Below are 456,963 nucleotides of genomic sequence, written 5' to 3'. Positions count from 1 at the left end.
GATTTCTTCCTGCTCGTAGGCTTTCTCCAGGGTCATGCCCACTTCGAACGGAATCATCTTCGACAGGCGGTCGGCGAGGCCGTAGGACTTGCCCTGCACCCGCGCCACGTCGCGCACCACGGCCTTGGCGGCCATGGTACCGAAGGTGATGATCTGGCTCACGGCGTTGCGGCCGTAAGCTTCGGCCACGTAGTCGATCACCCGGTCACGGCCGTCCATGCAGAAGTCGACGTCGAAGTCGGGCATGGAAATACGTTCAGGGTTGAGGAAGCGCTCGAACAGCAGGTCGTAGGCCAGCGGGTCGAGGTCGGTGATCTTCAACACGTAGGCTACCAGCGAGCCGGCACCCGACCCCCGCCCCGGGCCAACCGGCACGTCGTTGTTCTTGGCCCACTTGATGAAGTCCATAACGATCAGGAAGTAACCGGGGAAGCCCATCTGGATGATGATGTCCAGTTCGAACTTCAGGCGGTCCAGGTAGACCTGGCGCTTCTCTTCGTAATTCGGTGTGGTCTCTTTCGGCCACAGCACCGCCAGGCGCTCTTCCAGGCCTTCGTAGGAGACGTGCCGCAGGTAATCGTCGATACCCATGCCGTTCGGCGTCGGGAAATCGGGCAGGAAATATTTGCCGAGCTGCACCTGGATGTTGCAGCGTTTGGCGATTTCGACAGTGTTGGCAAGGGCGTCGGGCAAGTCGCTGAACAGCTCGGCCATTTCCTCGGCCGATTTCAGGTACTGCTGGTCGCTGTAGATACGCGGCCGGCGCGGATCGTCGAGGGTCCAGCCCTCGCCGATGCAGACGCGGGTTTCGTGGGCGTCGAAGTCGGACTGCTTGATGAAGCGCACGTCGTTGGTGGCGACCAGTGGAGCGCCGAGTTGATCGGCCAGGGCCACGGCAGCGTGCACGTATTCTTCGTCGCCGGCACGATTGGTGCGTTGCACTTCGACATAGAAGCGCTCCGGGAACATGCCCATCCAGTCGCGCAGCAAGGCTTCGGCTTCATCCTGGCGACCACTCATCAGGGCCATGCCGATATCGCCTTCCTTGCCGGCTGACAGGGCAATCAGCCCCTCGCTCGCGGGCGCGATCCATTCACGCTGGAGGATGACCAAGCCGTTGCGCTGGCCCTCGGTCCAGCCACGGGAGATCAATTCGGTGAGGTTGCGATAGCCCTTGGGGTCCATGGCCAGGAAGCAGATACGCGACAGCGGTGCTTCCGGGTCGGTGCCGGCCAGCCACAGGTCGGCACCGCAAATCGGCTTGATCCCGGCGCCCATGGCGGTCTTGTAGAACTTGACCAGCGAGCACATGTTGCTCTGGTCGGTGATCGCCACCGCGGGCATGTTCATGCCCGCCAGCGCCTTGGCCAGCGGCTTGATCCGCACCAGGCCGTCGACCAGCGAGAATTCGGAGTGGACGCGCAGGTGAACGAAGGGAACCGACATGGATAGTCCTGTAGCAGTGCTGAACGACAAGGGCGGGATTGTAGCGTAATTGAGTGGGGAATTTGGGGCCGCGTTGCGGCCCCCTTTCATCAGATAAGAGAATCGATAATGCCTTCGCGGGCTTCCCAGGCGGCCCGCACCGGGGCGAACGAGCGCCGATGAATGGGCGTCGGGCCAAGGCGCTCGAGGGCTTCGAGGTGCACAGGCGTTGGATAGCCTTTATGCCCGCCAATGCCGTAACCCGGGTAGATCAGTTCGAATGCGCTCATCTCCCGGTCCCGGGTCACCTTGGCCAGGATCGATGCGGCAGCGATTGCCGGCACCTGGCTATCGCCTTTGACCACTGGCGACGCCGGCACCGCCAGCTTGGGGCAACGGTTACCGTCGATGAGTGCCAGCTTCGGCGTCACATGCAACCCTTCCACCGCGCGCTGCATGGCCAGCATGGTGGCATGGAGGATGTTCAAGCGGTCGATTTCCTCGACTTCGGCGCGGGCGATGCAGAAGCTCAAGGCTTTTTCGCAGATCTCGTCGAACAGCGCCTCGCGCTTGGCTTCGGTGAGTTTCTTCGAATCGTTCAGGCCAAGAATCGGCCGAGCCGGGTCGAGGATCACCGCCGCCGTGACCACCGCACCGCACAGCGGGCCGCGGCCAACTTCGTCGACGCCGGCGACCAGGTCTTCGACCAGGTTGAAGTCCAGTCCAATCTGCATGTCAGCGGTCCTTGAGCAGGGCCAGCACTGCGTCGGCAGCCTGGTTGGAGGCGTCGCGGCGCAGGGTGCGGTGAATCTCGTCGAAGCGTTCGGTCTGCTGGGCACCGTCGGTGACCAGCGGCGCCAGGGCCTGGGCCAGGGCTTCGCTGGTCGCGGCATCCTGCAGCAGCTCAGGCACCAGTTCACGCTGGGCCAGCAGGTTGGGCAGCGACACGTAGGGACTTTTCACCAGACGCTTGAGAATCCAGTAGGTCAACGGTGCCAGGCGGTAGGCTACAACCATCGGCCGCTTGTACAACAGCGCCTCCAGCGTGGCGGTACCCGAAGCGATCAACACCGCGTCGCAGGCAGCAAGGGCCCGGTGCGACTGGCCATCGAGCAAGGTCAACGGCAAATCGCGCCCTTCGAGCATCTGCTCGATCTGAGCACGACGCGCTGCGTTGGCGCAAGGCAGCACGAAGCGCACGCCAGGCACCCGTTCGCGCAGGCGCTGGGCGGCGTCGAGGAACAGCGCGCCCAGACGCCCGACCTCTCCACCACGGCTGCCCGGCATCAACGCCACCACCGGCCCTTCGGCGAGGCCCAGTTCGTTACGCGCAGCCTGACGGTCTGCCGCCAACGGAATGGTGTCGGCCAACGGATGGCCGACAAACCGCACCGGCACGCCCTGCTCTTCGTAGAAGCGTGCTTCGAAGGGCAACAGCGTGAGCATCAGGTCGCAACCTTCGCGAATCTTCAGCACGCGCTTCTGCCGCCACGCCCACACCGACGGGCTGACGTAATGTACGGTCTTGATCCCGGCCTGACGCAGTTTCAGTTCGATATTGAGAGTGAAATCGGGGGCATCGATGCCGATGAACACATCGGGCTTTTCGCCGATCAAGGTCTGGATCAGCAGCTTGCGTCGCTTGAGCAACTCACGCAGGCGCCCCAGCACTTCGACCAGGCCCATGACCGCCAGGCGTTCCATGGGGAAGTAAGACTGAAGGCCTTCGGCCTCCATCAACGGGCCGCCCACACCGATGAAACGCACATCGGGATGGCGCGCCTTGAGGGCGCGCATCAGACCAGAACCGAGGATATCGCCGCTGGCCTCACCTGCGACCAGGGCTACGCAAAGCTGCGCCATGTCAGCGGGTGATGCCGCGGGCAGAATTCACGATCGACTGGCGGAACAGCTCGACCTGTTCGTGCTTGGCGGCCAGTTCGTCCAGCTCTTTGATCGCCTCTTCCACGGTCAGACCCTGGCGGTAGACGATCTTGTATGAACGGCGCAAGGCATGGATGACCTCGTCGCTGAAACCACGGCGGCGCATGCCCTCGAAGTTCATGCTGCGGGCTTCGGCAGGGCTGCCGAACACCGTGACGAAGGCCGGCACATCCTTGCCGATCGCCGTGCCCATGCCAGAGAACGCATGGGCGCCGATGTGGCAGTATTGATGCACCAGGGTGAATCCGGACAGGATCGCCCAATCACCCACGTGTACATGCCCGGCCAGCGCGGTATTGTTGACCAGGATGCAGTGATTGCCGATGACGCTGTCATGGCCGATATGGGCATAGGCCATGATCAGGTTGTGATCGCCCAGGGTAGTTTCCGAACGGTCCTGGACCGTACCGCGATGAATGGTCACCCCCTCGCGGATCACATTGTGATCACCGATCACCAAGCGTGTCGGCTCACCCTTGTACTTGAGGTCAGGGGTGTCTTCACCAATCGAGGAAAACTGGTAGATCCGGTTGTGCTTGCCAATCCTGGTCGGCCCTTTAAGCACGACATGGGGGCCAATGACGGTGCCCTCGCCGATTTCGACGCCGGGGCCGACGATCGACCACGGGCCAACCTCGACGCCCTCGGCCAGCTTGGCCGAGGGATCGATGATCGCCCGCGGATCAATCGAACTCATAGGGAGCGTTCCGCACAGGTGATCTCAGCCGAGCACACCGGCTTGCCGTCGACCAGGGCGCGGCATTCGAACTTCCAGATCATGCTCTTGCGGCTGAGGAACTTGGCTTCCAGCACCAGCTGGTCGCCCGGCAGCACCGGCTGACGGAAACGCAGCTTGTCGGAACCGACGAAGTAGTACAGGGTGCCATCGGCCGGCTTGGCATCGAGCATCTTGAAACCAAGGATGCCGGCCGCCTGGGCCATGGCTTCGATGATCAGGACGCCCGGCATGATCGGATGTGCCGGAAAATGGCCATTGAAGAACGGCTCGTTGATGCTGACATTCTTGTAGGCACGAATGCTCTGGGCCTCGAAGTCCAGATCCGTCACGCGATCTACCAGCAGGAACGGGTAGCGGTGAGGCAGGTATTCGCGAATCTCGTTGATGTCCATCATTTCGGGGGGAAGCCTGTAATAAGAATAGGGAGCGCAGGTGCTGACCACACGCTCCTTTTGCAGTCCAAAGAGGAGCCAGCTAGCGACTGTTCACTCTTGCTCAGGAAATGGTATCAGCCTTCTGATGTCGGCTGGCCACCTGAGGTCACGGTATCGACACGTTTTTCCAGCTGCTGGAGCCGTTTGGCCATGTCATCGAGCTGGCGAATGCGCGCCGCGCTCTTACGCCAGTCAGCCAGGGGCTGCATGGCCGTGCCGGATGAATAGGAACCAGGTTCGGTGATCGAGCGGGTCACCATGGTCATTCCGGAAACAAATACGTTATCGCAGATATCGATATGCCCCACCAGGCCCACACCACCCGCCAGCATGCAATGCTTGCCGATGCGCGCACTGCCGGAGATGCCGACACAGGCAGCCATGGCCGTGTGATCACCGATCTGCACGTTGTGGGCGATCTGGATCTGGTTGTCGAGTTTTACCCCATCACCGATCCGGGTATCGGACAGCGCGCCTCGGTCTACGGCGGTGTTGACGCCGATCTCGACGTCATCGCCGATGGTGACCCCGCCAATCTGGGCGATCTTGCGCCAGATGCCCTTCTCGTTGGCGAAGCCGAAGCCCTCACCGCCGATCACTGCGCCCGACTGGATGACCACACGCTTGCCAATGGTCACGTCGTGGTAGAGCGTGACGCGCGGTGCTAGCCAGCCACCTTCGCCGACCACGCAACGCGCACCGATGAAGCAATGCGCCCCGATGCTGACGTTGGCGCCGATGCGCGCACCGCTTTCGATGACCGCGAACGGCCCGATACTGGCGCTCGCATCCACCTGGGCATCCTCCGCCACCACGGCGCTGGGATGAATACCCGCCACAGCCTTGGGTTTGGGGTCGAACAGGTGGGAGATACGCGCATAAGCCAGGTACGGGTCAGCCACGACCAGGGCATTGCCGGCGAAGCCTTCGGCGTCCGCAGCCTTGAGCAGCACCGCGGCGGCCTGGCAGTTGTCCAGGTATTTGCGGTATTGCGGGTTGGCGAGGAAGCTCAATTGACCGGGGCCAGCCTCCTGCAAGGTAGCCAGCCCGGTAATCTGCAGCGCTTCAGGGCCTTTCAGTGTGGCCCCGAGGGCCTCGGCCAGCTGGCCGAGCGTCATGGTCACGGTCATATCAACGCGCTTGGTTCATACGCTCGATGACTTGGCGGGTGATGTCGTACTGAGGTTTGACATCGATGACCGCGCCGCGCTCGAGAACCAGGTCGTAGCCGCCTTTCTTGATCACTTCCTCGACAGCGCCATCCAGCTTCGGCTTGAGCTGCTTGAGCATGTCGCGGTCAGCAACGGCCTTGGCCTCGTTCAGTTCCTTGGACTGGAACTGGAAGTCACGGGCTTTCTGCTTGAATTCGAGCTCCAGACGCTCACGCTCCTGCTGCTGCATCTTGTCGCCACCCTTGATCAGGCGGTCCTGGATGCCCTTGGCGCTGCTTTCCAGGCTCTTCAGCTTGGTCAGTTGCGGGCCGAACTTCTTCTCGGCGTCGACCGCGTACTTCTTGGCGGCATCGGATTCGAGCAGGGCCATCTGATAGTTCAGCACGGCGATCTTCATTTCGGCGAAAGCCGGGGTGGCGACCAGCGCCGCGGCCACTACGGCCAGTTGAGCCAATTTACGCACGATGCACTCCTGGAAAAACCGTTGTCGTTAAGCAAGGGCCGACCTTAGAAGGTCTGGCCCAGAGAGAATTGGAACACCTGGGTATCGGCATCGGTCGGCTTCTTCACCGGCATCGCCAGACTGAAGCTCAACGGGCCCAGGGCCGTGATCCAGGTGACACCCAGGCCGACCGAACTGGCCATGCCCGAGAAGCCCACCTTCTCGCAATCCGGCTTGCTGCCGCAGTTGGTGTCGAACACGTTACCCACGTCCCAGAATACCGAGGTACGCAGGGAACGCTGGTCCTTGACGAACGGCAGCGGGAACAGCAACTCGACACCACCTTGCACGAGCACGTTACCACCGAACGGCAATGGATCCTGATCCGGGTCGGCGATGGTACCAGGGTTGGTCCCCTTGCTCGGCGTACTGCGCGGGCCCAGCGTACTGTCTTTGAAACCACGCACGGAGTTGAAGCCACCCGCGTAGTAGTTTTCATAGAACGGCAGGCCCGAGGTGCTACCGTAGCCATCACCATAGCCCAGTTCGGTATGCAGGCGCAGGGTGTAATCGTTGGTAATCGGCTTGAACAGCTGGCCGCGGTAGTCGAGCTTGTAGAACGACAGGTCGCTGCCTGGAATGGTGCTCTCGAGCGTCAGGCTCTGGGAGTGACCACGGGTCGCCAGCACACCTTTGTTCAGGGTCGACTCGGACCAGCCGATCGAGGCCTTGAAGTTGGTGAAGTTGTCACCTTCCTGCTTGAGGAAGTCGAAGATCTCGTCAACGGTGTACTTACCGGTCTTGATCTTGTCCTGCTGAACGCTCAGGCCGTAGGTCAGACGCGAGGTTTCGCTGATCGGGTAACCGAGGCTGACACCGGCACCCAGGCTGTCCACCGCATAGCTGGCCACGTCGACGTCAAGGTCGCTGTAGTCGGTGCTGCGGTAGAAGGCGTTGTAGCCCAGGCTCACGCCGTCGGCAGTGAAGTAGGGATCAACGAAGCCGAAGTTGTAGCGGGTCTGGTACTCCGAACGGGTCAGGCCGATGGATACCTTGTTACCGGTACCGAGGAAGTTGCTCTGGCTGATCGAACCACCGAGGATCAGGCCGGCGCTCTGGGCGAAACCGACGCTGGCGGTGATCGAACCGGAGGCTTGCTCTTCGACGCTGTAGTTGACGTCGACCTGGTCGTCGGTGCCTGGCACCGCCGGGGTCTCGACGTTGACTTCCTTGAAGAAGCCCAGGCGCTCAAGACGGGTCTTGGACTGGTCGATCAGGTAAGTCGAAGCCCAGCCACCTTCCATCTGGCGCATTTCACGGCGCAGCACTTCGTCTTCGGTCTTGGTGTTGCCGCGGTAGTTGATGCGGTTGACGTAGGCACGCTTGCCCGGGTCGACCACGAACATGATGTCGACGGTGTGGTCCTGGTCGTTCGGCTGCGGCACGCCGTTGACGTTGGCGAAGGTGTAGCCTTCGTTGCCCAGGCGGCGGGTGATCAGCTCGGAGGTGGTGGTCATGACCTTGCGCGAGAACACCTGGCCCGGCTGCACCAGCAGCAGCGACTTGACCTGGTCTTCCGGCACCTTCAGGTCACCCGACAGCTTCACGTCGCGAACCGTGTACTTCTCGCCTTCGTTGACGTTTACGGTGATGTAGACGTGCTTCTTGTCCGGGGTGATCGACACCTGGGTGGAGGCGATGTCCATATTGATGTAGCCGCGGTCCAGGTAGTAGGAACGCAGGCGCTCCAGGTCACCGGAGAGCTTTTCGCGGGCGTACTTGTCGTCGTTCTTGAAGAACGATAGCCAGTTGGTGGTCTTCAGTTCGAACAGCTGCTGCAGCTCTTCATCGCTGAACACGGTGTTGCCAACGATGTTGATGTGCTGGATGGCGGCAACGGTACCTTCGTTGATCTTGATCTTCAGCGCCACACGGTTGCGCGGCTGCGGCACGACTTCGGCGTCGACCTCGGCCGAGTAGCGGCCCTGGGCCACGTACTGGCGCTGCAGCTCGTTGCGCACGCCTTCGAGGGTGGCGCGCTGGAAGATCTCGCCTTCGGCCAGGCCCGACTGCTTCAGGCCCTTCATCAGGTCTTCGGTGCTGATCGCCTTGTTGCCTTCGATCTCGATGCTGGACACCGACGGGCGCTCGACCACGTTGATGATCAGGACGTTGCCATCGCGGTTCAGCTGGATGTCCTGGAAGAAGCCGGTCTTGAACAGCGAACGGGTGGAATCCACCAGGCGGCGGTCGTCAGCCTGGTCGCCAACGTTGAGTGGCAAGGCGCCGAACACGCTGCCGGCGGACACCCGCTGCAGGCCGTTGACACGAATATCGGAGATAGTGAAGGACTCGGCGTGAACTTCAGCGATCATCAGTGCGGACATGACCGCAGTTAGCAGCAGACGTTTCATGAAGTCCTTTTATTCCAACTGGCAATAAACAACCCGCCGCATGGTGACGGCAGGTTCGCAATTGAGCGAAGCTTTTAAAGTCGACCCAGATCGTTGATCAGGGCGAGCAACATCACCCCTACGACCAAACTGATACCGATCTGGACCCCCCAACCTTGCACCCGTTCTGACAATGGACGACCGCGCGCCCACTCGACCAGGTAAAACAGCAAATGCCCCCCATCCAGTACTGGAATGGGCAGCAGGTTAAGAACCCCCAGGCTTATGCTCAGGTAGGCCAGGAAATTCAGGAAATCCCCCACGCCGGACTGGGCTGAAGCGCCCGCCACTTTAGCAATGGTTATCGGTCCGCTCAAGTTTTTTACCGAGAGCTCACCGAACAGCATTTTCTTCAGCGACTCGAGGGTCAGGACGCTCATGTTCCAAGTCCGCGAGAGCCCCTCGCCCACGGCATCCAGCGGGCCATAGCTGACTTCGCGAAGCATGCTGGCAGGCCATTCGGCGCCCTTCACACCCGCGCCGAGGTAGCCACCGGCCGCTTTACCTTCGCCTTTGTGAGCCAGCATGACCGGCACATCGAGGGCCGCGCCGTCGCGCTCGACTCGCAGCACCACCTGGGAATCAGGGCGCGCACGAACGCTGTCTACCACCTGCTGCCAATCACTGAGCGCCGCGCCGTCGAGGGCGAGCAATTTGTCGCCGGCCTTCAGGCCAGCGGCAGCAGCCGGGCCTTTCGGATCGATCTCGGCCAGTACGGGCGATACCGCCGGCCGCCATGGGCGCAGGCCCAGGGACTGAATAGGGTCCGGCTCGTCGACACCCTTGAGCCAATGCTCCAGCTTCACCTGCAGCTGGCGCTCGGCGGTGGCGCCATCGTCGCGCACCCCAACCTGCAGCGTGCCACTCTCACCCAGGCGGCGAACCAGCTGCAAATTGACTGCCGACCAACCGCTGGTCGCCTTGCCATCAATAGATACAATTTCCTGACCAGCAGCCAGGCCTGCCGATGCTGCCAGGCTCCCCGGCTCGACCGCACCGATCACCGGGCGGACCTGCTGGGTACCGAGCATGGCCAGCAGCCAGAAGAAGACGATGGCCAGGAGGAAATTGGCGACCGGGCCTGCGGCTACGATGGCGATGCGCTGACGCACCGACTTGCGATTGAACGCTTGATCGGCAAGCGCCGGAGGCACTTCGCCCTCACGCTCGTCGAGCATCTTGACGTAGCCACCCAGCGGAATCGCCGCCACCACGAACTCGGTGCCCTGGCGGTCATGCCAGCGCAGCAATGGCATGCCGAAGCCGACGGAGAAGCGCAGCACCTTGACCCCGCAACGCCGTGCGACCCAGAAGTGGCCAAACTCGTGGAATGTGACCAGTACACCCAGGGCCACCAGGGTGCCGACAATCATGTAGAGCGCAGTCATATCTATCTCCGAATGACGTTCAGCAGAACCCTGGTAGCGCGCCAGGCCTCAACGACCGTGACGCCTCAGCCACTCACGAGCCAGTTCTCGGGCACGCTGGTCGGCAGCGAAAACGGCCTCCAGCGATGGCAGCGGCACCACAGGTTCCTGATCAAGCACTTGCTCGATCATACCCGCGATCTCAGGGAAGCGGATACGCCGCTGGAGAAATGCCTCGACCGCGACCTCGTTGGCCGCGTTGAGCACCGCAGGCGCACTGTTACCGGCTTCGGCCGCCTCGCGCGCCAGGCGCAGGCAAGGGAAGCGTTGTTCGTCCGGCGCCTGGAAGTCCAGACGGGCGATGGCGAACAGGTCCAGCGGGGCAACCCCGGAATCGATACGCTCTGGCCAGGCCAAGGCATTCGCGATGGGGGTGCGCATGTCCGGATTGCCCAACTGGGCCAGCACCGAACCGTCGATGTAGTCGACCAGCGAATGGATCACGCTTTGCGGATGCACGACCACCTCGACCTTGGCCGGCGCCGCATCGAATAACCAGCAGGCCTCGATCAGCTCCAGGCCCTTGTTCATCATGCTGGCCGAGTCCACGGAAATCTTCCGCCCCATCGACCAGTTGGGATGAGCACAGGCCTGTTCCGGAGTGACATCGACCAAGGCCGCCTGCGGCGTCTCGCGGAACGGCCCACCCGAGGCGGTCAGCAGGATACGACGCACGCCGACCTGGCTCAGGCCGCGAGCATAATCGCCCGGCAGGCACTGGAAGATCGCATTGTGCTCGCTGTCGATCGGCAGCAGCACGGCGCCACTGCGCCGCACCGCGTCCATGAACAGCGCGCCGGACATCACCAGCGCCTCCTTGTTGGCCAGCAACACCTTCTTGCCCGCTTCAACGGCGGCCAGGGTCGGACGCAGGCCAGCGGCGCCAACGATGGCAGCCATCACCGCATCCACGTCAGGGGCTGCCGCGACCTCGCACAGACCCGCCTCCCCTACCAGCACCTGGGTAGCGCAGCCGGCACCCACCAGACCATCACGCAGGCGCGCAGCGCCTTCGTCATCGGGCACCACGGCATAGACCGGGTGGTGCCGAACGCACAGGGCCAGCAGCTCGTCGATGCGCGAATAGCCGCTGAGCGCGAACACCTGGTAGCGTTCGGGGTGCCGCGCAATCACATCAAGGGTATTGAGACCGATCGAGCCGGTCGCACCCAGCACAGTAATACGCTGCGTGCGACTCACATCACACCCCATTCGGCAGCCCACAGCAGCACGGCGAAGATCGGGATCGCTGCGGTCAGGCTGTCGATGCGATCCAGCACCCCACCATGGCCAGGCAGCAGGTTACTGCTGTCCTTGATGCCGGCCCGACGCTTGAACATGCTCTCGGTCAGGTCACCGATCACCGACGACATGACCACCAGCGCAGCACCCAGCAGGCCTAGCAGAAGCTGGCCGAAGCCCCAGTCACGGCTGATGCCCACCACCAGGGTGATCACCAGGCTGACCGCCATGCCACCATAGACACCTTCCCAGCTCTTGCCCGGGCTCACTTGCGGCGCCAGCTTGCGCTTGCCAAATGCACGACCGGAGAAATAGGCACCGACATCAGCTGCCCAGACCAGCACCATGACCGACAGGATCAGCCAGTTGCCGAGCTGCCAATGCTTGAGCAGGATCAGCCCTTGCCATGCCGGCAACAGGATCAGCAAGCCGATCAGCAGCTTGCAGGCTGCACTGGCCCACAGTTCGCTGCTGCGTGGATAGGTGAGCACCAACCAGGTGGCCAGCGCCCACCAGATGACCGAAGCGCCAAGCACCCATGGTGCCAGGTCCGGCATGAGATGGAGCAGCATCAGCGCTCCGGCGACCACAGCGGCGTAGGCGATGCGCAATGGCTGAGCCACTAGCCCGGCCAGACGCGCCCACTCCCAGGCACCGAGGGTCACCACGAAGCCGATGAACAGGGCGAAGTCCCCGCCGTTGAGCAGGAAGAAACCACCCAGCGCGACCGGCAACAGGATCAGCGCGGTAATGATGCGTTGTTTAAGCATTAAGCACGAGCTCCAGCCTCGACCTGCTCGCTGGTCTTACCGAAGCGGCGCTGGCGCGAAGCGAAATCGGCCAGGGCTTTGCGCATGGCCTCGTGTTTGAAATCCGGCCAGTAGAGGTCGGAGAAGTACAGTTCGGCATAGGCCAGTTGCCACAGCAGGAAGTTGCTGATGCGATGCTCGCCACCGGTACGGATGCACAGGTCGGGCAATGGCAGCTCGCCTGTGGCCAGGCAGGTCTGCAGCAGGCCAGGGGTGATGTCGTCCGGGCGCAGATGGCCGGCCTGAACCTCACGCGCCAGGCGTTGGGCGGCCTGGGCGATATCCCACTGGCCGCCGTAGTTGGCGGCGATCTGCAGAATGAAGCGGTTACTGCCCGCTGTCAGCGCCTCGGCTTCGCGCATGGCGGCCTGCAGCTCGGGGTGGAATCGCGAACGGTCACCGATGATGCGCAGGCTGATGTTGTTCTCGTTGAGGCGCCGGGCTTCACGGCGCAAGGCCGAGAAAAACAGCTCCATCAACGCACCGACCTCTTCGGCCGGGCGCTGCCAGTTTTCACTGGAGAAGGCGAACAGGGTCAGCACTTCGACCCCGGATTCGGCGCACACCTCGATGACTGCGCGCACCGCGTCGACGCCAGCCTTGTGCCCGGCGACGCCGGGCAGCAGGCGCTTCTTCGCCCAGCGGTTGTTGCCATCCATGATGATCGCGACATGACGCGGCACCGATGACGGTGCCGCCAACTTGGACTTTTCCATTAAAAAACCTCGGCCTTAAACGGCCATCAGGTCCTTTTCCTTGGCTTTGTAAGCGGCATCGACTTCAGCAATGAACTTGTCGGTCAGCTTCTGGATCTCGTCAGCGGCGCGACGCTCTTCGTCTTCGCTGATTTCCTTGTCCTTGGTCAGCTTCTTCAGATCACCCAGGGCATCGCGGCGCACGTTACGCACAGCCACCTTGGCATCTTCGGCAACGCTGCTGGCCTGCTTGGTGTAGCCCTTGCGGGTCTCTTCGGTCAGGGCCGGCATCGGTACACGGATGGTGGTACCGGCGCTGGAGGGGTTCAGGCCCAGGTCGGAGGTCAGGATGGCTTTCTCGATGGCAGCGCTGAGGTTCTTGTCGTGAGCGACGATCTTCAGGGTGCGGGCATCTTCGACGGTGATCGCAGCCACCTGGTTCAGCGGCATCTCGCTACCCCAGGCCGTGACCTTGACGCTGTCCAGGATGCTTGGGTGGGCGCGACCGGTACGGATCGCCGCCAGGTTGCGAGCCAGGGCTTCGATGGATTTGCCCATGCGCTCCTGCGCGTCTTTCTTGATGTCGTTGATCATGCTTGGCCTTCCTCGATCAGAGTACCTTCAGCGCCACCCACCACGATGTTCAGCAGGGCGCCAGGCTTGTTCATGTTGAATACCCGCAATGGCATCTTGTGGTCACGGCACAGGCAGATTGCGGTCAGGTCCATCACACCCAGCTTGCGATCCAGGACCTCGTCATAGGTCAGGTGATCGAACTTCTCGGCATGCGGATCCTTGAATGGGTCGGCAGTGTACACGCCATCGACCTTGGTCGCCTTCAGCACCACGTCGGCATCGATTTCGATGGCGCGCAGGCAGGCTGCTGAGTCGGTGGTGAAGAACGGGTTGCCGGTACCGGCAGAGAAAATTACCACATCCCCGGAGTTGAGGTGGCGAATAGCTTTGCGACGATCGTAATGATCGGTGACGCCAACCATGGAAATGGCCGACATGACCAGCGCCGGGATGTTCGAACGCTCCAGCGCATCGCGCATGGCCAGGCCGTTCATGACAGTGGCCAGCATCCCCATGTGGTCGCCGGTGACACGGTCCATGCCGGCTGCGCTGAGCGCTGCGCCGCGGAACAGGTTGCCACCACCGATCACCAGGCCGACCTGGACACCGATCCCCACCAGCTGGCCGACTTCAAGGGCCATGCGATCCAGCACCTTCGGATCGATGCCGAAGTCTTCCGAGCCCATCAGGGCCTCGCCGCTAAGTTTGAGCAAAATGCGTTTATAGCGAGGTTGGCGACCACTCACCTGCTGAGCCATTGCGAGTCTCTCCTGCGGCGTACTTTTAGAAAATTCGTGCGAGCCGTTTTCGGCTTGCTAACTGTAGCGTGGCACCGTTTTGGTGCCAGCGGCGTCGGGTCCTGTAAACCCTTCGCCGTTTTGACAAAGAGGCTGCGCGCGTGAGCGGGCAGCCTCTTTGGGGCGACAGACGGGGCTGTCTTACTGCTTGGCAGCAGCTACCTGAGCAGCAACTTCAGCAGCGAAATCGTCAACTGGCTTCTCGATGCCTTCGCCAACCTTGAAGTAGGTGAAGGAAACGATTTCAGCACCGGCTTTCTTGGCCAGCTCGCCAACCTTGACTTCTGGGTTCATGACGAAAGCTTGCTCTTTCAGCGAGGCTTCGGCCTTGAACTTGGTGATACGACCGTTGATCATGTTTTCAACGATGTTTTCCGGCTTGCCAGCGATCTTGTCGGCGTTCAGCTGCAGGAAGACGTTCTTCTCGCGCTCGATGGCTTCAGCGGAGATTTCCGACGAATCCAGGAACTCCGGGTTCGAAGCTGCAACGTGCATGGCGATGTTCTTGGCCAGCTCGACGTCGCCGCCTTTCAGAACAACGGCAGCGCCGATCTTGTTGCCGTGCAGGTAGGCACCGACAACATCACCTTCAACGCGCACCAGGCGACGGATGTTGACGTTCTCGCCGCACTTGGCGACCAGGGCTTCACGAGCTGCTTCACGCGAGGCAACCAGGGGAGCGGCGTCGGTCAGCTTCTGAGCGAAAGCTTCTTCCAGGCTTTCGGCCACGAAGTTCTTGAAGTCGTCTTGCAGGGCCAGGAAGTCGGTCTGCGAGTTCACTTCCAGCAGGACGGCGGCTTTGCCGTCGGTCTTGACGGCGATAGCGCCTTCAGCAGCGACGTTGCCAGCCTTCTTGGCGGCCTTGATGGCGCCCGAGGCACGCATGTCGTCAATGGCTTTTTCGATGTCGCCGCCGGCCTTTTCCAGGGCCTTCTTGCAATCCATCATGCCTTCGCCGGTACGCTCGCGCAGTTCTTTGACCAGCGCTGCAGTAATTGCTGCCATTTCAAAATCCTCTTGGAAAGTTTTTCAACCATTCCACCCGCTCGTCACGGGCGTTAAATTCTGCAAATCGCTGCCTTTATATCAGCTCGCCCATCATGCGGGGCCGTTGCTGACAGCAGGATTTCAAGGTGGCAAAAAGGGGGCAGAGCCCCCTTTTCGCGTGCCAAGTAGACGCTAGCGCCTATTACTCAGCAGCAGGTGCAGCCGCTTCTTCAGCGTAGACTTCAGTACCGCCGGCAACGTTGTTGCGGCCGCGGATGACGGCGTCAGCCATCGAAGTCATGTACAGCTCGATAGCGCGGATGGCGTCATCGTTACCTGGGATAACGAAGTCAACGCCTTCTGGGCTGCTGTTGGTATCGACAACGCCGATAACCGGGATGCCCAGCTTGTTGGCTTCGGTGATAGCAATGCGCTCGTGGTCAACGTCGATCACGAACAGGGCATCAGGCAGACCGCCCATGTCCTTGATACCACCCAGGCTGCGGTCCAGCTTTTCCAGATCGCGCGAACGCATCAGGGCTTCTTTCTTGGTCAGCTTGGCGAAGGTGCCATCTTCGGCCTGGGTTTCCAGGTCGCGCAGACGCTTGATCGAAGCACGGATGGTCTTGTAGTTGGTCAGCATGCCGCCCAACCAACGGTGATCAACGTATGGCGAACCTGCGCGAGCAGCTTGCTCGGCAACGATCTTGCCGGCGGAACGCTTGGTGCCGACGAACAGGATCTTGTTCTTGCCCTGGGCCAGGCGCTCTACGAACGACAGAGCGTCGTTGAACATCGGCAGGGTTTTTTCCAGGTTGATGATGTGAATCTTGTTACGCGCGCCGAAAATGTACTTGCCCATTTTCGGGTTCCAGTAACGGGTCTGGTGGCCGAAGTGCACACCGGCCTTCAGCATATCGCGCATGTTGACTTGGGACATGATAGTTCCTTGATAAGTCGGGTTGGGCCTCCACGTATCCCAATGACCAACCCACGCTTCCGGAGAATCGGGGCACCCAGGCCATCGTGTCGACACGTGTGTGGGTTTGGAGCTGACGGGGTCGTCCCCGAAAGCGGCGCATTTTATACCACAGACCGCGAGCGAACGGAACCCGGATCAGGTTGCGTCCGTCAGCAGTTTTTGCAGCACCCTGCCAAACAGGCCAGAATGCCTCCTTATAGACAGCAGCATGACCGCCTTTATCCCGACAGAATGCCGCCCTGCTCTGCTAGAATCCGGCCTTTCCCGTTTGTTCGCGCCGTCTGCGGCGCCGTAGAGAGCCTGTAATGACCGTCACCATCAAGACTGCAGAAGACATCGAGAAGATGCGCATCGCCGGCCGCCTGGCCGCCGAAGTGCTGGAAATGATCGAAGAACACGTCAAGCCCGGTGTCACCACCGAAGCGCTCGACCGCCTGTGCCACGACTACATCGTCAACGTCCAGCAGGCCATCCCGGCGCCCCTCAACTACAAGGGCTACCCGAAGTCGATCTGCACCTCGATCAACCATGTGGTCTGCCACGGCATCCCCAACGACAAGCCGCTCAAGGACGGGGACACGCTCAACATCGACGTTACCGTGATCAAGGACGGCTACCACGGCGACACCAGCCGCATGTTCCACGTCGGCACCGTGCCAGTCTGGGCCGAGCGCCTGTCCAAGGTCACCCAGGAATGCATGTACAAGGCCATCGAACTGGTCAAGCCGGGCTGCCGCCTGGGCGATATCGGTGAGGTGATCCAGAAGCACGCCGAGAAGAATGGTTTCTCGGTGGTGCGCGAGTTCTGCGGCCACGGCATCGGCAAGGTGTTCCATGAAGAGCCGCAGATCCTCCACTACGGCCGCGCTGGCACCGGCATGGAGCTCAAGGAAGGCATGACCTTCACCATCGAGCCGATGATCAACCAGGGCAAGGCCGACACCAAGGTGCTGGGCGACGGCTGGACGGCCATCACCAAGGACCGCAAGCTCTCGGCCCAGTGGGAACATACCCTGGTGGTGACGGCTACCGGTTACGAGATATTCACCCTGCGCAAGGACGACACCATCCCGCGCACCTCGGCCTGATACCCAAGGCAACCTAAAGACAGGAACGCGACGCGATGCCCCAGGTGGATCCCGAGCTGTTCGACCGTGGCCAGTTCCAGGCGGAACTGGCCCTCAAGGCGAGCCCCATCGCCGCCTTCAAGAAAGCCATCCGCCAGGCCGGCGAGGTGCTCGACAAGCGCTTTCGTTCGGGCTGCGAAATCCGCCCGCTGATCGAAGCCCGCGCCTGGCTCGTGGACAACATCCTGCAACAGGCCTGGAACCAGTTCGACTGGGGCGACCCGAGCGGTATCGCGCTGGTGGCGGTCGGCGGCTATGGCCGCGGCGAGCTGCACCCGCACTCGGACATCGACCTGCTGATCCTGCTCGGGGCCGCCGAGCATGAACAGTACCGCGAGGCCATCGAGCGCTTCCTCACCCTGCTCTGGGACATCGGTCTGGAGGTCGGACAGAGCGTGCGTACCGTCGACGAATGCGCCGAGCAGGCCCGCGCCGACCTGACGGTAATCACCAACCTGATGGAAAGCCGGACCATCGCCGGCCCCGAAGACTTGCGCCAGCGCATGCTCGAGGTGACCAGCACCGGCTACATGTGGCCGAGCAAGGATTTCTTCCTGGCCAAGCGTGCCGAACTCAAGGCCCGCCACCACAAGTACAACGACACCGAGTACAACCTCGAGCCCAACGTCAAGGGCTCGCCCGGTGGCTTGCGCGACATCCAGACGGTGCTCTGGGTCGCCCGCCGCCAGTACGGCACGCTGAACCTGCATGCCCTGGCCGGCGAAGGCTTCCTGCTGGAAAGCGAGAACGAACTGCTGGCCTCGTCCCAGGACTTCCTGTGGAAAGTGCGCTATGCCCTGCACATGCTCGCCGGTCGCGCCGAGGACCGCCTGCTGTTCGACCACCAGCGCAGCATCGCTGCACTGCTCGGCTACAGCGACGACAACCCCAAGCGCGCCATCGAACAGTTCATGCAGCAGTACTACCGGGTGGTGATGAGCATCAGCCAGCTGTGCGACCTGATCATCCAGCACTTCGAAGAAGTCATCCTCGCCGATGATGGCAGCGGCACCACCCACCCGCTGAACGCGCGCTTCCGCCTGCATGACGGTTACATCGAAGCGGTCAGGCCGAACGTGTTCAGGCGCACCCCGTTCGCCATGATGGAGATCTTCGTGCTGATGGCTCAGCATCCGGAGATCAAGGGCGTGCGTGCCGATACCGTGCGCCTGCTGCGCGAACATCGGCACCTGATCGATGACACCTTCCGCAACGATATCCGCAATACCAGCCTGTTCATCGAGCTGTTCAAGTGCGAAATCGGTATCCACCGCAACCTGCGGCGGATGAACCGCTACGGCATCCTTGGCCGCTACCTGCCGGAATTCGGCCTGATCGTCGGGCAAATGCAGCACGACCTGTTCCACATCTACACGGTCGATGCGCACACCCTCAACCTCATCAAGCACCTGCGCAAGCTGCAGTACACGCCGGTATCGGAGAAATTCCCCCTGGCCAGCAAGCTCATGGGCCGCCTGCCCAAGCCCGAGCTGATCTACCTGGCGGGCCTGTACCACGACATCGGCAAAGGTCGCCAGGGCGATCACTCCGAGATCGGTGCGGTGGATGCGCAGAAGTTCTGCGAACGCCACCAGTTGCCGGCCTGGGACAGCCGGTTGATCGTCTGGCTGGTGCAGAACCACCTGGTGATGTCGACCACCGCCCAGCGCAAGGACCTGTCCGACCCGCAGGTGATCAACGATTTCGCCTTGCATGTGGGCGACGAGACGCGTCTGGACTACCTGTATGTGCTGACCGTGGCCGACATCAACGCCACCAACCCCAGCCTGTGGAACTCCTGGCGCGCCAGCCTGCTGCGCCAGCTCTACACCGAGACCAAGCGCGCCCTGCGCCGTGGCCTGGAAAACCCGTTGGACCGTGAGGAACAGATCCGCCAGACCCAGTCGGCCGCGCTGGACATCCTGGTGCGCGAGGGTACCGACCCGGACGATGTCGAGCAGTTATGGTCGCAGCTGGGCGATGACTACTTCCTCAAGCACAACGCCGCCGATGTGGCCTGGCACAGCGACGCCATCCTGCAGCAACCGGCCGATGGCGGGCCGCTGGTGCTGATCAAGGAAACCACCCAGCGCGAGTTCGAAGGCGGTACGCAGATCTTCATCTACGCGCCCGACCAGCACGACTTCTTTGCCGTGACCGTGGCCGCCATGTCGCAGCTGAACCTGAACATCCATGACGCGCGGATCATCACTTCGAGCAGCCAGTTCACCCTCGACACCTACATCGTGCTCGACAACGACGGCGGCTCGATCGGCGACAACCCGCAGCGGGTCAAGCAGATCCGCGACGGCCTGACCGAAGCGCTGCGCAACCCCGAGGACTACCCGACCATCATCCAGCGCCGGGTGCCGCGTCAGCTCAAGCACTTCAACTTCCCGCCGCAGGTGACCATCCTCAACGACGCACAGCGCCCGGTGACCATCCTCGAGATCACCGCGCCAGACCGCCCCGGCCTGCTGGCACGGCTCGGGCGGATCTTCCTGGAATTCGACCTGTCGCTGCAGAACGCCAAGATCGCCACCCTCGGCGAGCGGGTGGAAGACGTATTCTTCATCACCGATGCCGACAACCAGCCGCTGTCCGACCCGCAGCTGTGCAGCCGCCTGCAGGAAGCCATCGTGCAGCAGCTGCAGGCCGGCCAGGCCAGTGATGCCAACCCGACCCGCGTGACTTTTTAACGATTAGACGATTGACGAGACCTCCTGCCGATGAACCATGCCTTGACCCAGCTTCAGCCCTACCCGTTCGAGAAACTGCGCGCCCTGCTGGGCACTGTGAAGCCGGCGGCGGACAAACGCGCCATTGCCCTGTCGATCGGTGAACCGAAGCATGAATCGCCGGCGTTCGTCGCCCAGGCCATGGCCGACAACCTCGACAAGCTGGCGGTGTACCCGAGCACCCTCGGCCTGCCGGTGTTGCGCCAGGCCATCGGCCACTGGTGCGAGCGCCGCTTCGGCGTGCCGGCCGGCTGGCTCGACGCCGACCGCCACATCCTGCCGGTCAATGGCACCCGTGAGGCGCTGTTCGCTTTCACCCAGGCCGTGGTCAACCGTGCCGATGACGGCCTGGTGGTCAGCCCCAACCCGTTCTACCAGATCTACGAAGGCGCCGCCCTGCTGGCCGGCGCCACCCCGCATTACCTGCCCTGCCTGGAAGACAACGGCTTCAACCCGGACTTCGACGCCGTGCCGGCCGAGGTGTGGAAGCGCTGCCAGATCCTGTTCCTGTGCTCGCCGGGCAACCCGACCGGTGCGCTGGTGCCGATGGACACCCTGAAGAAGCTGATCGCCCTGGCCGACGAGCACGACTTCGTGATTGCCGCCGACGAGTGCTACAGCGAGCTGTACTTCGACGAAGACGCGCCGCCGCCAGGCCTGCTGAGCGCTTGTGCCGAGCTGGGCCGCAGCGACTTCAAGCGCTGCGTGGTGTTCCACAGCCTGTCCAAGCGCTCCAACCTGCCAGGCCTGCGTTCGGGCTTTGTTGCCGGTGATGCGTCGATCATCAAACCGTTCCTGCTGTACCGCACCTACCACGGCTGCGCCATGCCCGTGCAGACCCAACTGGCCAGCGTCGCCGCCTGGCAGGACGAGGCCCATGTGCGCGAGAACCGTGACCAGTACCGTGCCAAATACGATGCCGTGCTGGATATCCTGCAGCCGGTGATGGACGTGCAGCGTCCGGATGGCAGTTTCTATCTCTGGGCCAAGGTGCCGGGCGGCGATGCCGAGTTCACCCGCGACCTGTTCGAGGCCGAGCATGTGACCGTGGTGCCGGGGTCGTACCTGTCGCGTGAAGTCGACGGTGTGAACCCGGGGGCCGGCCGCGTACGCATGGCACTGGTTGCACCGCTGGCCGAGTGCATCGAGGCGGCGGAGCGGATTCGCGCATTCCTGCAAAACCGCTGATTGGCCCGGGGGCGCTTTGCGCCCCATTCGCGGGTAAACCCGCTCCCACAGGTACAGCGCAAGCCGCGAATGCGGTGCATGATCTGTGGGAGCGGGTTCACACGCGAATGGCCCACAACAGGCCTACCTGACCTGCCCCAGGTTGGCCTCACTCAGATCCAGCTCCCCCAGCACCTGCCTGACCACCTCATCGCCCACCAGATGCTGGCGATGCAGGTTGTACAGTTCCAGCCGCTGTGCCCGCAGCGCGCGCAAGCGCAAACGCCGCTCCAGCAAGTCCATCTGTTCGGCCAGCGCCCGTGCCTCGGCCGTGTCGTTGTAGCTATCCAGCTCATCCCGATATTCGGCCATCAACCGCGCCTTGAGCTCCGTGGCCAGGGTTGCCTGTGCCGCATCCTGCGGCGCGCTGGCATCAATCACCTCTTCCGCCTCCAACGCATGGATCGCCGCCTCGGCCGTACGCCGCCAGGCCTCCTGCACTTCCTGATGCAGCCGTTCGTCCGGGCTCTTGGTGATACCCCGCAGGAGCAGCGGCAAGGCTATGCAGGCACTGATAAGCGACAGCAGGATCACCCCGGCGGCGATGAAGATCAGCAGGTCACGTTCAGGGAAGGCCTGGCCCGCGCCCATCAACAGCGGCACCGACATGACACCGGCCAGGGTCACTGCCCCGCGCACACCGCCCAGGGTCAGCAACCAGCAAGAGCGCATGGTTGGCATCAGCACCAGCGCCGGCCTGCCGCGCCAGCGACGAACCACACCGATCGCCCGCCAGATGCTCTGCACCCAGACGAAACGCAGCAGGATCAATGCGGCGAAGATCGCCAGCACGTCGAGGCAGCGCCAGGCCAGGGTCGGCCAGACGGTGGTCTCGTGGCTGACAACGGCCTTGATGATGTCCGGCAGTTGCAGGCCCAGCAACAGGAAGATCAGGCCGTTAAAGGCGAACTCCAGCAGCGACCAGACGCTGCGGTTGAGCAGACGGGTACTGGTCTGGCGCGGCAACAGGTCGAGCCAGCTCTGCATCATGCCGGCGGCCACCGCCGAAAGGATGCCCGATACGCCCAGGCGCTCGGCAAGCACATAGGCGGCAAAGGGCAGCAGCAGCATGAATACCACATGGGTGGCCGGGTCATCCCAGCCACGGGCGATCATCCAGGCGCGCAGGCGGCCGATCAGCCAACTCAGGGCGACACCCACCGCCAGGCCACCGAGGGCCACCAGCACGAAACTGAAGCTGGCGTCGGCCAGCGAAAACGCCCCGGTAATGGCGGCGGCCAGGGCGAACTTAAACGTCACCAGACCCGAGGCGTCGTTCATCAACGCCTCACCCTGCAGCATGTGCATCAGCGGGGTTGGCAGGCGATCCTGGGTAATCGCCGACACCGCCACAGCGTCGGTAGGCGACAGCACGGCGGCCAGGGCAAAGGCCACCGGCAACGGAATGCTCGGCAACAGCCAATGGATGAAGTAACCGGCACCGACCACGGTGAACAGCACCAACCCCACGGCCAGCGCCACTACCGGGCCGCGGATGCGCCACAACTCACGCTTGGGGATGCGCCAGCCATCGGCAAACAGCAGCGGCGGCAGGAACAGGAACAGGAACAATTCGGGGTCCAGGGCCACATGCAGGCCCAAGGTCGGCCAGGCCAGCAATGCGCCAGCGGCGATCTGCACCAAGGGCAACGGCAACGGGATCATGCGCCCGACCAGTTTCGACACGCTTACCAGCGTCAGCAGGATGAGGACGGTGTAGGCGGACTGCATCCGTGAAGGCTTCCTTTGTGAACCAAAAACGACAGCGGGGGCGAGAGATCGCCATTGAAACAATATGTTAGCGGGGTATCGCGAAACGAGGCCGCTGCACGATAGTCGCAGGTGACGGATGAATATGTAACACGATGATACCCAGTGCTTGTGGGTTGTGCAGGTTAGGGCCTGTATTGGCTTGGAGGTGCATGCCTTGAGAGTTTCTGCGCCTGTAAGATCGAGCGCCGCCCGCGCGGCGCATCGCGGGCAAGCCCGCTCCCACATCTGTTTCGGGCCAGTCCCTCCTATGCCGCCAACAGGATCCGCCTTGTTGGCATGGCGATACATCGCGGTGGGCGCTGATGTCGCTCCACCTGTCTTCAGACATGCACCAGGGCGGTCCCTGTTGGCTTCACAGGATGGACTGGCCCGAAACAGATGTGGGAGCGGGCTTGCCCGCGATGCGCCGCGCGGGCGGCGCTCGATCTCATAGGCGCCACAACTCCCAAGGCAAACACCTCTCACAAGCACTGAAAACCTCAAGACATGCACACCCCGTGGCGCTCATACAATCGTTCCCGCATAATCCCGCGACTGACATTCGGAAAGGGAGAGATTGGGGCAGCCTGTGGCCTCAATGTACACAATGACCTACACGCTCTACGGCATCAAAGCCTGTGACACCATGAAAAAAGCGCGCACCTGGCTTGAAGACAAAGCCATCGCCTACGAATTCCACGACTACAAGACTCAAGGCATCGACCGCGACAGCCTCAACCGCTGGTGCGACGAACACGGCTGGGAAGTCATCCTCAACCGTGCCGGCACCACCTTCCGCAAGCTCGACGACGCCAGCAAGGCCGACCTCGACCAGGCCAAGGCCGTCGAACTGATGCACGCCCAGCCGTCGATGATCAAGCGCCCGGTACTCGACCTTGGCGGTCGCACCCTGGTCGGCTTCAAGCCCGACCTGTACGCCGCCGCGCTGGCCTGAGCCCCTACCCTATTTCGCACGAGGTAATCACATGTCCAATACCCTGTTCAGCCTGGCCTTCGGTGTCGGCTCCCAGAACCGCCAGGGCACCTGGCTGGAAGTGTTCTACGCACAACCCCTGCTCAACCCGAGCGCCGAACTGGTTGCCGCAGTGGCGCCAATCCTCGGCTATGAAGGCGGCAACCAGGCTATCACCTTCAGCAACGCCCAGGCCGCTCAGCTGGCCGAAGCCGTCAAAGGCGTGGACGCCACCCAGGCCGCCCTGCTGACCCGCCTGGCCGAAAGCCACAAGCCGCTGGTCGCCACCCTGCTGGCCGAAGATGCCGCGCTGGCTTCGACCCCGGAGGCCTATCTCAAGCTGCACCTGCTGTCGCACCGCCTGGTCAAGCCGCACGGCCTGAGCCTGGCCGGCATCTTCCCGCTGCTGCCGAACGTGGCCTGGACCAACCAGGGCGCCGTAGACCTGAGCGAGCTGGCCGAGCTGCAACTGGAAGCGCGCCTGAAGGGCGAGCTGCTGGAAGTGTTCTCGGTGGACAAGTTCCCGAAAATGACCGACTACGTGGTCCCGGCCGGCGTGCGCATCGCCGACACCGCCCGCGTGCGCCTGGGCGCCTACATCGGCGAAGGCACCACCATCATGCACGAAGGCTTCGTCAACTTTAACGCGGGCACCGAAGGCCCGGGCATGATCGAAGGCCGTGTTTCCGCTGGCGTATTCGTCGGCAAGGGTTCGGACCTGGGCGGCGGCTGCTCGACCATGGGTACCTTGTCCGGTGGCGGCAACATCGTCATCAAGGTCGGCGAAGGCTGCCTGATCGGCGCCAACGCCGGTATCGGCATTCCGCTGGGCGACCGCAACACCGTCGAAGCCGGCCTGTACATCACCGCTGGCACCAAGGTGAACCTGCTGGATGAAAACAACGAGCTGGTGAAAGTGGTCAAGGCCCGCGACCTGGCCGGCCAGACCGACCTGCTGTTCCGCCGCAACTCGCTGAACGGCGCTGTGGAGTGCAAGACCCACAAGTCGGCCATCGAGCTGAACGAGGCGCTGCACGCCCACAACTGAGAACATTGAGAGTCGTGCAGGAGCGGCGGTGCGGCGATCCGACTTGCCCGCGATCAGCGGACTCTCAGCAGTTGTAATGTTAAGATCGGGTCTGGCACCTCGCCAGACCCGATTTTCATTCCAGGCCCCGCGAACATGTTCCAGCCCTCCCCCTGGCGCGCCGATTTCCCCGCCATCGCCGCCCTGCAACCGCAGCACCAGACCTACCTGGACAGCGCCGCTACCACCCAGAAGCCCCAGGCGTTGCTCGATGCCCTGAGCCATTACTACGGCCATGGCGCTGCCAACGTGCACCGTGCCCAGCACCTGCCAGGCGCGCTGGCAACCCAGGCTTTCGAGACCAGCCGCGACAAGGTGGCGACCTGGCTTAATGCTGCGGACTCACGGCAGATCGTGTTCACCCACGGCGCCACCTCGGCGCTGAACCTGCTGGCCTATGGCCTGGAACACCGCTTCGAAGCGGGCGACGAGATTGCCATCAGCGCCCTGGAGCACCACGCCAACCTGCTGCCCTGGCAACAACTGGCCCGGCGGCGCGACCTGCGCCTGGTGGTGTTGCCGCTGGACGGGCATGGCCGCATCGACCTGGAGCAGGCGCTGCAGCTGATCGGCCCGCGCACCCGTGTGCTCGCCGTCAGCCAGCTGTCCAACGTGCTCGGCACCTGGCAACCATTGCCTGCGCTGCTGGCCCATGCCCGCGCCAAGGGTGCGCTGACCGTTGTCGATGGCGCCCAGGGCGTCGTGCATGGCCGCCATGATGTGCAGCAGCTGGGCTGCGACTTCTACGTATTTTCCAGCCACAAGCTTTATGGGCCGGAGGGTGTCGGCGTCCTGTACGGCCGTACCCAGGCACTTGAACTGCTGCGCCACTGGCAGTTTGGCGGCGAAATGGTGCAAATGGCCGACTACCAGAGCGCAAGCTTTCGCCCCGCGCCACTGGGTTTCGAGGCCGGCACCCCGCCGATCGCCGGGGTCATCGGGCTGGGCGCGACGCTGGATTACCTGGCCAGCCTCGACACCCCTGCCGTCGAGGCTCACGAAGCCAGCCTGCACCAGCATCTGCTGCGAGGCCTGGCCGACCGCGACGGTGTGCGCGTCCTTGGCACACCTCAGACGGCCTTGGCCAGCTTCGTCATCGAAGGCGTACACAACGCCGACATCGCCCACCTGCTGACCGAGCAAGGCATTGCCGTGCGCGCCGGGCATCACTGCGCGATGCCGCTGCTCAAGGGGTTGGGGCTGGAGGGGGCCATTCGGGTGTCGCTGGGGCTGTACAACGACAGTGACGACCTGCAACGGTTCTTCGCAGCGCTGGACCAGAGCCTGGAGTTACTGCGATGAGTTTGCCCTTGCCAGCCCAGCAAGCGTTGGAAAGCTTCGAGCAGGCCCACGGCTGGGAACAGCGGGCGCGGCTGCTGATGCAATGGGGCGATCGGCTGGCGCCACTGAGCGAGGCGCAAAAGACCGACAGCAACCGGGTACATGGCTGTGAAAGCCTGGTATGGCTGGTTGCGGAACAGGTCGAGGGGCAGTGGCACTTCAAGGCGAGCAGTGATGCACGGTTGTTACGAGGGCTGCTGGCGCTGCTGCTGGTGCGGGTTCAGGGGTTGAACAGCGCGGAACTGGCCGAGCTGGACCTGCGTGAGTGGTTCACTCTGCTGGGGCTGGAGCGCCAGCTTTCGCCTTCGCGCAGCAACGGGCTGCATGCTGTGTTGCTGCGGATGGCGGAGTTGGCGTCCACCTGCTGAATCGGCGGCGCCTGCTTCGCGGGCACGCCCGCTCCCACAGGGACAGCGCCAGGCCCGAAGGCAACGCTCTACCTGTGGGAGCGGGCGTGCCCGCGAAGAAGCACATGCAGATTATTCAGGCTTGACCCGCTCCGAGGGCCGCCGCGCCCCCGCCACCAGTTTCTCGATGGCCTTGCTCGCCGCGACCATGCCGAACGTCGCGGTGACCATCATCACCGCACCAAAGCCCCCCGCGCAGTCCAGGCGCACGCCTTCGCCGACGAAGGTCTTCTGCAAGCAAACACTGCCATCACCCTTCGGATAACGCAGCTGCTCGCTGGAAAACACGCAAGGCACGCCATAGTTGCGGCTGGTATTGCGCGAGAAGTTGTAGTCCCGGCGCAGGGTCGAACGCACCCGCGAAGCCAGCGGGTCGTTGAAGGTCTTGTTGAGGTCGCCGACCTGGATCTGGGTCGGGTCGATCTGCCCGCCGGCCCCCCCGGTGGTGACAATGGCGATCTTGCGGCGTCGGCACCAGGCAATCAGCGCGGCCTTGGCCATCACGCTGTCGATGCAGTCGATCACTGCATCCATCTCCTCGGTAACGTACTCGGCCATGGTCTCGCGAGTGACAAAGTCCGCCACCGCGTGCACGGTAATCTTCGGGTTGATCGCCCGCAGGCGCTCGGCCATCACTTCGACCTTGGGCCGCCCGACCTGGCCTTCCAGCGCATGGGCCTGGCGGTTGGTATTGCTGACGCAGACATCGTCCAGGTCGAACAGGGTGATTTCGCCAACGCCACTGCGCGCCAGGGCCTCGGCCGCCCACGAGCCGACCCCGCCGATGCCGACCACTGCCACATGGGCATTGCCCAGGCGCTGCAGGCCCTGGTCGCCATACAACCGGGCAACGCCGGCAAAGCGTGGATCCTCAGTGCTCATGTTCCTACCTCAACGCTCGTACCCGAAAATGCGGCGCGCATTATAGGCCAGCGGCCGCTTGGACCTCCATCGTTAGGAAACACCCTGCCATTACTGCTTTAATGTCCTATCACTTGGACAGAATCGGATCACAATGTCATCTCGCAAATTCGGCCTCAACCTGGTGGTGGTCCTGGCCATCGCCGCGCTGTTCACCGGGTTCTGGGCACTCATCAACCGTCCGGTCTCCGCGCCTGCCTGGCCGGAACAGATCTCCGGCTTCTCGTACTCGCCCTTCCGCCTTGGGGAGAGCCCGCAAAAAGGTCAGTACCCCAGCGATGACGAGATGCGCCAGGACCTGGAGCAGCTGAACAAGCTCACCGACAACATCCGCATCTATACCGTCGAGGGCACTCAGGCCGAGATCCCCCGGCTGGCCGAGGAGTTCGGCCTGCGGGTGACCTTGGGCATCTGGATCAGCAAGGACCTGGAGCGCAACGAACGCGAGATCGAAAAAGGCATCGAGCTGGCCAACCACTCACGCAGTGTGGTGCGGGTGGTGGTCGGCAACGAAGCGCTGTTCCGCGAAGAAGTCACGCCCGAGGCGCTGATCCAGTACCTCGATCGCGTGCGCGCCGCCGTCAAGGTACCGGTCACCACCAGCGAGCAGTGGCACATCTGGAAGGAACACCCGGAACTGGCCAGCCACGTCGACCTGATCGCCGCGCACATCCTCCCGTACTGGGAGTTCGTGCCGATGAAAGACTCGGTGCAGTTCGTCCTCGACCGCGCCCGCGAGCTACGCCACCAGTTCTCGCACAAGCCGCTGCTGCTGTCGGAAGTCGGCTGGCCGAGCAACGGCCGCATGCGCGGCGGCGCCGACGCCACCCAGGCCGACCAGGCCATCTACCTGCGCACCCTGGTCAACACCCTGAACCGACGGGGCTACAACTACTTCGTCATCGAGGCCTACGACCAGCCGTGGAAGGCCAACGACGAAGGTTCGGTAGGCGCCTACTGGGGCGTGTACAACGCCGAGCGCCAGCAGAAGTTCAACTTCGAGGGGCCGGTGGTGGCGATCCCGCAGTGGCGGGCCCTGGCGGTCGCTTCGGTGGTCCTGGCGATGATCGCCCTGGCCGTGCTGCTGATCGACGGCTCGGCCTTGCGCCAGCGCGGCCGCACCTTCCTCACCTTCATCACCTTCCTGTGCGGGTCGGTGCTGGTGTGGATCGCCTATGACTACAGCCAGCAATACAGCACCTGGTTCAGCCTGACCGTCGGCGTGTTGCTGGCGCTCGGCGCGCTGGGCGTGTTCATCGTGTTGATGACCGAGGCCCACGAACTGGCCGAGGCCGTCTGGATCCACAAGCGCCGCCGCGAATTCCTGCCGGTGCAGGGCGACAGCGCCTACCGGCCCAAGGTGTCAGTGCATGTGCCGTGCTACAACGAGCCACCGGAGATGGTCAAGCAGACCCTCGACGCCCTCGCCGCGCTGGATTACCCGGACTATGAAGTGCTGGTGATCGACAACAACACCAAGGACCCGGCCGTATGGGAGCCACTCAAGGCCCACTGCGAGAAGCTTGGCGAGCGTTTCAAGTTCTTCCATGTCGCGCCCCTGGCCGGCTTCAAGGGCGGCGCGCTGAACTACCTGATCCCGCATACTGCCAAGGACGCTGAAGTGATCGCGGTAATCGACTCGGACTACTGCGTCGACCGTAACTGGCTCAAGCACATGGTGCCGCACTTCGCCGACCCGAAGATCGCTGTGGTGCAGTCGCCGCAGGACTACCGCGACCAGCACGAAAGCGCCTTCAAGAAGCTCTGCTACAGCGAATACAAAGGCTTCTTCCACATTGGCATGGTTACCCGCAACGACCGTGATGCGATCATTCAGCACGGCACCATGACCATGACCCGGCGCAGTGTGCTGGAAGCGCTGGGCTGGGCCGAGTGGTGCATCTGCGAAGACGCCGAGCTGGGCCTGCGGGTATTCGAGAAAGGCCTGTCGGCCGCCTACGCCCACAACAGCTACGGCAAAGGCCTGATGCCCGATACCTTCATCGACTTCAAGAAGCAGCGTTTCCGCTGGGCCTATGGCGCCATCCAGATCATCAAGCACCACGCCAGCGCCCTGCTGCGCGGCAAGGGCAGCGAGCTGACACGTGGCCAGCGCTATCACTTCCTGGCCGGCTGGCTGCCGTGGGTCGCCGACGGCATGAACATCTTCTTCACAGTCGGCGCGCTGTTGTGGTCGGCAGCGATGATCATCGTCCCGCACCGGGTCGACCCGCCGCTGATGATCTTTGCCATTCCGCCGCTGGCGCTGTTCTTCTTCAAGGTCGGCAAGATCATCTTCCTCTACCGCCGTGCGGTGGGGGTGAACCTCAAGGATGCCTTTGCTGCGGCACTGGCGGGGCTGGCGCTGTCGCATACCATTGCCAAGGCGGTGCTTTACGGCTTCTTCACCAGCAGCATGCCGTTCTTCCGCACACCGAAGAACGCCGACAGCCATGGCTTGCTGGTGGCGATTTCCGAAGCACGGGAAGAGCTGTTCATCATGTTGCTGCTGTGGGGCGCGGCACTGGGCATATTCCTGGTGCAGGGGCTGCCGAGTTCGGACATGCGCTTCTGGGTGGCGATGCTGCTGGTGCAGTCGTTGCCCTATGTGGCTGCACTGGTGATGGCGTTTCTGTCGTCGCTGCCCAAGCCTGCGCAGAAGGCCGCCGAGCCGCAGCAGGCTTGAGATCTTGGGGGCGCTTTGCGCCCCTTTCGCGACACAAGGCCGCTCCTACATGAGACCGCGTGCTTCTGTAGGAGCGGCCTTGTGTCGCGAAAGGGCCGCAAAGCGGCTCCATTGGCCTGACGGTTTGATATAAGATAACGCCCCTCAGATTTCCCCGCCTCGCCTTGCCCCGGAGTCCCCCATGACGGCCCCTGCCGAGCTCTCGCCCACCCTTCAACTGGCCTGCGACCTGATCCGTCGCCCCTCGGTCACCCCCGTCGACGCCGACTGCCAGGCGCAGATGATGAACCGCCTGGGCGCCGTGGGCTTCCAGCTGGAGCCGATGCGTTTCGAAGACGTCGATAACTTCTGGGCTACCCACGGTACCCAGGATGGCCCGGTGCTGTGCTTCGCCGGCCATACCGACGTGGTCCCCACCGGCCCGGTGCAGCAGTGGCAACATGAGCCATTCGAGGCGCTGATCGACGCCGACGGCATGCTCTGCGGCCGCGGCGCCGCCGACATGAAAGGCAGCCTGGCCTCGATGGTGATTGCCAGCGAGCGCTTCGTGCAGGACTACCCGAACCACCGCGGCAAGGTCGCCTTCCTGATCACCAGCGACGAGGAGGGCCCGGCGCACCACGGCACCAAGGCCGTGGTCGAGCGCCTGAAGGCACGCAACGAGCGCCTGGACTGGTGCATCGTCGGTGAGCCATCGAGCACCACCCTGCTCGGTGACGTGGTCAAGAACGGCCGTCGCGGCTCGCTCGGTGCCAAGCTGACCGTGCGCGGCAAGCAAGGCCATGTGGCCTACCCGCACCTGGCTCGCAACCCGATCCACCTGGCCGCCCCGGCCTTGGCGGAACTGGCAGCCGAGCACTGGGATGAAGGCAACGCGTTCTTCCCGCCGACCAGCTTCCAGATCTCCAACCTCAACGCCGGCACCGGCGCCACCAATGTGGTCCCGGGTGAGCTGACCGCACTGTTCAACTTCCGCTTCTCTACCGAGTCGACCGTCGAAGGGCTGCAGGCGCGGGTTTCGGCGATCCTCGACAAGCACGAGCTGGACTGGTCGGTCGACTGGGCGCTGTCGGGCCTGCCGTTCCTCACCGAGCCGGGCGAACTGCTCGACGCGGTGTCGGCCAGCATCAAGGGCGTCACTGGCCGCGACACCCAACCGTCGACCAGCGGCGGCACCTCCGATGGCCGCTTCATTGCCACCATGGGCACCCAAGTAGTCGAACTCGGCCCGGTCAACGCCACCATCCACCAGGTCGACGAGCGGATCCTGGCCAGCGACCTCGACCTGCTGACCGAAATCTACTACCAGACCCTGGTCCGGTTGCTCGCCTGATGCTCGCCTGCCCCCTCTGCCAGGCAGCCTTGTCGCGGCTCGACAATGGCGTGGTGTGCCCGGCCGGCCACCGCTTCGACCGCGCCCGCCAGGGTTACCTGAACCTGCTGCCGGTGCAGCACAAGAACAGCCGTGACCCAGGTGACAACCAGGCCATGGTCGAAGCCCGCCGCGACTTCCTCGACGGCGGCCACTATGCCCCGGTGGCCCAGCGCCTGGCCGAGCTTGCCGCCGAGCGCCAACCCGGCGCCTGGCTGGACATCGGTTGCGGGGAGGGTTACTACACCGCGCAGATCGCCCAGGCCCTGCCGAGCGCCGATGGCTATGCCCTGGACATCTCCCGCGAGGCGGTCAAGCGTGCCTGCCGCCGTGCGCCCGAGGTGACCTGGATGGTCGCCAGCATGGCTCGCGTGCCGCTGGCCGATGCCAGCTGCCAGTTCATCGCCAGCGTGTTCAGCCCGCTGGACTGGGACGAGGCCAAGCGCCTGCTCAGCCCCGGTGGCGGCCTGATGCGCGTGGGCCCGACCAGCGGCCACCTCATGGAGCTGCGCGAAGTGCTCTACGATGAAGTGCGCCCCTACGCCGACGACAAGCACCTGGCCCTGGTGCCCGAAGGCATGGCCCACGCCCACAGCGAAACCCTCGAGTTCCGCCTGAGCCTGGTCCAACCCAAGGCCCGTGCCGACCTGCTGGCGATGACCCCGCACGGCTGGCGCGCCAGCGCCGAAAAGCGCGCCCGGGTGATCGACCAGCCCGAGCCGTTCGAGGTGACGGTTTCCATGCGTTATGACTTTTTCGTGCGCCAACACTGAGCACACCCGGAGCCCTTATGCGCCAACCCGATATCGAGATCTACCTGAAGGACGCCGACGTCGACCACAAGCAGATTGCCGAATGGCTCAGCCAGGCAATCGGCCCATGCAGCGAATGGAAGCAGAAAGGTCAGACCTTCAAGTGCCAGGCAGGTAACATTCCGGTCACCTGGTTACCCAAGGCTGTAGGGAAATGGAACAGCCTCTACCTGGAAAGCGACCAGACCCCATGGGCCGATGACGTTGCCTGCGCCCGCGCCGCGTTCGCCGCGCTGAACGTCGAGGTGCGTTGCGCGCCGGGTGGCTGGGTCGAGGAAGATGGTGAGGACGATGCCGATCGCTGGGTCCGCATCAGCGCCGACGGTGAAGAGGAAATCACCTGGCGTACTTCTTGAGCTGCAAGAAAGGTTGCATCAGGCTGCAAGCACACGGTCGCTTGCAGCTTGAAGCCTACAGCTAGAGGCTCAGAGCCCGACTACGTCTTCGGCTTGCAGGCCTTTCTGGCCCTGCACGCAGGCGTATTCCACCCGCTGCCCTTCGACCAGGGTACGATGCCCCTCACCGCGGATCGCCCGATAGTGGACGAATACATCCGCACCACCTTCGCGCTGAATGAAGCCATAACCTTTGGCATCGTTGAACCACTTAACATTCCCAGTCTCACGAGACGACATCTGAACTACTCCGGATTTTTATTGTGAAGATCGCCTTGTAGACACAGGGTGTCCTCCCTATGTCGACGCCGCTTGCCGAAATATCCTGCAAGTGGCAGGCCGAGTATATGACAGAGAACAAAAAATTTTCATGACCGTCGCGCTATTTACCGAATTTTGCTGAACTTGCGCCGATACGGCAGACTAAACGACTGTCCATTCTCTGAAATTCATTCCCAGGGCACTCACCCCATGACCCGTTCCCCCCTGCGCCGCCTGATCTTCGGCGCCCTGCGTCGCCTGATGTACCTGTGGGTGCGCTCCGAGACCATCAACCAGTCGTCCCTGACCCTCAAGCTCGACCGCAGCCGCCCGGTGTTCTACGCCCTGCCGTCACCATCGCTCACCGACCTGGTGGTGCTCGACCGTGAATGCACCAAAGCGGGGCTGCCGCGCCCGGTGCTACCGGTGGCCGTCGGCTCGCTGCAGGAACCTGCCGCGTTCTTCTACCTGACGCCGGACCCGGACTGGCTCGGCCGCCACGACAAGCGCGGCGCACCGCCGACCCTGGAGCGCCTGGTCGCCGCCATCAGCCAGCACGCCGAGGAAGACGCACAGATCATTCCGGTCAGCGTGTTCTGGGGGCAGACGCCGGCCAGCGAGAACAGCCCGTGGAAATTGCTGTTCGCCGACAGCTGGGCCGTGACCGGGCGCCTGCGCCGGCTGTTGACCGTGCTGATCCTGGGGCGCAAGACCCGCGTGCAGTTCTCCGCGCCGATCCACCTGCGCGAACTGGTGCAGCACAACAAGGGGCACGAGCGTACCGTGCGCATGGCCCAGCGCCTGATGCGCGTGCACTTTCGCAACCTCAAGACCGCCGTAATCGGCCCCGACCTCTCGCACCGTCGCAACCTGGTCAAGGGCCTGGTGCATGCGCCCCTGGTCCGCCAGGCCATCGCCGACGAAGCCCAGCGCGAGAACATGCCCATGGCCAAGGCCGAAGCCCAGGCGCTGCGCTACGGCAACGAGATCGCCTCGGACTACACCTATACTGCGATCCGCTTCCTGGAAGTGGTGCTGAGCTGGTTCTGGAACAAGATCTACGACGGCATAAAGGTCAACCACATCGAGCAGGTGCAGGGTATCGCTCCGGGCCACGAAGTGATCTACGTGCCCTGCCACCGCAGCCACATCGACTACCTGCTGCTGTCCTACCTGCTGTTCCGCAATGGCCTGACGCCGCCGCACATCGCCGCAGGCATCAACCTCAACATGCCGGTGATCGGTGGCCTGCTGCGCCGCGGCGGGGCCTTCTTCATGCGCCGCACGTTCAAGGGCAACCCGCTGTACACCGCGGTGTTCAATGAATACCTGCACACCTTGTTCACCAAGGGTTTCCCGGTCGAATACTTCGTCGAAGGTGGCCGCTCACGCACCGGGCGCATGCTGCAGCCGCGTACCGGGATGCTGGCAATCACCCTGCGCAGCTTCCTGCGCTCTTCGCGCACACCGATCGTCTTCGTGCCGGTGTATATCGGCTACGAGCGGGTGCTCGAAGGCCGTACCTACCTCGGCGAACTGCGTGGCGCGAGCAAGAAGAAGGAGTCGATCTTCGACATTTTCAAGGTCTTCGGCGCATTGAAGCAGCGCTTCGGCCAGGTCTACGTCAACTTTGGCGAACCCATCCGCCTGGCCGGCTTCCTCGATGAGCAGCAGCCCGGCTGGCGCGAGCAGGAACTGGGACCGCAGTTCCGCCCGGCCTGGCTGAACGAAACCACCACCCGCCTGGGCGAAACCGTAGCCCGTCACCTCAACGAGGCGGCAGCGGTCAACCCGGTCAACCTGGTAGCCCTGGCCTTGCTCTCTACCAGCCGCCTGGCGCTGGACGAGCGTGCCCTGGCCCGTGTGCTCGACCTGTACCTGGCCTTGCTGCGCCGGGTGCCCTACTCCGCGCATACTACCCTGCCCGAAGGCGACGGCCAGGCGCTGATCGAGCACGTACGCGGCATGAACCTGCTGGCGGAGCAGAAGGACGCCCTGGGCCGCATCCTGTACCTGGATGAAGCCAACGCGGTGTTGATGACCTATTACCGCAACAATGTCCTGCACATCTTCGCCCTGCCCGCGCTGCTGGCGAGCTTCTTCCTCAGCAGCTCGCGCATGAGCCGCGAATTGCTCGGCCAGTACGTGCATGCGCTGTACCCGTACCTGCAGGCCGAGCTGTTCCTGCGCTGGAGCCCGGAGCAACTGGACGAGGTGATCGACCAGTGGCTGGCAGCGCTGGTCGAGCAAGGCCTGCTGCGCCAGGAGAACGACCTGTACCTGCGCCCGGCGCCGAGCTCACGCCAGTTCGTGCTGCTGACCCTGCTCGCCCGCACCATTACCCAGACGTTGCAGCGCTTCTACATGGCCACTTCGCTGCTGCTCAACAGCGGTCAGAACACCCTGAACGCCGAAGAGCTGGAAGACCTGTGCGTGATGATGGCCCAGCGCCTGTCGATCCTGCATGGCCTGAATGCGCCGGAGTTCTTCGACAAAACCTTGTTCCGCCACTTCATCCAGACCCTGCTCGAACAAGGTGTGCTACGCCCCGATGGCAACGGCAAGCTGGGTTATCACGACAGGCTCGGCGAACTGGCAGAAGGTGTGGCCAAGCGGGTGCTGTCGGCAGAGTTGCGCCTGTCGATTCGCCAGGTGGCGCTGCACCGTGACGAGCCGGCAGATATCGTCCAAGGGTAGATTTTCGCTCTGAATGGCTTCTTGAGGGAGGTTCAGTATCCGCGTGCTGGCCCTGTACTAATCTCAAGGAGTCTCTAGATGGCACAACTGAAATGGTTTGACGTTGAAATAGTGTCTAGCGGTAGCAACCAGCTTCCCCCTTCCGGCCTGGTAGAACTGAGCCTGGAAGACGTTTCGCTGGCAGATGCCCCTTCTGTCAGTATTGCCAAATTGCAGTTGCGGTGTGGCGGCGTGATGCCAATCAACATGCAACTGCCTTTCGACATGAGTCAGATCAGCCCCGCGCACAGCTATGCATTAGCCGCACGCATCCAGGCGGGTGACACATTGCTGTACATCAATACCCAGGCGCATTTCGTCGAACCGAATACCGCCCTCACCGCGCAACGCGTTACGGTCGACAAAGTCCAGGACATTGAGATCTGCGTCCAGCCCCCACGTGAGGGCAATGACCGCATGGATTGACCATGCAGGCAGGAAATCCGCTAAAGTCCCTGAGGTTGGCCACAAGCCAACTTCAAGGACACCGGAGATTCCATGAAAAAGCTCTTTATGCTGTGTTGCGCATCCCTGCTCGCAGCCTGTTCCAGCCATACCCCTTCCACCCAGGCTAGCCTGGATGGCGAAGTCTTCTACCTGCAGCGCATCGCCCTGCCGCCTGCCGCCACCTTGAGCGTCGAGTTGCAGGACGTTTCGCTGATGGACGCCCCCGCCGTGACCCTGGCCCGCCAGGCCGGCCCGGTCAAAGGCAACGTGCCGCTGCCGTTCCACCTCACCTACGACCCGGCCCAGGTCAAGCCCGGCCACCGCTATGCGGTCAGCGCGCGGATCGAGCTGGACGGCAAGCTGCTGTTCATCAACACCGAACACCACGGCGTCGCACTCGACGGCAGCGACCAGCAGCCGGTACGGGTCAAAGTCGACCCGGTGCGCTGAGCCCGCCCCACTTCATCGATAAGGAAATAACCATGATTCGCGCCTCCCTGCGCTTCTCTACCCTGTGCGCCGGCCTGCTGCTGTCGGCCAGCGCCCTGGCTCTGTCGCTTGGCGACCTGAGCCAGTCCGACGCCACCGGCGGCCTGAAGGACGCCCTCACCCAGGGTGCGCAGATTGCCGTCAAGCAGTTGAGCACGCCAGGTGGTTTCAGCAACAACCCCGATGTGCGCATCGAGCTGCCGGGCAACCTCGGCAAAGCTGCCAAGGCCATGAAGATGTTCGGCAAGGGTGACCAGGTCGATGCCCTGGAAACCAGCATGAACAAGGCTGCCGAAGCTGCCGTGCCGCAGGCTCAGGCGATTCTGGTGGATGCCGTGAAGAAGATGACCGTGACCGATGCCAAGGGCATCCTCAGCGGTGGTCAGGATTCGGCCACCCAATACCTGAACAAGAGCAGCCGCGAGCAGATCCGAGCCAAGTTCCTGCCGATCGTCAAGCAGGCTACCGACAAGGTCGGTGTCGCCCAGCAGTACAACGCTTTTGCCGGTCAGGCCAAGGGCCTGGGGTTGATCAAGGATGACGCCAACATCGAGAACTACGTGACCGAGAAGGCGCTGGATGGCCTGTTCGAGATGATTGCCAAGCAGGAAGAAAGCATTCGCCAGAACCCGGCACAGGCAGCCACCAGCCTGGCCAAGAAGGTCTTCGGCGCGCTCTGAGGCCTCTGGGGCTGCTTTGCAGCCCTTTCCGACCGGTCCGGCGTCCCGGCAAGGCCGCTCCTACAGGGAAACGCGATCACCTGTAGGAGCGGCCTTGTGTCGCGAATGGAGGGCGAAGCCCTCCCCTGCAATGTTCAGCCTTTCTTCACCCTGAACCACGCCGCATACAACGCCGGCAAGAACAGCAAAGTCAATGCCGTGGCCACGATCAACCCGCCCATGATCGCCACCGCCATCGGCCCGTAGAACACACTCCGCGACAACGGAATCATCGCCAGCACCGCCGCCAGCGCGGTCAACACGATCGGCCGGAAGCGCCGCACCGTGGCCTCGATGATCGCCTGCCAGCGGTCCAGCCCGGAAGCGATATCCTGCTCGATCTGGTCCACCAGGATCACCGAGTTGCGCATGATCATCCCCGCCAAGGCAATGGTGCCGAGCATGGCGACAAAGCCGAACGGCTGGCGGAACACCAGCAGGAACAAGGTCACGCCGATCAGCCCCAACGGCGCGGTGAGGAACACCATCACCGTGCGCGAGAAGCTGCGCAACTGGATCATCAGCAAGCTCAGCACCACCACGATGAACAGCGGCATGCCGGCATTCACCGACTTCTGCCCGCGCTCCGAGTCTTCTACCGTGCCGCCCACCTCCAGCAGATAGCCATCCGGCAGCTTGGCCCTGATCTCCTGCAAGGTCGGCAGGATCTGCTTCACCAGGGTCGCCGGCTGCTCCTTGTCATAGATGTCGGCACGCACGGTCACCGTCGGCAGGCGGTTGCGGTGCCAGATGATGCCCTCCTCGAAGCCATACTCCAAGGTCGCCACCTGCGACAGCGCCACGCTCTGGCCATTGCTGGTGGGCAGCGCCAGGCTGCCGAGGCTGCCCAGTTCGCCACGCTCCTGCTGGGTGCCGCGCAAGAGGATCTCGATCAGTTCGTTGTCCTCGCGGTACTGGCTGACCGTGGTGCCGGTCAGCGAGCTCTGCAAGAAGCTCGACAGCTGCGCAGTGCTTACGCCGAGGGCGCGGGCGCGGTCCTGGTCTATCTCCAGGAACACCGCCTTGCTCGGCTCCTCCCAGTCCAGGTGCACGTTGACCACATGCGGGTTCTCGCGCACCTTGTCGGCCACCTCGCGGGCCAGGGCACGGGCCTTCTCGATATGCTCGCCGGTGACCCGGAACTGCACCGGGTAGCCCACGGGCGGGCCGTTCTCCAGGCGCGTGACGCGAGCACGAAGGTCGGGGAACTGCTGGTCGACGGTGCCGATCAACCAGCTGCGCAGGCGCTCGCGGTCTTCCATCGACCTGGCCAGCACTACGAACTGGGCGAAGCTGGCGGCCGGCAGCTGCTGGTCCAGCGGCAGGTAGAAGCGTGGCGAACCGGTGCCCACGTAGGCGACGTAATTGTCGATGCCGTCCTGCTGCTTGAGCAGCGCTTCCAGTTGCTTGACCCGCTCGGCGGTATTGGCCAGCGAGGCGCCTTCGGCGAGCTTCAGGTCGACCATCAGCTCCGGTCGCCCTGAAGCCGGGAAGAACTGCTGCGGCACGAAACGGAACAGCACAATGCTGCCGACAAAGGCGGCGACGGTCAGCAGGATCACCGTCTTGCGCCGCCGTACGCACCACTCCACCACACGCCGTACGCGCTGGTAGAACGGCGTGCCGTAAGGGTCCTGCGCGTGCGCGCCGTTGCCATGGCGGGCAGCATGCAGCTTGGCCAAGTCCGGCAGCAGCCGTTCGCCCAGGTAAGGCACGAAGACCACCGCCGCGACCCACGAGGTCAACAGCGCGATGGTCACCACCTGGAAAATCGAGCGGGTATATTCGCCAGTGCTCGAAGCCGCCGTGGCGATCGGCAGGAAGCCCGCAGCCGTGATCAGCGTACCGGTGAGCATTGGGAACGCCGTGCTGGTCCAGGCGTAGCTGGCGGCCTTGAGGCGGTCGTAGCCCTGCTCCATCTTGATCGCCATCATCTCCACGGCGATGATCGCGTCGTCCACCAGCAGGCCCAGCGCCAGCACCAGCGCGCCGAGCGAGATCTTGTGCAGGCCGATGCCGAAGTAGTGCATGCTGGCGAACGTCATGGCCAGCACCAGCGGAATGGCCAAAGCCACCACCAGGCCGGTGCGCAGGCCGAGGGAGAAGAAACTCACCAGCAGCACGATCACCAACGCCTCGACCAGCACCTGGACGAACTCGCCTACCCCGGCCTTGACTGCCGCCGGCTGGTCGGAGACCTTGCGCAGCTCCATGCCCGCCGGAAGGTTGCGCGCCAGGCGTTCGAACTCGTCTTCAAGTGCCTTGCCGAGTACCAGAATGTCGCCGCCATCCTTCATCGACACCGCCAGGCCAATGGCGTCCTCGCCCATGAAGCGCATGCGCGGTGCGGGTGGGTCGTTGAAGCCACGGTGCACGTCGGCCACGTCGCCAATGCGGAAGGTGCGGTCGCCGACCCGGATGGGGAACTGGCGGATGTGGTCAACGCTGTCGAAGTGACCGCTCACCCGCAGTTGCAAGCGCTCACTGGAGGTCTCGAAAAAGCCCGCGGTACTGACCGCGTTCTGCTCGCGCAAGGCTTGCTGCACGGCCTCCAGTGGTACGCCCAGGGTAGCCAGCTTGAGGTTGGACAGCTCGATCCAGACTTTTTCGTCCTGCAGGCCGATCAGCTCGACCTTGCCCACGTCCCTGACCCGCTGCAGCTGGATCTGGATGCGGTCGGCGTAGTCCTTGAGCACCGCATAGTCGAAGCCGGCGCCAGTCAGCGCGTAGATATTGCCGAAGGTGGTACCGAACTCGTCGTTGAAGAACGGGCCCTGGATTTCCGGCGGCAAGGTGTGGCGGATGTCAGCCACCTTCTTGCGAATCTGGTACCACAGCTCGGGAATGTCCTTGGAGTGCAGCGAGTCGCGGGCCATGAAGGTCACCTGCGACTCACCCGGGCGCGAGAACGAGACGATCCTCTCGTACTCACCAGTCTCCATCAGCTTCTTCTCGATGCGCTCGGTGACCTGGCGCGAGACTTCCTCGGCTGTGGCGCCCGGCCACAGGGTACGAATGACCATGGCCTTGAAGGTGAACGGCGGGTCTTCACTCTGCCCCAGCTTGGTGTAGGACATGGCGCCAATGGCAGCCAGCAGAATCATCAGGAACAGCACAATCTGGCGGTTACGCAACGCCCATGCGGAAAGGTTGAAACCCATCGGGACTTACTCCTTGGCCGTCAGGTTCACCACACGGTTGGTGCGGTCCACCGGCCGCACCTCCTGCCCTTCGCGCAACACATGGCCACCGGCAGCGACCACCCAGTCGCCCGGCGCCAGGCCTTCGAGCACCGGCACGGTTTCACTGCCATAAGGCCCCAGGCGCACCACGGCGCGTTCCAGGCGGCTTTCCTTGTTGACGCGCCAGACATACGCCTGGCCGTTCTCGGCGGTGACGGCCGACAGCGGCACGGCAAGCGGAATCACTCCGTCATGGGCAATGAATACCCGCGCACTCTGGCCGAGTTCGGCCGGCACCTTGGCCGAGGTGAAGGCAATCCGTGCGGCGAAGGTCCTTGAACGCGGGTCGGCGGCAGGTGACAGCTCGCGAATGCGCCCCTGGAAGCGTTCGTTGGGGTGCGACCACAACTCGACGCTGACAGCCTGGCCCACGGCAAAACGGGAGAACTGCTGTTCCGGCAGGCCGATGGCAACTTCACGCTCACCGTCGGCGGCGAGCGTGAACACGGTCTGCCCAGCCGCGACCACCTGGCCGACCTCAACCTGACGTTTGGCGATGACACCGGCCTTCGGCGCACGCAGCACGGCGTAATCCGCCTGGTTGCCGGCCACGTCGAATTCGGCCTTGGCCTGCTTCAGGCGGGCAAGGCCTGCGCGGTATAGGTTTTCCGCGTTGTCGTACTGGGAATGGCTGACCATTTGCCGGTCGAGCAGCTTCTGGTAGCGGTCGCGCTCGGTGCGCACCAGCGCCAGGTTGGCCTCGGCCGCCGCCAGCTGGGCACGGTTGGCTTCCAGCTGCAGGCGCACGTCCTGTGGATCGAGTTCGGCCAACGGTTGCTCGGCCCTGACCCGCTGCCCTTCCTCCACCAGGCGCTTGCTGACCTTGCCGCCGATGCGGAAGGCCAGCTCCGGCTCGAAGCGCGCGCGCACTTCGCCGGGGTAACTGTCGGCAGCGGCTTCGGCCGGCTGCGGCTGCACCACCAGGGCCGGGCGCGGCACGGCGGGTGGAGCGGCTTCCTGACCGCAGGCGGCCAGCATCAGCGCGGCAGCGGCGGGCAGAACGAGGGAAAAGGCATGACGCAGCATGATGAATCCTTTCGCGAAGTGCACATCGAATATTTATACTGGCGAGTATATTAAATCAGGGAACCGAGGCCGGGAAGCTGCCGTCGGAAAGAAAAATCAACATTAACCAGGGTCGCCACCTGCAGCCGGGAGCCGTCCGAGCCGGTAAGATGGGCGCCCCCTCAAACGAATGCGGATTCCAATGTCCAACGACGCACCCAACGGCCCGGGCCGGCCCAAGGACCTGGCCAAGCGCGAGGCCATCCTCGAAGCGGCCAAGGCCCTGTTCCTCAGCCTTGGCTATGCCAACACCAGCATGGATGCGGTCGCTGCGGCGGCAGGTGTTTCAAAACTCACGGTCTACAGCCATTTCACCGACAAGCAGACGCTGTTCGGCTCCGCAGTCATGGCGACCTGCCAGAACCAGCTGCCTGACTTGCTTTTCGAGTACCCCGAAGGGGCGGCGGTGGAGGAAGTGTTGCTGACTATCGGTCGCAGCTTTCAGGCGCTGATCAGCAGCGACGAGGCGGTCAAGCTCTGCCGCCTGATCATGGCCCAGGGCAGCCAGGATCCGGGGTTTGGCGCGTACTTCTATGAAGCCGGGCCGAAGCGGCTGCTGATGGGGATGGAGGCACTCCTGCGCAAGATCGATGGGTCCGGGCTGCTGCGGATTGCCAATCCGTTGCAGGCGGCCGAGCACTTCTTCAGCCTGGTCAAGGGCGCGCCGGATTTCCGCTTGCTGCTGGGCTGTGCCGGGCCGCTGGAGGGCGATGAGGCCGAGGCCCATGTGCGCGAGGTGGTGGCATTGTTTATCCGGGCGTTCAAGGCCTGAGTCAGCCTGTGCTGGCCTCTTCGCGGCTAAAGCCGCTCCCACAGGGATATCACAGGTTCTGAAAACTGTGCGATACCTGTGGGAGCGGCTTTAGCCGGGAAGAGGCCGGCGCAGGTAATCAAGCTTTCAGGGCCTTCTTCGGGTAGATGTCATACCGGCTCGATTTGCCTTCCAGGCTATGGCTCGGCTTCGGCCCATCAATGATCGGCGCCTTGCGCGGCCGTTTCACCACCACCCGGTGGCTGGCCAGCGCCAGGGCGGCTTCGAGCAGGGCCGGGGCATCCAGGTCATCACCGACCAAGGGCCGGAACACACGCATTTCCTTCTTCACCAGCGCGCTCTTGTCACGGTGCGGGAACATCGGGTCAAGGTAGATCACCTGCGGCGCCTCGCCTTCCCAACTGCGCATGCGCTCGATGGCGTTGCCGGTCAGCAGGCGCATGCGCCCGACTATCGGCCCCACTTCTTCATCCACGCGGGCTCGCGCCAAGCCGTCTTCCAGCAATGCGGCAATCAGCGGCTGGCGTTCGATCAAGGTCATCTGGCAACCCAGGCTGGCCAGCACGAACGCATCCTTGCCCAGCCCCGCCGTGGCATCCAGCACCTGCGGCCGCACACCTTGGGCGATGCCCACTGCCTTGGCAATCATCTGCCCGTTGCCCCCGCCAAACTGGCGCCGGTGCGCGGCCTGGCCTTCGACGAAGTCCACCCGCACCGGCCCCGGAGCCTGCGGCCCCAACTGCTGGATCTGCAAGCCATCCATGCCTACCTGCACAGCAAACGCGGCCGTATCATCCTGCAGTGGCAGCGCCAGGCGCTCGGCCCATAGTGCGGCTTGCGCCTCGAACTCCGCCGTCAGCGCCTCGACCCGGATACCTGTGCCCTGCTCTTCCATCATTCACACCTAGAAATTGAACCCTGCCCCTCATGTATCGGCCGCCACGGCCGATACAGGCAATATTCCGCTATTCTGCCAGAGCACAGCGCGCACGACTGCCATGACAGATACTCTTCCCATCGGCTTGACCTACTTGTCGCCTGTCGGCAACTACGGTCGGCAGAATACCCAGGCACTCGGGGGCGTAAGCCACCTGTGGCAGGATTTCTTTGCCCGCGCCATGGCCGAGCAGCAAGCGGAAGAACCCGACAGCGTCAGCCAGGTCATGGTCCAGTACGACCAGGCCAGCGGCGAGCCGATCGGCGGGGCCAAGGCCCTGGCCCTGATCGAAACCCAGCGCACCTGCCCGGTACAGGACACCATCGTCGCACCGCCCGAGCCACTGTTCCTGCCCAAGGCGGAATTGCAGGCCAACCTGCTGGCGCCGGCGCCCGAGCCGTTCAGCGCCGCCGAGATGATCCAGCAACAGCGCCAGCTCGACCTCAACAACAGCTGGCTGCGCCCGGTGGTGATGAGCCAGGGCCACCCGCTCCCTGAACCAGGCCCGGGCCCTTCCCCGCGCCCGCTGCACCTGCCGATCGCCGAATTCGAAGTGAACCTGCTCGACCCTGCGCCAGAACCGTACGACGAAGCGACCATGGCCAAGCAGCAGCACGACCTTGAGTTCGACATGCACTGGGCGCGCCCGGTAGTGCTGAACAACGTTCGCGTCCAAGCCTGAGATCAGCGACAGACCTGCCAACGCCCCATGTCCAGATGAAAGTGATTGTGGTGGGCCGCGTTGTAGTCCGGTCCCAGCACGGTGTTGAAACTGTCGCAGGCCGCTTGCCGCACCTGCCTCAGAAATTCACCCTTCTGCCCGCCCGCCTGCCAGTCCCGCGCCAGCAAGACGCGCTGACCGTCTTGCAGACGAAAGCCGCTGATATCCAGCGCGTTGGCCGTAGCGTGCTGGCTCAGACGCCCTTGCTTGCGGTTGTAGACATTGCGGCAGGCAAAGCTGCCCAAGTGATCCACTTGCACCACAGGCTGGCCAAATACCCGCTGCGCAGCAGGCTGCAGCCCATGCCGCTCGAACAACGCATAGGCGACCGCCAACGGGCAACTGGCCAGAAAGCTGCTGCTCAAGCGAACGTCCCCTCGCTCGATACGCCACACATTCTGCAGCGGGCAGCTGGCCGATGGCGGGCTGTCGACCTGCGCCCGGTAACGCAGCCCGGACGTCTCCAGGGCCTGGCGGCACAAGCCTGGGTCGTTGCGCAGCCGCGACAGCTTGTAACTCGTCAGCCAGTTCGGCGGCTGGCGCACATCCAGCGCCGCCCACGGGTTCCAGGTGTCCGCAAGGCGCCAGCCGAATTGCCAGGCCAGGCCCGCCATCACCAACAGCAGGCCGCATAGCACCATCACGGCGCGCATGGCGCCTCAGCGACGGAACAGGTCGTTGAGCTGGGCGAACGGCAAGGCCTGCTCACCGTAACTGAATGTGCCCTGATCACGAATCTCCAGGGCGGCACGCTGCAACGCGCCGAGTGCTGCCCGGGCCAACGATGAACCGACACTGATACGGCGCACGCCCAAGTCCTGCAGCTGGTTGACGCTCAACGGCACGCCCGCCAGCCCCATCAGCACGTTGACTGGCTTCGGCGCCACGGCCTGCACCACCGCTCGCACCTCATCGACACTGCGCAATCCCGGCGCGTAGAGCACATCGGCACCCGCCTCGGCAAAGGCCTGCAGGCGCAGGATGGTATCGTCAAGGTCCATGCGCCCATGCAGCAGGTTTTCCGCACGGGCACACAGGGTGAAGGGGAATGGCAGGCTGCGCGCGGCCTGCACCGCAGCTCGGACCCTCGCTACAGCCAGCTCGAAGTCATAGATTGGCGCCTCTGGCCGGCCGCTGGCATCTTCGATCGAACCGCCGACCAGTCCGGTCCCAGCAGCACGCAGGAGGGTCTGGGCGCAGTCCTCCGGCAGGTCGCCAAAGCCATTCTCCAAGTCAGCAGCCACCGGCAAGGGCGTGGCATCGACGATCAGCCCGGCGTTAGCCAATGTCTCATCCAGGCTCAAGGCACCCTCGGCATCCGGTCGTCCGAGGCTGAAAGCCAGACCGGCACTGGTGGTGGCCAGCGCTTCGAAACCGAGGCTTGCCAACAGCTTGGCGGAGCCGGCGTCCCAGGGGTTGGGCATGACGAAGGCGCCATCACGCTCGTGCAGTGCCTTGAAGGCTTCGGCTCGCAGGGTCTGTACATCCATGATCACAACCTCCGGGGTCAGGGAAGGGTCAGAGTAGCCCCAGTTGTTCGACCTCAGGGGCGCGCGGCAATTCAGGTAATGCGGGCAAGCCTGGCAGACGCGCCATCAGTCGTTGGTGAAAACGCTGGGCCAGCGCGGCAGCCAGACGGTTGTCGGACGTATGCAGGAACACATAAGGACTGCGCCCCTCCTCGATCCAGGCGGCGACCTTGTCTACCCAGGGCGCGAGGAACGTGTCGTTGGCTTCAAGCTGCGGATGGCCGATGAAGCGCACCTGCGGGTACTGGCTGAAGGCTGCGGGACGCGGTGGCACCTTGGGCTTTTTCGACTGTGCATGCAGCACTGCCGGGTCACGCGAGGTGCAACTGAACAGGGCGCGGGGGTCAAGGCAGATGCGCTCGACGCCGCGTTCGTGGAGCAGGCGGTTGAGCAGCCGTTCTTCCTCGCCCTTGGCGAAAAACGCCGGGTGACGCACTTCCACCGCCACCGGCACAGCGATCTCGTCGAGGAAGTGGCACAGCTCGCCCAGTCGTGCGGGGCTGAACAGGGGCGGCAACTGCAGCCAGTACGGCGAGACCCGCTGGCCCAATGGCGCCATCAGGCGGGTGAAGTCAAAGGCAGACTCCAGCTGATCACGCAGGTCACCTGCGTGGCTGATATCACCAGGGAACTTGGCGGTGAAACGAAAGTGCGCGGGCATGACCTGCGCCCAGCGGGCGACAGTGCCGGGTGCCGGCCGGGCATAGAATGTGGTGTTGCCCTCGACGGCGTTGAATACCCGGCTGTAGTAGCCAAGCATTTCATGGGTGGTGGCGTCGGCGGGATACAGGTACTCGCGCCAGGCGTTCTCGCTCCAGGACGGGCAACCTACGAAATAAGGCAAAGGTGACGGACTCATCCGTCAAATGTACAGGTCGAGCCCCAGTACTTCCATGTCCCAGTCGGTAAAACCGGCCGTGCTGAGGTAACTGGCCAACGCGGTAGCAGTGCGCCGGTCACGGGCGCGGGGGAACACCATGTCCTGCTGACGAGCCGGCAAGCCCGCCGGACGACGACGCGCAGCAGCCTCCTGAGTGACTTCGCTCTCCTCGATCAGCTCGGCATCATCGACGCTCTCGTCGCGCACCGCTGCTTTGCGCGGCGCACGCTTGATCGGGTAGGACTGCGAGGAAAAACCGTCGATACGCATGGAGTGAGCACTCAGGACCAATGATGGCAATCTAGCAGCATCAGGATTGCGTCGCTAATGCTCGAGTGATAACTGGACCACAGATTGCGCCTAAAGGTTTTATCGCCAACCGCGATAACCGACGAACAGCACTCAGCGCGCCTTTGGCGTAGCCACATTATCGCGCAAGTAAACCGGTTGCGCCTGTTCGGCGGCGATTGCCTCGCCACGGCCCCAGGCGAAGCTGGCCAGGCTGAGAATATCCAAGGCACCTGGCAAAGCTGAAGCGTTCGTGGCGCTGGCCTGCACCGCCAGGCGTTCGGCATAGCTCCAGCCAGTACCGGCACCGAACCAGTCACCGCTGCTGCCTGCCGGCACGGCTACGCGCTCGGGCGGGAGCACGGCTTCCAGCCCTTGCAGGCGCATCTCGCCGGCTTCGGCCTTGTAGCAACCCCAATACACTTCATCCATGCGCGCGTCGATGGCCGCAGCCACCTGCTGCACGCCATGCTTGCGCAACGCGCCCTGAGCCAGCGCGGCCAGGTTGGACACCGGCAGCACCGGGCGCTCCAGCGCAAACGCCAGGCCCTGCACCACACCGATGGCGATGCGCACCCCGGTGAACGCGCCCGGGCCACGGCCGAAGGCGATGGCATCCAGAGCATTCAGCGCCACACCGGAGTCTGCCAGCAGCTGCTTGATCATCGGCAGCAGCTTCTGCGCATGCATGCGCGGGATCACCTCGTAATGGCTGGTTACCTTGCCGTCATGCAGCAGCGCAACGGAACAGGCTTCGGTGGCGGTATCCAGGGCCAGCAGGGTGGTCATCGAACAGGTATCCAGGTGCTAGGGGAAAAGAGCGGCAGTATAGAGCAGCTGCGGTCCCTGTGGGAGCGGCCTTGTGTCGCGAAAGGGCTGCGGAGCGGCCCCAGGATGTCAGCGACACGGCAAAAATCGAGGGGCTGCTCTGCAGCCCTTTCGCGACACAAGGCCGCTCCCACAAAAAAGCGGCCGCTGCGTCAGAAGGGATCAGCTCAGAGCTGCCAGCACCTTGGCGGTGATCGACTCGACCGAGCCGACGCCTTCGATGTGGCTGTACTTCGGCTTGCCAGCATTGGCTGCCGACAGCTTCTGGTAGAAGTCCACCAGCGGCTTGGTCTGGCTGTGGTAGACCGACAGGCGGTGACGCACGGTTTCTTCCTTGTCGTCGTCGCGCTGGATCAGGTCTTCGCCGGTGACATCGTCCTTGCCTTCCACTTTCGGCGGGTTGTACTGAATGTGGTAGGTGCGGCCCGAGGCCAGATGCACACGGCGGCCAGCCATGCGGCCGACGATTTCTTCGTCGTCGACAGCGATCTCGACCACGGCGTCGATATCCACGCCCGCGGCAACCATCGCTTCAGCCTGTGGAATGGTGCGGGGGAAGCCGTCGAACAGGCAGCCATTGGCGCAATCCGGCTGGGCGATGCGCTCCTTGACCAGGCTGATGATCAGCTCGTCGGACACCAGTTGACCGGCATCCATGACTTTCTTCAGTTCCAGGCCCAATGGGGTGCCGGCCTTGACGGCGGCACGCAGCATGTCACCGGTGGAGATCTGTGGAATACCGAACTTTTCGGTGATGAACTTTGCCTGAGTACCTTTACCGGCCCCGGGAGCTCCCAGCAGAATTACGCGCATCTCGTGCTCCTCAAATTTTTTTATGAAATTCAATGGATTCGGCAATCGAGGCCAAGTCCGGAAAATCGGGTATGACCATAAATCGGTCAAAAGGCTGCTCAAGATACACAGCGCCCGGCAGCCAGACAAGCGTCCCAAAGTTGCAGCATTGCGTCGTCCGTAACCAGAACGGAGGGTGGTTGCGCCCGGCGCAACCACCCTCCTCGCCCTGTTGTGGCTGCCCGCCGGTCAACCGGCAAGGGCCGCGACGGCAGGCCTTACCCGGTGTTGCGCAGCCCCGCGGCGATACCTGCCACGGTCACCAGCAGGGCCTGCTCCAACGGGCTGTCCAGAGCGGCTTCGCGGCTGCGTGAACGGGCCAGCAATTCGGCCTGCAGGCGGTGCAGCGGGTCCAGGTAGGTATTGCGCAAGCTGATGAATTCCAGGGTCTCGGGGCTGTGCGCCAGTAGCACCGGCTGGCCGGTCAGGCCCAGCACCACCTGGCACGACTGCGACAATAGGTCGCGCAAGTGTGCACCTAATGGAAGCAGGCCTGGTTGCACTAGACGTTGGTCGTAGGCCTCGGCGATTTGCGCGTCGGCCTTGGCCAGGACCATTTCCAGCATGTCGATGCGGGTGCGGAAGAATGGCCACTGCTCGCGCATCTGCGCCAGCAGCTCGCCCTGGCCTCGCGCCAGGGCATTGCTCAGGGCGGTTTCCCACCCCAGCCAGGCCGGCAGCATCAGGCGTGTCTGGGTCCAGCCGAAGATCCACGGGATCGCCCGCAGGCTTTCGATGCCACCGGCACGGCGCTTGGCCGGGCGGCTGCCCAGCGGCAGGCGACCCAGCTCCTGCTCGGGGGTGGACTGGCGGAAGTATTCAACGAAGTCCGGGTTTTCCCGCACCACGCCGCGGTAGGCCTTGAGGCCATCGGCTGCCAGCTGATCCATCAATGACCGCCAGGCGGGTTCTGGAGGCGGGGGTGGCAGCAAGGTGGCTTCGAGCACAGCAGCCAGGTACAGGTTGAGATTTTGCTCGGCGATGGCCGGCAAGCCGAACTTGAAGCGAATCATCTCGCCCTGTTCGGTGGTGCGGAACCGACCTGCCACCGAACCCGGAGGCTGCGACAGTATCGCCGCATGGGCCGGGCCACCACCACGGCCCACCGTACCACCACGGCCGTGGAACAGCAGCAGTTCGACCTGATGCTCGCGGCAGATGCGCACCAGGTTTTCCTGGGCACGGTACTGAGCCCAGGCCGCTGCCGTGGTGCCCGCGTCCTTGGCCGAGTCGGAATAGCCGATCATCACCTCCTGCGGCCCGCGCAGGCTGGCGCGGTAGCCCGGCAGGCCAAGCAGGCGCTGCATCACCGGCCCGGCGTTGTCCAGGTCCGCCAGGGTTTCGAACAGCGGCACCACGCGCATCGGCCGGGTAAGGCCGGCTTCCTTGAGCAGCAGTTGTACGGCCAGCACATCAGAGGCCGCACCCGCCATCGAGATCACGTAGGAGCCCAGCGAAGCGCCCGGCGCAGCGGCGATCTCACGGCAGGTTGCCAACACTTCAGCGGTCTCTGCCTGAGGCTTGAAGTGCGCGGGCAGCAACGGCCGGCGATTCTTAAGTTCCGCCTGGAGGAATGCGATGCGCTGCTCTTCGTCCCAGTCGGCATAGCTGCCCAGGCCAAGGTAATCGGTAATCTCCGCCAGCGCATCACGGTGCCGGGCGGCATCCTGGCGCACATCCAGGCGGCCGAGGAACAGGCCGAAGGTCACCGCCCGGCGCAGGCTGTCGAGCAGCGCGCCATCGGCGATCACCCCCATGCCGCATTCATGCAGCGACTGATAGCACAGCTCCAGCGGTGCGATCAGGTCGCGGTTATCCACCAGCACCTCGGCGCTGGCCGGCTGGTTGCTGGTCAATGCAAGCTGGGCCCAGGCGCGCGTCGCCCGCAGCCGTTCGCGCAACTGTTTGAGCAACGCCCGGTACGGCTCGGCACTGTCGCCCACACGTTCACGCAAGGCCTCACTGGCTTGTTGCATGGACAACTCGGCCGCCAGCGCATCGATATCACGCAGGAACAGGTCGGCGGCCATCCAGCGGGCCAGCAGCAATACCTCACGGGTCACGGCCGCCGTGACATTGGGGTTGCCGTCGCGGTCACCGCCCATCCACGAGGCGAAGCGAATCGGCGCAGCTTCCAGCGGCAGGTGCAGGCCGGTGGCGTCGAACAATGCCTTGTCGACCTTGCGCAAGTGGTTGGGGATGGCCTGCCACAGCGAATGCTCGATCACCGCGAAGCCCCATTTGGCCTCGTCTACCGGGGTGGGCCGGGCGCGGCGGATCTCTTCGGTGTGCCAGGCCTCGGCGATCAGCCTGCGCAGGCGCTCGCGCACCTGCCCACGCTCGGCGGGGGTCAGGTCGCGGTGGTCCTGGACGGCCAGCTGGCCGGCGATGGCATCGTATTTCTGGATCAACGTGCGCCGCGCCACTTCGGTCGGGTGTGCGGTCAGCACCAGCTGGATATCGAGCTTGGCGAGCTGCCGGGCCAGGGCGTCATCCTTGTGCCCGGCCTGCTTCAGGCGAGCCAGCAGCTCGGGCAAGACCCGCGCCTCGAACGGCTCTGGCTGACCGGCATCGCGACGGCGGATCAGCTGATATTGCTCGGCCATGTTGGCCAGGTTGAGGAACTGGTTGAAGGCTCGCGCCACGGGCAGCAGGTCTTCTTCGGCCAGGTCGGCCAAGGTCGAGCTCAGTTGCTCGCCAGCACCGCGGCGGTCGGCCTTGGCACTGTGGCGGATGTCCTCGATCTTCTGCAGGAACGCATCACCGTGCTGCTGGCGGATGGTCTCGCCGAGCAACTCCCCCAACACATGGACATCTTCACGCAGGCGCACATCGATATCAGTCATTGGCCCTCTCTTCGGCGCGGCTCGCCACGCTCTGCTCAGGAAACAGCACTGGCCCAAGAGTGCCCATTGCCGGGGCGCGATGGCAAGCCGCGATCGCGCAAAGCAAACTAAAGTTAAACCAGCGCAGTCCGATGCAATGCAGCCTTTTCTGGCGTTCACAGAGGTCATCATGAAAATCCGCGAACTCGCCCAGCACTGGGAACAGAATGCCGCCGGCACCCTGAGCCCCACCGGCCACGCCTTGCACTTGGACCTGGAGTCCGAGGCACGCCTGGCTGCCCTGATCGACATGTACCCCAAGCGCACCGCCGAGGAACTGCTCGGCGAACTGGTCGCCGCCGCGCTGGAAGAGCTGGAAGCCAGCTTCCCCTACGTGCAGGGCCAGAAGGTCATCGCCACTGACGAAGAGGGTGACCCGCTGTTCGAAGATATCGGCCCGACCCCGCGGTTTCTGGCCCTGTCACGGCGCCATTTGCACGACCTCAGCAATACCGGCGACGACACCGGCAACTGAGCGTGCAGCACCACGATCCGGGCCTGCAACAGGCCCGGAAACCACTCCAGCGATGAAAAGTTCCGGGTAAATCTCACTGACCGATCAGTCAGAAAAAAATGGCAAAACGGCGCATTTTTTTCGGAACCATTCAAAAAACGGTCAAGTCCCAGCCAATAGCCATCACGCTAAAACCCTGCACTCCTGCCATGTGCATCGTTGAGCGCAAGCGCAGGCACTGTCAGGGATTGAGCGATGGACTGCTACGGACATCGTCGTAATCAGGAGTGATCCAATGGAACTGACCACCATCAAGACCCGCACCCCGAACCTCTCATCTACTCACGTGCGCGGATTGAAGCTGGCCGCGCTGGCCCTGGGCAGTAGCCTGGTCCTGGCCGGCTGTGCAGGCAACCCGCCTACCGAGCAGTACGCTGTCACCCAGTCCGCGGTCAATTCGGCCGTCAGTGCCGGTGGCACCGAGTTCGCCGCCGTGGAAATGAAATCGGCCCAGGACAAGTTCAAGCAGGCCGAAATCGCCATGCACGACAAAAAGTACGATGAGGCCAAGCGCCTGGCCGAGCAGGCCGAATGGGATGCCCGCGTCGCTGAGCGCAAGGCCCAGGCAGCCAAGGCCCAGAAGGCCGTGCAGGATGCCCGCCAGGGCGTTCAGGACGTACGTCAGGAAGGCCTGCGCAGCGCCGAATGAGCGCCGCCACGCCAACCCCAGCCTTCGCAACTGATCAAAGGATGAACACTATGCGCAACTACGTCATGATTCCCGCCCTGCTGGCACTGAGCGTCGGCCTTGCCGCCTGTTCCCACGACCCGAACCCTAACCTGGAGTCGGCTCGCACCAACTTCTCTGCACTGCAGAGTGACCCGCAGGCAAGCAAGGTGGCCGCGCTCGAGACCAAGGATGCCCAGGACTGGCTGAACAAGTCCGACAAGGCCTTCATGGACCGTGAAGACAGCCAGAAGGTCGACCAGCTCGCCTACCTGACCAACCAGCGGATCGAGGTGGCCAAGCAGACCATCGCCCTGCGCACCGCCGAGAACGAGCTGAAGAACGCCTCGGCCCAGCGCGCCCAGGCCAAGCTCGATGCCCGCGACGCACAGATCGCCAAGCTGCAGCAAAGCCTGAATGCCAAGCAGACCGACCGCGGCACCCTGGTGACCTTTGGTGATGTGCTGTTCGACTTCAACAAGGCCACCCTGAAGAGCAACGCCTACCCGAACATCACCAAGCTGGCCCAGTTCCTTCAGGAAAACCCGGAGCGCAAGGTGATCGTCGAGGGCTACACCGACAGCGTCGGCTCGGCCAGCTACAACCAGGGCCTGTCCGAACGCCGCGCAGCCAGCGTTCGCGCGGCGCTGGTACGTGCAGGCGTGGACCCGGCGCGTGTCGTCGCCCAGGGGTATGGCAAGGAATACCCGGTGGCGGACAACGGCAGCAACTCGGGCCGTGCGCAGAACCGTCGGGTGGAGGTGACCATCTCCAACGACAACCAGCCGGTGGCACCCCGTTCGGTGAGCCAGATTCAGCAATAAGGCTGGCTAAAAAGAAACCCCGCCTTCATGGCGGGGTTTTTTCATGCTTGAACACCGAAAAAAGCACCTTTAAAAGCACTCTTTGAAATACTACACTTTCCGTGTCGATAACCAAATTTACGGGTTGATACAACGATGACCTATCCTGTTCTCGCTGATCTGGCAGCATCGATCACCGACCTTAAGAAAGACCCCATGGGTACTATCCGCGAAGCTGCCGGTGAAACCGTGGTCATCCTCAATCGCAACGAACCGGCGTTCTATGCCGTGCCGCCCGAGCGCTACGAAGCGATGATGGATCTGATCGACGACATGCAACTGGCCGAGCTTGTCCGGCAACGGCGTGGAGGGCCCACAGTAAGAGTGGATATTGATGAGCTCATCGCCGAAGCCGGAGGCAGCAAAAAGCTATGACCTTGAATTCGATGTAAGAGCAAGGAAGGAGTTCGCAAAGCTCGACGGCTCGTTGCAGCTACAGTTCGCAAGAAAACTCAAGGTGCGGCTGACACAGCCGAGGGTGGAGAAAGACAAACTCTCCGGCATGGCTGACTGTTACAAGATCGAACTGAGGTCCGCTGGCTATCGACTGGTCTACCGGGTAGTCGATCACCGCCTGGTTGTGATTGTCATTGCGATCGGCAAGCGAGAGCGAAGCGCAGCCTATGATGCAGCCCGCTCCCGCCTGACCTGAGGATCACTGCACCTGCTGCGGCGTCTCCTTGCCCATGCAGCGCACTGCACGCTTGCGGCTGTCTACCAGCACGCCAGTCAGGCCTTTCTGCTCGGTATCGAACAGCACCAGCACGCCATCCACGCATTGGGCCACCTGCGATGCCGGGTCCAGCGAGACCTTGTAGTCCTCGCCAGGAATCGTCTTGAGCATGGTGAAGTCCTGCAGCAGCAGCGCATCCTCTGGTTTGGCGAAATGCAGGTAGCCGTAGTACCAGAGGGTCCCCACCGTCACGACGATGCTGCCGACACCGGTCAGGATCAGCGGGATGGCGTTGCGTTCTTCACTCATTGGGCGTTCTTCTCGTCAGGGTAGTTGGGCACTTCGGCAAGCCGCCGCAGGCCGTTGAAATGGCTGGGGTCATCGAGGAAGCGCAGCATCACCTGGCGCCATACCGGGTCGGCGAAGGTCTGCACGTGGCCGCCACGGGTCAGTTGCAGCACGCGTGGCGCCGGTGCGTGCTGGTACAGGCGGATGCCGTTGTCCATCGGCACCAAGGTGTCGTCGATGCTGTGGAAGAACAGCTTTGGCGGGCTGCTCAGTTGCCCGATCGAATGGATTGCGCTGTCGCCATCCGGTACCAGCCAGGACAGCGGCACCTGCAGCGGCCACGTCAGCCACGAAGTGCCCAGGGCATAACGCCCTACCCCACGGTAGCTGGCCGGCACGCCGTCGAACACCAGGGCACCGAAGCGCTGGCGCTGCTCGGGGTGCTGCGCCAGGTAGTGGATCGCCATCGCTCCGCCGAGGCTCTGGCCGAGCAGTACCAGCGGCTTGCCCTTGACCTCGGGGGCCTGGGCCAGCCATGCCATTGCCGCGTCGATGTCCAGATAGACCTCAGGCAAGCTTGGCGAGCCCTCGGACAGGCCATAGCCACGGTAATCGATCATCAGTACCTGGTAGCCCTGCTCCGGTAGCCAGTAGCTGCCGCCAAGGTGGCCCGGCAGATTGCCACCGTTGCCGTGCAGATGCAGCACCGTCCCCTTGAGCTCTACCCCCGCCTTGGCCGGCAGCCACCAACCATGCAGGCGCAGGCCATCGGCGGTAGTGAGGCTGATATCGCGGTACTCCAGCTTGGCGCGTTGCGGAGTGAACGCTTCGCCGGGTTCGGGATAGAACAACAGGCTGCTGCAGCCGCACAGCCCCAGCAGGAGCATGCCCAGTACCAGCGGGCGGCAGCGTTCAGAGAATGTTCGCGTAGTCGGCTTCAATACGATCCAGGCTCAAGTGGTTGAGGAAGTTGGAGAAGCACATCCAGGCCGACAGCGCGTTGAGGTCGCGGAACTGCTCCGGCAAGTACTTGGGCGGCTCGACCAGCCCCTCCTCGACCAGTTGGCGCAAGGTGCGCATGTCTTCCAGGGTGGTCTTGCCGCAGAACAGCAGCGGTATCTGCTCGAGCTTGCCCTTCTTCACGGCCAACTGAATGTAGTTGTAAACCATGATGAAGCCCTTGAGGTAGGACAAGTCCTTGGTGAATGGCAGGCCATTGGGCACCGAACCCCGGAACACCCGGCTGGCGTTGCTGTAGCTCTGTCCCATCTCGAAGCCCTGCTCGCGGAAGAACTCGAACACTTGCAGGAAGTCGGCGCCCTCTTCGACCATGTGGATGGCGCGGGTGCGGTTGGTCAGCTTGCGCAGGCGGCTGGGGTAGGAAGCGAAGGCAATCACCTCCATGAGGATGGCCAGGCCTTCCTGGGTCACCGTCGACGAGGGCGGGCCCTTGGCCAGGAATGTGCAGATCGGCTGGTTCAAACCGTTGAGGGTGGTCCCCACATGCACCAGGCCCTCATGCACCTCCAGCGCACGCACGTCACGGTTGTTGAACATGGCATCGGCGCGCACCTTGATGTAGTCGGCACCGGCTGCGGCATCGGCGACGATACCGTCCGACTCGAAAACGCGGATGGTCTCCTCGGCCTCGCCGAACACCTTGTTCAGGCGGCGCTGGAGGATGTCCACGGCCTCCTTGGCAGTCAGGTTCTTCGGCTCGTCCTTGAGGTCGCCACGCCCGTCGATATTGTTCAGGTAGTCCGAAAGCATCAGCCCCAGGTCGGCCAGGGTCGGGTCACCGGCGTGGAAGGCGTCGGAGGCAGCGCCATACAGCTCCTGCGAGATCAGCCCGAAGTCTTCGGTACCCCGGGCTTCGAGCATGCGCACGACCATGCGGTATTCGCGGCACATGCGCTTCATGATCTGCCCGACCGGGTTGAACTGGCCCAGCTGGCGGATGATGTCGCGCTCGATGGCCTGGAACTCGGCCTTCACCGCGCTGGAGTCGAATGCCAGCGGGCGCGCCAGGTAGTACTCACGGTCAACGGCGGGCGGCTCCTTGCCCTTGGCCTTGAGGAAGCCCTGGCGGATGTTGTCGTCCCATTTCACGGCGTCCAGAACCCGGATCGGGGTCTGCGCCGCGACAATGCGGTCGGACAGCGCGCGGATGGTCTGCTGGTATTCGTCCACCGGGGACTCCTTTCTAGATCAAGATACAAGTCTTGCTTTGCCTGTGCCGGCCTCTTCGCGGGCAAGCCCGCCCCCACAGGGACCGCACTGGTTTCAGCCCCGGTGCAATACCTGTGGGAGCGGGCGCGCCCGCGAAGAGGCCAGCACAGGTGACTACTTGCTACTGCGCTGGAACCGCGCCACTTCGACGAACAGGTCGGAGTTGGCCGGGTCGTCGAGGTACGCCAGCACGCGTTGCGACGGGCTGTCGATCAGCACGCCCTGCTCGCTGTCTTGCGCAATCTGGGTACTGCGCCCGCTCAGTTCCTTTTTCTCGACCGCCTGCTGCACTTGCTCGACGTCGAGGTTATAGACCACCAGTTCCTTGCCATCGACGATGTCGAAACCGCCAATCAGGAAGTTGCCGCCCAGGCGCTTGGGCACGCCAGCCGACAAGTACCAGCGGTTGCCGTGGCGCGAGACGGTGAAGGTGTATTCCTCCGGCGCCTTGCCTTTGGCCGTGGCCACCGCCTTGTACGCATCACCGCCGCTGCGGCTGATGGTCAGCTTCAGCGGCTCGCCCCAGGCATCCTTGCTGCTCCACTTGCCGAGCAATGCCTTGGGCGCAGCCTGGTTGCTCGGCAGCGGCTCATGAAAGCTCACAAGGCAACCGCCCAGCAGGAGGAATGACAACGTCAACAACACCACACGCCAGGCTTTCATCAGGTTCTCCTTGAAAGTTCGGTCACTGCTCAGGCCGAGGCCAACACCAGGTGCAGGTAACGGGTAAGCATAGCGAGCATCTGCCCATCGGCTTGCGCATCGGCATCCTTGAGCAGGCCCTGATATTCCATCTGCTCGATAATCGCCGTCAACATTTGGGCGTCCTGTTCCGGTTGCTGCGAGCCGACCACCTGCAGCAGCTGGCGGGCGCCGTGCAGCAGGATCTGCTCGTGGGCACACACAAGTTCGGCCAGGCGCGGGCACAGCAAGGCCTCCTGGCGAAAGGCCTGCTCGGCCATCATGAAGTCGCGGCGGCTGAGCAGTTGACGCTGTACATAGTCGACGGTCATGCGGGCGATTTCATCAGCCAGCCGCGCCCGCGAATGCACACTGCCATCCCCCTGGGCGAGCAACTGGCGCAGCACCACCTCGGTGTTGGCCCAGAGCTTGGCCATGTAGGCGGCGCTGCGCTCGACATACTGGGCAAAGGTGTCGGTGAGCAGGTCTTCGATGTCCTTGAAGTAGTACGTGGTGGCCGATAGCGGCACTCCCGCCTCGGCGGCCACCGCACGGTGGCGCACGCCTCGCACGCCATCGCGCACGACGATGCGCATGGCGGCGTCGAGGATCAGCTGGCGGCGCTGTTCGCTGCCTTGACGGGCGGTCTTGCGACCCTGGTACTGCACGCTTTCGGCGACGGCGGTGGCGATGCCGGCGGCGCCTTGTTGGGCCATTGCGGGTGTCACAGTGGTTACCTCATGGACAGTGGTCGACCTGTACCGGCCTCTTCGCGGCTAAGCCGCTCCCATAGGGATTGCGCAGCTCTGAGGGCCTGTGCAGTACCTGTGGGAGCGGCTTTAGCCGCGAAGAGGCCGGTACAGGCAATACAAGTGTACAGGCAAGAAAAAGCCGCCCCGAAAGGCGGCTTGTTCAGATCACTCAGGCTTGTGGGCGCATGTGCGGGAACAGGATGACGTCGCGAATCGATGGCGAGTTGGTCAGCAGCATCACCAGGCGGTCGATACCGATGCCTTCACCGGCAGTCGGTGGCATGCCGTACTCCAGGGCGCGAACGAAGTCGGCGTCGTAGTGCATGGCTTCATCGTCACCTGCGTCCTTCTCTGCCACCTGGGCCAGGAAGCGCTCGGCCTGGTCTTCGGCATCGTTGAGCTCGGAGTAGGCGTTGGCGATTTCGCGGCCACCGATGAACAGCTCGAAGCGGTCGGTCACGGCCGGGTTGTCGTCGTTGCGGCGAGCCAGTGGCGACACTTCGAACGGGTACTCGGTGATGAAGTGCGGCTGCTCCAGCTTGTGCTCGACCAGCTCTTCGAAAATCATCACCTGCAGCTTGCCCAGGCCTTCGTGGCCCAGCACCTTGGCGCCGGCCTTCTTGGCGATGTCGCGAGCACGGTCGACATCCTGCAGGTCGGCAGCGGTCAGCTCGGGGTTGTACTTGAGGATCGAGTCGAATACCGACAGGCGAGCAAACGGCTCGCCGAAGTGGAACACCTTGTCGCCGTATGGCACGTCGGTGGTGCCCAGCACCAGTTGCGCCAGCTCGCGGAACAGTTCCTCGGTGAGGTCCATGTTGTCGCGGTAGTCGGCGTAGGCCTGGTAGAACTCGAGCATGGTGAATTCAGGGTTGTGACGAGTCGAAACGCCTTCGTTACGGAAGTTGCGGTTGATCTCGAACACTTTCTCGAAGCCGCCAACCACCAGGCGCTTGAGGTACAGCTCCGGCGCGATACGCAGGAACATGGCCATGTCCAGGGCGTTGTGGTGGGTTTCGAACGGCTTGGCCGCTGCACCACCCGGGATGGTCTGCAGCATCGGCGTCTCGACTTCGAGGAAGTCGCGCTCGATGAGGAACTTGCGGATATGCGAGATCACCTGCGAACGCACCCGGAAGGTGTGGCGGGTTTCTTCGTTGACCATCAGGTCAACGTAACGCTGGCGATAGCGCTGCTCGGTGTCGGTCAGGCCGTGGTGCTTGTCCGGCAGCGGGCGCAGCGACTTGGTCAGCAGGCGCACGTTGGTCATCTCGACGTACAGGTCGCCCTTGCCGGAACGGGCCAGGGTGCCTTCGGCGCTGATGATGTCGCCCAGGTCCCAGGTCTTGACGGCGGCCAGGGTTTCTTCGGGCAGTGTCTTGCGGTTGACGTAGACCTGGATACGGCCGGTCATGTCCTGGATGACCATGAACGAGCCACGGTTGAGCATGATGCGACCGGCAACCTTGACCGGGATCGCGGCTGCTTCCAGCTCTTCCTTGGTCTTGTCCGCGTACTGCTTCTGCAGATCGTTGCAGTAGCTGTCGCGGCGGAAGTCGTTGGGGAAGGCATTGCCCTTGGCACGCTCGGCGGCAAGTTTTTCCTTGCGCAGGGCGATCAGGGCGTTTTCTTCCTGTTGCAGGTCTTGCGATTCGGTCTTCAGGTCGCTCATGTCGTCATTCTTTCCATCAGGTATTCGTTGCCCTTTCCGGGCAGGGCACGCGCTACCGGCAAGTGGCCAGGTAGCGCGGCGGTGGTGTACGGCTTACAGCCCCTGCTTGAGGCTCGCTTCCAGATACTGGTCGAGGTCGCCATCCAGGACCTTCTGGCAGTCGCTGCGCTCGACGCCGGTACGCAGGTCCTTGATGCGCGAGTCATCCAGCACGTAGGAGCGGATCTGGTGGCCCCAGCCGATGTCCGACTTGCTGTCTTCCAACGCCTGCGAAGCGGCGTTGCGCTTTTGCATTTCCAGCTCGTACAACTTGGCCCGCAGCATTTTCATGGCGGTGTCCTTGTTGGCATGCTGGGAACGTTCGTTCTGGCAAGCCACCACGGTGTTGGTCGGTACGTGGGTGATACGCACCGCCGAGTCAGTGGTGTTGACGTGCTGACCACCAGCACCGGAGGAGCGGTAGGTGTCGATGCGCAGGTCGGACGGGTTGATCTCGATCTCGACCTTGTCGTCGATCTCGGGGGACACGAACACCGCCGAGAACGAGGTGTGGCGACGCGCGCCGGAGTCGAACGGGCTCTTGCGCACCAGGCGGTGCACGCCGATCTCGGTGCGCAGCCAGCCGAAGGCGTACTCACCCTTGATGTGCACGGTGGCGCCCTTGATGCCGGCGACTTCACCTTCGGACAGCTCGATGATGGTGGCGTCGAAGCCACGCTTGTCGGCCCAGCGCAGGTACATGCGCAGCAGGATGTTGGCCCAGTCCTGCGCCTCGGTGCCGCCGGAGCCGGCCTGGATGTCCAGGTAGGCGTTGTTCATGTCCATCTCGCCGCTGAACATGCGACGGAACTCAAGCTGGGCGAGGGACTCTTCCAGGGCCTGCAGCTCGGTCTCGACGTCGCTGACGGCGCCTTCATCACCTTCCTCGACAGCCATGTCGAGCAGGTCCTTGCAGTCGGCCAGGCCATTGGCCAGCTTGTCCAGGGTCTCGACGACCTGCGCCAGCATGGCGCGCTCGCGGCCCAGGGCCTGGGCGTACTCGGGCTTGTTCCAGACGGCTGCGTCTTCCAGCTCGCGGTTGACTTCGATCAGGCGGTCATGCTTGTGATCGTAGTCAAAGATACCCCCGAATGGACAGGGAACGCTCGGTGAGGTCCTTGATGGTGTTCAGGATTGGTTGGATTTCCATGGGCGGCTGGCTCTCGTGCGAATTCGGTGAAAAGCCCGCGAGTATAACCCATCCAAAGAGCGGCGGCAGCCCGTTGGGCAGCCGCATCGGCGTCAGGCAATGCCGACCTGGTTGCGCCCGTTGTTCTTGGCCTGGTACAGCCCCTTGTCCGCCGCCGAAATCAGCTGCCGGCAATGGCTGCCAATGGCCGGCGTCTGGGTCGCCAGGCCGATGCTCACGGTCAGCAGCGAGTCTGCCGTGGGCACACTGTGCGCAATGTTCAGGCCAAGCACGGTCTGGCGCAGCTTTTCGGCGATCAGGCGTGCACCGCCAGGCGAGGTGTTGGGCAACACCAGGGCGAACTCCTCGCCGCCGTAGCGCGCCGGCAGGTCGGTTGGCCGCGAGCAGGAGCCGCGAATGGCCTCGGCGACCTGGCGCAGCGCTTCGTCGCCGGCCAGGTGACCGAAGCTGTCGTTGAACACCTTGAAGTAATCGACATCGATCATCAGCAACGACAATTGCTGCTGCTCGCGCATGGCCCGGCGCCATTCCAGCTCCAGGTATTCGTCGAAGTGGCGGCGGTTGGACAGCCCGGTCAGGCCGTCGGAATTCATCAGCCGCTGCAGCATCAGGTTGGTGTCGAGCAGCTGCTGCTGGCTGACCCGCAGGGCGCGGTAGGCCTCGTCGCGTTGCAGCAGGGTCAGGTAGGAGCGCGAGTGGTAGCGGATACGCGCCACCAGCTCGATGTTGTCTGGCAACTTGACCAGATAATCGTTGGCGCCGGCGGCGAAGGCGGCGCTCTTGACCAGCGGATCTTCCTTGGTCGACAGGACGATGATCGGGATGTCCCGGGTGGCCGGGTTGTTGCGGTACTCGCGAACCAGGGTCAGGCCGTCCAGGCCGGGCATGATCAGGTCCTGAAGGATCACCGTGGGCTTGATGCGCACGGCCTGGGCTACCGCCTGATGCGGGTCGGCGCAGAAATGAAAATCGATGTTCTCTTCCACTGCCAGGCCACGACGCACCGCTTCACCGATCATCGCCTGGTCATCGACCAGCAGGACCATCGCCATGTTTTCATTGGGGGTCGTGAACCCTTCGATCGGTAGATCAGTCATTAGAATTCACCTGACCACGTCCGCTCACGCGGCGCGATTCTATACAAGTCGTCATTTTGCGAAGAGCTCCATCAAGCGCCCGGCGATGCGTTCCAACGGGCGGATTTCCACTGCGGCATCGATCGCCGCAGCGGCCTTGGGCATGCCGTACACCGCACTGCTGGCCTGGTCCTGGGCAATCGTCAGAAAGCCCTGCTGGCGCATCAATTTCAGGCCCTGGGCGCCGTCACGCCCCATGCCGGTAAGCAGCACCCCCACCGCATCGCCGATCCAGTAGCGCGCCACGCTCTCGAAGAACACGTCGATCGAAGGCCGGTAGATTTCGTTGACGGGCTCGGCAGTGTAGGCCAGCTGGCCGCCCTGGAGCAGACGGATATGGTGGTTGGTGCCGGCCAGCAGCACTTGCCCGGGCTGGGGCGGTTCGCCTTCGCGGGCCAGGCGCACGGGCAAGCCGCAGGCGCTGGCGAGCCATTCGGCCATGCCGGCAGCGAACACCTGGTCGACATGCTGAACCAGTACGATCGACGCCCCAAAACCGCGCGGCAGGCCTTTAAGCAGCACTTCGAGGGCGGCCGGGCCACCTGCGGAAGAGCCAATCGCAACCAGCCCACTGCGCTGGGAAGCCTCGCGCAGGGGGGCGGCGACCGACTTGCTCGCGCCGGGCCGCTGCTGGCCAATCAACCAGCCGATATTGAGGATCTTGCGCAGCAGCGGCGCCGCAGCCTCACGTGCGTCACCGGCTCCCAGTGCGGGGGTGTCGACCACATCCAGGGCGCCATGGCCCATGGCCTCGAACACCCGGTGCACGTTCTGCTTGCGGTCGACCGTGACAATGACGATGGCGCAGGGCGATTCGGCCATGATCCGCCGGGTCGCCTCGACGCCATCCATCACCGGCATGATCAGGTCCATGAGAATCAGGTCGGGAGTGTCCTCGGCGCATTTGCGCACGGCTTCAGCGCCATCGCTGGCCACCCAGATCACTTGGTGCGCCGGCTCGAAGGCCAGGGCCCGGCGCAACGCCTCTACCGCCATGGGCATATCGTTGACGATGGCGATCTTCATCCCTGAGCACCTCCGATCAGTTCCCCCACGGCATCCAGCAACGCATCGTCATGGAAGCTGGCTTTTGCCAGATAGTAGTCGGCCCCGGCATCAAGGCCACGCCGGCGATCTTCTTCACGGTCCTTGTACGACACCACCATCACCGGCAGTGACTGCAACCGTTGGTCGCGGCGCACCAAGGTGACCAGTTCGATGCCATCCATGCGCGGCATGTCGATATCGGTGATCAGCAGGTCGAAGTCTTCGCTGCGCAGCGCATTCCAGCCGTCCATGCCGTCCACCGCCACTGCGACGTCATAGCCACGGTTGCCCAGCAGCTTGCGCTGCAGCTCGCGCACGGTGAGCGAATCATCGACCACCAGGACGCGCTTGCGGCTGGCGCCTCGCGCCCCTTGTGCGCCGCGCTCGATACGCTCCAGCCGGCCGGTGCTGAGCAGCTTCTCGACCGAGCGCAGCAAGTCCTCGACATCGATGATCAGCACCACCGAGCCATCGTCCAGCAAGGCCCCTGCCGAGATGTCCTGGACCTTGCCCAGGCGCGGATCGAGCGGCATCACCACCAGCACCCGCTCACCGACCAGGCGCTCCACGGCGACCCCGTAAAGCTGCTCGCGCTCACGGATCACCACCACCCGCAGGCTGCTGGCCTCGCCCTGCCCCGCCGGCCGGTTGAGCAGCTGGCTGGCAGCCACCAGGCCGATATGCCGACCTTCGTGCCAGAAGTGCTGACGGCCCTCGATCTGTACGATGTCTTCGGTCGCCACTTCAAGGGTGCGCTCGATATGCGCCAGCGGGAACGCATAAGCCTCGCCACCGACTTCCACCACCAGGCTGCGCACCACCGACAGGGTCAACGGCACCTCCAGGTGGAAACGACAGCCCTGGCCGGGCAGCTGCGTCAGCTCGATCGAACCACGCAGGTCGCGGACCATGTGCTGCACCGCATCCAGGCCGACACCACGGCCAGACACTTCGGTGACCTTGTCGCGCAGACTGAAGCCCGGCAGGAACAGGAAGGTCAGCAACTCGGCTTCGCTCATCTGCGCTACGGTGTCGGCCGGCGACAGGCCGCGCTCGACGATGTTGCGCTTGAGGCGCTCAAGGTCAATGCCCGAGCCATCATCGCTCAGTTCAAGGATCAACAGCCCGGCTTGGTGCGAGGCGCGCAGGCGGATCGTACCTCCCTCCGGTTTGCCCGCCAGCAGGCGCCGCTCGGGCAGTTCAATGCCATGGTCGACGGCATTGCGCAGCAAATGGGTCAAAGGCGCTTCGAGTTTTTCCAGCACATCGCGATCGACCTGGGTTTTCTCGCCTTCGATGTGCAGATGCACCTGCTTGCCAAGCGAACGCCCGAGGTCACGAACCATGCGGGTCTGGCCGGTGAGTACGTCGGCGAACGGGCGCATGCGACAGGCCAATGCCGTGTCGTACAGCAACTGGGCTCGCTGGCTGGCCTGCCAGCCAAACTCGTCGAGGTCGGCGGCTTGCTGCTGCAGGATCTGCTGGGTTTCCAGCAACAGGCGCTGGGTCTGCGCCAGGGCATCCAGCACCTCGGGGCTCTGGCCACTGTCTTCAAGCTGCGTCTTCAAACCGTCGAGGGCACGCATGCCCTGGCCGTGCATGCGTTTGAGGCGCTGCAAGGTGGCCAGGTAGGGCTTCAGGCGCTGGGTCTCGACCAATGACTTGCTGGACAGGTCGAGCAGGCTGTTCAGACGGTCGGCGGTGACCCGCAAGACCCGCTCACCGCCCTCGCCTGCGCGCTTGCCGGCCTTGCGCGGCACGGCGGGTTCGACTTCGGCCGCGACGGCCGGCGCCATCGGCTCAAGCTCAGGCTCAGGCGGGGACGGCGGAGCCACGGCAAGCGCCGGTTCAAGCGCTCCCGCTGCCGGTACCGAGCCAGCGGGGTCGAGCAGGCCGGCCATCTGCACCAGGAACGCCGGCACCAATGCCTCGCCATTCGGATCGCCGGGGGTGGCGATGTGCATCAGCAAGTCGGTGCCGCGCAGCAGTGCATCGATGTGTTCGGCGCGCAACAGCAGCCGGCCTTCCTGCGCCGCCACCAGGCAGTCTTCCATGACATGGGCGACGCTCACCCCGGCATCGATGCCGACGATACGCGCGGCGCCCTTCAACGAATGCGCCGCCCGCATGCAGGCTTCCAGCTGGTCGGCCTGGGTCGGGTTGTGTTCCAGTGCCATCAGCCCGGTACTGAGCACCTGAGTCTGTGCCTCGGCCTCCAGGCTGAACAGTTCGAGCAGCGATGCGTCGCGCATTTGCTCTGGGGTCATGACAGGCTCCGCTGCACGGCAGACAGTAAATGGTGATCGTCCAGCACCCGCACACTGCGCCCCCGCCACTGCAACACCGCAGCGGTAAACGGTGCGGCATCCTCGGTGGCCCCCTGCAAAGCGGCATCGAGGCGATGAATGCCGTCGATTTCGTCCACCGCCATCACCACCGGCCCGCCCGACGCTGCCAGGATCAGCATGCGCGGCATCGCCCGACCGCTGCGCGGCTGCTCGGACAAGCGCTCCACACCCAGCAGGTCGGCCAGTGACAGGCAGGGCACCAACGCGCCGCGCACATTGGCGACCCCTTGCAGTACCCGCGAGCGTTGATGGGGCAACGAATGCACCGGTTGCAGGGGAGCGATCTCGGCCAGGCAGGCTGTGGCCAGGGCCAGCCACTCCTCGCCCAGGCGGAACAGCAGCAGCGAGCGCCCGGCCGAGGTCTCGACCGGGGCCGTCTCGTGCGCCAGGTCGGTTTCGATCAGCGCATAGCGATCGAGCAGGCGCGTGGCCGCCGCCGCATAGACTTCACAGTTACGACAATGGATGTGCCGTTCCAGCAACGGGCAATCCTTGCTGCCGTGGACACCGATACGGTTCCAGCAGTCGTCGATGCGCTCATCGTCTTTGGCCAGCAGCTCGACCGCGTGTTCGGCTTTCATCGTTCAGACTCCCGGCCAGCACGTGCGGCACGTTCCTGCAAGCGGCGGGCACCGGCTTCGTCCCCTTGGGCAGCCAGCAGCGTGGCCAGGTGCAACAATGCCTCGGGATGCTGCGGCTCCAGGTAAAGGGCCTTGCGGTAAAGGCTCAACGCCTGCTGCGCATCACCTTCGGTATCGCTCAGCAGCCCCAACCAGTAGTAGACCTGGGCTTTGGGGGCGAACAGGTGCAGGTAGCGCTGGCAACTGGCGCGGGCCTGGGCGCTGTCGCCGGCATTGGCCTGGCGCGCGATGTTGGCCAGCAACTCGCTTTCGCTCTCGCGCGGTTCAGCTGCGTGGGCGGCCGGTGGCACCACGCGCAAGGGCCGAGCCGATGGCACCGTCATGGGCCGCGGGCGGCTCGGTGCTGCCGCAGCTGGTAGCGGCCGTGGTGGCTGGGCAGGTGCAGCCGGCACATCGGCAGGCTGACGAACGTAGGCAAACGACTGGGCTATGCCCAGCGGGCGCATGCCCAACCGCGCCAGCAAGCTGCCTTCGGCAGGGCCGATGAACAGCACACCCTGCGGCTGCGCCAGGCGCTTGAGCACTTCGAACACTCGTTGCTGGGTCGGGACATCGAAATAGATCAGCAGGTTGCGGCAGAACACGAAATCATACTGACCATAGCGGCGGGCCAGCGCTGGGTCGAGCACGTTACCAACCTCCAGATTCACCTGCTGCAGTACCCGCTCGTTCAGCTTGTGGCCGTCATCATCCTCACGGAAATGCCGCTCGCGAAACCCAAGTTCAGCGCCGCGGAACGAGTTGCGCCCGTAGACGCCCTGTATGCCTTTGGCCACCGAGATAGGGCTGATATCGATACCGTCGATACGGAAATCGGCCGGGCTCATACCCGCATCGAGCAAGGCCATGGCCAGCGAATATGGCTCCTCACCGGTGGAGCAAGGCAGGCTGAGCAGGCGCAAGGGCCGCTCGCCGGCCAACTCGGCCAGGCGCTTCTGGGCCAGCCCGACCAGCGCGGTGAACGAGTCCGGATAACGGAAGAACCAGGTTTCCGGGACGATCACCGCCTCGATCAGCGCCAGTTGCTCATCCGGCGATTGCTGCAGGCGAACCCAGTAGTCACCCAGATCGGCGGCATTCAGGGCGACGCAACGCTGGCGCAGGGCCCGCTCCACCATCGGCACACCAACCGACTCGACATCCAGGCCGATACGTTCCTGCAGGAAGCGGAAGAAACGTTGCTCGCTCATGGCGTCACCTGTTCTGGCGCTTGCGGGAACAACAGTTCGCGCACGCGCTCTGTCAGCAGGTCATCGACTTCTATCCGTTGCAGCAAACCTTGGGCGTCCTCGCGGACCGGGCCCAAGTAGCGCGCTTCGCCGTTGTCCAGGCCATAGGGCTGGAACTCGTCCGGCATGCAACGCAGGGTTTCGGTCGCTTGTTCAAGGATCAGGCCCAGCACCTGGTCGCCACGATAGCGCACCAGCACCAGGCGCGTGCTGGTGCGCTCGGCTGCCGGCTGGCCAAAGCTCAGCGCGCCGAGGTCGACCACCGGCACCAGCACACCGCGATGCGCCAGGATGCCAGCAACCCAGGCCGGCGCCTGGGCAATCGGCTTGAGCGGCCGTCGTGGCAGCACCTCGATCACTTCGCGCACATCCAGGGCAAAGCGCTGCTGGTTGAGGCAAAACTGCAGATACAGGATGCCCTTGGCGCTGGCCGCAGCTGCCGGGGAGGAATGCAAACCGGTCATGGTGGTCAGACTTTGAAGCGCGATACACCACCGCGCAGGCCGGCGGCCACCTGGCTCAACTCATCGATGGCAAAGCTCGCCTGGCGCAGCGATTCCACCGTCTGAGTGCTGGCATCACTGAGCTGGGCCAGGGCCTGGTTGATCTGCTCGGCGCCAGTGGCCTGGGCCTGCATGCCCTCGTTGACCATCAGCACCCGCGGCGCCAAGGCCTGGACCTGGTGGATGATCTGGCTCAGTTGCTCGCCCACCTGCTGCACTTCGAACATGCCACGGCGCACTTCTTCGGAGAACTTGTCCATGCCCATCACCCCTGCCGATACCGCCGACTGGATCTCGCGGACCATCTGTTCGATGTCGTAGGTGGCCACGGCAGTCTGGTCGGCCAGGCGTCGCACCTCGGTGGCGACCACGGCAAAACCGCGGCCATATTCGCCGGCCTTTTCCGCCTCGATGGCGGCATTGAGCGAGAGCAGGTTGGTCTGGTCGGCCACCTTCACGATGGTCACTACCATCTGCGTGATGTTGCTGGCCTTTTCATTGAGGATGCCCAGCTTGGCGTTGACCAGGTCGGCGGCGCCCATCACCTGGTGCATGGTTTCTTCCATGCGCGCCAGGCCCTGCTGGCCGGAACCGGCCAGGCTCGAGGCCTGGTCGGCGGCAGAGGTGACCTCGGTCATGGTGCGCACCAGGTCGCGCGAAGTGGCAGCGATTTCACGCGAGGTGGCGCCGATTTCGGTGGTGGTGGCGGCCGTTTCGGTGGCGGTAGCCTGCTGTTGCTTGGAGGTGGCGGCGATCTCGGTGACCGACGTGGTCACCTGCACCGACGAGCGCTGCGCCTGGGCCACCAGGTTGGCCAGGGCTTCGGCCATTTCGTTGAAGCCGCTTTCGATGGCACCGAACTCATCCTTGCGGTCCAGGCTCAGGCGCATGCTGAGGTCGCCCGAACGCAGCTTGTCGAGGGCATGGACGATGCGTTGTACCGGTGCGGTGATGGCACGCATCAACAGCAGGCCGCAGATACCGGCGGCCACGATCGCCAACAGCAGCGAGACCATCATGCTGCCCTTGGCGGTGCTAACGGCCGTGACGATTTCACGGGTCGCTGCATCTGCAGACTCGCGGTTGTGTTCGATTACCGTGTTGAGGTGCTTGCGCCCTTCCACCCAGGCCGGGGTGAGCACATCCCTGATCAGCCGCTCGGCTTCGACGTAGTTCTGCTGGCGGTAAGCCTCAAGCACTTGGCCGATGATCTTGAGGTAGTTTTCTTCAAGTTTGATGAAGGTATCGAAGCGTTCCTGGTCATCGGTGTCCTGAATGGTGCCTTGGTAGTTCGCCATGAATTGCTTGAGGCGATCTTCGAAACTCTTGAACAGCTCCATGTCGGCCGTGGTGATTTCGCGGTGGCCGGACAGCCCCACCAACTGCTGGCTGGTGACGTAGCTGTCGACCCAGGCGCTGCGGATCATCGAGCTGTAGTAGAGCCCCGGAATGCTGTCTGTTCCCACCGCCTCCTCGGCACTTTCGATCGTCACCAGCCGCGAGTAGGCGGCTACGATCATCAGCAGCATGATGGCGATGATCACGGCGAAACTTGCCAGGATCCGTTGGCGCAAGGTCCAGTTCTTCACATTCAGCCCTCAGGAATTCACAACGAGCGGGAAAAATCGCCGAATTATAGCCCAGGGTTGCGACCCTATTGCGGCTGAAATGCGAGGTATTCAGGCCTCTATCCTGGTCGGCCTGGCTATTTTCCGCTTCATTGGCCTGCGGCAAGCCGTACCTGGCTCTCCAGTTCCTGGCGCAGGGCAGGGTCGAGACGCAACTGACGGGCCAGTTCGTCCAGGTAGGCGCGCTCCATGAAGTTTTCCTGATCGACCATCATCACACTGGCAAGGTACATCTCGGCCGCCATCTCCGGTGTTTGCGCCGCGCGGGCAACTTCGGCCGGGTCCAGCGGCTTGTTCAGCTCATCGTGCAGCCAGTGCTGCAGGTCGCGATCGCTGTCCAGGCGGGTGAACTCGCCTTCGATCAAAGCCCGCTCGCGGTCGTCGATATGGCCATCGGACTTGGCCGCCGCCACCAGGGCGCGCAGCACCGCCTGGCTGTGCTGCTCGGCCTGGGCCGGCGGCAGGCGGTCGAGGGTCTGCGGCTCGGCGCCCTGGCCTGCGCCCTGGCGTGCCTGCCAGTTGCCATAGGCCTTGTAGGCCAGCACGCCAAGTGCGGCCAGGCCGCCATAGGTGAGCACCTTGCCGCCATACTTGCGGGCCTTCTTGCTGCCCAGCAGCAGGCCCAGCGCCCCTGCCCCCAGGGCACCGCCTCCAGCACCGGAGAGCAGGCTGCCCAGCCCACCCCTGCCAGCCGAGGGCTTACCCGCAGCAGAAGGCTTGTTGAGCAGTTCCTGACCGGATTTGAGCAGTTGGTCGAGCAGGCCCCGGGTGTTCATGCGCACGTCTCCACGGTATGAGAAGGAGCGCCCAGAGTACGGCTTGCCACCCGGCACGCCACCCAGGGATTTGCTTCCGGATGTTGCATTAGCTGGCAAAAAGCCAACTAGACTCGTCATCGCCAACCACTTGCACAGGCGACTACGCTTATAACCGTTGCTTCACTGCTTTGACGACTGCCCCGACCAAAATCTCCAAAAAGAGGGAACACCATGTCAGTGCACAAGACCGCATTGCTCGGCGCCGCGACCGGCGCGCTGCTGGCCGGCGCCAGCCTGCAGGCCGCCGAGATGCCCAAGGCCCTGGGCGCCGGTGAGGGCCGGCTGGATATCGTCGCCTGGCCCGGCTACATCGAGCGCGGCGAAAGCGACAAGGCCTATGACTGGGTCACCGGTTTCGAAAAGGAAACCGGCTGCAAGGTCAGCGTCAAGACGGCGGCCACGTCCGATGAAATGGTCAGCCTGATGACCAAGGGTGGCTACGACCTGGTCACGGCTTCCGGTGACGCCTCGCTGCGCCTGATCGTCGGCAAGCGCGTGCAGCCGATCAACACGGCACTGATCCCCAACTGGAAGAACATCGACCCGCGCCTGCAGAACGGCGGCTGGTACGTGGTCGACAAACAGGTGTACGGCACGCCGTATCAGTGGGGCCCGAACGTGCTGCTGTACAACACCAACGTCTTCAAGCAGCCACCCACCAGCTGGAACGTGGTGTTCGAGTCGCAAGACCTGCCCGATGGCAAGCCGAACAAAGGCCGCGTGCAGGCGTATGACGGGCCGATCTACATCGCCGATGCGGCGCTTTACCTTAAATCGGCCAGACCCGAGCTGGGCATCAACGACCCGTACGAGCTCAATGAGGCGCAGTACAAGGCCGTGCTGGAACTGCTGCGCCAACAACAACCGCTGATCCACCGTTACTGGCACGACGCCACAGTGCAGATGAGCGACGTGAAGAACGAAGGCGTGGTCGCCTCCAGTTCGTGGGGCTACATGGTCAACGGCCTGAAGGCCGAGAACCAGCCTGTGGCCTCGACCATTCCGCAGGAAGGCGCCACCGGCTGGGCCGACACCACCATGCTGCACAGCGAGGCCAAGCACCCCAACTGCGCGTACAAGTGGATGGACTGGTCGCTGCAACCCAAGGTGCAGGGCGATGTAGCGGCCTGGTTCGGCTCCTTGCCGGCAGTCCCGGCAGCCTGCACCGGCAGTGAACTGCTGGGGGCTGAAGGGTGCAAGACCAACGGCTTCGACAACTTCGACAAGATCGCCTTCTGGAAAACTCCTCAGGCCCAAGGCGGCAAGTTCGTGCCGTACAGCCGCTGGACCCAGGATTACATCGCGATCATGGGCGGGCGCTAAAGCCGGTTGAGCCTGTACCGGCCTCTTCGCGGACACGCCCGCTCCCACAGGAACCGCGCCGTACCTGTGGGAGCGGACGCGCCGGCGAAGAGGCCAGTAGACGAGACAGAAATCGAACGGAGCCAAGGTAATGCCCCTAGCCGTCCAGTTCACCCAGGTTTCCCGCACCTTCGGCGAGGTCAAGGCCGTCGACCAGGTCAGCATCGACATCGATGACGGCGAATTTTTCTCGATGCTCGGCCCCTCCGGCTCGGGCAAGACCACCTGCCTGCGGCTGATCGCCGGCTTCGAACAACCCGACAGCGGGTCGATCCGCATCCATGGTGTCGAGGCCGCTGGCGTGCCACCCTACCAGCGCGACGTCAACACCGTGTTCCAGGACTACGCCCTGTTCCCGCACATGAACGTGCGCGACAACATCGCCTACGGCCTCAAGGTCAAGGGCGTGGCCAAGGGCGAGCGTCATGCCCGTGCCGAACAAGCGCTGGCCATGGTTGCCCTGGCCGGCTACGGCGAACGCAAACCGGCGCAACTCTCCGGCGGCCAGCGCCAGCGCGTTGCCCTGGCCCGCGCCCTGGTCAACCGGCCACGGGTACTGCTGCTCGATGAACCGCTGGGCGCGCTCGACCTGAAGCTGCGCGAACAGATGCAGGGCGAATTGAAGAAACTGCAGCGTCAGCTGGGCATCACCTTCATCTTCGTCACCCACGACCAGACCGAAGCACTGTCGATGTCGGACCGGGTGGCGGTGTTCAACCGCGGGCGCATCGAGCAGGTCGACACGCCGCGTAACCTGTACATGAAACCGGCGACCACCTTCGTCGCCGAATTCGTCGGCACCTCCAATGTCATACGGGGCGACCTCGCCGAACAGCTCAGTGGCAGTCGCTCACCGTTTTCCATTCGCCCGGAGCATATCCGCCTGGTGGAGCAGGCCGGCCAGGCGCATGACGTCCAGCTCAGTGGCCTGCTGCGCGATATCCAGTACCAGGGCAGCGCCACGCGCTATGAGGTGCAGCTGGACAACGGTCAGCTGCTGGCTGTGAGCCACGCCAACGACCGCTGGCAGGCGCTACCGCAGCCCTGGCAGGCCGGCCAGCAGGTGCAGGTGCGCTGGCCGCGCGAGGCGATGACCGCGCTGCAGGAAACTGTCCTGGCTGAGGCGCGCTGACATGCGCCATCTGTCCGACCTGCTGTACCGGCGCCCCAATCTCTACCTGGCACTGTTGCTGATCCCGCCGCTGACCTGGTTCGGCGCCATCTACCTGGGCTCGCTGCTAGGCCTGCTGTGGCAAGGGTTCTACACCTTCGACGACTTCACCATGGCGGTTACCCCTGAACTGACCCTGGGCAACTTCGCCGCGCTGTTCAACCCGTCGAACTTCGACATCATCCTGCGCACGCTGGCCATGGCCGTGGCGGTCTCGCTGGCCAGTGCGGTGCTGGCCTTCCCCATCGCCTACTACATGGCGCGCTACACCAGCGGCAAGACCAAGGCGTTCTTCTACATTGCGGTCATGATGCCGATGTGGGCCAGCTACATCGTCAAGACCTACGCCTGGACCCTGCTGCTGGCCAAGGGAGGAGTGGCCCAGTGGTTCATCCAGCAACTGCACCTGGGTGCGCTGCTGGAGGCCGTGCTGGCCGTACCCGGGGTTGGCGGCAGCACGTTGTCGACCTCGCACCTGGGGCGCTTCATGGTCTTCGTGTACATCTGGTTGCCGTTCATGATCCTGCCCATCCAGGCCTCGCTGGAGCGCCTGCCGCCCTCGTTGCTGCAGGCTTCGGCAGACCTTGGGGCCAGGCCCGGGCAAACGTTCCGGCAAGTGATCCTGCCGCTGTCGATCCCCGGCATCGCCGCCGGCTCGATCTTCACGTTCTCGCTGACGTTGGGCGACTTCATCGTGCCGCAGCTGGTCGGCCCACCGGGTTACTTCATCGGCAGCATGGTCTATGCCCAGCAAGGGGCGATCGGCAACATGCCGATGGCGGCAGCCTTCACCCTGGTGCCGATCGTGCTGATCGCGGTGTACCTGTCCATCGTCAAGCGGTTGGGGGCCTTCGATGCACTCTGAAAAAGCGTCTGTCGGCTTGCGCCTGGCGGCCTGGGGCGGGTTGCTGTTCTTGCACTTCCCGATCCTGATCATCTTCCTGTACGCCTTCAACACCGAGGATGCGGCGTTCAGCTTCCCGCCCAAGGGCTTCACCCTCAACTGGTTCAGCGTGGCCCTCGCCCGCCCCGACGTGCTCGATGCCATCAAGCTGTCACTGCAGGTGGCCTGCCTGGCCACGCTGATCGCGCTGGTGCTCGGCACCCTGGCCTCGGCGGCGCTGTACCGGCGCAGCTTCTTCGGCAAGGAGAGCATCTCGCTGATGCTGATCCTGCCCATCGCCCTGCCCGGGATCATCACGGGCATTGCCCTGCTCTCGGCATTCAAGAGCCTGGGTGTAGAACCCGGCGTGTTGACCATCGTCATAGGCCACGCCACGTTCTGCGTGGTGATCGTCTACAACAACGTGATCGCGCGCCTGCGGCGCACCTCGCAGAGCCTGATCGAGGCGTCCATGGACCTCGGTGCCGACGGCTGGCAGACCTTCCGCTACATCATCCTGCCCAACCTCGGCTCAGCCCTGCTGGCCGGGGGCATGCTGGCGTTCGCCCTGTCGTTCGACGAGATCATCGTCACCACCTTCACCGCCGGCCACGAGCGTACCTTGCCGATCTGGCTGCTCAACCAGCTCAGCCGCCCCCGCGACGTGCCGGTGACCAACGTGGTCGCCATGCTGGTGATGCTGGTGACCATGTTGCCGATCCTCGGCGCCTATTACCTGACCCGTGGCGGCGAAAGCGTCGCGGGCAGTGGCAAATGACCCTCAAGGAGTCCCTCATGCAAACCCGAATGCTGATCAACGGTAAGCTGGTCGCCGGCGAAGGCCCTGCCTGGACTGTACTCAATCCGGCCGAAGGCAGCGCCCTGGCGCAAATCAACGAAGCCACCGAGGCCCAGGTCGATACCGCCGTGCGCGCCGCCGACCAGGCTTTCGACAGCTGGTCCCAGACCAGCCCCAAGGAGCGCTCGCTGGTGCTGCTGGCGCTGGCCGACACCCTCGAAGCCCATGGCGATGAACTGGCCCGACTCGAGTCGCAGAACTGCGGCAAGCCGTTTACCGCGGCCCTGAATGATGAAATCCCGGCCATCGCCGACGTATTCCGCTATTTTGCCGGCGCCGCACGCTGCCTCGGCGGTTCGGCGGCGGGTGAATACCTGCCGGGCCATACCTCGATGATCCGCCGCGACCCGCTGGGCGTGGTGGCTTCGATTGCGCCGTGGAACTACCCGTTGATGATGCTGGCGTGGAAGGTCGCCCCGGCCTTGGCAGCGGGTAATACGGTAGTCATCAAACCCTCCGAGCTGACCCCGCTGACCGCCCTGCGCCTGGGCGAACTGGCCAAGGATCTGTTGCCGCCCGGTGTGCTCAACATCCTGTTCGGCCGTGGGCAGACGGTCGGCAACCCGCTGGTCACCCACCCCAAGGTGCGCATGGTCTCGCTGACCGGCTCCATTCCCACCGGCGCGCATATCATTGGCGCCACTGCCAGCAGTGTGAAACGCATGCATATGGAATTGGGCGGCAAGGCGCCGGTGCTGGTGTTCGATGATGCCGATATCGACGCAGCCATCGATGGCATCCGCACGTTCGGCTTCTACAACGCCGGCCAGGACTGCACGGCGGCCTGCCGCCTGTATGTGCAGGCGGGTATCTACGAGCGCTTCGTCGAGCGCCTGGGCAAGGCCGTTTCCAGCCTCAAGGCCGGCCTGCAGGACGCCGAGGACACCGAACTCGGCCCGCTGATCAGCGCCCAGCACCGCGACAAGGTGGCCGGCCTGGTCCAGCGGGCCATCGCCCAGCCGCATATCCGCCTGGTGACGGGCGGCAAGGTGATTGCGGGGGATGGCTTCTTCTTCGAACCGACCGTACTGGCCGACGCCTTGCAGGATGACGAGATTGTGCGCAACGAGGTGTTTGGCCCGGTGGTCTCGGTGACCCGCTTCAGCACCGAAGAGCAGGCGCTGGAATGGGCCAACGACTCCGATTACGGCCTGGCATCATCGGTGTGGACCCGCGACACCGGCCGCGCCCACCGCCTGGCGGCGCGCTTGCAGTATGGCTGCACCTGGGTCAACACCCACTTCATGCTGGTCAGTGAAATGCCCCATGGGGGACAGAAGCATTCGGGGTATGGCAAGGACATGTCGATGTATGGGCTGGAGGATTACACCTGTGTGCGGCATGTGATGATCAAGCATTGAACGTAATGCCTGGATTGAGGCGGGACCTCAATCCAGGAGCTTTCCTACATTGCGTTAAGCCCATCTCTTGCTTTCGTTATCTTGTGATCATCGAAAACCTACGATCTGGAAGCCAGAAGGCATGGAATATCTGGGACACAAGGCAGTAGTGAAATACAGCAAAGAGGGTCGGAGGTAAAACACAACCTCCGAAATCAACGCGACCACTGTGGGAGCGGCTTTAGCCGCGAACACCGGCAAAGCCGGTGCCAGCCACCGCGTTGCCTGCTTCGCGGCTAAAGCCGCTCCCACAGGAATCGCGGCGCGCCCTGGCGGACATTAGTTTCCTGTGCGACAGCGCAGCCTGCAGAGCTGGGTAATCTCCCACAGGAACCGCACTGAGTCGGCGGCCTTAATCAATCCCGCAAATCGGACTCGTGAATCGGGTTGGCGCGGCTGGTCGCACGTTGGTACTGCGCCGGCCAGGTGGCTTTATTACCCCCCAGATCATCATCGGCATGCAACGGCCAGTAAGGATCGCGCAGCAGCTCACGGGCCAGGAAGATCACGTCAGCCTGCCCGGTGCGCAGAATGTGCTCGGCCTGAGCCGGTTCGGTGATCATGCCGACAGTGCCGGTGGCGATCTCCGCTTCCTTGCGCACGCGCTCGGCGAAACGGGTTTGGTAACCGGGGCCAGTGGGGATTTCGGCGTTGACCGAGGTACCGCCGGAGGACACATCGATCAGGTCGACACCCAACACTCGCAGGCGACGAGCCAGTTCGACGGTTTCATCCGGGTTCCAGCCGTCCTCTACCCAGTCGGTCGCCGATACCCGCACGAACAGCGGCAATTCCGCCGGCCAGACCTCGCGCACCGCTTTCACCACCTCCAGGGTCAGGCGAATGCGGTTTTCGAAACAACTGCCGTAATCATCGCGGCGCTGGTTGCTCAGCGGCGAGAGGAACTGGTGCAGCAGATAACCATGGGCGGCGTGGATTTCGACCACTTTGAAACCGGCCTTGAGCGCCCGCTCGGTCGAGGCGACGAAGGCATTGATCACATCCTGGATCTCGTCCTTGCTCAACTCGCGAGGCGGTGTGTGTTGCGGGTCAAAGGCAATCTTCGACGGCCCCACGGGCTGCCAGCCGCCGTCTTCGAGCTTCACACTGCCCTGCTTGCCCAGCCAGGGCCGATAGGTACTGGCCTTGCGCCCGGCGTGTGCCAGCTGGATGCCGGGGACGGCGCCCTGAGCGGTGATGAAACGGGTGATGCGCTGCAACGGGACGATCTGGGCGTCGTTCCAAAGGCCGAGGTCTTCGGCTGTGATGCGGCCATCGGCAGTCACCGCGACGGCTTCGCTGATGACCAGGCCAGCGCCACCCACGGCGCGGCTGCCCAAGTGAACGAGATGCCAATCGTTGGCCAGGCCATCGATGGCGGAATACTGGCACATCGGCGAAACCGCGATGCGGTTGGGCAGCGTCAGCTGACGCAGGGTGTAAGGCTCGAGCAGCAGGCTCATGAGGGCACCTCCCAAGGACTCCAATGGTGATCCGGCCCGGACACTCAAGTGCACATCCCTGGCCCGGTGCCGGTCATTAATCAGACTAGACCAGATTGATGGGGGAGAAGGTTCACCGGGATTGCTTATTGGTCCGACGCATGCATCAGATACTTCCTACACATATGAACTAGCGGTGCCTGATTAAGGAAAATATCCTACAAGCCCTGTCGACTCGCGTCTGATTGTCCCTGGAAACACCGCCCTTTAGGCTTTTTCGGGTCGCTGATGTTTAGCGTCCGGGGGTGGAATCCTGGTCAATTACTGAGTTGCTGCCGTCATGGCAGTTGTGCGCGGGAGGCCGCAAAGCCTACCGGGTTTACTCGTAGCCTGGATTCCACACCGCGTACAACTGCCACCCTTCGTGTGGAATCGGAGAGGTTGGCCAATCGGTAACCCTACGAGTCGGTTCATATGAAAAAAATAGTCCCCGATCCACCCCGTCATTTCGACCTTCCCTCCGGCGAGACCCTCACCCATGCCATCAGCGAGGGCATCGTGCCCATCGACCACGTGGTGATGAACGTAACCCACTACCTGATGCTTGCCTATAACCATTGCCACCGAACCCTCGACGCCATTGAAGATGACCGCACCCGGGAATCGTTGGTGAACGGGCTGCGTGCGATGCAGATTGCCTGGGGCCAGGCGGATGCGCTGTCGCTGGCTCTGGAGCGGAGTACCGGCCTGCATTGAAGTTGGGTTTGCTGGCCTCTTCGCGGGCATGCCCGCTCCCACAGGTTGATCACAGGCATCGAGACTTGTGCAGTACCTGTGGGAGCGGGCGCGCCCGCGAAGAGGCCATGACAGGCAATCAAGAAATTTCAGGAGAGGAATCGATGAGCACAGACGACACCCAATTCACTGTCGGCAAAACCACCTTATTCCAAGGCGAACACCAGACCCATCCCCTGTTCCGCATCGAGCCAGGCATTCCCTGCCGGGATGCCCGCGAGCAGGCCTCGGAGTTGATGGGCTATGTAAGAGAGCTGACCATCATTGGCCTGATGGATGAAAAACCGATGATGATCTGGGCATCCCATTACCTGAGTGCCATGGCCAAGGCTCTCCTGGATGATGCCGAGTTAGGGATGGCACGTTAACTAACGTGTCAGGGCGGCTAGGTGTACGCCGAAAGGGTTGCGGCGCCTATGAGATCGAGCGCCGCGCGGGCGGCGCTCGATATGTGCCCCACCGCAAAAACCAAGGCAGGCACCTGGCGATAGACTCAGCGCGGCTCCATATGCGCAATCATCAACTGCACACTCTCATTCCCACGAAACTCGTTCACATCCAGCTTGTACGCCAGCTCCACCCAACGCACCGTCGGGTTCGGCCACACATCGCGGTCAATACCAAAGGCAATGCCATCCAGCCGCACCGATCCGCACTCGCTCTTGAGCACCACCTTCAAGTGCCGCTCACCGACCACACGCTGCTCCACCAACTGGAACACCCCATGGAACAGCGGCTCGGGGAAGTGCTGCCCCCAAGGCCCGGCATTGCGCAGGGCCTTGGCCAGGTCCAGGTGGAATTCCTCCACCGCCAGGCTGCCGTCCGAGAGCAAACGACCGGTCAGGTCCTCTTCACGCAACTGGCGCCGGACTTCTTCATCGAAGGCTTCGGCAAACGCCGGGAAGTTGCTTTCCGGCAGGGACAACCCCGCCGCCATGGCATGCCCGCCGAACTTGCTGATCAACTGCGGATGACGCGCTGCCACCGCATCCAGCGCGTCGCGAATGTGGAAGCCCGGCACCGAACGCGCCGAGCCCTTGAGCATGCCGTCGCCAGCATCGGCGAAGGCGATGGTCGGCCGGTGGTAACGCTCTTTCAGGCGCGAGGCGAGAATCCCGATCACGCCTTGGTGCCAATCGGCATCGAACAGGCACAAGCCATAAGGCATGGACTCGACCGGCAAATCCTTGAGCTGGGCCAAGGCCTCGCGCTGCATGCCCTGCTCGATCGACTTGCGGTCCTGGTTCAGGTCATCCAGCTGCTGGGCCATGTCCTGGGCCAGGGCTGCGTCTTCGCACAGCAGGCATTCGATGCCCAGGCTCATGTCGTCCAGGCGCCCGGCAGCATTGAGCCGTGGGCCGAGGATAAAGCCAAGGTCGGTGGAAGTGATGCGCCGGTGGTCGCGCCGTGCCACCTCCAGGATGGCCTTCAGGCCAGGCCGCGCGCGGCCGGCGCGAATGCGCTCCAGGCCCTGGTGGACGAGGATGCGGTTGTTGGCATCCAGCGGCACTACGTCGGCCACACTGCCCAGGGCGACCAGGTCGAGCAGCTCGCCGATGTTCGGCTGCGGCTGCGTTTCGTAACGCCCCATACTGCGCAACCGGGCGCGCAAGGCCATGAGCACGTAGAAGATCACCCCGACGCCGGCCAGCGACTTGCTCGGGAAGTCGCAGCCAGGCTGGTTCGGGTTGACGATGGCATCGGCATCCGGCAACTGCTGGCCCGGCAGGTGGTGGTCGGTGACCAGCACCTTGAGCCCGGCCGCCTTGGCAGCCGCAACACCCTCGACGCTGGAGATACCGTTGTCGACGGTCACCAACAGGTCCGGCTGACGCTCGAGCGCGACCTTGACGATCTCCGGGGTCAGGCCGTAGCCGTATTCGAAACGGTTGGGCACCAGGTAGTCGACGTGGGCCGCGCCCAGCAGACGCAGGCCAAGCACGCCGACGGTGCTGGCAGTGGCGCCGTCGGCGTCGAAGTCACCAACGATGAGGATACGCTGGCGCTGGTCGAGGGCTTCGACCAGCAGGTCCACCGCGGCCTCGATGCCCTTGAGCTGCTGATACGGCACCAGCCGCGCCAGGCTCTTGTCCAGTTCGGCCTCGGACTGCACGCCACGGGCGGCGTACAGGCGAGTCAGCAGGGGTGGCAGATTACCCAGCAATGGCAGGGTCGGGGGCAGCGGGCGGGGTTCGATACGCATGGTGTCTTCGGCAGTCAGGTGTCAGTCGGTTCAGCCACGCTCACCGAGCAGCCATTGCAGTTGCACTTCGTGCTGGCCACGGTCATCGGTGACGAACACCGTGCCTTCGCTGATCATCACATCCCATTTGATGGTGCGCGGCATGTCGGTGGCCAGGACTTCCAGCACTTCCTGCGGCACGGCGGCAATGCTCAGGTTCTTCAGGCCCTTGACTGCCCCCACCACCTTGCCTTCCCACACCCGCAGGCTGCCGTAGGCCAGCAGGCTGGTGCGTTCGGTACGGCGTGAGCACCAGGTCAGGCGGTCGGCATCCGGCTGGCCGACTTCGATCCAGTGCAGGATGCGGTCATCCAGGCTCTTTTCCCACAGCGCCGCTTCATCGACATCGGACAGGCCACGGCCGAACGACAGGTTCTCGTTGTACCACAGCGCATAGGCCAGCAGGCGCACGGCCATGCGCTCTTCGGTTTCCGAAGGGTGACGGGCAATGGTCTGGCGGACGTTTTCATATACGCCGCGATCGAGGTCGGTCAGATTCAGTTCGAATTTGTAGGTGGTGGACGGCTGGGCCATGGTCGAATGGGCTTCGTGCGTAAAGAAAAGGCCGCTAGTCTAACCGATCCTGCCTGCGCTTGCGCCGGGGCAGTATCGGCCGCTTCGGACCTATGCTAAAACCACGGCTCTGACCAGTTGCCACGGATGCCTAATGTCTACGCCCAGCAAACCCCTCGCCGGCTTGAAAGTCATCGAACTCGGCACCCTGATCGCCGGGCCGTTCGCCTCGCGGATCTGCGCCGAATTCGGCGCTGAAGTGATCAAGGTAGAGTCGCCGGACGGCGGCGACCCGCTGCGCAAGTGGCGCAAGCTGTACGAGGGCACATCACTGTGGTGGTTCGTGCAGGCGCGCAACAAACAGTCGCTGACGCTCAACCTCAAGCACCCCGAAGGCCGGGAGGTGCTCAAGCGCCTGCTCGGCGAGGCCGACATCCTGATCGAGAATTTCCGCCCAGGCGTGCTGGAGAAACTTGGCCTGGGCTGGGACGTGCTGCACGCCCTCAACCCGCGCCTGGTCATGGTGCGCCTGTCCGGCTTCGGCCAGACCGGGCCGATGAAGGATCAGCCGGGCTTCGGTGCGGTCGGTGAATCGATGGGCGGGTTGCGCTACATCACCGGCTTCGACGACCGCCCGCCCGTACGCACCGGGATCTCCATCGGTGATTCGATCGCTGCGCTGTGGGGCGTGATTGGCGCGCTGATGGCGCTGCGTCATCGCGAAGTCAATGGCGGCCAGGGCCAGGTGGTGGACGTGGCCCTGTACGAAGCGATCTTCGCCATGATGGAAAGCATGGTGCCGGAGTTCGACGTGTTCGGCTTCATCCGCGAGCGTACCGGCAACATCATGCCCGGCATCACGCCCTCTTCCATCCACACCAGCGCCGACGGCAAGCATGTGCAGATCGGCGCCAACGGTGACGCCATCTTCAAGCGCTTCATGCAGGCCATAGGCCGTGCCGACCTGGCCGACGACCCGAGCCTGGCCAGCAACGACGGCCGCGATGCCCGGCGCGACGAGCTGTACGGGGTGATCGACCGCTGGGCCAACAGCCTGCCGCTGGACCAGCTGATGCAGGTGCTCAACGACGCGCAAGTGCCGGCCAGCCGGATCTACTCGGCCGAGGACATGTTCAGCGACCCGCAGTACCTGGCCCGCGAGATGTTCCTGCAGGCGCGCCTGCCAGACGGAAAGCCGTTCAAGATGCCGGGTATCGTGCCCAAGCTTTCGGATACCCCGGGCTCTGCCGAATGGGTAGGTCCGACGTTGGGTGAACACACCGATAGCGTGCTGGCTGGCCTGGGCTACGACCAGGCGGCGATCGCCAGCCTGCGCCAGGCGGGCACGGTCTGAAGCGGCTGCCGATGCGTTCGCCAGCCCTGTTTTGCGCGCTGCTGCTTGCCCTGCTGGTAACGCCGGCACACGCCAAGGAACGCCTGCTGTGGCTGGTGCGCGACCTGCCGCCCTTCACCGTGTTCGAAGGCACGGAGAAAGGCCAGGGGGTTATCGACCAGATGCTGCCGCTGCTGATCGAGCAGATGCCCGAATACGAGCACAGCATCATCCGGGTAAACCGTGCGCGTGGGCTCCAGATGCTCCAGGACCCGTCCAGCTTCACCTGCGACCCGACGCTGCTGTGGACTGCAGAGCGGGCGAAGTTCGTGCACTTCTCGCAACCTATGCTTGGCGTGCTGAGTAGCGGCGTGGTGGTGCGCAAGAGTGGGCAGTCGCTGCTGGCACCCTACCTTGATGGCCAGCAGGTCGACCTCAAGGGCTTGCTCGGCAATACCTCGCTGAAGCTGGGCATCGTCGCCGAGCGCAGCTACAGCAGCCAGGTCGACGAAATCCTGCGACAGCTGCCCGACTCGGCGTTCAGCCGCCACTACGGCAACGATGCCACCGCCAACCTGTTGCAGATGCAACAGCTCGGGCGCCTGCAACTGGTGCTGGGCTACTGGCCTGAGTTGCGCTACCTGATTCAGCAACAAGGCGGCTCGCCGGCGGACTATCAGTTCCATCCGATCCAGGGTGTGACCCGCTATCAGGTTCTGCATGTAGGCTGCTCGGACACGCCACTGGGGCGCACCGCCATAAGCCACATCAACCAGTTGCTACCGGCCCTGCGCATGAATACCCTGCCCGCCCTGTACGCACACTGGCTCGACCCGGAGCTGCGCGCAGCCTATCTGGAAGAGAGCAAGCACTTTTTCGAAAGCCACTGAAAAACAGGCAAAAAGAAACCCCGGACGCTGGGGTGGACGCCCGGGGCCAATCGAAAGTCCTGATGGACTTTCCACGACAACCCGCCAGTGCCGGAGCTGTGCACTGGCCGGCTGCCCTTGATGTTTAGGATAACCCCTTCAGGCAAAGGTTCCCTGTGGCTGCTGGCGCTGTTGCAAGGCCGCGATCACACAAGGCTGCAAGCGCCCCTCGACAATCTGCAAGTCGCGGTGCAAGCCGTCTACCAGATCAATCAGCAGGCTTTGCTCCTGCAGTTGGCGTTGGCTGACGGTGCGCCGCAAGGCCGTGCCGCCGAGGCTGTTGTACACGGTCAATTGACGGTTGCCGTTGGCATCCGTGACACCCAGCATGGCCTGGTACGGCGTTAGTGCGTCGTTGAGCAGTCTGCAGATTCTTTCCATCCGGATCACTCGCATGTAATGGGACATGAAGGAACTGACCAGCACGCGTGGCGAAAAGTTCGTTGCCCCCGGCTGTTTCAGTGAGGATGCGCGGGCGACGTGACAGTTTGAATACGTTGCAGGGCCTGTTGCCAGCGCCCGACCGGCAGCGGCCAAGGGAGGTCAGCGAGGACCCACAGGCCCTGGCGTCGGGCTTCATGGGCGAGGTTCGGGGAACCTGCGTTGGCATGCCCGACAAACAGCACGGCACGAGTGCGACAGGCCCGTTCGAGCAAGGCCAGGCCATCGGTCACCGCATGCTCGAGAATAAGCAGGTCAGCGCGCGGTGGACGGGCCAGGCAACTGTCGAGGTCGGCCAGGTCGTGGGTGACGCGCACATTGAACAGGCCCATGGCGTTGCAGGCCTGGTGCAGGAGGATCTTGTGGGATGGGCGTGCCGGGTGAATCAACACGAAGGGCTGTCGCATGTGCCGCTCCTAGGGAAGGACCGGCCACTCTAGGCAAGGCTTTCAAAGCCTTACATAGGACAATTCTGCAAAAGGGGTAGGAAGTTTTTGAAATCCGGGGCTGCATTGCAGCCCCGAAAACCGTGCGATTACAAAGGCTTGCCGCGATTACCATGCTGGCTGACAAAGGCTTGAACAGCCTTCAGGTCATTGGCCAGGACGGTGCAGCGCTCTTCACGGCTGAACAGGTCGCTCAGGTGCGCCGGCAACTCCAGCGCCTTGCCAACACCGGCCTTCTCCACCGCCTCAGGGAACTTGACCGGGTGGGCGGTGCCCAGCACCACCATCGGCGTGTCCAGGCTGCGGCGGCACTCGCGGGCGGCCTTGACGCCGATCGCGGTGTGCGGGTCGAGCACCTCACCCGTGGCGGCAAACACCTCGGCGATGGTCTCGCAGGTCTGCTCGTCGCTGACTGCCAGCGAATCGAACAGCTTGCGTGCCTCGGTCCAGCGGTCCTGCTCGACGCTGAAGCCGCCGCCCTGCTTGAAGGTCGCCATCAGCTCGGCCAGCGCGGCGCCGTTGCGACCGTGCAGGTCGAACAGCAGGCGCTCGAAGTTGGACGACACCATGATGTCCATCGACGGCGACAAGGTCGCGTGCAGGGTTTCCTTGACGTACTGGTTGCCGCTCATGAAGCGGTGCAGGATGTCGTTGCGGTTGGTGGCGACGATCAGCTGGCTGACCGGCAGGCCCATGTTGCGCGCCAGATAACCGGCGAAGATATCGCCGAAGTTGCCGGTCGGCACCGAGAATGCCACCGAACGGGCCGGGCCGCCCAGCTGCAGGGCCGCATGGAAGTAATAGACGATCTGGGCCATGATCCGCGCCCAGTTGATCGAGTTGACCGCGACCAGGCGGGTGCCCTTGAGGAACGACTGGTCGGCGAAGCTGGCCTTGACCATTTCCTGGCAGTCGTCGAAGTTGCCTTCGATGGCGATGTTGTGGACGTTGTCGCCGAACAGGGTGGTCATCTGCCGACGCTGCACTTCCGACACACGCTGGTGCGGGTGCAGGATGAAGATGTCGACATTTTCGCAGCTGCGGCAGCCTTCGATGGCGGCCGAACCGGTGTCACCGCTGGTGGCGCCGATGATCACCACACGCTCGTTGCGCTTGGCCAGCACGTGGTCGAGCAGGCGACCGAGCAGTTGCAGGGCGAAGTCCTTGAAGGCCAGGGTCGGACCATGGAACAGCTCCAGGACCCACTCGTTGCTGTTCAGTTGACGCAGCGGGGCAACCGCAGCGTGGGCGAACTCGCCGTAGGTTTCTTCGAGGATCTTCTTGAAGTCGGCGTCGGCGATGCTGCCTTCGACGAACGGGCGCATCACCCGGAAGGCCAGCTCGTGATACGGCAGGCCGGCCCAGGAGGCGATTTCTTCCTGGGTGAAGCGAGGCAGGTTCTCAGGGACGTAAAGGCCGCCGTCGCTGGCCAGGCCAGCCAGCAGCACGTCTTCGAAATTCAGGGCCGGAGCCTGGCCGCGGGTACTGATATAGCGCATGGGTGCAAACCTTCGATGCTAGGGCCGCCCGAGCGGCCCGATTGGCAGATTAATTCAGCTGTTCGACGCGAATGCGTACAACCTTGCCGACCACGTCCTGCAGGGCTTCCAGCGCGACGATGGCGTCGTTGATGCGCTGCTCGACCACACCGTGGGTCAGCAGGATCATCGGCACCAGGCCGTCCTGCTCCTCGGCTTCCTTCTGCATGATCGACTCGATGTTGATGCCGCGCTCCGAGAGGATGCTCGCCACCTGGGCCAGCACGCCCGGATGGTCCTTGGCCTGGATGCGCAGGTAGTAGGCGCTTTCGCAGGCTTCGATCGGCAGGATCGGATGGGCCGACAACGAGTCTGGCTGGAAGGCCAGGTGCGGCACGCGGTTTTCCGGGTCGGAGGTCATGGCACGGACCACGTCGACCAGGTCACCTACCACCGACGACGCTGTTGGCTCCATGCCGGCGCCAGCGCCGTAGTACAGGGTCGAACCGGCGGCGTCGCCGTTGACCATGACTGCGTTCATCACGCCATTGACGTTGGCGATCAGGCGGTCGGCCGGGATCAGCGTCGGGTGCACGCGCAGCTCGATGCCTTCGGCGGTGCGACGGGCCACGCCCAGGTGCTTGATGCGGTAGCCCAGCGCTTCGGCGTAGTTCACGTCAGCGGTGGTCAGCTGGGTGATGCCTTCGGTGTAGGCCTTGTCGAACTGCAGCGGGATGCCAAAGGCGATGGACGCCAGGATGGTCAGCTTGTGCGCGGCATCGATGCCTTCGACGTCGAAGGTCGGGTCGGCTTCGGCATAGCCCAGCGCCTGGGCTTCGGCCAGCACGTCGGGGAAGGCGCGGCCTTTTTCACGCATTTCGGTGAGGATGAAGTTGCCGGTGCCGTTGATGATGCCGGCCAGCCAGTTGATGCGGTTGGCCGACAGACCTTCGCGGATCGCCTTGATCACCGGGATACCACCGGCCACTGCGGCTTCGAAGGCAACGATAACCCCCTTCTCGCGCGCCTTGGCAAAGATCTCGTTACCGTGCACGGCGATCAGCGCCTTGTTGGCGGTCACCACGTGCTTGCCATTCTCGATGGCCTTGAGCACCAGGTCACGCGCCACGGTGTAGCCACCGATCAGCTCGATGACAATGTCGATCTCCGGGTTGCTCGCAACGTCGAACACATCAGCGGTAATGGGGGTACCGGTAATCTGGCAGTTCGGGTTCTGCGAGCGCATGGCAATCTGTGCCACTTCAATACCGCGCCCGGCACGGCGGGCAATCTCCTCGGCGTTGCGCTGAAGTACATTGAAGGTTCCGCCACCGACGGTCCCCAACCCACAGATGCCTACTTTGACCGGTTTCACTGTGAACTCCCCATTGAACGGCCGGCGCCTTCACCGACCGTGAAACATGCCGTCACCCCATGACGACGGCGTATTGAATTGATTACTTGGCGGCCTGCTGCTGGCCATCCAGGGCCAGTTTGGCCACCTGCGGTGCGGGCTGGTAGCCCGGGATCACATGGCCGTTCTCGAGCACGATGGCCGGCGTGCCGTTGACGCCGATCTGCTGGCCCAGCTGGAACTGCTTGCTGACCGGGTTGGCGCACTTGGCGGCCTTGATTTCCTTGCCTTCGACCATCTTGTCCATCGCCGCGCGGCGATCGCTGGAGCACCAGACTGCCTGCAGCTGCTCGTCACCAGGCGAGCCGAGGCCCTGGCGCGGGAAGGCGACATAGCGCACTTCGATACCGCGGCGGTTGAGCTCGGGCACTTCGGCGTGCAGCTTGTGGCAATACGGGCAGGTGGTGTCGGTGAAGACGGTGATGTGCGACTTGGTCTCGCCCTTGGCAGGATAGACAACGGTCTCGGCGGCCGGAATGCCGTTGATGAGCTTGGCGACGCCCTGACGCTCGGTTTTCTCGGTCAGGTTGACCGGCTTGCCGTCCTGCAACTGGTACAGGTAGCCCTGCATGACGTACTGGCCGTCGGCGCTGGCATACAGCACACGGCCGCCCTGCAGCTTGACTTCATAGAGGCCATTGAGCGGGCTGCTGCCGACGCTTTCCACCGGTACTTCGAGTTCGAGGTTCTGCAACGACTTGCGGATAGCCTGCTCGGCGCTGGCATTGCTGTCAGCCGCGGCAACGGCAAAGGTACTGGCCAGCGCCAACACGGCGGCGGCGAAAATATGGGTCACGCGCATGGGGAACTCCTGGAGGCGGACAGGGGCCGGAGGGCGTCACCTGCAAAAAAAAATGCGGCGACCGTGCGGCCCTTGATGCAAACCGCCCAAGCCTACCACATCGCGCTGCGGATGAAGGGGCCTGCAAGGACCGGTCGGCGGAACATGAAAAACATTCATCCACGCGGATGGTGCTGGGCGTGCAACTGCTGCAGCCGCGCCTTGGCTACATGGGTATAGATTTGCGTGGTGGAGAGGTCGCTGTGGCCCAGCAGCATCTGCACCACACGCAGGTCGGCACCGTGGTTGAGCAGGTGGGTGGCGAAAGCATGGCGCAGGGTATGCGGCGACAGCGGCTTGTCGATGCAGGCCACCCGCGCCTGGTGCTTGATGCGGTGCCAGAAAGTCTGGCGAGTCATCTGCTCGCCGCGCTGACTGGGGAACAGTACGTCGCTGGGGCGGCCGTTCAGCAGTTCGGCGCGGCCATCACGCAGGTAGCGCTCCAGCCAGACCACCGCCTCCTCGCCCATTGGCACCAGGCGTTCCTTGCTGCCCTTGCCCATAACCCGCAGCACACCCTGGCGCAGGTTGACCTGGTCGAGGGTCAGGCTGACCAGTTCGCTAACGCGCAGGCCGCAGGCGTAAAGGACTTCGAGCATGGCGCGGTCGCGTTGACCGATGGCTTCGCCCAGGTCCGGGGCCTGCAGCAGGGCTTCGACGTCGGCTTCCGACAGTGATTTGGGCAAGGGCCGACCAAGTTGCGGCATGTCGACCTGCAGGGTCGGGTCGACGGCGACCAGCTTTTCCCGCAACAGGTAGCGGAAGAAGCCCCGCAGCCCGGAGAGAAAGCGCGCAGTGGAGCGAGGTTTGTAACCTTGGTCCAGGCGCCAGGCCAAGTGATCAAGGATCAGTTCGCGGCCGGCGTCGGGCAGCGCTACCGAATGCGCCTGGAGCCAGCCGTTGAACAGGGCAAGGTCGCTGCGGTAGGAGGTGCGGGTGTTGTCGGACAGGCCTTTTTCGAGCCACAGGGCGTCGAGGAACTGGTCGATCAGGGGGTGGTCTAGGGCGGGCATGCAGGGCTGCTGGGTGTTGAAGTTGGGCCTAGTGTTTCACAGCAGCTCATAGGTTGTCTGTACCGGCCCTTTCGCGGGCAAGCCCGCTCCCACAGGGTTCTCCACAGAATTTGAACACTGCGCTGTACCTGTGCGGGCTTGCCCGCGAAAGGGCCGGTACAGGAAAGCTCAGGCCTGGGGCAGGACCGGCACCGGGCGCTTGTCCTCGTCGATGGCGACAAAGCTGAACACCCCGTGGATCGCCCGCTCGCGGCCATCCAGGTACATGTTCTCAACGAACACATCGACCTGCACCTGCAAGCTGGTATTGCCCACCTTGACCACCGTGCCCACCAGTTCGACGATCGAACCTGCCGGGATCGGGTGCTTGAAGTCGATGCGGTCGGTGGACACGGTCACCAGCGGCAGCCGGCAGAAACGCGTTGCGGCGATGAACGACACTTCGTCCATCCAGGCCAGCGCCGTGCCGCCGAACAGTGTGTTGTGGTGGTTGGTGGTGTTGGGGAACACCGCTTTGGTCACGCGGGTCACCGACAGCTCGGTGCGGCGCTGGATTTCCTGGTCTCGGCTGCTCATATCCATCACGTTTACAGGTTTCAGAAAGCAAAAAAGCAGCCCGAAGGCTGCTTTTTTCTCGCTAGGCGGCCTTGGCCACCGGGCAAACTGTACTCAGGACAGTTTTTCCTTGATGCGAGCGGCTTTGCCGGACAGGTCGCGCAGGTAGTACAGCTTGGCTTTACGCACGTCACCACGACGTTTCACGGCCAGGCTGTCGATCTGCGGGCTGTAGGTCTGGAAGGTACGCTCAACGCCTACGCCGCTGGAGATCTTGCGCACGGTGAAGGCGCTGTTCAGACCGCGGTTACGCTTGGCGATAACAACGCCTTCGAACGCCTGCAGACGGGAACGATCACCTTCCTTCACTTTAACCTGGACGACGATGGTGTCGCCTGGTGCGAAGGTCGGGATTTCCTTGTTCATCTGCTCGGCTTCGAGCTGCTGGATGATCTTGTTGGTCATGCTGTGCTCCTAAGATGGATACTTGATCCACCATCGATACGTTTAACTATCGTCCCGCTCGCGGAGATATTCCTCGAGCAGCTTCTTCTCTTCTCCAGAAAGCGAGCGACTTTCCAGAAGATCGGCGCGTCGTTCGAAGGTCCTACCAAGGGACTGCTTCATCCGCCATCGCCGGATATGTGCATGGTTGCCGCTTAGCAACACGTCGGGAACACGCTGATCCGCATACACCTCAGGTCGGGTGTAGTGCGGGCAATCCAGCAGACCGTCGGTGAAAGAGTCTTCCTCCGCCGAGTCCACATGCCCTAAAGCTCCGGGCAGCAGCCGTGTAACCGCATCGATCAGTACCATGGCCGGCAGCTCGCCACCGGAAAGCACATAGTCACCAATCGACCACTCCTCATCGACATGAGCCTCGATAAAGCGCTCGTCGATGCCTTCATAACGACCGGCGATCAGGATCAACGATTCCTGTTCGGCCAGGCCTTTGACCGCCTGCTGAGTCAGCTTGCGGCCTTGTGGCGAAAGGTAGATCACCTTCGCCGCTGCTCCGGTCGCTTGCCTGGCGCTAACCAGGGCGTCTTCCAGAGGCTTGATTTTCATCACCATGCCCGGACCACCGCCAAACGGCCGATCATCCACGGTATGGTGGCGATCTGTGGTGTAGTCCCGCGGGTTCCAGCAAGTCACCTGAAGCAACCCCTGTTTCACCGCGCGGCTGGTAATGCCGTACTCCGTGATGGCCGAGAACATCTCGGGGAACAGCGTGATGACGTCTACGCGAAGGTTACCCATCGGTTAGAAGTCCGCGTCCCACTCAACCCGCATCACGCCCGCTTCCAGGTCGATATCGAGCACGCATTGCGCCGTGTAGGGCAACAGACGCTCGCGATCATCCAGGCTGCCTGCGCAGGGTTTGACCACCATTACATCGTTCGCACCGGTCTCCAACAGGTGATCGACCTTGCCGAACAGCTGTTCGTCCTGGTTGATGACCTTCAGACCCACCAACTGGTACCAGTAGTACTCGTCGGCAGCCAGGTTGGGCAAAAGGCTCCGCGCAATGCAGATTTCGTGACCACTCAGAAGACGGGCTTCATCACGATCATCGAGGCCTTTCAACTTCACGACCAGGCCCTTTTGGGAGCCACGACCGCTGACCAGCTCGACCTGCTTTACCTTGCCTTCGTGCCGAAGCGTCCAGCGCGGATAATCCAACAGGTTTTCAATCGGATCGGTAAAGGAATACACCTTCACCTCGCCGCGAACGCCGTGAACCGAAAAAATCTTGCCAACGACGATGAGGTCGTCAGCCTTTTCTGGCGTCGCGTTCATACTACTCAGGCAGCAGCCTTGGCAGCGTCCTTCAGCAGCTGAGCAACGCGCTCAGACGGCTGTGCACCCTGGCTCAGCCAGTAGTTGACGCGCTCTTGGTTGACCGACAGCTTGACTTCGGCGCCAGCAGCGATCGGGTTGAAGAAACCTACGCGCTCAACGAAACGGCCGTCACGGGCGTTACGCGAGTTGGTCACGGTCAGGTGGTAGAATGGGCGCTTTTTCGAGCCGCCACGGGCAAGACGAATGGTTACCATGTGAACATTGTTCCTATAGTCGGTGCTGCAAATCTGAATGCCAAATAGGCACACGGGTGCCCAAAAGGCCGCATATTCTCGGGGAATACACGGACATTTGCAAATGCCTTTTTCGGCAGAGCCCTGCCCTACCGCCCAGATTTGCCGGTTAAGCCACGGAATCCGAGGCCGTTGCCCCGCCAAAGCGGGGGTTCCGGGTGCCCGCCTCTTTAAAGGCAGGCACCCAAAATAAGGGGTTACAGCTTCGGCATGCCGCCGCCCGGCAGCATCCCGCCCAGGCCGCGCATCATCTTGGCCATGCCGCCCTTGGCGGAGAACTTCTTCATCATCTTCTGCATCTGCTTGTGCTGTTTGATCAGCCGGCCGATGTCCTGCACCTGGGTGCCAGAGCCGAGGGCGATGCGGCGCTTGCGCGAACCGCTGATCAGGTCAGGGTCGCGACGCTCGGCCGGGGTCATCGAGTTGATGATCGCTTCCATCTGCTTGAACTGCTTCTCGGCCGCGCCCTGGGCGTTGCCCATCTGCGACAGGTTGACCCCGCCGATGCTCGGCAGCTTGTCCATCAGGCCACCCAGGCCGCCCATGTTCTTCATCTGCTGCAGCTGGTCGCGGAAGTCTTCGAGGTCGAAGCCCTTGCCCTTTTTCAGCTTCTTGGCCAGCTTGTCGGCCTTGGCCTTGTCGATGGTCTGCTCGGCCTGCTCGATCAGGCTGAGCACGTCGCCCATGCCGAGGATGCGCGAAGCGACACGATCCGGGTGGAAGGGCTCGAGGGCCTCGGTCTTCTCGCCCATACCGATGAACTTGATCGGCTTGCCTGTGATGGCGCGCACCGACAGCGCGGCACCGCCACGGGCATCACCGTCGACCTTGGTCAGCACCACACCGGTCAGCGGCAGGGCCTCGCCGAACGCCTTGGCGGTGTTGGCAGCGTCCTGGCCGGTCATGGCGTCGACCACGAACAGGGTCTCGATCGGCTTGACTGCGGCATGCAGGGCCTTGATCTCGTCCATCATGTCGGCGTCGATGTGCAGGCGACCGGCGGTGTCGACGATGACCACGTCGATGAACTTTAGCTTGGCTTCGCGGATCGCAGCTTCGGCGATGGCCACCGGCTTCTGGCTGATGTCGGACGGGAAGAAGGTCACGCCGATGTCGCTGGCCAGGGTTTCCAGCTGCTTGATCGCCGCCGGGCGATAGACGTCGGCGGAAACCACCATCACGCTCTTCTTCTTGCGCTCCTTGAGAAAGCGCGCCAGCTTGCCGGCTGTGGTGGTCTTACCGGCACCCTGCAGGCCGGCCATCAGTACCACCGCTGGCGGTGCGGCGTTCAACGCGAGGTCTTCGTTGGCCGCGCCCATCAGGCTTTCCAGCTCGGCCTGGACGATCTTCACGAACGCCTGGCCCGGAGTCAGGCTGCGCGATACCTCGGTGCCGACCGCACGGTCCTTGACGCTGTTGACGAAATCCTTGACCACCGGCAGGGCAACGTCGGCCTCGAGCAGGGCCATGCGCACTTCGCGCAACGTGTCCTTGATGTTGTCTTCGGTCAGCTTGGCCTTGCCGGTGACATGGCGCAGCGTCTGTGACAGGCGGTCGGTCAGGTTTTCGAACATGGTGATCCTTTCAGGCCCAGTAAAAGCCGAGGTTTGTCAGGCGCCCGAGGGGAAATGCACACCCGTCAGGCACAGCAAGGCGGCGATTATAACGAAGTGCGGCGGCGGCGCACACCTTGGGAGATGGTCGGTGCCTGCTCCGGCCTCTTCGCGGGCGCGCCCGCTCCCACAGTGGGAGCCTGTGTTGTACCTGTGGGAGCGGGCATGCCCGCGAATGCCCCGACACAAGCCTTCAGTCTTCCTTGACCAGCGGAATCTATGCCAAACTCCGTCTCTTTCAGGGCTCTGCAACCAGGACTTATGGTTTCCTCACCCAGCCTCATCCCCAACCTGATCGCCGCCGTCTTATATATAGCTGCGGCCATCTATCAGGGCACCTACCTGGCCCAGGGCCGCAAGGCCGACAAACGCCTGCTCGGCCTGCTCGGCGCCCTCGCCGTGGTCGCCCAGGGTGGCGCACTGTTCTTCCAGCTGATCACCCCGCTGGGGCTGAGCCTGGACTTCTTCAGTGCTGCCAGCCTGATCGCCGTGGCGGTCATCGCCCTGACGCTGGTGGCCTGCCTGCGCATCCCGGTGGAAAACCTGCTGGTGCTGCTGTTCCCGCTCGGCGCCGTCACCGCCCTGCTGGCCCAGTTCGCCCCGCCCGGCACCGTGCCGCTGATCGACGAAGAGCCGGGCATCCTCGCGCACATCCTGCTGTCGATCCTGGCCTATGGTCTGTTCACCATCGCGGTGTTCCAGTCGCTGCTGTTGCTGCTGCAGGACCGCCAGCTGAAGAACAAGCACCCGTCCGGCCTGATCCGCAACTTCCCGCCGCTGCAAACCATGGAAAGCCTGCTGTTCGGCTTCCTCTGGGCGGGCTGGTGCCTGCTCTCGCTGTCGCTGATTTCCGGCTGGCTGTTCCTCGAAAACCTGTTTGCCCAGCATCTGGTGCACAAGACGCTGCTGGCCTGTGTGGCCTGGGTGGTGTTCAGCGTGCTGCTGTGGGGCCGCACCCGCCTGGGCTGGCGCGGGCACAAGGCGATCCGCTGGACCCTGGCGGGTTTCTGCCTGCTGATGCTGGCCTACTTCGGCAGCAAGCTGGTCCGCGAATTCATCCTGCATATCTGACGGCCGCCCATGGACACCCTGCCGTACGCACCGCTACTCGGCATTCTGGCACTGGCGCTACTGTGGTCGGCACTGTTCACCGCCGTCGACGCCGCCCGCCTGCAGCTCAATGGTTCACTGCGCAACGGCGATGACGCCCCGCCGCCGCTACCCGCCCAGGCCCTGGTGCTGTGCTCCAGCCTGGGCAAGCTGCTGGTGCTGGGCCTGGCGTGCCTGATCGGCCAACGCCAGAGCGGCGAACACGGCTTCTGGCTCGCGGGCCTGGGCGCGGTGGCAGCGCTGCTGGTGTTTGCCGAATTCCTGCCGCGGCGCCTGGCCCGGCGCAACCCGCAGGCCTTCATCAGCCTTGGCCTGAGCCTGCGCCCGTTTCCGCTGGCCCTGCTGCAACCTTTGGCCTGCCTGTTCGATGGCATCGCCAAGCTGATGCTGCGGCCGTTCCGCGCGCAGCCCACGGCAGTGGCCTTGCATCCGCAGGACGACGACGTCTTCGACGAAGACGATGAGCACGAGGCGCCGCGCCATGGCCTGCTGGACGGCTTGCAGTCGCTGGACAAGATCACCGTCAACGACATCCTGGTGCCACGCAACGAAGTCGATGGCATCAACCTCGACGACCCCATCACACAGATCATCGAGCAGCTGATCGTCAGCCGGCACACTCGCCTGCCGGTGTATCACAGCGACATCAATCAGGTCGAAGCGATCCTCAACACCAAGCTCATCAGCCACTTGCTGCCCAAGGCCGAGCTGACTCTGGAGCAACTGCTGGGCGCCTGCTACGAGCCCTACTTCGTGCCAGAAAGCACGCCGCTGCAGATGCAACTGCTGAACTTCCACAAGCAGCAGCGGCGCCTGGGCGTGGTGGTGGACGAGTATGGCGAGGTGCTGGGTATCGTCACCCTGGAAGACATCCTTGAAGAGATCGTCGGCGAGTTCGAGGACGAGCAGAGCCTGGACAACCCGCATGTGCACCCGCAGGCCGATGGCACCTTCGTCATCGAAGGCAACGCCTCGCTGCGTGAAATCAACCGTACCCTGGGCTGGCACCTGCCGTGTGACGGTGGCCCGAAAACCCTCAACGGGCTGGTCACCGAAGCCCTCGAAAGCATTCCGGAAAGCGCCGTTTGCCTGAAGATCGGCCGCTATCGCCTGGAAATCCTCGAAACAGAGGACAATTGTGCCAGCAAGGTACTGGTATGGACCGTGACCCGATAGCTATACTCGGGTCACGCTTACCCAGCCCCGCCGTTCCGCCCGCTACCCGCACCCGGCGCCACACGGCCAGTCCGCTGCACTGACACGCCCCGCGGTCCTGCTTCAACACCCCGAACAGTGCCCGCTCCCACCCCTACCCTCCTGGGCTGGTGCCAGTCGCGCGAACACAACAACAATACGCTCCGGCGTCCGCCAAGCCGTGCCTGCCTTCAAGGCCTGCACAGGCCGCAGACAATGCCATGGAGCGGACCAGACTGTTAGGGACCTACCAAATGACAACCAGCACCTATGCCGAGGCGCCTGCCGCGCCGGTCAACTCGCCAGCGCGGGTCGCCACTGCCAGTTTCATCGGCACCGCCATCGAGTTCTACGATTTCTACGTCTATGCCACCGCCGCCGCGCTGGTGATCGGCCCGGTGTTCTTCCCGTCCGGCTCGGGTACCGCGCAGATGCTCGCGGCCTTCATCACCTTCGGCATCGCCTTCCTTGCCCGCCCGCTGGGTTCGGCACTGTTCGGCCACTTCGGCGACCGCATCGGGCGCAAGTCGACCCTGGTCGCCTCGTTGCTGCTGATGGGCGTTTCGACCACGCTGATCGGCGTGCTGCCAGGCTATGACAGCATCGGCGTATGGGCGCCAATCCTGCTCTGCCTGCTGCGCTTCGGCCAAGGCCTGGGCCTGGGTGGCGAATGGGGCGGCGCGGCACTGCTGGCCACCGAGAACGCGCCGGAGGGCAAACGCGCCTGGTTCGGCATGTTCCCGCAACTTGGCCCGTCGATCGGCTTCCTTGCGGCCAACGGCCTGTTCCTGACCCTGGCCATGCTGCTCAGTGACGAGCAGTTCCGTGACTGGGGCTGGCGCATTCCGTTCCTGCTCAGTGCCGCCCTGGTGATGGTGGGGCTGTATGTGCGCCTGAAGCTTGAGGAAAGCCCGGTATTTGCCAAGGCGGTTGCACGTCACGAACGCGTGAAGATGCCGGTGGTGGACCTGTTCGGCAAATACTGGATGCCAACCCTGCTGGGCGCAGCCGCCATGGTGGTGTGCTATGCGCTGTTCTATATCTCGACGGTGTTCTCGCTCAGCTATGGCGTGACCACGCTGGGCTACAGCCGCGAGACCTTCCTCGGCCTGCTGTGCTTTGCCGTGGTGTTCATGGCCCTGGCCACACCGCTTTCGGCCTGGCTGAGCGACCGCTACGGGCGCAAGCCGGTGCTGATCGTCGGCGGCCTGCTGGCGGTGGCTTCGGGCTTCACCATGGAACCGCTGCTGACCTCGGGTTCGACCACGGGTGTGGCGCTGTTCCTGGCCATCGAGCTGTTCCTGATGGGCGTGACCTTTGCACCAATGGGGGCGCTGCTGCCTGAGCTGTTCCCGACCCACGTGCGTTACACCGGCGCTTCGGCGGCGTACAACCTGGGCGGCATCGTCGGGGCCTCGGCGGCACCGTTCTTTGCCCAGAAGCTGGTGAGCATGGGTGGGTTGAGCTGGGTGGGGGGCTATGTGTCAGCGGCGGCTGTGATCAGCCTGATTGCCGTGCTGTGCCTGAAGGAAACCCGCAATACCGAGCTGTAAGTGATTGGGGCCGCTTTGCGGCCCAAGCCCGCTCCCACAGGGATCGCATCTGCATTGGCTTGCGCGGTCTCCTGTGGGAGCGGGCTTGTCCCGCGAATGGGCTGCGCAGCAGCCCCGTACAATCTCGGATCAGAATTCGACCTTGACCGCCTGCGAAGCACGGGTCGCCTTGGCCCGCGCCGCTTCGACCGATTCATCACGTGCCAGGCACACACCCATGCGACGGGTGCCATTGATTTCCGGCTTGCCGAACAGGCGAATCGCCGTGTCAGGCTCGCTCAGGGCTGCGCCCAGATTTGCGAAGCTGGTCTGCTGCGACTGGCCTTCCGGCAGAATCACCGCCGAAGCCGATGGCCCGAACTGGCGCACTACCGGAATCGGCAAACCGAGAATGGCGCGGGCGTGCAGGGCGAACTGCGACAGGTCCTGGGAAATCAGGGTCACCAGGCCAGTGTCATGCGGGCGCGGCGAGACTTCGCTGAACCACACCTGGTCGCCCTTGACGAACAACTCCACGCCGAACAAGCCACGACCACCCAGTGCATCGGTGACCGCCTTGGCCACGCGCTGCGACTCGGCCAGGGCTTTCGCGCTCATGGCTTGCGGCTGCCAGGATTCCTGATAGTCGCCCTTCTCCTGACGGTGACCCACCGGTTCGAGGAAGGTGGTACCGCCGACATGGCGCACGGTCAGCAGGGTGATTTCATATTCGAAGTCGATGAAGCCCTCGATGATCACCCGGCCCTTGCCGGCACGGCCGCCTTCCTGGGCGTAGTCCCAGGACTTCTGCAGGTCGGCATCGCTGCGCAGCAGGCTCTGGCCCTTGCCCGAAGAGCTCATCACCGGCTTGACCACACAGGGGTAGCCGACGTCGGCCACGGCCTTGGCGTAGTCCTCGAAGGTGTCGGCGAAGTGGTACGGCGAGGTTGGCAGGTCCAGCTCTTCGGCCGCCAGGCGGCGAATGCCCTCACGGTTCATGGTCAGCTGGGTGGCGCGTGCGGTCGGCACCACGTTGAAGCCTTCGCTCTCCAGCTCGACCAGCGTGGCGGTGGCGATGGCCTCGATTTCCGGAACGATGTAGTGCGGTTTTTCCGCTTCGATGATTGCCCGCAGGGCAACGCCATCGAGCATGTTGACCACGTGGCTGCGGTGCGCCACCTGCATCGCCGGGGCATTGGCGTAGCGGTCGACGGCGATCACTTCGACGCCCAGGCGCTGCAGCTCGATCACCACTTCCTTGCCCAGCTCGCCACAGCCGCAGAGCAGCACACGGGTCGCGGTTGGCGACAATGGGGTTCCGATACGGGTCATTTCAGGTCCTCGAAGGCGTCCGGGGCCGCACCAGGCTTTGGCACGACCCGCTGAAAAAGGACCAATATTCTACACCATCAGCCCGCGACAGCGGCCCGCCGCGCACGAAATGCCATGGCCAGCCAGACGGCCGTGACACCGGCGAATTTAGACGCCATGGCGGTGCCGATCACCGCCGGTGTGAGCGCACCGATCATGCCGAAGAAGATGAAGGTATCCACCGGAATGCTCAGCGCCGAGCTCAGCCACAGGCGGTCACGCAGCGGCCGGCGAGTGATGCTGAACACCAGCCAGTCGATCAGCTCGGAGACGAAGAACGCGGTGGCGCTGGCCAAGGCAATGGCCGGCTCCGAGGTGGCGTACGACAGCACCAGGGCCAGCAGCATGGCAATCAGCGCGCCATGGCCAAAGCGGGTCTGCACCATGTCGCGCAGAATGAACACCAGGCCGCCCCAGCAGGACCAGATGATGTCCAGGTGCGGGGCGCTGGAGAAGGCGTAGTTGATCAGCACTACGCTACTGATATAGGCAATGAGATAGAACATGGGCAGGTTGTCTGTGGGCAAGCCTGACAGATTACCGCTGGCTTCTTCGCGGGTAAACCCGTTCCCACAGGGATCGCACCGCCCTCGAGAGCAACGCCGAACCTGTGGGAGCGGCGGTGCGCCGCTGCGCTTTACCCGCGAAGAAGCCAGCGCAAAATCACGCCCCGATAATCAATCCTGCAGCCACTGCCCGCTCATGGCACAGCTTGAGCACCGCCCGGCGCTCGGTATTGTCCATCCTTCCCCAGCGGCCGATCTCGGCCACGGTACGCTGGCAGCCGGTACAGATATCCTGCTCGTCCAGTGCGCAAATGCTCACGCACGGCGAAGCCACCGGCCGCTCTACGGCTACGTCACTCATCGTCAAGCACCAGCTCCCGCGCATAACGCTCGGCATTGTGTACATAGTGCGCAGCGCTGGCTTCGAGCATGCGCATCTGCTGCTCGGTCAGCTCGCGCACCACCTTGCCCGGCGAGCCCATCACCAGCGAGCCATCAGGAATTTCCTTGCCTTCCGGGATCAGCGCGTTGGCGCCGATGATGCAGTGCTTGCCGATACGCGCGCCGTTGAGGATGACGGCGTTGATGCCGATCAGGCTGTAATCGCCGACCGAGCAGCCATGCAGCATGGCGTTGTGGCCGATGGTCACGCCCTTGCCCAGGGTCAGCGGCGAGCCCATGTCGGTGTGCATCACCGTACCGTCCTGGACATTGCTGTCCTCGCCGATGTCGATCAGTTCGTTGTCCCCCCGCAGTACCGCACCGAACCACACGCTGGCACGGGCCTGCAGGCGCACCTTGCCGATCAGGGTGGCATTGGGTGCGGCCCAGCTGGTGGGGTGGCATTCGACCCGATGGTCGCCCAGGCGGTATTTCATGTTTGCTCCTCAGAGGTTCACGCAGACGGCGGGGTGTGCGCCGCTCAGATTTCGATGTAGCGCTCGGGGGGTTGATGCAGGCTGATACCGGCGTCATACAACAGGTTGACCAGCTCGACGATCATGATCGCCGACAACCCCCAGATCTTGTACTCGCCGTAGCGGTAGCTGGGCACGTACCAACTGCGCCCCTGGTAATCGATACGGTGGGTGTGGTCACGCGGGTCCTGGCGGAAGAATTCCAGCGGTACGCTGAAGACTGCCGCGATTTCAGCGTCATTGGCGCGGTATTCGACGAAATCCGGGATCAAGCCGACGAACGGGGTCACTTTCAGGCCGTGCAGGGAAATCAGCGGGCTGAGTGGGCCGATCACTTCCACCAGGCCGGGCGGCAAGCCGATTTCTTCTTCGGCTTCGCGCAGCGCGGTAAACACCAGGTCCGGGTCTTCCGGGTCACGGCGGCCACCAGGAAAGGCGACTTCACCGCCGTGGGTCGACAACCCCTTGGCACGCAGGGTCAAGACCAGCTCGGGCGCTTCGCTGCGGGTGATGGGCAAAAGTACCGCCGCCTCGGGGAACCGTCGGTCGGTTTCCAGTGAAGCGGGTTGGTGGTTGCTCATACGGCGAAGTAGCTCGTCCAGCATTGCGCACTCTCGTTTCCAAGGCCTGCCTTGCATGATGCACCAAAGCCGCGAAGCACCCAAGCCCCGTGCGCTTGCGGCAGCCCCGCCTGGCGCGCCAAGATAACCCCGTCAAGAGGGAAGAAAAGCATGAAATTTTGCAGCGCGTGCGGCCAGCCAGTCATTCAGCAGATTCCCGAGGGCGACAGCCGCCTGCGGTTCGTCTGCGAGTCTTGCCAGACTGTTCACTACCAGAACCCCAACATCGTCGCCGGGGTGTTGCCCACCTGGGGCAGCCAGGTGCTGCTGTGCCGTCGCGCCATCGAGCCGCGCCGCGGCTTCTGGACGCTACCGGCGGGCTTCATGGAAAACGGCGAGACACTCGACCAGGCCGCCCGTCGCGAAACCGACGAGGAAGCCTGCGCCCGGGTCGGCGACATGGCCCTGTACCAGCTGTTCGACCTGCCGCACATCAACCAGGTGCATGTGTTCTTCCGTGCCGAGCTGGCCGACCTGGATTTTGCCGTCGGCGTCGAAAGCCTGGAGGTGCGGTTGTTCGAGGAACACGAAATCCCGTGGGGCGAGCTGGCTTTCCGCACCGTCACTCGCACACTAGAATGCTATTATCGCGACCGCATCAGGCAGCACTACCCGATTGGCCATGAATACCTGCCGCCGATGAATGTTTCGCCCACCACTTAAGCTCGCAGGTACTGCTTCATGCGTTGGTTGTTCGCCCTTTTCTGCCTTTGCGTTACCACGGTGTCCCAGGCGGCCTTCACCGAAGTCATCATTCGCAAGCCGCAACCGCCAGTGCCGGCCCAGTCGCAATCCCAAGCGGCCATGCAGCCGCTGATCGACAAGGTGCTGGTGATCAAGTCCGAGCGCCGCCTGCAGCTGATCAGCCGCGGCGAACCGCTGAAGACCTACCGCATCTCCCTGGGTAAGCAGCCCAAGGGTGCCAAGGAACGCGAGGGCGACAAGAAGACCCCTGAAGGCCTGTACTGGCTGGACTGGCGCAAGGAAAGCGACCGCTTCAACCTGGCCATGCACATCACCTACCCGAACATCAGCGACGCCGCCCGCGCCAACCGCGAAGGCTGGAGCGCTGGCAGCATGATCATGATCCACGGCACGCCGATCGACGAGAACTACCCTGAGTGGTACTTCCACACCCTCGACTGGACTGACGGCTGCATCGCCATGCGCAACCGCGACATGCAGGAAGTCTGGGACCTGGTCCGCGACGGCACCCTGATCGAGATTCGCCCTTGATAGTCCTGCATTCAGATTGAGCTTGTAGGACGTTTCATACTTCAAATACACACCTGCCCTACATCCTGCTTAGGCCAGGGACTGCATCCAACCGACGGCTTGAGTTCTTAGCATCCACGCAAACGAGTACGTAACCCGTACGCCATTTGCGAGGGTGCCTGATGCAATGCCGACTCCTTCACGCCGCCAGCAGGCTGCTCGCCGGTTGCCTGGCTGGCATGCTGATCTCCCACACGGTCCTGGCTGACGACCCTGCCAGCCTGCAACTGCGCGACCAGCAGCAATCCCTGCGGCAGTTCGAACAGCAACAGCGGCTCAAGCGCTGGCAACAGCCGCCTGTACCCGAGCGCCATGAGCAGGCAACTGTCCAGTCGGTCGGCGATCAGTGCTGGGCCGTCTCCGGCGTGCGCATCATCGGCAACCGCCAACTTGCAGACCAGGCGCTCGAGCCCGCGCTACGCAAGTGGCTGCTGCCCTGCATGGGCATCAACGACATCAATAACCTGCTCAAGGGCATCACCCAGCTGTACGTCAGTGCGGGGTTCCCGACCAGCCGTCCCTACCTGCGCCGCCAGCCTGGCGATGACGCACCACTGGACATCGTCATCGTCGAAGGCTTCGTCGAATCCATCGAACTTTCCGGCCCCGCATTGCCGCTGTCGTTGCAGAGCGCCTTCCCTGGCGTAGTGGGCCAACCGCTGTACCTGCCCGACCTCGAACAAGGTCTCGACCAACTCAATCGCCTGCGTGCCTACGACCTAAGCATGGACCTGCTGCCCGGCGAATTGCATGGCGGTACCCAGGTTGTACTGCAACCGCACACGGTCGGCTCACGCTGGCACCTGGACAGCCGCCTGGATAACCGTGGCAGTGAGCTGACCGGCCGCCACCGCCTTAACCTGGGCCTCGGCCTGGACAGCCCGCTCGGGCTAAATGACGACCTGCGCGTGACATTGCTGTCCAGCGTCTTGCACGCCCCCGGCCAGGTGCAAGGCATCACGGTGTACTACAGCATCCCCTATGGCCCCTGGACCTTTGCCCTCAACGCCAGCCAACTGAGCTACGATGCGCCACTGCCGCACAGCCGGCAGAGCAGCGACGGCAGCAGCAGCTACCAAGGCCTGAGCATCGAGCGGGTGCTGTGGCGCAACCAGCAAGGCCTGCTCAGCGCCAGCACGCGGCTGGACCGCAAGCAACTGGTCAACCGCAGCGCCGGTGCCGTCGTCACCCAGCAGAGCCCAACCCTCACCAGCGTCGAGGCTGGCATCAACCTACTGTGGCTGGAAGGCGGTTTATGGAACGGGTACCTGGGCGTTGCCCAGGGCCTGGACTGGTTCGCTGCCGACGAGGGGCCATTGGGTGCCGAACGCCTGCGCCCGGACTTTCGCAAGTACCGCGCCAGCCTGCTGCACCTGCGCCAGGGCCCGCCTGGCACAGCTTGGCGCTGGCAAAGCGAGCTGGCCTTGCAGTACAGCGAACACGCGTTGCCGGCCATCGAGCAGTTACTGGTCAGCGACGACTCGAGCGTAAGGGGCTTTCGCCTGAGCACCTACTCCGGCGCCAGCGGCGCGACCTGGCGCAATACCTTGAGCCAGCCGCTACCGGCGAACTGGGCCCACCCCCTGCAGATACGCCCTTACCTCGGCCTGGATGTGGGCTGGACCCGGCCCGCCACGGGCAAGCCTTCGCAACGCCTGGCTGGCACAGCCGCCGGCATCGAACTGAGCCTGACAAACGCCCGGCTGCGGCTCGACTACCAACGCGCCCTCTACACCAGCGACCTGCCCCGCTCCCGTCTGGAGCCTGGCTTCTGGGTACTGGAGTGCACCCTGAGCATCTGATTCACCCACAACAAAGAGAACGAGAACATGCAGACACTCTCGCCGTTACCGTCTAGCCGCCCGGATACCTTGCGCTGGGCCATCTTCCTCGCATTGCTCAGCCCCGCAAGCGCTTTCGCGCAGGGTGGGCTGGAGGCCGCCAGCGGCCCGGCAGGCACCCCGATCATCAACAATGACCATGGCGTACCGGTGATCGACATCGTAGCGCCCAATGCCAGTGGCCTGTCGCACAACCAGTTTCTCGACTACAACGTTGCCCGCCCCGGTGTGGTATTGAACAACGCCCTGCAGCCAGGTCAGTCGCAACTGGCCGGCGCATTGGCCGCCAACCCGCAGTTCCGGGGCCAGGCAGCGTCGACCATTCTCAATGAAGTGGTCAGCCGCAACGCCTCGCTGATCGAAGGCCCGCAGGAAATCTTCGGCCGCCCTGCCGACTACATCCTCGCCAACCCCAACGGTATCACCCTCAATGGCGGCAGTTTCATCAACACCACCCGCGCAGGGTTCGTGGTCGGCACGCCCGAATTGCAGGAAGAACAGCTGCGCCATTTCAACTCACTGAATGCCAGCGGCACATTGCAAGTGCTTCAGGGCGGACAGAGCAATGCCGAGGGCGCGCTTGATCTGATTGCCCCGAAGGTGGACCAGCAAGGCCTGCTCATGGCCAAGGGTGACCTCAACGTGACCGTTGGCCGCAATCGCATCGCTCATGCCGACGGCCAGGTGCTCGAGCACCTGCCGGGCACCCCGTCGAGCATCGACGCCAAGCTGTTCGGTGCCATGCGCGCCGGGCGCATTCGCGTGGTGAGCACTGCCGAAGGTGCAGGCGTGCGCATGGGCTCGAAGGTAAAGGCCGACAACGGCATTGTCATTCACTCGGCCGGCTCATTGGACATCAGCGGCGAAGCCGCCAACCCTGCCGAACTAAACACTGAACAAGGCACCTTGCTTCTGACCGCCGCCGATGACCTGACATTGAGCGCTGTCGATGGCAAGGCCGAGCGCATCGAGGCCAAGGCCGGCAAGAAACTCACCCTGGACGCCAAGACCCGCGAAACCATCAACCACGACCGCGACAGCTGGAATAAGAAGTTTCTGTTCATCACCCGCGAAACCTATAGCCGTGAAAGCACTACCACCGAGCGCCAGCAACGGGGTGTGCAACTGCAGGGCAGCGACAGCATTGCCTTGCAGTCCGGCGCCGACATGCGACTGGTCGCCGCCGAGGTCAAGGCAGGGGGTGACATGACCCTCGACAGCGGTGCCAACCTGGACATCGCGGCCGGTATCGACAGCAAGCAATTCAAGCAACAGGTGCGTCACCGCAAGGACCTCTGGCGCGGCGACAGCGATACCGACCAGTACACCGAAACCGCTCGGCCCAGCTCGCTGAGCGCCCAGCGCATGACAGTCAACGCCAAGGACACACTCAAGGTCGAGGGCAGCAACCTGCATAGCCGCGGCGACATGGACCTCAATGCCAAGCAGGTCGAGGTCGGCACCACCACCCTGCAGCACCGCAGCAACGACGGCAACTACCGGGGCGACCTGGTCTCCGGCACCTTCTTCGGCAATCGCAAGGGCAACGACACCGAGGGCCAGAGCGTTGCCGGCAGCAGCGTCACTGCGGATGGCAAGCTGAATGGCCATGCCGACCAGGTCAGCATCAAGGGCAGCACCGTGTACGGTAAAAAAGATGCCGTGCTCTACAGCGAAAAGGGCGCGCTGGCGATCGAAGCGGACCATGGCAGTAGCCGGTCCACCGAGCGCAACAGCGACAGCAAGCTGTTCGGCCTGTTCGGCAATGATCAGCAGAGCACCAAACGTGAACAGCAAGTGCTGGTCAGCGATGTCAGTTCGTCCAGCAACCTGCGCCTGGCCAGTGCCGAAGAGATGCGCATCCAGGGCGCCAAGGTCGAGGCTGGCGCGCACTTGCAGGTCGAAGCCAAGGGCGATCTGCTGATCGGCAGTGCGCAAGCGGTCAAGGAAAGCGAAAGCCGTGATCAGCAATGGGGTTTGACTGCCAGTGCCCGGCAAACCCAGCAAGCCGAAGACGGCAAGCCGGAGTCTCGCCAGTATGCGGCGGGCGTGGCCTATGAAGTGACCACCGGCAGCGAAAATGTGCGCGAAACCGCCCAAGTCGCCAGCGAGCTGAAGGGGGCTACCGTTGGCCTGGGCAGCGGGGGGCACCTGCAAGTGAAGGGTTCCAAGGTCCAGGCCGCTGCGGGCGACCTCGATGTGAAGGCCAGGCAAGTGACGCTCGGCGCCACCGGCAATGAGCGCGAATCGACCACCAGCACTCGCCAGAGCGGCGGCGGTTTGACCGTCACCGGCGGCATCGATCGCCTGGGCAGCCTGTTCGAAGGCCATCACAACAGCACCGTGGTGACCGAGCGCGACAGCAAGGCCCAACGCAGCGAACTGCAGGCCAGTGGCAACGTGAGCGTCGATGCTGACGAGCTGGTGACCGAAGCGGCACGCGTCACTGCCGGAGATACCCTCAAAGTGAGCGCCAGGCGCATCGACAACCGTGCTGTGCTCGATACCTATGAACGCAAAGAACTTCGCAGCGAGTGGTCCGGCAGCCTCGGCGCCAGCGTCGAGTACCGTGACCTGACCCGGCCGATCGAGCGGCTGGTGCTGGGCGAGGAGGCCGCGCGCTTCCAGCAGGCATCGCCCGAAGACGCCATGGTGGCACCCAGCGTTGGTGCCGACATGACCCTCGAGCACCTCAAGCGCCTGGAAAACCAGCGTCGAGGCTTTGCTCAGGTCAGCGAGCTGTCTGGCGCACACGTCCAGGTCAAGGCCGAGGTCATCGATGACCAGGGTACCGCTTGGCGTGCCAACCGCGGCCAACTGCAGATCGATGCGCAACGGCACAGCATGCGCGCCGCCGAAAATACCCGGGAGGACAGCGTGGAGCGCCTGGCCTTTGGCGGTGACTTGCGCGTCGACACCAGCTCCGGCAGTGACCTGAACGCCCGCGGCGCGGGCAAGGGGGGTTCGCTGGGCAAGCAGGCAACGGCCAGCACCGCAGTTCCGGGCAGCCTTTATGGCCAACAGGGTATTCAGGTCCAGCTGGGTAGCGATGGTCGATATGAGGGGACCCGCATCGAGGGGGGCGAAGGCGAGGTGGTCATCCACAGTGAAGGCAACCTGTCGCTGCCCCAGGCCAACGACCGCACCGAGGAGATGACTCGCCAGCTCGACGGCAATGCGTGGGCCAAGGTCGGCAACCGCCCCGGCAGCACCGGCTTCGATGCCCGAGGCTACCTTGACCACGCGCAGCTGCAAGCCGTGCAAGCCAAGGCGCAAGTGGCACAGATCGACGCCAAGGGGGCAGTCCGCCTGAGCAGCGCGGGTGATCTGCTGTTGGAGGGCACCCGTATCGGCAGTCGGGAAGCCAAGGTGGGCGATATTCGCCTGCACAGCGATGGCTTGCTGCAGGTCAAGGCAGGCAGCGACACCCAGCGGGCCCACGGCGGCAAACTTGGCGGTGGCCTGGAGCTGGCAGCCAAGATGGGCGAGGCCAAAGGCGGCGGCATCGGTGGCCATTTCACCCATGGCAAGCAGGACGAAAACGCCCGTCAGGCCGTCGATGCCCAGTTCGCCAGTGCCGGCAAGCTGACCCTCAGCAGCGCGGCTCGCGAGGACATCGCCCTGCACCTGGAGGGCCTGCAGGCATCCGCCGAACAGATCGCGCTCAACGCGTCCAGCGGCGGCATGCTGATCGAAGCCTCCTCCAATCAGGAGCAGCGCAACAATCTCGAGATCACCGCCGGTGCCGGTTTCAACATGACCGCAGGCAGCACCGACACCCGTGGCCTGCATGGCCGGGCCAAGGTCGGGCTGGACAAGCGCGACAACCAGACCTGGAACGCCAGCAACCTGCGCGCCGAAACCATCGACCTGCAAGGCCGGGGTGATACCCGCATCGAAGGCGCCAGCCTGGAAGCCGGGCGCATCACCGGCGCGATCGTTGGCGACCTGCGCATCGCCAGCCGCAAGGACAGCGTCGACACCTTGACGGTGGAGGGCGATGCACGCTTGAGCCAGGAGAAAAACCCGCAGGGCTATGTCAACGCCGCCACCTCGCTGGCCGGGCCACTGGGTGGCAAGGTGAAGGAGAAAGCCGGGTCGGCCTTGAGCAAGGCCGACCCGGGCTTCTCGCCGACCTTGAGCCTTCAGGTGTCGCATGTGCAGCGTGACAGCGTGGGGCAGCAGGCGGTACTCAAGGGCAGCGACGGTATCGCGCTGAAAGTGGGCGGTGATGCCCAGCTGGTTGGCGCGCGGCTGCAGTCGGCCAAGGGCACGGTCGCGCTCGATGCCAGCTCGGTGAGCCGGGAAACCCTGAGTGGCAACGATTATCGTCGGGATGTGTCGGTCGATGCGTCCAATTCGCCGGTGGACCTGGGCACGGCGATTGCCGAGATGGCCAAGGGCAAAGGCGCGGCGGATGGCGAAAATGCGCTGGACCTGGGGCTGTTGCGGACCAGTGGGCATAGCCGCAGTGAGCAGTGGGTTTCCAGTGTGCAGGGGGGTAAGGCGGAGTAAGGGGTGAGGCACGGATGTGCCTGCCTTGGGATGTTCGGCGCCTGTGAGATCGAGCGCCGCCCGCGCGGCGCATCGCGGGCAAGCCCGCTCCCACATCTGTTTCGGGCCAGTTACTCCTGTACCGCCAACAGGATCCGCCTTGGTGCCTGCCTTGGGATGTTCGGCGCCTGTGAGATCGAGCGCCGCCCGCGCGGCGCATCGCGGGCAAGCCCGCTCCCACATCTGTGGACTGCCCCCAAGAAGTTGGACACCAATCCAACCCTTGGGGGATTCATGGCCAAGTACACTGAGCAGTTCAAGCTCACAGCAATCACTGCCTATTTGGATGGCAGCAACGGTTTCCGTACGGTAGCTCGAAACTTTGGCATCGATTTCAGCCTGTTGCGACGCTGGGTTGCCAGCTACCAGTTGAGACGCAGCATCAGCCCAGGCTCACATGCACGGCGCTATACCGAGGACTTCAAGCGGCAGGTGCTGAGTTACATGCATGAGCATCGCCTTTCCCTGCGCCAAACTGCTGCGCACTTTGACCTGGGACAATCATCTCAGATAGGCATTTGGCAGCGGCAGTACTACAGTGGCAGTCCTGTCTCGCCTACTGTCATCAAGCAAAGAAAGCCAATCAACGTGTCAAAAAAAATCAAGCCAGCCAAGCCCACCAATACCGACGATGCGCAAACGCCTCGAGAGCAGCTGATGGCTGAGCTTGAGTACCTGCGCATGGAGAACGCTGTCCTAAAGGAGCTCAAGGCCATGCGGGAGGAACAGGAGCGAACACGGACGAAAAAGTCTTAATCGTCGCCAAACTCAAGCGCAGATTTCCTTTGCCTGACCTACTGCGGGTAGTCGGGCTGGCGCGCAGCACCTTCTACTATCAGCTCAAGGCTCAGCAGAAGCCGGACAGGCATGCGGCGCTCAAAGAACTGGTACATCGTGTCTATCACGAGCACAAAGGGCTGTACGGCTATCGCCGCGTTGCGCTCGTGATAAGAAAGGACAAGCTGGTGAACAAGAAGGTCGTTGAACGACTGATGGCTGAGCAAGGGTTGAAGTCAGTGGTACGGCCTAAGAAATACCGTTCCTATCGTGGTGTTGTCGGCAAGGTGGCGGCGAATTTGCTAGAGCGAAATTTTGTTGCCCAACGACCTAATCAGAAGTGGGTGACCGACGTGACTGAATTCAAGGTGGCGCAACAGAAGCTCTATCTCTCGCCGGTTATGGATTTGTACAACGGTGAAATCGTGGCGTACGAAACGGCCAAACGTCCTTGCTACAGCCTGGTTGGGAACATGCTCGACAAGGCCCTCGACTGCTTGGGAGAGAAGCCGAAGCTTGTGCTGCATTCAGATCAGGGATGGCATTACCAGCAGGCTCAGTATCGTCACAAGCTCCGTGGGCGAGGCGTGAAACAGAGCATGTCGCGCAAGGGCAATTGCCTGGACAACGCGGCCATGGAAAGCTTCTTCGGTACGCTCAAGTCTGAATTTTTCTACCTGAAGCGCTTTGAGAGTGTCGATGAGTTGAAAGCGGGCCTGGACGAGTACATCCGCTACTACAACCATGACCGCATCAAACTGAAGCTCAATGGCCTGAGCCCTGTTGAGTACAGGGCTCAGGCTGCAGCATAGAACTGTCCAACTTTTAGGGGGCAGTCCATCTGTTTCGGGCCAGTTACTCCTGTACCGCCAACAGGATCCGCCTTGGTGCCTGCCTTGGGATGTTCGGCGCCTGTGAGATCGAGCGCCGCCCGCGCGGCGCATCGCGGGCAAGCCCGCTCCCACATTTGTTTCGGGCCAGTTACTCCTGTACCGCCAACAGGATCCGCCTTGGTGCATGACTGGAGACCGGTGGAGCGGCATCAGCGCCCACCGAGAAATATCGCCATGCCCCTATTGGCTTCCGCCGATGCATCGCCATGCCCCTATTGGCTTCCGCCGATGCATCGCCATGCCCCTATTGGCTTCCGCCGATGCATCGCCATGCCAACAAGGCGGTCCCTGTTGGCGGTACAGGAGTAACTGGCCCGAAACAGATGTGGGAGCGGGCTTGCCCGCGATGCGCCGCGCGGGCGGCGCTCGATCTCATAGGCGCTGCACCTGTCATGGCGAACACATGGTAGCCCTGACCCAATCCCCCGTCCTACCAACGCACCTCCCGCTGCCCCGTCAGCACTTGCGGCCCCAGCCACTGTGCGCCACGCAGCAACGGCATCAGCGCTGACCCATCCTGCAAATTGAACATCACTCGCGCCCTGCGCTTCTCCAGGTCCGCTTCCAGCTTCAACTCATGTTCCCCCTGCTGCACCAATAGCCCACGCAAGCGCCACCCAGCAGAGCAATCCATCTCCACCCAGCCCTGCCCCAACCCCAGCGACCACGGCTCACTCAAGGCCAGATCCGTCACGCTCACCCGCCCCTCGCTGCTTCGACACTGGCGCCCCGAACCCTGCATGCGCAGCGCGCCTTGCCACTGCCCGGCCAGGCGGTAATCCGTCAGCGCCGTCGCCTGAGGCGTCAAAGCGGCGGCCTCCAATTGCCAACGCCAGGGCCAGCCTTCGGCGCGCACCTGCCAGGCTTGGCCCTGGAAACCAATCTGTGCGTTGGCCTGCATGCGCCATGGCTGCAACGTCCAGCGCAGTGGCCCAACCGGCCCCAGTTGCTGGGCCTGGCCTTGCCACACGCTGCCGCTGACATCGAGTGCCGACAGGCCAACGCCGCGCGTCACCCAGGCAGCCGGTAACTCGACCAACAGGGTCAGCGTGAATACCAACCCGCACCACAGCAGCACGCGACGGCTCATGGTTGCATCACCAACTCAAACCGCAGTCCCTTGGCATCCTGCTCCAGCCCCCACTGCAATGGTTGCGCCCCTTCCGCACGCAGGCTCTGTAACCAACCCTGCAACACGCGCTCATCCGCCACCTGCCCCCGCAGTTGCCAGCTTTTGCCTTGCACATCCACATCGGCCAGTTCGATTTGCCGCGACTGGGCTGACTGCCGCAGGCGCTCCAGGCTCACGCCCGGGCCACCCTGCAAGCTTGCAGCCTGCATTGCCAACTCACGCCACTGGCTGAGCTGACGCCACTGCGCCAAGCCTTCGCGCACGACCAGGAAGGCCAACAGCAAGCCGATCAGCCCCCACGCGAACCACAGCCGATGCCGCTGTATCCAGTCCCGATTCATGAGGCCGCTCCCAGGTCGAACACCACCTGCCCGTTCTGTACCTGCACAGCAGCGCCAACTGCACTGGCCATCTCGGCCCATGGCGGCGCGGCGCCATCGCCGTCCAGGCGCAGGTGCCAGCGTTGCCCATCGAAACGCGCGGCCTGCAGCCGCCAGGTGGGATGCTGGCGCAACCAGGCTTGCAAACGTGCCTGCAGGTCTTCGAGTTGCCGTTCGCACACTTGCTGTTGCAGCTGGCTTTGCCGCAGGCGCTTGAGAGCCTGCGCCGCATGCCGGGGGCTGGCCTGTTCACCGGTGACCGCCATTACCTGCGCACGCCAGGTCTGCACCTGGCGCCATTGCTGGGTCAGCCACAGGCCGGCCCAAATGCAGGCCAACACCAGGCACGCCGCAAGCAGGCGCAGCTGCTGCCGCGACATTCCCGGCAGCGAGCGCGGGTGACGGGGTTGATCGAGCAGGCTGGGCAGGTTGTCGAGCGGTGCCAAGGCAGTTGGCCAAGGACCGGACATAACCCTCTGGGACAGACCCGACCAAGGTTGCCGAGGCAGCTCGCCAAAGGCAGTGGGCCAGGCCAACCAATGCTCCGGCCCGTCCTCCACCCGCCCTTTGCACAGCACTAATTCCGGCGTGCGCTGCCACTGCCAGGCACTGCCCGGCTCGGGCGTCGGCAGCAACTGGAACTCGGCCCAGCAGCAATCCACCTGCAGGCCCCATTCGGCACATTGCTCACGCCATGGCCCCAGCAACTGCCGCTCTACCGCCATCAGGCGTAACTGCCCCGCCTGACGCGAGAGGCAAGCACACAGGATTTCATCCGGGTTCTGCAGCAAGCGGTCTTCCAGCAAAAGCGGCCACTCGTCACGCTTGAGACCCGGCGGTGCCGCCAGTTGAAACTGGCTAGAGCATTCCCCGGGAACGATCAGCGCCACCCGTGCCTGCAAGTTCGCCGGGGGCTCACCCTGCCCTTGGCGATGGGCGCTACCCACCTCGACCAGCAACCAATCCCAGACCTCACCCGGGCGCAGCAACAACCAGGGTCGAACTGGCGCAGTTCGGCGCCATTCAAACTTCATGAGCGCCCCCAGGGGAGAACAAAGGTGCAGACATACGGTGCTCCATCACGCTGCAATTCCAGGCGCACGCCACGACCTGGGTGCGCGGGTTGGTCGGAGGGCCAGGGCAGCCAGCGGCCACCCTGGTGGTAAAGCACATTGATCGCGCTGACCTGCGGCAGTTGCTCGCGCAATTCCCAGCGCGGCTCGCTGGCGGCGTACAGATCCGCCGACGTTTCCAGCAGCAGGCGTTGGTCGCGCGCATCGAAACGCAGACGCTGGCGTTGCAGGCGCGAACCGCCCTCGGCCTCGGGCAAGGCGGCGGCGGCCACCCAAAGCAACTGCTGGCGGTCGGCCTGCCAGTCTAGCCAGCGACTGGCCAAGGGCAGGCGCTGCTCGTACAGCTGGCGCAGCACCGGGCTGTCGAAGCGCCGCTCCAGGGCCAGGCAGAACTCCAGCACGCTGGAGTCCTGCGTATTCACCTGCAACCGCTCGCGCACCTTGAGCCAGCCATTGACCAGCGCCGAGAGCATGACCCCGAGCAGCGCGGTCAGGGCCATGGCCACCATCAGTTCGATCAGGGTCAAACCTGCCTGGCGTCGCTTTGTGGACTGATACTCGCCCGCTGGGGGAGCTACGCGACCTTTGTCCGTCATGGCTGCTCCAGAAAAACGGTGTACTGGCCCAGCGGCAGGCGTTGGTCGCGGTCGGCATACAGCAGCAATTCACCCCGCCGCAAATCGCGCACACCGGTGCGGCGCAGCTGCATTTGCCAGTGGCAGGCCTGGCCACCTTGTTCAAGTACGCCATTGACCTGGTTGCTGGCTGGCCAGTATTGCTCGACGGTGAAGCGCGCCTGCAGCTCGCGGGCGCACAGCACGCCCAGACGATGCTGCTGCACGTTGCTCTGCACCGCCAGGCGCTGGCGCAACACCTGGCTGGTGATGACCGCCAGCACCGCGGCGATCGCCAGGGCCACGGTCACTTCCAGCAAGGTGAACCCGCGCTGCCGGCGTTTCATGGCGCCATCATCACGCGCAACTGGCCGTCGCGGCCCCACTCCCAACGCTGGCTGCCGCCGGCCCAGTGCCAGCTCACCGAACCCGGCTGCGCCCAGCCCTGCGGGGTGAACAGCACACGCGGCTGGGGGCTGGCCGGCCAGTCCGGGCGCAGGCCTTCTGGCCAGTCAGCCGGGGCGCCTGCCTCGACCACCCAGCCATCGCCATCACGGCGCACGAACTCAGGCCGCTGGCCGGTCCAACGCAGCCCGCGCAGCTGCCCGGCGTGCCGAGCCAGCGCGGCCTGGGTGCGGGTTTGCCAAGCCAGGCGCTGCAGAGCCTGATCGACGCTGGACTTGCTGCTGTCGAGCCAGGCCACCGCCATGCTGGTCATGAGCCCTGCGATGGCCAGCACCACAAGCAATTCGAGCAAACTGAAGCCGCGCTGGCCTGGCATACGTCAGAGCGCCCAGTTGCCCAGGTCGGCATCCTGGCCTTCGCCACCGGGCACGCCATCGGCCCCCAGCGAATACACATCGACCCGCCCATGTTCACCGGGCATGCGGTACTGGTACGGGGTGCCCCAAGGGTCTTCCGGCAGGCGGCGTACGTAACCGTCGCTACGCCAGCTGCGTGGCAGCGGTTCCTGGGTCGGCTTCTTTACCAGGGCGGCCAGGCCCTGTTCGTTGCTGGGGAAGCGCAGGTTGTCCAGGCGATACATGTCCAACGCCTGTTCCAAGGTCGCCAGGTCGGCCATGACCTTCTGTTTCATGGCCTTGTCCTGGTTGCCCAGCACGCTGGGCGCGACCACGGCGATCAGCAGGCCGATGATGAAGATCACCACCATGATTTCCATCAAGGTGAAGCCCCGCTGGCGGTTGCGTCGTTGCTGCATCGAAGTGCTCCTTGTGTTCACAATTGCAGGCCCTGGTTGAGTTGCATGATCGGTAACAGCACCGCCAGTACGATGAACAGCACCACGGCGCCCATCACCAGGATCATCAGCGGTTCGAAAAGCGCCATGGCGGTGTCCACCTGGCGGGCGAAGCCGCGCTCCTGGTCGTCGGCAACGCGTTCGAGCATGTCGGGCAAGGTACCGCTGGCCTCGCCACTGGCGACCATGTTCACCAGCAGCGGCGGAAACTGCTGGCTGACATCCAGGGCCCGGTGCAGGCTGGTGCCGCCCTGCACTTGCTGGCGCACCTGGTCCATGGCCAGGCGAATGCGCCGGTTGCCGACGGTCTCGGTTGCCACCTGCAGGGCTTCGAGCAGGGCCACGCCACTGCTGCAGAGGATCGCCAGGCTGCGTGCCAAGCGGGCGCTTTCCAGCACCTGCAGCAACACGCCGAGACGCGGCAGGCGTAGCAGCAGTTCATCACGGCGCAGGCACCAGTGCGGCTTGCGCAGCAGCCAGCTACCCAGCACGCCGGACAGCAGCGCCAGCCCCAGTAACCACGGGCCGGCATGCACCAGCCCCTGGCTCAGGCCGATCAGCAACGAAGTGATCAACGGCAGGCTTTGACCCGCGTGGGCGAACTGCTCGGTGAGTTTGGGCACGACGAAGGTCATCAGGCCAACCACCACCGCCAGCGACACGCCCATCAAGACGCAGGGGTAGATCAGCGCGGTGCGCGCCTTGTGTTGTTGGCGTTGCACCTGTTCGAGGTGATCGGCCAGGCGGGTCAGCACCTGGGCCAGGCGGCCAGAGCGCTCGCCGGCCTCGACCAGCGCGCAATACAAACCGGTGAACGGCGCGCCTTGCCGGGCGAGGCTGCGGGCCAGCCCGAGGCCTTCGGCGAGCGAGCCGCGCAGGGCCACCAGCACGGCATGCAGGGCCGGTTCGCGCAGCTGGCGTTCCAGCGTGGCCAGGGCATCGACCAGGGGGATGCCCGCGCCGGTCAGCGTCGCCAGCTGGCGCGTCAGCTCGCACAACTGCGCACGGCTCAGGCGCTGACGGCGCGGTTGCCGGCTGCCGGGCTCATGGCGTTGGAGCTGGCGCGGGAACAAGCCTTGCTCGCGCAGCAACTGGCGCGCATGGCGTTCGCTGTCGGCCTGCAGGCTGGCCTTGTGGGTCTTGCCGGCGAGGTCGACAGCCTGGTAACGGAAGGTCGGCATCGGTCAGCCCTGTACCACGCGCAGCACTTCGGCCAGGCTGGTTTCGCCGCGGGCCAGGCAGTCGCTGGCCATCGCCACCAGGCTTTGCCGGCGCTCGGCCAGGTAGCCCTGCATAGCCAGTTCGCTGGCGCCGTCGTACAGCAGGCCGACCAGGCCGGCGTCCAGCTCGATGAATTCGTAGAGCCCCAGGCGCCCGACATAACCACTGCCCTGGCACTGCGCGCAACCGACCGCGTGATAGCTGCTGTGCAGCGCTGCCAGCTCCGGCCAGAGGGCGCGTTCGGCCGCTTGCAATGGCTGCGCAACAGCGCACTGGCACAGGCGCCTGACCAGGCGCTGGGCCAGTACGCCGCGCAGGCACGAGGCGATCAGGAACGGTTCGATGCCCATGTCGCGCAGGCGCGTGACGGCGCCCACCGCGCTGTTGGTGTGCAGCGTCGACAGTACCAGGTGGCCGGTCAGGCTGGCCTGCACGGCGATCTGCGCGGTTTCCTGATCGCGGATCTCCCCGAGCATGATCACGTCCGGGTCCTGGCGCAGAATGGCCCGCAGGCCGCTGGCGAAGGTCAGCCCGGCGCGCGGGTTGATGGCGGTCTGGCCGATGCCGGCAATGGCGTATTCGACCGGGTCTTCGACGGTGAGGATATTGCGGCTGCCGTCGTTGAGGCTGTTGAGGCTGGCGTACAGCGTAGTGGTCTTGCCCGAGCCAGTCGGGCCGGTGGACAGTACGATGCCGTTGGGCCGCGCCAGGCAGCTGCGCAGGCCCTGCAGCACGGCGGCAGGCATGCCCAGGTTGGCCAGCGCCAGCAAGCTGGCCTGCTTGTCGAGCACCCGCATCACCACGCGCTCGCCGTGGATGCCGGGTAACGTCGATACCCGCACGTCCACTTCCCGGCCGGCTGCGCGCAAGGTGATGCGGCCATCCTGGGGCTGGCGCTTTTCGGCGATGTCCAGCCGCGCCATGACCTTGATCCGCGACACCAGCATCGCCGACAGTGCCCGCGGCGGGCGCAGCACCTCGCGCAGGTGGCCGTCGACGCGCAGGCGCACCACCAGGCTCTGTTCGAAGGTTTCGATATGGATATCCGACGCACGCAGGCGCAGCGCCTGGCCGAACAGGCCGTTGATCAGGCGGATCACCGGGGCTTCGTCATCGCTTTCGAGCAGGTCTTCGATGCGCGGCATTTCGCTCATCAGGCTGTCCAGGTCGACCTGTTCACCAATGCCTTCGATCAGCGCTTCGGTTGCCCCCGCGCCTGCCTCGTAGAGCTGGCCAAGACGCTCATCGAACGCCGCAGGCTCCAGGTACTCCAGCACCACCGGCCGGCCATGCACTCGCAGCAACTCCTGCAATTGGTCGCTGTCGGCATCGCGGCGCAACCACAGGCGCCAGCCTTGCTCGGCCGGCGCCATGGCCAGCCCGGCCTGGCGGGCCAGGCGATAAGGCAGCATCACCAGTTGCCACCTTCGAGGCGCGCGCGGCTGGCGGGGAACACCTGCAGCAACGGGGTCCCTTCGGCCAGGCCGGGCAACTGCAACGGCGTGGTCTGCTGCAGGGTGCGGTACTTGTCTTCACTGAGGCCGGCCAGGCTTGGTCCGTCACGGAGGATGCGCGGGCGGATGAACACCATCAGGTTCTGCTTGGTGTTCTTGCTGGCATCGGAACGGAACAGCCGCCCCAGATAAGGAATGTCACCGAGCAACGGCACACGCTGGTCACTGGTGCTGAGCTCGTCGCTGATCAGGCCGCCGAGGATGACCAGGCCATTGTCCTCGACCATGACCTTGGTCTTGATCTCGCGCTTGTTGGTGATCACGTCGCTGGCAGCGCGGGATTCGGCGATCGACGAAACTTCCTGAACGATGTCCAGGCGCACGCTGTTGTCGACGTTGATCTGTGGCTTGATGCGCAGCTTCACCCCCACTTCCTTGCGCTCGATGGTCTGGTAGGGGTTGGTGTTGTTCTGGGTCACCGAGCCGGTCACGAACGGCACCTCCTGGCCGACCAGGATCGACGCTTCGGCGTTGTCCAGGGTCAGCAGGGTGGGCGTCGACAGCAGGTTGAAGCCGCTCTTGCCCTTGAGTGCATTGATCAGCATGGCAAAGTTGAAACCGCCGCCGATGTGGCCGAAGCCGGCAGTGGCGCCCGTAGTGGAGGACAGCAGCTCGCCGAGTGCCTCGTTGTCACCACTGGCCGCCGCACCTGCGATGTTGGCGATGTTCACGCCGTTGCTGCCAAAGTTGACGATGCCGGCACCGAACTTCTCATCGGCGAACAGCCACTGCACACCCAGTTCCTGGGCACGGATGTCGGACACCTCGGCGATGATCGCCTCGACCACCACCTGGGCACGGCGGATGTCCAGCTGCTCGACGATGGAGCGATAGGCTGCCAGTTCGCTGTCGGGGCCGACCATGACCACGGCGTTGGTGCCCTCTTCGTATTCCAGGCGGATGCCGGAATCGCTGGCAGCCGCCATCACCGGCCGCGCCTTGCCCTCCCCTTCGCCAGCCGCTTCGCCGGGTACCGCGCCTTCCTGGCTAAGGCCACGCAGCACCTTGACCACTTCTGCGGCGTTGGCGTGGCGCAGGTACATGACCTGGGTGTTGCTGCTGTGCTGGTTGTCGCTGGGGCGGTCGAGCTGGCCGAGCAACGCCCGCACCCGGTCAGTGCTGCCACGTACCAGCAAGGCATTGCTGCGCGGGTCGGCGACCACTTGGGTGCTGTCGGCGCCCTGTTCGCGGGCCAGCAGGCGGGTGAGCAGCTGCGCGGTGTCGGCAGCGCTGGCGTGGCGCAATGGCATGACCTGCAGCGGCTCGTCGCTCACCTGGTCGAGCTGGCGCAGCAGGCTGTCGATACGTTCAAGGTTGCTGCGCCAGTCGGTCACCACCAACAGGTTGGCTGCCGGATACGGCGTGATCACCCCGACCCTGGGGTCGATCAGCGGCTTGAGGATGCCAAGCATCTGCTCGCTGGCGGCATTGCGCACATTGAACACCCGGGTGGCCACGCCGTCGCTGCCTGCGCTCGGTTTGCCAACGGGTTCGACCGGCACCGGCTCCAGGCGCGCAGCCTGGTCGGGGACGATCTTGACGCTGCCGTTGGGCAGGTCGACAGCCGCGTAGCCCTGGGCACGCAGCTGGGCGAGAAAGATGTCGTAGATGGCATCGGCGTCGTGGCGGTCGACGGTGCGCACGGTGACCTTGCCCTTGACCCGCGGGTCGACGATGAAGGTGGTGCCGGTGATGCGCGACACGCTGTCGATGAACTCGCCCAGCTCGGTGTCGACGAAGTTCACCTCGTACAGCGGTGTGCCGCTTTCATCGAAGGTTTCCGGCTCTTCTGCCCAGGCGAGAGACAGGCACAGGCTCAAGGCTGCGGCCATGCAGTATCTGGCAAACATCATTCATCCTTGCCGCTTGAAGCCGGTCACGACAGGGCGTGGCGGCCAGGGCAGGCGCTCGCGCCGCCCCTGGTTGTCGAAAATCAGGCCATCGGCATCGATGTCCTGCAATACGATGCCCGGTGCCAGGCGTTGACCGCGGCCGAGGGTGCGAACCTGCTGGCCATAGCGCACCACCACCACGCTGGCCGACAACGGCTGGGCCTTGAGGCCCCCGAGGTACTGCAACGGCAGGCGGGTGATGGCAATCGCGCCGTCATCGACCGCTGGCTGCCAGTGACCGATCAGCAGGCCAGGTAGCGGTGTGGTGGCGACCTGCGCCGGGCTGGCCGGTTGCGGCTGGCGGCTCAGTTGCAACACGCACTGGGCGGCCAGCCAGCCGGCCAGGGTCAGCAGGCCGCCAGTCATCAGGCGTGAAGCCCGGCTCACGAAACGGCCTGCCGCGGGTGCCAGCCTGGGTGACCCTGCACGTAGCGCACCTCGGGCAATGGCAACGACGCCAGTTGCCAATCGGCCTTCTGCCGCGCCAGCCAGGCCTCGACCCGCTGCCACAGCGGCTCGCCTGCCCGGGCTTCGAATTGCAGGCCAAAGGTGCGGCACAAGCCCTGCACCGCGTCGATACCGCTCACGCGCTTGCCTTGCGGGCTGTAGCTGACACGCCAGGCCTGGCCCTGCCAACGCGGCAGGTCCTGGCTGTTGTCGAGCAGCAAGGGGTCTCCGAACAGTTGCTCGGCTGCGTTCTCCAGCACTTGTTCAACTTGCCGGGCCGGGGCCTCGATGACGGGTGCCGGGTAGCCACCGGTCAGGCTGATCAAGTGCTCGCGAGTGATCGCCTCGCCTGCCGCCAGGGGGTAGTCGTAGCGCAGACCCGGCAGCAGCACAGGCAGGCTGCTGTCATCGGCCAAGGCTTGGTGCAGCAGGCGGTCCCAGCTACCGCCACGGGTATCGCGCCGCCACATGGCCTGCGGCGCACGCGCCAGTGGCTGGTCGAGCCACGCCGCGTGGCCGGCCCGTTGCTGGCGCAGCTCACCCTGCAATTGGCTGGCGCGCATCTGCGCTGCAGGCGACAGGTAGCGTGCAAACGCCGGGAAGAACTGCCCGTCGAACTGCCAATGCCCAGCCACCTGCTTGCAGCGCAGACGAAATGCGCCACTGCCGCGGCATCCGGCAAACAGCACAGGCACCCGACGGCCGCTGGCCTGGGTGGCTTGAACCGGTACCGGCCACAGGTCCTGACCACGGGCACAGAGCAGTACATCGGCTTCGGCCAGTCGCTCGGCCAGCCAAAGGCCCGGCCCGGTGCCGACATCGGCCATCGCCACCACCAGGTCGGCCTCGCGCCGCGCCTGCTCGAAGGTCGGCAGCAGTGACTGGTACCACTGTTTGAGCGAGCCCTTCTGGTCTTGTGCATAAGGGTCAGTGACACCGACCACGGCGATCCGGGCAGCGCCGCGCTCGAACACCTGCAGAGGCTCCAGGCCCAACGATTTGCGCTGCTCTTGTGCCAACCCGGCAGCAAGGGTGACAGCGCCAGACTGGCGGTAGAGCGCCGCGCTGCGCTGGGGCCAGAGCACGCGTTCATCGCTGCTGACCCGCGCTTCGCTGCCCAGCAACTGACTGCCCTGCACGCCGCTTTCGCCCTGGGTCAGGTAGGCCAGGCCGCTACCGTTCCAGCCCTGGCCGTTCTCCAGGGTCAGGCTGTTGCCCGGCCCGGCTTCGTTGCGCAATTGCTCCAGCAGCGCACCCAGCACCGCATAGCCGCCAAGCGTTGCGCCCGCCGCCTGGTTCGCATCGAGCAAGGGTGCCAGTTGCGGATGTGCCAGGCTGGCACTGGCACCGGTCATCCACGGTGCCCGGCCCAGCTGGCTGACCGGGCCCAGGCGCGTGGCTGGCACGACCGGCAAACCGGGCTGGCGGGCATCGAGGGTATCAGCGACGTACAACAGATCCACACTGGCGCTGCCGCCACGTTGGCCTGGCAATGCGGAACAGGCGCCGAGCAACGGCGCCAGCGCACCGACACCCATCCAGCTGATCAATTCGCGCCTGTTAACACTGCTCGCCATCGGGCCCGCCATCCTTATCCGAGTTCTCGTTGGGCCCCGGATGTTGCGGCGTTGGCATGACAGTTTGATGTCAAAAATCCGACAGACATTCCAAATTGATCTGTCTGATTTTGAAATAAGAACTTACAGTTTTAAAAACCCGTTCATATTTCTGCCAATGAATCATCACAGTAGCGCCCTAAAGTCGCGGTTTCCTCTAACTCAGCCACTACAAGGACATCCTGATGAGTCGAGATACCGGCGATAACCTGGACCGCAACCAGAGCGGCAACCTGCCGATGGCCAGCGTGATGGACGCTTACCTGAGCCGTCGTAGCGTGATGCGTGGCAGCCTGGGCGCCGCCATAGCCATGATCGCCGGTACCGGCCTGACTGGCTGTTTCGACAGTGGTGGCGGTTCCGATGACGATCCAGCACCGCAACCGCCGGTAACCGAGCCGACCGAACCGGAAGTCCCGAAACTGGCCCTGGGCTTCCAGTCCATCGCCGGCTCGCGCACCGACGCCTGCGTCGTCGCCGCCGGTTACAGCGCCTACGTGCTGGCGCCTTGGGGCACGCCGCTGAACAGCAACGCCAACCCGTGGAAAGCGGACGGCAGCAACACCTCGACCGACCAGGCCAACGCCATGGGCATGCACCACGACGGCATGCACTTCTTCCCGATCAACGGCAGCTCCGAAGACGGCCTGCTGGCGATCAACTTCGAGTACATCGACACCGCGGCCTTGCACCCCAACGGGCCGACTACCGATGCCAGTGGCAAGCGCCCGGCCGAAGAAGTGCGCAAGGAAATCAACGCCCACGGCGCCGGTGTGGTGCGCCTGCAGAAGGTCAACGGCCGCTGGCAGGTGGTCGACAACGACCCGCTCAACCGCCGCTTCACCACCGCTTCGCGCATGGAGCTGACCGGCCCGCTGCGGGGTACCGACCACGTCAAGACCAAGTACTCGGTCGATGGCACCCACTGCCGCGGCACCAACAACAACTGCGGCAATGGCTACACCCCGTGGGGCACCTACCTGACCTGCGAAGAGAACTGGCCGGGCATCTTCGTCAACAAAGGCACCCGCCCCGAAGACCAGCGCCGCATCGGCGTGGGCACCTCTAGTGGCCAGTACAAGTGGGAAAGCGCTGCCGGTGACAGCAGCGAAGTGGCCGATGAATTCGCCCGCTTCGACGTCACCGTCAAAGGTGCCAGCGCCACCGACGACTACCGCAACGAAGCCAGCACCTATGGCTACATCGTCGAGATCGACCCGTACAACAGCAGCACCCTGGCCACCAAGCGCACCGCCCTGGGCCGCTTCCGCCACGAAGGCTGCTGCCCGGGCCTGCCGGTGGTCGGCAAGCCGCTGGTCTGGTACATGGGCGACGACTCCAACAACGAATACCTGTACAAGTGGGTTTCCACCGCCGTCTGGGATGCCGCCGACGCCAACCCCGCCGACCGCCTGGCCACCGGGGCCAAGTACCTGGACCAGGGCAAGCTGTACGTTGCCCGCTTCAATGCCGACGGCACCGGCGTGTGGCTGCTGCTCGACGTGAACACCGCCACCACCGGCGGCAGCACCCTCGGTGCGCTGTACGGCGACCTTGCCGGCATCATTCTCAACACCCGGGGTGCCGGTGATGCAGTAGGCGCCACGCCCATGGACCGGCCGGAGTGGACCGCCGTCAACCCGCTCAACGGCGATGCCTACCTGACCCTGACCAACAACAGTGCGCGCACCCCGGAAAAGGTCGATGCAGCGAACCCGCGCGGCCCGAACCGCCACGGCCATATCATCCGCTGGCATGACAGCGACGACCAGCTGAGCTTCACCTGGGACATCTTCGTGTTCGGCGCCAACGCTGCAGGGACCGCCGACATCAACCGCTCCGGCCTGACCGAACTCAACCAGTTCGCCAGCCCGGACGGCATGAGCTTCGATAGCCGTGGCGTGCTGTGGTTCGAGACCGACAACGGCGAAACCACGCTCACCGACTACACCAACGACCAGCTGCTGGCGGTGATCCCCACCGACCTGGTCGATGCCAGCGGCAAGCAGGTGCCGATCAATGCCCAGAACCAGACGGCCCTGCGCCGCTTCTTCGTCGGGCCGAACGGTTGCGAGGTGACCGGCATCAGCTTCACGCCGGACAACAAGACGATGTTCATCAACATCCAGCACCCGGATAACTGGCCGTATACCGACAAGGCGACCGATGCGACTCCGGCAGGGACCAAGGTCAGGCCACGTGCGACGACGGTGGTGATCCAGCGGGATGATGGTGGGGAAATCGGTACTGCTTGATTCCATGCCGGTCAGCCAGCCTTGTGCTGGCTGTACCGGCCATTTCGCGGGCTTGCCCGCTCCCACAGGTGTTGCACATCCTTCAAGGTCTGCGGGGTTCCTGTGGGAGCGGGCAAGCCCGCGAAGAGGCCGGTACAGGTTACCAAGCCATCGGCTCCCGGCTGCGCACCCGCACTTGTTGCGCCGGCACCCGGGCATGCCACTGCACCACGCCTAACGCCTCCACCTGAAACTCACTGCGCATCACCCTGCCCTGTTCCTCGAACGACAGTTGCAACAGGTAATGCCCACTGTTGAGCAGCAACCCCTCGCTCAACCGCTCGAACGTCTCGTCATCCACCGCCCCCAGCGCCTGGCGCAACGCCGAGGCATCTTCATACCCCGACGCCGGCCGGCCACTGATGATGCGGCCAAGCAACGACCGCGGATAACGCCCCTCATACAGCGCATCGAGCAGCGGCAGGTGCTCCAACCCCAAGGCATTGGCATTCAGGCGCCAGCCTGTGGTCTGTGGCAAGGCACACAGCATCGGGTAACGACGCTGGCGGGTAGCATCCGGCTCCAGCAGCAGGTTCAGATCGCTGGTATCGAGCATCGGCTGGTTGGCGGCCAGCCGTGGCGGTTGCTGGCGCAGGTACTGGGCGCTTTCAGCGCCTTGCAGGCGGGCGTCGCTGTCACTGTCGAGCCAGTCGGCCAGCGCATCGACCAGGCGTTCGGCGGCCATGTCATCACCCAGCAGGTGCTTGAGCTGGCGCTCGGCACGCTCGCCATCGGCCCCCAGCAGCGCATTCACATTGAAGCAGGTGTGCTGATCACGCACCCGCAACTGCGCCTGCCCGGCACCGAAATCGTATTTCAGCGGTTGCCCGCGCAAGGCTTGCCAGAACAGCGGGCTAAGCCGCCAGGCAGGGTCACGCAGGGCCTGTTCGGCATACGCCAGGCCGGCCTGTTCCATCGCCCGCACCTGCACCCGCTGGCGCAACAGCTGCACCTCATCCACCTGACGGCGGCCATCCTCTACCAGCCAGGCCATGCCGGCGGCGAGCATGGCCAGCACCACCATCACCATCAGCAGTGCCGCACCCTGCTGTCGCTTGCCGTACATCTGCGCGCATCCTTTTCCTCGATGAAAGCGCCAGTCAACACGCGGGTTGTTGCAGCCAGGTTGCAATGGCCTTGCAGTCATATGGGCGTCATCTACACGCGGCAGGATTGGCCTTCATTTTCATGGCCTTACAGGAGTGGTCGAAATGGGTGGCATCGGAATCTGGCAACTGGTGATCGTACTGCTGATCGTGTTTTTGCTGTTTGGCACCAAGCGGCTCAAGGGCCTGGGCAGCGATGTCGGTGAAGCGATCCAGGGCTTTCGCAAGTCCATGGGCGGCGACCAGGACGTCAACGCGCCAGGCGCCACTCACATCCAACAGCAGCCACCGGTAACCGCTCAGGCCGCACAGCAGCCGCAAGCGGATCGCCAAGCCTGATGTTCGACATTGGCTTCAGCGAACTCTTGCTGGTAGGTATCGTCGCGCTGTTGGTGCTTGGCCCGGAGCGCCTGCCGGTCGCGGCACGTACCTTGGGCCGCGGGCTGGGCCAGGCACGCCGGGCAATGAACGGTTTGCGTGCACAGATGGAGCGGGAGATCGATATGCCCAGCCTGGACAGCGCCCCCTTGCAACGCCTGGAGCAGGAAATACGCCAGGGCATCAGCCTCAAGGCGGAACCGGCCAATGACAACGTCCCCGCCACCGTCGCCCGGGAGAACACGCCATGAGCATCGCCGTGGACCCAGCGGCACGCATGCCGTTGACCGAGCACCTGCGTGACCTGCGCAAACGCCTGGTGCGCTGCCTGTTGTTGCTGGCGGTGGTGTTCGCCGGCCTGTTCCCCTTCGCCCAGCAACTTTACACACTGATCTCCGAGCCGCTGCGCCGCTTCCTGCCGGAAGGCGCCAGCATGATCGCCACCAGCGTCACCTCGCCGTTCCTCACGCCATTCAAGCTGACGGCGATGTGTGCGCTGTTCGTCGCCATGCCGCTGTTGCTGCACCAGGCCTGGGGGTTTCTCGCCCCTGGCCTGTACCGCCGCGAGCGGCGCATCGCCCTGCCGTTGCTGGTGTCGAGCATCGTGCTGTTCTATGCCGGCATGGCCTTCGCGTTCTACCTGGTGTTCCCGATGATGTTCGGCTTCTTTGCCAGCGTGACGCCGGACGGCGTGGCGATGATGACCGACATCAGCCAGTACCTGGACTTCATCCTGGCGCTGTTCCTGGCGTTCGGCCTGGCCTTCGAGATCCCGGTGGCGACCTTCATCGTGGTCTGGGTGGGGTTGGCCGATGTGGCCACGTTACGGCACAGCAGGCCCTACGTGATCGTCGGCTGCTTTGTGGTGGGGATGATTCTGACGCCGCCGGATGTGTTTTCACAGACCCTGCTGGCGGTGCCGATGTGGGTGCTGTTCGAGGTGGGGTTACTGGCGTGCGGCGCTGTGCTCAAACATCCCGATACCCCTTGAGCCATGCATGAGAGAAATTCCTGCTGCATTAGCCATCGGCCAACCACTCAGCATGGCCATTCCCAACACTCTGTGAGAATGGCCATGACCACCGAAAACAGCGATAGCACCTCGACGCTCGTCAGCACCTACGCACTGGACCAGTTGAAGCGGTTCGCAGCGTCATCCAGCGAGCTTCTGTTTGCTCAGACGCTACTGCCCGTATTCGCCGCCAATACCCCCGTCGCATCGTTGCGCAGGCTCAAAGAGGCGCTCATGTCCGGAACCCTGGCCAACCCTGGGTATCGCGTGGCGAATCTCGAGGCGGCGATTACCACCTACGACAGTGAAACCCGCACTATCGTGGTCGATCGCACAACAGTTGAACAGGCACTGGAGCAAGCCGACGGCACGCCGGCGTTGCTCATTGCACTGATCGAAGGGTTTGGCTTGCACATAGACGCAGTCCTGCGCGAGGACTTTGAGGAACTGGAGGGTGCCGAGCCCGCCATGGAAGAGGTCCAGCCCGAATTTGCGAGTCGTTATGCAGCCATAATGACCTACTTCGACCGTGTTCCTGAAAACGGAGAAACGTTTGCCAATTACACCAGCGCTCAGTACGACGGCCCCCTTTCGCTGACGCTGCCGCCGCTTGAGGACGCTCCGGCACCGCCTGAGCAAGCACGGCGCCGCAAGCGCTTCGCCGCTGAAGCGGAAGACCTTGAGTCGCATGCACACGAGACCATAGGCAAAACGGCCCTGACCCGCGTCGGCTTCAACGACGACCAGTGCCTGGCCATCTACTTCGGTAACTGGCTGCGCGATTACTCACAGCTTATCGATCCCAAGGTCATTCGCAGGCCCGAAGCGACACCCAAATTCCCCGCCCTGTTCACCCGGCAGGCACTGACCAAGCTGGTCGACTGGATGGCACTGAAGAAGTTTCACAGTTTGCAAACCGACCCCCAAGGCCGCCAGGACTACACCGTCACACCTGAACTGCTCGGGGTTTACCGGCCTTCGCAACATATCGACAACCCGATCAACCTCGACGAAGATCCCCTCGATCCTCGTACCGTCGATGCAGAATTCGAGCCGCTGGTGTTTCGCGACGACCCGCTCAACAGCATCGACCCCGAGCATTGGACCATGAGCTACTTCAAGCCGGGGGTCAGCTACATGATGGACAGGCTGGATGCCGCAAAAACAGCGGGCATGACAGCCACTGGCATGCGTAACCTCGGTGAAGCACTGCATGTGCTCGAAGATTTGTTCGCCCATTCCAACTATGCCGAGCTGTGTTTGCGCAAAGCAGGGTATGCAGACGTTGCCACGTGGTCAGTCGACCTCATCGGCGCCAGGCACCCATGCCCGGTGGTAACCGGCCGATTCAGTGGGCTCGACGTCATTGGCAGCCTGGCCGAACCCTTGGCGAGAATACTCTTCCCCACCGAATCCCTTGCCTTCCGGCCAATAGATGAACATGAGCGCAGCGAAAACGAGCGGGCGCTGTTGATTTTGCTCGATGACACCAATGTTCCTGAAATCGCGCAAGCCTTCAAGTTCACCCTTGACCAACGTGACATCGCCGCGAAAAACCCGTTGTTCAACCAGGTACGAGCGGCCCTTTGGGTCCGCGACCTGCCACTCAATGCCATCAGTTATGCCAAGAATTGGCTCATGCAGAAGTTGGCGTCATGGGCAGGCGACCAGATGGGTACACTCCAGGTTGCGCTGGACAGTGACCCGAATGTCGATGAAAGCGCAATCGTCACCCACTCTCAGCTTGCCAAGGACCATGCGACCCATCCGCTGCATGACTTGGCTGCCCTGCTGGCGCACGACGCCGTCGAGCGAGTGGCAAGAGCGGTGAAGGAGTCCTGGGACGGGAACAACCAAAGGGTCCCTTCACATCTGGCAAGCAGTTACTTCGTTCACCCCAATGACACCGGTTGGCACGACTCGATAGTCAAGCAGTGGGCGCAAGCCAATCCGGACAAGATCGAGGAGGCCTGCAGCCCGACCCGCCTCATGCAGCGCCGTAGAGAAGAGCTTGAAGCTTCGCTCAGGCGTCTGCAATCGCTGGGTAATGATGACAACTACACGGTCATCAAATACTCCGAGACCCTCAGAACGCTTCTGCCCATCTCATAAACATTCAACCGCATGCCCAAAAAGCAAAAGGCCCTGACTGGATACTGTCAGGGCCTTTGCGGGGGTTCAGAAATCAGCTAACAAATACACCTCGTACGCGGGCGTCTCATACGGGTGAGCGTGCCTTAACGCAGCGACCACCGGGACGATCAGCTCGTCGGCGACCACCATCTCTACCTTCCATTCTTCGACAACCTCTACCCGCCCGGTTTGCCCGAGGAACGGCTGGCTGCCGTCCAACGGGCGAAACTGGCCCTGGCCAAGGGTTTGCCAGGCGCAGTGATCGTAGCCGCCGATTCGCCCGCCACCGGCGGCGAACACGGCGGCCTTGACCGCTTCAACGTGGCTGGCCGGGACGAAGAAGGCGAGCTTGTACACGCCTTAGTTCACCCACACCCGTGCATTGCGGAACATACGCATCAGCGCGGCGTCTTCCTGCCACTCATCCGGGCGCCAGGAGTTCTGCACGGCGCGGAACATACGCTCTGGGTGCGGCATCATGATGGTCACGCGGCCGTCGCGGCTGGTCAGGCCGGTGATACCACGCGGCGAGCCGTTCGGGTTGGCCGGGTAGGCTTCGGTGACCTTGCCGTGGTTGTCGACGTAGCGCAGCGCCACGCAGCCGGAAACGTCGGCTGCCAGCAGTGCCTCTTCGCTGGCGAACTCGGCATGGCCTTCACCATGGGCGATGGCGATCGGCATGCGCGAACCGGCCATGCCCTGCAGGAAGATCGAGTTGGACTTCTGCACCTCGACCATGGCCACGCGCGCCTCGAACTGCTCCGAGCGGTTGCGCACGAAGTGCGGCCAGTGCTCGGTGCCCGGGATCAGCTCGTGCAGGTTGGACATCATCTGGCAACCGTTGCACACGCCCAGGGCGAAGCTGTCGCTACGCTCGAAGAAGGCCTGGAAGGCATCGCGGGCGCGGCTGTTGAACAGCGCCGACTTGGCCCAGCCCTCACCAGCACCGAGCACGTCGCCGTAAGAGAAGCCACCGCAGGCGACCAGGCCCTTGAAGGCTTCGAAGTCGACCCGGCCAGCGAGGATGTCGCTCATGTGCACGTCGATCGCAGCAAAGCCTGCGCGGTCGAAGGCGGCAGCCATCTCGACCTGGCCGTTGACGCCCTGCTCGCGCAGGATCGCCACTTGCGGGCGCACGCCCTTCTTGATGTAGGGCGCGGCAACGTCGTCGTTGACGTCGTAGCCCAGCTTGACCGACAGGCCAGGGTTGTCTTCTTCCAGCAGCAGGTCGAATTCCTGGTCGGCGCAGTCGGCGTTGTCGCGCAGGCGCTGGATCTGGTAGCTGGTTTCAGCCCACTGGCGCTGCAGCATGCGCCGATCGTCGTCGAACAGCACTTCACCATTGAGGCTGATGGAGACTTCGCCGTTGTTGATCGGCTTGCCGATCACTGCGACGCACTCTTCGCCCAGGCCAGCAGCGCTGAACTGTGCCAGTACGTCCGGGGTGGCATCCTGGCGAACCTGGATGACCGCACCCAGCTCTTCGTTGAAGAGGATCGCGGCCACATCGGCCTTGCTGTCGGTCAGCGGGTCGAGTTGCAGGTCAAGGCCGCAATGGCCGGCGAAGGCCATTTCCAGCACGGTGGTCAGCAGGCCGCCGTCGGAACGGTCGTGGTAGGCCAGCAGGTGGCCGTCGGCGTTCAGGCCCTGGATCACGGCGAAGAACGCCTTGAGGTCTTCGGCGTCGTCGACGTCCGGTGCCTGGGCAGCGATCTTGCCGTAGGTCTGGGCCAGGATCGAGGCGCCCATGCGGTTCTTGCCGCGGCCCAGGTCGATCAGGATCAGGTCGGTCTCGCCCTTGTCCATGCGCAGTTGCGGGGTCAGGGTCTGGCGGATGTCGGTGACCGGGGCGAAGCCGGTGATGATCAGCGACATCGGCGAGGTGACGCTCTTCTCGACGCCCTCTTCGCTCCACTTGGTCTTCATCGACATCGAGTCTTTGCCGACCGGAATGGTAATGCCCAGCTCCGGGCACAGCTCCATGCCGACAGCCTTGACGGTGTCGTACAGGCGCGCGTCTTCACCTGGGTGGCCAGCGGCGGACATCCAGTTGGCCGACAGTTTGATGTCGGACAGCTTTTCAATGCGCGCAGCAGCCAGGTTGGTGATGGTCTCGCCGATTGCCATGCGCCCGGAAGCCGGGGCATCCAGCAGCGCCAGCGGGGTGCGCTCGCCCATGGCCATGGCTTCGCCGGTGTAGACGTCGAAGCTGGTGGCGGTGACCGCGCAGTCGGCTACCGGGACCTGCCACGGGCCGACCATCTGGTCGCGGGCAACCAGGCCGGTGATGGTGCGGTCGCCGATGGTGATCAGGAAGCTCTTGCTGGCCACGGCCGGGTGGCTGAGCACGCGCTGCACGGCAGCGTCCAGGTCCAGCTGGCTCGGGTCGAAATCATCGCCCAGTTCGGCTTCGCGGGTGACCGAGCGGTGCATGCGCGGCGGCTTGCCCAGCAGCACGTCGAGCGGCATGTCCACCGGGGTGTTGCCGAAGTGGCTGTCGCTGACGGTCAGGTGCGGCTCTTCAGTCGCTTCACCGACGACGGCGAACGGGCAACGCTCACGTTCGCAGATGGCCTGGAAGCGCTCGAAATCGACGGCGCTGACGGCCAGCACATAACGCTCTTGCGATTCGTTGCTCCAGATTTCGTGCGGGGCCATGCCCGGCTCGTCGTTGGGCACGTTGCGCAGTTCGAAGCGGCCGCCACGGCCACCGTCGTTGACCAGTTCAGGGAAGGCGTTGGAAATGCCACCGGCGCCCACGTCGTGGATGAAGGCGATCGGGTTCTTGTCGCCCAGCTGCCAGCAGCGGTCGATGACTTCCTGGCAACGGCGCTCCATTTCAGGGTTTTCGCGCTGCACCGAGGCGAAGTCCAGGTCTGCCGAGCTGGCACCGGTGGCCACCGACGAGGCGGCGCCGCCACCCAGGCCGATCAGCATGGCCGGGCCACCGAGCACGATCAGCTTGGCGCCGACGGTGATCTCGCCTTTCTGTACGTGGCCTTCACGGATGTTGCCCATGCCGCCGGCAAGCATGATCGGCTTGTGGTAGCCGCGCACTTCCTCGCCGTGCGGGGTGTCGATGGCTTGCTCGAAGGTACGGAAGTAGCCGGTCAGGGCCGGGCGACCGAATTCGTTGTTGAACGCGGCACCGCCCAGCGGGCCTTCGATCATGATGTCGAGGGCGTCGACGATGCGCTCAGGTTTGCCGTAGGCCTGCTCCCATGGCTGTTCAAAGCCCGGGATGCGCAGGTTGGACACGGTGAAGCCGGTCAGGCCGGCCTTTGGCTTGGCGCCACGGCCGGTCGCGCCTTCGTCGCGGATCTCGCCGCCGGAACCGGTGGAAGCGCCGGAGAACGGGGCGATGGCCGTCGGGTGGTTGTGCGTCTCGACCTTCATCAGGATGTGCACCGGCTCCTGCACCGCGCCATACTGGCGGGTTTCAGGGTTCGGGAAGAAGCGGCCGGCAACGCTGCCGACGATCACCGAGGCGTTGTCCTTGTAAGCCGACAGCACGCCTTCGTTGTGCATCTGATAGGTGTTCTTGATCATGCCGAACAGGCTCTTTTCCTGAGCCTGGCCGTCGATGTCCCAACTGGCGTTGAAGATCTTGTGGCGGCAGTGCTCGGAGTTGGCCTGGGCGAACATCATCAGTTCGATGTCGTTCGGGTTGCGCTTGAGCCCCTGGAAGGCGTTGACCAGGTAGTCGATCTCATCTTCGGCCAGGGCCAGGCCCAGGTCGATGTTGGCCTGGGCCAGGGCTGCGCGGCCACCGCCGAGGATGTCGACCGAGGTCATCGGCTTGGGCTGGGCGTGGCTGAACAGGTCGGCTGCCTGCTCCAGCTTGGCCAGCACGCGCTGGGTCATGCGGTCGTGCAGTTCGGCGGCGATCAGCCCGGCATCGGCCTCGCTCAGGTCGCCAGCCACGTAGTAGGCGATGCCGCGCTCCAGGCGCTGGATCGACTGCAGGCCGCAATTATGGGCGATGTCGCTGGCCTTGCTGGCCCAGGGCGAGATGGTGCCCAGGCGCGGCACGACCAGGAACAGGCGGCCTGTCGGCTCCTGTACCGGCACGCTCGGGCCGTATTTGAGCAGACGGCCCAGCACCTGCTGCTGGTCGGCGGTCAGCTCGCCGTCAACGTCGGCGAAGTGGGCAAATTCGGCATACAAACCAGTAACAGCGGGGACTTTCTGGCTCAGTTGCTCGAGTAATTTACCGTGGCGAAAGGCAGAAAGGGCAGGAGCGCCGCGCAGGATCAACATCGTCGGGACAGCCTCAGGAAGGGGTGTGCTTAGAGGCCGTGCATTCTAGCCTAATTCGATGGCTTTCGGCACCCGCTCTAAGCCATGGCTGCCGGGCGGCTGAACCGGACTTCGGGGTCAGATTTTGCGGCGCTTGCGGGGGGCCTGCTGGATGCTTGTCAGCTGCCTGCCGGGTGCCTGCCTTCTGATGTCTGGCGCCTGGTGGCCTTGATGCAATCCCACCCCACCACACAACCCGCTACCAGACAAGCTATCTGTTGTCGAGATATGGCTGTGCCGGTCCTTTGCGTATACTGCAACCTATGTTCGCCCACACTGCTTTGCGCCAGCGTTGCGCCAGATGGCTAATCGCAACCGGACTCTTTCTGCTGCTCGGTGCCTGCGTTGAAAAACCCAGCACCCTGGAGCGCGTGAAGGAGGACGGCGTGCTGCGCGTCATTACCCGCAACAGCCCGGCTACCTACTTCCAGGATCGCAACGGCGAAACCGGCTTCGAGTACGAACTGGTCCAGCATTTCGCCGACGACCTCGGCGTCAAGCTGCAGATCGAGACCGCCGACAACCTCGACGAACTCTACGATTCGCTCGGCAAACCCTCCGGCCCGGTGCTGGCGGCTGCCGGCCTGGTCAGCAGCGACCGGCGCAAGGCCCAGGTCAGGTACTCGCACCCTTACCTGGAAGTGACCCCGCAGGTCATCTACCGCAACGGCCGCCCGCGCCCCACCGACGCCAAGGGCCTGGTCGGCAAGAAGATCATGGTGCTCAAGGGCAGTAGCCATGCCGACCAGCTGGCCGAACTGAAAAAACAGTATCCGGGCCTGGACTACGAAGAATCCGACGCCGTCGAAGTGGTCGACCTGCTGCGCATGGTCGACGAAGGGCAGATCGACCTGACCCTGGTCGACTCCAATGAACTGGCGATGAACCAGGTGTACTTCCCCAACGTGCGGGTCGCCTTCGACCTGGGCGACACCCGAGACCAGCGCTGGGCGGTGGCGGCAGGTGATGACAACAGCTTGCTCAACGAGATCAACGAATTCCTCGACAAGGCGCAGAAGAACGGCACCCTGCAGCGCCTGAAAGACCGTTACTACGGCCATGTCGACGTGCTCGGCTACGTCGGCGCCTACACCTTCGCTCAGCACCTGCAGCAACGCCTGCCCAAGTACGAGAAACACTTCAAGAGCTACGCCAAGGTCGAACAGGTTGATTGGCGCCTGCTGGCCGCGATCGGCTACCAGGAATCGATGTGGCAGCCTGAAGTCACTTCCAAGACTGGTGTACGCGGCCTGATGATGCTGACCCAGCGCACGGCCCAGGCCATGGGCGTGTCCAACCGCCTGGACCCGAAGCAGAGCATCCAGGGTGGCGCCAAGTACTTCATGAAGATCAAGGAAGAACTCGACGACAGCATCCAGGAACCGGACCGCACCTGGTTCGCCCTGGCCGCCTACAACATCGGCACCGGCCACCTGGAAGACGCCCGCACCCTGGCCAAGCGCGAGAAGCTCAACCCGAACAAGTGGCTGGACGTGAAGAAGATGCTGCCGCGCCTGTCGCAGAAGCAGTGGTACCGGCAGACCAAGTATGGTTATGCCCGCGGTGGCGAGCCGGTGCACTTCGTCGCCAACATCCGCCGTTACTACGACATCCTCACCTGGGTGACCCAGCCGCAGCTTGAAGGCCAGGTGGCCGAAGGCAACCTGCATGTGCCCGGCGTGAACAAGGACAAGCCGGCGGATCAGTCGCCGCCAATGTAAGCCTGCCCCGGCCCCTTCGCGGGTAAACCCGCTCCAGCAGGTACACCACCGGCCTGAGGCGAGTGATGTTGGTGTGCCCGCGAAGAGGCCGGAACAGGCTAGCTCTTGGCTCGGCGGGCCTTGAAGAAGTCGCTGAGGATCTGCCCGCACTCCTGCGCCAGCACCCCGCCCTCCACCATCACCCGATGGTTGAGAAAGCCCTGCCCGAAGAACTGCCCCTGGCTCTGCACGATGCCCGCCTTGGGCTCCAGTGCGCCATACACCACCCTCATCACCCGTGAATGCACGATCAGCCCCGCGCACATGCTGCACGGCTCCAGGGTCACGTACAGCGTGCTGCCCGGCAGCCGGTAGTTACAGGCCGCCTTGGCAGCGGCGCGAATGGCGACCATTTCGGCATGGGCGCTGGGGTCGCTGTCGACGATCGGCCGGTTGAAGCCCTGGCCGATCACCTGCCCATGCTGCACCAGCACCGCGCCCACCGGCACCTCGCCCATGGCCGCGCCCTCGGCGGCCAAGGCCAGTGCCAGGCGCATGAATTCCTGATCGCGGCTGCGGTCGATGATCTGCGGACGCATCAAACCACCGCGATCGCGGCCATCAGGCCGGTTTCCATGTGGTCGATGACATGGCAGTGGAACATCCAGGTGCCTGGGTTATCCGCCACCAGTGCGACCTGGGCACGTTCGTTCTTGCCCAGCAGATAGGTGTCGGTGAAGTAAGGCTCGGGGATTTGCCGGCGATTGGAGCCGATCACCTTGAAACTCATGCCGTGCAGATGCACCGGGTGCTGGTACTGGGTCATGTTCTTCAGCTCGAAGATGTAGCTCTTGCCCTTCTTCAGCGTGGCGATCGGCCGGTCAGCGCAGGTCTTGTCGGTGATGTCCCAGGCCTGGCCGTTGATCTGCCACATGCTCGACGGTTTGTCTGGATTACTGTCAACCGAGACGCTCGCCGCCCATTCGAAATTGAAGTTGAGCTTCTCGGCATTCTCCAGGTCCGGCTCGGCGATAGGGTTTGCCGGCAGTGCCTTGGGCCATTCGCCGGGTACTTCGGTACTGGCCACCGAACGCAAGGTCCCCAGGCGCACGAAACCGTCGCGCAGGGAAACTTCCTCACCCGCTTCGGGGATGCGGATGGCCAGGCAGATGCGCATGCCAGGGCCGAGCCAGTACTCGTCCTCCAGTGGCCGTGGAGTCACCGGGTTGCCGTCGAGGGCATAGATTTTCGCTTCGCAGTTGCCCTTGAGATTGAGGCGGTAGGTCCAGGTGTTGTCCAGGTTCAGCACGCGCACGCGTACCACCTGCCCGGCCGGCAACTCCGTGACCGCGTCGGGCTGGCCATTGATGGTGATCAGTCGCCCGGCAGTGCCGTTGCGTGCGGCCTCGCGGGGGATGCTGAAGGGTAGCCAGCCGCCCTGCTCGTCGACGTGCCAGTTCTTCAGGCTGAGGGTGCGTTCGTGCCTGAACCCGGTCGGCTCGCGCTCCTCGACGATCAGGGGACCGACCAGACCGCGCCCAAGCTCTTCGGAACTGCTGACGTGGGGGTGGTACCAAAAGCTGCCGGCATCCGGCACGCGGAACTTGTAGTCGAAGTACTCGCCCGGCTTGACCGGCAACTGCGACACATAGGGCACGCCGTCCATTTCCAGCGGCAGGCGGATGCCGTGCCAATGGATAGTGGTTTCCACCGGCAGGTGGTTGATGAAGCGCACCCGCAGCCAAGTGCCCTGGCGCACCCGCAGCTCGGTACCCGGCGCCGAAGGGCCGAAGGCCCAGGCCTCAGTCTTGAAACCCGGCACCAGCTCGACGTCCAGCGGTGCGGCGATCAGTTCGTAGTCATGCCCGGCGTTATCGTCCTCGACCTTGCCCAGCCAGTAACGCGCCGCGCCACCGGCGCCCAGGCCAACCACAACCAGGCCGGTCAGGCCTTTGAGCATTTGTCGACGGGTGAAGGACATCGGTGCGGGTACCTCGCGTTCTGCGCAATCAAGCTGCCAGCATGGCTGACGATGAAGGGCGAATACGATACACCTGCAAATGGGAAATATTAAGTGAAGTCTCTCTATACCCTGATGGCAGGAGCCCCGCAGAGCTGGTTGAACCAGTGCCGGTCATGCTCAGAGGGGGCGCGCATGGCGGCCTGCAGCAGCGCGGCGTCAAGCATCACGTCCAGATTGTCGAGGCGCGCGGCAATCGGCGGGTGCGTGTCGAAGGGATGGGGCATGGTCAGCCCGAGCACGTCTTCGTCCAGGTGCAACGGGGTGCGCTGCAGGGACTGGGTCAGCGCCGCAAGCAGCCCTTCGCCGCCGCGCTCGAGCAACAAGGCATCGACCACCCTGCCCACGGCGATTGCCCGCAACAACGCTTGCACGAACAGCTTCGGGCCATTCACTTGCGCCCCTGCCCGATCAGCCAGCAACTCCTGCGCGCGCCCCCAGTGGTGAACCGCGATCTGGAAGTGGTGCAAGAACTGCCCGGCCATCCACACCACTGGCCGGGCCACCCAGTCGACGGCCCGCTCGGCGTCGACGATGGCCGAGAACTGCGCGCACATCAAGCTGAAGCGCGCATTGATTTCACTGCCCTGCTCCGTGTCGCGGCTACGGAAATGGCCGAGCTCATGACCAATCAGCGCGGCGGTCTCCTGCTGGCTCAGGACACCAAGACATGGCAATGACAGGTACAAGGTTCGCCCGCTGAGCACCGCGTGGTCGGGCTGCAGCACAATCGGCACGCTGGTGACGAAAAAGCCCTGGTCGATGCCGACCACGATATGGTCCGGCACTGGCGCGTGCAACTGCGCAGCCAGGCCTTCGACCCACTGCCACAGCGCCGGAGCCCCCTGTCGCTCAAGCTCCCGGCCGAGAAAGCTCGCGTTCGACAGCCCCGTCTGCGGCCACTGCTGGCGCATTCGCCAGAGGGTACGCAGGCAGACGACCAGCACCGAGGCCAACGGCAGCACCACGACCAGCACGGTCAAGCCACCCTGCGCAGCATGGCTCAAGCCGGCGCTGGTTTCATAGAGCAGTACAAGGCACAGCGAGCCTGCGAGCAGGCCCATGTAAGCGCTCAGCCAACGCCCCAGCACCCGCCAGCTGGCCGCCATGCGCTGATGCAGGTAATGCGCCGAGCGCAACGCGCGCCAGGCGTCGACCCTGAGCCTGAGCCAGGCGCCAATGCCGGCGACCAACGCGCCAAGTGCCAGCCAGCCGCCGACGCTGGCCATCCACTTGCGCATGCTCAACCAATGACGGTCGTTGTCGAGTTCGTCCAGCTGCCGCTGCAGCACCTCGCGCGTGTCGACGCGCCCGGCAAACTGCTTGCGTGCGGCCCAAGGCAGCGCCTGCAGCAGGGTATCGCTGGGTGCTGCCAGCCATTGCCGGGTGATGTGCGCCTGCTCTTGCGCCGTCTCGGCCCGCCAGTGCTGCACAGTGGCCCAGCCGAACAACGCCAGCGGCAAGAGCAGCATGACCAGCCCCCAACCCAGGCGTTTCATGGGGCCTTTACCCCCACGCGTGCCACGCCCGGAAACAGCTGTGCCAGGGTGTGCCTGGCCTGCGCGGCCTGCAGGTACGCATAGAGCAGGTCCACCAGCGCCTGCAGGTCAAGGCGACGCCCGTTCACTACCGGTGTGCACAGCCACAAACGCACGCGCAAGCCACCGGCTACAGTGATTGCGTCAGGCGAGGCCAGCCCTTTGAAACTGGTCGGAAGCAGCGCAGGGGCGAGGCTGGAGGCCGCCATCGTGAAAATCAGGCGGGTGCTGAAATAACCTTGCTCGACTTCGAAGCCGTCGAACGCATGCAGAGGCGTCGGTGCCTGGGCATTGGCAAAGCACAGGGTATCGGGTGTCACGCTCAATACCCGCTTGCCCTGCCGGCGGTACAGCGCGGCGGCGCAGGTCAGAGCGGCCAGGCCCACAGCGACCAGGCCAAGGCCGCAGCCCGAAAGCAGCCACAGCACGCCACCGCTGGCCTGAGGGCCAAACAGCAACGCCAGCCAGACCAGCCAGGCGCCCAGGGCGCAGAGCAACAGAGCGGTCATGGCGCACGCCAGCACCTTGCCATACGAACGCTCCAGCAGATCGAAGCTGTCGTGGGGGCCGTCGGCCTGTGCCTGCAGGTACGCCAGATGCGCTTCGCACTCGGCGTTATCCATCTGCCTGCATCAGCTCCAGTTGCCGCTGCGCGTGGGCCGCATCACGGTAGGCCGCCAGCATTGCGAGCACTTCCTCGTTGTCCAGCTTGCGACCATTACAGGCCAGGCCAGCGGACATGATACGGATTTGCGGTCGTGGTTTTTTCAGTGCCATCGCCTGATTGCCGAAGAACTGCAGCTTGACCACACGATGCTTCGGCAGCGCGGCTTCGCTGCTCATTTCCAGCGTCTGTACCATCACCAAGCCTTCATCCTTGACCGCGATGTCCTCGACTTCGGCCATATCGACCGGGGCATCCAGCGTATCGACGAACAGCTGCCGGCGAGTCAGGCGCATGAACACCTGGGTGCCGGCGTTGCGGTGCTGCCAGGTCACCGCGGCGGCAATGCAGACGATGAACACACCCGCGGCGACCGCCCCCATGCGTTGCAGATTGAAGGTGACGCCCAGAAGGATCAGGGCGCCCACCAGGAATATCGGCCCCCAGACCTTGTAACGGCGGGAATTGGTGAACTCGCTTTGCGGTGGCACGCGCTCGATCACCTGCTTGAGTTCGGCGATGACCCGGTCGCGCTGGGCAGCACGGGATTGCTCATAGTCTTCGCCGAGCGAGCCGGAGAGCTCTGCGAGCGGATCGGTAGGTTTATCCATGATCAATCTTCCCCCCTGTTCACTGCTGTTTGGCCAGGTAATCGGTCAGGAATGCCTGGGCATTGCCTTGACGCGAAAGCCCCTCGGAATAGCCAACCTGCACCGGTTGCGGCTCGCCAGGCAGGTACAGCTCACCGCCCCAGCCGCCCTGAACGACCAGTACCACGAACTTCTTGCCATCCACCGTCGTCGAGTAACGCGTGTCCTTTGCGGTCTTCTCGACCTGCATCTTCTGGATGCGCATGTCCCAGTCGTGATCAACGCCTTCGATCTGGACCAATGCTTCACTGGCAGCGCGCTCGCCAATGCGCAGCGTCCACACCTTGACGCCCTCCGTGCCCATGTAGGCAACAACCTGTTCGGCCACCACCGGCCGTTGTTCTGCATGGACCTGGCCCAGGCTGAAAACCACCAACGCCACCAGCAGGGCAGCCCATTTGCGATAAGCGAACATCTTTTTCAATCCTGTTGCGAAAACGATCGACCATTGAAAACAGCAGCGCCGACACTGCCAACCCCCGTGGCCGGTTCGCACAAAAGATGGCCTGCCCCGCACAATGGCTGTTGCCGAAAATGAGCACGCGTTACCATTTGCGCTCATGCCGCCGCCAACCAAGGATGCTTAGCGCTCATGCCATCGAACAGCCCCTACCTGGACACCGACTTCTGCTTTGACAGGCCAGGGTCGCTCGCCGAAGCCGGTGTCCTGGACAGCCGCAAGGCGCAGATACTGGGCAGCGCCACCGGGCACTATCGGGCGCAGACGGTACACGCAGGGTTGCAATACTTCGATTGCAACCTGCAATTCCCGGAGCCGCTGAAGATCGACAAGGTGCTGCCGCAGAGCCTGTGCATCGTGCAACTGTTCGATGGCGCCTGGCAGCACAAGGTCGATGGCACTCTGAACCGCTACACACCCGGCCAATTGCACCTGCTGGGCCTCGGCGAGAGCCTGGAGGCGCAGGACCAGTTGCCTGCCGCCAGCCACGCGCGCATGGCGGGCGTGCGTATTGCCGGTGACTACCTCCATGAGCTGGCCCAAGATGAAGCGCAGCTGATGCCCCTGCTGGCCTTGACGGCAGATGGCATGCGGTTCGATCAGTTGCCACACTGCCCGGCGGTGAGCCGCCTGCTGCAGCAGCTGTATCTGTCTCCTTACACTGGCGGGCTCCGGCGCCTGCATTGCGAAAGCCTGAGCCTGGCCATCGTGCTGGAGCTGGCCCGCTACCTGATCGGCCCTGCGCACGCCACGAACAATCCGGATCGCGGGCTACGGGACCTGGCCATCGAAGCGCGTCGCCTGCTCGACGCGCAGCTGAGCGCCCCGCCCACTGCCGCCAGCCTGGCGCGCCAGCTGGGCGTGGGCGAGACCACCTTGCGCCGGGCATTCCGCGATGAATTTGGCCGGCCTATGTTGCAGTATGTGCGGCAACAACGCCTGGAACTGGCCCGCAGCCTGCTGCTGGAGCGGCGCTGGCAGGTTTCGCAGGTGGCCTACCAGGTCGGCTATGCCAACCCCGCCAACTTCTGCCATGCCTACAAGGCCTATTTCGGCCACGCTCCGGGCAGTGAATAGATTCCCTGGCGCAAAAGAAAAGGGCCTGCAATGCAGGCCCTTCTCGGTCAGCGGCGGGTAGGGATCATTCCCACTCGATGGTCGCTGGCGGCTTGCTCGACACGTCGTAGGTTACGCGGGAGATACCGTCGATTTCGTTGATGATACGGCCGCTGACGGTTTCCAGCAGCTCGTAGGGCAGGTGTGCCCAACGTGCGGTCATGAAGTCCACGGTCTCGACGGCACGCAGTGCGACGACCCAGGCGTAACGACGGCCATCGCCAACGACACCCACCGACTTGACCGGCTGGAATACCACGAATGCCTGGCTGGTCTTGTGGTACCAGTCGGCCTTGCGCAGTTCTTCGATGAAGATGTGGTCGGCGCGACGCAGGATGTCGGCGTATTCCTTTTTCACTTCACCGAGGATACGCACGCCCAGGCCCGGGCCCGGGAACGGGTGGCGGTAGACCATGTCGTACGGCAGGCCCAGCTCCAGGCCGATCTTGCGCACTTCATCCTTGAACAGTTCACGCAGCGGCTCGACCAGCTTGAGGTTCATTTCCTCCGGCAGGCCACCGACGTTGTGGTGCGACTTGATCACGTGGGCCTTGCCGCTTTTGGCGCCGGCCGACTCGATCACGTCCGGGTAGATGGTGCCCTGGGCGAGGAACTGGATGTTCTCCAGCTTGCTGGCTTCGGCATCGAACACGTCGATGAACGTGCGGCCGATGATCTTGCGCTTCTTCTCAGGGTCCGCTTCGCCTTCCAGGTTGTCGAGGAACTGCTTTTCAGCGTCGGCGCGGATGACCTTGACGCCCATGTTCTCCTTGAACATGGCCATCACCTGGTCGCCTTCGTGCAGGCGCAGCAGGCCGTTGTCGACGAATACGCAGGTCAGCTGGTCGCCGATGGCACGGTGCAGCAGCGCAGCAACCACCGAGCTGTCTACGCCGCCGGACAGGCCCAGCAGGACGTTGGCCGAACCGACTTGCTCACGCACCTGGGCGATGGCGTCTTCGACGATGTTGGACGGGGTCCACAGGGCTTCACAGCCGCAGATGTCCTGCACGAAGCGCGACAGGATGCGACCGCCCTGCTTGGTGTGGGTCACTTCAGGGTGGAACTGCACGCCGTAGTAGCCACGGGCGTCGTCGAACATGCCGGCGATCGGGCAGCTCGGGGTGCTGGCCAGCACGTGGAAGTTGCCCGGCATCTGGGTGACCTTGTCGCCGTGGCTCATCCACACGTCCAGGCCCAGCACACCGTCATCGTCGACGTGGTCTTCGATGCCGTCGAGCAGGCGGCTCTTGCCGACCACGTCGACGCGGGCGTAACCGAACTCACGCAGGTCGGAACCTTCGACCTTGCCGCCCATCTGCTCGGCCATGGTCTGCATGCCGTAGCAAATGCCCAGTACCGGCACGTTCAGGTCGAACACCGCCTGCGGAGCGCGTGGGCTGTTGGCTTCGTGGACCGACTCGGGGCCGCCGGCGAGGATGATGCCGCGCGGGTTGAATTCGCGGATCGCTTCATCGTCCATGTCGAACGGGTGCAGCTCGCAGTACACGCCGATTTCGCGCACGCGGCGGGCGATCAGCTGGGTGTACTGGGAACCGAAATCGAGGATCAGGATACGGTGAGCGTGAATGTCGAGGGCCATGACTCAATCTCGTCAGTGGAAATCGGAAACGACGCGGGGCTGTTCGTGACAGCCCCGTTCGGTTATTGCTTGAAGCCTCAGCCTACGCGGTAGTTAGGGGCTTCTTTGGTGATCTGCACGTCGTGCACGTGGGACTCGGCCATGCCGGCACCGGTGATGCGCACGAACTCCGGCTTGGTGCGCATCTCTTCGATGGTCGCGCTGCCGGTGTAGCCCATGGACGAACGCAGGCCGCCCATCAGCTGGTGGATGATCGCAGCCAGGGCGCCCTTGTAAGGAACGCGGCCTTCGATGCCTTCCGGTACCAGCTTCTCGGCGCCGGCCGAGGAGTCCTGGAAGTAACGGTCGGACGAGCCTTGTGCCTGTGCCATGGCGCCCAGCGAGCCCATGCCGCGGTAGGCCTTGTAGGAACGGCCCTGGAACAGCTCGACTTCGCCCGGTGCTTCTTCGGTACCGGCGAACATCGAACCCATCATCACGCAGGAAGCACCGGCCACGATGGCCTTGGACAGGTCACCCGAGAAACGGATACCGCCGTCGGCGATCAGTGGCACGCCAGTGCCTTCCAGCGCAGCGGCGACGTTGGCGATGGCGCTGATCTGCGGCACGCCGACACCGGCAACGATACGGGTGGTGCAGATCGAGCCTGGGCCGATACCGACCTTCACAGCATCAGCGCCGGCTTCAGCCAGGGCCTTGGCCGCAGCGCCGGTGGCGATGTTGCCGCCGATCACCTGCACTTGCGGGTAGTTTTCCTTGACCCAGCGAACGCGGTCGATCACGCCTTTGGAGTGACCGTGGGCGGTGTCGACCACCACCACGTCAACGCCGGCAGCTACCAGGGCGGCAACGCGCTCGCCGGTGTCCTTGCCGGTGCCGACCGCAGCGCCAACGCGCAGGCGACCCTGGTCGTCCTTGCTGGCCAGCGGGTAGGCCTTGGCCTTTTCGATGTCCTTGACGGTCATCATGCCCTTGAGGTTGAACTTGTCGTCAACGATCAGGACCTTTTCCAGGCGGTGCTTGTGCAGCAGCTCGCGGACTTCGTTCTTGTCGGCGCCTTCGCGGACGGTGACCAGACGCTCTTTCGGCGTCATCACTTCGCGGACCTTGGCGTCCAGACGGGTTTCGAAGCGCACGTCACGGGAGGTGACGATGCCGACCAGGTCGCCGTTCGCCAGCACCGGAACGCCGGAGATGTTGTTCAGGCGGGTCAGGTCGAACAGGTCGCGCACGGTGGCGTCGGCGTCGATGGTGATCGGGTCCTTGACCACGCCAGCCTCGAACTTCTTGACCTTGCGCACTTCGCCGGCCTGCTGTTCGATGGTCATGTTCTTGTGGATGATGCCGATGCCGCCTTCCTGGGCCATGGCGATGGCCAGGCGCGCTTCGGTGACGGTATCCATGGCAGCGGAAACCAGCGGAATGTTCAGCTCGATGCCACGAGTCAAACGGGTCTTGAGACTGACTTCATTGGGCAGTACCTCGGAGTAGCCAGGTACAAGGAGGATATCGTCGAAGGTCAGGGCTTCTTGGCTGATACGCAGCATCGCGGGGGCTCCCGGGCGGGAAAAATGGAAGCGCGCCATTATACTCATCCACGGCGCGCCGCTCAATGCAAAATAAGGGCCTTCGGTCAGCCTTGTGGCACTTTTACCTGCACCACCGCCACCGGCTGGTCGAGCCAGTCGGCGAAGCTGTCGAGAAAGGCCTGGGTGAACCCGGCCTCGCCCCAGTTGTTGAAGATGAACCCAAGGTTGGAAAAGGCACATGGCTGCAGGTAAATGAAGCCATTGATGTCGTCTTCATGGCCGCACAGCGGGCAGGTGAAGTTGTCGCTCACCGCCGGCATCCACTCCTCCAGGCTTTCGAACAGCGGCTCGCCGACCTCGCGCCGGCACTCCGGGCAACCGGCCTCCTCAAGGAAGCCCTCGGTCGGGGTATAGATGCAACGCTTGAGCATCACTTCCAGGCCATTGACCTGCTCGCCGAACGGTAGCCTGTCAGGGTGCAGGGCGACCTTGCGCGCGCCCTCGGCCAAGGCATGGCCCATGCGGTTGCCGGTACGCCCGCAGGTGGTCAGTTGTTCTTCGACGATCTTCTCGCGCACCAGCCAGCGCAGGATGGCCCGCGAACGGGCTTCATGCGAAGGCACGGTGGACAGCTTGGGGACGATGATGCTCTGGGTGTTCATGAACGAAGCGGGCCTGCGGACTGCGGTAATCCTGCAATTCTACCGCTCAGCTGCTCAGGTAGCGACCGATCAGCGCCAGGCCGCTGGCCAGCACCAGCCAGGTGACCAGGCGCACGAAGGCTTCGCGGGACAGCTTCAGGGTCAGTCGACGGCCTGCCCAGAGGCCGATGAACATGACCGGCAACAGGCAGACGGCGAGCAGTAACAGGCTGGTGTCGGCGTAGACGCCGGCAATCAGGAACAACGACAGGCGCACGAGGGTGCTGCAGCTGATCAGCGCGCTCTGGGTCGCGCGTACCTGCTCTTTTATCTCCAGGCGGGCGCTCAGGTAGATCGCATAGAGGAAGCCGCCACTGCCGAACAAGGCGCCGAACAGCCCGCCAACCGTGCCCATGGGCACCGCCCAGAAGCCCGACAACCTGGCCGGCCGTACCTTTACCGCCAGGCCGTAGACCGCATACGCGGTGACGAACAGGCCCATCAGCAGCAACAGCAGGTCGGACTTCAGGTGCAGCAGGAACACCACGCCCAGGGTGCAGCCCACGGCCATGCACGGCAACAGCCGCAGCAGCTCGCCGCGCACCACATCGCGGCGTGATGGCAGCAGGTTGCCGAAGGCGGCGACGAAGTCGAGCAGCACCAACAGCGGGATGATTCGCGACAGGGGCATGAAATGGATCAGTATCGGGCCCGCCACCAATGCCGTGCCGAAACCGGCAATGCCGAAGACGATGTAAGCAGCGCCGACGCCGAGCAGGATGGGCAGCCAGTCAAGGCCGGAAAACGACAACTGGGCGAGCATGGCAGCAGTTCCTGGGAAGACAGACAAAGGTTAGCCAGCCACAAGCCATGCCGACTAATATGCCTTTAACTCCATACCTATCTCGAAAAGGCATGACATGACGTCGATCCGCCAGTTGCGTTACTTCGTGGAAATCGCCGAATGCGGCAGTTTCAGCGGTGCCGCCGAACGGCTGTACATCGCTCAGTCGGCGCTGAGCCGGCAGATCAAGGAGCTGGAGCAGCAACTGGGCACACCACTGTTCGAGCGTACCGCGCGCCTGCCGCGCCTGACATTGGCTGGCCAGGCCTTCCTGGAACGTGCGCGGCGCTTGCTGGCCGACCTGTCACAGGCTGAGCGGGTGACCCGCGACATTGGCGAAGGACTGCAAGGCAGCCTGCGCCTGAACCACTCCAGCACGGTACCGCTGACCGGCCCGCTGCTGGCCCGACTGGGCACTTACCTGCGGGGTAACCCAGGGATTGCGCTGGAGATCGCCCAGCAGTCTTCGGAGGCCCAGCTGGAGGACATCGCCGCCGGACGGCTGGATATCGGCCTGTTGCGCTTGCCGGTACTGCGCCAGCATGAAGGCGTGGTACTGCAGGAGCTGTTCAGCGAACCGTTGTTGCTGGCGGTTGCCGCCGGGCATCCGCTGGCCGGTGCAGCGCGAGTGAGGCTGGAGCAGCTGAGAGAAGAGCGCTTTATTTCCATTCCGCATCGCGATCGTGGCGGGCTGAGTTACCTGTCGGCCTCACTGTGCATGGACGCTGGCTTTTTCCCGCGAGCGGCGCAGGTGCTGTCGCGCAAGACCACGCAGTTGCAGCTGATCCAGGCGGGATTCGGGGTGGCGTTGTTGCCGGATTGCATGAGGGAAATTGCACCAGCCTCGGTCAGTTTCGTGGCGCTGGAGCGGGGATGCGAGAGTACCGTGGCGCTGGCCTGCCGACGCGATGCGGGACAGATGGTGCGCCAGTTCGTGGCAGCGATGCATGACTGACTGGTCCCATCGCCGGTGAGTTCCCCTGCAGTTACTGCGCTGGGCTGAGCCAATGCGAGGTGCTTGTGGGAGCGACCAGGCTGCCGATTGGGGCAAGACAGACAACCGGGGCCGATGTCCTTTATGATGCCCGCCATGATCAGAGACCCTTTCGAACGACTCGGCCTGGACCGTGAGGTCCTCACCGTCAGCCAGCTCAACGGCCGCGCCCGCGTGCTGCTGGAAGACGTGTTCCGCAGCGTCTGGGTGGAAGGCGAGATATCCAACCTCGCCCGCCCGGCCTCCGGCCACATGTACTTCACCCTCAAGGACAGCGGCGCCCAGGTGCGTTGCGCGCTGTTCCGGCAGAACGCTACCCGCGTGCGCCAGGCCCTGCGTGACGGCCTGGCGGTGCGTGTGCGCGGCAAGGTTTCGCTGTTCGAAGGGCGTGGCGACTACCAATTGATCCTCGATACCGTCGAACCGGCCGGTGATGGCGCCCTGCGCCTGGCCTTCGAGGCGCTGAAGGAAAAGCTCGGCGCCGAAGGGCTGTTCAGTGCCGAGCGCAAGAAGCCGCTGCCGGCCCATCCGCAGCGCATCGGCATCATCACCTCGCCCACTGGCGCGGTGATCCGCGACATCATCAGCGTGTTCGGCCGCCGGGCACCGCAGGTCGAGCTGAGCCTGATACCCACCGCCGTGCAGGGCCGCGAGGCGATCAACCAGATCGTCCGTGCCTTGCAGCAGGCCGACCGGCTGGGCTTCGACGCACTGATCCTGGCCCGCGGTGGCGGCTCGCTGGAAGACCTCTGGTGCTTCAACGAAGAAGCCGTGGCACGCGCCGTGGCCGCTTGCGTAACCCCCATCGTCAGCGCCGTCGGCCACGAAACCGATGTGTCGATAAGCGACTTCGTCGCCGACGTGCGCGCGCCGACGCCGTCGGCGGCCGCCGAACTGCTGGCCCCCGACAACAGCGGCCTGCAGCAGCGCCTCGACGGCCTGCAGCGGCGCCTGCTGCTGCGCATGCAAAACCGCCTGACCCACGACCGCCTGCGCCTTGACTCACTGACCCGGCGCCTGCACCACCCCGGCGAACGCCTGCGCCAGCAAGCGCAACGCCTGGATGACCTGGACATGCGCCTGCGCCGCGCCTTCAACCTCAACCTCAACCAGCGCCGCGAGCGCCTGGCGCGGCTCGATACGCGCCTGGCCGCGCAACACCCTGGGCGCACCCTGAAAATGCTGGAGCAACGCCTGGATAGCCTCGCCGAGCGCCTGCCACGGGCCATGCGCGAAGTGCTCAAGGACCGCCGCCAGCGCTTCCAGGCCCAACTGCAGACGCTGCAGGTGGTCAGCCCGCTGGCGACCCTGGCGCGTGGCTACAGCATCCTTCTCGACGAGCAGGGCCAGGCCATCCGCAGCGCCGCGCAGACCCGCAACGGCCAGCGCCTGACTGCCCGCCTGAACGAAGGCGAGTTGCAGGTCCGCGTCGAAGACAATCACCTGACCCCGGTCACCCTCTCCTTACTGGACTGACACATGCCCCGCCTGTTCGCGCCCCTGCTCGCCCTCTCCCTCATGCTGCTGGCCGCAGGCGCCCAGGCCAGCTACATCACCCGCACCCTGAACAAGCCCGTGCCGGGGGGCGTGGCGGTGGTCGACCTTGGCCCGGCGGCCACGGCGCCGAGCGCGCGCTTCGATGGCAAACCGGTGCTGGTGGTCAAGGAGCAGGACAACTGGCTGGCCATCGTCGGCATTCCGTTGACCCAGAAGCCCGGTACCGCCGTGTTGACCCAGGCCGGTCGCAGCCTGCCATTCAGCGTCGGCAGCAAGAAATACCCCGAACAGCACATCACCTTGAAGAACACCCGCCAGGTCAACCCGAACCCGGACGACCTTAAGCGCATCGACCGCGAGCTGGCTGAACAGATCAAGGCGTATCGCAGTTTCAGCCCGGTATTGCCGAGCAACCTGATCCTCGACAAACCGGTCAGCGGGCCGCTTTCGAGCAAGTTCGGCGTGCGTCGCTTCTTCAATGGCGAGGAACGCAACCCGCATGCCGGGCTGGACTTCGCCGTGCCGGCGGGAACACCGATCAAGACCCCCGCCAACGGCAAGGTGATCCTGGTGGGTGACTACTTCTTCAATGGCCGAACGGTGTTCGTCGACCATGGGCAAGGGTTCATCAGCATGTTCTGCCACATGTCGAAGATTGATGTTCAGCTTGGCCAGCAACTGCGCCGTGGCGACGTGGTCGGGCGCGTGGGCTCGACCGGGCGCGCCACCGGCCCGCACATGCACTGGAATGTCAGCCTGAACGATGCGCGGGTGGATCCGGCGATCTTCATTGGCGCGTTCCAGCCTTGAGCTCCGCGCCGCCTGCTTCGCGGGCATGCCCGCTCCCACAGGGTATCGCGCCGCTCCCGAAGGCTGCGCAATACCTGTGGGAGCGGGCGAGCCCGCGAAGGGGCCAGCACTGACACTCACACATTCCGCGTGTTGCGCCATGGAAAAATACTGCGCAAGCGTCAATAAGTACTCATAAACTTCCAGCTATAAAATCTCGCCATTGCGCTTTTTTTAAGCATTTCTCTCAATTTTTTTCCAACGCTTGCCATCCCCCAACCCACTGGTTAGGGTTGAGGGCATGAAAACCTTCAGCACCCTCATCCTGCTCCGACAACACCGCAGCCTCTGCCTGGTCAGCGCCCGACTACCAGGTTGATCGCATCGCCTCGCCTGTTCATCTCGTTATCGCTCGGCAGGCCCGATCTCGGCCGCACACAAAAGGATTGCTTCCATGACCATGCTCAAAGACCCATCGAAGAAATACCGCGCTTTCCCGACCATCGACCTGCCTGACCGTACCTGGCCGTCGAAGACCATCACCCAGGCGCCAATCTGGTGCAGTTCGGACCTGCGTGATGGCAACCAGTCGCTGATCGAGCCGATGGACTCGGAGAAGAAGCTGCGCTTCTGGAAGACCCTGGTGCAGGTCGGTGTGAAGGAAATCGAAGCCTCGTTCCCGTCGGCCTCGCAGACCGACTTCGACTTCGTGCGCATGCTCATCGAAGACGGCCACATCCCGGACGACACCACCATCCAGGTGCTCACCCAGGCCCGTGAAGACCTGATCGCCCGCACCTTCGAGTCGCTGCGCGGGGCGAAGAAGGCCATCGTCCACCTGTACAACGCCACCAGCCCGTCGTTCCGCCGCATCGTCTTCAACCAGGACAAGCAGGGCGTGAAGGACATCGCGGTGAACGCGGCCAAGCTGTTCGTCAAATATGCCGCCCAGCAGCCAGAAACCCAGTGGACCTTCCAATACTCGCCAGAAACCTTCAGCGCCACCGAGATGGAGTTCGCCAAGGAAGTCTGTGATGCGGTGATCGAGGTTTGGAACCCGACCCCCGAGCACAAGATCATCCTCAACCTGCCGGCCACCGTGGAAGTATCCACGCCGAACATCTACGCCGACCAGATCGAGTGGTTCTGCCGCAACGTCAGCCGGCGCGACAGCGTGATCATCAGCCTGCACTGCCACAACGACCGTGGCACCGGCATCGCCGCCACCGAGCTGGGCCTGATGGCCGGCGCCGACCGTGCCGAAGGCTGCCTGTTCGGCAACGGCGAACGTACCGGTAACGTTGACCTGGTGACCCTGGCGCTGAACCTCTACACCCAAGGCATCGACCCGCTGCTGGACTTCTCCGACATCGACGGCGTGCGCAAGGTGGTCGAAGAGTGCAACCAGCTGCCAGTACACCCACGCCACCCGTACGTCGGCGACCTGGTCCACACCGCATTCTCTGGCTCGCACCAGGACGCCATCCGCAAGGGCTTCGCCAAGCAGCAGGAAGGCGAGCTGTGGGAAGTGCCATACCTGCCGATCGACCCGGCCGACATCGGCCGCAGCTACGAGGCGGTGATCCGCGTCAACAGCCAGTCGGGCAAAGGCGGCATCACCTACCTGCTCGAGCAGGAATACGGCATCAGCCTGCCACGTCGCATGCAGATCGAGTTCAGCCAAGTGGTGCAAGGTGAAACCGACCGCCTGGGCCTGGAAATGACCGCCCAGCAGATCTACAGCCTGCTGCACAAGGAATACCTCCAGGCCAATGCCCCCTACGCACTGGTCAGCCACCGCCTGCAGGAAGAAAACGGCCACAGCGCAGTGGAAGTGGAAGTCGCCGGTGAAGGCGAAACCACCCTGCACTGGCGCGGCAAGGGCAACGGCGCCCTGGAAGCCCTGGTCGCCGGCTTGCCGGTATCGGTGGAGATCATGGACTACAACGAGCACGCCATCGGTGCCGGTACCAACGCCAAGGCGGCGGCCTACATCGAACTGCGCGTGGCCGGCGGCCGTCCGGTGCACGGCGTGGGTATCGACGAGAACATCACCACTGCCAGTTTCAAGGCCCTGTTCAGCGCACTGAACCGCTCGCTGAGCCAGCAGGAAGCCAAGGCCGCATAAGCAGCCCCCGGCAAACCAGGCCCGCATCCTCGATGCGGGCTTTTTTTTGCCTGTTTGCCAGCGTCCAGAGGCTGGCCACTGTTTTGCCTTGCGGTTTGGGTATACTGCGCCAGCCCTCTTCAACTCATGCAAGGAGCACCATGAGCCGCCGCCAGGAATGTACCCGATGAGCGTCCCGCTGAGCGAACAGATCGGGGCCATGGGCCTCGTCGACCAGCTGCGTCATCGCGAGATGGAAATCCAGGAACACCTGGACCTGCCCCGGCGTCGCGCCGAAGTGGCCGAGCGGATCCGCAGCTATTACCAGAACAATGGCATCGCCTTCGAAGACGCGACGATCGAAGAAGGCGTACGCCTGTTCTTCTCGCGCCGCCTGGTGTTCGAGGCCCCCACGCTGAACCTGGCCCAGCGCCTGCTGGTACGCCTGAACATGGCGCGCGGCACGCTGCTGAAGATCACCGCAATCGGCGCCGTGACAGTGGCCCTGCTGCTGGGCCTGAACTGGTCAGAGAACATCCGCGCGCAAAGAGAAACCGCGCAATTGGCAACGCACAGCCAGGCCCTGCTGCACCGGCAACAACATATGCTTGAGCGCCTGAAGGCAGTGACACTGCCCGCTGAGGATCGCCAGGCTCTGACGGGCTGGGCCGTACAGGCCGGGAAAGACATCGCCAGCCAGAAGTTCAAAGTGGCAGAAAACACGCTCGGTGTGCTGGATGACTACCTGGACTACGCCGCCGAGCCTCTGACCCTCTCACTGGTCGACCGCCCCGGCGTCAAGTCCGGCGTGGAACGCTGCTACGAAGCGGCCGGCTGCAGCGCGAACAGCCTGCGAGGCAAAAGCTGGTACCTGATCGTCGAGGCCCTGGACGCCACCGGCAAGCCAACCCAGGTGCCAGTGACCAGCGTCGAGGACGGCAAGACCCGCTGGGCCGACCAGTTCGGCGTGCGGGTCAGCCATGACGAGTACCAGAAGCTGCGCCAGGACAAGCTTGACGATGGCCATATCAGCCAACGGGTCATCGGCGACAAGCCCGCCAACACCCTGGCCCTGCGCTTTACCCAGCGCACCAGCTCAAACCCCGACATGATCCTGCAATGGTGACGCCATGACCCCGACCGCCCTCGCCAAAGCACTTGAGAAGAACTCGCGCCAGGCCGAAAAGCACCTGCGCCAGGCCGAGGAGGCCTTGTATGCCGAGGCCGACCAGGAAACCCGACTCGAACACCTGATCGCGTCGAAACTGAGCGAAATCGCCGGCCTGCACCTGGAAGCCAACCCCGCGCAAGACCAACACACCCGGCAACTGCTCGAACAGCGTGAGCTGGAGCGTACGGCACTCGGCCAGCAACTCGAGCAGGTCGAACGGTCCATCGCCAGCAGCCTGGCGAAACAGCAGGCAATACGCCAGAACCTCGGCCAGCTGGATGCCAAGGCCCAGGCCCTGCTGGAACAGGACCCGGCACATCGCCGTTTGCTCGAGCAGCTGGACGCCGCCGACCTGGCCGAACGGCAAGCCCAGGCCGGCTACACGGAAATCCGTGACGAATGCGCCAGCAAGCTGCAAGTCTACGCCACCCACCCCCTCTACTGCTTCCTCAAGGCACGCCAGTACGGTACCGAGCAGTACCGCCCCAAGCTTTTCCAGCGTGCACTGGACGACTACCTGGCCCGCAAGGTGGACTTTCGCGTCAACCACGCCAACGAGCAGATCCTCCTGGCCATGCAAGCCCGCAACGAGACCCTTGCCCAGACCCTCGGCGAGGCGCGCCAGCAGTTGCATGCACAACACCAGCAACAACTGGACAAGGCGCGCGAGAGCCTCGGCATGCAGGCGTCGATGACCCAGGAGCAAGACCTCGACACGTTGCTTGGCGAGGCCAAGGCCCAGGCCAGTGCGCTGCATGCGCAGCTGGCCGCCTTCAACGAGCAGCGTGACCCGCACCTGCAGCAGCTGCGCCAGGCGATCGCCAAGCGGCTCAAGGAGCGGCCTCTGGCCGAACTGATCGTCGAGGCAGCCAAGACCCCTGACCAGCGTGACGATGTACTGGTCGGCGATCTGCAATTGCTGCACGCCCGCCTGCGGGAACTGCAGCAGCGCCTGAGCGCCGCACGCGACGAGGCCGCCGACCAGCGCCGCCTCTACGAGCGCGCCAAGACCCTCGAGTACGCACTGCGTGACGACCATTACCGCGATCCGAGTAACGAATACGAGCTGCCCCAGCCAATCGAGCAGGTGCTGGCGGGCTATATGCAAGGCCAGTTCGACACGTACGCCGTGCAGAAGCTCCTCGACGAAAACCGCCAGTATGTGCCGCTGCACCGCCGCGGCGATGCCAGGAACCACCAGTGGGGCAGCGCATCGATTTATACCTCGGGCGACTTCGCTGGTTCGCGCAGCTCGTCCGGTAGTACTTTCCACACCTCGAGCAGTTCAGGTGGCGGGGGGTTCAAAACCACCCACAGCTCAGGTGGCGGCGGCTTCCGCACTACCGACAGTTTCTGACGCACTCCCCAGACAACCACTCAGGCAAGGACACCCATGAGCCAATACCTCCAACGCGCCCTCGACGGCCTGCGCCAACTCGGTATCTCCTTCAGCCAGCCGACCCAACCGGCCCCGGTGCTGGTACTGCTGGACAAGGTCGCGCACTACGACGAACAACGCGTCACCGGCATTGCCGCAGTGCTGCAACAGGCGACGCTGTTCAACCAGACCGTGCGCGAACAGATCGCCGGCATGGACATCTCGCACCGCTACATGAACATCACCGACAGCTTCACCTCGATCCGCGAGGATGCAGCCGCGATGGCCTCGTGGATGGACGACGGGCGCCTGGACACCGTCGAACGCCTGAAGATGGCCTGGATGAACATGCGCCGCGGCTCTATCCCGAGCCGTTTCGAGGACATCCGCAAACATTACCTGGACGTGTGCGAAGCCGCCAGTGACCAGATCACCCGGGAAGGCCTGATCCTTGAGTCGTACATGGACTTCCGCCTGGCCATGAAGACTGCCGAGGTCGACGCCCAGCAGGTGCTGACCCTCGCCGGGCAGTCGCTGCAGCAGCGCACCCAGGCCCTGGATGCCGCCAACGCCGCCGTGGCCGCCGCCGAAGGGCAGGAACCGGCCCAGCGCGCAGCCCTTGAGCTGGCCCGCGACGAGGCGGTACGCGCGCTGCAGAACGAAGACAAGAGCTACCAGATCGTCAAGGACATCGCCGACGACCTGCGGGTCGGCTACAACACCGCCGAAATGGTGTTCGCCCGCATCAGCCAGGTGCACGTGGTCAAGGAGCGCCAGTACCAGCGCATGATCTCGTTCTTCTCCACCAACGAAGTGGTGCTCACCAGCCTGGCCGTGTCGTTCACCGCCAACCAGGGCATGGCCGAGGCCACCCACACTCTCAACGCCACCACTGCCGGCATCAACAAGGGCCTCGAGGCCTTGGGCGAGCTGGGCAACAAGCAGCTCGGCGCAGCGATGAAAGCCAGCTATGGCTCGACCCTGCGGGTCGAATCGGTACGCGCGCTGGCCCAGGCCACCCTGGACTTCCAGAACGACATGAAAGGCCTGACCGAGACCTACCGTGCCGAGTCGACCAAGGCCGCGCAGGACATCGCCACGGCCGTCGAAGACGCCAAACGCGCCTTCTCCAACCTGCTGACCAAGGCCGCGCAGTGAAGCAAGGCTCGCTCAGCGAACAGATGGGGGCCATGGCCCTCGTCGATCAGCTGCGCCTGCAGCAACGGCAGGTGCAGGATCACCTGGACCTGCCGCGCCGTCGCGAAGAAGTGGCGCAACGTATCCGCACTTATTACCAGGCCCAGGGCATCGCCTGCGACGACGCTGTGATCGACCAGGGGGTACGGGCTTTCTTCGCCGAGCGCCTGGTGTTCAAGGCACCCGAGCTGTCTCGCCAGAGCCGCTCATGGTGCTGGCTGATCACGCGCCAGGGACGTATCGCGGTATTGCTGTTCCGTGCCTTGCTACTCATCGGCACCTTCGCCCTGGTGGCGAAGCTCGAAGCAGTGACCCGCTAGCGGGCGGCAAAAAAAAGGGGCGCCGACCAAGCGCCCCATAAGCCGTAAAGCACACAACAGATTCAGTTGGCGTCCAGCAGTGCCATCGCCTCGGCGCTGCACGCCTCGATACGCGCCCAGTCGCCGTTCTTGATCCAGCTGCTGTCGAGCATCCAGGTACCCCCCACGCACATCACATTGCCCAGTGCCATGTAATTGCGCACGTTGGCCGGGTTCACACCGCCAGTCGGGCAGAAACGAATGTCGCCGAACGGGCCGGCGAAGGCCTTGATCGCCGCCACACCGCCGCTGATTTCCGCCGGGAACAGCTTGAAGCGGCGATAGCCCAGGGCATAGCCCATCATGATCTCGGATGGCGTGCTGATGCCTGGCAGCAGCGGGATCTCGCTATCGACACCGGCTTCGAGAATGTCCTGGGTGATGCCCGGCGTGACGACGAACTGCGCGCCAGCGGCTTCCACCGCCGCGAACATGCTGCGATCGAGCACAGTGCCGGCGCCGACGCACAGCTCCGGGCGCTGCTCACGCAGCACCTGGATAGCCTTCAGGCCATGCTGCGAACGCAAGGTCACCTCCAGGGTGCGGATACCGCCCGCAGCCAGGGCGTCAGCCAATGGCAGGATGTCTTGCTCACGGGCAATGGTGATTACCGGGAGGATGCGCGCCTGTTCGCAGATGGCATCGATCCGGGCGGCTTTATCCGCCATCGAAAGCTTGGGCTGTGGGCGTTCAAGGGTGGTCATGACTGTGGATCCTTGGCTCATGGGCACCAGTAGATGTCCAGGGGGTCGTGAAGAAAGGCGCGAATCGGCATTTCGGAAAGGTCGTTGCCCGCCAGCGCGGCGCGCAGGGTAGCGAGTTTGCCCGGGCCTTGCACGGACAGCGCGATGAATGCCGCACTGGCCAGCAGCGAGCGCGTCATCGACAGGCGCTGGTGCGGCACGCTCGGGGCCAGCATCGGCAGGCAGCGGCGCTTGCTATTCAGCGCCAGGCCTTCGGCAAGGTTGGGGCTGTCGGGGAACAGCGAGGCGGTATGGCCATCGTCCCCCATGCCCAGCACCAGCACATCGATCGGCGGCAGTTCTGCCAGGGCCTGATCGGCGCTCACCGCGGCCGCCTCGAGGCTACCGGCCTGCCGATAGAGCCCGACGAAGCGGGCCTTGGCGGCAGCGCCCTTGAACAGGTGGCGGGCCAGCAGCCCGGCATTGCTGTCGGCGTGCTCCACCGGCACCCAGCGCTCGTCGGCCAGGCTGACGGTGACCTTGGTCCAGTCCAGCGGCTCAACGGCCAACCTTTCGAGGAAGGGCACCGGGCTGCGACCGCCAGACAACACCACGCAGGCTTGCCCCTTGGCGGCAATGGCTGCACGCAGGCGTTCGGCCACGTCATGGGCCAAGGTAGCGCAGAGCGCCTTGGCTTCAGGCAGGTCGTGCGCCCGCACCGCTGCAGGCAGTTTCAATTCAGATATCGCCATACCACGCCCTCCCATCACGCGTGATCAATGCAATCGAGCTCATCGGCCCCCAGGAACCCGCCGCGTAAGGCTTGGGCGCATCGCCCGCGTTACGCCAGCCGGCGATCAACTGGTCACACCACTTCCAGGCGTACTCGATCTCGTCCTTGCGCACGAACAGGTTCTGGTTGCCCCGCATCACTTCGAGCAGCAAGCGCTCGTAGGCATCCGGGATCCGCGAACTGCGCCAGGTATCGGAAAAATTCAGTTGCAGCGGGCCACTGCGCAGTTGCATGCCCTTGTCCAGGCCCTGCTCCTTGGTCATCACCCGCAAGGATATGCCTTCGTCCGGTTGCAGGCGGATGATCAGCTTGTTACCGATCTGCAAACGCTGTTCCGGGGCGAAGATGTAGTGCGGGGTTTCCTTGAAGTGGATGACGATCTGCGACAGCTTCTGCGGCATGCGCTTGCCGGTGCGCAGGTAGAACGGCACACCCGACCAGCGCCAGTTGCGGATGTCGGCACGCAGGGCGACGAAGGTTTCGGTGTCGCTCTGCGCGTTGGAGTTGTCTTCCTCCAGGTAGCCAGGCACCGGCTTGCCATCGCTGTAGCCGGCGATGTACTGGCCGCGCACCACGCGGGTGCTCAACCCTTCCCCGGTGATTGGCGCCAGCGCCTTGAGTACCTTGACCTTTTCGTCACGGATGCTGTCGGCCGACAACTCGCTGGGCGGGTCCATGGCAATCAGGCAGAGCAGCTGCAGCAAGTGGTTCTGGATCATGTCGCGCAGCTGGCCGGCCTTGTCGAAATAGCCCCAGCGGCCCTCGATGCCGACCTTCTCGGCCACGGTGATCTCCACATGGGAGATGGAGTTCTGGTTCCACTGGGTTTCGAACAGACTGTTGGCAAAACGCAGGGCGATCAGGTTCTGCACGGTCTCCTTGCCCAGGTAGTGGTCGATGCGATAGACGCGGCCTTCCGGGAAGAAGCGCGCCACGGCATCGTTGACCCGCCGCGACGACTCCAGGTCATGGCCGATGGGTTTCTCCAGCACCACCCGCGTGCGTGGCGCCAGGCCGGCCTTGTCGAGGTTCTCGCAGATCGCGCCGTAGACCGCCGCCGCGGTGGCGAAGTAGGCGATCAGCGGCTGCTCGCCGGTCAGTTGTTCGGCCAGGGCCTGGTAGCCTTCGGGCTGCAGGAAGTCCAGGTGCTGGTAGCGCAGGCGGCCAAGGAAGCGCGCCAATGCAGCGGGCTCGATGTCAGCCTCGGGCACATGCCGGCGCAGGTGCGCTTCGATGGTGTTCAGGTGATCTTCGGCACTTCCGGCCTCGCGGGCCAGCGCCAACAGACGGGTGTCGGCGTGCAGGAGGTTGGCACGGTCGAGCTGGTAGAGCGCAGGAAACAGCTTGCGCAAGGCCAGGTCGCCGAGTGCGCCAAACAGGGCAAAGGTGCAAGGTTCGACACTGATCGCAGCCATGATGTTGGTTCTTTCCTAAAGTTGGTCTAGGAATACCGCTTTCACACACGGTTTTCAAGGGATAATGTAGTAAAAACCACAACATTACACTCAAACGTTAGAGACAAGTGGTACGTCAATCGCGCCGACAGTACGATAGACGACCGTGCAAAAAGCCTGCTGCTCCCACAGCCGGCTGTCTTCCCGACCCAAGGACACACCCATGGACCGCGTGCGAAACCTCCTGGAACAGATCCAGGGACGCCTCGACGAGCTGAACAAGGCCGAACGCAAAGTCGCCGAAGTCATCCTGCTCAACCCGCAACAAGCCACCCGCTTCAGCATCGCCGCGCTGGCCCAGGCGGCCAAGGTCAGCGAACCGACCGTCAACCGCTTCTGCCGTTCGTTCGGCGTCAGCGGCTACCCGGAGCTCAAGCTGCAACTGGCGCAGAGCCTGGCCAGCGGTGCAGCTTACGTAAGCCGCGCAGTGGAAGCCGACGATGACCCGGCAGCCTACACCCAGAAGATCTTCGGCAGTGCCATCGCCTCGCTTGACAGCGCCTGCCAGCAACTGGACCCGCAACAGGTCAGCCGTGCCGTGGACATGATGATCCAGGCCCGGCAGATCCACTTCTTCGGCCTCGGCGCCTCGGCACCGGTGGCGCTCGATGCCCAGCACAAGTTCTTCCGCTTCAACCTCGCGGTATCGGCCCATGCCGATGTCCTGATGCAACGCATGCTGGCCTCGGTGGCACACACTGGCGACCTGTTCGTGATCATCTCCTACACCGGGCGCACCCGCGAACTGGTCGATGTGGCACGCCTGGCCCGGGAAAACGGCGCCTCGGTGCTCGGCCTGACGGCTGCCGGCTCGCCGCTGGCCCAGGCCTGCAGCCTGAGCCTGCACATTCCGCTGCCGGAGGACACTGACATCTACATGCCGATGACCTCGCGGATCATCCAGCTGACCGTGCTCGACGTGCTGGCTACCGGTATGACCCTGCGCCGCGGTGTGGACTTCCAGCCGCACCTGCGCAAGATCAAGGAAAGCCTCAACGCCAGCCGCTACCCGATCGAGGACGACGAACTCAACTGAGCCGGTGCGCCTGCAACCGCAGGTGTGCACGCTGCCCCGGTGCCAGGCTCAGGCCCTCACCACTGCCACTGGCCGCCTCGACACAGACGAAGCCCTGGCATTCACGGCCGCTGACGCCCATCAGCGGCCGGTTGCCCGGGTGCCAGACCACGGTGTCGTCGCTGTCGCCCGTATCAATGCACAGTTCACGCTCCCAGGCCGGGTCCTGCAGCTGCACCCTTGGCGTACCCGGGTAAACCTTCTGGCAGCCGCCCTTGAGCTTGAGCGCGCCGCCTTCACGGCAGGCCTGGCGACTCAGGCGGTCATAGCCTTCGATATCCTCAAGCCCAGACAGCGCTATCTCGGAAACGTCACTGATGCGCCAGTAGGCCAGCAGCGCATGACTCAGCTGGCAAGGTTCGCTGTCCTGATGCTCGGTGCTCAGGCTCAGTTCCATACGGCTGCCAAGCCTGGCGTGCAGGTCCACCTGCCAATCGCACAGGTCCAGCCGCCACTTCAGGCTGACGCCCTCCTCGTCTTCACGGCTGTCCACCAGTTTCCAGTCCAGCAAGCGCGCCCAGCCATGGGCAGGCCACAGGTCTTCACTGGGGTGACGGCCATACCAGGGCCAGCACACCGGCACTCCACCGCGAATCGCGCCCACTTGCGGCCATTGCTCGGCGCACCACAGCCAGGGCCGCTCGCCGCTCGGCTGGAAGTGCAGCAGTTGCGCGCCCTGGCGGCTGAACACCGCCTGGCAACGGGGATGGTCGATGATCAGCACATCGCGCTGCTGGTAACGCTCCCACTCGAACGTCGGCCGGGGCCGCTGCGAGGAAAAGAAGCGATGTAGCGGATGTTCGGGCATGGTTCCAAGCTCTTGTTGTTTGAGATAGCGCTGTCTCGGCCTGTTCCCGACAACCACTGCAAGCCAGTGGGTGCCGGGAGCCGAATTTGGATTGGCGTAAATTTACAACAAGTATGCTTAGAAAGACGACTGAATCTTCAAACCTGCGACCAGCGCGTTGTCCACTTCGTCCACAGCGCCCGGGCTCTTGATGTACTGCAGGTTGGGCCGTACGGTCAGCCAGTTGGTGACATGGAAGCCGTAGTAGAGCTCGGCGTTGTATTCGGTGCGCTGCAGCGGCACGAAGCCTGGGTTGTCGTAATCATCGATACCGCTCTGGGTGTTGAGCAGTTCGGCGCGCTTCTTGACGTCGTCATTTACGTGGATACGCGCCACGCCGAAACCGATATCGTCCTTGGGCCGAGCGTCGAAGGCACCTTTGTAGACCAGGCCGACCTGCTGGTAGTTGTCGACCACGTTGGTGGCCTTGTCATGCACGGTGAAGTTGGCGAACAGGCTCAGGCCACGGTTGATGTCGCCGCCATGGGCGGTGACCTGCTGCTGCGCCACTACCCACCAGCCGTGCTTGCTCGAGTGCGACTTGAAGGCCTCGCCGGTAACCGCCTGCGGGTTGCCGTTGACATCTTCGAACACGTCGTCGGCCTTGGCCGTGCTGTAGTAATAACCCAGGCGGTACTCGCCCGGCAGGCCATTGACCTTGGGTGACCAGACCATCTCCACCGGCAGGATCGCGCCTTTGGTGCCGCTGCCGCTGAGCTTGAAGCCGTTGCCGGTCTCCAGGTTGGACGGGTTCTGTTCGAAGGCACCGACCTGGACGAAAAATTCCGGGGTGATGTTGTACTTCACCCGTAGCGCCCACTGGCTGACTGGCCAGTTGTACCAGATACCGCCGACCCAGTTGCCCACTTGCGAACCGCAGAAGGCCAGGTTCTGGAAGTCGCAAGGGAAGCTGTTGAAGTCCTCGCCCTCACCGAAACGGCCAACTTTGACGTCCAGCGCGCCGTCGAAGTACTTCTGCTTGACCCACATCTGTGTAAGCCGCCAGGTCTGGCCACGGCCCCACACTTCCTGCACCGAGCTGAACTGCCCGGCACGCGGGTCGCTGATGCGGTCGTTGGACAGGTTGCGGCCACTGCGCTCAGTGATCGCCAGCTTGAATTCGGCATCGTGCCAGCCGAGGATCTTCTGCAGGTCCAGGTGTGCGCCAAGGGCGAACTGGTCGCTGTAGCGCGCGGTCTTGTCGTCGTTGTAGCCGCCATGCAGGTTGCCGGCCACCTCGCCGACATAGTCGAGGGTGAAGTCATAGCCCTTGTCCAGCAGCTCGGTGCGGGCGCCGCCCCAGTCGCCGGTCATCCATTTCGACTCGCTGGAGAATGCCTCGGCAGCCTGCACCCCGCTGCTGCCAACCACGGCGAGCAGGGCCAGTGAACCCAATGTGCTGATGCGATTGCGCTGTTCCATCCCTTTGCGTCCTCTTTTTTCTTATTGACGGTGTAGACGAGTTATCGGCCCTTGAAGTGAGCCACGTTGTCCTTTACGGCGGTATGACTGCTGGCCAGGTGCAAACGCTCGCCGCTGTCGGCGTCGAACAGCAGCACCCGAGCCGGGTCGAACTGCAGATCCAGGCTGTCGCCTACCCGGCAGGCAATGTCCGGCGCCAGGCGACAGCAGACCTTGGTCTGGTTGAAGGTAACGAACACCAGCAGGTCCGGCCCGGTGGGCTCGGTCACCTGCACTTCGGCGCGGATACCCGGCAGGCCATTGCCCTCGCCTGCGCCCAAGGCAATCTGTTCGGGGCGAATGCCGAGGATGATCTCGCGACCGTCGAGGTCATCATTGGCCGGCCCCAACGGCAGTTCGCAGCGGGCCTGGCCGCTGTCGAGCACCGCCAACAGGCGCCCGTCCTGTTTGGTCAGGCGTACCGGAATGAAGTTCATCGGCGGCGAACCGATGAAGCTGGCGACGAACTGGTTGGCCGGGTCGTTGTAGATCTGCTGTGGGGTGCCGAACTGCTGGATGATGCCGTCCTTCATCACCGCCACCTTGTCGCCCAGGGTCATGGCCTCGATCTGGTCGTGGGTGACATACACCGTGGTGGTCTTCAGGCGCTGGTGCATCAGTTTCATTTCAGTGCGCATCTCGACCCGCAGCTTGGCATCGAGGTTGGACAGCGGTTCGTCGAACAGGTAGATCTTCGGTCGCCGCGCCAGCGCCCGGCCCATGGCCACACGCTGTTGCTGGCCACCTGACAGTTGTGCCGGCTTGCGCGCGAGCAGGTGCTCGATCTGCAGCAACTTGGCCACCCGCGCCACCTCTTCGTCGATGGCGGCCTGCGGCATCTTGCGAATCTTCAGGCCGAATTCGATGTTCTCGCGCACGCTCATGGTCGGGTACAGCGCATAGGACTGGAACACCATGGCGATGTCGCGATCCTTGGGGCTCATGCCGCTGACGTCCTGATCATCGATGAGGATCGCCCCGCCGGTGATGTTTTCCAGGCCGGCGATGCAGTTCATCAGGGTCGACTTGCCGCAGCCAGAGGGGCCGACCAGGATCAGGAACTCGCCATCCTTGATCGACAGCTGGATGTCCTTGAGTGTGTCTGGCAGGCCGCTGCCGTAGGTCTTGTTCACATTGCGAAGTTCGAGCGTTGCCATGACTTACCCCTTGACCGCGCCGGCGGTGAGCCCGCGGACGAAATATTTGCCTGCCACCACGTAGACCAGCAGGGTTGGCAAGCCGGCGATCATCGCCGCCGCCATGTCGACGTTGTATTCCTTGGCCCCGGTGCTGGTGTTGACCAGGTTGTTCAGGGCCACGGTGATCGGTTGCGAGTCGCCACTGGAAAACACCACGCCGAACAGGAAGTCGTTCCAGATCTGGGTGAACTGCCAGATCAGGCAGACCATGATGATCGGTGTCGACATCGGCAGGATGATGCGGCGGAAGATGGTGAAGAAGCCGGCGCCGTCCAGGCGCGCAGCCTTGACCAGGGCATCGGGAATGCTCACGTAGAAATTGCGAAAGAACAGCGTGGTGAAAGCCAGGCCGTAGACCACGTGCACCAGCACCAGGCCGGTGGTAGTACTGGCCAGACCCAGCTTGCCGAGGGTGAACGAGGCCGGCAGCAGCACGGTCTGGAACGGCAGGAAGCAGCCGAACAGCAGCAAGCCGAAGAACAGTTGCGAACCGCGGAAGCGCCACATCGACAGTACATAGCCATTCAGTGCGCCGATGGTGGTGGAGATCAGCACCGCCGGTACGGTGATCATGATCGAGTTCCAGAAGTAGCCACTCACCGTACCCCAGGCCTTGACCCAGCCGATACCGGTGATCACGGCAGGCCAGCTCAGCAGGTTGCCGGTACTGATGTCTTCCGGCGATTTCAAGCTGGTGAGCAGCATTACCACCAATGGCACCAGGTACAACAGCACGGCGATCAGCAGCACCGCATGGATCGCGACGCGGCTCAGGCTGAGCGCTGGTTTTTCCGAAAGACTATGCATGGCGCTTGCTCCGCAGTTCCGAGTACAGGTACGGCACGAGGATCGCCAGGATCGCCCCAAGCATCAGGATGGCGCTGGCCGAGCCCATGCCCATCTGGCCGCGGCTGAAGGTGAAGGAGTACATGAACATCGCCGGGAGGTCGGAGGAATAACCCGGGCCACCAGCCGTCATCGCCGCCACCAGATCGAAACTCTTGATGGCGATGTGCGACAGAATCATCAGCGAGCTGAAGAACACCGGGCGCAGGCTGGGCAGTACCACGGTCCAGTAAATGCGCGGCAGGCTGGCGCCGTCGATCTGAGCGGCGCGGATGATCGACTGGTCGACCCCGCGCAGGCCGGCGAGGAACATCGCCATGATGAAGCCCGAGGCCTGCCACACGGCGGCGATCACCAGGCAGTACACCACCCGGTCAGGGTCGATCAGCCAGTCCAGGCGAAAGCCCTCCCAGCCCCAGTCGCGCAGCAGCTTGTCCAGGCCCATGCCGGGGTTGAGCAACCACTTCCAGGCGGTGCCGGTGACGATCATCGACAGCGCCATGGGGTACAGGTAGATGGTGCGGATGAAGCCTTCGCGACGGATGCGCTGGTCCAGCAATACCGCCAGCAGCACGCCAATGGCCAGGCTGATGGCGATGAACAAGCCACCGAACAACATCAGGTTCTTGCTCGCTACCCACCAGCGGTCGTTGTCGAACAGCCGGGCGTACTGCGCCAGGCCTGCCCACTTGTAGGTCGGCAGAAAGGTCGAGGTGGTGAAGGACAGGACGAAGGTCCACAGGATGTAGCCGTAGAAGCCCACCAGGACGATGAACATGCTCGGCGCCAGCACCAGTTTCGGAAGCCAGCGCTGCAGCGCGTCCAGGGGGGAGGCCCGCAGTTGGGCGGTTGTTGTTGTCATGGGTCACCTTTCAGGCGCTGCCACACTTCCTGTGGGAGCGGCCTTGCGTCGCGAAAGGGCTGCGTAGCAGCCCCGGGGGCCGGTTGAGCGAAGCCGTTATGAAAGGACTGCGCTGCCTGGTTTTGGGACCGCTCTGCGGTCCTTTCGCGACGCAAGGCCGCTCCCACAATTCAGGCCGCGCAAGCCTTGAAGTCGCTTACTTGGCCGCCTTGATCGCCGCCGCCAGCTTCTTCGCCGCATCGGCCGGGTCGGCCTTGGGGTCGTTGATGTAGTTGGTCACCACATCGAAGAATGCGCCCTGCACGGCCAGCGTGGTGGCCATGTTGTGCGCCATGCTCGGCTGCAGGCCGCCGCTCTTGGCGTCGGCGAGGAAGTCCTTGGCGGAGGTCTGGGCGCAGGCGTCGAAGCCGTACTTGCCCATGTCGGCAAGCATGTCGTTGCGCACCGGGATCGAGCCCTTGTTGATGCTGAAGACCTTCTGGAAGTCTTCACCCAACACCTTGCGGGCGATGTCCTGCTGCCCGGCGGCAGTGCCCTTGTCGTTCTGCTTGAACACCACCAGCGAGTCGATGTTGTACAGGAATGCCTTGTCCGTTCCGGGGAACGGCACGCACTGGTAATCCTTGCCGGCGGTCTTCTTCGCCAGGGTCCACTCGCTCTTGGCCCAGTCGCCCATGATCTGCATGCCGGCCTTGCCGTTGATGACCTTGGCCGCTTCGAGGTTCCAGTCCTGGCCCTTGCCGTCAGGGTCCATGTAGGTAGCGACTTTCTTGAGTTCGGCGAGCGACTTGACCATCTCGGGGCTGGTCAGGGCTTTCTCATCCAGATCGACCAATGCTTTCTTGTAACCCTCCACCCCCATCACCGCCAGCACCACGCTCTCGAAGACCGTGCTGTCCTGCCAGGGCTGACCGCCATGGGCGAGAGGAATGAAACCGGCAGCCTTGAGCTTGTCGGCAGCGGCGTAGAATTCGTCGAGGGTGGTCGGCGCCTTGTCGATGCCGGCCTTCCTGAAGACCTCTGGGTTGATCCACAACCAGTTGATGCGGTGGATGTTGACCGGTACCGCGACATAGTCACCGTCGTACTTCACGGTGTCGGCGACCTTCTTGTCGAGCAGCGAATCCCACTTTTCATCCTTGGCGACGTCCTTGAGCACATCGGCGTCGAGCAGGCCGGTGGCAGCCCAGTCCTGGATGTCCGGCCCCTTGATCTGCGCGACGCCAGGCGGATTGCCCGCCACTGCGCGGCTCTTGAGTACGGTCATGGCCGTGGCACCACCGCCACCGGCGACAGCGCCGTCCTTCCAGGTGAAGCCATCTTTCTCGACCTGGGCCTTGAGCACATCGACAGCAGCTTTTTCACCACCGGAGGTCCACCAGTGCACCACTTCGACGCTGCCTTTGGAATCGGCGGCAAGGGCACTGAGCGGCAGGAGCGAAGCGAGGGAGATCGCGGTTGCGAGGCGGAGGGACGAATTCATCGGAGTACCTTTCTTGTTGTTATGCCGGCAAGTCGATCGCTTGCATTGCATGGAGTCTAATCAGCGCGCCCGCCTCGTCAGGTAACGAAGCGATGCGCAAATGTCATCGTTTGGTTACATAACCAGCAACGGCAGTTGCCAGGCTTGGCGCCAAAGGCAGGCCCGGCAGCAGCACCGCCTGATAGGCGTGATACAGGTCCGGTTTGCCCGGCCATATGCTGCCGGCAGGGCGATTGTTCGCATCGAGTTCGTGGTGCCAGCTCCCGCCAGCACGGTCGATGAAATGGTTGTCGATGAAGCCCCAGAAACATTGGTACCACTGCTCGTAGCAAGCTTCGCCGGTTCTGCGCAACAGCGCGGCGGCAGCGGCGCATGCCTCGGCATGCACCCAGTGCAAGCGCTGCCTCACGACCGGCCGGTTATCCCAGTCCAGGGTGTAGACGAAGCCAGCTTGCCCATCGGCGTTCCAGGCGTGGCAGCAGGCACTGTCAAACAGGCCACGGGCGCAGGCCAGCAGCCAGTCGGGGGCGTGCAGCCCGGCCAGTTGCAGGCTGGCTTCCAGGTGCAGCAGTAGGCGCGCCCACTCCAGAGCGTGCCCGGGCGTGGTGCCATAAGGGCGGAAGTGGTCGGCCGGATGCTCAAGGTTGTAGTGCGGCACTGGCTGCCAGAGCGCGTCGAAATGCTCGATGACCCGGTAACCGTTGGCCGTGGCATGGGTGTGGATGATGCGCTCGGCAATGCGTAGCGCCCGTTGCAGCCACAGCGTGTTACCGGTGGCATCGGCCAAGGCCAGGAACGCCTCGGTGGCGTGCATGTTGCTGTTGGCGCCACGGTAGGCTTCCGGCAGCTGCCAGGCGCGGGAGAAGGTTTCACGCAGGGCGCCCTCCTGCTCACACCAGAAGTGCGCTTCGATTACTCCCACGACGCCCGCCAGCAACTGCTGAGCACCGGCAATGCCGGCCACCTTGGCGGAACTGGCGGCCAGCGCGACGAACGCATGCAGGTAGGCAGCCTTGCCACTGTCGTAGAGGCCTTCGGGGTGCGCGAACCAGCCATCGTAGCTGGCATCGCGCAGCACCCCGCGCAAGGCCGCAACGCCATGCTCGGCGTAGGCCAGGCAGCCTGGCACACCCTGGATATGCGCGAGGGCGAAGCAGTGGATCATGCGTGCGGTGTTCATGGTTTCGGCGGCGGCACCCGGCGCGAGGTTGCCCGACGCATCGAGGTTGCCGAAGCCGTCTGGCAACTTCGATGCCTTGGCGAAAGCCAGCAGGCGCTGCCCTTCGGCCATGAGCCAGGCAGCATGAACCGGTGAATCCAGCCAGCTGCCGAGAGGGAGATCGTTGTGCTTCATGGGCCAGTGCGTTCCTTGCGTATCGTCGGTGCAGTCTAGCCAGCCGTCCTGGCCGGGATGTCACGAAGGACCGTGGTTGTGTCACCAGTCGGTGACACGCCTCAATCCATGCCTCTTGGCAGATACAACGTCACCCGCAAACCGCCTTCGCGCAGGTTGAGCAGGCTCACCTCGCCGCCATGACTGTGGGCTATGTTGCGTGCGATACCCAGGCCCAGCCCATAACCCTGCTGTTTGCCAGCCAGGCGAAAATGCGGCTCGAACACCTGCTCCATCTGCTGCTGTGGCACGCCTGGACCCTGGTCATCCACCTGCAGGACGAAGCCCTCGGGGCTGTCGATGATGCGCAGGCGTGCCCGCTCGCCATACTTGATGGCATTGTCGATCAGGTTGCCGATGCAGCGGCGCAGGGCAAGTGGCTTGCCAGGGTACGGCGACACGGCTCGCCCCTCGAGGGTGATCCGGCCGTCCCCCAGGTACGGCTCGGCGAGCATCTCCAGTACCTGATTGAGGTCGATCGGCTCGATGTTCTCGTGGATGTCGGTGTCCTTTACACACTGCAGAGCCCCTTTGACCAGCAGCTCCAGCTCGTCGAGGTCCTGGCTGAACTTGGCCTGCAGACGCTCGTCCTCGAGCAACTCCACACGCAGGCGCAAACGCGTGATCGGCGTACGCAGGTCATGGGAAATGGCGCTGAACAACTGGGAACGCTCGGTCAGGTAACGGCTGATGCGCTCGCGCATGCTGTTGAACGCCCGCCCCACTTCGACCACTTCGCTGCCGCCGCCCTCGGCTACCGGCGCCACATCGGCGCCCAGTGACAACTCACGTGCAGCGCGTGCCAGGCGCTTGAGCGGCCAGCTCTGCCAGTGCACCAGCAAACCGATGAACAGCAGCAGCAAGGCGGTGGTCAGGACGATGAAGCCAATCTGCTGACGCGGCAGGCGTTCGGTTTCGAGGCTGGTATAGGGCTCGGGCAGCAAGGACGCGATGTACAGCCATTCGCCCTGGCCCAGGCGGATCTGGGTCACCAGCACCGGCGGGTTGAGCGGCTCCAGGGTCAGCGAGTAATGTGCCCACGAGCGCGGCAGTTCATCGAGCTTCAGGCCGCTGTTGAAGATGCGCAGGTCATCGGGGGCGACGAACTCGACAGAAATCTCCATCTGCTCGCCGAGACGTTCGTGCAGCACTTGCCGGAACACGTCGATCACCACCTGCTTGCGCGGCGTGATGGGCAATACCGGCATATCCAGTGGCTTGTCATTGAGCGACACGAAAAAACGCGTCCCGCCCATGCTGCGCAGTTGATCGAGCACCATTGGCCGATAGGCCACCGGCAGCGAGCGGAAGTAGCTGACGCTGGCGCTCATGGAGTGAGCCAGGCTCGAGGCACTGGCGCGCAGGCCCTGCAACTGGCTGGCACGCAACTGGGCGACCCAGATCAGGCTCGACAGGCCCTGTGCCAACAGCACCACAAGCAGGGTCAGCAGCAGCATGCGCCCCAGCAGCGAGCGCGGCAGCAGGCGCCAGCGCCGCTCAGGAAGCGCAGCAGACATGGGCCGCCAGCAGGTAACCGCTGCCACGCACGGTACGGATCAGCCGCGGTGGTTTGTCGGTGTCGCGCAAGCGCTGGCGCAGGCGGCTGACGGCCATGTCGACGATGCGGTCCAGCGGCATCGGCTCGCGGCCTCGGGTGGCGTTGCCGATGGTGTCGCGGTCCAGAATCTGCTGCGGATGATCGAGAAACAGCTTGAGCAGGGCGAAGTCGGCACCCGACAGCATCACCTCTTCACCATCGCGGTGGAACAAGCGATGGCTGATCGTATCCAGGCGCCAGTCATCGAAGGCCAGCACGGCACTGGCTGGCGCCGCCAGGCCGAATTCGCTGCGGCGCAGCAGGGCCTTGATGCGCGCCTGCAGTTCACGGGGGCTGAACGGCTTGCCCAGGTAATCATCGGCACCCAGTTCCAGGCCGATGACGCGGTCGGCTTCATCGGAGCTGGCGGTCAGCATGATGATCGGTACCCGCGACTGGCGTGGGTGTTGACGCACCCAGCGGCACAGGCTGAAGCCGTCTTCGTCAGGGAGCATGACGTCGAGGATCACCAGGTCGCAGGGGGTGTTTTCCAGGGCGCGGCGAAAGCCCTGGCCGTCAGCCTCAGCGTGGACCTGGAAGCCGGCGCGGCTCAGGTAGGTTTGCAGCAGTTCACGAATTTCCTGATCGTCATCGACCATCAGGATGGACTTTCCGGCAGTGCTCAAGGTATCCCGCCCTCATTGTTTGTCACAGGTCTTCGTTGCCTGCTATTGGGGCCGCTTCGCGCCCCTTCGCGGGCATGCCCGCTCCCACATGGTCTGGCGTAGAACCTGTGGAAGCGGGCGTGCCCGCGAAGGGGCGCAAAGCGGCCCCAGTCAGTGTTCCAGCGCCTGCTGTAATGCCACCCCCGCACCCAGCAGTCCAGAGAATTCTGCTGTCACCAGCCACACCGGCACACCCGCGAAGTAACCGCTCATGCAGCCCTTGTCGGCAAAGCTGGCGGCAAAACCACTGCGCAGGAACAGCTCGGCAAATCGCGGTATCACGCCGCCGACAATATAGACCCCACCACGCGCGCCCAGGGTCAGCACATTGTTACCAGCCACGCGCCCAAGGAACCGGCAGAACTGCTCGATCACCGCCAGCGCCCGTGGCTCGCCGCTCAACGCAGCATCGGTAATCTGCGCCGGGGATGTGTGTCGGGGCGTGTCGCCGTCCAGCGCGCACATGGCCTGATACAAGCGCACCAGGCCACCGCCGCTGAGTACGGTCTCGGCGCTGACGTGGCCGATCTGGCTGTGTATCTGCTGATGGATCGCCGCCTCCCGGGCATTGCCCACCGGCAGGTCGACATGCCCGCCCTCACCCGGCAACGCTTGCCAGTGCTGCTCGCCCAGGCGCAACAGGCTGCCGACGCCAAGACCAGTGCCCGGGCCAATCACCAGCGCCGGCCGCAGCGGGTCTGCCCGGCCTGCGCAGACCTCACGGTACTCACCGGGTTGCAGGCGGGTCATGCCCAACGCCTGAGCAGAAAAGTCGTTGATCAGCAGCAGCCGCTCGACCTGCAAGGTCTGGCAAAACGCCTTGTGGCTGAGCCGCCAATGGTTGTTGGTGAAGCGGAATTCATCGCCATCGACCGGCCCAGCCACCGCCAGGCACACCGCTGCCAGGCCGCCACGGGCGATGCCGTGGCTTTCCAGGTAAGCCTCGATGGCCTGCTCCGGGCTGGTGTAGTCGGCCGCGGCGAAGACCTTCACCTGGCACAGCTGGTTGTCACGCCACAACGCAAAACGGGCATTGGTGCCACCGATGTCGCCAACCAGCAGGTCCTTCATTTGAGGTTCTCCAGGGCCGAGGTGAAGGCACTCGCGCCCTGCTCTGCCGGGCTGAACGCCATGCGCATGAAACCGAACAGCTCACGGCCGCAGCCCAGGTCGTTGCCCTGGGGCGCGGGCGGCAGGTCACGGCTGGCCAGTTCTTCTGCCGATATCATCACCCGCAGCGTACCTTCGACGCCATCGACCCGCACGATATCACCATCGCGCACGCGTGCCAGCGGGCCACCATCGAACGCTTCGGGGCAGACGTGGATGGCCGCCGGGATCTTGCCCGAGGCCCCCGACATGCGGCCGTCGGTCACCAGCGCGACCTTGTAACCACGGTCCTGCAGCACGCCGAGGAACGGCGTCAGCTTGTGCAGTTCGGGCATGCCGTTGCAACGCGGCCCCTGGAAGCGCACCACGGCAACGAAATCACACTCCAGTTCACCGGCCTTGAAGGCATCGGCCAGCGACTGCTGGTCATGGAACACGCGAGCCGGTGCTTCGACTACCCGATGCTCAGGCGCAACGGCCGAGACCTTCATCACGCCACGGCCGAGGTTGCCTTCCATCACCCGCAGGCCACCTTCGGCCGAGAATGGCCGCGCCACCGGGCGCAGGATGCTCTCGTCCAGGCTCTGCTGCGGCCCTTCGCGCCATACCAGCTTGCCGTCGTCGAGGAACGGTTCCTGGGTGTAGCGGCGCAGGCCGTGGCCAGCCACGGTGTTGACGTCCTCGTGCAGCAGGCCGGCGTCGAGCAGCTCACGAATCAGGAAGGCCATGCCGCCAGCGGCCTGGAAGTGGTTGATGTCGGCCTTGCCGTTGGGGTAGACGTGGGACAGGGTCGGCACCACCTCGGAAAGGTCGGCCATGTCCTGCCAGGTCAGCTGGATGCCCGCCACCTGGGCGATTGCCGGTATGTGCAGGGTATGGTTGGTCGAGCCGCCGGTGGCGTGAAGGGCCACGATCGAGTTGACCAGTGCCTTCTCGTCGACGATCTCGCCCAGTGGCATGAAGCTGCCGCTGGCCTTGGTCATGCGCGTGACCTGTTGCGCCGCCTCGGCGGTAAGGGCATCGCGCAGCGGTGTGTACGGGTTGACGAACGAGGCGCCGGGCAGGTGCAGGCCCATGACCTCCATCACCAGCTGGTTGGTGTTGGCGGTGCCGTAGAAGGTACAGGTGCCGGGGCTGTGGTAGGACTTCATTTCCGACTCCAGCAGCTCCTCGCGGCTGGCCTTGCCTTCGGCATAGCGCTGACGCACGTCGGCCTTCTCTTTGTTGGAAATACCGGAAACCATCGGCCCACCCGGGACGAATATGGTGGGCAGGTGACCGAAGCGCAGCGCGCCCATCATCAGGCCAGGGACGATCTTGTCGCAGATGCCGAGCATCAGTGCAGCGTCGAACATGTTGTGCGACAGCGCTATCGCCGTGGACATGGCGATGACTTCGCGGCTGGCGATCGCCAGTTCCATGCCCGGCTCGCCCTGGGTCACGCCATCGCACATGGCCGGCACGCCGCCGGCGAACTGGCCGACCGAACCGACCTCGCGCAGGGCCTGCTTGATCTGATCAGGGAAATGCAGATACGGCTGGTGCGCCGAGAGCATGTCGTTGTACGACGAAACGATGGCGACGTTGGCCGCGTTCATCAACCGCAGGGTCTGCTTGTCCTCGGCACCGCAACCGGCCACGCCATGGGCGAAGTTGGCGCATTGCAGGCTGGCACGCATGGGCCCGTCACTGGCCGCGCCACGAATCAGCTGCAAGTAGCGTTCGCGGGTGGCACGGCTGCGTTCGATCAGCCGCTGGGTGACCTCAAGGATGCGCGGATGCATGTACTGGACTCCAGGCTAATTGTAAGGGCGGTTTACCGGGCGTTTCCCCTCCAAACGATTGCGGCCTAGGCTCAAGGCAGAGGGGCTCGCGATATCGGGGGAGGCACTGCGCACAACCACTCGTTGTATGTTTAAACAAAATACTGCCATCAAAAAGGCTTGTTTTCTATCGCCCAGTGAATAATCTTGTAATTCCAACAACAAAACCGTTTCAGTGAAGCTCCTTTTTGCCACAGGTTTCACTCGGACCGCCAGAGGTACTGCCATGACCCTACGTATCGCCATCAATGGATTCGGCCGCATCGGGCGCAATGTCCTGCGCGCACTGTATACCCAAGGCTACCGCCAGGACCTGCAGGTCGTCGCCATCAACGACCTGGGTGACAGCGCGATGAATGCCCACCTGCTCAAATATGACAGCGTGCACGGCACATTCGATGCGCAGGTCGAGGCCGACCATGAAAGCCTGACGGTCAATGGTGACCGTATCGCGGTCAGTGCCATCCGCAACCCGGCCGAACTGCCCTGGAAGGCCGAAGCGATCGACGTGGTGTTCGAATGCACCGGGCTGTTCACCGACCGCGCCAAGGCCGCCGCACACCTGGCGGCTGGCGCCGGCAAGGTGATCGTCTCGGCGCCGGGCAAGGGCGTCGATGCCACCGTGGTCTACGGGGTCAACCACGATATCCTGCGGGCTTCGCACCAGATAATCTCCAACGCGTCGTGCACCACCAACTGCCTGGCGCCGATCGCCCAGGTGCTGCACCGCGAGTTCGGCATCGAACAGGGGCTGATGACCACCATTCACGCCTACACCAACGATCAGGTGTTGACCGATGTCTATCACAGCGACCCATACCGTGCCCGTTCGGCCACCCAGTCGATGATACCGAGCAAGACCGGCGCCGCCGAGGCCGTGGGCCTGGTGCTGCCGGAGCTGGCCGGCAAGCTCACCGGCATGGCCGTGCGGGTGCCGGTGATCAACGTGTCGCTGGTCGACCTGACCGTAAACCTCAAGCGCGAAGCCACCGTCGAACAGGTCAACCAACTGTTCCTTGAAGCCAGCCGGCACTCCAAGGTGCTCGGCTACAATGCCCTGCCGCTGGTGTCGTGCGACTTCAACCATAACCCGCTGTCGTCGATCTTCGATGCCAACCATACCCGGGCCAACGGGCGGATGCTCAAGGTGCTGGCCTGGTATGACAACGTGTGAGGAGGTGTTGTGTTTGGCACTAAGAGAAAACAGGCGGGAAGAAACGGGAAGAAAGAGGAAAAGCCCGGATTCATTGGGCCAACGGAAAAGAAACGGTGCCAAAGTGGGGCCAAATAGCCGCTAAACGAGAAAACGAAAAAACGGCGCCAAACCGGAAAATTTGGCGCCGTGTTTGGCACTCAAAATCAAATCATCCAGCCACCAGCCCAGACCACCCTGCCTACAATCTCCAAGCTATCCAGGCGCTCAACCGGCACCCGCACTGGGTTGTAGGCAGTGTTGGCGCTGATCACCGACATGCTGCCGTCGAATTCGCGCTGTAGCCGTTTCGCATAGAGCAGGTCGTTTAAACGAATCACGTAAAACGCCTCTCCCTGGAAATGATTGCGACTCAGGTCAACCATGACAGTATCGCCTTCACTCAGCTCGGGCTCGTTTGAATCCCCGTCCACCCTAACAGCGGCTAGCTGCTTGGGTTCCAGCCCCTTTTTCCGCAGGCTGTAGCGCGTGAACGCCAGCATGGTCAGGATGCGCGCGCCCTCGTTCCAAGCTCCATGACCTTGGCTAATGTAAGCGTCATATAAGGGAATGTAGGCATAGTCCTCGTTCGGCTCGCTAAAAGCGCCTGTAGCGCCCTCTGCATCGGCGAGGCACATCTCTCCTTTACCTGTAGCGATCCAGTCCAAAGAGACACCACGGGCCGCAGCCAAAGCGGCTAGCGAGTCAAATGCGGGCATTCCTTCGCCTGCGATCCAGCGTGAGAGCGAAGACATGGCCACACCTGCGGTGAGAGCAGCCTGTTTTCGGGTCTCGTAAAGGTTCGCGACAGCCGCAATGCGGGTTTCTATTCCCGTATTCGCTAAAGAAACTTTCTTAGGGTCATCGCTCAACGGTTTCTAATCTCGTCTAAGTCACTGATTTCATTGGGTTTCGCAAAAAATCGAGCGCCACCCATCCGAAATACGCAATAAAAACTCCCAAATCCGGTTTACTGCTTCCCGTATACGGGGTTATATTGTTCGAAACCGGCCGTTAGCGGGCCGGGCAACCACCCCTAATTCGGGAATAACTCTCTCATGGACAGTCACAATATTCCGCTGGATCTGGATAGCCGCTGGGAATGGGTAAAGTACCAGCTGCGTATCCGAGGCACCTCTATCGCCGACCTCGCTCGCGATGCGGGACTCAACGAAAGCGCCTTCCGTAACGCCAAACGTCGTGCTTACCCGCGTGTTGAACGCGACATCGCAAATGCCTTGAGCATGCTCCCAGGCCAAATCTGGCCTGAGCGCTGGAATGCCGATGGCACCCCTCTGCGACTCCGCCCCAACCGTGCTGAGAGCAATGTCTCCCAGACCGGTAAGGATACCGGAGAATGTTCGAAAGGTAACAATAATCCAGCTGAGCGGGATGACCAGCAGCGTCGAGGACAAGGCGATGCGTAACTGGCTCACAGCTCAGGAACTCGCGGGGCTACCAGGCCTGCCTGGCACGGTTCCGGGCGTCCGGAAGATGGCCACACGTGAAAACTGGACGTCTCAAAAGCGCAGCGGCTCGAAAGCGATCGAATACGCCTATTCTGACCTTCCCGCCGAAACTCAAGCCGCTGTTCTGTCCCAGGCAATAGCAGATGTAAGCGAAGACGCTCATTTGCCTTCACCGGTCGTGCATGCTTTGCCGGCTGTAGTCGAGACTAAACCAGCGACCTCAACCGCCAAGTTGAATGATCGGCAGAAGGCTGTAATGGCCGCACGACTGGCGTTCGTTCGCGAGATCGAGAGGATGTCAGCAGTTGTCTCACAGAAGACCGCGATAGCGACTTTGGTTAAGCACGCGCAGGACGGGCATCTGTCGCCGTACCTACAGCAAAGAGTACAGCTTGCAAACGACCGAAAAACCGCAGAGCGCGGGCTCTCAGAACGCACGCTCAAGCGCTGGTTGGCCGCATGGCGTGCATCGGGCCAAGACGAGGCATCACTCGCACCTCTTCGCCAGAGGGCCTGCCTGCAAGTCCCAGAGTGGGTGCCATCGTTTCTTCGCTGCTATCAGAGGCCAACAAAGCCTAGCGTTGCAGCGAGCTATGCCGAATTTGCCGCGAGTTGGACTAAACCGCTTCCGAGCATTCACGCGGTGCAACGCTTCCTGAAAAAGCTGTCACCAGACGCGCTCAACATGGGGCGGATGGGGACTCAAGAGCTTAAGTCGTTACAGGCATTCAACCGCCGCTCTACCCAAAACATATTGCCTGGCGAGGTGTATACGGCAGACGGCCACAAGTTTGATGCCGAGGTAGTTAATCCGCTCACCGGTAAACCTTACCGGCCAGAGATCACGACGGTACTGGATGTGGCAACTCGTCGTGTAGTTGGGATATCCGTCGGTGAAGCTGAATCAGCCTTCGGCGTACTTGATGCGCTCCGTGATGCGGTTCAGAAATGCATGTTTGCAATTTTCTACGTGGACAACGGCTCTGGCTTTGATAACGACACTGTGCGGGAGGTAGTTGACCGTCTTGGCGGAACAATGAAGCACTCGCTGCCATACAACAGCCAGGCTCGCGGGCTTTCTGAGCGTGGTCACCAAACGATTTGGGTTCGCGCCGCAAAGAAGCTCACGTCGTATATCGGGGCCGACATGGATAAGCACGCCGGAACAAAAGTTCATCGCATAGGCAGGCGGGAGCTGAAGCAACACGGCAAATCGCGAGTGTTGCCAGAGTTTGGAGTTTTCATGGCAGGCGTTGAGCATGAAGTCGCTCACTACAACAGCACCCCCCATAGGGGTTTAGGGAAAATTCGTGACCAGGTAACAGGTGCTTTCAGGCACATGAGCCCTGATGAAGCCTGGTATGCGGCTATCGAGCAAGGCTGGGAGCCCCTGGTCGCCCCCTCGGAGCTGGTTGAGTCGTTGATGAGGCCGCAGACGATCAGGACTACCCGTCGAGGCGAAATTTCTTGGGCAGGTAATAACTACTTCATGGCTGATCTAACGGCCTTACACGGGCAAGAAATACGTGTGGCTTACGACGTTAGAGATGCTAGCAAGGTGTGGGCATACACCTTAGATGGCGAACTTATCGGCACGGCAATACTTGACGGGAACAGCTCCGACTATATGCCTAGAACGATGCTGGAAGCTGCAAGAGAGAAGCGGCAGCAAGGTCAGTTCAGCCGCGCAGTAAATAAGCTGGAGACTCTGACGGGGCAACGGGTGGAAATGATTGCTCCAACAGTTTCGCCGTCAGCAAACCTGCCGGTGGAGGCTCTGGAGGCAGCGCGAGAATACGCGGTGGCAATAGAGCAGAAGCAACCCAAATTCGATATCCCAAGGGATGACGTTGCGCGGTATCGGCTTTGGATTCAGCTGGATCAGCGCAAAGGCGCTGGAGAGGAACTCACCGCAGACGAAGCCAAGTGGCATGAGCGTTACCCAAACCACCCGGACTTCGTTGCGATGAAGCGAGTATTTCAACAGCAGGCGGGCTGAGAAGAGCCCGTATCAGGAAGCAGTCGGTGTGCGCCAACACGCCAGACTAATAGGAGAAACACAGTGAGTGTAACCAAAATCGTTCCGTTGACAAATGTCGGATTGCTGTCGGGCGCTATGAGCCGGGCGCAAGCTCGCCCAACTCATTTGCCTGGGCTGGTTGCGATGTATGGCCCTAGCGGGTACGGGAAAAGCCTCGCAGCTGCGTTCGCTGCAAACCAGCACCGTTGCTATTACACAGAGTGCCGCGACACCTGGAGCAAGAAAGCCTTCCTTTCTGCCGTTCTCCGCGAAATGAGCGTCTTGCCCGGACGTACTCTCTCGGAAATGGTCGATCAAATTGCCGTCCAATTGTCCACTTCGCGCCGGCCGCTGATCGTGGATGACGTTCAATATCTGCTGGACAAGGCTGCGGCCAACGTATTGACGGATATTTACAACGCCAGTGAAGGCACCATTGTACTTATTGGTGAGGAGCGTGTGCCGTCATCCCTTCAGCGGCTTGAGCGTTTGCATAACCGGGTATTGGAATGGGTCCCAGCCCAAGCAGCGACAATCGAAGATATCCGGAACCTTGCTCAAGCGAGTTATCCAGAGATCTCGTTCGGCGAGGATCTTCTGGAAGATCTCAGGACAGCTACAAAAGGCTGCCTGCGTCGAATCGCAGTGAATCTGCACCATGTCCAGTCCGAAGCGTCTGCTGCAATGCTCGATTCCATCGGCTTGACTGAGTGGGGGCAGCGAGGCTGGTTCACTGGCGAGGCTCCAGCTCGGAGGGCCTTGTAATGGCAGGCCGTAAAGCACACCTGGTCGTAACTGGAACGAAAGAGCCTCGTCAACGCATTTGGGAGTCCATCCGTGTACTTGGCGATGCGTTCTCAATTAACGATATTGCAAGGCGCAGCGGCCAGATGCCTGACGATATCAACCGCTATTTCAAAGCATTGGTAAAAGCAGGTGTCATCAAAGTTATCGAAAACCCACCAGGGAAAGTCGGTAGCGTCTTCGCGCTCGTCAAAGATGAGGGTGCAGACCATCCGCGGCTTAATGGTAAAGGTGAGCGCACTTATGCCCACCTTGCTACCGAAAACATCTGGCGGACTATCCGGATTCTGAACGGTAACCTAACCGCTGAGGGTGTGGCTCACGCCGCGTCAGCGGGTGGTGCCACTTTGACAGTCATCAAAGTTCGTCAATACATGAATGCCTTGGTTGAAGCTGGCTACTTGGAGAAAAGCCAAATTGACCTGGCAAAGCCGGAGATCTACCGGTTACTTCCGGGCAAGTACACCGGGCCGCGTCCGCCAGAGATTCGGAAGCTCGATTCGCTCCAAGTATATGACGCGAACTTGAATAAGTTTGTTTACACCAAGACCACTGGATCGTTCGGCGCTGATCGCAGCCTAGTAGAACCTGGGGTCGCGCTGCTGCGCACTCGGGACTTGCTGAGCGAATGGCTGGAGTTGGCTCAAAGTGGCAAAGCGGGCAAGCCATCTGCCGACCTGATGCAGCGGACTCAGCTTGAACTGGCTTCCACTGGGGAGTCGGGAGGCCTGCAATGAAACGGGCAGTGAATCTGTCGAGGTGGGGTGATGATCCGCCACTGTTCGTGCGGCTCCTGGCCAAAGAGGTAACGGCCACAAGCCGCACTCTCGCCGCAAGCCGCATCAACATGAGCCGCACGACGGTGAGCCTGGTACTCGAAAACAAGTACCCAAGTCCTACCACTGAACATGTAGAGCGCCGGGTGATGGAAGTTCTCGGCCGCATTGAGTGCCTTGCCACGGGTGAGTCAATGACGGTTGAAAAGTGCCAAGGGTTTTATCAGCGCCCAGCACCTACACATAACCCGCAGGCAATGCAGCACTGGCGAGTGTGCCAGCAGTGCCCCTTTAACCCAAACTGCTCAGGTGGTCGAAATGTCTCTGTGCATTAAAGATGGCGAAGTTGAAATCCGCTCCCCGGCCAAAGGGATGCATCGTCTGTATCGCGAAGGTAAGTGCGTGGGCTTTGCCGCGACGATTGCCCGGGCGATGGAGAAGGCGGGCGAGCTCCGAGCCTTTTTTCAACTCGATGAAAGTTCGGGTGAAAAATTGGCATTCGAACAGATTACCAAAGCAACCGTTAGTTCCGTAGTGGATGAATCCCCAGTGGTGGCGTCTAGTACGCGGGAAACGGCATGGCTGATCGAGGCGTATTGCTGGAATGGGGTCAAGTACGCCCCCGTCACAGTAGCCGCCCAGTTCGGTGAGGTGGGGGCCAAGACGTTGCTTGCGGACCTCAAGGGATATCACGCGAAGCAACCCGAGGCGACCGACCTCGACGCGCTGATGGCATGGCGTGCTGGCCACCCAATCGGTGGCAAGGCGGTATACGCGAGCTACTTCCGTGCCCGCGAAATCCCGGTTCTATTGGGGGTGCACTGATGCGCACTCGCTGCCCAAACTGTGGAACAACGCTTTCGCTTGATGCGCTGATCGCCCACGACGGTGCCCGTGATGCGCTGGGGGTTGCCTTCAAACTATCCGGCGCCCTCGGTCACTCACTGGTGCGTTACCTGGGACTGTTTCGCCCTGAAACCCGCGAGCTGACCATGGACCGCGTGGCCAAGCTGCTTACCGAACTGCTGCCGGATCTCCAGGCGCAGCGCATCGAGCGCAATGGCCAGGTGTTCGAAGCCACGCCCGAATGCTGGGCCTGGGCAATCGACCAGGCCCTGGCAGCGCGGGAGGCCGGTCGGCTGGCAACGCCACTCAAGGGGCATGGCTGGCTGTACCAGGTAATGAGCCAGTACCAGCCACAGGCCGTAGCGCCGGTTTTGGCACCAGAGGCGCGGCAACAGCCACGTCTCCCGAACCGCCCGCAGAGCCAGACGACCTCAGCGCTGGCGGCACTTCAGGAGCGAATGAATGGCTGAGAAATGGTTTGAGCGAGCCATTGTCGCGGGCTTTCAAGGGCTGATCACGCTGCGCCTGGACGGTGCCCCTCCCGCTGACGCGGTGAACTTGACGTTGGATATCTGGCTGGTCGCGCTCACGAAAAACCGCCAGTGGGACGAGGCGCAGGACGCGGAACGCATCAGGGAGACATTCGAGTCGTTGTTCGCCAGCTGCGAGAGGTGGCCATCGCCAGCGCGGTTCCTGCGCGACCTGAAGCCGCGCCGGCTGCCGCCCTTGCTGCCTAAGCCAACGCGAACCGAAAGCCAAGTGAAGAGTGGCAACGCGGCTCTAGACGGGATCGTCGGGGTGCTGAAGGGGCGCGTGCGAGCCCAGGCGGTCACCGCGCCGAAAACGGCCAAGCAGATCGAATACACCCGGCAGCGGGCGGGGCTGATCGCCGCGCAACTGCAAGACACCGAACCAATGAATATGGAGCAACAACAGTGATTAACAACGTTCCCGAAGGTTTTTTGAAAGACGCTAAAGGCCACCTGGTGCCGCTGGAGTTGGTGAAGCCAATCGACATGGCGCGCAACGACCTGGTGCTGGAGCTGGTGAAAAAGGCGCTGGTGGTATCGGACACGCTTGCTGCGTTCAAGGCCGATGCTTTCGGCGACATCAAAGCCTTCGTTGATATGTCGGCTGAGCAGTACAACGCCAGGGTCGGCGGCAAGAAGGGCAACATCACGCTGATGTCGTTCGATGGCCAATTCAAGGTCGTGCAAGCCGCCCAGGACAACATCCGCTTTGACGAGCGCCTGCAAGCCGCCCGCGCCTTGATTGATGAGTGCCTGACCGAATGGACCCAGGACGCTCAGCCCGAGGTGCGTGCCATCGTCAATGAAGCCTTCCGGGCTGACAAGCAAGGTGAAATCAGCACCGGCCGGGTGTTGGCATTGCGCCGCCTGGAGATCAATGACAAGCGTTGGCAGAACGCCATGAAGGCCATCGGCGACGCCGTCCAGGTCGTCGGCTCGAAGAGCTATATCCGCGTGTACCGCCGAGTCGGCGAGTCGGAGCAGTACGTGCCGATCCCACTCGACATCGCGAGCGCTGCGCTCGGCACTGCCACCCCCACCGTGCATTGATTCATCTGTGACCACCCCAAATTTCTGTGAGTAGTAAGAATGGCCAAGTTCATTTTCACCGTTGAAGACACCGATTCTGGCGTATCGGTTTGCATCGAAGGTCAGGGCACCCAGTCGGTGCTTAGCACCAAGGCAGGCATCGTGGCTCGTGGCATGGTTCAGCAAGCCAAGTTGATTGGCCGCATTGACGCCCCAATCGCCTTTGCCGCCTTCCTCAACAACTGCGACTGTGACGTCGGTTGCCCATGTGAGGTGTGCGAAGCGGTCCGCGAGAAATACACCACCAAACCGACCATCCACTAAGCGAAACCGCCCCGGCCTGGCCGGGGTTGGTCTGCCCGCCGTGGTGGCCGGGTACTGACGAGCAGCCAAGTAGAAGGACACTGTCATGATCGAGCAACGAGCCCCGTATCCCCGGTCGGCTAACAACGAAGACCAAATGAATTTGCCCGAGGGCAAGACTTGCGGCGACTGCGTGTACTGCCGTCGCTGCACCGCCATGTTCGGTCACATCCCAGCCGACGAGTCTTGCGATTGGAGCCCATCGCGCTTCCGCGAAGCTGTGCCAACTACCGTCATTCACTAAGCGAAACCATCCCGGCCCGGCCGGATGGCATACGTAGATAGGAAGCCTCATGGACCGTAACAAGGCCCTGGACAAGATCAAGAAATGCCTGAGGTTGGCCGGCAGTGCCAACCCACACGAAGCGGCGGCAGCGATGCGTCAGGCCAAAGCGCTGATGCAGGAGCACGGAATCGGCCAAGCCGATGTGAACATGGCCGATGTGATGGAGTGCAATGCCGTCGCCGGGTCGAAGAAGACCCCGGCCAAGTGGGAGGCGCAGCTGGCCAACACCGTTTCGAGGGCCTACGCCTGTAAGGTGCTGTTCGCCAGTGGGATCGGCCGCTGGAATTTCATCGGTGAGATGGCCGAGGTGGCCGGCTACACCATGACCGTGTTGCTTCGTCAGGTGCGCCAGGCGCGCCGCGACTTCACGCTGAACAAGCTCCAGCGGTGCAAACCGGCTACCAAGGTGCGGCGAGCTGATGTGTTCTGCGAGGCTTGGGTTCTTGCCGTGCATGAGCAGGTTGCGGCATTCGCAGGCGCCACGCTTTCTCCGGCTGTTGAGCAGTACCTGGCGCACCACTACCCCGACCTGGTGCAGCAGAAGCCTCGGGATCGCAATGCGACCACCCGGCGCAAGGCTGGTGTGCGAGCCATAAACGATGCCATGCATGGTTTGCTGGCTGCGGCGGATGTGCGGCTTAACCATGGCATGACCACAGCGGCGCCTTTGGCACTGGCGCAGGTGGCGTCATGAACCGGCGCAACCAGCAGCTCAGTAAGATCCACATTGCCAAGAAAGACCTCGGCCTCGATGACGACACCTACCGCGCCTTGCTGAGCCGGGTCACCGGCCAGTCATCTGCCAAAGACCTCAGCCCGCTCCAGGTGGCAAAGGTACTGCAAGAGTTCGAGCGGCTTGGCTGGAAGTCGAAGCAAGGCCGGGGCAAGCCCAAGTCTGCTGCGGACAAGGCAAAACTGGTCGGCAAGATCGAGGCCCAGCTGGCCGAGGCTGGTCGGCCGTGGGAGTACGGCGATGGCCTGGCCAAGCGGCTGTACCAGGTAGAGCGGCTAGAGTGGCTGGACGCCAAGCAGTTGGGAGGCGTCGTCGCTGCTCTTGCCAAGGACGCGAAACGACACGGGAGGCGACAATGAGCAACGGAGAGTTATTTGATAGTGGGGAGGTCGATAAGCTAGACCCAGACAAGGTACTGGCGCACATGGAGGATGCGGTGGTGCTTGCTCGGTGGCAGGGTACGCTTGTCGAGATGTCCAGCCTTGCCGAAAATCAGCTGCACCAGGAGCTGCCGGACAGGGCAGACGATGTGCCCAAGATCGCCCGCGCAGTGGTATACGCGATATGCCAAACGATGGGCGGTGCTGTCGTCTACATCCCGCGTGGCGATACATTACGCCGCGCCCTGCGAGACGCGGAGATCTTCAGCGAGTGGCGGGACAAGAACGTGCGGCCTGATGCACTGGCTCGAAAGTTTGATCTATCCAGCCAAGCGGTTTATGACATCATTGCCCGCCAACGGGTACTCCACCGGCAGCAAGAGCCGGACCTCTTCGGATACCAGGATGTGCCAAAGCGGTTGCACTGACCGCCACTTCAAGAAGCCCCGCACTGCGGGGCTTTTTGCTTAAACCCCCCGGAAATACAGCGCCCCTCCCACGCGAGCGAATCTAGCCAGGTCCCCTTCACCTGGCAGATTCGAACATGTCCCAGCACGAAACTTCTTCAGCGGAATATGCCCAGCGCGTCATTGACGAGCGCTGCGAGAAGACGCGCCAAAAGATGATCGATGACTGCCCGAGAGAGTGGCGAATCGACGTTATCGGTCGGGTCGCCATACATCGCCGGCAAGTTGCCCAGGACGCCTGCACAGGTGGCCAGCGCTACCGGTCAACCCCAGTCCGCCCTCCAAAACCAGGGCGCTACATCCCACCTGCCCAGCGCCGCAACGAGCCAGGCGCAGCCGCAAGCGCTATCGCCAACATCCGAGCCGCCCTCAATCCCACCAAGGAGGTTCGCCCATGAACCAACCTCACGGCCGCCTGCGTCTTCGGCGGCACTATCGAGCACCACGCTTAACCTTTTGGACCCTGATCACCATCGGCCTGCTGGTCGCGCTGTACCTCATCGCGCCGACCAAGATCGCAGTCGTGCTCTACAAAGCGGCGCTGGTCACTGGCGGCGGCGTGCTGGGGTACTGGATCGACCGCGCCCTGTTCCCGTATGCCCGACCTGACCAGGTTCGTGCAGCGCATCAGCCGTGGGCAGGCATCCGCCGCGCCCTGATCGTGCTGGCCTGCGTCCTCGGCCTGACACTGGGACTCTGACCATGAGGCGACTCTACCTCTCCAGTCTGATCCTCTTTGTTGTCCTGCCGGTTGCCGCGATCCTCAGCAACGTGGCCACGGCGCGAGCTGATGTGCCGACCGAGGCACAGCAGTACCGCCGTGATCTAACACGAATTGCCCAGGCCGAATGGGGGCTTGATGCCCCCGTGGCAACCTTCGCCGCTCAGGTGCATCAAGAGTCGCGCTGGCGGTTCAACGCCAAGTCCCCTGTCGGCGCGCAAGGCTTGGGCCAGGTGATGCCCTCGACCGCCGTGTGGCTTGCGGAACTGTTCCCCGACACCCTGGGCAACGTTGAGCCATATAACCCCACCTGGTCCCTCATGGCCCTAGTCAGCTACGACCGCTGGTTGGCTGACCGCATCAAGGGCCGCAACGCCTGCGAGCGTCACGCCATGGTGCTGTCCTCCTACAACGGCGGTCTGGGCTGGCTGATCCGTGATCGCAAGCTGGCAACGGCAAATGGCGCCGATCCGCTGGTCTGGTTCGGCTCCATTGAGCGGTTCAACGCGGGGCGCTCGGTCGCCGCATTCCGTGAAAACCGGGGCTATCCACGCCTCATCCTCAAGAACTTCGAAGCTCAATACATCGCCGCCGGTTGGGGCGAAGGGGTGTGCTCATGAATGCCATCAAGCCTTTGCTCATCTGGATTGCGGTCATCGCTGCTTCTGTTGGAGGCCTAGCCCTGACGTACAGCGATGGCTACGACCAAGGTTTCGCCTTGGCGAAAGCTCAGGGTGATGCAGCCCTGGACAAGCAGAAGGCCGAGCACGAAGCCGAATTGCGCCGCCTTGCCGAGGCCGCCACCACCGAGCTGAAGAAAGCCGCAGACGAGCTGATCGCCTCGCAGGCATACGGCAACCAACTGGCGGCGGATCTGATCGCCAAGCGGGACGAGCTGCGGACCGTCACTGAAAAACTCACCGGAGAAATTCAACGTGTCACGACCCTCTATCGCCACGCCCTCGATGCGCAGCCTGAACCGCTGCCTCCTGCTCTGTTCACTTTTGGCTTTGTCCGCGTGTGGAACAGCGCCCTCTTTGGCACCACAGCCGCAGTCGCAGTGCCTGCCCCCGGCTCAACCTCCAGCGGAGCTGATGCGAATTCCCCCGGAACCTCAGCCGCTGACGACCTGATCGCGGGTGTTAACCGCGCTGACCTTCTGACCAACCATGTGCGCAACAGCGAGGGCTATGCCTCCTGCCGCGCCCAGCTCTCGAAACTGATCGAATGGAATGCAAGCAATGGACGTAACTGATATCGCCACTGAGACGGAAGAGGCTTTCCGCGAACAGGCGCTGGCGGCGCGGGCGGCAGGCCGCTCGCACTACACCGGGCCTCGGATCACGCACTGCGAAAGCTGCGGCGACCAGATCCCGCCAGCGCGTAGCGAGATCTTGCCGGGCGTTGAGCTGTGCGTGAGCTGCCAGAAAGACCTCGAACGGATGGGCGGCCGATGAGCACCGTTGAGCTGCCGGTCTGGCAGTTGATCACCGCAGGTGTAGGCCTGCTGGGCGCAATGATGGCCCTCCTTAAGTTACTGCTCGCTGCCATCGAGCGCCGATTGGATCAGCGCTTTGCGCATATGGACGGCCGCTTCGAAGAGCTGGCCAAGGATTCTGACCGCCTGCGCCAAGTCGAACTCGGCCTAGAGAAGCTGCGCGGAGAAATGCCGCTGCACTACGTGCGCCGTGAGGACTGGGTACGTAATCAAGCCGTCATTGAATCCAAGATCGACGGCTTGGCCCTCAAATTCGAAAACGTGCAGCTCCGGGGAGCCCGCCCATGAATATTGATACTGCTAAGGTGCGCCGCGAGTCGATGCGCTGGTACATCCTGCTCACCCTCAACACCAGCCGTCCCGTTGATCCGCATGAGGCCGTGGTGCTCTCGACGGTCCAGGGCATGTACCGCGATGCCACGGCGCTGGAACTGCGCCGCGAACTGGACTACCTGGCCGACCGCAAGATGGTCACAGTGGAGAAGTCGCCGTCCGGGCCTTGGTCGGCGGGCATTACCTCCTTGGGCGTTGATATCGTTGAATACGCCGTTGAATGCCGGGCAGGCATCGCTCGGCCAGAGAAGTACTGGTAATGCCGCCGCGTAGCAAGGTCGCCACACTGCCGCCAGAGGTGAAAGCCTGGCTCGATCAGTCGCTGGTTGAATCGAGCTTCAGCGGCTACGAGCTGCTGTCTGCTGAGCTGGAGTCGCGCGGCTACTCCATTGGCAAAAGCGCGCTGCACCGCTATGGCAGCGAGTTCGAAGACAAGCTGGCCGCGCTGAAGATGTCCAGCGAGCAGGCCAAGGCCGTGGTCCAGGCCGCGCCCGATGACGAAGGGGCGGTCAACGAGGCGTTGATGCGCCTGGTTCAAGAGCACCTGTTCAAGCTGCTGATGGCGACCAATGACGAAAACCAGATCGACCTGCCCAAGGTGGCCAAGGCCGTTGCCGAGCTGGGCCGGGCGTCTGTCGTCCAGGCGAAATGGAAAACTGAGGTTCGTGCCAGGGCGGAAGCCGCTGCCAACCAGGTCGAGAAAATCGCCAAGAAAGGCGGCCTCAGCGCCAAGACCGTGGACGAGATTCGCCGCGAGATTCTGGGGGTGGCATCGTGAAGCTGATTCATCAATGGAGCGACGAAGACGGCATCTGGTTGGATGCCAATGAGCAGAGCCTGGTATCTGCCAGGGCTGCCGGCTGGAAGACCAGGACTGTTGTCGAGCTGGCCGACGCGCCGCTGCCTGAGTCGGTGCGCTGGTCGCTACTCAACCTCATCCGTGATGACGGCTACGCGGCGTCGTTCCAGTCGCTCGGGCAGTACCGGTCGGCGCTACTCCGTGCTGTCCGTGAGGATCTGGCGCGATGACCAACGCTCTTTCCCCGCTTACTCAAGCGCTCCGGTCAGAAGGCCTCGGGGAAACTCCCGTGGTCCTGCTGCCCTATCAGCAGAAATGGATCGGCATCCGTGCGCCGTTGAAGGTCGGCGAGAAGTCCAGGCGTATCGGCCTGACCTGGGCTGAGGCCGCTGATAACGTCCTGGTCGCTGCCGCTTCGAAGACCGCCAAGGGCCAAACCGTCTACTACCTGGGCTACAACCAGGACATGACAGTCGAGTACATCCAGGCCTGCGCGATGTGGGCGCGGGCCTTCGACTACGCGGCTGGCGAGATCGAGGAAGGTATCTGGCCAGACGAGGATAAAGAGAAGCACATCAAGACCTACACCATCGTGTTTCCCTCGGGGCACCGCATCGTGGCGCTCACCAGTCGCCCGAGCAACTTGCGGGGCCGTCAGGGCGTGGTGGTGATCGACGAGGCGGCGTTCCACCAGGATCTGGCCGAGCTGTTAAAAGCAGCGCTTGCCCTGTTGATCTGGGGTGGTGAGGTCCATGTGATCAGCACCCACGACGGCACAGAGAACGCTTTCAACGAGCTAATTGAAGAGATCCGCGCCGGTAAGCGTAAGGGCCATCTGTTCCGCTGTACCTTCAGCGAGGCGGTGGCCGAAGGCTTGTATCACCGGGTGTGCATGCGCCGTGGCATCCCTCATATAAAGGAGGAAGAGGACGCCTGGGTCGCGGATGTGTACAGCTTCTATGGCGACGCGGCTACGGAAGAGCTGGACTGCGTGCCCAGTCAGGGCGGCGGCGCCTACCTTTCGCTGGCCCTGGTCGAGAGCCGCACAAGTCGAGACTCCCCGGTGCTGCGCCTCAAGTTTCCGCAGGGGTATGAGACGGCCCCTGAGCATGTGCGCCTGGCTGAGTCGCTGGAGTGGTGCGAGCGCGAGCTGCTGCCGCTGCTGAAGGACTTGCCTACCGACGTACAGAGCTTCTATGGGATGGACTTCGCCCGATCGGGCGACCTGTCCGTCTTCTGGCCGCTACTCAAAGAGCAGAACCTGCGCAAGCGCACGCCGTTCGTGCTGGAAATGCGCAACGTACCGTTTAAGCAGCAAGAGCAGATCCTGTTCTACATCGTTCGGCGCCTGCCCAACTTCCTCAAGGGAGCGCACGACGCCCGAGGCAACGGCCAGCAGATCGCCGAGGCGGCCGCCGTTCAGTTCGGCTTCAACCGCATTGAGCAGGTCATGCTCACCGAGGGCTGGTATCGGGACAACATGCCGCCCTTCAAGGCCGCGCTGGAAGACGACACCCTCTACGACATCCCGGCCGACAAGGACGTGACCGGGGACATTCGGGCTTTCCGGGTGGTGAAAGGTGTAGCGCGCATCCCCGAGCAGCGCACCACCGAGAAAGGTGGCGACAAACGCCACGGCGACGCAGGCGTTGCCCTGGTCCTGGCTGACTTCGCCAGCCGGCAGGAAGTAGAGATTTTCGAATATCACCGCGTCACACCCGCCGCCCAGCATGACCGACAGGTGCAGCGCGGGGCCGGGTGGCGCTCTGGAAAAGGCATCTGGTAATGGCACGCTCCCCAATCGTCGACCAATACGGTCGCGCCATTGAATACGATCAACTCACCGAGGATGTGGCCGCGCCGCGTGTAACCGGAGTGCGCCATGTTTGGCACCCGTCTGTGGCGGGCGGTCTCACGCCGGGCCGTCTCGCGGCCTTGCTCCAGGCCGCTGCCGAGGGCGACGCCCGCGACTACCTGACCCTGGCCGAGGAAATGGAAGAGCGCGACCTTCACTACGCCTCGGTGCTGGGCACCCGCAAACTCGCCCTCGCGGGCCTCAACATCCGTATCGAGGCGGCCACCGACGACGCCGAGGATGTTCGCCGCGCCGACATCCTGCGGGAAGTGGTGGATTCCGCAGAGTTTGGTGAGATGCAGACAGACCTGACTGATGCACTGGGCAAGGGCTACGCCGTGTGCGAAATCATCTGGGACCGTAGCGGCAAAACGTGGATGCCTGAGCGCTTTGAGTGGCGCGACCCGCGCTTTTTCATGTTTGACCGCGAAACGGGGCAAGAGCTGCGTCTGCTCGATGACGCCGACATGGTCAATGGCATTGCACTGGCTCCATACAAGTTCGTTGTGCATCGCCCACGCCTGCGTGCCGGCCTGCCAATCCGTGGCGGCCTGGCCCGCCTGGCGGCGGTTGGCTACATGTGCAAGGCCTGGACCTGGAAGGACTGGATGGGCTTCGCCGACATCTACGGCATCCCCATGCGCGTGGGTCGCTATGGGCCGAACGCGAGCAAGGATGATATCGGCGTGCTGATGTCGGCGGTGGCGAACCTCGGCAGTGACGCGGCGGCCGTCATTCCCGACTCCATGCGCATCGACTTCACCCAGGCTGCCAATGTCAGTGGTGCTGGCGAGTTCTTCAAGGGACTGGCCGAGTGGTGGGACAAGCAGATGTCCAAGGCCATCGTCGGGCAGACCATGAGCGCCGACGATGGGGCCAGCCTCGCGCAAGCCAAAGTGCACAACGAGGTGCGCCTGGATCTGCTGGAGGCCGATGCCAAAGCCGAATCGAACACGCTGAACCGCATGTTCGTGCGGCCTTTCTGCGACTTGAATTTCGCACCAGGTCGGCGCTATCCCCGCCTGATCATTGATGTGCCGCAGCCTGAAAACCTTGAGCTGCTGATCAAGGCTGTGACGGCATTCGTACCACTTGGGTTGAAGATCGAGCAGTCGGTTATCCGCGACAAGTTCGGTCTGCCTGAGCCTGCCGAAGGTGCTGAGGTGCTTGGCGCTCCGGCAGCGGCAGAAGCTTCGGTGACCACTGCGCTCAACCGCGAGCGGCCAGCGGCTTCAGCTGCGGCACCGGACATCGTAGATAACCAGGTCAAGACAATGGCGGCGGCAGCCACTGCACCCATGGATGACCTGGTGGAAGCCATCAAGGAGCTGGTGGACTCGGTGACCAGTCTTGAGGAGTTGCGAGACCGACTCATTGAGGCCTATCCGGCCATGAGCGCCGACCAGATGGCCAGCGCAATGGCTGATGGAATGGTGGCCGCGAGCCTGGCCGGGCGTTATGACATTCTCATGGGGATTTAGTCTTGGTCCTCGACCAGCTTAATAAAGTCTTTCCACTTAAGCGTGATGCCGTTCTCGGCTCGGGTTTTACCCTTGCACCAGATCAGGCCGGACTTTTTGATGATGAGATCACCCAGAAACTCTTTCCCATCGGGTGAGTGAACTTGAAACTCAACACCACTGTTCTTCACGTCCATATCTACATCGAATGACTTGATCTTGACTTTCATTTTGCGGCTCCAGCGCGTACACCCAGGATGTGGTAAGCGTGCAAGAGTAAAGGTTTCGATATGAGTACCACCATAGGCTCGCTGCCCTTTCTGGAACAAATTGACTTCTTTAAAGGTAAGACCAACCTCCCTACCCGTACCTGGGCAGATGTATACGCCGCCGAACACGACTGGGCGTTTGTCGTGGCCGGGGCTACCAAGCGCGACCTGCTCCAGGACATGCGCGGCGCGGTAGAGAAAGCCATCTCGACGGGCAGCACCCTAGAGCAGTTCCGGAAGGACTTCGACAAGATCGTTGGCCAGCACGGCTGGCAGTACAACGGCGGCCAGGCCTGGCGCACGCAGACCATCTTTGAAACGAACCTGCGGCAGTCCTACAACGCCGGCCGCGAAGCGCAGATGGCTGATCCTGAGCTGCGTAAGAAGCGACCATACGGTCTCTACCGCCACGGCGACAGCGCCCACCCGCGACCACAGCACCTAGCCTGGAACGGCACGGTGCTGCCGCTCGATGATGCCTGGTGGTCGACGCACACCCCTCAGAACGGCTGGGGGTGCAAGTGCAAGAAGTTCATGATCAGCGATCGAGACGTTGAGCGCATGGGCCTCAAGGTCGGCCCGGCCCCAGTAGTCGAGTACGAAACCCGCATCATCGGCGTCAATAGCCCCAACGGGCCGCGCACCGTGCGGGTTCCCTTGGGCATCGATCCGGGGTTTGAGCATGCACCTGGTCAGTCGCGGCTGTCGTCTGCTGTACCGCCGCTGCGAGCCCATGACCCGCTGCCCGCGCCTGGTGAGCGTCCTAGCCCAGTGCCTAGCGCCGGTCTGCCGAACCGTCGCCCTCCAGGACCGTTGCCCGCGCCTCGGCCAGCTGCGACAAGCCGGCTCATGCCTGAAGACCTGGCCGATGACGAGTATGTCAGTCGGTTCCTGGGCGAGTTTGGCGCCACGCAGGACAGCCCCGCCGTGTTCCGTGATAAGACTGGTGACAGCGTGGTGATCGGGCGGGGTCTGTTCACCGATGCCAAATCAGGTGCATTAAAGGTCAGCGAGCGCGGCCGGGCTCGTGAGCTGTTGCTGCTGGCCGATGCGCTGCAAGAGCCGGACGAAATATGGGTCAGGCTCGAATGGCAGCATGAGCAGAGCAAGGCCGTGGTGCGTCGCCGCTATATCAGCCGCTTAGAGCTGGATGGAGAAGCGGTGCCCGCACTAGCCGTGTTCGAGGTCGGCGCAGATGGCTGGGATGGCATCACCACGCTTGCCCCGGCCGGCAGCGATCCGGACTACCTGGAGCAGCTGCGCGTCGGCGTCCGTCTCTATCGTCGCCTGGACGGCGACCAGTAACTGGAACAGGAGGTCTCATGGCAGGCGCAATGCTCGATGTAACAATTGATGCCTCGGTGGTTGGGCGCGAACTGGAGCAGTTGCTTGAGCGTCTGGGCTCGATGAGCACGCCACTCAACGACATTGCGGAATACCTGCACATGTCGGTTGATGCCCGAGCACGCCGCCAGGTTGCGCCGGACGGCTCGCCTTGGGCGCCGTTGTCACCACGCACCCTGGCTAAGAAAAAGAGAGGCAACAAGACCTTGCGGGAGTCCGGTGCGCTGCTCGATACGCTTCGGCACCAGGTGAGCAATGACGAACTCCAGTTCGGCACCGACCGCCCCTACGGTGCTATTCATCAGCTCGGCGGCAAGATCGAGCACGCCGCTCGATCCCAGCAGGTGTACTTCAAGGAAAAGGGTGGCGTCGTTGGCAATCGCTTCGTGAAGAAGCGGCACTCAAACTTCTCCCAATGGGTGACGCATGGCGCCCGAACGACCCAGATGCCAGCTCGCCCCTATCTCGGGTTGTCTCATGAAGACGAAACAGAGGTTATGGAGATCGTTGCAAGCTACTTAAAGGGTTGAGTGGCCTTTTAAAAACGCGCTGATTTGAGCGCGTTGGAGGCCCTAGGCGGTGCATCCGGTTGGAATTCGAACTGGAGCACCGTTAGATTACCGTTAGATTTGCTTCTGGCGTCATTCCCAGTCCTCAACCGCCATCTGGAATCTTCGAAAGGCTGGAAAACTTCAAAAAGTGATCCGCTCGCTACCCGAACAGAGGTAGCATTCCCCTCCCTCCCGCAGTACCTCTCAGCCGACCGAATCCTTGCGTCGAGCTTAAAAACACTCCCTCCCTCATGCCCCACACACTGGCGGCATGAAAACACTTCTCGCACTGAACACGGATCTTTCGGCGCTGCTCACCACTGAGGGCAAGGCGCCCGAATGGATCGAGCTGATTCCCACTGGCCCCATCATCGAGGGGCGAGACAAGCGCACCTGGCTGTTCGACGAGCTAGCTCAGCAGTGGGTGCTTGCCGCCTTCGCCGAGCGCGGTATCGACATGGTGATTGACTGGGAGCATGCCACCGAGGTGGCGGCACCTAAGGGTGAGCCTGCACCTGCTGCGGCTTGGATTGACCAGCTAGAGCTGCGCAGTGGTGCGCTGTGGGGCCACGTCGCCTGGACGCCTCGGGCCGGTGAACAGGTCGTAGCCCGTGAGTACCGCTTTGTTTCCCCCGTATTCGACTATGACGACGCCTCCCGGCGAATCGTTCGGATGGTCAGCGTCGGCCTGACGAATAAACCCAACCTGGTGCTTACCGCACTGAATCATGAGCAAACGGAGACTCCTAAATTGGCACTTCCCCTCGCACTCGCGGTATCCCTCGGACTGGACGCCGCAGCCACCGATGAGCAGGCCGTAGCCGCCGTCAACCAGCTGAAGGCCACCGCCACCGCTCGCAACAACGAGCAACCAAGCCTGGACAAGTTCGTCCCACGCCAGGACTACGACAAGGTTCTGTCCCGTGCGACCAACGCTGAGCAGGCGCTGGCAACCCGCAAGGCTGATGACCACAAGGCTGTGGTTGAAGCCGAGCTTGATGCCGCTCTGAAGGCCGGAAAGATCATCCCGGCCACCGTCGATTACTACCGCGCCTCCTGCTCTGAACAGGCTGGGCTCGACCGCTTCCGCGAGTTCGTAAAGGCCGCGCCCTCTGTCGCTGATCCGTCCAGCCTGGGCAGGCACAAGCCGGATGGCACCTCCACCGCCCTGAATGCCGAAGAAAAGCTGATCGCCGGCCTTATGGGCCAGACCGAAGAAGACTTCCTCAAGGGCCGCGCATAAGCGCATAGAAAGGACGAATCCTTATGTTGGTAACTCCACAAGCGCTGACCGCGCTCTTTACCTCCTACCGCAGCGAGTATCAGCGTGCCTTCGCCGACACTCCAACCGACTGGCAAAGCATCGCTACTGAAGTACCGTCGAGCAGTTCGAGCAATACCTACGGCTGGCTGGGTCAGTTCCCAACCTTCCGTGAATGGGTTGGTGAGCGAGTGCTGCGTGACATGGCCAGCCACGCCTACACCATCACCAACAAGAAATTCGAATCTTCGGTCAGCGTCCCGCGTGACGCCATCGAGGACGATGAAGTGGGCGTCTACGGGCCGCTGTTCCAGGAAATGGGTCGCGCTGCCAAGGCTCACCCGGATGAGCTGGTTTTCGCTCTGTTGAAAGCTGGCCTGACCACCGCCTGCTACGACGGCCAGAACTTCTTCGACACTGACCACCCGGTGTATCCGAACAGCGATGGGACCGGCACTGCGATCTCTGTCAGCAACTATCAGGACGGCACAGGCCCGGCCTGGTATCTGCTCGATGTCAGCCGCGCTATCAAACCGATCATTTTCCAAAAGCGCCGCAACTACGACCTCAAGGCCATGACCAAGCCCGATGACGAAGGTGTGTTCATGGAAGACGCCTACCGCTATGGCGTCGACGCTCGCGTCAACACTGGCTTTGGCCTCTGGCAGTTCGCTTACTGCTCCAAGGCGCCACTCAATGCCGAGAACTACGCGGCCGCACGCGCTGCAATGAAGGACTTCAAGGCCGATGGCGGTCGCCCGCTGGGCATCCGCCCAGGACTGCTGGTGGTGCCATCCAGTTTGGAAGGCGCCGCGCGCAAGCTGGTTGTCAAGGACGCTAATGCTGGCAACGAATGGGCCGGCAGCGCTGAAGTGCTGTCGCCGAGCTGGCTGGGGTAACCGTCATGGGGACAGTAATCAAAGCCAAGCGAGACGGTTACCGCCGTGCGGGGCTCGCCCACAAGGTGGCGGGCACGTTCTATCAGGACGGTGACCTGTCGGAGCAGCAACTGGCCGTACTGCGGGCCGATCCCCATCTGTTGGTGGTCGAGGGCGTGCTGGAGGACGCCTTGCAAGCCGACCAGGACAACGCCGAGCTGTTGCAGGAAATGGGCACCACCATCGCAGCCCTAGAGCACGACCTGGAGCAGACCCGCGTTCTCCTGGTGTCCACCTCTGCCGACCTGTCGGCGGCGCTCGCCCTTCAGCAGGCAGCGCCCGCCCTGGTCGTCGAAGAGGCCAAGCTCCTGGTTCAAGAAGATCCGACCAAGGAAGGCGTCATCTGCATCCTGGCTGACAACCTGGCCGCTCTCATCGCCGCACACCTTCAACCACAGAACAAGACGCCGGAGGCGCAGGTAGATGGTATCCAATCGACTCTCGGCACTTCCGTCGAGCCGCCGAGCGCGGCGCCGGTTCAGGCAGTGGTTGCGGCAACTGGTGATCAGTCAGCCGGCGTGAACCCCGAGAAGGCGACAGGCAAGCGCGGTAAGGCTGCTCAGAAGGACGCTGATTGATGAACCTCTCGCTGCCGAGCGCTACAGCGCTGATCACCCGCTTTGGCTCCAAGGAAATGGCGGACCTCGCGGTCCCCAAGACCAGCCGGCCCATTGACGGGCTGCTGCTGGAAGCGGCGGCCAAGGGTGAGCCGCTGGATGACTGGGATGCCGAGGATGTGGCATCGGCCGTCGCCGCGCTGGCAAGGATTGCCGACGCCGCCACACGCGCACGCAGCGAGGTTCAGTTCTACCTGCGTTATCGCCAGTCGGGGCAGGACGCCCCGGACTGGGTGGCCGATGACCTGCCTGAGCTGACCCGCTTCCACCTGTACGGCGAGGCAGCCAACGCTGAGTCGGCCGTGCGGCTGCGCTATCGCGACATCATCAAGCGGCTGGAAAGCCTGGCCACCGAGGATGAAAAGCGCGGTGCGGCCGAGTCCGGTCAGTCCGGTTTGCAGATCAGCCATCAGCCGCGGATGTTCAGCCGCACCACCATGCGGAGGCTGTGATGCTCGGTGAACTGGAGGATGCCGTTCAAGGCCGCCTGGCCGAGCTGAAGCAACGGCTGCCAAGGCTGCGCGTGGACAGCTACGGCGGGGAGCTCAGCGACGATGACTTGCTGGTGGACCTGCTGAAGCTCACCCCAAGCGTACTGATCACCACCCCAAAAGTGGTGTTCAAGCCCAAGGGTAACCGCCGCTATCTGGCCTCGGTGGTGTTCCGTCTGGTCATCGCCAGCACCTCTGTTCGTGGCGAGCGGGAGACGCGGCGCGGCTCCGTGCCCACCGATCCAGGCAGCTACTGGATTTGGGAAAGCTGCATGCGCCTGCTGACCAACTGGCAGCACAAGCCGGACGGCGCCCAGGTGAAGCCGACTGAGTTCGCCAACCTGGTCAATGGCAAGTTCCAAAGCAGCCACCTCTCGGTACTGGGGCAATCGTTCGCCGTCGAGCTGGATTGGGAAGTGCCCGAAGGTGAGCTGCCATGGCTGGAAGGCGTTGACCTGGCGTACCACGTTCCGGCAGGCAATCCGAACGCCACCGTTACTGACTCAATTGATGTGGGGGATTCGTAAATGCTCGTGATCGCAACGCAACACCCTGTCCCGGTCATGCCGGGCACTGCCAAGGATGGCAAGCAGTTCATTGAACCCGCCCCGGCCAAGCCGGTGCGCGTGGATGAAAACGCCTACTACCTGCGCCGCATTGCTGCTGGTGAGCTGGAGCGGGTGGAAGAAAAGGCCAGTGCCAAAGCGCCCGCTAAAAAAACCGAGGCTACAGAATGACCATTTCCTTTGACACCATCCCGGCGAGCATCCGCAAGCCCGGCGTCTACATGGAGTTCAATACCAGCCTGGCTGTGCGAACTCTGCCAACCAATGCCCAGCATATCTGCCTGGTGGTGCCGCTTGAGGCGGGGGCGACCGCCGCTGAAAATGAGCCGGCGCAGATCTACAGCGCCGTCGAAGCCAAGGCGGCTTTCGGCGCCGTAGCGGGCGAAATGGTTGCGGCGGCTATTGCCACCTACCGCTATGCCGCGATTTCCTGCGTTGGCGTGACAGTCAGTGGCGATACTGAGCCTGATATCTCGGCCGCGCTCGCTTCCACCGCCCAGGGCGGCTACACCATCCTGGTTCCAGCCTGGTTCAGCGAAGCTGCGATGACCGCCATCCGGACGCACATTGCCACCTGGACCAATTCCATCGAGCAGCAATCGATCATCGGTGTCGGTGCGGTGACTACCACCCTATCGGCGGCTACCGCGCTGGCCAGCGCCCTCAACTCAGGTGCGATCACCGTCGCGCTGCTGTCCGGCACCACCTCTTCCGCTCGCCAAGTGGCGGCGGCATACGCTGCCATCATCGCGTCGGAGGAAGATCCGGCCAGGCCGCTCAACACCCTGGTGCTGACCGGTATTTCTATCCCGCCAATCGCCAGCCGCCTGGGCCGTACCGAGCAGGAAACCTGCCTGGCCAACGGTATCACCCCACTGGAGGTAGGCGCCGGGAATGTCGTCCAGATCGTGCGGGCCATCACCACCTACACCAAGAGCGCTGCCGGTGCGACTGATGTGTCAATGCTCGATCTGACCACTATCCGCACTCTGTACTACGTGCGTCAGGCGTGCCGCGACCGCATCCGTTTGCGCTTCCCGCGCTCCAAGCTGAGCAGCAAGACCGCTGAAGCAGTGCGTGGTGAGCTGCTGGACGTGCTTAAGAAGTGCGAAGAGCTGGAGATCGTGGAGAACGTCGATGACAACGCGCCCGCATTGGTCGTCGAGCGCTCCGCTCAGGACGTAAACCGCCTCAACGGCGCCATTCCCGCCGATGTCGTCAATGGCCTGCATGTGTTTGCTGGCCGCATCGATCTGCTGCTGTAAGGAGCAAACCCCATGTCCGACAAATTCGTTGGGATGATCGTTCTCGAAATCAACGGGACCGATTACGAGGTCACCAGCTTTGAGCCGTCCCTCAAGACCGGTCGCAAGGTGGTCAAGACCATGAACCGCTCCGGGCGTGCCACGGGCACCGCCAAGGGCATTGAAGAGTATGAGCTGAAAGTCTCGGTGGCCATTCCGAAGACGGGCGAACCCGACTGGCGTGCCCTGATGGATGCCAAGTTGACCGTCTACCCACAGGACGGCGGCGGCAAGCGTGAGACCTGGACGGGTTGCAGCCTGATCGAGACTGGCAGCAAGTACCAGGTCGAAGGCGAAGCCACCCGCGACCTCACCATTGCCGCCCTGAACTACTACACGGAGTAAGCCATGACTGACCAAGACAAGCGCTGGGACGGCCTGACCATCAAGGGTGAGCTGCCGGTTGGCGTTTACTTCGCAGGTATTCGCCATAAGGCGTTCACCCTGCGTGCGGGTGTCACCGGCGACTTGATTGCCGCCCAAGAGCTGCACCCCGACGGCCCGTTGCAGTTGATCACGCTGGAGGTTTACCGCCGCCAGCTGCTGTCGCTGGGTGACATCGAGGCTCAGCACTTGACCACCGACCTGCTGCGTGACGGGCTGTTGGAGATGGACCTGGCTGCCATTGCGGATGCGGACCTTTCCCTGGAAAAAAAGCTGAAGCCGCAGAGCGCGGCCAGCAAGCCTGGCGGCGAATCGAGCACTACCTTGTCCGACACGGCTACCGGCTAGACGAAATCAACAACATGACCCGGCGCGAGGTCGAGGCGAGGCTAGACCTCCTGGCCGGCAAGACCAAGGGCACCCGGTACGTCAGCCGGCGCCTCGGCAAGCCCAAGCAATGACGAACAAAGGCTCGGTAACGGGCCTTTCTTCTACCTGAAAGGTTCCTCGGAGTACTCCCCATGTCAGATTTGCGCGTAGCGTTGCGCATCCAAGCCCATGCCGGGGACAGCCGGCGCGAAATCGGGCAACTGAACCGCGACCTGCACAACGCTGGCAAGCAAGGCGCCAAGTCGCTGGCCGACGAGAGCTGGAAGGTTTCGACGGCGATCACTCGCATTGGCACCACAGGTGCGGCCAGTTACAAGGTGGTCCGCGAAGCGGTGCGCGATACGGCCAAGGAAAGCCGAACCCTGGCCGCTGAGAGCAACAAGACCTCAGGCGAAATGCGCAAGGTCGGAGCCACGGGTGCGGCCAGCTATCGCGTGGTGCGTGAGTCCATGCGCGACACCGCCAAGGCTGGGGGCGCTGCGCAGCTCGTGCTGACCAAGACCTCGGCTGAGTTTAAGCAGATGTCGGAAGCCGCTCGAAAGGCGGCACGAGACGCCAAAGCGGGGCTCAACAGCACCGAGCGTCAAGGCGTCGAGCCGCTGAGGCAGAGCGTAGAAAAGACCGAACAATCGTTCCGGCGTATGGCCCAAAACGGCGGCCGCAACCTGCGTGGGCTGAAGGCCATCGCTGCCGGGGTGGGTCAAGAGTTCGACCGCATCAAGCGCTTCGGCAGCAGCGCCCAAGGCCAGTTGGCCGGGCTTGGTGTCGGGGTCGGCGTGGCGTCCGGCCTCAAGTCGAGCGCGGTACTGGACCGGCAGTTGATTCGCACCCAGCAAACGGCCGGGTTGAGCATTGGAGAGCGACAAGAGTGGCGCGGTGAGCAATGGCGGCTCGCTCAGAAGTATGGCGTGGAGCGTGAGCAGGTGCAGACTGGCTTTGACACGCTGATCGCCAGCGGCCTGTCGTATGACAAGGCCAAGCCAAGTGCGGACGCGATTGCCCAGGCCAGTGCCGTGACCGGCGCGGACAGTGGCGTGTTGGCCAGGGCGTTGGTCACCGGCTCCAGTGCGTTCGATATCGACCTCTCGAAGCCGAATGCCGCACTCGACATCCTGGAAAAGATGACGGTGGCGGGTCGCCTCGGTAACGCCGAGCTGGAGAACCTGTCGAGCATCTTCCCGAAGATTGGCCAGGACGCCAAGTCGGCCGGCATGAGCATGTCGCAGGCGCTGTCCTTCGTCGAAACGCTGTCCCTCATCGAGCTGGAGCCAGACCGGCTTGGCACCCTGGCGCAATCGACCTTGCGCGCATTCAACAACGGCAACTACCGCAAGGAAGTGACCAAGGCTACGGGCGTCGAGTTCTTCAACAAAGATAAAAGCATGCGCGATACCCAGGACATCTTCATGGACCTGCGGCGCAAATTTAAGGCGCTGAAGAGCGACAAGGACCGCGCCCGCTTCATGGATGTGGCCTTTGGCAAGATGGACCAGGACACACAGAAAGGCATCAAGGCTTTCTTGACCGGCGACAGGTTGGAGAACTTTGCGAAAAGTACCAGCGAAATCAAGGACGCCAAGCCCGTTTTCCAGAAAGACCTTGCTGATAACGTCGACAGCGCCACGGGCACAGCAGGCCGGCTCAAGGCGACTCTCGGTGCAGCGATTGACCGCATGTCGACGCCCTTGAACAAGGGGCTCGCGGACATGGGCAACTACCTGCTCAACGATCTGAACCTGTCCGGGGAGCAGATGCTGGGCGCCGGGCTGGCTGCGGGCGTTGGTGCCTACGCCACAGGGCGCGGTCTAAAAGCCGGTGGCAATGCCTTGCTCAACAAGTTCATCAGCGGGCCTGAGACCCTGAAGAACATAGCCGTGGGTAAGGTGCTCGAAGAAGCGGCAGGCGTCACCTCAGTGTTTGTCACCAACTGGCCGGTCGTTGGGCTTGGTGGCGTATCTGGGCCTGATATCTCATTGGGCCAAAAAACAGGCGGTGCCAAAGTGCCGCCGAGCGCTCCCGGTGATTTTTCCGCGCTGGCCGCACGTGGCGCGGGCGTGGCACAGGTGGCGGGTGTTTCCACGGTCGGTGTGCTCACCAGCGGCTCTACCGAGAACACTGACGAGGGCCGACTGCGTGCTGCTGAAAGCTCCAAGCTGCTCAGCGCTGATCAGCGCACTTACTACAGCGCGTTCTACCGCAACCGCATGAGCCTGGCTGAAGCGAACCCGGATGCCGCTGATAACTGGGTTTCCTCGGAATCGCAGAAGCTGACGCAGCAGCAGACGGGGCTCACCGCCGCAGGCATCAGCATCGGTAAGGGTGAATCATGGGCCAGGCGCATTGCTCTGGCGGGGCTTACTCAGCCCGCTGAAGGGCTGGCCCTGCTCCAAGGCACCCAGCCCGGTAGCAACACCGTCGGCGTCATGGCGGCTCAACCAGGACGGTCGCAAAGCTCCCCATCGGTATGGGCTGCGGCTGCCAGCCGGTTGGCAGCACCTGAGGGTTCTCCCGCTATGGCGGGCTGGGCTGAGCAGGCCTTGCAACGCCTCGGGCCATCCAGTGCCATGTTGCCGTCAGGCATGGGCGGCCAGGTCCAAGGTGCTGGAGGGCAAGACGCGGCATTGCTGCGTGAGCTGTCGGAGGTGCTGCGTCAGCAGATCAGCCAGATGCAGAGCCTGGTGGGGGTGCCCCTGGTTGTCGAGGTTAGAAGCGATAGCAGCAGCATTTACGCCGATGTGGAGCGTCGCATCGGCATTCAGTCGAGGCGTGGATAATGAGCTGGAGTGAAACCCTACTAGATGCCTCGTATCGGGGCGTGCCGCTGGGCGTCATGGCGGAGAGCATGGAGGGTGAGCGCGAGCTTGCTCAACACGGTGTTCCCTACCGCGACGGTGACGATGTAGAGGACCTGGGGCGCAAGGCGCGCCCGTTCTCTTTCACCGTCGTGGTGTTTGGCACCAACTACGAAATCGAGTTGCAGAAGCTGCTGGCAGCACTCGACACACCAGGGCCTGGCGAGTTGATTCACCCGATCTACGGGCGCTTGGATGTTCTAGCTCGCCGCTGGAAGGTGGATCACACCGCCGAACGTCCAGACTACGCGCAGGTAGAAATCCAGTTCCTGGAGCGCACGCCCTACGAGCCGTTCTTTGCCCGGCAATTTGAGTTCGTGGACGAAGGCGTGCTTACCGCAGAGGACGCACGGCGCTGGCAGAACGGGTTATTGGATCTGCTCGGCCAAGTAGACGCCCTGGTCGCTGCCGTACAGCAGTTGATCGGCGGCGGCTGGGTTGGGCTGCTGGAGAACCTGCTGGGGCTGCCAGGTATCGGCTTGAGGCTCCTGCAACTGCGAAGCCAGATACTGGGCATCGTCTCGGGCCTGGCCAGCTTGCTGGGCAAGAACGCAGGGGCGCAGTTTGATCCGCTACTAGACCTGCGCAGGACGCCAACCGAGATCCGTGCGGCGATCTCTGCGCAGATTGATCCGTCGCCTACTGACGGTGTCAGCAACAGTGCCTTCGCCATCGGCACAACCTCGCTCGACTCGGACACCTCAAGTTCGGGCAGCATCATCGAGCAGACCGAGGCAGCGCTGAAGTTGATCAATCAGCGGCTAGTTGCTCAGGACAACCTGTTGCTGGAGATACCCGGCGCTGAGTCCATTGAGGCGGCTCCTGCGCGAGTTGGGACCGCCATTGTGGCCGCAGCCAGGCTGGGACTGTCTCCGGCCGACGATGTGACGTCGGCCATACCGCTGGGCGGCCTTATCCTGGGCGGCGACTCTATGTTGTCGCCTACCAGTGCCGTAGCTTGGAACCTGGTGCTCCTGGTAATCACCGAGGCGGCGCTTAGCCAGGCGTCGGCGGTTATCGCTCTGCTCGATGGCGAACGCCAGGTGCCCACGCTGACCCCGGAGCAACTTGAAACCGTGGTGGCCAGCTCTCGCGGCCTCACGCAGGCCGCGATCTTGTTGCACCGACGTTTGCTTGGTGTGGAGGACGCACTGCGGGTCATCGAGCCACTACGGGCCATCGCCGGCATCGTCCAGGCAGCAGCCCGTCAGGTACTACAACTGCGCCCGCCGCTGCTACGTCGGACGGTGGCCAGCGAAACCAATCTGAGGCTCTTGGCGCATCAATGGTACGGCGATCATTCCAGGGCCTTGGAGATCCTGCGCTTGAATCCGGCACTGCGCAGCCCGCATGCCATCGCCGCTGGGGAGGTGCTGCGTGCCTATGCCCGTTGAGTCCCTTGAGCAGATCCGCTTGGCTATCGGTAGCCATGCTCATGAGCTGTGGGATGGCTGGTCGGTAGAGAGCGACCTGCTGACGCCCGCCGATGCGTTCGAACTTGAGCTGTACACCCGCGACCCTGGCCCAATACCCAGTCAGCTTCAGGAGGGTGCGCCATGCACCTTGAGTCTTGGCAACGACCGTGTGCTGAGCGGTGTTGTAGACGAGATCGAGCTGGATGTCTCGCGGCAGAACCGCACTATCCGCATCACCGGGCGCGACAATGCGGCGGTGCTCGTCGACTGCTCGACGCCCTTTGTATCAATGCGCGAAGTCGGCCTGGCCGACATCATCAAGGAAGTCGTCAAGCCGCTGGGTATCGCGCAAGTTGAGATCCGAGCGGCATCGAGCAAGACCCGTAAGCGGGTCCAGATCGAGCCAGGTCAAAGCGCATGGGAAGTGTTGCTCCAGGTCGCTGAGGCTAACGGCCTCTGGCCGTGGTTCGAGCCGGACGGGCGTCTGGTGGTCGGCGGGCCTGACTACTCGTCGGCGCCGGTGGCAACGTTGATCATGCGAAATGATGGTCAGGGCAACAATGTCGAGCGGCTTTCGGTGCGTCGGTCCATGCCTGGCCGCTACAGCCAGGTCACGGTGTTAGGGCAGCACGGCCAGTACGACAACGACGGTTACGACACCAGCCGGGCCAAGCTAAAAACGGTGGTGAGTGATGATGTGCTGGCCCGTCGTGGGATCTTCCGGCCCAAGGTGGTGATCGACAGCGCTTGTGAGAACCAGGACATGAGCCAGGCGCGGGCGCGAAAGCTGCTCGCGGACAGCCGCCTGGAGGGCCTAGAGATCAGGGCCGTGGTGATGGGGCATCGTGCTGGCAATGGCGCGGTGTGGACCCCAGGGCAGCGCGTGAACATCGTCAGCGAGCCCCACGGGTTGAACGCGACCTACTTCCTCATGGCCAGAACCCTGCGGCTCAAGCGCAGTGGGGGCGCCATTACCGAGCTGAGACTGCGAGAGGACAAAACGTGGGTGCTCGATGGGAATCCGACCAAGAAGGGTAAAAAGCGCAAGTCCAACGCGGACGCGGCCTTTATTCAGGAGCTGCACAAGTTATGAACCTCGTTAGGACGATCCGCAATCAGGCGCGACAAGTGCAGCAGAACGTTCGCCAGGCATTCCGGGCGGTGGCGGCGCGCAATAACCACTCCGGTGCGCAGATCGGTGTAGAAATGGAGGGGCTTGCCGGGGAGAAAGTCAGCGGTGAGCTGATGCAGCACTACGGCTTCGTCTCTGGCCCACTGCCCGGTGCCGAATACATCGTGATTCCCGTAGGGGGTAACTCCAAGCATTCGGTAGTAGTGGCGACTGCTGATGGCCGCTATCGACTGCAAGTTGTTGACGGGGAAGTCGCGCTCTACACCGACGAAGGGGACTATATCCACCTGAAGCGCGGTAAGTTGATCGAGGTGAAGACAGACACATTGATCGTTAATGCGTCAAAAAAGGTGGTGTTCGACACGCCCCTGGTCGAAGGGACAGGCCAGATCAAGGACGCGGTGAGGACTATGCAGGAAGACCGCGAACTCTATAACCAGCACGTCCACGGCAGCAGCCCTAAGCCTTCGCCGCTGCAATAGTGTGAGTGAAGGTTTACACCGACTGGAAAGACTCTTTCCGGTCGATGTAAGGAAAACTGCCTGCTATGGACGCAGGCATAAACCCAACCAATGGCGACGCAACCGGCAAGCGGATCAACACGCTTGCCAATGCCGTCTATCTCCGACTGATGACCCCGCTGGGCAGCTATTGGGCTGACCCTGAACTGGGTTCGCTGCTCTACACCCTGCGTCGTGAAAAGGATAAGTCCCGTGTCGGGCGCCTGGCCGCGCAATACGCTGAAAGCGCACTCAAGCCGATATGGAGTGATGGCCGAGCAACGTCCATCACTGTAAGTGTCGAGCAGCCCCACAACGGCTGGTTACTTCTGAGCGTGGATGTTGTTCAAGCGAATGGCCAGGCCCAGACGTTTACTTACAATGTCAGGGTGATTTGATGCCATTCCAGCCGCCAAGTTACGACAGCGTTCGTGATTCAATCTTACGCGATATTCGCAGCTTGCTGCCCGATGCCGATGTTGGTAGTGACTCCGATAACTTCATTCGCAGTGCGGCTGTTGCCGCTGCAATTGAGGGTTTGTATCAACATCAGGCCTGGATCTATCGGCAAATTTTCCCCGATACCGCTGATGAAGCTGAAATGCTGCACCATGCGGGTAACCGCAATATTCGGCAGCGTGCCGCAGTCGCGGCTACGGGCATGGTTCAGCTCAGCGGGACTGAAGGCGTCCCGCTGAACATTGGCAGCACGTTAAAACATGTGGCCAGTGGCGCTCTGCTGAGTACTTCAGAAGCTGCAACTATCGGTGCCTCGGGCAATGCTCAAGTGCATGTTACTGCGCAGACTGTAGGGTCTGATATGAACGGCCTGTCTGGTGCCGTCATGCTCACCAGTCCGCCGCTTGGTATTGATGCGATGGCGTCTATTAGCATGCCACTTGCGGGAGGCAGTGATATAGAGTCGACCGCATCGGTGCTGGTTCGCCTACTTGATCTGCTCCGCAATCCGCCAGCAGGTGGTGCTGAATATGATTACAGACGTTGGGCGTTGGAAGTTGACGGCGTCGCCTCAGTGACCATCCTGCCCAAGCGGCGCGGCCCAAATACAGTTGATGTCGTCATTACCGGACAAGACGGTGCACCTTCTGATCAGGTTGTCACAGCGTGCGCGACGTACATTGACAGCCTACGCCCTGTTACGGCGGAAGTATTTGTTTATGGCCCCCTAATCAAAACGCTCGATGCAAAGGCAAAGGTCGAGTTGGCAAGCGGCTATACCCTCGCAGATGTTCAGGCGGCCGCACAATCTGCATATAACGAGGAACTAACCGCCCTGAAACCCGACGTAGGCTTCAAGCGCAATCGCATTGGGGTGGTGCTGGGAAATCTTGCTGGCGTTGTTGATTATGAGCTGATTGAACCCCAGTCGAACATATCTGCCACTAATATAGACGGTGCGGTAGGCTGGATCAGGCCAGGCACGTTGAGTTTAGAGGAAATGACTTGAGCAACTTGCTTGCACAGCTCCGGTTAATGTTGCCGCCTGAGTCATACGACGGCGCTGCCCCTAATCTTTCGGCCCTTCTAACTGCCGAAGCTAACGCTCTAGCCCTGGCACAGAACAGCGGCGAGCGTGTGTATGACCAAACTTGGCCCGAGACAGGAGCGGCGCTTGATGAATGGGAGCGTGTTCTAGGGCTTCCGGATCATTGTGTAGTTGGCGAAAACTTGGCTGTCCGCCAGCGCATTGCCGCTGTAATGGCGAAGTTGAACGGCGTAGGCGGCCAATCAAAGGCATTCTTCATTCAACTTGCTGAAAGCCTTGGGTATGCCGTCACTATCACTGAGTTTAAGCCGGCCCGTGCAGGAATAGCGGTCGCAGGTGATGCCATTCATGGGCCCGGTTGGACATCAGCCTGGATGATCAACGCCGAGCCCGTAAACGTATTTGTTGCGCGAGCCGGTAGCGCCGCTGCCGGTGAGCCATTGGCTGTATGGGGCAACAAATTACTTGAGTGTCGAATTAGTGCAATGAAACCTGCCCATACAACTCTTCTTTTCAGCTATGGAGCTAAATAATGCAAAAGATCGGTGACAGCACCAATACCGCTGACAACTCTGGAGAATTCACTGAAGGTAGTGCGGCAGGTGGTATTAAAGCGACCCAGATCAGGGCGGATTGGCTGAACGCTGTTCAGCGCGAACTGCTTAACGTAATTGAAGCCGCTGGACTATCGGCAGATGTAAACAACGACAGTCAGTTGCTCCAGGCTGTTCGGGCCATCGCTGGTGCAGCGGCTGAATTCCCTAACATTGGCAAAAAGCCAACAACGTTGGGGGGGTACGGCATTACCGATGCCTACACTCAGGCGCAAGTGAACAATTTCCTGGCTGGCAAGGCGGCTAATGCCAACACATTGGCGGGTTATGGCATTACCGACGCCTACACGCAAGCACAAATGAATAACTTGCTTTCTGGCAAGGCGGCCAATGCCAACACACTGGCGGGTTATGGCATTACCGACGCCTACACGCAGGCTCAAGTGAACAACTTCCTGGCTGGCAAGGCGGCCAATGCCACTACGCTGGCTGGTTACGGCATTACCGACGCCTATACGCAGGCGCAAGTGAATAACTTCCTAGCTGGCAAGGCGGCCAATGCCACTACGCTGGCCGGTTACGGCATTACCGACGGAGTTCCGATTCGCAACCCTCTCTCCAACGGGTTAGATGTCTATGGCGGTGACCTAGCGTTTTTGACGGCCAATGCCGAGGCGTCGATTGCGCTTAACTGCTACTACACCGGGCAACAATGGCTACGTCGAGACGAGTCCAAAACCGCTATTTGTCTTGGAGTTTCCCGTTCTCAAGGGCTGTTCGTCGCCCGTGCTGAAGCGGGAACAGGCGCAATCAGTTGGGCGACAAGCGGCCTTCTCGATACCAGCTTGGCATTTACTAAGCCGCAAGTTACGGCGTTGTTGGCAGACAAGTTGAGGGCCGGAGACTTCGGCCTAGGCGGCTATGCGCCAATATTCCCAGGTAACGATCTGAACACTCAGTACGACGGTACTTCCTGGTTCCGAACTACCACAGGCTGCCTAAATGTGCCTCCAGGTGCGAATCCACAAGGCTCTCAAGTTCGGCATGAAGTGTGGGGGCTGGGGGTTGTACAGCAGACTTTCCGCGAGCATCTGACCGCACGCGAGTGGCATCGCGCCAGCGATTCATACGTGTTCGGTCCCTGGATCGAGGTCGTCACCAACATGGTGGGTGCCGTTCAGGCCTTTGCAACGACTGTAGCCCCTACTGGTTGGCTTGTTGCAGATGGTTCGCAAGTGCTGCGCGCCAACTATCCGGCTTTGCTGGCGGCCACAAACGGCGCCTTCGGTTGGGGCAACGGTTCCACGACGTTCAACCTGCCTGACATGCGAGCCGAAGTGATTCGAGGGCTGGACCTTGGTCGTGGCGTCAACCCTGGGCGTGCACTCGGCTCCATTGAGCTGGATGCGATGCAGGGGCACGGCCATGCAAACACCAACCAAATTAACGGGATGTCCGGAGGCTCGGGGGAGTTCCTGTCTCATAACAACGGTGTGACCAGCTCCAGCAGCACCTCTCGCATTCTCGGACCGGTTGATCTGGCTGGCTATGGGACCGTCCGCGTGGCGAGCGAAACGCGCATGCGCAACGTTGCGATGCTCTGGTGCATCAAGTACTGACCTAGGAGTGGCATATGCAAGCTAAGAAAGAGCTGGATCTAACGATTTACCACGCTCACCCGGTTACCGGTGAGTTCATCGGTGTGGGTGAGGCGCGAATAGACCCGCTGGATGACACTTTCCTGCTGATTCCTGCGCATGCCTGCCAGGTCAAGCCACCAGAAGTCAGCGCCCAGCAGGCTGCGGTTCTGGCGGATGGTGAGTGGTCGGTGAAGCCTGACTATCGGGGGTTGATCTACTCCACCAGCACGGGTGAGGCCCATCAGTACCACGACATTGGCGAACTGCCCGAAGGTTTCACCTCGGTGAAATGGCCTGGCGAGGACTTCGTATGGACTAGCGAAGGCTGGGAGCTTGATACGGTAGCGCGAGCAGCCCGAGAGGCTGAGCGAGAGCGCGCCTGGCGAAACGAAGAGGTAGACCGGGTCAAGTGGCTGCGCGAGCGCCACCGTGACGAGCAGGAGATGCAGGAGCCAACCACGCTGACAGCAGAGCAGTACGCCGAGGTGCTGAGTTACTTGCAGCTGCTGCGCAATTGGCCCCAGTCAGAGCTCTTCCCTGATTCGAGCCAGCGACCTGCGATCCCCGAGGGGGTCGCCCTGGCGCTGGCGACGGAAGACTGAGGCTAGTGCCAAAGAGCGTGCTTGGCGGTGCCAAATCCGCCGCGCGCCTACACAACGAGTGGGGGTTCTCCAACCGCATGCTGGATAACTGTCTGGCATTGGCCAACGCCCGCTGAGAAGCTCCTGACTCGAGGTTTTTGCCGCCTCTAAGACCGAGCGCCGCCCGCGCGGCGCATCGCGGGCAAGCCCGCTCCCACATCTATTTCGGGCCAATGTCTCCTGTGCCGCCAACAGGATCCGCCTTGGTGCATGACTGGAGACAGGTGGAGCGGCATCAGCGCCCACCGAGATGTATCGTCATGCCAACAAGGCGGTCCCTGTTGGCGGCACAGGAGTGACTGGCCCGAAACAGATGTGGGAGCGGGCTTGCCCGCGATGCGCCGCGCGGGCGGCGCTCGATCTCATAGGCGCTAAAAATCCCAAGGCAAACACCCCGGCCCCACACGATCTTTACCTTTTCCTAACAATTCCAGCCTTGACCTGACCATAAGATGATAAGCATTATCATTCACCTTTCGTCGGCCAGGTCCCCCCGTGAGTCAGTCCCGGTTCAACTCCGTCTTCCTCGTCCAGCGCCTTTCCCTGCTGCGCACCCTGCAACGCATGGTAGGCAACCCCAGCACCGCCGAGGACCTGCTGCAGGAAACCTACCTGCGGGTGGCGCGCGCCTTGGGCGAGCGGCCCATCGAACACCTCGAGCCCTTCGTGTTCCAGACTGCCCGCAACCTCGCCCTGGACCACCTGCGCACGCGGCGGGTGCAGGCGCGCATGCTGGTCGACGATGTGCCCGACGAGGTGCTGCATAATGTCGCCTCTCCGCTGGGCAGCAGCGAAGACGCCGCCCACGCCGAACAACTGCTCAAGCACCTGAGCGTCAGCCTCAACCAACTGACTGAGCGCCAGCAGCGCATCTTCATCCTCAGCCGCCTGCACGGCGCCAGCTACCTGGAGATTGCCGAGCAACTGCACGTCTCGGCCAGCACCGTTCAGAAGGAACTGAAACTGATCATGGCGATCTGCATGGGCGTGGCCGATCGGCTCAAATGAGCCGACCGCAGGCGTGCAGAATGTGGCGTAATCCTTGCCATGCTTCGCCCCAGCCTTGATCATTCGCAAAAATTGCCGCAAGGACCCACCGTGACCGACAGCCCCGTCACTCGCTCGTCAGCTACCGGGCCCGACGCCCGCGCCCGTGCGCTGGACGAGGCGCTGGACTGGCTCGTGCGCCTGCAATGCGCCAGCGAGGCCGACACCCTCGCCTTCGAACAATGGCTCAGCGCAGCACCGGAAAACGCCGAAGCCTACGTCGAGGCCGAAGCCTTGTGGAACGGCACCCCGCTGCGCCTGGCTGCCCTGCACCTGCACCAGCATCAACGCCGCTCGCTGCGCGGGCGCCTGCGGGCGCACTGGAAGCCACTGGCGACCGCCGCCGTGCTGCTGGTCGGGCTGTTCACGTTCGGCAACCTGCCGGTGCGCCTGCAGGCGGACCACCTGACCGTGGTCGGCGAGCGCCAGCGCCTGGAGCTGGATGACGGTGCCAAGGTCCTGCTCAACACCAATTCCGCCTTCGCCAGCGACCAGCAGGGCGGCCGCCAGGTCGCACGCCTGCTGCAAGGCGAGGCGTACTTCCAGGTGCCCGGTGACGCCAAGCTGCCGCTGGAAGTGCAGGCGGGGCCCGTGCGTGCGCACGTGCGCGACACCGATTTCGCCGTGCGCTACCTTGACGGCGAGGCTCAGGTTCGCGTGCAGCGCGGCGACGTCGACCTGCAAGCCGCCAGCGACCAGCGCATTCGCCTCAGTGCCGGCGACAGCATCAGTGTCGGCCCGCACGGTTTCGGCCAGCGCCAGCGCCCGGACATGCACAAGGACCTGGCCTGGGTCGACGGCCGCCTGGTGTTCGAGAACTGCCCGTTAAGCCAGGTACTGGCGGAAGTGCGGCGCTATTACCCCGGCTGGATCATCAACCGCAACGACCACCTCGGCGACATGGCGGTGACCGGCAACTACCGTCTCGACCAGCCGCTGGAAACGCTACGCGCCCTGGCCCATATCACTTCTGCGCAGCTGCACGAATTCCCCGCCGTCGTGATCATCAACTGACCGACAAGTTTTTTTACGCGATCGCGCAACCCCGCCCGTCTCGTTATAGCCAATGCAACTGATTCTTGTTTGAAAACAAGAACGGTCATCACCTATAGCAGTTCGCGCGTCAGGGAGCGCTTTCGATGTTCACAGGTCCATCTCGCCCGTCCACACGTCCTCGCCGTACCGGTCAGCTGTCGCTGCTGACCCTGGCGCTACTCGCCAGCGGAGCCTGCAGCCTGCCGGCGCTGGCCGCCGAACCGGCACAGGCCAGCAGCCCACGCATGGGCGATTACCGCTTCAACATTGCCCAGCAGCCTTTGGTCGAGGCGATCAATGCCTTCAGCAAGGTCACCGGCTGGCAGGTTGGCTTCAGCGCCGAATTGGCGGAAGGCGTGGCATCGCCGGGCGTGCAGGGGGCGCTGCCAGCGGAGGCCGCACTCAAGCGCCTGCTCCAGGGCACGGGCCTGAGCTTGCGCAAGATCAGCAACGGTAACGTGGTGCTCGAACGCCAGACGGCGGGCAACGTCATCGCCCTGCAGCAGATGACCGTCAGCGCCACCCGTAACGCCCAGGACGTGAGCCAGGTACCGAGCACCGTGACCGTGCAGACCCGCGAGCAACTGGACCGGCAAAACGTCAACAATATCCAAGAGCTGGTACGTTACGAACCGGGTGTGTCGGTAGGAGGCACAGGCCAGCGCAGTGGCCTGAACGGCTACAACATCCGCGGCATCGACGGCGAGCGCGTGCTCACCCAGATAGACGGCGTGTCGATCCCCGACAGCTTTTTCTACGGCCCCTACGCCCAGACCCAGCGCAATTACGTCGACCCCGAAATCGTCAAGCGCGTGGAAATCCTTCGCGGCCCGGCTTCTGTGCTGTACGGCAGCAACGCCATCGGCGGCGCGGTGAGCTACTTCACCCTCGACCCGGACGACATCATCAAGCCTGGCAAGGATGTGGGCGCGCGCCTGAAGACCGGCTACAGCTCGGCCGATGACAGCTGGCTGACCTCGGCAACGGTGGCAGGCCGCACGGGTGAGTTCGACGGCCTGCTGCACCTGAGCCAGCGCAACGGCCACGAGACCGAGTCCTACGGTAGCCACGGCGGCACCGGCCTGTCGCGCACCGAGGCCAACCCGGAAGACGTGCGTACCACCAATGTCCTGGCCAAGCTCGGCTGGAACTACGCCGACGATGCCCGCCTGGGGTTGACCTACGAGCGTTACAAGGATGACCGCGACCAGAACATCCTCAGCGCCGTCGGTGGCCCGTTCACCAACGGCACCGGCCTGGGCATGTACCGCAGCCGCACCGGCAACGACACCGTGACCCGCGAGCGCTTCGGCATCAACCATGAGTTCGGCCTGGATTCGTTGGTCGCCGACCACGTGAAATGGAGCCTGAACTACCAGATCGCCAAGACCGACCAGAGCACCGAGGAGGTCTACTTCCCGTTCAGCCGCACCGTGCTGCGCACCCGCGACACCACCTACAAGGACCGCCAGTGGGTGTTCGACGCCCAGCTGGACAAGGCCTTCAGCGTCGGCGCCACCGACCACCTGCTGACCTACGGCACCACCCTCAAGCACGAGAAAGTCACCGGTTCGCGCAGCGGCACCGGCACCTGCCTGGCAGTCGGTGGCACCTGCCGCGCCATCGGCCAGGTCAGCACCAGCGATGCCCAGGCGCTGGTCAGCGACTTCCCGGACCCGACCGTGAACACCTACAGCCTGTTCGTGCAGGATGAAATCCGCTGGAACAACTGGACCTTCATGCCCGGCGCGCGCTACGACTACACGCGCATGGAGCCGAAGTTCACCGAGGAGTTCCTGCGTGGCATCCAGGGCTCAGGCACCGCCCCGAGCAGCCTCGACGACTCGGACAAGAAATGGCACCGCGTCTCGCCCAAGTTCGGCCTGACCTACGCCTTCAACGACAACTACACCTGGTATGGCCAGTACGCCGAAGGCTTCCGCACCCCGACAGCCAAGTCGATGTACGGGCGCTTCGAAAACCCGACCTTGGGCTACAGCGTGCAGGGCAACCCCGGGCTCGAGCCGGAAAAGAGCAAGAGCTACGAAACAGGCCTGCGTGGCAACTTCGACGCCGGCAACTTCGACGTGGCGGTGTTCTACAACAAGTACCGCGACTTCATCGACGAAGATGCCGTGCAGTCGGCCAACCTGGAAACCACGTTCCAGGCCAACAACATCAAGCACGCCACCATCAAGGGCGCCGAGCTCAAGGGCCGCCTGAACCTCGACCACTTCGGTGCCCCGCAGGGCCTGTATACCCAGGCCTCGATCGCCTATGCCCGTGGCCGCAACGATGACAACGGTCAACCGCTGAACAGCGTCAACCCGCTGACCGGCGTGTTCGGTCTGGGCTACGAGCAGTCCAGCTATGGCGGCCTGCTGAGCTGGACCCTGGTCAAGCGCAAGACCCGCGTCGACGACACCACCTTCTTCGCGCCGGACGGTCAGAGCTCGCAGTTCCGTACCCCGGGCTACGGCGTGCTCGACCTGAGCGGCTTCTACAAAGTGACCGACGACGTTACCGTCAACGCCGGGCTGTACAACCTGACCGACAAGAAATACTGGCAATGGGATTCGGTGCGTGGCTACGACGGCCAGGGTGAAGCGGGCGTGACCCAGCCGGCCAACCTCGACCGCCTGACCATGCCGGGGCGCAATTTCGCCGTCAATGTGGTGTGGGATATCTGACTGTAGGAGCGGCCTTGCGTCGCGAAAGGGCCGCAAAGCGGCCCCAGGATATTGCAGCACTACTCAAATATCTGGGGCTGCTGCGCAGCCCTTTCGCGACACAAGGCCGCTCCTACAGAGCCAGCATCGCGAAACACCACAAAATCCCAGTTTTTTTACTGTACCCGCCCCGCTGTTTCGTCTTGTCACTAGACGCCCTCATTTACCAAGGACACACCCATGACCGACCGCCCAGCCCTGCGCTCGCAACGCCTGAACCAGGCCACTCACGCTCCGCACAGCGAGCTCGACGCCCTGGTCAAGTCCCACGCGCCATTCGACAGCCGCGAAAGCTTCGCCCGCTTCGTCGTCGCCCAATACCTGTTCCAGGCCGAACTGCAGGCCCTGTACAACGACCCAAAACTGAACGCCATCGTCCCCGATCTGGCCGAGCGCTGCCGCGCCGAACAGGCCCGCCTGGACCTCGCCGACCTGAACACCGATATCCCGGCCGCCCTGCCCGGCGCCCTGCACAATCCGACCCTGGGTGAAGCCATGGGCTGGATCTTCGTCTCGGAAGGCTCCAAACTTGGTGCTGCGTTTCTGATCAAGCGTGCCGCGGCCCTGCAACTGTCCGACAGTTTCGGCGCCCGTCACCTCGGCGAGCCGGCCGGTGGCCGTGCCGAAGGCTGGAAGCAGTTCACCCGCATCCTCGATGGCCTGGCGTTGTCGCCTGAGGAAGATGCCGCCGCCGAGCGCGCCGCAGTGGCCGCCTTCGAGCGCTTTACCGAACTGCTCAAGCATGCCTACGCCGCCGATGCCGCACTGGCCTGAGATGCATCAGCCGGCCACCTCCCCGGTGGCCGGACGTTCATGCAGTGAGACCATGACCCGACCCGCCCGCTCTAAACTGTCGCGCCTGCTGTACGGCATCCTGGCTTACGTAAGCCTGGGGATAGGCCTGGTCGCCATCGTCATCCCCGGCCTGCCGACCACCGAGTTCATCCTGCTGGCTGCCTGGGCGGCGACGCGCAGCTCGCCGCGCCTGTCCGCCTGGCTGGAGAACCACCGCCTGTTCGGGCCGATCCTGTACAACTGGCGCAATGGCAAGGTGATCCAGCGCCGTGCCAAGGTCAGTGCTACCGTCAGCATGCTGCTGTGCGCAGGCCTTATGCTGGTCTTCCTCGATCACCACTGGCCAGTGTTTCTGGCAATTGCCGGCATGACCCTGGGCAACCTGTGGATCTGGTCGCGACCGGAGCAGCCCTGCCCCGCTGCTTCACAGGCTCAACAGCCCTGAATACAGCAGGTAGGCAGCCAGTGCCGCCCCCGCCAGCACTGCCGCAAAAATCAGCTTTTCCCAGGCGGTGAACAGCGCCTGCCCTTGCTCGCGCTTGGCCCGGGCAAACAGGATGACCCCTGGGGCGTAGAGCAGCGCCGACAGCAGCAAGTACTTGAGGCCGCCCGCATACAACAGCCACACCGCGTAGAGCAACGCCAGCGCTGCCACCAGCAGGTCCTTGCGCCGCAGCCCTGCCTGCCCTTCGTAGCTTTCCCCGCGCCAGGCCAGCAGCACCGCGTACGCCGCCGACCACAGGTAGGGCACCAGAATCATCGATGACGCCAGGTAGATCAGGCTCGTGTAAGTCCCCGCTGAAACCAGCGTGATCAGCAGGAAGCCCTGGATCATGCAGTTGGTCAGCCACAGGGCATTGGCCGGCACGTGGTTGGCGTTTTCCTTGGCCAGGAAGCGCGGCATGGTCTTGTCGCGTGCGGTGGCGTAGAGGATCTCGGCACACAACAGTGCCCACGAGAGCAACGCCCCCAGCAACGACACGGCCAGGCCAAGGCTGATCAACAGGCCGCCCCAAGGGCCGACGATATGCTCCAGCACCGAGGCCAACGACGGATTCTGCAACCCGGCCAGCTCCGGCTGGGTCATTACGCCCAGCGAAAGCACGTTGACCAGCACCAGCAGCGCCAGCACGCCGAGAAAGCCGATCACCGTGGCCTTGCCGACGTCGGAACGGCGCTGAGCCCGCCCGGAATACACACTGGCACCTTCTATACCGATGAACACGAACACCGTGACCAGCATCATGTTGCGCACCTGGTCCAGCACATTGCCGAACTGTGGGTTGCTCATGCCCCAGATATCACGGGTAAAGATGTCCGCGCGGAAAGCAAAGGCGGCGATGACCACGAAGATCAGCAGCGGCACCACCTTGGCCACGGTGGTCACCTGGTTGATGAACGCCGCTTCCTTGATGCCTCGCAGCACCAGGAAATGCACTGCCCACAACAACAACGAGGCGCAGCCGATTGCAATCGGCGTATTGCCTTCGCCAAACACCGGAAAGTAGAAGCCCAGGGTGCTGAACAGCAGCACGAAGTAGCCGACGTTGCCCAGCCAGGCGCTGATCCAGTAACCCCAGGCCGAGGAGAACCCCATGTACTCGCCGAACCCGGCCTTGGCGTAGGCGTAGACCCCCGAATCCAGTTCGGGCTTGCGGTTGGCCAGGGTCTGGAACACGAACGCCAGTGCCAGCATCCCCACCGCAGTGATTGCCCAGCCGATCAGCACGGCTCCGACGTCGGCGCGTGCTGCCATGTTCTGCGGCAGCGAGAAGATGCCGCCGCCAATCATCGAGCCGACCACCAGTGCGATCAGTGCACCCAGACGCAGCTTTTGTCCCGGTTCGCTCATGGGGCTCCCTTTTTTCCGAGCTGTCATGCGTTTGCAACAGACATGGGCGCCATATAAAAGCGATTACTTATATGGCTAAAACCCTTACACCTATAGCACTCATAACCACAATGTCTATAAACCTGCGCCCTTAAAAACTAGCACCTGCCCAGCAACTAGCAAAGCATTTGATAAAACTCGATATTTTTGTGAAAAATTTGCGAAAGCGTTAAAAGCGGCTAGCTTCAACACTCGCAGGCTAAACAGAGCGTTTGCTCTAGTCGTACATGGAGGTGCCAGCTCGCAAGGCCTGCAGCATGGCTATCGGCACTTCCAGGAGCCGCGCGAAGGAAATTTCCTACCCTCGCGTAGCCAAGAACTGACACAAGTCAGGTCGTGGCCCCGGCGTCAGATTTATTCTGTCGTCAACTTTCTCCTGGCAGGAGTTGTTAAATGTCTGATTCATCCGGAAAACTAAAGCTCGGCGCGTTAGTTGCACTTGTAGTCGGCTCGATGATTGGCGGCGGGATCTTCTCGCTGCCGCAAAACATGGCCGCCAGTGCTGGCGTGGGTGCAGTCCTGATCGGCTGGGCAATCACCGCAGTCGGCATGCTGACCCTTGCGTTCGTGTTCCAGACCCTGGCCAACCGCAAGCCTGACCTGGATGGCGGTGTGTACGCCTATGCCAAGGCCGGCTTCGGCGATTACATGGGCTTCTCTTCAGCCTGGGGCTACTGGATCAGTGCCTGGCTGGGCAACGTCGGTTACTTCGTGCTGCTGTTCAGCACCCTGGGCTACTTCTTCCCGATCTTCGGCGAAGGCAACACCCCGGCGGCGATCATCGGCGCCTCGGTGCTGCTCTGGGCCGTTCACTTCCTGGTACTGCGTGGCATCAAGGAAGCGGCGTTCATCAACCTGGTCACCACCGTGGCCAAGGTCGTGCCCCTGGTGCTGTTCGCCCTGATCTGCCTGTTCGCCTTCAAACTCGACATCTTCACCGCCGATATCTGGGCCGTGGGCACGCCCGACCTGGGCGGCGTGATGAACCAGGTTCGCAACATGATGCTGGTCACCGTGTGGGTGTTCATCGGCATCGAGGGCGCAAGCATCTTCTCGTCCCGGGCGGAAAAACGCTCCGACGTGGGCAAGGCTACGGTCATCGGCTTCATCACCGTGTTGCTGTTCCTGGTGCTGGTCAACGTGCTGTCGCTGGGCATCATGACCCAACCGGAACTGGCCAAGCTGCAGAACCCGTCGATGGCCGCAGTGCTTGAACACGTGGTCGGCCACTGGGGCGCGGTGCTGATCAGCGTCGGCCTGATCATCTCGCTGCTCGGGGCCCTGCTCTCGTGGGTACTGCTGTGCGCCGAGATCATGTTCGCCGCTGCCAAGGACCACACCATGCCGGAGTTCCTGCGCCGCGAGAACGCCAACCATGTGCCGGCCAACGCCCTGTGGCTGACCAACGCCATGGTGCAGATATTCCTGGTCATCACCCTGTTCTCCAACAGTACCTACCTGTCGCTGATCTACCTCGCCACCTCGATGATCCTGGTGCCGTACCTGTGGTCGGCGGCTTATGCCTTCCTGCTGGCACTGCGCAGCGAAACCTATGAGCAGGCCCTTGCCGAGCGGCAGAAGGATCTGATCATCGGCGGCATCGCGCTGCTATACGCCGTCTGGCTGCTGTATGCCGGCGGCGTGAAATACCTGCTGCTCTCGGCCCTGCTCTACGCCCCTGGCGCGATCCTGTTCGCCAAGGCCAAGCGCGAGGTAGGCCAACCCATCTTCACCAACGTGGAAAAACTGATCTTCGCAGCCGTGGTCATCGGTGCCCTGGTGGCAGCCTTCGGCCTGTATGACGGCTTCCTGACCCTTTGACCCACGTCTTCGTTCAATTGGAGGAATGAAACCATGTCCGCTGAAAAACAGAAGTACGGTGTCCACTCCGAAGCCGGCAAGCTGCGCAAGGTAATGGTTTGCGCCCCCGGGCTGGCGCACAAGCGGCTGACGCCAAGCAACTGTGACGAGCTGCTGTTCGATGACGTGATCTGGGTCGATCAGGCCAAGCGTGACCATTTCGACTTCGTCACCAAGATGCGTGAACGCGGCGTCGATGTGTTGGAGATGCACAACCTGCTGACCGATATCGTCCAGCAACCCGAAGCCCTGAAATGGATCCTCGACCGCAAGATCACCGATGACACCGTTGGCGTGGGCCTGAACAACGAGGTGCGCAGCTGGCTCGAAGGCCAGGAGCCCCGCCACCTGGCCGAATTCCTGATCGGCGGCGTGGCCGGCCAGGACCTGCCACAGAGCGCAGGTGCCGACGTGGTCAAGATGTACAACGACTACCTGGGCCATTCCAGTTTCATCCTGCCTCCGCTGCCCAACACCCAGTTCACCCGTGATACCACCTGCTGGATCTACGGCGGGGTGACGCTCAACCCGATGTACTGGCCGGCGCGACGCCAGGAAACCCTGCTGACCACCGCCATCTACAAGTTCCACAAGGAATTCACCAACGCCGATTTCCAGGTGTGGTACGGCGATCCGGACAAGGACCACGGTCAATCCACCCTCGAAGGGGGGGACGTGATGCCGATCGGCAACGGCATCGTGCTGATCGGCATGGGCGAGCGCACCTCGCGCCAGGCCATTGGCCAACTGGCACGCAACCTGTTCGCCAAGGGCGCGGTGAAGGAAGTCATCGTCGCCGGCCTGCCGAAGTCGCGTGCCGCCATGCACCTGGACACCGTGTTCAGCTTCTGCGACCGCGACCTGGTCACGGTCTTCCCGGAAGTGGTGAAAGAGATCGTGCCGTTCATCATCCGCCCGGACGAAAGCAAGCCCTACGGCATGGACGTGCGGCGCATCGACAAGTCGTTCATCGAGGTGGTCGGCGAGCAACTTGGCGTCAAGCTGCGCGTGGTCGAGACCGGCGGCAACAGCTTCGCCGCGGAGCGCGAACAGTGGGATGACGGCAACAACGTGGTGGCCATCGAACCTGGCGTGGTTATCGGCTACGACCGCAACACCTACACCAACACCTTGCTGCGCAAGGCCGGCATCGAGGTCATCACCATCAGCGCCGGCGAACTGGGCCGGGGCCGTGGCGGCGGCCACTGCATGACCTGCCCGATCGTGCGCGACCCGATCGACTACTAACGCCCATTACCCCCGGCCGCCCTCACGAAGCGGCGGCCGGTGCGTTCACCAAACTCAAGGAGAAAAGTCATGGCGTTCAACATTCACAACCGCAACCTGCTCAGCCTCGAACACCACACCACCCGCGAGCTGAAATACCTGCTGGACCTGTCCCGCGACCTCAAGCGCGCCAAGTACACTGGCACCGAGCAGCAGCACCTGAAGGGCAACAACATCGCCCTGATCTTCGAGAAGACCTCCACCCGTACCCGCTGCGCCTTCGAAGTCGCCGCCTATGACCAGGGCGCCAACGTTACCTACATCGACCCCACCTCCTCGCAGATCGGCCACAAGGAAAGCATGAAGGACACCGCCCGCGTACTCGGGCGCATGTACGACGCCATCGAATACCGCGGCTTCAAGCAGGAAATCGTCGAAGAACTGGCCAAGTACGCTGGTGTGCCGGTGTTCAATGGCCTGACCGATGAATACCACCCGACCCAGATGATCGCCGACGTGCTGACCATGCGTGAGCACAGCGACAAGCCACTGCACGACATCAGCTACGCCTACCTGGGCGATGCCCGCAACAACATGGGTAATTCGCTGCTGTTGATCGGCGCCAAGCTTGGCATGGACGTGCGCATCGCCGCGCCCAAGGCGCTGTGGCCACATGAAGACCTGGTCGAGCGTTGCCACAAGTACGCCGAAGAGAGCGGCGCGCGCATTACCCTGACCGAAGATCCCAAGGCTGCGGTCAAGGGCGTCGACTTCATCCACACCGACGTCTGGGTGTCGATGGGCGAGCCGATCGAAGCCTGGGGCGAGCGCATCAAGCAGCTCAAGCCCTACCAGGTGAACAAGGAGCTGATGAAAGCCAGCGGCAACCCACGGACCAAGTTCATGCACTGCCTGCCGGCCTTCCACAACTCCGAGACCAAGGTCGGCAAGCAGATTGCCGAACAATATCCGGATCTGGCCAACGGCATCGAAGTGACCGATGACGTGTTCGAGTCGCCGGCGTGCATTGCCTTCGAGCAAGCGGAAAACCGCATGCACACCATCAAGGCGATCCTGGTTTCGACCCTGGCTGACCTGTAAGGGCTGACTCGCCAGGCCGGGCAACCCGGATCCCTGTAGGAGCGGGTTCACCCGCGAAGGCGCCAGCCCAGACAGCACCGCTGGTGCTGCTGACGCCTTCGCGGGTAGACCCGCTCCCACAGGGGGCGGTGTTCGCCCGCCGAGTAGCGCTCATTTCTTTAGATAAAGGACATTCCCCATGCGTATCGTTGTTGCACTGGGCGGCAACGCCCTCCTGCGCCGTGGCGAACCCATGACCGCTGACAACCAGCGCGCCAATATCCGCACGGCCACCGAACAGATCGCCAAGATCCATCCTGGCAACGAACTGGTCATCGCCCACGGCAACGGCCCGCAGGTCGGCCTGCTGGCCCTGCAAGGCCTGTCGTACAAGCCCGACGAGGCCTACCCGCTGGACGTGCTCGGCGCCGAGACCGAAGGCATGATCGGCTACATGATCGAACAGGAGCTGGGCAACCTGCTGGACTTCGAAGTGCCGTTCGCCACCCTCCTGACCCAAGTGGAAGTGGATGCCAACGACCCGGCCTTCAAGGACCCGAGCAAGTTCATCGGCCCGGTCTACAGCAAGGAAGAGGCCGAGCGCCTGGCCAAGGAAAAAGGCTGGGTGGTCAAGCCCGACGGCGACAAGTACCGCCGCGTGGTCGCCAGCCCGAAACCCAAGCGCATCTTTGAAATCCGCCCGATCAAGTGGCTGCTGGAAAAGAGCAGCATCGTGATCTGCGCCGGCGGTGGCGGCATCCCCACCATGTACGACGAGAACAAGAAGCTCAAAGGCATCGAGGCGGTGATCGACAAGGACCTGTGTTCGGCGCTGCTGGCCGAACAGCTGGAAGCCGACCTTCTGGTAATCGCCACCGACGTCGATGGCGCCTACATTGACTGGGGCAAGCCGACGCAGAAAGCCATCGCCCAGGCCCACCCCGACGAACTCGAACGCCTTGGCTTTGCGGCCGGCTCCATGGGGCCTAAAGTGCAGGCTGCCTGCGACTTTGCCCGCCACACTGGCAAAGTGGCGGTGATCAGCTCGCTGGAAAACATCGAGGGCATCGTCAAAGGCACCGCCGGCACCCGCGTGAGCACCGAAAAGCCAGGTATCAGCTACCGTTGATTGCAGTGGGCGGGCTTACGGGGCCCGCCATTCACCTTCCGGAGGAGTTTGCCATGGCCCAGTTCCACCCCGGTCATGTACATATCGAGCGCACTGCGCTGACCAAGAACGACCACAGTTACGATCTCAACATCGAGTACGAAGCGTTGTCAGATCCCAAGGAAGGCAGAGGCATCCAGTTCCGCATGCATGGCAGCATCGAGGGCAAGACCGTCGATGAAAAGTTCTTCCTGGCCAAGGACCAGGTGCTACCAAGCTTTCTCATGGTCGCCTCGCGCAAGGCCCAGTCCTATCTCGCGCCGCACCAGAAGTTCGAAACGCTGGGTTCGCCTCACAAGCTGTACGACGCCATGTTCGAAGACATTCGCCAGAAGCTGGACGTAAAATCGGGCGACCCGATCAAGCCTGAACACCTCGAATGAGGGCATGATCCTGGGGCCGCAAAGCGGCCCCGACGATGTTGAGGCATACTATCGCCTTCCCCGGCCACAACTCCCGCCCACCATGCGCATCCACGTCAGCTTCATCGACCGCGTCGGTATCACCCAGGAAGTCCTCGCCCTGCTCGGTGCCCGCAACCTCAACCTGGATGCCGTGGAAATGGTCCCGCCAAACGTCTACATCGACGCCCCGACCCTCAGCCCGGCGGTGCTCGAAGAGCTCCACGACGCACTGTTCGAAGTCCATGGAGTGCAGTCGGTGGACGTGGTCGACATCCTCCCCGGCCAGCGCCGCCACCTGCAGCTCGACGCCCTGCTCGCCGCCATGAGCGACCCGGTGCTGGCGGTCGACAGCGCAGGCAAGGTGCTGCTGGCCAACCCGGCGCTGATCGCCCTGTGCGGCCGCGAATCCGCCGGGCGCTCGGTGGGCGAACTGTTTGACGATGCCGACCTGCTGCAGGCCTTGCTGGACAACAACTTCCACCTGCCAATGCGCGAGATGCAGCTCAACGGCCAGAGCCTGTTGCTGGACGCCTCGCCGATCACCAACGCCGGAGGCCTGCTGACCCTCTACCCGCCCAACCGCATGGGCGAACGCCTGTCGGCCCTGCACCACGACCATGCCGAAGGCTTCGATGCGCTGCTGGGCGAATCCCCGGCGATCCGCACCCTCAAGGCCCGCGCCCTGCGCGTGGCGGCCCTCGATGCGCCGCTGCTGGTGCACGGCGAAACCGGTACCGGCAAGGAACTGGTGGCCCGCGCCTGCCATGCCATCAGCAGCCGTCAGGCAGCGCCATTCCTCGCACTGAACTGCGCCGCGCTGCCCGAAAGCCTGGCCGAGAGCGAACTGTTCGGCTACGCCCCAGGCGCCTTCACCGGTGCCCAGCGCGGCGGCAAGCCGGGGCTGATGGAACTGGCCAACCAAGGCACGGTGTTTCTCGACGAGATCGGCGAAATGTCGCCGTACCTGCAGGCCAAGCTGCTGCGCTTTCTCAGCGACGGCAGCTTCCGCCGGGTAGGTGGCGACCGCGAGGTGAAGGTGGACGTGCGCATCATCAGCGCCACCCACCGCGACCTCGAACGCATGGTCGCCGAAGGCACTTTCCGTGAAGACCTGTTCTACCGGCTGAATGTACTCAACCTGCAGGTACCGCCGCTGCGTGATCGTGGCCAGGACATCCTCATACTGGCGCATTACTTCATGCAGCAGGCCTGCACGCAGATTCAGCGCCCACCTTGCCGCCTCACCCCGGCCACCCATGCGGCGCTGCTGGCCAACCCTTGGCCAGGCAACGTGCGGCAACTGCAGAACGTGATTTTCCGCGCGGCGGCGATCTGCGAGAGCAATCTGGTGGATATCGGAGACCTGGACATCGCCGGCACTTCGGTGGCGCGTGGGCAGGATGGCGACGTGGCCAGCCTGGAGCAGGCGGTGGGCGATTTCGAGCGTGAACTGCTGCAGCGCTTGTATGCCAGCTACCCGTCCACCCGGCAGCTGGCCGGGCGGCTCCAGACTTCGCATACCGCGATTGCACAACGGTTGCGCAAGTACGGCATTGCAAGCAAGAGCTGAAATTTGGCTGACCGTATCGATTTCACTACATCGTAGCGTTTTCGATACAAGCTCTTCTAAGGGCGCGTTTACAAGGGCTTGATAGGCCAGCCGTTTTTGACCCAGCCTCATCTGTATCGTTTTCATTCCACGACAATGAAAACGGGCTTCAGATAAAATTGCAAGCTGTTGATTTGTAAGGTTTTTTCTGAGTGGCAGCATTTTTGCTATGGGAATCCTAACCAAGAGCGCGGACCCACCGCGCCCAACGCCCTGCTTCCCGAGGATTCCCCATGAGCGAGTTGCGTTTCACCGAAGATCACGAATGGCTGCGCGTCGAAGCCGACGGTAGCGTCACCGTGGGCATCACTGCCTACGCCCAGAACGCCCTTGGCGATGTGGTCTATGTGCAACTGCCCGAGCTGCAGCAGTACGAAAAAGGTGCCGAAGCCTCCACCGTCGAGTCGGTCAAAGCCGCCAGCGGCGTGTACATGCCCCTGGCTGGTGAAGTGGTCGCCGTCAACGAAGACCTCAACGACAGCCCCGAACTGGTCAACGAAGACCCGCTGGGCGAAGGCTGGTTCTTCCGCTTCATCCCCGCAAACATGAGCGAAGTAACAGCCCTGCTGGACCAGGACGCCTACGACCGCCTGATCAAAGCCAACGACGACGCCTGAGGAATCCGATCATGACTATCAACCTCGGCACCGCCAACGAATTCATCGCCCGTCACATCGGCCCGCGCGCCGCCGACGAGCAGGCCATGCTCGCCGCCCTGGGCTTCGACTCGCTGGAAGCCATGAGCGCCGCCGTCATCCCCGACAGCATCAAGGGCACCAGCGTGCTCGGCTCGGAAGACGGCCAGAGCGAGGCCGATGCCCTCGCAGCGCTGAAATCCATCGCCGGCAAGAATGAACTGTTCAAGAGCTACATCGGCCAGGGCTACTACAACACCCACACCCCGGCCCCGATCTTGCGCAACCTGCTGGAAAACCCAGCCTGGTACACCGCCTACACCCCGTACCAACCAGAAATTTCCCAAGGCCGCCTGGAAGCGCTGCTGAACTTCCAGACCCTGATCAGCGACCTCACCGGCCTGCCGATCGCCAACGCATCCTTGCTCGACGAAGCCACCGCCGCTGCCGAAGCCATGACCTTCTGCAAGCGCCTGTCGAAAAACAAGGCCAGCCACGCCTTCTTCGCCTCCGTGCACTGCCACCCGCAGACCCTCGACGTGCTGCGCACCCGTGCCGAGCCACTGGGCATCGAGATCGTGGTCGGCGACGAGCGTGAACTGGGCGATGTCAGTGCCTTCTTCGGCGCCCTGCTGCAATACCCGGCCAGCAACGGCGAAGTGTTCGACTACCGCGCAGTGGTCGAGCGTTTCCACGCCGCCAACGCCCTGGTCGCGGTTGCCGCCGACCTGCTGGCCCTGACCCTGCTGACCCCGCCAGGCGAATTCGACGCCGACGTGGCCATCGGCAGCGCCCAGCGCTTCGGCGTGCCACTGGGCTTCGGTGGCCCGCACGCGGCCTACTTCGCCACGCGTGATGCCTTCAAGCGCGACATGCCCGGCCGTCTGGTCGGTGTGTCGATCGACCGCTTCGGCAAGACCGCTCTGCGCCTGGCCATGCAAACCCGTGAACAGCACATCCGCCGCGAGAAGGCCACCAGCAACATCTGCACCGCCCAGGTGCTGCTGGCCAACATCGCCAGCATGTTCGCCGTGTACCACGGCCCGGCCGGCCTCAAGCGCATTGCCGAACGCACTCACGCGCTGACTTCGATTCTGGCTGCCGGCCTGAAAACCCTGGGCCTGGAAGTGGTGGGCGAAACCGCCTTCGATACCCTGACCCTGGCCACCGGCAGCGCCACTGCCAGCCTGCACGACAAGGCCCGCGCCCAGCGCATCAACCTGCGCCAGATCGACGCCGCTCACCTTGGCCTGTCACTCGACGAAACCAGCACCCAGGCCGACGTCGAGGCCCTCTGGCAACTGTTCGGCGCTGACCAGGCCCAGCCTGACTTCGCCGCCCTGGCCGCCAGCACCGGTTCGCGCCTGCCGGTCGCCCTGCTGCGCCAGTCGGCGATCCTCGAGCACCCGGTGTTCAACCGCTACCACAGCGAAACCGAGCTGATGCGCTACCTGCGCCGCCTGGCCGACAAGGACCTGGCGCTGGACCGCAGCATGATCCCGCTGGGCTCGTGCACCATGAAGCTCAACGCCGCCAGCGAAATGATCCCGGTGACCTGGGCCGAATTCGGCAACCTGCACCCGTTCGCCCCGGCCGCGCAGAGCCAGGGCTACCTGCAGATGACCAACGAGCTGGAAGCCATGCTCTGCGCCGCCACCGGCTACGACGCCGTGTCGCTGCAGCCCAACGCCGGCTCCCAGGGTGAGTACGCAGGCCTCTTGGCCATCCGTGCGTACCATCGCAGCCGTGGCGAAGGCCACCGCGACATCTGCCTGATCCCGTCTTCGGCCCACGGCACCAACCCGGCAACCGCGCACATGGCCGGCATGCGTGTGGTGGTCACCACCTGTGATGCCCGTGGCAACGTCGATGTCGAGGACCTGCGGGCCAAGGCCATCGAACACCGCGAGCGCCTGGCCGCGATCATGATCACCTACCCTTCGACCCATGGCGTGTTCGAGGAAGCGATCGGCGAAATCTGCGCGATCATTCACGACAATGGCGGCCAGGTTTACATCGACGGCGCCAACATGAATGCCATGGTCGGCCTCTGCGCGCCGGGCAAGTTCGGCGGCGACGTGTCGCACCTGAACCTGCACAAGACCTTCTGCATCCCGCACGGCGGTGGCGGTCCGGGCGTCGGCCCGATCGGCGTCAAGTCGCACCTGGCGCCATTCCTGCCAGGCCACGCTGCGCTTGAAAACACCGAAGGCGCGGTGTGCGCCGCGCCGTTCGGCAGCGCCAGCATCCTGCCAATCACCTGGATGTACATTCGCATGATGGGCGGTGCTGGCCTCAAGCGTGCTTCGCAAATGGCGATCCTCAACGCCAACTACATCGCCCGCCGCCTGGAAGAGCACTATCCTGTCCTGTACACCGGTGGCAACGGCCTGGTCGCCCACGAATGCATCCTCGACCTGCGCCCGCTCAAGGACACCAGCGGCATCAGCGTCGATGACGTGGCCAAGCGCCTGATCGACTTCGGTTTCCATGCACCGACCATGTCGTTCCCGGTGGCCGGCACGCTGATGATCGAACCGACCGAAAGCGAGTCCAAGCAAGAACTGGATCGCTTCTGCGATGCGATGATCCAGATTCGCGAAGAGATCCGTGCGGTGGAAAACGGCAGCCTGGACAAGGACGACAATCCGCTGAAGAACGCCCCGCACACCGCGGCCGAGCTGGTTGGCGAATGGGCCCACGGCTACAGCCGCGAGCAGGCGGTGTACCCACTGCCGAGCCTGGTGGAAGGCAAGTACTGGCCGCCGGTCGGTCGGGTCGACAACGTGTTCGGTGACCGCAACCTGGTCTGCGCCTGCCCGTCGATCGAGAGCTATCAGGACGCCTGAGGCGGCCTTTAGGAAGCTGGGGCCGCTTTGCGGCCCAATCGCGACGCAAGGCCGCTCCCACAGGGACCGCGCCGCTCTTTGTGGGAGCGGCCTTGTGTCGCGAAAGGGCTGCGTAGCAGCCCCAAAGATCTTCAGGAGGAACCACCATGTCACTGAGCGTCTTCGACCTGTTCAAGATCGGCATCGGCCCCTCCAGCTCCCACACGGTCGGCCCGATGCGCGCCGCTGCACGCTTTGCCGAAGGGCTGCGCCGCGATGGCCTGCTGGCCAGCACCGTTTGCGTCAAGGCCGAGCTGTATGGCTCGCTCGGCGCCACCGGTAAAGGCCACGGCAGCGACAAGGCGGTATTGCTCGGCCTGGAAGGCGAGCACCCAGATACCGTCGACACTGAATCCATCCCCGCCCGCCTGCAGGCCATCCGCACCAGCGGCCAGCTCAGCCTGCTGGGTGAGCAGACCATCGCCTTCGTTGAGAAGCAGCACCTGGCGATGATCCGCAAACCCTTGGCCTATCACCCCAACGGCATGATCTTTCGTGCTTTCGATGCCGCCGGCCTGCAAATCCGCAGCCGCGAATACTACTCGGTGGGCGGCGGCTTCGTGGTTGACGAAGACGCCGCCGGCCAGGACCGCATCGTCGAGGACAGCACCGTGCTGGCCTTGCCGTTCAAGACCGCCAAGGAGCTGCTCGGCCACTGCACCGCGCAGCACCTGTCGATCAGCCAGGTGATGCTGGCCAACGAAGCCGCCTGGCGCCCGGAAGCCGAGACCCGCGCCGGGCTGCTGCGCATCTGGCAAGTCATGCAGAACTGCGTCGAGGCCGGCTGCCGCCATGAGGGCATCCTGCCTGGCGGGCTCAAGGTCAAGCGCCGTGCTCCGGCGTTGTACCGGCAGCTTAGCCGCCACCCGGAAGCGAGCCTGCGCGATGCCCTGTCGGTACTCGACTGGGTCAACCTCTACGCCTTGGCAGTCAATGAGGAAAACGCCTACGGCGGGCGCGTGGTCACCGCACCGACCAATGGTGCAGCGGGTATCGTCCCTGCAGTTCTGCACTACTACATGCGCTTCGTCCCTGGCGCCAGCGAGGACGGCGTGGTGCGTTTTCTACTCACCGCTGCCGCGATCGGCATCCTCTACAAGGAAAACGCCTCGATTTCCGGCGCCGAGGTCGGCTGCCAGGGCGAGGTCGGCGTGGCCTGTTCGATGGCCGCAGGCGCCCTGTGCGAAGTGATGGGCGGTACCCCGCAACAAGTGGAAAACGCTGCTGAAATCGGCATGGAGCACAACCTGGGCCTGACCTGCGACCCGATCGGCGGCCTGGTTCAGGTGCCCTGCATCGAGCGCAATGCCATGGGCTCGGTTAAAGCCATCAATGCCGTGCGCCTGGCCCTGCGCGGCGACGGGCAGCACTACGTGTCGCTCGACAAGGTGATCCGCACCATGCGCCAGACCGGCGCCGACATGAAAAGCAAATACAAGGAGACCGCCCGCGGCGGTCTGGCCGTCAACATCATCGAATGTTGACCCGACAATAAACCAAGGAGTCATCGATGTCCGAAACACTGCAAAAGACCCCGCTGCACGCCCTGCACCTGGAACTGGGTGCCCGCATGGTGCCATTCGCCGGCTTCGACATGCCGGTGCAGTACCCGCTGGGCGTGCTCAAGGAGCACCTGCATACCCGCGAACAGGCCGGCCTGTTCGACGTCTCGCACATGGGCCAGATCATCCTGCGTGGCGCCGACGCGGCCAAGGCGCTGGAGTCGCTGGTACCGGTGGACATCATCGACCTGCCTGCAGGGATGCAGCGCTATGCCATGTTCACCAACGAGCAAGGCGGCATCCTCGACGATCTGATGGTCGCCAACCTCGGTGACGACACGCTGTTCCTGGTAGTGAATGCCGCTTGCAAGGATCAGGACCTGGCGCACCTGCAGAAACACATCGGCGCACGATGCGACGTGCAACCGCTGTTCGAGGCCCGCGCTCTGCTTGCCCTGCAGGGCCCGGCTGCGGTCAAGGTGCTGGAGCGCCTGGAGCCGGAAGTGGCTGGCATGACCTTCATGCAATTCCGTGCGGTGAAACTGCTGGGCGAAGACTGTTTCGTCAGCCGCTCGGGCTACACCGGCGAAGATGGCTACGAGATCTCGGTGCCGGTCGGCGCTGCCGAAGCCCTGGCGCGTCGCCTGCTGGCCGAACCCGAGGTACAGCCTATCGGCCTCGGTGCCCGCGACTCGTTGCGCCTGGAAGCCGGCCTGTGCCTTTATGGCCACGACATGAACACCGAGACCACCCCGGTTGAAGCCAGCCTGCTGTGGGCAATTTCCAAAGTACGCCGTGCCGATGGCGCACGTGCCGCCGGCTTCCCGGGTGACGAGGCCATATTTGCCCAGCAGCGCGATGGCGTGGCGCGTAAACGTGCGGGCTTGTTGCCGCAGGAACGTACGCCAGTACGTGAAGGCGCGGATATTGTCGATGCAAACGATAAACCCGTAGGCAAAGTATGCAGCGGCGGCTTTGGGCCAACACTCGGCGCCCCTGTAGCAATGGGTTATATCGATAGTGATCTGGCTGTAATCGACACCCCACTCTTTGCCGTGGTGCGCGGCAAGAAGGTTGCCTTGAAAGTCAGCAAAATGCCTTTCGTTGCACAGCGTTACTACCGTGGTTGAAGGTAGCGCCTGAGGTGTGCGGGCAGGTGCTACATATTCGATTTCGAACCTGCCCAATAACTTTTGAACATGGCGCCAGGCCAGGCGCCACGGCGTTTCCGACAAATTTGTCGGTTATCGGCAAAAGGCGAATTTTCTATACGACCAAGGGCTTGTTTTTTTCTCGGGAGTTGGCGTAGAGTCAGTGCACTGTGTTTGCATGGGTCGCAACAGTTCGTGACCTGGGCCAGTAGCCGAGATTTGCTACAACCCGTTCGACGTCTCTTACTTTCCTGCAACCCAGCCCAGTACTCTTTCACTCATATATAACGTGAAAGAAACTGTCATCAAAATTCAAGCTTCATAGGAAATAAGACAATGGCTGAGCGTCAGAACGGTACCGTCAAGTGGTTCAATGACGAGAAAGGTTACGGTTTCATCACCCCAGAAAGCGGTCCGGATCTGTTCGTGCACTTCCGCGCCATCGAAGGCAACGGCTTCAAGAGCCTGAAAGAAGGCCAGAAGGTTACCTTCGAAGCAGTCCAAGGCCAAAAAGGCATGCAGGCTGACAAGGTTCAGGTCGCCGGCTAAGCCGCCCCGACTTCGAAGAAAAGCCCCTGCCATGTGCAGGGGCTTTTTTTTGCCCGTAGAATAGCGGCTTCGCCATTCGGAGCTGTTTTGCATGTCCAAGCCTCTGCTCTCCCCCCAGGGTGATTTCCCACCGGTCGGCCTGGGCCGACGCCTGGCGGCGATGTTCTACGACTTCCTGCTGTGCACGGCGCTGCTGATCGTCACCGCCGGGGCTTACAAGTTGATCCAGATGGCGATCATCGGCGAAGCCCGCATGCGTGAACTGACCGAAGCCGGCGCACTGGATGGTGACCCACTGCTCTCGACCGTTCTGCTGTTCGCCCTGTTCGGCTTCTTTGCCAAGTTCTGGACCCATGGCGGCCAGACCTTGGGCATGCAGGTGTGGGGCGTGCGCGTGCAGAATGCCGATGGCAGCGCGATCAGCCTGTGGCAGGCACTGCTGCGCTTCGTGGTGTCGATTGCATCCTGGCTGTGCCTGGGGCTTGGGTTCTTCTGGTCGTTGATCGACAAGCGCAAACGCGGCTGGCACGACATCTACTCTGAAACCCAGCTGGTGCGGGTGCCGAAGCAGAAAAAGTAGACGCAAAAAAGCCGACCCTGAGGTCGGCTTTTCAGCTGTTGCAGACCGTCAACCGGCCCGACGCAACAACCACACGCCAGCCAGGGCACAGATGCCCGCCGGAATCACTACCGCCAGCAGCGGCGGGAAGCCGAACACCTGGCTCGACGGGCCCAGCAGGTCCTGGCCAATGCGGAAGGCGAAGCCCACCAGCACGCCGGTGAACACGCGTTGGCCGAGGGTGACCGAACGCAGCGGGCCGAAGATGAAGGAAATTGCCATCAATACCAGTGCTGCAGTCACCAGCGGCTGCATCACCTTGGTCCAGAACGCCAGCCAGTAACGGGCGTTGTTCAGGCCCTGGTCGGACAGGTAGTGGATGTAGTCCCACAACCCGGTAATCGACAACGACTCGGGGGCCATGATCACGGTATTGAGCAGTTGCGGCGTCAGCGAAACGTCCCAGCGCTCGGTCGGCGCCTTCACCACTTCGGTGTGGTCACCGCGGAAGAACGTGGTGCTGATGTCGCTGAGCGTCCAGTGATCATCGTTGTACTGAGCGCGACGGGCAAAACTCGACGTCTGGATCTTGCGCTCGTTGTCGAAGGTGTAGCGGGTCACGCCCAGCAGCAGGCCATTGGGCTGCACCGAGTTGATGTGCACGAACTCTTCGCCCTGGCGGTGCCACATGCCATGCCTGGAGCTTTGCGCTTCACCACCGCCCTGGGCCAGGGAGCGGTCGGCCTGGGCCTTGTTCTCGGTGACCGGGGCAACGTATTCACCAACCAGCACGCCGACCAGCATCAGCACCAGCATGGGCTTCATCACCGCCCAGACGATGCGGCCGATGGAGACACCGGCAGCGCGCATGATGGTCAGCTCGCTGTTGCTGGCCAGGCTGCCGAGGCCGATCAGGCAGCCGATCAGTGCCGCCATCGGCAGCATTTCGTACAGCCGACGAGGTGCCGTAAGCAGGACGAAATTGCCCGCGTCGAGCAAGGTGTAGGTATCGCTCAGTTCACCCATCTCGTCGATGAAGGCGAACAGCGAGGCCAGGCCGAGGATGATCCCCAGCACGGCCAGAATGGCCAGCAGCACGCTCGTGCCGATATAGCGGTCGAGTTTAGCCACGGGCCACCTCCGCGCGACGAGCAGCCATTTTCAGGCGCAGCGGTTCCCAATACATCAGGGCCAGGCCGATCATCAGGAACAGGCCATGCACCCACCAGATACCCAGGCCAATCGGCAGTTTGCCCTTCTCCAGGGCGCCGCGTACGGAAATCAGCATTGTCAGGTAGGCCATGTACAGAAGAATCGCCGGCAGCAGCTTGAGGAAGCGGCCCTGGCGCGGGTTGACCTTGGCCAGCGGGACCGCCATCAGGGCCACGATGAACACCAGGATCGGCAGCGAAAGGCGCCATTGCAGCTCGGCACGCTCACGCAGGTCGCTCTTGCCGAACAGCTCAAGGGTCGGGATCGCTTCGCGATCGGTCACGTCTTCGGCAACTTCCGGCTTTGGCAGCAAGACACCATAGGTGTCGTACTTGATGGCACGGTAATCGGCCTGGCCCGGGTTACCGTCGTAGCGGTAGCCGTTCTCCAGCACCAGGTAGCGATTGCCATCGGCCTGGATTTCCTGATGGCCTTTTTCGGCGACCAGCACCGACGGCGCACGGTCCTTGGTCTTGTCCTGGTTGAAGCGCTTCTCGGAAATGAACACCCCGCCCAGCTTGACGCGGTCGTCCGACAGCTGCTCGGTGTAGGTAACCCGCGAACCGTCGCGCAAGGTCTGGAAGCGGCCCGGCACCAAGGTGTCGAACTCGGTCATGGCATCTTGCTGGGCAACGATCTTCTGCACCTGGGCCACGCCCAGTGGTGACAGGCTCAGGCTCAGCCAGGCAACCAGCAGGGCGACCACTGCCGCCGGCGCCATGGTCAGGGCCAGCAAACGCTGCTGGCTCATGCCGGTCGCCGACAGCACGGTCATTTCGCTTTCCAGGTACAGCCGGCCGTAGGCCAGGAGAATGCCGAGGAACAAACCCAACGGCAAAATCAGCTGCAGGAAACCTGGCATGCGGAAGCCCATGATCAGGAACAGCACGCTTGGGTCGAGGATGCCCTGGGCCGCCTGGGCCAGGTACTTGATGAAGCGCCCGCTCATGATGATCACCAGCAGCACGGCGCTGACGGCGCTCAAGGTCACCAGGACCTCGCGGGACAGATAACGAAAGACGATCAAACCAGACACTCCTGGGTTGTCAGGGGCGGACTGCCAAACATTGGCCTGTGACAGCCAGGACCAAAGCCGGTTCGCCTAAGGCGAACCTCCATGTAAAGTGCGCGCATTATCCTGTGATTGGCCGCGCCTGTCACTTGGCTGCGCATGAAGGCCAACATCGGGGTTGTCAGCACGCTGGCGGGAGGCTCAAACTGGCAGCTTTTCCACTGGCCTGCGGCAACGCGGCCAGGCCCGTCCAGAGCGCGAAAACGCATAGCGCCAACTGCATAGATCATTCGGGGACCCTGACATGGAACTGGTTGTAAAAAGCGTAGCTGCTGCATCGGTAAAAACCGCCACTCTGGTCGTACCGGTGGGTGAAGGGCGCAAGCTCGGGGCCGTTGCCAAGGCCGTCGACCAAGCCAGCGAAGGCGCCATCAGCGCAGTACTCAAGCGTGGCGACCTGGCCGGCAAGCCTGGCCAGACCCTGTTGCTGCAGAGCGTGCCGGGCCTGAAGGCCGAGCGCGTGCTGCTGGTCGGCAGCGGCAAGGACGATGCCCTCGGCGACCGCGCATGGCGCAAGCTGGTCGCAAGTGTGGCCGGCGTGCTCAAGAGCCTCAACGGTGGCGATGCCGTGCTGGCCCTGGACGACATCGCGGTCAACAACCGTGACGCCTACTACGGCAAGTACCGCCTGCTGGCCGAGACCCTGCTCGACGGCGAATACGTGTTCGATCGTTTCAAGAGCCAGAAGGCCGAACCGCGCGCCCTGAAGAAAGTCACCCTGCTGGCCGACAAGGCCGGCCTGGCCGAGGTCGAGCGCGCCGTCAAGCACGCCAGCGCCATTGCCACCGGCATGGCCTTCACCCGCGACCTGGGCAACCTGCCGCCTAACCTGTGCCACCCCAGCTACCTGGCCGAGCAGGCCAAGGAACTGGGCAAGGCGCACAAGGGCCTGAAGGTCGAAGTGCTGGACGAGAAAAAGATCAAGGACCTGGGCATGGGCGCGTTCTATGCCGTGGGCCAGGGCAGCGACCAGCCACCACGCCTGATCGTGCTCAACTACCAGGGCGGCAAGAAGGCCGACAAGCCGTTCGTGCTGGTCGGCAAGGGCATCACCTTCGATACCGGCGGCATCAGCCTCAAGCCAGGCGCTGGCATGGATGAGATGAAATTCGACATGTGCGGCGCCGCCAGCGTGTTCGGCACCCTGCGCGCGGTCCTCGAACTGCAGCTGCCGATCAACCTGGTGTGCCTGCTGGCCTGCGCCGAGAACATGCCGAGCGGCGGTGCCACCCGTCCGGGCGACATCGTCACCACCATGAGTGGCCAGACCGTCGAAATCCTCAACACCGACGCCGAAGGCCGCCTGGTGCTGTGCGACACCCTCACCTATGCCGAGCGCTTCAAGCCACAGGCCGTGATCGACATCGCCACCCTGACCGGCGCCTGCATTGTCGCCCTGGGCAGCCACACTTCCGGTCTCATGGGCAACAACGACGACCTGGTCGGCCAGCTGCTCGACGCCGGCAAGCGTGCCGATGACCGTGCCTGGCAGCTGCCGCTGTTCGACGAGTACCAGGAGCAACTGGACAGCCCGTTCGCTGACATGGGCAACATCGGTGGGCCCAAGGCGGGCACCATCACCGCTGGCTGCTTCCTGTCGCGTTTCGCCAAGGCCTACAACTGGGCGCACCTGGACATCGCCGGCACGGCCTGGATCAGTGGCGGCAAGGACAAGGGCGCTACCGGTCGCCCGGTCCCGCTGCTGACCCAGTACCTGCTGGACCGCGCTGGCGCCTGATGCCGTGAAGCCGGCGGTGCCCGTGGCATCGCCGGCTGGCAGAGCACACCATGAGCAAAGTCGATTTCTATATCCTGCCCACCGACTCGCTGTCGGCACGGCTGGACTTCGCCTGCAAGCTGTGCGAAAAGGCCTGGCGCCTTGGCCACCGGGTCTACCTGCACTGCCAGGACGCCGAACAACGTACCGAACTGGATCAACGCCTGTGGCGCTTCAAGGGCGAAGCCTTCGTGCCCCACGACCTGGCCGAAGAACACACGGATGCCACGGTAGCCTTGGGCCTTGCCGACGATGCTGGCGAGCACCGTGACCTGCTGATCAACCTGGGTGCCGCTGTGCCGGGGTTCGTCGGCCAGTTCGAGCGGGTTGCCGAGATCGTGGTCGAGGAGCCCGGCATTCGCCAATCGGCCCGCGAGCGGTTCCGTTTCTACCGTGAACAGGGCTATGCTCTGCAAGACCACCGCTTACAGCGACTTTAACGACGATGGACAAGCCTTCCGCCCTACCCGATTCCGCTCATCTGCTGGATGATCTGGAATCGATTCGCCAGCTGCTCGGCGATGCCGACCTGCAGCCGCCGCTGCTGACCGAAACGGTCGAGCAGATTCCCCTGTTGCTCGACGTGCCTGCCGGTAACGCGGCGCCAGCGCCTGAAGCCGAGCCCGCAGCAGCCGAACCCGAGGATGATCCGCAGACCCGCCGCCAGGACACCCTGCTGCACCTGGAGAGCGAGTTGCGCGCCGCCGCGCAGATGATCATGCAGGACGTGATCAACGACTTCACCCCGCATATCGAGAACGAGATCAAGCGCCGGCTGGATGCGCGGATCGAACGGTTGATCAAGCGTTCCGAGTAAACCCTGAGGGCGCTTTGCGCCCTTTTCGCGACACAAGGCCGCTCCTACAGGAATTCACGCTCTTCTGTCCGCTCCTGTCGCCTAAACCCTGTGCCTTCGTTATACTTTTCGGCTTTCCCGAATAAATGCACAGGGTCCCGCCGCGCATGGATAAGACCTACCAGCCGCACGCCATCGAAACTTCCTGGTACAACACCTGGGAGTCCGAAAACTATTTCGCTCCACAAGGTGCAGGCGAGTCCTACACCATCATGATCCCGCCACCGAACGTGACGGGTAGCCTGCACATGGGCCACGGCTTCAACAACGCGATCATGGACGCGCTGATCCGTTTCCGCCGCATGCAAGGCCGCGACACCCTGTGGCAGCCAGGTACCGACCACGCCGGTATCGCCACGCAGATGCTGGTCGAACGCCAGCTCGAAGCCAAGGGCCAGAACCGTCACGACCTTGGCCGCGAGAAGTTCCTGGAGAAGGTCTGGGAATGGAAGGATCAGTCAGGTGGCAACATCAGCCGCCAGATCCGTCGCCTGGGTTCGTCGGTAGACTGGAGCCGCGAGCGCTTCACCATGGACGACGGCCTGTCCGAAGCAGTCAAGGAAGCCTTCGTGCGCCTGCATGAGGACGGCCTGATCTACCGCGGCAAGCGCCTGGTCAACTGGGACACCAAGCTGCACACGGCCATCTCCGACCTCGAGGTGGAAAACCACGACGAGAAGGGCCACCTGTGGAACTTGCGCTACCCGCTTGCCGATGGCGCCAAGACCGCTGAAGGCAAGGACTATCTGGTCGTCGCCACCACCCGCCCGGAGACTTTGCTGGGTGACGCCGCCGTTGCCGTCAACCCGACCGACGAGCGCTACCAGGCCCTGATCGGCAAGTTCGTCGAACTGCCGCTGGTTGGCCGCCGCATCCCGATTATCGCCGATGACTATTGCGACCCGGAGTTCGGCACCGGCTGCGTGAAGATCACCCCTGCCCACGACTTCAATGACTACGAAGTCGGCAAGCGCCACAACCTGCCGCTGCTGAACATTTTCGACAAGAACGCCCTGGTGCTGTCCGCCGCCCAGGCCTTCAACCTCGACGGCAGCGTCAACGAGCAGGTCGATACCAGCCTGCCGGCCCAGTACGCCGGCCTCGATCGCTTCGTCGCACGCAAGCAGATCGTGGCCGACCTGGATGCCCAGGGCCTGCTGGTGAGCATCGACGATCACGCCCTGAAAGTGCCGAAAGGCGACCGTTCGGGTACCGTCATCGAGCCATGGCTGACCGACCAGTGGTACGTTTCCACCAAGCCGCTGGCAGAGCCGGCCATCGAAGCCGTGGAAGATGGCCGCATCCAGTTCGTGCCCAAGCAGTACGAGAACATGTACTTCTCCTGGATGCGCGACATCCAGGACTGGTGCATCAGCCGCCAGCTGTGGTGGGGCCACCGCATTCCGGCCTGGTACGACGAGGCCGGCCAGGTCTATGTCGGCCGCAATGAAGAAGAGGTCCGCGCCAAGCACAACCTCGGCAGCGAAGTGAAACTGCGCCAGGACGACGACGTGCTCGACACCTGGTTCAGCTCGGGCCTGTGGACCTTCTCGACCCTGGGCTGGCCGGAGCAGACCGAGTTCCTGAAGAAGTTCCACAGCACTGACGTGCTGGTCACCGGCTTCGACATCATCTTCTTCTGGGTTGCGCGCATGATCATGCTGACCATGCACCTGATCAAGAACGAGGACGGCACCCCGCAGGTTCCGTTCAAGACCGTGTACGTGCACGGCCTGGTGCGCGATGGCCAGGGCCAGAAGATGTCCAAGTCCAAGGGCAACGTGCTCGACCCGCTGGACATCGTCGACGGTATCACCCTCGATGCCCTGCTGGAGAAACGCACCAGCGGCATGATGCAGCCCAAGCTGGCCGAAAAGATCGCCAAGCAGACCAAGGCCGAGTTCCCGGAGGGCATCGCCAGCTACGGCACCGACGCCCTGCGCTTCACCTTCTGCTCGCTGGCTTCGACCGGCCGCGACATCAAGTTCGACATGGGCCGCGTCGAAGGCTACCGCAACTTCTGCAACAAGATCTGGAACGCAGCCCGCTACGTGCTGGACAAGGGCGAGGACTGCGGCCAGAACGGCGAAGCCTGCGAGCTGTCGCTGGCTGACCGCTGGATCATCTCGCAATTGCAGCGCACCGAAGCCGAAGTGACCCGCCAGCTCGAGCAGTTCCGCTTCGACCTGGCCAGCCAGGCGCTATACGAGTTCATCTGGAACCAGTATTGCGACTGGTACCTGGAGCTGTCCAAGCCGGTACTGTGGGACGAAAACGCTCCGGTCGAACGCGCCCGTGGCACCCGTCGCACCCTGGTACGCGTGCTGGAAGTGGCACTGCGCCTTGCGCATCCGTTCATGCCGTTCATCACCGAAGAAATCTGGCAGCGCATCGCGCCGCTGGCCGGTGTCGAAGGCAAGACCATCATGCTGCAACCATGGCCGGTGGCCAATGAAAGCCGCATCGATGCTGCCGCCGAAGGTGATATCGAATGGCTCAAGGAGCTGATGGTCGGCCTGCGCAACATCCGCGCGGAGATGAACATTGGCCCGGGCAAGCCACTGCCGCTGTTCCTGAAGAACGCCAACGCCGATGACCAGCGTCGCCTGCAGGAAAACGAAGCCCTGCTGAAGAAGCTGGCCAAGGTCGAATCGTTCACCGTGCTCGGCGATGCCGACGAAGCACCGCTGTCGGCCACCGCACTGGTTGGTGACTTGCAGGTGCTGGTGCCGATGGCCGGCCTGATCGACAAGGACGCCGAGCTTGCTCGCCTGAGCAAGGAAATCCAGCGTCTGCAGGGTGAAGTCCAGCGCGTCGGCGGCAAACTGTCGAACGCCGCCTTCGTCGACAAGGCACCGCCTGCGGTGATCGAGAAGGAACGCGCCAAGCTGGCCGAGTCCGAACAGGCCCTGGCCAACTTCACCGAGCAGCATGCGCGGATTGCAGCGCTGTAACAATCTGATAGACCGCTGGGGCCGCTTTGCGGCCCTTTCGCGACACAAGGCCGCTCCTACAGGGACGGTGCCGGTTGGATAGGCGCCGCTCTCCTGTAGGAGCGGCCTTGTGTCGCGAAAGGGCTGCAAGGCAGCCCCATGGCCTGCAACACCGGATCCGACCATGACCGAAAAACCCACCCTGCACCCGCGCAACCGCCACCAGGGCCGCTACGACTTCCCCAGCCTGATCAAGGCCCACCCTGACCTGGCCCGCTTCACCATCACCAACCCCCACGGCAAACCCAGCATCGACTTCGCCAACCCGGAAGCCGTGCGCGTGTTCAACCGTGCCCTGCTCAAGGCGCAATACGGCATCCAGCACTGGGACATCCCGGCCGACTACCTGTGCCCGCCAATCCCCGGCCGCGCCGACTACATCCATGTGGCCGCCGACCTGCTGGCCGAGGACAATGCCGGCGAGGTCCCCGGAGGCGCCCAGGTTCGCGTGCTGGATATCGGCGTGGGCGCCAATTGCATCTACCCGCTACTCGGCCATAGCGATTACCGTTGGCGCTTAATTGGCTCGGACATCGACCCGGTAGCGCTGGCCTCGGCCAAGGCCATCGTCCAGGCCAACGGCTTGAGCAAAGGTATCAGCCTGCGCCAGCAAGCCAACCGCAAGCACATCCTCAGCGGCCTGCTGCAAGCGGATGAACGCTTCGACCTGACCCTGTGCAACCCGCCCTTCCACGCCTCGCGTGAAGAAGCCACCCGTGGTAGCCAGCGCAAGTGGAAGAACCTTGGCAAGCAGGACCCCAAGCGCAAGTTACCGGTGCTCAACTTCGGCGGGCAGAACAACGAACTGTGGTGTGAGGGCGGCGAGATTCGCTTCGTCACCCAGCTGGTCGACGAAAGCGCGCAGTACGCACGACAGGTACTGTGGTTCACCAGCCTGGTGTCCAAAGCCAGTAACCTGCCTGGCATCGAGGCAGCGCTGAAGAAGGTCGGCGCCAAGGCCGTGCGCATCGCCGAGATGGGCCAGGGCCAGAAGCAAAGCCGCATGGTCGCCTGGAGCTTCCACGACGACAGCGCACGCCACGCCTGGCACGCCAGGCGCAAATCGCAGGCATGAAAAAACCGCGCCCGGGCAAGCCGGGCGCGGTTTCGTCAATGCGTCAAAAGATCACTTGTTGACGGCGTCGGTCAGGCCTTTGGCCGGAACGAACTTGACGACTTTCTTGGCAGCGATTTCGATGGCAGCGCCAGTCGAAGGGTTGCGACCGGTACGGGCAGGACGCTCGGAGACTTTCAGCTTGCCGATGCCTGGCAGGGTGATTTCGGCGCCGTTTTCCAGTTGGTCGGCAACGATCTGGCCCAGCTGCTCCAGCGCGTTACGAGCGGTGGTTTTTGGCGCGTCGATGGCTTCAGCGATATCGGCAATCAGTTGGTCTTTGGTCAATGCCATGGTGGTGTTCCTTCCCTATCATTCAGTAGTTATGCGGCGTGCTACGACGTTATCGGGCCAGCCCCTGTGTTCTGGAGGGCCGCGCCAATCGCGAATGTAGATACGTAAATCGGCGTTTGGTTCGACACGGCATGAGCACGCTGCCAGCAATGCGCCACATGAGGGGCGCAAGACGGCGCAAAGCTACCACAGGAATGGATAAATATCCGCTACCCGCTTCGATTTAGTGCAGGTTTTTCGGGGGTTTAAGCCGAAAACCCGTGAATTTGGACAAAAAACGAACAACCGGCATTTCCGCCAACATCCGGCCACTGCAGCGCCTGTTCTCTGGGGTAAACTGGACAACTTTTGCAGCGCGGCCTGTGGCCGCCCCAGACTCACCGAGAATTCCATGCCAATCCGTCACTGCATCGTTCACCTGATCGACAAGAAGCCCGATGGCAGCCCCGCCGTGCTCCATGCACGGGATACCGAGCTGGGCGCATCGGACGCCATCGAAAACCTCCTGGCCGACCTCAACGAAAGCTACAACGCCAAGCAAGGCAAGGCCTGGGGCTTCTTCCACGGCGAGTCCGGCGCCTACCCACTGAGCGGCTGGTTGAAACAGTACCTGGAAGACGAAAAGGACTTCACCGCGTTCAGCCGGACGGCGGTCGAGCACCTGCAGAAACTGATGGAAGAGTCCAACCTCTCCACGGGCGGCCACATCCTGTTCGCCCACTACCAGCAAGGCATGACCGACTACCTGGCCATCGCCCTGCTGCACCACAGCGAGGGCGTGGCGGTCAACGCCGAGCTGGACGTGACGCCGTCGCGCCATCTCGACCTCGGCCAGCTGCACCTGGCAGCACGCATCAACCTGTCCGAGTGGAAGAACAACCAGAACTCCAAGCAATACATCTCGTTCATCAAGGGCAAGAACGGCAAGAAGGTGTCGGATTACTTCCGCGACTTCATCGGCTGCCAGGAAGGCGTCGACGGCCCGGGCGAAACACGCACCCTGCTCAAGGCCTTCAGCGACTTCGTGGAAAGCGAGGACCTGCCGGAAGAAGCCGCCCGCGAGAAGACCCAGACCCTGGTCGAATACGCCACCACCCAGACCAAGCTGGGCGAACCGGTGACCCTGGAAGAGCTGTCGAGCCTTATCGATGAAGACCGCCCGAAGGCGTTCTACGACCACATCCGCAACAAGGACTACGGCCTGTCGCCGGAAATCCCCGCTGACAAGCGCACCCTCAACCAATTCCGCCGCTTCACCGGGCGTGCCGAAGGCCTGTCGATCAGCTTCGAAGCGCACCTGCTGGGTGACAAGGTGGAGTATGACGAGGCCGCCGGCACCCTGATCATCAAAGGCCTGCCGACCACGCTGGTGGACCAGCTCAAGCGCCGCAAGGACTGATCAGCCGGCCACATAGGAGGCCACCAGCGCCTCCTTGGCCGACTTGCGCAACTTCTTCACCAGACGTTCCTGGCGCAGCGCCTCGCCTTTGTCCGGCCACTGCTCGACATAGACCAGCGCCTGCGCCGGGCTGGTCTTGAAATAGCGGGCACCCTGGCCCTTCTGGTGGGCAGCGAAACGCCGTTGCGGGTTATCGCTGATACCGCAGTACAGCGAGCCATTGGCCGCCCGCACCAGGTACACGTACCACGGTTTGCTCTGCGGGTTTTCGGCGACTTCATTGACGATGCTCATGGCCGACAGCTTAACCGCTCATCTTGCTTGCTGGAACGCTCGCAGCCCGTTGAAAGCCTGCTGGCGCACCTTGTTCTGCAGCATCGGCGACCAACCCAGCAACACCCCTGGCGCTCCTAGCGCCTGACGCGACCAGCGCCACAGGTCGAAGCTGTCGTCGTGCTGGCAGATCAGCCCATCGCGAATGACGAAGCGCGCCTGGATATCATTGACCACGGTACGGCCAGTCTGGCTGAACAAGTAAGTGGCCACCCAGTGCGCACAGCCGCTGCGCTCATCGGCACGGACTTGGTCGAAGGTCAGCGAGAAATCCTTGGCACGGGTGGTCAGCATGCGCCACATGTCACCCGCATCACGGCCGCGCAGGGTGCCGAACACCGGGTCGCTGAAGACGATGTCGTCGCTGTAGCAGGCCACCATCGCCTCGGCGTCCAGGCGCTGGAAGGCCTGATAGAAACGAGTAATCAGGTGGCGGTTGGCGTCAGTCATGGAAGCAGGTCCGTCCTGGGAATGGAAGCTGCACGATAATCTGCACCGCTTTCTTTCGCCAGTACCGGCCTCTTCGCGGGCACGCCCGCCCACAGGGCAGGCGCAAGTCTTGAAGCCTGTGATGACCCTGTGGGAGCGGGCGTGCCCGCGAAGAGGCCTGCGAGGCCACCCTTCATGTCAAACTTTTTCGCTGGTCACCCGCACATGCAAGGCCCGCCCGGCCCCCAAGCCAAACACGATGGCCCCCACACCCAACACCGCAAAGATCCAGCCCACCGCCGCCCAGCCTCCGGTCAGGTCATGCACCAGGCCGACCGCAAACGGGCCCATGGATGCCAGCGTATAACCCACGCCCTGAGCCATGCTCGACAGGTTCGCCGCCACATGGGCATCCTTCGAGCGCAGCACGATCAACGTCAGGGCCAAGGCGAAAGTACCGCCCTGCCCCAGCCCCAGCAGCACCGCCCAACCCCACAGCCCGTCGATGGGCGCATACAGACAACCGAACAGCCCCGCCAAGGTGACCAGCATGACCATCACGATGGCCAGCCGCTGGTCCTTGCCGCGGGTCGCCAACCAGGGGGCGCCCAGCGAGCTGACCAGCTGCACGATGACCGAGCCGGACAGTACCAGGCCCGCTTCGGTCGGGCTCAGGCCACGACCAATGAGGATCGACGGCAACCAGCCAAAGACAATGTACGCCAGCGACGACTGCAGCCCCATGTACAGAGTTACCTGCCACGCCAGCGGGTCACGCCACAGCCCGCTTACCCGGTAGGCGACCTTGTGCAGGCCGTGCCCCTGGCGGGCTTGCGGTGACCAGACGAGCATGGCCAGCAGCGCCGGTAGCATCCAGAAGCCCAGGCCAAGGGCCCAGCTGCCACCGAAGTGTTGCGTCAGCGGCACGGTAGCCCCTGCCGCCATAGCCGCGCCCAGGCACAGGGCCATGGTATACACCCCGGTCAAGGTGCCCGCGTGCTGCGGGAAATCGCGCTTGACGATACCGGGCAACAGCACACCGATGATACCGATGCTGGCCCCGGCCAGAATGCTGCCGACGAATACGCCGACCGCCCCCAGGGCACTGCGCACCACGATCCCCAGCGCCAGGGTCAACAGGATGCCGAGGATCACCCGCTCGCTGCCGAAGCGGCGCGCAAGGGCGGGTGCCAGCGGTGCAAACAGCCCGAGGCAGAGCACCGGCAAGGTGGTCAGCAGGCCGGCCTCGGAGGCACTCAGGCCCAGCCCTGCAGAGACCTGCCCGAGCACTGGCGCCATGCTCGACAATGCCGGGCGCAGGTTCAATGCCACCAGCACCAGGCCCAGCAGCAACAGCCACGGGCGCTTGAGCCTCGGCGGTTGCTGTTGCACCAGGGCATCGTCGGCCTCGGCGTCGATCAGTAGTTCTTCCAGTTCACCCTCGCGGGCAGGCGCGTCTCGGGTCAATGGTTCAGCCATGGCCTTCTCGTCTTCAAGATTCAATAAGCGTCCGGCTCAGGGCCTTGGCCCGCTCCGGGTCGCGTTGTTCGATGGCGTCGAGGATCTGCCCGTGCAGGTCGAAGGTCGCCTGGCTGCGTGGCACGGTCGCCATGTTGTGTTGCAGCGCTGCGGCCACCACACCGGAAAAGTAGCGATAAAGTTCGCTCAGTGCCGGGTTGTGCGCGGCGTCGATCAGGCGTTGGTGAAACACCAGGTCGCAGCTGACATAGGCATCGACATCCCCGTGAAAATGCCCGGCACTGCCCGCCAGTGCCGCGCGCAGGCCCTGCAGGTCCTCGTCGGTACGGCGCAACGCTGCCAGGCCGATAGCCTCGGATTCGAGGATGTGCCGGGTTTCGCGGGCCTGCTCCAGCGTGCAGCGCGACATGGCCAGCACGGCCTGTAGCGGGTCGTGGCAGGTGCGCAGGTAGCTGCCGTCACCTTGGCGGATTTCCACCAGGCCGCTGAATGCCAGCACGCGCATGGCTTCACGCACGGTATTGCGGCTGATACCCAGCTGCAGTGCCAGTTCCGGCTCGGTCGGCAGACGCTGGCCGACTTGCCAGTGGCCTTGCAGGATGCGCTCACGCATGCGTTCGACCGCCAGTTCGACCAGGGAGCGCTTGGTCAATTCGCTGCTCATTTCAATTCAACCAATCATCCGATGAATTCGCAGAGCTTAATGGAACGCGTTCCAGACATCAATTCAACTGGCATTTCTACCAGTTGCCAGCCGAGGGCCTGATTGCAACGCTTGGCTGACTTCCATCAAGGCACTGTTCATGTCCATCGTCAAAGTACTGCGCCTGTCTGCGCTGATTACCGCCGGACTGCTACTCGGCCTGCTGTTCAAAGGCTGCGACGCCAGACAAGCGCCATTGCAACCCAAGACGCTCATCATCGGGATGGACGGTGTACAGCTGCAGCGCTACGAAGAACTGGGCGACGAAACCAACCTGCGGCGCCTGTTCTACGGCAAAGCCTATGCCGGAGGTGTCACCGGCCGCGCCAGCGAACAAGCGACTGACAGTGGGCCCGGCTGGATAACCCTGCTCACCGGCGTATGGGCCAACAAGCATGGAGTGACCTCAAATGCCGAATCCTTGCGGGTCAACCCGCAGTTCCCAAGCCTGTTCAAACGGCTGCGTCATGCCCTGCCAAATGCCTACCTCGCCAGTGTCGTCAACTGGTCGCCGATCAACACGGCCTTCCTGCTGGAGGACGCGCAAGGCAACAATGTACGCGAAAGCGGCCTGAGCGATGAGCAAGTAACCGCCCGGACCCTGGACATCCTCGAACACACACCAGCCGACTTCACCTTCATTCAACTCGACGAGCCAGTTGAAGCTGGCCACACCAGTGGTTTCGGCTCGGCCTACCTGTTCGCACTGCGTGAAGCCGACGACAGACTGGGGCGGCTTTTGGACAAGGTCGAGGCGCGGGCGTACAAGAATCCGCAGGAGGACTGGCTGGTGATCGTCTGCAGCAGCGACGGCAGTGATTATCAGGATTCAAGCCACGGCGAAGTGACAGAACAGGAGAAGACGGCGCTCATTGCCAGCAACAAGCCCTGGAACGAGGAATGGATCCGTCCCGGCAGTGCAGATGACACCCCGCGTCATGGCTCTGCCGCGCTGACGTCGGTCGCCCCGACTGTGCTCAGGCACATGGGGCTAGACCTGCTGCCGCAATGGGAGCTCGATGGCACGCCACTCCCAGTCGTTAGCGGTGCACGCAACGCACGGGCTACTGAAGGCGATGCCAAGGCACGGTGATCACAGAGAAAAATCACCGCGTGTCGAGAAAGTGCTGCCCCACCAGCAGGAGCGGCGCACCCGCTCCTGCTGCTCACCGCAATCAGTCCAGCGCGTCGACCAACGCCTGGTTCATCTCTGGCGTGCCGATGGTGATACGCAGGAACTGGGCAATCCGCTCCTGCTTGAAGTGACGCACGATCACCCCTTGTTCACGCAGGCGCGCCGCCAACTGCGCGGCATCCTGCTGCGGGTGGCGGGCAAAGATGAAGTTGGCCGCCGATGGCAGCACCTCGAAGCCCTTTGCAACCAGCTGCTCGACCAATGTCTCACGGCTGTCAATCACCTTGCGGCGGGTTTCCTCGAAGTAGGCCTGATCTTCGAACGCCGCCGCTGCCCCGACGATGGCCATGCGGTCGAGCGGATAGGAGTTGAAGCTGTTCTTGATCCGCTCCAGCGCCTCGATCAGGTCCGGATGGCCGACGGCCAGGCCCACTCGGAGTCCAGCCAGCGAACGCGACTTGGACAAGGTCTGGGTGACCAGCAGGTTGTCGTAGCGATCGACCAGGCTGATGGCAGTCTCGCCGCCAAAGTCAATGTAAGCCTCATCCACCACCACCACCGAATCACGGTTGGCTTGCAGCAGCTGTTCGATCGCTTGCAGCGGCAGCAGGCAGCCGGTGGGTGCGTTAGGGTTGGGGAAGATGATCCCGGCATTGGGCTTGGCGTAATCGGCGACGCGGATCTGGAACTGCTCATCCAGCGCCACCTGCTCGAAGGCAATGCCGTAAAGGCCGCAATAGACCGGATAGAAGCTGTAGCTGACATCCGGGAACAGCAGTGGACCGCGATCGTGCTGGAACAGACCGTGGAAGATGTGGGCCAGCACCTCGTCCGAGCCGTTGCCGACGAAAACCTGGGCCGGGGTGACGCCGTAGTACTCGGCCACGGCCTGCTTGAGCCGGTCGCTGTTCGGGTCCGGATACAGACGCAGGTTATCGTTCAGCTCGCCGCGCATGGCCTCTAGCGCCCTGGGCGAGGGGCCATAAGGGTTCTCGTTGGTGTTCAGCTTGACCAGGCGGGCCAGCTTTGGCTGTTCGCCCGGCACGTAAGGCACCAGCGCCTTGACGAAGGGGCTCCAGAATCGACTCATGTTCAGTTCCCCTTGTCTTGGGTCAGGATACGGTATTCAGCGCTGCGGGCGTGGGCGGTCAGCGACTCGCCACGGGCCAGCACCGAGGCGGTGTGGCCAAGCTCGGATGCGCCCTGTTCGGAACAGAAGATGATCGACGAACGCTTCTGGAAGTCATACACCCCGAGCGGCGACGAGAAGCGTGCGGTGCCGGAAGTCGGCAACACGTGGTTGGGGCCGGCGCAGTAATCGCCCAGTGCTTCGCTGGTGTGGCGACCCATGAAGATCGCGCCCGCGTGGCGAATCTGAGGCAGCCAGGCCTGCGGGTCGGCAACCGACAGCTCCAGATGCTCGGGAGCGATGCGGTTGGCCACTTCGATGGCCTGCTGCATGTCGCGCACCTGGATCAGCGCCCCACGGCCGTTGACCGACTTTTCGATGATCTCGGCCCGTTCCATGGTCGGCAGCAGCTTGTCGATGCTGGCGGCCACGCGGTCGAGGAAAGCGGCATCCGGGCTGACCAGGATGGCCTGGGCGTCTTCGTCGTGCTCGGCCTGAGAGAACAGGTCCATGGCGATCCAGTCCGGGTCGGTCTGGCCGTCGCACACCACGAGGATTTCCGACGGGCCGGCGATCATGTCGATACCGACCTGGCCGAACACGTGGCGCTTGGCGGTAGCCACATAGATGTTGCCAGGGCCGACGATCTTGTCTACCTGCGGCACGCTTTCGGTGCCATAGGCCAGTGCGGCAACGGCCTGCGCTCCACCGACGGTGAACACGCGGTCGACGCCGGCGATGCAGGCAGCGGCCAGCACCAGTTCATTGACCTCGCCACGCGGGGTCGGCACCACCATCACCACTTCGGTGACGCCAGCGACCTTGGCCGGAATCGCGTTCATCAGCACCGACGAGGGGTACGACGCCTTGCCGCCGGGCACGTACAGGCCGGCACGGTCCAGCGGGGTGACCTTCTGGCCGAGCACGGTGCCGTCGGCTTCGGTGTACTGCCAGGAGTCCTGCTTCTGCCGTTCGTGGTACATGCGTACGCGATTGGCGGCCTTCTCCAGGGCTTCACGCTGGCTGTCGGTGATGCGGGTCAGGGCCAGTTCCAGGCGCTCGCGGCCAAGGATCAGGTCATCGATGCTTTTGGCGTCAACACCGTCGAAGCGCTGGGTGAATTCCACCAGCGCGGCGTCACCGCGCTCACGCACCGCCTTGATGATGTCGAGCACGCGCTGGTTGACCGCGTCATCGGACACACTTTCCCAGCTCAGCAGATGATCCAGATGTCGGGCGAAATCCGGATCAGCGGCGTTGAGACGGGCAATTGCAGTGGACACGGTCATGGCGAGGGCCTCGATTATTAGCGAATGCTCAGGCGCCCTAGGCTACCAGTCCATCCGCGCGGGCACCCGAGAAAAATGGCTATGACGCGGATAGACGGGCGCGACAGCCGAAGCCGCGCGCAGTAGGTAGAGAATTAGCCGCGGTGTCGCGATTCGACCGCTCCGCGCAGCGTGTCGATCAGGCTCTGGATGCGGGCGTGCTGCATCTTCATGGAAGCTTTGTTGACCACCAGGCGCGAGCTGATCGTGGCGATCAGTTCCTGAGGCTCCAGGCCGTTGGCGCGCAAGGTGTTGCCAGTGTCGACCACGTCGATGATCTTGTCGGCAAGATTGATCAGCGGTGCCAGCTCCATCGAACCATACAGCTTGATGATGTCGACCTGGCGGCCCTGCTCGGCGTAATAACGCTTGGCGACATTGACGAACTTGGTGGCGACGCGCAGGCGACCCTTCGGCTCGGGCGCACCGACCGCACCGGCGGTCATCAGCTTGCACTTGGCGATCTGCAGGTCCAGCGGCTCATACAGGCCCTGGCCGCCGTACTCCATCAGCACGTCCTTGCCAGCCACACCGAGGTCGGCGGCACCGTGCTCGACATAGGTCGGCACGTCGGTGGCACGCACGATCAGCAGGCGCACGTCGTCCTGCGTGGTGGGGATGATCAGCTTGCGGCTCTTGTCCGGGTTCTCGGTCGGCACGATACCGGCCTCGGCCAGCAACGGCAGGGTATCGTCGAGAATACGGCCTTTGGAAAGCGCGATGGTCAACATTGGAACGTCGGTCCTTAAGCGGCTACTGCCGGCCGGGCTGCGACAGCCCGACCGCATTCAATTCGTTGTGGGAGCGGGCTTGCCCGCGAACACCGGTAAAGCCGTTGCCATGCAACGCGGCGGCTTCTTCGCGGGACAAGCCCGCTCCCACATGCAGACTATCAGCCCGGTACGCGGCGGATCTTTGCGCCGAGCATCTGCAGTTTTTCTTCGATGCACTCGTAACCACGGTCGATGTGGTAGATGCGGTCGATCAGGGTATCGCCTTCGGCGACCAGCGCCGACAGTACCAGGCTGGCGGATGCCCGCAGGTCGGTGGCCATGACCGGAGCACCCTTGAGTGCCGGCACGCCGGTGACGATCGCGGTATTGCCTTCAACCTGGATCTGCGCGCCCATGCGGTGCATTTCGTACACGTGCATGAAGCGGTTTTCGAAGATCGTCTCGATGACCGCGCCGGTGCCTTCGGCGATGGCGTTCAGCGAGATGAACTGCGCCTGCATGTCGGTCGGGAAAGCCGGGTACGGCGCGGTACGCAGGTTGACGGCCTTCGGCCGCTTGCCGTGCATGTCCAGCTCGATCCAGTCTTCACCGGTGGTGAGGTCGGCGCCCGCTTCCTTCAGCTTCTCCAGCACGGCTTCGAGGATGGTCGGGTCGGTGTCCTTGACCTTGACGCGACCGCCGGTCACGGCAGCGGCGACCAGGTAGGTGCCAGTCTCGATACGGTCAGGCATGACGCGGTAATGTGCCGAAGCCAGGCGCTCGACGCCATCGATGGTGATGGTGTCGGTACCGGCGCCCTGGACCTTGCCGCCCATGGCGTTGATGAAGTTGGCCAGGTCGACCACTTCAGGCTCACGCGCGGCGTTTTGCAGCACGCTGCGGCCTTTGGCCAGGGCAGCAGCCATCATGATGTTCTCGGTACCGGTCACGCTGACGGTGTCGAAGAAGAAGTGCGCGCCGCGCAGGCCGCCTTCAGGCGCCTTGGCCTTGATGTAGCCGCCTTCGACTTCGATCTTCGCGCCCATGGCCTCGAGCCCGCGGATGTGCAGGTCGACCGGGCGCGAACCGATGGCACAGCCACCTGGCAGGGCCACTTCGGCTTCACCGAAACGCGCCACCATGGGGCCGAGCACCAGGATCGAGGCGCGCATGGTCTTGACCAGCTCGTAAGGGGCTACCAGGGTCTTGATGGTACGCGGGTCGATTTCCACCGCCAGCTTTTCGTCGATCACAGGCTCGATGCCCATGCGCCCGAACAGCTCGATCATGGTGGTGATGTCGTGCAGGTGAGGCAGGTTGCCCACGGTGACCGGGCCATCGGCAAGCAGGGTCGCTGCCAGGATCGGCAGGGCCGCGTTCTTCGCGCCGGAAATGCGGATCTCGCCGTCGAGACGAGCGCCGCCAGTAATAATCAGTTTGTCCATTGGTGTCTCGCCGCCACGTTGGCTCAGGTGCGCTCAGCCCAGGCTGCGCTGCTGAAAAATTTCATGGTTACCGCATGGATGCTGCCATTGGCGATCCACGGATTCAGGTGAGCATAGATCGCCTGCTGACGTTTGACCGGGCTCAGGCCAGCCAACTCGTCGCTGATCACGTTCAACTGGAAGTTGCAGCCTTCGCCTTCAACTTCGACCCGGGATCCCGGCAATTTCTCTTCAAGGAAGCTCTTAACTTCTACGGCCTGCATGCTCAACCTCAATCGGCGCCCGATGCGCACGGGTCGGCCATCATACAAAAAAGCCCCTCGCCTGCGAAGCCCAACGAAAGGGCGCGCGACCGAGGGGCCTCTCATCACTGCCAAGCCATCAGCTTGCCAGCACCTCATCGAGGTCATAAACCCCGGCGATTTCCCGCATGTCGTCAGGCATGCCACGCACCTCGACGGCCTTGCCGGCGGCCTGGGCGTCACGAATGAACGCCAGCAGCAGCGACAGGCCAACGCTGGTGGAGCGCACCACGGCCGAGCAGTCCAGCAGCAGACGCGCTTCACGGCAGGCGCCGATCAGCGCCTTACCCTGCTTGCGCAGGGCTGGCCCGCTGCGGTAATCCAGTTCACCGGCCAGGCACAGCACGCCAGGCTCGGCCATGGTTACAGCGGCCTCGCTCATTTGACGGTCTTCTCTGGCGAGTTGTCGGCAGCTTCCTTGGCCTTGGCCACTTCGCCGGCCCAGCCGTCGATGGTCTTGTCCAGATCGTTGCCATTACGCTGCATGGCATCGGCGAACTGGTCGCGGAACAGCTTGCCGATGTTGATGCCGTTGACGATGACGTTGCGTACCTTCCACTCGCCGCCAAGGTTCTCCAGGGTGTACTGCACCGGATAGACCGCCCCGTTGTTGCCGGTCACCTTCATGCCCACACTGGCGCGCTTGCCGTCATCAGCCTTGGCCGGGTCGACGCTGATGCCCTGGTTGTTGTACTCCAGCAGCGCGTTGCCATAGAACTGGAACAGGCTGCGCTTGAAGTTCTCCTGGAAGCGTTGAATCTGCGCAGGAGTGGCCTTGCGCGAGTACTTGACGGTCATGATGCTTTTCGAGATGCCTTCAGCATCCACTACCGGACCGAGAATGCGGTTGAGCGCATCGTAGAAGGCATTCGGGTTGGTCTTGTACTGCTCTTTGTTGGCCTTGAGGTCGCTGAGCAGCTCAGTGGTAGTGCTCTGGACCACCTCGTGCGGCGACTGCGCGGCCAGGGCCATCAGGGGGAAGGCCGCCAGCAGCACCAGCAGGCCACGTCGCAGGATCGAAATCATGGAAACTCCTTAATTAGCCGGTTGCGCTTCTTTTGGTTCCTTGCCAACGGAGTTGAGCAGGAACTTGCCAATCAGATCTTCCAGCACCAGCGCCGACTGTGTGTCATGGATGGTCGAGCCATCCTTGAGCACGTCTTCTTCACCGCCCACGCTGATACCGATGTACTTCTCGCCAAGCAAGCCGGCGGTCAGGATCGAAGCAGTGGAGTCGGTCGGCAGGTTGTTGACCGCCTTGTCCAGCTGCAGCGTCACACGACCGGTGTAGGAATCACGGTCCAGATCGATGGCGGTGACCTTGCCGATGGTGACACCGGCCATGGTCACTTTAGCTCTGACCGTCAAACCCGCGATATTGTCGAAGTACGCATAAACTTTATAGGTATCGCTGCTCGGGCTGGCCGACAGCCCGCTGACACGCAGGGCCAGCAGCAGCAGCGCCAGGATCCCGGCCAGGAGGAACAGGCCGACACCGATTTCCAGGGTGCGGTTTTGCATCAGAAATCTCCAAACATCAAGGCGGTCAAAATGAAGTCCAGACCCAGTACTGCCAATGAGGCATAGACCACGGTCTTGGTGGTGGCGCGGCTGATCCCCTCTGAGGTGGGTTCGCAGTCGTACCCCTGGAATACGGCAATCCAGGTCGTGACGAAGGCAAACACCAGGCTCTTGATCAGCCCGTTGAGCACGTCGTCGGTAAAGGAAACACTATTCTGCATGTTGCCCCAGAACGAGCCTTCGTAGACGCCCAGCCAGTCGACCGCGACCCACGAACCGCCCCAGATGCCGACCACGCTGAAGATCAGCGCCAGCAGCGGCAGCGAGATGAAACCGGCCCACAGGCGTGGCGCAACGATGTACTTGAGCGGGTCGACGCCGATCATTTCCAGGCTCGACAACTGCTCGGTGGACTTCATGTTGCCGATTTCGGCGGTCAGCGCGGAACCGGCGCGGCCAGCGAACAGCAGCGCAGTGACCACCGGGCCGAGCTCACGCAGCAGGGTCAGGGCGACCATCTGCCCGACCGCCTGCTCGGAACCGTACTTGGTCAGGATGCTGTAGCCCTGCAGGGCAAGCACCATGCCGATGAACACGCCGGAAACGACAATGATCGCCAGCGACAGCACACCCACCGAGTAGAGCTGCTTGGTCAGCAACTGGAAACCGCCACCAATGCCGCCACGGCCGATCAGTGCATGGAACAGGAACAGGCACGAGCGCCCGAGCACGGCCAACACGTCGATCGCCGAGCGCCCGAGCAGGCGGATACGTTCGAGTAAGGATTTTCTGCGCATCACCGCGCCCCCAGCAAATCGGCGCGGTAGTCAGGCGCGGGAAAGTGGAATGGCACCGGGCCGTCCGGGTCGCCTTTCATGAACTGGCGAATGCGCGGGTTGTCCGAGCCCATCAGCTCGTCGGGCGTCCCCTGGCCCAGCACCTGGCCATCACCGACCACATATATGTAGTCGGCGATACTGGCGGTTTCGGCCAGATCGTGGGAGACCACGATACTGGTAATACCCAAGGCATCATTGAGCAGACGGATCAAGCGCACGAGCACCCCCATGGCGATCGGGTCCTGGCCGACGAATGGTTCGTCGTACATGAGGATCTGCGGGTCCAGGGCAATCGCCCGGGCCAGCGCCACCCGACGCTTCATGCCACCGGACAATTCGTCCGGCATCAGGTCGATGGCACCGCGCAGGCCAACCGCCTGCAGCTTCATCAACACGATGTCACGGATCATTTCGTCCGAAAGCTGGGTATGCACGCGCAAAGGAAAGGCGACGTTCTCGAACACATCGAGATCGGTGAACAACGCACCACTCTGGAACAGTACGCCCATTTGCTTGCGGGCGTCGAACAGGTCGCTGCGCGAGAGGCTCGGCAGGTTCTGCCCGGCCACCCACACTTCTCCGCTCGACGGCCGCAGCTGCGCGCCCATCAGGCGCAGCAGCGTGGTCTTGCCGCAACCCGACGGCCCCATGATCCCGGTGACCTTGCCACGCGGGATACGGATGTCGACATTGCTGAAAATGCTGCGCGAACCGCGCTTGAAGGTGACTCCCTTCAACTCGACCGCGTAGGCGCTATCCACACTCATCTAGACTCCTTGCTGATGCAGCCTCGCACTTATTGACGCTGGCCCTCATCGTGAAGGCACAGCGCCCTTGGCAGGCCGAATAGCGGCGAACTATAGCACTGCTGACCTCACGCCCCCAAGGGCATGGAACAGGTCGTTCAGGCCAGCGACAGGCATTGATGGCATTTGAGAAAGCAATCGAAAGGATGAGGCTTTTTTGTATTGCGGCTATAATCGCCGCCTTTTAATCAGGCATTGCTTTTCGACATGAGCCAATCCAGCGAGCTGATCCACTCCGCCCAGCGCACCCTGCGCCTGGAACTCGAGGCCGTTCAAGGCCTGGTGGCCCGCATCGACGCCAATTTCGTCAAGGCCTGCGAGCTGATCCTGGCGAGCAAGGGCCGGGTCGTGGTGGTCGGCATGGGCAAATCGGGGCATATCGGCAACAAGATCGCCGCCACCCTGGCCAGCACCGGCACGCCAGCATTCTTCGTGCATCCGGCCGAAGCCAGCCATGGCGACATGGGCATGATCACCCGCGACGACGTCATCCTGGCCCTGTCCAACTCTGGCAGCACTGCCGAGATCGTGACGCTGCTGCCGCTGATCAAGCGCCTTGGGATCCAGCTGATCAGCATGACCGGCAACCCGGACTCGCCCCTGGCCCAGGCCGCCGAGGTCAATCTCGACGCCAGCGTCACTCAGGAAGCCTGCCCGCTGAACCTCGCCCCGACCTCCTCTACCACTGCCGCACTGGTACTGGGTGATGCGCTGGCCATCGCCCTGCTCGAAGCGCGCGGCTTCACCGCCGAGGACTTCGCCTTTTCGCACCCTGGCGGCGCCCTGGGTCGCCGCCTGCTGCTCAAGGTCGAGAATGTCATGCACGCCGGTGAGGAATTGCCCCAGGTACAGTGCGGCACGCTGCTCAAGGACGCGCTCCTTGAGATGTCCCGCAAAGGTTTGGGCATGACCGTGATCGTTGGCAGCGATGGCAAGTTGGCCGGGATCTTCACCGATGGCGACCTGCGCCGCAGCCTGGACCGCAACATTGATGTGCACACCACACTGATCGATCAGGTAATGACCGTGCATGGCAAGACGGCTCGCGCCGAGATGCTGGCGGCAGAGGCCCTGAAGATCATGGAGGACCACAAGATCAGCGCCTTGGTGGTCGTGGACAAGGACGAGCGCCCGACCGGCGCCCTGAACATGCACGACCTGCTGCGCGCCGGCGTGATGTAAAGGAGAACGAACCGATGACTGAAGATCTCATGCAACGCGGCAAGGCGATCAAACTGGCCGTTTTCGACGTCGACGGCGTACTGACCGATGGCCGCCTGTACTTTCTTGAAGATGGCAGCGAATTCAAGACCTTCAATACCCTGGATGGCCAAGGCATCAAGATGCTCATGGCCTCGGGCGTAACCACGGCGATCATCAGCGGACGCAAGACTCCGGTCGTCGAGCGCCGGGCGAAAAACCTCGGTATCCCTCATCTTTACCAGGGCCGTGAAGACAAATTGGTCGTACTCGACGGCCTGCTCGCCGAACTGGGCCTAAGCTATGAACAAGTCGCCTATCTGGGTGACGACCTGCCCGACCTGCCGGTAATCCGCCGGGTAGGCCTGGGGATGGCCGTAGCCAACGCCGCACCGTTCGTTCGCCAGCACGCCCACGGCGTAACCCTGGCACGCGGTGGCGAAGGTGCCGCACGCGAGTTCTGTGAACTGATCATGCACGCCCAGGGCACCCTGGACGCTGCCAACGCCAACTACCTTTAAGGCTGCCCATGTTCAGCAAGAAAGCCCGCAATATCGCGCTGCTCGCGGTTGTTGCCGCCCTGCTCGCGGCAATCGGCTACTGGAATGTCAGCCCTGAAAGCTTCCTCGACAAGCCAGTCGCCCAGGTCGACGAAAGTGCCATCGATTATTACGCGATCAACGCGCATAGCGTGCAGTTCATGCCTGATGGCAAGCTGCAATACGAGATGACCGCCGACAAGGTCGAGCACCTGAGGGCCAGTGAAGTCACCCTGCTGACCACCCCCGACCTGCACATGTACCGCGGCACCGAATACCCTTGGCATGTGCAGAGCGAACGCGCAGAGGTCAACCCGGATGGTACCGAGGTCGAGCTGATCGAGAAGGTCCGCGTGCAACGCATCGACGAAAAGCAGCGTGAATTGATCGTTACCAGCTCGCGCATGACCGTATTCCCGCAGAAGCAATATGCGCAGACCGAGCAAGCCGTTAGAATCGACGGCGCCGGTGGCACGACTACGGGTAAAGGAATGAAAGCGTATTTGAAAGAAGGCAAGATGGACTTGCTCTCTAACGTAAGAGGACAGTATGAGGCTCGTTAAAACCCTCCCCCTTTTGCTCAGCCTGAGCGCAGCACTGGGAAGCGCGAGCGCCTTCGCCCTGCCGACCGACCGTGACCAGCCTATCCGCATCCAGGCCGACAACGCGCACCTGGACGACAAGCAGGGCGTGGCCACCTATACCGGCGATGTGATCATCACCCAGGGCTCGATGATGATCAAAGGCAATACCGTGACCATGACCCGTGCCGCCAATGGCGACATCGATGTGGTGACGTCGGTGGGCAACCTGGCCTACTTCGAGCAACAGCAGAGCACGGCCAAGCCCGACAAGATGAAAGGCTGGGCGGTGACCATCCAGTACCAGGCGCAGAAAGACACGGTGATCCTCACCGACCGCGCCAAGGTCGAGAACGAAGGCAACACCACCGAAGGCGAGAAGATCGTCTACAACACCAAGACCCAGGTTGCGACCGCTGGTCGTGGCGGCAACGTGACTCAACCACGTCAGCGCATCGACATGGTGATCCAGCCGAAGAAGAAGGCCGAGTAAATGGCAACCCTCAAAGCCCAGCACCTGGCGAAGAGCTACAAGGGGCGGCAAGTCGTGCGTGATGTCAGCCTGTCGATCGACAGCGGGCAGATCGTCGGCCTGCTCGGCCCCAACGGCGCCGGCAAGACCACTTGCTTCTACATGATCGTTGGGCTGGTCCAGGCCGATCAGGGGCGCGTACTGATCGACAACCTCGATGTCAGTCACCAGCCCATGCACGGCCGCGCCCGCGCCGGTATCGGCTACCTGCCGCAGGAAGCCTCGATCTTCCGCAAGCTATCGGTAGCCGACAACATCATGGCCATTCTCGAGACCCGCAAGGACATCGACCGCGAAGGCCGGCGCAAAGAGCTGGAAAGCCTGCTGCAGGAGTTCCACATCAGCCATATCCGCGACAACCTCGGCATGAGCCTTTCCGGTGGTGAACGCCGCCGCGTCGAAATTGCCCGCGCCCTGGCGACCGCACCGAAGTTCATCCTGCTGGACGAACCGTTTGCCGGCGTCGACCCGATTTCCGTGGGCGACATCAAGCAGATCATCCATCACCTCAAGGCCAAGGGGATCGGTGTACTGATTACCGACCACAACGTCCGTGAAACCCTGGACATCTGCGAGACCGCCTACATCGTCAACGATGGCCGACTGATCGCTGAAGGGGACGCCGAGACCATCCTGGCCAACGACCTGGTCAAGGAAGTCTACCTGGGCCACGAGTTCCGGCTCTGACCCTCGGGACGTGCCTGGAGCACTGGCATTAATGCCCTGCAGGGGCTTAAGTTGTTACAGTGCTCTAGGCAAACGCTACAATTTGAGGCATAAATCTTGCTTGAATTTGGCGCTTTGGCGCCCTCGTGTAGTGGATGGCGCATGCGCGCCGGCGAACAAGGTATTAAGCCCCTGCCATGAAACCATCGCTCGTCCTAAAAATGGGCCAGCAACTGACGATGACCCCGCAGTTGCAACAGGCCATCCGCCTCCTTCAGCTTTCCACCCTGGACCTCCAGCAGGAAATCCAGGAAGCGCTGGAGTCCAACCCGATGCTCGAACGTCAGGAAGACGGCGACGACTTCGACAACAGCGATCCGATGGCGGACAACGTCGAGAACAAGCCGGCCGCCGAAGTCCCGGACAACAGCTTCCAGGAAAGCACCGCCAGTGCCGAAACCCTGGAAGACGGTGAGTGGAACGAGCGAATCCCCAACGAGCTTCCGGTCGATACCGCCTGGGAAGACATCTACCAGACCAGCGCCAGCAGCCTGCCCAGCAATGATGACGACGAGTGGGACTTCACCACCCGCACATCGGCCGGCGAAAGCCTGCAGAGCCACCTGCTGTGGCAGTTGAACCTGGCACCGATGTCCGATACCGACCGCCTGATCGCCGTCACCCTTATCGACAGCATCAACGGCCAGGGCTACCTCGAAGATACCCTGGAAGAAATCTGCGCAGGCTTCGACCCGGAGCTGGATATCGAGCTTGACGAGGTCGAGGCGGTGCTGCACCGCATCCAGCAGTTCGAGCCAGCCGGCGTCGGCGCCCGCAGCCTGGGCGAGTGCCTGTTGCTGCAATTGCGCCAGTTGCCCGCCAGCACGCCCTGGATGAGCGAGGCCCAGCGCCTGGTCACCGACTTCATCGACCTGCTCGGCAGCCGCGACTACAGCCAGCTGATGCGCCGCATGAAGCTCAAGGAAGACGAACTGCGCCAGGTGATCGAGCTGGTGCAGAGCCTCAACCCGCGGCCCGGTTCACAGATCGAGTCGAGCGAACCGGAATACGTGGTTCCCGACGTGATCGTGCGTAAGGACAGCGACCTCTGGCTGGTCGAGCTGAACCAGGAAGCGATCCCGCGCCTGAGGGTCAACCCGCAGTATGCCGGCTTCGTTCGCCGCGCCGATACCAGCGCCGACAACACCTTCATGCGCAACCAGTTGCAGGAGGCGCGCTGGTTCATCAAGAGCCTGCAAAGCCGCAACGAAACGCTGATGAAGGTCGCCACGCAGATCGTCGAACACCAGCGCGGCTTCCTCGACCACGGCGACGAAGCAATGAAGCCGCTGGTCCTGCATGACATCGCCGAAGCGGTGGGTATGCATGAGTCGACCATTTCGCGGGTGACCACACAGAAATACATGCACACCCCGCGTGGCATCTACGAACTGAAATACTTTTTCTCCAGCCACGTCAGCACCGCCGAGGGCGGAGAATGCTCGTCTACGGCGATCCGCGCGATCATCAAGAAACTGGTTGCTGCGGAAAATCAGAAAAAGCCATTGAGTGACAGCAAGATCGCTGGTTTACTGGAGGCACAAGGCATCCAGGTAGCCCGTCGCACCGTCGCCAAGTACCGCGAGTCCCTCGGCATCGCACCGTCGAGCGAGCGCAAGCGACTGATGTAGCCCCCGGATGTGCCACAGCGTTTGTGGGGCAGGTGCAATACCTGCCTCTTTATGCACGGGCAACAAAGGAGAAGCTGTATGCAAGTCAATATCAGTGGACAGCATGTAGAAGTCACCCAGCCACTGCGCGATTACGTGCTTGAAAAGCTCGCTCGGGTGGAAAGTCACTTCGACAAGATCACCAACGTGCAGGTCATCATGAAGGTCGAGAAGCTGCAGCAGAAGGTCGAGGCGACCCTGCAGATTCCCGGCGGTGAAGTGGTTGCCAACGCGGAACACGAAGACATGTATGCAGCGATCGACGCCTTGGCCGACAAGCTCGACCGCCAACTGAAAAAACACAAGGAAAAACAGCAAAGCCTGCTGCAAGGTGCAGCTGCGCGCTGATCCCTCTCATCCATGATCCGACTTGAAACCATCCTGACCCCCGGCCGTTCCCTGGTGAACGTGCCGGGCGGCAGTAAGAAGCGCGCCCTGGAAAAGGTCGCCAACCTGATTGCCGAGCAAGTACCTGAGCTTGCGATGCAAGACGTCTTTGAAAAGCTCATCGCTCGCGAAAAACTGGGCTCGACCGGCTTTGGCAATGGCATTGCCATCCCCCACTGCCGGCTTGAAGGCTGCGCTTCCCCGGTGAGTGCCCTGCTGCACCTGGATGCGCCGATCGACTACGACGCCATCGATGGTGCTCCGGTGGATCTGCTGTTCGTCCTGCTGGTACCAGAGGCGGCCACCGATGCCCATCTTGAACTGCTGCGCCAGATCGCCAGCATGCTCGATCGCAAGGAGGTCCGCGATAGACTGCGTGCCGCCGGTAGCAGCGAGGCACTGTACCAGGTTGTCCTGGACGCACAGAACGAGCACTGAACATGCGCCTGATCATCGTCAGCGGCCGGTCTGGCTCCGGCAAAAGCACCGCCCTCGATGTCCTGGAAGACAACGGCTTTTACGTCATCGACAACCTCCCGGCCGGGCTTCTGCCACAGCTGGCCGAGAACGCGTTGATCAATACTGAACTGCTGCAACCTAAAGTGGCGGTTTCGATCGATGCACGCAACCTGCCCAGCCACCTGTCGCGCTTCCCCGAGCTGTTGGAGGAGGCCCGTGGGCGCCACATTCAGTGCGATGTGCTGTTTCTCGATGCCGACGAAGACACGCTGCTCAAGCGCTTCTCGGAAACCCGCCGTCGCCATCCGCTGACCAACGCCGACCGTTCGTTGGCCGAAGCCATCCGCGTCGAAAGCGAACTGTTGGGGCCGATTGCCGACCTTGCCGACCTGAAAATCGATACCACCAGCCTCAACCTTTACCAGCTGCGCGATTCAATCAAGCTGCGCCTGCTCAACCAGCCTGAGCCTGGCACCGCCTTTCTGGTCGAGTCGTTCGGCTTCAAGCGCGGGATGCCGGTCGATGCCGACCTGGTGTTCGACGTACGCTGCCTGCCCAACCCCTACTGGAAACCGGAGCTGCGCGAACATTCCGGCCTGGAACAGCCAGTCATCGACTACCTTGCTGCACAGCCGGACGTCGAAGAGATGTTCAACGACATCTCGAGCTACCTGCTCAAATGGCTGCCACGCTTTGCCGCAAGCAACCGCGCCTATGTCACCATCGCCATTGGCTGCACTGGAGGCCATCATCGCTCGGTCTACATCACCGAGCGCCTCGGCCAGCTGTTGCAGCAATCCCTGAAAAACGTCCAGGTCCGCCACCGCGACCTCTAGCCCACAGGATCCACCGCACGATGCCCGCCCGCGAAATCACCATCATCAACAAGCTGGGCCTGCATGCCCGGGCGGCAGCCAAGTTCGTCGGCGTGGCCGGCAAATACCCCTGCCAGGTCCGCATCGGCCGCGCGCCCGACAAGCTGATCGACGGCAAGAGCATCATGGCGGTGATGATGCTGGCGGCAGGCAAGGGCACCCAGGTGCACCTGATGACCGAGGGCGAGCAGGATGACGAAGCCCTGGAAGCGCTGGTGGCGCTGATCAACAACTACTTCGACGAAGGTGAATGAAGGCCGCTGGGGCCCGGCCAGGCCGGAGGCGGCACCAATCAGCAATGCCTTGAACCGTGCCGCCCTGCCAGCACCAGCGCTATCACCAGTCCAGCCAGGCGATACCGCGGGCCAGCAGCAACGCCGTGCCGGCGATTGACAGCAAGCCGCCCAGCGCCAGCCGGAGGGCGTGTTCCCACAAGTCCAGGCCCAATGGCGATCAAATGCCACCAGCGGTGAGTTTTTCCGGGTCCAGCAGTGCTTCGAGCTGATCGCGCGACAGGTCGGTATGTTCCAGTGCTACATCGATGATCGGGCGGCCCTGCTGGTAAGCGGTCTTGGCGATTTCGGCGGCCTTGAGGTAGCCGATGATCGGGTTCAGCGCGGTGACGAGGATCGGGTTGCGCGCCAAGGCTTCCTTGAGCTTGCCCTCGTTTACCTTGAAGCTGGCAATCGCCTTGTCGGCCAGCAGGCGGCTGGCGTTGGCCATCAGCTCGATGCTCTCCAGCAAGTTGCGGGCGATCACCGGCAGCATCACGTTCAACTCGAAGTTGCCCGATTGCCCGGCCACAGCGATGGTGGCGTCATTACCAATGACCTGGGCGGCGACCATGGCAGTGGCTTCCGGGATGACCGGGTTGACCTTGCCCGGCATGATCGACGAACCCGGCTGCAGGCCCTGCAGCTCGATTTCGCCCAGGCCAGCCAAGGGGCCTGAGTTCATCCAGCGCAGGTCGTTGGCAATCTTCATCAGCGCCACGGCGGTGGTCTTGAGCTGGCCAGACAGCGCCACGGCGGTGTCCTGGGAGCCGATCAGCGCGAACAGGTTATGGCCAGGGGTGAACTCAACGTTGGTAAGCCCGCTCAGTTGGCGCGCAAAGCCGGCGGCGAACTGTGGGTGGGCGTTGATCCCGGTACCCACTGCGGTGCCACCCTGGGCCAATGCCTGCAGGCTCGGCAGGGTCGCTTCGAGATGTGCTCTGGCGCCATTGACCTGCGCAGCCCAGCCATCGAGCACCTGGCTCATGCGCACTGGCATGGCGTCCATCAGATGGGTGCGGCCGGTCTTTACATACTGATGCACCTGGCGTGACTTGGCCTCGATCACCTGAACGAGGTGGCTCAACGCCGGCAGCAGTTGCTCATGCAGCGCCAGCGCGGCGCTGACATGAATGGTGGTGGGGATGATGTCGTTGCTGCTCTGGCCACAGTTGACGTGATCATTGGCATTGACCGGCTCACCGAGCACCCGGCTGGCCAAGGTGGCGATCACCTCGTTCGCGTTCATGTTCGAGCTGGTCCCCGAGCCGGTCTGGAACACATCCACCGGAAAGTGCTGGATGAAATCTGCGCCCAGCAATTGCTCGACCGCCTCGACGATGGCCTGGCCCTGCCCTGGCGACAGCTGCTCCAGCTCGATGTTGGCCCGAGCCGCAGCGGCCTTGGCCAGCAACAAGGCGCGGATGAACTGGGCGGGCATGCGCTGGCCGCTGATCGGAAAGTTATCTACCGCGCGCTGGGTCTGCGCGCCATACAGGGCCCTGGCCGGCACCTGCAGCTCGCCCATGCTGTCACGCTCGATACGGGTATCACTCATGTTCAAATCCTTGCATCAGTTCATCGGGAGAAATCGACGGCAGCAGCCGGCAGTTGGCCAGCTGCAAGGCATAAGGCTGCCAGCGCAGGTTCCGCTCCTGGCGATCGAGGTTGCGCAGGTCCAGCAACGGTCGCCAGGCCTGGTCCAGGCACAGGCAGCGCCAATGCCACGGCAACATGCGGTCGCAGGCGGTATCCAGCAGCAGGCGGAAGGAGGTCAGCGCCACGGTCCATGGCGAAGTTTCGGTGCAGCACACCAGGTAACGGCCTTCGGCCAGGTAGTGCTCGATCAGGCGCGGCTCATCAGGTTCGAGGGCGCAGCGGATACGCCGGCTGAGCCAGCGCCAGTTTTCCAGGTAAGGCAGTTCGCGCAGGACGGGTTTCATGAACATCATCGCCAAGTTGCCAGATAATGATATTCATTATTGATTGATAAACAGAATCAATTCAAGCATCAGCCCAGCAAAGAAAAACCCGGCACGATGGCCGGGCTTAATTGACGCTGGGCATTCCTGCCCCGATGTCAGCTACCAGCGACCGTCATTCGCTCGATCAGGACCGACCCCGTGTGAATATTGCTACGGGTTTCGAGATCACAGCCAACTGCAACAATTTGCTGGAACATGTCTTTCATATTGCCGGCGATCGTCACTTCCTGTACGGCATGTTGAATCTCGCCGTTCTCGATCCAGAAGCCCGCCGCACCCCGCGAGTAGTCGCCAGTCACCATGTTCAGCCCATGGCCCATCAGCTCGGTCACCAGCAGGCCACGGCCCATGCGCCGGATCAGCGCCGCCTGGTCTTCGACGCCGTGAGTGACATACAGGTTGTGCACGCCCCCGGCGTTGGCAGTGCTTGGCAAGCCCAGCTTACGTCCGGAGTAGGTACCCAGCAGGTACGACACCAGCTCGCCTTTATCGACGAACGGCTTCGCGTAGGTCGCCAGGCCGTCACCGTCGAATGCGGCGCTGCCCAGCGCGCGAGGAATGTGGGGGCGCTCGTCGAGTGTCAGCCAGGACGGGAACAGGCGCTGTCCGATAGCGCCATCGAGGAACGACGACTTGCGGTACAGGTTGCCGCCCGAGATGGCCGACAGGAAACTGCCGAACAGGCCACCCGCCAGCTCGGCGGAAAACAGCACGGGCACTTCACAGGTCGGCACCGGCCGCGCACCAAGTCGGCTGGCTGCGCGCTGCGCGGCGCGCACGCCGATGCTGCGCGGGTCGGCCAGCATGTGGCCCTGGCGGTTCACGTCATACCAGTAGTCACGCTGCATCTGGCCTTCGCCTTCAGCGATCATCACGCAGCTCAGGCTGTGCCGGGTCGAGGCGTAGCCACCGATGAAGCCGTGGCTGTTGCCGTACACGCGGCAACCCTGGTGAGTGTTCAGGGTGGTGCCATCGGCATTGAGGATCCGCGTGTCAGCGTCGAATGCCGCCGCCTCGCAGGCCAGCGCCATCTCGATGGCCTTCTCCGGCTCGATGTCCCAGTCGTGATAGAGGTCGAGGTCGGAGATTTCGCGGGCCATCAGCGCGGCATCAGCCAGCCCTGAGCATTCGTCCTCGGAGGTGTGTTTGGCAATCGCCAGAGCAGCGGCCACGGTTTCCCGGATGGCATCCGGGCCACTGGCCGAAGTGCTGGCCGAGCCCTTGCGCTGGCCTACATAGAGGGTGATGCCGAAGCCCTGGTCGCGGTTGAATTCGACCGTCTCGACCTCGCGCTGACGCACCGTGGTGGACAGGCCCTGCTCCAGCGACACCGCCACTTCGCAGGCACTGGCGCCTTGCTTGCGTGCTTCTGCAATGATCGCCTCGACCTGCTCTTGCAACGCTGGCAGGTCCTTGGGGCCTACGCTCTGGACTGCACTCATGGTTTTCTCCACTCAAATTCTGCGTTCGGCGAGGGTCATTCTACGACCGGGCACGGACAAGCGGCCCCCGACTGGTTATCATGGCGGCGATTTCTAGCGGACTGCCACCATGGTTGATTCATACGACGACGCCTTCGACGGCGAAAAAAGCAAAACCCAGATCAAGCGCGAACTGCATGCGCTGGTCGAACTCGGCGAACGCCTGACCACGGTCAAGGCCGACACCCTGGCGCGCCTGCCGCTCACCGACGAGCTGCGCAAGGCCCTGGCCGACGCCAGCAAGCACACCGCCCACGGCGCACGCAAACGCCACATGTCGTTCGTCGGCAAGCTGATGCGCGACCAGGACCTGGACGCCATCCACGCCGTGCTCGAGCAGATCGACAGCTCCAGCCGCCAGTACAACGAGCGCTTCCACAACCTGGAACGCTGGCGCGACCGCCTGATCGACGGTAACGATGAAGACCTCGAGCGTTTCGTCAACGAATACCCCGAGACCGATCGCCAGCAACTGCGCTCGCTGATTCGTCATGCCCAGCACGAAAAGGCGCGGAACAAACCGCCTGCCGCTGCGCGCAAGGTGTTCAAATACATCCGCGATCTCGACGAGATGCAGCGCGGGCTGCGCTGACTGCCGACAGCGGGCTCCTGTAGGAGCGGCCTTGCGTCGCGAAAGGGTTGCGGAGCAGCCCCAGCCATTTCTGCTGTATCGCTGAAATCCCGGGGCCGCTCTGCGGCCCTTTCGCGACACGAGACCGCTCCTGCAGGCAGCCCGCATCCTCAAGCGCCAGTACCGCCCACGGTAATCGCATCGAGCTTCAAGGTCGGCTGCCCGACGCCTACCGGCACCGATTGGCCGTCTTTGCCACACGTCCCCACCCCACTGTCCAGCGCCAGGTCGTTACCGACCATCGACACCCGGCTCATGGCCTCCGGCCCGTTGCCGATCAGGGTCGCGCCTTTCACCGGGGCGGTGATCTTGCCGTCTTCGATCAGGTAGGCTTCGCTGGTCGAGAATACGAACTTGCCACTGGTGATATCGACCTGGCCACCACCGAGGTTGGCGCAGTAGATACCCTTCTTCACCGAAGCAATGATTTCTTGTGGATCGCTCTTGCCGGCCCGCATGTAGGTGTTGGTCATGCGCGGCATCGGCAGGTGCGCATAAGACTCGCGGCGACCGTTGCCGGTAACCGCCATGCCCATCAGGCGTGCATTGAGCTTGTCCTGCATGTAGCCCTTGAGGATGCCGTTCTCGATCAACGTGGTGCATTCGGTCGGCGTGCCTTCGTCATCGACACTCAATGAGCCGCGGCGCCCCTCGAGGGTGCCGTCGTCGACGATGGTGCACAGGGGCGAAGCCACCTTCTCGCCGATCCGCCCACTGAAGGCCGAGCTGCCTTTGCGGTTGAAGTCGCCTTCCAGGCCATGGCCGACCGCTTCATGCAGCAGCACGCCCGACCAGCCGGACCCCAGTACCACTGGCAAGGTACCGGCCGGGGCCGGGATGGCTTCGAGGTTCACCAGTGCCTGGCGCAGCGCTTCGCGGGCATAGCCCATGACGCGGTCTTCAGTGAAGAAGCGGTAGTCGGTACGCCCACCGCCCCCCTGCCCGCCACGCTCGCGGCGGCCATTCTGCTCGACGATGACGCTGACGTTGAAACGCACCAGCGGGCGCACATCAGCGGCCAGGCTACCGTCGGCGGCGGCAATCAGGATGCGCTCCCAGACGCCGGCCATGCTTACGCTGACCTGCTGGATTCGCGGATCGAGGGCACGGGTGGCCGCATCCACACGCTTGAGCAGCTCGACCTTCTCGGCACGGCTGAGCACATCCAGCGGATTGTCCGGCGCATATAGCGCCGTCACGTCCTGGCTGCGGAACGCCTGGACCGTGCCGTTCTGGCCGGCGCGGGAAATCGAGCGGGCCGCACGGGCCGCCGACGTCAGCGCTTCGAGGTTGATGGCATTGCTGTAGGCGAAGCCGGTCTTCTCACCGGACTGGGCACGCACACCGACACCCTGGTCCAGATTGAAGCTGCCTTCTTTGACGATGCCGTCCTCCAGTGCCCAGGTTTCCGAGATCTGCCCCTGGAAATACAGGTCCGCCGCATCGATGCCGGGGCCTGCCAGCTCGCCCAGCACGCTCTGCAGGCTGTCGAGGGTGAGTCCGCCCGGGGCCAGGAGTTGCTCGCTGACGGTGGATAACATCTGGCTCATAGTCACTCCGAGGTGTGCGCAGGCCGCAAGGCGTCCTGCGAGAAAAAGCGCCGGTGCGTGGTTACCGGCATGCGCGCCCGAATGGACGCCTGTTCATCAATGTCACGCTCGGCGAGCAAAACCGCTTCGCCTTGCGCCTGTTCTGCGACGATCCGCCCCCAAGGGTCGACGATCGCGGCGTGGCCGTGGGTTTCCCGCGGGCCTGGATGGGTACCGCCTTGAGCTGCCGCCAAAACATAGCACTGGGTTTCAATGGCCCGGGCGCGGATCAGAACTTCCCAATGCGCTGCGCCTGTGACCGCAGTAAAGGCAGCCGGTGCCGTGATCAACTCCGCGCCTGCGCTGCGCAAGGCGCTGTACAGCTCGGGGAAGCGCAGGTCGTAACACACGCTGAGCCCCAATCGGCCTAGCGGCGTATCGGCCACCACCACCTGCGCACCATGGGCATAGTCATCCGACTCGCGGTAGCGACCACGGTTGTCAGCCACATCCACGTCGAACAGATGCAGCTTGTCATAGCGCGCCACCACTTCGCCGTGTTCGTCGATGAGCAGCGAACAGGCATGGGCCTTGGCTTCAGGCTGGCCTTGTGGTGGCAGCGGCAAGGTACCGGCAACAATCCATAATCTGAGGTCACGTGCGGTACGTTTCAACCACGGCAGGATCGGGCCTTCGCCCATGGCTTCGGCGCGGCCGATGGCGGCGGCATCCTTGCGGCCCATTGCCGCGAAGTTTTCCGGCAGCACCGCCAACCGAGCGCCGCCCAGGGCTGCCTGTTCGAGCAAGGCGCCTGCACGCTGCAGGTTGGCCAGCACATCGTCCTGGCTGACCATCTGGATGACCGCTGCCTTCATGGGCACTCCTGCAATTATTTATCGAACGGTTTCACAAACGTGATTTTAGGCTCTTTCACCGGCCCTTCGACGCGATAGTGCACACTGGCAAAACGCGACACACGGTCGCCGATCAGCCGGTCGACCAGGAACAGCGCGCCCCCGACCGCAGGCGCACCGACAATCAACGCGGCCAGTGGCAGGTTGTTGGTCACCGGCAGGGTCACCTGCAGGTTGGCAGCGACCCGATCGCGCACCAGGTCGAGGGTGCCATCGAGCTCAAAGTTGCTCGACGGCCCGGTCACGCTGATTGGCTCGCGGGTCACGTAGACGCCGCTACTGGCCACCAGCAGGCCCTTGACCCGGTCATAGGCCAGGCCCTTGTCGAACAGGTCGGAGAAGTCCAGGCGCAGGCGCCGGCCAATCGAGTTGAAGTTAAGCAGGCCGAACACACGCAGGGCCTGGGCGCCACCTTCCACCTCGACGAACTGACCGCTGCGCAAGGCCGCATCCATGCTGCCAGAGAAGCGCTTGAGGCCGACCCAGGCGGGCGAACCCGGCCAACGGCCATCCACATCCAGGCGGAAATCGCGACTGGTCACGGTCGGGGCGAACCCCCAGGCCTTGAGCACATCGGCGAGGTTCTTGCCATCGAGCCGGCCTTTGTACCAGCTGCTGGTAGCCCCCGTTTCGCCCTCCCAACCACCGCTGCCATCGACATGCAAGCCTTTGAAGTCAAGGTCGATGTCTTGCGCAGCCACGCCCCGAGCGGTGGGGCGCAACTTCAGCGCGACATTGCCGAACAGGTCGTCGCCGCGGTACAGCTTTTCGATGCTCAGGTCCAGCGCCGGCACCTTGCGTGGGTCGAACGAGGCCAACGGGTCGGGGCCTTCTTCCGATTGGGTTTCAGCGGGGTCGGCGGGCGGTAGGCGCAGTGTCTGCAGGCGCACCACCATCGGTGCAGCCTTGGCATCTGGCAGGCGCGCGTTACCGATGACTTCCTTGCTGTCCAGGCGCAGGTCCCAGGCTGCGCCGCCCCGGGTCAGGCGCACGACGGCCTGGTTCAGGTTCATGCCGAAGGCCTTCAGCTGGCCGATGCTCAGGTCGACGCTCTGCAAGTTCTGCCGGGCATTACCACCGGGGTCGTCACCAGCAAAGCGAGCGGCCTGTTCCTGCCAGGGGCCCAGGTCCAGGCTTTCCAGCCGCCCCTTGACCCGCAGCCCCTGAGCCGCTGGCAGCTGCGCCTGCCCGGAGCCAAGCAACAGTTCGCCACGGCCCTGGCCCAGCTTGTCGGCCGGTGCGGCGTAGGCGAAACGGGCCAGGTCGGCGTAAGCCGCATCGAATCGCCGCTCAGGCCCTTGCAGGTTCATGCTGAAACGACTGTCGCGGGTCTCCGCCGCCGCCTTGCCGAACGGAGCCGGCAGGTCGATGGCCAAGCCCTTGAGCGAAGAGCTGACGCTCAAGCTGTTATCACGACTGCCCAAATTGACTTGCAACTGGTACGGCAGGTCGCCTGAAGCGGGCAAGGTCTGCCTGAACTGCAACCAGTCGGTCAGGGACTTCAGCGAAGCCTGGCCGCTGGCGCTGATGCGCGTCTGCATCTGCCCGGGCTGGCCCTCGGCGCTGATCTGCGCAGTGACCGGCTTGCCGAACACCTGCAGGCTGATGTTCTTGCCGCTCAGCCCCTTGTCGAAGTCAAAGCTGAAGTCACCCTTGAGGCGCGTCAGGTCCAGGCTGGGCGGGGTCACCTTCAAACGTGCATCGGCAGTGGCGAAGTCCACCAGCACTTTTGGCCGCTCGCCATGGGCCAAGGGTACGTCGAGCTTCACATTGCCCTTGAGAGGGCCCTCGCCTTCCCAGCCGGCGAAGATCTCGCCAGTCCCGATCGGGGCTTCCTTGAGGATTTTCAGACCATCGCCAAGGCTGCCGTCGAAATTGCCGTCGAGGTACAGATGGCTGTGCTGGCCGCTGTCGACATGGGGAATATTCACGCTGACGTCGCTGACCTTGGTGTCGAGCAGCAAGCCCTTGCTGGCCTTGATGCGCACGCCGCTGTCTTCGATCAGCACATCGCCGTCCACCTGCTGCACCTGCGGCCAGCCTGGCTGGAAGTCGAGTGCGGCGTCGTGAACCTTGAAGAACAGGCTGATGCTGCGAGCCTCCGGGGTGGCGCCGTGGTTCAACGAACCCTGGTACTGGAAGTAGCCCTCATCGACGTTGCCCTTGACGATGGCGCTGCGCAGCCATTCGTCGAGGGCCGGGCTCAGCACTTCGGGCAGGTACTTGGCGGTATAGCGGCCATCGCCTTCGGTCAGGCCGACCCGCAGGTCCATGTAGCTTTCGGTGCCTTCGTCGAACAGCAGGCGAATCAGGAAATCGCCAGCGATCTTGCCCTCCTCGCCCAGCACCTTGAGGTAGGGGGCGATGAGGGTGAAACCATGCTTGTCGAGCGCCCAGGTCAGGCGCGCATTGGCCTTCTGGTATTGCCAGGGTTTGGCGAAGATCGGGTACAGGTGCAGCATGAATGCGTCAGTATCCAGCCGCAGCTCGCCATGCCCGAGGTCGCCGCTGATGCTGCCGCTGACATTGCCAGCTGCCGGTGCGCCATGATAGGCATCGAAACCGACCCTCTCCAGGTTGGCGGCGAACTGCAGCCGCTGGTCGCCCTCGGCGTTTGGCCGTGCTTCCAGCCGAACGTTGCGCAGCGCCCCGGTGACGTTCAGCCCATCGACCACGGCCATGAGCTTGTCCGACAAGGGTGCCAGGGCATCGATCAGCGGGGTCAACGGGGTGAGGTCAAGGCGGTCGGCCTGCACCTGCCAGGTTTCGTCGGCCGGGTCGTCGCCCAGGCGCTGGTTCACTTGCAGGTGCGATTCCCAGCGGCTCTTGCCGATGCTCGCCGCGAGTGAATCCACCAGCACATCGAAACCCTGATCCCGGCGCTGGAACCAGGCGGTCAACGCGAGGTTGTCCAGGGCCACCGCCTTGCGCTCGGCGTAGGCACCGCGCAGTTGCGGTGCATTGAGGCGCACCACTGCCTGCTGCAACTGGCCCTTGCTCCAGTCGACCCAGAACTCGCCACCGGCCTTCAGCGCTTCCGCCCGCCACTGGCCCAGCAAAGCGGGAGGCAACCACCGCGCCCAGTCGCTTTGCGGCAGGCTCAGGTAAGCCTCGACCGCGCCATCGCGCCAGGCTTTGGCATTTGCCCGGCTGCGCAGATTGAGCGCCAGCGGCTGGCCGTCGGGCAAGGTCGCCCGCAGGTCGAGGGCCTGGCGTGAAGCCCCGGCTTGCAGGCCGACGCTGACATAGGTAAGGGTCAACGGGTCACGCTGCCAGGGCTGCAAGGTGACCTGGCTGTCGAACACATCGATGCGGCCCAATTGACGCAAGCGCTGCAGCAACTCGGCAGGATCCAGCGGCGCGTCATCCTTTTTTGGCAACCCTTCAAGGGCCCAGCCACCCTGCTCGTCCTCGCGCAGAATCAGTTGCAGGCCACCGAGTTCGATGCGCGCCAGGCGCACTTCGCGGGAGGTCAGGCTGGCCCACAGGTCCGGTACCACCTTGACGTCATCCAGGCGCAGGGCCGATGCGCCCTCGCCCAGTTGCAGGTCACGCACGCGCAACACCGGCGCCAGGCCGCTCCAGCGCCCTTCCAGCGCCCCGACATGCACGGGTAGACCAAGCGCCTGTTCAGCCTTGCTCTCGACATCGCCACGGTATTCGGCCACCAGCGGCACCAGCTCGCGACCGAGGCTGACATACAATGCCACCAGCACCGTGAGCAAGGCACAGATGCCCAGCCCCCAACGGGTCAAGGCGACAAGAACGCGGTTCAGACGTCCCATGGCCATGGCCCTCCAGGTCGTTTATCCATGATGGCCCGACGTGCCGGGCTTGCCAGCCAGCGCCATCCGGGGCGGGTATCAGAAAGCCTCAGAGCAGCACCACATCGTATTGTTCCTGCGAATACATCGACTCGACCTGAAAGCGAATGGTTCGGCCAATGAAGGTCTCCAGTTCGGCAACGTTGCCGGACTCTTCGTCCAGCAGGCGATCGACCACCTTCTGATTGGCCAGCACACGATAACCCTCAGCCTGGTAGGCACGGGCTTCGCGGAGGATCTCGCGGAAGATCTCGTAACAGATGGTCTCGGGAGTCTTCAGCTTGCCGCGCCCCTGACAGGCGATGCATGGCTCGCAGAGAACCTGTTCGAGGCTTTCACGGGTGCGCTTGCGGGTCATCTGCACCAGGCCCAGCTCGGTGATGCCGATGATGTTGGTCTTGGCATGATCCCGCTCCAGCTGCTTTTCCAGGGTGCGCAGCACCTGGCGCTGGTGCTCTTCGTCTTCCATGTCGATGAAGTCGATGATGATGATCCCGCCGATGTTGCGCAGGCGCAGCTGCCGAGCGATGGCCGTGGCGGCTTCGAGGTTGGTCTTGAAGATGGTTTCTTCCAGGTTGCGGTGGCCGACGAACGCACCGGTATTGACGTCAATGGTAGTCATCGCTTCGGCCGGGTCGACCACCAGGTAGCCGCCGGACTTGAGCGGCACCTTGCGCTCCAGGGCGCGCTGGATTTCGTCCTCGACCCCGTACAGGTCGAAGATTGGCCGCTCGCCTGGATAATGCTCCAGGCGATCAGCGATCTCCGGCATCAGCTCGGCGACGAACTGCGTGGTTTTCTGGAAGGTTTCCCGCGAATCGATACGAATCTTCTCGATCTTCGGGTTGACCAGGTCACGCAGCGTGCGCAAGGCCAGGCCGAGGTCTTCATAAATGACCGTGGGCGCGCCGCAGGTCTGGATCTGGCTGCCGATCTGCTCCCACAGGCGGCGCAGGTAACGGATGTCCTGGAGGATTTCTTCAGCCCGCGCCCCCTCGGCAGCGGTGCGCAGGATGAAGCCCCCTGCGTCCTTGATGTTCTCGCTGTCCATACAGTCGCTGACCACCTGCTTGAGGCGCTCGCGTTCGGCTTCGTCTTCGATCTTCAGCGAAATGCCGACATGGCTGCTGCGTGGCATGTACACCAGGTAACGCGAGGGGATCGACAGCTGCGTGGTCAGGCGCGCACCCTTGGTGCCGATCGGATCTTTGGTCACCTGCACCACCAGGGCCTGGCCCTCGTGCACCAGTGCGGTGATGTTCTCCACCGCCGAGCCTTCGCGCTGGGATATTTCCGACGCATGGATGAACGCCGCGCGCTCCAGGCCGATGTCGACGAAAGCCGCCTGCATGCCCGGCAGCACCCGCACGACCTTGCCCTTGTAGATATTGCCGACGATGCCGCGACGCTGGGTGCGCTCGACATGCACTTCCTGCAGCACCCCGTTTTCCACCACCGCCACGCGTGATTCCATCGGGGTGATGTTGATCAGGATCTCTTCACTCATGGCAGGCTCTCGTCAAAGGTCTCGGGTAATGATGGATCGCTATCGGATGTCTGGCTAGCGCTGTGCCGATACCCCATGTTGCTGCCAGCATGGGATCGAAAACGCCGCGAGCAAGCGGGCGGTTTCGAACAGCGGAAGGCCGACCACGGCCGAGTAGCTGCCCTCAAGCTGCTGCACGAAGACTGCACCCAACCCCTGAATCGCGTAGCCGCCTGCCTTGTCCAGTGGCTCGCCGGTTTCCCAGTAGCGCTGCGCTTCTTCAGGGCTGATTTCGCGAAAATACACATGGGTACCGACGCATGCTTCTTCCCAACGCGTTCCATCGGTCACGGCCACGGCCGTGATCACCTGATGGCGGTCGCCGGAAAGCTTGGCGAGCATGGCCAAGGCGTCGTCACGGTCACGCGGTTTACCGAGGATTTCTCCGAGAGAAGACACCACCGTGTCAGCCCCCAACACCACGCCTGGTCCGTCCAGCCTGGCGAAACCGGCGGCAGCCTTGGCACGCGCCAAGCGCAAGGCATAGTCTGGAATGCCTTCGCCGGGCAGTGGCGTTTCATCGATGGGCGCACTGACAACAGTGAACGGCACGCCGATCTGGCCGAGCAGTTCACGCCGGCGCGGTGAGCCGGAGGCGAGGTAGAGTGGTTTCATCTGGACATCTCCCTGTCAGTGGCAGCGCCGTCAGTTGATGCGCAAACGTCGGCGCAGGTCGCGCAGGGCGAAGCTGATCCATGGCCAGAGCAAGGCACTGATCACGGCTGGCCAGACCAGCGCCAGGGTTGGCAGGCGATTGCCGGTGAGCGCACTGAGCCACAGCTGGATCAGCTGGGCGATACCGAAGATCACCAGGATCACCAGGCTCTGCTGCCACAGCGGGAACATGCGCAGGCGCTGCTGCAGCGACAGCACGAGGAACGTGATGAGCGTGAGGATGAGCGCGTTCTGCCCCAGCAAGGTGCCGTACAGTACGTCCTCGGCCAGCCCCAGAATGAAAGCGGTGGTCATGCCAACCTTGCCTGGCACGTTCAAGGTCCAGAACGACACCAGCATCGCCAGCCACATGGGCCGGAACACTTCAAGGAACTGCGGCATGGGTGAAACGCTGAGCAGCAGGCCGATGGCGAACGTCAGCCAGATGACCCAACCGTGATTACGGCGCGACTTGGCCATCATTGTCTCCGGGGATGGGCGGGGGCCGCAGGCGCGGCGGCAGGGCTGCCGGGCGCTGCAGCCGGGGCCGCAGGCGCCTGACCCGTAGCGGCCGGCCCGGCTGGCTGTGCCGGGGCTGGGGCAACTGCCGGCTGCTCGGCATTGGCAGCAGGTTGGCCAGTGCCCTTGCGATCGGCCTCTTCCTGGGCGATGGCTGCTTCGGTGGCACGCTGCTCCGGTGTACGGCGGTCACTGAACACCAGCAACATGTAGCGGCTGCGGTTGAGCGCGGCGGTTGGAATGGCGCGGACGATGGCAAACGGCTGGCCGGAATCGTGGATCACTTCGTTGACCGTGGCCACCGGGTAGCCGGCCGGGAAACGCTGGCCCATGCCAGAGCTCACCAGCAGGTCACCTTCCTTGATGTCGGCGGTGTCGGCGACATGGCGCAACTCGAGACGCTCCGGGTTGCCGGTGCCGCTGGCGATGGCGCGCAGGCCGTTGCGGTTGACCTGCACCGGAATGCTGTGGGTCGTGTCGGTCAACAGCAGGACCCGCGAGGTATACGGCATCAGCTCGACCACCTGGCCCATCAGGCCACGGGCATCGAGTACCGGCTGCCCCAGGAATACACCATCGCGCTCACCCTTGTTGATCAGAATGCGGTGGGTGAACGGATTGGGGTCGACGCCGATCAGCTCGGCCACTTCGACCTTTTCGTTGACCAGCGCCGAGGAGTTGAGCAACTCACGCAACCGCACGTTCTGCTCCGTCAGGGCCGCCAGCTTCTGCAGGCGCCCTTGAAGCAGCAGGGCTTCGGTCTTGAGTTTTTCGTTTTCAGCGATCAGCTCGGTGCGGCTGCCGAACTGGCCGGCCACGCCTTGCCACATCCGCTGCGGCAGGTCGGTGATCCAGTACGATTCCATGAGCACCAGGCCCATCTGGCTGCGCACCGGCTTGAGCACGTCGAAACGCGCGTCGACAACCATCAGCGCGACCGACAGCACTACCAGTACCAGCAGGCGAACGCCCAGCGAAGGGCCCTTGGAGAAAAGCGGTTTAATGGGCCGTTCCTCGTGGACGACTCAGGAGGTCATTGGACATGGGACAACGCACCAGCCTGGTTGCGGGTTGACGGAAACGACGCCGCGATGGACGCCAGCCAGCGCATACAGGTAGCACTGCGCGTGCTACCTGTAAACCGGGCTTTCGAAAGCAGCGGGGGATCACTCGCTGGAGAGCAGGTCCATCGCGTGCTTGTCCATCATCTCCAGGGCGCGACCACCGCCACGGGCGACACAGGTCAGCGGGTCTTCGGCGACGATCACCGGCAGGCCGGTTTCCTGCGCCAGCAGTTTGTCGAGGTCACGCAGCAGCGCGCCACCACCGGTCAGCACCAGGCCGCGCTCGGCGATGTCGGAGGCCAGCTCCGGTGGCGACTGTTCCAGGGCGCTCTTGACCGCCTGGACGATGGTCGCCAGGGATTCCTGCAGGGCTTCCAGGACTTCGTTGGAGTTCAGGGTGAAGGCGCGTGGTACGCCCTCGGCCAGGTTGCGGCCGCGCACATCGACCTCGCGCACCTCGCCGCCCGGGTAGGCGGTGCCGATTTCCTGCTTGATACGCTCGGCGGTGGATTCGCCGATCAGGCTGCCGTAGTTGCGGCGCACATAGGTGACGATGGCTTCGTCGAAGCGGTCGCCGCCAACCCGGACGGACTCGGCATAGACCACGCCGTTCAGCGAGATCAGTGCGATTTCGGTGGTGCCGCCACCGATATCGACGACCATCGAGCCACGGGCTTCTTCGACCGGCAGGCCGGCACCGATGGCAGCGGCCATTGGCTCTTCGATCAGGAACACTTCACGGGCACCGGCACCCAGGGCCGACTCGCGAATGGCGCGGCGCTCTACCTGGGTCGATTTGCACGGCACGCAGATCAGCACGCGCGGGCTGGGCTGCAGGAAGCTGTTTTCGTGAACCTTGTTGATGAAGTACTGCAACATTTTTTCACAAACGCTGAAGTCGGCGATGACGCCGTCCTTCATCGGACGAATGGCAGCAATGTTGCCAGGCGTGCGGCCCAGCATGCGCTTGGCTTCGGTACCGACGGCGACGACGCTTTTCTGGTTGCCGTGGGTACGGATGGCAACAACCGAGGGCTCATTCAGGACGATACCGCGCTCACGCACGTAAATAAGGGTGTTGGCAGTCCCCAGGTCGATGGAAAGATCGCTGGAAAACATGCCACGCAGTTTCTTGAACATGGGAAAGTGACCCTGGGGAAAGCGTGGGTAAAAAAGTGCGGCAAACTCTAACAATGGCAGGGATTTTGGGCAAGGAGCCAATATGTTAAATTGGCTGTTTTTCCGAGCACGCCAGCAGATGATCGCGGCCGTTGGACCGCCAAAATGCTGACATGTTCCTCACCGCGGACCCTATTCGGTTCTTTGTTTCCCCTGGAGATCACCATGGCGCTTGAACGCAGCGACGTGGAAAAGATTGCCCATCTGGCCCGTCTGGGCCTGAATGAAGGCGAACTGCCACGCATTACTGACGCCCTGAACAGCATTCTCGGCCTGGTCGACCAGATGCAAGCGGTCGACACCAACGGCATCGAGCCCCTGGCCCACCCCCTGGAGGCCAGCCAGCGCCTGCGTCCCGACCAGGTCACCGAAAGCAACCAGCGCGACGCCTACCAGGCCATCGCGCCAATGACCGAAAGCGGTCTGTACCTGGTTCCGAAAGTCATCGAGTAAGGGATAGAGCCTGCCATGCATGAATTGACCCTGGCCGAGATCGCCCGCGGACTCGCCGACAAGTCGTTTTCCTCCGAAGAGCTGACCGGCGCCCTGCTGGCGCGCGTCAAGCAGATCGACCCACAGATCAACAGTTTCATCAGCGTCACCGAAGAGCTGGCCCTGGGCCAGGCGCGTGCTGCCGACGCCCGTCGCGCCGCTGGCGAGAACGGTGCACTGCTCGGCGCACCGATTGCCCACAAGGACCTGTTCTGCACCCTCGGCGTGCGCACCAGCTGCGGCTCGAAGATGCTCGACAACTTCAAGGCACCGTACGACGCGACCGTGGTCGCCAAGCTGGCCGAAGCCGGCATGGTCACCCTGGGCAAGACCAACATGGACGAGTTCGCCATGGGTTCGGCCAACGAATCCAGCCACTACGGCGCGGTGAAGAACCCGTGGAACCTCGAGCACGTACCCGGCGGTTCGTCGGGGGGCTCGGCCGCTGCCGTGGCCGCACGCCTGCTGCCGGCCACCACCGGCACCGACACCGGCGGCTCGATCCGCCAGCCGGCGGCACTGACCAACCTCACCGGCCTCAAGCCGACGTACGGTCGTGTATCGCGCTGGGGCATGATCGCCTACGCCTCGAGCCTCGACCAAGGTGGCCCGCTGGCACGTACCGCCGAAGACTGTGCCCTGCTGCTGCAAGGCATGGCCGGCTTCGATGCCAAGGACTCCACCAGCATCGACGAGCCTGTGCCGGACTACAGCGCCGCCCTCAACGGCTCGCTGCAGGGCCTGCGCATCGGCCTGCCGAAGGAGTACTTCGGTGCCGGCCTCGACCCGCGCATTGCCGAGCTGGTCCAGGCCAGCGTCAAGGAGCTGGAAAAGCTCGGTGCGGTGGTCAAGGAAATCAGCCTGCCGAACATGCAGCATGCCATTCCGGCGTACTACGTGATCGCACCAGCAGAAGCCTCCTCCAACCTGTCGCGCTTCGACGGTGTGCGCTTCGGCTACCGCTGCGAAGAGCCGAAAGACCTGACCGACCTGTACAAGCGTTCCCGTGGCGAAGGCTTCGGTACCGAAGTGCAGCGCCGCATCATGGTCGGCACCTACGCCCTGTCGGCCGGCTACTACGACGCTTACTACATCAAGGCGCAGCAGATCCGCCGCCTGATCAAGAACGACTTCATGGCCGCCTTCGCCGAGGTCGACCTGATCCTCGGCCCGACCACGCCGAACCCGGCCTGGAAGCTTGGCGCCAAGAGCAGCGACCCGGTCGCCGCCTACCTGGAAGACGTCTACACCATCACCGCCAACCTGGCGGGCCTGCCAGGCCTGTCGATGCCAGCCGGCTTCGTCGATGGCCTGCCGGTCGGCGTGCAGCTGCTGGCACCGTACTTCCAGGAAGGCCGCTTGCTCAACGTCGCGCACCGTTACCAGCAAGTCACCGACTGGCACACCCGCGCCCCTAACGGCTTCTGAGGAATTCACACATGCAATGGGAAGTTGTGATCGGGCTGGAGATTCATACCCAGCTGTCCACCCAGTCGAAGATCTTCTCCGGCAGCGCCACCACCTTCGGCTCCGAGCCGAACACCCAGGCCAGCCTGGTTGACCTGGGGATGCCAGGCGCACTGCCGGTGCTGAACCAGGAAGCCGTGCGCATGGCCTGCATGTTCGGCCTGGCGATCGATGCCGAAATCGGCAAGCGCAACGTATTCGCGCGCAAGAACTACTTCTACCCGGACCTGCCCAAGGGCTACCAGATCAGCCAGATGGACCTGCCGATCGTCGGCAAGGGCCACCTGGACATCGCCCTGGAAGACGGCACCATCAAGCGCATCGGCGTCACCCGTGCCCACCTTGAGGAAGATGCCGGCAAGAGCCTGCACGAAGACTTCAGCGGCTCTACCGGCATCGACCTGAACCGCGCCGGCACGCCACTGCTGGAAATCGTCTCCGAGCCGGACATGCGCAGCGCCAAGGAAGCCGTGGCCTACGTCAAGGCTATCCACGCGCTGGTGCGCTACCTGGGTATCTGCGACGGCAACATGGCCGAAGGCTCGCTGCGCTGTGACTGCAACGTGTCGATCCGCCCGAAAGGCCAGGCCGAATTCGGCACCCGCTGCGAGATCAAGAACGTCAACTCGTTCCGCTTCATCGAGCGCGCGATCAACAGCGAGATCCAGCGCCAGATCGACCTGATCGAGGACGGCGGCAAAGTGGTGCAGGAAACCCGCCTGTACGACCCGAACAAGGACGAGACCCGCTCCATGCGCAGCAAGGAGGAGGCCAACGACTACCGTTACTTCCCCGACCCGGACCTGCTGCCGGTGGTGATCGAGGACAGCTTCCTCGAAACCGTCCGCGCCGGCCTGCCGGAGCTGCCACCGCAAAAGGTCGAACGCTTCCAGAGCCAGTACGGCCTGTCGGCCTACGACGCAAACGTGCTGGCTTCCAGCCGCGAACAGGCGGATTACTTCGAAGAAGTGGCGAAGATCGGTGGCGACGCCAAGCTGGCCGCCAACTGGGTCATGGTCGAGCTGGGCAGCCTGCTGAACAAGCTGGGCATCGAGATCGACCAGGCGCCGGTCAGCGCCGCACACCTGGGTGGCATGCTGCTGCGCATTCGCGACAACACCATCAGCGGCAAGATTGCCAAGACCGTGTTCGAGGCAATGGCAGCGGGCGAAGGCGATGCCGACAGCATCATCGAAAGCAAGGGCCTCAAGCAGGTGACCGACACCGGTGCGATCGACAAGATGCTCGACGAAGTGCTCGCTTCCAACGCCGAACAGGTCGAACAATATCGTGCCGCTGACGAGGCCAAGCGCGGCAAGATGTTCGGCTTCTTCGTCGGCCAGGCGATGAAGGCCTCCAAAGGCAAGGCCAACCCGGGGCAGGTGAACCAATTGCTCAAGGCCAAGCTCGAAGGGTGATTGTTTTACCCCTCTGAATCTTGCGAGGGCTTCGCCCTCGTTCGCGGGCACGCCCGCTCCCACAGGTGCAGCGCCGCTATCACATGCGGCGATGTACCTGTGGGAGCGGGCGCGCCCGCGAATGGCCATATAGGAGAGCACCTGACTTGCTAAAACGTTCCCTCGGCACCCTGGCCCTGTTCTCCTTCCTGGCCGGCTGCGCCAGCCACGACATCGACCCCCGCGGTTACAACGAAACCGGCACCGCGTCCTACTACGGCTCGCGCCACCACGGCAAACGCACTGCCAGCGGCGAACCGTTCAACCAGCACGGCCTCACTGCCGCCCACCGCAGCCTGCCATTCGGCAGCCGTGTGCTGGTCACCAACCTGGCCAACGATCGCAGCGTGGTGGTCCGCATCAACGACCGCGGCCCGCATACCCGAGGCCGACTGATCGACCTGTCACGTGCTGCAGCAGAAAAAATCGGCATGCTCCGTAGCGGAACGGCGCGCGTCCGGGTACAAGGTCTGAGCGATTGACCTGCCACCTGCCCTGACTGGAGCCCCATCATTTTCGACCTGGCCACCCTCCCCACCTTCAGCCTGCTGCAAATGGGCGCTGCCCTGCTGCTGCTGATCGCCGGTGCCGAACTGCTGGTGCGTGCGGCGCTGCGCCTGGCCGAACGCCTGCGCGTGCGCCCCTTGATCATCGGCCTTAGCCTGGTGGCCTTCGGCAGTACCGCACCGCAGTTGACCGTGAGCCTGCAAGCCGCCTATCAAGGTGCGCCCGACGTGGCCGTGGGCAGCGTGATCGGCAGCAACATCTTCAACGTACTGGTCATCCTCGGCCTGGCCGCGCTGATCATTCCACTGCGGGTATCGCGCCAGCTGGTGCGCCTGGACATCCCGCTGATGATTGCCGCCAGCGCCCTGGTCTATGCGCTCTGTGGCAATGGCCACCTGGGCCGGGCCGAAGGGTTGCTGTTGCTGCTCGCCCTGGCGGGCTACCTGGCCATGCTCTGGCACCAATCGCGCCATTATGCTCGCACCTATCCGGCCCAGGATGCCAGCGCAGCGCGCGCTGGGCGCTTCTGGTCCGGGGCGCTGCTACAGGTGCTGTTCGGCCTTGGCCTGTTGAGCCTGGCCGGACACCTGCTGCTGGAGGCGGCCATTGAAGTGGCCACCGATCTCGGACTGTCCGAGCGGGTCATCGGCCTGACGGTGGTCGCCGTGTGTACATCCCTGCCCGAGCTTGCCGCCGCGCTGATTGCCGCCATTCGCGGCGAGCGGGAGATTGCCGTCGGCACGGTGATCGGCAGTAATCTGTTGAACTTGCTGGGTGTGCTCGGCCTGACCGCACTGATAACACCCGAGCCGCTGACCATCTCGCCCAATGCGCTGGCATTCGACCTGCCGGTGATGCTGGGTGTCGCGGCCCTGAGCCTGCCGGTGTTCTATTCGGGCTACCGGATCACCCGCAGCGAGGGGCTGGTATTCCTCTGCCTGTACCTGGTCTATGGCCTGCATGTGGCAGCCTTCACCATGGGCATGCCACTGGCCGGGCGGCTGGAGCGGTTGATGCTGTTCTATGTGCTGCCGGTGCTGGGCACGGTGTTGCTGTACACCACCGCCCGAGCCTGGCGCAGGCAGCACTGACAGGCCAGGCCTGCTTTGACTATCTTCCCTGCCGAGCCTTCTTCAACTTGAAGGCCACCCACAGCACTGCAATCCACGCAGGGATCAGCATCACCGAGATGCGGATCGGCGGGGTCAGGTACATCACCACCAGAATCAGCACGATGAACGCCAGGCACAGGTAGTTGGTCAGCGGGTGCCCCCAGCTCTGGTAGAACGGGTTGACCCCGGCCGCCAACTTGGCCTTGCGGAACTTCAGGTGGGTGATGCTGATGCTGGCCCAGTTGATCACCAGCGCCGACACCGCCAACGCCATCAGCAGGCCGAACGCCTCGCCAGGCATCAGGTAGTTGATCAGCACGCACATGCCGGTCGCAAAGGCTGAAACAGCCAATGCCGTCAGGGGCACGCCGCTGCGGCTGACCTTGAGCAACTGGCGCGGCGCATCACCTTGGCTGGCCAGGCCGAACAGCATGCGACTGTTGGCGTACACACAGCTGTTGTACACCGACAACGCAGCGGTCAACACCACGATGTTGAGGATGGTCGCCACCAGGTCGCTGTCCAGTTCGTGGAAGATCATCACGAACGGGCTGCCGCCTTGCACCACCTTCTGCCAAGGGTACAGCGACAGCAGCACGGCCAGGGCACCGATGTAGAAGATCAGGATGCGGTAGACCACCTGGTTGGTTGCCTTGGGGATGCTCTGGCGCGGGTTGTCGGCCTCGGCGGCGGTAATGCCGACCAGCTCCAGGCCACCGAAGGAGAACATGATCACCGCCAGCGCCATCACCAGCCCGGTCACACCATTGGGGAAGAACCCGCCGTACTGCCACAGGTTGGCCACGCTGGCATCCGGGCCGCCGTGGCCGCTGGCGAGCATCCAGGCGCCGAAACCGATCATGCTGACGATCGCTACCACCTTGACCAAGGCGAACCAGAACTCCATTTCGCCATAGACCTTCACCTGGGTGAGGTTGATCAGGTTGATCACCACGAAGAAGATCGCCGCCGTGGCCCAGGTCGGGAACGCCGGCCACCAGTACTGCACATAGATACCCACGGCCGTGAGCTCGGCCATGCCGACCAGCACGTAAACCACCCAATAGTTCCAACCGGAAACGAACCCGGCGAACTCGCTCCAGTATTGGTGGGCGAAGTGGCTGAAGCTGCCGGCGACAGGCTCCTCGACCACCATCTCTCCCAATTGGCGCATGATGAGGAAAGCCATCAGGCCGGCGATGGCGTAGCCCAGCAAAACGGCGGGACCCGCCAGCTGGATGGTCTGGGCGATGCCCAGAAACAGCCCGGTACCGACGGCGCCACCCAGCGCAATCAGCTGGATATGGCGATTCTTCAGCCCGCGCTTCAGCGGCTCGGGCGTGCTCTGGTCTTGCATGAAGTGTCCTTTGGCTCAGTGAGGCAGTGTTGTTGCTGTTGTTTTGCAGTCAAGGATCTAGATCCATCCGCCCCACTGCAAGATGAAAATACCAATATTGGTGGTGATCGCCGCCATTAACGTGGTTATCACGATGATCGAGGCCGCCAGTTCATGGTTGCCGTTGGCGGCGCGAGCCATGACGTAGCTGGCCGCCGCCGTCGGGCTGCCGATGTAGAGGAACAGGATGCCCAGCTCGGCCCCCCGGAAGCCGCACAACCAGGCACCCAAGGTGCCGATCAGCGGCAGCAGGACCATCTTCACCAGGCTCGCATCGATGGCCAGCCTGCCGCTGTCGCGCAGGGCCGCCAATGACAGGGTGCCACCGATGCAGATCAGCGCCAGCGGCAGGGTCATCTGCGCCAGGTAGTCGCCAGACGTCAGCAGCCAGTTCGGCAGCGGCACCTGGCCGTAGGCCAAGGGCGTGGCCACCAGCACACTGATGATCAGCGGATTGCTCAGGATGCTCTTGCAGATGCTCCACGGGTCGGACTTGAGGTCCGGGCTGTACACCGCCAGCACCACCGCCGACAGGGAGTTGTACATGAGGATCACCAGCCCGGCGAGCACCGCCCCCAGGGAGATGCCGTAATCGCCATAGAGGCTCGCAGCCAGGGCCAGGCCGATCACGCCGTTGTTGCCGCGGAACGCACCCTGGGTGTAGATGCCACGGTCGGCCAGAGGGCTGCGCCAGATGGCCATGCCCCAGGCCACGGCAAAGCCGACCAGGGTGGCGACCACGAAGTAGAGGATGACCCTGGGCTGTACCGCGGTGGCCAGGTCGGCGTGGTAGATGCCCAGGAACAGCAACGCTGGCATGCAGACGTTGAACACCAGCTGCGAGGCGACGCGGTTGAAGTTGTCGTCGATCAGGTGGATACGTTTGAGCAGCACGCCCATGAACAGCATGGCGAAGACGGGGGCCGTGATGTTCAGCGTCTGGATAAGAAGGGCGAGCATGCGCAAGCGGTCCTGATGGGGTTGCCGTTAGGCGGCTAATGATACGCCAACGCGTCAGGAATTGCGGGGATCGAGCAGGACTTTAAACATGTTTCTGACTGCACCTGCCTCTTCGCGGGCACGCCCCACAGGGGATATGCGACCCTTGTGGGAGCGGGCATGCCCGCGAAGAAGCCAACGCCGGATCAGCGCCGAACGGGGCGCTTCTGCAATTTGCGCTGCAGGGTGCGACGGTGCATGCCCAGCGCCCGCGCAGTAGCGGAGATATTGCCCTCGTGCTCATTCAGCACGCGCTGGATGTGCTCCCACTGCAGGCGGTCCACCGACATCGGGTTTTCCGGCACCAGCGAGTCCAGGTCGGCATGTTCCGACAGCAGTGCCGCCAGCACGTCGTCGGCGTCGGCCGGCTTGCACAGGTAGTTGCAGGCGCCGCGCTTGACCGCCTCGACGGCGGTGGCGATGCTCGAGTAACCGGTCAGGATCACCACGCGCATCTCCGGGTCCAGCTGCAGCAGCTTGGGCAGCAGCACCAGGCCCGAGTCGCCTTCCATCTTGAGGTCCAGCGTGGCGTAGTCCGGCAGGTCCTGCTGGGCCAGAAGCAGGCCTTCCTCGGCAGAGCTGGCAGTGCTCACACGGAAACCGCGGCGGCTCATGGCCCGGGCCATGACCCGAGTAAAGGTGGCGTCATCGTCCACCAGCAACAGGTGCGGCAGCTCTTCGCCTTCGACCTGGTTTTCTTCGCTCATCATTCATCTCCTCGCTTGCCATGGGGCAGGCGCAGTTCGGTCAGGGTGCCACCCTGTTCATGACTATAGAGTTTCACCGAACCGCCCGCACGGGTCACGCTGGCCTTGCTCAAGAACAGGCCCAGGCCGAAGCCTTTGCCTTTGGTGGTAATGAAGGGTTTGCCGATTGCTTCGGCGATGGCCGGCGGTACACCGGGGCCATGGTCGCGGATGCTGATCAGGATGTCCTGGGCGTCCCAGTCCAGGGTGACCTGCAGGTCATCGGGGCAGGCATCGGCGGCATTGTTCAACAGGTTCAGCAGCGCCTGGGTCAGGTCCGGTGGCGGCGTCAGGCGCGGTACCAGACCGTCGCGCAGGCGCTGGAAGCGGTAGCTGGCCTCCGGGCGCATCAGGTGCCAGCGGTTCAACGCTTCGTCGAGCCAGGCGGTGACGTCCTGTTCGACCACCGCCAGACGGCGGTTGGCCTCGGCGGCGCGCACCAGTTGCTGCAGGGTTTCCTTGCACAGCTTGACCTGGTCCTGAAGGATCTGCAGGTCTTCCTGAAGCAGTGGGTCGGTGTGGTCCTGGCGCATTTCATTGAGCAGCACGCTCATGGTCGCCAAGGGTGTGCCCAGTTCGTGGGCCGCGCCGGCAGCCTGGGTGGCCACGGCCAGCAACTGTTCGTCACGCAGGCTTTCTTCGCGGCGCTCGGAGCGCAGTTGCTCCTGACGGCGCAGTTCTTCGGCCATGCGCGCGGCAAAGAAGGTGATCACGGCGGCGGCCAGGGCGATACTCAGCCACATGCCGTAGACCTGCATCTTGTCCCGCGCCATCGGCAGCCCCTCGAGCGGGTAGAACTGCACCAGCAGCAGGCTGTAGGCGGTCAGGGCGATGCCCGAGAGGATCAGCGAATACAGCCACGGCAAGGTCACCGCAGCGATGGCCAGCGGCACCAGGTAATAGGACACGAACGGGTTGGTCGAGCCACCCGAGTAGTACAGCAAGGCACTGTGGATCAGCAGGTCGCAGGCCAGCTGCAAGGCATATTCGGTCTCGGTGACCGGCAGCGACAGGCGCAGGCGCAGGGCGGTGAAGGCGCAGAGCAGCGACGACAGGGCCAGGGTAGCAGCCAGCGAAAGCCACGGCAGCGACAGCAGGTCGGTCCAGTAGGCGACGCCCACGGAGCCTGCCTGGGCGGCCAGGACCAGAACGCGAATGACAGTCAGGCGCCAGAGGTTCTGGCGTGTTGCGGACAACGGTTGTGCGGCGGCGAGCATGCGCTCTCCCGATGTGTGCTCCAGTAAAATCGGCTGGAGTATACCGAAGCCGGGCGCCCCACTGCAGCGATGCGGCAAAGCGCCACACTTTGTCACATGTTCATGGTGGCACTTTTGAACCAGCTACACGGGTTCCGGTCTGATGGGCCATGCGTGGAAAAGGATGACCTCAACCCACGCCTATCATTGCCAAGGAGTAACACATGCACATTCCACGTCGCGGCGCGGCCCTGATCCTGTCCTTTGGCCTGCTCGCCAGCCTGCCGGCCCTGGCGGCCGACGAGCCGCGCTACAACCAGGTATCGCTGCGCGCCGAAGTCAGCAAGGAAGTGGCGCGCGACCTGATGGTCGTGACCCTCTACAGCGAAGCGCAGAATACCGACCCCGGCAAGCTCGCCAAGCAAATCACCGAAACCATGAACAAGGCCGTGCAGCAGGCGCGCCAGGTCAAGGACGTGAAAATCAGCCAGGGCAGCCGCAACAGCTACCCGGTGTATGACAGCAAGGGGCAGAAGATCACCGGCTGGCGTGAGCGCGCCGAGCTGCGCCTGGAAGGTGCCGATTTCCCGGCCCTGTCCCAGCTCACCGCCGACCTGCTGCAGGACCTGAAGATGGGCAGCATGGACTTTTCCATCGCCCCGGCCACGCGCAAGGCCAGCGAGGATGAACTGCTCAAGGATGCGGTCAATGCATTCAAGGCCCGCGCACAGCTGGCCACCGAGGCACTGGGCGGCAAGGGCTATAAAGTGGTCAGCCTGAATCTGAACAGCTCCGGTTACCCGCGCCCTTACCTGCGTAGCGCGCCAATGGCGATGATGGCCAAAGGTGCGGACGAGGCAGCGCCTGCGCCGGATATCGAGGCGGGTACCAGTGAAGTCAGCATGAATGCCGATGGCCTGATCGAAGTGCAGATGCAGTAAGAGACTGGCAAGACTCTGTGGGAGCGGGCGTGCCCGCGAAGAAGCCACCGCGGTGGATGGCACGGGCTTCGCCCGTGTTCGCGGGCAAGCCCGCTCCCACAGTGATCGCGTCAAATCATGAATTTGGGAATTTTCCTACGCACTATATAAGTGCGTCCTACATACTTTACGCCCCTGAAACATCCAGCAAAAAGCCATCATTTCGCCCGCGCAAACGTTCAACTTCGCTGAAAGTTATACGAATGCGACATCCATGTACGCTCGTACTACTTTTCTGACGCCAACTATCCTTCTCCCTGTTGCATTGGGAATACCCCCTGCATAAGTATCCGCAGGTCGGCTCACGAGGCCACCTCAACCCCAAAAATGACAACAATGAGGCCACCATGCTCAAACACGCAGTCATTCCGTTCCTGCTAGGTGCAGGCTTGCTCGCCGGTGCTCCATTGGCCCAGGCCGCGTCCAGCCTGGTGTTCTGCTCCGAAGGCAGCCCGGCCGGCTTCGACCCGGGGCAATACACCACAGGAACCGACTTCGACGCCTCGGCCGAGACCGTGTTCAACCGCCTGTCCCAGTTCGAACGCGGCGGTACCGCGGTAATCCCGGGCCTGGCGACCAGCTGGGACGTGGCCGACGAGGGCAAGACTTATACCTTCCACCTGCGCGAAGGGGTGAAGTTCCACACCACCGACTACTTCAAGCCGACCCGCGAATTCAACGCCGACGACGTGCTGTTCACCTTCAACCGCATGCTCGACAAGAATCACCCGTTCCGTAAGGCCTACCCCACCGAGTTCCCTTACTTCACCGACATGGGCATGGACAAGAACATCGCCAAGGTGGAGAAGCTTGACGATCACACGGTGAAGTTCACCCTCAATGAAGTGGACGCCGCGTTCATCCAGAACCTGGCCATGAGCTTCGCCTCCATCCAGTCCGCCGAGTACGCCGGGCAATTGCTCAAGGACGGCAAGGCCGCCGACATCAACCAGAAGCCGATCGGCACCGGCCCGTTCGTGTTCAGCAAGTACCAGAAGGACGCGCAGATCCGCTTCAAGGGCAACAGGGACTACTGGAAGCCCGAAGATGTGAAGATCGACAACCTGATCTTCGCCATCTCCACCGACGCCTCCGTGCGCATGCAGAAGCTGAAGAAGAACGAGTGCCAGGTTACCCTGTTCCCGCGGCCGGCCGACATCGAGCCGCTGAAGGCCGACAAGAACCTGCAGATGCCCCAGCAGGCCGGCTTCAACCTCGGCTACATCGCCTACAACGTGATGGACAAGATCAAGGGCAGCAACGAGCCTAACCCGATGGCCCGGCTGCAAGTCCGCCAGGCACTGGACATGGCCGTGGACAAGAAGAAGATCATCGAATCGGTCTACCAGGGCGCGGGCCAGCTGGCAGTCAACGCCATGCCGCCCACCCAGTGGTCGTATGACACCAGCATCAAGGACGCACCGTACGACCCCGAGAAGGCCAAACAACTGCTCAAGGAAGCCGGCATCAAGGAAGGCACCGAGATCACCCTGTGGGCCATGCCCGTGCAGCGCCCCTACAACCCCAACGCCAAGCTGATGGCCGAGATGCTGCAGTCCGACTGGGCCAAGATCGGTATCAAAGCGAAGATCGTCAGCTACGAGTGGGGCGAGTACATCAAGCGCTCCAAAGGCGGCGAACAGGGCGCCATGCTGATCGGCTGGAGCGGTGACAACGGTGACCCGGACAACTGGCTCGGCACCCTGTACGGCTGCGACGCCGTCGACGGCAACAACTTCTCCAAGTGGTGCTACAAGCCCTACGACGACCTGATCAAGCAGGCCAAGGCCACGTCTGACCAGGCCAAGCGCACCGAGCTGTACCAGAAGGCTCAGCACATCCTCAAGGAACAGGTGCCGATCACTCCGATCGCCCACTCCACGGTCTACCAACCGATGAGCGCCAAGGTGAAGGACTTCAAGATCAGCCCGTTCGGGTTGAACAGTTTCTACGGCGTCAGCGTGGATAAATAGGGTAGCTCCCCGCACCCGCCCTCGACGGCGGGTGCGCCTCACCACCAAGCATTTCGTGCCCCCTCCGACGCTACCCGCGACGGAGTCGGGAAACTGTTGCCGTCATTCGTACCCCGAAGCGGCTTGAACAGCTGGAAAAGGAATCGCCATGCGCCACGTCACTCGCCTTTCGACCCTGCTCGCCCTTGGCCTGCTGAGCCAGGCCCCTGCCCTTCAGGCCAAGAACCTGGTGTTCTGCTCCGAAGGCAGCCCGGCCGGCTTCGACACCGCCCAGTACACCAGCGCCACCGACAACGACGCCGCCGAGCCGATCTACAATCGCCTGGTGGAGTTCGAACGTGGCGGCACCGCCGTGCACCCGGCACTGGCGACCCAGTGGGAAGTTTCCGAAGACGGCCTGCGCTACACCTTCCACTTGCGCCCCGGCGTGAAGTTCCATGCCAACAAGGCCTTCACGCCGAGCCGTGATTTCAATGCCGATGACGTGCTGTTCACCTTCAACCGCATGCTCGACAGGGACCAGCCGTTCCGTAAGGCCTACCCCACCGAATTCCCATATTTCGTCAGCATGGGACTGGACAAGAACATCACCCGGGTCGAGAAGACCGACCCCATGACCGTGGTGTTCACCCTGAACAAGGTCGATGCCGCGTTCATCCAGAACCTGGCGATGAGCTTCGCCTCGATACTCTCGGCCGAGTACGCCGAAACGTTGCTGGCCAGCGGGCGCCCCAGCGACATCAACCAGCAACCGATCGGCACCGGGCCGTTCGTGTTCCAGCGTTACCAGAAGGATTCGCAGATACGCTTCAAGGGCAACCAGGAGTACTGGGCGCCTGATGAAGTGAAGATCGACAACCTGGTGTTCTCGATCAATACCGACCCGTCGGTGCGCATCCAGAAGCTACGCCGCAACGAATGCCAGGTCACCCTGCACCCGCGCCCGGCCGACCTGCCGGCGCTCAAGGCCGACGGCAAGCTGCAGGTCATGCAACAGCCCGGCTTCAACCTCGGCTATATCGCCTATAACACCCAGCACCCACCGTTCGACCGCCTCGAAGTGCGCCAGGCCATGGACATGGCGGTGAACAAGCAGGCCATCATCCAGGCGGTGTACCAGGACTCCGGCCAGTTGGCAGTCAATGCCATGCCGCCAACCCAGTGGTCCTACGACAACAGCCTCAAGGACGCGCCGTACGATCCGGAAAAAGCCAAGCAGTTACTGCATCAGGCAGGGGTCAAGCCCGGCACCGAGATCACCCTGTGGGCCATGCCGGTACAGCGCCCTTACAACCCCAACGCCAAGCTGATGGCCGAGATGCTCCAGGCCGACTGGGACAAGCTCGGCTTCAAGGTGCGCATCGTCAGTTACGAATGGGGCGAATACCTCAAGCGCATGAAGAGTGGCGAACACGACATCGCCCTGATCGGCTGGACGGGCGACAACGGAGACCCGGACAACTGGCTCGGCACCCTCTACAACTGCGACGCCATCGGCAGCAACAACTATTCGCTGTGGTGCGACCCGCAATACGACCGCCTGGTCAAGCAGGCCAAGCAGGTGACCGACCGCGAGCAACGCACGGCGCTTTATCAGCAGGCCCAGCAGCGCCTCAAACAGCAGGTGCCGATCACCCCGGTAGCGCATTCCACGGTGAACCAGCCGTTGAGCATCAAGGTGGCCGATTTCAAGGTCAGCCCGTTCGGGCGCAATGACTTTTCCGGTGTGAGTGTTGATTAGGCGTTAACCAGGGCCGGCCTCTTCGCGGGCTCGCCCGCTCCCACAGGAGCTCCTTAGGTTCGGAATTAGCGCCGTACCTGTGGGAGCGGGCGTGCCCGCGAAGAGGCCGGCACAGCCAACACAAATCCCCCGATTTTGCCCGGCAACCCCGGGCAACCCTGGCAACACCGCAGCAAGCAACCCGGCCCACAAGGCCAGGTGATAACTAAAAGAACAGAAAGGGAGCTTTAACTTTGAGACTATTCACCTTGACCGCTTTGGCCTTATCCATCGGCACCTTTTCCGCCGTGACAGAGGCCGACACCCAGAGCCAGGACTACATCCCGTTCAGCCTGAAATCCAGCAGCGAACAGGACCAGGCCAACGGCTTCATCGACGGCCAGAGCCTGTCCGGCAGCACCCGCAACTGGTATGCCCACGAACGTGCCACCCGCGCACCGCTTTGGAAGTACTACAAGGGCGACGGCACCCGCCACGACACCCACAGCCGCGACAACTGGGTGCAGGGCACCATCCTCAACTACAGCTCGGGCTTCACCCAGGGCACTGTCGGCTTTGCCGTCGAGGCCGCCGGCTACAACGCAATCGCCCTGCAACAGGGCCGCGCCGCGATCGCCGGCCCGAACAACCGGACGCTCACCCACAGCGACGGCGACCCGGTCGGCCAGTGGAGCAAGATGGGCCTGGCCAACGTCAAGGCGCGTGTCTCCAATACCACCCTCACCGTCGGCCGCCAGTCAGTGGACACGCCGATGATCGCCTACATCGGCAACCGTGCGTTGCCGTCGAGCTTCCAGGGCGCATTCCTGCACAGCGCCGAATTCGACAACCTGTCGCTCGACCTGGGTACCTTCGACCGCGTTTCGCCACGCACCGAACAGAGCCTGAGCAAGTTCCGCAGCGAATATGGCGCCACCGGCGTCGAGACCGACCGCGCCAGCACCGCCGGGGTCAATTACCAGCCGTTCAAGAGCCTGACCACCAGCCTGTACGCCACCAAGGTCGACGATTTCTGGAACCAGTACTACTTCGGCGCCAGCCATGTACTCGGCGACAACGCCGTGCTCGCCCTGACCACCGGCCTGAACTACTACAAGACGGTGGACGAAGGCAGCAAGAAGATGGGAGAGATCGACAACGACACCTACAGCCTGTCGTTCGGCCTGACCCACCAGGCGCACACCCTCACCGCGTCGTGGCAGCAAGTCAACGGCAACGAGTATTTCGACTACCTGCACGAAACCAACGGCATCTACCTGGCCAACTCGCTGCTGTCGGACTTCAACGGCCCCAACGAGAAATCCCTGCAGATCTCCTACGTGCTGAACATGGCGCCGTACGGCGTACCGGGCCTCAAGTTCAACCTGTACAACGCCCGTGGCTGGGGCATCGACGGCACCCATTACCGGGGCACCGCCTATGACGTCAACGGCCTGGATGGCGAAACCCACTACGAGTGGGGCATCGGCACCAGCTATGCCGTGCAGAGCGGGCCGTTCAAGGACACCAGCATCCGCGCCACCTACACCGCCCACCGCGCCAGCAAGGCGCAGGCCGATGGCAGCCTCGACGAGTTCCGCTTGGTGACCACCATTCCATTCAACATTCTTTGACCGATGGCGCCATGGCCCGCTTCAACCCGGGCCGTGGCGGCTACGCTGGAATCATTGCAAGCAGGGAGTTTCCATGACATCGCTACCGCTCCGCGCTGCCCTGGCAGCGGTCATCCTGGGCGCCGCCGGCAACCTCGCGGCCAAGCCGCTGGTGGTGTGCACCGAAGCCAGCCCGGAAGGCTTCGACATCGTCCAGTACACCACGGCAGTCACCGCCGATGCCTCGGCCGAGACGGTGTTCAACCGTCTGGTCGACTTCAAGCCTGGCACCACCGACATTCAGCCGGCCCTGGCCGAACGCTGGGACATTTCAGCGGACGGGCTGACCTACACCTTCCACCTGCGTGAAGGGGTGAAGTTCCACACCACCGACTACTTCAAGCCAACCCGCGAGTTCAACGCCGATGACGTGCTGTGGAGCCTGAATCGACAGCTCGACCCAACCCATCCGTGGCACGACAAGACCAGCGTCGGCTACCCGTACTTCGAGAGCATGGCCTTCAAGGAATTGCTCAAGTCGGTGACCAAGACCGACGACCACACCGTGGTGATCACCCTGACCCGCCCGGAAGCCCCCTTCCTGCGCGACATGGCCATGGCCTTCACCTCGATCTATTCCGCCGAATACGGTGACCAGTTGCTCAAGGCCGGCAAGACCGGCGACCTCAACAGCAAGCCGATCGGCACCGGCCCATTCATTTTCCAGCGTTACAACAAGGACGCCCAGGTCCGCTACAAGCCCAACCCGGACTATTTCCGCGGCAAGCCGCCGGCCGATGCGCTGGTGTTCGCCATCGCCACCGACAGCAACGTGCGCCTGCAGAAGCTGCGTGCCAACGAATGCCAGGTGGCGCTGTATCCCAAGCCCGATGACGTACCGCTGATCAAGAACGACCCGACACTCAAGGTCGACGAAATCGAAGCTTTGGTCACCGGCTACATTTCGATGAACACCGAACACAAGTACCTGAGCGACGTGCGTGTGCGCAAAGCCATCAACATGGCCTTCGACCGCCAGACCCACGTCGATCAGCTGTTCGGCAAGGGCAACGCACTGGTCGGCGTGAACCCCTACCCCCCCACCATGATCGGCTACAACACCGAGAACAAGAACCCGCCCCGCGACCTGGCCAAGGCCCGCCAGCTGCTCAAGGAGGCTGGCGTGCCGGAGGGCACGGTGATCACCCTGTTCACCCGCAACGGCGGCGGCCCGACCAACCCCAACCCGCGGCTTTCCGCGGAAATGCTCCAGGCAGACCTCAAACAGATCGGCCTGAAGCTGGACATCCGCGTGATGGAATGGGCCGAGATGCTGCGCCGCGCCAAGAAGGGTGAGGCGGACCTGGTCTCCACCGGCTGGGCCGGCGACAACGGCGACCCGGACAATTTCCTCAGCCCGCTGCTCAGTTGCGATGCCGCCAAAAGCGGCGAGAACTATGCACGCTGGTGCAACCCTAAGTTCCAGGAACTGATCACCCGCGCCCGCGAAGTGATCGACAACGACCAACGCGCCAGGCTCTATGCCGAGGCTTTGAAGGTGTACGATGACGATCAACCCTGGATCAGCATGGCCCATCCGAAGATGTTCACCGCCATGCGTGACAACGTGGAGGGCTATGTGATCAACCCTCTGACCAACAACAACTTCGCCACCACCCGGGTGAAGTAGAACAACAACGACCGCCGGGGCCCCACACGGGCACCGGCGGCACTGCCCTGACCGGCTGATGAGGTAACCCCGACAATGTTGAGTTTTATTGCCCGGCGCCTGGGCCTGCTGATACCGACCTTCTTCGGTATCACCTTGCTGACCTTCGCGCTCATACGCCTGATCCCCGGCGACCCGGTGGAAGTCATGATGGGCGAGCGCAGGGTCGACCCCGAAATGCACGCCCAGGCCATGGAGCGCCTGGGCCTGAACAAGCCACTGCCGGTCCAGTATCTGGACTATGTCGGCAAGCTGGCCCAGGGCGACCTCGGTGAATCGCTGCGCACCCGCGAGAGCGTGTGGACCGAGTTCCTCACCCTGTTCCCCGCCACCCTGGAGCTGGCCATGGCCGCCTTGCTGTTCGCCGGCATCGTCGGCCTGCTGGCCGGGGTGATCGCCGCGCTCAAGCGCGGTTCGCTGTTCGACCACGGGGTGATGGGGATCTCCCTGGCCGGCTATTCCATGCCGATCTTCTGGTGGGGCCTGATCCTGATCATGTTCTTCTCGGTGAGCCTGGGCTGGACCCCGGTGTCGGGGCGTATCGACCTGCTTTACGACATCGAGCCGAAGACCGGCTTCATGCTCATCGACACGCTGCTCAGCGACGAGGAAGGCGCGTTCAAGGACGCGGTGATGCACCTGATCCTGCCGGCCATCGTGCTCGGCACCATCCCCTTGGCGGTGATCGCCCGCATGACCCGCTCGTCGATGCTCGAAGTGCTGCGCGAGGACTACATCCGCACCGCCCGCGCCAAGGGCCTGTCGCCGGCCCGCGTGGTGTTCGTGCATGGCCTGCGCAACGCGCTGATCCCGGTGCTGACCGTGTTCGGCCTGCAGGTCGGCACGCTGCTGGCTGGCGCCGTGCTGACCGAAACCATCTTCTCCTGGCCGGGCATCGGCAAATGGCTGATCGAAGCCATCGGCGCCCGTGACTACCCCGTGGTCCAGAACGGCATCCTGTTGATTGCCTGCCTGGTGATCCTGGTCAACTTCGTCGTGGATATCCTCTACGGCCTGGCCAACCCACGCATCCGTCATCAGCGCTGAGGCCTTCCATGACTAGCCCGATTCCGAAATCCGTCGCACCGGCCAGCCCGGTGGACCAGAGCCTGCTCTACCCTTCACCGTACAAAGAATTCTGGCAGGCCTTCTCGCGCAACAGGGGCGCGGTAATGGGCCTGGCGTTCATGTGCCTGGTGGTGTTCTGCGCGTTGTTCGCACCGTGGGTCGCCCCCCATGACCCGAGCGAGCAGTACCGCGACTTCCTGTTGACCCCGCCGGTGTGGCTGGAGGGCGGCAGCTGGCAGTTCATCCTCGGCACCGACGAACTCGGCCGCGACCTGCTGTCACGGCTGATCCAGGGCGCGCGGCTGTCGCTGCTGATCGGCCTGTCGTCGGTGGTGATGTCGCTGATCCCGGGGATCCTGCTGGGCCTGCTGGCCGGGTTCTTCCCGCAGGTCCTCGGCCCGTCGATCATGCGCCTGATGGACGTGATGCTGGCCCTGCCGTCGCTGCTGCTGGCGGTGGCCATCGTCGCCATTCTCGGCCCAGGCCTGATCAACACGGTAATCGCCATCGCCATCGTGTCCTTGCCGTCCTACGTGCGCCTGACCCGCGCTGCGGTGATGGGCGAACTGAACCGCGACTACGTTACTGCCGCTCGCCTGGCCGGTGCCGGGCTGCCACGGTTGATGTTCGTCACCGTGCTGCCCAACTGCATGGCACCGCTGATCGTGCAGGCGACCCTGAGCTTCTCCTCGGCAATCCTCGACGCCGCCGCGCTGGGTTTCCTTGGCCTTGGCGTGCAACCGCCAACGCCCGAGTGGGGCACCATGCTGGCCTCGGCCCGTGACTACATCGAGCGCGCCTGGTGGGTGGTGAGCCTGCCGGGTCTGACCATTCTGCTCAGTGTGCTGGCAATCAACCTGATGGGCGACGGCCTGCGCGATGCGCTGGACCCGAAACTCAAGAACGCCGCCTGAGGAGAACGCCATGTCACTGTTGCAGATCAACAACCTGAACGTGCGCTTCGGCGACACCGATGCCGTCCCCGTGGTCGATGGCCTGGACCTGGCGGTGGACGCCGGTGAGATCCTGGCCATTGTCGGTGAGTCCGGCTCGGGCAAATCGGTCACCATGATGGCCCTGATGGGCCTGATCGACGCCCCTGGGCGCATCACCGCCGATTCGCTGACCTTCGACGGCACCGATATGCTCAAGCTCAGCGGTCGCCAGCGGCGCAAGGTGGTGGGCAAGGACATCGCCATGGTCTTCCAGGACCCGATGACCGCGCTCAACCCCAGCTATACCGTGGGCTACCAGATCGAGGAAGTCCTGCGCCAGCACCTCGGCCTGAAGGGCAAGGCTGCACGCCAGCGGGCCCTGGAGCTGTTGAAGAAAGTGGAAATCCCGGCTGCGGAAAGCCGCCTGGACGCCTACCCGCACCAGCTCTCCGGCGGCATGAGCCAGCGCGTGGCCATCGCCATGGCGATTGCCGGCGAACCCAAACTGCTGATCGCTGACGAACCGACCACCGCGCTGGACGTGACCATCCAGGCGCAGATCATGGAGCTGCTGGTCAACCTGCAGAAGGAGCGCAACATGGCGCTCATCCTGATCACCCACGACCTGGCCGTGGTTGCCGAAACTGCCAGGCGCGTGTGCGTGATGTACGCCGGCCAGGCCGTGGAAGTGGGCCAGGTACCGGAGCTGTTCGACGTGCCCGCCCACCCGTACAGCGAAGCGCTGCTGGCGGCGATCCCCGAGCACAGCGTCGGCGCCGAGCGCCTGGCCACCCTGCCCGGCATCGTTCCCGGCCGCTATGACCGCCCGGTTGGCTGCCTGTTGTCGCCGCGCTGCCCTTACGTGCAGGACAACTGCCGCCATCAGCGCCCACCTCTCGACCCGCAGGCCCACAGCCTGGTGCGTTGCTTCTACCCGCTGAACCAGGAGGTGGCGTGATGGCCGTCGTTCTCACTGCCCGGGAGCTGACCCGGCATTACGAAGTTTCCCGCGGGCTGTTCAAGGGCCACGCCCTGGTACGCGCGCTCAATGGCGTGTCGTTCGAGCTGGAGGCCGGCAAGACCCTGGCCGTGGTCGGTGAGTCCGGCTGCGGCAAGTCGACCCTGGCCCGCGCCCTGACACTGATCGAAGAACCCTCCTCCGGCTCGCTGCAGATCGCCGGCACCGAGGTGAAGGGCGCCAGCAAGTCCGAGCGCAAGCAACTGCGCCGCGACGTGCAGATGGTGTTCCAGAGCCCCTACGCTTCGCTGAACCCGCGGCAGAAGATCGGTGATCAGCTGGCCGAGCCGCTGTTGATCAACACCTCGCTGAGCAAAGCCGAGCGGCGGGAGAAAGTACAGAAGATGATGGAACAGGTCGGCCTGCGCCCGGAGCATTACCAGCGCTACCCACACATGTTCTCCGGTGGTCAGCGCCAGCGCATTGCCCTGGCCCGGGCGATGATGCTGCAACCAAAGGTGCTGGTGGCGGACGAGCCGACTTCGGCGCTGGACGTGTCGATCCAGGCCCAGGTGCTGAACCTGTTCATGGACCTGCAGAAAGAGTTCAACACCGCCTACGTGTTCATCTCGCACAACCTGGCGGTGGTGCGGCACGTGGCCGATCAGGTCCTGGTGATGTACTTGGGGCGCCCGGCAGAGATGGGGCCGAAGGAGGACATCTACGAGAAGCCGCTGCATCCGTATACCCAGGCACTGCTGTCGGCGACACCGGCGATTCACCCGGATCCGCTGAAGCCGAAGATCCGCATTGCCGGGGAGCTGCCCAACCCGCTCAATCCGCCGGACGGGTGTGCGTTCCACAAGCGGTGCCCGTATGCGACCGAGCGCTGTGCCAAGGAAGTGCCGGCGTTGCGGCAAGTGAGTACGCGACAAGTGGCCTGTCACTATGCGGAGCAGTTTCTCTAGATCGGTGTGAGCTTCTTCGCGGGCCAGCCCGCTCCCACAGGTACTGCACGAGGCTTGAGACTTGTGCAGGACCTGTGGGAGCGGGCTTGCCCGCGAAGGGCCGCAAAGCGGCCCCAACGATCTCAATGCATGAAGAACCAGATCAGGATAATCACCGGAATCGGCACCCCAATCATCCAAAGCAGTATCGAGCGCATGGCGTTTCTCCTTGTTCGAGGGTGAACAATTCCGTGCACCCGCCATGCCACTCGTATCAAAAAGTTACTTCATTTAAAAACAATGACTTATGCGCGTAGCCGCTTGACGAAACCGTGCAAATTGCCAGATGACGCCCCTTGCACGTGGGTGTTCTGCAATGCACTATCGAGCCCATGACCGCCCTCACTATCCCCGACGGCCCCGAGCAGGCCCCGCTCACCGCCGACACGGTGCTGCGCTACCACCTCTGCTGGAAGCACCGTGACCTCGACGGCGTGATCGCGCTCTACCACCCCGATATCCAGTATCACGACTTTTTCCAGAACCGCGTGCTCGGCTATGTCGAGCTGCGCGACTACGTGCGCGCCTGCCTGCCCCATGAAGCCGGCGAGGAAATCGTCCACAGCGACCGCATCCGCGTCGACGGCTGCACCGCGTTCATCCAGTATCAGGTCACGGTGCAAGGCGGCGAAGGCCTGGTGGCGTTCCAGTCCAGCGAAGCTATCACCGTCAAGGACGGCCTGATCTGGCGGGTCAACGAGTACGCCACCCTGGTCAGACAGAACAGCGTCGCCCGGGCCAGCAGCGGCCCACGCCCGGCCACCAGCCGGCTGGGCCTGTCACCTCGGCAGCTGTCGACCATGGCCCAGGACCTGGAACACTACTTCCAGCGCCAGCGCCCGTACCTCGACCCGGAACTGGGCCTGCAGCAAGTGGCTGATTCCAGCGGCTACAGCCGCAACCAGATTTCCTACCTGCTCAACCAGGTGCTCGGGCAAAGCTTCTACCGCTACGTCAACCAGGCACGCCTGCAACACCTGATGGCCAGCCTTGACGACGACAGTGTGGAAGCATCGATCGACGACCTGGCGTTCAATGCCGGTTTCAATTCGCTTTCGGCGTTCTACAAGTGCTTCCGCGAGCACACCGGCCTCACCCCCAAGGCCTATCTCAAGCAAATTTCCCTGCGTGCACGCACGTAAGACAGGCGCTGGTCGACACCACTAGCATCGCCCACAGACCTTGATGGATGTGGAGCAAAACCCGATGCAACCCCTGCGCACGCTCAGCCTGTGGATGGACCAGCTCGACGAGCCGCTGTGCGCGCGCCCGGCCTTGCGCCAAGACCTTGAAGTCGATGTGTGCATCATCGGTGCCGGCTACACCGGGCTGTGGACGGCCTATTACCTCAAGCGCCAGGCGCCGCAACTGAACATTGCGCTGATCGAGGCGAACATTGCCGGCTTCGGCGCCTCGGGGCGCAACGGTGGCTGGCTGATGGGCAACATGCTCGGCGAAGACCGCCTGCTGGCCACCCTGTCGCCGCAACAGCGCCGCGCCAGCATCGATTTGCTGCATGGCATCCCTGATGAAGTGCAAAACGTGCTGCAGCGCGAAGGCATCGATTGTGATTACCGCAAAGGCGGCGTGCTGTATTGCGCTGCGCGTTATCCAGAGCAGGAACGCAGCCTGCGCGCGTATCTCGACGACCTCTATCGCCAGGGCATGACCGAGGACGACTACCGCTGGCTGCGCCCCGAGCAGCTGGACGCGCAATTGCGGGTCAGCAATGCCTATGGCGCGATCTACAGCCCGCACACCGCGACCATCCACCCGGCCAAGCTGGCCCGTGGCCTGGCCCGGGCGGTGGAAGCGCTGGGCGTGACCATCTACGAGAACACCCCGGCCATCGACTGGCAGCCCGGCGAAGTGCGCTCGCCCCTGGCGCGCATCCGCTGCCAGTGGATGGTTCCGGCGGTTGAAGGCTACGCCGCCAGCCTACCGCCACTGGGCAGGCATCAGTTGCCGGTGCAGAGCCTGCTGGTGGCCACCGAGCCGCTGCCGGAGTCGACCTGGGAGCAGATCGGCCTGAGCCAGGGCCAGGCCTTCAGCGAGAGCAGCCGCCAGGTCACCTACGGCCAGCGCACCGCCGACAACCGCCTGGTGTTCGGCGCCCGCGGCGGCTACCGCTTCGGCGGCCGGCTGCGCGAAAACTTCAACCTTGACCAGCACGAGATCGAACTGCGTCGCTATCTGTTCAGCGAACTGTTCCCGCAGCTCAGGCACACACGCATCACCCACACCTGGGGCGGCAACCTGGGCATGGCGCGGCGCTTCCGCCCGCACATGCTCTGCGACCGCCAGCGCGGCATCGCCCTGGCCGGCGGCTACGGCGGCGAAGGTGTCGGCGCCACCAACCTTGGCGGGCGCACCTTGGCGGCGCTGATCCTCAACCAGCACAACGCGCTGACCGCGCAACCTTGGGTACTCGACAACCGCCCGCTTGCGAGCCTGGCCAGCTGGCCGCCGGAGCCCTGCCGCTGGCTCGGTTACAACGCAATCATCCAAAGCTTCGTCCACGAGGACCGGACCCTCGCCAACCCCTCCAGCGCGTCCTGGAGGCGGCGCCTGGCCAGCTCGTTAGCGGACTTCATGGAAGGCTTCATGCACTGACTTCCCTTTCCCCGACACAGGATCCACCGGTCATGAGCATCACCCACTTCAAACACACAGACAGCGCCGTGCTCGATAGCTCCAACCCGGTCGCGGTGCCGCTTGGCGAACCCGTTGCAGTGGCTTCGGTCACCTGCGTGGAGCGCAATGATGGCGTCGAAACCGGCATCTGGGAGTGCACCCCCGGACGCTGGCGCCGGCAGATCGTGCAGCAGGAGTTCTGCCATTTCATCAAGGGCCGCTGCACCTTCACCCCCGACGGTGGCGAAACCCTGGTCATAGAAGCCGGAGACGCACTCATGCTACCGGCCAACAGCACCGGCACCTGGGACATCCAGGAGACCGTGCGCAAGACCTACGTTCTCATTTTCTGATCCGCTGATCGCCTGCCTTCGATAACAACAGACAAAGCAAGGTATCCCGATATGCGCATGTTCCTGTTCGCCCCCCTGATGCTGGCCGCCAGCGTGGCCAGCGCCGCCGAAACGGTGAAGATCTACAACTGGTCCAGCTACGTCGCGCCCGACACGCTGAAAAACTTCCAGCAAGCCAGCGGCATCGTGCCGACCTACGACGTGTACGACAGCAACGAGACCCTCGACGGCAAGCTGATGACCGGCAACTCCGGCTACGATGTGGTGTTCCCGTCCAACCACTTCATGGCCCGGCAGATCCAGGGCAAGGCCCTGAAGCCGCTGGACAAGTCGCAGCTGCCCAACTGGCACAACCTCAACCCGGTGCTGATGAAGGCGCTGGAGGTCAACGACCCGGGTAACCAGTACGGCTTCCCGTACCTGTGGGGCAGCACCGGCATCGGCTACAACATCGACAAGGTCAAGGCAGTGCTCGGCGACAACGCGCCGGTGGATTCCTGGGACCTGATCTTCAAGCCCGAGTACATGAGCAAGCTGAAGAGCTGTGGCGTCGCAGTGCTGGACAACGGCCCCGAACTGCTGCCGATCGCCCTGCACTACCTGGGCCTGCCGCACCACAGCCAGAACCCGGCCGACTACGACAAGGCCAAGGCGCTGCTGATGCAGGTGCGGCCGTACATCAGCTACTTCCACTCATCGAAGTACACCGGTGACCTTGCCAATGGCGATATCTGCGTGGTGGTGGGTTTCTCGGGGGATGTGCTGCAGGCGAAGAACCGCGCCGAAGAGGCGAAGAACGGGGTGAAGGTGGGGTATTCGATCCCCAAGGAAGGTGCGCCGATGTGGTTCGACATGGTGGCCATGCCCGCCGATGCACCGGATGAGAAGGCCGGATACGCCTACATGAATTACCTGTTGCAGCCGGAGGTGATGGCCAACATCAGCAACCACGTGCAGTACGCCAACGGCAACCTCAAGGCAGACGGGCTGGTGGAGCCGGCGATGAAGGGTAATACGATGATTTACCCGAGCGAGGATGTGATGGGCAAGCTGTATGCCCTGGAGGCGATGCCGGCCAAGATCGACCGCATCAGGACCCGGATCTGGACCAGTATCAAGGCCGGTAACTGAATGGGGCCGCTTTACGGCCCTTCGCGGGCGCGCCCGCTCCCACAGGAAATCGCATAGTCCTGTGGGAGCGGGCGTGCCCGCGAAGGGCTGCAAAGCAGCCCCAATTCAATACTTAGTGATGCTCGCGAGTCGCGCGGAATTTGATGTCCGGCCAGCGCTCTTCCATCAGCGCCAGGTTGACCCGGGTCGGCGCCAGGTAGGTCAGGTGACCGCCACCGTCGATAGCCAGGTTTTCCATGGCCTTGTTCTGGAATTCCTCGAGCTTCTTCTTGTCGTCGCAGCCGATCCAGCGGGCCGACCAGACGGTGATCGGTTCGTAGGCGCACTCGACCTTGTACTCTTCCTTCAGGCGGCTGGCGACCACGTCGAACTGCAGCACACCGACCGCACCAAGGATGATGTCGTTGCTGCGCTCAGGGAAGAACACCTGGGTCGCGCCCTCTTCGGCCAACTGCTGCAGGCCTTGGCGCAGCTGCTTGGATTTCAGCGGATCCTTCAGGCGCACGCGGCGGAACAGCTCCGGCGCGAAGTGCGGGATACCGGTGAAGCCCAGCGCCTCGCCTTCGGTGAAGGTGTCGCCGATCTGGATGGTGCCGTGGTTGTGCAGGCCGATGATGTCGCCGGCATAGGCCTCTTCCAGTTGCTCACGCTCGGAGGAGAAGAAGGTCAGCGCGTCGCCGATACGCAGGTCCTTGTTGATACGCACGTGGCGCATCTTCATACCCTTCTCGTACTTGCCCGAGCAGATGCGCATGAAGGCAATACGGTCGCGGTGCTTCGGGTCCATGTTCGCCTGGATCTTGAACACGAAGCCGGTGAATTTCTCTTCCACAGGCTCGACGGTTCGCTCATGGGCCACGCGACCCAGCGGGCGCGGCGCCCAGTCGACGACGGCGTCGAGCACGTGGTCGACACCGAAGTTGCCCAGCGCGGTACCGAAGAACACCGGGGTCAGCTGACCGTTGATGAACTCTTCCTGGTTGAATTCATGGCAGGCACCCTGCACCAGCTCCAGTTGTTCCACGAACGAGTCGTACTGGTCGCCCAGGTGTGCGCGGGCCTCGTCGGAGTCCAGCTTCTGGATGATCTTGGCTTCGGTGCGCTCGTGGCCATGGCCCGGGGTGTAGACCACGATGTAGTCGCCGGTCAGGTGATACACACCCTTGAAGTCGCGGTAGCAACCGATCGGCCAGGTGATCGGCGCGGCCTTGATCTTCAGGACGGCTTCGATCTCGTCGAGCAGCTCGATCGGGTCACGGATGTCACGGTCGAGTTTGTTGATGAAGCTGACGATCGGCGTGTCGCGCAGGCGGCAGACGTCCATCAGGGCGATGGTCCGCGGCTCTACGCCTTTACCGCCGTCGAGCACCATCAGCGCCGAGTCCACCGCGGTCAGGGTGCGGTAGGTGTCTTCCGAGAAGTCTTCGTGGCCGGGGGTGTCGAGCAGGTTGATCATGTGCTCGCGGTACGGGAACTGCATCACCGAGGTAGTGATGGAGATGCCGCGCTGTTTCTCCATTTCCATCCAGTCGGAGGTGGCGTGGCGGTCGGACTTGCGCGACTTCACGGTACCGGCGACGGCAATGGCCTTGCCCATCAGCAGCAGCTTCTCGGTGATGGTGGTCTTACCGGCGTCGGGGTGGGAAATGATTGCGAAAGTGCGGCGCTTCGCGACTTCGGCGGCCTGGTTGGTCATGGGAAATCGCCTGACTGGGGGATTTAAAAGGGGCGATATCATACCTGAAGTTGGGCGGGGACCAAAATCCTGGCGCTTGCCGCTGGTCCTTCATTGCATTCGCGATCGAGCGCCGCCCGCGCGGCGCATCGCGAGCTACGCTCGCTCCTACGTCTGTTTCGGGCCAATGTCTCCTGTGGAATTTGCGCGCGGACGCCTTGGCGCATGACGCGATATCGCGTGGTACAAACAAGGCGGTCGCGCGCGTCCGTCACAGGCGGTACTGGCCGGAAACAAACGTAGGAGCGAGCGCAGCTCGCGATGCGCCGCGCGGGCGGCGCTCGATCTCGACACCCACGAAGATCCATCGCCCTGCACTTAGATGCCATCACTCGACTCATCCGAATCCCACAATGGGATCCTCATGCCCCCAGGAAAGCGTACTGCCAATTCTAGATTCGCCCCCAGTACCTCAAGGTGTCTGCGCAGCTTCGATATGGGCATGTCTTCAAGCTGTCCCTCGCCTACCAAATCTTCCTCAATGCCCAGTTGCCTTCGAAGCGCAACGAGAACGGCATCATCCATTTGATTCGCATCAGCCCCCATGCCTGACTCCCTCACGTGAAAAATTTCTCTCCGAATCCTGAGCTTGCGACAAACATCGCGATAGCAGGTAATTCAACGTCTTGAAGTAAGAATTGCGCTTATTTTTCGTGTGAAAAATCCATAGCCCCAGTGATTAACGCTGGCCAAATGCCGCCTCAGATGGGAACCTTTACCGCCACGGAGACGTCCATCCCCCTGCAACCCGCTTCGGTTGGGGGGCTAGTGTCATCAGCTTTTTCGGGCCCGACGGGGTTCGGCTCATGGCCTGATCGCAGCCTGCGGCTGCCTCACGCTGCTACTCGCGAACACACCCACCGCCGCCAACCAAGGTCGGCAATAAAAGAAGTGTGCTCGCCGACAACACAAGGAGTCCGCCTGTGGCTAAACGCTACGGAAAAGGGCTGTTGGGATGGGCCGCCGTGCTCGTCATCCTGGCCCTGCTGATCCACTGGATCGGTATCGACACGATCGCGCGTTATCGCGACGATCTTGGGTTCTACCTGCAAGCGCACCTGGTCCTGGTGCTGGCTTCGATGGCGGCGGCGCTGGCCGTGGGCATCCCTACCGGCATTGCGCTGAGTCGACCGCACCGGGTCGACAAAGCCGAGCGCTTCATGCAGTTCTTCAACGTTGGCAACACCATCCCCCCCCTGGCCGTTCTGGCCATCGCCCTGAGTATCCTGGGCATCGGCGCCGGGCCTGCGATCTTCGCGCTGTTCCTCGCCTCTCTCCTGCCTATCGTGCGCAACACCTACGAGGGCCTGAAAAACGTGCCCGCCTCGCTCAAGGAAGCCGCCACCGGCATCGGCATGACCCCACGCCAACAACTCTGGCAGGTGGAACTGCCCAACGCCGTGCCGATCATCGTCGGTGGCGTGCGTGTGGCCCTGGCGCTGAACGTCGGCACCGCACCGCTGGCGTTCCTGATCGGCGCCAACAGCCTGGGCAGCCTGATCTTTCCCGGCATCGCCCTGAACAACCAGCCACAACTGCTGCTCGGTGCCGCCTGCACCGCCTTGCTGGCGCTGGTGCTGGACGCTGCGGTGAGTTTCTCCAGCAAGCGCTGGCTGGAACGTGGCCTGGCTGGATAACACGAGGGAACCCATGACCAAGAGAATCGCCTTGCTGCTGGGCGCGGCCCTGTTGTTTGCAGGATTTGCCCAGGCAGCGGAAAAACCACTGATCCGCATCGGCGCGCGGGTGTTCACCGAACAGACCGTACTTGCCGAAATTACCGCGCAGTACCTGCGCGCCAATGGCTTCGACGTACGTGTCACCTCCGGCCTGGGCAGCAGCATCGCACGCCAGGCCCAGGAAACCGGCCAGCTCGACCTAATGTGGGAATACACCGGCGTGTCGCTGGTCTCGTACAACCACATCGACGAGCGCATGCCCAGTGCCGAAGCCACCTACGCCAAGGTCAAGGAACTGGACGCGAAGAAGGACCTGATCTGGCTGACCCCATCGAAGTTCAGCAACACCTACGCCCTGGGCTTGCCCAAGCAGGTGGCCGAGGCTTATCCACAGGTCAACACGATCAGCGATCTCAACCAGGTGCTGCGTGACGAAAGCCAGCGCAAGCACCTGGTGGCGCTGGACACCGAGTTCGCCAACCGTCCGGACGGGCTGGTCGGCCTCAAGGCGATGTACGACTTGCAAGTGGGCCGCGCCAACATCCGCCAGATGGATGCCGGGCTGGTCTACACCGCCATGCACAACAACCAGGTGTTCGCGGGCCTCGTGTACACCACCGACGGCCGCCTGAGCGCGTTCAACCTCAAGCTGCTGGAAGACGACAAGCACTACTTCCCCGACTACACCGCCGCCCCGGTGGTGCGCAAACAGGTGCTCGACGCCAACCCGAAACTGGCCGGCCTGCTCAAGCCGCTGGCCGAGCGACTGGATGACGAAACCATGCGCCAGCTCAATGCCAAGGTCGACGTCGAGCATCAGAGCCCGACCACGGTGGCCGCCGCCTTCCTGCGTGAGCACCCACTGCAAAGCGAGGTACAGCCATGAGCCTGCTCGACACATTCGCCCACCTCGATTGGGCCCAGGTGCTGCAGCTGACCTGGCAACACATCATGCTGGTTGGCATCGCCGTGGGCCTGGCGATCATCGTCGGCGTGCCGCTGGGTATCCTGATGACGCGCTTCCCGGCCGTCGCCGGCCCGCTGCAGGCCAGTGCCACAGTGCTGCTGACCATCCCGTCGATCGCCCTGTTCGGCCTGCTGCTGCCGTTCTACTCGAAGTTCGGCCAAGGCCTCGGGCCGCTGCCGGCGATCACCGCGGTGTTCCTCTATTCGCTGCTACCGATCCTGCGCAACACCTACCTGGCGCTGACCAACGTCGAGCCCGGCATCCGTGAAGCAGCGCGGGGCATCGGCATGACCTTCGGCCAGCGCCTGCGCATGGTCGAGCTGCCGATCGCGGTGCCGGTGATTCTCGCCGGCGTGCGCACCGCCGTGGTGATGAACATCGGCGTCATGACCATCGCCGCCAGCATCGGCGCTGGCGGCCTGGGCGTGCTCATCCTCACCTCCATCAGCCGCAGCGACATGTCGATGCTGCTGGTCGGTGCCGTTTTGGTCAGCCTGCTGGCGATCATCGCCGACCTGCTCCTGCAAACCCTGCAACGTGCCCTGACTCCAGAAGGACTGCGCTCATGATCGAACTCAAGAACCTCAGCAAAACCTTCACCGTCAACGGCAAGGACGTCAAAGCCGTCGACGCGGTCAGCCTTACCGTCAACGAAGGCGAAATCTGCGTGTTCCTCGGCCCTTCGGGCTGCGGCAAGAGCACCACGCTGAAGATGATCAACCGCCTGATCACGCCCACTTCCGGCCAGGTGTTCATCAATGGCGAAGACACCAGCGCGCTGGACGAAGTCACCCTGCGCCGGCACATCGGCTACGTGATCCAGCAGATTGGCCTGTTCCCCAACATGACCATCGAAGAGAACATCACCGTGGTCCCGCGTCTGCTCGGCTGGGACAAGCAGAAGTGCCACGAGCGCGCCCGCGAGCTGATGCACATGATCAAGCTCGAACCCAAGCAGTACCTGCAGCGCTACCCCCGCGAGCTGTCCGGTGGCCAGCAGCAGCGCATCGGCGTGATCCGGGCGCTGGCCGCAGAAGCGCCGGTGCTGCTGATGGACGAGCCGTTCGGCGCGGTCGACCCGATCAACCGCGAGATGATCCAGAACGAGTTCTTCGAGATGCAGCGGGCGCTGAACAAGACCGTGATCATGGTCAGCCATGACATCGACGAGGCGATCAAGCTGGGTGACAAGATCGCCATCTTCCGCGCTGGCAAGCTGCTGCAGCTGGACCATCCGGATACCTTGCTGGCGCACCCGGTGGATGACTTCGTGAGCAACTTCGTCGGCCAGGACAGCACGCTCAAGCGCCTGTTGCTGGTACGTGCCGAGGATGCAGCGGACAACGCGCCTTCGGTAAGCCCGCAGACGCCGGTGAGCGATGCGCTGGAGCTGCTCGATGAACACGACCGCCGCTACGTGGTGGTGACCGACGGGCAGAACAAGGCGCTGGGGTATGTGTGCCGGCGTGACATGCACCGCCAGCAAGGCACCTGTGGCGACTTCCTGCGGCCGTTCAATGCCACGGCGTCGCATGACGAGCACCTGCGCATCCTGTTGTCGCGGATGTACGAATTTAACCGGGCGTGGTTGCCGGTGCTGGATGCCGAGCAGGTGTTCCTGGGTGAGGTGACGCAGGAGTCGATTGCGGCTTACCTGAGCTCGGGGCGCTCGCGTGGGGCGAAGACCAGCATTGTTTCGCCGGCCGAGGCGGTGGCTTCGTAATCGCTGGGGGCGCTTGGCGCCCCTTTCGCGACACAAGGCCGCTCCTACAGGAAATCGCGTTCCTCTGTAGGAGCGGCCTTGTGTCGCGAAAGGGCCGCATAGCGGCCCCGGCGATCTTGGCTCAGAACCCTACACTGGCCTGCACATAGAAGGTCCGCGGCTCACCCACATAGATGCCGGCATTGTTGTCACTGGAGCGGGTGAAGTACTGCTTGTCGAACAGGTTCTTCACCCCCGCCGCCAGCTTCAGGTTGGACATCTGCGGCCCGAACGCGTATCCACCACGGGCATGCCAGGTCACATACCCCGGAATATCACCATACTGCCCATCGGCACTCGGCTCGGTGATGTAGTCGCCGTTGAAGCTGCCATCGGCATTGATCCCGGTCCCCGGCGCACGCTGCTTGGACTGGGCGTAGGCATCCAGATTCCAGGTCCAGCGGTTGATCGCATAGCGCACCCCGGCAGTGGCCACCTGACGTGAATAGAACGGCAGGTCACGGCCCTTGAAACCGGGAATATCCCCTTCATAGGTCGCGCGGGTATAGGTGTAGCCACCGCTCACCGACAGGCCCTCCAGACGCGGGTCCAACCCGGCCAGGTCATAGCGCACCGACGCCTCGATACCCTGGTGCTTGGTCGCCCCAAGGTTGGTCCATCCCACGTCGTTGCTGATGTACTGCAGTTCGTCGTCGAAGTCGATGTAGAACGCAGTCAGCTCACCGGCGAAGCCGCCGTTGTCATAACGGGTCCCCAACTCGTAGGTCTTGGCTTTTTCCGGCTCCAGGCCGTTGGCCGTGCTGTTGCCGGTGCCGCCCTGGCCCAGCTGGAAGTACTGCAGGCTGCCGAACGAGGTCTCGTAGTTGGCGAACACTTTCCACGCATCGGAGATGTGGTACATCACGCTCAGCGCCGGCAATGGCTCGTTGCTGGTGATGCTGCGGTTCCTTTCCGCTACCGGCTGGCCGTTGGCACCGAGCACCGGGCGGTCGCGCCAGTCGGTATTGATGTGCTCGAAGCGGATGCCAGGGGTAATGGTCCAGTTGCCGACATCGATCTTGTCATCGATATAGTAGGCACTGGCTTCGGTGCCACCGCTGCGGTCCTGGAACACGTGACCGTCGGAGGTCGGCGTGGGCGTCGGCACATTGTCGATCAGCGCCAGGCGGGTCGACTGCTCGCGCATGGCTTCTTTAAGGTAGCGATAGCCGACACTGACTTCCTGGGTGGTAGGGCCGGCGAAGAAGATCCGCGACACCCGTGGCTCGATGGCGAAGGTGTGGTAGTTGCGCGGGTAAGACGACAGGGTCTTCATGTCACGAGCGGCGATGGCGCTGCCACGGAAGCTGTCGGTGTAGTAGGTCAGCACTTCGAACTGGGTGGCATCGTCGAGCTGGCGCTGCCACTTGAACGACACGTCCTTGCGCCGGCCGGCGAAGTAATCGTAGTCGCGCAGCGACTGATACGGGTTGCTGTCGTACTGGGCCTGGGTCAGACCACCGGGCATGTCGGCACGGCCATCGTAGTAGTGGAAGTTGAGCCAGAACTCGTCGACGTCGGTCGGTGCCCAGTGGGTCTTGAGGATGACGTCGTCGATGTCGTTGCCGTTGTTGCTTTCCCGATAGCCGTTGCCGTTCACACCGGTATAGAGCAAAGCCACACCCATGCCATTGTCGGCGGTGCCGCCAACGAACGCCGACTCGGTGTGCTTCCAACCGCCATGCTGAGAGGTTTCCAACGTGGTGGACAGTTCAGCCGAGGCCTTTTCGGGAATCGCCCGGGTCACGAAGTTGATCACCCCACCGACGTTCTGCGGGCCATAACGAACAGAACCCGCACCGCGTACCACGTCGATGCTGTCGAGGTTGCCCGAGGAGATCGGTGCCATCGACAGCTGCGGCTGGCCATAGGGCGCAAAGGCTGCCGGAATGCCGTCGATCAGTACGGTCGAGCGCGGCGACAGGCGCGAGGTCAGGCCACGCACACCCACGTTCAGCGAAAGGTCACTGCCACCGGTGCCGTTGCTGTCCTGCACCTGCACCCCCGGGATGCCGCGCAGCACGTCACGCACGTTCATCGCGCCCTTCTCTTCCATCGCCTCGCGGCGAACCACGGTACGGGCGCCAGGGTGGTTCTGCACCACGGCCTGGTCGGCATCACCCAGCCAGTCACCGACCACCTTCACATCGGTAGGCGCCAGCTCCAGGCTGCCGGTGGTGAGCGTGCCGGCAGCCAGAGCCGGTTTCACCACTACCGTGTCTTCGGACTTCTCGTAGGTCAGGCCGCTACCCTGCAGCAGTTGCTGCAGGGCCTGCTCGGGCGCCAGGTTGCCGGACACCGCCGGGGCCTGCTTGCCGGCTACCAGTTCGGGGCTGAAGAACAGCTGCAGGTCAGTCTGCTGGCCCAACTGGCTCAGCGCCGAGGCCAACGGCTGCGCCTGGATCTGGATTGTGCGCTCGGCCTGTTCGGCCTGAACGTTCACGGTCACGGCGCTGACCGCCAAGGCCAGCGCCAGAGCGCTCAGGCGTGGAAACGGTTTGTTGTTGTTCACGTCGTCGAAACATCCTGAAGAAGGAATAAACGCCAACCGCGTGCGAATGTAAATGCTTGGCAGTTGCAGCTGGCGGGGAAGACGAACGAGCGGAAAAAAACCTGAATCTATTTCGCGATTATTTCGCGAGAGCCGTCTTCATGGGCCTTGACCGCCACCGGCAGGATGCTCGGCAAGGCGCGCAGCAGCGCGTCCGTGTCATCGGTGCTGAAGGTGCTGGAGAGGCGCAACTGGGCGACCTTGCCAGGTGCCACGCGCAGCGGTTGGGCACGGTAGCGCGATACTTCGGCCACGACCTCGGCGAGGGTAGCGTTGTCGAACACCAGCTTGCCCTGGCGCCAGGCGGTCAGTGCGCTGGCGTTGACTGCATAAGGAGCGGCGACCTTGCCGTGCGTGTCGATGTGGGAACCTTGGCCAGCACTCAGTTGCGCCAGCGAGGCATCGCTGCCCTGCACACGCACCGAGCCCTGCTCGACCGCCACCCGGGTAGCGGCCGGGTCCAGGCGCACATCGAAGCGGGTGCCGGTCACGGTCACGCTGCCCTGGGCGGTGTCGACCACGAACGGGCGGCTGCTGTCGTGGGCGACGATGAACATCGCCTCGCCTGCGTTCAACTGGATGTGCCGACGGCCTGGGCTGAAATCGACGCGCAGCTGGGTGGCGCCGTTGAGTTCGAGGTGCGAACCATCGGGCAACTCGACCTGGCGGCGCTCGCCAAAGGCCGTCTGCAGCTGATCCTGGTGATTGAGCTGCTGGTAGTGCCAGCCCGTCCAGCCCAGCCCCAACGCTACCACCGCCACACTCGCCGCCAGCGCCTGGCGCAACAAGCGCCGCTCTGGCAGCTGGCGTACCGGGTCCGGCTCGCACAGCGCTTCGAGGCGCTGGCGCGGGATCAGCTGCGCCGCGCTCCAGACCGTGGCCAGGGCACCGTACTCGGCACGGTGGCTGGGGTCGGCGGCCAGCCAGGCACGTAGCTGCTTGTGCAGCGCGGCGTCGCGCGGCGCGTCCTGCATGCGCACGAACCATGCGGCCGCCTGCTCACGGACGGTCTCGGAACCGTGCTGTTTCATGGGAAAGGTCTCCTGACTCATCGTGCTGACACATCCAGGTGCTCACGCAGATGTCGGAGCGTGCGAATCATATACTTTTCGACCATGTTCTTGGTCAAACCCATGCGCTCGGCAATCTCGGCCTGGCTCAGGCCTTCGAGCTTCTGCCAGATGAACACCCGGCGGCAGTTCAGCGGCAACTCGGCCAACGCCCGCTCGACGCTGTCGGCCAGTTCCAGGGCATGGACGTAGGCTTCCGGATCGTCGCTGGTAGCCACGCCTTCATCGAAGGCCTCCAGCGCCAGGCTCTGGCGCCGGTCTTCGCGACGGAAACCATCCACGGCGATGTTGCGGGCGGTCTGGTGCAGGTAGGCACGGGGCTGCCCGACCTGTTCGCGCGGGTTTTCCAGTACCCGGACAAAGGCATCGTGGGTGAGGTCCTCGGCCTGCTGACGACTGCGCAATTTGCGCGTCCAGGTGCCGATCAGCTCATGGTAGTGGTCGAGGAAGCCTTTGTGTCCGGACACGGTCGGGGTCGTCAGGGAGGCGGATAAGGGTGCGAATAGTAATGTTTCTCATCCATAACGGCAAATCTGCCCGACGGTAACAAAAAATTTATCGTGTTTTTCATGTACGGCAGTGCCAGGAAAATGTGGCCATAAATATGAACACCTGAGGCCTTTTCGCGGGCACGCCCGCTCCCACAGGAATCGCTTGATGCCTGTAAAAAGGGGCTTGCCTGCACAGGGGTCAAAACGCTCCATTCCACAATTTTTTACGCTTGAAACACCCAGGGGAACATCAGGTGGTCATGCGAGTCGGTTATTCATCGGGTAGGGCGCCGTTCCACGACGATCGCCCCCGGATTGCCTGTTGATTCTGCATTCTTCACGCCCTAAAGTGCGCGCCGAACGTCCATGCTGGAAACGATCCATCCGGCTCAAGTACTGAGTAGGCGAACCAAAGTGGGGATACGGAGGACGTTCAGTTTGCAGCCACTTAATCATTCAGTTTGCCCATGGAGTCCCTGAGCATGTCGATCCAGGTCGAAGACTATTTCGCGCGTGACACCTTCCAGAAAATGAAGGCGTTCGCCGACAAGCAGGAAACCCCGTTCGTACTCATCGACACCCAGATGATCAGCCAGGCCTATGACGACCTGCGTGCTGGTTTCGAATTCGCCAAGGTGTACTACGCGGTCAAGGCCAACCCGGCCGTCGAGATCATCGACCTGCTCAAGGAGAAAGGTTCGAGCTTCGACATCGCCTCGATCTACGAGCTGGACAAGGTCATGGGCCGTGGTGTCAGCGCCGACCGCATCAGCTACGGCAACACCATCAAAAAATCCAAGGACATCCGCTACTTCTACGAGAAGGGCGTGCGCCTGTACGCCACCGACTCGGAAGCCGACCTGCGCAACATCGCCAAGGCCGCACCGGGCTCGAAAGTGTACGTGCGTATCCTCACCGAGGGCTCGACCACGGCCGACTGGCCACTGTCGCGCAAATTCGGCTGCCAGACCGACATGGCCATGGACCTGCTGATCCTTGCCCGTGACCTGGGCCTGGTGCCTTACGGCATCTCCTTCCACGTCGGTTCGCAACAGCGCGACATCAGCGTGTGGGACGCGGCCATTGCCAAGGTCAAGGTCATCTTCGAGCGCCTGAAAGAAGAAGACGGCATCGAGCTGAAGCTGATCAACATGGGTGGCGGCTTCCCGGCCAACTACATCACCCGTACCAACAGCCTCGAGACCTACGCCGAAGAGATCATCCGCTTCCTGAAGGAAGACTTCGGTGACGACCTGCCAGAGATCATCCTCGAGCCAGGCCGTTCGCTGATCGCCAACGCCGGTATCCTGGTCAGCGAAGTGGTGCTGGTCGCTCGCAAGTCGCGCACCGCCGTCGAGCGCTGGATCTATACCGACGTGGGCAAGTTCTCCGGCCTGATCGAAACCATGGACGAAGCCATCAAGTTCCCGATCTGGACCGAAAAGAAAGGCGAAGCCGAAGAAGTGGTCATCGCTGGTCCGACCTGCGACAGCGCCGACATCATGTACGAGAACTACAAGTACGGCCTGCCGCTGAACCTGGCCATTGGTGACCGTCTGTACTGGCTGTCGACGGGTGCCTACACCACCAGCTACAGCGCAGTGGAATTCAACGGCTTCCCGCCGCTGAAGGCTTACTACCTGTAATGCAGAACGGGGCCGAAAGGCCCCGTTTTCATTTTGTGCTGTCCTGTGCCCGCGAAGAGGCCGGTACAGGCGAAATCAGGCCTGGCGCCGCTGCAGCTCTTCGGCATAGCTCCCGGCAAAGGCCATCAACATGGGTCCCGCCCCCTGCAAGGTCACCAGGGCACTGCGCAGGAAGTTCTCATTCCCCTCGACTCGCGCCCGCTCCAGCCAGGTCCCGGCCTCGGCCAGCTCACCTCGCTCGATCAGCACCATCGCCAGGCTGAACATCCCGCGAAAATCCCCCGCCTCGGCCGAACGCCGATACCAGCGCACCGCCCGCACCGGGCTCGGCGCCGTGGCGATACCATGCTCCAGGTAACGCCCATACAGGTTCATCGACTTGGCATGGCCCATCTGCGCCGCCTTTTCGTAACAGGTCAGCGCCTGGGCCTGGTTGGCCGGCAGGCCACGCCCGGTGGCCAGCAGGTTGCCCAGGTTGTACAGCCCCCAATCCAGCCCGGCATCGGCCGCCCGTGCATAGTGAATGGCCGACTGTGCCAGGTCCACCTCGCCACCCCAGCCATGCTCCAGGCAACGACCGAGCATGTTGTGCGCCATGGCGCTGCCGCCCTGCGCGGCAATGCCGAACCAGCGCCGGGCAACACCGGCATCCTGCTCGATGCCACGCCCGTCGAGCAGAATCTGCCCGAGCAGCAACTGCGCCTCGACCATGCCCTCCCCCGCTGCCGCCAGGATTGCCTGGGCCGCCTTGCCGGGGCTGTGTTCGAGCATGGCCTGCAGGCCGGCAGCATCCACCACTTCTTCACGACGCAGCTGATAGGACACGGCTCAGACCTCGGCCCAGCGGCGCAGCAGGTTGTGGTAGGTGCCGGTCAGTTGCAGCAAGGACGGGTGGTCCGGCACATCGGCGGTCAGTTGCTGGATGGCATTGTCCATCTCGAACAGCAACGCCCGCTGGCTGTCCTCGCGCACCAGGCTCTGGGTCCAGAAGAACGCCGCGTAGCGCACGCCACGGGTTACCGGGTTGACCTTGTGCAAGCTGGTGCCCGGGTACAGCACAAGGTCGCCGGCCGCCAGCTTCACCTGCTGCACGCCATAGGTGTCCTGTATCACCAGTTCACCGCCGTCGTAGCTGTCCGGTTCGCTGAGGAACAAGGTCGAGGACAGATCGGTGCGCACCCGTTCCGGGCTGCCCTTGGGCTGGCGCAGGGCGTTGTCGATGTGGAACCCGAAGTTGCCGCCTTCGCGGTAGCAGTTGATCAGCGGCGGAAACACCTTGTGCGGCAAGGCCGCCGACATGAAACGCGGGGTCTGCCACAAGCGGTCGATCAGGGCGCTGCCGATTTCCTTGGCCAGCGGGTGCCCTTCCGGCAGTTGCAGGTTGTGCTTGGCTTTAGCCGACTGGTAACCGGCCGTGACCTTGCCATCGGCCCAGTCGGTTTGCGCCAGTGCCTCGCGGATACGGGCCAGTTCATCGGCGTCGAACAACCCTGGGATATGAAGCAGCATGCGGCAGCACCGTCAAGATCTGTAAAGGCTCAATGATATTGATTCCCTTTTACGCAGCACAAGGCCTGACTGTGCCTTAGACGATTCAGTGTCCATAAATCGTAAAGAGAATATGTAAAGATTGTAAATTTATAGCGAATGGTAACGAGTCTCAATTGTGCCTTACAATCCCTTACATTAACATCCGCGGCCTTCACACCTTGGGGAAGGCCTACAACAATGCGTCACGTACCATCTGCAGTGAGTTCACCACGCCTGATCGTCACAGCCATCGGTGTCGCCTTCAGCGCTTGCGGCGCCTATGCCGCCGATCCGGCCGCCAGCACCGCCATCACCCTCGACGCCACCAGCGTCGATGGCAAGGCTGAGCCAGCCAGCACCGATTACAAGGTGGAAAAGGCCTCCTCGCAGAAGTACACCGCCCCGCTGGTAGACACCCCGCGCTCGGTCACCGTGATCCCGCAGCAAGTGATCAAGGACACCAACGCCCTGACCTTGCAGGACGCCCTGCGCACCGTGCCCGGCATCACCTTCGGTGCCGGCGAAGGCGGCAACCCGCAAGGCGACCGGCCGTTCATCCGCGGCTTCGACGCCCAGGGTGACACCTACCTGGACGGCGTGCGTGACACCGGCGCCCAGACCCGCGAAATCTTTGCCATCGAATCGGTCGAAGTGGCCAAGGGCCCGAACTCGGCCGTTGGCGGCCGCGGCGCTGCCGGCGGCACCATCAACCTGGTGAGCAAGCGCGCACACTTGGGCAACTCGCTCGACGGCGCCTGGACCTGGGGCAGCGACCAGACCCAGCGCTACACCTTCGATGGCAACTACCAGTTCAGCGATACCGTTGCCGGCCGCCTGAACCTGATGACCCACGAAAGCAACGTCGCCGGCCGTGACAAGGTCAATTACGACCGCTGGGGTATCGCCCCGTCGCTGGCCTTCGGCCTGGGCACCGCGACCCGCGTCAACCTCGATTACTACCACCTGGAAAGCGACGACCTGCCGGACTCGGGTATTCCGTACAGCATCCCGACCGCTGGCAGCGCCGCGCGTACCTCGGCTCACCCGAGCAAGCCGAACGACGGTGGCGACAGCGACAATTTCTACGGCCTGACCGACCGCGACTTCCGCAAGACCCGTGTCGACATCGCCACCTTCTCCATCGAGCACGACCTGACCGATGCGCTGACCATCAAGAACACCTTCCGTCACGGCAACAGCATGCAGGACTACATCCTGACCCAGCCCGACGACAGCAAGGGCAACGTCAACAACGGCAGCGTCTGGCGACGCGCCAATACCCGTGTTGGCAACACCTCCACGACCACCAACCAGACCGACCTGTTCGGTGAGTTCTACCTGGGTGGCCTGAAGAACAGCTTCTCCACCGGTATCGAGCTGAGCCGTGAAGAAAGCGAGCGTGAAACCTACAACGTCGACACTGACACCATCCCAGGTGGCGCCGCAAACACCAATTGCACCCCGGGCATGATCGGTGCTACCAGCGGCTACAACTGTACTTCGCTGAGCAATCCGAACCCGGATGATCCGTGGAACGGTGCAATCTCGCGCAACTACGCCGGTACCAACACCAAGAGCAACACCAGGGCCATCTACGTGTTCGATACCCTCGAACTGTCGCCACAGTGGCTGCTGAACATGGGCCTGCGCTACGACCACTTCGACACCCAGTACCGTGGCTACAACGCCGACGGCAGTACTGCGGTAAGTTCCAAGGGCATCGTCTCCAAGGGCAAGGACACCAGTGAGTTCGTCACCGGCCAGCTGGGCCTGGTGTGGAAGCCGGCCGACAACGGCAGCATCTACGTGTCCTACGCTACCTCGGCCACCCCGCCAGGCGCCTACCTCGGCGAAGGCATGGAAGGCAACCCGCTGGGCAACACCACCGACCGCAGCGGCAACCTGCTCTCCAGCGACATGGAGCCGGAAGAAACCACCAACTACGAAATCGGTACCAAGTGGGACCTGTTCAACGAGCGCCTGTCCCTGGCTGCGGCACTGTTCCGTACCGAGAAAGAAAACGCGCGCGTGCAGGTGAACACCACCACCTACGAAAACGTTGGCGAAACCCGCGTGCAGGGTATCGAGCTGTCCGCCAGCGGCAAGATCACCGACAAGTGGCAAGTGTTCGCCGGCTACACCTACATGGAAGCGCGCCAGATCGACGGCGGCCCGCTGGGCGCGGCCAACGACGGCAACCAGCTGCCGAACACGCCGAACAACAGCGCCAGCCTGTGGACAACTTATTCCATCACGCCGAAGCTGACCGTCGGTGGCGGTGCGTTCTATGTGGATGACGTGTACGGCAGCGTGGCCAACACCACCATGGTCGACAGCTATGTCCGCTACGACGCCATGGCCGCTTACAAGTTGACCAAGAACGTCGACCTGCAGCTGAACGTGCAGAACCTGACGGACAAGGTGTACTACGACAAGGCCTTCTCCACCCACTTCGCCAACCAGGCGGCCGGGCGGACTGCACTGTTGACCACCAGCGTCCACTTCTGACGAAACACCGCCGAGCCCCGTTCATACCTGTGAGCGGGGCTTTTGCGTATCAAGGCATAATGCCCGCGCTGCGGTCCGCGGCATCAAACAACACAAGGTGATGGATGTGGTGAAGAAAACGCTGTTCCAACTGCACTGGTTGTTTGGCATCACCGCCGGGCTGGTGCTGGCATTGATGGGCATCACCGGTGCGCTGTACTCGTTCCAGGAGGAGCTGTTGCGCACCTTCAACGCCGATGTGCTCAAGGTCGAGGTACGCGCCGAAGGCGTGCTGCCAATGGGCGAACTGGTGCGCCGCGTCGAGGCCGAGCAAGGCGACAAGGTGTCGATGCTGTCGGTCGACGTGCGCGAAGGCAACGCCGCGCGGGTGTTCTTCACCCCGCCACCGGGCGAGCGCCGCGGCGCGCTGCGCTATGCCGACCCGTATACCGGCGAACTCAAGGGTGATGCGGCCGGGCAAGGCTTCTTCAACCTGATGCTGACCCTGCACCGCTTCCTCGCCATGGGCGACACTGGCCGGCAGATTACCGGGGCCTGTACCCTGATGCTGGTGTTCTTCTGCCTGTCCGGCCTGTACCTGCGCTGGCCGCGCAAGGCGCTGAACTGGCGCACCTGGCTGGCCCTCGATTGGGCCAAGAAAGGCCGTGCCTTCAATTGGGACCTGCACGCCGTGGCCGGTACCTGGTGCCTGCTGTTCTACCTGCTGTTCGCGTTGACCGGGCTGTTCTGGTCCTACGAATGGTACCGCTCTGGCCTGAACAAACTGCTGGCTGACCAACCCGCTGCCGGGCAGCAACAAAAGCGTGGCGAAGGCCGTGGCCGCCATGGGCAGCCCAAGGTCGACAAGAACGCGCCGCCACTGGTGGTCGACTACGACGCCATCTGGGCCAACCTGAAGGACGCCGCCGGCCCAGGCCTGGCCATGTACAACCTGCGCCTGCCGCCGGCAGGTGGCCAGCCGGCCAACCTGTTCTACCTGCTCGAAGGCGCCGCCCACCCGCGCGCGTTCAACACCCTGGTGCTCGACCCGGCCACTGGCCAGGTGAAAAGCCACGACCGCTACAGCGACAAGTCATTCAAGGCCCAGCTGCTGCAGAGCGTCTACGCCTTGCACGTTGGTGAATACTTCGGCCTGCCGGGTCGCATCATCGTCACCCTGGCCAGCCTGACCATGCCGCTGTTCTTCGTCACCGGCTGGCTGCTGTACCTCGACCGCCGCCGCAAGAAGCGCCAGGTGCGCGCCGCCCGCAGCATCGTCGATGGCAACCAGGCCAGCGGCGACAGCTGGCTGATCGGCTTCGCCAGCCAGAGCGGCTTCGCCGAGCAACTGGCCTGGCAAAGTGCCGGGCAGTTGCAGGCAGCAGGTTTGCCGGTTCAGGTTCGAGCCCTTGGCGACCTGCGCGAAGAAGACCTGCGTCAGTCCCGCCGTGCGCTGTTCGTGGTCAGTACCTTCGGTGATGGCGAGGCGCCCGACAGTGCCCGTGGTTTCGAACGCAAGATCCTCGGCCAGCCGTGGGCACTGAACAATCTCAGCTATGCCCTGCTCGCCCTTGGCGACCGCCAGTATCCGCACTTCTGTGGCTTCGCCCGGCGCCTGCAGGCGTGGCTTGGCGAGCGCGGTGCCAGCAGCGCATTCAGCCCGGTCGAAGTGGACAACGCCGACCAGGCCGCACTGCAACAGTGGCAGCAGGAACTGGCGCAACTGACCGGTGCTCAACCGGTAAGCGCCTGGCAACCGCCAAGCTTCGGCAACTGGACCCTGGTGCAGCGCGATCTGCTCAACCCGGGCAGCCAAGGCCAGCCGGTCTACCTGCTGGGCTTGCAACCTGAAGAGCCCGCCCGCTGGGAAGCCGGTGACCTGGTGGAGATCCTGCCGCTCAATGGCCAGCCACGGATCGACGCGTTCCTTCACGGCATGGCATTGGACGCCATGGCCAGCGTACAGGTCGAGGGCCTGCAGCAGACCTTGAGCCAGGCATTGGCTGGCCGTCAGCTACCGAGCCGTCGCGATCACCTGCTTGGCCTGCATCCGCAGGCACTGGTCGATGCGCTGGTGCCGATCGGTAGCCGCGAGTACTCGATCGCGTCGATCGCCAGCGATGGCGTGCTGGAGCTGATCGTGCGCCAGGAGCGCCATGCCGAGGGCAACCTCGGCCTGGGCTCCGGCTGGCTGACCGAGTACTTGCCGCTGGGCGGCAGCTTGAGCCTGCGCCTGCGCCGCAACAGTGGCTTCCATCTACCCGAGATGCCAGCACCGATGATCCTGATCGGCAACGGCACCGGCCTGGCCGGCCTGCGCAGCCTGATGCGCGCGCGGATCAATGCTGGCGAGCAACGCAACTGGCTGCTGTTCGGCGAGCGCAACCGGGCACACGACCTGCTGTGTGGCGCAGAGCTGCAGGGCTGGGTCGAGAGTGGCGACCTGGCGCGGCTGGACTTGGTGTTTTCGCGGGATCAGGCCGAGAAAGTGTATGTGCAGGATGTGTTGCTGCAGCACGCCGAGGAATTCAAGCGCTGGGTGGCTGACGGGGCCTGCGTGTATGTCTGCGGTAGCCTGCAAGGCATGGCTGCCGGGGTTGATGCGGCGCTCAACGGTTTGCTGGGGGAAGCGGCTGTTCAGCAGCTGATCGAGGATGGGCGGTATCGGCGGGATGTGTACTAAACAGCAGCACTGATCTGTGTGGGAGCGGCCTTGTGTCGCGAAAGGGCCGCAAAGCGGCCCCATCAATATCTGCAGTTATGCTGAAATCCTGGGGCTGCTTCGCAGCCCTTTCGCGACACAAGGCCGCTCCCACAACGGGCCAGTCTGGCTTTAGTGCAACTCGAAGGTATCGGCATCCAGGTTGGCCGGGAACTTGGTGCGGTACGCGCCCAGCTCTGCAGCACTCAACACCGCAGTGAATACCCCGTCCGCCTCCCCTGCGCTGAGCAGGCTCTCACCCTGAAAGTCCAGCACCTGGCTGTCCCCGGAGTAGGCAAAGCCCTTGCCGTCGGTCCCCACCCGGTTCACCGCCGCCACGTAGCACAGGTTCTCGATGCCCCGCGCCGGCAACAGGCGGTTCCAGTGCTGGCGGCGTGCTGCAGGCCAGTTGGCGGTGTACAGCAGCAGGTCGGTGTCCTGGGCATCACAGCTCCACACCGGGAAGCGCAGGTCGTAGCAGATCAGCGGGCGCACCCGCCAGCCCTTGACCTCGAACTGCACTTGGCGCTCACCTGGTGTGTAGTGCTTGTGCTCGCCCGCCATGCGGAACAGGTGACGCTTGTCGTAATGCAGGATTTCGCCATCCGGCCGCGCCCACAGCAAGCGGTTGCGGTGGCTGCCGTCGGCGGCCTGGATGATCACGCTGCCGGTGATCACCGCGTCGATGCGTTTGGCCTGTGCCTTGAGCCACTTGTAGGTGGGGCCGTTCTCAGGCTCGCACAGGGTTTCCGACTGCATGGAAAAACCCGTGGTAAACATCTCGGGCAAGACCACCAGATCGCTGCCGCGGGCCTGCTCCAGCAGCACCTCGAAATGCGCGTAGTTGGCCTCACGGTCATGCCAGGCCAGCGTGGTCTGGACCAGGGCGACTTTCAGGTTGGGCAGTGCACTCAGATCGCGCATAGTTTTTCCGCTGCCTGACGCAGCGTCTCCTCACGTTTGGCAAAGCACAGGCGCACCAGGCGTTGCTCGGGGATGGGTTGCTGGTAGAACACCGACACCGGAATGGTCGCCACGCCGTGCTCACGGGTGAGCCACAGGGCCATGTCGACATCGTTCAGGTCCGGGCGGATCTGCGAATAGTCCACCAGCTGGAAATAGGTGCCTGCCGTGCGGGTAAAGCTGAAACGCGAGCCTTCGAGCAGGTCGCAGAACAGGTCGCGTTTGGCCTGGTAGAAGGCCGGCAATTCGTCGATGTGCTCCGGGTGCTCGGCCATGAAGTCGGCCAGTGCGCATTGCAGCGGTGTCACGCCGCAGAAATTGACGTATTGATGCACCTTGCGCAGTTCGGCGCTCAAGGCCGGCGGCGCAATCACGTAGCCGGTCTTCCAGCCGGTGACGTGGTAGGTCTTGCCAAACGAGCTGACCACGAACGCCCGTGAATACAGCTGCTCGTGGGCCAGCACGCTGGCATGGCGCACACCGTCGTAGACCAGGTGCTCATAGACTTCGTCGCTGACCAGATAGATGTCGCGATCGGCGATCAGACCGGCCAGTTGGTCAAGGTCTTCGCGACTGATCAGCGCGCCACTGGGGTTGTGCGGCGAATTGAGAATGACCATGCGCGTGCGTGGGCTCAAGGCATCGCTGAACTTCTGCCAGTCGATGCGGAAGTCACCGTCGCTCAGTTGCACATGCACGCAGCGCCCGCCCGCCAGTTCCACCGACGGCTCGTAGCTGTCGTAGCAAGGGTCGAAGACGATCACCTCGTCACCAGCGTGGATCAACGCCTGGATGGCGCAGAAAATCGCCTCGGTGGCGCCCGGGGTGATGGTCACCTCCTGATCGGCATCCACCTGCGCGCCGTACAGCCGCGCAACCTTGGCCGCCACCTGCTGGCGCAGGGCCGGCAGGCCGGTCATCGGCGAATACTGGTTATGCCCGGCGGCGACATGGCGGCCGACTGCATCGAGCAACGCCTGCGGGCCATTGAAGTCGGGGAAGCCTTGGGACAGGTTCAGCGCGCCGGTCTGCATGGCGAGCTGGGACATGGTGGTGAAGATGGTCGTGCCGACATTCGGCAGTTTGCTGCGGATCATGGAGCCCTCTTTCCTGGGGTGTATCCGGCACGGGGTGGAGTCCGAGCATAGCGGATCGAGCGGTCAGGAAAAAGGTTCAAACAACCCAGGGATTGCGCTGGATCAACGGGCCTCTTCGCGGGCTCGCCCGCTCCCACAGGTACTGCACACCGCTTGAGGTTTGTGCTGTACCTGTGGGAGCGGGCGAGCCCGCGAAGAAGCAGACGCGGAATCAGCGCTTGTCGCGGCGCTTCTTCTCGGCCTTCTTGTGGTGTGACATCAAGCGGCGCTTCTTGTTGACCTGGCGATCGGTGAGGGTGTTCTTCTTGCCCTCGTACGGGTTCTCACCGCCCTTGTACTCGATGCGGATCGGCGTACCGACCAGCTTCAGCACCCGACGGTAGGTGTTCTCCAGGTAACGCGAGTACGACTTCGGAATCTTGTCGGTCTGGTTGCCATGGATCACGATAAGCGGCGGGTTGGCACCACCGAGGTGGGCATAGCGCAGCTTGATGCGGCGACCGTTGACCAGCGGTGGCTGGTGCTCGCTCACGGCATCTTCGAGGATCTGCGTCAGGCGGCTGGTCGGCCAGCGGGTGACCGCCGACTTGAACGCGGCCTGTACCGACTTGTACAAGTGGCCGACGCCCGTGCCGTGCAGGGCCGAGATGAAGTGGATGTCGGCGAAGTCGACGAAGAACAGCCGGCGCTCCAGCTCAGTCTTCACGTAGTCGCGTTCACCCGACTCCATGCCATCCCACTTGTTGAGGGCGATGACAATGGCGCGGCCGGCTTCCAGGGCGAAGCCCAGCAGGTTGAGATCATGGTCGACCACACCTTCGCGGGCGTCCATGACAAAGATCACCACGTTGGCGTCCTTGATCGCCTGCAGGGTCTTCACCACCGAGAACTTTTCGACTTCCTCGTGGATCTTGCCGCGCTTGCGCACGCCAGCGGTGTCGATGAAGGTGTACTTCTCGTCATCACGCTCGAACGGGATGTAGATACTGTCGCGGGTCGTGCCCGGCTGGTCGTACACCACCACACGCTCTTCGCCGAGCATGCGGTTGACCAGGGTCGACTTGCCCACGTTCGGGCGGCCGATGATGGCGATCTTGATGCCATCTTTCTCGCTTGGGCCCGGGATGCGTACCGCTTCCTCGCCTTCGGCCACTTCAGCGTCCAGCGCTTCCTCGACCTGGTCACGCGGGATGTGGCCGAGCACAGCCTCCATCAGCGCGTTGATGCCACGGCCCTGGGAGCCGGCTACCGGAATGGCATTGCCCATGCCCAACGGCGAGAACTCGGCGCGAGCGACGTCGGCGTCGATGTTGTCGATCTTGTTGGCGACCAGGATGGCCGACTTGTTGCGCTTGCGCAGGTGCTCGGCAATCATCTGGTCGGCGGCGGTCATGCCGGCGCGAGCGTCGACCAGGAACAGCACGTAGTCGGCTTCCTCGATGGCCATCAGCGACTGCTCGGCCATCTTCTCGTCCATGCCCACTTCGTCCCCGGTGATACCGCCGGTGTCGATGAGGATGAAGGAACGACCCTGCCAGGTGGCATCACCGTACTGGCGATCACGGGTCAGGCCCGACAAGTCACCGACGATGGCATCGCGGGTCTTGGTCAGGCGGTTGAACATGGTGGATTTGCCGACGTTCGGGCGGCCCACCAGGGCGATTACGGGAACCATGCGGCTCTCCACTCTTGAATTCTTGAAAATGCAAAGGCCGCTGCAAGGCAGCGGCCGGAGTTCGGGCGGCGTGTCCTACGCCGCGGCCTGAAGCCGCCAAGGCTCCAAGCATAGCTTCAGCGGACGGTCAGTGCCTCGAGCTTGCCGCTGTTGCCGAAGACGTAGATGGTGTCGCCGACCACAAGTGGGCGGGCGCGCAGGCCATCGCTGTCGATACGCTCACGGCCGACAAAGCGGCCATCGACCTGGCTCAGCAGGTGCAAGTAACCCTCGAAGTCACCCACAGCCACGTAGCTGGAGAACACTTCAGGCGCGGTCAGCTGACGGCGGGCCATCGAATCGTTGGTCCACAGCGCGCTGGAGGAGCGCTCGTCGACACTTTCAACGGTACCGCTGGCTTCGCTGACATAGACGTTGCCGAAACCCTGGGCGACACCCACGTAGCTGGAAGCATCGCGCTGCCACAGCACACGGCCGCTTTCCAGGTCCAGGCCCGCCACGCGGCCCTGGTAAGTGCTGACGTACAGGGTACCACCGGACAGCAGCAGACCGCCGTCGATGTCGACCACGCGGTCCAGCTCGGAACGGCCCTGCGGGATGGCCACGCGGCTTTCCCACACTGGCACGCCGTTGTTGATGTCTACCGCCACCACCTTGCCCGTGGACAGGCCGGCCACGGCCAGACGGTTGGTGGCGATCGGCGCGCCGGTACCACGCAGGGTCAGCACGGCCGGGGTGTTTTCATAGATCCAGCGGCGGTCGCCAGTGGCGGCATCCAGGCCGATCAGGCGGTCGTCCTGGGTCTGTACCACCACAACGTCGCCGTTGTTGGCCGGTGGCGCCAGCACTTCACTGGTAACACGCGAGCGCCAGCGCTCTTCGCCCGTGCTGGAATCCAGCGCGATGACTTCACCCTTGAGGGTGCCGAGCATCACCAGGCCGTAGCCTACGCCGACAGCGCCGGAGACCGGCAGCTCGAGGTCCTTCTTCCACACCACGTCACCGGTGATGCGGTCGAGGGCGAAGACTTCGCCATTGACGTCGGAGGCGTAGATACGGTCGTTCTCGATTGCCGGAACCAGGGTGTTGTAGGTTTCACCCTGGCCGTCACCGATCGAACGGCTCCACTGCTTCTTCAGCACCACTTCCTCGGTGAACTTGGTCAGCTCGGCCGGAGGCAGTTCCTTCTTGCTGTTGCTGCTGCAACCTGCGGCCAGCACGGCCAGGGTCAGCACTGCTGCTTGTTTCCAACCGATCACTTACGCGTCCCCTTTGGCCAGGTCATCCAGCTTCAGTTGCAGGCCACCGACTGCTGCTTCATCAGACAGCGCGGCCTTGGCTTTCTCGTAGGCACTGTGGGCATCGTCGCCACGACCCAGTTGCACCAGCAGATCACCTTTCAGTTCCTCACGGCTGGCCAGGAATGCCTTGTCGGCGTCACCGTCGAGCAGCTTGAGGGCTTCTTCGGCCTTGTTCTGGGCGGCGAGCACGCGAGCCAGGCGCTGGCGCGAGATTTCGCCCAGGGTGACATCGGCCGGCTTGTCCAGCACGCTTTTCAGCTCGGCAGCCGCGTCGTCGAGCTTGCCGCTCTCGACCGCGACCTTGGCCACGAACAGGCTGCCGTACTGGGCGTACGCAGTACCGCCGAACTCGCTCTTGAGTTTGCCGGCCAGCTCCGCGACCTTGGTTGCGTCTGGCTGGCCATTCGGCGTCAGGCTGGTCTCAAGCAGGGCCTGATACAGCTGCGAGGCACCTTGCGACTGGTTGCTCTGGTACTTGTGCCAGGTATTCCAGCCCAACACCACCACGCCAGCCAGCAGGGCACCGGTCAGCAGCGGCTTGCCGTTGCGGTTCCACCAGTCCTTGACCCCTGCCAGTTCATCATCGGTACTCGACACCCCAATACTCCTTTTCGCCTATTCGCTTGTTGAACCGCGTTACGCCTGAGCGATCGCGGTTTCCAGGTGCTCAGCCAGAGCATCCCAGGCAATGTTCTGTTGTTCGCCCTGCCCACGCAGGGGCTTCAAGCCGATCTCTTGCTTGGCCAGTTCGTCGTCGCCGAGGATCAGGGCGAACAGTGCGCCGCTCTTGTCGGCTTTCTTGAACTGGCTCTTGAAGCTACCTCCGCCGGCGTTGACCGCCAGGCGCAGGGCCGGCAAGCGATCGCGCAGGCCTTCGGACAGGCGCAGGCCGGCCAGCTCCGCCTGCTCGCCGAAGGCGCACAGGTAGACGTCGATGGTGCGGTTGATCGACTCGGGGACCTTGCCAAGGGTTTCCAGCAGCAGGATCAGGCGCTCGATGCCCATGGCGAAACCAACGCCAGGGGTCGGCTTGCCGCCCATCTGCTCGACCAGGCCGTCGTAACGGCCACCGGCGCAGACGGTGCCCTGGGCACCGAGCTTGTCGGTGACCCACTCGAACACGGTCTTGCTGTAGTAGTCCAGGCCACGGACCAGCTTGGTGTTGATCACGAACGGAATGCCAGCGGCGTCGAGGCGTGCCTTGAGGCCCTCGAAGTGCACGCGGGAATCTTCGTCCAGATAATCTTCCAGCTTCGGTGCGCCGACCAGCACCGCCTGGGTACCCTGGTCCTTGCTGTCGAGGATACGCAGCGGGTTGCTCTTGAGGCGACGCTGGCTGTCTTCGTCGAGCTGCTCCAGGCGCGCCGAGAGGAACTCGACCAGCGCGTCACGGTAACGGGCTCGGGCTTCGCTGGTGCCCAGGCTGTTGAGTTCGAGCTTGACCGCATCCTGGATGCCCAGCAGGCCCCAAAGGCGCCAGGTCAGCATGATCAGCTCGGCGTCGATGTCCGGGCCGTCCAGGTTGAACACTTCCACACCGATCTGGTGGAACTGCCGATAGCGGCCCTTCTGCGGGCGCTCGTGGCGGAACATCTGGCCGATGTACCAGAGCTTCTGCACCTGGCCGTTGCCGGTGATGCCATGTTCCAGCACAGCCCGCACACAGGCGGCGGTGCCTTCTGGGCGCAGGGTGAGCGAATCGCCGTTGCGGTCCTCGAAGGTGTACATCTCTTTTTCGACGATGTCGGTGACTTCACCAATGGAGCGCTTGAACAGCTCGGTGAACTCGACGATCGGCGTGCGGATCTGGCTGTACCCATAGGTGTCCAGCAGGCCGGCGACGGTGCCTTCGAAGTAGCGCCAGAGTGGCGACTGCTCTGGCAGGATGTCGTTCATGCCACGGATGGCTTGCAGCGATTTGCTCACGAAAAGTCCTTACGAATCTGTGTGTCAGCTGCGGGCGATCAGCGCCGCGTCAGCCTCGACCTTTTCGGCCGCTTTCTGGCGGATGAGCTTTTCCAGCTCATCGACCAGGTTGTCATTGGTCAGCTTCTGCGCCGGCTTGCCGTCGATGTAGACCAGGTTCGGCGTACCACCGGTCAACCCCACGTGGGACTCCTTGGCTTCGCCAGGGCCGTTGACCACGCAACCGATCACCGCCACGTCCAGCGGCACCAGCAGGTCTTCCAGGCGCCCTTCGAGCTCGTTCATGGTCTTGACCACGTCGAAGTTCTGCCGCGAGCAGCTCGGGCAGGCGATGAAGTTGATGCCCCGCGAACGCAGGTGCAGCGACTTGAGGATGTCGTAGCCGACCTTCACTTCCTCGACCGGGTCGGCCGCCAGCGAGATACGAATGGTATCGCCGATGCCTTCGGCCAGCAGCATACCGAGGCCGACGGCAGATTTCACTGTCCCCGAGCGCAGGCCTCCGGCTTCGGTGATCCCCAGGTGCAGCGGCTGGATGATCTGCTTGGCCAACAGGCGATAGGCCTCGACGGCCATGAACACGTCGGAGGCCTTGACGCTGACCTTGAAGTCCTGGAAGTCCAGGCGATCGAGGTGCTCGACGTGACGCAGGGCCGACTCGACCAGCGCGGCCGGGGTCGGCTCACCGTACTTCTTCTGAAGGTCCTTCTCCAAAGAACCGGCGTTGACGCCGATGCGGATCGGGATACCACGGTCGCGGGCAGCGTCGACCACCGCGCGCACGCGGTCTTCACGGCCGATGTTGCCCGGGTTGATGCGCAGGCAGTCGACGCCAAGCTCGGCCACGCGCAGGGCGATCTTGTAGTCGAAATGGATATCGGCAACCAGCGGCACGCTGACCAGCTGCTTGATCTTGCCGAACGCCTCTGCGGCGTCCATGTCCGGTACCGAGACGCGGACGATGTCGACGCCGGCATCGACCAGGCGCTGGATCTGCGCCACGGTAGCCAACACATCGTTGGTGTCGGTGTTGGTCATGCTCTGCACCGCGATGGGGGCATCACCACCCACCGGCACATTGCCGACCCAGATTTTGCGGGATTCGCGACGTTTGATCGGAGATTCGCCGTGCATGACTTACTGTCCCAACTTTAGGCGAGCGGTCTCGCCACTGGTGAACGGGGCAACATCGACGGCCTGGCCGTTGTAGCTGACCTGGGCGCCACGGGCAAAGCCCAGGCGGACCGCGAACGGCGGCTTGCCGGTCAGCTCGAGGTTGTCCCCCTTGCGCTTGATGGCGCTGAACAGCACCTTGCCGTTGCCATCGGACACCTGGGTCCAGCAATCGGCGGTGAACTGGATTGCAACCTTGGCGCTGCCGGCCGGCACGGCCACAGGCGCGGCAGGCTCAGCGGCGGTGGCCGGCACGCTGGCGACTGGCGCGGCCGACGTTAACGGTGCCACCGGAGCCGCAGGGGCCGGGGCGGGCGCGGCAGCATGGACCGGTGCCTGCTGCACCTGAACAGGAGCAGGCGCGGGTGCAGGCGTAGCAGTCGCAGCCGGGGCGGCCTCGCTGGTGGTTTCGGCTGCCGCCTCGGCGGGGGCCTGCTCCAGCGCCAGCGGTGCGCTTTCAGGCTGCTGGCCCGCGGTCACTGCCTGGTCTTCAGGTTCGTCCAGCGGATGAATCTGGGTGGTGCCGTCGGCACTTTCGACTTCCACGTGCTCCAGCGCCATCTTGGCCAGGTCCTTGCCTTTCAAGCTGCCCTGATCCTGCCACCAGATGAAGCTGCCGCCGACCACTGCAACCAGAAGCAGCAAGGTGACGCCACGCATGATGTTGTGGGAAAGCCGCACCGGCTCTTCGATACGGCCCAGGGAGTGCACATCACTGCCCTTGGCATGAGTACCGGTGTACTGGTCGAAGGCCTCGACCAGCGGCGCCTGGTCCATGTCCATCAACTTGGCGTAGGCGCGGATGTAACCACGCGCGAAGGTATGCCCTGGCAGCTTGTCGAAGGCACCGGTTTCCACGTGGTTCAGCGAACTTACGGTGAGGTTGAGCTTGCGGGCCACCTCGGCTTGCGACCACTCCCGTTTCTCGCGGGCCTGGCGCAACAGCTCACCGGGGTTCTGGCCAGTCGCTGCTGCTACTTCGGGATGCGCGGCTTTCATCGTTGCTCCGACAGGTATTGCTGATATTCCGGCGTACCGGGATAAAGTCGTTGTAATTGCTGGCCCAGATCGGCCAGGGTGCCCTGCTCGCCGAATACCCGGGCAAGGCGGCTGCCCAGCAAAAGGCTACGGGCGTTGTGATCGCTCAATTGGCTGAAACGATCGTAGTAATCCCGGGCTGGCACATAATGCCTGTTTTCGAAGGACAACTCAGCCATTTCCAGCAGCGCTCTGGGCTGGCGTCGGTCGAGTTGCAGGGCCTTGGTCAGATACGCATGTGCCTGATCGCGCTTGTCGAGCTCCAGGGCCGTCAGGCCAAGGTTCTCGTACACCCGCGAACGCTCAGGATACAGGGTATCGGCACTGGCCAGGCGAAACATCTGCTCGGCTTCGGCGAAACGTTGCTGAGCATATAGGAAACTGCCGTAGTTGTTGCGAATTCGCGTATCACCCGGGCGGGCTGCAAGGGCTTTCTCGAAGTGCGCCTGGGCAAGAGCTGGCTCGCCTTCGGCCTGGAACACCAGGGACATGGCGGCGTGAGCGTCGGCATCCGCAGCATCCAGCGCCAAGGCCTTGGCCAAGGGGGCCTTGGCCTGCTGGGTCAAACCTTGTTGCAAATAACCCAGGCCAAGCTGCGTATAGGCATGCGCTGCCTCTGCCCGCCCCTGACGGTTGGCCAGGGGATCGCTCGCGCCGCCCGACACGCAGCCGGCGAGCAGCGAAAGCGCAAGGATCGACAGCGCGGCGCGCAGGCTCATGGCAAGGCCAGACTCAGTGACGCACGGCGCTGTCTTGCAGCTCGGCGTCAGCGGACAGCTGGCGGACGGCGATGTAACGCTCGCTGCGGCGGGTGCGGTCGTTGACCTGGCCGACCAGCTGACCACAGGCGGCGTCGATATCGTCGCCACGGGTGGTACGGGTGGTAACGTTGAAACCACCGTGGTGCAGCAGGTCCTGGAAGCGGCGGATGGCGTTGTTGCTCGGCCGCTCGTAACCCGAATGCGGGAACGGGTTGAATGGGATCAGGTTGATCTTGCACGGAACGTCGCGCAGCAGCTCGATCATCTGCGCCGCATGCTCGGGCTGGTCGTTGACGTCCTTGAGCAGGGTGTACTCGATGGTCAGCACGCGCTTGCCGCCCAAGGTCGACATGTAGCCCATGCACGACTCCAGCAGCATCTTCAGCGGGTACTTCTTGTTGATCGGCACCAGCTGGTTGCGCAGTTCATCGTTCGGCGCATGCAGCGACAGCGCCAGGGACACGTCGATGTGCTTGGCCAGTTCGTCGATCATCGGCACCACGCCCGAGGTGGACAGGGTGACGCGACGCTTGGAAATGCCATAGCCCAGGTCATCCATCATGATGTGCATGGCGGCAATGACGTTGTCGAAGTTCAGCAGGGGCTCGCCCATGCCCATCATGACCACGTTAGTAATTGCGCGGTCGATCTTGGCCGGGACGGTCCCGAAGGATTTGTTCGCAAGCCACACCTGGCCGATCACCTCGGCGGCGGTGAGGTTGCTGTTGAAGCCTTGCTTGCCGGTGGAGCAGAAACTGCAGTCCAGGGCGCAGCCGGCTTGCGACGAGACGCAGAGGGTACCGCGGTCGTCGGTAGGGATGTAGACGGTCTCGACGCAGCTGCCGGAGGCAACGCGGATCACCCATTTGCGGGTGCCGTCGGCGGAAATGTCTTCACTGACCACTTCCGGGGGGCGAATCTCGGCAACGGCCTCGAGCTTTTCGCGCAAGACCTTGCCTACGTTGGTCATGGCCGCAAAGTCGGACACGCCAAAATGGTGAATCCATTTCATCACCTGGCCGGCACGGAAGCGCTTCTCCCCTATCGAGTCGAAGAACTTTTCCATTTCCGGCTGGGTCAGCCCCAACAGGTTGATTTTGCCAGTAGATGTCGTCATGGATTCACCCTCACCCGTAAGCTTTCGCTTAGCGAGTGGTTACCTCGGTAGCAGCGAAGAAGTAAGCGATTTCGCGAGCAGCAGCAGCTTCGGAGTCCGAACCGTGAACGGCGTTGGCGTCGATCGATTCTGCGAAGTCAGCACGGATGGTGCCAGGAGCAGCTTCTTTCGGGTTGGTAGCGCCCATCAGCTCACGGTTCAGAGCGATGGCGTTTTCGCCTTCCAGAACCTGAACAACGACCGGACCGGAAGTCATGAAGGCAACCAGGTCAGCGAAGAAGCCGCGCTCTTTGTGCTCGGCGTAGAAGCCTTCGGCTTCGGCTTTGGACAGCTGCTTGATTTTCGAGGCAACGATTTTCAGGCCAGCTTCTTCGAAGCGGGTAGTGATCTTGCCGATGACGTTCTTGGCAACGGCGTCAGGCTTGATGATCGAGAAAGTACGTTGAACAGCCATGGAAAACTCCAGAATATTGAGTGTTACGAAAAATTAAACCCGCGAATTATACGCGGGTTCCAGGGGATTGCCTAACCTGCAGCGTCACGCTTAGTCGGCTTCTTCGATCCAGGCCGCCTGGATGGCCTCTAGCACTTTCTCACCGCCACGTGACGGATCGTCGCTGAACTCTGGCAGGGCCAGCACCCAGCGGTGCAGATCGACGAAATTCACATATCTAGGATCGACGTCCGGCTTGCTTTCCGCAAGCTGGATGGCGATCTCAAGTACATCAATCCATTTCAGGCTCATCGGGCAAACCTCAGTGCGGCGCTTCGGCAGCGTGGTTGAGCGAATACTTAGGAATCTCGATGGTGAGGTCATCCTCACCGACGATCACCTGGCAGGCCAGGCGCGACTGCGCCTCCAGACCCCAGGCCTTGTCCAGCATATCCTCTTCCAGCTCGTCGGCTTCCTCGAGCGAGTCGAAGCCTTCGCGCACGATGCAATGGCAGGTGGTGCAGGCGCACACGCCGCCGCACGCGCTTTCCATCTCGATGTGGTGCTCGTGGGCCAACTCCAGGATGTTGGTTCCTGGCTCTACCTCGACCACCAGCCCGTCCGGGCAGAACTTCTCGTGCGGCAGGAAAATCACCTGGGGCATCGGTTACTCCTCGATCTCATTCAGGTTGCGCCCGGCCAGTGCGGCTTTGACCGTCGAATCAAGGCGGCGGGCGGCAAAGGCATCGGTCACCTGCGACAGACGCTTGGTCTGCTGCTCGATGGCTGCGCCATCGGTGCCGCTGAGCAAATCACGCAATTCTTGCATCTGATACTCGATGGCGACCCGCTCGTCTTCGCTGAGCAGGCGGTCACCGTCGGCATCCAGGGCGCCCTGCACCGCTTCGAGCAGGCGTTCGCCGTCAACCTGATGCTCACGCAGCTGGCGCGCCTGCTTGTCGGAACCGGCGTGCTCGAAGGAATCCTTGAGCATGCGGGCGATCTCGCCGTCGGTCAGGCCGTAGGACGGCTTGACCTGAATGCTGGCCTCCACGCCCGAACCCAGTTCACGGGCAGCAACGCTGAGCAGGCCGTCGGCGTCGACCTGGAAGGTCACGCGTACCTTGGCGGCGCCAGCCACCATGGCTGGAATGCCGCGCAGCTCGAAGCGCGCCAGGGAGCGGCAATCGCTGATCAGCTCGCGCTCGCCCTGCAGAACATGGATCATCATGGCCGACTGGCCATCTTTGTACGTGGTGAATTCCTGGGCACGGGCCACCGGAATGGTGGTGTTGCGCGGGATCACCTTCTCCATCAGCCCGCCCATGGTCTCGAGACCCAGGGACAGCGGGATGACATCGAGCAGCAGCAGTTCGCCACCTTCGCGGCGGTTGCCGGCCAGGGTATCAGCCTGAATGGCGGCGCCGATGGCCACTACCTGGTCAGGGTCGATCGAAGTCAGCGGAGTGCGACCAAACAACGCACCGACAGCTTCCCGAACACGCGGCACGCGGGTCGAACCACCGACCATCACCACTGCGCCGACCTCCTCCAGCTCGATGCCACTGTCGCGCACGGCGCGGCGGCAGGCTTTCAGGCTGCGGGCAACCAGGGGCTCGATCATGGCTTCGAAGGCGGCGCGGCTCAGCTCGCCCGCCCAGGCGCCGTGGCTGACACGGACGGTGTCGGCATCGGTCAAGGCTTCCTTGGCTGCGCAGGCAGCCTGCAGCAGCTGACGCTGGGTGGCCGGATCGAGATCGGCGGACAGGCCGGCCTGCTCGATGATCCAGCCAGCAATGGCGTGGTCGAAGTCGTCGCCACCCAGCGCGGTATCGCCACCGGTGGCCAGCACTTCGAACACGCCGGCAGTCAGGCGCAGGATGGAAATATCGAAGGTGCCGCCACCCAGGTCATAGATGGCCACCAGGCCTTCGGCGTTCTGGTCCAGGCCATAGGCCACGGCCGCGGCGGTCGGCTCGTTGAGCAGGCGCAGCACGCTCAGGCCGGCCAGGCGTGCGGCATCCTTGGTAGCCTGGCGCTGGGCGTCGTCGAAATAGGCCGGCACCGTGATCACCGCGCCCACCAACTCGCCACCCAGGGTGGCTTCGGCACGCTCGCGCAGCACCTTGAGGATGTCGGCGGACACTTCCACCGGGCTTTTCGGCCCTTGGACGGTGTCGATGAACGGCATGTGCGACTCACCGCCGATAAAGCGGTACGGCAGTTGCTCACCAAGCTGCTTGACGTCTGCCAGGCCACGGCCCATCAGGCGCTTGACCGACAGCACGGTGTTCAACGGGTCGCTGGAAGCTGCTTCGCGCGCGGCCAGGCCGACTTCGCTGTGGCCAGCCAGGTATCGCACCGCCGAAGGCAGAATGACGTTGCCCTGCGCATCGGGCAGGGGCTCGCTGCGACCGCTGCGCACGGCAGCGACCAGTGAATTGGTGGTACCCAGGTCGATCCCCACCGCCAGGCGACGCTGGTGTGGCTGAGGGCTTTGACCGGGTTCGGCGATCTGCAGTAGGGCCATGCTTATCTGAATACCTTAGGCGTCATCACGGGCGACACCGGGTTAATCGTCGAGGCGCTCTTCCAGTTGGCGCACTTCTTGGGCGAGCTTGTCGAGGAACTGCATGCGGCGCATCAGGCGCTCGGCCTTGTCGCGCTCGGCAGGCAGGTCCCAGCAGGCGGCGAAATCCTCGTTGAGCGTGTCCTGGGCGACCTTCAGGCGCTTCTTGAACACCGCCACGCCATCGAGGTCGGCTTCGTCCTGCAGCTCTTCGAGCTCCTCGCGCCATTGCATCTGCTGCATCAGGAAATCAGGGTCATGGACCGTGACTTCCTGGGGCACTTCGTGGCCACCGATAGCCAGCAGGTAGCGGGCACGGCGCGGCGCACTGCGCAGGGTCTGGTAGGCGTCGTTGAGAGCCGCCGACTTTTCCAGCGCTACCCGCTGCTCGCGCTCGGAGGCGTCGGCGAAGCGGTCCGGATGGACCTCGCGCGCCAGCTCGCGGTAGCGAGTGGCCAGTTTGTCGAGGTCCAGGCGGAAGCTGGGTTGGAGGTCAAACAGAGCGAAATGACAAGGAGTACCCACGGCCAGCCTCAGACGTTGAAGCTTTCGCCGCAGCCACACTCACCGCGCACGTTGGGGTTGTTGAACTTGAAGCCTTCGTTCAACCCTTCCTTGACGAAGTCCAGCTCGGTGCCATCGAGGTAGACCAGGCTCTTGGGATCGATGATCACCTTGACGCCATGGTTCTCGAACACCTGGTCCTCTGCGGCCAGCTCGTCGACGAACTCCAGCACGTAGGCCAGGCCCGAGCAGCCGGTGGTGCGCACGCCCAGGCGAATGCCCTCACCCTTGCCGCGCCCGTCGAGGGAGCGGCGAATGTGGTTGGCGGCGGCTTCTGTCATGCTGATAGCCATCGGAACTCCTTGACTCTTACCTTGCTACGGGCGGCTTAGATCAAGCCTTTCTTCTGCTTGTAGTCGCGAACGGCTGCCTTGATGGCATCTTCGGCGAGTACCGAGCAGTGGATCTTCACTGGCGGCAACGCCAGTTCTTCCGCCAGCTGGGTGTTCTTGATGGTTTCGGCTTCGTCCAGGGTCTTGCCCTTCATCCACTCGGTGGCGAGGGAGCTGGAAGCGATGGCCGAACCGCAGCCGTAAGTCTTGAACTTGGCGTCTTCGATGATGCCTTGCTCGTTGACCTTGATCTGCAGACGCATCACGTCACCGCACGCAGGGGCGCCGACCATGCCGGTACCGACATCCGGGTCCTCGGCGTTCATCTTGCCGACGTTGCGTGGGTTTTCGTAGTGGTCGATGACCTTTTCACTGTATGCCATGGTGCAATTCCTTCCTCATCAGGGAGCCGCTCTTGCCGGCGACTGCTTAGTGGGCGGCCCACTCGATCTTGGAGATGTCAACGCCGTCTTTGTACATGTCCCACAGCGGCGACAGCTCACGCAGTTTGTTGACGGCCATGCAGACTTGCTGCGCGGCGTAGTCGACTTCTTCTTCGGTGGTGAAACGGCCGAAGGAGAAGCGGATCGAGCTGTGCGCCAGCTCGTCGTTGCGGCCCAGAGCGCGCAGTACATACGACGGCTCGAGCGAAGCGGAGGTACAGGCCGAACCGGACGATACGGCGATGTCCTTCAGGGACATCAGCAGCGACTCGCCTTCGACGTAGTTGAAGCTCAGGTTCAGGTTGTGCGGCACGCGGGCAGTCTTGCTGCCGTTGACGTACAGCTCTTCGAGGTCCGAGACCTGCTTGAAGAAGCGGTCGCTCAGGGCCTTGATGCGCACGTTCTCGGCGGCCATTTCCTGCTTGGCGATGGCGAAGGCCTCGCCCATGCCGACGATCTGGTGAGTCGGCAGGGTGCCCGAACGCATGCCGCGCTCATGGCCACCGCCGTGAATGATGGCTTCCAGACGCACGCGCGGCTTGCGGCTGACGTACAACGCGCCGATGCCTTTAGGGCCGTAGACCTTGTGCGCCGAGAACGACATCAGGTCGACCTTCAGCTTCTGCAGGTCGATTTCGACCTTGCCAGCGGACTGGGCGGCATCGACATGGAACAGCACGCCGCGTGAACGGGTCAGCTCACCGATGGCGGCGATGTCGTTGATCGAGCCGACTTCGTTGTTCACATGCATCAGCGAGACCAGGATGGTGTCGTCGCGCAGGGCGGCTTCGACCATGGCCGGGGTGACGATGCCGTCTTCGCCAGGTTCCAGGTAGGTGACTTCGAAACCTTCGCGCTCGAGCTGGCGAGCGGTATCCAGGACCGCCTTGTGCTCGATCTTGGAGGTGATGATGTGCTTGCCCTTGGTCTGATAGAAGTGCGCCACACCTTTCAGGGCGAGGTTGTCGGACTCGGTGGCACCGCTGGTCCAGACGATTTCGCGCGGGTCGGCGTTGATCAGCTCGGCAACCTGGCGGCGGCCGTTCTCGACCGCTTCCTCGGCCTTCCAGCCGAACACGTGGGAACGGGAGGCCGGGTTACCGAAGTTGCCGTCGACCAGCAGGCAGTCGGCCATCTTCTGGGCGACACGTGGGTCGACCGGCGTGGTAGCGGAGTAATCGAGGTAGATCGGCAACTTCATGGGTATCTCCTATCAGGCGGTGGCGTCGCTCGTCACTGTTAAGCGGTCAGTCGACGGCGGACGTCTCAATCTTGTCCAGCAGGGCGGTACGGCCTGCGACACGCCGCAGGTCCTGGCGCTGGGCGACTTCCTGCACCTCACGGCGCATGACAAGGTCAGCCAGGCTGATGCCACTGAGGAATTCGTGAATCTGCTGGCTGAGGTCGCACCACAGGTGGTGGGTCAGGCAGGTGTCACCGGCATGGCAATCCCCGAGGCCCTGGCAACGGGTGGCATCGACCGACTCGTTGACCGCGTCGATGACCTGGGCCACCTGGATGGTTTCCATGCCGCGCGACAGCTGGTAGCCACCGCCCGGACCGCGCACACTGGAAACCAGGCTGCTGCGGCGCAGCTTGGCGAACAGCTGTTCCAGATAAGAGAGGGAAATGCCCTGGCGCTCGGAAATGTCGGCCAAAGACACCGGCCCATGCTGCGCGTGCAATGCCAGGTCGAGCATGGCAGTGACGGCGTATCGGCCTTTGGTAGTCAGTCGCATGGCTAATGGGTACCACGGGAGTTACGGGATGTGTGCGAGTATGCGATTCCCGAGCATTTAAGTCAACTATTAGACCTACTGCTTTAGTCGGGTTTGCATCAGGGAGGCGGGCGCGAGTGTAGCAGCAATGGGGCGCGAGCACACGCCCCATATGTCAGAGTGACTTCACTGCGACGCAATCAATGCGACTGAGTGTCGCGCTGGGCCGCCTGGGTTTCGACCGCGAAGTCATCTTCCGGCAACTTCGGCAGCTCCTTGGCACAATAGTCACTGCCCATCTTGGTCAGCGCTCCACACATACCCTCCAGACGCTCGTCGACCGCCTGCAGATGATCAAGCATCTGGCCGATGGCACGGGCTACCGGGTCCGGCATGTCACCGCTGACGCCGTAGGCATCGAAGCCGATCTTCTCGGCTATGGCCTTGCGCCTGGCCTCGAGTTCGGTGTCCTCGCTGTTCCTGACGATGATCCGCCCCGGGATGCCAACCGCAGTAGCGCCGGCCGGAACCGCCTTGGTCACCACGGCATTGGAGCCGATCTTGGCCCCGGCACCGACAGTGAACGGGCCAAGCACCTTGGCACCCGCCCCTACCACCACACCGTTTTCCAGGGTCGGGTGACGCTTGCCTTTGTTCCAGCTGGTGCCGCCCAGGGTCACCCCCTGATAAAGAGTGACATCGTCGCCGATCTCGGCGGTTTCACCGATGACGATACCCATGCCGTGGTCGATGAAGAAGCGCCGACCGATGGTCGCGCCGGGATGGATCTCGATACCGGTCATCCAGCGACCGAAGTTCGACACCAGGCGCGCCAGCCACTTGAAGTCACGCTTCCACAAGGCATTGCCCAGGCGATGCAGCCAGATGGCGTGCATGCCCGGATAGCAGGTCAGCACCTCGAAGGCGTTGCGCGCCGCCGGGTCACGATGGAATACGCTCTGGATATCTTCACGCAGACGTTCGAACATCTGTCAGTCCTTCCGTTTATGCGGCTCACCCCGGGCGACCTTCTGGGTCTCGGTGAGGATGCCGCGCAAAATGCTCATTTCCGAACGATTTACCGAGCTGCGCCCGTACAGCCGGCGCAGGCGCGGCATCAGGTGCTTGGGCTTCTCGGGGTCGAGGAAGCCGATGTCCACCAGGGTTTTCTCCAGGTGTTCGTAGAACAGCTCCATTTCGTCCATGGTCGCCAGCTCGTTGCTGCGCAGCGAGTTGGCGTCGAACTTCTCGACCTTGGTAGGCGCGCCTTGCGCTGCCAGCCAGGCCATGCGCACCTCATAGGAGAGCACCTGGACTGCGGCGGCAAGGTTCAGCGAGCTGAAGTCGGGGTTCGAGGGAATGTGCACGTGGAAGTGACATCGCTGCAGTTCTTCGTTGGTCAGGCCGGCGTGCTCACGCCCGAACACCAGGGCGATCTCTTCACCACCGTTGGCGTGCTCCACGGCCTTGGCCCCGCATTCGCGCGGGTCGATCAATGGCCAGGGGATGCTGCGCTCACGAGCACTGGTGCCCATGACCAGATTGCACCCGACCAGCGCGTCCTCAAGGCTGTCGACCACCTGGGCATTGGCCAGGATATCGTCGGCGCCCGAAGCCCGCGCGGAGGCGTCGCCGGACGGGAACTCTTTTGGCTGCACCAGCACCAGACGCGACAAGCCCATGTTTTTCATGGCACGCGCAGCGCCGCCGATGTTGCCGGGGTGGCTGGTATTGACCAGAACAACACGAATATTTTGCAGCAAGGTGTTGTGCTCTCAGATGCAGGTTTGGGGGAAAACGATCTTACAGAACCGACCAGCGTAACGCCACGAAAGCAAATGTGACACTTCTGCCGCCAAACTTTTCTGCTAGAATGTTCGGCTTTCTTCTTTAACATCTCCAGGTGACCCGCCCATGCAGCCTATGCTGAATATCGCCCTGCGCGCCGCTCGCAGCGCCAGTGAACTGATTTTCCGCTCCATCGAACGCCTGGATAGCATCAAGGTCGACGAGAAAGAGGCCAAGGACTACGTCTCCGAAGTGGATCGTGCCGCCGAGCAGAGCATCGTCAACGCCCTGCGCAAGGCCTACCCGAACCACTCCATTCAAGGTGAAGAAACCGGCCTGCACGCCGGCACCGGCGAAGAAGGCAAGGACTATCTGTGGATCATCGATCCGCTGGACGGCACCACCAACTTCCTGCGTGGCATCCCGCACTTCGCTGTCAGCATCGCCTGCAAATACCGTGGCCGCCTCGAGCATGCCGTGATCGTCGACCCGGTTCGCCAGGAAGAATTCACCGCCAGCCGCGGCCGTGGCGCCCAGCTCAATGGCCGTCGCCTGCGCGTCAGCTCGCGCACCAGCCTGGACGGCGCCCTGCTGGGCACCGGCTTCCCGTTCCGTGACAACCAGATGGCTGACATGGACAACTACCTGGGCATGTTCCGCGCCCTGACTGGCCAGACCGCCGGCATCCGCCGCGCCGGCTCCGCCAGCCTGGACCTCGCCTACGTGGCCGCCGGCCGTTTCGACGCCTTCTGGGAGTCGGGCCTGTCCGAGTGGGACATGGCGGCAGGCGTGCTGCTGATCCAGGAAGCCGGTGGCCTGGTGAGCGACTTCAACGGTGGCCATGACTTCCTCGACAAGGGCCACATCGTTGCAGGCAACATCAAGTGCTTCAAGGCCGTACTGACCGCTATCCAGCCACACCTGCCAGAGAGCATGAAGCGCTAAGCGCGGATTGCAGGCATAAAAAAAGCACCCCTCGGGGTGCTTTTTTATGCCTTTGTCCCGCCATACGCGACCCTGTAGGAGCGGCCTTGTGTCGCGAAAGGGCTGCGAAGCAGCCCCGGCAATCTGTGATATGGCTAAGATCCCAGGGCCGCTACGCGCCCCTTTCGCGACACAAGGCCGCTCCTACAAAGAGCAGACCGCGCGCGCCTTACTGCCCGGCTTCGCTGAGGATCAGCTTGCCATTCTTGTCCAGCGGAATGGTCGAACCCGGCTCGCGGTCCATCTTCACCTTGCCCACCTGATCACCAATGGAATAGGTCACGTTGTAACCTACCACCTTCTCGCTGATGTCGTTGACCGTGTTGCAGCGGGTTTGCGTGGTGGTGTAGGTGTCACGCTGCTGCATGCCTTCCTGCACCTTGTTACCGGCATAACCACCACCGACCGCACCGGCCACGGTGGCGATCTTCTTGCCGGTGCCGCCGCCAATCTGGTTACCCAGCAGGCCGCCGGCAATGGCACCTACCACGGTACCGGCGATCTGGTGCTGGTCCTTGACCGGCGCCTGACGCGTAACGGCGACATCCTTGCAGACCTCGCGCGGGGTCTTGACCTGTTGCTTGATCGGTTGCACGTCGGTGACCTGAGCGTACTCAGGCCCCTTGTTCACCAAGCTGTAGGTGGCAACAGCACCTCCGGCAGTAACACCGACAGCACCCAGCACAGCGCCTACGAGCATTGATTTGTTCACATGAACCTCCTGTTGTACCTGCAGGACTAACCTGCTTTCTCCCAGCCTTGGAGCGAAAAAAAAGGCGCGAGTTCAACACTCGCGCCTCTTTGGTCGCCGAACGGCGTAGGACTAATCCTTAAGGACGGTCATCCACGCCTTCGTTTTTCGCAGGTGGAATCAGGTCTTCGCTGTTCAGGTTCAGCCAGATCAGTACCACGTTGGCGATGTAGATCGACGAATAGGTACCGGCCATGACACCGATGAACAGTGCCAGCGAGAAGCCGAACAGGTTGTCGCCGCCGAAGAACAGCAGCGCAGCGATCGCCAGCAAGGTCGACACCGAGGTAGCGATGGTGCGCAGCAGGGTCTGGGTGGTCGAGACGTTGATGTTCTCGATCAGCGAGGCCTTGCGCATCACACGGAAGTTCTCACGTACCCGGTCGAAGACGACGATGGTGTCGTTCAGCGAGTAGCCGATGATCGCCAGTACCGCCGCCAGCACCGTGAGGTCAAAGGTGATCTGGAAGAACGACAGGATACCCAGGGTCACCACCACGTCGTGGATCAGCGAGACGATCGCGCCCACAGCGAACTTCCACTGGAAGCGGAAGGCCAGGTAGATGAGGATGCCACCCAGTGCCAGGAGCATGCCGAGGCCGCCCTGGTCGCGCAGCTCTTCACCCACCTGCGGGCCGACGAACTCAACGCGCTTGATGGTGGCCGGGTTGTCGCCACCGACCTTCTGCAGTGCGGCAGCAACCTTGTTGCCCAGCTGCGGGTCATCACCCGGCATGCGCACCAGCAGGTCGGTGGTGGCGCCAAAGCTCTGCACCACGGCCTCGTGGAAGCCGGAGTCGACCAGCTCTGCACGTACCGCCTTGAGGTCGGCCGGGCGCTCGTAGGTCAGCTCGATCAGCGTACCGCCGGTGAAGTCCAGGCCGAAGTTCAGGCCCTTCTGCCACCAGCTGAACAGCGCCAGCACGGTGAGGAGCACGGTGACGGCGAACGCGACATTGCGCACGCCCATGAAGTTGATGGTTTTCATCGCAGCTCCCTCAAACCCACAGCTTCTTGATGTCACGCCCGCCGCAGGTCAGGTTGACCATTGCGCGGGTCACCATGACGGCGGTGAACATCGAGGTGAAAATCCCGAGGGACATGGTGACCGCGAAGCCCTTGACCGGGCCGGTACCCATGGCGAACAGGATGCCGCCGACCAGCAGGCTGGTCAGGTTGGCGTCGATGATCGCGGTATAGGCGCGGTTGAAACCTTCGTGAATGGCGCGCTGCACCGACATACCGGCACTCAGCTCCTCGCGGATACGCGAGAAGATCAGTACGTTGGCGTCCACCGCCATACCCATGGTCAACACGATACCGGCGATGCCTGGCAGGGTCAGGGTCGCGCCCAGCAGCGACATCAGCGCCAGCAGCAGGACCATGTTGCCCGCCAGGGCAACGGTGGCGATCACGCCGAAGCCGCGGTAGATGGCGATGATGAACAGCGAGACGAACAGCATGCCCCACAGCGACGCATCGATACCCTTGGTGATGTTGTCGGCACCCAGGCTTGGACCAATGGTACGTTCTTCGGCGAAGTACATCGGCGCAGCCAGACCACCGGCACGCAGGAGCAGGGCCAGTTCCGACGACTCACCCTGGCCGTTCAGGCCGGTGATACGGAACTGGCTACCCAGTGGCGACTGGATGGTCGCCAGGCTGATGATCTTTTTCTCTTCCTGGAAGCTCTGTACGGCAACGTCCTTCTCGACGCCATCGACAGTCTGCTTGACGTAGCGAGTGACCGGCTTCTGCTCGATGAAGATCACCGCCATGCTACGGCCAACGTTGCTGCGGGTGGCGCGGCTCATCAGCTCGCCACCGTGGCCATCCAGGCGAATGTTGACCTGCGGCCGGCCATGCTCGTCGAAGCTGGCCTGGGCATCGGTCACCTGGTCACCCGTGATGATCAGGCCGCGCTCGACAGCAGCGGAACGGTTGCCTTCACGGAACTCGAAGACCTCGGTAGTGGCCTTGGAAGCGCCCGGCTCGGCACCGAAGCGGAACTCCAGGTTGGCGGTTTTACCGAGGATACGCTTGGCTTCGGCGGTGTCCTGCACGCCCGGCAGCTCGACCACGATGCGGTTGGCGCCTTGGCGCTGCACCAGCGGCTCGGCCACGCCCAGCTCGTTCACACGGTTGCGGACGGTGGTCAGGTTCTGCTTGATCGAGTACTCGCGGATCTCGGCGACTTTCGCCTGGGTCAGCGCCAGACGCAGCACGGCGAGCTCGTTGCGCTCGGTGGTGGTCAGGTCGAAGTCGTTGAAATTCTTGCGGATCAGGGCGCGTGCCTGCTCGCGGGTAGCATCGTCAGCGAAGCCCAGCATTACGCCGCCATCCTGCTGCGGCAGGCTGCGGTAGCGGATGCGCTCTTTGCGCAGCAAGGTCTTGACCTCGCCTTCGTAGACTTTCATGCGGGCGCTCATCGCCTTGTCCATGTCCACTTCGAGCAGGAAGTGCACACCACCGGACAGGTCCAGGCCCAGCTTCATCGGGCTTGCACCCAGGTTGCGCAGCCATTGCGGGGTAGTCTGGGCCAGGTTCAGGGCCACGACATAATCATCGCCCAGTGCCTTGCGCACGACATCCTTGGCTGGCAGTTGATCTTCCTGGTTGGTCAGGCGAATCAGCCCACTGCCCTTCTCACCCAGGCTCGCGCCCTTGACGGTGATACCGGCATCGACCAGCGCCTTGCTGACGCGATCGAGGTCAGCCTGGTTGACCCGCAGCGCCGAGCTGGCACCGCTGATCTGCACCGCCGGATCATCCGGGTAGAGGTTGGGAGCGGAATAAATGAAACCGATCGCCAGTACCACCAGGATCAGTGCGTATTTCCACAGAGGGTATTTGTTCAGCATCACGCCGCCCGTTCAAGACGCGGGGCGCTTTGCGCGCCCCGACTGGAAAAATGAAACCGGTAACTCAGATAGCCTTGAGCGTACCTTTTGGCAGGGTGGCCGCGATGGCACCCTTCTGGAACTTCAGTTCGACGGTGTCGGAAACTTCCAGGACCACGAAGTCATCGGAAACCTTGACGATCTTGCCGGCGATACCGCCGTTGGTGACAACTTCATCACCTTTCTGCAAGTTGCTCAGCAGGTTCTTCTGCTCTTTGGCGCGCTTGGCCTGCGGGCGCCAGATCATCAAGTAGAAGATGACCAGGAAACCGACCAGGAAAATCCATTCGAAACCGGTGCCGGCTGGGCCAGCGGCGGGTGCTGCAGCGTCCGCGTAAGCGGCGGGGATCAAGAAGCTCATTGGGCACTCCTAATGTAATGTTCTAATAATGGATGCGAACAGTCAGTCCAAAGGCGGCACAGGCAGCCCGCGTTTGGCGTAGAAGGCGTCGACAAAGGCGGCCAATTTACCCTGTTGAATAGCCTCGCGTAAACCGGCCATCAAGCGCTGGTAATGGCGCAAGTTGTGGATGGTATTCAGCATGCTGCTCAGCATTTCGCCACACTTGTCCAGATGATGGAGATAAGCGCGGGAGAAGTTGGTGCAGGTGTAGCAGTCACAGGTCGGATCCAGCGGCGAATCATCATGGCGATGGAACGCGTTGCGGATCTTGATTACCCCTGTATCGACGAACAGATGGCCGTTGCGCGCGTTGCGCGTGGGCATCACGCAGTCGAACATGTCGACGCCGCGGCGCACACCCTCAACCAGATCTTCCGGTTTGCCTACCCCCATAAGGTAACGAGGTTTGTCAGCCGGCATCTGGCCCGGCAGGTAGTCGAGCACCTTGATCATTTCGTGCTTCGGCTCGCCAACCGACAGGCCACCAATGGCCAGGCCGTCGAAGCCGATGTTTTCCAGGGCTTCCAGCGAGCGCATGCGCAGGTCCTGGTACATGCCACCCTGAACGATACCGAACAGTGCCGCCGTGTTGTCGGCGTGGGCATTCTTCGAGCGTTGGGCCCAGCGCAGCGACAGTTCCATGGAGGTGCGCGCCACGTCGTGCTCGGCCGGGTACGGCGTGCACTCGTCGAAGATCATGACGATGTCCGAGCCCAGGTCACGCTGCACCTGCATGGACTCTTCCGGGCCCATGAACACCTTGGAGCCGTCGACGGGCGAGGCGAAGGTCACGCCTTCCTCCTTGATCTTGCGCATGGCGCCCAGGCTGAACACCTGGAAACCACCGGAATCGGTGAGGATAGGGCCTTTCCATTGCATGAAGTCATGCAGGCCGTTGTGCTTCTTGATCACCTCGGTACCCGGGCGCAGCCACAGGTGGAAGGTGTTGCCGAGGATGATTTCGGCGCCGATGGCCTCGATGTCACGCGGCAGCATGCCCTTGACCGTGCCATAGGTGCCCACCGGCATGAACGCCGGGGTCTCGACCGTGCCACGGGGGAAGGTCAGCCGGCCACGACGGGCCTTGCCGTCGGTGGCCAGCAGTTCGAACGACATTCGACAGGTGCGACTCATGCTTGATCCTCTGGGCCGCGTGGCGCCGGATTGCGGGTGATGAACATGGCATCACCGTAACTGAAGAAGCGGTAACCCTGGTCAACCGCCGCCGCGTAGGCAGCCATGGTTTCGGGGTAACCGGCGAAGGCCGAGACCAGCATCAACAGCGTGGACTCCGGCAGGTGGAAGTTGGTGACCAGGCAATCGACCACATGGAACGGCCGACCCGGGTAGATGAAGATGTCGGTATCACCGCTGAAGGCCTTGAGCACGCCATCGCGCGCTGCGCTCTCCAGCGAGCGCACGCTGGTGGTACCGACTGCGATCACCCGGCCGCCACGGGCGCGGCAGGCCTCGATGGCGTCGACCACGTCCTGGCTCACTTCGAGCCACTCTTTGTGCATGTGGTGGTCTTCGATCTTGTCGACCCGCACCGGCTGGAAGGTGCCGGCGCCCACGTGCAAGGTGACGAAGGCGCGCTCGACGCCCTTGGCGGCGATCTTTTCCAGCAGCGCTTCGTCGAAGTGCAGGCCCGCAGTCGGCGCGGCCACCGCACCGGCGCGTTCGGCGTACACGGTCTGGTAGCGCTCACGGTCGGCGCCTTCGTCGGGGCGGTCGATATAGGGCGGCAACGGCATGTGCCCGACGCGATCGAGCAGCGGCAGCACCTCTTCGGTGAAGCGCAGTTCGAACAGGGTGTCGTGGCGGGCGACCATCTCGGCCTCGCCACCGCCATCGATGAGGATCACTGCGCCTTCCTTCGGCGCCTTGCTGGCACGCACATGGGCCAGCACGCGGTGGCTGTCGAGTACACGCTCGACCAAGACTTCCAGCTTGCCGCCGGAGGCTTTCTGGCCAAACAACCGCGCCGGAATCACCCGGGTGTTGTTGAACACCATCAGGTCGCCCGGCCGCAGGTAGTCGAGCAGATCGGGGAATTGCTTGTGCGCCAACGCCCCGCTCGGGCCATCGAGGACCAGCAGACGGCTGCCATGGCGCTCGGCCAGAGGGTGGCGGGCGATCAGGGAATCGGGGAGTTCGAAGGAAAAATCGGCGACGCGCATGATGATGTTCGGGTTCGACAGGGCCGGGAAGTTTAGCCCAATGTGTGAAAATTGACCATGAAAGCCGATTGACCGACCACGAGCACCTCTCTATACTGCGCGCCACACGCCCTGATGGCGGAATTGGTAGACGCGGCGGATTCAAAATCCGTTTTCGAAAGGAGTGGGAGTTCGAGTCTCCCTCGGGGCACCATCATATAGTTCCAAGCGGTCCCTACCAGACCCGGAACACCAGAGAAACCGGCCACTGAGCCGGTTTTTTTGTGCCCACAGTTCCCAGTGGTTCCCTTGTAAGCCCAAAGTTATGTGAGTAGATTTGTGAGTAGACCGAGTTCGGTCCAGAAATCTACTCACACACTGACCGCATTCCGGCGTGCTCAGTGAACTGCAAGGGTATCGCCGTGGCGCTCACTGACACTGCCATCCGCACCGCCAAACCCCGCGATAAGCTGTACCGCCTGGCTGACGCTCACGGCTTATGCCTTGAGGTCACGACGACCGGCAGCAAGCTGTGGCGCGTCCGCTACCGATTTGAAGGCAAGGCGAAGATGCTGGCCGTGGGCGCTTATCCCTCGGTCACGCTCGCCAATGCCCGCGAACGCCGTGATGCCGCACAGAAGCTGCTGGCGCAGGGCGTAGACCCAAGCGCCTATAAACATCAGGAGAAGGTAGCGGCTGCGATCCAGGCCCTGACGGTCGAGTCGCTGGCGCGGGAGTGGTACGCCTACAACCACCCGCGATGGGCACCGGCCACCGCGTCGAAGGCATTGCAATACCTGGAGTCGGACATTTTCCCAGTGATCGGTAAGCGGCCTGCTGCCGAGGTCCAGCGCCCTGAGCTGGTAGACCTGGTGCGAAAGATCGAGCGGCGCGAGGCGTTCAACGTCGCCCGGAAAGTTCGCCAGTGGCTGAGCCAGATATTCCGCTTCGGCTTGGCCAAGGGCGTGGTGCCAGGCAATCCCGCCACGGATTTGGACGTGGTAGCCGCCCACGCCCCGCGCACTCGCCATCACCCCCACGTATCGGAAACCGAGCTGCCCGACCTGCTGGGGAAGCTGGAGGCGGCTCAGTGCGATATCACCAGCAAGATCGCAATTCGCCTGCTACTGCTGACAGCGGTGCGCCCCGGTGAACTACGACTGGCGCCCTGGGATGAGTTCGACCTAGATGCCGCTACCTGGACGATCCCAGCGGCACGGATGAAGGCACGGCGCCCTCACATCGTCCCGCTTCCACGCCAGGCAGTGGTGCTGCTGCGCACCCTGCATGAGCTGACCGGCACCTATCCCCTCGCCTTCCCTGGACGCAATGACCGGGCCAGACCAATGAGTGAGAACACGGTGAACAAGGCGCTTTCCTCGATGGGTTACGAGGGACGCCAGACTGGCCATGGCTTCCGTCACCTACTGAGCACCAGCCTCAACAGCCGAGGTTACAACCGCGATTGGATTGAGCGACAGCTTGCCCACGGCGATCAAGATTCGATCCGCGACACTTACAACCACGCGCACTACCTGGAGCAACGCCGGGAAATGATGCAAGCGTGGGCCGACTCGATAGACGCCCTGTGCGCTGGCGCCAACGTGGTGAGCATCAAACGAAAGGCGTAAAAATTTTGGCTGGCCTAGCTCGACGGAGCGAAAAGCGGACTTCCCACCCGCCTGACTGGCAGACCTATTCAGTAGTGGGAGCGCTTGGGAGGGTTACGTGATGAATGACAGGACAATATTTGGCATAGACAAAACCCAACTATTGAGACATCGCAGCACGGAAGATGAATTAGTAGAAAAGCACATTACTGACGTAATCCACCAACATCATACCCTCGGTGAAAGCCTGGCTCAGCTGGAAAATTTCGGCACTTGGACGATGAACCTCCAAGAAGCTGCTGAGCTAATCGCCTGCGACCAATGGGCTGCCGGGAATGTAAGCATCCCAGCGCTTGCCGAATATAACGGCCACCTACTCTCACGGGAGGTAGCCTCCCTGCTCGTGAACGTCACGGAGATATTCCTACCAAAATTGATTAACGCCGTAGAGATAGGGCGCCTTAAAGCCGCGAAAACTCTCCGTGATTTTGACGAGATAATTGTTCCAAACCTGACATTTATTGATTACAGCGAGCTATGTGAGTGGCTGACTGGAAGAGGATATACCCCTGGAGAGGCGTTTGAAGAGTGGTATGACCGAGCTATTAATATTTCGGATAGACTGATCGAAGAGGCAATCTGGCTACGAAGGGCCGCTAGAGACGAAATAAAAGCGATGCCTGTGACAATTGGCTACGCGAGTATTCAGGTCATTGACCCCGAAGCAGGCGTCGAGGCTTTAAGCAGCCAACTCAAAGCAGCTCTTTTAGAAAATCATCACTTACGAGAACGATTGGCGAAAGCTGAGTCAGCGCGACAAGAGACAGCACACAACACATCCAAGCGATCACATTGGCTTGCCACTGCCGCACTGATAAAACTAATGGAGTCGCCAGTTGATCGCCCAAGACCTCAAGGAATGAAACAGTCTGCCATCAAGTCAGCTATTCTGGAGCGTTTCTCTTTTCGTGGCTTGAAAGAGCGCAATCTTGACGAAATATTTGCTGCTGCAAACAAGGCAATAGCAGGAGAGGAATAACCTCCTCCAGCACGTTATAAAATCACCGCAGTTGCGGAACGTAAAACCGCAATTGCGGTTACACCTATAGTAATCCGCCCCAGCATGGAGCCATGTTCCCGACGCCACCCAAGGAGGCGCATGACATGGCAATGCAAACCAGCCCCACCCAGCTCCCCCGCCGCTTCATCAAGCTCCCCAAAGTTAAAGACCGCACCGGCCTTTCCACCACGGAGATTTACCGCCGCATTGCCGATGGGCGTTTCCCATCCCAAATCACGCTTGGCCCTAAATCCGTGGTATGGGACGAAAGCGAAATTATCGCTTGGATGGACGACCGCATCGCGGAAAGCCGAGAGGTGGCCTGAAATGAAAAAGGCCACGATCCCCGAAGAGAAACGCAGCCAGTCGCAAGGCGATATTACCACCAGCGCCAGCCCCGCCCAACTGTTGGAAACTGCCCCAACCAAGATTGCCCGCGTCCTGGTGTACGTCCGCCACTTCGGCACCCTCAACCGGTTCGAGGCGCCGCGCTGGGTAGGTGATACCTGCCTGAACTCGACCATTCCCGTGCTTGAGAGCAGTTACGGCCTGGTGTTCGAGCACATCCCCGAGAAGTCGCCCAACAACTGGGGCGAACCCTGCGACTGTACCCGTTACCGGCTGCTGGAAAGCTCGCATGAGCAAGCGGACAAGGTGCTGGCGCTGATGTTCAACCGGGCGGCGAAACGTCAGAAGGTGGCGGCATGACGGCCAAGATCAACAAGCTGGTGGGCGAAGATAATCCGGGAAAATCCCGCATTACCCTGACCCAGTACAAGGGCGAGCCGCGTGTGGATAGTCGCTTGCTCGCAAAGCAACTAGGCACGCAACACAAAAGCAGCATGGAGCTAATCGACAAGTACGCCGGAAAGATTCGCCGGTTCGGCCATCTTCCGTTTCAAACCGAAGTTGGTAAACGTGCCCAAGGTGGCGGGAAGGCCGAGCGCTTCGCCTTGCTGAATGAGGATCAAGCGTTTTTCCTGCTGGCGTTGTCCCGCAACACTGATCGCGTGGTTGATCTGAAAGCCGACCTCATCATGGCTTTCCGCGAAGCCCGGTATGGGTATGCCTGCCTCGCCCTGGAAGCTCGCAAGCAGGAAGCCAGCCAGAATGGCCGCCGCCTGGCCCGCTGGCGCTACGACAAGCCGGGCGCGTATCAGCACGTCGCTCATTTGCGCGAGCAACTGAAACTCCCGCTCGACCTGGAAGGGGGCTGCCAGTGATGCCCGTCACCCACCCAGCCCTGCCCTTGCCCAATCTGAAACAGGGGGTTGCATCCACTCCCACCCGCATGTATCGTCCGCCCGTCACGGTAAATCCCGTGGCCGGGCGTGGAAACCCGAACATCAAGTTGGCGCACAAGCGCCCCATGTCCATTGCTGGCGCTTTTTCTATGCCTGCAATGTCGCTTTATGGTGGTCGTGCGTGGGAGACCTTCGGGTCTGCCGGGTGCCAACTTGCCCGGTTTTCCACCCCGCGCACGGCTGCCACCCAATCCCGTGGAAAGGATCGTGGCAGCTCCACATCTCAAGTTGGAGCTACACACATGCAACACGCCCTCAATCCGTCTCGACTTCGTGCCGCTGCCCACCGCGCAATGGCAATCGCTGCCCTTCACGCTAATTCCAGCCTGGCTACCCGCCTCAAGCGCTATAACGAAGCCATGGCGAAAGCACGAGCCATTGAAGCTGTCGGGGGTGCCCAATGACTCTGGCTCATCGCAACGCCGAAGCGGTACAGGGCTTCATTCAATCTCAGGTCGTGATTACGATTCCCGGCCAGCAAGCGTTCCACCTTCCCCCAGTGGTTGGGGTAAGCCTTGCTGGCGATATCGCCACCATGGTGAAAACCGACTTCCCGAGCGCCTCAATCAGCATCCAGGGCCGTTGCCGCGAATCCCTGGCGGGCCTGGACGATGCCTTGCGTGTGTCGAACGAGGTTCGCGCCGCGCTGGAGGAATGCCAGCGCCAACCGCGCCCTGGTGCTGCGCTGGTGAAGCACTTCAAGGCCGCAGCCTGTGTCGGGGGCGTGTAACTATGACCACCCTGATTCAGAAGCCCGACGACACCCAAGACGACCTGCGCGACGTGCAAGGCGTGCTTGTGCTACTGGGCATGGCGCTAGCGCTGATCGCCGCACCTGCCACGCCGGTCATCGTCGCCCGCGTCACCGCCGTGATGGCGCAGCACACCGCCATGGCCTGGGCCGAAATGTTGGAAGGCGTGATCGCTGAGCAAGGGGGTGATCTGTGAAGACCGATACCACCCTGCGCATCACCCGCCGCCAGTATCGCCAGTTCGCAGAGCTGGCCAAGTCCAATGGGGTTGGCCTGACACTGGACACCTTCACCAACCTGGGCGGTATTTGGGGCGAATACAACTGCTGGGCGCAGCCGATCATTCGTGACGTGTCGAGCGAAAGCCGCCTGTGTGATGAGCGGATTGCTATCAAGCTGGCCACCAGTGTGAACGCTAGCGCTTTCCGTGGTGCTCACCGCCCTGAACTGGATTGGGCGGTGCTGGATGACAACGAGGTTTTCCCGTTCATCGTCAACCATGAAATTGGCCACCATATCGACAACTTCACGTATTGGGATATCGCCCTGATGCCTGATCTTGCGGCACGCGATGAATGCCACAAGGTAATCAATCGCGTGAATGAGATGTTGGCGGACCGCTATGCCTGGGAGCAGGTAAGGCCAGGGGAGCCACTACCTCTGAGCGAGACAGGCAAGCGCTTGCAGGAAGTAATGGCCGCCGACTTGGAACTGCTCAACAAGAACATGCCTCGCACCCGCAGGGCGCCAAAGGCGCTGCCGAGTGGGCAGTACACCTATGTGCCTGCCTCGATGCTGAAAACCGAGGAACTGGCAGCATTTGTCGGGCCGCATGTCTCACCTGCGCTGATTGAGCACACCCGAAACCGCCGCCGTATCCATCGCCGCGATTCTCGACTGAGGGCTTAAGCATGACCAATTTTCAACAGCGCCGCGCTGCGCTGAGGGATTCGTTCATCCCGAAGAAAGCCACCGAGCTGTTTTACGTGAGCCATCCGAAGGCCGAACGGGCCTTGCTGGGGCCGTTCTTGAGCCAGGCCGACGCCGAGTGCGGGCGCGTAGTTATGCGTAGTGCCGATGCCGTGGTGACTTCCAGCCTGGTCGATTCGCTAGACGAGCTGACCTACTGGCACGCGGTCAACAACGGACATGTCTGCCGGGCCTTTGCTGGCGCTGATCGCCAGGGGGTGAGCCATGGGTAAGGTAACGCCCATTCGCCGCAAGGGTGTCGGTGGCCCGCCGACTGCTGGCGCCCACATCGACAGCGCCAGCTATGCGCTACTGGTGGAAACGCTGGTGGGCTTCCTGGAGCTGCGCATTGCCGAGGGTGATGCTGGCCGTCACTGCCCTGAGCTGGAGCGTTTGACCAATCAACTGGAACGGCTGGCCAAGCGCTTCACCCCACCGCAGGGGGCCGCATGACTGATCCTGTGATCCTTTTCCGTGATGCGCTCCAGTCGGCCTATGGGCCGCTCGATTGGCTGCCTCTGGACGATGGCGACATTCACCGTTTCCACGTCCCCGGCGACAAGCCCGGCACGCTCAATGGATGGTACTGCCTGTTTGCCGATGGCATTGCCTCGGGCGCGTTCGGGAGCTGGAAGACGGGCGGCACCAACACCTGGTGTAGCCGTGAACCGGTGGACGCCCGCGAAGCCGAGCAGGTGCGCCAGCGCATCGAGCAGGCCCGGCGCCAGCGGGAGGCCGAACGGCAACGGCGCCAGCTCAAGGCGGCAACCCTAGCTCAACGCTGGTGGCGTGACGCTCGCCGTGCTGACCCGACCCACACCTACCTGGTCGCCAAGGGCATTCGTGCCCACGGCCTGCGCCAGCGTGGTGACGATCTGCTGGTGCCGCTGTATGCCGGGGGCGTGCTGGTCAACCTGCAACGGATCGCCCCTGACGGCGGCAAGCGGTTCCTGTATGGCGGTCGGATCACAGGCGCCTATTCGCCGCTGGGGCGCATCACGCCGGGCAAGCCACTGTGCATTTGTGAGGGGTGGGCCACGGGCGCCACGCTTCACGAGAGCGGCTATACCGTCGCCTGCGCGATGAACGCCGGGAACCTGAAACCGGTGGCGCTGGCGCTACGGGCCGACCACCCCGGCACCGAAATCATCATCGCCGGCGACGACGACCGCGAAACCGAGGCCGAGGGCAAGGGTAATCCGGGGCGCACCGCCGCCCATGACGCCGCAGCCGCATGTGGTGGCCTTGTGACCTTCCCCGAGTGGCCCGCCGATGCGCCGCTGACCCTTTCCGACTTCAACGATCTAGCCGCCTGGAGGTGCCACCATGCGTCCGCCTGAGAACAACGTTATCAACCTGCGCCCCGAGGCGCCCATGGTCGAACCAGATCGCCCTTGCTGGGGCGTGTATGAGCACTGGGTAACGAATGAGAAGGGCCGCAGGCTCAAGCCCGGCGTGTACTGGCACGGGTTCAAGCGCAGCGCCGCTGATGATGACAGCGACGACGATAAGACCGACCGCCCCATCACTGATGAATGGATCGCCACGCCCGTGACGGTGGTGGCACGCACCACCAATAGCGACGATGGCAGCGAGGGGCGTTTTCTGCGCCTGCACACGGACAACGGCGCCAAGGAATGGATCATTCCCATGGAGGTGTTCGGCGGGAGCGGTGAAGACGCCAGGCGGACACTGTTTGGCATGGGCGTGATTATCGCGCTCAAGAAGCGCGGCCAGTTCATGGAGTACCTGCTGGACCAGCGCCCCGCCGAAGTGTTCGCAACCACCTGCCGCCCCGGCTGGCATGAGTCGGGCGCCTTCGTGCTGCCTGGGCGCACCATCGGCAGTGACAAGGTGCGCTATCAGGCCAGCGGTAAGGGGCAAAACCTATTCAGCGTGCGCGGGAGCCTGGACGGCTGGAAGGCCGAGGTAGCGGCCAAGTGCGAGGGGAACCCTGTACTGACCCTGGCCATTGGCTGCGCCTTGGCTGGCCCGCTGCTGAGCCTGGTGGGCGTGCTGGGTGGCGGTGTTCACCTGGTGGGCGACAGCTCCAGCGGCAAGTCACTGGCGCAGCTGATCGGCTCATCGGTATGGGGCGACCCCGGCATATTCGCCGCCTCGTGGGATATGACCAAAGGCGGGTTGGAAATCGAAGCATCCAGCCGCAACGACACCATGTTGCCCCTGGACGAAATCAAACGGGCTGACCCCAAGCGCGTACAGGAAATGGCTTACTCGCTCGCCAACGGCCAGGGCAAGGGCACCATGACCCGTGACCGGGAGGCACGCGGAAAACTGAGCTGGCGTCTGCTGGCGCTTTCCAGTGGTGAGCGCTCCCTGTCTGAGCACGCGGCCATCAGCGGTAACGCCGCCCATGCTGGCGCTGAGCTGCGCATGGTGGACGTGAACGCCGGCACCCGCACACACCGCGCCTTCGATGAATTGCACGGCCTGGAGGGCGCTGACTTCCATCGCCAGCTCACCGTGGCTGTGGGAGCGAACCACGGGCACATCGGCCCGGCATTCGTGGAAAAGCTGCTGGCCAGCGACGACCGCCCCGGCCTGCTGGAAGACTTCGCCGGTATCCGCGCCCAGTTCGTCGAGGACAACGCTCAGGCCGGGCGGGTGGCGGATCGCTTCGCGGTGATCGCGCTGGCGGGGGAGATGGCCATTGCTTATGGCCTGCTGCCATGGACGCCGGGTAGCGCCCTGGCCGACTGCCAGTTGCTGTATGGCGAATGGCTGAGCCGGGTGGGTGGTGGCAATGCCGAGGATCGCCAGATACTGGCGGGCATCCTCGATTTCATCGACAAGCACGGCAGTAGCCGGTTTTCGGACGTGAACGACCAGATACCAGACATTAAGGTGTTCAACCGGGCCGGGTACTGGAAGCTATCCGGGGGCAGGCAGTTGTACCTGTTCAACAAGTCGGCATTGATCGAGGCAGCGCATGGGTACGGGCTGAGCCGCATCGTGAAAGCGCTGGATGGCGCCAGCGCGATTGCTGAGCGTGGAGCGGATCGGAAGCGGCACGCCAAGAAGTACCGCGTACCGGGTGGCGGTTCACCTTGGCTGTATGTGATCGACCCCGAGGCCCTGGATAGTGAAGGCGGCGCCGTATGACCGCCAACACCACAAGCCGAGATTGCCCATATTCACAGGAACCTAGATTTGGTGGGAACGGTGGGAACAGCCTTGAAATCCGGGGCTTCCAGCCGTTCCCACCTAATAAAAAGAGTGGGAACAAGTGGGAACACACAATCGCTTTCCAATATAAGAGCGCCTTGGCTCTGATCGTTTTGGTTATCACTGTTCCCACAAAAATCAGTGTGGGAACAAAATGGGAACAGAAAAACACCGCTGGAGGCCGCGAATTTACTGGGGCGTTCCCACTGTTCCCACTGTTCCCACACTTTTTGAATTCACAGGAACATTTGATTAGCAGCTATCAGGGCATGGTGACGCCATGAGCCTCCTTTCCGACCTGCTCAATCACATGCCGCCGAACGTGGCTGGCGCTGGCAAACCACCCATGGCGAAACGCACCCCGGATCGCCCGCGCCTGATGCTGGTCGAGCCTGCGCCATTGCCGCCCAGCCCGTACACCAACGCCGCCAATGCCACCCCTGAATGGCGCCTGGCCCGCGACCGGTACATCAGCCATGTCATGACCTGCCGGGGCTGCTATGCGCCCGCTGGTCGCCATTGCCTGATCGGTACTGAGTTGCGCACCACCTACGACAACACGCCCATGGAGGCCCACCCATGACGCTCACCCCAACCATGCGCCTGTGCGATATCGCCTTGAAGCCCGGCATCAGCGCCAGCACGCAACTCATCACCACGCGGCGTATCTGCCGCAACATCGCCCTCAACCTGGATTCGATCCATGCCGAGCGACGAGCCATGCGCCGCCAGGCGGGCAAGCTTAAAGCGTTCCTGCCGTTCACCCGGCAGGCCATTGCCGATCTGGAGCAGCAAGCGTGGGAGCACCGCGACGATGAGCGCAGCAAGGCGCTGGTGGCCTTGTCCGGGTTCGGGCGGCAGTTGCTGTTCGATGAGGCCGGGTTAGCCGGTGCCCTGGGGTTCGAGCGCCTGTGCGACCTGCTGAGCGTGAACACGGTGGAGCGAGAACAGGCCAGGCGGGAGGGCGTCACCAGCTTGGAAGGCCTGGCGTTCACCCATGCCCTGGAGAACAGCGCAGAACGCCGGGGGCAAGAATGGAATGACGCACCGCTGTTCAACGCCTGTCACGCGGCTATGGCGGACTTCATCAGGGACTGCCCCGATGGCGTGCTGCCTGACCCATTCGCACCTGGGGCGCCGTTCGGGCCGAAGCTGCCACCGAAACTGAGGGTGGTGTGAGCCATGATCGCGCCAGCAATGAAACAGGCGGATTCAGCCGCCAAGACGAAACAGCGGGTTTCAAACGAGCAGCGCCGGCAGGTGCTGGACCTGCGCCGCCGTCACTCGCTGCGTGAGGTGGCCGAGATTACCGGCCTGCCGCTGGGAACGGTGAAGACCCTGGTTTCACGCTCCGGGGCTTACCGCGACAACGAGCAGCACCGCGTCCTGTTCACCCTGCCGCCGATCAGCGCCAGCACCGAGACCCTGCCGAGCGTGCCCGAGCTGCCGCCGCAGGAAGTGGTCACCGGCGACAAGGAGGTGGATGCGGTGCTGTGGCTGCGCTCGATCATCAACACCGGTCAGGCCGTTCTGATTGACCGGGCCATGGAGGGCGTCAAGAAGATCAAAACGTCGCTCGATGTGCTGGAGAAGCGCTACACGGCTCACCTGATAGCCACCAACCCCGGCCACCCATTCGCCGCCATGTCGTCGTTCGGCTTCGCTGACCTGGAGGCGCTGGCCACTCGGGCTATCGAGCGGCACCGGCTGAGGCTGGAGGGTAACGCTCGCTTCGGTGATGCCTTGCTGGCTGACACCGAGGCGGAATCGTTCTGTATCGATGCGCTGCGCGGGCTGGAGGCTACCGGCCAACTCGGTGACTTTGACAAGAGCGAAGTGGCTGCCCGGTTCAACGCCCACCCTGAGCTGCTGCCACACACGCTGGCTGATTGCCTGTACGAGCTGGGCTACTGGGATCAGCTTTACCGGCTGCGCAACGCCGTGGATCGGGACGCCAGCGACGGACCAGCCGAGGCGACGGCACGGGAATGGTTTGTGTTCGGGCTGCTGGCGCAGATCAGACCCCGCGACAAGGCCGAAGCGCTGACGGTGTTCCGCTACCTGATCGCCAGCGAGCGCGACGACATGGCCGAGAGCGAGGCCATTGTTTTCAACCTGATCGGGTAGGCCGCGCCACGAAACACGACTGCGCGGAATCGTGGCGCGAGACAGGCCAAAACGTCTCACTCAGACCATATGGTCTGTCTCGCTGGGCGGCGCCAACCTTGATAATTGTTAACAGGCTGGAAGGTTGGCCAGCCCCGGCCCGGCACTAACATTTGCTAACAGGGCTGGCGCTTGGATGGCTGCGCCGGGCCGCCTCGATGTCAACATTTGTCAACATCCGGCCAGGTCGCCACTCGGGCAGAATGTCAGGTTTTGTCAGGTCGCTGGCGATGGCACGAAAGCCGGTATCCACTCTGGTATCCACGAAATGGGCAGCTCCAGCAGTCAGTGCCTGGCCTGTTTCGCGCAGCGCTTCACGCACCACCTTCACGCAAGCCCGGCGCGTGATCCTGTCGTGGTGCGCGGCCAGGTACGCACCGTTGGTACGCATTCTGGCGCTGGTGCTTGGCCAGTTCGCACCGGTGATTCGCACGCCAGGTTCGCAACCGCCTATGCGCGAACTGCGAACCTGGGTGGCCTGGTCTGTAGTTACCAGATCAGTAACCACGAAAAGTAACCACTTCGCATGGTTGCCAGCCGTTGGTTTCCACTCTGGTTTCCACGGTATTGCAGGCTTGCCAGTGGCAACCGCACTGCCGTGCCCACCGTGAACAACCACATAAAAACCACGAATCCCTCACCTAGCGCCAGCCGATTCAATCTCAGGTTTTCTCAGGTTCCACCGTGTAGGAAGCGACACACTGTGTAGGAATCAACACGGCAAGCTGGCCAGCAACCTTTACCGGGCCTTTACCGAATGTGAGACAGGCTGAGACGGAACCCGCACGGCCTGCCCGTCCGAGGCCATATGCCAGGCCGTTCCGGTAAAGGCTGGTGGTCGGCGCTGTCTCACATTGCTGGTGGTGCTAGGCGCTTCTTTGACCAAGCTTTGACGGAGTACGGGCCAGGCAGATGGCAGTGGCCCCTGTGGCCGGGCGTCAGAGGTTTGTCCGAGCTGGAGGCCGTCAAAGTCGAGGCCCTGGCCGTCTCATACCCCCGACAGACCCCTGACGGATTCTAGACAGGCACTAGACGGATCGGGAGGCGTGATATGGACCTGAGCCTAGCCGGGACGCTGCCTGCGGCTCAATTTAAGCCCTCACCCCGTCAAGAATTCGAGGCGGGGATTCTGGACAGGCTCTGGACGGATCGGCGCCAGCGCCAACGAGCGCAATGGCGGGGAGCCAGCGGTATACCTGGGAAGCAGGCGGTTGGCTATCGTCCGGCCAGCGCATCCCCGTCCAAAATGGCCGAGGCGGGGCGAAATTCTTGACAGGCCTTGACGGATTGGCGGGAGAGCACGCGCCAGCGCCAGGCTGTATGCCCCGTTCTGTAAGGGCTGGAGCAGTTCCAAGGGTGAGATTGGGGCGAGGCCCGTCAAGAATGATTCAGGGCGCCAGTATGGGGAAAACCCGCAGGCTTGCATGGGGAAAACCCTCAGACAGATCGGGGAAGCCCTGAGCACTGAAACTACCAGTTCCGGCAGTCTCGACTGATATTGGTAGGCTCGTGCCACGATGGCAGGCTGACGCTAGCAGCGTTACCTAGATATACGGATGACCTGCGCGAAAATTTATAACCCTGACAGCAGGCCGGAGCAGGTGGCCGGTCGTCACGGGCAAACTACCCGGATGCTGGGCAGTTATCAGATAATCAGGCGCCACCACATCGAGGGCCGCACCATGTCCGTTATCGACTGCGACTACCTACCCGACCCGGAACCGATCACCTTCCCGCCCGAGCTGGCGCTACTGATCGTGAGGAAGGCCGCCGCCATGGCCGAAGCATTCGAGAGCAAGGCACTCGACCAGATGACCATGGACGCCAGCCGGGCGCTTCGCGACGGAATGGAGCCGCGCAGGATCATCAGGCAGATGGGGCTGTAGATACCGGCGAGCTTTCCGGTATCTGTCCGGCGTCAGGGCCAGGTAAGGAAAAGTAAGCAAACCGACTGGGGTAGGCCTGGGTTCACTTTGATAACCGCCCGGCTCCCGATCCTCGATGGCTTGTACGCCTGGCCATGGTGAACGATCCGTTCACCCAGTGGCCTTACCGCAATCTTACCGTGACAGGTGCCGACACTACCTCCGAAACAGGGTGGCGATAACACCACCGATTTGTCCGATTAAGAGTCGCAAAAGGGGGCCACGCGAAGAAAAGTGAGTAGATTTGTGAGTAGATCAAAAACCAAAAATCACGAAAACCCCATAAACACTAGGCCAAAACCCATGTGTTTTAGTCCCCCTCGGGCACCAAGATCCGGAAAAAACCGACCTTATGGTCGGTTTTTTTGTGCCTGACGTTTCCCTTGACAGGGCCACGTGGCAGCGCCCGTCCAGCCCAGCTTCAGCAGGGACGACCGGCATCGATCCATGCCTTCACCTGCTTCATGCCCAATCTGTAACGGGCACAGTTGTGCAGCGCCAGAATATCCAGTTCGCCGCGTAGCAACGGCGCAAACTGCACTTTCTCTTCTGCAGGCAGTTCCAGCCCAGCCACCACCTGATCCACAGTCAAGCCCTCGCGCACGACCGCATTGATTGATTCGTTCAGCAGCTCTCGATAGCGCAGACGAACAGGGTCCGGCACCCCCATGGCTTCGAGCATCACGCCATATTTGCTGATCGAACGGCGATAAAGCCAGACGAACAGATCCGCGGCCATGGACATATTCCGCTGCTCGTAGACCCCCATCATTGCCAGCGCATAATCCTCTGGGTTCACATCCAGGAATGACAAGGGCGAGCAGTTGTAGAGCATCAACGGGATGTTCGCTGCCAACCGGCTCGTGCGTTTGTTTCCATCCTCGAACGGTTGCAGGTAGGCCAGGTTTATCCACAGGAAGAACGCGGCTTCGATCGGGTTCTTTATCTGCCTCGCCTTTTCCAGTATCTGCTCGAACATCTCCTCCATCAGCGAAGGCATCTGGGCCGGGAAATAGGTGGTGCCACTGATGTTCACCACTGTCTGGCGGATACTGCCCAAGGCAGCGCCATCTGCCAGCAGATCCTGCATCAGCAGAGCATGCAGGTTGCTGATAACCGCCGGATTGAGCCCGTATTCAGGCACCGCATCGACCATGAACTCGATGGCAGCCTTGTGGTTGAGCAGCATGACCGCATCCAGATCGCCGCCCGTCACACCACTTTCGAAAAGCCTTTCGGTGTCGAGCAGTGTGTAGCGGTTGCCTTCCAGACGCGACGAGGACCAGGAGAGATCTATCAGCAAAGGCTCCAGCACCTTGCGCGCATAAGTGCCCGCCGGCTGCTGCCCTCTCATTCTGCCTTCATGTTCCAGTGCGGCGGCCAGATTCTGGGGCAGCCACGTCGTCTGATTTGGTTGATAGCTGTCCACCAGATCACGCTGATACGTCACCACCTCGCGCATTGCCAATGGCCGAAGCAGCGATGCACGAAGTGCGCGGCTTTCCGAGGACCAGGGCAAGTCAGCGGTGATACTCGGTGCTTGCTCACTGTCGCTGGCAAGAGATACAGCAAACTTCAATCGGTATCGCGCTGTTCGCCCATCTTTTTCGCGCTCAACCTTACCCGCCTCCAGCAATACCTCCAGGTGGCGTTTGACAGTTGACCAACTCGCATCCAGGCGCTCGGCCAGCTCGCGAGAACTGAGTGCTTGATTGCCCTGCAAAGCGATCAGGATCTTGTTTGGCAAAGTCATGACTTCTCCGGATATAGCTCAATGCAGCTCAATATAGCTCAATGCAGCTCAATATAGCTCAATGCAGCTCAATGCAGCTCAATGCAGCTCAACCCAGCTCATCCGTGTTGACAAGCCAAAAGACCCGCCCTTTTGACGCCACCCCAACGACCTCGCGCCCTCCAGGCATCCAGCAAATCAATTGGCCGCCGCGTGAATGATGGCCATAAGCTGTCACTCGTCGGATATATGCCAAAAGTATTGCCTCTGTAATATCACTTGGCCATATTTGCTCACCCCTTTAAACCACCCCCGCGTGCCCCATGAACAAAACCGCGCCCTGTCTGGCAGCAATGATGCTGCTGAGTGGGTGCAATGGAATGCCAACCGCATACGTTTCAGACCCCGTCTACGACCAGGCTTTTGTCGTCACTTCCGGTGCCCCCCTGCCGATGCTGCTGATGGCCAGCGCCATCCAGTGGAACGAAGACTACGCCGTCACTGCCAAGCACACCCCGTTCCTGCGCAACGTGGTGCATGAGGGCCTGGGAGACGTGGTGTTTTTCAAGCACAAGGCCAGCAAGGTGCCGCAGTGGCGCCAGTTCGTGCCGGGCGAGTCGGTGACTGCGGTCGGCTTCAACAGCTTCATGATGCCGGTGCAAGGCAAGGGCCGTACGCTCGAATCGCTGGTACGCCTCGAAGGGACGCCGGGAAGTGTTTTCTACGCGGTGCATGACGGCCCAATCACCAAAGGCATGTCCGGAGGCCCGGTGTTCGCCGATGACGGCAAGGTGGTCGGGATGAACGTCGCCTTCATCGCCAAGGACGGGATCGATGCCCGCAACCGCCCGGACCTGGCCGGCAAGGCGAGGGTCAGTGTGTTCATGTCGTACAGCGAAATCGACAAGGAATGGCGCCGCTTCCAGTACCTGGCGCACAAAGGCAAGCCGCACGGCGCGCCTGCGGCGGTCAAAGGCTATGTCGCGGTGGCCAGCAAGCCTTGAGCCAGCGAAGGTCAGGCGGAACGTTCCGCCTGTTCATCTGCGCCGGCCAGCACGATGCAGTTGCGACCTGCGTGCTTGGCGGCGTAAAGCGCCATGTCGGCGGCATGCAGCCAGGCTTCGGCGTTGACCAGCTCAGCATCGAAGGGCGCGATGCCGATGCTCAGGGTCAATGACAACTGCGGCAAGGCAGGATCGTGGAAGGCTTCGATGGCCTGGCGCAGACGCTCCAGAATGGCGATGGCCTGCTCGGCGCTCGTATCGGGCAACATCACACAGAACTCATCGCCACCATAGCGCGCCGCCGGGTCGCTTTTGCGCAAATGCAGCGTCAAGCTGGCGCTGATCACTCGCAGTATGTTGTCGCCTACCAGGTGGCCATGGCGGTCGTTGATCTGCTTGAAGTGGTCGATGTCGAGCAGCGCCAGGTAGCTCTTGGCGCCGTTCGCCTGGCAGCGGCGGAACTCTCGCAGCAACATGCTTTGCCAGGCCCCGTGGTTGCTCAGCCCGGTCAGGCTGTCGGTCTGGCTGAGATGGGCCAGCGCACGCTTGTGCTGGGCCAGTTGCACGGTGACCTGGTAGCAGATCATGCCGATGGCCATGGGGTAGATCAGCAAGATGGGCAGACAGGCGAGCATCTGTGCCTGGGACGTCTGCGGGAACAGCGCCGGCGCGTATAGCCAGATGCCCAAGCCGATCCCCGCCAGTTGCGCCAACAAGGTCTTGAACAGCATGTGCCAGCCGCCAGCGGCGATCTTGTCCATTGCGATCATCGACAGGATGATCACGCTCGGCAAAGGGTTCAGGCCCATCACCCCGGCCCAGCAACCACCGGCAAAACCGTCGAAGATCAGGTTACGTTGTTCGGCCCTGAACGGGTGAAGCGAGACGCGCGAAATCAGGTAGGCCAGGTGTGGCCAGACGAAGCCATGCACCGCCAGCAAGCCCCACACCCACCCGCTCGGCTCCAGCGGGGCAATGCCGATCATCACGCAGAAAAAGCCCAGCCCCGTGCCGATGGCGCGGGGAACATGCATGCGTTTGGCGAAAGAGAGGCCCTTGCCCCTGCGCTCGTTCATGGCGGGCTCATCGAGAAATTGCTGTGCTTTCAATGCAACGGACAGGCTGCGCGGCGTAAAAGTGCCCAGCAGGTTGGCGAGCAAGGCATTGTGCCATCACTTAATTCAGAGCACCAAATCTGGCAGACGAAATGCCGATTATGATGGTGTGCCAGCACACTCATGCAAAAGGACCTGTCATGCAACTTGCCCACCGGCCCGTCCAACTCAGCGACATCCCGTCCATCTGCTGCTTCCCGCAAAACCCGGACGAGCTGTTCTACCTGTTTCCCAAGGCCACCTACCCGCTCACCCCCGCTCAATTGAGCGATGCCATCGCCCAGCGCAGCGGTTCGACCGTGGTCGAAGGCGATGGCCTGTTGCTCGGCTTCGCCAACTTCTACAAAGCCGAGCACGGTGGTATCTGCGCCCTCGGCAACGTGGTGGTCGCCCCCGCCGCTCGGGGCCAGGGTGTGGCGCGTTACTTGGTGCAATGCATGGTCGAGCTGGCCCGCGAGCAGTTCGCGGCGCGGGAGGTCTGGGTGTCGTGCTTCAACCACAACACCGCGGGTTTGCTGCTTTATCCACAGCTTGGCTTTGCACCGTTTGGCATTGAGGAGCGCCAGGCTCAGGATGGCAGGCGGGTGGCCTTGGTGCAGATGAAACAGCAACTGGGTTGATCACGGCATTACGTGCCCGGGCTCTGTCGACCTGCAGCCGCGCCCGGGCAAGCTCAGCAGAGTTGCCATAGCTCATCACCTGTATCAGGTAACTCCTTGATTGCTTCCTCGCAATCAAGGAGCGTGACCATATCGAAAGGAATTAGATTTCGCTTCATCAGAACCCCTGCACAAATACGCGAAATGAAGAAGCATCGACAATGCCAGCCCTTTTTTCGACACCCTAGTCAGCAGCATCCGAAAGCCGTGTAGTCCGCTTCCCGCTTTTGAACAACACGTTCAGTAACACCCCAGAACGAACATCACCGAACCATACCCTCCCCTCGACGTCCCATCCTGCATCCCCGGCTTTTCGAGGCACTCCGCGTGAAAGACGTCATCGCTCGCAAATACCGCCTGATCGTCAAGACCTTCGGCTACATCGGCTGGTCGCTGTTATGGCTGCTGCTCTGGGATGTGCTGGTCACCATCGACTTCATGCTGTTCTTCAACAGCAAGTTCACCCTGCCGCTGATCCCGCTGACCTTGCTGGGTTCGGCGCTGGTGGTGCTGGTGAGCTTTCGCAACAGCAGCGCCTACAACCGCTGGTGGGAAGCGCGGACCTTGTGGGGGGCGCTGGTGAACAGTTCGCGCAGCTTCGCCCGGCAGACACTGACGCTGATCGATGACACCGAAGATGGGCTGAACCCGATCAAGGCCACCTTGCTGCGTCGGCACATTGCCTATGTGAACTGCCTGGCGGCGCACCTGAAGGGTGAGGCCTGCCCGGACGAGCTGATGGCGTTCATCCCGCCGGGGGAGTTCGAGCGGCGTAACCGTTCGAACAACTTCGCCAACGATATTCTCAGCGGCTCGGCGGCGTTGGTGGCACGGGAATACCAGGCCGGGCGGCTGGACAGCATTCGCCTGGCACGGCTGGAGTCGACGCTGGTGGACCTGTCCAACGCCCAGGGTGGCATGGAGCGGATCGCCAATACGCCACTGCCCTACCCCTACGTGTACTTCCCAAGGCTTTTCATCACCCTGTTCTGCCTGATCGTGCCGGTGGGGCTGGTGGAGTCGCTGGGCTGGTTCACGCCGCTGGCATCGACGGTGGTCGGGTTCATGCTGCTGGCGATCGAGCGGATCGGGACGGATCTGCAGAGCCCGTTTCGCTTCAGCGAGCATCAGATTCAGATGGACACCATCTGCGAGACCATCGAGCGGAATCTGGAATCGATGCAGCGGGAAGCGCAGTGTGGGGAGTTGGCGCAGTAGGGGCCGCTTCGCGGCCCCGGCTATCGGTCAGGCCCGCACATACCGCTGGCGCAGCAGATCACTGAAGGCATCAACCAACAACACCAGCACCAGCATCGCCATGATCACCGTGCTGGCCTGGGCCTCCTGGAACAGGCTCAGGGTGGTATAGAGCATCTGCCCCAGCCCCCCGGCCCCGACAAAGCCCAGCACACTGGCCATGCGAATGTTGTTCTCCCAGCGGTACAGGCTGTAAGCGAGCAACTGCGGCCACAGGTTCGGCAAGGTCCCGAAACAGAACGCGGCCACCTGTCCCCCACCCTGCAGGCGAATCGCTGCGGCAGGTTCTGCCGGCGCATTCTCCAGCGCCTCGGCGAACAGGCGCCCCAACACCCCGGACGTGTGCAGCGCCAGGGCCAAGGTACCGGCATTGGGCCCCAGGCCCGCCGCCAGTACCGTCAAGGCGGCCCACACCAACTCCGGAATGGCGCGCAGGGCATTGAGCAGCAAGCGCGCCAGCGATTGCAGCGGCCAGCCGAAGCGCCCCGCCGCCGGCAAGGCCAACAGCATGCCAAGGGCCATCGCCAACAACGTACCCAGCCCAGACATGGCCAGGGTCTCCATGGCACCCCGCCCTACCGCCTGTAGATGTTCGCCAGACAAGTCCGGATGCAGGAAGCGGGCTGCATACTCGCCCATCTGCCCCAACCCGCCATCACCCACCAAGGCATGCAGGTCCAGTTGCAGATAACCGAACGACGCCACCACCGCCGCGACGATGGCAACGATCACCAGCAGGTTGATCACCCGGTTCATGCCAGCCTCCCGCGCAGGAAGCGGCTGAGCAGGTCAGCCAGCAGCACCAGGCCAAGAAACGCCAGCAGCATGCTCGCCACCTCGCCTCCGGCGAACATGCGCATCGACAGATCGATCTGCTGCCCCAGCCCGCCAGCACCAACAAAGCCCATCACCACCGAGGCACGCACGGCACACTCCCAGCGGTACACGGTATAGGACACCACCTCCGCCGACGCACTGGGCAGGATGCCGTAGAAAAACGCCGTCAACCGGCCACTGCCAGCCTGCAGCAAGGCATGTGCCGGGCGCTGGTCGACCGATTCGAAAATTTCCGCATAGACCTTGCCGAGCATGCCGCTGTAGGTAATCGCGATGGCCAGCACCCCGGCCGTCGGCCCCAGGCCCACGGCCCGCACGAACAGCAACGCCCAGACGATCTCCGGCACGCTACGCAGGAAAATCAGCAAACCGCGCACAGGCAAGCGCAACAGGCGCGACCACGGCCCGGCCCGGCCTCCCCGAGAGGCCGCACGCAGTGACAGCGCACGGCTGGCCAGCAGGCTGGTCGGGACCGCCAGCAGCAATGCCAAGGCCATGCCGGCTGTCGCCACGGCCAAGGTTTGCAAAGTGGAGTCGTACAGCAATTTGAGAAAATCGGCACTGTGGGCCGGTGGCCAGAAAGCGCTGGTGAAACTGGCGATCTGCTGCCGGTTCTCCGCCTGCAGCAAAACGCCAGGGTTCAGTTCGCTCAATTGCAGCCCAGGCCACAGCACGGCCAACGCCAGCAAGGTCAGCAACAGACGCGGCAACGCAGCCGGGTCGCGAGCGTCGGCCTTCAGCATCGTGGAATCTGCACGGTCAGGGTCGGCCCCATGGCTTGCGCTGGCGAGCCCAGTTGCTCGTTGGCGTACAGCGCATCCAGCAATTGCCCGGTCACCGCTTCGGCCGGGCAGTCGAACGCCACCTGCCCTTCACGAATACCGATCACCCGCGGAAAGTGTGCCAGCGCCAGGTCTACCGCATGCAGGCTGGCCACCAGGGTCAGGCCATTGGCCACGGCATGGCGATTGAGCAGCGCCAGGCTGTGATCGGCCAGCACCGGGTCCATGGCCGACACCGGCTCGTCGGTCAGCAGCACTTCCGGGCGCTGATACAACGCCCGGGCGATGCCGACCCGTTGCAACTGCCCGCCGGACAATTGCCCGCACTGGACGAACAGCTTGTCGGCCAGGCCCAGCTCGGCCAAGGCCTGGCGCACCCCCGGCACATCGGTCGGATACACCAGGTTGAGCAGGCCACGCAGCAGGCCCCACTGCCCCAGGCGCCCCGCCAGTACGGCTGTCACCACGCGCTGGCGGGGCGGCAGTGGCGGTGCCTGGTGCACCAGGCCAATCCGGGCACGCAGACGCTGCCGCGCCCTGGCAGACAGCGCCCAGGGCTGCTCACCGAACACTTCCAGTTGCCCGCTGCTGGGCTGCACGGCGGTAGCCATCAGGTGCAGCAGGCTGGACTTGCCGGCCCCCGAAGGGCCGATGATTGCCACCCGCTCACCCTTGGCGATGCTCAGGCTGACGGCATCGAGCGCGCGGACCTGGCCATGGCGCAGGCCGGCGCCGTGTACATGAATGGTCACTTGAGCAGGCCGGCCTCACGTGCGGCTTGCTCGGTGCCTGCGTAGTTCTCAGGCTTGGTCTCGATGAAGCGGCTGGCCGCCTGCAGGTCGAGGATCGCCTTGTGCTCCGGGTTGGCCGGGTCGAGGTCGAGGAACGCCTGCTTGATCTTTTCTTTCAGCGCCGGGTCCATGTTGCCGCGCACGGTCCAGTTGTAGTCGTAGTAGGCCGGCGTGGTGGCAAACACCTTGACCTTGCTGGTATCGACCTTGCCGGCATCGACCAGTTTCTGCCAGACGCTGGCGTTGAGCACGCCGCCGTCGACCTTGCCAGCCTGCACCCAGGCCACGGTCGCGTCGTGGGCACCGGAATAGGCCACACGGCTGAAGTAGCTCTCAGGCTTGATGTTGTCTTCCTTGAGCATGAAGTAGCGCGGCATCAGGCTGCCCGAGGTGGACGAGATCGAACCGAAGGCGAACGACTTGCCCTTGAGGTCGGCCAGGCTTTTCACGGCCGGGTTGGCGGTAATGAACTTGGAGGTGAACTGGGCGTCCTGCTCACGCTGCACCAGCGGCGTGGCGGTCGGGTCCTTCAGGTGCACCTGGACGAAGGTGAAACCACCCAGCCAGGCCATGTCCAGACGGTTGCTGGCCAGCGACTCGACCACCGCCGGGTAGTCCGCCACCGGTACGAACTTCACATCCATGCCCAGCTGCTTGGACAGGTACTTGCCCAGTGGCTCAAACTTGCGCAGCAGTTCGGTTGGCGCTTCGTCGGGAATGGCACTGACCCGCAGGGTATCGGCGGCCTGGGCGACTACGGCACAGCAGGACAGCACGAGGCCGGCGGCGAGCGCCAGGGGGCGTTTGAGCATGGGAGTTCTCCGGTTCAATAGCGGGGAAAGAGCCGGCAACGCGCCGGCGTTGGGAATTATAAGAGGCACAGGCGCAAAGGCCAGCTTTGCTACAATCGCGCAACAAATTGATCCCCTGAGGTGCATATGAGCGAGCCGATTCGCCTGACCCAGTACAGCCACGGTGCCGGCTGTGGCTGCAAGATCTCCCCCAAGGTGCTGGATGTGATCCTCGCCGAAAGCGGCACCCAGGCCCTGGACCCGAAGCTGTGGGTTGGCAATGCCTCGCGTGATGACGCCGCCGTGTACGCCCTGGACGATGAGCGCGGGGTGGTCTCGACCACCGACTTCTTCATGCCGATCGTCGACGACCCGTACGACTTCGGCCGCATCGCCGCGACCAACGCGATCAGCGATATCTATGCCATGGGTGGTGACCCGCTGATGGCCATCGCCATCCTCGGCTGGCCGGTCAATGTGCTGCCCCCGGAGGTCGCCCGCGAAGTGATCCGCGGCGGCCGCGCCGTGTGCGCCGAAGCCGGCATCCCGCTGGCCGGCGGCCACTCCATCGACGCGCCGGAGCCGATCTTTGGCCTGGCGGTCACCGGCGTGGTCAGCAAGCGCCACCTCAAGCGCAACGACACCGCCATCGCTGGCTGCCGCCTGTATCTGACCAAGCCACTGGGCATCGGCATCCTCACCACCGCCGAGAAGAAGGCCAAGCTGCGCGAGCAGGACCAGGGCCTGGCGCGCGACTGGATGTGCACGCTGAACACCCCGGGCAGCCGCTTCGGCAAGCTCGATGGGGTCAAGGCGATGACCGACGTCACCGGCTTCGGCCTGCTCGGCCACCTGGTGGAGCTGGCGGAAGGCAGCGGCCTGACGGCGGAGCTGGACTACGCCGCCGTGCCACGCCTGCCAAGCGTCGACCATTACCTGGCCGAGGGCTGCATTCCTGGCGGCACACTGCGCAACTACGACAGCTACGGGCACAAGCTCGGCGCGCTGACCGACGAGCAGAAGCATCTGCTGTGCGACCCGCAGACCAGCGGCGGCCTGCTGGTTGCCGTTACCCCTGAAGGCGAAGCCGAGTTCCTGGCAGTGGCAGGCGAACTGGGGTTGAACCTGTCGCCAATCGGCCTGCTGGTCGAGCGACAGAGCCACGCGGTCGAGGTGAAATGATGCGCCCCGACTGCACCGACTTCCGCCAGCTGTTTCTCGACGACGCGCCGATGATGGACATGCGCGCGCCGATCGAATTCGTCAAAGGTGCCTTCCCCGGCACCGTCAACCTGCCGCTGATGACGGACCAGGAGCGGCAGAAGGTCGGCACCTGCTACAAGCAGCAGGGCCAGGCCGCCGCCATCACCCTCGGCCACCAGCTCGTCAGCGGCGCGACCAAGCGCGAGCGCCTGCATGCCTGGGCCAGCTTTGCCAAGGCCCACCCTGATGGTTACCTGTACTGCGCCCGCGGTGGCCTGCGCTCGCTGATCGTGCAGCAATGGCTGCGCGACGAGGCCGGCATCGACTATCCGCGCATCAAGGGCGGCTACAAGGCCATGCGCACCTTCCTGCTGGAAACCACCCAGCAGGCCGTCGAGCAATGCGATTTCGTGCTGGTAGGCGGCCTCACCGGCACCGGCAAGACCGATGTGCTGCAGCAGCTGAACAACGTGCTCGACCTTGAAGGCCATGCAAACCACCGCGGTTCCAGCTTCGGCAAGCGCGCCACCGCCCAGCCGGCGCAGATCGACTTCGAGAACAAGCTGGCCATCGACGTGCTGAAGAAGCGCGCCCGTGGCATCGAACAGTTCGTGCTCGAAGATGAGGGCCGCATCGTCGGCAGTTGTTCGGTGCCGCTGGAGCTGTACCAGGGCATGCAGCAATACCCGATGGTGTGGCTGGAGGACAGTTTCGAGAATCGCGTGGAGCGCATCCTGCGCGATTACGTGATCAACCTGTGCGCCGAGTTCGTAGCCGTGCATGGCGAGGAAGACGGCCGCCTGAAATTTGCCGGGCGGATGATGCAAAGCATGAGCAACATCCATAAGCGGCTCGGCGGGGAACGCTTCCAGCGATTGTCAGCCATCTTGAGCGAGGCGCTGGACGAGCAGCTGCGCAGTGGCGCGGTGGACCTGCATCGGGGCTGGATCGAAGGGCTGCTCAAGGAATATTACGACCCGATGTACGCCTACCAACGTGAAGCCAAGGCCGAACGGATCGAGTTTGCCGGGGATGGGGTGGAAGTACGCGAATACCTCAAGGCCCGTGCCCAGCGTCAACACCGGCAGTGAACCTGACCCTGCGGGAGCGGGCTTGCCCGCGATTGGGCCAGCCCGGGCAACCTCACTGCCCGGGGCTGAGCACCCGCTCCAGCTCCGCCGCCCGCTCGCGGGTCATGTCCAGCACGCACATGCCGCCTTCCAGCTGCGCCATGGTTCCGCCACTGGCTTGCACATGGAACTTGCAGTTGGCGTCTCGATAGGCGATCCACTGGCGCTGCACATCGCGCAGGCTCTTCTGCTGCCCGGCGTCGAGCTTGGTCGCGAGTTGCTTGTAGACCCGGTTCAGGCGCTGGTCCTGCAGTTGGGTTTCCGCCTGAATGCAACTGCTCATGGCCACCGTGCTGGAAGCCTTGTCCATGCATTGGCTGTAGGCCGGCGAGTTGTCGTCGGCCTGCGCCAGCGGCGCCAAACAGGTCATGAGCAGCAGATATCGCGTGTTCATCGCAAATCCCCTCAAAGCGTTTGTACCGGCTCAGGCGGCATCAGCACCTTGCCCGGCTCGAATTGCAGCGCTGGCATCTGGGTGGCCGCATAAGCGGTCACGGCCAGCGCTGCGATCAGGGCGACATCCAGCCAGTTCCACCCCGGCACATCGTCACTGCTGCGCGCCGTGCAGCACTGCCATAGCTGGCCCAGACAAAACACGGTGATCGCTGCCAGCCACAGGTAGAAGCCCGCGCCGAAACCGGTGCGCTGGGTGAATTCATAGCTGATGTTGTCTGGCAGGCGCTCGATGCCGAAGCTGCTGGCCGCAAGGTACAACGCACCCAGCCCAAGCAGCAGCGCCAGCCGACGAAAGCGTCGATGGCAAAGGATGGCCACCGCCAGCAGCGGGTTGGCGAACCACTGGAACATGCCGAAGGGGATGCCCCAGGGGCCATACAGGAACATCTGCAGCGCCGGCATGTGCCGGCCGGCGCTCATATGGGCGCCGTCGAAGGCCAGGCTGAGCAGGTACAGGGCCAGGCTCAGGGCCAGGTAGCAGGCTGGCAACCGGGCGCCCAGGGTCATGCGACTGGTGGTTCCAGCAGCAGGCCGTAGATACCTGAGTCGGTCAGCTCGCCGGCCACGCACCAGCGCGCCCGCAACGTGCCCTCGAGCACGAAGCCCTGGCGTTCGAGGGTGCGGGCCGAGCCCTGGTTACGTGGGTCGATCTCGCCTTCGAGGCGGCGCATGTGCAGGGTATGGGCGATGTAGTCGATGAAGCAGGTCAGCGCTTCGTCCATGTAGCCCCTGCCCTGCACCGCGCTGGCCAGGCAATAGCCGATCTCGCCCCGGCGCGAGACTTCGTCGATGTTGAACAGCTGGACCATGCCAATCAGTTCGCCATTGTCCCGGCGGTACATGCCCAGCTTGAGTTGCTCGCCATTGGTATAGGCTTCGCGGTCGGCGGCCAGCGCGCTTTCGGCTTCGGCCAGGTCCTGCCAGGGGGCATGGTGCCAGTAACGCATGACCTCGGGGTCGGCCATGATCTTCAGCCACTGCGCGGCATCGGCGTGGCGCATGGGGCGCAGCTGCAGGCGCGGGCTGTCGAGGCACAGGTCGGTGGGGAAACTGCGGGGTGGGGTCACGCCGGATCTCCTGTCCATTGCTGGGGAGATGACAGTTTAACGTTATGTGGGGGTGGGCGGGTGTATGGCTTGAGTTCGGAGTGGCCGGGGCTGCATGTCTTGAGTTTGAGGTGATGCGGAAATCGAACGCCGCGCGGGCGGCGCTCGATCTCAAAGGCGCTGCATCTTTTTTGGCGAACCCACCTCAAGCCACCTCCGCCCCATCATCCGGCCAATGCGGTTCGTTGGCCCCAGGCGGGGTCAGCGGCGGCAGCCCATAGGCCGCCCGCGCATCGTCACAGCTGGGGTTATGCACCCCACCCTCCCACGACGCTTCGAATTCGCGGCACGGGCTGGAACGGTTGGCGTAGATGGTGCACGCCACCTGTTGGCCAATCTCACCCTGCAGGCTCACGCAGCGGCAAGGCTTGGCGTCGGTGCCGATCATCGCAACACGGGTGGGGTTGATCTGTACCACCAGGTCATCCGGCACAACACCGCCGGCAGACTGGCATTCGCCCCAGAAGAAGGACACACGGAAGTACCCGCAGCAGGCGCCGCAGTCAAGGCAAGGGTTATATTCGGACATGATGGCACGGAAGGAAGGTTGTTGTTATCGGGGCTGGGCCCGCGCGCCATTTGTAATCGAAGCCAGGTCGGCTGAGAAGAGGGGCACTGCAAAAATAGTTTGCCGTTGATCCGGCAGGCCCGAGCCCGCCGAAGCGGGCCCGGGTGGCGCGTTACTTCTGGGTCAATCCGTCAGCTCGGAACATCTGGCGGATGCCGCGGATCGCCTGGCGAATGCGGTCCTGGTTCTCGATCAGGGCGAAGCGCACATGGTCGTCACCATAGTCACCAAAACCGATGCCCGGCGACACACAGACCTTGGCTTCAGCCAGCAGCTTCTTGGCGAACTCCAGCGAACCCAGGTGCGCATACTGCTCTGGAATCTTCGCCCACACGTACATCGACGCCTTGGGGTTCTCGACCATCCAGCCCAGTTCGTGCAGGCCCTTGACCAGCAGGTTGCGGCGCTGGCGGTATTGCTCGGCGATATCGCGCACACACTGTTGGTCACCTTCCAGGGCGGCGATGGCCGCCACCTGCAGCGGGGTGAAGGTGCCGTAGTCGTGGTAGCTCTTGATTCGCGCCAGGGCGCTGACCAGCTCGGGATTACCGACCATGAAACCGATCCGCCAGCCGGCCATGTTGTAGCTCTTGGACAGCGTGAAGAACTCCACCGCGATGTCCTTGGCGCCCGGCACCTGCATGATCGACGGCGCTTTCCAGCCGTCATAGACGATGTCGGCGTAGGCCAGGTCGTGCACCACCAGCACGTCGTACTGCTTGGCCAGGGCCACCACGCGCTCGAAGAAGTCCAGTTCCACGCACTGGGCAGTGGGGTTGGACGGGAAGCCGAGGATCATCATCTTCGGCTTGGGGATCGACTCGCGAATCGCCCGCTCCAGTTCGTTGAAGAAATCCACTCCCGGCACCAGTGGCACCGAACGCACCTGGGCACCGGCGATCACGGCGCCGTAGATGTGGATCGGGTAGCTCGGGTTAGGCACCAGCACCGTGTCACCATGATCAAGGGTGCCGAGCATCAGGTGCGCCAGGCCCTCTTTCGAGCCGATGGTGACGATGGCTTCGCTTTCCGGATCGATATCGACCTCGTAGCGCTCCTTGTACCAGTTGGAGATAGCCCGGCGCAGGCGTGGAATGCCGCGGGAGGTGGAATAACCATGGGTGTCATCACGCTGGGCGACCTGTACCAGCTTCTCGACGATGTGCGGCGGGGTCGCACCGTCGGGGTTGCCCATGCTCAGGTCGATGATGTCCTCGCCACGGCGGCGGGCGGCCATCTTGAGTTCGGCAGTGATGTTGAAGACGTAAGGGGGGAGACGATCGATGCGCGCGAAACGGCGCGGCGAACCTGCATTGGCCATGGTTTCCTCGGGAGACGTAAGCGCCCGGAACCGTCCGAGCGACGCTGGCCGCTGCGGCGGCCTGGATCAGAAGATAGTGCCGAAACATGATCGCTGTAAAGGATAAATTCCTCTTTTTTTAAAGATTTTCAGATTTATTGTTTGAAAATTAGAGATTTATGTTTTCAGACCAGACCTCTTCGCCGGCACGCCCGCTCACACAGATACCGCGCTATCCCACGGCATGTGCATAACCCTGTGGGAGCGGGCGTGCCCGCGAAGAAGCCAACACAAAAATCACAGGCATAAAAAAACCCGGCACAGTGGCCGGGTTTTCGGTGAAGCACTCGCCTCGATCAGCGCGCGTAGGTCATCAGCACGTCCGCAGCGGTCTGGCTGTCCACACCCATCATCACGCTCAGGGCAGTGACGGTGAGAATGGAGAAGCCAAATACCTTGCGGGCCCACTTGCTGTCGTCCTCGGCCTTGTAGCCACCCCAGGCCATGTACAGCCAGTACAGGCCCATGGCTGCCGCCACGGCCAGGTAGCCGAGGCCGGCGTAACCGCCGAGGGTGAGCATCAAGGTGGCAAGCAGGAAAGCCAGCACGTACAGCACGATCTGCTTCTTCGCCGCGAGGATGCCGCGCGCCACCGGCAGGACCGGGATGTTGGCAGCGCTGTAATCCTTGAAGCGGAAGATCGCGATGGCAAAGCTGTGCGGCATCTGCCACAGGCTGAACATCACCAGCAGGGTCACTGCAGCCAGGTCGAAGCTGTTGCTCACGGCGCAGTAGCCGATCACCGGAGGCATGGCACCGGACAGGCTGCCGACCAAGGTGCCGTGCACCGATTTGCGCTTCAGCCAGAGGCTGTAGAAACCGACGTAGACGATGAAGCCAATCAGCGCGCAGAACGCCGACAGCGGGTTGGCCTGCACATACAGCAGGCTGAAGCCCGCCACCCCGAGCAGGGTGGCGTAGACCAGCGCGAGGGTCAGCGACATGCCGCCCTGCACCATGACGCGGTTCTTGGTACGTTCCATCTTGTGGTCGATGTCACGGTCGATGCAGTTGTTGAACACGCATCCGGACGCAACCACCAGCGAAGTACCGATCACCACCGCCAGGAACAGGGCGAAGTCCACATGGCCCTTCGAGGCAAGGAAGAAACCGCCTGCCACGGAAAGCACGTTACCGAAAATGATCCCCGGTTTGGTGATTTGGATAAAGTGCTTAACGGACATGCAGTCTTACCTCACTTGGCCATCATTTCGAAGTGGATGCTGAACATGATCCACAGCGACAGGCCGACCAGCAGAGCGATTACCAGGGTGGTGAACAGGAACGTCGACACGTTGGAACGTTGCTCTTTCGAGCGGTCCATGTGCAGGAAGTACACCAGGTGTACCACTACCTGAATCACAGCCATGGCCACGATGATCAGAACGGTCAGGTTCTTCGGCAGGCTTGGCGACATGGCCAGGCCAAACGGGATCGCGGTCAGGATGATCGACAGGATGAAGCCGATCATGTACGACTTGACGCTGCCGTGGTTACCTTCGTGATGAGTGTCGTGTGCGTTAGCCATTACAGAACTCCCAGCAGGTAGACGACGGTGAATACGCAGATCCAGACCACGTCCAGGAAGTGCCAGAACAGGCTCAGGCAGCTCATGCGGGTCTTGGCGGTCGGCGTGATGCCGTGCTTGTTGATCTGGTACATCATGATTGCCATCCAGATCAGGCCGGCGGTCACGTGCAGACCGTGGGTGCCTACCAGGGCGAAGAAGCCCGACAGGAAGCCACTGCGGGTCGGGCCGAAGCCCTCGCCGATCAGGTGATGGAACTCATAGATTTCCATCGCGATGAAGCCTGCACCGAACAGGAAGGTCACAGCCAACCAGCCCAGTACGCCAGCTTTCTTGCCGTCGAACATCTTCAGCATGGCGAAGCCGAAGGTGATCGAGGACAGCAGCAGGAACAGCGTTTCTACAGCTACGAAGTCGAGCTGGAAGATGTCGTGACCCGACGGGCCGCCGGCAAAACTGCCGGACAGCACCGCGTAGGTGGCGAAGAGCGACGCAAACAGGATGCAGTCGGTCATCAGGTACAGCCAGAAACCGAGGACGGTCATCTGGCCCGAGTCGTGGTGGTGGTCATCGTGAGCATGGTCATGACCATGCGCGCCACCGTGGATTACTTGACTGGACATTGATTACACCCGTTCAAACGATTCGACACGTGCGCCGGCAGGCAGAGCACCTGCTTTGGCCAGCGCTTTGAGACGCTCGCCTTCGATGCGCGCCACTTCTTCGGCCGGAACCATGTAGCCCTGGTCATCACGCGCAGCGTGGCGAACGAAGACCGCGATGGTTGCCAGCAGGCTCGCGCCAACCAGCCACCAGATGTGCCAGATGAAAGCGAAGCCGAAGACAGTCAGGAACATACCCATGAACAGACCGGTAGCGGTGTTGTTCGGCATGTGGATCGCTTCGTACTTGCCTGGCACCTTGTAGGCGACACCGGCTTCCTTGGCTTCGTTCCAGCAGTCCAGGCCAACTTTCTCTGGCATGTGGGCGAAGTTGTAGAACGGAGGTGGCGACGAAGTCGACCATTCCAGGGTACGGCCGCCCCATGGGTCGCCGGTCACGTCCAGGTTCTGCTCGCGATCGCGGATCGAAACGACGATCTGGATCAGCTGGCAGGCGATACCGAACAGGATCAGCACGGCGCCGACAACGGCTACGTACAGGTAGGGTTCCCACAGTGGGTTGTCGGAGTGGTTCAGACGACGGGTCATGCCCATGAAGCCCAGGGCGTACAGCGGCATGAACGCAACGTAGAAACCGGAGATCCAGAACCAGAATGCAGCCTTGCCCCACTTCTCGTTCAGCTTGAAGCCGAACGCTTTTGGCCACCAGTAGGCGAAGCCGGCGATGTAGCCGAATACCGCACCACCAATGATCACGTTGTGGAAGTGAGCGATAACGAACAGGCTGTTGTGCAGCACGAAGTCAGCACCTGGAACAGCCAGCAGAACGCCAGTCATACCACCGATCGAGAAGGTGATCATGAAGCCCAGGGTCCACAGCATCGGTGCGGTGAAGCGCACACGGCCCTGGTACATGGTGAACAGCCAGTTGAACAGCTTCACACCGGTCGGAATGGAGATCAGCATCGTCGCCAGGCCGAAGAAGGTGTTGACGCTGGCGCCGGCACCCATGGTGAAGAAGTGGTGCAGCCATACAGCGAAGCCCAGCACGGCGATGGCGCCCGATGCGTAGATCATCGAGTGGTGGCCGAACAGTCGCTTGCCGGAGAAGGTCGAAGTCACTTCCGAGAACACGCCGAAGGCCGGCAGGATCAGGATGTAAACCTCAGGGTGACCCCACGCCCAGAACAGGTTGACGTACATCATCGGGTTCCCACCAAGCTCGTTGGTGAAGATGTGGAAGTCCAGATAACGGTCAACGGTCAGCAGAGCGAGTGCAGCGGTCAGGATCGGGAACGAAGCCACGATCAGCACGTTGGCCCAGGTGCAGGTCCAGGTGAAGATCGGCATGTCCATCAGCTTCATGCCAGGTGCGCGCATCTTCATCACGGTGACGAGGAAGTTCACGCCGGTCAGTGTCGTACCCAGGCCTGAGAGCTGTAGCGCCCAGATGTAGTAGTCGACACCCACCCCAGGGCTGTACTGAATGCCCGCGAGCGGCGGATAGGCAACCCAGCCGGTCTTGGCGAATTCACCAACGCCCAGCGAGATGTTGACCAGCAGCACGCCTGCCAGCAGCAGGTAGAAGCTCAGGGAGTTCAGGAACGGGAAGGCAACGTCACGTGCACCGATCTGCAGAGGAACCGCCAGGTTCATCAGGCCGGTGAAGAACGGCATCGCCATGAAGATGATCATGATCACACCGTGAGCGGTGAAGATCTGGTCATAGTGTTCAGGCGGCAGGTAGCCTTCGGAGCCACCGGTAGCGGCAGCCAGCTGGGTACGCATCATGATGGCGTCGGCAAAGCCGCGCAGCAGCATGACCATCGCGACGACGATGTACATCACCCCGATTTTCTTGTGGTCGACGGTGGTCAACCACTCGGTCCACAAGTAGGTCCACTTGCGGAAATAGGTGATAGCACCAACGACAGCAATACCCCCGAGCGCGATCATGGCAAGCGTCACCATGACTATCGGCTCGTGGAAGGGTATCGCCTCCAGGGTTAATTTACCGAACATCTCTTACTCCTCTGCACCGGCAGCTGGTTGCATACTCGATTCCACACCCTTGGTTGTGGCCAGATCTTTGCTGCCTGCTTCTTCGTGGCTCGGACGACCGCGGTTCATGCCTTCGTACTTGTCGACGATGATCTGGAACTGGTCAGGCGAGGCCTCGCTGTACAGCGCGACTGGGTTGTTTTCGCTTGGTTTGGCCAAGGCGTCGTATTCGGCCTTGTCCAGCTTCTTCGGCGACTGCTTGACCTCGGCGACCCACTTGTCGAAGTCCTCCTGGGAGGTGGCAGTGGCCTTGAATTTCATGCCGGTGAAGCCAGCGCCGCTGTAGTTGGCACTGATACCGTCGAACTCGCCATTTTCGTTGGCGATCAGGTGCAGCTTGGTGGTCATGCCGGCCATGGCGTAGATCTGGCCGCCCAGGCCCGGGATGAAGAACGAGTTCATCACGGCGTCGGAAGTGACGCGGAAGTTGACCGGGGTGTTAGCCGGGAAGACGATCTTGTTGACCGTGGCGATGCCCTGTTCCGGGTAGATGAACAGCCATTTCCAGTCCAGCGCGACCACATCGATCTGAATCGGCTTCACGTCCGAATCAAGCGGACGGTAAGGGTCCAGCTTGTGGGTCGACTTGTAGGTGACGTAACCCAGGGCGATGATGATGATGATCGGGATGATCCACACCGCAGCTTCGATCTTGGTCGAGTGCGACCAGTCGGGGGTGTAGGTGGCAGCCTTGTTCGAAGCACGGTACTTCCAGGCGAATGCCACGGTCATGATGATGACCGGAATCACCACCAGCAGCATCAGGCCGGTTGCGATCAGGATCAGGTTCTTTTGCTCAATGCCGACCTGACCTTTCGGGTCGAGCAGGGTCCAGTTGCACCCACTGAGTAAAAGCATGCCTAAAAAGGGCAATATGCCAAACAGTCTGGGGTAACGCTTTTTACTCATCTCACGACCTCTAGATCAGCTTGCTTCAATGCAATTTGTGTTTTGGTAGCCAACACTTCGTCCTGCCAAGTGCGGCATTTCGCGCCCGTACTCGCTCCTGCCCGGGTCCGACTGCAGGACCTTGGCGCAAAGCGTGTTAGCGGTGCTTATGGTTTCGTAGGCAACAGGCCTGTACTTCAGACCAAGTCCATTTGGTGCGGGAAAACGTGGAGGGGGGTCCGCCCGGTATCGCCGTTGGGCGAAACTTGACGAAGTCAGCAAAAAGGAGCGCTGGGGCTTCCTTCAATCCTGCGACTCGCAAGCAGTGCCGAACGGAAATTGGGGGCGATTGTAGATAGGTCGCCAACCCTTGACTATGACTTATTGAGCAACAGTCTTTTACAGAATCTGCAACAATCCGCCCCGAAAAATCAACTTCGCGACAGTTTGTCGCACCCCGCTTGATAGCCCTCAAACCCGCGTTTCACAAGGCTTAGAGATTGATCTGGATCAAGCGGGAGAGAACATTTCGCTGTTCTCATCCGGTGCAAAAGACCACACCGAAATCGTGACTTATGTCTAAGACTGGCGCCGGTTGCGGTAGATGCCGAACGGAACCAGGATGGCCGTCAGCACGAATGCCACCAATGCCCACTGCGCCAGCGACAAACCGAGGATCGGCGGGTACGGCGTGCTGCAGAAGCCGTCGACCTGGAATGCCAGCGGCCAGAGCTTGGCCAGGGGCAGGTCGTCGACGATCGGCTGCAGGGTATCGATGCCGCAACTGACCATGGGGTTGGCGAGTATATACACATGGTTGCCAGCCGCAACGATTCCGCCAACGGCACTGAGCACCACCAGGCCCTCGAACAGGGTCAGGCTGCGGCGCCCGGGCATGGCGGCGGCAATGAACGCGAAGATGGCAATAAACAGCAAGGCATAGCGTTGCAGGATGCACAGCGGGCAAGGGGCCTCGCCCAGCACCACCTGCATGTACAGCGCACCGCCGATCAGGGCGAGGCAGATCACCCCCAGCAGTACCAGAAAGCGCCGTTCGCGATTCAGGCGCGATGTTTGTTCGTTCATTGCCGATTCCTTCGATGGATAGGGGGCAGCGTGGTCCGCCCGCCTGGCGCAATTCTACACGCAGGCAGGGCCTTTGGCGTGTCGAGGAGGCGGCAAGACAGCACTGCGCAGGGCTATCCGGAGATGCTCAGACCGGTTGCAGCAAGGTCGGTTCAACGTTGGCCGGTAAAAAAAGCGGCTGCCCGGGTGCCTTGCAGGGGGAAGCCCCTCGACACCCGGGAGTGAAGGATACAGTGATTAAAGGAGGATTAAAGATGAAAGGTGCCCGAGGCACCGTTCATCTTTCCTTATATATAGGCAGGAAGTATTGATCGGCCCTTTCGCGGGCACGCCCGCTCACAAAGTGACTGCGCAGATGCTGAAAGCTGCGAGTAACCTGTGGGAGCGGGCGTGCCCGCGAAGAGGCCGGTACAGTCAGTAGATCACTCCAGGGCCGACGCAGGCCCGAAGAACTCATAGCGGCTTTGCTGCTCCGGTACCCCCAGGCTCTTGAGCTGGCGCCTGACCGCCGCCATGAAGCCCTTGGGCCCGAGGAAATACGCATCCACATCACGCCCGTGCGGCAGCCACTCGGCCAGCAGCTCCTCGCTCAGCAAGCCCACGGCATCGGCGGCAGCGCCGCCTTCCGGTTCGGCATAGCAGTAGAAGCGTTTGAGCTGCGGATGACGCTCGGCCAGGCCGTCGACCCAGTCGCGGAAGGCATGCACGGCACCGTTGCGCACGCAGTGGATGAAATGCACCTCACGCGGTGTCTTCAGCGCCGCCTCAAGCATCGCCAACGTCGGGGTGATGCCCACCCCACCGCTGATCAGCACCAGCGGCCTGGCGCTGGCCGCCAGGGTGAAATCCCCTGCTGGCGGGAACAGCTGCAAGGTGTCGCCCACCGCCAGTACATCATGCAGATGGTTGGAGACCTTGCCGCCTTCCTCGCGCTTGACGCTGATGCGGTATTGCTGGCCGTCGCACAGGGCAGACAACGAATAATTGCGCCGCTGCTCGACACCGTCGATGAACAGTTGCAGGCCAATGTACTGGCCGGGTTCGGCCTTCAGTACCGGCTTGCCATCTACCGGGGCGAAGTAGAACGAGGTGATTTCGCTGCTTTCCTGCTCACGACGGACCAGGCGGAATTCGCGGCTGCCGCGCCAGCCGCCGGCAGCCTCTTCCTTCTGTTTGTAGAGGGTTTCCTCTGCGCCCATCAGGATGTCGGCCAGCTGGCCGTAGGCAGCAGCCCAGGCCGCGATGACTTCAGGCGTGGCGATGTCTTTGCCCAGCACTTCTTCGATGGCGCGCAGCAGGCAGCTGCCGACGATCGGGTAGTGCTCCGGCAAAATCTGCAGGGCAACGTGTTTGTTGATGATCTGGCCAACCAGGCCACCGAGCTGCTCCAACTGGTCGATGTGACGGGCATACATCAGCACGCCATTGGCCAGAGCGCGTGGCTGGTCGCCGCTGGCCTGGTGGGCCTGGTTGAACAGCGGGCGCACCTCTGGGTACTCGCTGAGCATCATTTTGTAAAAATGGGTGGTCAGCGCTTCACCACCGGTTTCCAGCAGAGGGACAGTGGCTTTGATGATTGCACGTTGTTCGGCATTGAGCATTTAGACGACTCCTGAGCCTGAGGCTTCACATGATTGCCTTTGCTGTTACAGCAATCGTGCCAACCTTTTCCGCCAATGAAATCAGGGCACTGGCAGCAATCATGTCAAAATGACCCGGTGTCACGTATAGTCAAATTGACTTACAGGAGTCCATATGACTACCAAGCCTTTGCTCACCACCTTGCTGCCCCTGGTCAGTGACCTGTCCCGCGACTTGCCCGACCAGGAGCGCTACCGCCGCCTGCTGCAGGCCATGCGCGGGCTGTTGCCCTGCGATGCTGCCGCGCTGTTACGCCTGGACGGCGAGTGGCTGGTGCCACTGGCCGTCGATGGACTGTCGCCCGATACCTTGGGCCGACGCTTCAAGGTCAGCGAGCACCCGCGTTTCCAGATCCTGCTCAGCCGACCGGAACCGACACGCTTTGCCAGCGACTCCGAGTTGCCCGACCCTTACGATGGCCTGGTCAACGCACCCCACGCCGACCTTGAAGTGCACGACTGCATGGGCTGCCCGCTGATGGTCGACGAGCGCCCCTGGGGCCTGGTGACCCTCGACGCGCTCACGCCCGGCCAGTTCCAGAGCCTGGAACTCGATGCCCTGCAGGCGTTCGCCAGCCTGGCCGCCGCCACGGTGACCGTGGCCGAACGCATCGAGCACCTGGCCCTGCGCGCCGAAGATGAGCACCATCGCGCCGAGATCTACCGCCAGGCCAGCGGCCAGGACAAGGAACTGATCGGTCAGAGCCCGGCGCACAAGCGCCTGCTGGAAGAAATCCGACTGGTGGGTGGCAGCGAACTGACCGTGCTGATCACCGGCGAAACCGGTGTGGGCAAGGAACTGGTCGCCATGGCCCTGCACCAGGCCAGCAACCGCGCCGACAAACCCTTGGTAAGCCTCAATTGTGCAGCCCTTCCTGACACGCTGGTGGAAAGCGAACTGTTCGGCCATGTGCGCGGTGCCTTCACCGGCGCCCACGGCGAGCGTCGTGGCAAGTTCGAACTGGCCAACGGCGGGACGCTGTTTCTCGATGAAGTGGGTGAGTTGCCGCTGACCGTGCAAGCCAAGCTGCTCCGCGTGCTGCAAAGCGGCCAACTGCAACGCCTGGGCTCGGACCGTGAACACCGCGTAGACGTACGCCTGATCGCTGCGACCAACCGCGACCTGGCCGCGGAGGTGCGCGCAGGCAACTACCGCGCCGACTTCTACCATCGCCTCAGCGTCTACCCGCTTCAGGTGCCGCCACTGCGTGAGCGCGGGCGCGATGTGCTGCTTCTTGCCGGCTACTTCCTCGAACAGAACCGATCACGCCTGGGTTTGAACAGTCTACGCCTCAGCAGTGAAGCGCAAGCAGCGTTGCTGGCGTATGACTGGCCGGGCAACGTGCGCGAACTCGAACACCTGATCGGCCGCTCGGCCCTGAAGGCCATGGGCCAACACCCGAAGCGCCCGCGCATTCTCACGCTCGAGGCCAGCGACCTCGACCTGCGCAGCGCCCAGCCGGCCATGGCCGGCACCCTTCCCCACGGCACGCCCACTGCCCTGCCACTCCCCGTCTGGGGCCTGCGCGAAGCTCTCGACGATTACCAGCGCCAGCTCATCGAGGCCTGCCTGCAACGGCATCAGGACAACTGGGCCGCTGCAGCCCGCGAGCTTGGCCTGGACCGTGCCAACCTGAGTCGCCTGGCCCGTCGGCTGGGGCTTCGCTGAGCCAACACACACTAAAGGACTATCCGCAAAGCCATCTGGTGGCAATCCGCTGGGCTGCTATATCTCCCTAATCGCCGGTTACGCGGCCGCTATTCGGCCAGGTTGTGCCAACCAAGGATCGCGAAGACGGTCCTGCGTACCGAAAACCAGCAGGGAGCACTCATGGACAACATCGTCGTCGCCGATAAGCAATCTGCCGTCGCCACCCAGAATGCCTGGGGCAATATCACCCTCAACAGCCCAGGCGTCGTGCAGATGCCCGTTGCTCCCGACCAGGTGGCGACCGTCACCCGGCGTGGCCAGGACCTGATCGTCACGCTCAAGAACGGAGAAAAGGTCACCATTGGCAACTTCTTCGCCGTGGACCAGGCAGGGGTTGGCAGTGACATGGTGTTCGTCGGCGAAGACGGCACCCTGTGGCACGCCAATTATGACGCGACCGCCTTCAGCGGCTTCACGTTCGATGAAGTGAACTCACTCGACGAACTGGTGGCCGGCATCGGCACCGCCGGTAACGAAACCTCGACCTTTGCGATTGCCGGGCTGAGCTTGCTTGGCGTCGGCGGGGTGGCAGCAGCGGCGAATGGTGGTGGCGGTGGTGGTGGTGGCGGTGGCAGCACGCCGGGCGACACTACGGCACCGGCAACCCCCATCGACCTGCTGGTTTCGCCCGATGGCCTGCGCCTGAGCGGGCGTGGTGAAGCGGGCGCCACGGTGAATGTATTCGATGCTGCCGGCAATCTGATTGGCAGCGGCACGGTGAATGCCGATGGCAGTTTCGATATCGCCCTGAACACCCCGCAGGCCAACGGCGAAAACCTGGCTGTCTCGCAGACCGATGCCGCAGGCAACACCTCGCAGGCTGGTACGGTGACAGCCCCGGACACCACCCCGCCTTCCGCACCGACGCAACTGACGATCGACCCGCAAGGCAATACCGTCACCGGCCGCGCCGAGCCAGGTTCGACCGTTCAGGTACGCGGTGCCGACGGCTCTGTGCTGGGAACTGCCGTGGCCGGCGCCGACGGCCAGTTCAGCGTCACCTTGCAACCGCCGCAGACCGATGGCCAGCCTTTGCAAGTCACGGTCACCGACCCTGCCGGCAATGTCTCCAGCGGCACCACCATCACCGCACCGAACGACGGCGTCGGCAGCGGCGGCGACACCACACCACCCGCGCCGGCCAGCAATGTGATCATCAGCGCCGATGGGCGCACCGTGTCGGGCCGTGGCGAAGTCGGTGCGACCGTCAACGTGCTGAACGACCAAGGTCAACTGATCGGCACCGGTACCGTGCAGCCCGATGGCAGCTTCACCCTGCAACTGACCTCGCCCGTGGTCGATGGCTCATCGCTGCAGGTCACCCTGACCGATGCCGCCGGCAACATTTCGACGCCAAGCCCCCTGACTGCCCCGGACCTGGTGGCGCCAACGCAACCCAGTGGGCTCAGCCTGGCCAACGGCGTAACCCTGACCGGCAGCGCCGAAGCGGGCGCACGGGTAGAAGTTCGCGATGCCAATGGCAACCTGATCGGCAGCGCCATCGTCCGGCCAGACGGCAGTTTCAGCCTCACCCTCGACCCTGCCCAGGCCAATGGCGAACACCTGGCCATCACCGTCACCGATGCTGCGGGCAACAGCTCGACGCCGCTTGATTACACTGCACCTGATATCACCCCACCGGCAATCATCAGTAACGTCATAGTCGGTGCTGGCAGCCTGGTCATCAGTGGCCGCGGCGAACCTGGCGCCACGGTGGAAGTGCGTGACACCAACGGCGCGGTGATCGGCACTGGTGTCGTCGCGGCCAACGGCACCTTCCTTGTCGACCTCAACGGCCCGGTCAGTGCCGCGGAAAGCATCGTGCTGGTGCAGACCGACGCCGCCGGCAACTCTTCGGTCGAGCTCACCGTTATCGTCCCTGCCACTGCAGTGCCGCAGAGCCCTGCCGGGCTGGTACTGGCCGCCGACGGCTCGTCCATCAGCGGCACCGCCCCGGTGGGCAGCCTGGTGGAAGTGCGCGATGCCAATGGCGCGGTGATCGGCAGCGTACAGGTGGGTAACGATGGCACCTTCACCATCACCCTCGCCCCGGCCCAAGCCAATGGCGAACTGCTCGACGTGGTGGCCATCGACGCTGACGGCAACAGTTCGTTGCCGAGCCAGATCAACGCCCCGGACATCACCCCGCCCAACCAGGCCAGTGACCTGAACCTGGCGGCCGACGGCATCACCCTCACCGGCCGCGGCGAGGTCGGCGCCACCGTGCAGGTCACCAATGCCCAGGGTACGGTGCTGGGCACCGCAACAGTCGGAGCCAACGGTTACTTCACCGTCACCCTGTCGCCCGCCCAGGTCAACGGCCAGGAGCTCGACGTGGTGCTGCGCGACGCCGCCGGCAACAGCTCCACCGCCTCCCTCACCGCGCCCGACCTGGATGGCCCGCTGCAACCCTCGGCGCTGGCCGTCGACGTCACCGGTTTGCATCTCACCGGTGCCGGCCAAGCGGGCTCGATCGTCACCGTGCGCGCCGCCGACGGTAGCGTGCTGGGCACGGCGGTCGTCGCCGCCAACGGGCAATTCGACGTCACCCTAAACGTGCCCCAGCGCAATGGTGAACAACTGAGCGTCGAAGCCACCGACACGCAGGGCAATAGTGCCGGCCCGGTCAGCTTCACCGCTCCCGACACCACGCCACCGCAAGCCGTGAGCAACCCCAGCATCGACGGCACGGGCAGCAGCGTCTCCGGCACTGGCGAGCCCGGCGCCACCGTTACCGTACGCGGCCCGAACGGCACTGTATTGGGCACTGCCCTGGTCAACGGCGACGGCAGTTTCCAGGTTACCCTGAGCCCCACCCAGACCAATGGCCAGGCCCTGACCGTCGAGCAACGCGACCCGACCGGCAACGTCTCGGCCGCCGTCGACCTGACGGCGCCGGACAGCCAGGCGCCGGCCATCACCACAGGCCTTGCGCTGTCGACCGACGGCACGGTGCTCACCGGCAGCGGCGAACCCGGCGCCCAGGTACGGGTGACCGGGGCTGGCGGCGCAGTGCTGGGCACCGCTACGGTCGAAGCCGACGGCAGCTTCCGTGTGGCCATCGACCCACCCCAACTCAATGGCCAGGTGCTGACGGTGATCCAGACCGATGGCGCTGGCAACCCCTCCCCCGCCGACACCTTGACCGCCAGTGACCGCGAAGCGCCTCTGCCCGCCCAAGGCCTCGGCCTCAGCGCCGATGGCATCACCCTCACTGGTCAGGGCGAAGCGGGCGCCACCGTAGAAGTCCGCGACGCCGGTGGGCAGCTGCTCGGTAGCGGCGTGGTCGACAACGACGGTACCTTCAGCGTTACCCTGACACCTGCGCAAACCAGCGGTGAAACCGTGTCGGTGGTGCTCATCGACGCCGCTGGCAACGCCTCGCCGTCGGCGCCGCTCACCGCCGACGACAGCAGCGCCCCCGCAGCCCCGGGCGGGCTGCTGGTCAGCGCCGACGGCAGCCTTGTTCAAGGCACCGGTGAGCCCGGCGCCACCGTTGAAGTGCGCAACAACGCCGGGCAGTTATTGGGCAGCGTGGTGGTATCCGCCAATGGCAGCTTCAGCGTTGCACTGAGCCCATTGCAGCTGGACGGCCAGACCCTCAACGTTACCCAGACCGACCCACAAGGCCATGCCTCCAGCGCCGCACAAGCGACTGCGCCAGACCTCACCCCGCCCGCACAACCCACGGACCTGGCGATCAGCGCCGATGGCCTGGCCCTGACCGGCAATGCGCCCGGCGCGGCTTCGGTCACCGTGATCAGCCCGACCGGCGTCGAAACCACAGTACTGGTCGACGCCGACGGCAGCTTCAGCGTGCCGTTGTTCCCGGCCTTGATCAACGGCGAGACGGTGACCGTGGTGGTCGCCGATGTCGCCGGCAACAGCACGGAGCCGACCAGCGTCACGGCCGCCGACACCTCACCACCGGCTCCCGCCACCGATATCGCGGTCAGCCCGGATGGCAGCATCATCAGCGGCACCGCCGAACCCGGTACCACGGTCATCGTGCGCAACGGCAGCACCGAACTGGGCACCGCCACGGTCAACCCGGATGGCACCTTCCAGGTTCAGGTCAATCCACCGCTGGTTGCCGGCGACAGCGTGCAACTCGTGGTCCACGACGCCGGCAACAATGAAACCTCGATCACCGTCAACGGACCGGACGGCAGCGAAGTCGCAGCGCCCACCAACCTGGCCATCAGCGACGATGGCTTCCTGCTCACCGGCCAAGGCACGGTCGGCTCGCTGATCACCGTCACCTCCGCCGGCACCACCCTGGGCACCGGCACGGTAGGCAGCGACGGCATCTTCCGCATCTTCTTCGCCAATGCCCAGCTCAATGCCCAGACCCTGCATGTCAGCGCCCGCGCATCGGCCAGCGGCGCCCCATCGTTGCCGGCGACCATCGTCGCAGCCGACACCACCCCGCCCGATGCGCCGACCCAGGTCGCCATCAACCGCAGCGGCACAACCTTGACCGGCCATGGTGAAGTCGGCGCGAGCGTGAGCGTGACCGACGCCAGCGGCACCGTGGTCGGCACCGGCACCGTCGGCAGCAATGGCCTGTTCTATATCAACCTGGTGCCGGCGCAGGTGAACGCGCAAAACCTCACCATCACCCAGGCCGACGCTGCGGGCAACGTGTCGCTAGCCGCCACACAGCAGGCACCTGACCTGCAAGCCCCGGACGTCGCCACCGGCCTCAGCCTGAACAGCGCCGCTACCGTGGTCAGCGGCCAGGGCGAAGCCGGTGCACTGGTGACCGTGCGCGACGCCAACGGCGCCGTGCTCGCCACCGGTACGGTAAACCAGAGCGGCCAGTTCCAGATCACCCTGCCCAGCGCACAGACCACCGGCAGCGCACTGCAGGTCACCCTCAGCGATGCCGCTGGCAACGTGTCCGGCCCGGCCAGCCTGGCGACCCCTGACCGCACGCCACCGGCGGCCGTTACCAACGCAACGCTCAGCAACGATGGCCGGCAGCTTTCCGGCAGCGGTGAAGTAGGCGCCACGGTACAGGTACGCGATGCCAGCGGTGCCGTGCTTGGCACTGCCATCGTGGGCGCCGACGGGCGCTTCACCGTTAACTTCGCCACCTCGCAGGCCACTGGCCAGGCACTCGGCGTGACCCAGCTGGATGCTGCGGGCAACACTTCGCCAGCGGTCACTGTCGTCACTACCGACCTGAGCGCCCCGGCAGCGTTGACCAACGTGGTGCTCAACAACAACGGCCTGACCCTCACCGGCCTGGGTGAAGCCGGCGCCTCGGTGACCGTGCGTGGCCCGGACGGCACCATCATCGGCACCGGTGTGGTGGCCGCCAACGGCAGCTTCACCCTCACCCTCACCAGCGCGCAGCTCAACGCCGAGCGCCTGAGCGTGACCCAGACCGACGCTGGCAACAACAGCTCTGCCGCCGTGACGGTGACAGCCCCCGACCACACTCCGCCTGCGGCGCCCACCGCCCTGGCCTTGGCTGGCAGCGGCCTGCAACTGAGCGGCAGTGCCGAATCCGGCAGCACGGTCACCGTGCGCGATGCGGCGGGCAATGTGCTGGGCACCACGGTGGCCGCCGCCAACGGCACCTTCCAGGTCACCCTGAGCAGCCCGCAGACCAACGGTCAGGCCCTCCAGGTGACCGCTACCGATGCCGCCGGCAACGTCTCGCCCGTGGCCGCCTACACCGCAGCCGACACAACGCCTCCAGCCGCTGTCGCCCATTTGGCCGTCTCGGCCGATGGTGCCACCCTGACCGGCACCGGCGAGGCCGGCGCCACGGTCACCGTGCGCGCACCGGACGGCACTGCGCTGGGCACGGCCCAGGTCGGCAGCGACGGCCGCTTCTCGGTCACCCTCGCCCCGGCGGCAACGGTGGGTGAGAACCTCGCGGTGGTGCAGGTTGACGCCGCCAACAACACCTCGCCGGTACAAAACGTCACGGCGCCGGGCAACACCGCACCCGATGTTCCCGGCAGCCTGGTGCTCTCCGCGGACGGCCTGGTGGTCACCGGTATCGCCACACCGGGCAGCACGGTCAGCGTGGTGGGCCCCAACGGTGTGCTGCTGGGCAGCGCCCCGGTCAACAACGACGGCACCTTCAGCGTCACCCTCGGCAGCGCCCAGGCCAACGGCGAGATCCTCCAGGTCAGCGCTACCGGCACGGCCGGCAGCACGTCGCTGCCGGCCGAGTTGCAGGCGCCGGACACCACTGCGCCGCAACCGCTGAGCAACCTGGCGCTGTCCAACGACGGCCTGGTGCTCACTGGCCACGGTGAGCCAGGTGCCACCGTGACCGTGCTCGGTATCGGCGGGGTCGGCCTGGGCACTGCCGTAGTGGGCGCCGACGGCAACTTCAGCGTCAACCTCTCCGCCGCCCAGCTCAACGGCGAACAACTCAGCGCCGCGCAGACTGACGTCGCCGGCAACGAGTCCAACAGCGTCAGCCTCACCGCACCGGACATCACTGCGCCGGCGGCGCCGGCCAATCTGGCATTCGCCAGTGGCGGCAGCCTGCTCAATGGTACCGGTGAAGCCAATACCGCAGTGAAAGTCATCGCGGCCGACGGCACTGTGCTGGGCACCGCCACGGTGATGACCAACGGCAGCTTCCAGGTCACCCTCAACCCGCCGCAGGCCAACGGCCAGGCCGTGCAGGTGGTGCTGACCGACGCCGCCGGCAACCAGTCCAGCGCCAGCCCCATCACCGCACCCGATAGCACACCGCCGACTGCGCCCAGCGAACTGGCCATCTCCAGCGACGGCGTGACCATCACCGGGCGTGGCGAAGCCGGGGCCACGGTGATCGTGACCAACCCGGCCGGCCAGCAGATCGGCACGGCCCTGGTCGACGCCAGCGGCCATTTCACCCTGACCCTCAACCCGGCCCTGGGCAACGCCGAGGTGCTGAGCTTCACCCAGACCGACGGCGCCGGTAACCTGTCGCCGGTCGCCACCTTGCAGACCCCGGACTTCACGCCGCCAGACGTGCTGACCAATGTGGTCATCAATGCCGACGGCAGCGTGGTCATTGGCCGCGGTGAGCCTGGCGCGACGGTCACCGTGAACAACGCAGCCGGCGTGCTGCTCGGCACTACCACGGTGCTCGCCGACGGCAGCTTCCGGGTCGAACTCAGCCCTGCACAGATCAACCAGCAGGTGCTGTCGGTACAGCAGGCCGACCCACCCGGCAACATCAGCGAGCCAGTCACGATCAACGCCCCGGACCTGACGCCGCCAGCCGCGGCGCTCGACCTGCGGCTCAACGCCGCTGGCGACCAGCTCGGCGGTACCGGTGAAGCGGGCAGCACCGTGCGTGTCTATGCCGGCACCACCGAAATCGGCACTGCCACGGTCGGGCCCAACGGCACCTTCGTGGTCAACCTCAGCACGCCCCAGCTCAACGGCCAGACCCTGCAGGTCACCCTGGCAGACGCCAGCGGCAACGTCTCACCGATCAGCACCGTGATTGCGCTCGATAGCACGCCCCCGGCCACCGTGGTGGCGAGCCTCAACGGCAGCGGCACCCAGCTGGTCGGTACCGGTGAGGCCGGGGCACGGGTCAGCGTGATGGACGGCCAGGGCAATATGCTCGGCCAGGGCACCATCGACCCCGACGGCACCTTCGTGCTCAACCTGACGTCAGCGCAAATCAACGGCCAGGTGCTCAGCGTCATTGCCCAGGATGCCACCGGCAATCCTTCCGCACCGCTGCAACTGACCGCACCTGACCTGACCCCACCAGCTCAGCCCGCCAACCTCACCCTGACCGGCAACGGTACGTTGCTCAGCGGCACCGCAGAGGTGGGCAGCGTCATCAGCGTGCGCGATCCGTCCGGCACGGTGGTCGGTACCGTCACCGTGCCGGTTGGCGGCAACTTCACCGTGACCCTGAATTCGGCGCAGAACAACGGCCAGCTGCTGACGGTGATCGCCACTGACAGCGCCGGCAACACGTCGACGCCCGCCCAGTACCAGACCGCCGACACCTCACCGCCTGCGGTCGTGACCAACCTCGCCATCAGCAACAACTACGACATCCTCACCGGGCGTGGCGAAGCCGGCGCCCGTGTGAGCGTCAGCTTTGGTGGCGTGGTCATTGGTACCGGCCTGGTCGACGCCGGCGGCAACTTCTCGATCAACCTGCAACCGGCCCCGGGTTCGGTAGCGTCCCTGGCCGTCACCCAGACCGACGCGGCCAACAACACCTCGGCCGTGGCGACCTTTGTGACCCCGCTGGTGCCGCCACCGGAGCCACCCGTCAGCGCGACACTGGCCGCCGACGGCCTGACCCTCACCGGGACGGCCGCCACCGGCACCTCGATCCGTGTCTACGACGCCGCCGGCAACCTCATCGGCAGCGGTCTGGCCAACATCGGCAACGGTGGTTTCTCCATCACCCTGAGCGCCGCCCAGCTCAACGGGCAGCATTTGTCGGTGACGTCGGTATCGCTGCTGGGGGGTGAGTCGCAACCGGTGTTCGTCACCGCGGCCGACATCACCGCGCCGGCCAACCCGGTGGTCAGCGCGCTGTCGGCCAACGGCCTGGTGCTGACCGGTACCGGTGAAGCCGGCGCCACGGTGACGGTGCGCGATGCTGCCGGCAACGTGCTCGGCAGTGGCCTGGTCAACGGCGCGGGAGCGTTCAGCATCAACCTCAGCAGCGCCCAGCTCAACGGCCAGGTACTGAGCCTGACCCAGGCAGACGCCGCGCTGAACGTCTCCGGCGCTACCAGCTACACCGCGCCGGATACACAGGCGCCGCTGGCACCCACCAACCTGGCGATCAATGGCGCAGGTACCGTGCTCACCGGTAACGGCGAGCCGGGCGCGACCGTCACCGTGCAAGGCCCCAGTGGCACCGTCGGTACCGCCATCGTGCAGGGCGATGGCACCTTCAGCGTCACCCTGACCAGCACCCAGAACAACGGCCAGGCCTTGGTCGTGCGGCAGACGGACGCCGGCAACAACGTATCCGGCAGCGCCGCCATCACCGCGCCCGACACCACTGCGCCGACCGCTCCAGTGGCGGCCATCAACGCCAACGGCACTTCCGTCAGCGGCTCCGGCGAAATCGGCAGCACGGTGACGGTTCGCAACAGCGCCGGTACCGTGCTCGGCACCGCCACGGTGGGCAGCAACGGCCTGTACGTGGTCAGCCTGAACACGGCGCAGGTCAACTTCCAGGCGCTGACCGTCACCCTCACCGATGCCGCGGGCAACACCTCCACCGCCACAGCACTGACCGCCCCGGACCTGACCCCACCGGCCAACGCCAGCAACCTGGTGATCAGCGCCGACGGCACCACCCTCACCGGTACCGGCGAGGCCGGCGCCACGGTGACCGTGCGCAGCGCCAGCGGGACCGTGCTGCAAACCGCCGTGGTGCAGGCCAACGGCACCTTCACCGTGACCCTGAGCCCAGCCCAGGACAACGGCCAGGTGTTGTCGGTGACCTTGACCGACCCACGCAGCAACGTCTCCGGCAACGTCAACATCACCGCACCGGACGTCGATGCCAACGCCCCGGTTGTCGCCAGCAACAACCTGGCCACCGCCACCGTCAACCTCGCGCCGGTGACCGCCACCACCACCTACACCGACAGCTTCACTACCTTGCTGTCGGGCTTCAGCAAGACCTACACCTGGACAGTGGCGGCTGGCACCACGGCCGATCCGACCCTGACGCTGACCACCAACAGCGTGCTGGCGCTGCTCAACAACTCCACCTTCACCCTGCAGGTGAAGGACGCCAGCGGCGCCTGGGTGACCATCGCCACCGGCAACACCCAGGGGCTGCTCGACCTGATCGTGCTGCCGCTGGGGCTGCAGGTCGACATCGGCAAGCTGCAGGCCGGCGACTACCGGCTGACCGTGGCCAGCGGCGGCATCGGCCTGGTGACCCAGGTCACCACCAGCCTGGACATCGACGCCACCAGCCTGACCCAGTTCACCGGCACCGGCACCGCCACCTCGGGCAACGTCATCACCGACCCGGGCACCAATGGCGCGGTCGACTCCCTCGGCCCGGACAGCGGCGCCGTGCTGAAGATCCTGGTCAACGGCAGCTACGTGACCGCCGCCAGTGGCGCAGGCACCACGGTGCAGGGCCAGTACGGCACCTTGGTGATCCATGCCGACGGCAGCTACACCTACACCCCCAACGGCAGCCCGTCGAGCGTCGGCAAGGTGGACGTGTTCAGCTACGAGCTGGTGCACCCGAACGGGCTGACCTCCGCGGCCAACCTCTACGTGCGCATCGACAGCCCGCAGGCCACGGAAACCTGGAACGACAGCAACCTCAGCGCGCCGGCCACGGTGGTGGATGCGGTCAATGACGTCGACAGCAGCAACATCACGCTGGCCAACCGGGTTGACAGCAGCAGCGCCACCCTTGGCTCGCTGACCCTGCCGCTGATCGGCTCGCGCTCGGCCACCTACACCACCACGGTGGCCGCCGACACCACGGCCAACCTGCAAGTGGTGGTCAACTCCGCCAACCTGTTGAGCCTGCTCAACGGCACCACCATCCAACTGCTCAAGCTCAACACCACCACCGGCCAGTATGTGGTGGTGCAGACGGTTGGCGGCAGTTCGCTGGTCAGCCTGCTTGGCGGCGGCGCAGGTTATACCTTCCAGAACCAGGGCGCCGGTACCTACCATATCGTGGTCAGTGCCGGCGGCATCGGCCTGGCCAGTTCGATCACCACCAGCCTCAATACCACCACCACGCACCTCACCGAGTTCGTGGTCAGCAGCGCCACGGTGGCCAGCGGCAACCTGATCACCGACCCGGCCGGTACCGACAACCTGGGTTCGGCATTGACCGTGCTGAGCGTACTGACGGCCGCCGGCACCTATGCCATCCCCGGCTACAACGGCGTCAGCGTCGCCGGTACCTACGGCACGCTGCTGGTGCATGCAGACGGCAGCTACACCTACACCCTCAACAGCGGGCTGACCTCGGCAGTGATCGGCCAGCACGACACCTTCACCTATGAACTGACCCACCCTAACGGCACCACCGATACCGCCACGCTGACCGTCAACCTGGACAACGCCGCCAGCGTCACCACCTTCTCGGCACTGGTGGCCGACACCAGCGACAGCAGCGGCGCGGTGGCCAGCGTTGCGGCCGCTGCATCCAGTGAAGTGCTCGCCGGCACCGATGGCAACGACCACCTGGTCGGCAGCCAGGGCGGGCACATCAGCCTGGAAGGCGGCGCAGGCAACGACACCCTCGAAGTGGTCGACCAGAACTTCGCCAGCGTCGATGGCGGCAGCGGTACCGACACCCTGCTGTGGGGCGGCGGCGACGCCAGCATCGACCTCGGCAACCTGGCCAGCCGTATCCACAACATCGAGGTGATCGACCTCAACGACACCAGTGCAGTGGCGCTGACCCTCAACCTGGCGGACGTGGTGGCAATCACCGAAGCCGGCAACAACACGCTGATCATCAAGGGGGATGACAAGGATTCGGTGCACATGACGGACAACTGGACCCTGGTCGGGAACCAGACCGCCGACGGCATCGACTATAACCAATACACGGCCCAGGAAGATCCGAGCCATCACCTGTGGGTGCAGAACAGCATCCATGTCGTTTGAGGCCGCTGCAATCCGCCGGGCACATCGCCCGGCGGCAAGGACGAACAGCAGTAAGGGAATTTCGTGAAGCGACGCAGTCCGCTGTCACCGCTGTGGCTGGGGGCCTTCGGGCTCCTGGCGTTGAACCTGAATCCGGTTGCCCGGGCAGCCGACGACATAGACCCCAGACTGCGCACCATCGGGCCGTCACTGATGCGCGATGCGCCCGATGCCATCCCCGCCCGCCCGCCTTCCGGCCAGGCCGCCAGCAACGGCGACCGCCTGGGGCTGGCCGAGGCCGTGCTGACCGCGGCGCAGTGGCACCCGAGCATCGCCGAAGCGGTCGGTAACCTGTACAAGCAGGGCGAAGGCATCAACGTCGCCCGTGCCGGTTACTACCCGCAAATCTCCGGTGGCCTGCGCACCGGCTATGACACTGGCTACGGCGGCGACCGCAACAGCCAGGCATTGAGCCTGTCCTTGAAGCAGATGCTTTACGACTTCGGCAAGGTCGACAATGCCGTCAGCGCCGCCCAGGCCGCCGCCACCCGGGCCCAGGCCAATATCCTGCTGGTGGTTGACGACCTCGCCCGCGACACCGCCTACGCCTGGATCGAAACCCGCCGCTACGAACAATTGATGGCCATCGCCCGTGACCAGATCCGCGGCGTCGGCGACATTGCCGGCATGGCCCGCCAGCGCAGCGACATGGGCGCCAGCACCCGCTCCGATGTGGTCCAGGCCGAGTCGCGGGTCGAGGGCGCCCGCGCCACCCTCGAGGAATACCAGTCGCAGTACGAACGCTGGCGTTCGACCCTGGCCGAACTGCTCGGCCGCGTAGCACCACCGGCCCTGGCCGAGCAAACGCCACCGGAGCTGAACCAGGCGTGCAAGCGTTCTTCAGGCAGTAGTGATCGGCTGCCAGCCGTACTGATGGCCCTGGCCTTGCGCGCCCAGTCCCAGGCCGAACTGGCCCAGGCCAAGGCCGAAGCCTACCCCACCCTGTCGCTGCAACCGCAGGTCAACCACTACCTGGACAACGACTACAACCGCGACAACCGAAGCCTCGACCGCACCCAGGCGGGCATCTACCTGAACGTCGAGGTGCCCATCTACCAGGGGGGCGCGATCAGCGCCCGCAGCCGCGCCGCCGGCCATGCCCTGAGCGCCGCCGACTCCGCCGAAGACGCGGCGCGCCTGCAGGCCCGCCGCGGCCTGGCCGAGGCCATGGCGCAGACCTCTGGCCTGAGCCGGCGCCTGACTTCGCTGGAGGCCCGCCAGGCCAGCATCCAGGAAGCCCGCGAACTGTATGGCAGGCAGTACCTGGACCTGGGCACCCGCCCCCTGCTCGACCTGCTCAACGCCGAGCAGGAGATCTACCAGTCACGCTTCGAACTCGCCGGCACCCGCTCCGACCTGCTGCGCCTGGATGTCGACTGCCTGTACAACTCCGGCGCCCTGCGTACCGCCTTCGGGCTGGAAGGGCGCAACCTGCAAGGGGTGGAAATCGAGCCATGAACGACACCGTCAAGCTGACCCAGGCCGGTCAGGCGCAGAATCCGCAAGCGGCTGCGCCGCATCGCCCTGATCTCGGCCCCTGGCTGGAAGTGATGCTGCAGGTTGCTCATCACTATCGCCTGGACGTCTCGCCCCAGCGCATCCGCCTGGCGGCGGCCGAGGATGCGCGCCCGCTGGATGAGATTCTCCGGCACATGGCGCGCCAGGCCGGGCTGACCTTGCGCTTCGTGCGCTACGACGCCAAGGCCCTGCGCCAGTGGCGCACGCCGCTGGTGCTGGAGCTGGACGATGGCCAGTTGGCCACGGTCGAGGCAGTGACCGAGGAAAACGAGCTGGCGGTGGTGTTCGCCGGCGACCAGCGCCTGACTTCGCGCCTGCCCCGGGAAGCGCTCGACGGGCGCATCAACCGCGTGGCCTTGATGCGCCCGGCACGGCCGCTGCGCGATGTGCGCACCGACGACTACACCGCGCCCTACGATCGGCACTGGTTCACCCGCATCGTGCTGCGCGACCTGCGCCCGTACGGCCAGGTGATGGTCGCCTCGTTGGTGGCCAACGTGCTGGCCCTGGCCGGCGTGCTGTTTTCGATGCAAGTGTACGACCGGGTGATCCCCGCCGAGTCCCTGCCAACCCTGTACGTGCTGTTCGGCGGCGTAGTGCTGGCGCTGGTGTTCGACTTCAGCATGCGCCTGCTGCGGCTGAAGGTCACCGACCTGCTGGGCAAGCGTGCCGACCTGCGGGTATCCGACCTGGTCTACGGCCATGCGCTGCGCCTGCGCAATTCGGCACGGCCGAAATCCACCGGCTCGTTCATCTCGCAGCTGCGCGAGCTGGAGTCGATCCGTGACCTGATCACCTCGAGCACCGCCACCGCGTTGGCCGACCTGCCGTTCTTCCTGCTGTTCCTGCTGGTGTTCTGGCTGATCGGCGGAGTGCTGGTGTTCATCCCGCTGGTGGCGCTGCTGGCCATGGTCATCCCGGGGCTGCTGGCGCAGCGGCGCCTGGCGGCACTGGCCAATGCTTCGATGCGCGAGTCGTCGCTGCGCAACGCCATGCTGGTGGAAAGCATCCAGGGCCTGGACGAAATCAAGGCGCTACAGGCCGAGGCGCGCTTCGAGCGCCAGTGGAACCAGTACAACGCCGCCTGCGCGCACACCAGCCTGCACCTGCGCACCCTGACCAACGGCCTGGTCACCTGGACCCAGAACGTCCAGGGCGCGGTGTTTGCCGTGGTCATCGTGATCGGTGCGCCGATGGTGATCGCCGGCGACCTCACCACCGGTAGCCTGGTGGCCGCCTCGATGCTGTCGTCACGGATGATGGCGCCGCTGGCGCAGCTGACCCATGTGCTGACCCGCTGGCAACAGGCCAAGGTGGCCTTGCAGGGCCTGGACAAGCTGATGCAGTCGCCGGTCGACCATCCGGAAGGCGAGGCTCGCGTGCACCTGCCGGCGATCCGTGGCGAATATGTGCTGCGCCAGGCCACCTTCCGCTACAGCCCGGAAGCACCACCGGTTCTGAGCATCGGCCAGCTCGACATCCAGCCTGGCGAACGCATCGCCGTGCTCGGGCGCAACGGCGCCGGCAAATCGACCCTGTTGCAGGCGCTGGGCGGCGCCATGGACCTGAGCCAGGGCGAAGTCAGCCTCGATGGCATCGCCATGGCGCACCTCGACCCGGCCGACCTGCGCCGTGACGTCGGCCTGCTGGCCCAGTATGCCCGGCTGTTCCACGGCACCCTGCGGGAAAACCTCACCCTCGGCGCCGGCCAGGCCAGCGACCAGGAGTTGGTCGCCGCGCTGGCGGCCACCGGTGCGCTGGAGTTCGTCCGCCACCTGCCCAAGGGCCTCGACCATCTGATCCTCGAAGGCGGCCAAGGCCTGTCCGGAGGGCAGCGCCAAGCCCTGGTGCTGGCGCGCTTGCTGGTTCGCCAACCGCAGGTACTGCTGCTCGACGAGCCCACCGCTTCGCTCGACGACGTCACCGAACGCAAGTTGCTGGATAACCTCGACCGCTTCTGCCAGGGCCGCACCCTGGTGATCGCCACCCATCGCCTCAGCGTGCTGCAGCGTGTGGAGCGCATCATCGTGCTCGACGGCGGGCGCATCGTCATCGACGACAAACGCGACGCCGCCCTGGCCAAGCTACAAGGAGCTCAGGCATGAGCAACCACCCACTCCCCGCCTCGTACCTGGACGGCCAAGACGACCAGGCGGTGCTGCGCGCCGGGCGTATCATCACAATCTGCGCACTTATGCTCGCTGCGTTCCTGGCCTGGGCGGCCTGGTTCGAGGTGACCGAAGTGTCCACTGGCACCGGCAAGGTTATCCCCAGTTCACGCGAACAGGTGATCCAGTCGTTCGAAGGCGGCATCGTCGCCGAGATGAACGTGGCCGAAGGCGACCTGGTGGAACGCGGCCAGGTGCTCGCCCAGCTCGACCCGACCAAGACCGCCTCCAGTGTTGGCGAAAGCGAAGCCAAGTACCGTGCCGCCAAGGCCAGCGTGGCGCGCTTGCGTGCCGAGGTCACCGGCAAGCCACTGAGCTTCCCGGAAAGCCTGCGCGATTCGCCCGACCTGATCGACGCCGAGACGGCGCTGTACGAAACCCGCCGCCGTGGCCTGGAGCAGACCCTGGCCGGCATCGAAGATTCGCTGCGGTTGGTGCGCGCGGAGCTGAAGATCACCGAGAACCTGGCCAAGATGGGCGCCTCCAGCCGGGTCGAGGTGATCCGCCTGAACCGCCAGCGCTCGGAACTGGAACTCAAGGCCAACGAGGCCCGCTCCGAGTACCTGGTGCGCGCCCGCGAGGAGCTGGCCAAGGCCAGTGCCGAGGCCGACAGCCTGTCGGAAGTGATCCGCGGGCGCAGCGATTCGCTGACGCGCCTGACCTTGCGTTCGCCGGTGCGCGGCATCGTCAAGGATATCGAGGTCAACACCCTGGGCGGCGTGGTACAACCTGGCGGGCAGGTGATGAAGATCGTGCCGATGGATGAGCGCTTGCTGATCGAAACCCGCATCGCGCCACGGGACATCGCCTTCATCCACCCCGACCAGGCGGCCAAGGTCAAGATCAGTGCCTACGACTACTCGGTGTATGGCGGGCTGGACGGCAAGGTCGTGGGGATATCGCCGGATACCCTGCAGGACGAGGTGAAACCGGAAATCTATTACTACCGGGTATTCATCCGCACCGAACAGGACAGCCTGACCAACAAGGCCGGCAAGCACTTCGCGATCGTGCCGGGGATGATCGCCACGGTGGATATCCGCACTGGCGAGAAGACCATCCTCGATTACCTGATCAAACCGCTGAACCGCGCCCGCGAAGCCCTGCGCGAACGCTGACCTCAACAGCAGCAAAGCCCCCTGTGGGAGCGGACAAGCCCGCGAACACCGGCGCAGCCGGTGCCATGCACCGCGGTGCCTGCTTCGCGGGCGCGCCCGCTCCCACAGGATCCTGCAGCCTTGGCAATTGGGCACTAAAGAGCCGCGAGATCAGGCCGATAACCCGGCATCCCCCGTTTCCCACGAAGGTCACCATGGCCACGCAAAATGCCCGCGCAGACTCGCTGTCGCTGCTGCTGTTCACCCTGCGCAGCGGCAAGCTGATGGCAATCAACCTGCTCAAGGTCAGCGAGATCATTCCCTGCCCGCCACTGACCAAGCTGCCCGAATCGCACCCGCACGTGAAGGGCGTGGCGACCCTGCGCGGCAACTCGCTGTCGGTGATCGACCTGTCCCGGGCCATCGGCGAACGGCCACTGGAAGACCCTCAGGGCGGCTGCCTGATCGTCACCGAGATCAGCCGCTCGCGCCAAGGTCTGCACGTGCAAGCGGTAAGCCGCATCGTCCATTGCCTGAGCACCGACATCAAGGCGCCACCCTTTGGCTCGGGCAACCGGTCGTTCATCACGGGCGTGACCCGGGTCGACAACACCCTGGTGCAGGTGCTGGACATCGAGAAGGTCATCCACGGCATCGCCCCGCCCGAGCCGGAGCCACAGCCGGGCGAGCTGAGCGAGGAAGACGCCAGCCTGTTGGCCGCCGCCAACATCCTGGTGGTCGACGACAGCCAGGTGGCGCTGCAGCAGTCGCTGCACACCTTGCGCAACCTCGGCATCGACTGCCATACCGCGCGCAGTGCCAAGGATGCGATGAACGTGCTGCTGGAGCTGCAGGGCACCGCGCAAGAGATCAACATCATCGTCTCGGACATCGAAATGTCCGAGATGGACGGCTACGCCTTCACCCGTACCCTGCGCGAGACCCCGGACTTCCAGCACCTCTACGTGCTGCTGCACACCTCGCTGGACAGCGCCATGAGCAGCGAGAAAGCCAAGCTGGCCGGGGCCAATGCCATCCTCACCAAGTTCTCCTCGCCCGACCTGACCGACTGCCTGGTGACGGCGGCGCGGACTGTGGTGTTTGCCGAGCGCTGAAGCTCGTGTTGTCATATTCAGCGACAAACTCCCTGGCTTGCCGCCAGGGATGACTCGGGCATAATTCGCGCCCCTCGGACCCATTGCCGGAATCGCGTATGAAGTTTTTCAACTCTTTTCTGATCGCCTGCGCCCTGTTCAGCGGTGTCGCCCAGGCCTCCAGCAGCCAGGCCTGGAACGACCAGCGCCAGCAGATGCTCAAGGCCTGCCTGAAGGCCAGCCAGTTCAAGGATGCCCACGCTCGCGGCAAGCCAGCCGAGTTCGATGACCAGGTCGGTTTCAGCGCCCTGCTGATCGAAGGGGTCTATCCACAGAAGCACATGCAGCAACGCACCGGCACCGAGCTGTGCCTGTACGACCGCAAGCAGCAGCAGGCCTACGTCAGCGAATGGAACCCGGACGCCAAGTGAACGACGGCCTGCGTTTTGCCTGTACCGGTTGTGGCAAGTGCTGCACCGGCCACCATGTGCCATTGACCCTGGACGAAGCGGGCCAGTGGGCTGCTGCGGGTGGCCAGGTGATCGTCTTGATCGAAGGCTTTGTTACCGATGGGCCGGGTATGCCGGCGGACCAGCGCGAGCATGTGCTGCGTCGCTCGTATCCGGTGCCCTGCGGGGGCAGTGAGGTGCGCGTTTCGGTAACTTTTGCTGCATTCAACCCGGGGCGCTGTCGCAACCTCGACGACAACGACCTGTGCAGCATCTATGAAAGCCGACCGCTGGTCTGCCGCATCTACCCGGTGGAAATCAATCCGCATATTCCACTGCGGCCGGAGAACAAGGACTGCCCGCCCGAGGCTTGGCAGCAAGGGCCCGAGCTGATTCACGGTTCACTGCCGGTGGACCCGACGCTGCTGGCGCTGGTGCAGGCTTCGCGGCAGGCGGATCGTGATGATATCGCGGCCAAGGTGGCTATCTGCGAGGCACTGGGGATGACCACCAGCGCGCTCAAGGGCAATGGGTTTACTGCTTATTTGCCGGACATGAGCGCGTTTGCCGCTGCTCTCGCGCAGGCGTCATCAGGGAGCGGGGCTGAGTGGATGCTGCATGTGGAGCAGCCTGAGCTGGTGAATGACTTGCAGGTTCGGGGGTTGCGGACCACTGCTGAAGCGCCGGTCTACTACGCCTTCATTGGGTTTTAGGTAAGCAGGTCCGGCCTCTTCGCGGGCACGCCCGCTCCCACAGGATCACCACAAACCCACGGCCTTGCGCGATACCTGTGGGAGCGGGCGTGCCCGCGAAGGGCCGCAAAGCGGCCCCACTAACGTTCAGGCGCTGCGATTCAAGCCCATTTCCATATCATTGATCGGTGCCTTGGCCATGGCACTGAGAATCCGCGCCGTACTGCCTGCTATCAGGTTCAGAATCTTCCTACAGCGGGTGGCAGGATCGCGTTAGGGCCACGAGGTGCTTGCCACAACATCTTCAGCGCCTATGAGATCGAGCGCCGCCCGCGCGGCGCATCGCGGGCAAGCCCGCTCCCACATCTGTTTCGGGCCAGTCACTCCTGTGAAGCCAACAGGGACCGCCTTGGTGCATGACTGGAGACAGGTGGAGCAGCATCTGTGCCCACCGAGATGCATCGCCGGACCCTGTCGGCTTCCACCGAGATGCATCGCCATACAAACAAGGCGGTCCCTGTTGGCGGCACAGGAGTAACTGGCCCGAAACAGATGTGGGAGCGGGCTTGCCCGCGATGCGCCGCGCGGGCGGCGCTCGATTTCAGCATCACCACAGCACTCTAGGCAGGCACCCTAAAAGCCCACAATTACCTCAAGGCATGCACCCCAAAGCCCACAACTACCCTCAAGGCATGCACCCCAAAGCCCACAATTACCTCAAGCCATGCACCCCAAAGCCCAAAATTACCTCAAGCCATGCACCCCAAAGCCCAAAATCACCTCAAGCCATGCCCCCCAAAGCCCACAACAACCTCCAGCCAGGCACCCGCAAGCCCAACACAGAACCCAACCTGTCACTGCTGTCAGCCAGCTGTCACGCTGCCGACCCGGTCACAGCGCTATAAACTCCAATACACACCTCCCTTCCCCACCCCTTGGCCAAGGTGCCCGCGCCGATGCGACGTCCTTCCCGTTCCATCCTTCTCGCCGCGTTGGCGCTGCTCGCCGTGGTGGCCGTGGGTACCTGGTATGGCCAGCGCCAGCAAAGCACCACCACGCATGCGCCAACGGCGATCCCGGTGCGGGTGGTCAGCGTCGCTCAACAAGACGTGCCGCGCTACGCCAGCGCCATCGGCTCGGTGCTGTCGCTGCACAGCGTTGAAGTGCGGCCACAAGTCGAAGGCGTACTGACCCAGGTGCTGGTCAAGGAAGGCCAATGGGTAAAGGAAGGCGACCTGCTCGCCACCCTGGATGACCGCGCAATCCGCGCCACGCTCGACCAGGCCCGTGCCCAGCTCGGCCAGAGCCAGGCGCAGATCCAGGTGGCCGGTGTCGACCTCAAGCGCTACCGCCTGCTCAGCACCGACGATGGTGTGTCCAAGCAGACCCTCGACCAGCAACAAGCACTGGTCAACCAGCTGCAGGCCACGGTCAAAGGCAACCAGGCGGCCATCGCCAATGCCGAGGTGCAGCTGTCATACACGCAGATCCGCTCTCCGGTGACCGGGCGTGTCGGCATCCGCAACGTCGACCCCGGCAACCTGGTGCGCACCACGGATACCCAAGGCCTGTTCAGCGTCACCCAGATCGACCCGATCGCCGTCGAGTTCGCCCTGCCGCAACAGATGCTGCCGACCCTGCAGGCCCTGCTCAAGGCGCCAACCCCGGCGCTGGTCGAGGCATACATGGATGCCGATGGCGAACGCAATCTGCTCGGCGAAGGCCACCTGGCGCTGATCGACAACCAGATCTCGGCCAACACCGGCACGGTGCGGGTCAAGGCCGAATTCGACAACAAGGACGGCCACCTGTGGCCGGGGCAACTGGTCACCATCCGCCTGCGCACGGCGGTCGAGGAAAACGCCCTGGTGGTGCCGCCGCCGGTAGTGCAGCGGGGTGTCGACGGGCACTTCGTCTACCGCCTGGACGGTGACAAGGTCACCGCCGTGCCGGTCAAGGTGGTGTACCAGGACAGCAGCCTGAACATCATCGCCGGGGTCAAGCCGGGCGAGCGCCTGGTGCTCGACGGCCAGTCCCGGCTCAAGCCCGGTTCGCGGGTCGAGGTGACTCCGGACGCCCCACCACCGGCGGAAATGGCTGAGCGCAGGAGCCAGCCATGAATACCCGCAACGGTATTTCCGCCTGGTGCATCGACCACCCGATCGCCACCCTGCTGCTGACCTTCGCCCTCGTGCTGCTGGGCGCCATCGCCTTCCCGCGGCTGCCGGTGGCACCGCTGCCCGAAGCGGACTTCCCGACCATCCAGGTCACCACCCAGCTGCCCGGGGCCAGCCCGGAAACCATGGCATCGTCGGTGGCCACGCCACTGGAAGTGCAGTTCAGTGCCATCCCCGGCATGACCCAGATGACCAGCAGCAGCGCGCTGGGCTCGACCACGCTGATCCTGCAGTTCACCCTCGACAAGAACATCGACACCGCCGCCCAGGAAGTCCAGGCGGCGATCAACACCGCCACCGCCCGCCTGCCCCAGGACCTGCCCAACCCGCCGACCTGGCGCAAGGTCAACCCAGCCGACAGCCCGGTCCTGGTGCTCACCGTCAGCTCCGCGCAGATGCCCGGCAATGACCTCAGCGACTATGCAGAAACCCTGCTGGCGCGCCAGCTCAGCCAGATCGAAGGGGTAGGCCTGATCAACATAACCGGCCAGCTGCGCCCGGCCATCCGCGTGCAAGCCCAGCCGGAAAAACTCGCCGCCATCGGCCTGACCCTCGCCGATGTGCGCCTGGCCATCCAGCAGACCAGCCTGAACCTGGCCAAGGGCGCGTTGTACGGCGAGCACAGCGTCTCGACCCTCGCCGCCAACGACCAGCTGTTCCACCCTGAGGACTACGCCCAACTCATCGTTTCGTACCGCGACGGTGCACCGGTGCACCTCAAGGACGTGGCCAAGGTCATCAATGGCGCCGAAAACGCTTACGTCAAAGCCTGGTCCGGCGACCAGCCGGGGCTCAACCTGGTGGTGTTCCGCCAGCCCGGGGCGAATATCGTCGACACCGTCGACCGGGTGCTGGCGGCGCTGCCCAAGCTGCAGGAAATGCTCCCGGCCTCCATCGAAGTGTCGGTGCTGCAGGACCGCACCCAGACCATCCGCGCCTCGTTGCACGAGGTGGAACTGACCCTGATGATCGCCGTAGCCCTGGTGATCGGGGTGATGGCGCTGTTCCTGCGCCAGTGGTCGGCGACCCTGGTGGTGTCCAGCGTGCTCGGCGTGTCGCTGATCGCCAGTTGCGCACTGATGTATGTGCTGGGCTTCAGCCTCAACAACCTCACCTTGGTGGCCATCGTCATCTCGGTGGGCTTCGTGGTGGACGATGCCATCGTCGTGGTGGAGAACATCCACCGACACCTGGAGGCCGGTGACGACAGCCGCACGGCTGCGCTCAAGGGTGCGGGGGAAATCGGCTTCACCGTGGTGTCGATCAGCTTCTCACTGATCGCGGCGTTCATCCCGCTGCTGTTCATGGGCGGCGTGGTCGGCCGGCTGTTCAAGGAGTTCGCCCTGACGGCCACCTCGACCATCCTGATCTCGGTGATGGTGTCGCTGACCCTGGCGCCCACCTTATGCGCGCTGTTCATGCGCCGCCCGCCCGGCGAGCACCACGGTGGCTTCGGCGAGCGCCTGGTGAAGTGGTACGAAAAAGGCCTGGACCGTGCCCTCGCCCACCAGCGCCTGACCCTTGCCGTGTTCGGCGTGACCCTGGCCCTGGCGGTGGTCGGTTATGTCGGCATCCCCAAGGGTTTCTTCCCGCTGCAAGATACCGGTTTCATCCTTGGCACCACCGAGGCGGCGGCGGACGTGTCGTACCCGTCGATGGTCGAGAAGCACCTGGCGCTGGCGAAGATCATCGGTGACGACCCGGCAGTGCAGGCATACTCGCATTCGGTGGGGGTTACCGGCAGCAACCAGACCATCGCCAATGGCCGTTTCTGGATCGCCCTCAAGCCACGCGGTGAGCGTGACGTGTCGGCCAGCGAGCTGATCGACCGCCTGCGGCCGAAACTGGCGCAGGTACCGGGCATCGTCCTGTACATGCGCGCCGGCCAGGACATCAACCTCAGTTCCGGCCCGTCGCGCACCCAGTACCAGTACGTGCTCAAGAGCAACGACGGCGTGGCCCTGAACCTTTGGACCCAGCGCCTGACCGACCGCCTGCGGGAAAACCCGGTGTTCCGCGACCTGTCCAATGACTTGCAACTAGGCGCCAGCGTCACCCGCATCGACATCGACCGCCAGGCCGCGGCGCGCTTCGGCCTGACCACCACGGATGTCGACCAGGCGCTGTACGATGCCTTCGGTCAGCGGCAGATCAGCGAATTCCAGACCGAGACCAACCAGTACAAAGTGATCCTCGAACTGGACGCCAAGCAGCGCGGCAAGGCCGAGAGCCTGAACTTCTTCTACCTGCGCTCGCCGCTGACCAACCAGATGGTGCCGCTTTCGGCCCTGGCGCATGTCGCGCCACCCAGTACCGGCCCGCTGTCGATCAGCCACGACGGCCTGTTCCCGGCCGCCAACCTGTCGTTCAACCTGGCCCCCGGCGTGGCCTTGGGCGATGCGGTGACGATCCTCGAACGCACCCAGCGCGAACTGGGCATGCCCGACTCGATCAGTGGCAATTTCCAGGGCGCGGCCCAGGCCTTCCAGAGTTCGCTGGCAAGCCAACCCTGGCTGATTCTCGCCGCGCTGGTGGCGGTGTACATCATCCTCGGCGTGCTCTACGAGAGCTTCGTCCATCCCCTGACCATCATTTCCACCCTGCCCTCGGCCGGGCTCGGGGCGTTGATACTGCTCTGGGCCATGGGCCAGGATTTCAGCATCATGGGCCTGATCGGCGTGGTGCTGCTGATCGGTATCGTCAAGAAGAACGGCATCCTGCTCATCGACTTCGCCCTCGAAGCCCAGCGCCACCAGGGCATGACACCCGAGCGGGCGATACACCAGGCGTGCCTGACGCGCTTCCGGCCGATCATCATGACCACCCTCGCCGCCTTGCTCGGCGCGGTGCCGCTGATGCTCGGCTTTGGCGCCGGCGCCGAGCTGCGCCAACCACTGGGCATCGCCGTGGTCGGCGGTTTGCTGGTGAGCCAGGCGCTGACACTGTTTACCACCCCGGTCATATACTTGGCCCTGGAGCGCCTGTTCCATCGCCGCCAGGCCGCCCGTGCGGCGGCGCCAAGTGCCAGCTAGGACAAGACCATGCGTGTGCTGATCATCGAAGACGAAGAAAAAACCGCCGACTACTTGCACCGCGGCCTGACCGAGCAGGGCTTTACCGTCGACCTTGCGCGCGATGGCATCGACGGCTTGCACCTGGCCCTTGAAGGCGACTACGCAGTGATCGTGCTCGACGTGATGCTGCCGGGCCTGGACGGCTACGGCGTACTGCGCGCACTAAGGGCGCGCAAGCAGACGCCGGTGATCATGCTCACCGCCCGCGAGCGCGTCGAAGATCGCATCCATGGCCTGCGCGAAGGCGCAGACGATTACCTGGGCAAGCCGTTCTCGTTCCTTGAACTGGTCGCCCGGCTGCAGGCATTGACGCGCCGCAGCAGCACCCACGAACCGTTGCAGATCCAGGTCGGCGACCTGTGGATCGACCTGATGGCGCGCAAGGCCAGCCGCGCCGGCCAGCGCCTGGAACTCACCGCCAAGGAATTCTCGCTGCTCAGTGTGCTGGCCCGACGCCAGGGCGAAATCCTTTCCAAGACTGCTATTGCCGAGCTGGTCTGGGACATCAACTTCGACAGCGACGCCAATGTCGTCGAGGTGGCGATCAAGCGCCTGCGCGCCAAGCTCGACGGGCCGTTCGACAACAAACTGCTGCACACCATCCGAGGCATGGGCTATGTCCTGGAAAACCGCGCCGCTTAACTCCATCGCCCTGCGCCTGTCGGCACTGTTCATCCTGGTGGCGCTCGGGGTGTTCGTGCTGATCGGCTCGGCGCTGTACCGCCAGGTCGACCGCAGCCTGGACCTGCTGCCGGCCGCCGAACTGGATGCGCGTTTCAGCGTGCTCGAGTCCACCCTCAACCGCTTCGGCACACCTGAGCACTGGGCCAAGATCAACAACAAGCTCAACCTGCTCAGCGAGGAGGACAAGCGCATCCGCTTCTGGGTGGTCAGCAGCAACCCGGCCTACGAATATGGCCGCCCCAGCGAACTGGTCCGTGCCTTTGCCGAAGGCCCGCCGGGGATGCGCGAGCTGCACCTGCCCGAACGCCCTTACCCGTACAAGGTGCTGGTCAGCGAACTCCCGGCCCTGGGCGAGCGCCCGGCGCTGCGATTTCTGATCGGCATCGACACCGAGACGTTCTGGCAGGCCCAGCACAGCCTGCTGGTGGCCATCGTCGGCCTGGCAGTGCTCGGTGTGCTGCTGGCTTCGGTGCTGGGTTACTGGGTGGCGCGCATCGGCCTGCGACCGCTGCTGGCGTTGTCGGTCGAGGCCCAGGCACTGGCACCGCCGCGCCTGGATGGCCGCTTGCAGACGCACAACCTGGCACCGGAACTGGCGCAGTTCGCCGGTGCCTTCAATGCTGCGCTGGACCGGGTCAGCCAGGCCTATTCGCGGCTCGAAGCCTTCAACGCCGACGTCGCCCACGAGCTGCGCTCGCCGCTGACCAACCTGATCGGCCAGACCCAGGTCGCGCTCACCCGCGGGCGCAGTGCGGAGCATTACTTCGAAGTGCTGCAATCGAACCTGGAAGAGCTGGAGCGCCTGCGCAGCATCATCAACGACATGCTGTTCCTCGCCAGCGCCGACCAGGGCAGCAAGGCCACCGCCCTGACCCAAGCCTCGCTGGCCGAGGAAGTGGCCACCACCCTCGATTACCTCGACTACATCCTCGAAGACGCCCAGGTCAGCGTCACCGTCAGCGGCGACGCCTATGCGCCCATCGAAAAGGCCCAGCTGCGCCGGGCGTTGATCAACCTGCTGAACAACGCAGTGCAGCACACGGCGCCGCACCAGGTCATTCGCGTGCATATCGAGGCTGGGGCGGAACAGGTCTGCATTGCCGTGAGCAACCCAGGGCCGGCCATCGACGATGCGCACCTGCCTTTGCTGTTCGAGCGGTTTTACCGGGTGGATGCGGCGCGCAGCAACAGTGGCGGTGGCAACCATGGATTGGGGTTGGCGATCGTCAAGGCGATTGCGTTGATGCATGGCGGGGAGGTGTTCGTGCGCAGCGGTGACGGCGCCAACACCTTTGGCATGCTCCTGCCGATCCTGAAGCCTGCGCGACCAGTGTAGGAGCGGCCTTGTGTCGCGAAAGTGCTGCGAAGCGGCCCCAGATTTTCTGCTATGGCGTAGATTGCTGGGACTGCTTCGCAGCCCTTTCGCGACACAAGGCCGCTCCTACAAAAAACGCGCAAGCTGTCTAGTACGGTGGTTTGCGGCCAAAGTCCTATTGCCTTTTTCGCCATCATTACCTTTTGCGCAACAGTGCTTATCGCCAATGACGCTGTTTCCGCAGCACTTTAAGGACTAACTTTACCCCCGTCCTCATAGCACTTGCCCCGCAAGAAGGTAGTTTCAAACATGTCCAACAGTATGGGTATTGCCAGCGTTTTCGTTCTGTCTTCCCTGTTGTTGTCGCCCCTGGCCATGGCCGAAGAATCCCCGGCTTTCGTTGCTCGCACTGCAGAACTTGCCGCTGTTCACCAAGACTCCCGCGAAGCCCTGGCACACAAGGCCGACGCCGGAAAAGACGCAGAACAGACAGCTGCTAAAGTTTCCAGCGACGCCAATGCCGATAGCTGATCGCGCGTCGCACCCGCTCCCGTTTTCCCTTGGCTACGCCATGGGCACCGTTGGTGCCGATATGTTAGCCTTTTAAAGCCGCTGCCGATTAGCGGCTTTTTTTATGTGCGCTAACTCTCAGCCCCGCTGTAACGTACCCCTATAAAAAGATGCACATTCAAAAATAAAAACTGCCCCACCGCCAGACCAAAGGAGCTAGTACCGGTGCCTTCCGCGTTTCGCTTTACCCCGCTGTTCATTGCGTTGACTGCAACGATCCCTTTCGCCGCCCAGGCAGATGAAGACAAGGCTGATGGCTTCATCCAAGGTTCGTCCTTCAACCTGCATTTTCGTAATGCCTACTTCAACCGCGACAACCACAACGCCGACGTGCGCGACACCCGCGAGTGGGGCCAGGGCGCGGTAGCGCGTTTCGAATCCGGTTACACCCCGGGCGTGGTCGGCTTCGGCCTCGACGCCCATGCCATGCTGGGCCTGAAGCTCGACGGCGGTGGCGGCCATGCCGGCACCAGCATCCTGCCCGAGCACATCAAGGACAATGGTGAACTGGGCGCTGCCCCGCACTCGTTCTCCACCGCCGGTGCAGCGGTCAAGCTCAAGGCATTCGACACCGAGCTGAAAGCCGGTGACCTGTTCATCACCAACCCGGTGATCGCGGGCGGTGAAACCCGCATGCTGCCGCAGACCTTCCGCGGCGTGAGCCTGACCAACCACAGCATCGATGGCCTGCTGCTCGAAGGCGGCCAGGTCAGCTTCACCCACCCGTACAACCAGAGCGGCCACCGTCGTATCGACACCTATTACGGCGCCCTGGACGAACACGACAAGAGCAAACACCTGAACTGGGCGGGCGCGTCGTGGAGCGGTACCGAGAACATCACCACCAACCTGTACGCGGCCGAGCTGAAGGATATCTGGAACCAGTACTACGCCGACTTCGACTACACCTACGTGGTCAACGACCTGGTCAGCCTCAACCCAGGCGTGCACTTCTATCACACCCAGGACACCGGCCAGGCGCTGCTGGGCAAGATCGACAACAACACCTACAGCGTGCACTTCACGGTCAACGCCGGTTACCACAGCGTCACTGCCGCCTACCAGCGGGTCAACGGCAACACGCCGTTCGACTACATCAACCTGGGCGACAGCGTGTACCTGGACAACTCGCGCATGTATTCGGACTTCAACGCCCCTAACGAGCGGTCGTGGAAGCTGCAGTACGACTACAATTTCGCCGGTATCGGCATCCCGGGCCTGAGCACTTCGCTGTCGTACTCGCGCGGTGAGGCAGACCTGACCAAGGCCACCCAGGACACCAGCCACTACGACTACTACCGCGCCGATGGCAAGAACGCCATGCACTGGGAGCGGGACCTGGATGTGAAGTATGTGTTCCAGGAAGGCGACCTGAAGGATCTGGCGGTGCAGCTGCGCTACGCCACCCACCGGGGTAGCCAGGGCTATGCATCGATCGACAGCAATAGCGACAACGATGAACTGCGGGTGATCGTCGATTACCCACTGAACATTTTCTGATCTGAGGCCGCTGGCGAGGGCTTTGCCCTCGTTTCGCGACACAAGGCCGCTCCTACAGCGGCCTGGTGTCGCGATTAGGCTCAAAGCTGCCCCACAAGCATTTCCGTCGGACAAATCTTGTCCGACAATCCACGCTTCCCTAGAATGTCGCCCGCCGCAAATGGCCCTGCCTCAGCAGTAGCGCGCATGCCCACTCGATCACCGCGTTTCGCTTTCTACAGGTCGCACCCCGAGCTGATCCTCAACCTGGGCAGTTGCCTTGCCGTGCTCGCCATCGTGGCCATCGTCGGCTACTTGCTGGCTCGCGAGCGCGATAACGTCGAGCAATCGGCGATACGCTCCTCCAGCAACATCGTGCAGTTGATCGAAAGCGATATCCTGCGCAACGTCGAACTCTACGATCAGTCCCTGCGCGGACTGATCTGGGCCGTGCGACACCCGGAGCTATTGAAGGTTGCCCCCGAACTGCGCCAGCAGATCCTGTTCAATCAGACCTTCGCCGCCCCGGTGCGAGGTGACATCCTCTGGCTGAATGCCAAAGGCGATGTGGTAGGTGACTCGATCAGCATCAAACCACGCCAGGCCAACTTCGCCGACACACCGGCGTTCCAGGCTCATCGCGACAACCCGCGCCTCGGCCTGTTCATCAGCCCACCCTTCAAGGCAAGGCTGGGCGACCTCGACTGGTGCATCAGTTTCAGCCGGCGCATCTCTGCGGATGACGGTTCCTTTGCAGGGTTGGCCGCAGGCGCGTTGCGCCTGTCCTATTTCAATCAGCTGTTCCAACGCCTGGACATCGGTGATGAGAGCAGCATCAACCTGCTCAATACCGACGGCCAGTTGCTCGCCCGCCAGCCAACCCGGGACAAGGACCCGCTGATTGGCACCAACTTCGGCGACCGGCCCAACTTCAAACGCATCCTGGGCGAACGCAGCGGCAGCTTCACCGCCAGGTCCAGCATATATGGCACCCAGCGCATCTATACCTTCGCCCGGGTTGCCGACCTTCCCCTGATCGTGCTGGTGGTGCATTCGGCCGAGGAAGTGTTCCAGTCGTGGCGACGTACCGCCATTGTTGTCAGCGTCGCAACCGGCGTGCTGTGTATCGGCATTCTCTGGCTGAGCCTGCTGCTGGGCCGCGAACTACGCCGGCGCCACGAAGCCGAACTAGGCCTGGCAACACTCGCCGCCACCGACAGCCTGACCGGCCTGGCCAACCGTCGCCGGCTGGATCAAGTGCTGCGGCAGGAATGGTCACGTGCCGTGCGCAACCGCAAACCGTTGGCACTGCTGATGGTGGATATCGATCATTTCAAGGCATTCAACCAGCGGCACGGCCACGCCGGAGGCGACCACGCGTTGCGCGAGGTGGCCCATACGCTGCAACAGTGCATCCGCCGACCTGCTGACCTGGCAGCACGTTACGGCGGAGAGGAATTCCAGGTGGTCTTGCCTGAAACCGCACTGAGCGGCGCATTGCTGCTGGCTGAAAGCATCCGCGCGCGCGTGCAAGGATTAGCGCCATTCGGCGACGACGAGCGCTCGGTTACCGTCAGCATTGGGGTCAGTGTCTTCACCCCAGGCACCCAGCAGGACCTGGCGCAGGTGCTGGGTGCTGCGGATGAAGCCCTCTACCGGGCCAAGGCCAATGGCCGTAACCGCGTAGAGGGGCCACTCGATTAGGAGCGTGCGCGGGCCGCGTTACGCAGCGCCTTCACCTGGTCATGGTTGCGCTGTACGCCCTGCAGTTGCTTTTCCACCAGCGCGTAGCTCTGATCGCTGGACTGGCGGCCCAGCTTGACCAGTTTCTCACGGGCTTCCTTGTAGGCCTTGAGGGCATGGTCTTCGCCGCGCTCGACTTCATTGAGCACCGCTTCCTCATCCTTGCCGGTGACCATCGACTTGAGATTGACCCAGCCACGGTGCAAATCACCGCTGATGCTGGTGGAGGTTTCCGGGTCACCGCCCAGGCGGCGCACTTCGCTCTGCAGTTCGGCAGCAGCATTGGCGCACTCACCGGCACGCTGGACGAAGAACGCCTTGAGTTCAGGGTTCTTCACATCATCGGCCGAGGCCTTGAAGCCCTTTTCGCCATCCTTGCTGTACTCGATCAGGTCGTTGAGCACGTCGATCACGTCTTTGTTGGGGTTGCTCATGGCACAAACTCCTTGGCAGGTGATAGTCACCATTACCAGAGCAGCCTTCATGCCAAGCTAAGCAATGCAATTAAATCGTTTTAAATCAGTAACTTAAAAAATAGATAACCGAACAGCGAAACGGCGTTATGCATGATTGCCGCTTGGGTAGTCGTGCAGATTGCAGTATGGTCGCCGCACATTCACAGCCAGGCTTCGTCGATGAAACCGGAAATGCTCGAACTGCTGGTTACCCGCAGCATGCCTTTTGGCAAATACCAGGGACGGATTATTGCCGACCTGCCAGGGGATTACTTGGCCTGGTTCGCACGCAAAGGGTTTCCTGCAGGGGAACTGGGTGGGTTACTGGCCTTGATGCACGAGGTCGACCACAACGGCTTGGCCGATCTGCTGGTGCCGTTGCGGCAGAAGCATTGCCGGTAGCCTGTGCTGGCCCCTTCGCGGGCATGCCCGCTCCCACAGGAATTCTACTGATCCGTGGATCATGCGATCCCTGTGGGAGCGGGCGTGCCCGCGAAGAGGCCGGCACTGGCAACAGAATGCTCTAGCCTTTCACCGGCGCCACAGCCAACTCCGCCCGCTCGCTCTTCTTGATCACTGCATACACCACTGCCGTCACCAGGCTCCCCGCCACAATCGCCAGCAGATACAAAAGCGCATGGTTGATCGCATTGGGGATCAGCAACACGAACAGCCCGCCATGCGGTGCCATCAGCTTGCAGCCGAAGTACATCGACAGCGCGCCGGTCAATGCACCACCGGCAATGCTCGCCGGGATCACCCGCAGCGGGTCCTTGGCGGCGAACGGGATCGCACCTTCGGAGATGAAGCACAGCCCGAGCGCCAGCGCCGCTTTGCCCGCCTCACGCTCGCTCTGGGCGAACTTGCGGCGGGCGAGGAAGGTGGCGATGCCCAGGCCGATCGGCGGGACCATGCCGGCGGCCATGGTCGCCGCCATCGGCGCATAGCTCGAAGAGGCCAGCAGCCCCACCGAGAAGGCATAGGCGGCTTTGTTGATCGGCCCACCGAGGTCCACGCACATCATGCCACCCAGCAGCAACCCGAGCAGGATGGCGTTGGTGGTGCCCATGCTGTCGAGGAAGTGCGTCAACCCTTCGAGCATCGCCGCCACTGGCTGGCCGACCACATAGATCATCACCAGGCCAGTGAACAGGCTGGCCAGCAGCGGGATGATCAGGATCGGCTTGAGTGCCTCCAGGCTGCTCGGCAGGCGCGCCCAGCGGGCGATGGCCTTGGCGCTGTAGCCGGCGAGAAAGCCGGCGACGATGCCGCCAATGAAACCGGCACCCAAGGTGCTGGCCAGCAGCCCGCCGATCATGCCCGGCGCCAGGCCCGGGCGGTCGGCGATGGACCAGGCGATGTACCCCGCAAGCAGCGGCACCATCAACTTGAATGCCGCCTCGCCTCCGATCTGCATCAGCGCGGCCGGCAGGGTGCCCGGCTGCTTGTAGGCCTCGATGCCGAACACGAATGACAGGGCAATCAGCAAGCCACCCGCCACCACCATCGGCAGCATGAACGAGACACCGGTGAGCAAATGCTTGTAGACGCCGTTTTTCTCAGCCTGGGCCGGGGCCGCTGCTGCTGCATCCCCAACACTTTCAACCTTGGCTTCTACCAAGGCCTTTTCCAGGGTCGCATGCGCCTGCTTGAGAGCGATACCGGTGCCGCAACGGTAGATACGCTTGCCTGCAAAGCGTGCCGTCGGCACCTCGATGTCCGCCGCCAGCAGCACCACATCGGCCTGCGCGATGGCCTGGGCCGACAGCGGGTTGCGCGCACCGACCGAGCCTTGGGTCTCGACAGCAAGCTGGTAACCGCGTTGTTGCGCAGCCTGTTGCAAGGCTTCGGCAGCCATGAAGGTATGTGCGACGCCGGTCGGGCAGGCGGTCACCGCAACAATCCGTACAGCCGCTGAAGGGGCGACGCTAACCGGTTGCTCGGCCAGCACCGCGGCCTTGCCTGCCGCCTCCTCGAGAAAGCCCTCGCGGTCGGCCAGGGCCTGGGCCGGGGTACTCTGGTATACGCGCTTGCCGCTGAAACGCGCGAGGTCGACCGGGCCGGTGCTAACCACCAGCACCCAATCGGCCTCGGCGATCTGCGCAGGCGTCAGTTGGCGTTCAGGATGTTCGGCATCCTGCACTTCGACACTGGTGCTCCAGCCGCGGCGCTGGGCGGCAGCCGCCAGCAGGCGGGCACTGAGCACGCTGGACACCTGCCCATTGGGGCAGGCGGTGACGATGGCGATGTTCATCGGCAACCCTCTTGTTGTTCTGTCAGTTGCACGGCGGCTTCAAGGCGCACCAGCTGCTCGTGGTCGCAGATGCCGAAGCCGACCTGGGTCACCGCCTGTGCGGCGATGGCGGTGGCGCGGCGCAAGGTCTGCTGCGGGCTTTCCGCCGCCAGCAGGCCATGGACCATGCCCGCGACCAGCGAATCTCCCGCGCCCACGGTACTGGCTACCCGCACCTGCGGCGGCCGCGCCTGCAGCGCTTGGCCAGCGGTGAACCAGCTCACTCCCTGCTCGCCCGCCGACACCACCACATGCTCGACACCGCTGGCCAGCAGTTGCTGGGCCGCGGCACGTTGCTCGGCGGCGGTTTGCACGGCCAGACCGAGCACTTCGCCCAACTCTTCGGTATTGGGTTTGACCAGCCAGGGGGCACTCTGCAGGCCAGCACGCAATGCCTCGCCACTGCTGTCGAGCGCCACCTTCAGCCCTTGCTGCCGCAGTTGTTCAAGCAGCTGGCGGAACCACTCGGGGCTGATCCCGCGCGGCAGGCTGCCGGCGACCACCACCGCGTCGTGCCCGGGCGCTACCTGCTGCAAGCGGCGCAACAACTCGGCGCGGTCGGCATCGTCGACATCCGGCCCCTGGCCGTTGATGTCGGTGACCCGGCCATCGGCTTCGACCAGCTTGAGGTTGCTGCGGGTTTCACCGCCCACCCGCACGAAGCAGTCGGCAAACCCGCGCCGGGCGATCAGCGCTTCGAACGGTTGCAGGTTGTCGCGGCCCAGAAAGCCCCCGACGGTAACGCTGTGGCCCAGATCAGCCAGCACCTGGGCCACGTTCAGGCCTTTGCCTGCAGCGTGGCTTTGCTGGGCCTGGGCACGGTTGACATGGCCTGGGCGCAAGGCGTCGAGGCTGACGGTAATGTCCAGCGCCGGGTTCAGGGTCAGGGTGAGAATCTTGGCCATCAGTAACGCTCCACCAGCGCGCGAACCGCCGCAGCGCTGTCCTGTTGCAAGGCCTCGCGCGCCAGGGCGCGGGCCGTTTGGTGATCCACCTGGCGCACCAGGGCTTTGACTTCGGCGATGCTGCGGGCAGCCACGCTCAGCTCGTCGACATCCAGGCCCAGCAGCACGGCAACCGCTTGCGGGTCGGCAGCCAGTTCGCCGCAGACGCCCACCCACTTGCCTTCGGCGTGGGCGGCACGCACGGTCATGTCGATCAGGCTCAGCACCGCCGGGTGCAGCCCGTCGGCCTGGGCAGAAAGGCTCGGATGGCCACGGTCGATAGCCAGGGTGTACTGGGTCAGGTCGTTGGTACCGATACTGAAAAAGTCCACTTCACGGGCCAGCTGCGGCGCCAGCAAGGCGGCGGACGGCACCTCGACCATGATCCCGACCTGCAGGTCGGCGACCGGGATTTCCAGGCGCAGGCGCTCGACCATCGCACGCGCTTCGCGCCATTCGTGGATCTGCCCGACCATGGGAAACATGATGCGCAAGGGACGCTGATCGGCGGCGCGCAGCAACGCGCGCAGCTGGTCTTCCATGATCTGCGGGCGTTGCAAAGTCAGGCGCACGCCGCGCACGCCGAGGAACGGGTTTTCCTCGGCATCGATCGGCCAGTACGGCAGTGGCTTGTCGCCCCCCACATCGAGCGTGCGCACGACCAGTGGCCGGCCGCCGAGGCCATCGAGCACGCGGCGGTATTCCGCTTCCTGGGTAGCCACGTCGGGGGCCTGCGAATGGGCCATGAAGATCAGCTCGGTACGCAGCAGGCCAACGCCTTCGGCGCCTTGGTCCACCACCTTGTCGATGCCACTGCTCTCGCCGATATTGGCGAACACTTCGACGGCATGGCCATCGCGGGTTACCGCCGGCTCATGGCGTTGGGCCCAGGCGGCTTGCAAGCGTTGTTCGCGCAGGTCACGCTCGGCCAGGGCGCGCTGCAGCTGGTCGGCGGGCGGGGCGATGCTGACCCTGCCACGCTGGCCGTCGAGCAACAACGGCGTGCCGGACGCGAGCAGCAGGATCGCCGGGCCCGCGCCGACCACCGCCGGGATACCCAGGGCACGGGCCACGATCGCGCTGTGCGCGGTGGCGCCGCCGTAGGCGGTAACGATGCCAGCGACACGGGCCGGGTCCAGGCGGGCGACATCGGATGGGCCAACCTCGCCCATCACCAGCACATAGGGTTGCTCAGGCTCGGCCTGGGCCTGCACGCCGCACAGCTGGGCCAGCACCCGGCGGCCAATGTCGCGCAGGTCGGCAGCACGCTCGGCCAGCAGGGCATCGTGCAGCGCTTCCTGCTGGCGCGCTGCCGCTTCGATCACCGCCATCCAGGCGGCGGCCGCACTCTCGCCCTGTGCCAGGCGAGCGTCGACATCGTCGCTCAGGGCCGGGTCGGCGAGCATTTCCTGATGGGTGACGAATATCTCGCCAATCGACGGGTCGCTGCGCTGCACCAGCGCCTGCAACTCGCCGTTCACGGCCTCCAGTGCATCGCGGAGTTTCAAGCGCTCCTGGGCGGGCGACTCGCCACGCAGTGGGTAGTCGATATCCCGTTCGACGCAGACATGCGCCGGCCCGCAGGCAATCCCGGGGGATGCACTGACCCCCTGGACGCAGCTGCCGGCAGCAGGCGCCTGAAGCGGTGCGGCCGCATTGGCGACGACTGGGCTGGGGGTTGGCAGCAGCGGCTCAACCGCTTCGCCCAGGCCCTGTTCGATCGCGGCCAGCAGCACTGGCAAGGCATCCGCGGCGATCGACGGTTCAGCGGTCAACTCCAGTTCCTGACCGCGGCGGGCGCCGAGGCTGAGCAGTTTGCTCAGGCTCTTGATCGACACCGCCGGCTGCGCGCTGTCGAGCACACGCACACGGATATCGCCTTCGAAGCCCTTGGCCAGCTGCGCCAACACCTTCGCCGGGCGAGCGTGCAGCCCATGCGGGTTGGCCAGCACGATCCGCACACTGGGCCAGTCAGCCGGAGCCTCGCCGCCCAGCACCTCCAGTACGGCGCGGCTGCTGGTGGCCTGGTAGAGGGTTTGCCCACGGCCTTCGATCAGCACTTCGCACAGGCGCTCAAGCAGCGCCTGATGGGCCGCGCCGAGGCTGGCCAGGCAGAACAGGCCATTGAGCGGCTGGTCGCGATAACGCAGGGGCTGCTGCGGGGTGATGAAGGCAAGGCCCGGTTGACGCACCTGGCGCTCGCTGTGCAGCCACCACAAGCCCTCACCCAGTGGCAGGGGGTCGGCCTGTTGCAGCACGGCAGCGAAGCCGCTGTCGACACAACCGGCGCGCTGCAGCAGACGCGCACCGCGCCAGGCCAGCTCGTCGAAATCTTCGGCCGGCAGGTTCAGGCCGACCAGCTGCGCATCCAGCGCCAGTTCCTGCGGCGCACCTTGCAACAGTTTGAGCAACGCCTCGGCAGAGCTGGCCCGGCGCAACGCCTCGGCCAGGTCGGTTTCACCGAGGGCACGGGTCAACAGCTGCAGCAGGCGCAGATGTTCGTCGGAACGGGCGGCAATGCCGATGGCCAGGTAGACGATCTGGCCATCCCCCCAGTCCACACCTTCAGGGAACTGCAGCAGGCGCACGCCGGTGGCGAACACCAGCTCGCGCGTTTGCGGGGTGCCATGCGGGATGGCGATGCCCTGGCCAAGAAACGTCGAGCCTTGCGCTTCGCGCGCCTGCAGGCCGTCGAGATAACCGTCGGCAACCAGGCCGTCGGCAACCAGCTGCTCCGCCAGCAGGCGCAGCGCCGCTGACTTGTCGGCGGCCTTCTGGCCCATGGCTATCTGCTCTTTGGCGAGCTCGAGCATGACCTTCTCCTTTTGCAGCCCCGGCTTGGTTTTGATGCCGGGTACTGAGGTATTGTTGTGATATTCACGGAATCAGCCAGTTCGACGGCCTTGCAAGGCCGACAGTCGAGGCAGAAAAATCAATAGCTGAAACGTTTAATCTGACCAAGCGGCCACGTTACTCGATAATCTTCCGAGGAAAAAGCCCCATCCTGTCGGACAATTGCGACAATGGTCGTCTGCGCGTGGCGGCCAACCCGGGTCAAACTACCCGGTCCTGGTTCCGTAGCCAGTCCCGGTAATAACAAGGAAAATTCGGTGAAACTCAGCGATATCGCCCGTCTGGCCGGTGTGTCAGTGACCACTGCCAGTTATGTCATCAATGGCAAGGCCGAACAGCAGCGCATCAGCAACAGCACTGTCGATCGGGTGCGTGCGGTGGTCGAGGCCCATGGCTTCACGCCCAACCCGCAAGCAGCCGGCCTGCGCAGCCGCCACACCCGTACCCTGGGCTTCATTCTCCCGGATCTGGAGAACCCCAGCTATGCCCGCATCGCCAAACAGTTGGAACAAGGCGCCCGCGCCCGGGGCTACCAGCTGCTGATCGCCAGCAGCGACGACCAGCCCGACAGCGAGCGCCAGCTGCAGCAGCTGTTCCGCGCCCGCCGTTGCGATGCCCTGTTCGTCGCCAGCTGCCTGCCGCCAGAGGACGACAGCTACCGTGAGCTGCAGGACAAAGGCCTGCCAGTGATCGCCATCGACCGGCGCCTGGACCCGGCGCACTTCTGCTCGGTGATCAGCGACGACCGCGATGCCAGCCGCCAACTGGCCGACAGCCTGCTGGCCACCGCGCCGAAAAGCATTGCACTGATCGGTGCCCGCCCTGAGCTGTCGGTCAGCCAGGCCCGCGCCGGTGGTTTCGACGAAGCGATGCAAGGGTTTGCCGGGGTGATCCGCCGCTATCAGGGCGAGGGGTTCAGCCGTGAATGCGGCCAACGCCTGATGCAGCAGCTGATCGACGAGCATGGCGGCCTTCCGGACGCCCTGGTAACGACCTCGTATGTGCTGCTGCAAGGGGTGTTCGACACCTTGCAGACGCGCCCGGCCGATTCGCGCCAGCTGCACCTGGGCACTTTCGGCGACAACCAGTTGCTCGACTTCCTGCCGCTGCCGGTCAACGCCATGGCCCAGCAGCACGGCCTGATCGCCGCCACCGCACTGGAGCTGGCCCTGGCCGCCATCGAGGAAAAGCGCTACGAGCCAGGCGTGCACGCCATTGGCCGAACCTTCAAGCAACGCATCAGCGCGGCCTGACCATGCGCCTGATCGACACCCACACCCACCTGGACTTCCCCGACTTCGACGCCGACCGCCCGCGCCTGCTGGCCAATGCGGCGGCGCGCGGGGTGGAGCGCATGGTGGTGTTGGGGGTGTACCAGGCGAATTTCCAGCGGGTGTGGGACCTGGCCTGTGCCGAAGACGGCGTGCATGCGGCCCTGGGGTTGCACCCGGTCTACCTGGAGCAGCACCGGCCGGAGCACCTGACGCAACTGCGCGAGTGGCTGCAGCGCCTGCATGGCGACCCACGGCTGTGCGCGGTTGGCGAGTTCGGCCTGGACTACTACCTCGAAGCGTTGGACAAGCAACGCCAACAGGCGCTGTTCGAAGCCCAGCTGCAGATGGCCTGCGACTTCGCACTACCTGCCCTGCTGCATGTGCGCCGCAGCCATGCCCAGGTGATCGCCACGCTCAAGCGCTACAAGCCGGCGCGTGCAGGGGTGATCCATGCCTTTGCCGGCAGTTACGAAGAGGCGCGCGAGTACATCAAGCTGGGCTTCCGGCTTGGCCTGGGCGGCGCAGCGACCTGGCCGCAGGCGTTGCGCCTGCACAGGACCCTGCCGCGCCTGCCGCTGGACAGCATCGTGCTGGAGACCGATTCGCCCGACATGGCCCCGGCGATGTTTGCCGGCCAGCGCAACAGCCCGGAGCATCTGCCCGAGATTGCCGAAGCGCTGGCCGAGCTTATGGGCATCGAGGCTGAGACACTGGCTGAGGTCAGCAGCAGGAATGCCTGTGAGCTTTTTGGCTGGTAGCACTGGCCTCTTCGCGGGTAAACCCGCTCCCACAGGTATTTCACTGAGCCTGGGTGTTGCGGGTCCCTGTGGGAGCGGGTTTACCCCCGAAGGGGCCAGAGCAGGCAACACATGAGTCGGCCCTAGACCCTGAAGGCCCCGATCAAACGCTTCAATTCCACTACCTGCGACGAAAGCACCCGGCTGGCATCCTCGGCCTGGCAAGCGCCTTGAGTCGTATCCTGCGACGCCCGGTTGATCGCGACGATGTTGCGGTCGATGTCATGGGCGACCGCCGTCTGCTGCTCCACCGCCGCGGCGATCTGTTGGTTCTGCTCGACAATGCCTCCCACTGCCCCAAGGATGTTGCCCAACGCCTGCTGGACCTGGCGTGCTTCATCCACAGTACCCGCAGCCATCTCATGGCTGCTGTGCATCGCCCGCACCGCCTGCTCCACGCCATCGCGCAGACGCTGAATCATCTGCGCGATCTGCGCGGTGGAGTCCTGGGTACGCCGGGCCAAGGTACGTACTTCATCGGCCACCACAGCAAATCCCCGGCCCTGCTCACCGGCCCGCGCCGCTTCGATGGCGGCGTTCAACGCCAGCAGGTTGGTCTGCTCGGCAATGCTGCGAATCACCTCCAGCACCTGGCCAATGGCCTGGCTGTCATCGGCCAGCCGATTGATTGCCAGCACGGTCTGGTCGATTTCCTCGGCGAGGCGACCGATGCTCTGTTGCTGGCTGGCCACCAAGGTACGGCCGCTGACGCTTTCCAGATTGACCTGCTGGGCGCCGTTGGCCGCCAGCGCGGCACTGCGCGCCACCTCTTGCGCGGTGGCGCTCATCTGGTTCATCGCCGTGGCCACCTGTTCGATCTGTTCACGCTGGCCACTGACCGCCTGATTGCTCCGCGCCGACACCGCCAGCACCTGCCCGGCCTGCTCTTCGACGGCCACCACGGTGCGCCCGACCTGGTCGATCAGGCTGCGGATACGCCGCACGGTTTCGCTGAAACCCTGGCCCAGTTCACCCAGTTCATCACGGCTGTGCGCCTGGAAGCTGACCGTCATGTCGCCCGCCGCCACTTTGTCCATGGCCCCCCCAGGCGGCGCAGGGTTGCCCGGGTCGAGACATAAAAACCGCCGTACAAATACAGGATCAACACGAAAACACCGGCCAGGACCGCGCCCAGGGCAAGCATGCGCAAGCGTTGCTCGGCCAAGCGTTGCTGAAGCTGCGCCTGCAGATGCCCGAGTACGGCATCATTCAGGCGATACGTCTGTGTCATCAGCTCGCTGACCTGCTGATAGAACCCCGGCCATGGGGCATCGAGGGTCTGCGCCACGACCACTTGCTCTTCGAACAACGCCGCGGCCTGTTTGAGTGTCGCCTGGCTGGCTTGCGCTGCGACCTTTAAAGCCGCTGTAGCGCCGGGGTCCGTGGCCAGGGCGTCGTTCAGGCGCAGGGCATAATCTGCCGCAAGACGCTCCAGGCGTTGCAGCACATCTTCGAAACGGGCGCTGCCCGAGGAATCGATGAACCCCCTTCCCAGCGCAATGGCGCCGAGGGCCCTGCCCTCTCCGAGCGTCTGGGTAACCTGCGCCGTGGCGCCCCCGAGCAGTTCGCTCAACTGGCGTACCGAAGCCTGGCGGTCCTGGCTCAAGCCAGCCTGGCTGGCCACCTGCTTGCCCAGCAGCTGGCCCTGGGCCTGCAGCTTGTCGAACAGGGCCGCCTTGCTCTGCAACGAAGACTCTGACCGGGCGGCGACAAATGCCGCAGTCAACTCTTCGAGCTTGTCTGGCGGCACCGCCTCATCGCCTTGCAGCCTGTGCAACTGTGCCTGGAGCTGGTCCTGCAGCGCTGCGATTTGCGTTTCTACATCCCCGGCCTGGCCCGACTGGCCGAGCACGGCATTGATCTGCAACAGGTTGCCCAGCGCTTCCAGGTCGGCGCGCAGGGACAGGCTGTCCGCCAGCGGGGCAATGCCCTGCAACTCGACGCGGGTGGCATGGAACTGATGGTAGGCATCGCGCACCAGATAAAAGCTGGTGGCCAGCATGGGCAGGAAGAACAGGACGCTGATGAGGCTGAACTTCTGGCCGAAGCTCAGCCGATTCATCAATGCGATGGCCGGGTAGAGCAGACGCTTCACGGGCACCTCCATGGATTCTTGTTGTTCTGCAGAGATAGCACTCGGCCACCTGTATAACGCAGATCGAATCGGAGGTTTGTAACTTAAGGTTAATCAACAGCTAGCAGCGCCCTCTTTGTAGGAGCGGCCTTGTGTCGCGAAAGGGCCGCAACGCGGCCCCTGCAATTTGTGCGTTGACGCTGAAAACCTGGGGCTGCTTTGCAGCCCTTTCGCGACACAAGGCCGCTCCTACACCAGCACTGTCCACAGGGCAAACCCTGCATACCACAACACCGCGCAGCGCAGCAGCAAGTCCCACAGGCTGTCCAGCCGCCCCAGGCCGCGTTGTGGGTCTTGTTCCCTGGGGTTGTCATCGGCAACGTCATCGGCGATGCGCCCGACCCTGGCCACCAGGTGCCCGGCGCTGATGTGCCAGTTGAGCAACTCGTGCAGCATCACCCGCATCACCGCAACGAAGTTGCCGACCAGCGCGAAGCTCAGGGTCAGCACGCGTACCGGCAGCCAGTCCATGATGTGCCGCAACTGTTCGGCACGGGCCTTGAGCGCAGGCTGGCGGCTATGCTCGCCCGTCAACGCCAGCAGGCGGTAGGCCAGGGCCGCGCCTGGGCCAAGCACGAAGTACCAGAAGATCACCGCGAAAAAGCTCTGGTAGGCCTGCCACAACAGGTAACCCTGCACACGGACCAGCAAGCTGTGCGGCTCGTCGGCCGCCAGGCCCAGGTCACGTTCGGCCACATGCAGCGCGGCCTGGTCGTCGCCACGCCGCCAGGCATCGCGAAACGGCCCCAGGGAACCCTTGGCATCGCCACGCCCCAGGCTATAGATCAGCACCAGCAGGTGCACCGGCAGGGCCAGCAAGCCATAGGCCACAGGGTCCAGCACGTGCAGCAACAGCACCAGCAGCGCCACCGGTGCCAGCACCAGGACCGCCAGCGTCCACCCGGGATGCACCTTGCCGCTGCGCTCCAGGCGCACCAGCTCGCCCAGGAAGAACCCGTCCCGTTGCACCTGATGGCGCAGGGCAGAAAACTTCTCTATCCACAGCGCCAGTAACAGCACCAGAAAGCTCATGCGTCGTCCTCGTTGTCCTTCACCGCCTTGCGGTAACGCGCCCAGTCGAACGCCGGGCCGGGGTCGGTCTTGCGCACCGGAGCGATATCGCAGTGGCCCTGGATACGGTCAAGGTCGATCACCGGCCAGGCGGCCTGGATCTGCCGGGTCAGATGCTTCAGCACCGCATACTGGGCATCTGTATAGGGCAGGTCGTCGGTACCTTCCAGCTCGATACCGATGGAAAAGTCGTTGCAGCCCTCACGCCCGTCGAAACTGGATACACCGGCATGCCAGGCGCGGTCGAGCAGCGACACGAACTGAGTCACCGCACCGTCGCGTTCGACGAACAGGTGCGCCGACACCGTCAGGTGGCTGATGCTGGCGAAGTACGGGTGTTCATCAGGATCCAGGCGGTTCTGGAAGAATTGCTGCACCTTGCCGCTACCGAAGCAGGCTGGCGGCAGGCTGATGTTGTGGATCACCAGCAGGGAAATCGCTTCACCCTCCGGGCGGGCATTGAAGTTCGGTGAAGGGCAGTGAGTGATTCCGATTCCGTGGAACCAGCCAGTGGCACGGTCCAATTGCATGGGGCAGATCCTGAAAAGCGCCGGTACAGAGCCGCAGTATGCCCTGCGCATGGGCCGCAGTGCATGTGAATGATTGTAATGCCGTCGGCTCAATTCACCTGTTGCTGACGCAGGCCTTCGAGTACGGTTTCCAGGGCCCGCTCGAACAGCAGGCCATCATCCAGCAACCGCGCCTCGCCTCGGCGCAGGGCTTGCGCCAGGCCGACCGTGTTCCATTCGCGCACCTTCATCCCGGTGCGGTTGGCGAAGACCAGCCGGTCGCTGCTGTCGATGCGCGCCACCAGCTTGCAGCGCAGCGGCTCGTCGTCATCGAGCATTTCCACCCAGGTACCGATCCGCAGGCGCTGCACCAGGCGCAGCTCTGGCGCTTGCTCATCGCGTTGAAGCAGCGGTGCGCAGACGGACTCCTCGGCGATGGCCAGCACGATGTCCTCGGCCACCAGCACTTCAGCCAGTTCACCACTGCCGGCTGGCTGGTCGGCCCCCGCGCAGGCACGCAAGTGCAGTTGCTCCAGTTGCAGGAAGAACTCGCGGGTGGCAGCCGAGTCCAGCGCCACGCTGGCCAGGCCGTCACGCAGGGCCTTGAGCAGGCCAGGCACTTGCTGCAACAACACCTGCGGCTGCTGATGCGGGGCGATGCTGGCAAGCAAGGTATCCATTGTCTCCAGCCCCTGCTGCCAGGCTGGGGACGCTTGGCCCTGCTTGAGCCAGGCCATCAACAGTACCTGGCTCCAGGCGTGCACCAGCATGTGCACCACCCCCTGCGGCAGGGTGCGCCCGCGCAGACGCTGGTTGAGCGCTTGCTGCACTTGCTGACGTGCCTGCAAGGCACGGGCGCGTCCTTCTTCAGCATCGCGTGTGCGCTGCTCGAGCAGCTCGTTGCGCCGGCGCTCGTCCTGGCTGAAGGCGAGGAAATCATCGAGCAGCTCGGCGAACAGCATGGTGTCTTCGGTGAAATCGTTGAGCAAGCGCTGGACGATGCGCTCCACGCGCAGATGCAAGCTATCGCGCATGCCTTCGCTGCCGGTTTCCCAGCCGATCGCAGCAGCGGCGATTTCGTTGAGCAGGCGCCGCGCCGGGTGGCTGGCGCGGCTGAACAGGCTTTTGTCCAGCAGCGCTACCTTGAGCAGCGGAATATGCAAGCGAACGATCAGTGCGCGCAGGCTCTGCGGCAGGTTGTCGTCGGCAGCGATGCAGGCGAACAGCAGGCCGACCAGGTTGATCGTGTCCTCGTCGGCGCAGGCGATGCGCCGGCGGGTGCCACTGCGCACGCTGACCCGCAGCAGCAGCTGTTCAAGCTGCTGGTCCAGGTCGAAGTCGTCATCGTCGGTCGTTGCCGGCACGTAGTGCTGCAGGTGCGAAAGCAGGCGCAGCAGGTCGGCAGTACTGATCGGCTGGGCGGCGGTGGCGGCTTGCAGGCGAGGAGCAACACGGCCTCTGCAGGGGGCCAGCAGCCCTTCCAGCGACCGCATGAAAGCCTGCCCGGCACTGTCAGCGCCCATCGCATCGGCCTCGAGGTTGGCCGACACGCGTCGTGTACCCAGGCGGCGGTCCTCGGCGCGCCGCCGCGGTGCCGCCTGCAGCTCGGGCATCACGCCCGCAGCGGCCAGCAACTGGTTGGCTTCTGCATAAAGCACGTCGACGTCACGCAGCACATAACGCTCGAACAGCTTCAGGAGAATCAGCTTGACCCGCAGGCCGACGCCCAAGTTGCGCCCGGCATCGAGGAAGTAACCACACAGTGCAGCAGGCCCGAACGGGTTCTGCTGTTCGTCGAAGCTGCGCAAGAGCAGGCATTGCAAACGCTGGCCCAATTGCTCGAGGGCGACGCCGTCGCGCGACAGCACGCGGGCAACCATGCCATCGACAGCAGCGGTACGCTCCTTTTGCGCTTTGGTTTTCGCCGCCATCTGGCCCAGCGGGTCGAACTGGCCGATCCGGGCGAAGGTGTCGTAGAAGATGTCGAGAAAGCCGCGTTCGATGTGCTTGCGCTTCAGGCGCAGGTCGCGCATGGCCTCGAAGTAGAGGTTCTGGTCGAACCGGTCCACCGCCCGATCGGCCATTTCGAACAGCGTATCGTCGGCATTGTCGAACAGCGCCTGCAAGCCCTGACGCATTTGCAGCGCGGCCTTGTCACGCACCTGCAGGAGCAACACCGGGAGGCAAGGCAAAGGCGTGCGAGCGCCCCGATCGATGGCGGCCGAGAGGGGCACCACCTTGCCTTCTTTTTGCATCCCGGACTCCTTGCTGGGTGACGTAATCGATACGGCGAGAAATCGTCAAAGCTATGACGCCAAATGTTGGGCGCCATTATCGATAAAAATGCCGAAAGCTGCCAGCACTCTTCACTGGCCGATTAATGACCGCGGTTTCAGGCAAATGCTCACGCGGCCTGACCAAAGGTCGCCCGCACGGCAGTTGTACACGGCGCCGCCCCCCTGCCCTATAATCGCCGGCACCTAGCTTGTGGAGCCGACCATGCCGAACCTACGCCTTGCCGACCTGACCGCCGAGATCGAAGCCAATGTGCGCCGCGCACTGCTGGAAGACATCGGCAGTGGCGACATTACCGCGCAGCTGATCCCGGCCGAGCGCCTGGCCAAGGCCACCATCATCACCCGCGAAGACTGCGTGATCGCCGGCACCGCCTGGGTCGATGCCGTGTTCCGTCAGCTCGACCCGCGCGTGGCGGTGCACTGGCAGGTTGCCGATGGCGAGCGCGCCACCGCCAATCAGCCGCTGTTCCACCTCGAGGGCCCCGCACGTTCGCTGCTCAGCGGCGAGCGCAGCGCGCTGAACTTCCTGCAGCTGCTGTCGGGTGTGGCCACTCGCGCGCGCTTGCTCGCCGACCTGGTCGAAGGCACCCAGGTGCAGCTGCTCGACACCCGCAAGACCCTGCCGGGCCTGCGCCTGGCGCAGAAGTACGCGGTCACCTGCGGCGGTTGCCACAACCATCGCATCGGCCTGTACGATGCCTTCCTGATCAAGGAAAACCACATTGCCGCCAGCGGTGGCGTGGCCGAAGCCGTGGCCGCAGCGCACCGCATCGCCCCCGGCAAGCCGGTGGAAATCGAAGTGGAAAGCCTGGATGAACTGCGCCAGGCGCTGAATGCGGGCGCGGACATCATCATGCTCGACGAGCTGACTCTGGACGAGATGCGCGAGGCTGTGCGTATCACCGCGGGCAAGGCCAAGCTGGAAGCCAGTGGCGGGGTCAACGAAACCACCCTGCGGGTGATTGCCGAGACCGGCGTCGACTACATCTCGATTGGCGCCATGACCAAGGATGTGAAGGCCGTGGACTTGTCGATGCGACTGAGCCTGTGAGCGAATCGCAGGCATGAAAAAACCGGCCAATTGGCCGGTTTTTTGTGGGGGCGCTTTGCGCCCCTGGCGATATCAGCTTAGAACGAGGCGTTGGCCAGGCCGTCCAGGTAACGCTCGACGTCCAGTGCCGCCATGCAGCCAGCGCCAGCCGAGGTGATGGCCTGACGGTAAACGTGGTCGGCCACGTCGCCCGCAGCGAATACACCTTCGACGTTGGTGGCGGTGGCGTTGCCTTCACGGCCGCCGTTGACCACCAGGTAGCCGTCCTTGAGGGTCAGCTGGCCTTCGAACAGCGAGGTGTTCGGGGTGTGGCCAATGGCGATGAACACGCCGTCGACCTTGATTTCGTCGCTGCTGCCGTCGTTGTTCTTCAGGCGCGCACCGGTCACACCCATGTTGTCACCCAGCACTTCATCCAGGGTGGCGTTGAGCTTGAGCTCGATCTTGCCTTCGGCGACACGGGCGTTGAGCTTGTCGACCAGGATCTTCTCGGCGCGGAAGGTTTCACGGCGGTGCACCAAGGTCACCTTGCTGGCGATGTTGGCCAGGTACAGGGCTTCTTCCACGGCAGTGTTGCCGCCGCCGACCACGGCGACCGGCTTGTTGCGGTAGAAGAAACCGTCGCAGGTGGCGCAGGCCGAAACGCCCTTGCCCATGAACGCTTCTTCCGACGGCAGGCCCAGGTAACGGGCGCTGGCGCCAGTGGCGATGATCAGTGCATCGCAGGTGTACTGGCCGCTGTCACCCACCAGGGTGAACGGCTTTTTGGCCAGGTCGACGGCATTGATGTGGTCGAAGACGATCTCGGTCTCGAAACGCTCGGCATGTTCCTGCATGCGCTGCATCAGGGCCGGGCCGGTCAGGCCATGGGGGTCACCCGGCCAGTTGTCGACTTCGGTGGTGGTGGTCAGCTGGCCACCCGCCTGCATGCCGGTGATCAGCAGTGGCTTGAGGTTGGCGCGGGCGGCGTAGACCGCAGCGCTGTAACCGGCAGGGCCGGAACCGAGGATGATGACGCGCGAATGACGTACTTCAGACATGTCGAACTCCTGTCGGGCGGGCCACAAGGGCCGCCAGCTGGAAATTAAAAAGGACCCACGCAGCACTTGGGGAAGGCTACAACGCGCAGGCCCGGAAAGCGGAAAGTTGAGCGCACTGTAGCGAGGTGGCAGAGAGTAAGGAAATATCCTTCGACAATCCACCTCATAGGCATCCTCTATCTGGCAAATTCAGCTCGGCCAACGGCACTGCCCCATTTGTTACAGCCGGTTTCTTCATGTGCGCCTGCCTTTCGTCGGCGCGGCAAACTCGGTAAGGTCAGCGCGTTTTCCCTTCTCTGCGGAGTGTCCCGATGCAAGCCCATGTCCTCTCCGGCCCCCAGTACCTGCGCGAAGGCCTGAAACTGGTGCTGAGCCCCAACCTGCGGATGTTCGTGCTGCTGCCGCTGGCGATCAACCTGCTGCTGTTTGGCGGCCTGATCTACTTCGCCGGCCACGAGTTCAGCCTGTGGCTCGACGCCCTGATGCCGACCCTGCCAAGCTGGCTGAGCTTCCTTTCCTACATTCTATGGCCACTGTTCGTCGCCTTGCTGGTGCTGATGGTGTTCTTCACCTTCACCCTGGTGGCCAACGTGATCGCTGCGCCGTTCAATGGCTTTCTCGCGGAAAAGGTCGAAGTGGTGGTGCGCGGCCAGGACCCGTTTCCGGCGTTCAGCTGGGGTGAGCTGGTGGCCATGGTGCCACGCACCTTCGGCCGCGAGATGCGCAAGCTCGGCTATTTCCTGCCACGGGCCATTGGTCTGTTCATCCTGTCGCTGATCCCGGTGGTCAACGTGATCGCCGCACCGCTGTGGCTGGTGTTCGGCGTGTGGATGATGGCCATCCAGTACATCGACTACCCGGCGGACAACAACAAGATGAGCTGGCAGGACATGCTCGCCTGGCTGCGGCAGAAACGCTGGCAGTCGATGGGGTTTGGCGGGATTACCTACCTGGCGTTGCTCATTCCGGGGGTGAACGTGCTGATGATGCCGGCGGCAGTGGCGGGGGCTACGTTGTTCTGGGTGCGCGAGCGCAACTAATCGAGCGAGGGGCTGCCGACAGCCCCTTACACAGCGTTCTATTCAAATCAGAAGTTCGAAAACTGGGCATCACGACTTCCACATGCCCAGGGCCCATGAAATGCAGCCGTGTAAACAGGCCAGGCGGTATATAAATATGAAGATACATTCAAGCGCATGCTGAAAATGGATCCGAACGTCTGATCTAAAAACTTTCGACATAAGGCTCTGCTTGTTACTTCAATCAGCAGCCACTTTATTTAGGCGTTGATCCTGTCGGCGGTAGTGCGTAGCAGATATGTAACACCTGCATCAGCTCTGTTCGAACTCCAATGTGCCCAAGGCCGCACCGTCGTGGCCTTCAAACCACTGGAGATCAAAGATGGAATTCACAGACGTCAAATCGAAAGACTTCATTGAACTTGCAGCAATCCCAGAACAAGATCAGGTCAAAAAAATCGCCGAGCAGCGAGTAAAGTGGCGGCTGCGTGAGGCTCTGCAAGCCAATGGCATTCATGAGCCAATCGAGAACTTGCACTGCGTCACCGTGCAAACCTACTGCGACACGCCCCACTACGACCTATCACTGGTGGACCGTCTGGTCGATGCAGTAGTGGATAATAAAGCCCCCATTATCGGCCCTGGCGAATGTATCTACACCAATCGTCTTGGGGCTTGGAAGGATGTTCGTGAGGACTTCGATCGGGCAGCTGTCCAAAACGCAGTCTCGACCGTCTACCAGCACATCAAGCAAACCGAACAGGCCGATTGACCTTCACCCTGAGCAAAGGGCCAGCCTGGGCCCTTTGCCCTCTTGAGCCGTTATCAGTGGCTCAGCTGGCTGGAAAACTGCCCCACCGCATCCACCACCTTCTTCGCCCCCTCCTGGATCTCGACGATCACCCCACCGGTATCCGCGGCCAACGCCAGCCCCTGTTCGGCCTGGCGCTTGCTGGTGTCGATGATGTCTACCGCCGCCTGGGCGAGCTGTTCGTTCTGCTGCACCACCTTGGCGATCTCTTCGGTGGCGCTGCTGGTGCGCGACGCCAGCTGACGCACTTCGTCGGCGACCACAGCGAAGCCACGGCCCTGCTCGCCGGCACGGGCGGCTTCGATGGCGGCGTTGAGCGCCAGCAGGTTGGTCTGCCCGGCGATGTCGCTGATGGTCTTGATGATGGCGCCAATCACCTTGGACTGCCGGTCCAGAGCCTGGATGCCGTCGGCTGCATCCTGCATGGAGCCTTCCAGCCCACGCATCACGTCGACGGTCTGAGTCACCACATCGGTGGCTTTGCGGGCGCTGTTGTCGGTTTCCAGGGAGGTGTTGTAGGCAATGTCGGCAGCCTGGGCTACGGCCAGCTCCTGATTGACCTGTTCGGTGATCACGGTGGCGAACTTGACCACCTTGTACAGCACGTCATGGGCATCGAAGATCGGGTTGTAGGAAGCCTCCAGCCAGATGGTGCGCCCATGGGCGTCGATCCGCTTGAAGCGATCGGCCACGTACTCGCCCCGGCGTAGCCTGTCCCAGAACGCCTGGTAAGCTGTCGAATTGACTTCAGCCGGCTCACAGAACATGCGGTGATGCTTGCCACGCACCTGCTCGAGGCTGTAGCCCACCGTCTGCAGGAAGCGGTCGTTGGCGGTCAACACCTCGCCGTCGAGGTTGAACTCGATCACCGCGGTGGAGCGCATCAGCGCCTTGATCAGGCTCTCGTGCTCACGCGAGGTCTCGATGGTGCGGGTCAGGTCGCTGGAGTGCATGGAAAAATGCCTGATCCGCCCGTCGACAGTCTTTACCGGCTGCAGGATGGAGCGCAGCCAGGCTTCTTCACCATTGCCGCGCAGCAGGCGGAACGCGCCATTGAGGTGCTCGCCACGGGTAATGGCGTTTTTCATGCGCTGGTAGAAGTCGAGCTTCTTCACGTGGGTCGGCACGATCTCTTCAATGTTGCGCCCAATCAATTGCTCGGCACGGTAGAGCATCTCGCTCTCGAAATTGCCGTTGACCTGCTCGATGCGCCCCTGGGGGTCGAGCTGCAGCACCAGCATCTCGCTGTCGAGGCTGCTTTTGACCTGCTCGACGGCCATCAGCTCTTCGCGCAGTTGCTGGATTTCTTTCTTGAGCTTGCTGTTGAACATCACCGCACTCCCGGAGCGCATCAGACCGATTCGGATGCATCTTCATCGGCTGCGCCGCGAGCGGCTTGAGCGCGCTGCAAAGAAATATTCACACACGACAAACAGCCGAAAATCGGCCGTCATCTGCGCGTCACAAGGCTGTCATGTGAGCGCAATGCAGCAGGCGGACACTTTTTCTCATGAATACACCTGCCCTACGCATTTGCCTTGTCAGCGAAACCTTCCCACCCGAAATCAACGGCGTGGCCAATACCCTTGGCCGCCTCAGCGAAGGTTTGCGACAGCGTGGCCACCAGGTGGAGATCGTGCGCCCACGGCAAGCCAACGAGGTACAGGCGGATGATGACCAGGGGCTATTGCTCTGCCGAGGCTGGGCATTGCCCGGATACCCCGGCCTGCAGTGGGGCGAAGTGTCGATGCACAAGCTGCTGCGCCGCTGGCGCCGGCAACGTCCGGACGTGCTGTACATCGCTACCGAAGGGCCATTGGGCCTCAGCGCCCTGCGCGCCGCGCGGCGCCTGGACGTTGCCGTGGTCAGCGGCTTTCACACCAATTTCCCGCAGTATTCCGGGCAATACGGCCTAGGCCTGCTGGCGCGCCTGCTGACCCACTACCTGCGCTGGTTCCATCGGCGCACCGCCGCCACCCTGGTGCCCAGCGTGAGCCAGCGCCTGGAGCTGGAACGCCGTGGGTTCGAGCGCCTGGCCCTGATGGCCCGGGGCGTGGATGCCGGCCTGTTCAACCCGGCCAAGCGCAGCCAGGCGCTACGGGACAACTGGGGGCTCGACGCGGACGACATCGCTGTGCTGCACGTCGGGCGACTGGCAGCGGAAAAGAACCTGACACTGTTGCAGCCCTGCCTGCAAGCCTTGCAGAACACTCACCCACAGCGGCGCCTGCGCCTGGTGGTGGTGGGTGATGGCCCGCAGCGGGCGGCCCTCGAGCAGCAGATGCCCGATGCGGTGTTCTGCGGCGCCCAGCGCGGCGAAGCGTTGGCCGAACATTACGCCAGCGGCGACCTGTTCCTGTTCCCGAGCCTGACCGAAACCTTTGGCAATGTGGTGCTCGAAGCCATGGCTTCGGGCCTGGCCGTGGTCGCCTACGATGAGGCCGCCGCAGCCCAGCACATCCGCCATGGCCACAGCGGCGCGCTGGCCATGCCTGGCGACCAGTGCGCATTCATCGACGCCGCCTGCTGGCTGCTGGAAGAAAACGAAACCCTGCGCCGAGTGCGCCTGAACGCACGTCAGCACGCCAGCCGCCAAGGCTGGCCGGCGATCGTCGAGCAGTTCGAGTCGCACCTGTTCAATGCCTGTCACACGGCACCTGCCGGCAGCCAGCCGGCAGGCGTCGCGCTGGCGATCAAGCCAAGGTCGTCAACGCCTCGCGGCTGAACGGCAGCACATCCGCTTCACGCCCTTCGCGTACCTTCTGCGCCCATTCGGCATCCACCAGCAGGGCACGGCCAACCGCCACAAGGTCGAACTCTTCATCGCCCAGACGGCGCAGCAAGCCTTCCAGGCTGGCCGGTTTGGCCACCTTGTCGGTAGCGACCATGAACTGCAGGAACTCACCATCGAGCCCTACGCTGCCGACGGTGATGGTCGGTTTGCCCGTGAGCGTGCGGGTCCAGCCGGCCAGGTTCAGCTCGGAGCCTTCGAACTCTGGCTCCCAGAAGCGTCGGGTCGAGCAGTGGAAAATATCCACACCGGCCGCCGACAGCGGTTCAAGGAACGCCGCCAGTGCTTGCGGGGTTTCCACCAAGCGTGCGCTGTAGTCCTGCTGCTTCCACTGCGAGAAACGGAAGATGATCGGGAAGTCCGGCCCCACGGCAGCGCGCACGGCCTGGATCAGCTCGATGGCGAAGCGCGAACGGGCGGCCAGGTCACCGCCATATTCGTCGCTGCGACGGTTGCTGGCGTCCCAGAAGAACTGGTCGATGAGGTAGCCGTGGGCGCCATGGATCTCCACGCCATCCATGCCGATGGCCTTGGCATCGCGGGCCGCCTGGGCGAACGCGGCGATTACCTCGCGAATATCGTCACGGGTCATGCCATGCACCAGCACCTGGCCGTCCTTGACCTTCTCGCTCGGCCCGTACCCTGGCACGTTGGCGTCCGGCTCGGTGCCCAGGCGGCGTACCATGCCCACATGCCACAGCTGCGGCACGATACGGCCCCCTTCGGCATGAACGGCGTCGACCACCTGCTTCCAGCCTGCCAGGGCATCCTCACCGTGGAAGCGCGGCACATTGGGGTAACCGTTGGCTGCCCTGTGCCCGACCGTGGTGCCCTCGGTGATGATCAGCCCCACGCCTGCTGCGGCACGACGCCGGTAGTACTCGACCACGCCAGCGTGCGGCACGCCGCCGGGGCAGAAGGTACGGGTCATGGGCGCCATGACGACACGGCTCGGCAACTCGAGCGCGCCGAGGGTGAAGGGTTGGAACAAGGGGTTGCTGGACATGGGGCGCTTCCGTCTGCGGGAGGAGATGCGCCTGAGGTTAGGGGCAGCGCGGAGCTTGGCCCAGCATTATTGATCTGGGTGATTCTGGGCTATCGCCGGGGGTGCTTTACCCCCGGCAGACAGGTCACTTCAGTGCATTCTCGATGGCCTGCACCACCGTTGGATCATCCGGTGCGGTACGCGGCGCAAAACGCGCCAGCACCCGCCCATCCTTGCCCACCAGGAATTTCTCGAAGTTCCAGGTGATGTCACCCGGGAATTCCGCCCCCTCGCCCGCCAGCAAACGGTACAGCTGATGGCGGTCATGGCCGTTGACCTCAAGCTTGGCACCCAGCGGGAAACTCACGCCGTAGTTCAGCCTGCAGAACTCCTGGATTTCCTTTTCGCTGCCCGGCTCCTGGCCGGCGAACTGGTTGCAAGGAAGGCCCAGGACATTGAAGCCCCTGCCCTTGAACTGCTGCTGCAGCTTTTCCAGCGAGGCGTATTGCGGCGTCAGGCCACACTTGGAAGCGACATTGACCACCAGCACTACCTGGCCCTTGAACGGCGCCAGGGGCAGGTCCTCGCCGTTCAGCGCCTTCAACGTCAGGTCGTGAAATGCACTCATGATGATCCCCTTCAGGTTGCCGGTTGCCGCAGGAGGCGAACAGCGCCCACTAAAAAGGCGTTCTTGCAAGCCGCGCACCTCCCGTTGGGGAGGCATGCCGGCTTGTCCGAGCGCCTGGCGACTTTCTGAGCTTAGCGCAGAAAATCAGTGGTGATGGCCACCTTCACCGTGGATGTGACGGTGAGCGATTTCTTCTTCGCTGGCGTCACGCACGTCGACAACCTTGACCTTGAAGTTCAGGCGCTGGCCAGCCAGTGGGTGGTTGCCGTCGACAGTGATGTCGTCGCCGTCGATGTCGCGGATGGTGACGATCTGCATCTGGCCGTCCGGCGCCGAAGCGTGGAACTGCATGCCGACCTCCAGTTGGTCGACACCTTCGAACAGGCTGCGGTTCAGGGTGCTCACCAGCTCGGCCAGGTATTCGCCGTAGGCGTCTTCCGGCTCGATGGCAACGTCCAGCTCGTCACCGGCTTGCTTGCCTTCCAGGGCTTTTTCCAGGCCTGGAATGATGTTGGCGGCACCGTGCAGGTAAACCAGCGGCGCACCGCCGGCGGAGCTGTCGATGGTCTCCCCGGCGTCGTTGGTCAGGGTATAGTCGATGGAGACAGCCTTGTTGGCGGCGATCAGCATGGGGCAAGACCTTTTGCAAAAGTATGTAGAGCGGACAAGTGTAACCAAGGCATCGCCCGATTGCGACCGCAGCGCAGACGAGGGGCGACCCATCAGTCGGATCACCGGCTTCCACCAGGACGAGGAAAGCCACTGGGTAGTCGAGCTGTCTTGCGGCCATACCCAGCACCTGCGCCACCAGCCACCGTGGCAGGCACGCCCGTGGGTGCTCGACGCCGCGCAGCGTGCCGAGCGCATCGGCCAGCCATTCGCTTGCGGCTGGTGCGCACAGGGGGTCGATAGCGCTACCCTTGGCCGTTGATTCCTTGCACCGCTTATTTCGAGAAGCACGCATGCAGACATTTTTCATTGCGCCGACCGACTTTGGTGTCGGCCTGACCTCCATCAGCCTGGGCCTGGTCCGCACTCTGGAGCGCGCCGGCCTCAAGGTCGGCTTCTTCAAGCCGATCGCCCAGCCTCACCCCGGCGACACGGGCCCCGAGCGCTCCACCGAACTGGTCGCCCGTACCCACGGCATCAAGCCTCCGGTACCACTGAGCCTGGCCCATGTCGAGCGCATGCTCGGCGAGGGCCAGCTGGACGAGTTGCTCGAAGAAATCATCCGCCTGTACCAGCAGGCCTGCATTGGCAACGACGTGGTGGTGGTCGAGGGCATGGTGCCGACGCGCCATGCCAGCTATGCGGCGCGGGTCAACCTGCACCTGGCCAAGAGCCTCGATGCCGAAGTGATCCTGGTCTCGGCACCGGAAAACGAAGTGCTCAGCGAATTGTCCGGGCGGGTCGAACTGCAGGCCCAACTGTTCGGTGGCCCACGCGACCCGAAAGTACTGGGGGTGATCCTCAACAAGGTACGCACCGACGAGAGCATGGCCGACTTCGCCACCCGCCTGCGCGAACACTCGCCGCTGCTGCGTGGCAACGACTTCCGCCTGCTCGGCTGCATTCCCTACCAGCCTGAGCTGAACGCCCCGCGCACCCGCGACGTGGCCGAGCTGCTTGGTGCCCAGGTACTCAATGCCGGCGACTATGAGCAGCGGCGGATGAACAAGATCATCATCTGCGCCCGCACCGTGGCCAATACCGTACCGCTGCTGACACCGGGCACCCTGGTGGTGACCCCGGGCGATCGCGACGACATCATCCTGGCGGTGAGCCTGGCCGCGATCAACGGCGTACCCCTGGCCGGCCTGCTGCTGACCAGTGACAGCAAGCCCGATGCGCGCATCCTCGGCCTGTGCCGTGGCGCCCTGCAGGCCGGCTTGCCGATTCTGTCGGTCAGCACCGGCTCCTACGACACTGCCAACCTGCTCAACTCGCTGAACCGCGAAATCCCGGTGGACGACCGTGACCGCGCCGAATTCATCACCGACTTCGTTGCCAGCCACCTGGACGCCGCCTGGCTGCACCAGCGCTGCGGTACGCCACGGGAAATGCGCCTGTCGCCCGCGGTGTTCCGCTACCAGCTGATCCAGCGGGCGCAACAGGCCAACAAGCGCATCGTCCTGCCGGAGGGCGCCGAGCCGCTGCTGGTGCAGGCTGCAGCGATCTGCCAGGCGCGCGGCATCGCCCGTTGCGTGCTGCTGGCCAAGCCTGAGGCAGTCGAAGCCGTGGCCCGTGCCCAGGGCATCACCCTGCCGGCGGACCTGGAGATACTCGACCCCGAGCTGATTCGCGGGCGCTATGTCGAGCCAATGGTCAACCTGCGCAAGAGCAAGAACCTCAATGCGCCCATGGCTGAACAGCAGCTGGAAGACCCGGTGGTGGTCGGCACCATGATGCTGGCCCTGGACGAGGTCGATGGCCTGGTCTCGGGGCTGGTGCACTCCACCGCCAACACCATTCGCCCTGCCCTGCAGCTGATCAAGACCGCACCCGGCGCCAGCCTGGTGTCGTCGGTGTTCTTCATGCTGTTCCCCGAGCAGGTGCTGGTGTACGGCGACTGCGTGATGAACCCGCACCCCAGCGCCAGCGAACTGGCCGAGATCGCCCGGCAGAGCGCCGAATCGGCACAGGCCTTCGGTATCGCACCGCGGGTAGCGATGATCAGCTACTCCAGTGATTCGGCCAGTGACGAGGAAGTGGAGAAAGTGCGCGAAGCCACGCGCCTGGCGCAGGCGGCGGAGCAGGGGCTGCTGATCGACGGGCCGCTGCAGTACGACGCCGCCGCCAATCCGCAAGTCGCTCTGCAGCTGGCCCCTCACAGCCAGGTGGCCGGGCGGGCGACGGTGTTCGTGTTCCCTGACCTGAACACCGGCAATACCACCCACAAGGCGGTGCAGCGCAGCACTGACGGGGTCAGCCTGGGGCCGATGCTGCAGGGGCTGCGCAAGCCGGTGAACGACTTGCCACGCGGGGCGCAGGTGGACGATATCGTGCATACCATCGCCCTGACGGCGATTCAGGCCAGCAGCATCCGCTGAAACGCAAAAGGGCAGACCGTCACCGGCCTGCCCTTGTTGTATTGCGCCGTACCGAACGGCTTATGGGTACTGCTGAACCTGGCCCTGCTGCTGGTCATACTGCTGACCCGGAATAGGCTTCAGGTTGACCTCCACACGGCGGTTCTGTGCACGGCCATTGGCGTCGGCGTTGCTGGCAATCGGCTGGTCCGGCCCCATGCCACGCACCGTTACGCGCGACGCATCCACGCCTTGCGAGGTCAGGTAGGTGCTGACTGCCTGGGCGCGGCGCTGCGACAGGTCCATGTTGTGCTGGCGGCTGCCGGTGCTGTCGGTGAAGCCCACCACTTCGATGGTGTTCTGATTGAACGACTTGAACGAGTTGGCCAGGTTGTTCAGCGGGTTGTAGAAGCTCGGCGAAATGTTGGCCGAATCGGTAGCGAAGGTGATGTTGCCCGGCATGATCAGCTTGATCTGGTCACCCTGGCGTTGAACCTCGACGCCCGTGTTGGCCATCTTCGCGCGCAGCTCGGCTTCCTGCTTGTCCGCGTAGTAGCCGTAACCGGCAGCGGCGGCACCGACTGCGGCGGCGCCGATCAGCGCACCCTTGCCACGGTTGTTGTGGTCGATGGCGGCACCGGCAATGGCGCCGGCCAGCGCGCCCAGGCCGCCATACTTGGCGGTCTTGCTCATCCCCGTGGACTCGCCCTGAGCCTGGCCTTGGCTGTCATAAGGATTCTGCCCGGCGCAACCGGTCATCAGGGCTGCAGCGGTTGCGACGATAATCAGACGACGCATGGTGAACATGGACAAGCTCCTACAAAAATTCGTGTGTGCGGCGGATCGCAGAGGGATCTGTGCCAGGCTTCGATCGCCAGGATACGGAAAAATTCCATGAAAGGCTTTTCATCCGGGCTCAAGCCCGTACGAACGGGTTCTCACGCATCTCGTCGCCCAGGCGGGTATCCGGCCCGTGGCCTGTGACCACAACGGCATCTTCGTCCAGGCGATACAGCCGATCCTGGATCGAACGCACGATGGCCCGCTGGTCGCCGCCCCACAGGTCGGTTCTGCCGATGCCACGGCGGAACAGAGTGTCACCGGCGATCAGCAGCTTGGCGTCGGCGAACCAGAAACTCATCGAACCTGGGGTGTGGCCAGGCGTGTGCAGGGCTACACCGCAACCGCAGGCGAGTTCTTCGTCATCGCCGAGCCAACGGTCTGGCGACGGCACCGGGGTGTAGGGCACGCCAAACATCTGGCATTGCATTTCCAGGTTGTCCCACAGCGGCTGGTCCTGCTTGTGCAGGTGCAGCGTGGCGCCGGTGAGCTCCTTGAGCTTGCCAGAAGCGAGGAAATGGTCGAAGTGCGCGTGGGTGTGGATGATGCTCACCAAGGTCAGACCATGGGCCTGCAGGCGGGCGAGGATCTTGTCTGCGTCACCACCCGGGTCGACGACGATAGCCTTCTTGCTGACAGGGTCGCCGATCAGGGTGCAGTTGCACTGCAGGGGGCCTACAGGAAAGGTTTCGCGGATCAGCGTGGCGGGGGCAATGTTCATGAGGGGCTCCTGACTACTGTCCGGGATGGTAGCGTGGTCTGAAGTGCCTGTCTTGGAAGCTGAAGGTTGTGCCAGACACATGGCGGCCCTGACGCTACGGCAAATACAACCTGAACAACCCTCCCCCAAGCACCCCACCATTGGCAATATCGATCCGCCCGCGCACGCCGTTACGCTCATGCAACGCCGCAATCCGCGCCGCGAAGTACAGCCCAAGCCCGGTGCTGCCGCTCTGCGAGTCGATACCCTGCACATAATCCTGCTGACGCTCGAGCATTCGCGCCGGGTAGCCCGGGCCGTCGTCGTTGACGCTGATGACCAGTTGCTCGCTTTCCTCGCCAATGCTGATCAACAGTGTATGGCCGGCATAGCGGGTGGCGTTGGTAATCACGTTGGCGATCACCGAAGCCACCAGCTCGCGGTCGAAGAAGCCCAGCGGGTTGTCGGTTTCGACACGCCAGGTGGCGAGGATGTCGTTGTGCTGGAGCACTTCCTGGTGGGCGGCCAGCTGGGCCTCGATGAAATCATCCAGCTCATGGTAATCCGGGCATACCGGCAGCTGGTTCACCCCCAGTTTGTAAAGCCCCAGCAACTGCACGAGCATGCCGTTGAGGTGACGGAACTCATGCTCGATCACGCCCTGCTCGGTACCGCTGCGCCATTCTTCAGGCAACCGCGCCATCCACTGGTCATGGGACTGGATCAGCGCCGACAGTGAGTTTTTCAGGTCATGCACGGTGGAGGCGATCACCGTGGAGAAATCCAGCCCCTGGTTATCCTGGCTCATGCACCGAAGACCTTGATGTGCAGTTTGCGGTAGCGGTCGTAGCGACTGTCACTGGTCGGGATGCCGGCCACCCGGGTCAGGCAATCGCGGCATTCCTGCTGGATCGCCGGCGGTGTCACCTCGCCACCGATGCGCAGCAGGGCCTGCGCAGTGTTGAGCGCAATACTGATGTTCTTCGGCTGCAGCGAAAGCGCTTTGCGGAACATCTGCAAGGCTTCGTTGAGTTGCCCGGCCTGGTAGCTGCGCACGCCCTGGCGGTTGAGGTCGACCGCTTCGGTGACCGCACCCAGCACGGCCGGGTCGTCGGTCAGCTTGGCCACGCTTTGCATGACCTTGGGATCGTCGCCGTAGGTTTCCACGCAGCCTTTGAGGATGCTGCCGCCGGCTGCTTCCTGGCCGAGTGCCTGCAGTTGCCGGGCCACGGTCAAGGCCGCCTCGACCGAGAAGAACTGGTCCATCTTCTCCAGCCGCTGCATGGCTTGTTCGGTGAGCTTGGCCGCTGTCTCAGGGTCGCCCGCCTGCTGCAGGCTGGCGGCCTTCATCAGCCGGGCACGCACTTGCAAGCCCTGGTCTTCGAGGTTGTCCTTGGCCACTTCACTGAGCACCGTGTTGATCTCGACCCGGGCACGCGCATCCAGGCCAAAGCCGGCGTTCTTGCTCATCAACGCCTGGACCAGGCCAAGGTTGCTTTCGGCATCCTTGTAGCGCGAACTCTGGCCCTGATTCACCGCATGACGGAACGCTTTGGAGGCGCTTTCGAAATCTTCGTTATCCAACGCCAACTTGCCCAGCGCAGCCTGCCGTCGCACCGCCAGGGGCGATAGGCGGACCGCTTCTTCGAGCATGCTCTGGGCGCGCTTGGTTTCGCCTTGGGCAACCAGCACTTCGGCCATGCCATCGTACAGCCCGGGCATGATCGGGAATGCCTTGAGCGCCTGTTCGTAGACGCCCTGGGCCTGGGCATTCTGCCCGCGCTTGTGCATCAGGCTGCCGAGTGCCGCATACACCCATGGTTGCGGGCGGCTGGCGAGGATGCTCTTGAGAAACTTCTCCAGCTCATCGAAGCGGTTGAGGTCACGCAGCGCGTCGGCACGATAGCGCAGGCACAACGGGGCAAAACGCGGGTCCTTCTTGCACAGCTCGGCACACGCCGCCAGCACTTCGGCCGGGCGACCACGGTCGAGGGCTTGCAGGATCGGCTTGAGCAGCGTCTTGCGCTGGGTCAGCTTGTCCAGGCGCTGGGCCAGGCCCACGCGGTTGAACGGCTTGGTCAGGTAGGCATCAGGCTCGTGCTCCAGGGCACTGAGCACGATGGCCTGGCTGCTTTCGGCCGTGACCATGATGAACACGCATTCATGGCTAATCAGCTTGTCGAGGATCAGGTCCTCGAGGACCTGCTGGCCGTTCTTCTTGCCGTCACCGAGGTGGAAGTCCTGAAGGATATAGTCGTAGCGCTTCTGCCCGCACATGCGCAGGGCCTGCTCGCCGCTGTCAGCGGTATCCACATCGCGCACGCCCAGTTCGCGCAGCATGGAACGGGTCGACGTGCGAAAGTCAGTGAAGTCGTCGACGATCAGAAAGCTCTTTTGCCCGTACTGCAGCATCAACACGACCTGTATTGGGAAGATGGGTGGATGGCGCGAAGCGATGCATACCGCCGAAACCTGTATCGGCAGCCAGCCAGGAAAGATGAGGGTGGAGAACGCAGCGTACGCACGCCATCACGGGATAATGGCCTAGCGCCATTATTTTACCTTTACGACCAGCTTCAGGCCAGCAAGCCCAACGCCTTGGCCCGGGCCACGGCTTGGGTACGACGCTCCACACCCAGCTTGCTGTTGATATGACTGGCGTGGGTCTTGACGGTATGCAGGGAAATGAACAGCCGCTCACTGATCTGCTGGTTGGAACAACCTTGGGCGATCAGTTCGAGTACCGCCAGCTCGCGACCACTCAAGGCCTCTGCGGCGTTGCTTGTGGGCACCGCAGGTTCGGGCAGGCGCCCCAGCAATTCAGCCTGGGCCTGGCAGGCTGGCTGTGCAAGAAGTTGTTCGCGCAGCCAGCCAGGATGCAATTCGAGCAGCCGCTGGAAGGGCTGCACCACCCCACCCCGAGCGGCGCTCAACGCCCTGGGCAGCAGCCGCGCTGCCTGTGCTTCACGCCCCTCGCTCAACAACAGGTCGATCCATTGGCAAAGGGCATGCAGGGTGAGCATCATCCCGCCACTGGCCTGACCGCGTTCGGCCAGGGCGCACAGCCGCGCCACGGCATCGTCGCTGCGCTGCTGCACCCGCTCGAGCAAAGCCTGCTGCAGTTCGATATGCAGCGGCAGCAAGGGGTGGAACTCGGGCGCTGCCGCAGGGTGCTCGCCGCCATAGGTCTGCCCCAGGCGCAGCAACCACGACTCGGCCAAATCGATACGCCCTTGCGCGAGCCACAGTTCGCACTTCACCAGGGTGATCATCGCCAGGTAGAAAATCGGCGGTACATCCCAGATGTGCATCAAGCGCTCCGCCTCGGCCAGTTCGGCGAAGGCCTCGGCATACTGGCCCTCACGGCCATCCAGCGAGGCGATCACGCAATGGCCGATCAGCACGCTGATGTCACGGCAGGCGCGCGCCTCGCCAAGCCCTGCACGCAAGCGCGCGCGCCCTTGCGTGGGATGCAGGCGCGCCACCAGCAGGTAGCCCTCGTACAAGGTCAGCCTCGCCCGCACCGCGTACAACCGCTGGGCCGACAGCCCCTGCAGGCGCTGCAAACCCTGGCGCACCTCATCGAGCGCGCGCAACACCTCGCCGCGGGCATGCAGCACCCGGGCTCGATCGTAATGCGCCAGCGCCTCGAACAACGGGTTGCCCACGCGCTGCGCCAGCTCCAGCGCTTCGCGGTTCCAGCCGCGTGCACGCCAGAAGTCGCCGTCGGCAATGGCCAGGTTGGACAGCGTCGACAGGCATACCAGGCGTTGCCCGTAGCGCTTGCACGGCAGGCTCTGCAGCGCCTCGCCGCAATAGGCCAAGGTCCGATCGCGGTCACCCCGACCGCGGGCGATGACGCCGCTCAGGGCCAGCCACTGCGCCAGCATGGACTTCTGTGCAGTGGCCGAAGGCGCGGGCAGGAAGCGGCTGAGGTAACTTGCCAGTTCTTGCGCTGCATCGAGCTGGCAGGCCAGGCCAAGCGCCCAGCTGTACAGCACGATCAACCGCGGCGTGCTGATCAGCAGGCTGTCGGGGAGGTCCATCTTCCAGCGCAACAGCATGCCCACATTCTGCTCGGCCAGCAGTTGCTCTTCGGACAGGCTCTGCACCAGGTCAGCCGCAACGTCGAGATGGCCGGCGCGTAACGCCTGTTCCACCGCCTCGTCGAGCAACCCCTGGGCCTGGAACCAGCGGCAGGCGCGCAGGTGCAGGCGCGCCTGCGGTTCGCTGGACTGGCGACTGCGCAGCAAGTCAGAGAACAGGTGATGGTACCGATACCAATGACCATGCTCGTCCAGCGGCACCAGGAATACCTGGTGCGCCTGCAGATAACGCAGTATCGCGTCGCTGTCGTGGCGCTCACGCAGCGCATCGCACAGCGCCGCGCAGAAACGCTCCTGGCAGGCCGTGTCGAACAGGAACGCCTGCACGTCCGCCGGCAGCATCTCGATGACTTCTTCCAGCAGGTAGTCACGAATCAACCCTTCTCCACCATGCAGGGCCTGGGGCAAGGCATGCTCGTCACCAGCCTCGCTGGCTGCCAACTGCCAGAAGCGCAGCCCCGCCACCCAGCCATCGCTGCGCTGAATCAGGTTATCCAGCGCCTGACCGCGCAGCCCGGTGGGTTGGCGGCCAATCACTGCCAATGATTCATCCGGCGTCAGGCGCAGATCCTGCTCGCTAAGTTCGACCAGTTGCCGTGACAGGCGCAGCCGCGCCAGGTGCCAGTCCGGCCGCTGGCGGCTGGTAACCAGCAGTACCAAGCCGGCAGGCAAGTGATTGAGGAAGAACTGCAGGCAGCGATCGAGAACCGGCCCCTGGGCCAGGTGGTAGTCGTCCAGCACCAGCAGCAAAGGGGTATCGGCCTGGAGGTAGAGCGCCAACTCGTCCAGCAAGCTGTCGAGCCACTCTTCGAACGCAAAGGGTTGGTGGCGCTGACGCATCTTCAGCAGGCCCATGGCCTGCCCGCCCAGTGCCGGACAGTACTGCTGCAAGCCTTCGAGCAGGCGCTCGAGGAAACGGCCGGGGTCGGCGTCCCTCTGGCTCAGGCCGAGCCAGAGACTGCGCCAATGGGCGGGCAGTGACTCGCAGAACTCGATGGCCAGGGAGCTTTTGCCAAAGCCGGCGGGGGCATTGACCAGCAACAAGCGCCCGCCAAGGCCGCCCTGCAAGCGCTGGCACAGGCGTGCACGCGGCACGTGGCCGTCGGGCTGCGGCGGCCGGAAGAAGCGCCCGTCCAGCAGGCCCAGGGCCTGGCTGGCGAATCCATGCGTACGGGACAGGTCTGTCATGGCCGGCTCGTTCTGTTGGGAAGACTACGGCGGTACGGATGCTTGCGAGACTAGCGGGTAATGCAACGCATTTGAAGACGATGGGAGCCATTGCCTCGGAAAAGACTGCGACAAAAAGCAACATGGCTGATGGACAGCGGCTGGCGTGGGGCTTTGGCGAGGTATTCATCGGCCTTATCGGCAGGCCAGACAGAAACGCCCCGGCAAGCCGGGGCGTTCTGGGAGGGTCACACGGAGTTGCAGGTTTTCAGCTCAGCGGATACCCGACTGGCGCAGGGCGGCTGGCTGGAAATCGGCCTTGCTGGCACTGAAGCCGAAGTCGTAGGCACGCTTCTCTTCGTTCTTCATGCCCAGGGCCAGGTAGCGGCCCGACTGCAAGTCGTAGATGGCTTCAAGGGTGTACCACGGCACCTGCACGTTGTAGTACGGCTGGGCATGGGCCTCGGACACGCGCCACAGTTGGCCACGGCCGTCGTACTGGTCGATCACAGCCGCTTGCCAGGTGTCTTCGTCGATGTAGAAGTCACGCTTGGCGTAGATGTGCCGCTGGCCGGGCTTTAGGGTCGCAACCACATGCCAGACCCGGCGCAGCTCGTAGCGGGTCAGGTCCTGATTGATGTGCCCGGCTTTGAGGATGTCGGCGTACTTGAGCTTGGGGTCGTCCAGCTTGAAGGCGTTGGAAGCGATGTACATCTCCTTCTTGCCTTCGAGCTTCCAGTCGTAGCGGTCCGGTGCGCCGTTGTACATGTCCAGGTTGTCCGAGGTGCGCAGGCCATCGGCCGCGGTACCCGGGCCGTCGTACGACACCTGCGGTGCCTGGCGCACCCGGCGCTGGCCGGCGTTGTAGATCCAGGCCTTGCGCGGTTCCTTGACCTGGTCGAGGGTCTCGTGCACCAGCAGCACGGTGCCGGCCAGGCGCGCCGGAGCCGTCACCTCCTGCTTGAAGTAGAACAGGATGTTGCCTGGGTTGTTCGGGTCGTAGTCCTTCATCTTGTCGCGGAAAACGAACTGGTCGGCGAAATACACCAGGCTGTAGGAGCCGTTCTGCTGTGGGGTTGCCTGGGTCACCAGGCGGCTGACGCTGCCGCCGCGGTAGCGGGTGATATGGTTCCAGATCACTTCCAGGCCGCTTTTCGGGATCGGGAAGGGCACGGCGGTCTGGAAGTTGTTCAGGCCGTTGCCGCCTTCGACCAACGTCGTCGCGGTGGCGTTCTTCTTGATGGCGGCGAAGACATCGTCAGGTACCGTGGCACCACGGTGGGTCTTGAACACCGGAATCTTGAAGGTATCCGGGTAGCGCTTGAGCATCGCCAACTGGCCCGGCGAAAGCTTGTCCTTGTACTGCTCGGCATTCTGCGCGGTGATGGTGAACAGCGGTTTGTCGCTGCCGTACGGGTCAGACAGGAAACCCTTGCCATCGACGCTGCCTGCGGTCTTCGACAGCGGCTCCCATGGCCCGATCGAACCATCGGCGTTACCGGCTTTTTCCGCGCCCATCGGGGTCAGGGTGCTGCCAAGCTTTGCCGCTTCATCGGCGGATACCGCAGCCATTACGCTGGTCGCCAGCAGGGACAGGCCCAGTACACCGGCTTGCAACAGACTTCTGGTCTTGTTCATCTCGTGTCGTCCTGCATCAGTATTCTTAGAAGTTCACGCCGAAGCTGAGGGCGACGAAGTCGCGATCATCCACAGTGCTGTACTTGCCGTCGAAGAAGTTGGTGTATGACAGGCTGGCGGTGTAGGTATTCTGGTACTCGGCATCCAGGCCAAGGCTGACCGCCTTGCGTCCTTCCTCGAAGTTGCCGCCAGGGCCTGGCGAATAACCGGAAACGTCATGGGACCAGGCCACGTTAGGCTTGAGGTTGACCCCGGCAAACACGTCGTTGTAGTCCCAGATGACCCGGGCGCGGTAACCCCATGAGGTGCTGGTGGTGTAGCCGTCGTTCTCGCACTTGCGGTTGAGGTTGGCCGTCGAGGCACCGGCGCCGGCGCCGGCTATGGTGCTGGCATTGAGCGCCTGGCAGGTGTCGGCACCGCCGGTAGCTGGCAGCGGGCCAGGGCCGAACACGGGGTCACGGCCGTAGCGAGTATCGTGGGCATTCTCCAGGCCACCCACATGGGTTACACCAAGCTCACCGACCACGGTCATGCGGCTGGCGCCCATCACCTGGTCGAAGAAGTGGGTCAGGGTGGTCTGGAACTGGGTGACTTCCTTGCGGCGGTAGCCGTGCAGGTCTTGGCCCGGGGTGCCGGTGAGCAGCGAAGCGTTGGTCAGCGCGCCCCCCAGTGGCCGCACACCGGCAAAGAGGATGTCGGTGGTGTTCAGCTGCACCGGCGCGTTGGGCCGGTAGCTGACTTCACCGCTCCACGCGGTACCGGTAGGCAGGGTGGTGGAGAAGCTCAGGCCGTACAGGCGGATGTCCTCGGGGTACTCGACGAAGTACTTCGAGTTGCCCGCAACGATCAGCGGCGCCAGTGCGCGCAGCTGCGCCGGCAGCCCGGCAATGCCCTGGAACACCGACGGCGAAGCGCCGGTTGCGCTGAATATCGGCGCACGGCTGTGGTAGTTCATGAAGTAGGCACCGAACTCGGTGTCCAGCGGCTCGAACATGTAGCGCATGGCCACCCCGAACTGGCCGCTGTCGCGGGCATCGCGGTCGGCGCCACGGGCCACCATCACGCCCTCCTGGTTGATATTCACGCCACGGGTGGCCAGGAACTGCTGGGCGGCGGCCGGTACCGTGCGGCTGCTGTTGAGCACACGCAGGTTGTCGGTACAGCCGTCGGCGATGATGTCAGGCTGGGAGAAAAAGGTGCCGCAGTTGTCGACGACGGTCTGGTCCCACTCGATCTGATAGAAGGCTTCGGCCGACAGATTGTCGGTCAGGCTCTGCGAGATGTAGAACATGTTGACCGGAATCAGGCCCTCCTTGATTTCGGCACCGGGGCGACGGAAGGCCGCCACGTCGATCGGGTTGATCGAGTTGATACCGCCACCGATGAAGGTGCTCTCACCCCAGCTCACCACCTGCTTGCCTAAACGTACCGAGCCCGGCTGATCGCCGATCGAGTAGTTGTGGTACACGAAGGCATCGAGCAGCTGCGTACCCGACGACTTGGCGCCTTCCTTGCGGCCCGAGTCACTGATGTCCTTGAACTCGCGGCTTTCGTCCTTGAGCTCGAAGTCGTACCAGTATTTGCCGCGCACAAACACGCCGGTGTCGCCGTACTTGAGTTCGAGGTCATGGATGCCTTTGAAGATCTTCGAGAAGGTTTCGCCCTTCTTGAAGTTCAGGTGGCCGTCGTCGGAGGTCTGCGACAGGCCCTTGCCACCGTTGTTCACCCCGATCAGGTTCTTGTTGGGGTTGGCGGTGGACCAGCTGGCGCCGACGGAGAGCGACGAGTCGAACTGGCCTTCGATTTCACCAATGTTGAAACTGACAGCGAAAGCAGGACTTGCGAGCGTGGAAGCAAGGCTGACGGCCAAGGGCAACCTGGCCCGGCGCCAGAACGGATTTGCAGATTTCATCGACGCTACTCCATGTACTTTATTGTTATGGCAGTGAGTCCTTTCAGAAACGGCCCGAGCGACCGGTGAGCAGGTTTCCCCTGCAGCGGCACGTCTTGCGCGTGCCGCCCTCCCCCATTCCTGAAAATCCCCTGGGCCCGACTATAGCCAGCAGGCTCAGGTGCTTGATCCCTCTAAAGTGTGATTTGCGCACCTGCTGCCAAATCGGCCCGGCGTTTCCCGGGCAGCGCATCGGCCGTGCTGAAGCATGGCCGAAATTTTACGTTTGGCAAGGGCTCAGCCTCTCTAGCATGCGGGTCGCGCAACGTGATGTGCGACCCGGAGCGGGCTTACAAGGTAGACAGGAAGGTGCTGTTACTGGCCTGCCACTGGACGATGTCCTGGCGGATACGCTTCTTGTCTAGCTTGCCGACACTGGTCTTGGGAATTTCAGTAACAACAGCGATCTGGCTGGGAATCGCCCACTTGTTGATGTGGCCTTCCTCGACGAAAGGCTTCAGATGCTCCTTCAGGGTTTTGGCGTCGATCGCCTTGTCCTCACGCACCACCAGCAGGGCAAACGGGCGCTCGCCCCATTGCGGGTCGGCTACGCCTACCACCGCCACTTCACGCACGGCCGGATGACGGCTGATCAAGTCCTCCAGGTCGAGCGAAGAGATCCATTCGCCGCCGGTCTTGATCACATCCTTGATGCGGTCGCGGATATCGATGTAGCCCATGCCGTCGAGGGTGGCGACGTCACCGGTGTGCAGCCAGCCACCCTGCCACAGCTCCTCGCTCTTTTCCGGCTCCTTGAAATAGCCCATGGTCAGCCATGGCGCACGCAGCACCAGCTCACCCTGGGTCTCGCCATCGGCCGGCAGGAAATTGCCCTCGCCATCTACGATTGCCGCTTCCACCAACGGCACCGGTACACCGGCCTTGATGCGGTAGGTAACGCGTTCATCCTCGCTGCCGGCCTGCAACTCGTCATTCAGGTGCGCGGCAGATATCAGCGGGCAGGTTTCGGACATGCCATAAGCGGCAGTCAGCTGGATGCCACGGGCCAGCGCCGCCTTGTACAGCGAACTGTTCAGGGCGCTGCCGCCGATGATGATCTTCCAGCCGCCGAAATCCTGGCCCTGGGCGTTCGGGCAGTTGAGCAGCATCTGCAGGATGGTCGGCACACAGTGCGAGAAGGTGACCTTCTCTTCGCGCCACAGCTTGACCAGCATGTCCGGCTCATAACGGCCCGGGTAGACCTGCTTCATGCCGAGCATGGTGGCCGCGTAGGGGATGCCCCAGGCATGCACGTGGAACATCGGCGTGATGGGCATGTACACGTCATTGCTGCCGAGCAGGCGCACGCTGTCGATACTGCCGGTCACCGCCGCTTCGGCCAGGGTATGCAACACCAGCTGGCGGTGCGTGAAGTAGACGCCCTTGGGGTTGCCCGTGGTACCGGTGGTGTAGAAGGTGGTGGCCACCGAATTCTCGTCGAAATCCGGGAAGTCGTAACGCGGGCTGGCGGCCGCGAGCAATTGCTCGTATTCACCGACGAGGTTGGGCAAGTCGGCAGTCTTGTCCGGGCCATCGGTGATCAGTAAGGTCTTGTCGACCGTGGTCAGTTGCCCGGCGACGGCCTGATAAAGGCCGACGAAGTCGCTGTTGACCAGTACGAAACGGTCTTCAGCGTGGTTCATGGTGTAGAGGATCTGCTCGGGCGAAAGGCGCACGTTGATGGTGTGCACCACTGCGCCGATCATCGGGATGGCGAACATGCATTCCAGGTAACGGTGGCTGTCCCAGTCCATCACCGCCACGGTGTCACCGGCCTTGACCCCGGCGTCGGTCAGCACATTGGCGAGGCGGGCGATGCGTTCGTTGAGCTGCGGATAAGTCAGGCGCAGCTGGTCGCGATAGACGATCTCGCGGGTCTTCTCGTAGCGGCTGCCGGACATCAGCAGGCGCTTGATCAACAGAGGGAAGCTATAGGCGCCCTCGGCGGGCTTGATGATGCGGGTCTGCAACATGGTGATCCCTTTTCTGAAAAAGCATGCCGAACAAGTCTGGATCTACTGTAGTTGCTCAATGTGACGGTCAAATCAGCCGAAGGAATGATTTGGCGGCGCCAGGTATGAGTGGCATTGTGCGCAGTGATGGACCAACCCCTGCCCTGCTACCGGAGCTCCTGTGATGCCCAGCTTGCGCCGCGCCGTGTTTCTCGATCACCAATCCCTGGACCTTGGCGACCTTGACCTGTCGCCGTTGCAGCAACAGTTCGACGAATTCGAACTGTTCGCCGCCACCCGCCCGGAGCAGGTCGTCGAACGCCTGCAGGGCGCTGTCGCGGTGGTCAGCAACAAGGTCATGCTCGATGCCGCCACGCTGGCCGCCAACCCGCAGCTGAAGCTGATCCTGGTAGCCGCGACCGGCACCAACAATGTCGACCTCGCAGCTGCCCGCGCCCAGGGCATCACGGTCTGCAACTGCCAGGGCTATGGCACCCCCTCGGTGGCCCAGCACACCATCGCCCTGCTGCTGGCCCTGGCCACACGCCTGTGCGACTACAACCAGGCGGTGGCCGACGGCGAGTGGGCCAAGGCCAGCCAGTTCTGCCTGCTGGATTTCCCGATCATCGAGCTGGAAGGCAAGACCCTCGGCCTGCTAGGCCATGGCGAACTGGGCGGCGCGGTGGCACGACTCGCCGAAGCCTTCGGCATGCGCGTGCTGAGCGGGCACATCCCTGGCCGCCCGGCCCGTGACGATCGCCTGGCGCTGGATGAACTGCTGCCACAGGTCGACGCGTTGACCCTGCACTGCCCGCTGAACGAGCACACCCGGCACATGATCGGTGCCCACGAACTGGCGCTGCTGAAAAAGGGCGCTCTGGTGGTCAACACCGCCCGCGGTGGCCTGATCGACGAGCAGGCCTTGGCCGACGCATTGCGCAGCGGCCACCTCGGCGGCGCGGCCACCGATGTGCTGAGCGTCGAGCCGCCGGTCAATGGCAACCCGCTGCTGGAGAAGGGCATCCCACGCTTGCTGATCACTCCACACAGCGCCTGGGGCGCGGTGGAGTCGCGCCAGCGCATCGTCGGCCAGCTCAGCGAAAACGCCAGGGCCTATTTCGAAGGCCAGCCGCGCCGTGTGGTCAGCTGAGCTCCAGCTCAGTCCCGCGCCCGGCTCTGTTACACTGCGCCACTTTTTCAGGAGGCGTCGTCCATGGACCCGCGCAGTGAAGTATTGCTCCGCCAGGCAGAGCTGTTCCAGGGCCCGCTGCTGCTCGCCGGCGCCCCCGCCGACGGCCTGCTCGGGCAGCTGCCCCAAGCCCTTGGCTGGACCTGGCATGCAGGCGACCAGGCCATGCTCGACAGCCGCTTCGCGGGGCGCAGCCACTACGGCGTCGATGTGCCGTCGGTAGCCTTCGAGACGGCGGTGCTGTTCCTGCCCAAGTCCCGCGAGCTGGCGGCCTACCTGCTCAACGCCCTGGCTGCGCGCCTGGCAGGCGGTGAGCTGTACCTGGTGGGTGAAAAACGCGGTGGCATCGAAGGCGCGGCCAAACAACTGCAGGCGTTCGGCAAGCCGCGCAAGCTGGACAGCGCGCGGCATTGCCAACTGTGGCAGGTGACCGTGGAAAACGCGCCGCAAGCCAAACCGCTGGAGAGCCTGGCCGAACGCTTCACCCTCGATCTCGAAGACGGCCCACTGCAGGTGGTGAGCCTGCCGGGGGTATTCAGCCACGGCCGCCTTGACCGCGGCACTGCCCTGCTACTCAAGTATCTGGACAATCTGCCCATCGGCCATGTGCTCGATTTTGGCTGCGGCGCTGGCGTGCTGGGTGCCACGGTCAAACGGCGTTATCCACAAAGCCGGGTCACGCTGCTGGATGTAGATGCCTTCGCCGTGGCAGCCAGCCGCCTGACCCTGGCGGCCAACTGCCTTGAGGGCGAAGTCATCAGCGGCGATGGCATCGATGCCGCACCTGCCGACCTGAGCCTGATCCTGAGCAACCCACCGTTCCATACCGGGGTCCACACGAACTACCAGGCATCGGAAAACTTGCTGAAAAAATCCGGCGAACATCTGAGAAAAGGTGGCGAAATGCGCCTCGTGGCAAACAGCTTCCTGCGCTATCAGCCGCTCATCGAAGGTGCCTTGGGCAATTGCCAGACCTGCGCCGAGGCCGATGGCTTCCGCATCTATCGGGCAACACGCGGTTAAAAACAGGGCTTGCCGAAACGGTTTCGGCTAGGCAGAATCCGCACCGTCCTAGGGGAGTAGTCTCCCGCGAGCGCCCTGCTCGCCCGGTACGCGTCAACATACTTGGCCCACAGGCCATGGCGCGTGCGACCCAGCGGCCTGCACAGACAGGTCCTCGGTTTGACAAGACCTATGACACGCACACCTTACCCGGGGCGGGGAGGCTGTACGTGTCATAGCCGTGTCGGCCCGCCCCCGTAGGAAACCTGATGCTGGAATCTCTGTTGGTCCCCACCGCAATCGTTGCCTTGGCCGAAATTGGCGACAAGACGCAACTGCTCGCGCTCATCCTTGCCGCCCGCTTCCGCAAGCCTTGGCCGATCATCGCCGGCATCATCGCGGCTACCTTGGCCAACCATGCCGCGGCCGGCGCCGTGGGGGCCTGGGTCGGCAGCTTCTTCAGCGAGTCGGTACTGCACTGGGTTCTTGCCGCGAGCTTCACCGCCACCGCGCTGTGGACCCTGGTGCCGGACAAGATGGACGATGACGAGAATCCGGCCCGCCGCTTCGGCCCGTTCCTGACCACACTGATCGCGTTCTTCCTGGCCGAAATCGGTGACAAGACCCAAGTGGCCACGGTGATGCTGGCTGCGCAGTATCCGCACCTGATCCTGGTCATCGTCGGGACGACCTTGGGCATGCTGATCGCCAACGTGCCGGTGGTGCTGGCGGGTAATTTCGCCGCGGAGAAACTCCCTCTGACGCTGATTCGTCGCCTGGCGGCTACTGCGTTCTTCGTGCTGGCCATCGTTGCCGTGTACTCGGCGATGAAGACCAGTGGCTGGGTGGGCTGAGCTGAAAAGCAGGGGCCGCTGTGCGGCCCCTTGTGGTTTTACTTCTTCGCGGCCTCGTACAACGGCATCACTTTTGGAATCGCCGCTTGCAACGAGGCGATCCGGCTGCTCGAAGCCGGGTGAGTACTCATGAACTCAGGTGGCGCCCCCTCCGAGGCCTTGCTCATCTTGTTCCACAAGGTGATCGCGGCATTCGGGTCGTAACCGGCACGCGCCGACAACTCCAGGCCGATCAGGTCGGCCTCGTTCTCGTTGGCGCGGCTGTTCGGCAGGGTCATGGAATAGTTCACCACGGCGTCGGCCAACGCCATGCTGTCCTGGCCAAGGCCAAGCAAGGCGCCCGCACCCTGGCGCGCCATCTGCACGCCGTAGGCCTTGGACATCGCTTCGCGGCTATGCTCGCGCAAGGCATGGGCGATTTCGTGGCCGACCACTGCGGCGATTTCCGCATCGGTGAGCTTGAGCTGATCGATCAGCCCGGTGTAGACGATGATCTTGCCGCCCGGCCCGCAGTTGGCATTGAGCTCGTCACTCTTGATGACGTTGACTTCCCAGTTCCACTGAGCCGCATCCGGGCGGAACTTGGGCGCCTGGGCAATCAGCCGGCTGGCGATGGCCTGCACACGCTTGGCATCGTTGCTGGACTTGTCCAGCACGCCCTTGCTCGACGCCTCGCCGAGGGTCTGCTGGTAGGACTGGGCGTACATCTGGTTGACCTCATCGGTCGAAAGCATGCTGAACATGTACTGCTGGCGGTCGACGCCGACAGCACCGCCACTGGTGGTATTCACCGCCTGGCAGCCGGCCAGCAGGATGCCAGCACTCAATAGGCTGACGACAAAAGACTTACGCATGAAAACACTCCCTTTTGACATGCGCCGTATCCTAGGCTGAGTCGCTTGTACCCGCCATAGCCGCAGGGAAGATTTTACCTAAGCCGGTGTCAGGCACTCAGGCGCGTCCAGTTTCGGGTCGTTGACGAAGTTTGCCAGGGCCCGCTCGCGCAGCATCGCCGGCGGGCTGGCGAGCAGCTCGTGCAAGCGTGGCAACGGTGTGTCCGGGTCCAGCCAGGCAGCCTGGCCGGCCTGGTCGAGGATCAGGGGTCGGCGCTGGTTCATTGCGGCCTGGGTCACTACCGCGCAACTCAACCACACCTGGTCATGTACCGGGTAGGCCTCCCAGACGGCAGCAAAATACAGCGATGCGCCCTCCCCCGGCGTCAGCCAGTAAGGCCGTTTGCGCACCGTACCGCGCCACTCATAGAAACCGTTGGCGGGCATCAGGCAACGGCGCAGGCGAAATGCTTCGCGGAACATCGGCTGCTCGGCCAAGGTCTCGGCCCGGGCATGAGCGGGGGTGCGTGAGAGGTCGGTGAGCCATGCAGGGGTCAGCCCCCAACGCGCCTTTGCCAACTGCTGCTGGCCGTCGAGCAGGCGCTGGATCAGCACCGAAGCGCCAGGCGCGATATTCCATTGGGCCGGCTGGCCGGCAGGGAAACCCGGCAGGCTGGCCAGCGCCTGAGGCCAGCGAAACAGGGCGTAACGTCCACACATGGGCGATTTCAGAACCTAGCAGATCAAGGTACCGGGATGACTCTCCGGCTCGTCACCGGCAAGCGGCTCGGCACCATTGTACGCATCGATCAGTTGCCGTGCGTATTCGGCCTGTTCGTCGGGCACCGCAAGCCCGAGCAGCCCCTGCAACGGCAACTCACCCGCGCCGCCCATCAGGTCGCGACCGGCGAGGTGCGCTTCGATGCCCTCGCTGGCCAGCATGCACACCAGCATTTCAGCTTCCATCAGGTTTTCCGGTTCGTAGATCCGCCGCATCAGTCGTTCTCACCGTAGACATCCAGCATCCATTCCTCGCCATGAACCTGCAGCACGAAGCGGATAGGCTTGCAGCACACCTGGCAGTCCTCGATGTACTCCTGGTCGCCCCCGGACAGGTCCACGGTCGTTTCGACTTCTTCACCACAATAAGGACAATCGTAGAACGCTTGTTCGAGCATCGCGGCCTCCGGGGTGACTTGTGCGTATAATTGTCGGTCTGTTTACAGGGCTTGAGTGTGCCCGAGCCGTTTTTTCGGGCCCCACCCCTTACCTTATTACCCTAGCCGTTTCCAACAAGAGAGCATGATGGGCGAATTCGATGCCATCCGACCGTACGACGATGCTGAGGTCCCTGCCGTTCTGGCACGCCTGCTCAGCGACCCGGCATTCCTCGATATCCTCACCCACTTCAAATTCCCGCGCGCAGCCGGCGCCCTCGGCTGGCTGCTCAAGCCGCTGATCGCCCGCCGCCTGCGCAAGGAGTTCGCCGGCGTCACCTGCGTATCGACCCTGCAGGACAAAGTCGAGTATTACGTCGACCAGACCATCGAACGCGCCACCGACGGCGTCACCTACTCCGGCGTCGAACAGCTCAAGTCGGGCACGGCCTATCTATTCCTGGCCAACCACCGCGACATCGTCATGGACCCGGCCTTCGTCAACTACGCGGTCTACCACGCCGGCCTGCCGACGCCGCGCATCGCCATCGGCGACAACCTGCTGCAAAAGCCGTTCGTCAGCGACATGATGCGCCTGAACAAGAGCTTCATCGTGCACCGCTCGATCAGTGGCCGCCGGGAAAAGCTTGCGGCCTACCAGTTGCTCTCGGCCTATATCAACCATTCGATTCGCAATGACGGCACGTCGATCTGGATCGCCCAGGCCGAAGGCCGCGCCAAGGACGGTGACGACCGGACCGATTCGGCAATCCTCAAGATGTTCCACATGAGTCGCAAGGACGAGCCGTTCGGTGCAGTGATCCAGAGCCTGAACCTGATCCCGGTGTCGATCAGCTACGAGTACGACCCCTGCGACCAGGCCAAGGCCCGCGAGCTGTACATCCGCGCCACCACCGGCACGTACCAGAAGGCCCCCGGCGAAGACGACAACAGCATCGCCAAGGGCATCACCGGCTACAAGGGCCGGGTGCACATCAACTTCGCCCCGCCAGTGACCGAGTACTACGAGGACACCAAGCAGCTGGCACAGGAAACCGACCGGCAGATCCTCGGCGGTTAC

Annotated in this window: 422 protein-coding genes, 1 tRNA gene, 1 other RNA gene, 4 pseudogenes and 1 riboswitch (2 of these 429 cut by a window edge); of the genes and pseudogenes, 211 read left to right on the top strand and 217 right to left on the bottom strand. The window is 63.3% G+C overall.

Annotation, left to right across the window (positions count from 1 at the left end; translation table 11 throughout):
- The 16 genes from dnaE to rpsB all read right to left on the bottom strand — a co-directional run.
- Positions 1-1,446: the beginning of a DNA polymerase III subunit alpha gene (dnaE, locus tag ACTORR_RS20625; RefSeq protein ID WP_262109397.1), read on the bottom strand. 2,079 nt of this gene lie to the left of the window's left edge; only the first 1,446 of its 3,525 coding nucleotides appear in the window; its start codon is at positions 1,444-1,446; its stop codon lies off the left edge, out of view.
- Positions 1,447-1,535: 89 nt separating this feature from the next.
- A complete protein-coding gene (gene rnhB, locus ACTORR_RS20620; RefSeq protein ID WP_054885365.1) occupies positions 1,536-2,159 on the bottom strand; it encodes a ribonuclease HII in 624 nt (207 codons plus the stop codon).
- A 1-nt stretch (position 2,160) separates the two neighbouring features.
- Positions 2,161-3,288, bottom strand: coding sequence for a lipid-A-disaccharide synthase (gene lpxB, locus ACTORR_RS20615; protein WP_054885366.1), 1,128 nt, complete (start codon positions 3,286-3,288; stop codon positions 2,161-2,163).
- Between the two features lies 1 nt (position 3,289).
- On the bottom strand, positions 3,290-4,066 hold the full coding sequence (lpxA, locus tag ACTORR_RS20610) for an acyl-ACP--UDP-N-acetylglucosamine O-acyltransferase (protein WP_054885367.1): 777 nt from the start codon (positions 4,064-4,066) through the stop codon (positions 3,290-3,292).
- The gene (gene fabZ, locus ACTORR_RS20605; protein ID WP_003252314.1) at positions 4,063-4,503 is read right to left on the bottom strand and encodes a 3-hydroxyacyl-ACP dehydratase FabZ; all 441 of its coding nucleotides are present in this window, start codon (positions 4,501-4,503) and stop codon (positions 4,063-4,065) included. The genes lpxA and fabZ overlap by 4 nt, the downstream gene beginning before the upstream one ends.
- Before the next feature lie 113 nt (positions 4,504-4,616).
- Positions 4,617-5,672, bottom strand: a complete 1,056-nt coding sequence (lpxD, locus tag ACTORR_RS20600; RefSeq protein WP_054885368.1) for a UDP-3-O-(3-hydroxymyristoyl)glucosamine N-acyltransferase — start codon at positions 5,670-5,672, stop codon at positions 4,617-4,619.
- Position 5,673: 1 nt separating this feature from the next.
- Entirely contained in the window at positions 5,674-6,177 is a 504-nt protein-coding gene (locus ACTORR_RS20595; RefSeq protein ID WP_054885369.1) for an OmpH family outer membrane protein, read from the bottom strand.
- Positions 6,178-6,221: 44 nt separating this feature from the next.
- Positions 6,222-8,570 (bottom strand): outer membrane protein assembly factor BamA, encoded by a 2,349-nt coding sequence (gene bamA, locus ACTORR_RS20590; RefSeq protein ID WP_054885370.1) that lies wholly within the window; start codon positions 8,568-8,570, stop codon positions 6,222-6,224.
- 74 nt (positions 8,571-8,644) lie between these two features.
- Positions 8,645-9,997, bottom strand: a complete 1,353-nt coding sequence (gene rseP / locus ACTORR_RS20585) for a sigma E protease regulator RseP (protein WP_099814883.1) — start codon at positions 9,995-9,997, stop codon at positions 8,645-8,647.
- A gap of 48 nt (positions 9,998-10,045) precedes the next feature.
- A complete protein-coding gene (gene ispC / locus ACTORR_RS20580; RefSeq protein ID WP_054885372.1) occupies positions 10,046-11,236 on the bottom strand; it encodes a 1-deoxy-D-xylulose-5-phosphate reductoisomerase in 1,191 nt (396 codons plus the stop codon).
- Positions 11,233-12,048, bottom strand: coding sequence for a phosphatidate cytidylyltransferase (locus ACTORR_RS20575; protein WP_054885373.1), 816 nt, complete (start codon positions 12,046-12,048; stop codon positions 11,233-11,235). The genes ispC and ACTORR_RS20575 overlap by 4 nt, the downstream gene beginning before the upstream one ends.
- On the bottom strand, positions 12,048-12,803 hold the full coding sequence (uppS, locus tag ACTORR_RS20570) for a polyprenyl diphosphate synthase (protein ID WP_027920033.1): 756 nt from the start codon (positions 12,801-12,803) through the stop codon (positions 12,048-12,050). Before uppS ends, ACTORR_RS20575 begins: the two co-directional genes overlap by 1 nt.
- Positions 12,804-12,818: 15 nt before the next feature.
- Positions 12,819-13,376 carry a ribosome recycling factor gene (gene frr / locus ACTORR_RS20565; RefSeq protein ID WP_054885374.1) on the bottom strand — a complete coding sequence of 186 codons (558 nt, stop codon included), beginning with the start codon at positions 13,374-13,376 and terminating at the stop codon, positions 12,819-12,821.
- Positions 13,373-14,116, bottom strand: coding sequence for a UMP kinase (gene pyrH, locus ACTORR_RS20560; RefSeq protein ID WP_003252294.1), 744 nt, complete (start codon positions 14,114-14,116; stop codon positions 13,373-13,375). Before pyrH ends, frr begins: the two co-directional genes overlap by 4 nt.
- A 180-nt stretch (positions 14,117-14,296) precedes the next feature.
- Positions 14,297-15,160 (bottom strand): translation elongation factor Ts, encoded by an 864-nt coding sequence (gene tsf / locus ACTORR_RS20555; RefSeq protein WP_176506559.1) that lies wholly within the window; start codon positions 15,158-15,160, stop codon positions 14,297-14,299.
- A gap of 184 nt (positions 15,161-15,344) precedes the next feature.
- Positions 15,345-16,082 carry a 30S ribosomal protein S2 gene (gene rpsB, locus ACTORR_RS20550; RefSeq protein ID WP_027920037.1) on the bottom strand — a complete coding sequence of 246 codons (738 nt, stop codon included), beginning with the start codon at positions 16,080-16,082 and terminating at the stop codon, positions 15,345-15,347.
- Between the two features lie 347 nt (positions 16,083-16,429).
- On the opposite strand from rpsB, the gene map reads away from it, so the two are divergent.
- The 3 genes from map to dapC are packed head-to-tail and all read left to right on the top strand — an operon-like array spanning position 16,430 to position 21,177.
- Positions 16,430-17,212 carry a type I methionyl aminopeptidase gene (gene map / locus ACTORR_RS20545; RefSeq protein WP_016712936.1) on the top strand — a complete coding sequence of 261 codons (783 nt, stop codon included), beginning with the start codon at positions 16,430-16,432 and terminating at the stop codon, positions 17,210-17,212.
- A 35-nt stretch (positions 17,213-17,247) separates the two neighbouring features.
- Positions 17,248-19,950, top strand: a complete 2,703-nt coding sequence (locus ACTORR_RS20540) for a [protein-PII] uridylyltransferase (RefSeq protein ID WP_313365728.1) — start codon at positions 17,248-17,250, stop codon at positions 19,948-19,950.
- Positions 19,951-19,980: 30 nt separating this feature from the next.
- A complete protein-coding gene (gene dapC, locus ACTORR_RS20535; RefSeq protein ID WP_313365729.1) occupies positions 19,981-21,177 on the top strand; it encodes a succinyldiaminopimelate transaminase in 1,197 nt (398 codons plus the stop codon).
- Positions 21,178-21,300: 123 nt separating this feature from the next.
- Here the strand turns inward: dapC and ACTORR_RS20530 are convergent, their stop codons facing one another.
- Complete coding sequence (locus ACTORR_RS20530) at positions 21,301-22,947, bottom strand: Na+/H+ antiporter (RefSeq protein WP_054885378.1); 1,647 nt, start codon at positions 22,945-22,947, stop codon at positions 21,301-21,303.
- A gap of 628 nt (positions 22,948-23,575) precedes the next feature.
- Here ACTORR_RS20530 and ACTORR_RS20525 point away from each other — a divergent pair.
- The 4 genes from ACTORR_RS20525 (at position 23,576) to ACTORR_RS20510 (ending at position 26,737) form a co-directional block, all read left to right on the top strand.
- Positions 23,576-23,923 carry an ArsC family reductase gene (locus ACTORR_RS20525; RefSeq protein ID WP_054885379.1) on the top strand — a complete coding sequence of 116 codons (348 nt, stop codon included), beginning with the start codon at positions 23,576-23,578 and terminating at the stop codon, positions 23,921-23,923.
- Between the two features lie 31 nt (positions 23,924-23,954).
- A complete protein-coding gene (dapD, locus tag ACTORR_RS20520) occupies positions 23,955-24,989 on the top strand; it encodes a 2,3,4,5-tetrahydropyridine-2,6-dicarboxylate N-succinyltransferase (protein ID WP_054885380.1) in 1,035 nt (344 codons plus the stop codon).
- Positions 24,990-25,124: 135 nt separating this feature from the next.
- On the top strand, positions 25,125-26,330 hold the full coding sequence (locus tag ACTORR_RS20515; RefSeq protein WP_313365472.1) for a cysteine desulfurase: 1,206 nt from the start codon (positions 25,125-25,127) through the stop codon (positions 26,328-26,330).
- On the top strand, positions 26,327-26,737 hold the full coding sequence (locus ACTORR_RS20510; RefSeq protein ID WP_313365471.1) for a SufE family protein: 411 nt from the start codon (positions 26,327-26,329) through the stop codon (positions 26,735-26,737). Before ACTORR_RS20515 ends, ACTORR_RS20510 begins: the two co-directional genes overlap by 4 nt.
- A 111-nt stretch (positions 26,738-26,848) precedes the next feature.
- Here the strand turns inward: ACTORR_RS20510 and tcdA are convergent, their stop codons facing one another.
- Positions 26,849-27,658: a tRNA cyclic N6-threonylcarbamoyladenosine(37) synthase TcdA gene (tcdA, locus tag ACTORR_RS20505; protein WP_313365470.1), complete on the bottom strand. Its 810-nt coding sequence runs from the start codon at positions 27,656-27,658 to the stop codon at positions 26,849-26,851.
- A gap of 133 nt (positions 27,659-27,791) precedes the next feature.
- On the opposite strand from tcdA, the gene ACTORR_RS20500 reads away from it, so the two are divergent.
- The 4 genes from ACTORR_RS20500 to ACTORR_RS20485 all read left to right on the top strand — a co-directional run bounded on the left by ACTORR_RS20500 (position 27,792) and on the right by ACTORR_RS20485 (position 32,923).
- Positions 27,792-30,383 carry a glycosyltransferase gene (locus ACTORR_RS20500; protein WP_262109386.1) on the top strand — a complete coding sequence of 864 codons (2,592 nt, stop codon included), beginning with the start codon at positions 27,792-27,794 and terminating at the stop codon, positions 30,381-30,383.
- 181 nt (positions 30,384-30,564) lie between these two features.
- Positions 30,565-31,716, top strand: a complete 1,152-nt coding sequence (dapE, locus tag ACTORR_RS20495; RefSeq protein ID WP_054885385.1) for a succinyl-diaminopimelate desuccinylase — start codon at positions 30,565-30,567, stop codon at positions 31,714-31,716.
- Entirely contained in the window at positions 31,716-32,528 is an 813-nt protein-coding gene (locus ACTORR_RS20490) for a putative RNA methyltransferase (RefSeq protein WP_054885386.1), read from the top strand. Before dapE ends, ACTORR_RS20490 begins: the two co-directional genes overlap by 1 nt.
- 17 nt (positions 32,529-32,545) lie before the next feature.
- Positions 32,546-32,923 carry a hypothetical protein gene (locus ACTORR_RS20485; protein ID WP_054885387.1) on the top strand — a complete coding sequence of 126 codons (378 nt, stop codon included), beginning with the start codon at positions 32,546-32,548 and terminating at the stop codon, positions 32,921-32,923.
- Positions 32,924-32,992: 69 nt separating this feature from the next.
- On the opposite strand, the gene ACTORR_RS20480 is transcribed toward ACTORR_RS20485, so the two are convergent.
- Complete coding sequence (locus ACTORR_RS20480; protein WP_003252255.1) at positions 32,993-33,202, bottom strand: cold-shock protein; 210 nt, start codon at positions 33,200-33,202, stop codon at positions 32,993-32,995.
- 231 nt (positions 33,203-33,433) lie between these two features.
- Here ACTORR_RS20480 and plsB point away from each other — a divergent pair, with 231 nt between their 5' ends.
- From plsB to ACTORR_RS20460, 4 genes are all read left to right on the top strand, one after another.
- Positions 33,434-35,920, top strand: coding sequence for a glycerol-3-phosphate 1-O-acyltransferase PlsB (gene plsB, locus ACTORR_RS20475; protein ID WP_441343834.1), 2,487 nt, complete (start codon positions 33,434-33,436; stop codon positions 35,918-35,920).
- A gap of 78 nt (positions 35,921-35,998) precedes the next feature.
- Positions 35,999-36,385 carry a YbaY family lipoprotein gene (locus ACTORR_RS20470; protein WP_054885389.1) on the top strand — a complete coding sequence of 129 codons (387 nt, stop codon included), beginning with the start codon at positions 35,999-36,001 and terminating at the stop codon, positions 36,383-36,385.
- A 72-nt stretch (positions 36,386-36,457) separates the two neighbouring features.
- Entirely contained in the window at positions 36,458-36,856 is a 399-nt protein-coding gene (locus ACTORR_RS20465) for a YbaY family lipoprotein (protein ID WP_099815354.1), read from the top strand.
- A gap of 32 nt (positions 36,857-36,888) precedes the next feature.
- Positions 36,889-37,575: a DUF4197 domain-containing protein gene (locus ACTORR_RS20460; RefSeq protein ID WP_054885391.1), complete on the top strand. Its 687-nt coding sequence runs from the start codon at positions 36,889-36,891 to the stop codon at positions 37,573-37,575.
- Positions 37,576-37,709: 134 nt separating this feature from the next.
- On the opposite strand, the gene ACTORR_RS20455 is transcribed toward ACTORR_RS20460, so the two are convergent.
- Together ACTORR_RS20455 and ACTORR_RS20450 are read right to left on the bottom strand one after the other, a co-directional pair.
- Positions 37,710-40,775, bottom strand: a complete 3,066-nt coding sequence (locus tag ACTORR_RS20455; RefSeq protein ID WP_313365351.1) for an efflux RND transporter permease subunit — start codon at positions 40,773-40,775, stop codon at positions 37,710-37,712.
- A 6-nt stretch (positions 40,776-40,781) separates the two neighbouring features.
- A complete protein-coding gene (locus tag ACTORR_RS20450; RefSeq protein WP_441343833.1) occupies positions 40,782-41,882 on the bottom strand; it encodes an efflux RND transporter periplasmic adaptor subunit in 1,101 nt (366 codons plus the stop codon).
- A 169-nt stretch (positions 41,883-42,051) separates the two neighbouring features.
- Between ACTORR_RS20450 and ACTORR_RS20445 the strand changes: the two genes are divergently transcribed.
- Complete coding sequence (locus ACTORR_RS20445; protein WP_054885394.1) at positions 42,052-42,693, top strand: TetR/AcrR family transcriptional regulator; 642 nt, start codon at positions 42,052-42,054, stop codon at positions 42,691-42,693.
- A gap of 118 nt (positions 42,694-42,811) precedes the next feature.
- Here ACTORR_RS20445 and ACTORR_RS20440 read toward each other — a convergent pair whose 3' ends face one another.
- Complete coding sequence (locus tag ACTORR_RS20440; protein ID WP_054885395.1) at positions 42,812-43,588, bottom strand: class I SAM-dependent methyltransferase; 777 nt, start codon at positions 43,586-43,588, stop codon at positions 42,812-42,814.
- Positions 43,589-43,691: 103 nt separating this feature from the next.
- Here ACTORR_RS20440 and ACTORR_RS20435 point away from each other — a divergent pair, with 103 nt between their 5' ends.
- On the top strand, positions 43,692-44,312 hold the full coding sequence (locus ACTORR_RS20435; protein WP_313365352.1) for an energy transducer TonB: 621 nt from the start codon (positions 43,692-43,694) through the stop codon (positions 44,310-44,312).
- 2 nt (positions 44,313-44,314) lie between these two features.
- On the opposite strand, the gene ACTORR_RS20430 is transcribed toward ACTORR_RS20435, so the two are convergent.
- The 7 genes from ACTORR_RS20430 to ppc form a co-directional block, all read right to left on the bottom strand.
- Positions 44,315-45,004 carry an extensin-like domain-containing protein gene (locus ACTORR_RS20430; protein WP_313365353.1) on the bottom strand — a complete coding sequence of 230 codons (690 nt, stop codon included), beginning with the start codon at positions 45,002-45,004 and terminating at the stop codon, positions 44,315-44,317.
- A 6-nt stretch (positions 45,005-45,010) separates the two neighbouring features.
- Positions 45,011-45,841 carry an isocitrate lyase/PEP mutase family protein gene (locus ACTORR_RS20425; RefSeq protein WP_054885398.1) on the bottom strand — a complete coding sequence of 277 codons (831 nt, stop codon included), beginning with the start codon at positions 45,839-45,841 and terminating at the stop codon, positions 45,011-45,013.
- Between the two features lie 28 nt (positions 45,842-45,869).
- Positions 45,870-46,739 carry a DUF72 domain-containing protein gene (locus ACTORR_RS20420; protein WP_099815350.1) on the bottom strand — a complete coding sequence of 290 codons (870 nt, stop codon included), beginning with the start codon at positions 46,737-46,739 and terminating at the stop codon, positions 45,870-45,872.
- A gap of 3 nt (positions 46,740-46,742) precedes the next feature.
- Complete coding sequence (locus ACTORR_RS20415) at positions 46,743-47,030, bottom strand: hypothetical protein (protein WP_054885400.1); 288 nt, start codon at positions 47,028-47,030, stop codon at positions 46,743-46,745.
- A 132-nt stretch (positions 47,031-47,162) separates the two neighbouring features.
- On the bottom strand, positions 47,163-47,837 hold the full coding sequence (tsaB, locus tag ACTORR_RS20410) for a tRNA (adenosine(37)-N6)-threonylcarbamoyltransferase complex dimerization subunit type 1 TsaB (RefSeq protein ID WP_441343831.1): 675 nt from the start codon (positions 47,835-47,837) through the stop codon (positions 47,163-47,165).
- 201 nt (positions 47,838-48,038) lie between these two features.
- A complete protein-coding gene (gene adk / locus ACTORR_RS20405; protein ID WP_028691565.1) occupies positions 48,039-48,689 on the bottom strand; it encodes an adenylate kinase in 651 nt (216 codons plus the stop codon).
- A 257-nt stretch (positions 48,690-48,946) separates the two neighbouring features.
- A complete protein-coding gene (gene ppc, locus ACTORR_RS20400; RefSeq protein WP_313365458.1) occupies positions 48,947-51,574 on the bottom strand; it encodes a phosphoenolpyruvate carboxylase in 2,628 nt (875 codons plus the stop codon).
- 169 nt (positions 51,575-51,743) lie between these two features.
- Here ppc and ACTORR_RS20395 point away from each other — a divergent pair, with 169 nt between their 5' ends.
- The 5 genes from ACTORR_RS20395 to ACTORR_RS20375 all read left to right on the top strand — a co-directional run bounded on the left by ACTORR_RS20395 (position 51,744) and on the right by ACTORR_RS20375 (position 54,309).
- Positions 51,744-52,088 carry a hypothetical protein gene (locus tag ACTORR_RS20395; RefSeq protein WP_054886926.1) on the top strand — a complete coding sequence of 115 codons (345 nt, stop codon included), beginning with the start codon at positions 51,744-51,746 and terminating at the stop codon, positions 52,086-52,088.
- Between the two features lie 274 nt (positions 52,089-52,362).
- Positions 52,363-52,776, top strand: coding sequence for a DUF4398 domain-containing protein (locus ACTORR_RS20390; protein WP_054886903.1), 414 nt, complete (start codon positions 52,363-52,365; stop codon positions 52,774-52,776).
- 50 nt (positions 52,777-52,826) lie between these two features.
- Positions 52,827-53,618 (top strand): OmpA family protein, encoded by a 792-nt coding sequence (locus ACTORR_RS20385; protein ID WP_099815347.1) that lies wholly within the window; start codon positions 52,827-52,829, stop codon positions 53,616-53,618.
- A 135-nt stretch (positions 53,619-53,753) separates the two neighbouring features.
- Positions 53,754-54,032 carry a type II toxin-antitoxin system Phd/YefM family antitoxin gene (locus tag ACTORR_RS20380; RefSeq protein WP_082433671.1) on the top strand — a complete coding sequence of 93 codons (279 nt, stop codon included), beginning with the start codon at positions 53,754-53,756 and terminating at the stop codon, positions 54,030-54,032.
- Positions 53,992-54,309, top strand: coding sequence for a type II toxin-antitoxin system RelE family toxin (locus ACTORR_RS20375; RefSeq protein WP_441343829.1), 318 nt, complete (start codon positions 53,992-53,994; stop codon positions 54,307-54,309). Before ACTORR_RS20380 ends, ACTORR_RS20375 begins: the two co-directional genes overlap by 41 nt.
- Before the next feature lie 3 nt (positions 54,310-54,312).
- Here the strand turns inward: ACTORR_RS20375 and ACTORR_RS20370 are convergent, their stop codons facing one another.
- The 15 genes from ACTORR_RS20370 to ACTORR_RS20300 all read right to left on the bottom strand — a co-directional run bounded on the left by ACTORR_RS20370 (position 54,313) and on the right by ACTORR_RS20300 (position 70,449).
- Positions 54,313-54,639 carry a hypothetical protein gene (locus tag ACTORR_RS20370; RefSeq protein ID WP_054886906.1) on the bottom strand — a complete coding sequence of 109 codons (327 nt, stop codon included), beginning with the start codon at positions 54,637-54,639 and terminating at the stop codon, positions 54,313-54,315.
- On the bottom strand, positions 54,636-55,559 hold the full coding sequence (locus ACTORR_RS20365; protein ID WP_313365460.1) for an alpha/beta hydrolase: 924 nt from the start codon (positions 55,557-55,559) through the stop codon (positions 54,636-54,638). The genes ACTORR_RS20370 and ACTORR_RS20365 overlap by 4 nt, the downstream gene beginning before the upstream one ends.
- Positions 55,531-56,808 (bottom strand): flavohemoglobin expression-modulating QEGLA motif protein, encoded by a 1,278-nt coding sequence (locus tag ACTORR_RS20360; RefSeq protein WP_054886908.1) that lies wholly within the window; start codon positions 56,806-56,808, stop codon positions 55,531-55,533. The genes ACTORR_RS20365 and ACTORR_RS20360 overlap by 29 nt, the downstream gene beginning before the upstream one ends.
- A 153-nt stretch (positions 56,809-56,961) precedes the next feature.
- Positions 56,962-57,510 carry a hypothetical protein gene (locus ACTORR_RS20355; RefSeq protein WP_054886909.1) on the bottom strand — a complete coding sequence of 183 codons (549 nt, stop codon included), beginning with the start codon at positions 57,508-57,510 and terminating at the stop codon, positions 56,962-56,964.
- Positions 57,511-57,539: 29 nt separating this feature from the next.
- On the bottom strand, positions 57,540-58,244 hold the full coding sequence (locus ACTORR_RS20350; protein WP_054886910.1) for a TetR/AcrR family transcriptional regulator: 705 nt from the start codon (positions 58,242-58,244) through the stop codon (positions 57,540-57,542).
- 205 nt (positions 58,245-58,449) lie between these two features.
- Positions 58,450-59,952 carry a lysine--tRNA ligase gene (lysS, locus tag ACTORR_RS20345; protein ID WP_054886911.1) on the bottom strand — a complete coding sequence of 501 codons (1,503 nt, stop codon included), beginning with the start codon at positions 59,950-59,952 and terminating at the stop codon, positions 58,450-58,452.
- 93 nt (positions 59,953-60,045) lie between these two features.
- A protein-coding gene (gene prfB / locus ACTORR_RS20340; protein WP_099815345.1) for a peptide chain release factor 2 occupies positions 60,046-61,141 on the bottom strand; the annotation gives its coding sequence in 2 pieces (ribosomal slippage) (positions 60,046-61,068 and positions 61,070-61,141; 1,095 coding nt in all).
- Between the two features lie 92 nt (positions 61,142-61,233).
- Entirely contained in the window at positions 61,234-62,238 is a 1,005-nt protein-coding gene (locus ACTORR_RS20335) for a response regulator (RefSeq protein ID WP_054886913.1), read from the bottom strand.
- 51 nt (positions 62,239-62,289) lie between these two features.
- Positions 62,290-63,303, bottom strand: a complete 1,014-nt coding sequence (locus tag ACTORR_RS20330; protein WP_313365138.1) for a chemotaxis response regulator protein-glutamate methylesterase — start codon at positions 63,301-63,303, stop codon at positions 62,290-62,292.
- Complete coding sequence (locus tag ACTORR_RS20325; protein ID WP_313365137.1) at positions 63,300-65,591, bottom strand: hybrid sensor histidine kinase/response regulator; 2,292 nt, start codon at positions 65,589-65,591, stop codon at positions 63,300-63,302. Before ACTORR_RS20325 ends, ACTORR_RS20330 begins: the two co-directional genes overlap by 4 nt.
- Positions 65,588-66,253, bottom strand: coding sequence for a chemotaxis protein CheW (locus tag ACTORR_RS20320; RefSeq protein WP_099815343.1), 666 nt, complete (start codon positions 66,251-66,253; stop codon positions 65,588-65,590). The genes ACTORR_RS20325 and ACTORR_RS20320 overlap by 4 nt, the downstream gene beginning before the upstream one ends.
- A complete protein-coding gene (locus ACTORR_RS20315) occupies positions 66,250-67,503 on the bottom strand; it encodes a CheR family methyltransferase (protein WP_313365136.1) in 1,254 nt (417 codons plus the stop codon). Before ACTORR_RS20315 ends, ACTORR_RS20320 begins: the two co-directional genes overlap by 4 nt.
- The gene (locus tag ACTORR_RS20310) at positions 67,500-68,006 is read right to left on the bottom strand and encodes a chemotaxis protein CheW (protein WP_313365135.1); all 507 of its coding nucleotides are present in this window, start codon (positions 68,004-68,006) and stop codon (positions 67,500-67,502) included. Before ACTORR_RS20310 ends, ACTORR_RS20315 begins: the two co-directional genes overlap by 4 nt.
- A gap of 5 nt (positions 68,007-68,011) precedes the next feature.
- The gene (locus tag ACTORR_RS20305; protein WP_262109376.1) at positions 68,012-69,634 is read right to left on the bottom strand and encodes a methyl-accepting chemotaxis protein; all 1,623 of its coding nucleotides are present in this window, start codon (positions 69,632-69,634) and stop codon (positions 68,012-68,014) included.
- Between the two features lie 128 nt (positions 69,635-69,762).
- The gene (locus ACTORR_RS20300; RefSeq protein WP_441343827.1) at positions 69,763-70,449 is read right to left on the bottom strand and encodes a tellurite resistance TerB family protein; all 687 of its coding nucleotides are present in this window, start codon (positions 70,447-70,449) and stop codon (positions 69,763-69,765) included.
- Positions 70,450-70,662: 213 nt separating this feature from the next.
- Here ACTORR_RS20300 and ydcS point away from each other — a divergent pair, with 213 nt between their 5' ends.
- The 5 genes from ydcS (at position 70,663) to ACTORR_RS20275 (ending at position 76,127) form a co-directional block, all read left to right on the top strand.
- A complete protein-coding gene (gene ydcS, locus ACTORR_RS20295; RefSeq protein ID WP_441343826.1) occupies positions 70,663-71,814 on the top strand; it encodes a putative ABC transporter substrate-binding protein YdcS in 1,152 nt (383 codons plus the stop codon).
- Between the two features lie 130 nt (positions 71,815-71,944).
- On the top strand, positions 71,945-72,985 hold the full coding sequence (locus ACTORR_RS20290; protein ID WP_054886922.1) for an ABC transporter ATP-binding protein: 1,041 nt from the start codon (positions 71,945-71,947) through the stop codon (positions 72,983-72,985).
- A gap of 1 nt (position 72,986) precedes the next feature.
- Positions 72,987-73,889, top strand: coding sequence for an ABC transporter permease (locus ACTORR_RS20285; RefSeq protein ID WP_054886923.1), 903 nt, complete (start codon positions 72,987-72,989; stop codon positions 73,887-73,889).
- Entirely contained in the window at positions 73,879-74,685 is an 807-nt protein-coding gene (locus tag ACTORR_RS20280; protein ID WP_054886924.1) for an ABC transporter permease, read from the top strand. The genes ACTORR_RS20285 and ACTORR_RS20280 overlap by 11 nt, the downstream gene beginning before the upstream one ends.
- Before the next feature lie 17 nt (positions 74,686-74,702).
- Positions 74,703-76,127, top strand: coding sequence for a gamma-aminobutyraldehyde dehydrogenase (locus tag ACTORR_RS20275; RefSeq protein WP_313365133.1), 1,425 nt, complete (start codon positions 74,703-74,705; stop codon positions 76,125-76,127).
- Positions 76,128-76,522: 395 nt separating this feature from the next.
- On the opposite strand, the gene ACTORR_RS20270 is transcribed toward ACTORR_RS20275, so the two are convergent.
- Entirely contained in the window at positions 76,523-77,629 is a 1,107-nt protein-coding gene (locus ACTORR_RS20270; protein ID WP_054887010.1) for an NADH:flavin oxidoreductase/NADH oxidase, read from the bottom strand.
- Positions 77,630-78,082: 453 nt separating this feature from the next.
- Between ACTORR_RS20270 and ACTORR_RS20265 the strand changes: the two genes are divergently transcribed.
- Entirely contained in the window at positions 78,083-78,364 is a 282-nt protein-coding gene (locus ACTORR_RS20265; RefSeq protein ID WP_054887011.1) for a hypothetical protein, read from the top strand.
- 143 nt (positions 78,365-78,507) lie between these two features.
- Positions 78,508-78,771, top strand: coding sequence for a DUF3077 domain-containing protein (locus tag ACTORR_RS20260; protein ID WP_313365254.1), 264 nt, complete (start codon positions 78,508-78,510; stop codon positions 78,769-78,771).
- Between the two features lie 125 nt (positions 78,772-78,896).
- On the opposite strand, the gene recJ is transcribed toward ACTORR_RS20260, so the two are convergent.
- Together recJ and ACTORR_RS20250 are read right to left on the bottom strand one after the other, a co-directional pair.
- Positions 78,897-80,606, bottom strand: a complete 1,710-nt coding sequence (recJ, locus tag ACTORR_RS20255) for a single-stranded-DNA-specific exonuclease RecJ (RefSeq protein ID WP_054887013.1) — start codon at positions 80,604-80,606, stop codon at positions 78,897-78,899.
- A gap of 30 nt (positions 80,607-80,636) precedes the next feature.
- On the bottom strand, positions 80,637-81,179 hold the full coding sequence (locus tag ACTORR_RS20250; RefSeq protein ID WP_054887014.1) for a YaeQ family protein: 543 nt from the start codon (positions 81,177-81,179) through the stop codon (positions 80,637-80,639).
- A 133-nt stretch (positions 81,180-81,312) separates the two neighbouring features.
- On the opposite strand from ACTORR_RS20250, the gene ACTORR_RS20245 reads away from it, so the two are divergent.
- Both ACTORR_RS20245 and ACTORR_RS20240 read left to right on the top strand, forming a co-directional pair.
- Positions 81,313-82,512 (top strand): CaiB/BaiF CoA transferase family protein, encoded by a 1,200-nt coding sequence (locus tag ACTORR_RS20245; protein ID WP_054887015.1) that lies wholly within the window; start codon positions 81,313-81,315, stop codon positions 82,510-82,512.
- 11 nt (positions 82,513-82,523) lie between these two features.
- The gene (locus ACTORR_RS20240; RefSeq protein ID WP_262109371.1) at positions 82,524-83,381 is read left to right on the top strand and encodes a TIGR02285 family protein; all 858 of its coding nucleotides are present in this window, start codon (positions 82,524-82,526) and stop codon (positions 83,379-83,381) included.
- Positions 83,382-83,519: 138 nt separating this feature from the next.
- On the opposite strand, the gene ACTORR_RS20235 is transcribed toward ACTORR_RS20240, so the two are convergent.
- The 12 genes from ACTORR_RS20235 to ffh form a co-directional block, all read right to left on the bottom strand.
- On the bottom strand, positions 83,520-83,801 hold the full coding sequence (locus tag ACTORR_RS20235; RefSeq protein WP_313365253.1) for a DUF3509 domain-containing protein: 282 nt from the start codon (positions 83,799-83,801) through the stop codon (positions 83,520-83,522).
- Positions 83,802-83,878: 77 nt separating this feature from the next.
- Positions 83,879-84,268, bottom strand: a complete 390-nt coding sequence (locus ACTORR_RS20230; protein ID WP_262109369.1) for a histidine kinase — start codon at positions 84,266-84,268, stop codon at positions 83,879-83,881.
- 128 nt (positions 84,269-84,396) lie between these two features.
- Positions 84,397-85,806: a threonine synthase gene (thrC, locus tag ACTORR_RS20225; protein ID WP_027920098.1), complete on the bottom strand. Its 1,410-nt coding sequence runs from the start codon at positions 85,804-85,806 to the stop codon at positions 84,397-84,399.
- 49 nt (positions 85,807-85,855) lie between these two features.
- A complete protein-coding gene (locus ACTORR_RS20220) occupies positions 85,856-87,160 on the bottom strand; it encodes a homoserine dehydrogenase (protein WP_099815331.1) in 1,305 nt (434 codons plus the stop codon).
- An 82-nt stretch (positions 87,161-87,242) separates the two neighbouring features.
- Positions 87,243-88,001, bottom strand: coding sequence for a thioredoxin fold domain-containing protein (locus ACTORR_RS20215; protein WP_054887021.1), 759 nt, complete (start codon positions 87,999-88,001; stop codon positions 87,243-87,245).
- A gap of 155 nt (positions 88,002-88,156) precedes the next feature.
- On the bottom strand, positions 88,157-89,053 hold the full coding sequence (gene xerD, locus ACTORR_RS20210; protein ID WP_054887022.1) for a site-specific tyrosine recombinase XerD: 897 nt from the start codon (positions 89,051-89,053) through the stop codon (positions 88,157-88,159).
- A 168-nt stretch (positions 89,054-89,221) separates the two neighbouring features.
- Entirely contained in the window at positions 89,222-89,629 is a 408-nt protein-coding gene (locus tag ACTORR_RS20205) for an acyl-CoA thioesterase (protein WP_054887023.1), read from the bottom strand.
- Between the two features lie 93 nt (positions 89,630-89,722).
- The gene (gene rplS / locus ACTORR_RS20200) at positions 89,723-90,073 is read right to left on the bottom strand and encodes a 50S ribosomal protein L19 (RefSeq protein WP_054887024.1); all 351 of its coding nucleotides are present in this window, start codon (positions 90,071-90,073) and stop codon (positions 89,723-89,725) included.
- A gap of 42 nt (positions 90,074-90,115) precedes the next feature.
- Complete coding sequence (gene trmD / locus ACTORR_RS20195) at positions 90,116-90,868, bottom strand: tRNA (guanosine(37)-N1)-methyltransferase TrmD (protein WP_003252146.1); 753 nt, start codon at positions 90,866-90,868, stop codon at positions 90,116-90,118.
- A gap of 3 nt (positions 90,869-90,871) precedes the next feature.
- A complete protein-coding gene (rimM, locus tag ACTORR_RS20190; protein WP_054887025.1) occupies positions 90,872-91,408 on the bottom strand; it encodes a ribosome maturation factor RimM in 537 nt (178 codons plus the stop codon).
- A 5-nt stretch (positions 91,409-91,413) separates the two neighbouring features.
- Positions 91,414-91,665, bottom strand: coding sequence for a 30S ribosomal protein S16 (gene rpsP / locus ACTORR_RS20185; RefSeq protein WP_003259424.1), 252 nt, complete (start codon positions 91,663-91,665; stop codon positions 91,414-91,416).
- 236 nt (positions 91,666-91,901) lie between these two features.
- Complete coding sequence (gene ffh, locus ACTORR_RS20180) at positions 91,902-93,278, bottom strand: signal recognition particle protein (protein ID WP_054887026.1); 1,377 nt, start codon at positions 93,276-93,278, stop codon at positions 91,902-91,904.
- 300 nt (positions 93,279-93,578) lie between these two features.
- On the opposite strand from ffh, the gene ACTORR_RS20175 reads away from it, so the two are divergent.
- The 3 genes from ACTORR_RS20175 (at position 93,579) to ACTORR_RS20165 (ending at position 97,174) form a co-directional block, all read left to right on the top strand.
- Entirely contained in the window at positions 93,579-94,388 is an 810-nt protein-coding gene (locus tag ACTORR_RS20175; protein ID WP_441343825.1) for a cytochrome C assembly family protein, read from the top strand.
- Positions 94,389-94,397: 9 nt separating this feature from the next.
- On the top strand, positions 94,398-95,603 hold the full coding sequence (locus ACTORR_RS20170; protein ID WP_313365283.1) for a transporter associated domain-containing protein: 1,206 nt from the start codon (positions 94,398-94,400) through the stop codon (positions 95,601-95,603).
- A 272-nt stretch (positions 95,604-95,875) separates the two neighbouring features.
- On the top strand, positions 95,876-97,174 hold the full coding sequence (locus ACTORR_RS20165; protein WP_110637280.1) for an MFS transporter: 1,299 nt from the start codon (positions 95,876-95,878) through the stop codon (positions 97,172-97,174).
- Between the two features lie 129 nt (positions 97,175-97,303).
- Here the strand turns inward: ACTORR_RS20165 and purT are convergent, their stop codons facing one another.
- From purT to ACTORR_RS20140, 5 genes are all read right to left on the bottom strand, one after another.
- The gene (gene purT / locus ACTORR_RS20160) at positions 97,304-98,485 is read right to left on the bottom strand and encodes a formate-dependent phosphoribosylglycinamide formyltransferase (protein WP_159411844.1); all 1,182 of its coding nucleotides are present in this window, start codon (positions 98,483-98,485) and stop codon (positions 97,304-97,306) included.
- A gap of 77 nt (positions 98,486-98,562) precedes the next feature.
- Complete coding sequence (locus tag ACTORR_RS20155) at positions 98,563-99,030, bottom strand: VUT family protein (protein ID WP_027920112.1); 468 nt, start codon at positions 99,028-99,030, stop codon at positions 98,563-98,565.
- 157 nt (positions 99,031-99,187) lie between these two features.
- Positions 99,188-99,391 carry a DUF1289 domain-containing protein gene (locus ACTORR_RS20150; RefSeq protein ID WP_054887203.1) on the bottom strand — a complete coding sequence of 68 codons (204 nt, stop codon included), beginning with the start codon at positions 99,389-99,391 and terminating at the stop codon, positions 99,188-99,190.
- Entirely contained in the window at positions 99,384-99,908 is a 525-nt protein-coding gene (locus ACTORR_RS20145) for a gamma carbonic anhydrase family protein (protein WP_054887202.1), read from the bottom strand. Before ACTORR_RS20145 ends, ACTORR_RS20150 begins: the two co-directional genes overlap by 8 nt.
- A gap of 44 nt (positions 99,909-99,952) precedes the next feature.
- The gene (locus tag ACTORR_RS20140; RefSeq protein WP_027920115.1) at positions 99,953-100,552 is read right to left on the bottom strand and encodes a CoA pyrophosphatase; all 600 of its coding nucleotides are present in this window, start codon (positions 100,550-100,552) and stop codon (positions 99,953-99,955) included.
- Positions 100,553-100,678: 126 nt separating this feature from the next.
- On the opposite strand from ACTORR_RS20140, the gene ACTORR_RS20135 reads away from it, so the two are divergent.
- The 5 genes and pseudogenes from ACTORR_RS20135 (at position 100,679) to ACTORR_RS20115 (ending at position 109,826) form a co-directional block, all read left to right on the top strand.
- Positions 100,679-101,230, top strand: a complete 552-nt coding sequence (locus tag ACTORR_RS20135) for an NUDIX hydrolase (protein ID WP_054887201.1) — start codon at positions 100,679-100,681, stop codon at positions 101,228-101,230.
- A gap of 153 nt (positions 101,231-101,383) precedes the next feature.
- Positions 101,384-101,803 (top strand): annotated as a pseudogene (locus tag ACTORR_RS20130) (L,D-transpeptidase family protein); the annotation flags it as partial.
- Between the two features lie 161 nt (positions 101,804-101,964).
- Positions 101,965-103,644: a ShlB/FhaC/HecB family hemolysin secretion/activation protein gene (locus ACTORR_RS20125; protein ID WP_313365281.1), complete on the top strand. Its 1,680-nt coding sequence runs from the start codon at positions 101,965-101,967 to the stop codon at positions 103,642-103,644.
- Between the two features lie 27 nt (positions 103,645-103,671).
- On the top strand, positions 103,672-108,198 hold the full coding sequence (locus ACTORR_RS20120) for a hemagglutinin repeat-containing protein (protein ID WP_441343823.1): 4,527 nt from the start codon (positions 103,672-103,674) through the stop codon (positions 108,196-108,198).
- Positions 108,199-108,471: 273 nt separating this feature from the next.
- Positions 108,472-109,826 (top strand): IS3 family transposase gene (locus ACTORR_RS20115; protein WP_441343822.1). Its coding sequence is split into 2 segments (ribosomal slippage): positions 108,472-108,945 and positions 108,948-109,826, totalling 1,353 coding nucleotides; the frame shifts between segments, so codons are not numbered across the junction.
- A gap of 511 nt (positions 109,827-110,337) precedes the next feature.
- Here ACTORR_RS20115 and ACTORR_RS20110 read toward each other — a convergent pair.
- Genes ACTORR_RS20110 through ACTORR_RS20055 form a run of 12 tightly spaced genes read right to left on the bottom strand, consistent with a single transcriptional unit; the run spans position 110,338 to position 121,015 of the window.
- Positions 110,338-110,997 (bottom strand): hypothetical protein, encoded by a 660-nt coding sequence (locus ACTORR_RS20110; RefSeq protein WP_313365597.1) that lies wholly within the window; start codon positions 110,995-110,997, stop codon positions 110,338-110,340.
- On the bottom strand, positions 110,994-111,380 hold the full coding sequence (gene gspM, locus ACTORR_RS20105) for a type II secretion system protein GspM (protein ID WP_099815912.1): 387 nt from the start codon (positions 111,378-111,380) through the stop codon (positions 110,994-110,996). Before gspM ends, ACTORR_RS20110 begins: the two co-directional genes overlap by 4 nt.
- Positions 111,377-112,453 carry a GspL/Epsl periplasmic domain-containing protein gene (locus tag ACTORR_RS20100; protein ID WP_313365596.1) on the bottom strand — a complete coding sequence of 359 codons (1,077 nt, stop codon included), beginning with the start codon at positions 112,451-112,453 and terminating at the stop codon, positions 111,377-111,379. Before ACTORR_RS20100 ends, gspM begins: the two co-directional genes overlap by 4 nt.
- On the bottom strand, positions 112,450-113,088 hold the full coding sequence (locus ACTORR_RS20095; RefSeq protein WP_313365595.1) for a PulJ/GspJ family protein: 639 nt from the start codon (positions 113,086-113,088) through the stop codon (positions 112,450-112,452). Before ACTORR_RS20095 ends, ACTORR_RS20100 begins: the two co-directional genes overlap by 4 nt.
- On the bottom strand, positions 113,085-113,453 hold the full coding sequence (locus tag ACTORR_RS20090; RefSeq protein ID WP_099815909.1) for a type II secretion system protein GspI: 369 nt from the start codon (positions 113,451-113,453) through the stop codon (positions 113,085-113,087). The genes ACTORR_RS20095 and ACTORR_RS20090 overlap by 4 nt, the downstream gene beginning before the upstream one ends.
- Positions 113,450-113,887, bottom strand: a complete 438-nt coding sequence (gene gspH, locus ACTORR_RS20085; RefSeq protein WP_313365594.1) for a type II secretion system minor pseudopilin GspH — start codon at positions 113,885-113,887, stop codon at positions 113,450-113,452. The genes ACTORR_RS20090 and gspH overlap by 4 nt, the downstream gene beginning before the upstream one ends.
- A gap of 3 nt (positions 113,888-113,890) precedes the next feature.
- Positions 113,891-114,325, bottom strand: coding sequence for a type II secretion system major pseudopilin GspG (gspG, locus tag ACTORR_RS20080; protein WP_054886254.1), 435 nt, complete (start codon positions 114,323-114,325; stop codon positions 113,891-113,893).
- A gap of 17 nt (positions 114,326-114,342) precedes the next feature.
- The gene (gspF, locus tag ACTORR_RS20075) at positions 114,343-115,545 is read right to left on the bottom strand and encodes a type II secretion system inner membrane protein GspF (protein WP_313365593.1); all 1,203 of its coding nucleotides are present in this window, start codon (positions 115,543-115,545) and stop codon (positions 114,343-114,345) included.
- A gap of 3 nt (positions 115,546-115,548) precedes the next feature.
- Entirely contained in the window at positions 115,549-116,997 is a 1,449-nt protein-coding gene (locus tag ACTORR_RS20070) for a GspE/PulE family protein (RefSeq protein WP_054886252.1), read from the bottom strand.
- Entirely contained in the window at positions 116,997-118,931 is a 1,935-nt protein-coding gene (gene gspD / locus ACTORR_RS20065) for a type II secretion system secretin GspD (protein ID WP_409521038.1), read from the bottom strand. The genes ACTORR_RS20070 and gspD overlap by 1 nt, the downstream gene beginning before the upstream one ends.
- Before the next feature lie 21 nt (positions 118,932-118,952).
- Entirely contained in the window at positions 118,953-119,378 is a 426-nt protein-coding gene (locus ACTORR_RS20060) for a pilus assembly protein PilZ (protein ID WP_313365591.1), read from the bottom strand.
- Positions 119,375-121,015: a lipoprotein UxpA gene (locus ACTORR_RS20055; RefSeq protein WP_441343821.1), complete on the bottom strand. Its 1,641-nt coding sequence runs from the start codon at positions 121,013-121,015 to the stop codon at positions 119,375-119,377. The genes ACTORR_RS20060 and ACTORR_RS20055 overlap by 4 nt, the downstream gene beginning before the upstream one ends.
- Positions 121,016-121,239: 224 nt before the next feature.
- Between ACTORR_RS20055 and ACTORR_RS20050 the strand changes: the two genes are divergently transcribed.
- Positions 121,240-123,309: a PhoX family protein gene (locus ACTORR_RS20050; RefSeq protein WP_313364522.1), complete on the top strand. Its 2,070-nt coding sequence runs from the start codon at positions 121,240-121,242 to the stop codon at positions 123,307-123,309.
- 139 nt (positions 123,310-123,448) lie between these two features.
- On the opposite strand, the gene gspK is transcribed toward ACTORR_RS20050, so the two are convergent.
- Positions 123,449-124,414: a type II secretion system minor pseudopilin GspK gene (gspK, locus tag ACTORR_RS20045; protein WP_313364523.1), complete on the bottom strand. Its 966-nt coding sequence runs from the start codon at positions 124,412-124,414 to the stop codon at positions 123,449-123,451.
- Positions 124,415-124,559: 145 nt separating this feature from the next.
- Between gspK and tatA the strand changes: the two genes are divergently transcribed.
- From tatA to ACTORR_RS20025, 4 genes are all read left to right on the top strand, one after another.
- A complete protein-coding gene (gene tatA / locus ACTORR_RS20040; RefSeq protein WP_054886248.1) occupies positions 124,560-124,793 on the top strand; it encodes a twin-arginine translocase TatA/TatE family subunit in 234 nt (77 codons plus the stop codon).
- Positions 124,793-125,083, top strand: a complete 291-nt coding sequence (tatB, locus tag ACTORR_RS20035; RefSeq protein ID WP_313364524.1) for a Sec-independent protein translocase protein TatB — start codon at positions 124,793-124,795, stop codon at positions 125,081-125,083. Before tatA ends, tatB begins: the two co-directional genes overlap by 1 nt.
- Positions 125,080-125,823: a twin-arginine translocase subunit TatC gene (gene tatC, locus ACTORR_RS20030; protein WP_054886246.1), complete on the top strand. Its 744-nt coding sequence runs from the start codon at positions 125,080-125,082 to the stop codon at positions 125,821-125,823. The genes tatB and tatC overlap by 4 nt, the downstream gene beginning before the upstream one ends.
- A gap of 84 nt (positions 125,824-125,907) precedes the next feature.
- Positions 125,908-127,956: a Het-C domain-containing protein gene (locus ACTORR_RS20025; RefSeq protein WP_262109163.1), complete on the top strand. Its 2,049-nt coding sequence runs from the start codon at positions 125,908-125,910 to the stop codon at positions 127,954-127,956.
- Positions 127,957-128,022: 66 nt separating this feature from the next.
- On the opposite strand, the gene ACTORR_RS20020 is transcribed toward ACTORR_RS20025, so the two are convergent.
- Positions 128,023-128,334 carry a hypothetical protein gene (locus tag ACTORR_RS20020; RefSeq protein ID WP_054886244.1) on the bottom strand — a complete coding sequence of 104 codons (312 nt, stop codon included), beginning with the start codon at positions 128,332-128,334 and terminating at the stop codon, positions 128,023-128,025.
- Between the two features lie 3 nt (positions 128,335-128,337).
- A complete protein-coding gene (gene purL / locus ACTORR_RS20015) occupies positions 128,338-132,237 on the bottom strand; it encodes a phosphoribosylformylglycinamidine synthase (RefSeq protein ID WP_054886243.1) in 3,900 nt (1,299 codons plus the stop codon).
- A 302-nt stretch (positions 132,238-132,539) separates the two neighbouring features.
- Here purL and mltF point away from each other — a divergent pair, with 302 nt between their 5' ends.
- Positions 132,540-133,997: a membrane-bound lytic murein transglycosylase MltF gene (gene mltF, locus ACTORR_RS20010; RefSeq protein ID WP_054886242.1), complete on the top strand. Its 1,458-nt coding sequence runs from the start codon at positions 132,540-132,542 to the stop codon at positions 133,995-133,997.
- A gap of 98 nt (positions 133,998-134,095) precedes the next feature.
- Here mltF and tadA read toward each other — a convergent pair whose 3' ends face one another.
- From tadA to ACTORR_RS19980, 6 genes are all read right to left on the bottom strand, one after another.
- A complete protein-coding gene (tadA, locus tag ACTORR_RS20005; protein ID WP_099815901.1) occupies positions 134,096-134,575 on the bottom strand; it encodes a tRNA adenosine(34) deaminase TadA in 480 nt (159 codons plus the stop codon).
- Positions 134,575-135,957, bottom strand: a complete 1,383-nt coding sequence (locus tag ACTORR_RS20000; protein ID WP_054886240.1) for a multicopper oxidase family protein — start codon at positions 135,955-135,957, stop codon at positions 134,575-134,577. Before ACTORR_RS20000 ends, tadA begins: the two co-directional genes overlap by 1 nt.
- Before the next feature lie 104 nt (positions 135,958-136,061).
- Positions 136,062-137,495, bottom strand: coding sequence for a M48 family metallopeptidase (locus ACTORR_RS19995; RefSeq protein WP_313364526.1), 1,434 nt, complete (start codon positions 137,493-137,495; stop codon positions 136,062-136,064).
- Positions 137,492-138,157 (bottom strand): hypothetical protein, encoded by a 666-nt coding sequence (locus ACTORR_RS19990; protein ID WP_099815899.1) that lies wholly within the window; start codon positions 138,155-138,157, stop codon positions 137,492-137,494. The genes ACTORR_RS19995 and ACTORR_RS19990 overlap by 4 nt, the downstream gene beginning before the upstream one ends.
- Positions 138,150-138,809 carry a hypothetical protein gene (locus tag ACTORR_RS19985; RefSeq protein ID WP_054886237.1) on the bottom strand — a complete coding sequence of 220 codons (660 nt, stop codon included), beginning with the start codon at positions 138,807-138,809 and terminating at the stop codon, positions 138,150-138,152. Before ACTORR_RS19985 ends, ACTORR_RS19990 begins: the two co-directional genes overlap by 8 nt.
- A gap of 19 nt (positions 138,810-138,828) precedes the next feature.
- A complete protein-coding gene (locus ACTORR_RS19980; protein WP_313364527.1) occupies positions 138,829-139,263 on the bottom strand; it encodes a hypothetical protein in 435 nt (144 codons plus the stop codon).
- A 177-nt stretch (positions 139,264-139,440) separates the two neighbouring features.
- On the opposite strand from ACTORR_RS19980, the gene ACTORR_RS19975 reads away from it, so the two are divergent.
- Positions 139,441-140,385, top strand: coding sequence for a helix-turn-helix transcriptional regulator (locus tag ACTORR_RS19975; RefSeq protein WP_054886235.1), 945 nt, complete (start codon positions 139,441-139,443; stop codon positions 140,383-140,385).
- 64 nt (positions 140,386-140,449) lie between these two features.
- On the opposite strand, the gene guaA is transcribed toward ACTORR_RS19975, so the two are convergent.
- The 4 genes from guaA to ACTORR_RS19955 form a co-directional block, all read right to left on the bottom strand.
- Complete coding sequence (gene guaA, locus ACTORR_RS19970; RefSeq protein ID WP_054886234.1) at positions 140,450-142,027, bottom strand: glutamine-hydrolyzing GMP synthase; 1,578 nt, start codon at positions 142,025-142,027, stop codon at positions 140,450-140,452.
- A 77-nt stretch (positions 142,028-142,104) separates the two neighbouring features.
- Positions 142,105-143,574, bottom strand: coding sequence for an IMP dehydrogenase (guaB, locus tag ACTORR_RS19965; RefSeq protein WP_054886233.1), 1,470 nt, complete (start codon positions 143,572-143,574; stop codon positions 142,105-142,107).
- Positions 143,575-143,660: 86 nt separating this feature from the next.
- Positions 143,661-144,218 (bottom strand): hypothetical protein, encoded by a 558-nt coding sequence (locus ACTORR_RS19960; RefSeq protein WP_054886232.1) that lies wholly within the window; start codon positions 144,216-144,218, stop codon positions 143,661-143,663.
- Between the two features lie 46 nt (positions 144,219-144,264).
- Entirely contained in the window at positions 144,265-145,020 is a 756-nt protein-coding gene (locus ACTORR_RS19955) for a TSUP family transporter (RefSeq protein ID WP_441343818.1), read from the bottom strand.
- A 97-nt stretch (positions 145,021-145,117) separates the two neighbouring features.
- On the opposite strand from ACTORR_RS19955, the gene ACTORR_RS19950 reads away from it, so the two are divergent.
- The 8 genes from ACTORR_RS19950 to ACTORR_RS19915 all read left to right on the top strand — a co-directional run bounded on the left by ACTORR_RS19950 (position 145,118) and on the right by ACTORR_RS19915 (position 154,494).
- Positions 145,118-145,996, top strand: a complete 879-nt coding sequence (locus ACTORR_RS19950) for a LysR substrate-binding domain-containing protein (RefSeq protein ID WP_054886230.1) — start codon at positions 145,118-145,120, stop codon at positions 145,994-145,996.
- A gap of 135 nt (positions 145,997-146,131) precedes the next feature.
- The gene (gene xseA, locus ACTORR_RS19945; protein ID WP_441343817.1) at positions 146,132-147,511 is read left to right on the top strand and encodes an exodeoxyribonuclease VII large subunit; all 1,380 of its coding nucleotides are present in this window, start codon (positions 146,132-146,134) and stop codon (positions 147,509-147,511) included.
- A gap of 3 nt (positions 147,512-147,514) precedes the next feature.
- Positions 147,515-148,342: a M23 family metallopeptidase gene (locus tag ACTORR_RS19940; RefSeq protein WP_054886228.1), complete on the top strand. Its 828-nt coding sequence runs from the start codon at positions 147,515-147,517 to the stop codon at positions 148,340-148,342.
- Positions 148,343-148,775: 433 nt separating this feature from the next.
- Positions 148,776-150,449: a 2-isopropylmalate synthase gene (gene leuA, locus ACTORR_RS19935; protein WP_099814337.1), complete on the top strand. Its 1,674-nt coding sequence runs from the start codon at positions 148,776-148,778 to the stop codon at positions 150,447-150,449.
- A gap of 166 nt (positions 150,450-150,615) precedes the next feature.
- Positions 150,616-151,554 carry a DUF6384 family protein gene (locus tag ACTORR_RS19930; RefSeq protein WP_313364531.1) on the top strand — a complete coding sequence of 313 codons (939 nt, stop codon included), beginning with the start codon at positions 150,616-150,618 and terminating at the stop codon, positions 151,552-151,554.
- A 4-nt stretch (positions 151,555-151,558) separates the two neighbouring features.
- Positions 151,559-152,956, top strand: coding sequence for a hypothetical protein (locus ACTORR_RS19925; RefSeq protein WP_313364532.1), 1,398 nt, complete (start codon positions 151,559-151,561; stop codon positions 152,954-152,956).
- A 36-nt stretch (positions 152,957-152,992) separates the two neighbouring features.
- A complete protein-coding gene (locus ACTORR_RS19920) occupies positions 152,993-154,135 on the top strand; it encodes a hypothetical protein (RefSeq protein WP_054886224.1) in 1,143 nt (380 codons plus the stop codon).
- A complete protein-coding gene (locus ACTORR_RS19915) occupies positions 154,132-154,494 on the top strand; it encodes a DUF6384 family protein (RefSeq protein ID WP_054886223.1) in 363 nt (120 codons plus the stop codon). Before ACTORR_RS19920 ends, ACTORR_RS19915 begins: the two co-directional genes overlap by 4 nt.
- 62 nt (positions 154,495-154,556) lie before the next feature.
- On the opposite strand, the gene ACTORR_RS19910 is transcribed toward ACTORR_RS19915, so the two are convergent.
- From ACTORR_RS19910 to zwf, 3 genes are read right to left on the bottom strand one after another with little or no spacing between them, the layout of a single operon-like run.
- Positions 154,557-155,237 (bottom strand): bifunctional 4-hydroxy-2-oxoglutarate aldolase/2-dehydro-3-deoxy-phosphogluconate aldolase, encoded by a 681-nt coding sequence (locus tag ACTORR_RS19910; RefSeq protein ID WP_054886222.1) that lies wholly within the window; start codon positions 155,235-155,237, stop codon positions 154,557-154,559.
- 17 nt (positions 155,238-155,254) lie between these two features.
- Entirely contained in the window at positions 155,255-155,968 is a 714-nt protein-coding gene (pgl, locus tag ACTORR_RS19905) for a 6-phosphogluconolactonase (RefSeq protein ID WP_262109154.1), read from the bottom strand.
- On the bottom strand, positions 155,955-157,424 hold the full coding sequence (gene zwf, locus ACTORR_RS19900) for a glucose-6-phosphate dehydrogenase (protein ID WP_054886220.1): 1,470 nt from the start codon (positions 157,422-157,424) through the stop codon (positions 155,955-155,957). Before zwf ends, pgl begins: the two co-directional genes overlap by 14 nt.
- Before the next feature lie 211 nt (positions 157,425-157,635).
- Between zwf and hexR the strand changes: the two genes are divergently transcribed.
- Positions 157,636-158,499, top strand: a complete 864-nt coding sequence (hexR, locus tag ACTORR_RS19895) for a DNA-binding transcriptional regulator HexR (protein ID WP_176510233.1) — start codon at positions 157,636-157,638, stop codon at positions 158,497-158,499.
- Here hexR and ACTORR_RS19890 read toward each other — a convergent pair.
- The 11 genes from ACTORR_RS19890 to edd form a co-directional block, all read right to left on the bottom strand.
- On the bottom strand, positions 158,492-159,346 hold the full coding sequence (locus ACTORR_RS19890; protein ID WP_054886218.1) for a D-hexose-6-phosphate mutarotase: 855 nt from the start codon (positions 159,344-159,346) through the stop codon (positions 158,492-158,494). The genes hexR and ACTORR_RS19890 overlap by 8 nt on opposite strands.
- 117 nt (positions 159,347-159,463) lie before the next feature.
- Positions 159,464-160,807: a carbohydrate porin gene (locus tag ACTORR_RS19885; RefSeq protein WP_262109153.1), complete on the bottom strand. Its 1,344-nt coding sequence runs from the start codon at positions 160,805-160,807 to the stop codon at positions 159,464-159,466.
- Positions 160,808-160,848: 41 nt separating this feature from the next.
- Entirely contained in the window at positions 160,849-162,003 is a 1,155-nt protein-coding gene (locus ACTORR_RS19880; protein WP_054886216.1) for an ABC transporter ATP-binding protein, read from the bottom strand.
- Between the two features lie 3 nt (positions 162,004-162,006).
- Positions 162,007-162,852 carry a carbohydrate ABC transporter permease gene (locus ACTORR_RS19875; RefSeq protein WP_441343816.1) on the bottom strand — a complete coding sequence of 282 codons (846 nt, stop codon included), beginning with the start codon at positions 162,850-162,852 and terminating at the stop codon, positions 162,007-162,009.
- Complete coding sequence (locus ACTORR_RS19870) at positions 162,845-163,753, bottom strand: carbohydrate ABC transporter permease (protein ID WP_054886214.1); 909 nt, start codon at positions 163,751-163,753, stop codon at positions 162,845-162,847. Before ACTORR_RS19870 ends, ACTORR_RS19875 begins: the two co-directional genes overlap by 8 nt.
- Before the next feature lie 196 nt (positions 163,754-163,949).
- Positions 163,950-165,236, bottom strand: a complete 1,287-nt coding sequence (locus ACTORR_RS19865) for an ABC transporter substrate-binding protein (protein WP_313365862.1) — start codon at positions 165,234-165,236, stop codon at positions 163,950-163,952.
- Positions 165,237-165,339: 103 nt separating this feature from the next.
- Positions 165,340-166,590: a D-mannose isomerase gene (locus tag ACTORR_RS19860; protein WP_313365863.1), complete on the bottom strand. Its 1,251-nt coding sequence runs from the start codon at positions 166,588-166,590 to the stop codon at positions 165,340-165,342.
- Between the two features lie 101 nt (positions 166,591-166,691).
- Complete coding sequence (locus ACTORR_RS19855) at positions 166,692-168,146, bottom strand: ATP-binding protein (RefSeq protein ID WP_099814328.1); 1,455 nt, start codon at positions 168,144-168,146, stop codon at positions 166,692-166,694.
- Entirely contained in the window at positions 168,127-168,852 is a 726-nt protein-coding gene (gene gltR / locus ACTORR_RS19850; RefSeq protein WP_054885995.1) for a two-component system response regulator GltR, read from the bottom strand. Before gltR ends, ACTORR_RS19855 begins: the two co-directional genes overlap by 20 nt.
- 150 nt (positions 168,853-169,002) lie before the next feature.
- The gene (locus tag ACTORR_RS19845) at positions 169,003-169,962 is read right to left on the bottom strand and encodes a glucokinase (protein ID WP_054885994.1); all 960 of its coding nucleotides are present in this window, start codon (positions 169,960-169,962) and stop codon (positions 169,003-169,005) included.
- Positions 169,959-171,785, bottom strand: coding sequence for a phosphogluconate dehydratase (gene edd / locus ACTORR_RS19840; RefSeq protein WP_313365916.1), 1,827 nt, complete (start codon positions 171,783-171,785; stop codon positions 169,959-169,961). Before edd ends, ACTORR_RS19845 begins: the two co-directional genes overlap by 4 nt.
- 265 nt (positions 171,786-172,050) lie before the next feature.
- On the opposite strand from edd, the gene gap reads away from it, so the two are divergent.
- Positions 172,051-172,998 (top strand): type I glyceraldehyde-3-phosphate dehydrogenase, encoded by a 948-nt coding sequence (gap, locus tag ACTORR_RS19835; protein WP_441343815.1) that lies wholly within the window; start codon positions 172,051-172,053, stop codon positions 172,996-172,998.
- Positions 172,999-173,183: 185 nt separating this feature from the next.
- Here the strand turns inward: gap and ACTORR_RS19830 are convergent, their stop codons facing one another.
- Positions 173,184-173,888, bottom strand: coding sequence for a S24 family peptidase (locus tag ACTORR_RS19830; RefSeq protein ID WP_441343814.1), 705 nt, complete (start codon positions 173,886-173,888; stop codon positions 173,184-173,186).
- 186 nt (positions 173,889-174,074) lie between these two features.
- On the opposite strand from ACTORR_RS19830, the gene ACTORR_RS19825 reads away from it, so the two are divergent.
- The 23 genes from ACTORR_RS19825 (at position 174,075) to ACTORR_RS19715 (ending at position 189,406) form a co-directional block, all read left to right on the top strand.
- Entirely contained in the window at positions 174,075-174,443 is a 369-nt protein-coding gene (locus ACTORR_RS19825) for a helix-turn-helix domain-containing protein (RefSeq protein WP_441343813.1), read from the top strand.
- On the top strand, positions 174,409-176,484 hold the full coding sequence (locus ACTORR_RS19820; RefSeq protein WP_441343812.1) for a DNA-binding protein: 2,076 nt from the start codon (positions 174,409-174,411) through the stop codon (positions 176,482-176,484). The genes ACTORR_RS19825 and ACTORR_RS19820 overlap by 35 nt, the downstream gene beginning before the upstream one ends.
- A 63-nt stretch (positions 176,485-176,547) precedes the next feature.
- Entirely contained in the window at positions 176,548-177,270 is a 723-nt protein-coding gene (locus ACTORR_RS19815) for an AAA family ATPase (protein WP_441343811.1), read from the top strand.
- On the top strand, positions 177,270-178,046 hold the full coding sequence (locus tag ACTORR_RS19810) for a hypothetical protein (RefSeq protein ID WP_208211093.1): 777 nt from the start codon (positions 177,270-177,272) through the stop codon (positions 178,044-178,046). Before ACTORR_RS19815 ends, ACTORR_RS19810 begins: the two co-directional genes overlap by 1 nt.
- A gap of 357 nt (positions 178,047-178,403) precedes the next feature.
- Positions 178,404-178,910: a hypothetical protein gene (locus ACTORR_RS19805; protein ID WP_441343810.1), complete on the top strand. Its 507-nt coding sequence runs from the start codon at positions 178,404-178,406 to the stop codon at positions 178,908-178,910.
- Positions 178,910-179,401: a hypothetical protein gene (locus tag ACTORR_RS19800; protein ID WP_441343809.1), complete on the top strand. Its 492-nt coding sequence runs from the start codon at positions 178,910-178,912 to the stop codon at positions 179,399-179,401. The genes ACTORR_RS19805 and ACTORR_RS19800 overlap by 1 nt, the downstream gene beginning before the upstream one ends.
- Positions 179,394-179,870 (top strand): hypothetical protein, encoded by a 477-nt coding sequence (locus tag ACTORR_RS19795; protein WP_441343808.1) that lies wholly within the window; start codon positions 179,394-179,396, stop codon positions 179,868-179,870. Before ACTORR_RS19800 ends, ACTORR_RS19795 begins: the two co-directional genes overlap by 8 nt.
- Positions 179,870-180,511, top strand: coding sequence for a DUF3164 family protein (locus tag ACTORR_RS19790; RefSeq protein ID WP_441344126.1), 642 nt, complete (start codon positions 179,870-179,872; stop codon positions 180,509-180,511). Before ACTORR_RS19795 ends, ACTORR_RS19790 begins: the two co-directional genes overlap by 1 nt.
- 39 nt (positions 180,512-180,550) lie before the next feature.
- Positions 180,551-180,814: a hypothetical protein gene (locus ACTORR_RS19785; protein WP_208211102.1), complete on the top strand. Its 264-nt coding sequence runs from the start codon at positions 180,551-180,553 to the stop codon at positions 180,812-180,814.
- Positions 180,813-180,885, top strand: an RNA gene (locus tag ACTORR_RS19780) — hammerhead ribozyme type II. Before ACTORR_RS19785 ends, ACTORR_RS19780 begins: the two co-directional genes overlap by 2 nt.
- Before the next feature lie 261 nt (positions 180,886-181,146).
- The gene (locus ACTORR_RS19775; RefSeq protein WP_441343807.1) at positions 181,147-181,833 is read left to right on the top strand and encodes a DUF2786 domain-containing protein; all 687 of its coding nucleotides are present in this window, start codon (positions 181,147-181,149) and stop codon (positions 181,831-181,833) included.
- Positions 181,830-182,231 (top strand): gp16 family protein, encoded by a 402-nt coding sequence (locus ACTORR_RS19770; protein ID WP_208210973.1) that lies wholly within the window; start codon positions 181,830-181,832, stop codon positions 182,229-182,231. Before ACTORR_RS19775 ends, ACTORR_RS19770 begins: the two co-directional genes overlap by 4 nt.
- Entirely contained in the window at positions 182,228-182,680 is a 453-nt protein-coding gene (locus ACTORR_RS19765; RefSeq protein ID WP_441343806.1) for a Mor transcription activator family protein, read from the top strand. The genes ACTORR_RS19770 and ACTORR_RS19765 overlap by 4 nt, the downstream gene beginning before the upstream one ends.
- A gap of 433 nt (positions 182,681-183,113) precedes the next feature.
- Positions 183,114-183,419 (top strand): putative holin, encoded by a 306-nt coding sequence (locus ACTORR_RS19760; protein ID WP_441343805.1) that lies wholly within the window; start codon positions 183,114-183,116, stop codon positions 183,417-183,419.
- A gap of 2 nt (positions 183,420-183,421) precedes the next feature.
- Positions 183,422-184,060 carry a transglycosylase SLT domain-containing protein gene (locus tag ACTORR_RS19755; RefSeq protein ID WP_441343804.1) on the top strand — a complete coding sequence of 213 codons (639 nt, stop codon included), beginning with the start codon at positions 183,422-183,424 and terminating at the stop codon, positions 184,058-184,060.
- Entirely contained in the window at positions 184,057-184,695 is a 639-nt protein-coding gene (locus tag ACTORR_RS19750; RefSeq protein WP_441343803.1) for a DNA-packaging protein, read from the top strand. The genes ACTORR_RS19755 and ACTORR_RS19750 overlap by 4 nt, the downstream gene beginning before the upstream one ends.
- Positions 184,682-184,897, top strand: a complete 216-nt coding sequence (locus ACTORR_RS19745) for a TraR/DksA family transcriptional regulator (protein ID WP_441343802.1) — start codon at positions 184,682-184,684, stop codon at positions 184,895-184,897. The genes ACTORR_RS19750 and ACTORR_RS19745 overlap by 14 nt, the downstream gene beginning before the upstream one ends.
- Positions 184,894-185,226 (top strand): hypothetical protein, encoded by a 333-nt coding sequence (locus tag ACTORR_RS19740; RefSeq protein WP_441343801.1) that lies wholly within the window; start codon positions 184,894-184,896, stop codon positions 185,224-185,226. Before ACTORR_RS19745 ends, ACTORR_RS19740 begins: the two co-directional genes overlap by 4 nt.
- Positions 185,223-185,531, top strand: a complete 309-nt coding sequence (locus ACTORR_RS19735) for a hypothetical protein (RefSeq protein ID WP_180688548.1) — start codon at positions 185,223-185,225, stop codon at positions 185,529-185,531. The genes ACTORR_RS19740 and ACTORR_RS19735 overlap by 4 nt, the downstream gene beginning before the upstream one ends.
- Positions 185,531-186,049, top strand: a complete 519-nt coding sequence (locus ACTORR_RS19730; RefSeq protein WP_069017116.1) for a DUF3486 family protein — start codon at positions 185,531-185,533, stop codon at positions 186,047-186,049. Before ACTORR_RS19735 ends, ACTORR_RS19730 begins: the two co-directional genes overlap by 1 nt.
- Entirely contained in the window at positions 186,046-186,300 is a 255-nt protein-coding gene (locus ACTORR_RS19725) for a hypothetical protein (RefSeq protein WP_441343800.1), read from the top strand. The genes ACTORR_RS19730 and ACTORR_RS19725 overlap by 4 nt, the downstream gene beginning before the upstream one ends.
- 59 nt (positions 186,301-186,359) lie before the next feature.
- Entirely contained in the window at positions 186,360-187,856 is a 1,497-nt protein-coding gene (locus ACTORR_RS19720) for a hypothetical protein (protein ID WP_441343799.1), read from the top strand.
- Positions 187,856-189,406, top strand: a complete 1,551-nt coding sequence (locus tag ACTORR_RS19715) for a DUF935 domain-containing protein (RefSeq protein ID WP_441343797.1) — start codon at positions 187,856-187,858, stop codon at positions 189,404-189,406. The genes ACTORR_RS19720 and ACTORR_RS19715 overlap by 1 nt, the downstream gene beginning before the upstream one ends.
- On the opposite strand, the gene ACTORR_RS19710 is transcribed toward ACTORR_RS19715, so the two are convergent.
- Complete coding sequence (locus ACTORR_RS19710; RefSeq protein ID WP_441343796.1) at positions 189,403-189,615, bottom strand: hypothetical protein; 213 nt, start codon at positions 189,613-189,615, stop codon at positions 189,403-189,405. The two genes, ACTORR_RS19715 and ACTORR_RS19710, sit on opposite strands and share 4 nt — an antisense overlap.
- Before the next feature lie 60 nt (positions 189,616-189,675).
- Here ACTORR_RS19710 and ACTORR_RS19705 point away from each other — a divergent pair, with 60 nt between their 5' ends.
- The 25 genes from ACTORR_RS19705 to ACTORR_RS19585 all read left to right on the top strand — a co-directional run bounded on the left by ACTORR_RS19705 (position 189,676) and on the right by ACTORR_RS19585 (position 213,792).
- On the top strand, positions 189,676-190,959 hold the full coding sequence (locus tag ACTORR_RS19705) for a PBECR2 nuclease fold domain-containing protein (protein ID WP_441343795.1): 1,284 nt from the start codon (positions 189,676-189,678) through the stop codon (positions 190,957-190,959).
- 17 nt (positions 190,960-190,976) lie between these two features.
- Entirely contained in the window at positions 190,977-191,528 is a 552-nt protein-coding gene (locus tag ACTORR_RS19700; protein ID WP_441343794.1) for a phage virion morphogenesis protein, read from the top strand.
- Positions 191,529-191,820: 292 nt separating this feature from the next.
- Complete coding sequence (locus tag ACTORR_RS19695; protein ID WP_441343793.1) at positions 191,821-192,792, top strand: phage protease; 972 nt, start codon at positions 191,821-191,823, stop codon at positions 192,790-192,792.
- Positions 192,793-192,815: 23 nt separating this feature from the next.
- The gene (locus ACTORR_RS19690; protein WP_208211295.1) at positions 192,816-193,709 is read left to right on the top strand and encodes a Mu-like prophage major head subunit gpT family protein; all 894 of its coding nucleotides are present in this window, start codon (positions 192,816-192,818) and stop codon (positions 193,707-193,709) included.
- Between the two features lie 5 nt (positions 193,710-193,714).
- Positions 193,715-194,326 carry an HI1506-related protein gene (locus ACTORR_RS19685; protein ID WP_441343792.1) on the top strand — a complete coding sequence of 204 codons (612 nt, stop codon included), beginning with the start codon at positions 193,715-193,717 and terminating at the stop codon, positions 194,324-194,326.
- Positions 194,326-194,817: a phage protein Gp36 family protein gene (locus ACTORR_RS19680; RefSeq protein WP_441343791.1), complete on the top strand. Its 492-nt coding sequence runs from the start codon at positions 194,326-194,328 to the stop codon at positions 194,815-194,817. Before ACTORR_RS19685 ends, ACTORR_RS19680 begins: the two co-directional genes overlap by 1 nt.
- Entirely contained in the window at positions 194,817-195,383 is a 567-nt protein-coding gene (locus ACTORR_RS19675) for a phage protein Gp37 (RefSeq protein ID WP_313666553.1), read from the top strand. The genes ACTORR_RS19680 and ACTORR_RS19675 overlap by 1 nt, the downstream gene beginning before the upstream one ends.
- Positions 195,384-195,593 carry a hypothetical protein gene (locus ACTORR_RS19670; protein ID WP_441343790.1) on the top strand — a complete coding sequence of 70 codons (210 nt, stop codon included), beginning with the start codon at positions 195,384-195,386 and terminating at the stop codon, positions 195,591-195,593.
- Complete coding sequence (locus ACTORR_RS19665; protein WP_441343789.1) at positions 195,590-196,687, top strand: phage tail sheath subtilisin-like domain-containing protein; 1,098 nt, start codon at positions 195,590-195,592, stop codon at positions 196,685-196,687. The genes ACTORR_RS19670 and ACTORR_RS19665 overlap by 4 nt, the downstream gene beginning before the upstream one ends.
- Before the next feature lie 12 nt (positions 196,688-196,699).
- Entirely contained in the window at positions 196,700-197,071 is a 372-nt protein-coding gene (locus ACTORR_RS19660) for a phage tail protein (RefSeq protein WP_069017079.1), read from the top strand.
- Between the two features lie 3 nt (positions 197,072-197,074).
- On the top strand, positions 197,075-197,458 hold the full coding sequence (locus ACTORR_RS19655; protein ID WP_441343788.1) for a hypothetical protein: 384 nt from the start codon (positions 197,075-197,077) through the stop codon (positions 197,456-197,458).
- A 173-nt stretch (positions 197,459-197,631) separates the two neighbouring features.
- Positions 197,632-200,274 (top strand): phage tail tape measure protein, encoded by a 2,643-nt coding sequence (locus tag ACTORR_RS19650; protein WP_441343787.1) that lies wholly within the window; start codon positions 197,632-197,634, stop codon positions 200,272-200,274.
- Positions 200,274-201,746 carry a DNA circularization protein gene (locus ACTORR_RS19645; protein WP_441343785.1) on the top strand — a complete coding sequence of 491 codons (1,473 nt, stop codon included), beginning with the start codon at positions 200,274-200,276 and terminating at the stop codon, positions 201,744-201,746. Before ACTORR_RS19650 ends, ACTORR_RS19645 begins: the two co-directional genes overlap by 1 nt.
- A complete protein-coding gene (locus tag ACTORR_RS19640; RefSeq protein ID WP_312818138.1) occupies positions 201,736-202,860 on the top strand; it encodes a phage baseplate assembly protein in 1,125 nt (374 codons plus the stop codon). The genes ACTORR_RS19645 and ACTORR_RS19640 overlap by 11 nt, the downstream gene beginning before the upstream one ends.
- Positions 202,857-203,381, top strand: a complete 525-nt coding sequence (locus ACTORR_RS19635) for a phage baseplate assembly protein domain-containing protein (RefSeq protein WP_441343783.1) — start codon at positions 202,857-202,859, stop codon at positions 203,379-203,381. The genes ACTORR_RS19640 and ACTORR_RS19635 overlap by 4 nt, the downstream gene beginning before the upstream one ends.
- Positions 203,382-203,446: 65 nt before the next feature.
- On the top strand, positions 203,447-203,797 hold the full coding sequence (locus tag ACTORR_RS19630; protein ID WP_441343782.1) for a phage GP46 family protein: 351 nt from the start codon (positions 203,447-203,449) through the stop codon (positions 203,795-203,797).
- On the top strand, positions 203,797-204,867 hold the full coding sequence (locus ACTORR_RS19625) for a baseplate J/gp47 family protein (RefSeq protein ID WP_441343781.1): 1,071 nt from the start codon (positions 203,797-203,799) through the stop codon (positions 204,865-204,867). The genes ACTORR_RS19630 and ACTORR_RS19625 overlap by 1 nt, the downstream gene beginning before the upstream one ends.
- A complete protein-coding gene (locus ACTORR_RS19620) occupies positions 204,864-205,439 on the top strand; it encodes a YmfQ family protein (protein ID WP_441343780.1) in 576 nt (191 codons plus the stop codon). The genes ACTORR_RS19625 and ACTORR_RS19620 overlap by 4 nt, the downstream gene beginning before the upstream one ends.
- The gene (locus ACTORR_RS19615; RefSeq protein WP_441343779.1) at positions 205,439-207,079 is read left to right on the top strand and encodes a phage tail protein; all 1,641 of its coding nucleotides are present in this window, start codon (positions 205,439-205,441) and stop codon (positions 207,077-207,079) included. The genes ACTORR_RS19620 and ACTORR_RS19615 overlap by 1 nt, the downstream gene beginning before the upstream one ends.
- Positions 207,080-207,093: 14 nt before the next feature.
- On the top strand, positions 207,094-207,702 hold the full coding sequence (locus tag ACTORR_RS19610; protein WP_441343778.1) for a hypothetical protein: 609 nt from the start codon (positions 207,094-207,096) through the stop codon (positions 207,700-207,702).
- Between the two features lie 534 nt (positions 207,703-208,236).
- Positions 208,237-208,749, top strand: coding sequence for an RNA polymerase sigma factor (locus tag ACTORR_RS19605; protein WP_441343777.1), 513 nt, complete (start codon positions 208,237-208,239; stop codon positions 208,747-208,749).
- Positions 208,750-208,839: 90 nt separating this feature from the next.
- Positions 208,840-209,802, top strand: a complete 963-nt coding sequence (locus ACTORR_RS19600; RefSeq protein ID WP_054885990.1) for a FecR family protein — start codon at positions 208,840-208,842, stop codon at positions 209,800-209,802.
- Positions 209,803-209,927: 125 nt separating this feature from the next.
- Positions 209,928-212,513: a TonB-dependent receptor gene (locus ACTORR_RS19595; protein WP_441343776.1), complete on the top strand. Its 2,586-nt coding sequence runs from the start codon at positions 209,928-209,930 to the stop codon at positions 212,511-212,513.
- A gap of 219 nt (positions 212,514-212,732) precedes the next feature.
- Positions 212,733-213,326: a biliverdin-producing heme oxygenase gene (locus ACTORR_RS19590; RefSeq protein WP_054885988.1), complete on the top strand. Its 594-nt coding sequence runs from the start codon at positions 212,733-212,735 to the stop codon at positions 213,324-213,326.
- A 52-nt stretch (positions 213,327-213,378) separates the two neighbouring features.
- Positions 213,379-213,792 (top strand): YbaN family protein, encoded by a 414-nt coding sequence (locus ACTORR_RS19585; protein ID WP_054885987.1) that lies wholly within the window; start codon positions 213,379-213,381, stop codon positions 213,790-213,792.
- Here the strand turns inward: ACTORR_RS19585 and arcD (ACTORR_RS19580) are convergent.
- Complete coding sequence (arcD, locus tag ACTORR_RS19580) at positions 213,772-215,199, bottom strand: arginine-ornithine antiporter (protein ID WP_054885986.1); 1,428 nt, start codon at positions 215,197-215,199, stop codon at positions 213,772-213,774. The genes ACTORR_RS19585 and arcD (ACTORR_RS19580) overlap by 21 nt on opposite strands.
- A 432-nt stretch (positions 215,200-215,631) precedes the next feature.
- Here arcD (ACTORR_RS19580) and arcD (ACTORR_RS19575) point away from each other — a divergent pair, with 432 nt between their 5' ends.
- The 12 genes from arcD (ACTORR_RS19575) to ACTORR_RS19520 all read left to right on the top strand — a co-directional run bounded on the left by arcD (ACTORR_RS19575) (position 215,632) and on the right by ACTORR_RS19520 (position 229,891).
- Positions 215,632-217,059, top strand: a complete 1,428-nt coding sequence (arcD, locus tag ACTORR_RS19575) for an arginine-ornithine antiporter (RefSeq protein ID WP_313364782.1) — start codon at positions 215,632-215,634, stop codon at positions 217,057-217,059.
- A gap of 33 nt (positions 217,060-217,092) precedes the next feature.
- Positions 217,093-218,346, top strand: a complete 1,254-nt coding sequence (gene arcA, locus ACTORR_RS19570) for an arginine deiminase (protein ID WP_054885984.1) — start codon at positions 217,093-217,095, stop codon at positions 218,344-218,346.
- Positions 218,347-218,415: 69 nt separating this feature from the next.
- Positions 218,416-219,426, top strand: coding sequence for an ornithine carbamoyltransferase (locus ACTORR_RS19565; RefSeq protein ID WP_054885983.1), 1,011 nt, complete (start codon positions 218,416-218,418; stop codon positions 219,424-219,426).
- 178 nt (positions 219,427-219,604) lie between these two features.
- A complete protein-coding gene (arcC, locus tag ACTORR_RS19560) occupies positions 219,605-220,534 on the top strand; it encodes a carbamate kinase (protein ID WP_313364783.1) in 930 nt (309 codons plus the stop codon).
- A 53-nt stretch (positions 220,535-220,587) separates the two neighbouring features.
- Positions 220,588-220,956, top strand: coding sequence for a DUF5064 family protein (locus ACTORR_RS19555; RefSeq protein ID WP_262109143.1), 369 nt, complete (start codon positions 220,588-220,590; stop codon positions 220,954-220,956).
- 82 nt (positions 220,957-221,038) lie between these two features.
- On the top strand, positions 221,039-222,547 hold the full coding sequence (locus ACTORR_RS19550; protein ID WP_313364784.1) for a sigma-54-dependent transcriptional regulator: 1,509 nt from the start codon (positions 221,039-221,041) through the stop codon (positions 222,545-222,547).
- Between the two features lie 272 nt (positions 222,548-222,819).
- The gene (gcvH, locus tag ACTORR_RS19545) at positions 222,820-223,203 is read left to right on the top strand and encodes a glycine cleavage system protein GcvH (RefSeq protein WP_054885980.1); all 384 of its coding nucleotides are present in this window, start codon (positions 222,820-222,822) and stop codon (positions 223,201-223,203) included.
- 11 nt (positions 223,204-223,214) lie between these two features.
- The gene (gcvP, locus tag ACTORR_RS19540; protein ID WP_441343774.1) at positions 223,215-226,070 is read left to right on the top strand and encodes an aminomethyl-transferring glycine dehydrogenase; all 2,856 of its coding nucleotides are present in this window, start codon (positions 223,215-223,217) and stop codon (positions 226,068-226,070) included.
- Positions 226,071-226,216: 146 nt separating this feature from the next.
- Entirely contained in the window at positions 226,217-227,593 is a 1,377-nt protein-coding gene (locus ACTORR_RS19535; RefSeq protein ID WP_441343773.1) for an L-serine ammonia-lyase, read from the top strand.
- Positions 227,594-227,619: 26 nt separating this feature from the next.
- Positions 227,620-228,741, top strand: coding sequence for a glycine cleavage system aminomethyltransferase GcvT (gene gcvT, locus ACTORR_RS19530; protein ID WP_313364787.1), 1,122 nt, complete (start codon positions 227,620-227,622; stop codon positions 228,739-228,741).
- A 357-nt stretch (positions 228,742-229,098) separates the two neighbouring features.
- Positions 229,099-229,311: a cold-shock protein gene (locus tag ACTORR_RS19525; RefSeq protein WP_003257941.1), complete on the top strand. Its 213-nt coding sequence runs from the start codon at positions 229,099-229,101 to the stop codon at positions 229,309-229,311.
- A gap of 91 nt (positions 229,312-229,402) precedes the next feature.
- Positions 229,403-229,891 (top strand): RDD family protein, encoded by a 489-nt coding sequence (locus ACTORR_RS19520; protein ID WP_186603609.1) that lies wholly within the window; start codon positions 229,403-229,405, stop codon positions 229,889-229,891.
- Positions 229,892-229,939: 48 nt separating this feature from the next.
- Here ACTORR_RS19520 and lptG read toward each other — a convergent pair whose 3' ends face one another.
- Complete coding sequence (lptG, locus tag ACTORR_RS19515) at positions 229,940-231,001, bottom strand: LPS export ABC transporter permease LptG (protein ID WP_054885974.1); 1,062 nt, start codon at positions 230,999-231,001, stop codon at positions 229,940-229,942.
- A complete protein-coding gene (gene lptF, locus ACTORR_RS19510) occupies positions 230,994-232,109 on the bottom strand; it encodes an LPS export ABC transporter permease LptF (RefSeq protein WP_099814318.1) in 1,116 nt (371 codons plus the stop codon). The genes lptG and lptF overlap by 8 nt, the downstream gene beginning before the upstream one ends.
- 289 nt (positions 232,110-232,398) lie before the next feature.
- Between lptF and ACTORR_RS19505 the strand changes: the two genes are divergently transcribed.
- The 5 genes from ACTORR_RS19505 to rlmF all read left to right on the top strand — a co-directional run bounded on the left by ACTORR_RS19505 (position 232,399) and on the right by rlmF (position 238,855).
- Complete coding sequence (locus ACTORR_RS19505; RefSeq protein WP_099814317.1) at positions 232,399-233,892, top strand: leucyl aminopeptidase; 1,494 nt, start codon at positions 232,399-232,401, stop codon at positions 233,890-233,892.
- Between the two features lie 50 nt (positions 233,893-233,942).
- Positions 233,943-234,371 (top strand): DNA polymerase III subunit chi, encoded by a 429-nt coding sequence (locus tag ACTORR_RS19500; protein ID WP_054885971.1) that lies wholly within the window; start codon positions 233,943-233,945, stop codon positions 234,369-234,371.
- Positions 234,372-234,376: 5 nt separating this feature from the next.
- Positions 234,377-234,748, top strand: coding sequence for a hypothetical protein (locus ACTORR_RS19495; protein WP_054885970.1), 372 nt, complete (start codon positions 234,377-234,379; stop codon positions 234,746-234,748).
- A 146-nt stretch (positions 234,749-234,894) separates the two neighbouring features.
- Positions 234,895-237,741, top strand: a complete 2,847-nt coding sequence (locus ACTORR_RS19490) for a valine--tRNA ligase (protein ID WP_313364788.1) — start codon at positions 234,895-234,897, stop codon at positions 237,739-237,741.
- 163 nt (positions 237,742-237,904) lie between these two features.
- A complete protein-coding gene (rlmF, locus tag ACTORR_RS19485; protein WP_313365939.1) occupies positions 237,905-238,855 on the top strand; it encodes a 23S rRNA (adenine(1618)-N(6))-methyltransferase RlmF in 951 nt (316 codons plus the stop codon).
- Between the two features lie 51 nt (positions 238,856-238,906).
- Here the strand turns inward: rlmF and ACTORR_RS19480 are convergent, their stop codons facing one another.
- On the bottom strand, positions 238,907-239,188 hold the full coding sequence (locus tag ACTORR_RS19480; RefSeq protein ID WP_027920195.1) for an HU family DNA-binding protein: 282 nt from the start codon (positions 239,186-239,188) through the stop codon (positions 238,907-238,909).
- A 391-nt stretch (positions 239,189-239,579) separates the two neighbouring features.
- Here ACTORR_RS19480 and yejK point away from each other — a divergent pair, with 391 nt between their 5' ends.
- Positions 239,580-240,587 carry a nucleoid-associated protein YejK gene (gene yejK / locus ACTORR_RS19475; protein WP_054885967.1) on the top strand — a complete coding sequence of 336 codons (1,008 nt, stop codon included), beginning with the start codon at positions 239,580-239,582 and terminating at the stop codon, positions 240,585-240,587.
- Here yejK and ACTORR_RS19470 read toward each other — a convergent pair whose 3' ends face one another.
- The 4 genes from ACTORR_RS19470 to ACTORR_RS19455 all read right to left on the bottom strand — a co-directional run bounded on the left by ACTORR_RS19470 (position 240,588) and on the right by ACTORR_RS19455 (position 243,492).
- Positions 240,588-240,881 (bottom strand): GIY-YIG nuclease family protein, encoded by a 294-nt coding sequence (locus ACTORR_RS19470; RefSeq protein ID WP_054885966.1) that lies wholly within the window; start codon positions 240,879-240,881, stop codon positions 240,588-240,590. It abuts the gene before it with no gap.
- 18 nt (positions 240,882-240,899) lie between these two features.
- Positions 240,900-241,370: a nuclear transport factor 2 family protein gene (locus ACTORR_RS19465; RefSeq protein WP_054885965.1), complete on the bottom strand. Its 471-nt coding sequence runs from the start codon at positions 241,368-241,370 to the stop codon at positions 240,900-240,902.
- A 177-nt stretch (positions 241,371-241,547) separates the two neighbouring features.
- Complete coding sequence (locus ACTORR_RS19460) at positions 241,548-242,828, bottom strand: CynX/NimT family MFS transporter (protein WP_313365943.1); 1,281 nt, start codon at positions 242,826-242,828, stop codon at positions 241,548-241,550.
- Positions 242,829-242,841: 13 nt separating this feature from the next.
- A complete protein-coding gene (locus ACTORR_RS19455) occupies positions 242,842-243,492 on the bottom strand; it encodes a FadR/GntR family transcriptional regulator (protein ID WP_313365942.1) in 651 nt (216 codons plus the stop codon).
- Positions 243,493-243,649: 157 nt separating this feature from the next.
- Here ACTORR_RS19455 and ACTORR_RS19450 point away from each other — a divergent pair.
- Positions 243,650-244,621, top strand: a pseudogene (locus tag ACTORR_RS19450) (alkaline phosphatase family protein); the annotation flags it as partial.
- 85 nt (positions 244,622-244,706) lie between these two features.
- Here ACTORR_RS19450 and hisC read toward each other — a convergent pair.
- The 10 genes from hisC to ACTORR_RS19400 all read right to left on the bottom strand — a co-directional run bounded on the left by hisC (position 244,707) and on the right by ACTORR_RS19400 (position 252,710).
- A complete protein-coding gene (hisC, locus tag ACTORR_RS19445) occupies positions 244,707-245,756 on the bottom strand; it encodes a histidinol-phosphate transaminase (RefSeq protein ID WP_054885962.1) in 1,050 nt (349 codons plus the stop codon).
- Positions 245,757-245,758: 2 nt separating this feature from the next.
- Entirely contained in the window at positions 245,759-247,084 is a 1,326-nt protein-coding gene (gene hisD, locus ACTORR_RS19440; RefSeq protein ID WP_054885961.1) for a histidinol dehydrogenase, read from the bottom strand.
- A gap of 134 nt (positions 247,085-247,218) precedes the next feature.
- Positions 247,219-247,854 carry an ATP phosphoribosyltransferase gene (gene hisG, locus ACTORR_RS19435; protein WP_054885960.1) on the bottom strand — a complete coding sequence of 212 codons (636 nt, stop codon included), beginning with the start codon at positions 247,852-247,854 and terminating at the stop codon, positions 247,219-247,221.
- A 161-nt stretch (positions 247,855-248,015) separates the two neighbouring features.
- A complete protein-coding gene (murA, locus tag ACTORR_RS19430) occupies positions 248,016-249,281 on the bottom strand; it encodes a UDP-N-acetylglucosamine 1-carboxyvinyltransferase (RefSeq protein ID WP_054885959.1) in 1,266 nt (421 codons plus the stop codon).
- Between the two features lie 23 nt (positions 249,282-249,304).
- Positions 249,305-249,544: a BolA family protein gene (locus tag ACTORR_RS19425; protein ID WP_003255121.1), complete on the bottom strand. Its 240-nt coding sequence runs from the start codon at positions 249,542-249,544 to the stop codon at positions 249,305-249,307.
- 118 nt (positions 249,545-249,662) lie between these two features.
- Complete coding sequence (locus ACTORR_RS19420; RefSeq protein WP_054885958.1) at positions 249,663-249,965, bottom strand: STAS domain-containing protein; 303 nt, start codon at positions 249,963-249,965, stop codon at positions 249,663-249,665.
- The gene (locus ACTORR_RS19415) at positions 249,962-250,609 is read right to left on the bottom strand and encodes an MlaC/ttg2D family ABC transporter substrate-binding protein (RefSeq protein ID WP_054885957.1); all 648 of its coding nucleotides are present in this window, start codon (positions 250,607-250,609) and stop codon (positions 249,962-249,964) included. The genes ACTORR_RS19420 and ACTORR_RS19415 overlap by 4 nt, the downstream gene beginning before the upstream one ends.
- Positions 250,610-250,618: 9 nt before the next feature.
- A complete protein-coding gene (gene mlaD, locus ACTORR_RS19410; protein ID WP_054885956.1) occupies positions 250,619-251,104 on the bottom strand; it encodes an outer membrane lipid asymmetry maintenance protein MlaD in 486 nt (161 codons plus the stop codon).
- On the bottom strand, positions 251,104-251,901 hold the full coding sequence (mlaE, locus tag ACTORR_RS19405; protein WP_054885955.1) for a lipid asymmetry maintenance ABC transporter permease subunit MlaE: 798 nt from the start codon (positions 251,899-251,901) through the stop codon (positions 251,104-251,106). The genes mlaD and mlaE overlap by 1 nt, the downstream gene beginning before the upstream one ends.
- Positions 251,901-252,710, bottom strand: coding sequence for an ATP-binding cassette domain-containing protein (locus tag ACTORR_RS19400; protein WP_043213285.1), 810 nt, complete (start codon positions 252,708-252,710; stop codon positions 251,901-251,903). The genes mlaE and ACTORR_RS19400 overlap by 1 nt, the downstream gene beginning before the upstream one ends.
- Before the next feature lie 246 nt (positions 252,711-252,956).
- Between ACTORR_RS19400 and ACTORR_RS19395 the strand changes: the two genes are divergently transcribed.
- From ACTORR_RS19395 to ACTORR_RS19350, 10 genes are all read left to right on the top strand, one after another.
- A complete protein-coding gene (locus tag ACTORR_RS19395; RefSeq protein ID WP_054885954.1) occupies positions 252,957-253,931 on the top strand; it encodes a KpsF/GutQ family sugar-phosphate isomerase in 975 nt (324 codons plus the stop codon).
- Positions 253,932-253,945: 14 nt separating this feature from the next.
- Positions 253,946-254,470, top strand: a complete 525-nt coding sequence (locus ACTORR_RS19390) for a KdsC family phosphatase (protein ID WP_054885953.1) — start codon at positions 253,946-253,948, stop codon at positions 254,468-254,470.
- 8 nt (positions 254,471-254,478) lie between these two features.
- Positions 254,479-255,051, top strand: coding sequence for an LPS export ABC transporter periplasmic protein LptC (lptC, locus tag ACTORR_RS19385; RefSeq protein ID WP_054885952.1), 573 nt, complete (start codon positions 254,479-254,481; stop codon positions 255,049-255,051).
- Positions 255,038-255,562 carry a lipopolysaccharide transport periplasmic protein LptA gene (gene lptA / locus ACTORR_RS19380; protein WP_027595608.1) on the top strand — a complete coding sequence of 175 codons (525 nt, stop codon included), beginning with the start codon at positions 255,038-255,040 and terminating at the stop codon, positions 255,560-255,562. The genes lptC and lptA overlap by 14 nt, the downstream gene beginning before the upstream one ends.
- Positions 255,563-256,288: an LPS export ABC transporter ATP-binding protein gene (gene lptB / locus ACTORR_RS19375; protein WP_060511298.1), complete on the top strand. Its 726-nt coding sequence runs from the start codon at positions 255,563-255,565 to the stop codon at positions 256,286-256,288. It begins immediately after the preceding gene.
- 176 nt (positions 256,289-256,464) lie between these two features.
- A complete protein-coding gene (locus ACTORR_RS19370; protein ID WP_441343771.1) occupies positions 256,465-257,958 on the top strand; it encodes an RNA polymerase factor sigma-54 in 1,494 nt (497 codons plus the stop codon).
- Positions 257,959-258,036: 78 nt separating this feature from the next.
- Entirely contained in the window at positions 258,037-258,345 is a 309-nt protein-coding gene (gene hpf, locus ACTORR_RS19365) for a ribosome hibernation-promoting factor, HPF/YfiA family (RefSeq protein WP_003255135.1), read from the top strand.
- Positions 258,346-258,357: 12 nt separating this feature from the next.
- A complete protein-coding gene (ptsN, locus tag ACTORR_RS19360; protein ID WP_085673595.1) occupies positions 258,358-258,822 on the top strand; it encodes a PTS IIA-like nitrogen regulatory protein PtsN in 465 nt (154 codons plus the stop codon).
- 2 nt (positions 258,823-258,824) lie between these two features.
- Positions 258,825-259,679: an RNase adapter RapZ gene (gene rapZ, locus ACTORR_RS19355; RefSeq protein WP_099814311.1), complete on the top strand. Its 855-nt coding sequence runs from the start codon at positions 258,825-258,827 to the stop codon at positions 259,677-259,679.
- Positions 259,680-259,699: 20 nt separating this feature from the next.
- The gene (locus tag ACTORR_RS19350) at positions 259,700-259,972 is read left to right on the top strand and encodes an HPr family phosphocarrier protein (RefSeq protein ID WP_054885947.1); all 273 of its coding nucleotides are present in this window, start codon (positions 259,700-259,702) and stop codon (positions 259,970-259,972) included.
- Between the two features lie 199 nt (positions 259,973-260,171).
- On the opposite strand, the gene ACTORR_RS19345 is transcribed toward ACTORR_RS19350, so the two are convergent.
- From ACTORR_RS19345 to pmbA, 3 genes are all read right to left on the bottom strand, one after another.
- Positions 260,172-261,548 carry a class II fumarate hydratase gene (locus ACTORR_RS19345; RefSeq protein WP_054885946.1) on the bottom strand — a complete coding sequence of 459 codons (1,377 nt, stop codon included), beginning with the start codon at positions 261,546-261,548 and terminating at the stop codon, positions 260,172-260,174.
- Complete coding sequence (locus ACTORR_RS19340) at positions 261,541-261,942, bottom strand: FagA protein (protein WP_313364611.1); 402 nt, start codon at positions 261,940-261,942, stop codon at positions 261,541-261,543. The genes ACTORR_RS19345 and ACTORR_RS19340 overlap by 8 nt, the downstream gene beginning before the upstream one ends.
- A 128-nt stretch (positions 261,943-262,070) precedes the next feature.
- A complete protein-coding gene (gene pmbA, locus ACTORR_RS19335; protein ID WP_313364610.1) occupies positions 262,071-263,417 on the bottom strand; it encodes a metalloprotease PmbA in 1,347 nt (448 codons plus the stop codon).
- Positions 263,418-263,526: 109 nt separating this feature from the next.
- On the opposite strand from pmbA, the gene yjgA reads away from it, so the two are divergent.
- Positions 263,527-264,048: a ribosome biogenesis factor YjgA gene (gene yjgA, locus ACTORR_RS19330; RefSeq protein ID WP_027920225.1), complete on the top strand. Its 522-nt coding sequence runs from the start codon at positions 263,527-263,529 to the stop codon at positions 264,046-264,048.
- 149 nt (positions 264,049-264,197) lie between these two features.
- On the opposite strand, the gene tldD is transcribed toward yjgA, so the two are convergent.
- The 8 genes from tldD to mreB form a co-directional block, all read right to left on the bottom strand.
- The gene (gene tldD / locus ACTORR_RS19325) at positions 264,198-265,637 is read right to left on the bottom strand and encodes a metalloprotease TldD (protein WP_054885944.1); all 1,440 of its coding nucleotides are present in this window, start codon (positions 265,635-265,637) and stop codon (positions 264,198-264,200) included.
- Positions 265,638-265,639: 2 nt separating this feature from the next.
- Positions 265,640-266,491, bottom strand: a complete 852-nt coding sequence (locus ACTORR_RS19320; RefSeq protein ID WP_054885943.1) for a carbon-nitrogen hydrolase family protein — start codon at positions 266,489-266,491, stop codon at positions 265,640-265,642.
- Between the two features lie 14 nt (positions 266,492-266,505).
- Positions 266,506-270,321 (bottom strand): YhdP family protein, encoded by a 3,816-nt coding sequence (locus ACTORR_RS19315; RefSeq protein WP_313364609.1) that lies wholly within the window; start codon positions 270,319-270,321, stop codon positions 266,506-266,508.
- Between the two features lie 82 nt (positions 270,322-270,403).
- On the bottom strand, positions 270,404-271,861 hold the full coding sequence (gene rng, locus ACTORR_RS19310) for a ribonuclease G (RefSeq protein ID WP_054887195.1): 1,458 nt from the start codon (positions 271,859-271,861) through the stop codon (positions 270,404-270,406).
- Between the two features lie 54 nt (positions 271,862-271,915).
- Positions 271,916-272,515, bottom strand: coding sequence for a Maf family protein (locus ACTORR_RS19305; protein WP_054887194.1), 600 nt, complete (start codon positions 272,513-272,515; stop codon positions 271,916-271,918).
- A 30-nt stretch (positions 272,516-272,545) separates the two neighbouring features.
- The gene (gene mreD, locus ACTORR_RS19300; protein ID WP_054887193.1) at positions 272,546-273,034 is read right to left on the bottom strand and encodes a rod shape-determining protein MreD; all 489 of its coding nucleotides are present in this window, start codon (positions 273,032-273,034) and stop codon (positions 272,546-272,548) included.
- Positions 273,034-274,077 (bottom strand): rod shape-determining protein MreC, encoded by a 1,044-nt coding sequence (gene mreC / locus ACTORR_RS19295; protein WP_082433679.1) that lies wholly within the window; start codon positions 274,075-274,077, stop codon positions 273,034-273,036. Before mreC ends, mreD begins: the two co-directional genes overlap by 1 nt.
- A gap of 162 nt (positions 274,078-274,239) precedes the next feature.
- Positions 274,240-275,277 carry a rod shape-determining protein MreB gene (gene mreB / locus ACTORR_RS19290; RefSeq protein WP_003255163.1) on the bottom strand — a complete coding sequence of 346 codons (1,038 nt, stop codon included), beginning with the start codon at positions 275,275-275,277 and terminating at the stop codon, positions 274,240-274,242.
- Between the two features lie 204 nt (positions 275,278-275,481).
- Here mreB and gatC point away from each other — a divergent pair, with 204 nt between their 5' ends.
- The 5 genes from gatC (at position 275,482) to ACTORR_RS19265 (ending at position 280,330) form a co-directional block, all read left to right on the top strand.
- Complete coding sequence (gene gatC / locus ACTORR_RS19285; protein ID WP_054887192.1) at positions 275,482-275,769, top strand: Asp-tRNA(Asn)/Glu-tRNA(Gln) amidotransferase subunit GatC; 288 nt, start codon at positions 275,482-275,484, stop codon at positions 275,767-275,769.
- A 15-nt stretch (positions 275,770-275,784) separates the two neighbouring features.
- Positions 275,785-277,236 carry an Asp-tRNA(Asn)/Glu-tRNA(Gln) amidotransferase subunit GatA gene (gatA, locus tag ACTORR_RS19280; protein ID WP_054887191.1) on the top strand — a complete coding sequence of 484 codons (1,452 nt, stop codon included), beginning with the start codon at positions 275,785-275,787 and terminating at the stop codon, positions 277,234-277,236.
- Positions 277,237-277,247: 11 nt separating this feature from the next.
- Positions 277,248-278,693 (top strand): Asp-tRNA(Asn)/Glu-tRNA(Gln) amidotransferase subunit GatB, encoded by a 1,446-nt coding sequence (gene gatB / locus ACTORR_RS19275; protein ID WP_441343768.1) that lies wholly within the window; start codon positions 277,248-277,250, stop codon positions 278,691-278,693.
- A 146-nt stretch (positions 278,694-278,839) separates the two neighbouring features.
- A complete protein-coding gene (locus tag ACTORR_RS19270; protein WP_082433675.1) occupies positions 278,840-279,214 on the top strand; it encodes a septal ring lytic transglycosylase RlpA family protein in 375 nt (124 codons plus the stop codon).
- A 72-nt stretch (positions 279,215-279,286) separates the two neighbouring features.
- Positions 279,287-280,330, top strand: a complete 1,044-nt coding sequence (locus ACTORR_RS19265; RefSeq protein ID WP_099814306.1) for a calcium/sodium antiporter — start codon at positions 279,287-279,289, stop codon at positions 280,328-280,330.
- A gap of 19 nt (positions 280,331-280,349) precedes the next feature.
- Here ACTORR_RS19265 and ACTORR_RS19260 read toward each other — a convergent pair whose 3' ends face one another.
- From ACTORR_RS19260 to ACTORR_RS19245, 4 genes are all read right to left on the bottom strand, one after another.
- Entirely contained in the window at positions 280,350-281,708 is a 1,359-nt protein-coding gene (locus ACTORR_RS19260) for an amino acid permease (RefSeq protein WP_054886990.1), read from the bottom strand.
- A 57-nt stretch (positions 281,709-281,765) separates the two neighbouring features.
- A complete protein-coding gene (locus ACTORR_RS19255) occupies positions 281,766-282,707 on the bottom strand; it encodes an AEC family transporter (protein WP_054886989.1) in 942 nt (313 codons plus the stop codon).
- A gap of 185 nt (positions 282,708-282,892) precedes the next feature.
- Positions 282,893-283,453, bottom strand: a complete 561-nt coding sequence (locus ACTORR_RS19250; protein WP_054886988.1) for a response regulator transcription factor — start codon at positions 283,451-283,453, stop codon at positions 282,893-282,895.
- The gene (locus ACTORR_RS19245) at positions 283,453-284,709 is read right to left on the bottom strand and encodes an ATP-binding protein (RefSeq protein ID WP_441343767.1); all 1,257 of its coding nucleotides are present in this window, start codon (positions 284,707-284,709) and stop codon (positions 283,453-283,455) included. The genes ACTORR_RS19250 and ACTORR_RS19245 overlap by 1 nt, the downstream gene beginning before the upstream one ends.
- A gap of 203 nt (positions 284,710-284,912) precedes the next feature.
- Here ACTORR_RS19245 and ACTORR_RS19240 point away from each other — a divergent pair, with 203 nt between their 5' ends.
- From ACTORR_RS19240 to ACTORR_RS19180, 13 genes are all read left to right on the top strand, one after another.
- Complete coding sequence (locus ACTORR_RS19240) at positions 284,913-285,629, top strand: SIMPL domain-containing protein (protein ID WP_313364607.1); 717 nt, start codon at positions 284,913-284,915, stop codon at positions 285,627-285,629.
- 386 nt (positions 285,630-286,015) lie between these two features.
- The gene (locus ACTORR_RS19235; RefSeq protein ID WP_441343766.1) at positions 286,016-287,641 is read left to right on the top strand and encodes an ABC transporter substrate-binding protein; all 1,626 of its coding nucleotides are present in this window, start codon (positions 286,016-286,018) and stop codon (positions 287,639-287,641) included.
- A 148-nt stretch (positions 287,642-287,789) separates the two neighbouring features.
- Positions 287,790-289,382, top strand: coding sequence for an ABC transporter substrate-binding protein (locus ACTORR_RS19230; RefSeq protein WP_313366022.1), 1,593 nt, complete (start codon positions 287,790-287,792; stop codon positions 289,380-289,382).
- A gap of 233 nt (positions 289,383-289,615) precedes the next feature.
- Complete coding sequence (locus ACTORR_RS19225; RefSeq protein WP_054886983.1) at positions 289,616-290,995, top strand: OprD family porin; 1,380 nt, start codon at positions 289,616-289,618, stop codon at positions 290,993-290,995.
- A 73-nt stretch (positions 290,996-291,068) separates the two neighbouring features.
- Positions 291,069-292,664: an ABC transporter substrate-binding protein gene (locus tag ACTORR_RS19220; RefSeq protein WP_313365450.1), complete on the top strand. Its 1,596-nt coding sequence runs from the start codon at positions 291,069-291,071 to the stop codon at positions 292,662-292,664.
- Positions 292,665-292,739: 75 nt separating this feature from the next.
- Complete coding sequence (locus ACTORR_RS19215; protein WP_054886981.1) at positions 292,740-293,750, top strand: ABC transporter permease subunit; 1,011 nt, start codon at positions 292,740-292,742, stop codon at positions 293,748-293,750.
- 8 nt (positions 293,751-293,758) lie between these two features.
- The gene (locus ACTORR_RS19210; protein ID WP_313365451.1) at positions 293,759-294,685 is read left to right on the top strand and encodes an ABC transporter permease subunit; all 927 of its coding nucleotides are present in this window, start codon (positions 293,759-293,761) and stop codon (positions 294,683-294,685) included.
- A 10-nt stretch (positions 294,686-294,695) separates the two neighbouring features.
- A complete protein-coding gene (locus ACTORR_RS19205) occupies positions 294,696-295,664 on the top strand; it encodes an ABC transporter ATP-binding protein (protein ID WP_054886979.1) in 969 nt (322 codons plus the stop codon).
- On the top strand, positions 295,664-296,632 hold the full coding sequence (locus ACTORR_RS19200) for a peptide ABC transporter ATP-binding protein (RefSeq protein WP_054886978.1): 969 nt from the start codon (positions 295,664-295,666) through the stop codon (positions 296,630-296,632). Before ACTORR_RS19205 ends, ACTORR_RS19200 begins: the two co-directional genes overlap by 1 nt.
- A 371-nt stretch (positions 296,633-297,003) precedes the next feature.
- Positions 297,004-297,813 carry a helix-turn-helix domain-containing protein gene (locus tag ACTORR_RS19195; RefSeq protein WP_441343765.1) on the top strand — a complete coding sequence of 270 codons (810 nt, stop codon included), beginning with the start codon at positions 297,004-297,006 and terminating at the stop codon, positions 297,811-297,813.
- Between the two features lie 64 nt (positions 297,814-297,877).
- On the top strand, positions 297,878-299,284 hold the full coding sequence (locus ACTORR_RS19190; protein WP_313365452.1) for an NAD(P)/FAD-dependent oxidoreductase: 1,407 nt from the start codon (positions 297,878-297,880) through the stop codon (positions 299,282-299,284).
- 32 nt (positions 299,285-299,316) lie between these two features.
- A complete protein-coding gene (locus tag ACTORR_RS19185; protein ID WP_054886975.1) occupies positions 299,317-299,658 on the top strand; it encodes a cupin domain-containing protein in 342 nt (113 codons plus the stop codon).
- A gap of 51 nt (positions 299,659-299,709) precedes the next feature.
- A complete protein-coding gene (locus ACTORR_RS19180) occupies positions 299,710-300,789 on the top strand; it encodes a polyamine ABC transporter substrate-binding protein (protein ID WP_313365453.1) in 1,080 nt (359 codons plus the stop codon).
- Positions 300,790-300,901: 112 nt separating this feature from the next.
- Here the strand turns inward: ACTORR_RS19180 and ACTORR_RS19175 are convergent, their stop codons facing one another.
- Complete coding sequence (locus ACTORR_RS19175; RefSeq protein ID WP_054886973.1) at positions 300,902-302,485, bottom strand: peptide chain release factor 3; 1,584 nt, start codon at positions 302,483-302,485, stop codon at positions 300,902-300,904.
- Between the two features lie 962 nt (positions 302,486-303,447).
- Between ACTORR_RS19175 and ACTORR_RS19170 the strand changes: the two genes are divergently transcribed.
- From ACTORR_RS19170 to ACTORR_RS19155, 4 genes are read left to right on the top strand one after another with little or no spacing between them, the layout of a single operon-like run.
- Entirely contained in the window at positions 303,448-304,161 is a 714-nt protein-coding gene (locus ACTORR_RS19170; protein ID WP_313365840.1) for an ABC transporter permease, read from the top strand.
- A gap of 13 nt (positions 304,162-304,174) precedes the next feature.
- A complete protein-coding gene (locus ACTORR_RS19165) occupies positions 304,175-305,089 on the top strand; it encodes a glycine betaine ABC transporter substrate-binding protein (protein ID WP_054887587.1) in 915 nt (304 codons plus the stop codon).
- A complete protein-coding gene (locus tag ACTORR_RS19160; protein WP_313365839.1) occupies positions 305,086-305,739 on the top strand; it encodes an ABC transporter permease in 654 nt (217 codons plus the stop codon). Before ACTORR_RS19165 ends, ACTORR_RS19160 begins: the two co-directional genes overlap by 4 nt.
- Positions 305,736-306,893, top strand: coding sequence for an osmoprotectant ABC transporter ATP-binding protein OsmV (locus ACTORR_RS19155; RefSeq protein WP_441343764.1), 1,158 nt, complete (start codon positions 305,736-305,738; stop codon positions 306,891-306,893). Before ACTORR_RS19160 ends, ACTORR_RS19155 begins: the two co-directional genes overlap by 4 nt.
- 121 nt (positions 306,894-307,014) lie before the next feature.
- Here ACTORR_RS19155 and ACTORR_RS19150 read toward each other — a convergent pair whose 3' ends face one another.
- From ACTORR_RS19150 to ACTORR_RS19140, 3 genes are all read right to left on the bottom strand, one after another.
- The gene (locus tag ACTORR_RS19150) at positions 307,015-309,444 is read right to left on the bottom strand and encodes a TonB-dependent siderophore receptor (RefSeq protein ID WP_313364673.1); all 2,430 of its coding nucleotides are present in this window, start codon (positions 309,442-309,444) and stop codon (positions 307,015-307,017) included.
- 107 nt (positions 309,445-309,551) lie between these two features.
- The gene (locus ACTORR_RS19145; RefSeq protein ID WP_313364674.1) at positions 309,552-310,514 is read right to left on the bottom strand and encodes a FecR family protein; all 963 of its coding nucleotides are present in this window, start codon (positions 310,512-310,514) and stop codon (positions 309,552-309,554) included.
- Between the two features lie 17 nt (positions 310,515-310,531).
- A complete protein-coding gene (locus ACTORR_RS19140; protein WP_054887582.1) occupies positions 310,532-311,020 on the bottom strand; it encodes an RNA polymerase sigma factor in 489 nt (162 codons plus the stop codon).
- Positions 311,021-311,526: 506 nt separating this feature from the next.
- On the opposite strand from ACTORR_RS19140, the gene ACTORR_RS19135 reads away from it, so the two are divergent.
- Positions 311,527-312,690 carry a type III PLP-dependent enzyme gene (locus ACTORR_RS19135; protein WP_054887581.1) on the top strand — a complete coding sequence of 388 codons (1,164 nt, stop codon included), beginning with the start codon at positions 311,527-311,529 and terminating at the stop codon, positions 312,688-312,690.
- Between the two features lie 75 nt (positions 312,691-312,765).
- Here ACTORR_RS19135 and ACTORR_RS19130 read toward each other — a convergent pair whose 3' ends face one another.
- Together ACTORR_RS19130 and ACTORR_RS19125 are read right to left on the bottom strand one after the other, a co-directional pair.
- Complete coding sequence (locus ACTORR_RS19130) at positions 312,766-313,515, bottom strand: tetratricopeptide repeat protein (protein WP_099814293.1); 750 nt, start codon at positions 313,513-313,515, stop codon at positions 312,766-312,768.
- A 3-nt stretch (positions 313,516-313,518) separates the two neighbouring features.
- Positions 313,519-314,199 (bottom strand): Fe2+-dependent dioxygenase, encoded by a 681-nt coding sequence (locus tag ACTORR_RS19125; RefSeq protein ID WP_054887579.1) that lies wholly within the window; start codon positions 314,197-314,199, stop codon positions 313,519-313,521.
- A 219-nt stretch (positions 314,200-314,418) separates the two neighbouring features.
- Here ACTORR_RS19125 and ACTORR_RS19120 point away from each other — a divergent pair, with 219 nt between their 5' ends.
- Complete coding sequence (locus ACTORR_RS19120; RefSeq protein ID WP_313364675.1) at positions 314,419-316,728, top strand: TonB-dependent receptor; 2,310 nt, start codon at positions 314,419-314,421, stop codon at positions 316,726-316,728.
- A 106-nt stretch (positions 316,729-316,834) separates the two neighbouring features.
- On the top strand, positions 316,835-319,390 hold the full coding sequence (locus tag ACTORR_RS19115) for a sulfite reductase flavoprotein subunit alpha (protein ID WP_313364676.1): 2,556 nt from the start codon (positions 316,835-316,837) through the stop codon (positions 319,388-319,390).
- 150 nt (positions 319,391-319,540) lie between these two features.
- Here ACTORR_RS19115 and ACTORR_RS19110 read toward each other — a convergent pair whose 3' ends face one another.
- The 21 genes from ACTORR_RS19110 to trmJ form a co-directional block, all read right to left on the bottom strand.
- On the bottom strand, positions 319,541-320,332 hold the full coding sequence (locus tag ACTORR_RS19110) for an amidohydrolase (protein ID WP_054887577.1): 792 nt from the start codon (positions 320,330-320,332) through the stop codon (positions 319,541-319,543).
- Positions 320,320-321,468, bottom strand: coding sequence for a pyridoxal phosphate-dependent aminotransferase (locus ACTORR_RS19105; RefSeq protein ID WP_099814292.1), 1,149 nt, complete (start codon positions 321,466-321,468; stop codon positions 320,320-320,322). Before ACTORR_RS19105 ends, ACTORR_RS19110 begins: the two co-directional genes overlap by 13 nt.
- Positions 321,469-321,679: 211 nt before the next feature.
- Positions 321,680-323,143 carry a ribosome biogenesis GTPase Der gene (der, locus tag ACTORR_RS19100; protein ID WP_054887575.1) on the bottom strand — a complete coding sequence of 488 codons (1,464 nt, stop codon included), beginning with the start codon at positions 323,141-323,143 and terminating at the stop codon, positions 321,680-321,682.
- A 116-nt stretch (positions 323,144-323,259) separates the two neighbouring features.
- Complete coding sequence (gene bamB, locus ACTORR_RS19095) at positions 323,260-324,402, bottom strand: outer membrane protein assembly factor BamB (protein WP_054887574.1); 1,143 nt, start codon at positions 324,400-324,402, stop codon at positions 323,260-323,262.
- Positions 324,403-325,041: a tetratricopeptide repeat protein gene (locus tag ACTORR_RS19090; RefSeq protein WP_054887573.1), complete on the bottom strand. Its 639-nt coding sequence runs from the start codon at positions 325,039-325,041 to the stop codon at positions 324,403-324,405.
- Between the two features lie 39 nt (positions 325,042-325,080).
- A complete protein-coding gene (hisS, locus tag ACTORR_RS19085; protein ID WP_099814290.1) occupies positions 325,081-326,370 on the bottom strand; it encodes a histidine--tRNA ligase in 1,290 nt (429 codons plus the stop codon).
- 24 nt (positions 326,371-326,394) lie between these two features.
- Positions 326,395-327,504 carry a flavodoxin-dependent (E)-4-hydroxy-3-methylbut-2-enyl-diphosphate synthase gene (ispG, locus tag ACTORR_RS19080; RefSeq protein WP_054887571.1) on the bottom strand — a complete coding sequence of 370 codons (1,110 nt, stop codon included), beginning with the start codon at positions 327,502-327,504 and terminating at the stop codon, positions 326,395-326,397.
- A gap of 3 nt (positions 327,505-327,507) precedes the next feature.
- Complete coding sequence (locus tag ACTORR_RS19075) at positions 327,508-328,542, bottom strand: RodZ domain-containing protein (RefSeq protein ID WP_054887570.1); 1,035 nt, start codon at positions 328,540-328,542, stop codon at positions 327,508-327,510.
- Positions 328,539-329,300 carry a type IV pilus biogenesis/stability protein PilW gene (gene pilW, locus ACTORR_RS19070; RefSeq protein ID WP_054887569.1) on the bottom strand — a complete coding sequence of 254 codons (762 nt, stop codon included), beginning with the start codon at positions 329,298-329,300 and terminating at the stop codon, positions 328,539-328,541. The genes ACTORR_RS19075 and pilW overlap by 4 nt, the downstream gene beginning before the upstream one ends.
- Before the next feature lie 13 nt (positions 329,301-329,313).
- Positions 329,314-330,459 carry a 23S rRNA (adenine(2503)-C(2))-methyltransferase RlmN gene (gene rlmN, locus ACTORR_RS19065; RefSeq protein WP_054887568.1) on the bottom strand — a complete coding sequence of 382 codons (1,146 nt, stop codon included), beginning with the start codon at positions 330,457-330,459 and terminating at the stop codon, positions 329,314-329,316.
- 28 nt (positions 330,460-330,487) lie between these two features.
- Positions 330,488-330,913 carry a nucleoside-diphosphate kinase gene (gene ndk, locus ACTORR_RS19060; protein ID WP_054887567.1) on the bottom strand — a complete coding sequence of 142 codons (426 nt, stop codon included), beginning with the start codon at positions 330,911-330,913 and terminating at the stop codon, positions 330,488-330,490.
- Between the two features lie 90 nt (positions 330,914-331,003).
- On the bottom strand, positions 331,004-331,204 hold the full coding sequence (gene iscX / locus ACTORR_RS19055) for a Fe-S cluster assembly protein IscX (RefSeq protein ID WP_023382209.1): 201 nt from the start codon (positions 331,202-331,204) through the stop codon (positions 331,004-331,006).
- A gap of 10 nt (positions 331,205-331,214) precedes the next feature.
- Positions 331,215-331,556 (bottom strand): ISC system 2Fe-2S type ferredoxin, encoded by a 342-nt coding sequence (gene fdx, locus ACTORR_RS19050; RefSeq protein WP_054887566.1) that lies wholly within the window; start codon positions 331,554-331,556, stop codon positions 331,215-331,217.
- 3 nt (positions 331,557-331,559) lie between these two features.
- Positions 331,560-333,422, bottom strand: a complete 1,863-nt coding sequence (hscA, locus tag ACTORR_RS19045) for a Fe-S protein assembly chaperone HscA (RefSeq protein WP_313364678.1) — start codon at positions 333,420-333,422, stop codon at positions 331,560-331,562.
- 42 nt (positions 333,423-333,464) lie between these two features.
- On the bottom strand, positions 333,465-333,986 hold the full coding sequence (hscB, locus tag ACTORR_RS19040; RefSeq protein ID WP_054887564.1) for a co-chaperone HscB: 522 nt from the start codon (positions 333,984-333,986) through the stop codon (positions 333,465-333,467).
- An 8-nt stretch (positions 333,987-333,994) separates the two neighbouring features.
- The gene (iscA, locus tag ACTORR_RS19035) at positions 333,995-334,318 is read right to left on the bottom strand and encodes an iron-sulfur cluster assembly protein IscA (RefSeq protein ID WP_023630636.1); all 324 of its coding nucleotides are present in this window, start codon (positions 334,316-334,318) and stop codon (positions 333,995-333,997) included.
- 35 nt (positions 334,319-334,353) lie between these two features.
- The gene (gene iscU, locus ACTORR_RS19030; RefSeq protein ID WP_007929523.1) at positions 334,354-334,740 is read right to left on the bottom strand and encodes a Fe-S cluster assembly scaffold IscU; all 387 of its coding nucleotides are present in this window, start codon (positions 334,738-334,740) and stop codon (positions 334,354-334,356) included.
- Positions 334,741-334,786: 46 nt separating this feature from the next.
- Positions 334,787-336,001, bottom strand: coding sequence for an IscS subfamily cysteine desulfurase (locus ACTORR_RS19025; protein ID WP_027920282.1), 1,215 nt, complete (start codon positions 335,999-336,001; stop codon positions 334,787-334,789).
- A 46-nt stretch (positions 336,002-336,047) separates the two neighbouring features.
- Positions 336,048-336,539 (bottom strand): Fe-S cluster assembly transcriptional regulator IscR, encoded by a 492-nt coding sequence (iscR, locus tag ACTORR_RS19020; RefSeq protein ID WP_054887562.1) that lies wholly within the window; start codon positions 336,537-336,539, stop codon positions 336,048-336,050.
- A 179-nt stretch (positions 336,540-336,718) separates the two neighbouring features.
- Positions 336,719-337,507 (bottom strand): serine O-acetyltransferase, encoded by a 789-nt coding sequence (gene cysE / locus ACTORR_RS19015; RefSeq protein ID WP_313365725.1) that lies wholly within the window; start codon positions 337,505-337,507, stop codon positions 336,719-336,721.
- Between the two features lie 3 nt (positions 337,508-337,510).
- Positions 337,511-338,281, bottom strand: coding sequence for a tRNA (cytosine(32)/uridine(32)-2'-O)-methyltransferase TrmJ (trmJ, locus tag ACTORR_RS19010; protein ID WP_313365726.1), 771 nt, complete (start codon positions 338,279-338,281; stop codon positions 337,511-337,513).
- A 151-nt stretch (positions 338,282-338,432) separates the two neighbouring features.
- On the opposite strand from trmJ, the gene suhB reads away from it, so the two are divergent.
- Positions 338,433-339,251, top strand: a complete 819-nt coding sequence (gene suhB / locus ACTORR_RS19005) for a type III secretion system regulator SuhB (protein ID WP_054887559.1) — start codon at positions 338,433-338,435, stop codon at positions 339,249-339,251.
- 208 nt (positions 339,252-339,459) lie between these two features.
- Here suhB and ACTORR_RS19000 read toward each other — a convergent pair whose 3' ends face one another.
- The 6 genes from ACTORR_RS19000 to queA form a co-directional block, all read right to left on the bottom strand.
- Positions 339,460-340,002, bottom strand: a complete 543-nt coding sequence (locus ACTORR_RS19000; protein ID WP_054887558.1) for a glycine zipper 2TM domain-containing protein — start codon at positions 340,000-340,002, stop codon at positions 339,460-339,462.
- Between the two features lie 118 nt (positions 340,003-340,120).
- The gene (gene secF / locus ACTORR_RS18995) at positions 340,121-341,029 is read right to left on the bottom strand and encodes a protein translocase subunit SecF (protein WP_054887557.1); all 909 of its coding nucleotides are present in this window, start codon (positions 341,027-341,029) and stop codon (positions 340,121-340,123) included.
- A gap of 10 nt (positions 341,030-341,039) precedes the next feature.
- Positions 341,040-342,902, bottom strand: coding sequence for a protein translocase subunit SecD (secD, locus tag ACTORR_RS18990; protein ID WP_054887556.1), 1,863 nt, complete (start codon positions 342,900-342,902; stop codon positions 341,040-341,042).
- A gap of 64 nt (positions 342,903-342,966) precedes the next feature.
- Positions 342,967-343,302 carry a preprotein translocase subunit YajC gene (yajC, locus tag ACTORR_RS18985; protein WP_008092587.1) on the bottom strand — a complete coding sequence of 112 codons (336 nt, stop codon included), beginning with the start codon at positions 343,300-343,302 and terminating at the stop codon, positions 342,967-342,969.
- Between the two features lie 42 nt (positions 343,303-343,344).
- The gene (tgt, locus tag ACTORR_RS18980) at positions 343,345-344,460 is read right to left on the bottom strand and encodes a tRNA guanosine(34) transglycosylase Tgt (RefSeq protein WP_176510082.1); all 1,116 of its coding nucleotides are present in this window, start codon (positions 344,458-344,460) and stop codon (positions 343,345-343,347) included.
- A 14-nt stretch (positions 344,461-344,474) separates the two neighbouring features.
- The gene (gene queA / locus ACTORR_RS18975) at positions 344,475-345,524 is read right to left on the bottom strand and encodes a tRNA preQ1(34) S-adenosylmethionine ribosyltransferase-isomerase QueA (RefSeq protein ID WP_054887554.1); all 1,050 of its coding nucleotides are present in this window, start codon (positions 345,522-345,524) and stop codon (positions 344,475-344,477) included.
- A 108-nt stretch (positions 345,525-345,632) separates the two neighbouring features.
- Between queA and ACTORR_RS18970 the strand changes: the two genes are divergently transcribed.
- The 17 genes from ACTORR_RS18970 to ACTORR_RS18890 all read left to right on the top strand — a co-directional run bounded on the left by ACTORR_RS18970 (position 345,633) and on the right by ACTORR_RS18890 (position 356,511).
- Positions 345,633-345,717: transfer RNA gene (locus ACTORR_RS18970), tRNA-Leu, on the top strand.
- Between the two features lie 208 nt (positions 345,718-345,925).
- The gene (locus ACTORR_RS18965) at positions 345,926-347,134 is read left to right on the top strand and encodes a tyrosine-type recombinase/integrase (protein WP_441344125.1); all 1,209 of its coding nucleotides are present in this window, start codon (positions 345,926-345,928) and stop codon (positions 347,132-347,134) included.
- Positions 347,135-347,234: 100 nt separating this feature from the next.
- Complete coding sequence (locus tag ACTORR_RS18960; protein WP_256816166.1) at positions 347,235-348,152, top strand: hypothetical protein; 918 nt, start codon at positions 347,235-347,237, stop codon at positions 348,150-348,152.
- 125 nt (positions 348,153-348,277) lie between these two features.
- Positions 348,278-348,499 carry a helix-turn-helix transcriptional regulator gene (locus tag ACTORR_RS18955; RefSeq protein WP_256816168.1) on the top strand — a complete coding sequence of 74 codons (222 nt, stop codon included), beginning with the start codon at positions 348,278-348,280 and terminating at the stop codon, positions 348,497-348,499.
- Position 348,500: 1 nt separating this feature from the next.
- Positions 348,501-348,881 (top strand): hypothetical protein, encoded by a 381-nt coding sequence (locus ACTORR_RS18950; protein WP_232883050.1) that lies wholly within the window; start codon positions 348,501-348,503, stop codon positions 348,879-348,881.
- Positions 348,878-349,396 (top strand): Rha family transcriptional regulator, encoded by a 519-nt coding sequence (locus tag ACTORR_RS18945; protein ID WP_313364305.1) that lies wholly within the window; start codon positions 348,878-348,880, stop codon positions 349,394-349,396. The genes ACTORR_RS18950 and ACTORR_RS18945 overlap by 4 nt, the downstream gene beginning before the upstream one ends.
- Positions 349,397-349,877: 481 nt before the next feature.
- Positions 349,878-350,207 carry a hypothetical protein gene (locus ACTORR_RS18940; RefSeq protein WP_313364306.1) on the top strand — a complete coding sequence of 110 codons (330 nt, stop codon included), beginning with the start codon at positions 349,878-349,880 and terminating at the stop codon, positions 350,205-350,207.
- Positions 350,208-350,209: 2 nt separating this feature from the next.
- Positions 350,210-350,425, top strand: a complete 216-nt coding sequence (locus ACTORR_RS18935; protein WP_313364307.1) for a hypothetical protein — start codon at positions 350,210-350,212, stop codon at positions 350,423-350,425.
- Positions 350,422-351,138: a hypothetical protein gene (locus tag ACTORR_RS18930; protein ID WP_313364308.1), complete on the top strand. Its 717-nt coding sequence runs from the start codon at positions 350,422-350,424 to the stop codon at positions 351,136-351,138. The genes ACTORR_RS18935 and ACTORR_RS18930 overlap by 4 nt, the downstream gene beginning before the upstream one ends.
- Positions 351,139-351,140: 2 nt before the next feature.
- Entirely contained in the window at positions 351,141-351,431 is a 291-nt protein-coding gene (locus ACTORR_RS18925) for a hypothetical protein (protein WP_313364309.1), read from the top strand.
- Positions 351,424-351,651: a hypothetical protein gene (locus tag ACTORR_RS18920; protein ID WP_313364310.1), complete on the top strand. Its 228-nt coding sequence runs from the start codon at positions 351,424-351,426 to the stop codon at positions 351,649-351,651. Before ACTORR_RS18925 ends, ACTORR_RS18920 begins: the two co-directional genes overlap by 8 nt.
- A complete protein-coding gene (locus ACTORR_RS18915) occupies positions 351,648-352,538 on the top strand; it encodes a toprim domain-containing protein (RefSeq protein ID WP_313364311.1) in 891 nt (296 codons plus the stop codon). Before ACTORR_RS18920 ends, ACTORR_RS18915 begins: the two co-directional genes overlap by 4 nt.
- Positions 352,525-354,321 (top strand): DUF927 domain-containing protein, encoded by a 1,797-nt coding sequence (locus ACTORR_RS18910; protein WP_313364312.1) that lies wholly within the window; start codon positions 352,525-352,527, stop codon positions 354,319-354,321. Before ACTORR_RS18915 ends, ACTORR_RS18910 begins: the two co-directional genes overlap by 14 nt.
- Positions 354,318-354,668 (top strand): hypothetical protein, encoded by a 351-nt coding sequence (locus ACTORR_RS18905; protein WP_441343762.1) that lies wholly within the window; start codon positions 354,318-354,320, stop codon positions 354,666-354,668. The genes ACTORR_RS18910 and ACTORR_RS18905 overlap by 4 nt, the downstream gene beginning before the upstream one ends.
- Positions 354,665-354,967: a hypothetical protein gene (locus tag ACTORR_RS18900; RefSeq protein ID WP_313364314.1), complete on the top strand. Its 303-nt coding sequence runs from the start codon at positions 354,665-354,667 to the stop codon at positions 354,965-354,967. The genes ACTORR_RS18905 and ACTORR_RS18900 overlap by 4 nt, the downstream gene beginning before the upstream one ends.
- Positions 354,964-355,563: a hypothetical protein gene (locus ACTORR_RS18895; protein ID WP_313364315.1), complete on the top strand. Its 600-nt coding sequence runs from the start codon at positions 354,964-354,966 to the stop codon at positions 355,561-355,563. Before ACTORR_RS18900 ends, ACTORR_RS18895 begins: the two co-directional genes overlap by 4 nt.
- Before the next feature lie 3 nt (positions 355,564-355,566).
- Entirely contained in the window at positions 355,567-356,511 is a 945-nt protein-coding gene (locus ACTORR_RS18890; RefSeq protein WP_313364316.1) for a hypothetical protein, read from the top strand.
- Positions 356,512-356,656: 145 nt separating this feature from the next.
- Here ACTORR_RS18890 and ACTORR_RS18885 read toward each other — a convergent pair whose 3' ends face one another.
- Positions 356,657-356,941 (bottom strand): hypothetical protein, encoded by a 285-nt coding sequence (locus tag ACTORR_RS18885; RefSeq protein WP_313364317.1) that lies wholly within the window; start codon positions 356,939-356,941, stop codon positions 356,657-356,659.
- 1,165 nt (positions 356,942-358,106) lie between these two features.
- Here ACTORR_RS18885 and ACTORR_RS18880 point away from each other — a divergent pair.
- A complete protein-coding gene (locus tag ACTORR_RS18880; RefSeq protein ID WP_441343761.1) occupies positions 358,107-358,436 on the top strand; it encodes a hypothetical protein in 330 nt (109 codons plus the stop codon).
- A 460-nt stretch (positions 358,437-358,896) separates the two neighbouring features.
- Here ACTORR_RS18880 and ACTORR_RS18875 read toward each other — a convergent pair whose 3' ends face one another.
- On the bottom strand, positions 358,897-360,228 hold the full coding sequence (locus ACTORR_RS18875) for a Fic family protein (protein ID WP_313364318.1): 1,332 nt from the start codon (positions 360,226-360,228) through the stop codon (positions 358,897-358,899).
- Positions 360,229-360,563: 335 nt separating this feature from the next.
- On the opposite strand from ACTORR_RS18875, the gene ACTORR_RS18870 reads away from it, so the two are divergent.
- On the top strand, positions 360,564-361,211 hold the full coding sequence (locus ACTORR_RS18870; RefSeq protein ID WP_262109182.1) for a trypsin-like peptidase domain-containing protein: 648 nt from the start codon (positions 360,564-360,566) through the stop codon (positions 361,209-361,211).
- Positions 361,212-361,222: 11 nt separating this feature from the next.
- Here the strand turns inward: ACTORR_RS18870 and ACTORR_RS18865 are convergent, their stop codons facing one another.
- Complete coding sequence (locus ACTORR_RS18865; RefSeq protein ID WP_313364319.1) at positions 361,223-362,287, bottom strand: diguanylate cyclase; 1,065 nt, start codon at positions 362,285-362,287, stop codon at positions 361,223-361,225.
- Between the two features lie 179 nt (positions 362,288-362,466).
- Between ACTORR_RS18865 and ACTORR_RS18860 the strand changes: the two genes are divergently transcribed.
- Together ACTORR_RS18860 and ACTORR_RS18855 are read left to right on the top strand one after the other, a co-directional pair.
- Positions 362,467-362,946 carry a GNAT family N-acetyltransferase gene (locus ACTORR_RS18860; protein ID WP_313364320.1) on the top strand — a complete coding sequence of 160 codons (480 nt, stop codon included), beginning with the start codon at positions 362,467-362,469 and terminating at the stop codon, positions 362,944-362,946.
- A 366-nt stretch (positions 362,947-363,312) separates the two neighbouring features.
- A complete protein-coding gene (locus tag ACTORR_RS18855) occupies positions 363,313-364,203 on the top strand; it encodes a bestrophin family protein (protein ID WP_313364321.1) in 891 nt (296 codons plus the stop codon).
- 27 nt (positions 364,204-364,230) lie between these two features.
- Here the strand turns inward: ACTORR_RS18855 and phnE are convergent, their stop codons facing one another.
- The 4 genes from phnE to ACTORR_RS18835 are packed head-to-tail and all read right to left on the bottom strand — an operon-like array spanning position 364,231 to position 367,464.
- Positions 364,231-364,998 (bottom strand): phosphonate ABC transporter, permease protein PhnE, encoded by a 768-nt coding sequence (gene phnE / locus ACTORR_RS18850; protein WP_262109090.1) that lies wholly within the window; start codon positions 364,996-364,998, stop codon positions 364,231-364,233.
- Entirely contained in the window at positions 364,995-365,822 is an 828-nt protein-coding gene (locus ACTORR_RS18845) for a PhnE/PtxC family ABC transporter permease (protein WP_054887548.1), read from the bottom strand. Before ACTORR_RS18845 ends, phnE begins: the two co-directional genes overlap by 4 nt.
- Entirely contained in the window at positions 365,816-366,613 is a 798-nt protein-coding gene (locus tag ACTORR_RS18840; RefSeq protein WP_313364322.1) for a phosphonate ABC transporter ATP-binding protein, read from the bottom strand. The genes ACTORR_RS18845 and ACTORR_RS18840 overlap by 7 nt, the downstream gene beginning before the upstream one ends.
- Positions 366,610-367,464, bottom strand: a complete 855-nt coding sequence (locus ACTORR_RS18835; protein WP_054887546.1) for a putative selenate ABC transporter substrate-binding protein — start codon at positions 367,462-367,464, stop codon at positions 366,610-366,612. Before ACTORR_RS18835 ends, ACTORR_RS18840 begins: the two co-directional genes overlap by 4 nt.
- A 126-nt stretch (positions 367,465-367,590) precedes the next feature.
- Between ACTORR_RS18835 and selD the strand changes: the two genes are divergently transcribed.
- Together selD and mnmH are read left to right on the top strand one after the other, a co-directional pair.
- Complete coding sequence (gene selD / locus ACTORR_RS18830; RefSeq protein ID WP_313364323.1) at positions 367,591-368,625, top strand: selenide, water dikinase SelD; 1,035 nt, start codon at positions 367,591-367,593, stop codon at positions 368,623-368,625.
- Positions 368,625-369,737 carry a tRNA 2-selenouridine(34) synthase MnmH gene (gene mnmH, locus ACTORR_RS18825; RefSeq protein WP_099814278.1) on the top strand — a complete coding sequence of 371 codons (1,113 nt, stop codon included), beginning with the start codon at positions 368,625-368,627 and terminating at the stop codon, positions 369,735-369,737. The genes selD and mnmH overlap by 1 nt, the downstream gene beginning before the upstream one ends.
- Positions 369,738-369,789: 52 nt before the next feature.
- Here the strand turns inward: mnmH and ACTORR_RS18820 are convergent, their stop codons facing one another.
- The 12 genes from ACTORR_RS18820 to hmpA form a co-directional block, all read right to left on the bottom strand.
- Positions 369,790-370,170 (bottom strand): lysozyme inhibitor LprI family protein, encoded by a 381-nt coding sequence (locus tag ACTORR_RS18820; RefSeq protein WP_054887543.1) that lies wholly within the window; start codon positions 370,168-370,170, stop codon positions 369,790-369,792.
- Between the two features lie 11 nt (positions 370,171-370,181).
- Positions 370,182-370,721, bottom strand: a complete 540-nt coding sequence (locus tag ACTORR_RS18815; RefSeq protein WP_054887592.1) for a hypothetical protein — start codon at positions 370,719-370,721, stop codon at positions 370,182-370,184.
- Positions 370,722-370,735: 14 nt separating this feature from the next.
- Positions 370,736-371,299, bottom strand: a complete 564-nt coding sequence (locus ACTORR_RS18810) for a GNAT family N-acetyltransferase (protein ID WP_054887542.1) — start codon at positions 371,297-371,299, stop codon at positions 370,736-370,738.
- A 184-nt stretch (positions 371,300-371,483) separates the two neighbouring features.
- The gene (locus tag ACTORR_RS18805; RefSeq protein WP_054887541.1) at positions 371,484-371,867 is read right to left on the bottom strand and encodes a YkgJ family cysteine cluster protein; all 384 of its coding nucleotides are present in this window, start codon (positions 371,865-371,867) and stop codon (positions 371,484-371,486) included.
- 151 nt (positions 371,868-372,018) lie between these two features.
- A complete protein-coding gene (gene alaC / locus ACTORR_RS18800) occupies positions 372,019-373,227 on the bottom strand; it encodes an alanine transaminase (protein WP_313364324.1) in 1,209 nt (402 codons plus the stop codon).
- A gap of 335 nt (positions 373,228-373,562) precedes the next feature.
- The gene (gene cyoE / locus ACTORR_RS18795) at positions 373,563-374,450 is read right to left on the bottom strand and encodes a heme o synthase (RefSeq protein ID WP_054887539.1); all 888 of its coding nucleotides are present in this window, start codon (positions 374,448-374,450) and stop codon (positions 373,563-373,565) included.
- Between the two features lie 11 nt (positions 374,451-374,461).
- Positions 374,462-374,794: a cytochrome o ubiquinol oxidase subunit IV gene (gene cyoD, locus ACTORR_RS18790; protein ID WP_054887538.1), complete on the bottom strand. Its 333-nt coding sequence runs from the start codon at positions 374,792-374,794 to the stop codon at positions 374,462-374,464.
- Positions 374,794-375,417, bottom strand: a complete 624-nt coding sequence (gene cyoC, locus ACTORR_RS18785; RefSeq protein ID WP_027920308.1) for a cytochrome o ubiquinol oxidase subunit III — start codon at positions 375,415-375,417, stop codon at positions 374,794-374,796. Before cyoC ends, cyoD begins: the two co-directional genes overlap by 1 nt.
- Before the next feature lie 3 nt (positions 375,418-375,420).
- A complete protein-coding gene (gene cyoB, locus ACTORR_RS18780; RefSeq protein WP_027920309.1) occupies positions 375,421-377,439 on the bottom strand; it encodes a cytochrome o ubiquinol oxidase subunit I in 2,019 nt (672 codons plus the stop codon).
- 3 nt (positions 377,440-377,442) lie between these two features.
- On the bottom strand, positions 377,443-378,387 hold the full coding sequence (gene cyoA, locus ACTORR_RS18775) for a ubiquinol oxidase subunit II (RefSeq protein WP_054887536.1): 945 nt from the start codon (positions 378,385-378,387) through the stop codon (positions 377,443-377,445).
- 558 nt (positions 378,388-378,945) lie between these two features.
- Positions 378,946-379,452 carry a disulfide bond formation protein B gene (locus tag ACTORR_RS18770; RefSeq protein WP_054887535.1) on the bottom strand — a complete coding sequence of 169 codons (507 nt, stop codon included), beginning with the start codon at positions 379,450-379,452 and terminating at the stop codon, positions 378,946-378,948.
- A 422-nt stretch (positions 379,453-379,874) separates the two neighbouring features.
- Positions 379,875-381,053 carry an NO-inducible flavohemoprotein gene (gene hmpA, locus ACTORR_RS18765; protein WP_054887534.1) on the bottom strand — a complete coding sequence of 393 codons (1,179 nt, stop codon included), beginning with the start codon at positions 381,051-381,053 and terminating at the stop codon, positions 379,875-379,877.
- A gap of 154 nt (positions 381,054-381,207) precedes the next feature.
- On the opposite strand from hmpA, the gene norR reads away from it, so the two are divergent.
- From norR to ACTORR_RS18690, 15 genes are all read left to right on the top strand, one after another.
- Positions 381,208-382,761 carry a nitric oxide reductase transcriptional regulator NorR gene (gene norR / locus ACTORR_RS18760; RefSeq protein ID WP_313364325.1) on the top strand — a complete coding sequence of 518 codons (1,554 nt, stop codon included), beginning with the start codon at positions 381,208-381,210 and terminating at the stop codon, positions 382,759-382,761.
- A 162-nt stretch (positions 382,762-382,923) separates the two neighbouring features.
- A complete protein-coding gene (locus tag ACTORR_RS18755) occupies positions 382,924-394,413 on the top strand; it encodes a BapA/Bap/LapF family large adhesin (RefSeq protein WP_441343759.1) in 11,490 nt (3,829 codons plus the stop codon).
- A 63-nt stretch (positions 394,414-394,476) separates the two neighbouring features.
- Complete coding sequence (locus ACTORR_RS18750; RefSeq protein WP_441343758.1) at positions 394,477-395,910, top strand: TolC family outer membrane protein; 1,434 nt, start codon at positions 394,477-394,479, stop codon at positions 395,908-395,910.
- Positions 395,907-398,075: a type I secretion system permease/ATPase gene (locus ACTORR_RS18745; RefSeq protein ID WP_313365248.1), complete on the top strand. Its 2,169-nt coding sequence runs from the start codon at positions 395,907-395,909 to the stop codon at positions 398,073-398,075. Before ACTORR_RS18750 ends, ACTORR_RS18745 begins: the two co-directional genes overlap by 4 nt.
- Positions 398,072-399,256, top strand: coding sequence for an HlyD family type I secretion periplasmic adaptor subunit (locus tag ACTORR_RS18740; RefSeq protein WP_054887529.1), 1,185 nt, complete (start codon positions 398,072-398,074; stop codon positions 399,254-399,256). The genes ACTORR_RS18745 and ACTORR_RS18740 overlap by 4 nt, the downstream gene beginning before the upstream one ends.
- 194 nt (positions 399,257-399,450) lie before the next feature.
- On the top strand, positions 399,451-400,350 hold the full coding sequence (locus ACTORR_RS18735) for a chemotaxis protein (protein WP_313365249.1): 900 nt from the start codon (positions 399,451-399,453) through the stop codon (positions 400,348-400,350).
- A gap of 98 nt (positions 400,351-400,448) precedes the next feature.
- Positions 400,449-400,760, top strand: a complete 312-nt coding sequence (locus tag ACTORR_RS18730) for a hypothetical protein (RefSeq protein ID WP_313365250.1) — start codon at positions 400,449-400,451, stop codon at positions 400,758-400,760.
- Positions 400,757-401,491 (top strand): YkgJ family cysteine cluster protein, encoded by a 735-nt coding sequence (locus tag ACTORR_RS18725; RefSeq protein WP_054887526.1) that lies wholly within the window; start codon positions 400,757-400,759, stop codon positions 401,489-401,491. Before ACTORR_RS18730 ends, ACTORR_RS18725 begins: the two co-directional genes overlap by 4 nt.
- A 935-nt stretch (positions 401,492-402,426) precedes the next feature.
- On the top strand, positions 402,427-403,590 hold the full coding sequence (locus tag ACTORR_RS18720) for an efflux RND transporter periplasmic adaptor subunit (protein WP_313365491.1): 1,164 nt from the start codon (positions 402,427-402,429) through the stop codon (positions 403,588-403,590).
- Positions 403,587-406,679, top strand: coding sequence for a multidrug efflux RND transporter permease subunit (locus ACTORR_RS18715; RefSeq protein ID WP_313365490.1), 3,093 nt, complete (start codon positions 403,587-403,589; stop codon positions 406,677-406,679). Before ACTORR_RS18720 ends, ACTORR_RS18715 begins: the two co-directional genes overlap by 4 nt.
- A gap of 9 nt (positions 406,680-406,688) precedes the next feature.
- Positions 406,689-407,363, top strand: a complete 675-nt coding sequence (locus tag ACTORR_RS18710; RefSeq protein WP_099814267.1) for a heavy metal response regulator transcription factor — start codon at positions 406,689-406,691, stop codon at positions 407,361-407,363.
- Positions 407,338-408,741 carry a heavy metal sensor histidine kinase gene (locus tag ACTORR_RS18705; protein WP_099814266.1) on the top strand — a complete coding sequence of 468 codons (1,404 nt, stop codon included), beginning with the start codon at positions 407,338-407,340 and terminating at the stop codon, positions 408,739-408,741. The genes ACTORR_RS18710 and ACTORR_RS18705 overlap by 26 nt, the downstream gene beginning before the upstream one ends.
- Positions 408,742-409,029: 288 nt before the next feature.
- A complete protein-coding gene (locus ACTORR_RS18700) occupies positions 409,030-409,251 on the top strand; it encodes a hypothetical protein (RefSeq protein ID WP_054887521.1) in 222 nt (73 codons plus the stop codon).
- Between the two features lie 204 nt (positions 409,252-409,455).
- The gene (locus ACTORR_RS18695) at positions 409,456-410,790 is read left to right on the top strand and encodes an OprD family porin (protein WP_099814265.1); all 1,335 of its coding nucleotides are present in this window, start codon (positions 409,456-409,458) and stop codon (positions 410,788-410,790) included.
- 186 nt (positions 410,791-410,976) lie between these two features.
- Complete coding sequence (locus ACTORR_RS18690; protein ID WP_054887519.1) at positions 410,977-412,473, top strand: GGDEF domain-containing protein; 1,497 nt, start codon at positions 410,977-410,979, stop codon at positions 412,471-412,473.
- Here the strand turns inward: ACTORR_RS18690 and ACTORR_RS18685 are convergent.
- Complete coding sequence (locus ACTORR_RS18685; RefSeq protein WP_054887518.1) at positions 412,470-412,946, bottom strand: ferritin-like domain-containing protein; 477 nt, start codon at positions 412,944-412,946, stop codon at positions 412,470-412,472. The genes ACTORR_RS18690 and ACTORR_RS18685 overlap by 4 nt on opposite strands.
- 201 nt (positions 412,947-413,147) lie before the next feature.
- Between ACTORR_RS18685 and ACTORR_RS18680 the strand changes: the two genes are divergently transcribed.
- Entirely contained in the window at positions 413,148-413,369 is a 222-nt protein-coding gene (locus ACTORR_RS18680) for a DUF3820 family protein (RefSeq protein ID WP_099814338.1), read from the top strand.
- A gap of 121 nt (positions 413,370-413,490) precedes the next feature.
- Here ACTORR_RS18680 and ACTORR_RS18675 read toward each other — a convergent pair whose 3' ends face one another.
- The 3 genes from ACTORR_RS18675 to ptsP are packed head-to-tail and all read right to left on the bottom strand — an operon-like array spanning position 413,491 to position 419,017.
- Entirely contained in the window at positions 413,491-415,221 is a 1,731-nt protein-coding gene (locus tag ACTORR_RS18675; RefSeq protein ID WP_262110402.1) for a PTS fructose-like transporter subunit IIB, read from the bottom strand.
- Positions 415,218-416,165 (bottom strand): 1-phosphofructokinase, encoded by a 948-nt coding sequence (gene pfkB / locus ACTORR_RS18670; RefSeq protein ID WP_099814261.1) that lies wholly within the window; start codon positions 416,163-416,165, stop codon positions 415,218-415,220. Before pfkB ends, ACTORR_RS18675 begins: the two co-directional genes overlap by 4 nt.
- Complete coding sequence (ptsP, locus tag ACTORR_RS18665) at positions 416,165-419,017, bottom strand: phosphoenolpyruvate--protein phosphotransferase (RefSeq protein WP_313364328.1); 2,853 nt, start codon at positions 419,015-419,017, stop codon at positions 416,165-416,167. Before ptsP ends, pfkB begins: the two co-directional genes overlap by 1 nt.
- Before the next feature lie 297 nt (positions 419,018-419,314).
- On the opposite strand from ptsP, the gene cra reads away from it, so the two are divergent.
- On the top strand, positions 419,315-420,310 hold the full coding sequence (gene cra, locus ACTORR_RS18660) for a catabolite repressor/activator (protein WP_313364329.1): 996 nt from the start codon (positions 419,315-419,317) through the stop codon (positions 420,308-420,310).
- Between the two features lie 2 nt (positions 420,311-420,312).
- Positions 420,313-421,089, top strand: coding sequence for a TatD family hydrolase (locus ACTORR_RS18655; RefSeq protein ID WP_099814258.1), 777 nt, complete (start codon positions 420,313-420,315; stop codon positions 421,087-421,089).
- A 122-nt stretch (positions 421,090-421,211) separates the two neighbouring features.
- On the opposite strand, the gene ACTORR_RS18650 is transcribed toward ACTORR_RS18655, so the two are convergent.
- The 5 genes from ACTORR_RS18650 to ACTORR_RS18630 form a co-directional block, all read right to left on the bottom strand.
- On the bottom strand, positions 421,212-421,916 hold the full coding sequence (locus ACTORR_RS18650; protein WP_371263271.1) for a methyl-accepting chemotaxis protein: 705 nt from the start codon (positions 421,914-421,916) through the stop codon (positions 421,212-421,214).
- Between the two features lie 221 nt (positions 421,917-422,137).
- Positions 422,138-423,223 carry a hypothetical protein gene (locus ACTORR_RS18645; protein ID WP_409520998.1) on the bottom strand — a complete coding sequence of 362 codons (1,086 nt, stop codon included), beginning with the start codon at positions 423,221-423,223 and terminating at the stop codon, positions 422,138-422,140.
- Positions 423,224-423,451: 228 nt separating this feature from the next.
- Entirely contained in the window at positions 423,452-424,294 is an 843-nt protein-coding gene (gene ampE / locus ACTORR_RS18640; RefSeq protein WP_313364330.1) for a regulatory signaling modulator protein AmpE, read from the bottom strand.
- A complete protein-coding gene (ampD, locus tag ACTORR_RS18635) occupies positions 424,291-424,863 on the bottom strand; it encodes a 1,6-anhydro-N-acetylmuramyl-L-alanine amidase AmpD (RefSeq protein ID WP_054887510.1) in 573 nt (190 codons plus the stop codon). The genes ampE and ampD overlap by 4 nt, the downstream gene beginning before the upstream one ends.
- An 89-nt stretch (positions 424,864-424,952) precedes the next feature.
- Entirely contained in the window at positions 424,953-427,097 is a 2,145-nt protein-coding gene (locus tag ACTORR_RS18630; protein ID WP_262109866.1) for a DUF1631 domain-containing protein, read from the bottom strand.
- A gap of 244 nt (positions 427,098-427,341) precedes the next feature.
- Here ACTORR_RS18630 and nadC point away from each other — a divergent pair, with 244 nt between their 5' ends.
- Entirely contained in the window at positions 427,342-428,190 is an 849-nt protein-coding gene (gene nadC, locus ACTORR_RS18625) for a carboxylating nicotinate-nucleotide diphosphorylase (protein WP_283723972.1), read from the top strand.
- 77 nt (positions 428,191-428,267) lie between these two features.
- Here nadC and trxB read toward each other — a convergent pair whose 3' ends face one another.
- Positions 428,268-429,230 (bottom strand): thioredoxin-disulfide reductase, encoded by a 963-nt coding sequence (gene trxB / locus ACTORR_RS18620; RefSeq protein ID WP_054887507.1) that lies wholly within the window; start codon positions 429,228-429,230, stop codon positions 428,268-428,270.
- A gap of 311 nt (positions 429,231-429,541) precedes the next feature.
- On the opposite strand from trxB, the gene cysZ reads away from it, so the two are divergent.
- Together cysZ and ACTORR_RS18610 are read left to right on the top strand one after the other, a co-directional pair.
- The gene (gene cysZ, locus ACTORR_RS18615) at positions 429,542-430,270 is read left to right on the top strand and encodes a sulfate transporter CysZ (RefSeq protein WP_054887506.1); all 729 of its coding nucleotides are present in this window, start codon (positions 429,542-429,544) and stop codon (positions 430,268-430,270) included.
- Positions 430,271-430,631: 361 nt separating this feature from the next.
- A complete protein-coding gene (locus ACTORR_RS18610; protein WP_099814251.1) occupies positions 430,632-431,021 on the top strand; it encodes a hypothetical protein in 390 nt (129 codons plus the stop codon).
- A 53-nt stretch (positions 431,022-431,074) separates the two neighbouring features.
- Here ACTORR_RS18610 and ACTORR_RS18605 read toward each other — a convergent pair.
- Both ACTORR_RS18605 and ACTORR_RS18600 read right to left on the bottom strand, forming a co-directional pair.
- Positions 431,075-431,503: pseudogene (locus ACTORR_RS18605) on the bottom strand (methyl-accepting chemotaxis protein); the annotation flags it as partial.
- Positions 431,504-431,668: 165 nt separating this feature from the next.
- A pseudogene (locus ACTORR_RS18600) lies at positions 431,669-432,301 on the bottom strand (PAS domain-containing protein); the annotation flags it as partial.
- 269 nt (positions 432,302-432,570) lie between these two features.
- Between ACTORR_RS18600 and ACTORR_RS18595 the strand changes: the two are divergent.
- Positions 432,571-433,785, top strand: coding sequence for a glycosyltransferase family 4 protein (locus tag ACTORR_RS18595; RefSeq protein ID WP_313364332.1), 1,215 nt, complete (start codon positions 432,571-432,573; stop codon positions 433,783-433,785).
- On the opposite strand, the gene ACTORR_RS18590 is transcribed toward ACTORR_RS18595, so the two are convergent.
- The 3 genes from ACTORR_RS18590 to ACTORR_RS18580 all read right to left on the bottom strand — a co-directional run bounded on the left by ACTORR_RS18590 (position 433,754) and on the right by ACTORR_RS18580 (position 436,094).
- On the bottom strand, positions 433,754-434,857 hold the full coding sequence (locus tag ACTORR_RS18590; RefSeq protein ID WP_054887502.1) for an NADH:flavin oxidoreductase: 1,104 nt from the start codon (positions 434,855-434,857) through the stop codon (positions 433,754-433,756). The two genes, ACTORR_RS18595 and ACTORR_RS18590, sit on opposite strands and share 32 nt — an antisense overlap.
- A gap of 124 nt (positions 434,858-434,981) precedes the next feature.
- Positions 434,982-435,464 (bottom strand): glutathione peroxidase, encoded by a 483-nt coding sequence (locus tag ACTORR_RS18585; RefSeq protein ID WP_054887501.1) that lies wholly within the window; start codon positions 435,462-435,464, stop codon positions 434,982-434,984.
- 144 nt (positions 435,465-435,608) lie between these two features.
- Complete coding sequence (locus ACTORR_RS18580; RefSeq protein ID WP_054887500.1) at positions 435,609-436,094, bottom strand: FKBP-type peptidyl-prolyl cis-trans isomerase; 486 nt, start codon at positions 436,092-436,094, stop codon at positions 435,609-435,611.
- On the opposite strand from ACTORR_RS18580, the gene ACTORR_RS18575 reads away from it, so the two are divergent.
- Together ACTORR_RS18575 and pta are read left to right on the top strand one after the other, a co-directional pair.
- Entirely contained in the window at positions 436,093-436,395 is a 303-nt protein-coding gene (locus ACTORR_RS18575; protein ID WP_313364333.1) for a DUF3565 domain-containing protein, read from the top strand. The genes ACTORR_RS18580 and ACTORR_RS18575 overlap by 2 nt on opposite strands.
- A 31-nt stretch (positions 436,396-436,426) precedes the next feature.
- Positions 436,427-438,514 (top strand): phosphate acetyltransferase, encoded by a 2,088-nt coding sequence (pta, locus tag ACTORR_RS18570; protein ID WP_054887498.1) that lies wholly within the window; start codon positions 436,427-436,429, stop codon positions 438,512-438,514.
- A 60-nt stretch (positions 438,515-438,574) separates the two neighbouring features.
- On the opposite strand, the gene ACTORR_RS18565 is transcribed toward pta, so the two are convergent.
- From ACTORR_RS18565 to ACTORR_RS18530, 8 genes are all read right to left on the bottom strand, one after another.
- Positions 438,575-439,300 (bottom strand): OmpA family protein, encoded by a 726-nt coding sequence (locus tag ACTORR_RS18565; protein ID WP_027918343.1) that lies wholly within the window; start codon positions 439,298-439,300, stop codon positions 438,575-438,577.
- Positions 439,301-439,409: 109 nt separating this feature from the next.
- On the bottom strand, positions 439,410-440,054 hold the full coding sequence (locus ACTORR_RS18560) for an MBL fold metallo-hydrolase (protein WP_054887497.1): 645 nt from the start codon (positions 440,052-440,054) through the stop codon (positions 439,410-439,412).
- Between the two features lie 94 nt (positions 440,055-440,148).
- Positions 440,149-440,841 carry a sensor histidine kinase gene (locus ACTORR_RS18555; protein WP_054887496.1) on the bottom strand — a complete coding sequence of 231 codons (693 nt, stop codon included), beginning with the start codon at positions 440,839-440,841 and terminating at the stop codon, positions 440,149-440,151.
- Positions 440,838-442,445: a tetratricopeptide repeat-containing response regulator gene (locus ACTORR_RS18550; RefSeq protein ID WP_054887495.1), complete on the bottom strand. Its 1,608-nt coding sequence runs from the start codon at positions 442,443-442,445 to the stop codon at positions 440,838-440,840. The genes ACTORR_RS18555 and ACTORR_RS18550 overlap by 4 nt, the downstream gene beginning before the upstream one ends.
- 164 nt (positions 442,446-442,609) lie before the next feature.
- Positions 442,610-445,327: a LuxR C-terminal-related transcriptional regulator gene (locus tag ACTORR_RS18545; RefSeq protein ID WP_313364334.1), complete on the bottom strand. Its 2,718-nt coding sequence runs from the start codon at positions 445,325-445,327 to the stop codon at positions 442,610-442,612.
- Positions 445,328-445,579: 252 nt separating this feature from the next.
- Entirely contained in the window at positions 445,580-446,944 is a 1,365-nt protein-coding gene (locus ACTORR_RS18540; protein ID WP_262109864.1) for a DUF1329 domain-containing protein, read from the bottom strand.
- Positions 446,945-446,969: 25 nt separating this feature from the next.
- Entirely contained in the window at positions 446,970-448,856 is a 1,887-nt protein-coding gene (locus tag ACTORR_RS18535; protein WP_262109862.1) for a DUF1302 domain-containing protein, read from the bottom strand.
- Positions 448,857-449,185: 329 nt separating this feature from the next.
- Positions 449,186-450,868, bottom strand: a complete 1,683-nt coding sequence (locus ACTORR_RS18530; protein WP_054887491.1) for a fatty acid--CoA ligase — start codon at positions 450,866-450,868, stop codon at positions 449,186-449,188.
- A 163-nt stretch (positions 450,869-451,031) separates the two neighbouring features.
- Here ACTORR_RS18530 and ACTORR_RS18525 point away from each other — a divergent pair, with 163 nt between their 5' ends.
- The 3 genes from ACTORR_RS18525 (at position 451,032) to ACTORR_RS18515 (ending at position 453,892) form a co-directional block, all read left to right on the top strand.
- Complete coding sequence (locus tag ACTORR_RS18525; RefSeq protein ID WP_054887490.1) at positions 451,032-451,997, top strand: 2-hydroxyacid dehydrogenase; 966 nt, start codon at positions 451,032-451,034, stop codon at positions 451,995-451,997.
- Between the two features lie 63 nt (positions 451,998-452,060).
- Positions 452,061-453,059: a class I SAM-dependent methyltransferase gene (locus ACTORR_RS18520; RefSeq protein ID WP_099814244.1), complete on the top strand. Its 999-nt coding sequence runs from the start codon at positions 452,061-452,063 to the stop codon at positions 453,057-453,059.
- A gap of 39 nt (positions 453,060-453,098) precedes the next feature.
- Positions 453,099-453,288: riboswitch (yybP-ykoY riboswitch) on the top strand.
- A gap of 22 nt (positions 453,289-453,310) precedes the next feature.
- Complete coding sequence (locus ACTORR_RS18515) at positions 453,311-453,892, top strand: TMEM165/GDT1 family protein (protein ID WP_176506946.1); 582 nt, start codon at positions 453,311-453,313, stop codon at positions 453,890-453,892.
- A 38-nt stretch (positions 453,893-453,930) separates the two neighbouring features.
- Here ACTORR_RS18515 and ACTORR_RS18510 read toward each other — a convergent pair whose 3' ends face one another.
- The 4 genes from ACTORR_RS18510 to ACTORR_RS18495 form a co-directional block, all read right to left on the bottom strand.
- Positions 453,931-454,746: a M48 family metallopeptidase gene (locus ACTORR_RS18510; protein WP_054887487.1), complete on the bottom strand. Its 816-nt coding sequence runs from the start codon at positions 454,744-454,746 to the stop codon at positions 453,931-453,933.
- A gap of 78 nt (positions 454,747-454,824) precedes the next feature.
- Positions 454,825-455,445: an SOS response-associated peptidase gene (locus tag ACTORR_RS18505; protein ID WP_099814242.1), complete on the bottom strand. Its 621-nt coding sequence runs from the start codon at positions 455,443-455,445 to the stop codon at positions 454,825-454,827.
- A 15-nt stretch (positions 455,446-455,460) separates the two neighbouring features.
- Complete coding sequence (locus ACTORR_RS18500; RefSeq protein WP_054887485.1) at positions 455,461-455,721, bottom strand: putative signal transducing protein; 261 nt, start codon at positions 455,719-455,721, stop codon at positions 455,461-455,463.
- Positions 455,721-455,903, bottom strand: a complete 183-nt coding sequence (locus ACTORR_RS18495; protein WP_008096588.1) for a CPXCG motif-containing cysteine-rich protein — start codon at positions 455,901-455,903, stop codon at positions 455,721-455,723. Before ACTORR_RS18495 ends, ACTORR_RS18500 begins: the two co-directional genes overlap by 1 nt.
- Before the next feature lie 124 nt (positions 455,904-456,027).
- Between ACTORR_RS18495 and ACTORR_RS18490 the strand changes: the two genes are divergently transcribed.
- On the top strand, positions 456,028-456,963 hold the 5' portion of the coding sequence (locus tag ACTORR_RS18490) for a 1-acyl-sn-glycerol-3-phosphate acyltransferase (protein ID WP_441343757.1). Its footprint extends 234 nt past the window's final position; 936 of the gene's 1,170 nt are visible here — the first part of the coding sequence; it begins with the start codon at positions 456,028-456,030; its stop codon lies off the right edge, out of view.

This window comes from Pseudomonas sp. SAR267 (assembly GCF_052077595.1).
GTDB classification, from domain to species: Bacteria; Pseudomonadota; Gammaproteobacteria; order Pseudomonadales; family Pseudomonadaceae; genus Aquipseudomonas; species Aquipseudomonas vlassakiae.
This window is presented reverse-complemented; position numbering and strand designations above follow the sequence as displayed.

What these genes read in the sequence shown, in the direction of transcription:
- rnhB (WP_054885365.1), bottom strand. Translation starts at nt 2,159, where the DNA reads ATGCAGATTGGACTGGACTTCAACCTGGTCGAAGACCTGGTCGCCGGC.
- lpxB (WP_054885366.1), bottom strand. Translation starts at nt 3,288, where the DNA reads ATGGCGCAGCTTTGCGTAGCCCTGGTCGCAGGTGAGGCCAGCGGCGAT.
- lpxA (WP_054885367.1), bottom strand. Translation starts at nt 4,066, where the DNA reads ATGAGTTCGATTGATCCGCGGGCGATCATCGATCCCTCGGCCAAGCTG.
- fabZ (WP_003252314.1), bottom strand. Translation starts at nt 4,503, where the DNA reads ATGATGGACATCAACGAGATTCGCGAATACCTGCCTCACCGCTACCCG.
- lpxD (WP_054885368.1), bottom strand. Translation starts at nt 5,672, where the DNA reads ATGACCGTGACCATGACGCTCGGCCAGCTGGCCGAGGCCCTCGGGGCC.
- bamA (WP_054885370.1), bottom strand. Translation starts at nt 8,570, where the DNA reads ATGAAACGTCTGCTGCTAACTGCGGTCATGTCCGCACTGATGATCGCT.
- rseP (WP_099814883.1), bottom strand. Translation starts at nt 9,997, where the DNA reads ATGACTGCGCTCTACATGATTGTCGGCACCCTGGTGGCCCTGGGTGTA.
- ACTORR_RS20575 (WP_054885373.1), bottom strand. Translation starts at nt 12,048, where the DNA reads ATGCTTAAACAACGCATCATTACCGCGCTGATCCTGTTGCCGGTCGCG.
- uppS (WP_027920033.1), bottom strand. Translation starts at nt 12,803, where the DNA reads ATGGAAAAGTCCAAGTTGGCGGCACCGTCATCGGTGCCGCGTCATGTC.
- frr (WP_054885374.1), bottom strand. Translation starts at nt 13,376, where the DNA reads ATGATCAACGACATCAAGAAAGACGCGCAGGAGCGCATGGGCAAATCC.
- pyrH (WP_003252294.1), bottom strand. Translation starts at nt 14,116, where the DNA reads ATGGCTCAGCAGGTGAGTGGTCGCCAACCTCGCTATAAACGCATTTTG.
- tsf (WP_176506559.1), bottom strand. Translation starts at nt 15,160, where the DNA reads ATGGCAGCAATTACTGCAGCGCTGGTCAAAGAACTGCGCGAGCGTACC.
- rpsB (WP_027920037.1), bottom strand. Translation starts at nt 16,082, where the DNA reads ATGTCCCAAGTCAACATGCGCGATATGCTGAAGGCCGGTGTGCACTTC.
- map (WP_016712936.1), top strand. Translation starts at nt 16,430, where the DNA reads ATGACCGTCACCATCAAGACTGCAGAAGACATCGAGAAGATGCGCATC.
- ACTORR_RS20540 (WP_313365728.1), top strand. Translation starts at nt 17,248, where the DNA reads ATGCCCCAGGTGGATCCCGAGCTGTTCGACCGTGGCCAGTTCCAGGCG.
- dapC (WP_313365729.1), top strand. Translation starts at nt 19,981, where the DNA reads ATGAACCATGCCTTGACCCAGCTTCAGCCCTACCCGTTCGAGAAACTG.
- ACTORR_RS20530 (WP_054885378.1), bottom strand. Translation starts at nt 22,947, where the DNA reads ATGCAGTCCGCCTACACCGTCCTCATCCTGCTGACGCTGGTAAGCGTG.
- ACTORR_RS20525 (WP_054885379.1), top strand. Translation starts at nt 23,576, where the DNA reads ATGACCTACACGCTCTACGGCATCAAAGCCTGTGACACCATGAAAAAA.
- dapD (WP_054885380.1), top strand. Translation starts at nt 23,955, where the DNA reads ATGTCCAATACCCTGTTCAGCCTGGCCTTCGGTGTCGGCTCCCAGAAC.
- ACTORR_RS20515 (WP_313365472.1), top strand. Translation starts at nt 25,125, where the DNA reads ATGTTCCAGCCCTCCCCCTGGCGCGCCGATTTCCCCGCCATCGCCGCC.
- ACTORR_RS20510 (WP_313365471.1), top strand. Translation starts at nt 26,327, where the DNA reads ATGAGTTTGCCCTTGCCAGCCCAGCAAGCGTTGGAAAGCTTCGAGCAG.
- tcdA (WP_313365470.1), bottom strand. Translation starts at nt 27,658, where the DNA reads ATGAGCACTGAGGATCCACGCTTTGCCGGCGTTGCCCGGTTGTATGGC.
- ACTORR_RS20500 (WP_262109386.1), top strand. Translation starts at nt 27,792, where the DNA reads ATGTCATCTCGCAAATTCGGCCTCAACCTGGTGGTGGTCCTGGCCATC.
- dapE (WP_054885385.1), top strand. Translation starts at nt 30,565, where the DNA reads ATGACGGCCCCTGCCGAGCTCTCGCCCACCCTTCAACTGGCCTGCGAC.
- ACTORR_RS20490 (WP_054885386.1), top strand. Translation starts at nt 31,716, where the DNA reads ATGCTCGCCTGCCCCCTCTGCCAGGCAGCCTTGTCGCGGCTCGACAAT.
- ACTORR_RS20485 (WP_054885387.1), top strand. Translation starts at nt 32,546, where the DNA reads ATGCGCCAACCCGATATCGAGATCTACCTGAAGGACGCCGACGTCGAC.
- ACTORR_RS20480 (WP_003252255.1), bottom strand. Translation starts at nt 33,202, where the DNA reads ATGTCGTCTCGTGAGACTGGGAATGTTAAGTGGTTCAACGATGCCAAA.
- plsB (WP_441343834.1), top strand. Translation starts at nt 33,434, where the DNA reads ATGACCCGTTCCCCCCTGCGCCGCCTGATCTTCGGCGCCCTGCGTCGC.
- ACTORR_RS20470 (WP_054885389.1), top strand. Translation starts at nt 35,999, where the DNA reads ATGGCACAACTGAAATGGTTTGACGTTGAAATAGTGTCTAGCGGTAGC.
- ACTORR_RS20465 (WP_099815354.1), top strand. Translation starts at nt 36,458, where the DNA reads ATGAAAAAGCTCTTTATGCTGTGTTGCGCATCCCTGCTCGCAGCCTGT.
- ACTORR_RS20460 (WP_054885391.1), top strand. Translation starts at nt 36,889, where the DNA reads ATGATTCGCGCCTCCCTGCGCTTCTCTACCCTGTGCGCCGGCCTGCTG.
- ACTORR_RS20455 (WP_313365351.1), bottom strand. Translation starts at nt 40,775, where the DNA reads ATGGGTTTCAACCTTTCCGCATGGGCGTTGCGTAACCGCCAGATTGTG.
- ACTORR_RS20450 (WP_441343833.1), bottom strand. Translation starts at nt 41,882, where the DNA reads ATGCTGCGTCATGCCTTTTCCCTCGTTCTGCCCGCCGCTGCCGCGCTG.
- ACTORR_RS20445 (WP_054885394.1), top strand. Translation starts at nt 42,052, where the DNA reads ATGCGGATTCCAATGTCCAACGACGCACCCAACGGCCCGGGCCGGCCC.
- ACTORR_RS20440 (WP_054885395.1), bottom strand. Translation starts at nt 43,588, where the DNA reads ATGGAAGAGCAGGGCACAGGTATCCGGGTCGAGGCGCTGACGGCGGAG.
- ACTORR_RS20435 (WP_313365352.1), top strand. Translation starts at nt 43,692, where the DNA reads ATGACAGATACTCTTCCCATCGGCTTGACCTACTTGTCGCCTGTCGGC.
- ACTORR_RS20430 (WP_313365353.1), bottom strand. Translation starts at nt 45,004, where the DNA reads ATGCGCGCCGTGATGGTGCTATGCGGCCTGCTGTTGGTGATGGCGGGC.
- ACTORR_RS20425 (WP_054885398.1), bottom strand. Translation starts at nt 45,841, where the DNA reads ATGGATGTACAGACCCTGCGAGCCGAAGCCTTCAAGGCACTGCACGAG.
- ACTORR_RS20420 (WP_099815350.1), bottom strand. Translation starts at nt 46,739, where the DNA reads ATGAGTCCGTCACCTTTGCCTTATTTCGTAGGTTGCCCGTCCTGGAGC.
- ACTORR_RS20415 (WP_054885400.1), bottom strand. Translation starts at nt 47,030, where the DNA reads ATGCGTATCGACGGTTTTTCCTCGCAGTCCTACCCGATCAAGCGTGCG.
- tsaB (WP_441343831.1), bottom strand. Translation starts at nt 47,837, where the DNA reads ATGACCACCCTGCTGGCCCTGGATACCGCCACCGAAGCCTGTTCCGTT.
- adk (WP_028691565.1), bottom strand. Translation starts at nt 48,689, where the DNA reads ATGCGCGTAATTCTGCTGGGAGCTCCCGGGGCCGGTAAAGGTACTCAG.
- ppc (WP_313365458.1), bottom strand. Translation starts at nt 51,574, where the DNA reads ATGACTGATATCGATGTGCGCCTGCGTGAAGATGTCCATGTGTTGGGG.
- ACTORR_RS20395 (WP_054886926.1), top strand. Translation starts at nt 51,744, where the DNA reads ATGAAAATCCGCGAACTCGCCCAGCACTGGGAACAGAATGCCGCCGGC.
- ACTORR_RS20390 (WP_054886903.1), top strand. Translation starts at nt 52,363, where the DNA reads ATGGAACTGACCACCATCAAGACCCGCACCCCGAACCTCTCATCTACT.
- ACTORR_RS20385 (WP_099815347.1), top strand. Translation starts at nt 52,827, where the DNA reads ATGCGCAACTACGTCATGATTCCCGCCCTGCTGGCACTGAGCGTCGGC.
- ACTORR_RS20380 (WP_082433671.1), top strand. Translation starts at nt 53,754, where the DNA reads ATGACCTATCCTGTTCTCGCTGATCTGGCAGCATCGATCACCGACCTT.
- ACTORR_RS20375 (WP_441343829.1), top strand. Translation starts at nt 53,992, where the DNA reads ATGAGCTCATCGCCGAAGCCGGAGGCAGCAAAAAGCTATGACCTTGAA.
- ACTORR_RS20370 (WP_054886906.1), bottom strand. Translation starts at nt 54,639, where the DNA reads ATGAGTGAAGAACGCAACGCCATCCCGCTGATCCTGACCGGTGTCGGC.
- ACTORR_RS20355 (WP_054886909.1), bottom strand. Translation starts at nt 57,510, where the DNA reads ATGAAAGCCTGGCGTGTGGTGTTGTTGACGTTGTCATTCCTCCTGCTG.
- ACTORR_RS20350 (WP_054886910.1), bottom strand. Translation starts at nt 58,244, where the DNA reads ATGGCCCAACAAGGCGCCGCCGGCATCGCCACCGCCGTCGCCGAAAGC.
- lysS (WP_054886911.1), bottom strand. Translation starts at nt 59,952, where the DNA reads ATGAGCGACCTGAAGACCGAATCGCAAGACCTGCAACAGGAAGAAAAC.
- ACTORR_RS20335 (WP_054886913.1), bottom strand. Translation starts at nt 62,238, where the DNA reads ATGACTGATCTACCGATCGAAGGGTTCACGACCCCCAATGAAAACATG.
- ACTORR_RS20330 (WP_313365138.1), bottom strand. Translation starts at nt 63,303, where the DNA reads ATGAAGATCGCCATCGTCAACGATATGCCCATGGCGGTAGAGGCGTTG.
- ACTORR_RS20325 (WP_313365137.1), bottom strand. Translation starts at nt 65,591, where the DNA reads ATGACCCCAGAGCAAATGCGCGACGCATCGCTGCTCGAACTGTTCAGC.
- ACTORR_RS20320 (WP_099815343.1), bottom strand. Translation starts at nt 66,253, where the DNA reads ATGAAAGCCGAACACGCGGTCGAGCTGCTGGCCAAAGACGATGAGCGC.
- ACTORR_RS20315 (WP_313365136.1), bottom strand. Translation starts at nt 67,503, where the DNA reads ATGAGCGAGCAACGTTTCTTCCGCTTCCTGCAGGAACGTATCGGCCTG.
- ACTORR_RS20310 (WP_313365135.1), bottom strand. Translation starts at nt 68,006, where the DNA reads ATGACCGGTTTGCATTCCTCCCCGGCAGCTGCGGCCAGCGCCAAGGGC.
- ACTORR_RS20300 (WP_441343827.1), bottom strand. Translation starts at nt 70,449, where the DNA reads ATGAACACCCGGGGCCTGCTCGACCAACTGCTCAAATCCGGTCAGGAA.
- ydcS (WP_441343826.1), top strand. Translation starts at nt 70,663, where the DNA reads ATGTCAGTGCACAAGACCGCATTGCTCGGCGCCGCGACCGGCGCGCTG.
- ACTORR_RS20290 (WP_054886922.1), top strand. Translation starts at nt 71,945, where the DNA reads ATGCCCCTAGCCGTCCAGTTCACCCAGGTTTCCCGCACCTTCGGCGAG.
- ACTORR_RS20285 (WP_054886923.1), top strand. Translation starts at nt 72,987, where the DNA reads ATGCGCCATCTGTCCGACCTGCTGTACCGGCGCCCCAATCTCTACCTG.
- ACTORR_RS20280 (WP_054886924.1), top strand. Translation starts at nt 73,879, where the DNA reads ATGCACTCTGAAAAAGCGTCTGTCGGCTTGCGCCTGGCGGCCTGGGGC.
- ACTORR_RS20275 (WP_313365133.1), top strand. Translation starts at nt 74,703, where the DNA reads ATGCAAACCCGAATGCTGATCAACGGTAAGCTGGTCGCCGGCGAAGGC.
- ACTORR_RS20270 (WP_054887010.1), bottom strand. Translation starts at nt 77,629, where the DNA reads ATGAGCCTGCTGCTCGAGCCTTACACCCTGCGTCAGCTGACGCTGCCC.
- ACTORR_RS20265 (WP_054887011.1), top strand. Translation starts at nt 78,083, where the DNA reads ATGAAAAAAATAGTCCCCGATCCACCCCGTCATTTCGACCTTCCCTCC.
- ACTORR_RS20260 (WP_313365254.1), top strand. Translation starts at nt 78,508, where the DNA reads ATGAGCACAGACGACACCCAATTCACTGTCGGCAAAACCACCTTATTC.
- recJ (WP_054887013.1), bottom strand. Translation starts at nt 80,606, where the DNA reads ATGCGTATCGAACCCCGCCCGCTGCCCCCGACCCTGCCATTGCTGGGT.
- ACTORR_RS20250 (WP_054887014.1), bottom strand. Translation starts at nt 81,179, where the DNA reads ATGGCCCAGCCGTCCACCACCTACAAATTCGAACTGAATCTGACCGAC.
- ACTORR_RS20245 (WP_054887015.1), top strand. Translation starts at nt 81,313, where the DNA reads ATGTCTACGCCCAGCAAACCCCTCGCCGGCTTGAAAGTCATCGAACTC.
- ACTORR_RS20240 (WP_262109371.1), top strand. Translation starts at nt 82,524, where the DNA reads ATGCGTTCGCCAGCCCTGTTTTGCGCGCTGCTGCTTGCCCTGCTGGTA.
- ACTORR_RS20235 (WP_313365253.1), bottom strand. Translation starts at nt 83,801, where the DNA reads ATGGAAAGAATCTGCAGACTGCTCAACGACGCACTAACGCCGTACCAG.
- ACTORR_RS20230 (WP_262109369.1), bottom strand. Translation starts at nt 84,268, where the DNA reads ATGCGACAGCCCTTCGTGTTGATTCACCCGGCACGCCCATCCCACAAG.
- thrC (WP_027920098.1), bottom strand. Translation starts at nt 85,806, where the DNA reads ATGCGCTATATCAGTACCCGCGGCCAGGCTCCGGCCCTGAATTTCGAA.
- ACTORR_RS20215 (WP_054887021.1), bottom strand. Translation starts at nt 88,001, where the DNA reads ATGCGCGTGACCCATATTTTCGCCGCCGCCGTGTTGGCGCTGGCCAGT.
- xerD (WP_054887022.1), bottom strand. Translation starts at nt 89,053, where the DNA reads ATGCCCGCCCTAGACCACCCCCTGATCGACCAGTTCCTCGACGCCCTG.
- ACTORR_RS20205 (WP_054887023.1), bottom strand. Translation starts at nt 89,629, where the DNA reads ATGAGCAGCCGAGACCAGGAAATCCAGCGCCGCACCGAGCTGTCGGTG.
- rplS (WP_054887024.1), bottom strand. Translation starts at nt 90,073, where the DNA reads ATGACCAACAAGATCATCCAGCAGCTCGAAGCCGAGCAGATGAACAAG.
- trmD (WP_003252146.1), bottom strand. Translation starts at nt 90,868, where the DNA reads ATGGGTAACCTTCGCGTAGACGTCATCACGCTGTTCCCCGAGATGTTC.
- rimM (WP_054887025.1), bottom strand. Translation starts at nt 91,408, where the DNA reads ATGAACGCGACGCCAGAAAAGGCTGACGACCTCATCGTCGTTGGCAAG.
- rpsP (WP_003259424.1), bottom strand. Translation starts at nt 91,665, where the DNA reads ATGGTAACCATTCGTCTTGCCCGTGGCGGCTCGAAAAAGCGCCCATTC.
- ffh (WP_054887026.1), bottom strand. Translation starts at nt 93,278, where the DNA reads ATGTTCGAAAACCTGACCGACCGCCTGTCACAGACGCTGCGCCATGTC.
- ACTORR_RS20175 (WP_441343825.1), top strand. Translation starts at nt 93,579, where the DNA reads ATGGTTTCCTCACCCAGCCTCATCCCCAACCTGATCGCCGCCGTCTTA.
- ACTORR_RS20170 (WP_313365283.1), top strand. Translation starts at nt 94,398, where the DNA reads ATGGACACCCTGCCGTACGCACCGCTACTCGGCATTCTGGCACTGGCG.
- ACTORR_RS20165 (WP_110637280.1), top strand. Translation starts at nt 95,876, where the DNA reads ATGACAACCAGCACCTATGCCGAGGCGCCTGCCGCGCCGGTCAACTCG.
- purT (WP_159411844.1), bottom strand. Translation starts at nt 98,485, where the DNA reads ATGACCCGTATCGGAACCCCATTGTCGCCAACCGCGACCCGTGTGCTG.
- ACTORR_RS20155 (WP_027920112.1), bottom strand. Translation starts at nt 99,030, where the DNA reads ATGTTCTATCTCATTGCCTATATCAGTAGCGTAGTGCTGATCAACTAC.
- ACTORR_RS20150 (WP_054887203.1), bottom strand. Translation starts at nt 99,391, where the DNA reads ATGAGTGACGTAGCCGTAGAGCGGCCGGTGGCTTCGCCGTGCGTGAGC.
- ACTORR_RS20145 (WP_054887202.1), bottom strand. Translation starts at nt 99,908, where the DNA reads ATGAAATACCGCCTGGGCGACCATCGGGTCGAATGCCACCCCACCAGC.
- ACTORR_RS20140 (WP_027920115.1), bottom strand. Translation starts at nt 100,552, where the DNA reads ATGCTGGACGAGCTACTTCGCCGTATGAGCAACCACCAACCCGCTTCA.
- ACTORR_RS20135 (WP_054887201.1), top strand. Translation starts at nt 100,679, where the DNA reads ATGAAATTTTGCAGCGCGTGCGGCCAGCCAGTCATTCAGCAGATTCCC.
- ACTORR_RS20125 (WP_313365281.1), top strand. Translation starts at nt 101,965, where the DNA reads ATGCAATGCCGACTCCTTCACGCCGCCAGCAGGCTGCTCGCCGGTTGC.
- ACTORR_RS20120 (WP_441343823.1), top strand. Translation starts at nt 103,672, where the DNA reads ATGCAGACACTCTCGCCGTTACCGTCTAGCCGCCCGGATACCTTGCGC.
- ACTORR_RS20110 (WP_313365597.1), bottom strand. Translation starts at nt 110,997, where the DNA reads ATGAGCCGTCGCGTGCTGCTGTGGTGCGGGTTGGTATTCACGCTGACC.
- gspM (WP_099815912.1), bottom strand. Translation starts at nt 111,380, where the DNA reads ATGAATCGGGACTGGATACAGCGGCATCGGCTGTGGTTCGCGTGGGGG.
- ACTORR_RS20100 (WP_313365596.1), bottom strand. Translation starts at nt 112,453, where the DNA reads ATGAAGTTTGAATGGCGCCGAACTGCGCCAGTTCGACCCTGGTTGTTG.
- ACTORR_RS20095 (WP_313365595.1), bottom strand. Translation starts at nt 113,088, where the DNA reads ATGACGGACAAAGGTCGCGTAGCTCCCCCAGCGGGCGAGTATCAGTCC.
- ACTORR_RS20090 (WP_099815909.1), bottom strand. Translation starts at nt 113,453, where the DNA reads ATGAAACGCCGGCAGCGCGGGTTCACCTTGCTGGAAGTGACCGTGGCC.
- gspH (WP_313365594.1), bottom strand. Translation starts at nt 113,887, where the DNA reads ATGCCAGGCCAGCGCGGCTTCAGTTTGCTCGAATTGCTTGTGGTGCTG.
- gspG (WP_054886254.1), bottom strand. Translation starts at nt 114,325, where the DNA reads ATGCAGCAACGACGCAACCGCCAGCGGGGCTTCACCTTGATGGAAATC.
- gspF (WP_313365593.1), bottom strand. Translation starts at nt 115,545, where the DNA reads ATGCCGACCTTCCGTTACCAGGCTGTCGACCTCGCCGGCAAGACCCAC.
- ACTORR_RS20070 (WP_054886252.1), bottom strand. Translation starts at nt 116,997, where the DNA reads ATGCTGCCTTATCGCCTGGCCCGCCAGGCCGGGCTGGCCATGGCGCCG.
- gspD (WP_409521038.1), bottom strand. Translation starts at nt 118,931, where the DNA reads ATGGCCGCAGCCTTGAGCCTGTGCCTGTCTCTCGCCTGGGCAGAAGAG.
- ACTORR_RS20055 (WP_441343821.1), bottom strand. Translation starts at nt 121,015, where the DNA reads ATGGCGAGCAGTGTTAACAGGCGCGAATTGATCAGCTGGATGGGTGTC.
- ACTORR_RS20050 (WP_313364522.1), top strand. Translation starts at nt 121,240, where the DNA reads ATGAGTCGAGATACCGGCGATAACCTGGACCGCAACCAGAGCGGCAAC.
- gspK (WP_313364523.1), bottom strand. Translation starts at nt 124,414, where the DNA reads ATGTACGGCAAGCGACAGCAGGGTGCGGCACTGCTGATGGTGATGGTG.
- tatA (WP_054886248.1), top strand. Translation starts at nt 124,560, where the DNA reads ATGGGTGGCATCGGAATCTGGCAACTGGTGATCGTACTGCTGATCGTG.
- tatB (WP_313364524.1), top strand. Translation starts at nt 124,793, where the DNA reads ATGTTCGACATTGGCTTCAGCGAACTCTTGCTGGTAGGTATCGTCGCG.
- tatC (WP_054886246.1), top strand. Translation starts at nt 125,080, where the DNA reads ATGAGCATCGCCGTGGACCCAGCGGCACGCATGCCGTTGACCGAGCAC.
- ACTORR_RS20025 (WP_262109163.1), top strand. Translation starts at nt 125,908, where the DNA reads ATGACCACCGAAAACAGCGATAGCACCTCGACGCTCGTCAGCACCTAC.
- purL (WP_054886243.1), bottom strand. Translation starts at nt 132,237, where the DNA reads ATGTTGATCCTGCGCGGCGCTCCTGCCCTTTCTGCCTTTCGCCACGGT.
- mltF (WP_054886242.1), top strand. Translation starts at nt 132,540, where the DNA reads ATGTTCGCCCACACTGCTTTGCGCCAGCGTTGCGCCAGATGGCTAATC.
- tadA (WP_099815901.1), bottom strand. Translation starts at nt 134,575, where the DNA reads ATGCGTCCGCAGATCATCGACCGCAGCCGCGATCAGGAATTCATGCGC.
- ACTORR_RS20000 (WP_054886240.1), bottom strand. Translation starts at nt 135,957, where the DNA reads ATGTCCTTCACCCGTCGACAAATGCTCAAAGGCCTGACCGGCCTGGTT.
- ACTORR_RS19995 (WP_313364526.1), bottom strand. Translation starts at nt 137,495, where the DNA reads ATGAAACGCCTGGGTTGGGGGCTGGTCATGCTGCTCTTGCCGCTGGCG.
- ACTORR_RS19990 (WP_099815899.1), bottom strand. Translation starts at nt 138,157, where the DNA reads ATGGATAACGCCGAGTGCGAAGCGCATCTGGCGTACCTGCAGGCACAG.
- ACTORR_RS19985 (WP_054886237.1), bottom strand. Translation starts at nt 138,809, where the DNA reads ATGGATAAACCTACCGATCCGCTCGCAGAGCTCTCCGGCTCGCTCGGC.
- ACTORR_RS19980 (WP_313364527.1), bottom strand. Translation starts at nt 139,263, where the DNA reads ATGTTCGCTTATCGCAAATGGGCTGCCCTGCTGGTGGCGTTGGTGGTT.
- ACTORR_RS19975 (WP_054886235.1), top strand. Translation starts at nt 139,441, where the DNA reads ATGCCATCGAACAGCCCCTACCTGGACACCGACTTCTGCTTTGACAGG.
- guaA (WP_054886234.1), bottom strand. Translation starts at nt 142,027, where the DNA reads ATGGCCCTCGACATTCACGCTCACCGTATCCTGATCCTCGATTTCGGT.
- guaB (WP_054886233.1), bottom strand. Translation starts at nt 143,574, where the DNA reads ATGCTGCGTATCAGCCAAGAAGCCCTGACCTTCGACGATATCCTCCTT.
- ACTORR_RS19960 (WP_054886232.1), bottom strand. Translation starts at nt 144,218, where the DNA reads ATGAACACCCAGAGCATCATCGTCCCCAAGCTGTCCACCGTGCCTTCG.
- ACTORR_RS19955 (WP_441343818.1), bottom strand. Translation starts at nt 145,020, where the DNA reads ATGCTCGCCCAGTTGTCGTTTTCCGGCCTTGACTGGCTGCCCATCCTG.
- ACTORR_RS19950 (WP_054886230.1), top strand. Translation starts at nt 145,118, where the DNA reads ATGACGTCGATCCGCCAGTTGCGTTACTTCGTGGAAATCGCCGAATGC.
- xseA (WP_441343817.1), top strand. Translation starts at nt 146,132, where the DNA reads ATGATCAGAGACCCTTTCGAACGACTCGGCCTGGACCGTGAGGTCCTC.
- ACTORR_RS19940 (WP_054886228.1), top strand. Translation starts at nt 147,515, where the DNA reads ATGCCCCGCCTGTTCGCGCCCCTGCTCGCCCTCTCCCTCATGCTGCTG.
- leuA (WP_099814337.1), top strand. Translation starts at nt 148,776, where the DNA reads ATGACCATGCTCAAAGACCCATCGAAGAAATACCGCGCTTTCCCGACC.
- ACTORR_RS19930 (WP_313364531.1), top strand. Translation starts at nt 150,616, where the DNA reads ATGAGCGTCCCGCTGAGCGAACAGATCGGGGCCATGGGCCTCGTCGAC.
- ACTORR_RS19925 (WP_313364532.1), top strand. Translation starts at nt 151,559, where the DNA reads ATGACCCCGACCGCCCTCGCCAAAGCACTTGAGAAGAACTCGCGCCAG.
- ACTORR_RS19920 (WP_054886224.1), top strand. Translation starts at nt 152,993, where the DNA reads ATGAGCCAATACCTCCAACGCGCCCTCGACGGCCTGCGCCAACTCGGT.
- ACTORR_RS19910 (WP_054886222.1), bottom strand. Translation starts at nt 155,237, where the DNA reads ATGACCACCCTTGAACGCCCACAGCCCAAGCTTTCGATGGCGGATAAA.
- pgl (WP_262109154.1), bottom strand. Translation starts at nt 155,968, where the DNA reads ATGGCGATATCTGAATTGAAACTGCCTGCAGCGGTGCGGGCGCACGAC.
- zwf (WP_054886220.1), bottom strand. Translation starts at nt 157,424, where the DNA reads ATGGCTGCGATCAGTGTCGAACCTTGCACCTTTGCCCTGTTTGGCGCA.
- ACTORR_RS19890 (WP_054886218.1), bottom strand. Translation starts at nt 159,346, where the DNA reads ATGCCCGAACATCCGCTACATCGCTTCTTTTCCTCGCAGCGGCCCCGG.
- ACTORR_RS19885 (WP_262109153.1), bottom strand. Translation starts at nt 160,807, where the DNA reads ATGGAACAGCGCAATCGCATCAGCACATTGGGTTCACTGGCCCTGCTC.
- ACTORR_RS19880 (WP_054886216.1), bottom strand. Translation starts at nt 162,003, where the DNA reads ATGGCAACGCTCGAACTTCGCAATGTGAACAAGACCTACGGCAGCGGC.
- ACTORR_RS19875 (WP_441343816.1), bottom strand. Translation starts at nt 162,852, where the DNA reads ATGCATAGTCTTTCGGAAAAACCAGCGCTCAGCCTGAGCCGCGTCGCG.
- ACTORR_RS19870 (WP_054886214.1), bottom strand. Translation starts at nt 163,753, where the DNA reads ATGACAACAACAACCGCCCAACTGCGGGCCTCCCCCCTGGACGCGCTG.
- ACTORR_RS19865 (WP_313365862.1), bottom strand. Translation starts at nt 165,236, where the DNA reads ATGAATTCGTCCCTCCGCCTCGCAACCGCGATCTCCCTCGCTTCGCTC.
- ACTORR_RS19860 (WP_313365863.1), bottom strand. Translation starts at nt 166,590, where the DNA reads ATGAAGCACAACGATCTCCCTCTCGGCAGCTGGCTGGATTCACCGGTT.
- ACTORR_RS19855 (WP_099814328.1), bottom strand. Translation starts at nt 168,146, where the DNA reads ATGTCTGCTGCGCTTCCTGAGCGGCGCTGGCGCCTGCTGCCGCGCTCG.
- ACTORR_RS19845 (WP_054885994.1), bottom strand. Translation starts at nt 169,962, where the DNA reads ATGAAGGACCTGCTGGTTGGCGACATCGGTGGCACCAATGCCCGTTTT.
- edd (WP_313365916.1), bottom strand. Translation starts at nt 171,785, where the DNA reads ATGCATCCGCGCATCCTTGAGGTCACCCAGCGGCTGATCGAACGCAGC.
- gap (WP_441343815.1), top strand. Translation starts at nt 172,051, where the DNA reads ATGACCCTACGTATCGCCATCAATGGATTCGGCCGCATCGGGCGCAAT.
- ACTORR_RS19825 (WP_441343813.1), top strand. Translation starts at nt 174,075, where the DNA reads ATGGACAGTCACAATATTCCGCTGGATCTGGATAGCCGCTGGGAATGG.
- ACTORR_RS19820 (WP_441343812.1), top strand. Translation starts at nt 174,409, where the DNA reads ATGACCAGCAGCGTCGAGGACAAGGCGATGCGTAACTGGCTCACAGCT.
- ACTORR_RS19810 (WP_208211093.1), top strand. Translation starts at nt 177,270, where the DNA reads ATGGCAGGCCGTAAAGCACACCTGGTCGTAACTGGAACGAAAGAGCCT.
- ACTORR_RS19805 (WP_441343810.1), top strand. Translation starts at nt 178,404, where the DNA reads ATGTCTCTGTGCATTAAAGATGGCGAAGTTGAAATCCGCTCCCCGGCC.
- ACTORR_RS19800 (WP_441343809.1), top strand. Translation starts at nt 178,910, where the DNA reads ATGCGCACTCGCTGCCCAAACTGTGGAACAACGCTTTCGCTTGATGCG.
- ACTORR_RS19795 (WP_441343808.1), top strand. Translation starts at nt 179,394, where the DNA reads ATGGCTGAGAAATGGTTTGAGCGAGCCATTGTCGCGGGCTTTCAAGGG.
- ACTORR_RS19785 (WP_208211102.1), top strand. Translation starts at nt 180,551, where the DNA reads ATGGCCAAGTTCATTTTCACCGTTGAAGACACCGATTCTGGCGTATCG.
- ACTORR_RS19775 (WP_441343807.1), top strand. Translation starts at nt 181,147, where the DNA reads ATGGACCGTAACAAGGCCCTGGACAAGATCAAGAAATGCCTGAGGTTG.
- ACTORR_RS19770 (WP_208210973.1), top strand. Translation starts at nt 181,830, where the DNA reads ATGAACCGGCGCAACCAGCAGCTCAGTAAGATCCACATTGCCAAGAAA.
- ACTORR_RS19765 (WP_441343806.1), top strand. Translation starts at nt 182,228, where the DNA reads ATGAGCAACGGAGAGTTATTTGATAGTGGGGAGGTCGATAAGCTAGAC.
- ACTORR_RS19760 (WP_441343805.1), top strand. Translation starts at nt 183,114, where the DNA reads ATGAACCAACCTCACGGCCGCCTGCGTCTTCGGCGGCACTATCGAGCA.
- ACTORR_RS19755 (WP_441343804.1), top strand. Translation starts at nt 183,422, where the DNA reads ATGAGGCGACTCTACCTCTCCAGTCTGATCCTCTTTGTTGTCCTGCCG.
- ACTORR_RS19750 (WP_441343803.1), top strand. Translation starts at nt 184,057, where the DNA reads ATGAATGCCATCAAGCCTTTGCTCATCTGGATTGCGGTCATCGCTGCT.
- ACTORR_RS19745 (WP_441343802.1), top strand. Translation starts at nt 184,682, where the DNA reads ATGGACGTAACTGATATCGCCACTGAGACGGAAGAGGCTTTCCGCGAA.
- ACTORR_RS19740 (WP_441343801.1), top strand. Translation starts at nt 184,894, where the DNA reads ATGAGCACCGTTGAGCTGCCGGTCTGGCAGTTGATCACCGCAGGTGTA.
- ACTORR_RS19735 (WP_180688548.1), top strand. Translation starts at nt 185,223, where the DNA reads ATGAATATTGATACTGCTAAGGTGCGCCGCGAGTCGATGCGCTGGTAC.
- ACTORR_RS19730 (WP_069017116.1), top strand. Translation starts at nt 185,531, where the DNA reads ATGCCGCCGCGTAGCAAGGTCGCCACACTGCCGCCAGAGGTGAAAGCC.
- ACTORR_RS19715 (WP_441343797.1), top strand. Translation starts at nt 187,856, where the DNA reads ATGGCACGCTCCCCAATCGTCGACCAATACGGTCGCGCCATTGAATAC.
- ACTORR_RS19710 (WP_441343796.1), bottom strand. Translation starts at nt 189,615, where the DNA reads ATGAAAGTCAAGATCAAGTCATTCGATGTAGATATGGACGTGAAGAAC.
- ACTORR_RS19705 (WP_441343795.1), top strand. Translation starts at nt 189,676, where the DNA reads ATGAGTACCACCATAGGCTCGCTGCCCTTTCTGGAACAAATTGACTTC.
- ACTORR_RS19700 (WP_441343794.1), top strand. Translation starts at nt 190,977, where the DNA reads ATGGCAGGCGCAATGCTCGATGTAACAATTGATGCCTCGGTGGTTGGG.
- ACTORR_RS19695 (WP_441343793.1), top strand. Translation starts at nt 191,821, where the DNA reads ATGAAAACACTTCTCGCACTGAACACGGATCTTTCGGCGCTGCTCACC.
- ACTORR_RS19690 (WP_208211295.1), top strand. Translation starts at nt 192,816, where the DNA reads ATGTTGGTAACTCCACAAGCGCTGACCGCGCTCTTTACCTCCTACCGC.
- ACTORR_RS19685 (WP_441343792.1), top strand. Translation starts at nt 193,715, where the DNA reads ATGGGGACAGTAATCAAAGCCAAGCGAGACGGTTACCGCCGTGCGGGG.
- ACTORR_RS19680 (WP_441343791.1), top strand. Translation starts at nt 194,326, where the DNA reads ATGAACCTCTCGCTGCCGAGCGCTACAGCGCTGATCACCCGCTTTGGC.
- ACTORR_RS19675 (WP_313666553.1), top strand. Translation starts at nt 194,817, where the DNA reads ATGCTCGGTGAACTGGAGGATGCCGTTCAAGGCCGCCTGGCCGAGCTG.
- ACTORR_RS19670 (WP_441343790.1), top strand. Translation starts at nt 195,384, where the DNA reads ATGCTCGTGATCGCAACGCAACACCCTGTCCCGGTCATGCCGGGCACT.
- ACTORR_RS19665 (WP_441343789.1), top strand. Translation starts at nt 195,590, where the DNA reads ATGACCATTTCCTTTGACACCATCCCGGCGAGCATCCGCAAGCCCGGC.
- ACTORR_RS19660 (WP_069017079.1), top strand. Translation starts at nt 196,700, where the DNA reads ATGTCCGACAAATTCGTTGGGATGATCGTTCTCGAAATCAACGGGACC.
- ACTORR_RS19655 (WP_441343788.1), top strand. Translation starts at nt 197,075, where the DNA reads ATGACTGACCAAGACAAGCGCTGGGACGGCCTGACCATCAAGGGTGAG.
- ACTORR_RS19650 (WP_441343787.1), top strand. Translation starts at nt 197,632, where the DNA reads ATGTCAGATTTGCGCGTAGCGTTGCGCATCCAAGCCCATGCCGGGGAC.
- ACTORR_RS19645 (WP_441343785.1), top strand. Translation starts at nt 200,274, where the DNA reads ATGAGCTGGAGTGAAACCCTACTAGATGCCTCGTATCGGGGCGTGCCG.
- ACTORR_RS19640 (WP_312818138.1), top strand. Translation starts at nt 201,736, where the DNA reads ATGCCCGTTGAGTCCCTTGAGCAGATCCGCTTGGCTATCGGTAGCCAT.
- ACTORR_RS19635 (WP_441343783.1), top strand. Translation starts at nt 202,857, where the DNA reads ATGAACCTCGTTAGGACGATCCGCAATCAGGCGCGACAAGTGCAGCAG.
- ACTORR_RS19630 (WP_441343782.1), top strand. Translation starts at nt 203,447, where the DNA reads ATGGACGCAGGCATAAACCCAACCAATGGCGACGCAACCGGCAAGCGG.
- ACTORR_RS19625 (WP_441343781.1), top strand. Translation starts at nt 203,797, where the DNA reads ATGCCATTCCAGCCGCCAAGTTACGACAGCGTTCGTGATTCAATCTTA.
- ACTORR_RS19615 (WP_441343779.1), top strand. Translation starts at nt 205,439, where the DNA reads ATGCAAAAGATCGGTGACAGCACCAATACCGCTGACAACTCTGGAGAA.
- ACTORR_RS19610 (WP_441343778.1), top strand. Translation starts at nt 207,094, where the DNA reads ATGCAAGCTAAGAAAGAGCTGGATCTAACGATTTACCACGCTCACCCG.
- ACTORR_RS19595 (WP_441343776.1), top strand. Translation starts at nt 209,928, where the DNA reads ATGTTCACAGGTCCATCTCGCCCGTCCACACGTCCTCGCCGTACCGGT.
- ACTORR_RS19590 (WP_054885988.1), top strand. Translation starts at nt 212,733, where the DNA reads ATGACCGACCGCCCAGCCCTGCGCTCGCAACGCCTGAACCAGGCCACT.
- ACTORR_RS19585 (WP_054885987.1), top strand. Translation starts at nt 213,379, where the DNA reads ATGACCCGACCCGCCCGCTCTAAACTGTCGCGCCTGCTGTACGGCATC.
- arcD (WP_054885986.1), bottom strand. Translation starts at nt 215,199, where the DNA reads ATGAGCGAACCGGGACAAAAGCTGCGTCTGGGTGCACTGATCGCACTG.
- arcD (WP_313364782.1), top strand. Translation starts at nt 215,632, where the DNA reads ATGTCTGATTCATCCGGAAAACTAAAGCTCGGCGCGTTAGTTGCACTT.
- arcA (WP_054885984.1), top strand. Translation starts at nt 217,093, where the DNA reads ATGTCCGCTGAAAAACAGAAGTACGGTGTCCACTCCGAAGCCGGCAAG.
- ACTORR_RS19565 (WP_054885983.1), top strand. Translation starts at nt 218,416, where the DNA reads ATGGCGTTCAACATTCACAACCGCAACCTGCTCAGCCTCGAACACCAC.
- arcC (WP_313364783.1), top strand. Translation starts at nt 219,605, where the DNA reads ATGCGTATCGTTGTTGCACTGGGCGGCAACGCCCTCCTGCGCCGTGGC.
- ACTORR_RS19555 (WP_262109143.1), top strand. Translation starts at nt 220,588, where the DNA reads ATGGCCCAGTTCCACCCCGGTCATGTACATATCGAGCGCACTGCGCTG.
- ACTORR_RS19550 (WP_313364784.1), top strand. Translation starts at nt 221,039, where the DNA reads ATGCGCATCCACGTCAGCTTCATCGACCGCGTCGGTATCACCCAGGAA.
- gcvH (WP_054885980.1), top strand. Translation starts at nt 222,820, where the DNA reads ATGAGCGAGTTGCGTTTCACCGAAGATCACGAATGGCTGCGCGTCGAA.
- gcvP (WP_441343774.1), top strand. Translation starts at nt 223,215, where the DNA reads ATGACTATCAACCTCGGCACCGCCAACGAATTCATCGCCCGTCACATC.
- ACTORR_RS19535 (WP_441343773.1), top strand. Translation starts at nt 226,217, where the DNA reads ATGTCACTGAGCGTCTTCGACCTGTTCAAGATCGGCATCGGCCCCTCC.
- gcvT (WP_313364787.1), top strand. Translation starts at nt 227,620, where the DNA reads ATGTCCGAAACACTGCAAAAGACCCCGCTGCACGCCCTGCACCTGGAA.
- ACTORR_RS19525 (WP_003257941.1), top strand. Translation starts at nt 229,099, where the DNA reads ATGGCTGAGCGTCAGAACGGTACCGTCAAGTGGTTCAATGACGAGAAA.
- ACTORR_RS19520 (WP_186603609.1), top strand. Translation starts at nt 229,403, where the DNA reads ATGTCCAAGCCTCTGCTCTCCCCCCAGGGTGATTTCCCACCGGTCGGC.
- ACTORR_RS19505 (WP_099814317.1), top strand. Translation starts at nt 232,399, where the DNA reads ATGGAACTGGTTGTAAAAAGCGTAGCTGCTGCATCGGTAAAAACCGCC.
- ACTORR_RS19500 (WP_054885971.1), top strand. Translation starts at nt 233,943, where the DNA reads ATGAGCAAAGTCGATTTCTATATCCTGCCCACCGACTCGCTGTCGGCA.
- ACTORR_RS19495 (WP_054885970.1), top strand. Translation starts at nt 234,377, where the DNA reads ATGGACAAGCCTTCCGCCCTACCCGATTCCGCTCATCTGCTGGATGAT.
- ACTORR_RS19490 (WP_313364788.1), top strand. Translation starts at nt 234,895, where the DNA reads ATGGATAAGACCTACCAGCCGCACGCCATCGAAACTTCCTGGTACAAC.
- rlmF (WP_313365939.1), top strand. Translation starts at nt 237,905, where the DNA reads ATGACCGAAAAACCCACCCTGCACCCGCGCAACCGCCACCAGGGCCGC.
- ACTORR_RS19480 (WP_027920195.1), bottom strand. Translation starts at nt 239,188, where the DNA reads ATGGCATTGACCAAAGACCAACTGATTGCCGATATCGCTGAAGCCATC.
- yejK (WP_054885967.1), top strand. Translation starts at nt 239,580, where the DNA reads ATGCCAATCCGTCACTGCATCGTTCACCTGATCGACAAGAAGCCCGAT.
- ACTORR_RS19470 (WP_054885966.1), bottom strand. Translation starts at nt 240,881, where the DNA reads ATGAGCATCGTCAATGAAGTCGCCGAAAACCCGCAGAGCAAACCGTGG.
- ACTORR_RS19465 (WP_054885965.1), bottom strand. Translation starts at nt 241,370, where the DNA reads ATGACTGACGCCAACCGCCACCTGATTACTCGTTTCTATCAGGCCTTC.
- ACTORR_RS19460 (WP_313365943.1), bottom strand. Translation starts at nt 242,828, where the DNA reads ATGGCTGAACCATTGACCCGAGACGCGCCTGCCCGCGAGGGTGAACTG.
- ACTORR_RS19455 (WP_313365942.1), bottom strand. Translation starts at nt 243,492, where the DNA reads ATGAGCAGCGAATTGACCAAGCGCTCCCTGGTCGAACTGGCGGTCGAA.
- hisC (WP_054885962.1), bottom strand. Translation starts at nt 245,756, where the DNA reads ATGAGTCGATTCTGGAGCCCCTTCGTCAAGGCGCTGGTGCCTTACGTG.
- hisD (WP_054885961.1), bottom strand. Translation starts at nt 247,084, where the DNA reads ATGACCGTGTCCACTGCAATTGCCCGTCTCAACGCCGCTGATCCGGAT.
- hisG (WP_054885960.1), bottom strand. Translation starts at nt 247,854, where the DNA reads ATGTTGACCATCGCGCTTTCCAAAGGCCGTATTCTCGACGATACCCTG.
- murA (WP_054885959.1), bottom strand. Translation starts at nt 249,281, where the DNA reads ATGGACAAACTGATTATTACTGGCGGCGCTCGTCTCGACGGCGAGATC.
- ACTORR_RS19425 (WP_003255121.1), bottom strand. Translation starts at nt 249,544, where the DNA reads ATGCAGGCCGTAGAAGTTAAGAGCTTCCTTGAAGAGAAATTGCCGGGA.
- ACTORR_RS19420 (WP_054885958.1), bottom strand. Translation starts at nt 249,965, where the DNA reads ATGAGCGAGGCCGCTGTAACCATGGCCGAGCCTGGCGTGCTGTGCCTG.
- ACTORR_RS19415 (WP_054885957.1), bottom strand. Translation starts at nt 250,609, where the DNA reads ATGATTTCGATCCTGCGACGTGGCCTGCTGGTGCTGCTGGCGGCCTTC.
- mlaD (WP_054885956.1), bottom strand. Translation starts at nt 251,104, where the DNA reads ATGCAAAACCGCACCCTGGAAATCGGTGTCGGCCTGTTCCTCCTGGCC.
- mlaE (WP_054885955.1), bottom strand. Translation starts at nt 251,901, where the DNA reads ATGCGCAGAAAATCCTTACTCGAACGTATCCGCCTGCTCGGGCGCTCG.
- ACTORR_RS19400 (WP_043213285.1), bottom strand. Translation starts at nt 252,710, where the DNA reads ATGAGTGTGGATAGCGCCTACGCGGTCGAGTTGAAGGGAGTCACCTTC.
- ACTORR_RS19395 (WP_054885954.1), top strand. Translation starts at nt 252,957, where the DNA reads ATGAGCCAATCCAGCGAGCTGATCCACTCCGCCCAGCGCACCCTGCGC.
- ACTORR_RS19390 (WP_054885953.1), top strand. Translation starts at nt 253,946, where the DNA reads ATGACTGAAGATCTCATGCAACGCGGCAAGGCGATCAAACTGGCCGTT.
- lptC (WP_054885952.1), top strand. Translation starts at nt 254,479, where the DNA reads ATGTTCAGCAAGAAAGCCCGCAATATCGCGCTGCTCGCGGTTGTTGCC.
- lptA (WP_027595608.1), top strand. Translation starts at nt 255,038, where the DNA reads ATGAGGCTCGTTAAAACCCTCCCCCTTTTGCTCAGCCTGAGCGCAGCA.
- lptB (WP_060511298.1), top strand. Translation starts at nt 255,563, where the DNA reads ATGGCAACCCTCAAAGCCCAGCACCTGGCGAAGAGCTACAAGGGGCGG.
- ACTORR_RS19370 (WP_441343771.1), top strand. Translation starts at nt 256,465, where the DNA reads ATGAAACCATCGCTCGTCCTAAAAATGGGCCAGCAACTGACGATGACC.
- hpf (WP_003255135.1), top strand. Translation starts at nt 258,037, where the DNA reads ATGCAAGTCAATATCAGTGGACAGCATGTAGAAGTCACCCAGCCACTG.
- ptsN (WP_085673595.1), top strand. Translation starts at nt 258,358, where the DNA reads ATGATCCGACTTGAAACCATCCTGACCCCCGGCCGTTCCCTGGTGAAC.
- rapZ (WP_099814311.1), top strand. Translation starts at nt 258,825, where the DNA reads ATGCGCCTGATCATCGTCAGCGGCCGGTCTGGCTCCGGCAAAAGCACC.
- ACTORR_RS19350 (WP_054885947.1), top strand. Translation starts at nt 259,700, where the DNA reads ATGCCCGCCCGCGAAATCACCATCATCAACAAGCTGGGCCTGCATGCC.
- ACTORR_RS19345 (WP_054885946.1), bottom strand. Translation starts at nt 261,548, where the DNA reads ATGAGTGATACCCGTATCGAGCGTGACAGCATGGGCGAGCTGCAGGTG.
- ACTORR_RS19340 (WP_313364611.1), bottom strand. Translation starts at nt 261,942, where the DNA reads ATGATGTTCATGAAACCCGTCCTGCGCGAACTGCCTTACCTGGAAAAC.
- pmbA (WP_313364610.1), bottom strand. Translation starts at nt 263,417, where the DNA reads ATGAGTGCAGTCCAGAGCGTAGGCCCCAAGGACCTGCCAGCGTTGCAA.
- yjgA (WP_027920225.1), top strand. Translation starts at nt 263,527, where the DNA reads ATGGTTGATTCATACGACGACGCCTTCGACGGCGAAAAAAGCAAAACC.
- tldD (WP_054885944.1), bottom strand. Translation starts at nt 265,637, where the DNA reads ATGAGCCAGATGTTATCCACCGTCAGCGAGCAACTCCTGGCCCCGGGC.
- ACTORR_RS19320 (WP_054885943.1), bottom strand. Translation starts at nt 266,491, where the DNA reads ATGAAGGCAGCGGTCATCCAGATGGTCAGCCAGGACGATGTGCTGGCC.
- ACTORR_RS19315 (WP_313364609.1), bottom strand. Translation starts at nt 270,321, where the DNA reads ATGGCCATGGGACGTCTGAACCGCGTTCTTGTCGCCTTGACCCGTTGG.
- rng (WP_054887195.1), bottom strand. Translation starts at nt 271,861, where the DNA reads ATGAGTGAAGAGATCCTGATCAACATCACCCCGATGGAATCACGCGTG.
- ACTORR_RS19305 (WP_054887194.1), bottom strand. Translation starts at nt 272,515, where the DNA reads ATGAAACCACTCTACCTCGCCTCCGGCTCACCGCGCCGGCGTGAACTG.
- mreD (WP_054887193.1), bottom strand. Translation starts at nt 273,034, where the DNA reads ATGGCCAAGTCGCGCCGTAATCACGGTTGGGTCATCTGGCTGACGTTC.
- mreB (WP_003255163.1), bottom strand. Translation starts at nt 275,277, where the DNA reads ATGTTCAAGAAACTGCGTGGCATGTTTTCCAGCGATCTTTCCATCGAC.
- gatC (WP_054887192.1), top strand. Translation starts at nt 275,482, where the DNA reads ATGGCGCTTGAACGCAGCGACGTGGAAAAGATTGCCCATCTGGCCCGT.
- gatA (WP_054887191.1), top strand. Translation starts at nt 275,785, where the DNA reads ATGCATGAATTGACCCTGGCCGAGATCGCCCGCGGACTCGCCGACAAG.
- gatB (WP_441343768.1), top strand. Translation starts at nt 277,248, where the DNA reads ATGCAATGGGAAGTTGTGATCGGGCTGGAGATTCATACCCAGCTGTCC.
- ACTORR_RS19265 (WP_099814306.1), top strand. Translation starts at nt 279,287, where the DNA reads ATGGGCGCTGCCCTGCTGCTGCTGATCGCCGGTGCCGAACTGCTGGTG.
- ACTORR_RS19260 (WP_054886990.1), bottom strand. Translation starts at nt 281,708, where the DNA reads ATGCAAGACCAGAGCACGCCCGAGCCGCTGAAGCGCGGGCTGAAGAAT.
- ACTORR_RS19255 (WP_054886989.1), bottom strand. Translation starts at nt 282,707, where the DNA reads ATGCTCGCCCTTCTTATCCAGACGCTGAACATCACGGCCCCCGTCTTC.
- ACTORR_RS19250 (WP_054886988.1), bottom strand. Translation starts at nt 283,453, where the DNA reads ATGAGCGAAGAAAACCAGGTCGAAGGCGAAGAGCTGCCGCACCTGTTG.
- ACTORR_RS19245 (WP_441343767.1), bottom strand. Translation starts at nt 284,709, where the DNA reads ATGCTCGCCGCCGCACAACCGTTGTCCGCAACACGCCAGAACCTCTGG.
- ACTORR_RS19240 (WP_313364607.1), top strand. Translation starts at nt 284,913, where the DNA reads ATGCACATTCCACGTCGCGGCGCGGCCCTGATCCTGTCCTTTGGCCTG.
- ACTORR_RS19235 (WP_441343766.1), top strand. Translation starts at nt 286,016, where the DNA reads ATGCTCAAACACGCAGTCATTCCGTTCCTGCTAGGTGCAGGCTTGCTC.
- ACTORR_RS19230 (WP_313366022.1), top strand. Translation starts at nt 287,790, where the DNA reads ATGCGCCACGTCACTCGCCTTTCGACCCTGCTCGCCCTTGGCCTGCTG.
- ACTORR_RS19220 (WP_313365450.1), top strand. Translation starts at nt 291,069, where the DNA reads ATGACATCGCTACCGCTCCGCGCTGCCCTGGCAGCGGTCATCCTGGGC.
- ACTORR_RS19215 (WP_054886981.1), top strand. Translation starts at nt 292,740, where the DNA reads ATGTTGAGTTTTATTGCCCGGCGCCTGGGCCTGCTGATACCGACCTTC.
- ACTORR_RS19210 (WP_313365451.1), top strand. Translation starts at nt 293,759, where the DNA reads ATGACTAGCCCGATTCCGAAATCCGTCGCACCGGCCAGCCCGGTGGAC.
- ACTORR_RS19205 (WP_054886979.1), top strand. Translation starts at nt 294,696, where the DNA reads ATGTCACTGTTGCAGATCAACAACCTGAACGTGCGCTTCGGCGACACC.
- ACTORR_RS19200 (WP_054886978.1), top strand. Translation starts at nt 295,664, where the DNA reads ATGGCCGTCGTTCTCACTGCCCGGGAGCTGACCCGGCATTACGAAGTT.
- ACTORR_RS19195 (WP_441343765.1), top strand. Translation starts at nt 297,004, where the DNA reads ATGACCGCCCTCACTATCCCCGACGGCCCCGAGCAGGCCCCGCTCACC.
- ACTORR_RS19190 (WP_313365452.1), top strand. Translation starts at nt 297,878, where the DNA reads ATGCAACCCCTGCGCACGCTCAGCCTGTGGATGGACCAGCTCGACGAG.
- ACTORR_RS19185 (WP_054886975.1), top strand. Translation starts at nt 299,317, where the DNA reads ATGAGCATCACCCACTTCAAACACACAGACAGCGCCGTGCTCGATAGC.
- ACTORR_RS19180 (WP_313365453.1), top strand. Translation starts at nt 299,710, where the DNA reads ATGCGCATGTTCCTGTTCGCCCCCCTGATGCTGGCCGCCAGCGTGGCC.
- ACTORR_RS19175 (WP_054886973.1), bottom strand. Translation starts at nt 302,485, where the DNA reads ATGACCAACCAGGCCGCCGAAGTCGCGAAGCGCCGCACTTTCGCAATC.
- ACTORR_RS19165 (WP_054887587.1), top strand. Translation starts at nt 304,175, where the DNA reads ATGACCAAGAGAATCGCCTTGCTGCTGGGCGCGGCCCTGTTGTTTGCA.
- ACTORR_RS19160 (WP_313365839.1), top strand. Translation starts at nt 305,086, where the DNA reads ATGAGCCTGCTCGACACATTCGCCCACCTCGATTGGGCCCAGGTGCTG.
- ACTORR_RS19155 (WP_441343764.1), top strand. Translation starts at nt 305,736, where the DNA reads ATGATCGAACTCAAGAACCTCAGCAAAACCTTCACCGTCAACGGCAAG.
- ACTORR_RS19145 (WP_313364674.1), bottom strand. Translation starts at nt 310,514, where the DNA reads ATGAAACAGCACGGTTCCGAGACCGTCCGTGAGCAGGCGGCCGCATGG.
- ACTORR_RS19135 (WP_054887581.1), top strand. Translation starts at nt 311,527, where the DNA reads ATGTCGATCCAGGTCGAAGACTATTTCGCGCGTGACACCTTCCAGAAA.
- ACTORR_RS19125 (WP_054887579.1), bottom strand. Translation starts at nt 314,199, where the DNA reads ATGCTGCTTCATATCCCAGGGTTGTTCGACGCCGATGAACTGGCCCGT.
- ACTORR_RS19120 (WP_313364675.1), top strand. Translation starts at nt 314,419, where the DNA reads ATGCGTCACGTACCATCTGCAGTGAGTTCACCACGCCTGATCGTCACA.
- ACTORR_RS19110 (WP_054887577.1), bottom strand. Translation starts at nt 320,332, where the DNA reads ATGCGCGATCTGAGTGCACTGCCCAACCTGAAAGTCGCCCTGGTCCAG.
- ACTORR_RS19105 (WP_099814292.1), bottom strand. Translation starts at nt 321,468, where the DNA reads ATGATCCGCAGCAAACTGCCGAATGTCGGCACGACCATCTTCACCACC.
- der (WP_054887575.1), bottom strand. Translation starts at nt 323,143, where the DNA reads ATGGTTCCCGTAATCGCCCTGGTGGGCCGCCCGAACGTCGGCAAATCC.
- ispG (WP_054887571.1), bottom strand. Translation starts at nt 327,504, where the DNA reads ATGCACGGCGAATCTCCGATCAAACGTCGCGAATCCCGCAAAATCTGG.
- ACTORR_RS19075 (WP_054887570.1), bottom strand. Translation starts at nt 328,542, where the DNA reads ATGAAAGCCGCGCATCCCGAAGTAGCAGCAGCGACTGGCCAGAACCCC.
- pilW (WP_054887569.1), bottom strand. Translation starts at nt 329,300, where the DNA reads ATGAGCCTGCGCGCCGCGCTGTCGATCCTTGCGCTTTCGCTGCTCGCC.
- rlmN (WP_054887568.1), bottom strand. Translation starts at nt 330,459, where the DNA reads ATGACGACATCTACTGGCAAAATCAACCTGTTGGGGCTGACCCAGCCG.
- ndk (WP_054887567.1), bottom strand. Translation starts at nt 330,913, where the DNA reads ATGGCTGTTCAACGTACTTTCTCGATCATCAAGCCTGACGCCGTTGCC.
- iscX (WP_023382209.1), bottom strand. Translation starts at nt 331,204, where the DNA reads ATGAGCCTGAAATGGATTGATGTACTTGAGATCGCCATCCAGCTTGCG.
- fdx (WP_054887566.1), bottom strand. Translation starts at nt 331,556, where the DNA reads ATGCCCCAGGTGATTTTCCTGCCGCACGAGAAGTTCTGCCCGGACGGG.
- hscA (WP_313364678.1), bottom strand. Translation starts at nt 333,422, where the DNA reads ATGGCCCTACTGCAGATCGCCGAACCCGGTCAAAGCCCTCAGCCACAC.
- iscA (WP_023630636.1), bottom strand. Translation starts at nt 334,318, where the DNA reads ATGGCTATCAGCATGACAGAAGCCGCCGCCAACCACATTCGCCGCTCC.
- iscU (WP_007929523.1), bottom strand. Translation starts at nt 334,740, where the DNA reads ATGGCATACAGTGAAAAGGTCATCGACCACTACGAAAACCCACGCAAC.
- ACTORR_RS19025 (WP_027920282.1), bottom strand. Translation starts at nt 336,001, where the DNA reads ATGAAGTTGCCGATCTACCTCGATTACTCCGCTACCACGCCGGTCGAC.
- iscR (WP_054887562.1), bottom strand. Translation starts at nt 336,539, where the DNA reads ATGCGACTGACTACCAAAGGCCGATACGCCGTCACTGCCATGCTCGAC.
- cysE (WP_313365725.1), bottom strand. Translation starts at nt 337,507, where the DNA reads ATGTTCGAACGTCTGCGTGAAGATATCCAGAGCGTATTCCATCGTGAC.
- suhB (WP_054887559.1), top strand. Translation starts at nt 338,433, where the DNA reads ATGCAGCCTATGCTGAATATCGCCCTGCGCGCCGCTCGCAGCGCCAGT.
- secF (WP_054887557.1), bottom strand. Translation starts at nt 341,029, where the DNA reads ATGAAAACCATCAACTTCATGGGCGTGCGCAATGTCGCGTTCGCCGTC.
- secD (WP_054887556.1), bottom strand. Translation starts at nt 342,902, where the DNA reads ATGCTGAACAAATACCCTCTGTGGAAATACGCACTGATCCTGGTGGTA.
- yajC (WP_008092587.1), bottom strand. Translation starts at nt 343,302, where the DNA reads ATGAGCTTCTTGATCCCCGCCGCTTACGCGGACGCTGCAGCACCCGCC.
- tgt (WP_176510082.1), bottom strand. Translation starts at nt 344,460, where the DNA reads ATGTCGTTCGAACTGCTGGCCACCGACGGCAAGGCCCGTCGTGGCCGG.
- queA (WP_054887554.1), bottom strand. Translation starts at nt 345,524, where the DNA reads ATGCGCGTCGCCGATTTTTCCTTCGAACTCCCCGATTCCCTGATCGCC.
- ACTORR_RS18960 (WP_256816166.1), top strand. Translation starts at nt 347,235, where the DNA reads ATGAATGACAGGACAATATTTGGCATAGACAAAACCCAACTATTGAGA.
- ACTORR_RS18955 (WP_256816168.1), top strand. Translation starts at nt 348,278, where the DNA reads ATGGCAATGCAAACCAGCCCCACCCAGCTCCCCCGCCGCTTCATCAAG.
- ACTORR_RS18950 (WP_232883050.1), top strand. Translation starts at nt 348,501, where the DNA reads ATGAAAAAGGCCACGATCCCCGAAGAGAAACGCAGCCAGTCGCAAGGC.
- ACTORR_RS18945 (WP_313364305.1), top strand. Translation starts at nt 348,878, where the DNA reads ATGACGGCCAAGATCAACAAGCTGGTGGGCGAAGATAATCCGGGAAAA.
- ACTORR_RS18940 (WP_313364306.1), top strand. Translation starts at nt 349,878, where the DNA reads ATGACTCTGGCTCATCGCAACGCCGAAGCGGTACAGGGCTTCATTCAA.
- ACTORR_RS18935 (WP_313364307.1), top strand. Translation starts at nt 350,210, where the DNA reads ATGACCACCCTGATTCAGAAGCCCGACGACACCCAAGACGACCTGCGC.
- ACTORR_RS18925 (WP_313364309.1), top strand. Translation starts at nt 351,141, where the DNA reads ATGACCAATTTTCAACAGCGCCGCGCTGCGCTGAGGGATTCGTTCATC.
- ACTORR_RS18920 (WP_313364310.1), top strand. Translation starts at nt 351,424, where the DNA reads ATGGGTAAGGTAACGCCCATTCGCCGCAAGGGTGTCGGTGGCCCGCCG.
- ACTORR_RS18915 (WP_313364311.1), top strand. Translation starts at nt 351,648, where the DNA reads ATGACTGATCCTGTGATCCTTTTCCGTGATGCGCTCCAGTCGGCCTAT.
- ACTORR_RS18910 (WP_313364312.1), top strand. Translation starts at nt 352,525, where the DNA reads ATGCGTCCGCCTGAGAACAACGTTATCAACCTGCGCCCCGAGGCGCCC.
- ACTORR_RS18905 (WP_441343762.1), top strand. Translation starts at nt 354,318, where the DNA reads ATGACCGCCAACACCACAAGCCGAGATTGCCCATATTCACAGGAACCT.
- ACTORR_RS18900 (WP_313364314.1), top strand. Translation starts at nt 354,665, where the DNA reads ATGAGCCTCCTTTCCGACCTGCTCAATCACATGCCGCCGAACGTGGCT.
- ACTORR_RS18895 (WP_313364315.1), top strand. Translation starts at nt 354,964, where the DNA reads ATGACGCTCACCCCAACCATGCGCCTGTGCGATATCGCCTTGAAGCCC.
- ACTORR_RS18890 (WP_313364316.1), top strand. Translation starts at nt 355,567, where the DNA reads ATGATCGCGCCAGCAATGAAACAGGCGGATTCAGCCGCCAAGACGAAA.
- ACTORR_RS18885 (WP_313364317.1), bottom strand. Translation starts at nt 356,941, where the DNA reads ATGCGTACCAACGGTGCGTACCTGGCCGCGCACCACGACAGGATCACG.
- ACTORR_RS18880 (WP_441343761.1), top strand. Translation starts at nt 358,107, where the DNA reads ATGACCTGCGCGAAAATTTATAACCCTGACAGCAGGCCGGAGCAGGTG.
- ACTORR_RS18875 (WP_313364318.1), bottom strand. Translation starts at nt 360,228, where the DNA reads ATGACTTTGCCAAACAAGATCCTGATCGCTTTGCAGGGCAATCAAGCA.
- ACTORR_RS18870 (WP_262109182.1), top strand. Translation starts at nt 360,564, where the DNA reads ATGCTGCTGAGTGGGTGCAATGGAATGCCAACCGCATACGTTTCAGAC.
- ACTORR_RS18865 (WP_313364319.1), bottom strand. Translation starts at nt 362,287, where the DNA reads ATGAACGAGCGCAGGGGCAAGGGCCTCTCTTTCGCCAAACGCATGCAT.
- ACTORR_RS18860 (WP_313364320.1), top strand. Translation starts at nt 362,467, where the DNA reads ATGCAACTTGCCCACCGGCCCGTCCAACTCAGCGACATCCCGTCCATC.
- phnE (WP_262109090.1), bottom strand. Translation starts at nt 364,998, where the DNA reads ATGAACCGGGTGATCAACCTGCTGGTGATCGTTGCCATCGTCGCGGCG.
- ACTORR_RS18845 (WP_054887548.1), bottom strand. Translation starts at nt 365,822, where the DNA reads ATGCTGAAGGCCGACGCTCGCGACCCGGCTGCGTTGCCGCGTCTGTTG.
- ACTORR_RS18835 (WP_054887546.1), bottom strand. Translation starts at nt 367,464, where the DNA reads ATGCTCAAACGCCCCCTGGCGCTCGCCGCCGGCCTCGTGCTGTCCTGC.
- selD (WP_313364323.1), top strand. Translation starts at nt 367,591, where the DNA reads ATGAGCGAGCCGATTCGCCTGACCCAGTACAGCCACGGTGCCGGCTGT.
- mnmH (WP_099814278.1), top strand. Translation starts at nt 368,625, where the DNA reads ATGCGCCCCGACTGCACCGACTTCCGCCAGCTGTTTCTCGACGACGCG.
- ACTORR_RS18820 (WP_054887543.1), bottom strand. Translation starts at nt 370,170, where the DNA reads ATGAACACGCGATATCTGCTGCTCATGACCTGTTTGGCGCCGCTGGCG.
- ACTORR_RS18805 (WP_054887541.1), bottom strand. Translation starts at nt 371,867, where the DNA reads ATGTCCGAATATAACCCTTGCCTTGACTGCGGCGCCTGCTGCGGGTAC.
- alaC (WP_313364324.1), bottom strand. Translation starts at nt 373,227, where the DNA reads ATGGCCAATGCAGGTTCGCCGCGCCGTTTCGCGCGCATCGATCGTCTC.
- cyoE (WP_054887539.1), bottom strand. Translation starts at nt 374,450, where the DNA reads ATGTCCGTTAAGCACTTTATCCAAATCACCAAACCGGGGATCATTTTC.
- cyoD (WP_054887538.1), bottom strand. Translation starts at nt 374,794, where the DNA reads ATGGCTAACGCACACGACACTCATCACGAAGGTAACCACGGCAGCGTC.
- cyoC (WP_027920308.1), bottom strand. Translation starts at nt 375,417, where the DNA reads ATGTCCAGTCAAGTAATCCACGGTGGCGCGCATGGTCATGACCATGCT.
- cyoB (WP_027920309.1), bottom strand. Translation starts at nt 377,439, where the DNA reads ATGTTCGGTAAATTAACCCTGGAGGCGATACCCTTCCACGAGCCGATA.
- cyoA (WP_054887536.1), bottom strand. Translation starts at nt 378,387, where the DNA reads ATGAGTAAAAAGCGTTACCCCAGACTGTTTGGCATATTGCCCTTTTTA.
- ACTORR_RS18770 (WP_054887535.1), bottom strand. Translation starts at nt 379,452, where the DNA reads ATGAACGAACAAACATCGCGCCTGAATCGCGAACGGCGCTTTCTGGTA.
- hmpA (WP_054887534.1), bottom strand. Translation starts at nt 381,053, where the DNA reads ATGCTCAATGCCGAACAACGTGCAATCATCAAAGCCACTGTCCCTCTG.
- norR (WP_313364325.1), top strand. Translation starts at nt 381,208, where the DNA reads ATGACTACCAAGCCTTTGCTCACCACCTTGCTGCCCCTGGTCAGTGAC.
- ACTORR_RS18755 (WP_441343759.1), top strand. Translation starts at nt 382,924, where the DNA reads ATGGACAACATCGTCGTCGCCGATAAGCAATCTGCCGTCGCCACCCAG.
- ACTORR_RS18745 (WP_313365248.1), top strand. Translation starts at nt 395,907, where the DNA reads ATGAACGACACCGTCAAGCTGACCCAGGCCGGTCAGGCGCAGAATCCG.
- ACTORR_RS18740 (WP_054887529.1), top strand. Translation starts at nt 398,072, where the DNA reads ATGAGCAACCACCCACTCCCCGCCTCGTACCTGGACGGCCAAGACGAC.
- ACTORR_RS18735 (WP_313365249.1), top strand. Translation starts at nt 399,451, where the DNA reads ATGGCCACGCAAAATGCCCGCGCAGACTCGCTGTCGCTGCTGCTGTTC.
- ACTORR_RS18730 (WP_313365250.1), top strand. Translation starts at nt 400,449, where the DNA reads ATGAAGTTTTTCAACTCTTTTCTGATCGCCTGCGCCCTGTTCAGCGGT.
- ACTORR_RS18720 (WP_313365491.1), top strand. Translation starts at nt 402,427, where the DNA reads ATGCGACGTCCTTCCCGTTCCATCCTTCTCGCCGCGTTGGCGCTGCTC.
- ACTORR_RS18715 (WP_313365490.1), top strand. Translation starts at nt 403,587, where the DNA reads ATGAATACCCGCAACGGTATTTCCGCCTGGTGCATCGACCACCCGATC.
- ACTORR_RS18710 (WP_099814267.1), top strand. Translation starts at nt 406,689, where the DNA reads ATGCGTGTGCTGATCATCGAAGACGAAGAAAAAACCGCCGACTACTTG.
- ACTORR_RS18705 (WP_099814266.1), top strand. Translation starts at nt 407,338, where the DNA reads ATGTCCTGGAAAACCGCGCCGCTTAACTCCATCGCCCTGCGCCTGTCG.
- ACTORR_RS18700 (WP_054887521.1), top strand. Translation starts at nt 409,030, where the DNA reads ATGTCCAACAGTATGGGTATTGCCAGCGTTTTCGTTCTGTCTTCCCTG.
- ACTORR_RS18690 (WP_054887519.1), top strand. Translation starts at nt 410,977, where the DNA reads ATGCCCACTCGATCACCGCGTTTCGCTTTCTACAGGTCGCACCCCGAG.
- ACTORR_RS18685 (WP_054887518.1), bottom strand. Translation starts at nt 412,946, where the DNA reads ATGAGCAACCCCAACAAAGACGTGATCGACGTGCTCAACGACCTGATC.
- ACTORR_RS18680 (WP_099814338.1), top strand. Translation starts at nt 413,148, where the DNA reads ATGAAACCGGAAATGCTCGAACTGCTGGTTACCCGCAGCATGCCTTTT.
- ACTORR_RS18675 (WP_262110402.1), bottom strand. Translation starts at nt 415,221, where the DNA reads ATGAACATCGCCATCGTCACCGCCTGCCCCAATGGGCAGGTGTCCAGC.
- pfkB (WP_099814261.1), bottom strand. Translation starts at nt 416,165, where the DNA reads ATGGCCAAGATTCTCACCCTGACCCTGAACCCGGCGCTGGACATTACC.
- ptsP (WP_313364328.1), bottom strand. Translation starts at nt 419,017, where the DNA reads ATGCTCGAGCTCGCCAAAGAGCAGATAGCCATGGGCCAGAAGGCCGCC.
- ACTORR_RS18655 (WP_099814258.1), top strand. Translation starts at nt 420,313, where the DNA reads ATGCGCCTGATCGACACCCACACCCACCTGGACTTCCCCGACTTCGAC.
- ACTORR_RS18650 (WP_371263271.1), bottom strand. Translation starts at nt 421,916, where the DNA reads ATGAGCGCCACCGCGCAAGAGGTGGCGCGCAGTGCCGCGCTGGCGGCC.
- ampE (WP_313364330.1), bottom strand. Translation starts at nt 424,294, where the DNA reads ATGAGCTTTCTGGTGCTGTTACTGGCGCTGTGGATAGAGAAGTTTTCT.
- ampD (WP_054887510.1), bottom strand. Translation starts at nt 424,863, where the DNA reads ATGCAATTGGACCGTGCCACTGGCTGGTTCCACGGAATCGGAATCACT.
- ACTORR_RS18630 (WP_262109866.1), bottom strand. Translation starts at nt 427,097, where the DNA reads ATGCAAAAAGAAGGCAAGGTGGTGCCCCTCTCGGCCGCCATCGATCGG.
- nadC (WP_283723972.1), top strand. Translation starts at nt 427,342, where the DNA reads ATGCCGAACCTACGCCTTGCCGACCTGACCGCCGAGATCGAAGCCAAT.
- trxB (WP_054887507.1), bottom strand. Translation starts at nt 429,230, where the DNA reads ATGTCTGAAGTACGTCATTCGCGCGTCATCATCCTCGGTTCCGGCCCT.
- cysZ (WP_054887506.1), top strand. Translation starts at nt 429,542, where the DNA reads ATGCAAGCCCATGTCCTCTCCGGCCCCCAGTACCTGCGCGAAGGCCTG.
- ACTORR_RS18610 (WP_099814251.1), top strand. Translation starts at nt 430,632, where the DNA reads ATGGAATTCACAGACGTCAAATCGAAAGACTTCATTGAACTTGCAGCA.
- ACTORR_RS18595 (WP_313364332.1), top strand. Translation starts at nt 432,571, where the DNA reads ATGAATACACCTGCCCTACGCATTTGCCTTGTCAGCGAAACCTTCCCA.
- ACTORR_RS18590 (WP_054887502.1), bottom strand. Translation starts at nt 434,857, where the DNA reads ATGTCCAGCAACCCCTTGTTCCAACCCTTCACCCTCGGCGCGCTCGAG.
- ACTORR_RS18585 (WP_054887501.1), bottom strand. Translation starts at nt 435,464, where the DNA reads ATGAGTGCATTTCACGACCTGACGTTGAAGGCGCTGAACGGCGAGGAC.
- ACTORR_RS18575 (WP_313364333.1), top strand. Translation starts at nt 436,093, where the DNA reads ATGGGGCAAGACCTTTTGCAAAAGTATGTAGAGCGGACAAGTGTAACC.
- ACTORR_RS18580 (WP_054887500.1), bottom strand. Translation starts at nt 436,094, where the DNA reads ATGCTGATCGCCGCCAACAAGGCTGTCTCCATCGACTATACCCTGACC.
- pta (WP_054887498.1), top strand. Translation starts at nt 436,427, where the DNA reads ATGCAGACATTTTTCATTGCGCCGACCGACTTTGGTGTCGGCCTGACC.
- ACTORR_RS18565 (WP_027918343.1), bottom strand. Translation starts at nt 439,300, where the DNA reads ATGTTCACCATGCGTCGTCTGATTATCGTCGCAACCGCTGCAGCCCTG.
- ACTORR_RS18560 (WP_054887497.1), bottom strand. Translation starts at nt 440,054, where the DNA reads ATGAACATTGCCCCCGCCACGCTGATCCGCGAAACCTTTCCTGTAGGC.
- ACTORR_RS18555 (WP_054887496.1), bottom strand. Translation starts at nt 440,841, where the DNA reads ATGAGCCAGGATAACCAGGGGCTGGATTTCTCCACGGTGATCGCCTCC.
- ACTORR_RS18550 (WP_054887495.1), bottom strand. Translation starts at nt 442,445, where the DNA reads ATGCTGCAGTACGGGCAAAAGAGCTTTCTGATCGTCGACGACTTCACT.
- ACTORR_RS18545 (WP_313364334.1), bottom strand. Translation starts at nt 445,327, where the DNA reads ATGACAGACCTGTCCCGTACGCATGGATTCGCCAGCCAGGCCCTGGGC.
- ACTORR_RS18540 (WP_262109864.1), bottom strand. Translation starts at nt 446,944, where the DNA reads ATGAACAAGACCAGAAGTCTGTTGCAAGCCGGTGTACTGGGCCTGTCC.
- ACTORR_RS18535 (WP_262109862.1), bottom strand. Translation starts at nt 448,856, where the DNA reads ATGAAATCTGCAAATCCGTTCTGGCGCCGGGCCAGGTTGCCCTTGGCC.
- ACTORR_RS18530 (WP_054887491.1), bottom strand. Translation starts at nt 450,868, where the DNA reads ATGTTGCAGACCCGCATCATCAAGCCCGCCGAGGGCGCCTATAGCTTC.
- ACTORR_RS18525 (WP_054887490.1), top strand. Translation starts at nt 451,032, where the DNA reads ATGCCCAGCTTGCGCCGCGCCGTGTTTCTCGATCACCAATCCCTGGAC.
- ACTORR_RS18520 (WP_099814244.1), top strand. Translation starts at nt 452,061, where the DNA reads ATGGACCCGCGCAGTGAAGTATTGCTCCGCCAGGCAGAGCTGTTCCAG.
- ACTORR_RS18510 (WP_054887487.1), bottom strand. Translation starts at nt 454,746, where the DNA reads ATGCGTAAGTCTTTTGTCGTCAGCCTATTGAGTGCTGGCATCCTGCTG.
- ACTORR_RS18505 (WP_099814242.1), bottom strand. Translation starts at nt 455,445, where the DNA reads ATGTGTGGACGTTACGCCCTGTTTCGCTGGCCTCAGGCGCTGGCCAGC.
- ACTORR_RS18500 (WP_054887485.1), bottom strand. Translation starts at nt 455,721, where the DNA reads ATGCGGCGGATCTACGAACCGGAAAACCTGATGGAAGCTGAAATGCTG.
- ACTORR_RS18495 (WP_008096588.1), bottom strand. Translation starts at nt 455,903, where the DNA reads ATGCTCGAACAAGCGTTCTACGATTGTCCTTATTGTGGTGAAGAAGTC.